The sequence below is a fragment of the Photobacterium sp. Alg240-V54 genome, from assembly GCF_900537155.1.
GTDB lineage: Bacteria > Pseudomonadota > Gammaproteobacteria > Enterobacterales > Vibrionaceae > Photobacterium.
On the sequence record NZ_UNRL01000003.1, the window covers coordinates 115,344 to 576,716 of the forward strand.

Here is a 461,373-nt window from a genome sequence, read left to right on the forward strand (position 1 = left end):
CTGCAACAAAAGTATTAGTCGGAAGCTATCATCACCATCACAGTCCAGTAATATGTCATTGTGATGTTATTTTATTAGATATTATTATGGCATCTTATAGCTCTTGGTGTTTTACTCCTCCACAACAACATCTCTCTAGCTTTATTTACTTAAAGTCAGGTATTGCTTACAGCGCAAATAACAAACTCGCACCATTACAGATGGGTTTATTTGAATCGTCACCAAATCCGATCATAATTACAACAACCAATCAAAGTTCACGGTTTTTCATTGCTTGTGCTGTTCCACTAAAGCAAAAAATGATAACAAATCAACATTCTTTTCACTCAAGTAAAAATAATCTCAATAAAAGTGAAACTACAATATCTAATTTAATTTCAAAGCTTAAATTAAAAACATGAAACATAATGATAGAAATATCAATAAGTAATACTTATAAGTTTAATATAAACAATAAATTTAATAGCATGATATTATCCTTTCATACTTATATTAAAAATAAATCATTAATGTGTAATAAACATTATGGCTAGTGTTGTTATTACACTATTACAATTAATGTCAAAGGTATTTCTCATGTTAACCATAAAGAATTTTTTTTCTAATTACTCAATGTATAAAAAAATCGCCTTTCAAATAACCGTGCTATTTTTCTTTATTTTCATTACATTTCAAGCACTTGTGTTCTTTGGTTTTTTTGATATAGATACATTAAATGTAATTCACAATCATCGTACTAAAATAAATATTCTATTCTTATTTACACTACTTTTTATTTTATTTTGTTTTATAAATATACTTAATAAATGGTTCATAAACCCATTAATGAATTTAAACAAAGAAATAAATGAAAAAACAAATATATTTAACAACGAAAACATTCACGAAAACAATATAACTGACACATTTAAATACTGCAGCGATATAATAGACAAAGTAAATAAAAAAGATTCTCAGGTTGATTTTGAAACATCTAAATTAACAAAAGAAAAACAAACATTAATGTCTCACAATCAATTAACCTCAAGTATTTTCAATAATAGTCAGGATATTATTATCATTATTGATAATAATGGTATTATAACTCGCGTAAATCCAACCTTCTGTAAATTGATCGGTGTAAAATATGAAAACCTCCTTCACCAACCTTTAATAAAGTTTATTAACAAAGTTGCATACAAAAATATTAAAGCTTCTCTTACACACGAGCTTAATCGTTGCCATCACTGGCAAGGTGAATTTACTATTCAACATCTAACCAACAACAAAAACATTCCTTTATATGTGAAAATAAACAAATTTATTGATAATAAAAACAAACATATACAGTATTCTATTGTTGCAACGGATTTAACAACAATAAAAGAAATTGACCGCCTTATTTATATTAATCATCATGACTCATTAACGGATCTACCGAACAGAGTCGCGCTTACGAACCGCTTAAATGATGAACTTAATTCACAACGAACACAATGTCATAAATTTGCTGTTGTTTTTATTGATCTAGATAACTTTAAAAAAATTAATGACAACTACGGCCATCAAATGGGTGACAAAGTACTAAAAATAACCGCCTACAAATTACGCAACGCTATCAAGAAAACCGATATGGTTGCACGTCTATCGGGTGATGAATTTATAGCAATTATTAACCCAGCAACAACACAAACAGATGTTATTCAAACATGTGAGCGTATACTCAACGTCCTACAGCAACCAATTATCATTAACAAACAGCACATAGCAATGAGTGCTAGTCTTGGCTGTTATTACACTCACCCCAAACAGCACCAAACAATTGAAGACATTTTATCTCAAGCTGACATTGCTATGTATAAAGCAAAAATGACAGGAAAAGGCAGAATTGTAGAATGTAATTCATTTTAATAAAAATGCCGTATAAATAGAGATTTATACGGCATGATAAATTGGCTTATGGACGGGTTGCTAACTGGAATGTACCATTTGATTGAAACCAAACCACTTGTTTCTGTTTGCGACCAAGTAATAATGGGCCATCATCAAAGAACAAGAAATTCTTCCAATTACGTTTAAATACACCCCATTTAGTTTCAATAATATTATATTTTTCATAACAGAAGAAAATAGTGGTGTTATCTTCCCACTTTATATCTGCTAACAACTCAGTAGGTAGCTCAGGCTCATCGCTGTCCCAAGCTTGTTGCCAATCCATCGCTTCTGACCAAATTTTTTTATCAAATGCCCAGTCACCTTTTTCAAAATGATCAGCATCAGAACTTTGGTTACTCACGTGTTCACACCACAATTGCGCCGAACGAGCTTGAGTAAATGGTTTTATTTGTACTAAATCAGCTTCAGCAACAGGCATAGAAGCATGAGTGAAAATCCATTTACGTACGTAACTATCAAATTCGGTATAATTCATTTGTCAGCCTAAAAAAATAAACACCACGCAATGTACATCAGTGCTGATATTTGTTCCAGTCTCTGACTAATAATTTTCATCTATCAGACCTAAAGCCATCAAAAAAGATACGAATTAGATCGTACCTTAGGTCATAATTTCACATCATTTGATGCTGTTATTGGCTTACTTATTAGGTTGCCATAGATCGCTTACCCAGCCACCAATATTATCATCATAATGATTATCTAAAAACGTTGGTGTCGTTCTTATTGGTGTATCATGATGACAATCAAGAAGTTCAGATATATGCCTCGCCATCGGATCATCGGTAGACTGCATTTGCCTTTTTTGAGCAATTTCTTTAATTATCTGTAAACGATATGACGAGTTCATCTTTTTCATCTTCGACTCCTCTTACAATGAGATACATAAATAACGACTAAATAAAAATAGGCTCATCTATAGATTTCGTCAAATAACAGTCTTTAAATTGTCACATATTTAAGCTATACCCATTCATAGCTATTTATTTAAAAACAGTAACTTATAAAAAACAAACGTTAATTATAAAATATATTATTGATAAGATAAGTTTAACTGACTGATTATAATGACTTTAAAAAAATATTTTTTTGATCATTTCCAAATTATTTACACCAAAATTTCAGAATTGTAGTGTCATTAACTGCGTTAATTTTATGACACATCTGCTAGACTATTAATATTCATTATTAACATCATTATTTTTCATTGTTTCAGGAGTGTTTGTGCGTTTATTGCCTATTATTACTTTTTCTTTGGTGAGTATATTTAGCTCTATCATTAATGCTAACGCAAGCACATTAACGACGCCCTCTTCTATAGATAAGTCTGTTACTCAATTATTACCCCAAAAAAACAACCAATGTAATAAAACCTTAAAATATAAGGTTTTTTTTGAGGGGCATCATATTGGTGATTACGAACGTAATTTAGTTTGGGATGGTACGCATGCAAATATTTACACCAACAGCACTGTTAGTGTTTTAATTACTAAAGCAAAGTTAAACCAACACTCAAAACTTCATTGGTCGCAACAACGCCAAAGTTTTGTTACAGATTCGTTTGAACGTAATATAAAAGGCTTAATGACAGGAAAAGTATCTGCGGTTTTTACCGATGACGGTGCACAATCAACAGTAACGGAAGACGGAAAGACACATCAATTCAGTGAGTCTTTATTACCAATACTTGACGGTGATACGATTGGTACCCAGATGCGATTAGATATAATGCAAGGAAAGAAAAACTTCGACTTTATTTTACAAAATAGTGATGACACCAGTCATTACTACTTCAAAGTTATCGGAGAAGAAACAATAGCAACCAATTTTGGTGATCTAAAAACCATCCGTGTAGACCAAATAAAGAAAAGTGATCGCCAACTGTCACTCTGGTTTGCACCGTCAATTGATTACCAATTAGTTCGTGCAACCTACAAACGTAAGTTATTAGATTTAAAAGCGGTTTTAATCAGCAAACAAATACACTGTCCGCAACCCATCACCCTTAAATAGTCTCAAAGCCATCAGACAGCCACTATTTGAATGACTGTTTGATGGTTGTCTTATTTTGCTATCGCTTTACCACCAATGATTTTATACGCAGGCGTTCCTCTAACTAAGGCTTCCCGTGCAAATACGGTTTGACATTCAGGGCAAATGCACGCTTGTTGAGTAAAATCTCTACTGATCCTTTCTTTAAAACATTTCACCAACGCACCTTTACCGCCTTTGCGATATTTAAATAACAGCGTTTTACAGCGACAACATATTACATCAACCGTTTTAGTCGGTCCTTTCTTATTAGGTTTAGCCATTACAATACTTATTTTTATAACTATTGATGAGATTGAATAATTGCAGATTGGACTAATTGATCAATAATGTCCTTCTCTTGCTCAACAACATACGCCAAATTACCATATTTAGGTTGGTGCCGATCATTTTCATAAGCATGCTGCCAACCTTTAGTCATTGATATAAATTGCTCAGCAAATTGTGGTGAAATAGCTAAACATCCGGCTAAAACCGTATCAACATAACTTTGAATAATGGGTTTTTGATGGCACGGAGAGCAAAAATCATCATTAACATAAACCCATACTGGGGCAGTAATATCTACAGTCGACTTACCGACACAAGTGATCTTATCCCATTCAATCTCTATTCGCTGGTAACCATGCTCACGCTTATCAAACTCCGCTAATGCGATGGCATCAACCTCAACCAGCACCCCATTACATTGCCCTTGTTGCGGAATGACGACTAATGGCGAAATGGGATAACTGCCCGCTATTTTGCCCCAATACCGTTGTAATCCTTCAACAACGACTGGAATTGCTTCACCAGTGTTACCTGTACGTTGGCGTGAATCTGCGTTAATCAAACTTCCATAGCCAAAAATATACATAATGCTCCCTCTTATTATTATATAACTTATTTAGCCTACCACTTTCTAAAAAGGTAATGTGAAGAAACGGCAAAAATCCATCCATCGTTGCTGATAATCTATTAGTGACTGAGCATCAATCGCTTTAAATTGCACCATCTCATTAGGCTTAACTTGAGCGAGACGCAATAGATCCATTCGAGTGATACACCCTAAAACAGGGTATCCTCCTAAAGTTTGACGATCATTTAATAAAATAATAGGTAATCCATCAGGAGGGATCTGAATCGCCCCTGTTGCGATTGGCTGTGAAATCAACTCCATTGCCACTCCCGCTATTTTTTCACCCTCTAATCGACACCCCATGCGATCTGAAGCTGAACTAACTTGATAATGATGCCGATAAAACCGTTTTTTTTGCTGCTTTGTAAAGACGTTAGCTTGGTAACCTTCAATAACATGTAGCACCACATCAATACTATAATCTGGAATATACTCCGTTGGCACGGCAGAATATCGGTTTAATAAAGTCACTTTATAACTATCAAGCACCGTTTTACTCGCTAATGGCTGACCGCGTTCTAACCCACCTAATTGTTCTCGCATAACGGTTGCCGTACTGCCCAAGACTTTAGGGACGTTAAAACCGCCTCTAATTGCGAGGTAAGCACGCAAGCCATGTTTAGCCACTCCAAATTGCAATACTTGGCCTTTTTTAAGTAGAAAAGACTTCCATGGTACTATTGGCTGGCCATCAATTGTTGCCGCCATATTAGCGCCAGTTAATGCGCATTGGCAGTCGTCCAATGCTTCAAAACAAGCTAAACCCACGGTCAATTCTAATTGTGCGGCGTTACTGTCGTTAGATAAAAGATAATTAGCCCAACAAAAAGCATGTAAATCCATTGCACCACCTTGTGTGACGCCTTGTTGAGCGCCACCGTAGCGACCTAGATCTTGTATTAATGATAATATGCCTGGATTTATGATGGCCAAACGGGACATATCACACCTCCAAGTGCTAAGAATGTCGCACGATCAATCGCGTTGAATTTTACTTTATCGCCAACAGCAAAACAGGATTGTGGGTAAGATGTGGTCTCAAATACAGATTGCGGACAATTGCCAATAATATGCCATCCGCCAGGACTCGTTTGAGGATAAATTGCCGTTTGCTGATCAGCAATGCCAACACTACCAGCTGGCACACATGGTCGAGGAGTCTGATGACGCGGAACTGCAATTGCTTCATCAACGCTTGATAAAAATGCAAAACCAGGTGCAAAACCTATCGCACCAATATCGTATGTTTGACGACTATGCAATTCAATAACAGCCTCTATACTTAGCTGCCGTGACATTGCTAAAGACAGTAAATCAGGACCAACTTCAGGGTGATAATAAATCGCTAGCTGGTGTACTTTTACAGGTGCTCGCCGTTGGTCAATATTATACTCTTGATACCAGTTCAAACAGATATGCTGTAATTGATTGAAATCGCATTGACTCAGCTTATATTGCAGCATTACTTTAGTATATGACGGCACAATTTCAACAATAAGTGCAATATATTGCCGCTCAAAATATGTGACAAAATCAGCAATACATTGGGTCGTTTCAGCACTTATCACTGCACTGAACTCTACCATTAGTGTACCTTCTGAGATTGGAGTTATTTTCATATTACCCCCCATCATCACCACAAGGATTAGCGGCAATAATCAATTCAGCTAATGTTTTTACTGATTGAACCGCTGTCTGATTATCACCATGCACACATATTGAATCGACCTCCAATAATAACCAATCACCAGTGAGCGTTTGCACTTTTCCCTGTAACAGTTGTTGCATTTGTTGTTGAATTGCAGCGGGGGTACTTAAGATGGCATTGGGCTGTTCACGAGGCATCAGCATCCCTGATGCTAAATAGGTACGATCAGCAAAAGCCTCAAAGATAAGACTTACATTATTATCATGCGCAATAGTTTTATAATGCTGATTATCTTTACGTGACAGTACCATTAAGGCGAGAGGTTGTTGGCGACAGTGGTTAAGTTTATTGAGTGTTTTAATTATAACAGTGAAGATCTGTTCATCTATCATCATATCGTGATAAAGCGCACCATGTGGTTTTACATAATGCAGCGTTGAATTTTGTAACTGACACAAACTTTCCAATGCGCCAATTTGATAGCTAATTAGATGTGCAATAGCAGGTAAAGAGTGCGCAATATGACGCCGACCAAAGCCTAATTTGTCATCATAACTAGGGTGTGCGCCTAACATAACTCCATGCTGATTGGCCAAGCGGATTGTTTCCGCCATTGTGTCTGGATCTGCCGCATGAAAACCACAAGCAATGTTTGCCATTGAAATTGAAGCCATAACATCACTATCATTGCCTTTCTTCCATACACCAAAACTTTCACCCATATCACAATTTAATTTCATTCGCCCTCCTAGCGCTAACAACATGCCATAAATATTATGCCGTTATTCCTAACTGAGTGTAGTATTAAATAGCTAACATGATGATTTAAATTACCTTAGCTGTAATGGTTATCAAATCATAACGCCATCTAATATCACACCCAAGAAAGGATGCTAATGAAAACAATTTTAATTCTGCTCAGTGCTGTATTTTTATTATCAGCGTGCTCACCAACAGTTGGCAGCGAGAAGTGGTGTAAGCAACTAAAAGACAAAGCTAAAGGAGAATGGACGGCGAATGAAGCGGTTGAGTTTACCAAAAACTGTATTATTCGCTTAAGTGACGATAAAAAATAAATCAAGAACACGACTTAATCACGTTTAAAATAATAGTGATAATTTTGGTAATCTTTAGACGAAAAAAAAGCTCATCAAATGATGAGCTTTTTTAAAAGATGGTGCCCCGGGCCGGACTTGAACCGGCACAGCGCGAACGCCGAGGGATTTTAAATCCCTTGTGTCTACCAATTCCACCACCAGGGCACGCAATTTCTTGCGATGGGTAAGACACCATCTGTAGATATCGCTATTAAGCCATATCTTTTAATTTTTATATTTCTCTTACCTACTCAGCGTAGATAAATAGATGGTGCCCCGGGCCGGACTTGAACCGGCACAGCGCGAACGCCGAGGGATTTTAAATCCCTTGTGTCTACCAATTCCACCACCAGGGCACGCAATTTCTTGCGATGGGTAAGACACCATCTGTAAATATCGCTATCAAGCCATATTTTTTAATTTGGTGTAACACTCGAGGTTCCCGGTCGTGTAAACTCGGGCATAACCTCAACATCGTTGAGTCATCTCTTATGTTACTAAATACTGACAACGTCAATATTTCAAAATTTGGAGCGACACACGAGGTTCGAACTCGTGACCTCAACCTTGGCAAGGTTGCGCTCTACCAGCTGAGCTAGTGTCGCAAGAGGAATATGGAGGCGCGTCCCGGAGTCGAACCGAGGTACACGGATTTGCAATCCGCTGCATAGCCACTCTGCCAACGCGCCATATTTCCTAACCAGAGACGCTGATGTCTCGTGGTATGGGATGCATTGTACGGATTGCGGGGGTTGAGTCAACAGCATTTTTTAAATTTATGTTTGTTTGATTATTTTACATACAAAACAAGTCGTTCCGATTATATGCCATACAATAAACTACATAATGTCACGCATTGAATCAGAAGGAATTATTGCATCTGAACACGTTGTTACTCGATGACTCAGTTTTTGCGCCAATAATAGCGATTGTGCAATGGTATGTTTATTCATTCGCCCAGCAAGATATCCTGCCACAAAGGCATTATCAGCAATATCATCATCATGCTTAACGGCCAACTTAATACTTGCGACACGTAATAGTGAGTCTGAACTGATCACTAAACTGCATACTGTACAGCTATTTCCCTTGGTTTGCTTAAAGACAACTTCACGGCATCCCCATTTAATATAGCGTTGAGTTAAATAGCGCGAGCTTCCCCAAATTCGCATTTCATCGTTTAAATCGATAAAGGCAATATCGACATAAGGAAAGATTTTTTCGTACCAATATTGAGCTTGTCTTGTTGACCATAAGTCATTCCGAAAATTATTATCGAGATAAACTTTTCCGCCTCGTTGTTTATGTACCTCCAATAACGATAACAATAATGTTTTATCGTCATCCGTTAATGCTGCAATACTACTGCCACTTATATAAATCGCACCATAATCATGATTCATTAAGGCATGATTTAATAATGCTGGACCATAAGAAAAATAATACCGCATCGTATTATCTTTATTCCAATAATGATAATGTCGTTGACCATGACTATCGGTTTCAATAAAACATAAATTAGGGTATTTAGTTGCTAAACATTTGACTAAGCTGGTATCTATATTTTCTTGTTGCCAACGTTGCATCATCTTCATCGAGATTTTTTCAATGCCAATACAGGTTGCATAACTGACATCAATAGCACGCGAACCGCCCAAGCGTGCCAAATATAAAGCACGATTAACGACATTACCGCCATATGTTTGGTGCCGAGGTGAATGGTTTAGCTCAACTAATGCTTCGCCCAAAAATACAATCTTCATATCTTCCTCGCTATAGATAGCGGTAGATGACAATACGTATATTGAAACTGACTAATTAAAAGCGTAATACATTCTGCTTTATCTCTATCCTTACAATATTCTAGATTTAGGCTTATTTTAGAGCTAAGTATCATTTAATACGAAAAAATAAAATATACCTATTAATTAGTGTTTTTGCGCTATTTCATGCTAAAAAATACAGTCAGTATTTATGAGACAGATCACTCAAAACGATAATCTATATTGATAGGTAATATCTAAAAACGACTTATATGCTGATATGGTCAATATCAATTTAACACTTACATCTGTAATTGTTAATAATGAACTATATATGATTTCCGTACTTGCATAGGTTACAATTTCACAAGTAATAACGCTTTATGGCGATGTAATATCTATCGCCCTCTAATTATTATCTGCGGAGCCTTGCTCCTGTTTTTTATTGATATGGACTGAGATATGGAAGCAGAACAAATAGAAATACTTAATTTTATCAGCCAATATCCACCCTTTGATTTGCTACCAGAACAACAACTGAATGAATTAGCAATCGAAATTGAAGTGGCTTATCACCGTGCAGACAGCATGATTTTAAACTTAGGTGATAGTATCAATGATTTGTTTCTCATTCGAAGCGGCGCAGTTGAAGTCTATCGCCGTAAAGGGGAACTCTATAACCGTTTAGATGAAGGTGACATTTTTGGCCAAATGGGATTATTGATGAATAATCGCGTTAGAATGCCAGCGAAAGCTTTAGAAGATACTCTCCTCTACTGTATTCCTAATAACCTCTTTACCAAACTTTGTGACGATTTCGATAGCTTTGCGGATTTTGTCGAAGTTGATGATGGTTCTCGACTCCGCCATGCCGTTTCTCGTCAAAATGATGAAAATGATTTAACCACATCTAAAGTGCGTACATTATTAACGCGTGATGCGGTGATCCTGGATCAAAATGCAACCATTCAAGTCGCTGCTCAAACGATGGCAGAAGAAGGCATCTCTGCGTTATTAATCAGTGATGAAACTATCGTTGATGACGATGATGATAACGACTTAATTGTCGGTATTATCACCGATCGTGATTTATGTACCCGTGTACTTGCGCAAGGGGTATCAACATCCAACCCGGTTTCAACGGTGATGTCAGCAGAACCAATCACACTGGATCATAATGCCTATGTCTTTGAAGCCATGTTGACGATGTTGCGTTATAACATTCATCACCTTCCAGTTATGCGAAACAAGCACCCAGTTGGTATCATTAGCGTCTCTGACATTGTGCGCTATGAATCTCAAAACAGTTTATTACTGGTAAGCAGTATCTATCAGCAACAATCTGTTGAAGAATTAACAGTACTTTCAACCCAAGTTAAAGACTGTTTTGTACGCATGGTCAATGAAGATGCCAATTCGCATATGATTGGTAGCGCAATGGCTGAAATCGGACGAAGCTTTAAACAACGGTTACTTGAACTTGCAGAAGAAGAATATGGTCCGCCTCCTGTGCCTTACTGTTTCCTTGCTTTAGGCTCAATGGCTCGTGACGAACAATTGATTGTTACCGACCAAGATAACGCTATTATTCTTGATAATAACTTCAATCATGCCAAGCATAATGCCTACTTTGAAAAGCTGTCTAAGTTTGTCTGTGATGGGCTTGCTGAGTGCGGTTATACCTATTGTACTGGCGATATTATGGCGACGAATCCAGAATGGCGTAAAACACGTCAACAATGGGAAGATTGCTTCGCCGATTGGATTGATAATCCTAAACCCGTCGCATTACTTAATAGCTCAATATTTTTTGATCTTGGTGGCGTATGGGGTAAAACTAAGTGGGCAAAACAGCTCAATGGCTTTATTGTACGACGAGCGCGTAATAGTCCTCGCTTCTTATCTTGTTTAGCACGTAATGCGTTAAATCGCACTCCACCGCTTGGTTTTTTCAAAGATTTTGTGATGGAAAAAGATGGCCGTCATAACAACTCAATCAACCTTAAACGCCGTGGTACAGCACCTTTAGCGGATTTGATTCGTGTACATGCCCTTGCTGTTGGTTCTCGTTCACAAAACTCACTAGAACGCCTTGATGACATCATTGATAGCGGTATTTTACCACCAGGTCGAGCACAAGATTTACGTGATGCGATGGAATATATTTCACTCGTGCGTATTCGTCACCAAGCACTTGATATTGAAGCAGGGATCGAGCCAGACAATAGTATAGAGCCTGAAAACATGTCTGATTTTGAACGCCGTAATCTCAAAGACGCGTTCCAAATTTTGAGTAAAGCACAAAACTTTGTCAAATTTCGTTATCAGTCAGCACGCTAATAAAAAGAGCCATTAATGTTTCATCATGGATCAAAAAACTCAGCTTCTGCGCACTTTATACGTAATATCGCCACTCCAGATTGGCATTTACGTTTTCAACGATTAGCACAAGAAGCACAAGATAGCCGTATAAAGTCTTATTATCAGACTGGCATTATTAGTGAAGACACGCCACTAAGCGAGGTGCCATTTGTTGCTCTCGACTTTGAAACAACAGGCCTTAATTCAAATAGTGACGATATCGTTAGTATTGGATTAGTACCGTTTGATCTTCATCGAATTTATTGCCGCCAGTCACAACACTGGGTAGTAAAACCTAAGGTAAAATTAGAAGAAGATTCGGTCGTTATTCACGGTATTACCCATTCTGACGTTCAACAGGCACCAGATTTACGCCGTATTCTTGAAGCAGTATTAGATGCACTCGCGGGAAAAGTTGTTGTGGTGCACTATAAAAATATTGAACGTCAATTTATGGATCGGGCGTTAAAAATTCGCTTAGGTGAAGGAATTCAATTTCCAGTTGTTGATACTCTCGCCATTGAAGCGACAATCCAACAACAGCAATTTGGTGGATGGTGGAATAAATTAAAAGGTAAACGTCCAGGCTCGGTACGCTTAGGTAAATGTCGTTCTCGTTATGGTCTACCAGCTTACCAACCCCACCACGCTTTAACCGATTCTTTAGCCACCGCGGAATTACTTCAAGCGCAAATTGCTTACCACTTTAGTCCTGATACTCTGATCAGTAAGTTATGGGAGTAATATTTTAGCGCCTGTAAGTCATGTAAAAAAGCAGCCTTTAGATATCCTCTAAAGGCTGCTTTTATTACGTTACATTTATTGCAATTACTTCACTAAGAGATTATTTATAACGCTCAGTTCTAAAGCCCATTAACAAGCTAATACACATAATAATCAAAATAAACGTAAACGGTAATGCCGTTGAAATCGTACCTGCTTGCAATGCTTGAATAGCTTGCGTGCCACCTACCCATAACAGCGCGATAGCGATCAGTCCTTCAATTGACGCCCAGAAAACACGTTGTGGAATTGGAGCATCAATTTTACCACCAGCAGTAATACTATCGATAACCAATGAACCTGAATCTGATGAAGTTACGAAGAACACTAAAATCAGAATCACAGAAATAAACGATAGAATGCTACCAAGTGGTAAAGCATCATACATCTGGAACATTGCTAGTGGTACTTCGGTAATACCCTTCGCACCTAATGTACCAATATGGTCCATAATCTGGTGAATTGCTTGACCACCAAAGACAGACATCCACACTGAAGTAACTACGGTCGGTGTAATAATAACCGCAATTAAGAATTCACGAACGGTACGGCCTTTAGAGATACGCGCAATAAACGAACCAACAAATGGTGACCATGAAATCCACCATGCCCAATAAACAATTGTCCAAGCATGCATCCACTTTTCATCAGGACGATTATAAGGGTCACTTAATGGAATAAAGTTTTCAATATAACCCATAATTGTTTTTGGTAAGGTATCCATAGAAACAGAGAAGCCAACCAAAGCAACAAAGACAAGTAATACAACCGCGACTAACATATTAATGTTACTGAGTAATTTAACCCCAGAATCAATACCTTTAACCACAGAATAAATAGCAGCCATGGTAACAACAACAATAATTGTTATTTGTAGGCCTAACCCACCATGCATTCCAAATACATGATTAATACCACTTGCAGCTTGCTGAGCACCTAAACCTAATGAAGTAGCTAAACCAAACAGTGTCGCTAAAACAGCTAGAATATCAATAACATGCCCAGGCCAACCCCATGTTCGGTCACCTAAAATAGGGTAAAACACAGAGCGAATAGAAAGCGGCAACCCTTTGTTATAGCAGAAAAATGCCATAGACAAACCAACAACAGCATAAATTGACCATGGGTGTAAACCCCAATGGTACATGGTTGCGCCCATCGCAACTTTAAATGCTTCTGGCGTACCAGGGGTCACATTTAGCGGTGTTGAACCACCCCAACCTGTAAAGTAAGCAGCAGGCTCGGCAACACTCCAAAACATTAAGCCAATACCCATACCGGCAGCAAAAAGCATCGATAACCATGACAATGTTGAATGGTCTGCTTTCGCTTTTTGTCCACCAATACGGATACGACCATAAGGTGAAATGATTAATGCTAAACAAAAAAGGACAAAGAAATTACCCGCCCATATAAATAAAGAAGCAAACTGATTAACAACAGCCCCTTTAACACCGTCTAATGCTGCTTTTGCGGTTGCTGGATCTGAAATTAAAATCGCCACTAAAAAAATGATTATAAGTCCAGCACTCACACCAAAAACGGCATTATGCACATCAAATCCCCACTTTTGGACATTATCTTGACCAATAGTGTAATCTGTATTATCTATACTATATTTATCGTGTTTACTCATTTATTACATCCTGTTAGGTATCGCCTCAACTATAATATTTAGTCATGTAAACAAAAATCAAAGCGCCATTATATAACCATTAATAGGCGAGAACTGTCAACATAGAGCAAAAACAGCACTATAGGCTAGTTTCACTGTTTCCTAATCTTAATATATTCGTTGTTATTGATTAGTTTTAATGACCGTTATCATATTTTTATTTGTATTCTAATCATTCATTGCTACAACTTTAGTTCATTTTAAATTTTTAACTGTTTTTTATGTGCAACGACAACAAATTTAATTTATTTTTATGACGTTTAATCAATAGATTAGCTATAATATTGAAAAATAAGACAACCAATAATATTTGCAATATATAGACAAACAATCGTTACGCTTATTTATAATATTATAAGACTGAATTAGCCTTTATTTATCGAGATATTTTAATAGTGTGAAAAAACGCTTAACAAGATAAAAAAACTGGATAATTACGTATAATTAATTATTAAGTTTGCAGAAATTAAACTTAGATTGGTGATATTTTATACAAAACAGCACAAAAAAATAGTCAAATAACAATAGTAAAATCTGTTAACCAAATTCAAGGGAGATAAAAGTACATCTTTTTGAACAACCAATACCAGGTTGTTCGCTCTGTTCTGGTGCAATAAGCATTAATGGTTGTAGGCAGTGTTCACAAGCAACAACTTTACCTTGCATAACTTTTTTAATCACAGCATGCTGATCGCTAAATGATTTCTTGGTTTGTTTATTCAATTGCGAAAAATCTAATTTCATGTTTTGATCTCTTGCGTTAACCATAAAAAGGGCTATTCACCCTTTTTATTAACATCATAGTGATTTTATAATTCAAAATCATCAAAATCATTATTATCGATTTGGCGCTCAAGGTATGCGACTAAATCATCATGACCGCCAATATAATGCCCCGCTAAAATAATCTGCGGTACTGTTCTTACATTAACATTGGCAAATTGATGAATAAAATCAACCATCACAGTTTTGGTTAACTGTTGTCCTAATACTAATGTTGAATACTCAATACCCTGTTGATCAAGTAATGCTTTTGCTTTTACGCAATAAGGGCAATTAGGTTGAGTGATAACAACACTTTGGTATGCCATTAACTGCTCTATTGTCAAACCTTGGTCAGTGCTCATAAACTCATTTATCTTCTAGATCAAAAATGGCATTAACGATAAAACAATATCAGGTGCTAGTAAATTTTATAAACAACACAATCTAAAAAAACAGTGAAAAAAGTACAAATATTGCCCATGTCATTCAGTTTACCCACGCAAATATATAAAAATTACACACTGCATAAGTTTGACAAACAAGTTAACAATTTTTAATTCAAGATATATTGAATAATCATTAAAAATAGATAATATTGATCATGACAGTGAAATAAGTTATTGCACTAAAAGGCTTTTTATCACTAACTCAATCACTGATAAGTATTTTATAAATCACTATTTACAACACACTTCATTATTCATATACGGATGTATTGATTTTTTATAATATTCCAAAGGAGAGCACTGGTGGATATTTCAGCTGTCACATATCAAACATACAATAAAGGTGAACTCACGCAGCTACTGGATATTGCCCGTGATGCTATTCGAGGCCATTTTTCAGACAAAGCGATTTCAACTTCAGCACCAAAACTGGATCACTACACACGCAAAATGCTGCAACCAGCGGCATGTTTTGTAACCTTAGAAGTGAACGGTCAACTGCAAGGCTGTATTGGCTCAACCATTGCAACAAGGCCTTTAATCTTAGAGATGCACAATAAAGCGATTGCGAGTGCCTATGAAGATCGCCGTTTTATGCCTCTTGCTGAAGATCAACTTGATGATTTAAGTATTGAAGTAGAAGTGCTATCGCCACTAGTTATTCAGCCGTTTAGTAGCGAAGCTGAGTTATTTGAATATTTATCTCATCATAAACAAGGCGTGTTATTAACAGATAAACATGTACAGACAGTTGTATTACCAAGTGCATGGCGTCGAGGGTTATCAACCCCACAGTTTATACAGCTACTTAAACAAAAAGCCGGCTGGCCAGCTAATTATTGGTCAGACACCATGGTCATCAAAACATTTACCACTTGTGCGCTAAAAGAAAATTTCAAAACAATTCGTGGTAAATATTTCTAAGTTTAATTTCACAATTAACCTTACCCAGACAAAACAGCATGTTCTCTAACGCTGTTTTGTCGACAAGATAACATAACCTCTTTTTACTCATGACATAGTTAACAGCATCCAATCTCTAAGGTTATTCAATCTTTCATTTATATAGTGATAGCCCCAAATGAAAACCCTGTATCGTTGTTGCATGCTGGTATTATTGTTAAGTGTAAATAGCTGCAGTGTACTTACAGCAAATAAACCCTCAGCTTGGGTTAAATTAACCACGCAAACTGCTAATTTTCACGTTGATAGCGGCAATGTTATTCTCGATGGATCATCATCAAAAAAATTCTATAACCACCTTCGCCTTACCTGTGCGCAAGGATCTGTTAATATTAAGAAAATTAAAATTAATTATGACAATGGTGAGTTTCAGCAATTTAGAACAAAAGGCTTAATGACGCAAAATAGCACTAGCCCACCAGAGTTACTTGATTATCCTGATAGCAAAATTACTGCCATTGAAATCAACTTTCATAGCCTAGGCAACAAACAATTATCAATCGCAGGCATAACCCCCAAAGCTATCATTGAAGTTTGGGGAAAAGAACAACAACCGATCATCTTTAGCTAGTAATAATCCTGACGCATAACGTCACCAGAGGCTGATATTAATCGATTCTACGTTCTAACATCCTATATCGACCCAAACTAAGCGATGATCCGAACCGGCTGTTGGCTTCTCACGGCCTTTATCATCGAGTACCAAGTGTCGTAATGGATGATTTTTTGAAGGCCAGAACACCCCGCTGCTTAATACTGTTAGATCGGCTGACGGCAAGACATAATCTAACCGCATACCACCTAAATGCGTCCATTCATTACTACGCCCTTTACGTCGCTGCCATGGTCGGTGTTCACTACCACCAGCGCTTTTAGGTGTTAACGCTCCATGACTTACTTGCTGATGAATACGACTATGATTAAGCAAATGTTTAATCGGCGTTTTTAAACCATCGCCATCAACCACATCAGCATTAAGATCACCTAAAACAATAAATGCTTGCTCATGGCTTAAGCCACCACGATTTCCGCTATCGTCTTCTAAATAATCTGCATTATCGAGAATATCGCAAACTAATTGAATTTCATCATGATTACGTTTGGCATTACGCCGTTCAGGCCCATCAAAGACAGGGGGCGTCGGATGGCAACACACCAGATTAATTACTTGCTGATCACATTCAATAGGGACAATAAGATGATTTTTAGAAGATAATCGTAATATATCGATGGCCTCATCACTGTAAAAATCACGGGGAATTAATGTATTAGGTATTTTATTCCACAACATATGTTGCCATGAGCGAATATTTTCATTTTGGATTGGATACTTAGACAATAATACAAAACCAAAATTACCATGAAAATGGCCAAATCCCATCCCATCAGCAGGTAATGAAATGACACCATCATTATTTAAATCAATCTCGGTTAGCAAACCAGTATTAGTTGCAGGACATAAGCGATATGGATATTCGATAGGATGTTGATCGTATTGACCGACAGATAAATAATTATCGCAGAAATTAGCCAGAGCGCCATCATCGCCCCCCGCTCCCAGGTGATCAAACTCACACAGTAGTATCACATCAGCAGCAGCATGCTGAATAATGGCAGCTAAACGTCGTAAGCGCGGATTATTGAAGCTAGAGGTTAATGCTAATATTTTGTCTGGCTCGGTATCAGACATCGAAATATTAAACATTGCGACACGAAGTAATGGTTCGCAATTAGATGCAGATTTCACTTAACATTCTCATATACTTATACTTTCATTGCACATATTGTAATAGCCATTATCGATTCAACCAATAACAAACACACCAATGATTGCTCTAATAAGTCTAACGATTACCGACTAACGCATTTAATGCCAAACGAATTTGCTTTGCATCATGACTTGCTCGATGCCGTACAGGGCCTTGCCGCTCAAGCGCTAATTGAAAATGTACCCGCTCAATACCATTATGTTGCTTTAACCAACAACAGATCTCGGTCAGCATAAATGAAGGTCGCATATGCGCTGCATGATATAACCGACCTAACCAAAATAAATCCCACTCACTATCACAAAAAACCAACTCATATTGCCCAAGTACCGCATTAAGGTGTCGGCACACATCAACTACTTGCTTACCATTGGCTTCCAATTCAGAACGAGGAATTTTATGAATATGTGACTCAGAAAAAGCATCCCAATACACCCACTCATCACTAGCAGATAAAGGGTTAATCAATAAGCTATTATCAGTACCATTAGGCAGTGAATATCCTACTTCTATTGGATAAGAAAATTCGGATAATCCTGATGCTTCAAAATCTAACGTCGCCCACATATACACTCCCTGTTAGGAATATCATATTAATCACTTGTATCTATGAATTTGACAGTATTCATTAATGATAAAAAGCTCAATACAAGCTAAATGTAGACCGTAAGATCATTATCACCAAAAAAATACGAGGTTAGTTTTTTATTCAATGGTTATAAATCATGTTTATTTGAATAAATCCCTTACATATCAATAAATACGTACTGTTAATAGGTGTTCACTTTTGTTAGGTATATAATAGCAAAAGAATCAATATCAACGGGTCTCATAATGATTACATCTCCTACACCGATACTGGGTTTCGCTGGATTTAGTGGCTCCGGAAAGACTACCCTACTTGAACAACTTATCCCTTTACTTAAACAACACCATTTACGGATAGGGCTACTCAAACACAGTCATCATGATATTGATCCCGATGTACCAGGAAAAGATAGCTATCGTTTACGCCATGCTGGTTGCAGTCAAACCTTACTCGCCACCAAATCACGTCATATGCTGTATTTTGAATACCCGCAGGCAGAGCGCCAAGATCCTGAATTAAATCATTGTTTAAGTCAGCTTAATCATGACTTATTAGATCTGGTCTTAATTGAAGGTTTTCGTGATCAACCGTTTCCAAAAATAGAAATTCATCGTCCGAGCTATGGTAAACCATTACTTTACCCAACGGATAACACTATTTTAGCGTTTGCCAGTGATCAACCCGCACCTATGGATTGTGATTTACCGCACTTAGATTTAAATAATCCACACGCTATTTGCCAGTTTATTCTTGAGTGGTTAGCGCAAGAGTAATTATAACGGTCATATAAAAACCGCAGCTAAATATACTTTAACAAGAAAGAGACAATACTCAGCTGTAATGCCGTTCACTTAAGGATATTTTGTTTGTTTTATGTACAAAACAGAATATCCCAGATAGCAAAGAATCCAGCTATAGCTAGGTTCTTTAATTATCAAAAGCCTTTATCCATAAGGATTTCAGGCTTAAGTGAACAGCATTAATACTCAGCTGCGGTTTTTTAATAGAACAAATTATCATGCTAACAACTAAAAAATTACGGTTGCTTTTTTAGTGTTGAAAAAATCATCACTCCGGTATGATGATTTACTTGGTATGTAAGTACCAATTTCCCCGCAAAATAAGTAAATTGAGTCACATTCGTTAATTGTTGTAAATAACGTTTTTGGCGATGTGGCGCTAAAGGTGCATTACATGTCCGTGCAGTTACAGCTGCATGTTGACCTAAGACCTTAATTGAACCTGGCGATAATAATGGCTTAACCGTGATGGTATAGTTATTACAATCAACCATACCAACAAAATGGCCGTTGATATAACGTAAACTTATTTTATCGCTAGTTGTCACCGGATCACCATAACGCCAACTCTCAAGCTGCCATTCTGTATTGGCTAATATCGCTGGGGTTAATCTCACTATCGGTTGATGGCTGGGAATTTCGACTAATTTATCTTGTTTTACTATCCAAATATGACGCGCGACATCACCAGGACAAGAAGCGGGATCGTTCTTTCCTGCTTGTATAACATCGACGATTATTTGATGATTTTTAATCACCAATCCTTTAACACGCACTCGGTCACCAACATAATGAGTGGCTATATTAACGAGCTTATTATGTTGATAAGCCATTACGGCAATATATAAATATTGACCACTTCCCCCTGGTGAATAATTAAGTAGCACCACAGCCATAGGATCATTATTCGCAGTTAAAGGGCCTACTGCTGTCAAATCATTTAATAACATCACTTGTGGCATCACATTCCCCCCTGGTTGATAGGGTTCACCGGCCCACAAGCCTTGCTGTAAATGAACAGTGCCACCAATTGAATCAATACCTTGATAATAAGCCTGTTGTAACACCGGTAATGAGTAATTATATGATTGGGCGTTGCTGTTGCTCGACTTAGGATGGGTAGCATAGGTTGTTAATGGTGAGGATGGTTTTTGTTGTGTTTCAATAACATGAGTATCTAACGTTGTTATCTCTGCAGCCAGTATCGTTGAGCTATAAATGACAAATAGACTCATAAATACAGGGATAAAACGTTTCATAGATGTTCCTTTTTAATGCTTCAACACGATATATCATCACTCGATGATGCTGTAATATATTTCTGACACAAAATACCCATAATAGTTCCTCTATAGATACCCACACTGCATTTGTTACAAATATCATTAAAAATCGAATTTCTTACAAATCACCACAATCCAATTGTATTACCTTTTTAAACCGTTAAAATGCGCGCTTGTTTTTGACGATCACTAAGGTGATTAGGTTTTATCATGCTCATTAAAATAACTGCAATAGCGACATTATTACTGACATCAAGTACTTCATTTGCCAATCCATCTTCTCCCTTAAAAACAGCAACATTTAAACAACTTGCTCAGCAGCAAGCGCAAACAGCGCCACTACAAATTATTGATTGCCGTAACAGCAATTTCTATAACGGTTGGCCTGAAGCCCAGCAACAAAATGGAGGGCATATTGCAGGTGCTGTTAACATCGATGCGAATTGGCTAAAAACGTTAGATACTGCAGCTTTTCAAACCTTATTACGTGATAAACACCTTAAATCTGACCTGCCAACATATTTATATTGTTCAGCAGATAAAGCACAGCAATTAACCACCGCTTTACAGAGTCAAGGTTACCACTCGCTAACCACGATTGATCAACCACTCAATGACTACCATGATAAACTTATTGCGCTACCTAACTTTCAGCAATTAGTGCCAGCATCATGGTTAAATGATCTTATTACTGACAAACACCCACGCTATGCACCAAAGCATGGTTATAAAGTCGTTGAAGTAGAATGGGGCCCTCCCGCTAAATATTTACTTGACCATATTCCTGGGGCTTTATACGTAAATACCAACACTATCGAATCAAAACCATGGTGGAATAAGGTTAACAACAAAGCATTAGCACAAATTATTGCAAATCTTGGTATTCGTTACGACACCACGGTTATTCTCTATGCTCGCAATAATATGTCAGCTGCACGCTTTGCTAACTTCTTAATGTATGCCGGCGTTAAAGACGTACGATTATTAAATGGTGGCTGGACAGCATGGTCTGATGCTGATTATCCCACAGAGCATTTACCTAATTACAATAAAACCCCAGTTGCATTTGGTAAAACCATCCCTGCAAACCCACAATATTTAATCGATACAGCACAAGTCAAAGCATTGTTGAAAAAGCCTGTTAGCCAACAATCCGTCGTTAGTGTTCGTACATGGCCAGAATATATTGGCGAAACCAGTGGTTATGATTACATTAAGCCTAAAGGCCGTATCGAGGGAGCGAAATGGGGGCATGCAGGTTCAGATTCTTACCACATGCAAGATTATCTAAATCCCGATCAAACTATGAAAAGTGGCAATGAAATTACTGCTCAATGGGCACAATGGAATATTAAACCAAATCAGGATGTGGCGTTTTTCTGTGGTACGGGCTGGCGCGCATCTGAGGCATTTTTCTTTGCTCATATTCTCGGTTGGAAAAACATCAGTGTTTATGATGGTGGTTGGTATCAATGGAGTGCTAATAAAAACAACCCAATAGCAGAAGGAACTATTGCCCCAGCAAGCGTGCACTAAGTAATTAGCTGACAAGATACAGCAACGGCAGGCAATACGCCTTAACAGGTATATTGCCTGCCGTTTTTAAACGCGTTTACAATACTGATATAGCTTATGGCACGCCATGACCTTTGGACGCTACCCATACTCGATAGAATTGCTCACGTGATAATGAAAAGTCTAGAGCGGCGACCGCCGATCTTACACGTTCAATATTTCCTGAACCGATAATCGCTAATGGTTTTGATGGCAAACAACGAATCCATGCATAAATCACTTGATCGATACTATCTGCACCAATTTCAGCCGCAATATCAGTTAAGGTTTCACGGACTCGAACATGCTGTTCACTGCTACCATTAAAAATATCACCGCCTGCTAAACATGACCATGCCATTGGATGAATGCGCTTCATTTGCAATTGATCAAGCGTACCATCATGTGCGACCTCAAAATTAAGCGGATTAATTTCTACTTGGTTGGTCACTAAAGGTTGTTCAAGTCGTGATTGCAGTAAATCAAATTGCGCAGGTGCAAAGTTTGAAACACCAAAATGATTCACTTTTCCTTGTTGCTTCAACTCAGTAAACGCCGCAGCTACTTCATCAGCATCCATAAGTACATCTGGACGGTGAATTAATAACAGATCGATATTATCAACCCGTAAATTTGCCAGTGCGTTATTTACAGAATCTATAATATGCGACTTACTCGTATCATAATGGTTAATATTACGATGAGGATATTTAGGATTACAAAGATTAATATCGCACTTAGTCACTATCTGTAATTGCTGACGTAAACTTGGCTTTAACGCTAACGCTTCACCAAATAATGCTTCACATTGATAGCCACCATAAATATCCGCATGATCTACAGTCGTAATTCCTAATTCAAGATGCTGCTCTAAAAAAGCTAATCGTTGCTGTGCAGTCATACCCCATTCAGCTAAACGCCAATAGCCTTGCACTAACTCTGAAAATTGTAATTGTTGCGCAACCATTGTGGCTTGATTAACCATTGAAACCATCCATTGTTAATTAATACTGATTAGCGACCATCCTAAAAGCCTCTATCCACAGCCGCAAACACATTTATTAAAAACAAAGTCTGCAAACTAAAAATCATGACTTAGGCAGCAACTTATCAATAAAAGCCTTGCTAAATTAGCGCTTAACACAAATAGCAGAACGAACTGGTTGCAGGTTTATCGCACTCATCACCCGCTTTGGATCAGCATCATAAGCTTTATTTAATGATTTGACTGATAACTTACCTTTTAAATATTCAGTGTAATCATTGAATTTATAATGGCTATAAGCGGTCGGGTACATTTTGCTACAACTGTCATACCATGCGACATAACGCTTAAAAAATAATGCTGCTTGCGCAGGCGTCATTTTACTCATGGTTAACGCCATATCTTTGGTTAACTGAAAATGTTGATAATCAATTGGAGAGTCCCAAAATCCACCCCAATATTGAAAGCCATTACGGGCAAAAATATCAATAACCACTTCAGCCATACCTCGACTATCCGATTTACCAAAACGGTAACTGGCGCGATTGGCATAACGCGTCCCTTGGGTTGGACTGAATTTAGCATTGCCATTACCACTAAACGTAACAAATGGATTTTGAAGTGGATTAATATCTATCGCAGCACCATAAGCATGTAAGGATAAACTGCCCGTTCCAGCGACTGGACGATAATTAAAAGCGGAAGTATTATTCGCCGTCATCGAACGGGTATCATTACCACCATAGGCTTCAATCGGTACTGCTTTATGTATAGGAAAACCTTGCTGATATAAAGCATCAAATATTTTACCTACATACGGCGCAACAGCATCCATTACCACTAATTGACCATTGGCATGTGCTTTGCCTGCAAAATCACGGTAATTGAAGGTAACTTTTTTAAGTCGTTGGCAAGGCACAGGTGCCGCTGCTGCCATAACACCGGCTTTGGTCATCGCTTGGCATTCAGCTGCCGATATAGCACTAATTTGCGCAGCACTGACTGAAAAAGTAGTGCTCACAGTCGCTGCTATCAATAACGTCATTGGTATATGACGATAACAAATGATCATCTTTGAAGCCCTGTCTATAAAATAGCCATAAAAAAGACGTGCCTTTGCACGCCTATAATAGAGTCTAATAACTTAAAAACTGATCGGCTTACGACCTGTTGCAGTATCGGCTTTCTTGTCTGCTTTCTCTGCTTCTTTTTTAGTCACCGAGCGATTCTTGCTCGTTGACGGAGTCGCTTTATTTTTTTTAACTTTTGCCGCTGGTGTTTTTTTATCTTTTTTAGCTGGTTTTTCCACAACAGCTGCTTGAGCTGTTTTTTGCTCTCTAACTGGCGCTTCTTGCACTGGTTGATCACAAATAACTACGAAATATTCACCGTTAAACTCTATCACGTCACCATCATAGATTTTACAACGCTTACGTAATTCAATTTCACCATTTACAGCAACATAACCTTCGGATATAGCATATTTAGCTTCCCCGCCACCACTAACCAAATTGGCAATTTTAAGTACTTTATAGAGTTCAATTGGTTGTACAGAGACTTCAACTTCCAGCGCTTCTACTTCTATTTCTTCCGACATTTTGTACACTCAAATAATAAAACAGGAACTAAGTTAAATTCTACCTCACTACCAAACATAAAGTGAAACAAATGATAGATTCCAGCGTAGTTACTATTTTTTCAGACCTAAGCTGTTAAAAATTCGTTTTGTCCATTTTTATTGACACTTAAACATCACCATTATTTAACGCTATAGCAATAAAAGATCACTAAAATATCCTCAAATCGACTTACAATAATAATCAACCTCGGCTAATCTTGGTTTTTATCACCGTTATTTGCTCGGATCTTCGTCAACAGGTATGGCACCTAGGGCAAAAAGCAAGCGAATAACTATTTTATTACACATGGCTATGTTCTGATTAGCACAAGTAGTGCTATAATCCGCGACCTCACATGTGACAGTAATTGTTTATAGAGAAAAACAATGACAGATTTATCTAAATACAGAAACATTGGTATTTTCGCGCACGTTGATGCGGGCAAAACTACTACTACAGAGCGTATCCTTAAGCTTACTGGTAAAATCCATAAGATTGGTGATACTCACGATGGCTCAACTACAACTGACTTCATGGAGCAGGAAGCTGAGCGCGGTATTACTATCCAGTCTGCAGCAGTTAGCTGTTTCTGGAATGACCACCGTCTAAACGTTATCGATACTCCAGGACACGTTGACTTCACAGTTGAAGTTTACCGTTCTCTTAAAGTACTTGATGGCGGTATCGGTGTATTCTGTGGTTCTGGTGGTGTTGAACCACAATCAGAAACTAACTGGCGTTACGCGAACGAATCAGAAGTTGCTCGTCTGATCTTCGTTAACAAACTAGACCGTATGGGTGCAGATTTCTACCGCGTTGTTGACCAAGTTAAGAACGTACTAGGTGCTACACCTCTAGTTATGACACTACCTATCGGTACTGAAGAAGACTTCGTAGGTGTTGTTGACGTTCTAACTCGTCAAGCTTTCGTATGGGATGACTCTGGTCTTCCAGAAAACTTCGAAATCCAAGAAGTTCCTGCGAACATGGTTGACGATCTTGAAGCTTACCGTGAAGAATTAGTTGAGACTGCTGTAGAGCAAGACGACGTGCTTCTAGAAGCTTACATGGAAGGTGAAGAGCCTTCTATCGAAGATCTTAAGCGTTGTATCCGTAAAGGTACACGTGACCTAGCATTCTTCCCAACTTTCTGTGGTTCTGCATACAAGAACAAGGGTGTTCAAAACATTCTTGACGCTGTTGTAGATTACCTACCAGCTCCAGACGAAGTTGATCCACAGCCGCTAACAGATCCAGAAACTGGCGAGCCAACTGGTGAAGTTGCAACTGTATCTGCTGATGAACCATTCCGCGCGCTTGCATTCAAAATCATGGATGACCGCTTTGGTGCACTAACATTCGTTCGTATTTACTCTGGTAAGCTAAACAAGGGTGACACCATCCTTAACTCTGCTACAGGTAAGACTGAGCGTATCGGCCGTATGGTTGAGATGCAAGCTGATGAGCGTAACGAACTATCATCTGCGCAAGCTGGTGATATCATCGCTATCGTTGGTATGAAGAACGTTCAAACTGGTCACACTCTTTGTGATGTTAAGCACGAGTGTACTCTTGAGCCAATGATCTTCCCAACGCCAGTAATCTCAATTGCTGTAACGCCTAAAGATAAGGGCGGTTCAGAGAAAATGGGTATCGCGATCGGTAAAATGGTTGCAGAAGATCCATCTTTCCAAGTTGAGACTGACGAAGAAACTGGCGAAACAATCCTTAAAGGTATGGGTGAACTTCACCTAGACATTAAGGTTGATATCCTTAAGCGTACATACGGCGTAGACCTAATTGTTGGTCAACCTCAAGTTGCTTACCGTGAAACAATCACGAAGCCAGTTGAAGATAGCTACACGCATAAGAAGCAATCTGGTGGTTCTGGTCAGTTCGGTAAGATCGACTACGTAATGAAGCCAGGTGAAGTAGGTTCAGGCTTTAAGTTCACATCATCTGTAATCGGTGGTAACGTTCCTAAAGAATTCTGGCCTGCAATCGAGAAAGGCTTCAAGGGCATGATGGACACTGGTGTTCTAGCTGGTTTCCCTGTTCTTGACGTTGAAATCGAGCTTCTTGATGGTGCATTCCACGCAGTCGATTCATCTGCAGTAGCATTTGAAATCGCAGCGAAAGGCGCATTCCGTCAATCTATGCCTAAAGCTGGTGCGCAACTTCTTGAGCCAATCATGAACGTTGACGTATTTACTCCAGAAGATCACGTTGGTGATGTTATCGGTGACCTTAACCGTCGTCGTGGCATGATCAAAGACCAAACTGCTGGCGTAACTGGTTCTCGTATTAAAGCTGACGTACCACTTTCAGAAATGTTTGGTTACATCGGTACTCTACGTACTATGACATCAGGCCGTGGTCAGTTCTCTATGGAGTTCTCACACTACGCACCTTGTCCTGCTAACGTTGCTGAAAAAGTAATCGCTGAGCAGAAAGAGCGTAACGCTAAGAAGTAATTTTTAATTACTCTAAGTGATACCTTTAACCCCGAGGACGTTGTTCTCGGGGTTATTTTTTATCGGTACTTTTTATCAACATAACTCAGTTCCTCCTTTTAGCTTCCTTTACCCTCATCGCTTATAATATCTCTTCTCTATAAGATTAATAATACTCTTTCGTTCATTATGGCAATCAGCTTTATCACTAAAATGACTAGGTAAAATATTCACTTAACCGTAAAGTAATACTTTTGCCAATGGCTATATCTATGAATATTATTATTGACGATTTACAAGGACACGCTATTCAAGCGTTATTACAAGCGCATTTAACCGATATGAATAGCACTGCGCCTGCAGAAAGTGTACATGCATTAGATCTAACCCAACTTCAGCATCAAAATGTGACTTTTTGGTCTATCTGGAATCAACACCAATTGGCTGGGTGTGGTGCGATAAAGCACTTAAACACAACCACGGCTGAAATAAAATCAATGCGAACAGCCGATGAATTTCGAGGTCAAGGTGTCGCTTCACTATTACTGCAACACATTATTTCTTATGCAAAAACACAGGGCTACCAACAATTAAGTTTAGAAACAGGTTCAATGGACTTCTTTGCACCATCACGAGCACTGTATGCTAAACACGGGTTTATTGAGTGCCTGCCTTTTGCGGATTATCAGCCTGATCCTCATAGCACGTTTATGACACGTGATCTGTTGGCATAAAAAAAGAACGCCGTAGCGTTCTTTTTTATTATCTCACTATTACTAGCAGAATTAATCATCAAGAAAGGTGGTGGCTAACGCCGCGACAGAAGCATCAAACACTTGCTGTAATGGTGCAACCGCTAAACCCTCTATAGAACCCTCTTGCGCTGATTTTTCAAACATTAGACATAACTGATGTAATTGCATTAGTCCCATCGTACCCGATGCACCTTTAAGTGTATGGGCTTGTTTGGCAACTTCTGGTAAATCATTATTTGCAATCGCTTGTTGTAACGTCACCAGCGTTTTACTTGCCGAATCACCAAATAAGCTAATTAACTGCTTTACCTGTGCCGCACCAAGTACTTGTAAATCAGAGCCCAAAACAGATTCTTTTACGAGGGGTAACGCCTCATCGATTTCTGCAAGTTGTGGTTTTTCTTCACCAGCACCTTTTTCAATAACCACTCGCTTATCCCCTTTTAAAATACTGTTCATCGTCTCGATAAGTTGCTGTTCAACCAATGGCTTTGGCAAAAAACCCGAAAAACCAGCATTGAGATAAATTTCAACTTCCTCTCTAAATACATGAGCAGAAAAAGCCACCATCGGAGTTGGCTCTTGCCACGACGCATTTTTAGTACTGTCGATACGACGTAATTGATGCAACAGCGTTATACCATCAGTATCAGGTAAATTAATATCAAGTAACGCTAAATCAAACGACTCTTTACGATAACACGCTTCAGCTTGTGCGCCATCTTCAGCAATAACTACAGTATGACCTAATCGCTTCAGAAATCCTTCTGCAACCATGCAGTTTACTGGGTTATCCTCAACCAAAAGTATGTGTGCAGCAGGCACGATAACTTGGTTAGCATCGGTACTTAATGCCGCCTCGCCTGGCTCTAAAGGTAACGCAAACCAGAAGCAACTTCCCTCACCAATCACTGAATCAACGCCAATCTCGCCATCCATCGCTGCCACAATATGTTTACTGATGGCTAAGCCAAGCCCGGTACCTTCAATCGATTTACGCCCGGCTTCTGCTTGTTGGAAAGCACTAAATAATAATGTTTGCTCACTGGTATCAATGCCGATCCCTGAATCTTGCACTGAGAACAGTATTTCATCAGGCATATCAGGGTGTGGCTGCACATTTATGGTGACTTTACCAGTATCTGTAAACTTAATCGCATTACCGACTAAGTTAACCAGTACTTGTCGAATGCGGCTTTCATCACCAAACCAAATCGCATCGGCTCCTGGCTCAATATGATATTCAAACCCAATTCGCTTTGCTACAGCACGTCCATGCAGCATATTAAACACATCAACAACCATGCGCTTTAAAGCAAAATCGCTTGGCCTAATATCTAAATGCCCAGCTTCAATTTTAGAGTAATCTAAAATATCATTGAGAATATCAAGCAAGTTTTCACCACTGCGGTTAATCACATCTAAATAGCGTTTTTGTTGGCTACTTAAATTAGTATCGGCGAGTAAAGATGCAGTCCCTAGTACGCCATTCATTGGCGTTCTAATTTCATGACTCATGGTTGCTAGGAATGCTGATTTAGCTCTATTGGCTTTTTCAGCCTCATCACGAGCTTTATAATGATTGTAGACTTCTTCATTTAAGCGACTATTGATACGCTCTAACTCACCAGTACGCTTGGCAACCAACCGCTCTAAACTTGCTTTATGCAGCTGTAATTCTTGCCGTATTTTAGCTTCTGCTTGAGCTAACCGATGGCGTTCATTGGCAGTATCACGCGCCACTAAAATTGCCCGTCCCATTTGCGCTAACTCATCATCACCATCAACATCAAGTTGAATACCTAAATCACCGCGAGTTAGCGATAATAAAGCGCGGCTATAATGGTTAATACGACAAATAACCTGTATGTAAACAATACGCCACATGATCAACACCAATGCTAATAAGCCAATGCCTGAAATCACAATCAACGTATTACGGGCAACGATGAGCGTCTGATCAACTTGCTTAACCGCTTGCTGAGTATTGACATTAGCTGCTGCTATTATTTCATCAACGGTATTATTTAACTGTTGAAATAACACTAAGTTTTGCTGATCTAATCGCTGTACATCCTGCTTCGCATAAATTAATTGCTCACCAACACTAAACAGCAAATCACCACGCTCAAGCTTAGCGGTTTCTTTCATTAACTGTTCTGAACGGCTAGGATCCTCAACCGATTTAACGCGATGGCTAATAATATTAACTGCGTTATTAAAGCGTGTTTTTAATGCCACTAACGATTTAATATCAATAATACGTTCAGAGTCATCCAACATATTAACCACTTGTAATGATAAAAATCGTAATTCAAATAAGCGCTCAGATAAGTCCATATCGACTTCAACTAAACTATCAAGGGCATTATAAACAGCCGGTTTATTATTAGCGGCGACTAAATCGTAAATCCGTGACACGTTCGCCACTGCAATCGTATTAGCATTTGCCACTTGCGATTGAGATAAATTATCAATTTGATGTGTTGCCTTAGTCATCGCCGTTGTTAACTGATCCAATTGGCTTTGTAAGTCTATTTGCCTTCCCACCAGCAACCCAAGTAACGCTAAATTATCGACAATACGCTTTACATCATCTTCTAATTTCACCATTAATGGCTGATCAAACGAATATTGCTCCAATGCGTGTAAACTGCGATTTAAAGCTTCTATATGAATCGTTAATGCGCGCCCTTGTTGCATCCGTTCTGATTCAAGTTTCGATTTCGCCAACACTTGAGCATTAAAAATAATCCGCGAACTCAAATCTGATAATTTTCTTGCTTCAGCTAAAGCCGGTACTGCGGAATTAATCACGGTACGCTCAGTTTGAGCAACTAACGAAAAGCCTGCTACACCGATCATAACAGCTATGATCATCAAGCCAGCCATGGCAGAAAAGGCCAACAACAATTTGGTTCCGATACCTTTTCGAGTAAATGTCATAAATAGTCTCTATCTCATAAATCTTGTTTAGGATGGTGAATTGCCACGATAAATATGGCTTGTGCAATACTGGCTATTTCACCAAACACAATAAAACGGTACTATTTTGCCAGCGATATGGCTTTAGACCTAAATAATGTTGGTAACAATGCGCATTTTATTTTTTATTTTAATGATTTTATCCACTCAATCTGCGTTTGCGCTCGAGGTGATTTCATATCAACCTCCTTTTCAAACGGACAAAAAACCGACAAAAATTCAATACTCCTTTTTAACCTCGGTCACAAAACCGTGGAAAGTCTGTGCAGTGTACCCACATTTAAAAGATTCTTATTGGTTGTCGATCAATTATGGAATGGTTGAGCAAGCAAAAAAACTCGGTATTACCCTAAAAGTGCTTGAAGCTGGCGGCTATAGCAACCTTGCTAAACAACAGAGTCAACTAAAAGCTTGTCACCATTGGGGAGCTGATGCCATTATTTTAGGCACGGTAGATGCGCAAGCCTACAACGGTAAGCTATCCTCTCTAATTGGCAATACTCCGGTATTTTTAATGACCAATAATATTGATTTTACTGATCCTGATATTCGTCAGCATGTAAAAGCAAAAGTTGGGGTTAATTGGTACGATATGGGTAAAGCTGCGGGGACTTATCTTGCTAAATTACATCCTAAAGGTTCCGGAAAAGTACGTATTGCATGGCTTCCAGGGCCACAATTACGTGGCGGAACGAAATCTGTTACTAAAGGCTTTAAAGCCGCGATAGCCAATAGCGATATTGAGATCGCCACCACATTATGGGATGACAATAGTAAAGAACTACAACGTAATTTATTACAGCAATTATTTACTGATTATAAAAACATTGATTATATTGTTGGTGGTGCAGTTGCAGCTGAAGTCGCAATCAGTGAATTACGTACCAATCACATTACCGATATTAAAATTGTATCGACATATCTAAGTCATGGTGTTTACCGAGGTTTACGTCGCCATAAAATTTTATTTGCGCCCACTGATAAAATGGCAGAGCAAGCACGATTATCAATCGATCAAACCGTGCGTTACCTCGAGAAAAAACCAATGGTACTCGATATATCACCATTGATTGTCGATTTAACCCCTCAACATTTACCTGCGACGGTGATTCGTAACTCATTATCGCCAGCTGAGTTCCGCCCATCATTCTATGTTAATGATCATCATATCAGCCGATAACCTTGAATAAACTGGGGCCTATAAAGATCAATATCAATAATTTATGGGCCACCACAAGTTTTTAGCCTAATCTGATTTACACCCTGTCTAGTCTTTGATACTTATATGTCTTATCACCTAGCTTCATCAAGATTTACTTGAGATTAAAAGGACGATCATGATTACTACTACTCGCACAATGGCAGCTAAAAAGAATATTGCTCTCGTTGCTCATGATAATTGCAAAACGGCATTACTGCGCTGGGTGAAAGAGCACCAACATAAGTTAGCTAATCATGCCCTTTATGCAACAGGCACTACGGGACATTTACTTGAAAAAGAAACAGGGTTGCCAATTACTTGTTTAATCAGCGGTCCTATGGGTGGCGATCAACAACTGGGAGCATTAATTTCAGAAAGCAAAATCGATATGATGATTTTTTTCTGGGATCCACTCAATGCTGTACCACACGATCCTGACGTAAAAGCACTACTACGCATCTCTGCAGTGTGGAATATTCCCGTTGCAACCAATCGTGCCAGCGCGAATTTTATCATCACCTCTCCTTTGCTTGATAAAGAAATTGATATCGAAATTCCAGATTACGACGCTTATCTAAAACAACGTCTAGATTAACTATCTCGGCGCTATAATCAATGTAATCACTAAGCCTTCGCTAATGCCGAAGGCTTTTTATTATCATGATTTAGACAATATATTTAAGCCAAAATGAATAATTCATTATATGGTTATAAGTAGTCTAATAAGGAGTCGCCTATGAAAGCTTGGATGTTACAACAACCAGATGGGCTACAAGCCTTATCACTGACAACAGCGACGAAGCCTATTCCTGCCGCCGATGAAATTTGTGTAAAAGTTGCAGCAGTAGGCCTCAATCCTATTGATTACAAACTTACCGAGTGGGGCTATGCAACATGGAATTACCCCCAAATAATAGGCCTTGATGTTGCGGGTAATATTGATAGTGTCGGCGCCAATGTGCATCAATTTAAAGTTAACGACAGAGTGATGTTCTTTGCCGATCCTCGCACTGCTGGCGGCTTTTCTGAATATGCGTGTGTAAAAGCTGTCGCAGTGAGTCGAATTCCATTAACACTCTCATTTACTGATGCTGCCGCCTTACCCTGTGCAGCTTATAGTGCTTGGATAGCGGTACACGATAAATTACAAGTTGAAGCTGGCCAACATATTGCTATCACTGGAGCGGGAGGCGGTGTGGGTGGCTTTGCAGCACAATTAGCCAAACTCGCAGGCGCACATGTTTATGCCATTGCAGAGCGACAGCATCACCCACGACTACTCAGCTATGGAATTGATGCTGTTATTTGCCCACAACAAAATGTTGCTCTTAAGCTGATAAACCTGACCGAAGATAGATTATTACACGGCGTGATTGATTGTATATCGGCACAATCTGGTAGCATCATGAGTGCACTCATTCGTTATAATGGCCATATCGTCATGGTCGCTAATCAATTTGATCAAGTGCCACTGCTTGCGACCACCAAGGCGTTAAGTATTCATGAAGTCGCATTACAGGGTACTTATGCTCATGGCGCGCCAGAACACATCAGCCACCTTGCTGATATTGGTAATAATATAAGTGATTTAGTCGCCGATGGACATTTATCAAGTATGGTTGAAAAGATAGTCCCCTTTGACAAACTTTCACAAGCACTGACTGAATTAAAACAACAAACCCATTCAGGAAAAATTGTGGCGCACATCAGCACATAACATCAAAATTTTTACTACTTTACATATAAGTTAAGTGTAAAAAAGCCCCGCTATTAGTCATTTAATGGCGGAGCTTGACGTTATCAACCGTGTTTATTTAGTACGTTTGATTTTATTATTAACTGGATACTTATCTTCAATTAATTCATTAATAAACGGTGACGTTTTATCAGGATTAGCACACACCCACGCATGCTTTTTCGCCCGTGTTAATGCCACATAAAATAAGCGTCTTTCTTCCGCATCATTATAGGTTTCAGTGCTTGATTGCATGATTGCCGCTAAACCTGTTTCACGATCCGGCGACGGGAAAATCCCTTTATTAACATCAACAATAAACACATAATCAGCTTCACGCCCTTTACTGGAATGGCATGTCATATATTCCAAGTTAAGCTGCGGCCACTGTGTTTTCCACGTTTCAAACTTCTCAGGTTTCTGCTTATTATTTCGACCAAGAATCAACACATTGGTGTTCTTGTTCTCGTAATGTTTACTGAGACGAATTAACTCTTGTGGCAATAAATCAGTTGCTAATAAAGTCACCGCTTTCTTACTTTGCTTAGTAAAGCTGGTTAATTGCTTCTTAATTTGACTTGGGTTTTGTTGAATAAATACGTTAGCTACTTCACCAATCATGCTATTAAAGCGATAGGTTGTTGAAAGCTCACTAATATTACTATTGCCAAAGCGACCTTTAAAATCAGTGGTTAAATTAACGTCAGCCCCTGCAAAATGATAAATAGCCTGCCAATCATCGCCAACAGCAAATAACGTTGGTGTCGTATGACCTGCCACTTTCTGATGGCATAATGCTTCAATTAACGCTAATCGTTGTGGTGAAATATCTTGGTATTCATCAACCATAATATAACGCCATGGCGAGACAAACTTACCGGCTTTAACATACTCGGTAGCGACCTCAATCATACTATTAAAGTCTATTTGCTTTTTCACTTTTAAGTGCTGTAAATAGGCTTGATAACATGGCCATAATAGCGCTAACTCACTTTTCATTCGTGGGCGCATTGCCGGGTTATTATTATTTACAATCGCCTCTAACAACGCGTCTTTTTTCATACCTGACTGGCCAAGTAACTCAATATGACGCCACACCCAAGCTTGTAATTGTTCATTTTCAGCTTGCTGTTCCATTGAGTTTTCTTTGCTAAACCCAGGTACTCGCCATTGAGTAAGATGGCGTTGCCATTTGCTGGCTGCTGTTGAGTTATTCCATTGTTCAATTAACATTCGTGCCAACCATGCACTACGGGCACGCACATCTAATGTAATTGAGGCAACATTGGGTTTATCGTGTTCAACATCACGAATAATCTGTGACCCTAGGCTATGGAAAGTGGCGACTTTAACCCGATCACTGACCTTTTGCTTTAGCCTATCTGTCATCTCTTCGGCTGCTTTACGCCCAAACGATAGCATCAAAATATCTTCAGGCACTGCAGCCTGACTGGCAATAAGATAACCGGCACGTGCAACTAACACACTGGTTTTTCCGGTGCCAGCTCCCGCTAAGATCAAATTATAATCTTGGTTAATCAAAGCAGCGGTACGTTGCGATTCATTTAAGGGTGATTTCTCAAAGCTATCAAACCATGAGCCCCATTTTTGTGACTGCTGTAGTAACCATTGTTGATTATGCTCTTCAACCCACGCTTGATGCTCACCCAGCCAAGGAGAGATTTTTTCAAAACTACGGGGTCTAAACGTTGCAGCAAGCTCTGGGCTTAGGTCTGAATCATGTAAACTATCATTAAGAAACTGATGTAATTCATGATGTTCAGAATGACGCAAATAGCCTGATTTATTTGAAAAAACTGCAATTCTTTGTAGCATTTCAGGCAACATCACATCTAATTTATCAACGCGGCTTTGTGCCCAATCTTGATAGCTACGAACTAAAAATGCAGCGAAGGGCTTACATTCGTGCCAAGGCAAGCCATGAACTGTCCAACAGTATTGTTGGTTTGAAGACGTCAGCTCAAGCGCACCCCATAATACACCACGATGGATTTCAACCGACCCATCCCAGTCATCAAAAGAGATCACATCAGACGTGGTCTGACTATCTAATACCAAGCTATTACCGTCTAAAGCGATACTGTAATAATCACCTTGAACTAACCATTGTGCTAGTCGACTGGCACTTAATTGCATTGTGATTCCACCAATTGTTCCATGCTTTAATTAGGCTGTAATACTCATTACTGGCCGGTAACCGAGTTACTCAACCTCGATTGAATCATTACTTGTCACCCGTTTATCGGGATAATGTCACTTAGAATATCAATAACTCTCGTGTAGCCATAGTCTTGAAGCGTCTATTTGGTTAAATATTATTCCGCAAGGTAACGTTAATTTTTTTGATCAGCAATAACCATATTTCTGTTATCTTTAGTGACGTTTTTATAACGTTAGATAATTCTATCGTTTTCTCCATTCATTATTATCAGAAGATTGTTAATATCCATGCAAACTAAAGACTTACATGTAAATTTTCGTCGCTACTGGGTCAATGATCGTATTAATTACTCTATTCGCGTATTTATTGCACTTGTTGGAGTGGTATTACCATGTTGGTACCTCAAAGCGAACCATGCTGTTACCCCCTTAGTACTCGGCATTATCGCTGCAGCGCTAGCTGAGTCTGACGATAATTTAACTGGCCGTATTAAAGGCCTGACAATAACTCTGATTTGTTTTTTGATTGCATCCCTTTCTATTGAAGTCTTGTTTGACTATCCCCTTTTCTTTGCAATCGGTCTCTTTTGTTCAACATTTAGTTTTATTATGCTTGGTGCGATGGGCGCGCGCTATGCCAGCATTGCCTTTGCCTCGCTATTACTAGCGGTTTACACCATGCTCGGTGCCGAGCATAGTGTGAACTTATGGTATCAACCGATGCTACTCCTTGGCGGCGCATTCTGGTATGGCTGTTTATCATTAACATGGCATATTTTGTGGCCTAACCAACCAGTACAACGTAGCCTTGCTAACGTCTTTAGTGAGTGTGCTGATTACCTTGATCATAAAAGTCAGCTTTTTGAACCTGTCGCTGATTTAGTACCTCAACCATTACGTTTAAAAGCAGCCAGCCAAAATGCGCGGGTGGTAAATGCCTTAAACATAGCCAAAGCTACCCTATTGCATCGTGCTCGCCGTGGACAACCCAATACTACCGGCGATCGTTTTTTGACCATTTATTTTATGGCACAAGATATTCATGAGCGTGCAAGCTCTTCACACTATCGCTATCAAGATCTCGCCGCCAACTTTAACCGCAGTGATGTTCTGTTCCGTTTTCAACGTTTATTACGCTCACAAGCTATTGCATGCCGTGATATTTCAACGGCGTTAGCAATGGGAAAATCTTATACCCACGATGAAAAGAGCCTCAAAGCATTAAACGAGCTGCAAGACTCACTGCAATATTTACATGACCAAAATAAGCCTGAGTGGAAGATGTTGCTGATCCAGCTTGATTTTCTATTTAATAACTTGGCGACTGTTGAACGTCAGTTAATGAATATCAATAACCCTGATGCCACACATGTAGAAGAAGAAAATGATATCCAATTATCTGATAACGAAGCTCACGGTATTAAAGAATTAGCAAAACGAATCAGTGCACAATGTAATACTGATTCGATGCTGTTTCGTCACGCTATGCGCATGGCTATCGCATTAACCGTTGGTTATGGCTGTATTCAAGTATTCGATTTGCAACGTGGCTACTGGATTTTGCTCACCACGCTATTTGTATGTCAGCCAAACTACAGTGCAACCCGCCAAAAATTACGCCAACGTGTGATAGGTACTATTGGCGGTATTTTAGCGGGTATTCCCCTGCTTTATTTATTTCCGGGACAAGAAGGTCAATTAGTACTCATGGTGGTGGCTGGCGTGCTGTTTTTCTCGTTTAGAATGGTTAAATACGGTTGGGCAACAGCGTTTATTACTTTGCTAGTATTGTTCTGTTTTAATCAACTAGGTGAAGGTTATGCGGTTATTCTGCCTCGTTTAGGCGATACCTTGATTGGCTGTTTACTGGCAGTATTGGCGGTAACCTTTATTCTGCCAGACTGGGAATCTAAGCGTTTACACAAGGCAATGTCTGGAGCAATTAATGCCAATAAAGATTACTTAGCACAAATTATTGGTCAGTACCGTATCGGTAAACGTGATAGCTTGAGTTACCGTATTTCACGCCGAGATGCCCACAATACCGATGCTCATTTAAATACAGCAATCAGTAATATGCTGGCAGAGCCTGAGCGTTACCAAATTGATGCGAATGAAAGTTTCCGTTTCTTAACCTTAAACCATGCAATGCTAAGTTATATTTCGGCATTAGGTGCTCACAGAACACAACTTGATGACGATAATACCCACCAGTTAGTGTCAGAAGCACACCGCATTATTCACACTCACTTAGAATGTTTAGCGACGCAATTGTCAGGCAACGCATGTCAAAGAGCGCCAGCGTTAGATGTCGATTTGGATCAGCGTTTAGGACAATGGCGAGATGAAGACTGCACCTCGGTACGTATGGTATTACAGCAACTTCACTTGATCCACCGTATGCTACCTGAAATGCACAAACTGGCAGATCAACTTGTTCCTCAAGTGCAAAAACAAGAAGTGACGGCATAAGATAAGTTAGCAAGATAAACAAAAGGACTGAAGGTGACATTCAGTCCTTTTATATTTATCAATCAAAATTTAACCAATACTCTCTTACACTATGCTTTCAACTAAAAAAGTATCATTGGTTAATTCAATATAGTGTTTATTATTTTTTGTTATCACTTCACCGCCACACACAAGCTCATCTTTTACACCAATATTTTGATAAGATCGCGCATTACCATCTCGTCCAGAACCCAAAAGAATGTATGTTAACTTACTGCACTGTTTAGCTTTATCCACATGTATTTTACGTTCTTTTCTTTGCTGGGTTTGCATAAGGTTAAACTCATTTTTTCATAGTAAATCCCTTACAAAACACAGAATACCATACCGTATAATAGCAAAAAAAGGGAACCTGATTTCTCAGATCCCCTTTCCGTTCTTGGCGTTGTGTTTAACGCAAGCTATCTATTTTTCAACGAGTGATTTACTCAGTTGCTTGCCCTGCCGCCGCAGGTGCATCTTTTGCGTTATCTTGTAGATACTTCAACAAGGTACGCTCTTCATCTTTATCCAACATGTAGTACTGTTGCATCGCTTTCAGTCCTTGAACCCAACCATTTGCAGTTAAGTGTTTTGGATCTGGAATTGCGTGACACTGACCACAACTTGCATCTAGGATTTCTTTACCGTAAGCCCAGATTGGCTTCATGCTTGCTAGCATATTACGTTGTGTGATCCATGCAGATACTTGTAATTGCTGCCATGTTTGGCCATCTTCAGCTTTCACTGTATTTAGAATAGTTGCTGATTTTTGTAAATCGGCATTCAGTGATACAGTCTGAATCTGCTTCGCCATGTCTTGCACTAACATACCGGTTGTTGAACCTTGTTGCTGCCAACCCGTAATTTGTACTTTAAGCATGTCGCCACTTGTACCTAACACTTGCACTTCTGATGCAGGGTATAACTGACCTTGTTCATCGCCTGATGCAGAGTCAGTGGTATACAATTTCTTAGATGCTAATGTGTAAAGCGTTTTGGTTGCAGGCGCTTCACCAGCGTTAATTGTTAACTGTTTAAATGTTGCTTGGAAGTCATTATTAATATGTGGCAACTGGTGCGCAATACCTTTGTGACACTCAATACAGTTCATATCTTTTGCTGCTGCGCCAGTCATCGCTGCCGCTGCCGCTGGAGATTGCTTCGCGTGATCCATTGCAGTATATGAGTGACAACTCTTACAGGTTGCTGAATTTGTTTCAGCCATCATACGCCACACATTTTGTGCCATGCGTAAACGGTTTGCTTCAAACTTTGCAGGTGTATCAATATCTTTACTGATGAATTCGCTGTAAATATCGCCCACACCACCCAATTTTGCTTTCATGAAAGCAATCGGGTTATTTTCTGGAATATGACAGTCACGACACTCAGCACGTACGCCATAAGCATTCTTATAGTGAATACTGGTTTTATATTCGTTGTAGTTTTCTTTCATTGAGTGACATGAAGTACAAAACTCGGTAGTCGAGCTAAATTTTATCGACTCGTGAAAGGTAAACACACCTGCCAGTGTTATGATCACACAGACAACAGCAATCGCTAATACAGAATAACGACTACTAGGCTTGACTAAAAAACGCCATAGTTTCTTCATGGATGGTCCAAAATGAATTAAACGTCAAAACAACGTTAAAAAAAGTGTTGCGCACAAACTAACACTTGAATGTTAACAGGGCAATGGACGCTATTAATATATAAAAATATTAATATCACAATTGATCATAGTTGTTTCAGTAAAACGATACAAAATTTTTTTTAATTAGAACTCTAAGCATATTAAAAGCTCAAATAATCTTTTACAATAATAAATACAACATACCACCACCTATATAACAAAGACAAAAATCACAATAATAACAGAAACATACCAAGAAGGTTACAGTATGTCATATTGTAATTGTCATACAATAAGTCGCCTATCGAGAATAATTATCAGTTGGTTTTTAATTATTGTGCTAACTATTCCATTATTTACATTGAACATTAAACATTCGCGTCTATTATAGATTTTTGTGAAAACTTATTTTCCAGTTAGTAGTCTAATATATTTTATATATACGTGTAGCCTATCAAGAAATAAGTCAAATAATAGATCACTATACCGACTAGTATTTGAACAGTGATTATGCCACTTGAACGCTTACTCATTCGGTTTGTCTTCGGAATATAAACATGACCCTATCTCGTCGTAACTTTTTAAAAGGTTCAGTAGCAACCGCAATTGCTGCTAACGGACTTACCCTTTTCCCTGCTGGTAAAGTATTTGCTTCAGATACAATTACAATTCCATCAGCTACCCACTATGGTCCTTTTAAAGCAGTCGTTAAAAGCGGAACATTAATTGGTGTTCAACCTATTAATGATGTAGACCCATTTCCTACAGAGATGTTAACCAAAGGTGTATTAAGCCGTACTTACAGTGATACACGTATTAAATATCCAATGGTACGTAAATCACTATTAGAAGATCCATTAGGCGATCATAATCCTCACCTACGTGGTAAAGAACCTTTTGTTCGTGTCGATTGGGACACCGCGATTGCATTAACTGCTTTCTGTATCGCACGTACTGTTGAGAAACATGGTAACGAAGCACTATTTAGTTCTTCATACGGTGGTTGGTCACATTGTGGTGTTAACCGTCCTCAGACTCTACAAGGGCGTTTCTTTAATCTTATTGGTGGTCAAAGTATTTGTGCGGGTGACTACTCTGCAGGTGCTTCAGAAGTTATTCTTCCACACGTTATTGGTGATATGGAAGTTTACTCGCCACAAACCGCGTGGGAAATCGTTGAAAAAAATACTGAAGCAGTACTATTTATTGGTTGTGATCCTTGGAAAACAAACCGCGTAGAATTCCGTGTTGCTGATCACTCAATGCAAAAACATTGGGAAGCATTCAAGGCGAAAGGGATTAAATTTATCTCTATTAACCCACAACAAACTCAAACAGATAAAGCCGTTGGTAGTGAGATGATCAATATCCGTCCTAATACGGATACTGCTCTATTTACTGCAATGTCTTATCACTTATACAAAACGGGTCAACACGATAAAGCTTACATCGATAAATACACTGTTGGCTTTGATAAATACCTTGCTTATTTAATTGGCGACGAAGACGGTGTTGCGAAAACACCTGAATGGGCTGAAGAAATCACAGGTTTACCTGCCGCTAAAATTAAAGAGCTTGCTGAACTTTGTGTGACTAAACGTACCCAAATTGCAGCAGGTTGGGCATTACAACGTGCCGACCACGGGGAAATGATCCACTGGTCTATCATCAACTTTGCCGCAATTGCAGGTAAAATTGGTAAGCCTGGTGAAGGTGCTGGCTTTAGTTGGCACTATGGTAACGGTGGTATGCCAGCATCTGGTAAGCGTATGCCTATCGGTTTATCACAAGGCCGTAACCCAATTACTAAAACGTGTCCTGTGGTTATGGTTTCAGACATGCTGAAAAACCCAGGTAAAGCCTATACTCGCGACGGTTCAAGCCTGACCTTGCCAAAAGCTAAACTTATCTACAATGCGGGTAATAACTTACTGTCTCACCAACAAGATACTAACGAGTTAATTAACGCGCTGAACGATAATATTGATACCATCATTTGTCACGAACCTTGGTGGTGTGCAACAGCAAAATACTCTGATATCGTATTACCAACCACCACTACTCTTGAGCGTGATGATATTTCATCTGGCGGTACTTACAGCAACAACAAAATCTACGCTATGCGTCAGGTTATTGAGCCTGTAGGTGAAAGCTTAGATGACTACGAAATCTTCTCACGTCTTGCTTTCATGTTTAACGTACATAAAGAATTTACCGACGGTAAAACAATGTACCAACATGTTAAAGCCTCTTATGAAGCCTCTGATGCAACGGAAGATTTTAAAACATTTTGGCAAAATGGTATTACTCACGTAACAACGCCTGATGCAGCAAATAGCTTTGTACGTCATGGTGATTTCTACGCAGATCCTGATAAAAACCCATTGCATACACCAAGTGGTAAAATCGAGCTTTACAGTGAAACACTGGCTGGATTTAAAGCTAAAGATTGTCCACCAATGCCACAATGGATCCCACCATTTGAATGGTTAGGTAATGCTAAAAAAGGTCAAGTTCACGTCCTAAGCCCACACCCATGGATGCGTCTGCACTCACAAATGGCAAATGCTGATGTAAACAGCTATGAGTCTGTTGATGGACGTCAAATCGTTCTTATTAACAAGCAAGATGCTGCAGAACGTGGCGTGAAAGACGGCGATGTGGTTGAAGTGTATAACGAACGCGGTACTCTACTTGCTGGTGCGCGTATCACTGATGAAGCAATGCCTGGCGTTATCTACATTCACGAAGGTGCATGGCTACAACTTGATAGCAAAGGCCGTTGTAACTCAGGTTCAATCAACATGCTAACAAGCAGTCAACCAACCAGTGGTCTAGCACAAGCAACCAGTGCTAATACTTGTTTGGCTTACTTTAAGAAATGTACTGACGCGGAAACACCAAACCAGGCTTACATGCCGCCTAAGATTGTAAAATCAGACTTTAAAGTTGATATCTGGTCATTACAGCTAGGTAAGCGCCTGAAAGCGGTAGCCGCAGAACAAGGTCCTGCTCAGTCACCAGGTGAGAAATTATTCTACGGTAGCTGTACGCTTTGTCACGCAGCACCACACCCAAGCGACTTCACTTACAAACAGTGGAAAGGTATTACTAACAGTATGTTCCCACGTGCAGGTCTAAACGAAAAAGATCGCAAACTTGTTCTTGATTTCCTAAAAGACAACGCTAAAAAGTAATTAATAGTTCGCTATCCGTTAGCTAACAAAAAGCCCCGCAGAACATATATTCTGCGGGGCTTTTTATTGTGAAAGCTTACTTATTATTCAACGAACTTATTACAAGCCTTTGGTGTACTGATTACAGGTATGACCAATAATAGCGACTTCAATATCACTACGTGCAAGATCATTATTACCAGCAAGATACTGATTAAATAACGCCGTCAATTCCGCTTTTGATACCGTCACTTGGGTATCAGTTTTAATGGCCCGTAAATCCACCATAAAACCAGTAAATTTATTCTGAACCTCAGCCACAATATCTAAGTTTAAAAAGTTCTCAGGGTTATATAGCGCATTATGATCGCCACGCTGTTTATCAACAACAAATGATGCTTCAGTAAGATTAATGATCGATGCAGATTTATCACATTTGCGTAAGCATTTATCATCAAAACGCTTCTTTTTACAGCCAACGGTTTGATGGAATAAACATTGGCGGCTCATTAACAGCATCATTGGATGATAAATACTGTAATAAACCTCAAACCCCGCCGGTACCGTTATTGGTTTGATCTGAGAGCGTTTGATCTCATTAGAAATAAACGCCCCAACACAACCAAATTCCTGCTGTAAACATTCAAGGCTCAAACCATTACTGATGTTCATTTGCGGGCCAGCTATCCACGCTAAACCTAATTGATGTGCAGCATAACCAACACCACTATTATTGGTCACAAGACGAGAAGGTTTCACTTGTTCAAGGAACGTCACTGCAGCTTGGTAGTTATCACCAATCAAAATGGCTGGGAACCAAGGGATCAAATGTGGGTTTTGTTGGAACAGAGTAACTAATTTTAGCCCTTCCATTGCCATCGCTTCTGGCAACTGATAATACACTGCAGTATTTGACTGACTAACAGCGTCAATATCAGCAGGATTGGCAATTAACACAGATAGCGACGGTGTCAATGTTGATTGTGGCGCTCGCACAACTTTTGGTAACTCAAACGGCTCCACCAGCGGCTGATCGCCATTTAATACACATGCAATTTGATCGCGCATGTAAGTTAATTCTTTAAATGGCACCACAACGCCTGTTGCTAGCTGACTCAAATCCATTGGTGCTAATAAATACTCACCATTATTTAAGCTGCGGAAGCGTTTTTCAAAACAATCGCTATCAAGCACCGTATTATCAGACTGTCGTAATAACGATGTTGATGCCACTTCAAACTGCTGCAATGGCGTTGTTACGCGAATAATTAGCTGTTGTCCTACCTGACCGATAATCGTCAACTCTAAGGCTAATAAGCGAATATCTAAATCAGCAATTCGCTCTTCAACAGTTTTAATAATCGTGGTTTTATCATCATATAACTTTCGTTTAACCGCTTGGATTTCCGTCTCAGATTTAGCATCCGCAATCTGCGCAAAGTGATCAACAGAGTTATCTCGAGGGTTATCAATAAACATCGCTTTATTGATATCCCCCATTAAATATGAATTTGAAAAACCACGGTTAAACACGGTATATAACTCACGCGTATCTGCCAATAATGGTTTTTGATTACAGTAGTTGTCTAACTGACGACTCCAATTATCGACAACGGTATACACATAATGAGATTTTTTAATCCGCCCTTCGACCTTTAATGAATATACGCCAGCATCAGCAAGTGCTTCTAAATTTGAAAATGCAGAATTGTCTTTCATATTAAGCGGGTAATCTTTTCCCACCGCTGTTGTCTGATATTGATCACGACAAGGCTGACTACAGCGACCACGGTTACCTGAATTACCGTTTTTAGCCGAACTTATATAGCACAGGCCTGAGAAGCCAATGCAATATGAACCATGCACAAACACTTCCATCAATACATTATGCTGATGACCAAACTGCGCTAAATGTTTTATTTCTTTAATATTAAGTTCACGCGATAAATTTACACGGCTAGCATTGAGCTGCCCCATAAATAAAATTTGACCTTCATTATGACTATTAACTTGAGTAGATGCATGAACATCAAGCGTTGGAAAATGCTGCTTGATTAAGTGAAATAGCCCTAAGTCCTGTAAGATAACACCATCAATTTTAGTGTTGACCAACTTATTTAGCAGTCGAATAACCGCTGGAATTTCACTTTCTAAAATCATGATATTAAGCGTAAGAAAGATCTTACAATCACGTTGATGCGCTACGCGAACAATACCGTTTAAATCTTCAAACGTAATATTGGTTGCACGATTACGGGCATTAAAATTATCTAGGCCACAATAAATAGCATCCGCACCCGCGACAATTGCCGCTTTAATCGACTCTATATCGCCACCCGGAGCTAACAGCTCAAAATTACTTCTCATCGCGTTATGACCCATCTCTTATAACCGTGCCTTAAAAAAACGTACTCATCTTGTGAGCGGCTATTCTACCTGTGAGGGCGATTAAGTCCAATTTTGGGAGATAAATCACAGCCTGTAATAGGTTTTAATTACTTTTTACCTGCAAACAATTTATTCAAATATTCCTTCTTTGAATAAATATCGATACTATGACCCCATAAATATATTTTACTGATTCATCGTAATAATAAGGATAAAAACAATAATGACGACTCAACCACAACTGACAGAAGCACAGAAATCAGCCATTGAAGAAATGGTTATTAACCGCGTTAATGCAATGAACAATGATGCGGTTTTATGTGATGCCATTGACGATAAAGTCCACAGCATGGAAGAACATTTAAAAGCTTACTTTCATGAGCGATTTCATTTTCACCGCAATAAAGCATAATAAAAACCAGACAAAATAGATTTAAAAACAGTCACTAACTGATCACTATATTGAAGCTTCGATAGCGCTCATTAGTGGTCAGTTTTTTATTTCGTTACATATTGCTGACCTTTATTGCTCTAAAACTCCTGCACTCGCCCCAATCAACTTACGTTCAAATAACCAAAAACAGACAATTAATATACAAGAACACTACAATGAAGCAAAAAACACCAGCTATTGATTATAAGCCATAGAATGAAACTATTTATTGTGTAAAATATAGTCTTCTGCACTCCAACGTTGTTTTTTACCATGATTGATTTAAATATATTACCGCTTTACCTCACCGCAGTGATCGCCTTATTACTTATTCCCGGACCAGACATGCTGCTCATTGCGAGTTCAAGTTTAACTTATGGTCGAAAAGTCGGTATTTATGCAAGCTTAGGTAATGCTACCTCAGGTATTTTATTAACCATTTTAGCAGCGTTGGGTGTATCAGCACTGATTGCAATGAATCCAATCGCATTGCATGTTTTACGCCTAGTCGGTGGCGCTTATTTATTAAAAATGGGCTGGGACTGTATGCGTACTCATCCTGATGACGCCCCTCAAGAACTAGAACATTGCAATAAAATGGCATCAACGTTATATCGCCGTGCGGTGTTTACTAATTTACTTAATCCAAAAGCACTGATTTTCTTTGTCTTGTTTTTACCACAGTTTGTTTCAACGCACGTGGCGACATCGTCTGGCGAGCAAATGCTAGTGCTTGGATTACTGCTTAATGTTTTAGGATTATTGTTTAATCTATTTTTAGTAACCACTATCGGTGTGTTTGGTCAATCATTACTAAAAAATGAAAAATTCCGTAATAACCAACATAAATTCATGGGATTAATATTCTTTGTGCTTGCTATTTGGCTATTAGCGTCACAGCTACCGACGCCACCAAGCATGTAAGTTATTATTGATAACTATGTTTCCAACAAAAAAAATGCCATTAATTACGATGGCATTTTTAAAAAAGACGTTAGCTATCTAAAAAAGATGACTAAAAATAGGGTATTAGAGAAAATAAATGAATAGGTAACAAGCTAAATTTATATGAGAATAATTAGTCTATAAAATTTGACTTGAATTTCACACTAAAAAACCTCATATACATACCTTATAGATGTGCTGCGCACGCTTACCTTTTCATTTCTTTTATTTAATGCGCACCACAATATTACGCCCAATATATTGGGCGCATTAAGGATTATTATGATTACTCACGTTGGCATTATTGATCAGGATCCAGTCCGTCTGATCACTCCATTATTAGACGAAGCAATTCCTGCAGATAAAATGGTGTTTATTGGTACTGAACAACAACAAAAACAATACGATCGCCTCGCTTCTATTTTGATTCCACGAAACATTATTGTTGAATTTTTCATCATTCCCGACATTATCAATGTCACCCAAATTCGACAACGCCTTAATCAACTAGCCGACCAATTAAAGCAAGACAGCCGCGATGTATGGTTTAATGCAAGCTGTGGTTTACGTCACCGTCTATTATCTGCTTACGAAGTTTTCCGCTCTTTCCATTGGCCTATTTACGTCATTGAGCCTTTCAGTGATGAAATGTGTTGGTTATTCCCTAATGACCGTGAACAACAACAAGTTCAAGATCGTATTCAAATTACTGACTACTTAACAATCTTTGGTGCTCGCTGTGAATTATCGGATAATCCGATGCCAGAGTCGCTTAACGACCAATTATGGGAGTTAGGCCAACGTTGGGCAAGTTCAGCATTAGAATTAGGCCCAGGCTTAGCAACGCTTAATTACCTTGCAACAACATGCCGTAAAGAACAAATATTGCATGTTGAGCTCAGTGAAAAACAACAAGGCTATAAAGAACTCGGTACATTACTGACGGATTTAGAAGAAACAGGTTTAGCAACATACCATAATGGTATTTTGACATTTAAACATGAAGAAGCACGTCGATTTGCTAATGGCGAGTGGTTAGAAAGCTTGGTTCATAGTACTGTTCGCGCTATTCAAAATGAACTGCCAACCATTCAAGATCACTCTTTAGGTGTGCAAGTTTACCGTAAAATTGGTGAGCGTGAAGTACGTAATGAACTTGATGTAGCCACCATCGTTAACAATAAACTCCATATTATTGAATGTAAGACCAAAGGTATGCGTGATGATGGTGACGATACCTTATACAAGCTAGAATCATTACGAGATCTGCTTGGTGGTTTACAAGCGCGCGCAATGCTAGTGAGTTTCCGACCTTTACGTCATCACGATTTAGTTCGAGCACAAGATTTAGGCTTAGCCATTATTGGCCCAGATCAACTGGGTGATTTGTATACCCACCTTTATGATTGGCTTAAAGGTGCTGGCGGTGAAGCACATAACCCAGCATAATAAATTATTGTAAAATGAACAGTGATCAAAAAAGGCCTTATCAAAAGGCCTTTTATTTAAATCAAAGATTAAGTATCGCTTAATACTGTTTGAGGACACTTATCCAAGCCGATTAAAAACAACCCCTGCAGCTTGTGGTTTCTGTGAGTGATGCTGGCCATCATCTAATACTAACGTCATCGTCGTCGTATTCTCACCCACTGTTGCAATAATATCTCTTACAACAAACACATCACCTAAATAAGCAATTTTCATCTGTAATACAGGAGAAATTGGCAATGCAATACTATCTTGACGTCCATTCGGAAATGTAATTTTATAATCAATCATATCTATAATTTCACTCAGCAAAACAAATGTGCATTCTACATTAAATAGAAATGAATGGTTAAATTCCTAACTAATTAATATATTTGTAATTAATAAGAGTAATGACTGTTTTCTATTTATTAATTGATCGTATTTCAACGTTACAACATTCCACATCACCAATAAAATCAAAACAAAAAACCGACACTTAACTATCTATTTCTAGTTAAAAGTATCGGTTTTTATAATCTATATCAGTACTGTTAATTACATTCAGTACGTATATATTTATTTAGTAAGCATCTGACGTGCAGCTTCAACAACAATTTTAATTGAACGTGCCTCAGTTTCTTTTAATGTTGCGTGATCAGGGATTTCTTTTTGAGTACGGTTAATAATAACACCTGCAACACAACCTGCACGTAAACCAGAACTTGCACACATGGTTAATAGTGTTGCAGATTCCATTTCAAAGTTAAGTACACCCATTTCTTGCCACTCTTTCATCGAGCCTTGGAAACGACGTACAACACGGCCAGAGAATGTGTCGTAACGCTCTTGACCTGGGTAGAAAGTATCGCTAGAAGCCGTTACACCTGTGTGTACAGTTGCACCAGCATCATCACATGCTTGCTTCATCGCTGTCGCTACAGTGAAATCAGCAACGGCAGGGAATTCCATTGGTGCAAAGTGAAGACTTGCACCATCAAGACGTACTGAGCCTGTCGTTACAATCATATCACCAGGGTTGATATTAGGTTGGATCGCGCCAGTGGTACCAACACGTAAGAACGTCGTCACACCAAGTTGTGCTAATTCTTCAACTGCGATTGAAGTTGATGGACCACCAATACCCGTAGAACAAATTACAACAGACTTACCATCGAGTTGTGCACGGTATACCGTGTATTCACGAGCACTTGATAAGAACTCAGGGTTTTCCATTAGGTTGGCAATTTTTTCTACACGAGCAGGATCACCTGGGATAATCGCTAATTCAGCGCCGTTAAGATCGGCTTTATTAACACCTAGGTGGAACACTTTATTGTCAGACATAATGATACCCTTTAAATTTAATCGCTCTGTTGTAGGCACAGAGATGGATAATTATCGTTAATTTTTATGATTTGACAGTAGACGTAATACGCAACATAACAACAACGTCTGTCAAAAACTATTGTAACGATAACGGAAGCTGAAACTGTTTTTAGTGAGATAAATCACATTAAATGAAAGCAATGAAATTTTTAGTTACAAATTAACAAGACTCAGATCACAGCAAAACGTTTTCCTATCGAGCTCATCACAAAAATTTAGCAACGTTCGCCTAACGTTTAATGTGCAGATTTCGCTGCCAATTAGCGAAAAAAGAAAAAAGCAGAATAGTGTTTAACCTATTCTGCTTATCATTATTATGCTAAATGTGGGAGATGATGAAGTCGATTATTGCTTAGGCTTAAAACGCAGTAAACGTAACGCATTTAATGTCACCAAAGCAGTTGCACCACTATCAGCTAACACCGCAACCCATAATCCTGTCACACCAAGCAAAGTCGTCACTAAGAACACGCCCTTAAGACCTAACGCAAGACCGATATTCTGACGAATATTATTTAAAGTCGCTCGCGATAATTCAATCATTACCGGTAATTCAGCTAAACGGTTATGAGTAATGGCAGCGTCGGCGGTTTCAAGTGCGACATCAGTACCGCCCCCCATTGCTATACCAATGGTGGCAGTTTTCATTGCTGGCGCGTCATTAATACCATCACCAATCATCGCTACACTTTGAGCGTCATTTAGCTTACGAATTTCAGAGACTTTATCAGCGGGTAATAAACTTGCGCGGTAATCAATATTGATTTCTTTCGCAATCGCTGCAGCTGCACGCGCATTATCACCAGTAAGCATCACTGATTTAATGCCCAACTTATTAAGTTTCTCTATCGCAATTAACGCATCATCACGTAAGTTATCACGCCATGCCACTAAACCAACCGGGAGTGCATTACGAACAGCAACCACTAAAGTTTTACCTTCATTTTCTAACGCTGTTGCTTGTTGCTGTTGCGCATCTGTTAATACGATATCTTGTGGTAAACGATCAGCGGCACATAATAAGAATTTATCGCCTTCAGTGATACCTTGAATCCCACGCCCCACTAAGGTTTCACGCTCTGTGGCTTCAACAACAATAAGCTGCTGTTGTTGTGCATGATTCACTACCGCTTTTGCCAATGGATGTAATGAACCCGCTTCAATTGCTGCCGCCTGGCGTAATAATTTGGCGTCATCGTTATCCCAACAAATGATATCAGTAACGACTGGCTTACCTTCTGTCAGAGTACCGGTTTTATCAAACGCAACCACTTCTATATGGCCCAGTTGTTCTAACGCAGCACCACCTTTAATAAGCGCACCGCGACGTGCAGCAGCCGCTAAACCCGATGTAATGGCAGCTGGCGTTGAAATAACTAGCGCACACGGACAAGCAATCAATAATAATGCTAGGCCTTTATAAATCCATTCATCCCATGATTGACCAAAAACTAACGGTGGAATAACAACCACTAACGCCGCTAATAAAATCATGCTTGGTGTATACCAACGGCTGAATTTATCAAGGAAACGCTCAAGAGGCGCTTTACGTGATTCAGCATCTTCAATCATATGTAAAATACGATCGATAGCATTATCACCTTGCGCTGAAATAATGGTTAAGCGCACCACTTTATCAGATGCCATACTACCGGCCATGACTTTTTCACCAGGCGTTCGCTCAACAGGAACCGATTCACCGGTTAATGCACTTTCATCAAAACTAGCTATAACATCAAGTACTTGGCCATCAGCAGGCAAACGCTCGCCCGGCACAACTTCAATCACATCACCGGGTTTTAATTCAGCCGCTGATAATTTGGTTTTACTGCCATCAGCTAAAATAACCGTCGCTTCTTCTGGCACTAAATCCATTAATGCTTTTACACCACTACGTGCACGAGAAGCAGCATAACCTTCAAGTTGCTCACCGATAAGGAACAACAAAATCACCATCGCAGCTTCTGCAGTTTCACCAAGGTATAACGCCCCGATAGCAGCAACTGACATCAATGTTTCAATCGAAAATGGTGTGCCTGATTTCGCTAAAACAACCGCTTTTTTCAATATCGGGAATAAACCGACAATTGTCGTCAGCGTAAAGGCTAATAGCCCAGCTTCAGCTGAAACGGTTTTATTTAAGATAAAAGAAACCACCATCATTAGCGTAATAATAATGACGGATAGATGTTGAATAAAAAATGATTGTGTCGGTATATCGGCAGCTTTTGTCGCCGTAGAAACTAATGTAAAACCTGTTTGTTTAGCTTTATTTTCTATTTCAGATTTTAACGTTTCGACATCGGCTTGTTGATTATCATGAAGATTAACAATCAATTTTTCAGTTGCAAACATCACTTTTGCTGTATCGACAGCAGCTAACGCCATGATCGCTTTTTCAAGTTTAGCGGCACAGCTAGGACAATCCATGCCTAATACTTTCCAGCTAAATGTTTTGCCATGAGCATTATTGGTAAGAGAAGCCTCTAACGCTAATTCTTGTTGTTTGCTCATGGTTGGTGCTGAACAACAGTGACCACTATGGGTATGCTCACTATGATGGTGTTCATGTGTACCGTTAACATCTGCGGGATGTTCATCACCATCACTACGGTTATCATCAGTTGTTGGGGAGCTCTTTTTTACCACGGTGGTATCACTGCCAGCGACATGGGCGCCAGTAATTGTAAAGCGTGGGTTTTTAGTGACACTATGGATAGCATCATTGGCAGAGCCTGAACAACAACCACTTGCAGCGGGACCTTCGGTATCGTTATCACCATACCCTTCAGCGTCTTTATTAGTTGAACAACACTCTGAAGTAACGCTTGAACAGCATTCTGTCGTCGCAGCAACAACTGTAACGGTCGCTTTATTAGCAACCGTTGATTTGGTTGTATGGATATGATCTTTTTTATTATGACATTGAGCACACATCATCGTTCTCCTTGGGTGCTATGAGATTTTACTACTGACAACTATAAACCTTTGAGTTAAGACCAAGGTCAAGATAAATAGTGATAATAATTATCATCAGCAAATAAATATACTCTTACACCCGCAGAGATTAATTAACGTAAACGCCTTAAAACTGTTGTATTATCAATCACATCCCCCCAAAGATTATAATCTAATCCCATATCAAAAATATATTCTGTTACTAATGTTCGCACACAGTTCACCAACACTTCTGCATCCCATGGCTTTTCAAAATAACTTTCAATACGTGCTTGATTGATGGCGGCAATGGTATCTTGATGGGTAGCTTGACCCGTTAACAACACCTTTTTAGTATGAATAAAGCGACTATCATTGGCGACTGCTGTTAATAACTCGACCCCACTTTTACCCGGCATCACATGATCTGAAATAACCATGCCAATAAACTGACCTTCAGCATCCAGTTCATCCATCAAGGCTAATGCTTCATCTGCAGACTCACAATCTTCCAATAAAAAAGCAGGTTCAAATTGTGCTAAGTCTTTTAATACTGCACTCAATACTTCACGTTGATCATCAACGCAAATAATCGTAATTTTTTCCATAATAACCGTCCTTTACGTTATCGGTAATTTGATTCTAAATGTGGTCCGTTGATGATCACTTTTCACCACAATCGTACCGCCATAGCTGTTCACAATGCGTTGTACTATTGCTAGCCCCAAACCTAAGCCAAACGATAATCCGCCTTTTTTGGTACTAAAATTAGGATTAAAAATTTTACGTCGCGTCACTTCATCAATCATTGGGCCATTATTGGTAATCGTGACTAATAACTTATTTTTGACACTTCGTGTCGCAATTTCAATTTGTGGTGCTGGCGTATGTTCCATGGCATCACAAGCATTTTTGATCAGATTAACCCACACTTGTACGAGTTCAGTCACACTTGCAGTTAATGGCGGTAAAATAGCCGGACGTAATACCACTTCCACATAACGCAAATTACTTTGCAATAAAGCCAATGACTTATGCAAGGTATCGTTAATATCAACATCCGGAATTCGTGCATGATCACCGCCGCCTAATTGCTTCACCGAACGCACAATACTGGCAGCATGGCGTGCTGCTAATCGAATGTCCCGTAAATCACGGCCGCTGTCCCAACAGATTAACGCCGCATCAATATCATCAAGCCAATTTGCAGGAACCTCTCCTTGCGGTAAGGCACGCGCAAGGGTTCGAGCTTGTTCTCGGCTCAAACGGTATTGCTGCTGTAAGACTTTAGTGCGCTCACGGACTTGCGCTGAACTGATGGTTTGTCCGTGACTGATCCCATGCAATAAAAACGGGGTCATTTGCGGCTGGTTATCCTCAACAAATTGATTCATCGCCGTTTGTATATTTTCTGTTTTACTGCTGATAACACCAATCGCATTATTAAGTTCATGCGCGATACCTGCAGCTAACTGACCTAAGGTTGTCATTTGTTCCGTGGCGTAGAGCTTTTGCAAGGCTTTTTCTTTTTCTAACGCTGCAATACCCGTTAACATTTGACGCGTTGCCAGTTCATGTACCATGACCGGCATAAATTGCTCGGCCAATGAACCATAATGCTCCGGTTCAACCGCTTGCGTTGATAAGTCAATCCATGCAATTTCACTGTCTTTTTCAGCTACCACAGTGGTTGATGCGACTAATGTTTGCGCAAAGAAACTATGGACGCCAAAAAACATCCCTTCTTTAACCACAAACACTTGAGCACTTAAGCCATTTTCTGCACTTTTTAAATAGCCAGACAACTCGCCTTGTTTAACCCAATATAGACGATCGTTATAGCCTTCTTGGCGTAACACTTCAGTGCCCGCAGTAACTGCAATCGTCGTCGCAGGATCTTGAAAATAGGTATCAATGATCCGTTTTAATGCTTTAGGTTGATTCATGGCATCATCCTTTATTCAGTGTTAACCGATTAGATATGACCGATTAGCTGTAAACCCCAAATCATCACAAAACTCAATGCAACACCTACAACACCAATCACCACACCAACCCGTGCCATTTGATTACTCTCAACATGACCCGTTGCATGTGCTAACGCATTAGGTGGTGTACTGATCGGTAATGACATCCCTAGTGATGCCGCAAAAGTCACCACTAAAATCAGCGTTACTTCGCCACCGAGTGGTGCTAATGACACCATTGATGTACCCAAAGCAGCCATAATTGGCATTAATAAGTTAGCGGTTGCAGTATGAGACATAAAGTTCGCCATCAATAAACACAGCATTGCCGCGCCTAATAACACCACATACGGTGAGAAAATATCAAATGGAATACTGTGTACCACCAGCTTGGCTAAACCGGTTTTATCTAACGCTAAACCAAGTGCAATACCACCCGATACTAACCATAAAACATCCCACGATATTTTCTTAAGATCTTCTTTATTGATGATGCCAGTTAACGAGAAAATCGCGACAGGAATTAACGCTACAGTATAAGAGTTCATGCCATGCATAGAGCCCATCAACCACAGTAAAATAGTCACAGCAAAAGTCACATACACCGTGATGGCTTTAGGCGTTTTAAGAAACTTACCTTGAATCGTCAGTTCAATCGATGCTTGGGTTGCAGGATAAAGTTTATTGATCAACCACCATGCAAATACCAATAATACCGCCACGAATGGTACGCCAAAGAACATCCACTCACCAAAAGTAATCAGGTTTTCACCAGTAAGATATTTCAGTGCAATCGCATTGGGCGGAGTACCAATTGGGGTACCAATACCACCAATATTAGCCGCAACAGGAATACATAATGCAAACGCTATCTTGCCGGGATCTTTAGCACCAAATAACGTGATCACTGGCGCTAAAATAGACAGCATCATTGCCGTTGTCGCCGTGTTTGACATAAACATCGAGAAAATAGCGGTGATCAACATTAAACCAAACATTACATATTTAGGTTGATGCCCAAACGGTTTTAATAACACCCGTGCTAAGTTGACATCTAAGCGGTATTTTGTCGCCGCCATAGCCAAGAAGAAACCACCTAAAAACAACATAATAATAGGACTGGCAAAAGTCGCCATTATCTCGCTATAACTCATTAAGTTACCAAAATGAGGTTGCCCTTGATCAAGCCTAAATAAATATAGGCTTTTATCTGACAATAATAATAATTCCAGCACAATGATAACAACTGACGTTGCATAAATAGGAATAGGCTCCATGACCCAACATAACGCTGCTAATAAAAAAATAGCAATAACGCGCTGTTGAATCACCGTTAATCCCTCAATCGGAAAAGCGGAAGCGGGTAATAACAAAATAATTAATGGGATCAGAATAGGTATGATATAGCGAAGATTTTGACGCATAGAACATTATTCCCTTAAACAATAAATACGCCATCACCTTTATTTTCCTTAAACTAAAGGTGAAGTGAAATGGCTAGACTAACATTGGCTGCTGATGGTCAATTGCGATAATCGCAACCTTCCCGCTCAGACGGATGGTTGTTAGTGTTATTATTGTCTATGGCTATGGCTATTTTTTCATCGTCTCAGATCAATAAAAGCAGTTAAATAATCGCTACTTAGATAAATAGCGATCATGGCTCGACAAATAAATTGTCACTTACCCATTATTTTACATTGATAACGTGACAACCATCACAAGGGATAGTTGTCACTTAATAGCAGTGATTAATCAGATTTTTTCGACGACGTTATATTATTGCTAGGTTCAATTTCAGCCGCTAACGTTTCTTCCAGCACATCTTCTGTCCCCATATAGGTGCGTGAAGAACAAAATGGTGCAACAGGAACTGAGGGCGTAAGAATTTCATTACTCTGCAATGGCTGCTGCTCATGAGCAAGCCCCATTTTCTTAACTTGGTAAATAACCAAACCAAAACCAATAACACCAAACACCACCGAGCCTACAGCTTGCCCAATCAATACGCCACTCGCTCCCGCAATATGACCACCAATAAGAACAAATGGAATCGTACCTAACGTCGCTTTACCCATATTTAAGGCCGTTGACCATGTAGGGCGATTAAGATTATTAAACGCAGCATTAGCAACAAATAATGCACCGTTAAAGATAAACGTAATCGCAATCACGCTACAGAATACACCCACAATTTCAGCGGCATCACCAGTAAGGCTAAACATTGCGATCAAGAAGTTTTGCCCAAACCACAACAAGATAGAAACACCAACACAATATACTGCGGTAAATAGCATTGCATCGCGTAATATTTGATTAATTCGATCCCAACGCTCGCCACCAAAGTTTTGCCCAATAATCGGCCCAACTGCGCCTGATAGTGAAAAGACCAGTGCAAAACACACCGGCATAATACGACCAATAACCGCATAACCCGCGACAAAACTCTCGCCAAACTGGGCAATATTACTAGTAACGACTGCATTGCCAATCGGAGTCGCAGTATTGGTTAGTATTGCTGGAAGTGCAATTTTAGCCACCGTAGGTAATGCTAATTTGAAACTGCTTAAATCAGGTTTAGCCACCAATTGATGTTTATATATCACCGCATATAGAGAAAAACACATCACCGCTAATCGAGCAAACACCGAAGCAATCGCAGCCCCTTGCATACCCATCGACAGGCCAAAAATAAATAATGGATCCAATACCGCATTAACACCACCACCTATTAACGTTGCGACCATCGAACGTCGAGCATCACCGACGCCGCGCAACGCCGCACCTGCAGACATAGAAACCGCAATCAAAGGCGCACTGGGTAATAAAATCACCAAATATTGGGTAGCAGCTTTAGCTACAGCGCCTTTCGCACCAATCAAATCCAATAACAATGGTAGTTGCCATAGCATTAGGCCAACCACTATTGCACTAATTAATACTGCAAAAATCATCACATTAGTGGCCATCATTCGCGCCAACTGCCGATCATTTTTTCCTAAAGCTCGTGATACTAACGCACCAGCAGCAATGGATGTACCGATAGAAATAGAGGTAGAAAAAAAGACGAGGGTTCCGGCAAAACCAATTGCGGCAGCAAGTTCTATTTGCCCCAACATACTAATAAAAAACATGTCGAGTAAATCGACTAAAAACAATGCCATCAAACCAATCGTACCGGTTCCTGACATCACAATAATATGGCGCATTATTGAACCAGTTAAGAACTTAGCTTGGTTACTTTCGGCGAAATTTTTTGTGTTCACAACATCTCCAAACAGAGATTATCATGCCATTAATAATCGACATAATAACCAAAAATAAAGGCGCTCAAAGCGCCTTTCACTATTAATAATTTCAATGACAATGTTCAAATATTGATCACAATGGATGCTTAAAGCAAGCGCCAATTTGATTACTAATGGCAGTTAATACATCACGGCGTGTAATCACACCGACTAAACTACCATCATCAACAACCGGATAAATTTTAGGCTTTTGCCCTGTCATGGTTTCAGCTAACGCAATGATCGTATCTTCACCAGAAACGGTCAGTACATCAGTACGCATACACTCCCTAACGGTATGGCTATCTTGGCAGTGATAACCGGCTTTAAGCAATTTATGGATCATATCTTGTTCAGAGATAAAACCCACCACTTGCTTATGCTCATTAATCACAGGTCCGCCAATTTGTTTTGCCGTAAGTAGCTTATCGAGTGCACCAGATAGTGGCATCGTTTCGGTAAATGTAACTGGACGAACATTCATGTAGTCTTTTACTTTTAATGATTCCATACCTTACCCCACGTACGTTATTCTGTCGTCGTTCAGGTTTAATCCCTTGAAATCTTAATTAAAATAAACCTGTACTGATAATATTAAGTTAAGTCTAAATATTTAATTTTACTAAATATCAATCATCGATTTTCAACATATTTATAATAAAAAGTCCTAAGTCGATGATAAATATTGCTTAATTTATATAAATAAAAACGCTTGCTAAAATGGCAAGCGTTTTTATCTAACTTGCGTACTACATTGAAATTAATGCAGTAATAGTGCCATCATTGCTAATGGTAGTTTGGCACCTGAAGAAAACTCTAATTGATCAGCAACAATTTTCACCTCAAGTTGGTAATTACCATTTTGTTGAGTGACAATTTTTTGATTCACTAGCGCTGGTAATTTTGCCGCTAATAATGGCTCTTTAGCCACTAACGCTTCTGGAATAACAATATTAATATTACCGCTTAATTGATCAGTCACCGCAGTAAGATTGGTTGATGCATGCTCTAGTCCTGGCTTTACTTTTAGTAATACTTGAGCATTGACCGTTCCCTGTGGGGTTTTAACACTTAGCTGTGATAAATCAATACTTGCGCCATGAGCAATCAATAAATCTAATGCTAACATCGCCTGCTTAATTTGCGCCGGATCTTGTGCTGCTTGTGGCGATTGTTCCATCGCCGCTAACTGACTAATCGCTTTATAATTTAGATCTTTAAGTGCTAATTTAAAGGCAATATCTTGGTAATGTTGACCATCAAGTGTAGTTAATTTAGCCACTTGAATAGTATTGGTATTGGTGACTTGCTGAGTCGCTTCTGTTGGCTCTTTCTCACCACTTGGCTGACTCAAACTGTTGTCCATTGCTACATTTACCCCATCAATGGCAATAAGGTGCTGCTGATCTGCCGCGGTAAACTTTGCTTTTTCAAGACTAAACGTCTGATGTCCAATCCAAAAGTTACCTTGCATTTGGCCTTGACCTTCACCGTTAATATTATTAACCACCATGCTTTCTTTATCAGCAGTCGTGATGGTTAGTGCAGGTAAACTGTAACTAAATTGGCTCTTACTATTTTCAGGATCAAATTCTCCTGTTACGACAAACTTATCACTGATAGCACTACCACCCTCTTTATGGATGTAATCCATTGGGTTAACGGTCAGAGTAAAGTGGGTAGTACCCGTAAAGCCAGAATCTGTTACCACTTGCATTGGCGCAACATTTTTACCCCAAATTTGATTTACTAATGGGACTACTTGTTTATCAATCACAAACTCACTGGTCGACTTAACACCAAGGAAACCATTTTCAATATGGTGTTTTACTAACCATACCGTGGGTAATCCTTGCTCTGCAAATTCCGCTTTTAATTGGTTTTTAAGCTCAATACGAGAAACAGCATTTGAGGATAAATACCCACGGTCAAAGCTCTTCGTTGTGATCGACAGATAAGGGCTATGATAATTTTGTACTGCTCCGGTATAAATACTCTGCCCAATTTGGCCTGTAGCGAGTGGTCCACAAGCAATGATCGCAACAGCGCCTGCACCAGCAAGAATTTTTTTCAACATATTGAATCCCAAAAATAAAGTAAGTTGCTATGAACAATCTAAATCATAGCATGAACCACTAAACCACAGCAGTATAACTATAACCATTATTTTAGTGCGCCTACTTTGTCATACAAATGGTTTGCTATTTACAACAAAGTTGTTATCTTGATCACATAACAACCGTGTATATTGGTCAGATATTAATGTCTTATACTTAATAATGACTGAATAACAAACAGTGTTTATGGAGTGATATTATGAAAATAGCTGTTTTTAGCACCAAAGGATATGACCAAAAATCATTTGCTCATACAAATAAAAAATTCCATCAACAGCTCACTTATTTTGATTTTCAGCTCAATCATCACACTGCAAAAATGGCTGAAGGTTTTGATGCTATTTGTGCCTTTGTTAATGACGATCTTAGCGAACCTGTACTCAAAATATTAGCAGAGCAAGGGGTGAAAATTATCGCCATGCGTTGTGCTGGTTTTGATCGCGTCGATCTTGAAGCAGCTCAAGCACTAAATTTACAGGTTGTTACTGTTCCAGCTTACTCGCCTGAATCTATTGCAGAGCACACATTAGGGCTAATGCTCAGCCTTAATCGCCGTATTCACCGTGCTTATCAACGCACACGTGACGCAAACTTCTCTCTAGAAGGATTGACAGGTTATAACTTCCACGGTCGTACCGTCGGGGTTATCGGTACCGGTAAAATTGGTATTGCGACCATTCGCATTCTAAAAGGGCTTGGCATGAATATTCTTGCTTATGACCCTTACCCAAACCCAGTTGCGATTGAATTAGGCGTGACATATTGCACCCTTGATGAAATTTATGCACAAGCAAATGTAATCACCCTTCATTGCCCAATGAGCAAAGAAAATTATCATATGCTTGACCATAAAGCGTTTGCCAAAATGCGCAAAGGAATGATGATCATTAATACCAGTCGTGGCGGATTACTTAATTCTAGCGATGCTGTTGAAGCACTTAAAAGCGGTATTATTAGTGCATTAGGGGTCGATGTTTACGAAAACGAAAAAGATTTATTCTTCCAAGATAAATCTAACGACATTATTCAAGATGATGTATTCCGTCGCTTATCATCATGCCACAACGTATTATTTACAGGTCACCAAGCATTCTTAACCGAAGAAGCACTGGGTAGCATTGCGCAAACAACATTAGAAAACTTATCAAGCTTTGAAAAAGGTGAGTTATCTGGCAATGAACTTATAAAATAAGGCGTTAAATGCATGTAGCACATGATAACCAATAAAGGCGCATATAATGCGCCTTTTTTAAACCTTGTCATCAAGCTAATCATTAGCTATTGATTTCACTAAACAGCCAATTTTTAAATGCGTTAATTTTAGGTGAAGTCTGCATATCTTTACGGCAAACAACATAATAACTGTGCGCAGAGATCATTGTCATATCAAAAGGAGAAACTAAACGAGAGCTAGCAAGTTGCTCTGCTACAAATGATTGTCTTGCCATCGCTACCCCCATCCCCGTCGCTGCTGCTTTAATCGCTAAATCAGCCCGATCAAAAGTACAACCATTATCTGGTAATACAACTTTAAAATGTTGTGCCCAGAATTGCCACTCATCGTTACGCCCAGCCCTTGCCCATGGCGCAGCGTCATGCAGCAATAAGCAATGCATTAAATTTTCAGGCTGATGATAGAGCTGATATTTAACCGCATATTCATGGCTACATACAGGAAACATACTTTCTTCAAGCAGTTTATCGACAGCCAAATTAGGGTATTTGCCATTGCCAAAATAAATGGCACAGTCATAACTCTCGGTTTGAAAATCGACTAAATCATTCCGCGTTCTTAAATGAATGCGTACATTCGGGTACTTATCAATAAAAGAAGCTAAACGAGGAACTAACCATGTTTGTGCAAACGTTGGTGGCACTGAAATTGTCAGATCGCCACTTAATTCAGCACTTTTTAAATCACGAATTTCATGAATAATATCCCCAAAATTCGATGCTAAGACTTGCTTTAAACGCTGACCTTCATCAGTTAATACCAGCTTTCGATGTTGCCGAATAAATAACTGCACATCTAATATTTCTTCGAGATTTTTAATCTTATGGCTGACGGCACTCTGAGTTAGACATAGCGTCTCAGCAGCACGCGTAAAACTCATTTGATCAGCAGCAATCAAAAAACAATGTAATCCTGAAAGAATAGAACCTGACAATTTAGATAATTGCATAATTTAGCCACGGCAACATAATTGTTGTTAGCATAACAAAAAAATTGTTTCTTCTCAGCTACATCATCTAAATATGCTTCTATTATCAGTTAACTATCAATTTAAACTGTTTGTTGGTGATACTCATCTAATAACTGTTGCTTATGATCATCACTCAATAATTGCCAATGCCCACCATGGATAGCACCTGCAAATATCCATAATAATTTATGATCTAGTTCTTGGCCGTTATGTTCACACACGCGACGAAATACATTAACAGCACCGACATTGAAAAAAGTATCAACGTCCTTCACTCCTGCTTTTTTTACCATTCGCTCAAGGGTTAAACGCATATTAGGTAAATCACGTAAACGACGATTTGATTCAGAGGCTTTAAAATGTTTATCTCGACAAGAAAATGAAATCGACTCTTCTACAAACTGGTTACATAATTCTTGATCGATTAAAAATAGATTTTTAATTTCATAATAATTTACTGTTGCTGTTTTACTCTTCTTTATATGTCTAAATTTTTCACAGCCTGCAGCCGTTAATTTATCATCAAGTTCATCCCCTCCACGAATATACATTGAGGTCGGTGTCACAATCGCAAACATGGCGCTATTAATAAAAACACCTGTACCACCAAACATTGATCTTTTTTCTTGCGGCCCAAATTTCGATAAATAATTTAAATAATCATCTTTTATTGACGTCATAACTTATGCTCCAGATATTATCCATAACAACTAAAAACACACCCAATATTTATCATTTTCAGTGTCAATGATTTGACGAGCTATTTTATGCCCATAGCATCAATAGATGATACTGTTAGCATTCGAATATGAGATTACTCCCATATTTTTAGTCGAAAATTTATGAAACAAATTAACAATTAGCTATTTTTTATACTTACTCTCAATGAAATATATCGTGCTAACCTTATTATTAAATTTTTGTAAACGGTTCAAAACGACAAGGATAAAGTATGAATACCATCGCATTATTACCGCATAGCCAGCATATATTGCCCGGTGGACGACTTAAATTAGTTATCTCAAGAATATGTGATATTCGAATGGTAACAGAGGCTATGGCAGATGAACGACCATTTGCACTAGGCATGATTGCGCCAAATCATGAGCCAGAGACAATTAGTCATATTCCTGCTATCGCCACAACAGTATCAATCATTGATTTTAATGCTCAAGACAGTGGATTATTAGAAGTAATCGTCGAAGGTATAGACACAATTTCTGTTTCAACCCTCACAATGGCTTATGATAATCTGCTGACTGCCGCCTATGAGCCTTGTGTTCAGTGGCTACCTATTCGCATCAATTATGATAGCCAACTATTAGCAGATAAACTTCAACTGTTATTTAACTCAATTCCTGATATTAGCCAGCTTTATCAGCAAACTAGCTATGATAATGCAGCATGGGTATGCCAACGATGGCTAGAAATATTACCGATCGATATAAAATATAAGCAATCTTTAATCCATCATCCAAGCGCAGATATGACGATCAATTTTTTATTACAGCTGTTTCAAAACCATCACTTAATTAATAATTAAAACTAATGCCATTATTGAGTGACTCAAGCGTTAACTGCGTCAAAAAAACAACAGTTGCCACTTTGTTCATTTGCCAACAATGCGTAAACTAATACCATCTCTTACCACTGTAATTATTCAATGCCACATTTATCTTTTTTTTGGCTGGAACCTAATAACCACCACCATATTCGTGCAATTCAGTCGAATCTTTGTCATTCAATAAAAAAAGCAGCACGCTATAACCGATTAACCTTACCATCCATTCCTGATACGCTATTAACCTTAAATCGGTTATGTGAAAATCCTGAAACAACGGTTCATGACGTAGCTAATTTATTAATTGATGATCCGGTATTAACAGCTAATATTATTCGTACCGCAAACTCTACCCTTTTTAATCGACGTAATATTACCTGTCACGATACTCTTACGGCAGTATCACGCTTAGGTATTTTTCGAATTAGAGATATTATTACAGCTCAAACCATATATTCATTAAAAAATACCACCATTGAAAACATTGAATGTAACCAATTACTTAAAAATAGTGCTTTTCACTCCCGTCAATTTGCAGCAACAATGGCGCTTATTTGCCAAAGAATGCATAACCACAGTAATAAACCGTTAAAACTTGAGCCAGAAAAGGCATTATTAACGGGTCTATTAGCTGATATTGGTTTATTTGGACTAATTAATGAATATGCGAATTTTGTTAAACAAGGTAATTATTTAGATTTTAATATTGCTAAATATATTTTTCAGGATAACTGCGCATTAGCCAGTAAAATAGTACTGACTCAGTGGGGGTTTGATGCTGATTATATTAGCGTTGCAACCAATCCACTCACCACTCACCATGACAGTGAAATAAGCTATTTAACTATTGCCCGTATGGCACATCACTTGCTGCTATTTAAAGCCAATGATGCTGCAATCAATGAGCATGAAGTGGAATTAGATCTCGCTGGTGCGGAAGTAATGTATGAATTAACCAATATGTCACCATTTGAATTTGATAATCAATTAAAACAAATCATTCAGAGTTGTGGCATCTAATGCCACAGCAATCATTGTTATTAAATATCTACGTTCGTCTAATACATTGATTAGACGATTCGTATTGACACATATGCATACAATTTTCGACACTTTTCCCGCTGCTGTTCCCTATTGATATCTATATTCTTTCTACTGCTTTATGTTATATTCGCCACAATTTCGACGCTTAATCTTTAAGCACTTATTATAATGTTGTTACCGCAACATTGTTTTAAGATATTAATAATGTCACTTTCAACACAGTTTTATACATTTAAGGATAAATATGTTATCAGGGATTCTGCTGATTTTTCTACCGTTGGTGCTGGGGTATTTGATCCCAATCAAAAAAACCAATATCCTTGAGTTTATTAATACCCAAACCAGCCGTTTAGTATTAGTGATCTTAGCTTTAATGGGACTAAGTTTGGCCGGTCTTGATAATCTTAGTCAGAATTTAAGCCAAATCCTGTTATATACCTTCACCTTTTTCATCTCCATTTCGGTATGTAACCTACTCGCATTACCTTGGCTTGATCGATTATGGCCCACGCCAACTTCGCATGTACAACGAAAATTACCACTTATAAAAATGGTATTGGAATCCGCTAAGTTAGTGGTTGTGGTCGCACTTGGATTAATCGTCGGCTTACTGCTCAATGTTGATCTATCGTGGGTAGAGCAAGCCAGTGAAAACATTTTACTATTACTGCTGTTTTTTATTGGTATTCAGCTACGCAATAGCGGTATGACCCTTAAACAAATCATACTCAATAAGAAAGGGGTTATTATTGCTGCAGTGATCTTAGTAACATCATTGCTAGGCGGTGTTATTGCGGCATTAATACTCGATATTCCAATTAATAACGGCTTAGCAATGGCATCTGGGTTTGGGTGGTATTCATTGGCTGGCATTCTTATTGGTGATGGCTTAGGCAGTGTTTATGGTGGGGCTGCGTTCTTAAATGAATTACTACGTGAAATACTGGCATTGATCATGATCCCATTATTAATTAACCGCTACCCAAACACAGCGATTGGTTATGCTGGCGCAACTGCAATGGACTTTACCTTACCGGTTATTCAAAACTGTGGTGGGATCCGTTGTGTACCTATAGCGATTGTCAGTGGCTTTATTTTAAGTTTATTAGTTCCGGTTTTAATTCTGTTCTTTATCTCTTTATAAACCGACTCGCTGCGTTGATAGCCAGCCTCGTGCTGGCTTTTTCTGCCACAGGTATCAACAGATCAAAAAAAACCGCAGCACTTCACAATGTGAAATAGCTGCGGCTTATATCTCTATAACTAGACTTAAGAGCGCATTAAATCAACTTTCAACAACCGTTGTATGGTTGGTACGATCATGCATCGGTGGATTTGAAAAAGCTAAATATTGAGCACCACAATAAAGTGGATATAACCCCAACGTTGCGACACAAAGGTAAATTTTATTAAACTCACGCTTTAAGTAACGTTGCTTCGTCAATGGTTTATCATCAGTCGAAACCACCTGCACACTCAATAAGTAACGTGATAATGACGTACCTAACAAGCGATAACAGATCCATTGATAACCCATAAAGACACCAATAAATAACAACATTAAACCAATAAACAACAGCAATAATGCTGGTAAAGCGATGCCATCGTTTAACGAAAGCGTCATCCCTGTACCTTTTGAAATATAGGCAATTACTCCAAGGTAGATGTCGCGACCAACCATCGCGAACATCTGAACAATTGCCATATCAATCATGAAGGTACCGATGCGCCGGAATTTCAATGTAAAGCCCATTCGCGTTCTTACTTACCTAGTTTAGCGTTAATCTGTGCTTTAAAGCCTGCAGCTTGTGCACCGTAGATAGCTTGAATACCAGTATTACCGATTTTCACTAAACCTTTCGCACCTAAATGCTCAGTCCAGAATTGGTTATCTTTTACTAAATCACCATCTTTAACAGTGATACGTAAACGAGTAATACATGCGTCTACATCAACAATATTGTCTTTACCGCCAAGTGCTTCAATCATATCTTCAGCTTGAGAGTCATTAGCGCCACCAGCAGCTTTTGATGCGTGGTAATCTTGCTTACGAACAACGGCAACCGCACTACCCTTACGACCAGGTGTTTTCACGTCGAACTTCAGAATGAACCAACGGAACAAGAAGAAGTATATTGGACCGTAAATTAGACCTAGTAGTGGAATGTAGTACCAATGGTTCTCAGTACCCGTTAGACCAGGCAACATACCAAATAATGCGAAGTCAATGAAACCACCGCTGAACGTCATACCCACTTTCACGTTTAGTAAGTCCATAATCATAAATGATAGACCTGCTAGTGGCACGTGAATGAAGTAGTAAAGTGGTGCAGACAAGAACAAGAATGTGAATTCAATTGGTTCTGTAATACCGGTTAGGAACGCTGTTAGTGCAACAGAGAACAATAGACCACCAACGGCTTTCTTGTTTTCTTTATCAGCAACAGTGTACATCGCGTAAGCTGCAGCAGGTAGACCAAACATCATGAATGGGAACTTACCCGTCATAAAGTTAGTTGAAGAGAATTGAGAGTAATCACCGTTTGCTAACGAGCCAAAGAAGATGTTTTGAGTACCCTTAAATACATGGCCTGCGATTTCAGCAGTACCACCAATTTCCGTCTGCCATAATGGAAGGTAGAATACGTGGTGTAGACCAACAGGAATCAATGCACGTTCGATAATACCGAAAATGAATGATGCAATGTAACCGTGACCAGAAGCGGTCATTTCACCTAGCGTTGCACCGATAGAACCAAATGCAGCACCGATGTATGGCCAGATAAATACTAACGCAATACCGTAGAATAATGCTGAGAATGCACTAATAATCGGTACGAAACGTGCACCACCAAAGAAACCTAGAAATTCAGGTAACTTAATGTCATGGTATTTGTTATGCAGAATAACAGTGATACCACCAGCAATAAGACCACCAAACACACCCATACTTAGCGTATTGTGAATGCCTAATACGTCAGCCAGTACGCCTGCGTAATGGTTGCCCATTAACACAACTGTGTTGTTGGTGGTATCAACCATACCCGCAACAGTCAGTGTTTTAGCGATAGCAACGTTCATTACTAGGTATGCAATCGTCGCAGCCAGTGCAGCAGCACCTTTCTCTGCACGTGCAAAACCAATTGCAATTGCAAGTGCGAACATTAATGGTAAGTTTGCAAAGACGATACCGCCAGCAGCGGTCATAACCTGTAGGAAACTATTTAAAAGTGTTCCGTCTTGCAAAATACCAATCTGGTACGCATCAATCATACTTTGGTTAGTAAAACTACCACCAAGCCCTAGCATAATACCTGCGGCTGGTAGCAAGGCTATCGGTAGCATTACCGCTTGAGATAACTTACTGAAAAAGGCTTTCATTACCTTCTCTCCTTGAGATGGACTCTAAACTTGTCGATGAAATAAATATGAGACTTTATTGCGTCTCTTTTTCTAAATCATTTTCAAAACAAATAAGCATTTGGTGAACACTTTCGCGGTTAGAGACCAGCTCCAATTACCAACGGTAATTGCGTTAGTGAACATTGTTTGCTCCTGAGTATATTAATTTAAAATAAGACTCAGCATTAGCGACATACCCCCGTAGTCATTTGCTAATCCTGTTTTATGTCTATTTCGAGCATTAGTATAAAATGCGGTGGATAATATAACTTGATGGCTGTCAAAGTTACAAATAAGTAATTATTTATAGTTCCAATTTTTAATGCAGATCACAATGAAACAATTAGGTTTAACGTTGAAAATATACACATAAGTAACTGATAAATAAATATAAAAAAACAACAACCAAGCTAATTAAAACAATTTATATCATCTCTAATAAGTAACCTTTGTAACCTATGTAACATCAATAATAAGTAATAATTGTTAATTGATTGTAATATTAAGTTGGGATTTAACTTTTTATATAATCTTTCAACTACCACATTTATAATTTATAAATCATAAAAAACGACGACAGCCTACTTTATTTTAAATACCACAAACTAGTCATTAATATTTTTATAACAACCGCCACCAAACAAAGAGGGCTATTAATCTATTCATCATTCTTGATATATTCTTTTGTACGCATAAAAAAATCCCGTGATTTTTATCACGGGATTTTTAATTAATGGATAAAAAATAAACTTATTCTTTATGCTCTGCTTTTTCTTCTGCTGTACGATAATCAAACATAACGATCAGTATCATTGGCACCACAAAAGCAACCGCAATAGATACTGCGTAAATCCACATTGGGTGGAACACAGGAATCGTTAATAGTGACGTAAATGCAAACGCTTGAGTTTTAACACTGCCGTACATAGAACTAAGAACAGCTAGCGTTACACCGCCGGCTAAACAGCCTGCAAGTAAGCGTGGGTAAACTTTCTTAAAGCGTAAGTGAATACCGTATAGTGATGGCTCTGAAATACCACCAAATAGACCAGCGGCTAACGCACCAGAAGCGGTTTGACGCATTGTTGCATCTTTTTCACGCAGAGAAATCAACAATACACCTGCCGTTGCACCGAAACACGCGAAGTTCCACACACCCATAGGGCCTTGAATGAAGTCGTAACCTAATGTTTGAATATTCATTAACATTAGTGCGTTTAGCGGCCAGTGTAGACCCAATGGAACAAGGAATGGATACAATAACGGGATTAGAATCGCGAACACAAACGGTGCGTGCGTATTTAACCAAGCTAAACCAAGACCTAAATAAGTACCAATCCATACACCTAGTGGACCAATCAAGAACGCTGTTAGCGGAATCATGATGATCAAAGAAAGGAATGGTACAAATACCATATGTAGGTTGTCAGGAATGATTTTCTTTAAGAAACGGTAAACAAGTGCTAATACAGCAACCATGATCAACGGCACGAATACGTTACCAGAGTAATCATTAAGTTGCATTGGTAAACCAAACACATGTGCAACGTGAGAGACAGTACCTAATGTTGCATCTTTAATTGATGTTGTAGATGCAAGTGAGGTTAACTTTTGGAAATCAGGTGTCATTAATGCACCCATGATCGCCGCACCTAACCAAGGGTCAACCTTAAGTTTTTTCGATGCGTTGTAAGCAACCATGATTGGCAAGAAGTAGAATACAGAATGCCACATTGAATCGACAAAGACCCAACCTGCAGACTTATCACCACGGAAGTCAACAATGTGTAGCGCATCTAATACTGCACATAATGCAATAATTAATGATGCACCCAGTAAAATACCTAAAATGGGACGGAACGAATCTGAAAGGTACTCAAAGAAACCATCAACCCAAGCGACTTTACCTCGAACACCACTTGAACGTAGCGAGGCTTTTACATCATCATTTGATGCCGCAGCTTTTGTTTCAGTTTTGGTATTATCAGCACTACCACTTGCTTTACTCTCTTCAAGTAACAGTTGCAGTGTACTATGCATCGTCGCGACACCGCCACCAACAACAATTTGGTAGCGCTCGCCACTTTGAGGAACACAACCCATTACTTCAGGAATAGCATCTAATGCGGCTTTATCTACAATTGAGTTATCGTTTAATTCAAAACGTAAACGCGTTGCACAGCACGTCAGAAACTTAATGTTACCAGCACCGCCAATCCCTTCAAGGATCTTCGCCGCTGAAGATTGAATATCTTTCGACATGATTTTTACCTTTTATATTCAAACAAATACCAGTGAATGTAATAATCAAGCACTAGTACATACGTAATAAGTTATTAATTTAATTAGCTTAATATGGGATTCATATATCGTGAGCGTCTACTTTAATAAATCTAATTTGAGCTGGTTTTAATAATAAATTGATTAAAACATTCTTCACAGATATATCCCCCAATAGCATATTGCTCGTTTTTGACCGATTTTTCCAGAATATACTTAAATAACATGCAAAATATAGAACATTGATCACATAGAACACACTACGAGCCGTAAATTACTGATAATAAAACCAAAAAATGTAATCCCAATAAAACTTTTATTACAAAAACGAAACTTAAGTAACACAATGTAACTCAAGAAATCGTATTAAGAATACAATTTAGACTACAGCGTAATATTTAACCTAATTAAAACAACAAATGCTATTTTCTTATTCGCTGGAATCGCAAATACAACTATCGACCACGATCGAAAAATAATCAAACTGCTGTGTTTGTATTAGTTTAAATAAACAAAATTAATTCGCTAACGGTTATAAATATAACCAATCGTCACTGAGTTAATGACAGATTTATAAATTATCAATTCATTTTATCTCGCCATCATTCCCTACAGTGAATGCTTGCGAGGTCGATAGGAAATCTAATCACTACGCGTCGTAGAGTTATTGTGGCTATAATTAATTCTGCTCTTCCTCGCTCCTTGCCACCAACAAAAAAAGAGAAGCCGAAGCTTCTCTTTAGTGTCATACCAACAATAGTTGTTACTGTTTCGCTAATGAAAACAGGGTAAAGAAGTTTTTGGTTGTTGCTTGCTCAACTTCTTCAACAGAAACACCTTTTAGTAATGCAATGTATTGCGCTACTTCACGCGTGTAAGCGGGTTGGTTTTGCTTACCACGGTAAGGGATTGGGGCTAAGAATGGCGAATCAGTTTCAACCAATAACCGATCTAGAGGTAATTGACTCACGACATTCTTCAGATCGCTGGCAGTATTAAAAGTAACAATACCCGAGATTGAGATATAAAAACCTAGCTCAATCGCTGCTAATGCCATATCCAAGTCTTCAGTAAAGCAGTGCAACACACCACCGCACTTCTCTGCGCCTTCTTCACGTAAAATACGCATCGTGTCTTCACGCGCCATACGAGTATGAATAATTAACGGCTTATTTAATTCAACCGCCACTCGCGCTTGCTCACGGAACAGTTTTTGCTGTAATTCAGCTGTTTCTGGCTGGTAGTGGTAATCAAGCCCAGTTTCACCAATCGCAACCACTTTTTCATGGCTAGCATAGGCTTTAAATTGCTCAGAATCATAACCTGATTCAACATCTAGTGGGTGAATACCACATGATGCAAACACGTTATCGTAAGGTGCAATTAGTTCCATCATTTTAGGAAAGGCGGCTAATGTAACCCCTACTGACAGAAAATATTCAACGCCACGTTCCTTGGCTTTATTTAATACATCATCAATCCCTGTATGTAATTTGTCATAATCAAGTTTATCAAGATGACAATGTGAATCGACTAACACAGGCTTTCCTCTTTATTTATTCTATTACTTAATTTCATAACACCGGTAAACAGGTTATCGAAAGGCTACAGCTCATTGCGACTAAGCAAGGTTACTGGCCAATAAATCCGGTTAACCATTCAACCACTAACAACTCAATATTAAGCCCGGTATGCTTGGCTAATTGACGATGTAAGTTATTAATATTACGTACTTGTTCTAATAATAATGCCGTTGGTATCGTGGTCGCAATCGCTTCTACTGCGGCTAATGACTCTTGATGAACAAGATATTCAGTTGCCCCTTGTTGCCATTTTAAGCTATCCACTAACAGGTAGCTCAACAACTGCAGGGTAACAATGCCATCAGCACTGCACATTGCCGCAACATCATAAATACCAATATGCGGCGGCTGCACAAACTCAGTAAACGCTTTGACCAAGTGGCCATAACGAATGTCTAACCCACTTTCGATAAAGGCTAAGGTTGCTAATGGCGCACCATTATTAAGTCGCACACTTTCTAATAAAATAGACTGATGCAGCTGACTTTCAACCCAACTTTTGACATTTTTTTCATTGGGTGGATTTAAACGCCATTTATTACAGCGACTGACAATGGTCGGTAATAACCGATCAAGGCTTTGGGCGGTGAGAATAAATTGACACCCTGCTGGTGGTTCTTCAAGGGTTTTTAATATCGCATTTGCCCCTGCTTCTCCTAATGCATCTGCATGTTCAATTAAAATCACCCGCTGACCATTAAGGTGTGAGGTTTCCGTTGCCCAACGGTTAGATTGTCGAACCGCATCAACACCGATTTGTTTACCATCTTGCTCGGGTTTAATGACATGAAAGTCGGGATGGCTTTCTGCTTCAAACAATTTACAGCTATGACAAATATCACAAGCTTCACTGTCTGAGTTTTGACAGAGTACGGTTTTGGATAATTGTCGAGCTAATACGCCGCGCCCACTGCCCTTTGCCGCTAATAACAAAATAGCATGGTGTAAACGTCGTTGCTCAAGCAACTGCTGCCAGTTGTGCCACAAAGTTTGTTGCCATGGATAAATCATTATTATTGTTGCTCCAACCAAGTCTGTAATGCTTGGGTTAAATCAGCAGTCACTTGTTCTAACGTTTGGCTAGCATCAATGATAATTACATTAGGCTGATTGGTGCATAACGCTAAAAAACGCTCTCGGGCACGCTCAAAAAAAGCAATATCCATTTGTTCGATACGATCTAGTTCACCACGACCACGGGCACGCTGTAAGCCTAGTACAGGATCAATATCCATGTAGATGGTTAAATCAGGGCGAAAGTCACCTAAAACTGTATCACGTAGATTTTCCATCAATACACGATCAAAACCGCGACCACCACCTTGATAAGCCTGCGATGACATATCATGACGATCACCAACCACCCAACGTCCTTCGGCAAGCGCGGGCTTAATGACGTTATCAACCAATTGAATCCGTGCGGCATACAGCAGTAATAGTTCTGCCATATCCGTTAACGGTTCATCAGGATGGCCTTGTTTAACCAAAGCACGCATTTGTTCAGCCAGTGGCGTACCACCTGGTTCACGGGTTGATTGTGGATTTTCAATACCCTGCTCGGCTAATGTCGCAATAACTTGAGCAATAGCCGTACTTTTACCCGCCCCTTCAAGGCCTTCTATAACAATAAATTTACCGATCATTTCTGTGTTCTTAATATTTTAAGGTAAGCACGAACTGCACGATTGTGCTCGACTAACGTAGTTGAAAATGTGTGACCGCCTTTGCCATCTGCAACAAAATAATAATAATTACTGCTATCAGGATCGACGGCAGCCATGATAGAGGCTTTACTTGGCATCGCTATCGGCGTTGGCGGCAAACCACGCATGGTGTAAGTGTTATAAGCTGTTGGCGTACGCAAATCTTTTTTAGTGATATTGCCATCATACTTATCACCCATGCCATAAATAACGGTTGGATCTGTTTGTAATGGCATGTTAGCACGTAAGCGATTCATAAAGACTGATGCCACTAAACCGCGTTCACTGGCTACGGCGGTTTCTTTTTCAATGATCGACGCCATAATCAAGGCTTGATAAGGGGTCTTTAGTGGTAGATTTTTTTGGCGCTGCTGCCAAGCAATATCTAACTCTTTCATCATTGCAGCATGCGCACGTTTTAGAATGCTAATATCACTGGTGCCAGCAGTAAAATGATACGTATTTGGCAGAAAATAGCCTTCAATTTTATCATTATCAATACCAACTGCTTGGCTAATTTGCTGCTGAGTCATATCATCAGTGATATGCGTTAAATGCGGATCAGCTTGTAACAACTGACGCCATTCGCTAAAACGTTCACCATCAACCAAAGTAATGGCATATTGGTATTCTTTACCTTCGGTGATCATGGTTAACACTGCATGCAATGTTTGTTGTGGCTCTATCGCATAAGTACCCGCTTTAATATCGGTTAAACTCGGCTCTAAATAGCCAACCCATCGCAACAATGGCGACTCTATAATGATTTTTTCATCACTTAACTGGGTTAATAAGCCACGAAAAGACGTACCTGATTTCACGGTAATAAACGTTTGTTGTTCGATCTGCACCGGTTTATCAATTGCGGATTGGAGTTGAAAAAAGCCCCAGCCCGCCGCACTTGCTGTTAACAAGCCCAGAATGAAAACCACCAGCATCAACTTCTTTAGCACGAATGTAACCTCTTCCATAGTGTTTTAAACATTGTACGTTGACAATATTGTGTTGTTTGTATTTGATTAACAGGGACTAAGGCCATCAGCGAGTTGGTGATAAACACCTCATCGGCGGCCAACATAGCATCAATACCGAAATCCCCCACTTGATAGTCATAATTGAGCTCATCAAGTATATTCAGCACTTGCTGACGCATCACTCCCGCAACACCGGTCCGCTGTAGGGCTGGAGTATATACAGTATTACCGTGGCGCCAAAACAGATTCGCGACAGTGGTTTCAATTACGCGATCATTCTCATCAAGTGCAATCGCATCTACCCAGCCTGCCGTTTCAACTTCTTGCTTCAATAATACTTGTTCGAGGCGATTAAGGTGTTTCATCCCTGCAAGAATGGGGCTATTTCCCATTCGTTGCAGACACACGCCTAATGTAATCCCTTGTTGCTGCCATTGCTGATAATGCAATGGCCATTCAAAATCGGTAATCACCACTTGGGTATCATCACAGCCAAGCGGATTATAGCCTCGGCCACCACTACCGCGGCTAATAAGTATTTTAATACCGCCTTTATCAGGATACTTCAAGGCCAATGCCGCGACTTGGCTATGTATCTGTTGCCAATTCGGTGCCGCTATCGCTAGCCGCTGTAAGCTCAGCTCTAAGCGGGCTAAATGCAATGGCCACAACTGAACGCATTGCTGCTCAACTAGCATCGTTGTAAAACAACCATCACCGTATTGAATTGCTCGATCTGTAATAGCAAGGGTCTGTTGCTCATAACCATTGACTAACGCCATGGGAGGTCCTTTTTCACAGCTAAAAAAATAGCCCGATATCGAAATATCAGGCCATCTAATCATATCAGGTTATGACGATTATTGCTCAATAGGCAACAATCAAATTAGATCTTCTTAAACAATAACGAACCGTTAGTGCCGCCAAAACCAAATGAGTTACATAATGCGTATTCTAGGTTCGCTTGACGTGCTTCACCAGGAACATAATCAAGATCACAACCTTCACCTGGGTTATCCAAGTTAATTGTTGGTGGTACCACTTGATCAACCAAGCTTAGAATCGTAATGATTGATTCAACTGAACCAGCAGCACCTAATAAGTGACCAGTCATTGACTTAGTAGAAGACACCATTACGTTATCAACTGCACTACCCATAGCGCGCTTGATGCCTAATGTTTCAGCCACATCACCTGCAGGCGTTGAAGTACCGTGTGCGTTAATGTAACCAATTTGGTCAGCGTTAATGCCAGCATCACGAATACATGCTTCCATTGCTAATGCGCCGCCTGAGCCATCAGCACTTGGTGACGTCATGTGGTAAGCATCGCCACTCATACCAAAGCCAACTAACTCTGCATAGATTTTCGCACCACGTGCTTTCGCGTGTTCGTACTCTTCTAGTACGATCACACCTGCGCCATCACCTAACACGAAACCATCGCGATCTTTGTCCCATGGACGAGAAGCCGCTTGAGGATCATCGTTGCGTGTCGATAACGCTTTAGCAGCAGCAAAGCCACCCATGCCAAGTTCTGTTGATGCTTTTTCTGCACCACCTGCTAGCATAGCGTCAGCATCGCCGTATGCAATCATACGTGCAGCATGGCCAATATTATGAAGACCTGTCGTACACGCTGTAGAGATAGCAATATTTGGACCACGTAGACCGTACATGATAGACATGTGGCCTGCGATCATATTAACAATTGTTGATGGAACAAAGAACGGACTGATTTTACGTGGTCCTTTGTCCATTAATGTTTGATGGCCAGCTTCAATTAAACCTAGACCACCAATACCAGAACCGATAGCAACACCAATACGTGGTGCGTTTTCTTCTGTAACTTCAATACCAGAATCTTTGAACGCTTGTACGCCAGCTGCAACGCCATATTGGATAAATAAATCCATTTTGCGTGCATCTTTCTTAGACATGTAATCTTCACAATTGAAGTCTTTGATCATTCCGGCAAATTGAGTAGCAAATGCGCTTGCATCAAAATGTTGGATGGTACTGATACCACTAGTGCCAGACTGTAAAGCTTTCCAAGAAGATTCAACAGAATTACCAACCGGGGTAAGCATACCCATGCCAGTTACAACTACACGACGCTTAGACACGATTAATTTCTCCGGGAATTGAGGATAAAACGGGAACTGAAAAAAAACAGGCGGTCATAATGACCGCCTGGAGATATTCATTTTTTATATTACTGTGCGCTGTTTACGTAGTCGATTGCAGCTTGAACAGTAGTAATTTTTTCAGCTTCTTCGTCAGGGATTTCTGTATCGAATTCTTCTTCAAGAGCCATTACTAGTTCAACTGTATCTAGTGAATCTGCACCTAGATCGTCAACGAAAGATGCTTCGTTCTTAACTTCTGCTTCGTCTACGCCTAGTTGCTCAACGATGATTTTTTTTACGCGTTCTTCGATGTTGCTCATACTAATATATTTCCTTTAACAAGAATTCGCTAATGCGATTTGTTGTAGTTTATTCATTACAGCAAAAGTTGCAACACTCATAATGCTGGTCAAACCACGATTTAACCAGAAAAATAGTTCAATTTGACTTGAATCATGAAGTATTGCAAAGAAATTGCTTAAATCATATACATGCCGCCGTTAACGTGCAATGTTTCGCCTGTTATATAAGCAGCGTCATCAGAGGCTAAAAAAGCCACAGCTGCTGCAATTTCACGCGGATCGCCTAAACGACCAGCAGGAACATTTGCTAACGTTGCTGCGCGTTGATCGTCATTTAACGCTTTTGTCATATCAGTTTCAATGAAACCAGGCGCAACAGCGTTAACAGTGATGCCACGAGAAGCAACTTCACGCGCCATTGATTTGGTAAAACCTAATAGGCCAGCTTTTGCTGCCGCGTAATTGGTTTGACCTGCATTACCCATTGTACCGACAACAGAACCAATGCTAATGATGCGACCATTACGCTTTTTCATCATAGCACGCAGTACCGCTTTAGACAGACGGAAAACAGACGTTAGATTAGTATCCATGATATCTTGCCATTCGTCATCTTTCATACGCATTAGCAGATTGTCACGCGTAATACCGGCGTTATTCACTAGAATGTCAATATCGCCATATTGTTCTTTAATTTGCTTTAATGTCGTCTCAATTGACTCTGGTGAAGTTACGTTTAACGCAAAACCTTTACCGTGTTCGCCAAGATACGCACTAATAGCATCAGCACCGCTCTCTGATGTTGCAGTACCAATAACAGTTGCGCCGCGCTCAACTAAAATGTCAGCAATTGCGCGACCAATACCGCGGCTCGCACCTGTAACTAGTGCAATTTTACCTTCCAGGCTCATTGTAAATCCTCTTTAAAGCTTAATTACTTCGCAAGTGCTGCTGTTAATGATGCAACATCATTTACCGCTGCGCCGCCAAGTGCACGATCAATACGTTTAGTTAGGCCAGTTAATACTTTACCCGGTCCCATTTCTAGCAACTCTTCAATGCCTTCAGACGCCATACTCTCTACAGATTCAGTCCAACGTACTGGATTGTATAGTTGTTTAACAAGTGCCAATTTAATTGCAACAGGATCGGTTTCAGTCGCTACATCGGCATTATTAATCACAGGGATTGTCGGCGCGTTAAAGGCTAAACCTTCTAATGCAATCGCTAGTTTATCTGCAGCTGGCTTCATTAATGCACAATGTGAAGGTACTGATACTGGCAATGGTAATGCACGCTTAGCACCGGCTTCTTTACATAATACGTTAGCACGCTCTACCGCTTCTTTGTTACCCGCAATCACAACTTGACCTGGCGAGTTAAAATTAACCGGTGAACATACTTGATCTTCAGCTGCTTGCGCACATGCTGCTGCAATTGCATCGTTATCAAGACCAATAATCGCTGACATAGCGCCCACGCCAGCAGGCACAGCTTCTTGCATTAGCTTACCGCGTAGTTCAACTAACTTAACTGCAGCTTGGAAATCAATCACACCAGCACATACTAGCGCAGAGTACTCGCCTAAGCTGTGTCCAGCTAAAACAGCAGGTTGTGCACCGCCCTGTTGTTGCCATACACGCCAAATTGCCACAGATGCCGTTAATAATGCCGGCTGTGTACGTTGGGTTTGGTTTAGATCTTCAGCTGGGCCATTTTGTACTAATGCCCATAGGTCGTAACCTAACGCATCAGAGGCTTCAGCAAACGTCTGCTTAACCACATCAAATTGCTCTGCTAAATCAGCAAGCATGCCAACAGTTTGAGAACCCTGTCCAGGGAAAACAATCGCGAACTTAGACATTTGAGAATCCTTATTCTTTATATACTGATCGTTCAGTAAAATTAATAGCTAATAAGACAGCGTTTACTATATTCAACCTTCTGCCTTATCGCAAAATTCTTTTAGCGACGCCAACTAAACCCTTTCGAGTTTAGTTTAAAATTTCACCAGTGCTGAGCCCCAAGTGAAACCGCCACCAAACGCTTCTAATAATAGCGTTTGACCACGTTGAATACGGCCATCACGTACTGCTTCATCTAACGCAGTCGGTACCGTTGCCGCGGAGGTGTTACCATGACGATCAAGCGTCACAACCACTTGATCCATCGGCATTGATAGCTTTTTCGCTGTCGCTGAAATAATACGCATATTAGCTTGGTGTGGCACTAACCAATCAAGCTCAGATTTATCCATATTATTTTCAGCAAGGGTGCTTTTTACTAGGTTCGATAACTGGGTTACCGCCACTTTAAACACTTCATTGCCTGCCATGTAAAGCCATGTATTAGCATCAAAATCTTTACCGTGTTCTGGCACAGCAAGACTTAATAAACCACCAAAATGACCATCAGCATACAGATGTGTTGAAATGATCCCTGGCTCTTCACTGGCGCCAATAACGACCGCACCAGCAGCATCACCAAATAGGATCACTGTTGAACGATCTTGTGGATCACAACAATGAGACAGCGCATCAGAGCCAATCACGAGTACGTTTTTCGCCATACCCGTTTTAATATGCTGATCAGCAACACTCAGTGCATACACAAAGCCAGTACATGCCGCTGATAAATCAAACGCCGGACAGCCTTTTATGTCTAACATTCCTTGCACTTGGCAAGCAGCAGAGGGAAATGAATGGCTGGCGCTAGAAGTCGCAACAATAATCAGATCGATATCTTCTTTATTGATACCTGCCATCTCTATTGCATTTAATGATGCTTGGTAGCCCATAACGGCAACGGTTTCATCTTTAGATGCAATACGACGCTCACGAATACCCGTACGCGCAACGATCCACTCATCACTTGTTTCTACCATTTTTTCTAAGTCCGCATTTGAGCGTACTTGTTGTGGCAGGTAGCTGCCAGTTCCTAGAATTTTGCTATACATGAAGACTAATAATGCCTCTCTAGTAAGACCTCTTCCAGACGGTCACTGATTTTCATCGGTATTTGGCGTTTAATCTCATAAACCGCTTGGCTTATGGCATTCTCCAAAGCTGTGGTGTCAGCACTTCCGTGGCTTTTCACTACTATACCGCGTAATCCTAACAGACTTGCGCCATTATACTGGTCGGGGTTCAATTGTTGTAAGCTATTAAACAGCTCACGAAACAGCCATTTAGCGATCAATCGCTTAAATGGATTTTGACCAATATTACGCTTAATACAATCAATGAATAGGTTAGCTACCCCTTCACTGGTTTTTAAACTCACATTACCGACAAAACCATCGCATACAATCACATCTGCTTTATCTGAATACAATTGGTGACCTTCTATATAACCAATGTAATTAATATCAGCAGATTGGCTCAACATTTCAGCACAACGCTTAACCAGATCGTTACCTTTAATCGATTCTTCACCAATATTAAGTAATGCGACTCGAGGGGCGGTACCTAATGTTTGTTCAGCAACCACCGATCCCATGACGGCAAATTGAAACAAGGTATCAGCATCGCACGATACATTGGCGCCCAAATCTAATAACCAAGTATGATTAGCATTACAATTAGGGATCTCTGAAATTAAAGCAGGACGTTCCACACCAGGAAGTTGTTTTAGCACATAGCGAGATAAAGCCATTAACGCGCCAGTATTACCCGCGCTGACACAGGCATCTGCATCACCTGCTGCAACGGCATCTAATGCCATTCGCATCGAAGAACCTTTGCTATGACGTAATGCTTGAGATGGACGTGTTTCGTTGGCTATAACGTTATCGCAATGGACGACTGATAGCCGAGGATGATTGAGCTTATTTAGGAGAGTAAGTTGAGCAGTGATAGCACTTATATCACCAAAAAGAATGAGTTTGAGCTCAGGCGAATGCAACAGTGCCTGCACGGCGGCAGGCACTGTTACTTGAGGACCGAAATCCCCGCCCATTGCATCAAGTGCAACGGTAAGACCCATCAAGGTTCAACCTTACTTGTTGATAACCTTACGGCCACGGTAGAAACCGTCAGCTGTCACGTGGTGACGTAGGTGAGTTTCACCTGATGCTGAATCTACAGATACTGCTGCTGTAGTTAGTGCATCATGTGAACGACGCATACCACGTGCTGCACGTGATTTTTTGCTCTTTTGTACGGCCATTAACCCTACTCCTGTTAAATTTAACTTTTAAGATTTTTCAATACTGCAAACGGATTCGGACGCTCATCAGCAACGGGAATATCACCAAAAGACAAGTTATGTGTGCCGATCTTACAATCGTCATCATCATGTCTTGCTACTTGCGGTAACTCTAACATCAATTCATCTTCGATGATTTCAATTAGATTAATATCACCATTTTCGTCGACAATTGTCGGCTCATAGGCTTCCGGTAACTTGTCAATAGCCTCTTCATCACGAACCGGACTATAACAGAATTCAACACTAATTGTGTGTGGAAATTCTTCCTGGCATCTCTGACAGGTCAACATCACATCTACACTTGCGTTTCCGCGCATGAAAGGAATACGACGTTGGTCAAGGTCAAAAGACAAGTTGACGTTTGCATCACTTATTACGCTCTGGGTTGAACCAGCTAAACGAGACAGAAGATCCGCTTTGATGATGCCATCATAGTCGAGTCTTTTCTGTGCAGTGCGTACTGGATCTACCTTTAGCGGCAATTTTACCTTTTGCATAGGGCGCGAATATTAGCCTTATAGTCTGGTTGAGTCAAAGGAAATGTGCCTGAATTAACGGCTTTTGAGTAATTCTCATGCTGCCATTAAAATTCATTCCCTCTCCTCATTAAAAAGTTTTTATTTCTCTGTCACTCAATCACTTGATGATTGCTGATAAAATGACAAGAGATCACTTAATCATCGTTTAAATGATAGCCAATAATGGGTCTATTTAAATTAAAATCAATGATTGGCGCTTATAATACCATTGTGCTGTAACGATAACATCGTCTGTCTGCACCTAAACCCAAACAATCACAAAACTATGCTCACTAGCATTGCTGCTCGGTGATGGTTACACTCAGAACCAGTTATTCATTTTGATAAAGAAATAGCCTATGAACCAGTCACTTGTTCTTGCATCTACCTCTCCATTTCGTAAAAGCTTACTAGAAAAACTGCAGCTACCTTTTACGACGGCGAATCCAAATGTAGATGAAGCGATATTAAAAAATGAGTCAGCCTCTGCGCTAGTGAAGCGATTAGCACAAGCTAAAGCACAGGCTTGTGCATCAGATTACCCTAATCACCTTATTATAGGTTCAGACCAAGTATGTGTCATTGACGATAAGATTTTAGGTAAACCTCATACTGAAGCTAATGCATGCGCACAGTTACGTGCTGCTAGCGGCAAGGTGATTACTTTTTATACCGGTCTGTGCTTATATAATGCTCGCACAGAAACAGCCCAAGTTATTTGTGAACCGTTTCATGTCCATTTTAGAACCCTAACTGAAAATGAAATTGCCCATTATGTCACTAAAGAGCAGCCTCTTTATTGTGCGGGTAGTTTTAAAAGTGAAGGTTTAGGGATTGCTTTATTTGATAGGTTAGAAGGACGAGATCCTAATACACTCGTTGGCTTACCACTTATTGCGCTGCGAGAAATGCTCGCCAATGAACAGATTGCAGTTTTATAACAATAAAAAAGGCGAACGCAATGTTCGCCTTTTTTATTTGTTCTATCCCGTCTTAAAATGCATTGATACATTGAAACGGTTAAAATGTACGCAGCTTCGCTAAACAACGTTCTAACACCGGCTCCATTGGCGCACTAATATCCATTAACTCATCAGTATTAGGATGAGTAAATCGAATATTTGCAGCGTGTAGGAACAATCGTCCTAAGCCGGCTTTTTTAGTGTAAGCATCAAAACGTGGATCGCCATAACGATCATCCCAAGCAATAGGATGGCCTTCATATTGGCAATGGACACGAATTTGGTGAGTACGACCTGTTACAGGACTCGCTTGCACTAAGGTAGCTTGTGCAAAACGCTCAAGCACTTTAAAACGCGTATCTGACGCTTTACCTTGTGGGTTAACACGCACAATACTGTTGACTTCATTTTTCAATAACGGTGCAGTGACTCGCTTACAGTTTGCCTTCCATTCCCCCATCACTAAGGCAAAATAATATTTCTGAACCGTTTTTTCTCTAAATTGCTCTTGCAGCTTACGTAACGCAGAACGTTTCTTAGCAACCAACAAGATGCCTGATGTATCACGGTCAATACGGTGTACTAACTCAAGATATCGCGCATCAGGACGTAATGCACGTAACGCTTCAATCGCACCAAACTTCAAACCACTGCCGCCATGAACAGCTGTGCCTGATGGCTTATTCAAAATCAACACATGGTCATCTTCATAGATAATGCATGATTCAAGTTCAGCCACTTTATTCAGTTTGGTACTGATCGGTGCTTGTTCATCTTTCTCAGGAACAAAAACTGGCGGGACCCGCACGAGATCACCATCCTGCAATTTATATTCAGGTTTAATACGTTTTTTGTTTACTCGCACCTCGCCTTTACGCAAAATACGGTAAATCATACTTTTTGGTACATTTTTAAGCCTAGCACGGAGAAAGTTATCGATCCGTTGGCCAGCAAAATCATCGGTAATATCGATGAATTGCACTTTAGGTTTATCTTCTGTCATAAGTTTGATTGTACCATGCAAATAAAGCAGATTGCCGCAAAAAAGTGAGCCTGCTATGATTGCATTCTAGAATAAGTTTTTTTGCTTATTTTACTGACAAGGTGAGCATACTCTCATCATTTCGGCTATTTTATATACAACTCAGGTGATAAACGCAGCACGTGGCGTAAGACGTTATGGTTACCGGAGTTTTTTTTAGCCCGTCAGATTACAGATTTTTTTGATGTAACAGATACAACCACACCTCGATGTGGTGATACCAGCTGTGTATTTCAGATCTAACCATCTCGACACAGTTGGCTAATACGTGTGGCCATAGAGCACTCCTGCATTCCAACCGTGAGGTTGCACCCGTACATCAGACTTGGAGTCAGGCACCATCAAAAAATTGATGTAATTAGCGGCGCTAATACAACAACAATAATGAGTACAATATAATGAAAAGAATGTTGATTAACGCGACTCAAAAGGAAGAGTTGCGCGTCGCATTAGTTGATGGCCAAAAGCTATTTGATCTTGATATCGAAAGCCCAGGTCACGAATCTAAAAAAGCAAATATCTACAAAGGCCGCATCACTCGTATCGAACCAAGCCTGGAAGCTGCGTTCGTTGATTACGGTGCAGAACGCCATGGCTTCCTCCCATTAAAAGAAGTTGCTAAAGATTACTTCCCGTCAAACTATTCTTACCAAGGTCGTCCTAACATTAAGGAAGTCTTGAAAGAAGGCCAAGAAGTTATCGTTCAAGTTGATAAAGAAGAGCGTGGCAACAAAGGTGCCGCACTAACTACCTTTATCTCATTAGCAGGTAGCTACCTTGTATTAATGCCTAATAACCCTCGTGCTGGCGGTATTTCTCGTCGTATCGAAGGTGAAGAGCGTACACAACTTAAAGCTGCATTAAGCACATTAGAACTGCCTCACGGTATGGGTCTAATTGTACGTACTGCTGGTGTTGGTAAATCAGGTGAAGAGCTTGAGTGGGATTTAAACGTGCTACTTAATCACTGGAGTGCAGTGAAAGAAGCCGCTGAGTCTCAAGCTGCTCCGTTCTTGATTCACCAAGAAAGTAACGTTATTGCACGTGCTATTCGTGATTATCTTCGTCGCGATATCGGCGAGATCCTTATCGATAGCCCACAAGTATTTGATCGCGCACGTGATCATATCAAGCTAATTCGACCAGACTTCCTATCGCGTATTAAGCGTTATGAAGGCGAAGTACCGCTATTTAGCCACTACCAAATTGAAAGCCAAATTGACTCTGCGTTCCAGCGTGAAGTTCGTTTACCTTCAGGTGGCTCTGTTGTTATTGATCCAACAGAAGCACTGACTTCTATTGATATCAACTCAGCGCGTGCAACGAAAGGCGGTGATATTGAAGAAACAGCACTACAAACTAACTTAGAAGCAGCAGATGAAATTGCACGTCAATTACGTCTTCGCGATCTTGGTGGTCTAGTCGTTATTGATTTCATCGATATGACACCCGTTCGTCACCAACGTGAAGTAGAAAACCGTTTACGTGAAGCGGTTCGTGTTGACCGTGCTCGCGTACAAATTGGTCGCATATCTCGCTTTGGTTTGCTTGAAATGTCTCGTCAACGTTTAAGCCCTTCTTTAGCAGAAGCAAGCCATCATGTTTGTCCTCGTTGTACGGGTACAGGTGTTGTGCGTGATAATGAATCATTGTCACTTTCAATTTTGCGTTTAATCGAAGAAGAAGCATTAAAAGATAACAGTTCACAAGTGGTTGCTATTGTACCTGTGCCTGTTGCCTCTTACTTGCTTAACGAAAAACGCCCTGCTGTACAGCACATTGAAAAGTACCATAATGTTCGTGTTGTTATTGTTCCAAATGCTGACATGGAAACGCCACACTTTGAAGTGTTACGTATTCGTGAAGGTGAAGAGCAAGATACACTTTCGTACCATCTTCCTAGTACTATTGAAGCACTAAAAGAAGCTGAAGCGACGGAGTCACCACAACAAGAACGTACAGCTAAAAAGCGTGAAGAACCTGTTCTACACGGTTTTGCAGCACCAAAACAACCCGCTCCAGTGGCCGCAGCAGCACCAGAAGTACAACCTGTTGCTAAACCTAAACCACAAGCGATTATTGCTCAAGCGCCAAGTATCTTTAGTCGTATTTTTGCTGCTATTTCATCATTCTTTAATAACAAAACTGAACAACCAGTTGCTGTTAAACAAGAACCTGAAGCACCAGTAAAAGAGCAAACAAACACCAATAATCGTCGTAACAACAATAACCGTCGTCCTGATAATCGTCGTAATGACCGTCAAGGTAATCGCGATAACACTCGCCGTAATAACAACCAAGAGAGTGCTCAAGACAACAACGCTGAACAGCAAGATCGCAATAACGAGCAGCGTCAACCTCGTCGTCGCAATGATCGTAATGAGCGCACGGATAAAAACCGTCAACCTCAAGAGCGCCCAGCGAAGCAACAACGTCAACCTCGTTCTGAAGAAGCGAAAGAGCAGCAACGCCAATCTCGTAAAGAAGAGGTTCAAGCGCAGAAGCAACAACGCCAACAACCAGAAGAAGTAAAAGCGAAAACAAATAACACTGTTGAAGCTGAAGAGAAAAACGTTAAAGCAAAACAACGTCGTCAACGTCGTCAGTTACAGAAAAAAATCCGTATCACTGATAACAACGTAGAAACGACTGTTGCAGAGCAAGCTGTTGTTGAAACAAATGCTATCACAGCACTTACGACACCATCACCATTAATGGAGATGGGTACAACAATCGCAAAAGAAGCGCAAACAACGACGGCTCAAGATCAAACAGTGATCGATGAGCAAGCTGAAAACAATGAGCAAGATAACAACCAACGTCGTAACCGTCGTTCACCACGCCACTTACGTGCAAGCGGTCAACGCCGTCGTCGTATTCGTGATACGCGTGTTGAAAAGCAAGATTATGAGCAGCACGAAGATCCAAGCTGCTACAATGTTGCCGACGCGGTTGAGCATGCTGTTGTTGAAGCAACAGATACTATTAGCGATATGGTAAATGTTGTCTCTATTGTTGAGAAGCCAAAAGCACAACGTCCAACATCAGGTGTAGCAACACCAGAAATGGCAATGGGCAAAGTATGGTCTCGCATTAAGCCAACAATTGAAGCACCAGTAGCAGAAGTTGTTACAGAGCAGCCTCATCAACCAGCAATCGCTCAAGCATTACCAGAGGTTGTATCACAACCTACTTTAGGTGGTGTTGCGATGCCTGAACTAGCAATGGGTAAAGCTTTCCCATTACGTGCAGCGGCTGTAGTTGAAGCACCTGTTGTTGAAGCACCTGTTGTTGAAACACCTGTTGTTGAAGCACCTGTTGTTGAAGCACCTGTTGTTGAAGCGCCTGTTGTTGAAGCTCCTGTTGTTGAAGCGCCAGTAGTTGAAACACCTGTTGTTGAAGCGCCAGTAGTTGAAACACCTGTTGTTGAAACACCTGTTGTTGAAACACCTGTTGTGAACACAGCATCAGCACCAATGACTAAAATTGTCACTGAAGCGATGGCCGTCACTGCAACCTCTCCACGTGGTTTCCATGCAATAGCAGCAATGACCAAAGCACCTGCACCAACAGAAACAATGGCAAGTGTAAAAGTTGAAGCAGCACCATTACGTGCAGCGACAACAACACGTTCAGCGGGTAGCCAAACAGCGACCAATACAGCAGCAGCACCAATGACTAAGCCATCTTTTGACTAAGTTATTTTAAACTGCTAGTAAAAAGCCATGCATCTGCATGGCTTTTTTATTACTCTTTTTTGAGTCAAAAATAGCCATAATTTTTAACAACCTGATTGCTTAACATCATTAATATGTCTCCAAAGCACAACTTTACCGCATTTAACCGCTTAAGTTGATGCGGTGTAAATCTTTCGGTAACATTCTGTTAATCAATATTTTTAATTCTCCATTCATTTTAGCGAAGAGAAGAACGCCTAATATATGTCTGAATTTCCTCAAGTCTCACAACAATCAGTCAAAAATGACATCCTATCTGGATTAACTGTAGCGCTTGCTCTAGTACCAGAAGCTGTTGCTTTTGCCTTTGTCGCAGGTGTCGACCCAATGGTTGGTCTATACGCTGCCTTTATTGTCGGGTTAATTACTGCCATCTTTGGCGGACGCCCTGGCATGATCTCGGGCGCAACAGGGGCAATGGCCGTCGTAATGGTCAGCCTTGTCGCTCAACACGGCATTCAATATCTATTTGCCGCTGTAATGTTGGCGGGTATTTTTCAAATTCTGGCTGGTATATTCCGCCTCGGTAAATTTATTCGTATGGTTCCACATCCGGTAATGATCGGTTTTGTTAACGGCTTAGCGATTGTTATTTTCTTGGCTCAGCTTGGTCAATTTAAAGTACCATCTCTAACTGGTGGTCTTGAATGGATGCACGGTACTCAGCTTTACATCATGCTGGGATTAGTGCTGTTAACCATGGCTATCATCTACTTTTTACCTAAGCTCACTAAAGCGGTACCCTCTTCGTTAGTTGCCATTTTAACCGTCACAGCACTGGTACATGTATTAGGTCTAGATTCACGCACAGTAGTTGATTTCGTACGTACAATGAGTGGTGATACAAATGCTACCCTTGCAGGCTCGCTACCAACATTTGCACTACCGAATGTAGGTGTTAACCTTGAAACGCTTAAAATCATTTTGCCTTACTCGCTGATTCTTGCTGCGGTTGGTTTAATCGAATCATTACTAACACTGACGGTTATTGATGAAATGACCAATACTCGTGGTCACGGTAATCGTGAATGTGTCGGTCAAGGTATGGCTAACATCACTTGTTCAGTGTTTGGTGCTATGGGCGGTTGTGCGATGATTGGCCAATCAATGATCAACATTAACTCTGGTGGTCGTGGTCGCTTATCAGGCATTACTGCTGCCATTGGCTTATTAGTGTTTATTCTATTTGGCTCGTCATTCATTGAGATGATTCCATTAGCAGCATTGGTTGGTGTAATGTTCATGGTTGTTATCGGCACCTTTGAGTGGGCAAGTTTACGTATGATTCGTAAAGTACCTAAGCATGACTTCTTCACCATTATTCTTGTTACCTGTGTAACTGTGGCTGCCGATCTTGCTGTGGCTGTGTTTGTGGGGGTTATTTACTCAGCATTAGTCTTTGCTTGGAATCACGCCAAACAAATTTATGCAACATCTCATGTTGATAACGACGGCGCTAAAGTTTACCAAGTCAATGGTCCACTATTCTTTGGCTCTGCTTCTCATTTCTTAGAGTTATTTGACGCGAGTAATGATCCAAACACAGTGATTATTGATTTTGCCCATTCTCGTGTTGCCGATCACTCAGCCATTGAAGCAATTGATACTCTTGCTGAACGTTACGCGAGCCGTAATAAAACCCTGCATATTCGCCACCTAAGCCCTGAGTGTCGCCGACTGCTGCAAAAAGCCGGTAATCTGGTCGAAGTCAATATGCTTGAAGATCCAACCTATAAAGTTGCTACTGACGTTCTAGGTTAAGCTGTAAAGTAACTTACTTAAAATCAGCTCATGACATAAAAAAGCCCGCGCAGTCCTATGACTACACGGGCTTTCGTTTATAATCACTGGTACGCTATATTATCTATACGACAATGCTTTTGAGAGGAAATTATGGTTGATAAAACCACCAAGGATGATCGCCATCAAGCTCGTCAACAACGTCTAAAACAGCAGGTTGATAATAAAATCAATGCCGCCCAGCAAGAACGAGGGCTGGTAGTGGTTATTACGGGTAATGGTAAAGGTAAATCAACCTCAGGTTTTGGTATGATCGCCCGCGCAATCGGCCACGGACAACAATGTGGAGTCGGACAATTTATTAAAGGCACCTGGGATTGTGGTGAGCGGAACCTACTGCAACAACATGGTGTGACTTTCTCAGTGATGGCGACAGGCTTTACATGGGAAACCCAAAATAAAACCGCAGATACACTCGCAGCACAAACAACTTGGGCTGATTGCAAAGCAATGTTAGCCGATGAAAAACTTGATGTGGTATTACTTGATGAACTCACCTACATGGTGACTTATGATTATATTGATTTAGCTGAGATCATCGCAGCTATCACTGCGCGACCGCCACAACAAACCGTTATCATTACTGGCCGCGCTGCTCATCGTCAATTAATTGAAATTGCAGACACTGTTTCTGAAGTACGTAATGTAAAACATGCTTTTGAGCAAGGCATAAAAGCTCGCAAAGGTATTGATTGGTGATCAACCACCACCAATCGTGTTTAAATAAAACACAACTCGAACAATAAGCACACACATAGTTAAATTTAACAAAATTTCACTATTAGAATAAGCATTATCTCTTACAATAAAGAGCATGCTTGATAAAAATATAAACAGCGCTAACGCTGGAGAAAATATGCCTTCCCATTTACCTCGCTCATTTAGTAAACCTTTTCTAAAAGTGTTCCATATTTTAGAAGCGATATTATTAACCGCGATTACTTTAGCCACTGTTGTCGCAATGGTGAATGAATTTATTCATGTATTCGTTAACCGTAATATTCAGCTAACTGACATTTTATTGATGTTCATTTATCTCGAAATTTTGGCTATGGTGCAGCAATTTGTTGCTCACGGTAAGATTCCGGTGCGGTATCCGCTCTATATCGCCATTATGGCTATTGCCCGTTATATTACCCTTGGCATGAAAGAGCTTGATGGCTCCTTTATTATTTGGCTGTCACTAGCGGCATTTATTCTTGCTGCGGCAACAGTATTGATCCGTATAGGTCATCACTACTGGCCTTATGAAGAGCCACAAGAACCGGGTAAAAAGCAAGCTGATGATTAATCATCAATTTTAAAGACACATTACTTACGATCAAAAAGGGCGAATCACATGATTCGCCCTTAACGTTATAACTTGTTAATCATTAACGTTTAAATGAGACTTGCTCTACTTCATTCAAATGTATCTGAGTGATAGCTGGTTGAGTTGTCGCAATAACGTTACCGTGACGAATAGAGTAACGCACCGGCACTTGACGACGCACAGCATCAAAACCATTTTCTGCAGGTAAAATTAATAAGCTTCCTGGCTTGCCTTGCTCAATACCATAACGATGTTGAATATTCAGTGTTCGTGCTGAGTTGTTGCTGATCAAATCTAATGACTGATTAATTTGGTCATAACCCATCACTTGGCACACGTGTAGCCCCATATGCAGCACTTGCAGCATGTTTGCTGTACCTAATGGGTACCAAGGGTCAAACACATCATCGTGGCCAAAACACACATTAATATTAGCAGCTAGCATTTCTTTAACGCGGGTTACGCCACGACGCTTAGGGTAATCATCAAAACGTCCTTGCAGGTGAATATTAACCAGTGGGTTGGCAACAAAGTTAATCCCTGACATTTTTAATAAACGGAACAAACGCGAAGCATAAGCGCCATTGTATGATCCCATTGCTGTGGTATGGCTTGCTGTAACCTTCTCACCCATGTCATATTTATGTGCTAACGCTGCAACTGTTTCAACAAAGCGCGATTGTTCATCGTCAATCTCATCACAGTGAACATCAATCAAACAATCATATTTACGTGCTAATTCAAACACGTAATGTAGCGATTCAACACCATACTCACGGGTAAATTCAAAGTGAGGAATAGCACCAATAACATCTGCGCCCAACTGCACCGCTTGCTCTAATAATTGCTTACCATTTGGGTATGACAAAATACCCTCTTGCGGAAAGGCAACAATTTGAATATCAACCCATTGCTTCATTTCTTCGCGAACTTCGACCATGGCTTTCAATGCCACCAAGGTTGGATCTGAGACATCAACATGGGTACGCACATGTTGTACGCCGTTCGCAATTTGCCATTTTAGGGTTTGTTTAGCGCGTGATTTTACATCTTCAATCGATAATGTTTGCTTACGCTCAGCCCAGCGTTCAATACCTTCAAATAAGGTGCCTGATATGTTCCAACTCGGCTCACCTGCGGTTTGAGTGGTATCTAAGTGAATATGAGGTTCGCAAAAAGGCGCAACGGCTAATCCACCTTCAGCATCAAGGAGCTCACCGTGGTAATCAAAATCAACGTCATTATTCTCAATACGTTTAAATTGGCCGTTCTCAATCAGAATCTGCTTTAAGCCTGATTGACCTTGAAGGATGGCATTTTTAATCAATAAAGTTGTCATGATATGTCCTTACGCTGGCTGAACGTCAGCTACGCGCTTTTTATTAAAAATTGGATTAAGAATTAAATAACTCACAGCACCACCTAAAACAGCATTGACTGGCACAACCCCTGGTAAATAATGCCCACAAGCCACGCCGACAATAACTGCCACAATACCCGCCCAATTGATATTTTTAAATTCAGCCGTTGCAAAATCTTTATAACGGCTACGATTTGCCATAAAGTCCGCAATAATGACGCCACCAATAGGTGGAATCGCTAACGAAAGAAAGGTTAACCAACCAACGAAGTTATTGTATAACCACAAAGCAAACAGCGTTCCGATAACACCATTAACCATCGAAATATACTTACTTGGTAATCCGGTAATATTAGAAAAACCTAAGCCTGAAGCATAGAGCGCATTATCGTTGGTGGTCCAAATATTTAACCCCAATACAATAATTGCAGGAATCAGTAACCCTTGCGCGATCATCACTTCTGAAATATCAGCTTCGCCTGTTGCTGCCGCACCCGCTGCGCCAAAAATAAACATCAGCGAATTACCAATGAAAAATGCCACCATCGTCACTAGCACAGCACTAGCAGGCTTTTTACCAAAGCGAACAAAGTCAGCCGTTAAAGTTCCTGCACTCACAAAAGAGCCGACAACCATTGCTACTGCTACAGAAAAATCAATACTCACCGCTGGCTCTACTGCTTTAATGACACTCACCCCGCCAATGCTCTCAATAGCATCAAAAACAGAATATCCACCTAATAAAGCAATCGCAGGCACAGCAACTGCCGATAAAATCATTAACGCCGACATGCCAAAATAGACCGTCACTGTCATCAATAACCCCGATACCATGATTAATATATTGGTATCAATACCGGTTGCTTTGTGAACAGGAATAGCAAACATCGCTACGCCAACACCAAACCAACCCACTTGTGTACCGCCCAACAATGCCGAAGGTAACCAAGAGCCTTTAACGCCAAAAGAGAAACGAGCAAGAAGATGTGTTGAAAGGCCAGTTGAAGCGCCGATGTAACCAAGAAAAGAAGTATAAATACCAAGGATAAGATTGCCGATAATCACAGCAAGAAAGAAGTCATCAAAAGAAAGTCCAATACCTAACGCTCCGCCGGTCCACATACTGGCAGAAAAGAACGTTAATCCAAGCATCACCATGGTTAATGATACTACGCTTTTTCTGGCCGTCATTGGCACAGGACCAAGACTATAATTATTATCTGCCGCCATTTTTACCACCACAATCTAATACAAACATTAAAATTAAGCTCGATGCCATGGATAAACGGCGCGTATTATGAGTATAAAAATAAGATAGTCAACGATATTAAACAAAAGCAAACGTTAATATTTAACTTTAACAAAAATAAATTATAAATAACAATAACTTAAATAAATAATAAAACAGAAAACATAACATCTTGAAACAAATTAAAGCAATAATATGCCACCAATAGAGCATTACAGTAAGGTTATCAATCAAAATATTAATTAAATTACATTTGGTCTGTTCAAATAAAAAAAGGCACTTAAAGTGCCTTTTTATTATCAATTATTAATCCGTTAGATAATCATTTGAGCAAGTACATAACCAATACAACAAGCGGAAACGACACCAATTAAGCCCGGCATCATGAAGCTATGGTTAAAATACCATTTACCAATTTTAGTCGTACCTGTAACATCAAAGTTGACGGTAGCAATATCTGATGGGTAATTAGGAATGAAAAAGTAACCGTATGTCGCTGGCATTAAACCAATTAACAATGCAGGGCTTAATCCCATTGCTAAACCAACAGGCAACATCATTCGTGCCGTTGCTGCTTGTGAGTTAACCACCACAGACACGGTGAATAACGCTAATGCAAACGTCCACGGATACCCTTGTACCATTTCTGTAATGCCCGATTTAAACGATGGCATTGCATATTGGAAGTAAGTATCACTCATCCAAGCAATACCAAAAATAGCGATTGCCGCTACCATTCCCGATTTAAACACTACCCCTTCTGGCACTTTCTGTACATTAGTACGGGTCACTAACAAGATTAAACCACCAAAACCAAGCATCATCATTTGAATAATTAATGACATCGAGATTGGCTTGGCATCGCCAATAGTGCGAATTTCTGGCACCATTGCCACAATAACAATCGTGACTAACGCTACCACGAATAACATCACAGCGTGCATTGCTGAACGGGGTAACTGCTCATTTAATGAGGTTTTAGTGGTATGAAGGATTTGATCACGCCAAACAGGATCTTGTAAACGGCGTTGGTATTCAGGATCATCTGCCAGCTCTTTACCACGACGTAAGCTATACAATGATAGCAACAAGGTTCCGCCTAATGTTGCCGGAATAGTCACCATTAAAATAGATAATAAATGGATAGATTCATTAAGACCGGATAATTGCGCGAGGTAGTAAACCACCGCAGCAGAGATAGGACTTGCAGTGATCGCCAGTTGCGAGGCGACCGATGAAGCAGCCATTGGTCGCTCTGGACGGATACCATTTTTAAGTGCAACATCGCCAATGATAGGCATAATTGAATATACTGCGTGACCGGTTCCTAACATAAAAGTCATCACGTAAGTCACTAGTGGACCAACGATAGTAACGCGTTTCGGATTACTACGTAATATACGCTCAGCCACTTGCAGCATGTATTTGAGGCCACCAGCCGCTTCTAAAATCGAGGCACAGGTTACAACCGCAAGAATGATCAGCATCACAGTGATCGGTGGTGAGGTTGGCGGCATACGGAAGATAAATACTTCCACCAACAGCCCTAATCCTGAAACAACGCCTAATCCAATACCACCAAAACGGCTACCGGCATACAATACCAATAACAGGAATAAAAATTCCAAATACAACATGACTTATCTCCCTATATACCACCGGTATTCTGGTTTCCAAAATACCTATCATAGGAAGTAAAATGCCTGTTAGCTCACTAAGTCATATTGATAAATATCAAGTCACTTAATAGCAATAATCGTCTTGCATCACTACTGAGAAGCCACTCAAAAAACCGCCCCCACAATAAAACAATTTAGCCACCTAACAACACCACTCAAGCAACATAACAAAAACAAATAAACAACCAACTTAAACTTATTGGTTGCAATATCATCATAACGTTGACTTACAATACATCACAAATAAACACCAAATTGCATTGCTACTGCTTTTATCTAGCCCGTTATTATAACGTAATTGATACAAATAAAGACCACGAAAAAAGGATAGCTCACTGGCTATCCTTCAAAAGTTTTAGGGTTTAATCGCACTAATTTAAGCGTTATTTATCGGTATCTATGTCTGTATCGTCATCAGCAGCAACGACACCATAACCTGGGCGGTTTTCTTTTGCCGTGGCGATCCATGCTGCACAAAATAATGTTAATCGAGCAAAGAAATAGAAGAATGCCATTAAACCTATGATAGAGCCAAATGCCGCCCCCGATGGTGAGCTGGCTAATTTAGGCAATAGGAATGTCATCGCAAATTTAATCGCTTCAAAACCAACCGCGGCTAATAAAGTGCCTTGCATTAATGTTTTACGATTAAAGCGACGTCGAGGCAACATCCAAAATATCCATAAAAACATCAGGTAGTTGGCCAAAATTGAAATCGTCAATGCAATAGATGTTAATACCGGGCGCAACCAAGTAATACCGCCTAACCCTAATGCATCAACAATCGTCGCTTGAGCGGAACCCGCAACAGAGGTTAACACTACCGTAAAAATCAACGCTGCCACCAAGCCGGTTAAGCCAATCAGATCTTTACAATATTGCAGTAAGATATGTTCTTTATCTTCGGGTTTACGCTCCCAAACATCACGGGTTTGAGCACGAACAGCTTCACGCAAGTTACCCATCCAGCTGATACCGGAATAAAAAGCAATCGCTAGACCACTTAAACCTACCGTTGTACGCTGGCTAATCGCCGTTTGTACCATTTGCTTAAGGGTATTAGCGAGGTTTGGATCCGTAACACCGGCAACAATTTTATCAATAATATTGGTCAGCAATGTTTGGTTTGATGCCAAAATAAAACCCGCAGCAGCAAATAACACCATCAAAATGGGTATTAATGATAAAAATGAAAAATAGGTAATTGCTGCACCAAACTGACTGCCTAAACGATCATTAAATCGATCAGCAGCTCGTATAAAATGGTCTATCGGCGGTAATGCTTTGATTGTATTACCCACCACAATTAATCCCGCTATTATTTTAGAGATTATCGTTGGTTTTTCAGTAGTTGTGGTTTTGTTAGTCATAATTTTAGTGATGTGTTATGAAAATACTCAACAATATTAACAATGGATGAAAATCAACCAATTGATAATAACAAATCGCTAAACGGCAGCGATTTGGTTGATAACAGAGTTAAAAATAAAAGGTTTGCCGATAGCAGCAAACCTTTTTATCATACTTTATGTGAGTGATACCACTACAGACTCAAGGTTAATTAAATAACCCTTTCAATAATTTATCTGCAGCATGTTTAATGTTGTCATCTTTGGCTTTATCACCAAACAGTTTTTCTAAGCCACGGTTGATCTCTTTCTTAGCTTTACTCTCTAATACCGCATTATTTTTAAATAAGTCTTTAATATTTAATCGATATTTAGGTTGCTGCCAATCACCACCAACATGGATAGGTACACTAATACCTTTAATGTCATCAAGCCCTTTACCACTAGCAACAACTTTAGTATTAATCGTCAGATCAATACCTTCATCAACCAGATTAGTTTTACCTTGACCGTTAATCGCCAATAAAGGTGACGTTAATTGGAAATTATCCGTTGATGCAATGCCATTACCCAAGCGTAAGGTTGTGGTTAACGCTGAGAAATCTGTTTTCTTGGTGGTATCAGTGCCCGTATCTGCTTGGCCTTTTAGTTTAGCCTTTGCATTACGAAGTAGATCAGAAATATTAACCCCATATACCGTACCATCAACAATATTTACTTTCACAGAGCCAGCAATATTATGACGAATATTCGCTTCAGATAAACCTCGACCACTCAGATCTGCAGTAATGTTTGCTTTACCAGCCAATTGCTGATTATTCGCTACCGCTTTTAGTAACGGTAAAATAGCCACATTGGTAATAGTATTTTTTAAACGATAGCTTGGTAAGGCACTGTTTACATTAACAGATGCACTACCGGTGATCTTACCGTCATATAAATTCGCTTCAAAACGATTAATCGTTGCAACGCCTTTTTTAATCGACGTAACAACTTTGACATTCTCAACCTCAGCATTGGCGATTTTTAATTGCTTGATAGCAATCATACCCGCAACATTAATGTTTTTCAGTGCACTAAGATCAGGTTCAGCCGTTGCAGGTTGATGATCGACCGCTACAGCAGCAGTATCCCCAACTTCAGCTGCCGATTCAGCAGAATCTGTCGTGGTTTTTTTAGCCGCTAACCAACTATCGACATCGATATTATCACTTGATAACGCAAAGCGAACATCAGGAATAGCCGCAGCTAAATATGAACCTGAGCCAGAAATCTTAGTACCATCAGCATTAATATCAAGCTTGCTCACTAACGCTAACTTTTGGTTAATATCATACGTTGCATCAGTATTAACCACCACATTCATGGTTGAGCGCGGTAAGGCACTACCGGTTAAATCATTGGTCACTTTTAGCCCTTGCAGCGTGACTATATTATGATCTGGAGCAAGCTTTACTTTGGTACTACCGTGAGTATCAAAGTTTAGATTCGGTACTTGTCCATTAACGGAAAAAGTAACATTAGACCATTGTCCAATCGTAAATTGATCCAGCCCTAATTGCGCATTTTTAATTTCAGTCTTACCGTCATTCATGCTCATTTGAGCAGTCAATGATTTTAGTTCAACATTGTTATAATCAGCAGCAAGATTGAGCTCAGTGCTACCTTTGGCAGTAAAAGACAAGGCATTCACTTTACCTTGAATATCAAAGCTGGCTTTAGTCCATGTTTGTGGCGCAAAACTACCAAGAGTGAAATTAATGTGGTTAAGCTGTGCTACTGTATTAGTTTGGTCATTACGAATTTCTGCGCTCGCATCCACCAGCTCGATACCTGCAACTGCCACTTTCCAGTGCGACTTCTTAGCACTTTGCTGATTATCTTCTACTGCAACTTTATCAGCCTCAGCCTGCTCTGTTGTTGCGTTGTCTGCGGCGGTTTTCTTGTTAGTTAACCCTTCAAGGTTAGTCACACCATTTTTTAAGGTTTGAACAAAAACATGCGCCCCTTCTAAACGCATATCACCAATATCAAGTTGCTGTGACAACAACGGTAAAACAGAGACAGACAAATCTGCTTGCTTAAATTGGACTAAATTAGGCTGTGCAAATCCGGTTGGGTTTCGAAATGCCGTTTCGCCAACACTTAAACCTAGTGTCGGGAAAAAACGCCAACGGATATCGCCTTTAATAACCAAATCACGCCCTGTCATCTTTTTGACTTGTTCAGTTAACAGCGGCTTAAACTGATTAGGGTTAACAAAGGTGACCAGTGCACCAATGCCAATTACGACTAATAAAATCAGCCCGAGTAGAATATAAAGTATTTTTTTCATTGTGCCCTCGGCTATGCATATAACGCCACAATGAATCGGTCGTTATGCAAAAATAATTTGTTGAAGATTAACCTTAAAAATCAATGTTATTAAGACCATTAACTCCAAGATTAGTTCACCATAAGCGTAATAGCTAAACAAAAGGCAACCCGAAGGCTGCCTTTAATAATGTGTACGCGAGAATACACCTATTAGCGATTAAAAAAGATTAACTTTGCTTGTCATCTTCATTAATACGACTGGCCACAGCACCTTGCTGATTTTTATATTTGGCATCAGTACGCTTATTATACGGTTTTTCTGCTGAGCCAGATAAGGTCTCAAAGCTTAACGCACCAATTGGCATATGTGGGCGCAAGGCTAAAGGCAAACGGCCTGAATTATAAAACTCAAGCACAATACGTCCAGACCAGCCTGGATCAATACGGTGAGCCGTCACATGCACCATTAAGCCTAAACGTGCCAATGATGAACGTCCGTCAAGCCAACCAACGATATTATCAGGTAGTGTTACTGATTCATGGGTAACCGCTAATGCTAATTGACCAGGATGAAGAAAAAAGGCTTCATTTTCTGCAACCACAATTTCATCACTCATGACTTTATCAAGTTGAGCAGCAACATCTTCTTTTTTACCTGACAGATCAATAAATGGTGCACCATGATCATTAAAGACGCGGAAATTATTACCAAGACTAACATCAATCGTTAGACCACTAATACAATCATCAGCGGGTCGTGGTTCAATGCTGATTTTTCCTTCATCAAGGTAAGCCCTGATATCTCTATCGCACAGTCTCATTTAAGCTCTCTCCTGCGTAATACGCACTCTATCCTATCAGTGCTCAGCACATGTGAGTGATATAATAAAACCCATCAATAATGGTTAATTTTAATGATGGGTTAGCAACGGTTAACGGGGTATTCCCACAAACATAACCTAAAAATAAGGCTGACATATTGTCAGCCTTATTCATTTTAAATTGTTACGAACGCAGCAATTTAGCGATATGTGCTTTTAACACATCGATTGCGATACGGTTCTTACCACCACGCGGAACAATAATATCCGCATATTGCTTTGATGGCTCAATAAACTGCATAAACATTGGACGTACCGTTTTTTGGTACTGCACCAACACTGATTCCATTGTACGACCACGCTCTGCAACATCACGTTGTAAACGGCGTAGCAAACAGATATCAAGTGGCGTATCCATAAATACGCTAGCATGCATAATGTCACGCAGGCGAGGATCTGTTAACAATAAAATGCCTTCTAAAATGATCACTTTTTTCGGTGTCATTGTCGTGCTTTCTTGTAAACGAGTATGCTCACTGTAGCTATATTGTGGTACTTCTACTGCTTCACCTTTCATTAGTTGCTCAAGGTGATCACACAATAAATTATGATCAAGCGCATTAGGATGGTCGTAGTTAGTTTTAACACGATCTTCCATTGTTAGATGGCTTTGATCGTTATAGTAACAATCTTCCGTGATTACACCGATCTGATGATCGCCGACTTTTGCTTTTAACTCTTTATAAACTGTGCTGGCAATCAGACTTTTACCGGAAGCAGAAGCGCCTGCAATACCGATAATAACGCATTGGTGTGAAGTTTCAGACATATCAGAAAGTACCTATTAGACCACGTAGCAAGGCGAATATGGATAAATTAAACCCTCTGATTATAAGCAGTTGCTATGTCAGATACCAGTAAAAATGAGACATCTGACATATCTGATTATAATCTCAGCGAATTTTGTTGAATCAACAACTACATTGTACGAATAGTAATCTGCTCGACCACTGTCTCACCCTGCCAATATAATCGGCTAGCAATATTTGCCGCTAACATAATATATGACGCAGCCTGTTCTGATTCAGGTGACGAAATCACCGTTGGCGTACCATTATCAATATCCTCACGAATTTTGATATCTAATGGTAATTGGGCCAGTAATGGCACCGCATAATCTTGCGCCATTTTTGCCGCACCGCCAGTACCAAAAATATGCTCTTGATGACCACAATTGCTACAAATGTGATAACTCATATTCTCAACAATACCTAGCACTGGCACATCAACCTTATTAAACATGCTGATACCTTTAATCGCATCGGCTAAAGCAAGATCTTGTGGCGTCGTCACCACTATCGCCCCCGTTACGGGTATTTGCTGTGACAAGGTTAATTGAATATCGCCAGTACCTGGTGGCATATCAATCACTAAATAATCCAGATCAGGCCACCAGGTTTCAGTGATAATTTGCGCAAGTGCCTTTGAGGCCATTGGCCCACGCCAAATAGTGGCACTCTCAGCCGGCACCAAATAACCGACAGAGTTAGTATATAAACCATGCGCTTCAATCGGTGCCATCATTTTACCATCAGGCGATTGTGGTTTTTGATCGATTGTGCCTAACATCATCGGCACTGACGGGCCATAAATATCAGCGTCTAATAGGCCAACCTTGGCACCTTGTTGCTGTAATCCTAAGGCTAAGTTAACCGAAGTGGTTGATTTGCCCACCCCGCCTTTGGCAGAACTTACAACAATAATATTTTTAACACCGCGAAGAGGCTGTTTATCAACAACCGCTAGCGGCGCGACTCGGCAACGGACATCAAAATTTACACCACTATTGACGATGCCTTGCTGTTGTTGCTGTGCAATCCACTGCCGCAATTGCTGAGCTAATTCGTTGGCAGCAAATGGGATTGTAATAATGATAACGCCCTCAGCCGAGACTGAAACAAAGTGAGGAACATCAGCCCATTCCGCACTGAGCAGTGGGTGTTCAAATTGGTTCAGCCATTGGCTAATATCACCAACACTGTCGAAATGGTTTGTCGTTGTTGCCATAAATTAGCGCTCCACATAAATGTTATAGCTTATTAGCAACATCTGCGTCACAGTATTAGTATACAAAACAACCAGTAACGTTGATGCTGCCGGGTAATATTTACCTCTTTTGCTTAATGCTACCACCAAAGTGTCCTTCCCGCCCGATTTCCCCCGCTCAAAAACAGATAAAACCGCATCGATGCTAGTCAATATGCTGTCCATCAGGTAGTATTTGCAGCTATGTTTTTTTACCCATCATGAGCGAAAGAAGTAATTATGGCTGCTAATCCAAGAAAAATTCTGGTGACCTGCGCCCTGCCGTACGCTAACGGTTCTATCCACTTAGGCCACATGCTAGAGCATGTTCAAGCGGATATTTGGGTGCGCTACCAGCGCCTTCGCGGCAACGAAGTTCATTTTATCTGTGCAGATGACGCACACGGTACGCCAATCATGCTTAAGGCCCAGCAGATGGGTGTGGAACCTGAGCAAATGATTGCAGAAGTGAGCAAAGAGCACCAAGCTGACTTCGCTGGTTTTGATATTGATTTTAGCAATTACCACAGCACGCATTCACCTGAAAACCGTGAACTTGCTTCTTTTGTTTACACGCAGTTAAAAGACAAAGGCTTTATTACTAGCCGTACTATCTCTCAGTTATTTGACCCTGAGAAAGAAATGTTTTTACCTGATCGCTTTGTAAAAGGCACTTGCCCTAAGTGTAAAGCAGAAGATCAATACGGTGATAACTGTGATAACTGTGGTGAAACTTACAGCCCTACAGATCTGATTAATCCAAAATCAGCCGTGTCTGGCGCAACACCTGTTATGAAAGATTCTGAGCACTTCTTCTTTGATTTGCCACAGTTTGAAGACATGCTAAAAGCGTGGACTAAATCTGGCGCACTTCAAGATGAAACGGCTAACAAGATGCAAGAGTGGTTCGAGTCTGGCCTACAACAGTGGGATATTTCTCGTGATGCACCTTACTTCGGTTTTGAGATCCCAGGTGAACCAGGCAAATACTTCTACGTATGGCTAGATGCACCAATCGGTTACATGGGTTCATTTAAGAACCTTTGTGATAAGCGTGATGATCTTGATTTTGACGAATTCTGGAAAAAAGACAGCTCAACTGAGCTTTACCACTTTATCGGTAAAGACATTGTCTACTTCCACAGCCTATTCTGGCCAGCAATGCTAGATGGTGCGGGTTTCCGTAAGCCAAATAACGTGTTCGTACACGGTTACGTAACCGTCAATGGCGCGAAAATGTCGAAGTCAAAAGGCACATTCATTAAGGCAGGTACTTACTTAAACCACCTTGATCCTGAGTGCCTACGTTACTACTACGCGGCTAAACTAAACAACCGTATTGATGATCTAGACCTTAACCTTGAAGATTTCACTCAACGTGTAAACAGCGATGTTGTGAACAAGATTGTTAACCTAGCATCACGTAACGCAGGCTTTATTGCTAAGCGTTTTGACGGCATGTTATCTGAGAAATTTGCCGAGCCTGAGCTTTACGCAGAGTTCGTTGCAGCTGCAGCACGCATTGGCGATCTTTATGAAAGCCGTGAATACAGCCGCGCTATTCGCGAAATTACTGCATTGGCTGATAAAGCGAACCAGTATGTTGACGAAAAAGCACCTTGGGTTGTTGCTAAACAAGAAGGTAAAGATCAAGAGCTACAGGAAATCTGTACTGTTGGTATTAACCTATTCCGCGTGTTAATGGCTTACCTAAAACCTGTAATGCCAAAACTTGCAGAGCGTACTGAAGGCTTCCTAAACGAAACGCTAACTTGGGAAGGCATTGAAACACCGTTAACAAACCATGAAGTAACTAAGTTCAAGGCATTGTTTAACCGTATCGATCCTGCTCACGTTGCTGCAATGGTTGAAGCATCAAAAGAAGAAGCTGCCGCTGATAAAGCTGCACTTGAAGCTGCTCAACCCGCTGTTAGCCCATTAGCAGCAGAGCCAATTGAAGCTGAAATCGAATTTGATGATTTCGCTAAAATTGACATGCGTATTGCTAAAATTGTTGCTTGTGAAGCAGTGCCAAAAGCAGACAAACTACTGAAATTCCAATTGGATATCGGTGGTGAAATGCGTCAAGTATTCTCTGGTATTAAGTCAGCTTACACACCAGAAGAACTTGTTGGTAAGTTAACGGTAATGGTTGCTAACCTAAAACCGCGTAAAATGAAATTTGGTATGTCAGAAGGTATGATCCTTGCTGCAGGCCCTGGTGGTAAAGATCTATGGATCCTAGAACCCCATGAAGGCGCTCAACCAGGTATGCGTGTAATGTAATTTACGCCATATTTCAATTTGAAATACCGATAACCTTGTTATCGGTATTTTTTTGTCTTTTTTTATATATCTCCGCATCAATATACCAAATTAAGTCAATCTATTGCATATTGTTAATGGATTGTTGAATCTTGATCTAGCTCCGCTGCTAATTCAAACTTTACACCTAAATACGCATCTCATATTCAGAATTAGAGATCTTGATCGTTTTTACAACTATTAATATCCCTTACATTAATGACGTTAATTTGCTTTCAAGCAATACCAAAGAAGCAAAATTTAACTCTAAATATATTGGAACGATAAAAATTACCCTCTTTTTATTTGATATGAAGGATTCATGATGACCTTAGGTATTGTAACGAACCTCGCCATATTTGTTGGCTTGATTGTATTTCTTTATCACATGCAAAACAAACACTATAGTTTTACTAAACGTGTATTTGCGGGCTTAGGTTTAGGTATCGCATTTGGTGCTGCACTACAAGTTTTTTACGGTGCAGGCTCTGAGGTCATCAAAACATCGATTGAATATTTTGACATTGTGGGTGTTGGTTATGTTCGCCTGCTGCAAATGATCATTATTCCATTAGTGATGGTATCTATCATCTCAGCTATTTTGAAACTTAATGGCGGTACATCACTAGGTAAAATCAGTAGTTTAACCATTGGTGTATTGATTGTTACCACCATGATTGCAGCTTGTGTTGGTATTTTAATGGCACAACTGTTTGGCCTTACCGCTGAAGGGTTAACCTCTGGTGCGGCTGAAATGGCACGTGCTAAGAGCCTAGAATCAACCCTTTCTAATGTTGAAGCAATGTCATTTGCTAAGTTAATGATTGAGTTTATTCCAGCGAACCCATTCTTAGATATGACTGGTGCTCGCCGCACTTCAACTATCGCTGTGGTTATTTTCTCTATCTTTATTGGCCTATCTGCAACTGGTATTGCTAAGAAAAAACCTGAAATTTTCGCTCAATTTGAAAGCTTCATTAAAGTCGCTCAAACCATTGTAATGCGTATGGTAACCTTAGTTTTACGCCTAACACCATTTGGTGTTCTAGCGCTAATGACCAAGGTAATTTCAGGCTCAAACTACACTGATATCGTTAACCTTGCGAACTTCGTTTTTGCTTCATACGCTGCATTAATTCTAATGTTTATCATTCACTTAGCACTCGTTGCTATGGTAGGTATTAACCCACTGCGTCACCTTAAGAAAATCATTCCAGTATTAGCATTTGCGTTTACTTCACGCACCAGCGCAGGTTCAATTCCAATGAACGTGCAAACTCAAGAAAAATGCTTAGGTATTCCATCAGGTATTGCTAACTTTGCCGCCTCTTTTGGCTCAACCATTGGTCAAAACGGCTGTGCGGGTATCTACCCAGCCATGCTAGCGGTGATGATTGCGCCAACAGTGGGTATTAACCCGATGGATATTGGCTTTCTATGTACTTTAGTCGCCATTATTACCGTGAGTTCTTTTGGTGTGGCGGGTATCGGTGGTGGTGCGACATTTGCTGCACTTATCGTCCTATCAGCAATGGATATGCCAGTCGCTCTTGCTGGTCTATTAATCTCAATTGAACCATTAATTGATATGGGTCGTACTGCACTTAACGTATCAGGTTCAATCACTGCAGGAACAATTACCAGTAAAGTTATGGGCGAAACAGACATGACCATCTTTAACAGCGATGACGTTGTTAACCTTGATGGTGAAGAAGCGACAGCGTAAACCATATTAAATACCACTTTAAGGGAGGTGGATTGCCTCCCTTACTACTTTTTTAGGAATACATAATAGTATGAAAATTATCATCATTGGCGGTGAAGCCGCAGGCATGAGTGCCGCAGCAAAAGCAAAACGCATTAACCCAACGGCTGAGATTGTTGTTTATGAAGCTTCTGATGTTATTTCTTTCGGCGCTTGTGGATTGCCTTATTACATTGGTGATGAGTTTTCTGATCATAACTTTATGGCTGAATTTACACCGCAGCAATTTGCAGAAAAAGGCATTACAGTACTGACTCAACATCGTGTTACTGAGCTAAATACCGAGCAACAACAACTGACTGTTGCCCATCACGGAGAAACTCACACCGTCGATTATGATCGTTTAATGATCGCCACCGGTGCCAAAGAAGTTTTGCCTCCGATTACAGGTCTTGAAAAACAAGGTGTTTACTCTTTGCGTCGTATGCAAGATGGCTTGAATATTAAAACTGCTCTTGCCGATCCACATTGCCAACACGTAACGATTATTGGCTCTGGTTTTATTGGCTTAGAAGTTGCTGAAGCGATGATCCATCAAGGCAAAACAGTACGCTTGATTGAACGTGCAGCCTGTTTAATTCCAGATGCGTTTGATTTTGAAATTAGCCAACATATTCAACCTGAACTTGAACAAGCTGGGGTTAGCATTCACCTTAAAGAATCGGTGTGTGAAATTATTGGTGACGATCGTGTTACCAGCATTAAAACGGATAAAGCCATCTACCCTACTGACATGGTTATTTGCTGTACTGGTGTAAAACCCAATACTGATTTTATTGCCGCGACTGGCATTGAACGTTTAGCAAATGGCGCAATTGTGATTGATCAACAAGGTCAAACCTCGATTGATAATATCTGGGCAGCGGGCGATTGTGCCACTATTTGGCATGCGCAATTACAGCAACCGGTTTATATTCCGCTAGCAACAGGCGCCAATAAAATGGGTCGCTTAGTTGGTGAGAATATCGCTGGCAAAAACCTCAGTTATGACGGTACATTGGGCACCAGTTGTGTCAAAGTCTTGGGCTTAGAAGCGGGTCGTACTGGGCTTTCAGAACGCGAAGCTAAACAAGCAAATATTGATTACCGCACGGTTTATATCAGTGATAAATGCCACACCAATTACTGTGAAGGTCAATCACCTCTTTATATAAAATTAGTTTACCGCGCTGATAATAAACAATTACTGGGTGGTCAATTAATTGGTAATAAAGGTGCGGTACACCGCGTTGATGCACTTGCGGTCGCGATCAGTCTTGGTGCCACCACCGAGCAATTAGGCATGATGGATTTTGCTTATGCACCACCTTTTGCGCGTACTTGGGATATTATGAATGTTGCAGGTAATGTTGCAAAATAACTAACGCTATCCACCAATAAAGACACCACAACAAGCCACGTATTTTACACAGTGTAAAATACGTGGCTTTATTATTACCACTAAGAATACTTCAATACAAAACCATTCACAAAACAGCCATTCATCGAAAATTCCGACCAAACACCTCGTAAAAATAATAATTAAAACATAAGTTATGATTTTAAAATGTCACAACTGTTAAAGTTAGGTTAAAAGCTGGCTTATTAAACATGAATTCAGTATAAAATTTGTGAGTTACCGCATATTTTAGCTATTAATAATAATTATTACTTCGCGTTAACAGATAAATAACTGCTACTCTCCGAAGGCACTCTGATTACCGAAGGACAGGGTGAATAAACATAAGGATAAGTTTTCATGACCACAGAAAAGAAAAAAATGTCACTCACCAGCCGCGTTATTCTCGGTATGGTGCTAGGTATTCTGACAGGATTTATGATCCGTTCCCTTTTTGCTGATATCGCTTTTATTCATGACTATATCGTAAATGGCCTGTTTGATGTCGGTGGTAAAATCTTTATTGCCAGTTTAAAGATGTTGGTTGTTCCTCTGGTTTTTGTATCACTGGTTTGTGGTACTAGCTCATTAAAAGATTTAGCAACATTGGGTCGTTTAGGGGGTAAAACCCTTGCGTTTTATCTAACAACAACGGCCTTAGCGATTACGCTTGCATTAACCATGGCAAATATTTTTCAGCCAGGTGCAGGTGCCGATTTAACTGCAGCAACAACCTTTGCCTCAAAAGAAGCACCATCACTAGGTAGCGTCATCGTAGGCATGTTCCCAACCAACCCAATCAGTGCAATGGCAAGCGGTAACACCCTGCAGATTATTGTGTTTGCAGTATTATTTGGTATCGCAATCAGTGCTGCGGGTAAACCAGGCGAGCGTCTAGCAGCCGTATTTGCTGATTTAAATGAAGTGATCATGAAGTTGGTGGCATTATTGATGAACATTGCACCATTTGGTGTGTTCTTCTTAATGGCTAAGCTATTCACAGGCTTAGGCCTTGACGCTATTTATAGTTTAATTAACTACTTCTTAGTGTTGGTAGCTGCACTATTACTACACGCATTAGTCACTTACAGCGTGATGCTAAAAGCCTTTACTGGTTTAAGTCCACTTACCTTCCTTAAGAAAATGGAAGATGCGGTGATGTTTGCTTTCTCAACCGCGTCATCAAACGCAACCATTCCTGTCACCATGGAAACGGCCACTAAGCGTTTAGGTGTAAACAATAAAATTGCCTCATTTACAGTTCCACTAGGTGCAACCATTAACATGGATGGTACTGCAATTATGCAAGGTGTGGCGACAGTATTTATTGCGCAGGCGTTTAATATCGACCTCACCATGACCGATTACCTAATGGTTATTCTAACCGCAACGTTAGCGTCAGTCGGTACAGCGGGTGTCCCTGGTGTTGGTCTGATTATGCTAGCAATGGTGCTTAACCAAGTTGGACTACCTGTTGAAGGTATCGCCTTAATCATGGGTGTTGATCGTCTACTTGATATGGTGCGTACTGCGGTGAACATTACCGGTGATAGCGTCGTAACCTGTATTGTTGCTAAATCTGAAGGTGAAATGGATGTTGATCGTTTCAACGACCCACTCGCTGCAACTGAAGATGAAGCTGTTCGTTTTCATTCACAGCCGCAACCACAGAAATCATAACAGCAAGTAAAAACTTGCGAACACAACATAATTCAAGGGCACATAATGTGCCCTTTTTTGGGTTTGGGATTAGGGTTATAGGATCGAGGATATTAGGGACGAGGAACAGCGATTCCCTGACTGATAGTTGTGCTGCTGATATAAAAGTATCGCTTAGATATTGTTTTAATAAGTTTTCTTCAAAAGAAGAATAGATAAAATTACCTCTACAACACGCGGTGAGTTGATTCCCTATCGCCCTCGTAGGCATTCGCTGTAAGTAATAAAGGGACGATGAAAAGTAATTAACAACAACGCATACTTTTCATTTCGTCACCTCAAGACGCGAAACTAACCAACCGCAGGCGATCAATCTTAGTTGTTGTGCACTACTTTTAAAGCTGCACGCTGCTTGAAAATACCCTTAGGCACTTTAGTCAATAAAATGCCTACCAGAAGAGGCAGCATCATTATCAATGATTGTTGAGACAGTGCCTCACCATTGATATAGCTAGAAATAAATAACGCAACTACAGGAAAAATCAGAAAACAAATAGACGCTTTAAAAGGGGTTGATACCTGTACCAATTTGAAATATGCAACAATACCGCCAACACTCGCCACCAAACCAAGATAAACAACGGCTGAAATTGAATCCCAACTAAAGGCTTCAACATTTACATTTTCACTCACAGCTGAAACCGCAAATAAAAATAGAGCTGCAATAAAACTCGGTAATGCGTTATAGGTCAGCACTTCAATATCTTTACAGTATTTTTGCACCAATACATACATAGTCGCGTGCATAGCAACAGCAACGCCTAAACAAACAGTACCAACGAGATAATCATCACTGCCCATCTGCATTTCATTTGTAAGAATTAAGCATAAGCTCACAACTGCTGTAATTAACCCAAATATTTGATGCTTTGCCAGTCTTAAACTGAGGAATAAACCTGACATCAGCATTACTGCAACCGGCATATTAGCAAAGATTATCGATGCTAAACCCGACGATATATATTGCTCACCAAAGATCATCAACGTAAACGGAATCGCGAAGTACATAAGCGCGACAATAAATAACCACCGACGTTTACCTTTTGGGAACAGCAACGGTTGCTTGAAGACCTTTGTCAAAACCACCAGTAAAGGTGCCGCGACTAAAAAACGTAGCCCCGTGGCAAAAATAGGTGGAATAGAATTCAATGCGACTTCCATTGCGAACCAAGTTGTTCCCCAAATTAAACAAACCGAGATAAAAAGAAAGATAGTGAGTAGCTTTGAATTCATAATATTCCCTATTGATAATTATTTAAATCATTGCCATGTGACACAACAATTATGTATTGCAGTATAGGGATATCATTGGAGAAATAATTTTTATTTATATCTATTATTTAAATAAATTATAGAAAATAAATCTATTTTTAACTTTAAAGCTACAAATTAATGCCGCTAAGATCAATAAAATAAAAAGCATTATCCTTTACCGGATCTATTAAATGGTTTTCTACATCAATTCGAATTATGCTGATTATTGAATAATAACAGCAGCAATATGGATAGCATAAGCTTTATGGCCGACTTTATATAATAAAATAAGACCGCTCAAAAGCGGCCTTGAGTAGTATAAGCAAAGCCCGATTAACAAGCGCAGTCGACTTCCTTTTCACCGCATTCATTACACTTTACACATGTACAGTCTGCTTTTGTTTTATGGCAAACAGCACAATCAACGCAAGTACATTCATTCTGTGGTTGCGCACAATATTGACATTTCTTATCCATGAAATTCTCCATCAAATAAACAATAAATATAACGTTCAATCATTATATATAAATGGACTCTAGCGATAATACACACTGTCTCAAGAGTGCTTCACATTGTTAAATAATATAGAATATTTTTAACCAACATCACACATAACATCATCAGCACCACTCATTATCTATCATTTCGAACCTCGACTCTCGCTACTTAAAACTCGAGACTCCCCCCTCTAAACCTCCGTCCCTTTAAACCTCTAACCTTCGCCCCTCCCCATTTTGCGCCCATAAAAAAACCCAGCCTTTATGACTGGGTTCTTTAACTTATCACTACATCAGTATAATTAACCGATGTGAGTAGCACCGCGCATGTACTTACGTAGTACTTCAGGGATCATGATACGGCCATCTGCTTCTTGGTTATTTTCAAGAATAGCAACCATAGTACGACCAACCGCTAAACCAGAACCGTTTAGAGTGTGTAGTAGCTCAGGCTTCTTCTCGCCTTTACGACGGAAACGCGCTTGCATACGACGCGCTTGGAAATCCCACATGTTTGAACATGAAGAAATCTCACGGTAAGTTTCTTGAGCTGGAACCCACACTTCTAAGTCGTAAGTTTTGCAAGAACCAAAGCCCATATCACCAGTACAAAGTACGACTTTACGGTAAGGAAGCTCTAGCATTTGTAGTACTTTCTCAGCGTGACCTGTTAGCTCTTCAAGTGCTGCCATTGAATCTTCTGGGCGTGTGATCTGAACTAGTTCAACTTTGTCGAACTGGTGCATACGAATAAGACCACGTGTATCACGGCCGTAAGAACCCGCTTCTGAACGGAAACATGGCGTGTGAGCCGTCATCTTGATTGGCAAATCTGCTTCATCAGTGATGGTATCACGCATCATGTTAGTAACAGGCACTTCTGCTGTTGGAATTAATGAAAGCACGCGTGGCTCTTCATCGTTCACTTTTTCAGTTAATGGCTGAGTGTGGAATAGATCTTCACCAAACTTCGGTAATTGACCTGTACCAAATAGGCTGTCAGCGTTTACTAGGTACGGTACATACATTTCAGTGTAACCGTGCTCTTCAGTGTGAAGATCTAGCATGAACTGTGCAATTGCGCGGTGTAGACGAGCGAATTGACCTTTCATTACGATGAAACGTGCGCCTGTGATTTTAACTGCGCTTGCGAAATCTAGGCCACCAGCCATTTCGCCAAGATCAACGTGATCTTTTACTTCAAAGTCGTAAGCTTTTGGCTGACCCCAACGTAAAACTTCTACGTTCTCTGACTCATCTTTACCTGTTGGTACTGACTCATCAGCAATGTTTGGTAGCATTTGAGTGATAGTATCAAGTTGACCTTGAAGCTCTGCTAATGCTGCTTTCGCTTCATCAAGCTCAGAACCTAGGTTGCCAACTTCAGCCATAATACGTTCAGCTTCTGCGTGATCACCTTTCGCTTTTGCCTGACCAATAGACTTCGATCGCGAGTTACGCTGTGCTTGTAGCTCTTCTGTTTTTACTTGAAGAGATTTACGTTGCTCTTCTAAGTTGCGTAAAGTTTCTACATCAAGGTTAAAACCACGACGCGCGAGTTTTGCAGCTGTTTCATCCAGCTCAGTTCGAAGTAATTTAGAATCTAGCATGCTAATCCTGTGCTCTTAATAGTCTGAAATGCGCGTTATTTAGGCATTTCTTATTAAAATAGTTGTAGTTGGGAGGCAACCATAACAAATTGTTGCCAATCACTTAACGATACCCAAAAAGCCTTATTATTGGTAGCGCTTTAGCGGGCTTTTTGCATCTAAAGAAGCAAGATAATCCAACTTTTCCGATATTTTTATCTCTAAGCCCCGTTTTGAAGGCTGATAATAAACTCGATCACGAATTTCGCGCGGTAAATACACTTCACCAGGTGCATAAGCACCCGGCTCATCATGAGCATAACGATAGCCTTCACCATAACCCAATTCTTTCATCAGTTTGGTCGGTGCATTACGCAAATGTGGCGGTACTTCAAAATCAGGAAATTCACGCGCATCTGCTTTGGCAAGATTAAAGGCAACATACACTGCATTACTTTTAGCAGCGCAGGCTAAATACACAATCGCTTGCGCAATAGCACGTTCGCCTTCATAAGCGCCAACGCGGGTATAGCAATCCCATGCTGACACAGCGACTTGCATTGCGCGAGGATCAGCATTACCAATATCTTCTGAAGCTATTGCTAATAATCGACGTGCAACATACAAAGGATCACACCCTGCTTGCAGCATCCTTGCAAACCAATACAAAGCACCATCGGCATTAGACCCACGAATCGACTTATGTACCGCTGAAATCATGTCGTACCAAAGATCGCCTTTGTTATCAAACCGCGCCACTTTTTCACCCGTGACTTCAGCTAATAACTCCACCGTGATTTGTTTGATGCCCTGCTCATCTTCTTCAGCCATATCAATTAACTGTTCAAGATAATTGAGTGACATTCGTGCATCACCACGTACAAACTCAGCTAACTGATGTTTAACTTCACCGACAAATACAAAATCAGTTTCGCTGATACCACGTTCTTTATCCGTAAGCGCTTGTTCGATCACTTCAAGAATTTCATCATCTTCAAGGGATTTTAACTTATACACTCGCGCACGTGATAACAATGCGTTATTAAGCTCAAATGATGGGTTTTCAGTAGTGGCGCCAATAAAGGTTACGGTTCCATCTTCAATATGCGGCAAAAATGCATCTTGCTGGCTTTTATTAAACCGATGCACCTCATCAACAAATAAAATAGTCCGTCGGCCGGCCATTTTATTGTCACGGGCTTTGTCTATTGCTGCTCGAATATCTTTAATACCAGACGTCACTGCTGACACCCGTTCCACTTCAGCATTGGCATAATGTGCGGCAACTTCGGCTAAGGTCGTTTTACCTGTGCCTGGTGGTCCCCACAAAATCATTGAATGTAATTGACCGGCTTTTAAAGCACGACGGAGTGGCTTACCTTCACCAAGAATATGTTGTTGACCTATGTATTCCTCGACGGTACGAGGTCGCATTCTTGCTGCTAAAGGTCGAAAATCCGAGGAAAAATCTAGGCTGAAATTACTCAATATAATGACTCCCCTAAGACAGAAAAAGGTGGCTTATTTGCCACCTTCTCATAATAATTAAATTCAGTAACTATTAGTTACGTTGGTCATCTAGCTCCACACCTTTAGGCGGTGTAAAGGTAAATAAACTTGCCGCTGGCGTAGTACGTTTAAAATCACTTAAGACGTATTTACTGCGCTGGCCATCTGTTTCAACTACCGAGAAATTACGTACCTGACCGGTCTTTGATACTGTAACCACAAACTTATCCATCGATGAGGTTTTATCTTTTGGTGTTAGTGTAAATGTATCGACTAATTGCGCCACATTATACTTTGACCAATCGCTGGCACTATTACGGGTTAATAGCACAAATGGCGTTTGCTCAGTGGCATCTTTAAGCCACATTGCTGTTACTTGCTCAACAAACGGACTGTAATACCATACGGTTTTACCATCAGAAACTAATAAACTTTTATCTGGTGTTTCTGTTTTCCAACGGAATAAATTTGGACGCTTAATCGATAAATCACCAGTACCATTTACTAAAACTTCACCATCAGGACTGGTGACTTTTTGAGTAAAGTTAGCGCTAAATGCATTCACTTTATCGAGACGGCTGCTTAACGCTTGTTGCGGTGTTGCAGCCCATGCACTTGACGCAACCAACATTGGCGCCGCAACTAGCATGCTCATTACGAGTTTCTTCATCATATTCGCTAACCTCTTTGGTATTAAACTGCTGTGATAATCACTATCACAGCAGTTTTGTTTTCACTTTAGCGCTTCATAGCCAGTGAGTCGTTATTTATCGATCATGATTAATCGTGTTGTTGTACTGGTGGCGGCGCTAACACTTCACGGTTAGCGTTATGCCCCGGTGCACTCACAATGCCATGCGCTTGTAATTGATCAACAATGCGTGCTGCACGGTTATAACCAATCTTAAATCGACGTTGTACGCCTGAAATAGATGCTCGCCGCGTTTCTGCAACAAAAGCCGCCACTTCATCAAATAGCTGATCTAAATCATCATCACCTGACGGCGCTTCACCTGGTAGCAAGCTATCTGCACCTTGGTCTGAATTTAGAATGCTATCGATATATTGGGGCCTACCACGAGCTTTCCAATCATTAACCACATTATGCACATCATCATCAGATGCAAATGCGCCATGAACACGAATAGTGTGACTTTGACCTGACGGTAAGTACAACATATCACCCATACCTAATAACGTTTCAGCACCACCTTGATCCAAGATTGTACGAGAATCGGTTTTAGTTGATACCGTAAACGCCATTCGAGTTGGAATGTTAGCTTTGATCAAACCGGTAATAACATCAACAGATGGACGCTGAGTGGCTAATACTAGGTGAATACCTGCTGCACGAGCCTTTTGAGCCAAGCGGGCAATCAACTCTTCAACTTTTTTACCCACAACCATCATTAAGTCAGCAAACTCATCGACAATTACCACAATACTTGGCATTTTTTCCAGTAATGGTGGGTATTCATCCATAGTATCACCAGGCTTCCATAATGGATCGTGAATTGGATGCCCCGCCTCTGCTGCCTCTTTCAGTTTAGCGTTATAACCTGCAAGGTTACGTACACCACAAGCAGCTAACACTTTATAACGACGTTCCATTTCACCGACACACCAACGCAGTGCATTACCAGCATCTTTCATGTCAGTAACCACTTCTGTTAATAGATGTGGAATACCTTCATAGATTGATAGCTCCAACATTTTCGGGTCAATCATAATAAAGCGACAATCTTCTGGCTTACATTTGTAAAGTAAGCTCAAAATCATCACGTTTACACCAACCGATTTACCAGAACCTGTGGTACCTGCAACCAATAAGTGTGGCATTTTACTTAAATCAGCCACAACAGCATCGCCCGCAATATCGTTACCTAAAACGATAGGCAGTGCGCCACCTACATTTTGGAATTGCTCACTGGCAACCACTTCCGACATATAAACCGTTTCACGGCTCTTATTCGGCAGCTCTAAACCTATGTAAGGTTTACCTGGAATCACTTCAACCACACGTACTGATGTCGTTGATAAAGCACGCGCTAAATCTTTTGATAGCCCGGAAATACGGCTAACTTTTACACCTGGAGCAAGATCAAGTTCATAGCGAGTGATCACCGGACCTGGGTAAATACCTTTAACTTGAACTTTGATTTTATAATCAGCAAGTTTTGACTCTATCAAGGCAGAAGTCGCTTGTAGTTCTGCATCAGACGCTTTTTCAACCGTTTTACGCGCAGGTTGCAGTAAGTCTAATGTTGGCATTGGTGATGTTGGTACCGGTAGATCAGGCTCTTTTTGCATTAAAAATGGATTATCTAACCCTGCAAGGTGGGCTTGTTCTTTTTGTTTATCCCGAATACGTTTTAGGAAGATTTCTTCATCGGTTAAACCGTCTTCAGACGTATCAACATTCGCTGTCGGTACAAAAGATTCAGCAACTGGAGCGGTATAAACTTGTGATACTGCAGGTTGTTCACTAACAACAGCATTTATCACAGTTTGGGTTTGCTCATCGACAGCAACGGTAAAGTCTTCATCTTTTTCAAGTTCACGCTCAAGTGCAGATACCGACAAACCTTGTAGAGGCGCTGTTTGTTCAACTGGCGCAACATAGGGTTGTGGCTCAACTTGTGGTGCGACTTGTTCTACAGGCGCAACATAGGGTTGCGGCTCAACTTGTGGCACGACTTGTTCAACTGGCGCAACATAGGGTTGCGGCTCAACCTGTAGTGCGACTTGTTCTACAGGCGCAACATAGGGTTGCGGCTCAACCTGTGGTGCGACTTGTTCAACTGGCGCAACATAGGGTTGCGGCTCAACTTGTGGTGCGACTTGTTCAACTGGCGCAACATAGGGTTGCGGCTCAACCTGTGGTGCGACTTGTTCTACAGGCGCAACATAGGGTTGCGGCTCAACCGGCGGTGCGACTTGTTCAACTGGCGCAACATATGGCTGCGGCTCAACTTGTGGCACGACTTGTTCAACTGGCGCAACATATGGCTGCGATGCTGCTGGTTCAACAATAGTAGTCATTAGCGGATCGCTAACCGTTTTAACCGTTGCAGCCGAAGATGAACGAATAATTGGAGTTGTATTTGATGGCGTATAAACAGGATCTTTACGCTCAAACGAGTGTTCATGAGCAGATTCTACAGCCGACGAGGTTGTATAAGATGACAATAGTAAATCATCCTGATCGTCATTATCGCTATTATTAAGATGCTGAGCATAAGGCATATCGGATTCTGCTGCGATATCAGCCGCAAATGGACGCATGATTTCATGTTTATCTGAACGTAATTTATTTAATATCCAGGTTAAACTTGAGAGTGTCTTTGCACCCAATTGATCAACAATTGTTACCCATGAAACACCTGTAAATAAGGTAAACCCAATAGCCCATGTAAACATGAGTACTAAGGTTGCCCCTAATACATTTAGTAATGGCAACGATATATTGGCAACAACATCACCAATAACACCACCCGATGAAAAATACCAAATATCATCAAAGTTAAGATCAGCCAATCCACAGCTACTTAGCACTAATAGCATTAACCCTAACCAGCGCGTACCGTAAACTGTAAAATCAAGTGACAGTATTTTGCTGCGGTGATGATAAATAAACCAACCGAGTAACACTAAAACAATAGGAATGATGTAGGCCAGAGACCCAAAAATAAAGAACAGCGTATCTGCTACTAATGCGCCAAATGAACCGGCTTTATTTTGAACCACACCTTCCCAAGCAGTTTGTGACCAAGAAGGATCGGCGGGATTAAATGTGACTAGCGCAACCATCATATAAATGGCAACTAAAATACTGATGATCAAAAAACCTTCAACAATGCGTTGCCAACCTGATAAACGCATTTTGGGCAGTTTTTTACCTTTAAACTTCCTCAAGAATAACTCCGGTGTTTCTATCAAATTCGAATATTTTACCAAAGTGCTGATATTTTCAGCTACCAATGCTGTATTACGGTTAATAACAATACAGTATTCAATACCGAGCGATACCGTTGGCAAACTCACAAATATAAAGTAAATGTCTTAATGCCATCATTCTATACTAAAAGACCACATTGTCTGTGTTCGTCGCCCTTTAAAATAAAAATTTTTTTAATGGTAAGCAATATCTTCTGACCAATAAAAGCTAACTATCTCAAACGGCTAGTCTTTGGTTATTTTAGACGGTCAGTTGTCAAATAAATTCATCATTATGTCAATTCATAGTTTCGTTTGAGTGATTAAGCAGCAATTTCTATTTTTACTCCACATAAACAAATACACCCTGAATAACAATGACGTCATTCAGGGTGCATGTATATATTTACAATCTTGCAGCAATTAAAACACGACGATTTATCGAGTTTTGATAACCAAGTTATTGCTTTGCTTAACTTCTTCCATAACAACATAAGTACGAGTGTCATTAACACCCGGAAGACGTAATAGCGTTTCGCCAAGCAATTTACGGTAAGCTGACATGTCTGATACACGTGTTTTCAACAAGTAGTCAAAATCACCAGATACTAAATGACACTCTTGAATGTCTTCTAGCTCTTGTACTGATTTATTAAACTGTTCAAAAACATCCGGCGCACCACGGTTTAAGGTGATCTCAACAAAAACCAATAATGAAGCATCAAGAAACTGTGGATTTAATAATGCTGTATAACCACTGATATAACCTTGGCGCTCTAAACGACGTACACGCTCTAGACACGGCGTTGGTGATAAACCAACACGCTTTGAAAGCTCTACGTTTGAAATTCGACCGTCTTTTTGAAGTTCATTCAAAATATTGCGGTCGATGCGATCCAATTCCTTGGATGGTTTCTTTTTGGTATCTACCATTTTTTATTCCACCTTCTCACTTCCTTGCAAAAAAATATACTACATCTTATCTATTTTTAGAATCAAATACTCTAATAGTCAAACAATCAGTGATAAAGATCAGACGATCATGCTATTTACTCACAATAATTGTTTAATTGTATTTCAGTCTTATGATGGCGATAATCCTGTGACATACGAGGATTATCCTGAAACCAGCCAATCAAAAACAAACATTTAACTATTTGTACCAAAATCAAGCAGATTATCAAAGTAAATTATCACATCAACACCAATATATTAACATAAGTTCACTTGTTGACCTTTTTATGCATATATCAAATAGTTAAATCAGTTGCTATCGCGTTATTATTGGAAAAATTAAAATGGTTTTTATTAACTACTTTTCTTACGGAAGCTTGTGCTAGATCAAATTATCACGATCTGACATTTCACTTTTAACACTTCAAAAAAGCCTTTTGCTACGGTATTTTTGTGATCTACATAACATCGCTAATTTAATACCATTCAAGCCCAATCAAGCATTTGTTGGTTAGCTTTAATAGTGTTAACAGATTATTGATTGTCTTACATCCTCTTCCTTTACGACTGCAATTTACCTACAATCAGTCTTCCATAATAATAATATTCAGCCTGGAGAAAAAATGAGTAACGTAAAACATTGTGAACTACTCATCCTTGGTTCTGGACCTGCAGGTTACACAGCAGCTGTTTATGCAGCACGTGCAAACCTATCGCCAGTCATGATCACTGGTATGCAGCAAGGTGGTCAACTTACCACTACCACAGAAATAGAGAATTGGCCGGGTGATGCAGACGAGCTAACAGGCCCTGCATTAATGGATCGCATGAAAGCACATGCGGAAAAATTTGATACTGAAATCATTACTGATTTTATTAGCGAAACTGATTTTAGCCAACGCCCATTCCGCCTTAAAGGTGAAACCGGTGAATACACTTGTGATGCATTGATTATCTCAACCGGCGCATCGGCTAAATATATCGGCCTCGATTCTGAAGAAGCCTTTAAAGGTCGTGGTGTTTCAGCGTGTGCAACCTGTGATGGTTTCTTCTATCGTAACCAAAAAGTTGCCGTAATTGGTGGTGGTAACACTGCGGTTGAAGAAGCATTATATCTGTCAAATATTGCCGCAGAAGTCCACCTTGTTCACCGTCGTGATAGTTTCCGTTCAGAGAAAATTTTAATTAATCGTCTGATGGATAAAGTTGCGAATGGCAATATCATTTTGCACACAGATCGTACCCTTGAAGAAGTATTAGGTGACGACATGGGTGTAACCGGTTTGCGCCTTAAAGATACTCAATCAGAAGCAACTGAAGAGCTTGAAGTAATGGGCGTCTTTATTGCTATTGGCCACCAGCCAAATACAGCTATCTTTGACGGTCAACTTGATATGGAAAATGGCTATATTAAAGTGCAATCAGGTCTTCACGGTAATGCAACTCAAACCAGCGTTGAGGGTATTTTTGCTGCCGGTGATGTGATGGATCATACCTATCGTCAAGCAATCACTTCTGCAGGTACCGGTTGTATGGCTGCCCTTGATGCAGAACGTTATTTAGATGCGTTAGCTGATCAACACTAAACACCATAAAAGCGACTAGTTATATAGTGGCTTTTTTTTCCTTGCAGCAATATGAATCTCAACCATGTTGCTGTAAGAACGACCCACCATAAATACCGTAATGAAACCTTATTTATATGGATAAACAATTACAACGCGATTTGACCAAATGGTTAAAATCCCAAAGTAAGCTCGCCAAACGCTGGATGATGTTCAGTATTGGGTTAGGGTTTACTTCGGGATTATTGCTTATCGGGCAAGCGGCTTTATTAGCCAATATTCTGCATCAATTGATCATCGAGCATACAGATAAGTATCAGCTTGTGAATCAGTTCGTTGGCCTTGTTGTTATTATCGGTTTACGCGCGTTATGTAGCTGGGGACGAGAAGTTTGTGGCTATCGTTGTGGTGAACAAATTCGACTCCATATTCGTCAATTAATCCTCAACCGCTTACAAAACCTCGGTCCGGCTTACATTAAAGGTAAACCTGCTGGTGTATGGGCAAGTTTAGTGCTTGAACAAGTTGAAGAAATGCAAGATTTCTTCGCGCGCTATTTACCTCAAATGTCACTTGCGGTGTTGATTCCTGTCGTGATTCTAGTGGTGGTTTTCCCACTTAACTGGGCTGCGGGTTTAATCTTCCTTATTACAGCGCCGTTAGTGCCATTCTTTATGGCTTTAGTGGGTTTAGGTGCAGCAGATGCTAACCGTCGTAACTTTAAAGCATTACAACGTTTATCTGGCCACTTTTATGACCGTTTACAAGGATTATCAACCCTACGATTATTCAATCGCGTTGATGCTGAAGCTGAAAATCTTGACGCCGCTTCGCACGTATTACGTAAACGCACCATGGAAGTTCTGCGCTTAGCCTTTCTATCATCGGCGGTGCTAGAGTTCTTCTCTGCTATTTCTGTGGCGATTGTTGCAGTCTATTTTGGTTTTGCATTTATTGGTGAGCTCAACTTTGGTAACTACGGTGTACCCGTTTCGTTATTTACCGGTCTATTCGTGTTAGTGCTTGCACCTGAGTTCTATCAGCCATTACGTGATCTTGGTACTTTCTACCACGCCAAAGCACAAGCCATTGGTGCAGCAGAATCCATTGTTGAGTTCTTAAACATTGAAGCTGACGAAATGAGCAATGGTGATACACCGTTACCAACACCAAATGCCATTCATATTAGCGTCACGGATCTCGAAGTGCTTAGCCCTGAAGGTCAAGTGTTAGCTGGACCGTTAAGCTTTAGCATTAATACTAATGAACATGTGGCACTTGTTGGCCCAAGTGGTGCGGGTAAAACCAGTTTACTTAATGCCCTACTTGGCTTTTTACCTTACCGTGGCAGTATTAAAATCAACGATGTTGAACTGAACCAACTTAAACATGATCAATGGCGTCAAGCCATCAGTTGGGTCGGTCAAAACCCGTTATTAGTTCATGGTACAGTGCGCGACAACATTACTCTAGGTAACCCAAGTGCAAGTAATGCTGATGTCGATCAAGTTGCTCGCCAAGCTTATGCCGATGAATTTATTCAGCGTCTTGAAAAAGGCTATGAGCATCATGTAGGTGATCGCTCAGGTGGCTTATCTGTTGGTCAAGCACAACGTATTGCCGTTGCTCGTGCGATGTTACAAAACGGTGCTTTTTGGCTGCTTGATGAGCCGACCGCTAGCCTTGATGCTAACAGTGAACGCTTAGTATTAGAAAGTTTAGCGTTAGCTGTTACTAACCGCACGACCTTAATGGTCAGTCACCGTCTTGATCAACTGCATGCTATGCAGCGTATTTTGGTGATGGATAACGGTAAATTAGTTCAGAACGGTAACTTTGAGACTCTTCGTCATCAAGGTTTACTCGCTGATATGCTCACTCATACTGATAAGAGGGATCTCGATGCGTAATTTAATCCCTTACCTTAAACTCTACCGTAAGCACTGGTTCGGTTTAACCTTAGGCATGATTTTAGGTTTATTAACACTCCTGTCTGCTATCAGCCTACTGACCTTATCCGGTTGGTTTATTGCCGCTTCTGCGGTTGCAGGCCTCAGTGTTATTACTCGTCAAACCTTTAATTACATGTTACCTGGCGCAGGGGTGCGGGGCTTTTCGATGGCACGTACGGCTGGACGCTGGGGTGAGCGTGTGGTTAGCCATAATGCTACCTTTAAGCTACTGGCTGACTTACGGTTATTCTTTTTCCGTAAGCTAACGCCGTTAATTCCTGGCCGCCATGCTAATTTACGTGATGCCGATTTACTCAATCGCTTAGTCGCAGATGTTGATGCGATGGATCATGTTTATTTACGCTTAGTCAGCCCACTGGTGATTGGCGTATTAGGCATTACCATTGTCACCGGTTTTCTGGCTTGGTTTGATCCCACAATTGGTTTTACCTTGGGTGGCATTTTACTGGCGTTAATGATTATTTTACCGATTGTTTTTTACCGTTTAGGTAAGCGCAATGGTGAAACTCTTACTCACGCTAAAGCCAACTACCGTATCACGCTGTTAGACTGGATTCAGGGACACGCTGAATTATTACTGTTTAATGCCGAACAACGTTACCGTCAACAAGCTGAAGCAGAACAAGATAAACTGCTTGAAGCGCAGCGGAAAATGGCGAGCTTAACCGGTATTGCTAATGGCCTATTAATGGCGGCAACTGGCTGGACATTAGTGCTGATTATGTGGATTGCAGCCAACGGTATTGCGGGTAACGCACCCGATCCTTTCGTGGCGATGGTCGCATTTACCACTATGGCCAGTTTTGAAATGATGATGCCAGTTGCGGGTGCTTTCCAATACTTAGGGCAGACATTATCATCAGCAAAACGTCTTAATGAAATTATTGACGCAACTCCTGATACGGTATTTGATCCTAACGGTCATAGCGCGGTTGTTAACGGTGATATTAGCCTTAATGATATTAGCTACACCTATTATGGCAGTGATCAACCCGTTGTTAAGCACTTATCGCTTGAGATTAAACGTGGTGAAAAGCTGGCGCTACTTGGCCGTACTGGCTGTGGTAAGTCAACGTTATTACAATTATTGACTCGTAGTTGGGATCCTCAACAAGGCCAAATCCTCATTGATGGCGTCGATCTTACTCGTTGGAGCGAGCCTGCATTACGTAATGCGATCACTGTCGTCAGTCAGCGGGTTGATGTCTTTAATGGCTCATTACGTGAGAATTTAATCTTGGCTAAACCTAATGCTAACGATGAACAATTAGTCGCAGCACTGGAAAAAGTTGGTCTTAAGAGCTTACTTGATGATAAAGGCTTAGATACTTGGCTTGGTGATGGCGGTCGTCATATTTCTGGTGGTGAGCGTCGCCGTATTGGTATCGCTCGTGCCCTACTTCATGACGCACCGATTCTATTATTAGATGAACCAACTGAAGGGCTTGATCGTCGCACTGAGCAGCAAATACTGGACTTATTACTAGAGTTTGCCAAACATAAAACGGTGCTATTTATTACTCACCGCCTTGTTGGTCTCGATAGTATGGATCAAATTTGCTTAATGGATGAAGGTGAGATCATTGAACGTGGTCAGCATCAACAATTGCTGGCACAAAATGGTCGATATGCTGAATTATGTCGTCGCATTTAAGCAGCAATTAACGCACTAACACGCCATATAACGCCGATAATCGATTGTGATTATCGGCGTTTTTTTTATTTATCGTTAAATGTTATATTGATTGCAGTAGTTTTTTGACCTCGCATGCAGTTGATAACAAATGACGATTTATATTCCTGAAATTGAGCCGGCATCATTACAGTTTCCTGATCCTAATACCGCTCGCACAGAACCAAATGGTTTATTGGCCTTTGGCGGTGACCTTAGCCCCCAACGACTACGTCAGGCTTATCGGCATGGTATCTTTCCATGGTACTCACAAGGCGAGCCCATTTTATGGTGGAGCCCCAATCCGCGTGGCATCTTTATTCCGCAACAATTTACGCCAAGCAAAAGTTTGCGTAAATTTATGCGAAAATCCTCATATCGAATTACACTCAATCATGCATGCCACGCCGTGATCCGCCACTGTGCTGAATCTCGTGGACCGAATCAAACTTGGATCACTGAAGCTATGATTAATGCGTATCAAACATTGCATGATCAAGGTGATTGCCATTCGGTTGAAGTCTGGCAAGATCAACAACTCGTCGGTGGTTTCTATGGTATTGCTGTCGGTCGCATTTTTTGTGGGGAATCGATGTTTTCCCTCGCTGATAACGCCTCAAAAATTGCGTTATGGTATTTCTGTCGCCATTTTTCAAACCATGGTGGCACTCTCATTGATTGCCAAATGATGAATCCGCATCTCGCTTCTTTAGGGGCATGCGAATTAAACCGCTCAGCTTTTATTAGCCAACTGCATCAACAACGCGATATTGTCTTACCCGCAGCCTGTTATCACCCACAAACTTTAGTGTTATAACGAATTAATGATGAAAGAATTATCTTTACAGCTCGGCCTTACACCTGAAAGTGACTGCAATTACTTACCACAGCAACGCGATCAACTTGGCGTGGTAATGGATCAACCTTGGCTAAACCCTAATGGTTATGATCTATTAATTAGTTCAGGGTATCGCCGCAGTGGTAGCATTATCTATAAACCGATGTGCAAAAATTGCAATGCGTGTACGCCACTGCGGGTTGATTGCACGCATTTCACGCCCTCTAAAAGTCAAAAACGCCAACAAAATCAACTCAAAAAATTACAGTGGGAATTTAAACAACAATTAGATCCTAATTGGTTTGAATTATATGAGCGTTACATTACTGTTCGTCATGCTAGCGGCTCGATGTTTCCCGCCAATAAACAGCAATTTTTTGATTTTATTACTGCGCCGTGGATGAACACTGCGTTTTTGCATTTATATGAAGATAATCAATTAATTGCTATTGCTGTTACTGATGTTTTTTCTGATTCACTGAGTGCCGTTTATAGCTTTTTTGAGCCCGAGCATAAGCTGTCATTAGGCACATTGTGCGTGCTTTTACAAATTGAAGTTTGTCGCCAAACCCAGCGCCAATGGCTCTATCCTGGCTATCAAATCGACCAATGCCGTGAGATGAATTACAAAGTTCGCTTTATCCCTCATCAAAAATTAATTCATGGTGAGTGGATCAGTTAAGTTTTGAAAACACGCAAAATGGTTAAATTAACCGCAAAACAAGAATGAGTTACATCTGCTTTTGTTAATTTACTGAGAAAAAATAGATTAATCGCGAACAATAGCTGACAAAAACAACTGGCAAGGGTAAAATTACGTCCTAAACTTTACACTCAAACAGTTTCAAGGCATTATCCAGCCCGATCAAGATGAATGGCTGGTAGCCTAAGAGGATTCAATGGCAAAAGAAGACGTAATTGAAATGGCTGGTACTGTACTAGATACACTACCAAATACTATGTTCCGTGTTGAGCTGGAAAACGGTCACGTTGTTACTGCTCACATCTCTGGTAAGATGCGTAAAAACTACATCCGTATCCTTACTGGTGACAAAGTAACTGTGGAACTGACTCCTTACGATCTTACTAAAGGTCGCATCGTCTTCCGCGCACGTTAATCTTTCTCTAAAAGATTAGTGCTGCAAATAAAACCCAGCCTTTTGCTGGGTTTTATTTTAGCGGACGATAGTAACAAGTAGTCATAACATAAAAACGCCGCAGATAGTTGTTACTATCTACGGCGTTTTTGTTTGTTGCTATTTCGCTAATGTATTAGCTTAATGCGCGGCTTCCATCTCACTGCTGAACTGGAAATCTAGTTCGCCATTAATGTAATCAACACGCACCGAACCACCATTCACTAATGAGCCAAACAACAACTCATTGGCAAGTGGCTTTTTAAGGTTCTCTTGAATCACACGCGCCATTGGACGTGCACCCATCGCCTTATCATAGCCTTTATCTGACATCCACTCACGTGCTCGCTCAGACACTTCCATAGAGACACCACGAGCATCAAGTTGTGCTTGCAGTTCTACGATAAATTTATCAACCACTTGGCCAATAATGTCTTTCTCAAGATGATTAAACCAAATAATATTATCAAGACGGTTACGGAATTCAGGCGTAAATACGCGTTTGATCTCTGCCATCGCATCATGGCTATGATCTTGTTGAATAAGACCAATTGATTTACGTACCGTTTCCGTTACACCGGCATTGGTTGTCATCACAAAAATCACATTACGGAAATCAGCTTTACGGCCATTGTTATCTGTTAGCGTACCGTTATCCATCACTTGCAACAGCAAATTAAACACATCAGGGTGCGCTTTTTCAATTTCATCAAGCAATACCACTGAATGTGGGTTTTTGATAACAGCGTCAGTTAATAAACCACCTTGATCATAACCAACATAACCAGGAGGTGCGCCAATTAAACGGCTAACAGTGTGACGCTCCATGTACTCAGACATATCAAAACGTAACAGCTCAATGCCCATTGTGCGAGCTAACTGTACCGTAACTTCCGTTTTACCCACACCTGTAGGTCCTGCAAATAAGAACGAACCCACCGGTTTGTTATCTGCACTCAACCCTGCACGACTTAATTTGATCGCTTCCGTTAATACATCAATGGCACTATCTTGACCAAATACCAACATTTTCAGGCGGCTATCAAGTGTCTGTAGAACGTCACGATCACTGCTTGAAATTGATTTCTCAGGAATACGCGCCATCTTAGCAATCATCGCTTCGATATCACCTACGTTAACCGTTTTTTTACGGCGACTTGCAGGGGCTAAACGACAACGTGCGCCCGCTTCATCAATAACGTCAATGGCTTTATCAGGTAGATGACGCTCATTAATGTATTTAGCAGATAACTCAACCGCAGCACGAATCGCTTTATTGGTAAAACGAACTTCGTGGTGAGCTTCATATTTTGATTTTAAGCCCATCAAAATTTTAGTGGTATCATCCAGTGATGGCTCAACCACATCAATTTTTTGGAAACGACGTGACAATGCGCGCTCTTTCTCAAAAATATTGCTGTATTCTTGGTAGGTTGTTGACCCCATACAGCGCAACTTACCGCTACTTAATAGTGGTTTAAGTAAGTTAGCCGCATCCACTTGACCACCTGATGCAGCACCTGCACCAATGATGGTATGAATTTCATCAATGAACAGAATCGCATGATCTTCTTTTTCAAGCTGCTTTAAAATACCTTTAAAACGCTTCTCAAAATCACCACGATACTTAGTGCCCGCCAATAGCGAACCAATATCAAGTGAATAAATCACACAGTCTTGAATAATTTCAGGTACTTGGCCTTCAACAATACGCCATGCCAGGCCTTCAGCAATAGCGGTTTTACCTACTCCGGCCTCACCGACTAATAGCGGGTTGTTTTTACGACGACGACAAAGTACTTGTACCGTTCGCTCAAGCTCTTTATCTCGACCAATCAGAGGATCAATTCCGCCTGATTTTGCAAGTTGATTAAGGTTGGTGGCAAAGTTCTCAAGTTTATCGTCAGAACTCTGTTCTGCGCGTTGTTCTTCAGTATTACCTGTCTCTGATGGATTAATATCATCATTATCACTGCCTTTAACAGTGCCATGAGAAATAAAATTCACCACATCAAGACGGCTAATATCACTTTTTTTAAGTAGGTATGCGGCGTGCGATTCTTGCTCGCTAAAAATCGCAACTAAAACGTTTGCACCTGTAACTTCACTTCTACCCGATGACTGCACATGAAACACTGCACGTTGCAATACTCGCTGAAAACTCAATGTTGGTTGAGTTTCACGGCTTTCGTCATCCACTGGAATCAAGGGTGTTGTTTGTTCAATAAAAGAATCTAGCTCTTTACGCAATACATCAAGATCAGCGCGACATGCTAATAATGCTTCTTGCGTGGCTACATTATCTAACAGAGCCATCAGTAAATGTTCTACCGTCATAAACTCATGACGCTTTTCCCTTGCACGGGCAAATGCACCGTTCAGGCTTGCTTCAAGTTCTTTATTTAGCATAGGCACCTCCCCTAAAAACCACTCAATATGGCGTGCCGGAAAAAGATTATGCTTTTTCCATCGTACATAACAACGGGTGTTCATTTTCCCGTGCGTACATCATTACTTGCGCAACTTTCGTTTCTGCTACTTCTGCGGTAAAGGTGCCACAAATGGCTTTGCCTTCATAATGTACCGCGAGCATTAACTGAGAAGCCTTCTCCAAATCCATGGAAAAAAATGTTTGTAACACATCAATTACAAAGTCCATCGGTGTGTAATCATCATTGTTTAAAATTACTTTATACATCGATGGCGGCTTAACTTGGATGTCTTCCTTATCTAGTACATCAGATTCCGGATTCATCCATTCGTATAACTTACTCATAGTTTTATCTTAGTTCATTCATTCGTGAGCTGGCTATAGCCAAGTTAATAAAAGATTTTATCAAAATGTTACAAACAATACTTGACTGACTAGTTTATTTTACTACATTGTAAATTGTAGTAGATATAATCTGCATCAAAATCGCATTAGTATGCAATCAAAACTACTGAATGTTCAACTAATGTCAAATGGAAATTGAATGCAAAAAGGATGTATAGCATGGCAACAGGTACAGTGAAATGGTTCAATAACGCCAAAGGATTTGGCTTCATCTGCCCTGAAGAAGGTGAAGACGATATTTTCGCTCACTATTCAACAATCCAGATGGATGGTTACCGAACACTTAAGGCAGGTCAACAAGTGAACTACGAAGTTCAAACTGGCCCTAAAGGTTACCATGCAAGTGCTATTGTTCCCGCAGAAGGCGACCTAGCCAAATAGACGGTACCAATATTAATTGCACATTAAAAGGTGGGTTATGCCGCCTTTTATTTGTTAATTAGAAATCAAATAACTCAATTTCTTATACAATATACCAATTACTCACCAACTTCGACTCTCATCGACCGTTATTCAATACTTAGGTTTAATTTCACTCAATTACCTTTCTCGCCAGCAAAGAAATACGTGTTATCCCCACTCTAAAAAATGAATAAAACCCGCATAAATAAACCACCAGCTTATTCTTTAAAATGAGACAAAAAACAACAGCTGAATTAACAAAAAACAAACATTCAACTTATACTTCTATCCTATGCCAAATTTTATACATTGCCTATATCAGAGAGTTCTCATGTTACCTGTTTGAGAGTTAGCGCACGAGAGTATGATATATTTGATTATTTTACCGACAGTTGATCTCTATGTAGCGCTTATTAAGCTGACGTTTGATTATTATCATCATGTCACAGCGATAAAAAAGGCCCAGCAAATGCTGAGCCTCAATCGTTTCATTTCTAACTAACGCTAACAATTACATTTGTTCAATCATATCATCAGCAAATTCAGAACATTTACGTAGATTAGCGCCGTCCATTAGACGTTCAAAATCATAGGTTACGGTCTTATTACTGATTGCCGCTTCCATTGAGCTGATAATCAAGTCAGCAGCTTCTGTCCATCCCATATGACGTAGCATCATTTCAGCAGAAAGAATCAATGAGCCAGGGTTAACTTTATCTTGTCCTGCATATTTAGGTGCAGTGCCGTGAGTCGCTTCAAACAACGCCACACCATCACCAATATTAGCACCTGGTGCAATACCGATACCGCCGACTTGGGCTGCTAATGCATCAGAGATGTAATCACCATTAAGGTTCATGGTTGCAATCACATCATATTCTTCTGGTCGCAGTAGAATCTGCTGTAAGAAAGCATCTGCAATACAATCTTTAATCACAATTTCTTTGCCTGTTTTTGGATTTTTTAATGTCATCCAAGGCCCACCATCAAGTAATTCTGCACCGAATTCTTGTAGCGCTACATCGTAACCCCAATCTTTAAATGCACCTTCAGTAAACTTCATGATGTTACCTTTATGAACTAAAGTTAACGAATCACGATCATTATCAATGGTGTATTGAATTGCAGCACGTACTAGACGTTTTGTTCCAGCTTCCGATACCGGTTTAATACCAATACCACACTGTTGTGGGAAACGAATTTTAGTCGCGCCCATTTCTTGTTGAAGGAACTGAATCACTTTATCAGCTTCGGCAGTGCCAGCTTGGAATTCAACGCCAGCATAAATATCTTCTGAGTTTTCACGGTAAATTACCATGTCAGTTAACTCAGGACGTTTAACTGGGCTTGGTACACCATCAAAATAACGCACCGGACGCACACAAATATAAAGATCCAGCTCTTGACGTAATGCAACGTTAAGAGAACGAATACCGCCACCAACGGGTGTTGTTAATGGGCCTTTAATTGCAACTTTATATTCGCGAATAAAATCAAGAGTTTCTTGTGGAAGCCATGCGTCATCACCATAAACTTGGGTTGATTTCTCACCGGTGTAGATTTCCATCCACTCAATTTTACGATCACCGGCATACGCTTTCTTAACTGCGGCATCCACAACTTTAATCATTGCAGGGCTTACATCGATCCCGATACCGTCACCTTCGATGTACGGAATAATTGGGGTATTAGGAACAATCAATTTACCTTCAGCGTCTACTGTAATTTTCTGGCCTGCTGTTGGTACAATTACTTTACTATCCATTTTAAATCTCCTGGCATCCATTTGTTATCATTTTGTAAGAGGCGAGCAAATCATACTTTAAATTTTATCAATACGTCAATTGTGTAATTTTTCACGTATAATACCACGGTCTAACTCATCAACTCTTACAACAACGCGTATTTATGAAGCCAAACACAACAAAACGTCAACCTCTTCGTGCCAATAATGAGCGAAGAGCGTCAAGAAAAATAAATAAACCTAAGCGTCCTCGCGGACCACAAAAAGTGATTTTATTTAACAAACCTTATAACACTCTAACCCAATTCTCAGGTGAACCGGGCGATAGCACTCTGGCTGATTTTATTCCAGTAAAAGACGTTTATCCTGCTGGGCGATTAGATAAAGACAGTGAAGGCTTATTGGTTCTGACCAATGATGGTATTTTGCAAGCACGCTTAACACAGCCGCAATCAAAACAAGCCAAAGTCTATTGGGTACAAGTTGAAGGTGCGCCGACAGCATCTGATTTACAGCAATTGCGTGATGGAGTGACATTGAAAGATGGCCCAACATTACCTGCGGGTGTCGACGTGATCGAATCGCCACAAATATGGGATCGAACGCCCCCTATCCGTGAACGTAAAAATATTCCGACCACTTGGCTTGCGATTACGCTACGTGAAGGTCGTAATCGTCAAGTTCGTCGTATGACGGCCCATATTGGTTTTCCAACATTACGTCTAATTCGTTATCAAATGGCGCAATGGACTGTGGCAGATTTAGCACCAGGCGAGTGGAAAGAAATTACCTTACCCGCGCCAATTCAAGCATAATGTAGTCGTCATCTTATTTCGCGCTCTATGATTTACTTCAGGGCGCATTATTCCCTTCAATGTTGTAAAACTATTTTCCTCAACAAAAAACTACACATTTTTGGCAAGATCCACTATGATTGCGACAAATAGCAAACGTTTGCTATTTGGATTTAGTACGACGATTGTAATAAAAATCTATTGGCGTTTTTTTTATAGCACTCAGTTTTTAAATACTTTTTTGGTACATCAATAAGATTATTTTCACTCTCGCTATCATTATCGATTATTTATTAGAGTGTGATTCTGCTCTCGATCTGTTTCAAGCGTTGGGTTTCTGTTAGAATTACGCTCTTAACACTAAATTAGCGACAGTAGAGAAATATGTCTGATAACAGCCAAAAGAAAGTCATTGTCGGCATGTCCGGCGGCGTAGATTCATCGGTATCCGCTTACTTGCTCCTTCAACAAGGTTATCAAGTTGAAGGCCTGTTTATGAAAAACTGGGAAGAAGACGATAACGACGAATACTGCTCTGCTGCAGAAGATCTCGCTGATGCACAAGCGGTATGTGACAAGCTTGGTATTACCCTGCACACCATTAACTTTGCAGCTGAATACTGGGATAACGTGTTTGAGTACTTCCTAGAGGAATACAAAGCTGGTCGCACACCAAACCCTGATATTTTGTGCAACAAAGAAATCAAATTTAAAGCCTTCCTTGAGTTTGCCGATGAAGTGCTTGCAGCCGACTATATTGCAATGGGTCATTATACTCGTCGTAGTTTCCCAACAGCTGAAGGTGAAAAACCTCAAATGCTGCGCGGTGTCGATAACAATAAAGATCAAAGCTATTTCTTGTACACCTTAGGTTACGAGCAAATTGCACGCAGTTTATTCCCAGTAGGTGAACTTGAAAAACCAGAAGTTCGTCGTATTGCTGAAGAGCAAGGTTTAATCACTGCAAAGAAAAAAGATTCAACCGGTATTTGTTTTATTGGTGAACGTAAATTTACTGAGTTTTTAGGTAAATACCTTCCCGCTCAGCCAGGTAAAATTGAAGTGGCTGATACCGGTCTCGTTATCGGTGAACACCAAGGCTTGATGTACCACACTCTAGGCCAACGCAAAGGCTTGCATATTGGTGGTCAAAAAGGCGGTAATGGTCTTGAAGATGCATGGTATGTAGTTGATAAAGATCTCAAACGTAATGTGCTTATTGTTGGCCAAGGTAAAGATCATCCTCGTTTGAAATCAAACGGTTTGATTGCCTCTCAGTTGCATTGGGTTGATCGTCAACCTATTCGCGAGACCATGGCATGTACGGTAAAAACACGTTACCGTCAGCAAGATCTTCCTTGTACTATCATCCCAATGGATGATGAAACCATTAAAGTGATTTTTGATGAGCCTCAAATAGCAGTAACACCTGGACAATCCGCTGTGTTTTATAACGGTGAAATCTGTCTAGGTGGCGGCATAATTGAAGAGCGAATTTAAAGGAGTTTTTGCGCGTGGCTTACTCTATTTATGATCGAACGATTGCGTTTGCAGGCATGTGCCAAGCAGTCAAATTAGTTCAAGACGTTGCCCGTAATGGCAATTGCGACTCAGCAGCATTAACCACTATGCTCAACAGCATCATGGCAACCGACCCCTCTAATACGGTAGGTGTCTATGGTAGCGAAGCTGATTTACGTATCGGTTTAGAATCGATGGTACGTGATATTGATGGTTCATCATCTGGCAGTGAGATAACACGTTATCTTGTTGGCGTTATGGCACTTGAGCGTAAACTATCTGCTCGCCGTGATAGCATGGCACAGCTAGGTGATCGCGTTAGTACATTGAAACGTCAAACGGTGCATTTTGAAATACTTGATGAGCAAATGGTGAGTAATATTGCCAGTATTTACTTAGATATCATTAGTCCATTAGGACCACGGATTCAAGTATCAGGTACGCCAGCGCAATTACAACTACCCCATGTTCAGCATCGAGTACGGGCATTGTTACTTGCCGCAGTACGTAGTGCCGTATTGTGGAGTCAAGTTGGTGGTAAACGTCGCCATTTATTATTTGGTCGTAAGCAAATGCTAGAGCAAGCAAAAATTCTGCTCGCACGCAACTAAGCTAATGCATTGCTCACTCCCATTCAGCCTGAAAAACCAGGCTGAATATCAATTTTGTTTTAACCCTCATAAACCAGGAGAGATCAACATGGAACTGTCAGCACTGACAGCTGTTTCCCCAGTAGATGGCCGTTACGGAAGTAAAACAAGCGTACTACGTAGTATTTTTAGTGAGTTCGGTTTACTAAAATACCGCACTATCGTTGAAATCCGTTGGTTACAAAAATTAGCCGCTACTGATGCTATCGTGGAAGTTCCGGCATTCAGCGCAGAAGCGAATGCTTTTCTAGATCGTATTGCTACTGAGTTTAGTGAGCAAGATGCACTTCGTATTAAAACAATCGAGCGCACAACTAACCACGATGTAAAGGCAGTTGAATACTTCCTAAAAGAAAAAGTAGCTGAAATCCCTGAATTACATGCCGTTAATGAGTTTATTCACTTTGCATGTACATCAGAAGATATCAATAACCTATCTCATGCACTAATGCTAACAGAAGCGCGTACAAGCGTAATGTTGCCAGAAGTGCGTAATGTTATTGATGCGATTAAAGCACTCGCAAATGAATACCGTGGCATGCCAATGTTGACTCGTACTCACGGCCAGCCAGCTTCTCCATCAACAATGGGTAAAGAAATGGCTAACGTGGCGTACCGTATGGAGCGTCAATACAAGCAAATCGAAAATGTTGAAATTCTTGGTAAGATCAATGGTGCTGTCGGTAACTACAACGCTCACCTATCAGCTTATCCTGATATTGACTGGCATCAATACAGTGAAGAGTTTGTGACATCATTAGGGATCACATTTAACCCTTACACAACTCAAATTGAACCACATGATTATATTGCAGAATTGTTTGATGGCTTTGCCCGCTTCAACACTATTTTGCTTGATTTTGATCGTGATATTTGGGGCTACATTGCTTTAGGTCACTTTAAGCAAAAAACGATTGCTGGCGAAATTGGCTCTTCAACTATGCCACATAAAGTTAACCCAATCGACTTTGAAAACTCAGAAGGTAACCTTGGTCTAGCGAATGCTATCTTTGGCCACTTAGCGCAGAAACTACCGGTTTCTCGTTGGCAGCGTGATCTAACAGATTCAACGGTATTACGTAACCTAGGTGTTGGTTGTGGTTATGCAATTATTGCTTACACATCAACGCTAAAAGGTATCAGCAAACTAGAGCTTAACCAAGCAGCACTAGAAGCTGAACTAGATCGCAACTGGGAAGTACTTGCAGAGCCAGTACAAACAGTAATGCGTCGTTACGGTATTGAGAAGCCGTATGAGAAGCTAAAAGAGCTAACCCGTGGTAAGCGTGTTGATGGTGAAGGCATGCGCACATTCATTGATGGTCTAGAGTTACCTGAACATGAAAAAGTACGCCTAAAAGAGCTAACACCAGCAAACTACATTGGCGATGCTGTTAAGCTAACTGATCTGCTTTAAATAATTTGCTAAATAAATTGATTCCAAAAGGACGTTATTAATATAACGTCCTTTTTTATTAACCTAATATTTAAGATCTTCTGACGTTGTACTGACGAAAGGAATAGTACTTACTTCTATACTTTTAATCGTTACCTACGCTTAATAATCACAACTTTGTATATTCAACTAGACATTCAGAAACGCTAATTTTCTGAAATATGCATAAAAATATAAAATTAAACATAACTGCAGTCAGTTTCAGCCATAATAAATAAACACCACTATTCACAAGGGGAATATATACCCATTAAGGCATCCCCCACATTATAAAACAATGCACTAAACTAATATAAAAAATAATAAATAAAGTCTGATTTAATTTTTTATTGTTTTCATAACTCTTCAGAAGCATCTCGAATTTGTTTTTGCTATCTTGATTGTGACAATTGGCTAACAAAAAGTAGAGTTATTCCATCGTGACTATCAGACGTCCCTCAATTTCATTTTATAGCATTGCTATAGCGATTTTACTTATCGCTATAGGTTTAGTGACGTTAGCACTTACTTCACAAACAGTTGGTCGTCAGCTGTTTAAATATAATCTCGAGTCATTTGAACACCAACGTTCTGAAAACTACTTACACAGTATTCAATCAACGTCTATTTTACTTGATAATCTTCAGTACCACCTTTCCTATACCTGTGATAAAGAAGATATTTCAGAACTTGAACGTGCCAGTTATTATTCATCACATATTCGCAGTATTAGCTTAGAAACTAAGTCAGGTAAGGTTTGTGGCGACCATTCCAATCTCAGCCAACTTTATGGTTCACCAGCAAAAAAAATCCCTTTAAATCGCGAAGTGGTTGTTATTGCTAATGCTGATAATAATGAATCAATCGTTCAATTCCGTAAGCATGTCGTTGGCGGGATTATTACAGTTGATATCGCTAAACAACCGACTAACGCATTACTGGCTAATGCGTGTGATCAATGTTGGTTGCAAGTTATCGAAAATAATGGCGTATCGCTGTATACCGGTGATACTCAGCCAACGTCAAAATTACCACCATCTGCAGTGCGTGCGAATAGTGCTCTAAAAACTATCGTTAAGCCTATTTTATCAATGCCACTGCATAACCAAGCATGGATAAAATATTACGTGACTCCAAAAGTCATTGCTGACTACCGTGCTCATATTAAACCGTTTTTGTTACTGATTCTAAGCGGACTGATTTTTATTGTCTTAGTGATGCTATACCGTCGTTACCATAGCACCAGCATTATTAAATTCTTGATACTCAATGCTATAAAGCAAAACCATTTAGTGCCGTATTACCAGCCAATTATTGATGCTGAAAAAAAGATAACTTGTGGCTATGAAGTCTTAATCCGCTGGGAAACTAAAAAAGGTAAAGTTATTCTACCGGATGAATTTATTCCTCAGTGCGAGGCCAATGGTGTTATTACACCCCTCACATTCCAATTAATTAATACTGTTGCACGTGATATTCGTAAGCTAGAAATGCAACACGGTAAAACTCTGCCTTATTATTTCAGTATCAATATCAGCGCCAGTGTATTGCAAGATCCTGAACTGATAGATATTACACGTTCAGCATTGGCTCACTATCATATTGCTCCGCATAATTTTGCCTTTGAGCTAACAGAACGCGCTCCGATTGATGATATTGAGCAAGCAGAACAAAACTGTATTAAGCTCAACGCAATGGGTATTCAAATTAAGTTGGACGATGTGGGTAACGGCTACTGTGATTTCTTAGCATTACAAAAATTACAGGCAACAACGATCAAAATCGATAAAGTTTTCATTGATGATATTGATTCTTTAGCTGCAAGCTCTATTGTTAAATCATTAGTTGCGTTTGCTGAAAAAGCTGAGGTTGAAGTGATTGCTGAAGGTGTTGAAACAGAACAACAAGCAAAAATATTAACCGAATTAGGCATTCGTTATCATCAAGGATTTTTATACAGTAAGCCGGTGCCATTTAGTAAATTAGCTAGTGATAAAAACTTTAATGTCTAAAGCTGAACAACACATATTAAAGAATAGAACCTCAAAATGGCATACTGATCATATCTTATGTAGTAATGATATGATCAGACGCTGTTTGGTTATTTTTTTAAATTTAATAGTACTGGTAATCATTGTTAGTTTTAGTCTACGCCAAGAAATAAACGAGACGCGTTTATATATAGAGGCTAATCTAAATCTTATAAAAAACACGACAGATTCACTCGCATATCGAAATAAACGCTATGCGAATACTGCAACCAAAGCCATTGCTGATTTTGATAAGCATAACAAACAACTGCAAGTACTGGCAGATATTCATTATTACCCAGACTTAAAAGAATTTGGCTTTAATCGTGGTATTTATCCCAATAATTTATTCAATGGTAGCTTAATCGGCCCTGGATTTCCTAATCAATTAATTCAAAAAGATACCCTTTTATTTGCCGTATTAGATGAATTATGGGCTGAACAACAAGTCCATCCAGTTATGTATAACTACTACTATGTTTCTCACGCGTTAAAATACTTCTATCTCTCATCAAAGCTTCCAGCAGATAAGTTTAATACTACCAAAGAATATTTTTCAACTGATTTTTATTATAAACAGCGCTCGCAGTCTCAACCACTTGATGATTTACAAAAAGGGATGTATTACACTTACCCTTATGTGGATTTTTTCTCTCATGAAAAAATCATTACCATTAAATCTCCCGTTTATAGCAATAATAAAATAGTCGGTGATATTGGGGTTGATATTCCAGTAAAGTCACTTATACAATCAATTACATTACCAGAAAAATTAAAATCTTCGCTTAATTTTTATTTGTATATCAAAGACAAAAAGCAAAAAATTGAAATTTATGATGGTTATAGCAATCGACTATTACCTTCAATTCCTGTGCATACTCATTTAAATAACAATACCTTAATTTTTGCTGATATATCGCCGTGGTTTTTTGTTAACTTTGCAATAAAAATAGCTATATTAGGTATTTCACTGTTAATTATTCTCAATTATATGAATGTTGCTTTAAAACGCCATAAATTTCAAAAACAACGTTATCAATTAGAGGCTTATACTGATTTGCTCACTGGATTATTTAATCGTCGAGTAATGGATACGATTATTAAAGATATCGTGACAGAAAATAATAAAAATGGTCAACCTACCGCACTTATTATATTTGATGCCAATGATTTTAAAATAATAAATGACACCTATGGTCATGATATTGGTGACTTAGCATTAAAGCATATTTCATCAACAATTAAGGATATGACACGAGATAGTGATATTTGTATTCGACTCGGAGGAGATGAGTTTTGCGTCGTGTTACCTAATGCAGATTTAGAACAAGCATTAATTATGGCAGACCGATTAGAACTAGCTATTTTTAGTGGCTACTTTTGTCATCACAATATTAAAATATCAATTTCAACTGGTTGTACTGTTATAGCAAAAAATGAAAGTTTGCATAATGCATTAGTACGTGCAGACAAAATATTATATAAAAATAAAAAAAATAAAGCTGAAAATAAAAAAGCGTTACAACAACAGTTAAATAATTATATTTTCAAATCTCCACCCAACTTTCCTAAAAAAGAATAACGCCCAGTGGTACCAGCGAGCGTTATTCATATATTAATCATTATGCTTGTAAGCATGCAACCGCATGTTGGTAAGTCCCTTGCAGTTCTGGCTTTTTCTCAGCACAAATAGCAACAGCTTTAGGACAACGGGTTCGAAAAACACACCCTGATGGTGGATTCATCGGTGACGGTAAATCGCCTTCTAACAACTCAATATGTTTATTGCGCTCTAACTGTGGATCAGGGATCGGTACTGCCGACATTAACGCTTTGGTATAAGGATGCTGAGGATTAGAAAACAGTGCTTTACTCTCCCCCATCTCAACCGCATTACCTAGATACATCACCAAAACACGATCAGAAATATGTTTCACCACAGATAAATCATGCGCAATAAAGATTAAGCTTAATCCCATTTCTTTTTGAAGTGATTTAAGTAAATTCACCACTTGCGCTTGAATCGAGACATCAAGTGCTGATACTGGTTCATCACAAATAATCATTTTAGGCTTTAAAATCAATGCTCGTGCAATACCTATACGCTGACATTGACCGCCTGAAAACTCATGCGGATAACGGTTAATGACGTTCGGTAACAAGCCTACCTTGGTCATCATTGCTTGAACTTGCTGCTTCACTTCATCGGCGCTTAAATGACGATAAAAGGCATTTAAGGGCTCTGCAATTATTTCACCAACCGTCATACGCGGGTTTAACGATGCTAATGGATCTTGGAAAATCATTTGAATTTGCTTACGCGTTTCACGTAATGCGCTGTGATTCAGTTTAGTCAAATCTTGACCTAACCACACTACTTGACCATCCGTCGCTTCCACTAATCCAATAATCGCGCGCGCAAAGGTTGATTTACCACAGCCAGATTCGCCAACAACACCTAAAGTCTCACCTTCATAAACACTAACATTGACCCCATCAACAGCTTTTAATTTTGAAGGCTGAGTCCAAGGCCATGCTGATTTAGACGCAATGTTAAAGTGCACCTTAAGGTTAGTAATATCCAATAATACTTTCTTTTCGGCTTTCATCACTATGCTCCCATCTCAGCAAAACAAGCACGTAATCTATCTTGTGCAAATGGCATTAATAATGGCGATTCTTGTTTACAACGTGGCAGTACACGGTGGCAACGTTCTTGATATGGGCAACCGACCGGCAAACGTAATAAGTTAGGTGGATTACCCGGAATTGTTGGCAAATCTTCACCTTCGGTATCTAAGCGCGGAATCGCACGTAGCAATCCTTCGGTATAAGGGTGACTCGGACGATAAAAAATATCATTAATATCGCCATATTCCATCGTCCGTCCAGCATACATCACCAACACTTTGTCACAACTGCCTGCGACCACACCAAGATCGTGAGTGATCATAATGATCGAGGTGTTAAAATCAGATTTAAGATCATTGAGTAATTCCATGATCTGCGCTTGTACTGTCACATCAAGAGCTGTTGTTGGTTCATCTGCAATTAATAGTTTTGGTCGACATAATAATGCCATTGCAATCATCACTCGCTGGCGCATACCACCTGAAAACTCGTGTGGGTACATCGTCATACGCTGACGTGCTTCGGGTATTTTAACCGCATCCAACATTTTTACTGATTCTTCAAAAGCTTGAGAACGGCTCATCCCTTTGTGTAACATCAGTACTTCCATCAGTTGTTCGCTGACTTTCATATAGGGATTGAGTGATGTCATTGGATCTTGAAAAATCATCGCAATTTGTTCAGCACGAATACTATTTAGTTGTTTTTCGGATAGATTTAAAATCTCACGCCCTTCAAATTTAGCGCTACCACTAATAATGCCGTTCTTAGCTAATAGGCCCATAATGGCAAATACGGTTTGACTCTTACCTGAACCTGATTCACCAACAATACCTAAAGTTTGACCTTGTTCTAACGAAAAATTCAAATCATTAACTGCTGTAACATTGCCATCTGGTGTGGTGAATTCAACCCGTAAGTCTTTAACTTCTAACAAACTCATACTACTTCCTTGTTATCAACGCTCAGCACCGTACATTCGCTTCGGTTATTATTTATTATCAAGTGAATGATATTGGCGATACCTTTTATTATTTTCACTTTGGTGAATACTAAAAAGGTCGCTGCTTATTTCTATCTGTCTTTTGGATCTAGCGCATCGCGTAAACCATCGCCGACATAGTTAAAACAAAATAATGTAATCATCATAAAGCCAGCAGGAAACAATAACTGCCAAATAGCCACTTCCATCGTTTGTGAGCCTTCATTCAATAATGCGCCCCAGCTTGTCATTGGTTCTTGTACGCCAAGTCCAAGAAAACTTAAGAAGGATTCGGTTAAAATCATTGCAGGTACTAACAAAGTTGAATAAACCGCTACGATACCCAACACGTTCGGCACAATATGACGAGTAATGATCCGCCACCGACTCACACCACATACATGGGCAGCTTCTATGAATTCTTTACCGCGTAATGATAAGGTTTGACCACGCACAATTCGCGCCATATCAAGCCAAGAGATAGCCCCGATAGCGATGAAGATCAGCATGATATTACGACCAAAAAAGGTCACTAACACAATCACAAAAAACATAAATGGAATTGAGTATAGAATTTCTAATATACGCATCATCACTCGGTCTGTTTTACCGCCAATAAAGCCTGATGCTGCACCATAGAGTGTGCCAATAACCACCGCCACTAACGCACCTAACAGGCCCACCATCAGTGAAATTCGACCACCGACCAAGGTACGTGTATAAAGATCGCGTCCCAGACTATCAGTACCAAAGAAGTGCCCTTCAGCCCCTAATGATGGCGCAGCATGCAATGCATACCAGTCAGTATCATCAAACGCATATTGACTCACCATGGGACCAAAAATAACCGCCAACGTGATCAACCCTAAAATCATTAACGACACCATCGCCGCTTTATTACGAAAAAAACGTGAGCGCGCATCTTGCCATAAACTGCGGCCTTCTATTTCAAGGCTTGCTGAGAATTTCTCTAGCGCTTCAACATTATCTTTTTTAGTTAAAATCATAATTATCAGCCTCTTAATAACGAATTTTAGGATCGATCATCGCTAATACAATATCGACAATGGCATTGAAGATAATGGTTAACGAACCAATCAAAATCGTAATTCCCAGCACTAACGAGTAATCACGGTTAAAGGCTGCATTGACAAACAACTTGCCGATACCAGGTAAACCAAAGATAGTTTCAATCACAACAGAACCGGTAATAATACCGACAAAAGCAGGCCCCATGTATGACACCACAGGTAATAATGCAGGGCGTAAAGCGTGCTTTAAAATAATATGACGGTAACTCAAACCCTTAGCACGAGCAGTACGAATAAAGTTACTGTTTAAGGTTTCAATCATGCTGCCACGCGTAATACGAGCAAAGGTTGCAACATACAATAAAGCCATACCTAACATCGGCAAAATAACGAATTTTAACGATCCGTCTTGCCAACCACCAGCAGGTAGCCATTGCAAATTAATCGCAAAAATATAGATCAATACTGGTGCGAGAATAAAAGATGGCATCACCACCCCAGCCATCGCAGTCGACATGATGGTGTAATCAAGCCAAGTGTTTTGCTTTAACGCCGCTATAGTGCCGACACTCACACCCATGACTAGCGCAAAGATAAACGCAAAAAAACCGATTTTAGCGGAAACAGGTAACGCTTTTGATACCAATTCGTTAACTGTAAAATCTTTATACTTAAATGATGGTCCAAAATCCCCTTGCACAATATTGCCTAAATAAGTGGTGTATTGTTCAAACACTGGCTTATCTAAACCGTATTTTGCTTCAATATTAGCGAGTACTTCCGGTGGTAAAGGGCGATCTGAAGTAAAAGGGTTACCGGGGGCGAAACGCATTAAAAAAAATGAAATGGTGATCAATACCAAAAGTGTCGGTATTGCTTCTAAAATCCTTTTAGCAATGAATTTAATCATATAAAGCTACCGTATTTGCTGTGCGTGCGAGTGCTGCCTTCATATTAGAAGGCAGCTAATTATTATTATGAAAAGCGTATTATTTAGCGATGAAGTACATATCTTTTGAGTAGATATTATCTTCTGGGTTTTTCATTGGGTAACCACCGAGTTGAGGGTTAACCAAACGTGCATTAACATAATGGTAGATAGGCATAATCGGCATATCTTGCGCTAAGCTAGCTTCAGCACGTTTATAATCTGCTGCTCGTTCAGCTGCTGTTGGTGCAAGAATTGCGTCATCAATGGCTTTGTCATAATCAGCACTGGCGTATTTAGGGTAGTTTTGTGAGTGGCCAGTACGCATAATTGCTAGGAAGGTTGACGCTTCATTATAATCGCCACACCAACCAGCACGAGAAACATCAAAGTTACCTTGGCGCTTACTGTCTAAGTAGCTTTTCCACTCTTGGTTTTCAAGTTGTGCTTCAACCCCTAAACTTTTTTTCCACATGGATGCAATCGCAACTGCAATCTTCTTATGGTTCTCAGAGGTGTTGTATAACACTTTAAATGTCAGCGGATTATCTTTGCCATATCCGGCTGCAGCTAATAATGCTTTGGCTTTTTCTAAACGCTGCTTTTGATTTAATTGCGCATACTCAGGCATGTCTACTTCAAGCCCATTTGTTGATAACGGGGTAAAGTTATAAGCAGGGGTTTCACCTTTACCAACAATGAATTTGGCTAATACATCACGATCAATCGCGTACGATAGCGCTTTACGCACATCACCATTATCAAATGGTTTACGCGCAGTATTAAATTCGTAGTAGTAAGAACATAGGTAAGGCGTTACCTTTACATCTTGTGGGTATTCTTTTGTCAGACGTTTAAAATGCTCATTTGGCATTTCATAGGTCATATCAACTTCACCAGCAAGAAAACGGTTCATTGCCGCGACTTGGTTTTCAATCGGTAAGAATGTCACTTGATTGATAACCGTCTCTTTATTATTCCAGTAATTATTATTACGGGTTAATACAATACGTTCGTTCACAACCCAGCTATCAAGCTGATAGGCACCATTAGATACGTAATTACCCACTTTAGTCCATTGATCACCGAACTTTTCAACCGCATTTTTATTTACTGGTTTCATTGATGTATGAACCAGCATTGCAGCAAAATACGATAGAGGCTTATCTAGTGTTACTTTTAATGTATGTGGATCAACCGCTTCAACACCTAATGTCTCTGGTGATTGTTTACCAGCAATAATATCAGTGGCGTTGGCCATGGTGGTCATTTCAAGGTATGACGCATAAGGAGACGCTGTTTTTGGATCGGCAAGACGACGCCAAGTATAAACAAAGTCATCAGCAGTTACAGGATCGCCATTTGACCACTTAGCATCGTCACGTAGATTGAAAATCCAGGTTTTGTTATCCGTCGTTTGCCACGATTTAGCAACACCTGCAACCAAGTTACCTTCAGCATCTTGGTTAACTAAGCCTTCAAGTAAATCACGAATAACATTAGATTCAGGTACACCTGATACCTTTTGTGGATCAAGTGATTCAGGCTCAGTGCCATTAGCACGAACCAATTGTTGTTTATCTGCTAGTTTAATATCGGCAGGAACTTGTGCTGCAAAAGTTGAAAAAGAAGGAAGAGCAACAACTAGACCTACGCCAAGTAACACAGCTTGAGTAATTTTATTCTTATACATGCATTAACTCCAATACATCAATTTATAACATCCATGACATTCTCAGCAGGTCATCTTAATTAATAACAAAATAGTCATTCTCAATCCTAGAGAACAGCTATCAAACCGAAGAATTGTCTAAAACATTAACAGGAGTTATATTAATTTGCCACAAACAGACAAATAAAACACATTTCATACTAAACATTTAGTTAACAACAGTTAACATTGACTAGATCAATGTCACATTTATAGATTTTTAAACCTATTATTAGTAAGGTTAAAGCCATTAATATTATTAAAAATTGCTTAAAAGTGCTTTTTAATGGTTATAATTTGCACTTTAATTTGAAACCAGAATATAAAACTACTAAACCGCACCAGCACAGGACACGAAAATAAACAATATCATTACATTTCAGACACAAAAAAGGCACTACCTTAGTAATGCCCTCTTATATAAATTGAGTTAAGTTTACTTACTTTCGCTATCTAGCTTAATAAGCTGCTTATCTTCACTTACTGCTTGTTGTTTTTGTTCAAGTAATAGCTGTGCTTCATCATCATGCTTATTATCATTAATACCAACATCAGCCATCATCTGCTTCACTCTTTTGCAAGATATACGTTTATGCATAATCAACTTCTCCGCTGTTAAATAATGCCAGCAGACCGTCACTACATCTTTACTACTTGGCCTTATACCAGCTCAATACTATCTTTGTGCTCTTCACTCTATAAATATGGCACATCACGCTTAATCTCACCTTATTATTGACACTCTTTTTTCGTATTAATAACAAAAGGATCTTAAAATAGTAACAGATAGATTATTTTAGCAAACAACATCATAAGCTGGTAAAGATCCTATAAATAAGCCAATAAGCTCGCTATCATTTAGTCATTAAGAAATATATCCCGTACCACGTTAAATTTCTTAGTAATCCCTCTGTTATTTCATACGGTGAGAATAAGAGTAAATTATGAGACCCACAGGCTGCATTTCACGACCAAGTCCATCCCGTTTTCGCACTAGCTATGTTCCAACCACAGCGGCAAATCGAGATAAGAATAAAAATAAGAAATAGTATTTATCGTTAATGTTCACCTATAAAAAAAGGAGCTGTAATCAGCTCCTTTTATTTATAAATCATAGTGTTACTTCGACCAACGATCCGCTGCAGAATTATCTGTTTCTCGCGCATCTACCCAACGGCTTTCCGATGGTGTTTGTTCTTTTTTCCAAAACGGAGCACGAGTTTTCAAATAATCCATAATGAATTCACAGGCTTCAAATGCAGCACCACGATGCGCACTTGTAACCCCAACAAACACAATTTGATCACCTAACTCAAGATCGCCTACACGATGGATCACTCGTGTCTGTAATAATGGCCACCGATTACGTGCTTGAACAATTATCTCTTGCAAGGCTTTTTCTGTCATACCCGGATAATGCTCTAACGACAAACCCGTTACTGCATCACCTTGGTTAAAATCACGCACTTTACCAATAAACGTCACCACAGCGCCCGCTTCATTACCTTCAGCAAGCTTGGCATATTCATCTGCAACTGAAAAATCTTGATGTTGGACTGAAATCATATTATCCCCCAGTGACTGGTGGGAAAAACGCGACTTCATCACCATCTTTAATGACAGTATCTAATCGGCAAATGGTTTGATTAACAGCAACCAATAATTTACCCGACTCTAATGCTAACTGCCATTTATCACCGCGAGATAATAATGACTGACGTAAGTCATCTGCTGTTGCAAATTCTGCTGCAACCTCAAGTCTATCAACACCGACTAACTCTTTAATTTGAGCAAAAAACAGTACTTTAATCATGCTTCAACCTTAAAGTGTCCAGATTTACCACCTGTCTTCTCAAGTAATCGTACTTGGCTGATAACCATGTCTTTTTGAACGGCTTTACACATATCGTAGATCGTTAATGCCGCAACAGAAGCAGCTGTTAACGCTTCCATTTCAACGCCCGTTTTTCCGGTTAGTTTACAGCAAGATTCTATGCGAACTTTATTTTCAGCAGCAATCGCTTCTAATTGAACTTCGACTTTAGTCAGTAGTAGTGGATGACATAATGGGATCAGATCCCATGTTTTCTTCGCAGCTTGAATACCTGCAATGCGCGCTGTTGCGAAAACATCACCTTTATGATGCTGACCAGAGACAATTAATGCCAAGGTTTCTGGTGCCATATGCACAAATGCTTCTGCACGTGCTTCACGTACTGTCTCTACTTTTGCTGATACATCAACCATGTTAGCTTCACCAGAAGCATTAATATGGGTAAATTGATTCATTCTTTATTCCCAATAAAAGCAATAACTTGTTCACTACCGATAATTATATATCGATAGCTAATGTATTATTTATCATCGTACTTCGTATAACCTAGCCACCAATAGATGCAAGGTTTGGCGTCATGCCCGTTTTACCTTCATCGAGAAAGTGACTGACAGCTTTGGTATTTAAGCTTGCTTGAATACGCTCAATAAGTTGTGGCTGCTGGCTATCGTCAGCTAATAAATCACGTAATTCAACGCCTTCTTCACCAAATAGGCACAGATGTAGCTTACCTTTTGCCGATACACGAAGACGATTACAGCTTTCACAAAAATTCTTTTCATATGGCATAATTAAACCAATTTCACCAATATAATCAGGGTGATAGAAAACTTGAGCTGGGCCATCATTGTTACTTTTTACTTTTAATAACCAACCGTTAGCAATCAGATGATTACGAATGCTGACACCTGACACATGATGTTTACTAAACAGGCTATCCATTTCACCTGTTTGCATTAACTCAATAAAGCGTAGTTGAATCGGACGGGTTTTAATCCATTCTAAAAACTTAGGTAGTTCTTGAGAGTTAAGATCTTTGAGTAAAACAGTGTTGATTTTTACCTGTTCAAAACCTGCATCAAAAGCCGCATCAATACCTTCCATAACCTGATGAAACATATTTTCACCGGTGATCTGGTAAAACATCTTTGGATCTAAGCTATCAACACTGACATTAATGTGTGTTAATCCAGCTTGACGCCATTCATGAACATGCTTTGCCATGCGATAGCCATTAGTGGTGGTCGCCACTTTAGTGATACCAGGTTGGCTCGCAACGGTACGAATGATATCGGTAAAATCACGACGTAAACTTGGCTCACCGCCAGTAATACGTACTTTGGTTGTACCACAATCAGCAAAAGCTGCCGTCACTCGATGAATTTCATCCAAGGTCAAAAAAGAGGGCTTCTTTTTTTCCGCTGGTTGGTAGCCATCAGGTAGGCAATAAGTACATTTGAAGTTACACACATCGGTAACTGAGAGTCGTAAATAGTAAAATTTACGATGAAAACTATCTTCTAATTGTTTAGCCACGGAACACCTTTCCAAATGCGGGAGGCCGATTCATTTCTAAACCAACCCTGGTGACATTATGTCACTGGCGTTAATCACTTATTGACTATTGGTCATTCCTTATTGGAATACTCAAACAGCACGTAGCAACTTAGTGAAAAAAGCTCGGAGTTATGGCAGTCATGCACATCAGTCGTTGATTAACTATTAATGTTACACAACGGCATTTCTTATTTAAAAGTATCAGAGTTTTTCGAAAATTGACAAATAACTGAAAAAAACAGGCTGACATTCTACCTTTCGAGCAGAAATACGACAATACTAGTTAAGTATTTACCCCTAAATTGATGGCACTAATGGAGGATTTATGTCCAATATAATCGAATCAGCAACATTGGATGATATTGCTCTTTATCTGCAACGAGAAGAAAGCCTTGATAATGACTCTGCGCATGCAGCTGCACAACAGGTGCTTAGTAATTTTATCGAAATGCGCAATAAGGGCTTAATTAAAGGGTGGTATTTTGATGATTTTGGCCACTTAGAATTATTACCAACTGACAGTGTTCAGTCGTGGATTGATCAAACGAAGTAGATCATTTAAGCATAATGGTTTTTATTTTGCATTTATTATATGCAACATGGTTATTATTTTGAACAATTATAATAAAAGCAATGGTTGTTTAATTATTTGCAATCAGGTAGTTGATTACTCAACCATGCTTTTGTGTTTCTTCGGCATCAGACTTGCTTGCCTATAAAAGAATACACTTTATAAAAATAGTGCAGCCATGACTACTTTCAATATGCCTTTATTATTCCAGAAACGTCATATTCTTCCTACTGGACGAATGCAACTTTATTTATCAGGAATTACCCACACCACAACACTGAGAGCCTTGTTGTTATCAAAAGCGGGTATCGGTATCTGCATGTTTAGTAATAAATCATCACGCAAAAAATTGTACCATATCGGCACAAGAGTCACGATTGAGGACTTTAATCATGAGCCGAATAATCCAGTAATTAGCTTAAATATTTATGGCCAAGAGCTGTTTAAAATTGCCACTATTGAGCAAGGTAGCGATAATATTATCTGGGGTAAATGCCAACAGTTACCGCGCTGGCCTCAGCAAGAGATCACCACTGAACAACAATTATTGTCGACACGGTTACAATTGATGTTTGACAAATACCCTGATTTAGACAAATTACACCACCAACAAGAATTTGATAATTTAAGTTGGTTATGTCAACGCTGGCTTGAAATATTACCGCTACCGACCCAAGAAAAACAAACCCTACTCAACCACCCTAATTGCCTTCATGCTTGCGATTATCTTATGAGTAAGATTTACACTCAACACTGACTTAAACATCACTATTATCTGATTAATATTCAAATGGACATTAACCAATAAATGCATAAACACGTAACATTTGTTAAAATATACCCATAAAATAATAATTAGAACAAATATTATGTCTACAGAGAGTACCGCAACAACGCGTATTGTTGCCATTGGTGGCGGCCATGGGTTAGGTCGTGTTTTATCCTCACTAGCCGATTATGGTTCACAAGTAACAGGTGTCGTCACCACAACAGATAACGGTGGTTCTACTGGTCGTATTCGCGCTTGTCAGGGCGGGATTGCGTGGGGAGATATGCGTAACTGTATTAACCAATTAATCACTGAACCATCGATTGGTTCGATGATTTTTGAATACCGTTTTCGCGGTAATGGTGAACTGAATGGCCATAATTTGGGTAATTTAATGTTAACGGCATTAGATAATCTATGTATTCGCCCTTTAGACGCCATTAATCTTATTCGCGATATGCTCCATGTTAAGCCTTATATTATTCCGATGTCTGAACACCCATCAGATTTAGCCGCAATCACCTATGACGGTAAAATAATTAATGGTGAAACCAGTGTCGATGAATTGGCAGAAGTGCCTAAACGGCTATATTTAGAGCCGGCAGTACCCGCAACCAAAGAAGCGGTAAATGCAATTATAGAAGCAGATATTATACTCTTAGGTCCTGGTAGCTTTTTAACCAGTATCATGCCGGTATTACTCTTACGCGATATCGAGCAAGCGTTAAAAGTCAGTAAAGCGAAAATCGCTTTTATTACTAACTTGGACAAAGAAAAAGGCCCAGCTGGAGAGATGAGCCTTGAAACAATGTTACATTGGTGCGAACGCGCAATGGCAGGCAGAGTGATTGATACCATTATTACTGACGAACATCAGCCACAGCTTGCATCTAAGTATCAACAAATGGTACTTGATTTAGCCTCTAATAATCATGAGTGGCGTCATGATCGTAACAAACTAAAGCATGCGGTTGATAGACTCATCGCTACCCGCTAGTTGCTTATATTCAACAGCCATTCCTTCGACCATTTGCCTAAATTGAGGTAAATGGTCAATCATCCAGTCATCTTGCCCTTGTCTGACTCGGTATTCACATTCTTGCGCCATCAATGCTAAATCATCAGCACCAAAACTTGCAGCACTACTTTTGATCGCGTGACTAATTTCACCAATTTGATTTACTGATGGCTGGCTTGACAGCTTTTGTAAATACTGTTCAAGCTCATCACTAAATACATTCAGTAATATGACGACTGTTTCTGCACCGACTTCATCAGCCAGTCTTTTTAATGTTTCTGCATTTATAGTGGTTGCCATTAATCAATCTCCCGACTACCCGTAGCTTCTTGCCAAGTTTGTAATTTACGATAAATTGTCGATGGGCTGACTTCTAACAATCCAGCAGCTCGCGGAATGTTACCGTCACAAGCATCAATAGCCCATTGAATAGCACGTTTTTCTACTATCCAAAGTGGTTCGATTTTATCTTTATGCACTTCATCAACAAATGACGTATTCACTGCAGACGTTAGCGTATTCAATTGTGGATAGATTGACATTGGTGATGCAATTTCTGCACCAAAAATAGCATTTATTGGCGGTGGAACCATTTCTTTAGTGACTTCTTCGCCAGTATTTAGCACCACAATATTACGAATAATATTTTGTAACTCACGAACGTTACCAGGCCAAGAATAAGACGCTATCAACTGTAATACTTCTTTAGAGAAACGGCTAAAATCTTTACCTTCTTCTAATGACATTAATCCAAGTAATGCATGGGCTATTTCGATTATATCTTCACCGCGATCACGCAAAGGCGGCAATGTAATTGGAATCACATGCAGACGATAATAAAGATCTTCTCGAAAACGCCCTTCCTGTACTTCTTGCCATGGGTTTCTATTGGTTGCACAAACAAAACGTACATCTACGCGCGATGTTTTTGATGAGCCAACTTTTTGATAGGTACCTGTTTGAATAAAACGCAACAACTTACTCTGTAAGTCTAAATCCATCTCACATAGTTCGTCCAACATCAAGGTACCATTATGTGCCATTTCAACCGCACCTTGGCGCTCGGTTGATGCCCCTGTAAATGCCCCTTTTACATGACCAAATAATTCACTTTCAATCAATTCTTTAGGAATGGCAGCACAATTTAACGCAATAAACGGTTTATCATGTCTTGGACTCGCAGCATGAATCGCTTCAGCGCACACTTCTTTACCAGTACCACTTTCACCTGTAATAAATACGGTGGCTTTACTTGATGCCGCAGATTCAATAACACGATATACCGCTTGCATAGGTAAGCTGTTACCAATAAAACCTTGATATTGAGCACCGTCAGATTGTTTAGAAGCGGTATCAGATGATTTGGTGTTGCCTTTAAATACATTATTAACTGTTATACGTAATCTATCAGCCTCACAAGGCTTAATTAAAAAATCTTGAGCACCTTGTCGAATCGCATCAACAGCAATATCAATCGATCCGTGAGCTGTCATGATCACAACCGGAATATTTCCGTGTTGTTGTCGAACTTGTTGTAATACTTCCATGCCTGTCATATCGGGCAAACGAAGATCTAATAAAATTAGATCCGGAATAATATCTTTAATAAAGCTCAGTGCTTCTTTACCTGTTCCCACAATACTAACATTGAGTCCGAGGGGATTTAGGTAAGATTTATATAAGGCAGCTACTGACGCAGTATCTTCAACCATTAAGACTTGGCGTTGTCGTGTAATGCTTTCCATCGCTCCTCCAAAAACGAACCCCTTAAGCTAATTGTAATCAATACAACAGAAACTGGGTTCCTAATTTGTATTTTTTATATTATGCCAGATCGATTCGCATAATGATTCGCATTTTGCAAAAGCATTCTTTTTTTGCACTGTTCAAACGACAAATAAACACAACTAATACCGTGTATATTCACAGAAAAAGACAAACAGACCGCAAAATAAAAATTGGCATGGAGTATGCTATATAAATACTGACTCTCTATCTTAGGGGTCAACCTAGCCAACTGACGTTGTTTGTGGATTCTTTCACGTAACAATGAAGCCAACCGAAACTTTTATCGGCTGGCTTTTTTTTTATCTCACGGTTAATGCTAAAAACATTTTTTAGCTATTAGCAATAAACTGCTGTCGTAATTGATGGATTTTATCTCGCGTATCAGCGGCCTGTTCAAACTCTAGGTTTTGTGCAAAGTCATACATTTGTTTTTCTAGTGCTTGTATTTCAAGCTCTAATTGTTGCGGAGTTAATATTGAATAAGTACCTTTAGATTCTGCGACTTTATGGAGATCTGCAGCTTTATTACGTGACTTAGTACGTCCACTTGGAGCACCGAGCTCTAATAAATCACCAATTTTCTTATTCAATTTTTGTGGTGTAATATTATTTTCTAAATTGTAAATTATTTGCTTTTCACGTCGGCGTTGAGTTTCATTTATTGCCCGCTCCATTGAACCCGTAATACGATCACCATATAAAATCGCTTTGCCTTCGACATTTCGTGCCGCACGTCCCATGGTTTGAATCAAGGATCTTTCTGAACGTAAAAAGCCTTCTTTATCTGCATCTAAAATTGCAACCAGAGACACTTCTGGAATATCTAATCCTTCGCGTAATAAGTTAATTCCCACCAATACATCGAACTTGCCTAAACGTAAATCACGAATAATTTCAACCCGTTCTACGGTATCAATATCAGAATGAAGATAACGTACCTTTACACCATGCTCGGTTAAATACTCAGTAAGATCTTCAGACATACGCTTGGTTAGCGTTGTGACTAATACGCGTTCTTGTTTGGCTGAACGAATATTAATTTCAGACAATAAATCATCAACTTGGGTTGCTACGGGTCTGACTTCTATTTCAGGATCGAGTAGCCCAGTCGGACGCACCACTTGCTCTGCAATATCGCCCCCCGATTTTTCAATTTCATAGTTACCAGGTGTCGCCGATACATAGATAGTCTGTGGCGCTAATGATTCAAACTCCTCAAACTTCATTGGTCGGTTATCAAGTGCTGAAGGTAATCGAAATCCATATTCAACCAGATTTTCTTTGCGCGAACGGTCACCACGGAACATGGCACCAATTTGAGAAACAGTAACGTGTGACTCATCAATGATTAATAGACCGTCAGCAGGAAGATAATCAAACAATGTTGGTGGTGGCTCACCCTCAGTACGCCCACTGAGATAACGTGAATAGTTTTCAATACCAGAACAAAAACCCAGTTCGTTCATCATTTCAATATCAAACTGGGTTCGCTGAGAAATACGCTGCTCTTCAACTAGTTTATTATTATCTAGTAATTGTTGCTTACGCTGCGTGAGTTCGAGTTTAATTCCTTCAATCGCTTCTAGAATTTTCTCTCTTGGTGTCACATAGTGAGTTTTAGGGTAAATCGTTGTCCGTGCTAAATCACGTTGAATGATGGCACCTGTAAGGGGATCAAATGCTGAAATGACTTCGACTTCATCATCAAATAGCTCAAGTCGAATGGCTTCTTTTTCAGATTCTGCCGGAAAAATATCAATTACTTCGCCACGAACACGAAACGTACCACGTTCAAAAACAGCATCATTACGTTTATATTGCAGTTCGGCTAAACGACGCAAAATATCACGCTGATTGAGTACATCACCTCGGCGAACGTGAAGCATCATTTTCAAATAAGATTCGGGATCACCAAGACCATAAATAGCAGATACTGACGCGATGATAATAACATCACGCCGCTCCATTAATGCTTTAGTGGCTGATAATCGCATCTGTTCAATATGAGCATTTACTGATGCATCTTTTTCAATAAACGTATCTGTCGTAGGTACATAAGCCTCAGGTTGATAATAATCGTAATAGGAAACAAAATATTCAACCGCATTTTCAGGAAAGAAATCCCGCATTTCACCATAGAGCTGAGCTGCTAAGGTTTTATTGGGTGCCATGATAAGAGTTGGACGATTGGCTTGAGCAATAACATTAGCAATCGTAAACGTTTTCCCTGATCCCGTTACGCCAAGTAACGTTTGCTGTGCAAGACCAGAATCGAGTCCATCCATTAATTGCTCTATTGCCGTAGGTTGATCACCCGCTGGAGAATAATCAGAAACAAGATTAAACAGTTTACTCATTACATTTATCCGTAATAACAATACTGTCTATCATTGTGAGCACCCTTCCAGTAATGTCAATACTGGCTTGAAGTGTTAGACGTGTAACATGCGGTAAGGCAGAGGCAGAGGCAGAGGCAGAGGCAGAGGCAGAGGCAGAGGCAGAGGCAGAGGCAGAGGCAGAGTATATAAAAAATAGCTTCAGTAATAAAAACAATACCGAACAAAAATCGAACACCAAAATCAATTTTAACAGTAAAAGCCACAATCTAGTATTAATACTAAATCCCCTTTGGACTTTAGATTTTTATTACTGAAGCAAAACCAACCAATGTTAGGTTAAAAATAAAAACAGATATCGATACATATAATATGTGATCATTTTAACATTGAGTATTTCATCGCTTACTGACTAATGTTAGTAAAGATAGAAGGCAATAATGAATACAGAAATACTCAATGCCGCAAAATAATAAGCAAAGGTCTATCAATAATAAATACTTACTAATGAATGTATCAGCAACAATATATAACCAAAATTAATGCATCATAATGTGATTTATTATGTGAACATAGGCATCACATTAACAAATAATAAAATATCTTTTACTTCAAACAGATAGAAAATAATAATAACTATTAATCGATGGAGCTAAAATTAAAATTTATAATGTATGATAAAATAATTCATCGTTTTTTATGTCTTTTTACTAAAAAACCACTTTTAAATTATGCTAAATTATCCATACTCAGTAGATATGATTGGTTTTACGTGAAAACTTTCAATTATTGAGTACTGTAACGGCTAATAAATTAACTATCATCCACAGCTTTTCCAGAATCTACAATTTTTAATATCACGCTATAGATAGCTATAATTATTCATTATTAATAACAATTTTATATTTATTTTATCACCAAGTGCCTTACTCTCATTGCTAATAGCGCCTCTTTTGCCATTTGGCATTTTATCAACACCCATCAAAGTAACGACGATCATCAACATAGTTATCCACAGAAATTGTGGACAACAGCCAAAACACCTGACCATTAGGCACTTCTTAAAAATCAAGTCTTTTTGATTAAAAAAACAAAAAAAGCTAGCCTTGATGACTAGCCTTGTATATCAGCGCAAAATACTAACAATGCACTCAGTAACTAAGATTCATTAAAAACTGCACATCATCGCCTGGTTGATAATAAACAGGCTCATTACCGTAGCTGAAGAATTTTAATGGTTTACCATTAGCGGCATGATAACTAATATTATTATCAGCGATCGCTAACCATGTTCCTTCTGGAATACCAATCACTGGTTCATGCTTATTAACTTCAAGAAATTCTTGAATACGTTCATCACGAGTTTCACCCATATGCCCTTCAACAGATGCTTCTAAATAATGCGGATTTATTTGAAAAGGCACGAAGTTTAATGAGGATAAAATAGCACCAGTAACAATTGGCATATCATTAGTTGTACGGATCGTTGGGCAACCAATATTGGTGCCCGCGCTCCAACCAATATAGGCTTTACCTTGCTTTAATACTGCTTTACGAATAGGGCCAACGAGACCTAAATCATGTAAGGTTTTATTTAGTACCCATGTATTGCCACCACTCACAATAATACCGTCAGCTTGTTCTATAGCTGCTACTGGATCTGGAGCATTGTGCAAGCCTGTTGCAATACAATCCAATCCTAACTTATCAAATGTTGCCTGAACCAATGCCACACGATCATCATGGCTGGAACGAATAACTGCGTATGGAATGACTACAAAATGCTTCGCCCCAGTACGTTTAACTTGATCGATAATTGCATCTGCCGCAAATTCCATTACGTGGGTATTACCTGCAATTTTGCCGTTACTGAGTAATAAAATATCCATTGTTCTATCCTATAACCTATGTTTATTCTTCAGGTGTGTTATCGCGAACACTATTTATATTTAACTCACTATATCAAACGCAAAATTAGCTGTGTTTACAACCGACACAATCACAATTTAAAAAAACTTCAATCAAAAACAGCTATTCACTCATTTCTATTAGCAGCTTGACTACTTAAAAAAACATACATCACACCATAACAACTCAAAAAAAACACATTTACTCAACAACTCAATCTCAATAACAAAGCTAAAATAAGAATTATGGTTAACTAAAAACTTACTTTTCAATCAACTAGCTAAATTTAATACAATTAATAGTTAAAACCCTACCCTTGAGGAGTTGTTATAGGGCTCACAAAATCAGATAATGTTAAGATCTCTTGCAATGATAATGAATTTGGTATGACTGAATACCTGTTACTCCTCATCGGGACAGTGTTGGTTAACAACTTTGTACTCGTTAAATTCTTAGGTCTATGCCCTTTTATGGGTGTATCTAAGAAACTAGAAACAGCAATCGGAATGGGCTTAGCCACAACATTTGTGCTAACCCTTGCTTCCGTGTGCGCATATCTCGTTGAAACCTACATTTTGGATCCTCTTGGTATCCAATATCTACGCACACTGAGCTTTATACTTGTGATTGCTGTCGTGGTGCAATTTACTGAAATGGTGGTTCATAAAACTAGCCCAACACTCTACCGTTTGCTGGGTATATTCTTACCATTGATCACGACTAACTGTGCGGTATTGGGTGTGGCTTTATTAAATACCAATGAGCACCATAACTTTATCCAATCCGTCATTTATGGCTTTGGTGCTGCGGTGGGTTTCTCATTGGTATTAGTATTATTTGCTTCCATGCGTGAACGAATTGCAGCCGCAGATGTACCTGCTCCTTTTAAAGGTGCATCCATTGCGATGATCACTGCGGGCCTTATGTCTCTTGCCTTTATGGGCTTTACTGGATTGGTGAAATTGTAATGAGCGGGATCTTAATTGCTGCCATTGTGCTCGCAGTGTTAGCTGCAATATTTGGCATTATTTTAGGTTTTGCTTCAGTACGTTTCAAAGTTGAAGCTGATCCAATTGTTGAGCAAATAGATGCCATTTTACCGCAAACACAATGCGGTCAATGTGGGTTTCCGGGTTGTCGTCCTTATGCTGAGGCCATTGCTAATGGTGAAATCATTAATAAATGCCCACCAGGTGGTCAAGCAACCATTGAGAAACTGGCTGATTTAATGGGTGTTGATGTGCCTCAAGCTTCTGATGAAGTTACCAACAGCATTAAAAAAGTTGCTTTTATTCATGAAGATATGTGTATTGGTTGCACCAAGTGTATTCAAGCGTGCCCCGTTGACGCCATTGTTGGTGGCACTAAAGCAATGCACACTGTAATAAAAGACGAATGTACAGGCTGCGATCTTTGTGTTTCTCCTTGTCCTACAGACTGTATTGAAATGATCCCTGTTGAAGAAACACCGGATAACTGGAAATGGCAACTCAACCAAATCCCCGTGGTTAATATTGCTGCGACAGCGAATGTAGAAAAGGTTAAGCCGTAGTCATGCTCTCAATTATTGAACAAATTAAACAAGGCAAGCTGTGGGATTTCCATGGCGGCATTCATCCTGCTGAAAACAAACTATTGTCAAATAAGCAACCGCTCAAATCTGCGGGTATTCCGAGTGAATTAGTACTACCGTTAAAACAACATATCGGCTCTCGTGGTGACATCATTGTCAACATTGGCGATCACGTTCTAAAAGGCCAACCACTAACGCAAGGTGATATTGCGATGTGTGTGCCTATTCACGCGCCGAGCTCGGGCACGATAACGGCGATAGAGCAACGTACTACCGCTCACCCTTCTGGCTTAACAGATCTAGCTATTGTTATCTCAACCGACAATCAAGATACTTGGTGTCGTGGCAAACAATATCCTGATTATCAAGATCGTGATCCTGCTGAACTTATTGAAGCAATTCGACTTGCTGGTATTGCAGGCTTAGGCGGCGCTGGTTTTCCTACAGCACGTAAACTACAAGGTGGCTTAGGTAACGTTGATATTTTAATTATCAATGCTGCTGAATGTGAACCTTATATCACAGCCGATGACCGACTAATGCAAGACTATGCCGATGAAGTCATTGAAGGCATTCGCATTCTACGCCATATCATCGCGCCTAAATTAACCATCATTGGTATTGAAGATAATAAACCAGATGCGATTAAAGCATTAGAAGCTTGTGTCAGCGAAGATGATAATATTCTTATTCGCGTGGTTCCGACCAAATACCCTTCTGGTAGCTCCAAGCAATTAGTTAAAATCTTAACGGGCCGTGAAGTACCAAGCCAAGCACGTTCAACCTCTATCGGGGTGATCATGCAGAACGTGGGGACCGCATTTGCGATTAAACGTGCGATTGTTGACGGTGAACCATTAATTGAACGTGTAGTAACATTAACCGGCGAAGCCTTTAAGCAACGTGGCAATGTGTTTGCTCTATTAGGCACACCCATTGCGTATTTACTTGAGAAATTTGGCTATCAAGCCGATAAAAAATATCCTCGAGTAATTATTGGTGGCTCATTAATGGGTTTTACACTACCTCATGCAAATGTGCCAATCACTAAAATTACTAACTGTATTTTAACGCCTAAGCGTAAAGAACTACCGTTACATACCTATGAAATGGCTTGTATTCGCTGCTCAGCCTGTGCCGATGCTTGTCCGTCATCGTTGTTACCACAACAATTACAATGGTATGCCAAAGATAAAAACTACGAAAAATGTGAGGAATATAATTTAAGTGACTGCATTGAATGTGGCGCTTGTGCTTATGTTTGTCCAAGTGAAATTCCGTTAGTACAGTATTACCGTCAAGCTAAAGCTGAAATTTGGGAACGCAAACAAGACGAAATCAATGCCGAACGCGCTCGTCAGCGTTTCGAAGCCAAGCAACAACGTATGGAACGCGATAAAGCTGAACGTGAAAACCGCTTTGCTAAAGCTGCCACTGATCGTCGTCAGCAGATGGCATCAACAGGTGGTGACGATGCCGTTGCAGCCGCTATTGCTCGAGTAAAAGCAAAACAAGCAGCCGCAACTGACGCAGCACCAGCAACAGCAACAGTTAAACCCGCAGTAGCTGCAGCGATAGCAAAAGCAAAAGCCAGACAAGCCGCTTCAGCATCAGAAGCAAATGCCGTTCCAGATAACAGCGAAATGGCCGCACTACGTAAACAACGTAAACTGCAAGCACGTGAACAAAAAGCAGCAAAACATGCAGAGTTAATGCAGCAACAAACCGCTACCGAACAACCAGCAGAGCAAGTTACCGCTAAAACAGATGCTGTCGCTGCTGCCGTTGCACGTGCGAAAGCCCGTAAAGCCGCTCAACAAGAGCAAGCAACAACTGCTGCTGAGTCTGCACCAGAAGTGAATACTGGCGTTGAAAACGATCCTAAAAAAGCCGCTGTCGCTGCTGCCGTTGCACGCGCTAAAGCCCGTAAAGCCGCTCAACAAGAGCAAGCAACAGCTGCTGCCGAGCCTACGGATGAAGTGAACTCTGACGTTGCAAACGATCCTAAAAAAGCCGCTGTCGCTGCTGCCGTTGCACGCGCTAAAGCCCGTAAAGCCGCTCAACAAGAGCAAGCAACAACTGCTGCTGAGTCTGCACCAGAAGTGAATACTGGCGTTGAAAACGATCCTAAAAAAGCCGCTGTCGCTGCTGCCGTTGCACGCGCTAAAGCCCGTAAAGCTGCCCAACAACAACCAACAGCTGCCACTGAGCCTACGGCTGAAGTGAACTCTGACGTTGCAAACGATCCTAAAAAAGCCGCTGTCGCTGCTGCCGTTGCACGCGCTAAAGCCCGTAAAGCCGCTCAACAAGAGCAAGCAACAGCTGCTGCCGAGCCTACGGTTGAAGTGAACTCTGACGTCGCAAACGATCCTAAAAAAGCCGCTGTCGCTGCTGCCGTTGCACGCGCTAAAGCCCGTAAAGCAGCCCAGCAGCAACAACCAACAGCTGCTGAGCCTACAGCTGAAGTGAACACTAACGTTGAAAGCGATCCTAAAAAAGCCGCTGTCGCTGCTGCCGTTGCACGCGCTAAAGCCCGTAAAGCTGCCCAGCAACAACCAACAACAGCTGCTGAGCCTACAGCTGAAGTGAACACTAACGTTGAAAGCGATCCTAAAAAAGCCGCTGTCGCTGCTGCCGTTGCACGTGCTAAAGCCCGTAAAGCTGCCCAGCAAGCCAATAAAGTACAACCTAACATTGAGGAAGAATAATCGTGGCTTTTAATATTGCCAGCTCACCCCATGCACATAATCGTCGAAGTACGAGTGTTATCATGCGTACGGTTATTTTATGCGCAATTTTTGGCGTTGTTGCTCAATGCTACTTTTTCGGCCTTGGAACCCTGATCCAAATCGTTTTCGCATCAATCTGCGCGATTATATTTGAAGTCATCGTACTAAAATTACGCCAACGTCCATTAGTACCTTATTTGCGTGATAATACTGCATTGTTAACAGGGGTATTGATCGGTATTTCAATTCCTCCTTTAGCACCATGGTGGATCACTGTCATTGGGGTATTCTTTGCTATCGTAATCGCAAAGCACCTATATGGTGGTATGGGACAAAACCTATTTAACCCTGCAATGGTTGCCTATGTTGTATTGTTAATCTCATTCCCTGTTCAGATGACAACATGGTTACCACCGGTATCATTAAGTGCTAATCCCGTTACTTTTATGGATAGTCTGTCTGCTATTTTCACTGGCTTTACGCCTGATGGTTTTAGTGTTCAACAACTCAAAATGTCTGTTGATGGTTACACCATGGCAACACCACTAGACACGCTAAAAACCTCTTTAAAAACAGGTATGACCGTCGCTGAAGCAATGAAAAAACCAGTGTATGGCACATTGGCTGGCGTTGGTTGGGAATGGGTTAATATTGGCTTTTTATTAGGCGGCTTATTACTGCTTAAATTGCGTATTATTCAATGGCACATTCCTGTTGCAATACTAAGTTCATTATTCGTAATGAGCAGCATTATTTATGTCATCGATCCAACCGTTGCCGCTTCACCGTTATTACATATGTTCTCTGGTGCAACAATGTTGGGTGCATTCTTTATTGCAACCGACCCCGTTACCGCATCAACAACAATAAAAGGCCGACTAATCTTTGGTGCTTTTATTGGCGTAATGATCTACCTGATCCGTACTTGGGGTGGCTTTCCTGATGGGGTCGCTTTTGCGGTATTGTTGGGTAATTTATGTGTACCTATCATTGATTACTACACCCGTCCACGCACTTACGGACACTAATAATGAGTATGACCATGTTTAAATCAATGAAAAAAAATGGGTTGATTCTAGCAATTTTTGCTTTGTTATCAACGGCATTAGTTTCTCTTACTCACTATTTCACCGCTGATCGTATTTTTCAGCAACAGCAGCAACAATTATTGAATACCTTAAACCAAGTTATTCCTGTTAACAGTCACGATAATTTACTTTATAAGCACTGTACCTTAGTTAAAAACCAGCAATATATCGGTACTAAAACAGCAATGCCTGCTTATATCGCAACCCAAGATGGTAAGCCTACAGGCATTGCTATTGAAGGTATTGCACCTGATGGTTATAGCGGTGCGATTAAATTGATTGTTGGACTTGATACGAAAGGCGTTATCACTGGTGTGCGTATTTTAGAGCAGCATGAGACACCGGGACTTGGTGACAAAATTGAAACATCTGTCAGTGACTGGATCTATAGTTTTACTGGTAAGCGGGTTAATGGTGCCAACGATCCTAAGTTCCATGTTCGTAAAGATGGCGGTGAATTTGACCAATTTACAGGGGCGACGATTACACCGCGTGCAGTGGTAAAAGCCGTCAAAAATATCTCGTTGTACTGGCAAAATAATCAACAGCAGATTCTTAGCCAGCCACTAGACTGTCCGAGTGAATAATTATGACCACATCTTATAAAGAGTTGATGAAAAATGGTTTATGGTACAACAACCCGACAGTGGTACAGCTGTTAGGTCTATGTCCATTACTGGCGGTATCATCAACCGCAACCAACGCATTGGGATTAGGACTTGCCACGACCATGGTACTGGTAATGTCTAATTTTACTATTTCTGTTATTCGAAAATTAGTGCCATCAGAAATACGTATTCCGGTATTCGTGATGATCATTGCGTCACTGGTAACTTGCGTACAATTATTAATGAATGCTTATGTTTATGGTTTATATAAATCATTGGGTATCTTCATTCCTTTGATCGTAACGAACTGTATTATTATTGGTCGAGCTGAAGCTTTTGCTTCTAAAAACAAGCCATTGCCTGCCGTTTTAGATGGTTTATGGATGGGGCTAGGCATGACATCTGCCCTATTTTTACTCGGTGCGATGCGTGAAATTTTAAGTAAAGGTTCATTGTTTGACGGCGCTAACCGCTTATTAGGTGATTGGGCATCAGTCCTACATATCCAACTTTTTCATTTTGACAGCAGCTTTTTACTAGCAATGTTACCACCCGGTGCTTTCCTTGGTGTCGGCTTCATGATTGCGGTGAAAAATGTTATTGATAAATATAAAGCCGATAAGCAATCAGCGTTAGAACAGCAACAACCCAAAGTAGAGCGTGCTCGTATTACTGATGTTAAGTAATATTGCTGTTGTCATTAACAAATAATAAAACTGGCTTTCGGGCCAGTTTTTACTATTGATATCTATAATTATAATCACAATTGTAACTATTACCGCTCGGTGCTCACCCTCAACAATCATGGTGATATTTACACTACGTTTTGTCAGGAAAGACTATGAATAATCAAAAACGGGTTCAGATATTAGAACGATTACAAGCTGAAAATCCACACCCACAAACTGAACTTCATTGGACAACACCATTTGAATTATTAATCTCAGTGTTGCTATCAGCCCAAGCGACTGACGTTAGTGTCAACAAAGCCACAGATAAACTTTACCCTATCGCCAATACCCCCCAAGCTATCTTTGATCTTGGCGTTGATGGTGTGAAGCAATATATAAAAACCATCGGTTTATTTAATTCTAAAGCTGAAAACGTCATCAAAACATGCCGTATTCTATTAGATAAACATAATGGAGAAATTCCTGAAAATCGTGAAGCATTAGAAGCCCTGCCTGGTGTCGGTCGAAAAACTGCCAATGTCGTCCTTAATACAGCTTTTGGTTGGCCAACCATTGCGGTTGATACCCATATTTTTCGAGTTTGTAATCGCACTAAGTTTGCGATGGGGAAAAATGTTGAGCAAGTAGAAGAAAAATTGCTAAAAGTTGTTCCGGCTGCGTTTAAAGTTGATGTTCACCACTGGCTAATTTTGCATGGCCGCTATACCTGCATCGCACGTAAACCTCGCTGCGGTAGTTGTATTATCGAAGACTTATGTGAATACAAAGACAAAATAGAAATATGACATCGCTTTAATGTAAGTATCTCTATTTCATCCAGAATAGTCACCAACAAAAAAGGAGCATTCAAATGCTCCTTTTTTAAAACTAATAATCTAGTTATTACAATGGTGTACAGTCAATATTAAAGCCATTTTGTTTTCGTTTAGCGGCAAGTTCTGCTGCCCCTTTACCAAGCGCATTTAATAACTCATCACGTTGTTGAGGTGAGACTTTTTTACCACTAGCATCAAGAGATTGCTGTAATTCTACTGCTGCTTTTTGCTTATCACCTTGAAGGTAACTTTCTTGGGCAAGGGCTATATAAGCCATACTTCGTGCTAAAGGCTGACCTTCATGCCCTAGCGCCTGTAATTCTGTTGCTGCACCAGGTTTACACAATTGTTGATTTTTTATTGCTTCAGCAACGGGCTTTAAATTTGCTTTAACGACGTTGTTGAGCACTTCCTTGGTGGTATCTGTCGCCACATTCTCAACCGTAGTAGTGAACATTTTAATACCAGTAATCACTGCGACAATAATTACAATACCGATCAATAGACGCTTATTCACACTCAAATCCTTATTCGCTGATTAACACAACTATCATAAAGGTGTTATCAATAGCCAATGTCAACAGACGATTAACATTACGCTCATATTGAATTTAAATTTGACTACGCCCTAATGAAATCACCACTCGACGGTTTTGATGACGACCGACAGGGGTTGAGTTATCGGCAATAGGTCGCCGTTTACCATGAGCTTCAACTTGAATGCGATCGTCAGGTAAACCTAACCCTCTAAAATAATCTTCGATTTTAGCTGCTCGTTGTTCTGATAACCGTTGTCCTGCCACTGTTCCAAGCGCTGAATCACTGTATGCAGCAACCAATACTAAATCGATATCATCAGAATAGCGTACATAATCAGCAATCTGCGCTAACCTCTGCTGTGACATATTATTCAGCTCATCACTATCATTGTTGTAATGCAAAATAGTAAAAGCGATATCGTCAAAACTAAATGGCATCAAGTTATTCAGACATTGACTAAAAAGTTGATACGATTTATTAAAATTAACTGCAGATAAACCAACTTCTAACTGACGTTGTCGCTGCGCAGGCCAACTTTTATAGCTAAACGTGGGATTACGTCCATCTTCTAACTCTGCCAACATTTGCCACGCGGTATTACCTTCAATATAACCATCAAATTGTTTAAAAAATTTCAAATTAATCATCGCATGAGCAGCATCGCCAGGCATCCAACTCGGTGGCATTGAAGTTAACTTAACATTGCGGGTTGCTCCAAGTTGACGCTGCATTTTCAACTCAAAATGCAAGTTCATTTTTTTACTCGAACGTGCTGAAAACTGTGCCGTTCCATAAGCTGGAATGGCGTGTTCTAATCGACACTCTAACGGCGTATCAACCACAAGTTGCCACTGTGATTGATGTGGCGAGGCGAGATAGTTTTTAGCCTCAGCATTCGATATTGAAATAAAGACACTAATAACTAATCCAATTCGTAACCAAGGCATTAATACTTCTATTGAATTCATTTTATAACCAGACTAAGAGAAAATAATACAACGACGATAATAACGTTACACTGCTATATCGGCATGTATGGTATGAGCTTTAGCCTTCTATTACTCAATCAAACTATTGTTACTTCAAATCGTATTTCTATGATTGAACAGCAATGAAATTAAACGCTTAATCTGCCATACTATGTGATTCTTTTATTTTGACAGCAGTACTATGAGCCAAGATAACCAATGTAATACCTTAAAAAGTCGCTTTCGCGGCTACTTTCCTGTCGTTATTGACGTTGAAACTGCAGGTTTTAATGCAAAAACGGATGCCTTATTAGAAATTTGTGCTGTCACTTTACAAATGGATGAAGATGGTTGGCTAAAACCTGCAACGACCATTCATTTTCATGTCGCTCCTTTTGAAGGTGCAATTTTACATAAAGAAGCGTTAGAATTTAACGGTATCCGCGACCCATTTAGCCCATTACGTGGTGCGGTATCTGAAGAAGTTGCACTCAAAGAAATTTATAAGCAAATCAGAAAAGAACAAAAAAACACTGATTGCACCCGTGCGATTATGGTGGCGCATAATGCGACGTTTGATCATAGCTTTGTAATGGCGGCATCAGAGCGCGCAAAACTAAAACGTAATCCATTCCATCCATTTGCGACCTTTGATACCGCAGCATTAAGCGGTTTAGCCTTTGGACAAACGGTGTTGGCTAAAGCCTGTCAAACCGCAGAAATTCCATTTGATAATAAAGAAGCGCACTCAGCATTATATGATACTGAACGTACCGCTGAATTATTTTGCAAAATCGTTAATAAGTGGAAACAACTCGGTGGCTGGCCATTATTCACGCCACCAACAGACGACACTGACAGCAAATAATCTAAATTGCGCTGAATTTTTTATTAAACCCATCCCTGTATGGGTTTTTTTATACCTCTTACATCGTTCGTCAAATAAATAGACGCAAAAATTAACAATTACTTAACATTAATCTTATACTTGGTCTGTAATGCGTTTTGTTTTTCCTCATGGATGAATAAAAAATAACATAACGACAACTGAGAGGCAGAATAATGTCCGTAAATATACGTTATCTTTCCCTTGCGCTTTGTGCAGCGCTGACTAGTACTTCAGTGTTTAGTGCGGGGTTTCAAGTCTCAGAACAATCTGCATCAGGCTTAGGCCGCGCTTTTGCCGGAGAGGCAGCTATCGCTGATAATGCTGCTGTAATCTCTCGCAATCCTGCTGCGATGACAAAATTTAACACCATGACAGTATCTGTTGTTGGCAGTGTTGTTATACCAGATGTTGATGTTATCGCCCATGATGCACCTAACGGCATCCAAACAGCCAAAAATGTGGCTCCAACCGCTTTTGTACCTGCTAGTTATTTTATTCAACCGCTCAATGAGCGCTTTTCTTGGGGGCTAGCCTTATTTTCAGGCTACGGCGTCACTACCGATTATCCTGCTGATTTTTATGATGGTACTTCTGCAGGTAAAACCTCACTGGTAGCCATCAATTTAAACCCCAGTATTGCTTATAAAGTTAATAATCAGTTGAGCCTTGGGGTCGGTCTCAATGCTGTTTATGCCAAAGCTGAACTCTATCGCCATTATGGACAGAATGCGTTACCGTTCTATCCAGCGATTAAACCCAGTGATAAAACCATTAACATGGAAGGTGACACTTGGAGCTGGGGATGGAACATCGGTGCTTTCTATCAATTAGATGATAATAACCGTTTTGGGCTTGCTTACCGTTCAAAAGTTGATCTTGATTTTAAAGGCGATTTTACTGATTACTCCGGATTAGTATTAGGCAGTGCCAATCGCGGCCAAACTATCAAAGGAAAACTTCCTGTTATTCTACCCGCTACCGCTGAGTTTTCTGGTTTTCATCGGCTTAATCCGAAAATTGCTGTTCATTACAGCCTTTTCTGGACCCAATGGAGTTCATTTAAAGAGTTACGTGCCACCAACGCACAATGTAATTTCAATGGTCAAATGCCAGGGATTTGCTTGCTAAAAGATGAAGATTATAGCGATGCATTTCGATGGGCTATTGGCACCACATACACTCTCAACCCGAACATTACCTTACGTGCTGGATTTGCCTTTGATGAGCAAGGCGGTAAAGCCACGCTTAGTATTCCAGATACTGACCGCTACTGGTATTCAGCCGGCGTCACCTACCAGCATAGTCCTCGCTTAAGTATTGATATTGGCTTGAGTTATATCTACGGCAAAGACAGCAACTTTATCGAAACTGACCACCGTTTTACTGCCAGCAGTGTTGCTTATATTGGAGCGGCACAAGTTAACTACGCCTTTTAGCCACAATGCATAACAACATTTAATAAGGAAATATATGAACAAGTATATTTTAACAATACTAACAACAAGTTTGGGGCTAATGGGGTGTGGTGGCGACAGTAAATTGGAAGGGACACCAACACTGGATCCCAATATTACCGATAGCATTAACGCCGCGACTAAAATCAACTTTGATTTAATCACTGATCCACAAAGCCCTATCCTCGTTCAACCCACTTATTTATTAATGGACAGTCGCGACGGCACTTTAAATACCGAAGTTGCAGCTGCTGATGCCAATGATATTAGCGATCCATTAATAACAATGGGACACACTGATGGTTGGAGTACCAGTCAACCACTGCAACTGCAATTTGTGGGAAATGATCTTGATAGCACAACGCTAGCTAATGGCTTTTATTTAATTGAGTCTAACGACCCAACCACCAGAACCAACACCATAGAACCGACTAAGCTCACTCAAAATGATGGCGATTTTGTATTATCAGCATCAGGTACCACGCTTACTGTATTGCTGTTAAAACCATTAAAACCCGCCTCTAATTATATGTTTGCTATTACAAGCGATCTTAAAGACAGCAACGGTGATAGTGTCGGTATGAGTAATAGCTATGCGGTCTTAAAAGCCAATGCGCCACCTCCGGTTGCGGCACTGGTTGCAGCCCAAGATATTACTCATGCCACAGAAGCTGAATTTATAAAAGTAGGGGTTAGCCAAGACAGTATTATGTTCTCAAGTTGGTTTACAACCGCTTCTATCGGTGATGCTGTATATGCCGTTAAAGCCGCGACAGCACTAGCATTACAGCAAGGTGCTAATACTGTTTGGAAAGGCAGTGCGATTAGCGATCAAGTCTCCACCTCAGATTTGCGTAGTCTCTTTAGTTTCTCCAACCTCACCGACACCAAACAAACCACGCCACAAGCAAAAGGGGAAATCTATACTGGCACAATAGCACTGCCCTATTTTTTAGATAATACTGCCGCAGGTTTTGCAACAACGCCTTGGCAAAGTGGCATGCCAAGTTTAGCTATTATCAGCTCCGTATTAACCTCCGGTAGTGACGCTGATAAAGCAGCAATTGTTGCGCAATTAGCTCAACTCAATATCACTCCAGCAGACATTGCAGCGGCGGCCAACGATGCAGACATACAACGTCGCTTACTGGTGACACTAACAGGCACAACATTGACATTAGCTGATGGCAACCAACTTGATCCACAACGATTGATCACCCGCTTTAGTCCATTGCCCAAGCTACAATCAGTACAATATCTTGATTACACTCTGATTCTACCTGTAGACCCGAGTTGTGATCAGGTAGCAAAGAACGCCACCAGCATTTATTTACATGGTATTACTAGCACCAAAGAAACCGTATTAGCTCTAGCAGATAATATTATAAATGAGCAGTGCCAAGCGATTTTTGCCATCGATCATCCATTGCATGGCAGTCGAGCAATTGCAGGGGTTGATGGCAGTGCCAGTGATGGTCATCCAGAGTACTATTTAAATTTATCAGCACTCACTGTTGCCAGAGATAACCTTCGCCAAAGCACAACAGATATAATTGGATTACGCGCAGCAATTGGGCAAGTATTTGCGACTATCGCATCAAGTGATGCCTCTGCAATTGGGGGTTTAGGAAATTTAAAAACGCTCGATCCAGCGCAAGGAGTTAACTTCATTGGCCACTCTTTAGGTGCTATCACCGGTGTCAGTGTGGCTAACATTGCTAACCGTCCCGTAGACATACCGCAAACTGACGCACTCTTGTTTGATATTAATGCCCTTGCCTTAGCCAACCCTGGCGGTGAAATCCCGTATTTATTGCTTAACTCTGGTAGTTTTGGAGATTTTGTAAAAGGCAACTTAATGGCAACAACCAATTCAACCTTTGCCGCTTTTTGCCAACAACAATCACTGCAACCTGATGTATGCTTTAATGCTTATCAGGCAGATCTAATTGCTAAAGGCGATGCGAGCTCTATTGCAACCTTAACCGCAATATATGCCACTTTTAATAGCTTTGCGTACGCGGCTCAAACGGTATTAGATACTATCGATCCAACTAATCATGCTCCTCTGGTAAGCCCAAATACAGGCTTATATTTAGCTCAAGTTAAAGATGATGCGACCATTCCTAATATGATCCCATTGGGAGCAACCATTGCCGGTACCACGATTTTACAACCCTACTCTCCGTTTACCGGTACAACCCCGCTAATTAGTGGCTTAGATCTAATGGTCACTAACCAAAGTATGACAAATCAATTGGTACGCAACGCCATTTTATTTAATCAAGGTGGTCATTCATCACTGCTCGATTCGACAATCAATCCTGCTGTAACCCAAGAAATGCAAACGGAAATAGCGTCATTTATAAACACTAATGGCCTAAACCTCACGATAGATAATAAAAGTGTAATAACCACAACCCCTTAAGTTTTTTATCAATAAAATGTTTAATCATAAGAAGCGAGCGTAATGCTCGCTTTTTTTTGATATATAAAACAAAGTGATAAGTCCTAAAAAAGCGTATTCTTTATAAACATAATGATGGGAATTTTTTTCTCGACAAATGCTGAAAATCAAGCACACTGTCTGATATGGGATCAAAGTCTCATAATTATAATTAAATCGCATCTTGCAGTGTTGAACACTGCCAGACAATCGAACGAAGTAATAATGCAACTAACGGATGGAACTCACGTTTTATGAACCCTGTAATTATCGCCGTATGCATCATGCTGGTACTCGCTTTAATGCGTGTCAATGTCGTGGTTGCTCTTACATTTAGTGCCATTATTGGTGGCCTTATCGGAGGTTTATCGCTCACCGATGCGATTTCAGCCTTTGAAGGTGGATTAGGTGGCGGTGCCACTACTGCCTTAAGCTACGCCATGTTGGGTGCGTTTGCCGTCGCGATTTCGCGTTCAGGTATTACTGACGTCCTCGCTCAAAAAGTTATTAAGCGCATCAGCGGCCATGAAAATATTGCGGCAGCTACCGGCGTAAAATATAGCGTTCTTATCATTTTAGTATTGCTTGCCATCTCTTCTCAGAACGTTATCCCTGTCCATATCGCCTTTATTCCGATTGTGATTCCACCGCTATTACATGTCTTTGCCAAGCTTAAACTTGATCGTCGTTTAATTGCCTGTGTATTAACCTTTGGTTTAGTCACCCCTTATATGGTACTTCCAATTGGTTTTGGCGGTATCTTTCTCAACAATATTCTACTTAAAAATTTACATGATAATGGGTTAGATGTTGCGGCAAGCCAAGTACCTATCGCGATGATTTTACCTGCGTGTGGGATGTTATTTGGCTTATTAATGGCTACGTTTGTCAGCTACCGTAAGCCACGCGAATACTCAGTAGAAAAAATTCTTGCTAGTGAACCAGAGAAAAAAGTCATCGATATGCGCCATGTTTATGTGGCTGTAGGGGCTATTTTTGCCGCATTAGGCGCGCAGCTTTACAGCGGCTCAATGATTGTCGGTGGTTTAGTCGGCTTTATGGTGTTTACCTTTACTGGCGTCATCAAATGGAAAGAAACCCACGATGTGTTCACTAAAGGTGTACATATGATGGCAATGATCGGCTTTATTATGATTGCAGCGGCAGGTTTTGCTGCGGTAATGAAAGCGACCGGTGGTGTTGAAACCTTAGTTAATTCACTTGAAGCGATTATCGGTAACAATAAACCATTAGCGTCATTATTGATGTTAGTTGTTGGTCTATTAGTAACAATGGGGATTGGTTCATCGTTCTCAACTATCCCTATTCTTGCAACAATTTATGTGCCGTTATGTTTATCTTTTGGTTTCTCACCAATGGCAACGATTGCGATTGTTGGTACCGCTGCAGCACTTGGTGATGCTGGCTCTCCTGCTTCAGATTCAACCTTAGGTCCAACATCAGGTCTAAATGCGGATGGTCAACATGATCATATTTGGGATTCTGTTGTACCGACATTTATCCACTACAACTTGCCACTGATCGCTTTTGGCTGGATCGCATCAATGATCCTGTAGTCGCAATAGCATCACAATGATGACTGCGCTTTAAACTTGATATAAAAAAACCGCCAACGTTTAACGTGGCGGTTTTTTTTATAAGTGTAAACACACTTAAACAACACTCTTACTCAGCAGCTTGTGCATCACGGCGAGCAGCAGATTCTTTAATTAATGTCTGTAATTCACCTTTTTGGAACATTTCCAAAATGATGTCACAACCACCAATAAGTTCACCGTCAATCCATAATTGTGGGAATGTTGGCCACTGTGCATAAACAGGTAGCTCTGCACGAATATCAGGGTTTTGAAGAATATCTACAAACGCAAATTTTTCACCGCAATTCATTAACGCTTGAGATGCTTGTGATGAGAAACCACAGCTTGGCAATTTTGGAGAGCCTTTCATGTACAACAAAATAGCGTTATCTGAAATTTGTTGTTTGATTTTATCGATAGTTTCCATTGCTTCCTCGTCCGATTCTAATAATCATTTGTTATAAACCCTACCATTCTACTTGGTTATCGTCATCAATAAAAATACTTTCAAATTATGTTTCGTCTCTGTTTGACACAATAAAGCGCAATCTTAGTTATATTGATATCTATTAAGTGGTTATTGACGTTACCAATAACCAGGTATAGGGTATTTTTTTTAAGCTTAATGCTTTTAATAAACTAAAAACTTGCTAAAATAAAACGGTCAGATTCAAATAATAAGTAGGTGCGAACACCTACTAGAAAGTAATGTCGTGGGTATAAGCCCAATAATTAAAATGGAGAATTGAGCAATGGCATTTGAACTACCAGCTCTACCGTACGCAATCAACGCTCTTGAGCCACATATTTCTCAAGAAACACTAGAATACCACTACGGTAAGCACCACAACACTTACGTTGTTAAGCTAAACGGTCTTGTAGAAGGTACTGACCTTGCTGAAAAATCTCTTGAAGAAATCGTACAGACTTCTACTGGTGGTGTTTTCAACAACGCAGCTCAAGTATGGAACCACACTTTCTACTGGCATTGCCTAAGTCCAAATGGCGGCGGCGAGCCTACTGGTGAATTAGCAGACGCAATTGTTAAAGCATTCGGTTCTTTCGCAGAATTCAAAGCTAAATTCACAGACTCAGCAATCAACAACTTTGGTTCTGGTTGGACATGGCTAGTAAAAACTGAAGATGGCGCGCTAGAAATCGTTAACACTTCAAACGCTGGCTGCCCAATTGCTGAAGAAGGTCTGAAAATGACGCCTCTTCTAACTGTTGATGTTTGGGAACACGCTTACTACATCGATTACCGCAATGTTCGCCCTGATTACATGGCTGCATTCTGGTCACTTGTTAACTGGGATTTCGCTGCTAAAAATCTAGCTGCGTAATATTCCTGTTTAATAACATCAACCCGTTTCATTATTGAGGCGGGTTTTTTTATGTCTCGACAATCACGCTCATATTTTTACCTCTCTCCTCATCAGCTACCCATTATTAACTTATATATAATAACTCAATATTTTACTTAAATTGCATTTACCCATTAATATCCTGAAACATTTAACTCTATTTTGACATGCTTTTTATTGCTTGATTGTATAATTGTGCATCACTCATCATTCAAACGAGAGTTATTAGCGTGTATTACAAAACGTTCTCCATCGCAGCACTTAGCGTCGCTATCTTAACCTCCAGCAGTATTGCTTCCGCTCAAGACGAAGTAAAAAAGCCGCAGCCAATCCCTGTTACTGTTGAAGCAATTTCAACCAAAGAGTTTGTCACCACCCTCGATGAAGTCGGTAAAATTAATGCAACAGAATCAGCAGACCTTACGTTTAGTACTGCGGGAAAACTGATTGAAATCAATTTCAAAGATGGTGACACAGTAACCAAAGGCCAACAAATTGCCAAACTTGATAGCAGTAAGCCCAAAGCCGATCTCGATAAAGCTCGAAGCTCTTTAAATACCGCTCGCAATAAAGTAAAACGTGCACTGGCATTAGAAAAAAAACAGCCTGGAGCACTTTCAAAGCAAGATATTGAAGGCTTACAAGATGAAGCAAACCTTGCAGCAGCAGATTACCGCCAACAACAATCGATACTAAAAGACTTCATTCTTAGTGCGCCATTTGATGGTCAACTGACGACCTTCTCGCGCTCAGCTGGTAGCATGATTGATCCTGCGACCACCTTAGTCAGTATTTATAACTTAGATCCTGTCGAGGTCACTTATACTATTAGTCAAAATGACCTTGGTAAAGCTGTTAAAGGTCAACCGGTTACGATTACGGTGGAAGCCTATAAAAATATGAGCTTTCCTGGCGTGGTTGATTATGTCGCCCCTGCTGTTAATAAAAGCTCTGGTCGTGTCGCTATTCATGCGCTTATCAAAAACCCTGATCATGTGCTAGCACCGGGTATGTTTGCCAAAATAAGTCAAATGGTCAACGGACGCACCGAACGCATCGTTGCCCCTCAAAATGCCATCATGGCCCATAATGACGACCGCTATGTCTGGCTGGTTGATGATAAAAATATCGCTACCAAACACTACATAACCTTAGGTAAGAACATCAATAATGGCTATGTCGTGGTAGAAAAAGGCCTCAAAATTGACGATAAAGTCATTGTAACAGGACAACAAAAATTAGATGACGACGCGCTGGTTAATATCATCAAAACCCAACAATCAACCTCAAATTTGCCTCCACAACCACTTGAAAAGAAAGTTACCGATCCCTCAAAATCTTCTCACTCATTAGAGCACAGTGCAGCTCCAAAGATCGACGCTAAAACAGTAACGGAGCCAAACAATGAAACTACCTGAGGTTTGTATTAGGCACCCTGTTTTTGCTTCAGTACTCAGCATTGCTATCGTTCTTATTGGTTTATTTTCTTTCCAAAAATTAGCGATTCAATATTTCCCTGAACATAATTCGCCCCAAGCAACCGTCAGTGCGAAAATTGATGGGGCCAGTGCTGACTTTATGTCACGTAATGTCGCAACCCGCTTAATTAACTCAGCGACAGGGTTAGAAAATGTTGAAACCATGACCACTGATTGTGTTCAAGGTAGTTGTACCCTAAAAGTAAAATTTGATGACAGTATCAGTGATGTTGATTACGCCAATTTAATGAATAAATTGCGTAGCAGTATTGAAGCTATTGTTGATTTTCCACCAAGTATGATCGACAAACCAACTGTCACTGATGACTCATCAGATAAAAGTTCTGCCAGTAATATTATTACCTTTGTTAATAAAGGTGATATGACACCCCAGCAAATGTTTGACTATATTAGTCAGCAAATAAAACCGCAATTTCGCCATGTTGAAGGCGTTGGTGCTGTATATGGTCCTTATGGCGGAGCAGCTAAAGCGGTTCGCGTATGGCTAAACCCTGATCGTATGATGGCACTCAATGTTAAAGCCGCCGATGTTGTTACTACCCTTAGCGCTTACAGCTCATCATTTACGGTAGGTCAAATTATTGGTGAAGCACGTAACTTCCAGATAAATCCTGTCACTCAAGTAAAAAGCGTCAAAGATGTTCAAGATTTAGTGATACGGGTTGATGATGGCAATATCATTCGTATTAAAGATATTGCAGATGTCAAAATGGGGGAAAATAGTCTGACCCCAAGCGTGCTCAAAGTGAATGGTGAAACCGCAATGTCATTGCAAATATTGCCATTAAAAAGTGAAAACCCCGTTGATGTCGCAGCACGCGTAAAAACTGAAATAGCCAAGATGCAGCAGCATTTACCCCCCGGCTTGAGCATGGAGATGGTATATAACCAAGCTGATTTCATTCAAGCAGCCATTGATGAAGGCTTTCATACCTTAATTGAAGCGGTATTTTTAGTGTCAATTATTGTGGTGCTATTTTTAGGCTCACTGCGTATTGCATCGATTCCAATTATCACCATTCCAGTGTGTATTATTGGTGTGTTTGCGGTGATGTCATATCTTGGCTTTACCATTAACGTATTGACTATTTTGGCGATCATTTTGGCTATCGGCTTAGTGGTCGATGATGCCATTGTGGTGGTGGAAAACTGCTATCGCCATATTGAAGAAGGTGATACGCCGTTTAATGCCGCCATTAAAGGCAGCCAGGAGATTATTTTCCCGGTTATCGCCATGACCATGACCTTGGCAGCGGTTTACCTGCCTATCGGTTTAATGTCCGGCATGACAGCGGATTTATTCCGCCAATTTGCCTTCACATTAGCCGCCTCAGTGATCATCTCAGGCATTGTTGCACTGACATTATCACCAATGATGTGTGCCTATTTAATCAAGCCTATCGCTCAACAACCTAAGTGGTTTGTAAAAGTAGATACTAAGCTCCACCAGCTTTCTGAAGCATATGTTAAACAACTCGCAAAATGGTTTGAGCGTAAAAAAATCATGGCAGCAATGGCATTAGCGTTGATTGCGCTTTCTGGCGCGGCAATTTGGTCAATGCCTCAAGTATTATTACCAACCGAAGATACTGGTTTTATTGATGGCAGCTCAGAATCACCGACAGGTGTCGGCCGTCGTTACCATGTTAAACATAATGCCGAGCTCAATACCGTGATGGAAGGTAATGACAGCATCGCTGCAAATCTGTCTTATATTGAAGCACAGCCGACTAACCATATTTTGTTAAAACCATGGGGAGAGCGCACAAAAACCGCCGCAGAAGTCGTTGCTGAACTCACCGACAAGGCCTCAAAAACATTATCAGCTTATAGCATGTCATTTAGTGTCCGCTCCGCTGATGGTCTAAATGCTGCGACTAACTTAGTATTAGAAGTCAAAACGGTTGATCGCGATAAAAAACAATTAACTGATACTGCTAATTCGATTGTGAAAAAGCTCAATGATTATCCCGGATTAACTAAAGTTAAGAGTTCCTTGCTGCGCGATCAACTCCGTTATGATCTAAAAATTGACCGCAATGCGATTATTCTATCTGGGGTGGCATATACTGATGTAACCAACGCACTATCAACTTTCCTTGGCTCATTAAAAGCTGCCGATTTACAAGCTGATGATGGTTATACCTACCCGATCCGCGTCCAAGTGAACCGTAAAGATCTTGGTAACTTTGATATTATTGATAAGTTATATGTTGCGTCAGAATCTGGGCAAAATATTCCGCTATCAGAATTTGTTTCAATTAAACAAGTGACCTCAGAGTCCACATTTAAAACCTACATGGGACAAGACAGTGCCGAAATCACCGCGACCCTAATGCCAGGCGTCACCGCTGGCGAAGTTCGGGATTTCGTTGATGCCAATATTCCACCATTACTCAAAGACTCGCAAAGTTATGCCTATGCCGGAATAGTAAAAGAACTCACAGACTCTCAAGCAGGTACCCAAACCTTATTCTTGATGGCATTAGTGTTTATTTATCTGATCCTTGCTGCACAATTTGAAAGCTTTGTTGATCCGTTGGTGATCTTATTAACGGTACCATTATGTATTGTTGGCGCGGTGCTAACTTTATGGGCATTTGGCCAAAGTCTGAATATTTACTCACAAATAGGATTATTGACCTTAGTCGGGCTCGTCACCAAGCACGGTATTCTGTTGGTGGAATTTGCTAATGAGCAACGTAAGCTAGGAAAATCGGCGGTTGAATCAGCCTGTCACAGTGCTCAATCACGTTTACGTCCAATATTAATGACATCACTGACTATGATTTTAGGTGCATTACCACTGGCATTTGCATCAGGTCCTGGCTCATTAGGTCGAATTAATATTGGCTTAGTGTTGGTCGGAGGCTTAATCGCAGGTACTTTCTTCTCATTGTTTGTGGTACCCGTCGCTTATGTGGGGATGAGCAAATTAAGAGATAAAGATGTCCTAAACTCGCTACTTTCGGGTCGTGGCTGGCGTAAGAAAAATCATGAATAGGAATAGAGACAAATAAATCGCCAACTACCAATAAAAACGCCTGCATACTTTTAACTAGAAAGAGAAAGCCGCAGGCGTTTTTTATATCTTAATCAAGGCTAGATAATAATTAACCTTTTTCAGCCAGTAAAATACGCAGCGTACGACGCAATGGTTCTGCAGCACCCCACAGTAACTGATCACCCACCGTAAACGCATTAAGGTAGTCATCACCCATTGCAAGTTTACGTAAGCGACCCACAGGCACCGACAGCGTACCAGTCACTTTTGCAGGGCTTAATTCTTGCACTGTAATATCACGCTCATTTGGGATCACTTTTACCCAATCATTATGAGACGCAATAATGGCTTCTACTTCATCAAGCGGCACATTTTTCTTGAGCTTTAATGTTAATGCTTGGCTATGACAACGCATCGCACCGATACGTACACAAGTACCATCAATAGGAATTGGACTATCTTGCAAGCCTAAAATTTTGTTGGTTTCAACCGATGCTTTCCATTCTTCTTTACTTTGCCCGTTATCGCGTTTCACATCAATCCAAGGGATCAATGAGCCAGCCAATGGCGCGCCAAATTCTTGGGCTGGAAAATCGACTGCGCGTAATGTTCGTGCCACTTTACGGTCAATATCTAAAATAGACGTCGCAGGATTGGCAAGCTCACTGGCTACCGAATCATTGATCACGCCCATTTGGCTAATTAACTCACGCATGTTCTTTGCACCTGCGCCAGATGCTGCTTGATAGGTTTGTGACGTCATCCACTCAACCAAGCCTGCTTTATACAAGCCACCTACAGCCATTAGCATCAAACTAACGGTACAATTACCACCAACATAGGTATTTGTACCGTTATGGATCCCTTGTTGAATCTGATCAAAGTTAACCGGATCAAGGGTAATAATTGAATCAGGCTGCATCCGTAATGTCGATGCGGCATCAATCCAATAGCCTTTCCAACCCGCTTGACGCAATGCTGGGTAGACTTTTTCAGTATAACTACCACCTTGACAGGTGATCACCACATCAAGCCGCTTCAATGCTTCTATATTAAATGCATCTTGTAATACACCAGCATCTTTACCAAAATTAGGCGCCGCTAAACCGACTTGTGATGTGGTAAAAAATACCGGATTGATAACGGCAAAATCGCCTTCCTCAACCATGCGCTGCATTAAGACTGAACCTACCATGCCGCGCCAACCAACTAAACCTACTGTCATCATTTGCAACTACACTCCCTGTGGTATTAAATTTCTTTATCCATCTATAGAGATTTACGCAACCAAAAACAAGCATAATTTTCAATTATAAATAAAAAAATACCGTCCTTTATGACCAACCATATTTTATCGTTTGATTATCATTTGAGTTTCTTATCAGCCACATTAGGTTTTATTATCACTAATATTAACGCCCCAAAATGTATAAAAACCCACCAATAACCCACTAAAAACAACATTTAATGGTTATTAAAACAGCTTATTTATTAAATATGCAATCAACTTAGTAAAAAGTTTACATTGGTATAACTTTGAAAAAAAAGCCTTTCCCTGATAATCTCCCCTGCCGTGAATAAGTAGGTAGATAGTTCATCACTATTATAATTAATAGCTTTTTATACTTTAGCTGCCACTTTTTATAAGATTTTCATAGACACACTACGACGTTACAAAAAATATAAAACACAACATATGAACCATTAATTAACACTAAAAGAACAAATAAAGTCAGTGTTTTACGAAACATCTATACCAAAAAGACTTAGATCACAGAAAGAAACATTATTTATCACGATGATAAATCAATTTGATAAAGTAGCGCCGCTTCAGTCGCTGTCTTTTTCAATCCGATTTACAAACCAATGATAAATAGTATTGATTGGTTGGGTTGGACCCAATTTCAACAAGCTCGATAAAACAAGGTTAGAAGTATGGAAAAACAGACAATAGTGAAACTACCTTCAGTAATGCAAGTCATTATTGCCCTCGGTATTTTCCTTGCCCTTGCATTCTCTTTTACCTCAAAATTGAATTTGCCAATCCAACTGGCGCTGTATATTGGTTGGTTTGTAATTATTGCACTCGGTATAAAACTCGGACACGATTATAAGTCGTTAGAAAAAGCAGCTACTAAAGGCATTGCTAACGGTTTAGGCGCAGTACTGATCTTACTGGCCGTCGGCTCTCTCGTCGGTACTTGGATTGCTGGCGGTATTGTTCCAACCATTATTTATTATGGTCTTGAGGCTATCCACCCTTCCATTTTCTTGCTGGCGACAATGATCATCTGTTCATTGACGGCATTAGCAACAGGCACATCTTGGGGAGCTGCAGGTACCGCTGGTATTGCAATGATGGGTATTGGTCAAGGTCTGGGCATTCCAGCACCGATGACAGCGGGTGCAGTTCTTTCTGGCTGTTATTTTGGTGATAAGATGTCACCACTGTCTGATTCAGTGATCCTTGCTTCTTCAATGTCTAACGTTGAAATCATGGAACATATCAAAGGTATGTTACCGATCGCACTGATCAGTTATATCATCACTGCTATTTTATTTACTGCTGTTGGTTTCCACTACGCAGGCAGTATTGATATGTCACAAGTTGATTCTGTGATTGCGGCAATGGATAAACAATTTGTTATTTCACCATTATCGTTTATTCCTGTGATCGTAGTATTGGTGTTACTGGCGTTCCGTTTACCGTCTTTCCCTGTGATTTCATTTGGCTCACTACTGGGTATCGTATGGGCCGTAATGGTTCAAGGTATGGATCCACTTAAAGCTATCAATGCAGCATGGGCACCGTTCTCAATCAGCTCTGGGGTTGAATTTATTGATGCGATTCTCAATCGTGGCGGTATGTCATCAATGCTGGGTTCTGTGGCGGTGATTATCTTTGGTTTAGGTTTTGGTGGCTTACTTGATAAAGTCGGCGTGCTTCAAACCATCGCACGTTTATTTGAGCGCAAAGTAAACTCAGCAGGCAGTCTTGCAGTATCAACCATTGCAACGGCTTTCCTTGGTAACGTATTTGGTTCAGCGATGTACGTATCATTAATTCTGACACCAAAGATTTGTGCTAAAAACTATGATCGTTTAGGTTACCAACGTAAAAACCTATCTCGTAATGCCGAGTTCGGTGGCACACTCACCTCAGGTATGGTGCCTTGGAGTGATAATGGTATCTATATGGCGAGTATTTTAGGTGTTGCAACCTTCTCATACGCACCATTTATGTGGCTAAGTTTTGTGTGTATTATCGTTACGATTGTCACCTCTTACATGGGTTGGTTTGTCGATCGCTGTCCACCAGCCACTGAAGCACAACTGGCACAAGATGACGAAGATGAATTAATGACAGTAAAACGTTTAACATCGTAAACTAAATTAAATCATCATGATGACATTAACGCACTTCTAAAGAGGTGCGTTTTTTTTTGCTTTTTTGGCGGTCTTGTTTTTAAGTTAGCAACCTAAGCAATTGATAGCTATAAAAGATTATTTATTTTCATACTCATTATCATTAATTAGGTTATTTCCATTTCTGCGTTATTGACTCAAATATCACCATCGATATAGAGCCTGATCACAAATACCACACGCACATTTCATCAAACTGACTTTTCACTCCTACATCTTGACCCCAATCAATATTCCAAATCCATTTTTAATCAAAATACCGCTATTACCGAATTAACCACTAAATAAATCACTTGGTAACGTAGCCAAAAAAACAATTATCGGGATTTATTTAGTCAACCCATTTTTTATTTTCCGTTTATAAGGATATATCTATGAGCAATAATCCAATAGAAGGTCGTAAAGTTACCATTGGCAGTTATCTTGCCCTTATTTTTGCCGTGGTGTTCTTCTCGGGCGCCCTGCAATCTAATCAATGGTATGGCGTATTTGACTTCACGACTCTAAACGGCTCGTTTGGTAATGTGGTTTATTCGGTTAGCGATACAACAGAAGGCGTGGAAGCGGCTTCAACATCATTTCGTGGTAAAGGCGGTAGTGGTGCTCGTGATGGCTTTATTTTTGCGTTAACGCTCATTCCAACAGTAATGTTTGCACTTGGTATGATCAATGTACTTGAGCATTATGGTGCGCTTGATGCTGCACGTAAATTATTAACCCCTTTGCTACGCCCATTAATGGGTATTCCGGGTAACTCAGGTTTAGCGTTGATCGCCTCATTACAAAGTACCGATGCAGGTGCTGCCATGACACGCCAGCTAAACGATGAAGGCCATCTCACCAAGCGAGAAACGGATATTTTCACCATGTTCCAGTTCTCTGCCGGTGCTGCGATTGTTAACTTTTTCTCATCGGGTGCGGTGTTATTTACATTAACCACAGCTTCAGGCGAGCCTGCCGTAACCTCTTCTATTGGTCTTGCAGTAGCAATTATGTTTATCTTCAAATTCGTCGGTGCCAACATTTTCCGAGTGTATTTAAACATCACTGAAGGCAAAGAAAATAAAGACACTAAACCAACAACTGTTGCTCAGGAAAATGCATAATGACTACTACTACAAAAAAACCAATGGTTACTGATATTTTTGTTGAAGGCGCTAAGAAAGGCTGGGTAATTGCAACAACTTCAACAGTGCCTAACGTATTAATGGCTTTCGTTATCATCAAAGCGCTACAAATCACTGGCGCACTAGAATTAATGGGTACCCTATTTTCACCTATTATGGCGATATTTGGCCTACCTGGTGAAGCAGCTGCAGTTTTGATCGGCGCATGGATGTCGATGGGTGGTGCTGTTGGTGTGGTTATTACTTTGTTTGACCAAGGTATTTTAAATGGTGACCACATTGCGATTCTTGCTCCTGCTATTTATCTAATGGGCTCACAGGTGCAATACATGGGCCGTATTATGGGTCCGATTCGTACTGAAGGCCGTTACATTCCAATCATGATTGCAATTTCAGTATTAAATGCTTTTGCAGCAATGTTTGTAATGAATGTATTAGTGTAATGACTGACCACACTGGCACCACCTGAGTGCCAGTGTATTTCTCTGTTTAGATTATCGATAAGCCATCATGGTTTGGAGCCTTTGCTATGTCTTTTTCTCTTAATGATTACCTTGAAGAACTACGCCCGCTTATTAATATTGATTGCGGTACATTAACCGTTGATGGTATCGACGTTGTAGCAACGATCATGGCGCAGAAATACCTTGATTTAGGCTGGAATGTTAAACGCATTGATTGTGGCATTGCAGGCACAGGCTTAGAAGTACGTAATAAGCCTCAGGCTGAACATATTGATGTGATGCTTATTGGTCATATGGATACCGTATTCCCAGTTGGCACTGCCGCCGCTCGTCCAATGACACACGATAATGAACGTGCTTACGGCCCTGGTGTTTCTGACATGAAATCGGGTCTATTAAGTGTGGTTTATGCATTGCGCGATCTTGATCCTGCAGCATTAGAAGCATTATCTATTTGTGTATGTATGAACCCAGATGAAGAAATCGGTTCACTGCACTCAGAAGAATGGCTAAAAAGCGTTGCCGTTAACGCCAAACATGTATTAGTTGCAGAAGCTGCACGTGCTGATGGCTCATTAGTTAAAGCGCGTAAAGGTATGGCACGTTACCGTCTAAGCTTTCACGGCAAAGCAGCCCACGCTGGTAATGAGCCACAAAATGGTCGTAGCGCAATCACTGAAATGGCACATTGGATTTTAGCGATTAACGCAATGACGGATTTTGAATCAGGCACAACCTTAAATGCTGGTGTGGTAAGTGGTGGTGCTGGCGCAAATATTGTTCCCGATTTTGCTCAAGTCGTGGTGGATGTGCGTTTCTGGGATAACGATGAGTATGCTGCAGTTGATGCTAAAATTCGCGCATTAACCGAAACACCGTTTGTTGATGGTGTGACGATCACCGCTGAGCGCGAAGCGCATAAACCATCAATGGTCCCAAGCCCACAAACAGAAGTTCTCATGGCTCAAGTAGAAGCGGTTGGTAAAGAGTTAGGTATTGATATTACTTGGCAAGCCGTTGGTGGTGGCTCAGATGCTAACCTAACCGCCGTTTTAGGCATTCCAACCTTAGACGGTCTCGGCCCAGTTGGCGCAGGTTTCCACAGTGCTGATGAGTGGCTAGATTTGACATCTATTGAGCCGCGTATTCGCTTATTACAACAAGTACTAGTGAAAATCGCTCACCAGTAATTAATAAACTAGCATTAAAAACGGCTGCATTTCTGCAGCCTTTTTTCCTTTTAAATAATGTAAATAACATTACTAAAGGAAGGACAATCGTTTCAGTTGTTAGCTTAAATTAGTATCACTTAACTTCGTAAATAGTGCTTTAACCAGTTTTTGCGATAATATTTGTTTTCTCGGATGACATTTGGACACTACGTAAATTGTCTAACTTAAACTGTATAGCCCGAAATGGATGGTGCCAAAAATAACGCGGATATGTCCAGCGTAAAATATGGATCATCTGAAGACGCTTGGCAGATTGATAGCAATGCCCAATACAATGCATACAACTTGGCTTCTCTTGACCAAGACGACAACCTGTTACTCGCTCTTCAACATACTCAATAAGACTTTCACATTCAGAGCACATTACGGCTCCACGGTGCAACGTTTTACAATATAGGCGAATCATCGCTTTCACTGTATTCAGTTCACGCTGCGTACGAACTGAATGATTGTTAATAACTATCATAGTTGCGCCATTATCCATCCCTTATGCGCAGTGCCAATGATAAAGATCAAATTTACGCACAAATCACAACCTAATGAACAAAAATCATAACAGCAATCAGACTAGTGTTTATTTGTTGCACTTTAATACATTGTTCGAATAAATATCGAACAATGTATAAATATAAAAAACACATAACCCTCGCCGTTGTAAGACTACAGATAGCAAAAAGCCACCTTGAAAATATCACTCAATGCTGAGTACATCTTCAAGGTGGCTTTAGTCATCATTAATCTAGCAGCATACTCACTACGAGTATTAGTTGTCGCTATTTAAACGGCGTAATAATTGGTCTTTTAAATTCGGTGGCGTGCCTTTGATCGTCAACGTATCAGTTTCTGCATCATAGAAAATACGCTCACCTAATAACATGCTGTCAAAATTAAGCGTCATACCGCCGCCAGAACCAACAAATTTAGTCAATTTACGCATTGCTGTGCGATCAGCAGGAAAGCTTTCTTCTAACTCATAGCCTTGTTTAGAGGTAAAGTCATAAAAATTAGTGCCATCATCTGCAGCAGGTAATTCACTCGATAATTCTTTGACAGTAACTTCATCACCGGCTTGAAGTTGACCATTACAATAATCGTAAACTTGCTTACGGTATTGCTGCTTTTCTTCTTTATCCAAACGCGAATCAGCACAAAAATCTTCTACCGCTTGCATCAGCACTTGGTTTTGGACTTTCACGTCTAAACCCACTTCAGCTTGCATAAAATCAAGGAAGAAATCAGCAATCTTACGCCCTACACGTCCTTTAGCAAAGGTCAGGTAACGAGTAGATTCAGCGTTAGTTTCCCATGATGACAAATCAATTCGCGCCACGATATCCATCTTATTAATATCAAGATAGTCGGTCGCACTGATACCTAACTGATCGGTCACCTTCATGCTATGGCAAGTCGGTAGCATACCAATAAACAAATAATCCGTTGCTAATGACTGGTATTCAGCCATCACCAATGTACCCGCTTCTGCAAACGGATATTTTGCTAATTCTGTCTGTAAACGTTGCACTGATTGATTAGAAAATGTCAGGAAATTTAACTCTCCTTGACGAAATTGTTTTAACCAGTGAGCAAACTCACTATCAGCGGCAAAATGAGCAAAGCCTTTTGTGCCCTTACTGCTATAAATTCGATGTAATTCAGCAACGAGATCCTCTGTCGCAGAATCATTATCAAGAGTTTGATTTCTAAGATGAATTTCTAGCTCATCTTGGTCGTTTTTTACTAATTGGTGTAGAATGACGTTCGAAAGTGTAAGACTCATAATGGAAAAGGTTTTCAGGAAAACTGAACTCTAGGTTATCATAAGTCGTTATCCTAAACATTAAACAAGATTTCTTATGCCAATTACTTCAAAATACAGCACTAAAAAAGTTGAACAAATCATTGATGACGTGTTCGATGTTCTTGACAAACATAATACATCACCAGAATTAGCCTTAATGGTTGTTGGTGATATTGCTACTAATATTATCAATGCTAATGTACCTGTTGCACAACGTGAAGTTCTTGCACAAAAATTTGCAAAAGCACTACAGGCCTCAATTAAAAAAGATTAAGTTTAACTATCAAGGTTAAACATAGCATTGAAGACTGAGAAGAATTGACATTTATGGTCGCCAGCACATACAAAGACAAAGTTTCCCAGCTAATTAGTTGGGGACACTGGTTTAGCTTTTTTAATATCATCGCTGCTATGCTACTTGGCACGCGTTATATTATCTATTCAGAATGGCCGACGACAACGATCGGACAACTGTATCTAGGATTAAGCTGGATCGGACATTTCGGTTTCCTTGTCTTTGGTATTTATATACTGATTCTCTTTCCTGCAAGTTTTCTTATCCCCTCACAACGCTTAATGCGAGTGTTTGCGGTATTAGTTTCCACTGTAGGACTGACGACGCTATTGCTCGATACTTATGCCTACCAGAGTGTTGACTTACATCTAAGTCCACTAGTGTGGGATTTGCTGCTGAGTGGCGAAAAAACAGAATTAAATACTCGCTGGCAGTATCTGTTTATTGTCGTTCCAGTCATATTCCTGATCGAGATGATATTCTCAGAATGGATTTGGCGTAAACTTAGAAAGCTAACCCGTAAAAATGTTGGTGGCCCTATCGCCATCGTATTTGGCTTATGCTTTCTAAGTAGCCATATTATTTATATCTGGGCGGATGCTAATCTTTATCGCCCAGTTACCATGCAACGCTCAAATTTTCCATTGTCATACCCAATGACAGCCAAAACCTTCATGGAAAAACACGGTTTATTAGATCGCCAAGAATACGCTAAACGTCAAGCTCAGCAAGGCATTAATAACAGTGAAATGATGCGCTATCCTATTGATAAACTTAACTTTATTGATAAAGGTACCAAACAAAACCTATTAATTATCATGGTTGATAGCTTACGTAGCGATATGGTAAATAGCGATATCATGCCAAATCTTACCGCTTTTGCTGCTGACAACATAAACTATACCAATAATTACAGTACCAGCAATAATGATAGTGGTGTGTTTGGATTACTGTATGGCTTGCCTAGCGGGTATGCCAATAGTATTCGTGCGGAAGGTAAATCGCCGTTATTACTGGATACTCTACAAAGTCGTGGTTATCACTTTGGTTTATTCAGTGGCGAAGGGTTTGAACAACCTATTTACCGTGATGCCATTTTTTCTAAAACGCAACTTGCAACCATTGATAACCTTGATAATGGTAAACGTACACCCAGTGATCGTTTAGCGTTTAATGATTGGCATCGTTGGATTGAAAAACAACAAGTTAATGAACCATGGTTTAGCTTACTTGAGCTAACATCAGTCAATCAATATGAAGAAAGTAGTGATTATCCAACCAAATTCACACCGTCTTTAGGCAGTAATCTACTCCATGATAATAAAGTAGATTCCAGTATATTACTTAAAAACAGCTACCGTAATGCGGCTTATCATATTGACGGTATTTTGGCGAAAGTATTTGCCCAATTGAAAGCACAACACATGATGGATGACACAATTATTATTGTAACGTCTAACCATGGTACTGAATTCAATGAAACGGGTAATAATACCTGGGGTTCAGACAGCAACTACAGCCAATATCAAATAAAAGTACCGATGATCATTCATTGGCCACAGCATGTTGCGCAAGTAGTCACTCGCCCAACCAGTAATCTTGATGTAGTGCCAACACTGATGGAGTCGTTATTTAATGTCGCGTCTAACCCATCAAATTACAGCTCAGGTATTAGCTTGTTTGATAATGATAATGATCGCCGCTGGATCTTAGCCGGTAATAATAGTGATATTGTGGTGATTCAAAAAGGCACCACGACTGTGGTTGATAAATATGGTAACTATCGTGTTTATAACGATAACTATCAGTTAATGGCACAAGATAAGCCAAAGTTATCGACATTAATGCAAGTGATGCACGAACTGAAACGCTTTTACGTACCCAACAGCATCAACGACAAAAATTAAATAAGCATCATTAAAAAAGCAGCTTTCGAGCTGCTTTTTGTTTATTGGTACTATGTTCCTCGTTATAAATACTGATCACGATCATCGGCGTAACAATGCTCAAAACCATCTTGCCAACCTCGACGGTATTTAGTCACGGTAATTGAACGTTCAGGATCGCGCCGAAAGCCCTCCTGATGAGTCGTTGCAGCGATAGAACGGCTATAGCAACCATCTTGGTAACCATCAAGGTAAGCCCGTTCAAAGCCTAACTCCGCTAACTGCTGATGGCGACTACTGCTACAACCACTTAATAGAATAAGCGAAACGATTGTCACTATGATTATCGTTTTCATCTTCGTGCCTCCTTTTATTGCACGAATATTATGCTACTCAATTTATATTCAACATTATAAAAATAGATAAATTCTATGTAACTAAACTGTAAAATTAATGAGAATAATAACGATAATAAACACGAGCCAGATCACACTTCTCATTGTAAAAAAGAAGATATCACTAACTTGTGGTATATATCCTGCTAATTTATAAGGGAATAGTTAACAATAGCCGTGTTACTTACTAATTAACTCATGGAACAGAGTATTAATGAACAAACAGGTTGCCGCCTTTTACCAAACCGTTGTTAATCAATGCAATAATGCACATGGTCTTAGAACTATTTGTGAATTAATCTGCCGCAATCTGATGCAACATCTCGCCGTTAATCACCTTCAACTGATCATAAAATATAATGGCAAATGGAAAGTACTATTAGATCTCAACTCACAAGGGATCCATTATCACTTTCCACCTATCGATCCTTCGACTTCAAATGAATATTATTATAAAAATATTCATTATTACGCCAATAAAACCACCGCATCAATTGATGTATTACCTAATTATCGCTACATATTGGTGCCGCTAAAACATCACTCGGTTATTATTGGCCACCTGACGCTTGCTGTTCCATTGGATTCTCAGTTCATCCCTAAGCACTTTGCAATATTAACCACATTACTTGCAGCTGAAATCAATAATAATCTAACCAAACAAACAACCAAACATCACAGTATCAATTGCATCAATGCTGAAAAAGAGTTGCTTTCGACTAAAGAACAACAGCAAACATTATTGAATAAACTCCAAAGTATGCATGATATTTCGTTTCAGTTATGGCGCTGTAACTCCATGAGAGACATGTTGTTTATTGCTATCGACGAAGCAAAAAAACAACTACAAATAGATCGCATGGCTATTTTCTTATTTGATGAACAAAAAAATATGCATGGAACATTTGGCACTGATATTCATGGTAATACAGTGGATGAATCTTATTTTAGTTCGCCGATTCCCAATCAATGGTATGCATCTAAGACATTAAAAGATAAAGAATATCTTGCGATTCAAGAAAATACGCCTTTATTCCATGATTTAAAACAAATCGGCTTTGGTTGGAGTGCCTATATTGCTTTGTGGGATGAAGACACACCGATAGGATGGATTGCTTGTGATAATTTAATTACCGGGCAACCCCTGCGCACTTATCATCATCAATTACTCAAACAATATGGTTTTATTGTGTCGCAGCATATTTTGCGACTGCAAGCCGCTGATAACTTGATAAAACTCAATCACGATTTAGAACAGCGTGTACAAAGTCGTACCGAAGCACTGAATAAAGCCAATGAACAATTGCAAAAATTATCACGGATTGATGCACTCACCAATATTGCTAATCGACGCGTCTTTGATGAGACGGTAGTAGCAGAATGGCGTCGAGCTAGTCGACTAGCACTGCCACTATCGTTACTCATTCTCGACATTGATAACTTTAAAACTTATAACGATAAACTTGGCCATGCTGCTGGCGATCAATGCTTAAAAACGATCGCTACTGCGCTCTCTACAGTAGAACGTCGCGCTGGCACTTTGTTTGCCCGCTATGGCGGTGAAGAATTTGTGTTGTTATTGCCAGGCCAAGATCAACAACAAGCAAAAGATAATGCTCAACGCTTGCTCAATGCCATCCACGACATCGCCTTGCCATTTCCGTGTGACGGATTAAAGAATAATAACCACGCCATTGTGACCATCAGTATTGGAGTAAGTACAATTATTCCTTCTCAAGCTACCACTTACGATATATTTTTCAAACAAGTGGATACGGCACTTTATCAAGCAAAAGCCGAAGGCAAAAACTGCTTTAAAGTACTATCACCGACTTAATAAACAAAATAAGAACAATAAAAAATTATCGAATAACGATAATTTTTTATTGCAAAACATTTTATTGTGCCATATTCTAGCTTCATAACCTGAATGAGGAACAATCATATGTCAAAAATTCAACAACAAAGCCGCAGAGTAAAAATCCTATTCCAGCTTTTTTTTATTCTAACGCCAATTTTAGTCTGTTATTTTTGGTTAACAGTAGCAACACCTTATGACTTTTTAAGAAATACCGGCATAGTACAAACATCTTTTGATATTAATCAGCTTACAGAAACACCATTAACATTGACCACCCGTTTACTCGCGCTCGTAACAAGCTTGATTTACTGCTCGATTATTATGTATGCCTTAAAAATTCTGATTCGGTTATTTGGTAACTATGAAAACAAACACATCTTTACCTTAGAAAATGCCAACTGCTATCAAAAGCTTGGTTATAGTGTATTTTATTGGGTCGGCGGTTCACTTTTTTACCAACCATTAATGACATTAATACTAACTTTTAATAATCCACCTAATCACCGTATGATTATGATTAGCTTTGTCGGTATTGATTTTTTAACCCTATTAATAGGCGCTATTATTGTTATAATTTCATGGGTTATGAAAGAAGGCTATCACCTCGCCGATGAACAAAATTACACAATTTAAGAGTTTATTATGACTATTGTTATTAATTTAGATGTAATAATGGCGAAACGAAAAATACGGTTAAAAACATTAGCTCAAGCAATGGATATGACAGAAGCTAATTTATCAATACTAAAAAATGGTAAAGCAAAAGCCGTTCGGTTTTCGACACTTGATAAACTTTGCGAACAACTTGATTGCCAGCCAGCAGATATTCTTGAATTTCAAAAAAACGATGACAATTAGTATTTCGTTTATGGCGATAACTATTTTTAAAGATATAAATAACAAAAAAGCAGCATATTTATGCTGCTTTTTTTGTAAGTTATCAATCAGAAATTAAATCATCCACTACGATTTACGCTTTGGTGCAGCCTTAGGTTTAGCCAATGTCGATTTTTTTGCATAACTGCGTTTTTTAGCACGATGTTTAAATTCAGGTGACGTCAATGAACGCAAACTTGGCGGCACATCACTGACTTTGACTTGTTCCATTAATGCAGTCACTTGTTGTTCTAACGCTGCCATAAACGGTTGATAAGCACATTTTTTATCTGCCATATCATGTAATTGGTGCTCCCAATGGGCGGTCATATCAGGATAAGTTGAGCTATCAGGCAAGGCATAAATTAAGCCTTTTCCTGCCTCAGAGGCATGAATCGCTTTACCTTGGCGCTGTAACAACTGCCGTTTAAATAACATCTCTAGTATTCCTGCTCGTGTTGCCTCTGTACCTAAGCCATCGGTATCTCGCAGAATCTTCTTTAATGAGGCATCGGATACAAACCGAGCAATACCTGTCATTGCTTGTAATAACGTCGCTTCAGTAAACGCTTTTGGTGGTTCCGTCATTTTATCTTTGATCTCACCATCACGACACACCAATACCGTGCCTTTATCTAGAGGTGGTACTTTATCAGCTAAATCACTGTCTTCTTTTTTATCATCACGCCCCAGTAATGCTCGCCAACCGGGTGACATTAACTGTCGTCCCTTAGCAATAAAGAGACCATTAGCAATAGTGAACACTAACTTAGCATCGGCATATTCAGCTGCAGGATAAAACTGCATTAAGTACTGTCGTGCAATTAATTGGTATATTTTGGCTTCATAGCCCGTTAACACGGATGATGATTTAGGTGTCGGAATAATCGCATGGTGAGCGTCCACTTTCTTATCATTCCATGCTTTTGATTTTAAGGCTGTATTTGCATTATCCACCGCAGAAGCTAGCTGATTATCTGTCGATGAAATCGCACGACACACATCATTAGCTTGTTTGAAATGATCCAATGGCAGATGACGGCTGTCTGAGCGAGGGTAAGTGATCACTTTATGCTTTTCATACAGTGACTGACAGGTCGATAGCACATCGGTCGCGCTCATGCCAAATCGCTTTGCCGCATCAATCTGTAACGCAGATAATGAATATGGTAATGGTGGCGCTTGCTTGGTTTGCTTACGCTCCGATTGTGTGACCTCTGCTGGTTGGCCTTTAATCCGTTCAACCACATTTTCACACAGTTTGCGGTTTAGCACTCGCCCTTCCGAATCTTGATGGGGTTCACAGGCTTTACTCGGTTGCCACTTAGCAAAAATTGTTTGTTCACCATAGCTAATTAACGCTAAGACTTCATAAAATGGTTTAGCGACAAAATTAGCAATCTCATCATCACGGCGAACCACCAATCCCAAAATAGGTGTTTGTACTCGCCCAACGGATAATACTCCGCGGTACCCCCCCTTTTGACCGAGCAATGTGTAAGCACGCGTCATGTTCATGCCATATAACCAATCAGCCCGTGAACGTGCTAATGCCGATACTGATAGCGGAATAAAGTCACGGTTACTGCGCATGGTGGCTAAGGCTTTTTTAACCGCTGCAGGGTTTAGATCAGAGATCAATAACCGTTGCGCGGCAGCTTTTTTAGTTTTTGATATTTTGACGTAATCAATCACTTCATCCACCAGCAATTGGCCTTCACGATCGGGATCGCCTGCATGTACCACTGCTGTAGCCGTTTTAGCCAATTTTTTGATCACCGCAAGTTGTTGCTTAGCCGCTTTACGAGGAATTAACTGCCATTGCTGTGGCACTATCGGTAAATCCTCTAAATGCCATTTTTTATAACGGGCATCATAAGCATCTGGTTCAACTTGCTCTAATAAGTGGCCAATACACCAAGTGACAATATCGCCATTACCCACTTCAATATAGCCAGTATTATTTTTATGCGGACGAGGTAATACAGCAGCAATGGCTCGGCCTAAACTTGGTTTTTCAGCTATATATAAACAACTCATGGGGATCTTTATCTGCAACAATGAATGTTATGACTGTACCGAAAACTAATGCTTACGGCAACATTTCACTGGATATAAAACCAGTATCAATCAAAACTGTAGTGAACACGAGATCAAAGGTGATCTTTGATGGTCAATGAAATAATTAAAGATCAGTTGCAGATCAATAAAAAAGCCGATTTAACAGTCAATGTTAAATCGGCTTTTTTTATGCTTTCAAGACGATAATAACGTCTCTCTTATTTACATTAACGGCGAGCAGCTAACCACTCTTGTACTTGGTGATAATCACCTCTAAATACAATGCGATCCGCTTTTTTATCTAATTGATAAGTATACATAGGATCATAGTACTGCTCTAACAACGGTGCTAACCAAGCATCATGCTCAGCTAATGAACCGCTAGTTTGCATCACTTTCACGGCATGTTGCTGTGCTTTAAGCATCACTTCGTAACGTTCAAAACCTAAACGCTTACGAATATTAAACATGCCTTTTTCTAAATACTCTGCAAATAAAACCCAACCTTGCTCCTCACCGTAATGAGCCACATAGTCACGTTGCATTTTAATCACATAATCATCCAATAAACGCGCTAAACGCACATCAATAGGATCATCAATCACCGCGATATCAGCATCTTGCATGGCACGATTAATTGAAAGTGGCACTGTTGCACAGCCAATGTTTTTACCTTCATCTTCAAACACAAAGTGTTCGATACCATTGTCTAATTTCTTGAGCATCTGTACTGCAAGATCATTTTCAAAGGCAATTTGAGTTCGCTGACGAGTAACATAGCTACCAAATGATGAACCACGGTGGTGAGCCGCACCTTCAAGATCAATACCGTTAGCCAATACATTAACCATGATCGTCTTACCGCTACCGGTATTACCAGCAACAATTGACATCTGTTTAGTGGCAACGTCATCAATAGTATCAACTAAATAACGGCGTAATGCTTTATAACCACCGGTAATAAACGGGTAGTCAATGCCAGCTTCTTTCAGCCATTGTTGAGTGATTTGCGAACGTAGGCCACCACGGAAACAATACAGGTAGCCGTTAGGATTTGCTTCACAAAATGCTTTCCATTGCGCGACACGTTCTGCTTTAACATCACCATTAACCAGCTTATGGCCTAGTACAATAGCTGCATCTTGACCGCTGTTTTTATAGCATGTTCCCACAGCTGCACGCTCATCATCAGTCATTAATGGCAAACTGGTTGATGTTGGGAAAGCACCTTGTTGAAATTCAATCGGTGCTCGCATATCCATTAATGGCGTATCATTCACAAACAGATGACGGAAATCTTGGCAATTGGGACGCGACATTAGCAAACCTCAATAAAGGTATCGCCATCCATCGGCACAAGTTCACCAATCGCTTCCAGCAAGATGTTATGTTTTTTAGCAATGGCTTGTACTTCAGCATCACAACTTGGATCAACAGCTAATAATAAGCCGCCTGATGTTTGAGGATCGCATAATAACGCTTTTTGTAGATCAGTCATTTGACCCACTTTATGGCCATAGCTCATGAAGTTACGTTCAGTACCACCAGGAACACAACCTTGAGCGATGTAGTCATATACACCTGGCAATGTTGGAATTTTATCGAACCAAAGTTTTGCTTTAAGGTTACTGCCTTCACAGATCTCCGTTAAGTGACCCATTAGACCAAAGCCTGTGACATCAGTCAGTGCTTTTACGCCATCGACATCAGCAAAATCAGCGCCTGGTTTATTTAACTTACACATCCAATCACGTGCCAAACCTTTATGCTCATCAGCCAACTTAGATTGTTTTTCAGCCGTGGTTAATACGCCAATACCTAATGGTTTCGTTAGGTATAAATGACAACCAGCTTCTGCACTGTCATTACGCTTAACACGATCAGTACTTACTAACCCAGTTACAGCAAGACCGAAAATTGGCTCAGGAGCATCAATAGAGTGACCACCCGCAAGAGAAATACCCGCTTCACGACACACAGAACGACCACCATCAATCACTTTTTGCGCAATTTCAGGTGATAATAGGTTCACCGGCCAGCCTAAAATAGCAATGGCCATAATTGGTTTACCGCCCATTGCGTAAATATCACTGATTGCATTCGTCGCTGCAATACGACCAAAATCAAATGGGTCATCAACAATTGGCATAAAGAAGTCAGTGGTACTAATTACAGCTTGACCATTGCCGATATCATAAACGGCAGCATCATCTTTACTCTCATTACCCACTAATAAATTAGGATCAGCAAAAGGAGCTAATTGAGTACGAAGAATAGTATCAAGTACTTGGGGAGAAATTTTACAACCACATCCGGCACCGTGGCTGTATTGTGTTAGGCGAACATTTTCCATGACACGCTCCAAAATATAGAAAGAGTCAGCGATTCTACTCCTGCCCTCGACAACTGTCATCTTTCCAACTCAAAAGCGGCCATTTTCTATTAAAACAAATCCACATTTGCGCTAATAGTCATTAATTAGAAACAAAAAAGGTGATGTTATTCACGGTTTAACACCACAAAATAACTATCACCTTCCATTTTTAACTCTAGTTTTACAACAGCGAAGATTTACATTTCCGTTAATGTTACAACTGTTATATATCTGTAATTACAAATACTCAACATATTGAGCAAGATCACGTTCATGAACCTTAGCTTCACGGCAACCAATCGAGCCAAGATATAAAAAACCAACAATCATATCTTCGCCGGTAACACCCAATGCTTCACGCACAACGGCATGATATGCCCAAGAACCTGTACGCCAGAAACCAGAATATCCTTGTGCAACCGCAGCCATTTGCATTGCCTGGGCAGCACAACCCGCAGAAAGATGTTGTTCGATGACTGGTACTTTATGATCTGACGTTACTTTACTAATAACAGTGATCACCATCGGCGCTCGAAAAGGCGCTTTAGAAGCTTTTTCAATTACAAAATCATCAAGATCATCGGCTTTGGCAGCAGCCACCAGAATATCAGCTAATTTAGTTAATCCTTCACCTTGGGAAACAATAAACCGCCATGGCGTTAAGCCACCATGATCAGGAGCACGTAATCCAGCACGAAAGATATTTTCAAGAACTTCTCCTGCTGGTGCTGGATCAACTAATTTTGGTAGTGAGCGGCGATTAAGCAGCAGTGATAGCGCGTCCATAACAACCTCAAAATGAAAATAATTATTGTTTACTCTATAATAAGACAGGTAAAGCACTGAGCACAAGTGGTGGCTATTATAACTTTGCAGCCAATTCAACCCCTTGCCGTATTACCCGCTTGGCATCGACTTCTCCTGCTTCCTCTGCGCCACCAATAGCATGTACCGCAATACCTTGCTCAACCAATAATGCCGATAAATTATCGACCGAGGTTTGGCCGCTACAAATAACAATATTATCTACCTCTAAAATACGTGCCTGACCATCGATAATCAGGTGTAATCCTTGATCGTCGATAGCATGGTACTCAACCCCACCCCATAAATGTACCCCGCGCTTTTCTAGCGTACGACGATGGATCCAACCGGTTGTGCGTCCCGGTCCTTTACCCACTTTTCCTGATCGTCGTTGCATTAGCCACACTTCACGAGGGCTAATATAATCCTCACTCGGCAACAGGCCGCCACTATAATTGAGAGTCTTATCGATATTCCACTCACGTAACCAACTATCAAGATCACTATCAGCAGGCTCTGTCAGCATGGTGGCAACATCCACCCCAATCCCCCCCGCACCGATAATGGCGACTTTTTTTCCTAGAGTGCGTTTTTCACGGATTAATGTTTGATAATCCACTACTTTCGCATGATCAATCCCTGTAATCGGTGGCATTCGAGGTTGAACACCGGTCGCGATAACCACTTCGTCATAATCAAGAAGTTGTTCAATATTGACGTCTACACCTAGCTGCACATCCACTCCTGTTTGTACTAACCGGCGAGTGAAATAACGAATTGTTTGTTTAAATTCTTCTTTACCGGGGATCTGCATTGCCAAATTAAACTGACCACCAACATGGTTATTTTTTTCAAACAGAACGACCTTAAAGCCTCGCTCAGCAGCGGCAACCGCGCATGCCATTCCCGCAGGGCCAGCTCCGATAACGGCAACGCGACGGGTTGTCGCTACTGGCGTTAATACCAATTCTGTCTCATAACAGGCTTGAGGGTTAACTAAACAACTGGCACGTTTACCAACAAAGACGTGATCCAAGCAAGCCTGATTACAGCCAATACAGGTATTAATATCATCGGCACGGTTTTGCTGCGCTTTTAATACAAATTCAGGATCAGCTAAAAATGGCCTTGCCATCGACACCATATCTGCTTGCCCTTGTGCCAAAATATCCTCGGCTACTTGCGGCGTATTGATGCGATTGCAGGTTACAATAGGAATCGATACTTGTTGTTTTATTTTTTCAGTAACCCAAGTAAAAGCGGCGAGTGGTACTTGCGTCGCAATCGTTGGAATACGTGTTTCATGCCAACCAATACCAGTATTTAAAATGGTGACTCCCGCCACTTCTAATGCTGTCGCTAACTGCACTACTTCATCATAAGTGCTGCCTTGTTCCACCAAATCCAACATCGACAATCGAAATATAATAATAAAATCAGCACCAACACGTGCTCTCACTGCACGAACAATCTCCAGTGCAAATCGAATCCGATTATCATAACTCCCCCCCCAATCATCGTAACGCTGATTCGAGCGCTGGCAAATAAACTGATTAATGAGATAGCCTTCAGAGCCCATTATTTCAACTCCATCATAGCCCGCCTCACGAGCCAGCTCTGCACTGTGGGCAAAATCATTAATGGTATTATTAATTTGGCGATAACTCATTTTAGAGGGGGTAAATTTTGAAATAGGCGAACGAATAGCAGAGGCACTAACCGCAAACGGAGACATCGCATAACGGCCAGCATGCAATATCTGTAGTGCTATTTTACCGCCTTGCTGATGCACAGCTGTCGTAATGAGACGGTGTTTACGTACATGACGGCCGTTACTAAACTCAGCACTAAAAGGATGCAATCGGCCACGAAAGTTTGGCGAGAAACCGCCAGTAACAATCAGTCCAACCCCCGCCTTTGCTCTAACGGCATAAAACGCAGCCAGCTTATCAAAACCACCACGCTCATCTTCTAAGCCGGTATGCATTGATCCCATCAACACACGGTTACGTAATTGAGTAAAACCAAGATCCAGCGGTGCTAATAAAGATGGAAACATAGTATCGTCCATGAGCGGCTCCTCACTGTTATGGTCTGACCAGTATATTTCAGCTTAGTTAATAACTCCAACATTGTTAACACAAAAGCAACATTTACATGATGCGACTCACTATTTATAATCGATTGAGTCTCTTTATTTTTACGAACGCTAACAATTACGCCGTAAAAAACTGCAATTTGGCAGTGACTACGTTACGATATCGCCATCATCATTATCAGGAATTTTCATGAAAGCCATATTCTCAAGGATTGGAAAATTCTTCCTTGCTATCGGGAAGTTAATTAACTTTACTCGCAAATTTGTCCTCAACATTTTGTTCGTTTTTATTATTGGCGCGATCATTTTTGCATTAACCGATGAAGATAAACCTGCCGAGACCACACAGCCTTCAGCCTTAGTGCTTAATCTGTCTGGTCCGATTGTCGAACAGAAGAATTATGACAATCCATTTGATAGCGTAATGAATGAAGCATTAGGAAAACCTGATGTTCAGCAGAATGTCTTGTTTGACATTGTTGAAGCAATTCGTGCTGCCGCAACAGATAAAGACATTACAGGCCTCGTACTTAACCTTAAAGGCATGTCTGAAACTAGCTTAACCAAAATGCGTTACATCGCAAAAGCTATCGAAGAATTTAAAGCTTCAGGTAAACCGGTTTATGCCTATGGCGATAATTACAGCCAAAGCCAATATTACTTAGCCAGTTATGCCGATAAGGTGTTTTTATCACCTGATGGTGGCGTTATGTTAACGGGCTACGGTACTTACACTCTGTATTATAAGAGTTTGCTGGCGAAGTTAGACGTGACAACCCATGTGTTCCGTGTCGGTACTTATAAGTCGTTTGTTGAACCTTATATTCGTGATGGTATGTCAGAGGCAGCGAAACAAGCTAACACCGTATGGCTAACCCAGTTATGGGGGGCGTTCAGTGACGATGTTGCACAGAATCGTAATATTAAGCCACAAACATTAACCCCAAATATTGATGAGTTTGTGACTCAACTAGAATCTGTTAATGGTGATTTTTCCCAATTAAGTCAAAAATTAGGCTTAGTTGATTCACTGGTTACCCGTGATCAGATGACTCAATTTTTGATCAAAAAATTCGGTGCTAACGATAAACACAGCTTTAAACAAATTAGCTATTACGATTACTTACCGCTATTAGTCGATAATCAACAACCATCAGCCAATAAAGTGGCGGTAGTTATCGTCGACGGTGCGATTGTCGATGGCAAAAGTAGCCAAGGATCTGCAGGTGGCGACACTATTGCAGCACTATTACGTAAAGCACGCTTTGATAAACAAGTGAAATCGGTGATTCTACGCGTTGATAGTCCAGGAGGCAGCGCTTTCGCTTCAGAGATTATTCGTAATGAAGTTGACGCACTGAAAAAGGCAGGTAAACCGGTGGTGGTTTCAATGTCAAGCGTGGCAGCATCCGGCGGTTATTGGATCTCATCCAGTGCTGATGAAATTATTGCACAGCCTACAACAATCACCGGTTCAATCGGTATCTTTGCAATTTTAACTACTTTTGAAAAAGGGTTAGAAAAACTCGGCGTCTACAGCGACGGGGTTGGCACAACGCCTTTCTCAGGTGTTGGTGTCACCCGCGCATTACCTGAAGGCGTAGCAAAAGTATTCCAGCTTGGGGTTGATAATGGCTACCAACGCTTTATTGGTTTAGTAAGCAAATACCGCCATATGTCATTAGCACAAGCTGATAAAGTTGCTCAAGGTCGAGTGTGGACAGGTAAAGATGCTCAACAACGTGGCTTAGTTGATAAACTTGGTGATTTTGATACAGCTATTACCGCAGCAGTTGAATTAGCAAAGGTAAAAGATTACCAACTAGTATGGATGCAACAACCACTCTCGCCAGTACAGCAATTTTTTAAAGAATTATCCGGCGAAGTAAAAGTCCAGCTAATGACGATGGTCTTTGGTGATATGCCATCGACCTTAGCGCCAGTCACTAAAGTCGCCAAAGATCTAACCTCATTAACGAATTTTAATGATCCTAATGGCCGTTATGCCTTCTGCTTAAACTGCAGTACGGTTAACTAACCATACACCGCAACGACAACCCGACCATGTTTTATTGGTCGGATTGTTCGCTTTACTATCATACCCACTTAAACCAAAAGCAGTAATTTACACTGCAAGCGCTCAATTAATCAGCACAGTTAACTACGATCACATTTTAACTCACACAATCGCACTACAAATCTAACTAACCTCGCATCTTCATATAGTTTGCGTATAATACGCGCACTCATTCGTTCATTCTGAGCTCAAAATGGAAAGAAAACATATTTATATCGCTTATACTGGCGGCACTATTGGTATGCAAAAATCGGATCATGGCTATGTTCCTGTAGCTGGTTTTATGCAGAAACAATTGGCAAGCATGCCAGAATTCCATCGTTCAGAAATGCCAGAATTCACCATCAATGAGTATTCACCACTCATCGACTCATCAGATATGACACCGATGGATTGGCAGCGCATTGCTGATGATATTAAAGCTAACTATGATAAATATGATGGCTTTGTTATTTTACATGGTACCGATACCATGGCTTACACCGCATCAGCGTTATCATTCATGTTTGAAAATTTAGACAAACCCGTGATTGTGACCGGTTCACAGATTCCACTGGTTGAATTACGCTCTGATGGCCAAAGTAATCTGCTTAATGCACTCCACATTGCAGCAAATTACCCGATTAATGAAGTCACGGTATTTTTCAATAATCAATTGATTCGCGGTAACCGCAGCACCAAAGCACATGCTGATGGTTTTGGTGCGTTTATTTCGCCAAACCTACCACCGTTGTTAGAAGCGGGGATCAATATTAGTGTTAATAACATTGCTCAAATAGATAAAAAGCCAGAAGGTAGTTTTAAGGTACATACCATTACACCTCAGCCTATTGGAGTGATCACTATGTATCCAGGTATTTCTCCTGAGGTGATTCGTAATACTTTACGCCAACCTGTCAATGCGATGATCTTGCTGACTTTTGGGGTTGGTAATGCCCCCCAAAATAAAGAACTGCTTGAGCAATTAAAAGCAGCGACAGATCGTGGTGTTATTGTGATGAACCTAACCCAATGCCTATCAGGCAAAGTAAATATGGGTGGCTATGCAACAGGCTGTGCTCTGGCTGATGCTGGCGTATTAAGTGGTTATGATATGACGCCAGAAGCGGCACTGGCTAAATTGCATTATTTATTAAGCCAAAACCTAAGTACAGAAACTATTCGTAGCATGATGCAGCAAAACTTACGCGGCGAATTAACCCACTAGTACCGCTGAGACACCCTTACTGCTACCAACAAAAAAGAGCCACTATGTTATATACAGTGGCTCTTTTTTGATAATGACTTTCTAACCCTGATTACCGCAAAGCCAACTACACTTATTGCAATACTATCGCTCATTGAGCCAAGCAATAAGTAATGACTATGATTTTACACGGCACATCAATCTCACCTTTTGTACGCAAAATAATGTTAGCGCTCAACTACAAAGGTATTCGTTACGAGCTTCAACCACTTAATCCTTATCTCGAAAAAGAGTTGGCACACAAACGGCATCCGATGGGGAAAGTCCCAGTACTTGAACATGGAAAGTTAACCATTATTGATTCAACGGTTATTGCGCATTATTTAGATGATGTCTATCCCATTCCGCCGCTATATCCTGGCAATGCTCAACAACGCGCTCAAATACGCTGGCTCGAAGCTTATGCTGCCACTCGAGTAACCTCGTTAATTGGCGGAGTGTTATTTTATCAGAAAGTCTTACGCCAAAAGATGCAGGGAAAAAGCTGTGATCAAGAAGCCGTTAATCAATGTTTAACTCATCATCTTCCTGATGTGCTGCATTACCTCAATCAACAAATACCATCTCAAGGGTATATCAGCGATCATTTCTCAATAGCGGAGATTAGCTTATGGAGTGTCTTTCGTAATGGTTGGATGAGTGGGCTGCGTTTACAACCACACTATCCACAGTTACATGCTTATTTACAACGTATCGAACTTGAACCGTGGATTGCCAATCTTATCGCAGAAGAAGATCATCAATTACAAGATTTCTATTGTGAACCAATGATCTTACCGCAGCCATCAACCTCATAATCACAGCTGATCATGATCAAAACGGGCAATATCATTATCAGCAGTAATGTTATCATCGCGAGCAGATAAACTGTCACTTTCAAAATCACGTTTAAATTCTGCTTTTGATTTAAACTTTATTTCACCGCCCGCTGCCACTGTCATATGATCAGCATCGATATTATGTCGTGATTGATATAGCATCACGGCTTGCATTGCACTATCACGTAATTGTGGTGTTAGCACTGAACCATCGAGCCATTTCCCAGTTTCTACTGCGGTTAAAATTCGCTGGTAAACCTCAGGCGTCATCGCGGCTAATAACTGACTAATATCCATTTATTGTTTCCTTTTCTCGTCATAGTTAGATGATATTTAGTTGCAGACTTGGTTTCATGCCATCGCTGAATGACACCCATATCACACTCGTTTAAGTTACAGAAAACAAGTCGTTTACAAAAGACAATTTAATGCTAAATTTATGCATCTACTATTTCTAATAAGTGCATATTTTGGCTATCGTCTCTTTACCACTGACCATCATGCCTCGTTATAATGTATCCACAATGACGGCTATTTTATTGCTGCCGCTATTAATTAGTGGCTGCTTTGATCGTTACCGAACAACCGATAGCCTATGCAATGATAATCCTCAATTATGCCAACCATTGAATCTTAATGATGGGCAATGTCGAATTCAACGTACCAATCTCATTTGGCAACGTTATGACACCTTACAATCACCGACCGACCAACAAAAATTCAAAGAACTAAAAGCAACCCAAGAATATCAATTTTGTCTAGAATACGCAGCGCGCATTGAACCGACCGAATTAAAACAACGTAAAACTAAGCGGATACAAGCATTGCATCATAGTTATGATGCTATCGATAGACTCACCCAAGAATTACAGTCTTCGCAAGATCCACATATTATTTTTTACCGTTGGACGCAAGGAGACCAAACTGCGAAGCAGCAATTTCTAGCCCTTGAAGGAAATACAAAACTTGAGCATCCAGAATTACAATTAGCGCTTGCGAGTTATTATATCGACAAAAATAAAACCAAGACGCTCAATCTATTGCACCATAGTCTTAGTCTGTATAAGGCTAATGATGATATTAATATCAATATATTGCATACACTTGCGACATTATATTACCAACAAAAAAACACCGCAGCAGCGTATGTGTGGGCTAAAGTTGCCAATCAATATCAACCAAATACGCAGCCTAAAACAGTGACATCGTCGATTAAAAATCGCTTTAATTTAACCGATAATGAACGACAGACATTAAATACTACTGTCACCGATATAATTAAAACATTAAACAATGGTCAATATATTCAGACAACAATCAACCTACCAGACTAATTATCTGACGCAAACAGCAGTGAGATTGAGTTAACACAGAACCGTTCACCTGTTGATGGTGGACCATCTGGAAAAATATGCCCCAAATGGCTATCACATTCCGAACAGCGGATCTCGGTACGCACCATACCGTGACTATTATCATTTAAATAACGAATACATTCTTTAGTGATAGGCGCATCAAAACTTGGCCAACCACAACCAGAATCATATTTATTGGTAGAAGAAAATAAAGATTGACCACAACAAGTACAGGAATAAACCCCGGTCTCACGGTTGTGGAGCAATGTGCCACTAAAAGGCGCTTCAGTAGCTTGCTCACGACAGACTTGATAAGCCGCTGTCGATAATTTATCTCGCCAATATGCATTATCTTTTTTATTCATTCTGCATTGCCTTTTAAAAAATTTATCACTAAACCGAATAAATATATTTGCTATTTAGGGTCACTGTACCACATACTTCCTGTGCAAAAAGTCACATAGACCCAAAAAGCATGTTTTGTTTTTGAATATATGATTAAAAGTTAATAATTACTGTGACGGTAATTTAAACAACATTTGTACAAATTACCGTCGTTGTAGTGGAAATGTAAAAAATATCCGAACTTTTTTTTGACCTTAAGCAATTTAAACGATTTTTTTGCTTGCAGGCTTACAAAGGATTCTGTAATTTTACTACCAGTTATATTTCATTAGAAATTAAGTTGTGGAGCAAACTGTAATGACAATCAAAGTAGGTATTAACGGTTTTGGCCGTATCGGTCGTTTTGTTTTCCGTGCAGCGCAAGAGCGCACTGACATCGAAGTTGTTGGTATCAACGACCTAATCGACGTTGAATACATGGCATACATGCTTAAGTACGACTCAACTCACGGTCGTTTCAACGGTACTGTAGAAGTTGAAAACGGTAACCTAATCGTTAACGGTAAAACTGTACGTGTTACAGCTGAGCGTAACCCTGAAGATCTTAAGTGGGATGCTATCAATGTTGACGTTGTAGCAGAAGCTACTGGTCTATTCCTAGACGACGCTACAGCACGTAAGCACATCACTGCTGGTGCTAAGAAAGTTGTTCTTACTGGTCCTTCTAAAGACGCAACTCCAATGTTCGTTATGGGCGTGAACGATTCAACTTACGCTGGTCAAGACATCGTTTCTAACGCTTCTTGTACTACTAACTGTCTAGCGCCTATCGCTAAAGTTCTTAACGACAACTTCGGTATCGTTTCTGGTCTTATGACAACTGTACACGCAACTACAGCTACTCAAAAAACTGTAGACGGTCCTTCTGCGAAAGACTGGCGTGGTGGTCGTGGTGCTTCTCAAAACATCATCCCATCTTCAACTGGTGCTGCTAAAGCAGTAGGCGTTGTTCTTCCTGAACTAAACGGCAAACTAACTGGTATGGCTTTCCGCGTACCAACTGCTAACGTTTCTGTAGTTGACCTAACTGTTAACCTAGAGAAAGGCGCATCTTACGAAGCTATCTGTGCAGCTATGAAAGCAGCATCTGAAGGCGAACTAAAAGGCGTTCTAGGCTACACTGAAGACCAAGTTGTTTCTCAAGATTTCATCGGCGAAACTCAAACTTCAGTATTCGATGCTAAAGCTGGTATCGCACTAACTGATAACTTCGTTAAAGTTGTATCTTGGTACGACAACGAAATCGGTTACTCAAACAAAGTTCTAGACCTAATCGCTCACATCTCTAAGTAATAATGTAAGCAATTAGCTGACTTTCTTTGAAAGCTGATAATAAGAGGCGACGCTTAAGGGTGTCGCCTTTTTTATATCTAAAATATAGTCGCTCACCAATAATACGTTATTTCCACGCCAGTCATAAAATAGCATGTTATAAAACAAACAACTAAACACACGTTTAGGCTATAAAACATGAAACACACAGATCAAAACCGTAACAAAAATAACAAATAACTTTCTATATTCTTTGATATTTTAAAACGAAAAATAAGTTTCCATTGTTAATGATTTTGAGCCAAATTTAGACAAAAACATTAACAATAGGCACTGGTGCCACTCAACATTAAGGAAAAGCAGATGGATTTACGTCAACTTTCGACAATTAATGCATTATCTGATGCTATTACCGTATGTGAATATCAAGGCGTGAAGATTCTTCGCATCATTCACCCAATGGTAGAAGCCGGTATTTCTCTCCACGGCGGCCATTTGCTTTGGTTTAAACCTGCGGGTGAAAAAGACCTTATTTGGTTAAGCGAAGAAGCTGAATTTGATATAACAAAGGCCATTCGTGGTGGTATTCCTGTCTGTTGGCCATGGTTTGGCAAAGCAGCAGCACCATCACATGGCTTTGCTCGTACTAGTGAGTGGACATTATCGCAACACCGTGAAAATGATAATGGTGTTATTGTTACTTTAACCCTAGAAGACAATCAACACACACGTGCAATTTGGCCTCATAAGTTCCATAACCAAATGACGTTTGAAATGAGTACTGAGTTAAATGTTAGCCTAACATCAACCAATACAGACACTCAGCCTTGGTCATATGGTGGTGCATTACACACTTACTTTAATATTGCCGATATTAATGCTGTTGCTGTCACTGGTATGGGTGAAGAATACCTCGATAGCACTCAAGCAGGGAAAGTTTGTCAAGGCGGTGATGTGTTAACATTCAATACTGAAACAGATCGTGTTTATACACATCCTCAGGCAACAATTGAAGTTAATGACAAAAACAACCAACGTACTATTTTGGTGACTAATCAAGGTCATAACGCCGCTGTTATTTGGAACCCTTGGCAAGAACTATCCATCAGCATGGGTGATATGGCCAACAACAGTTTTGAAACAATGGTATGTGTCGAATCAACAATCCATACGCCAACCATTGAATTACAGCCAGGACAAACACACACGCTATCAACACGTATTGCTATTCAGCACTAAGTTATTATTTATCGCTAGCAAGCAATGCTGTCTTGCTAGCGATTTATGCCAACATCGTGGCTGTCGATTGAATCAGTACCCACCCGTTACCATCAGGATCATTAAAGGTCGCAAATCGTCCTTCCATCATGGTAATAATTTCTGACAATGCCACGCCTTTGCCACTCAACTCTTGGTAAGTTAACTGAATATCATGAGTTTGAACCACTAACCCTTGTACTCCCCCAGCTTCCATTCCCGCGAATGGTTTAACTAAACTGATCGTCGTTTCTGCGCCTTTAGGAACTAACTGTACCCACCGCGTCTGTTGATTATCAGCATGATCTCTAATTAATTCAAAGCCTAATACGTCACGGTAAAATTGCAGCGCCTGATTTTGATCAGACACAGGAATCGAGACTGTGTCGACACGACAAATAGCCATAGCATCTTGCTCCATATTCAAAAAACAATATCGATCATCATCTATTGAGATTAAGTCAGCTACGACAGTTTTGTGAAAAAAAACACGCTCTGCGGCCAAAATTCTTACAATTTTTCATTTACTCTTGATCCTAAGACAGAACAAAAAAACACCCCGATGACAAAAAAACACAATAAAACTATAACTGCCAACAAAACTAAATGATTGATTCAACATAACCACCAAATGCAGTCATAAACACCACCCAAACCACCCAATCAAGCATTAACGCACTAATAACATAATCATCAATTAAAATAAGATAAACAATCACATATAACCATAACTTGCAACAATTTAGCTTGCGAACCCCCTGTAATTCAAGGATAGTGGTTGATATTGGTTACTTAACCAGCAATTTGATTCCCTTTCATATAAACATATTTATTTACCAACCCGTAACTCTACAATACAAAGTGATAAGTTCAGGCTAGGCTTAAATAAGTAAGCAATGCAAAAACAACATGTTTTTCATTAGTTACTCTTAAATATAAGAACGATTCAGGGGGCATACTATGAGTATTTTTGACCACTATCGTCAGCGCTATGAAGAAGCTAAGGACGAAGAGCTTTCATTACAACAATTCCTTGATATCTGTAAAGACGATCGAAGTTCTTACGTCAATGCAGCAGAGCGTCTTCTAATGGCCATCGGCGAGCCAGAAATGATTGATACAGCACAAGATCCACATCTTAGTCGCTTATTTTCAAACCGTGTTATATCACGTTACGACACCTTTAAAGATTTCTATGGCATGGAAGAAGCCATTGAGCAGATTGTTTCTTATCTTAAACACGCAGCACAAGGGCTTGAGGAACGAAAACAAATTCTGTACTTATTAGGTCCTGTTGGTGGTGGTAAATCATCACTTGCTGAAAAACTAAAAAGTTTAATGCAAAAAGTGCCTATTTACATTCTGACAGCCAATGGCGAGCGTAGTCCTGTTAACGATCACCCTTTTTGCTTATTTGATAAACAAGAAGATGGTGGATTGCTAAAAGATGAATACGGTATCCCTGGGCGTTATTTAAATACCATTATGTCGCCATGGGCAGCAAAACGGTTACATGAATTTGGTGGCGATATAACACAATTTAAAGTGATAAAAGTTCGCCCATCCATCCTTGATCAAGTGGGTATTGCAAAAACTGAGCCGGGTGATGAAAATAACCAAGATATTTCATCATTAGTCGGTAAAGTGGATATTCGTCAGCTTGAGCACTTCTCTCAAGATGATCCTGATGCTTATAGTTATTCAGGTGCGCTATGTAAAGCAAACCAAGGCTTGATGGAGTTTGTCGAGATGTTTAAAGCGCCATTGAAGGTGCTGCATCCATTATTAACGGCGACGCAAGAAGGCAACTATAACGGTACCGAAGGGTTATCTGCATTGCCTTTTGATGGCATGATTTTAGCGCACTCAAACGAATCAGAGTGGCAAACATTCCGTAATAATAAGACTAACGAAGCCTTCCTCGATCGTGTTTATATCGTGAAAGTGCCTTATTGTTTACGGGTTTCTGAAGAAATGCGTATTTACGAAAAATTATTACAAAACAGTGAATTATCATCAGCCCCATGCTCACCGAGTACCCTAGAAATTCTCGCTCGCTTCACCGTTTTATCTCGTCTTAAAGAGCCTGAGAACTCTAGCGTTTATTCAAAAATGCGTGTTTATGATGGTGAGACACTTAAAGACACCGATCCAAAAGCAAAATCTTATCAAGAATACCGTGATTATGCTGGTGTCGATGAAGGCATGAATGGGCTTTCAACCCGTTTCGCCTTTAAGATCCTATCACGAGTATTTAACTTTGATCATGCCGAAGTTGCGGCTAACCCCGTGCATCTATTTTATGTGCTTGAGCAACAGATTGAGCGTGAGCAATTCCCACAAGATGTTGCAGAAAAGTACCTTGAACATCTCAAAGGCTTTTTAACGCCTAAATATGTTGAGTTTATTGGTAAAGAAATTCAAACAGCCTATCTTGAGTCTTATTCCGAATATGGTCAGAACATTTTTGACCGTTATGTCAGTTATGCTGACTTCTGGATTCAAGATCAAGAATACCGCGATCCTGATACTGGCCAATTGTTTGATCGTTCAGCACTCAATAATGAACTAGAGAAAATAGAGAAACCAGCAGGCATCAGTAATCCAAAAGATTTCCGTAATGAAATCGTTAATTTTGTACTTCGTGCTCGTGCTAATAATGCCGGTAAAAACCCTAACTGGACCAGTTATGAAAAACTGCGCACTGTGATTGAGAAAAAAATGTTCTCAAATACAGAAGAGCTATTACCGGTTATTTCCTTTAACGCCAAAACATCAACCGATGAACAGAAAAAGCATGATGACTTTGTCGCTCGAATGATGGAAAAAGGCTATACCCGTAAGCAAGTACGTTTATTGTCTGAATGGTACTTACGCGTGCGTAAGTCGTCGTAGCCAACTGACAACAAAGGGGGGAACTATGGCACACTTTATTGATCGAAGGCTCAACGGTAAAAATAAGAGCACCGTCAATCGCCAACGTTTTTTACGCCGTCACAAACAGCAAATAAAAGAGTCTATTGCTGATGCGGTAAATAAACGTTCGATTACTGATGTCGATAGTGGTGAGGATATAACCATCCCCTCTCGCGACATTAGTGAACCAATATTTCATCAAGGTAAAGGTGGACAACGTGAAGTCGTCCACCCAGGTAATGACCAATTTATTGCAGGTGATCGCATTGAACGCCCACAAGGAGGTGGCGGTCAAGGTGGTGCCGGAGAAGGTCAAGCAAGCCCTGATGGTGATGGCCAAGATGATTTTGTTTTTCAAATATCTAAAGATGAATATCTTGATTTATTGTTTGAAGACTTAGAACTGCCTAACTTACAGAAAAATGCCATTAATCAGTTAGTCGAATGGAAAACATTCCGCGCTGGTTATAAATCACAAGGTGTGCCGTCTAATATTGCTATCGTCAAATCATTGCAAAACTCACTTGCAAGACGGACCGCAATGACTGCAAGTAAACGCCGAAAATTGCGCGAGCTTGAACAAGCGCTTGAGCTACTGTTTACCACCGAACCCGCTCAGCCCTTTGAAGAGCAACGTATCAAGCAGGAAATTACTGCCTTACGGAAAAAAATCAATAGTACGCCGTTTATAGATACTTTTGACTTACGTTATAAGAACTATGACCGTCGTCCACAACCATCAAGCCAAGCTGTGATGTTCTGTTTAATGGATGTCTCTGGCTCGATGGATCAGGCAACGAAAGATATCGCTAAACGGTTTTATATACTGCTGTATTTATTTTTAAACCGTACTTACAAAAATGTTGAAGTGGTATTTATTCGCCATCACACTCAAGCCAAAGAAGTTGATGAACATGAATTTTTCTATTCACAAGAAACAGGCGGCACCATTGTTTCAAGTGCATTGAAAATGATGCATGACATCGTTAAACAACGCTATCGCCCTGAAGAATGGAACATCTATGCGGCACAAGCTTCTGATGGCGATAACTGGGCAGATGACTCTCCAGGTTGTCGAGAATTGCTTGATAAACACATACTGCCACTGACACGTTATTACTCATATATTGAGATCACGCGTAGAGCACATCAAACATTGTGGCGAGAGTATGAAGCCTTGCATAGTAGCCATGAAAACTTTGCAATGCAGAATATAAAAACTGTCGATGATATTTTCCCGGTGTTTAGGGAATTATTTAAAAAACAAGTTAGTTAAATTCATACCATTTCATCAACTGAATATAATCGGCACCACGATAACGACGTGCCGATTATCACTCTTTATCAGTTAAATAATGGAAAAAATATGGGGAGATTGAGTGATGGCAATAACGACAAAAACAAAACCACTCAGTGATGGACCAGATTGGACGTTTGATTTGCTTGAGCAATATCACGTTGAAATTAAACGTGTTGCTGCACACTATCGTCTTGATACTTACCCAAATCAAATTGAAGTTATCACTGCCGAACAAATGATGGATGCCTATTCCAGTATTGGCATGCCAATCAATTATCATCATTGGTCATTTGGTAAACGTTTTATTGAAACAGAACGTGGCTATAAACACGGTCAAATGGGATTAGCCTATGAGATCGTTATAAATTCAGATCCTTGCATCGCTTATTTAATGGAAGAAAATACCATTACCATGCAGGCGTTAGTAATGGCACATGCCTGCTATGGACATAATTCTTTCTTCAAAGGTAATTACCTTTTTCAAACTTGGACTGATGCTAGTTCAATCATTGATTATCTACTATTTGCCCGTAAATATATCACTGAATGTGAGGAAAAATATGGTGTTAATGATGTTGAGAAACTCCTTGATTCTTGCCATGCACTGATGAATTACGGGGTTGATCGCTACAAACGCCCACAAAAAATATCACTTGTAGAAGAAACTGCTCGTCAAAAAGCACGAGAAGATTATCTGCAATCACAAGTGAATTCTCTATGGCGAACAATACCTCACCACCAAGCAAAAGAAACAATTATTGAAGAAGATCGTTTCCCTGCCGATCCACAAGAAAATATTCTCTATTTCTTTGAAAAGCATGCGCCATTACTTGAACCTTGGCAACGAGAACTCGTTCGTATTGTACGTAAAGTTAGCCAATATTTTTACCCTCAAAAACAAACCCAAGTAATGAACGAGGGCTGGGCTACATTTTGGCATTACACTATTTTAAATCACCTTTATGATGAAGGTTTAGTTACCGATCGATTCATTATGGAGTTTTTGCACAGCCATACTAATGTGGTCGCACAACCTGAATATAATAGCCCTTATTACAATGGTATTAATCCCTATGCGTTAGGTTTTGCGATGTTCCAAGATATACGTCGTATTTGTGAAAATCCAACCGATGAAGATAAATATTGGTTCCCAGATATTGCTGGATCAAATTGGCTTGATACTCTCCATTTTGCAATGGAAAACTTCAAAGATGAAAGCTTTATAAGCCAGTTTTTATCACCTAAAGTAATGCGTGATTTTAAACTGTTTGCTGTTAACGATGATGACCGCCATAACTATGTCGAAGTCAGTGCGATACATAATGAGGAAGGCTATCGTATGATTCGTGAAAAATTATCGTCACAGTATAATCTCAGCAATAATGAGCCTAATTTACAAATTTGGAATGTCGCATTACGCGGTGATCGCTCACTGACATTACGCTATATTCCCCATAACCGTATTCCGCTTGCGGAAAGTCATACTGAAGTAATAAAACATTTACATCGTTTATGGGGCTTTAATGTTACTTTAGAAGAAGAGTTACCGGATGGACGTGGGAAAATAATTGCAACCTGCCCTGCCAATACTCAATATAATACCGATATATAATTAATAAAAACCGCCTTGTTTATTATATCAAGGCGGTTTTATTATTTTATGATAAATTTAATATCTTAGAACTTATATGTAGTACCAACGTACCAACTACCAACTGATTGATCATAATCTTTATGATTCGCTTTATCTTCAAGCGTATAGAAGTCAGCCTCATAAGCCACACGCATACCTAAGCCTGGGATTTGTTTAATTTGATACTCTACACCAGCACCTAAACGAACTAAGCCGCCATCCTTTTTAAAACCTCCAGATTTAATAAACATTTGACCTAAACCTGCAGTTGCAAAAGGACGTAAACCATTATCAAACGTATAACCAACATTCGCTGCAATACTGTACGACTGTTGTTTAACTTTAAAATTACTTTTCTCTCCTTCAGATACGATATTATATTTAGTATCACCATAAGAAGTATATTGTGCTTCAATAGAAACTATACGGTTAAATTGGTAACCCGTAATTACTTTATATGCAGCATCTGATTTAGTTGAAATACCAACGCCATGTTCCTTAGACATTTCTGATGAAACTTTATCATGAAAATCTGTTGTACCTACACCGCCACCAACATAAAAACCTTTGTACTTATTTGCTGCTGTATTATTTTCGCTAGCGACTGCATATGAAGATAATAATGAACACATTACTGTTGCTACGACTAATTTTTTCATGAGATATAAATCCAAATTGGGTATAAGAAAGAGCAGCAATAGTACAAATTCATTTCAAAAAAAAACAAACCAAAACAAAACCATCACTAAACAAAACACAAAGTGATTAAAAATTAAAACAAAAAATTTCAAATAAAGTTAATAAAAACAATAAAAATAATTTTACACATCAAAAATTATCTCGATTAAATCGGTAAAAAATAAAAATATCGATTATGTTCAATGTGTTTATAAAATACAGCTAGACTAATTTTTATAACAAACCATATCAAACACATCATTTTTATTCATTGAGTAGAAATACATCTTGTTGCCTAACTTCTTATAAGCATACGATATACTATAGCCCTGATAATCTTGATAACTCTTATTTATATTACTGTCCTGAACTTTTTTAACTAATCTTACTCGATCAAAATTTAACGTTATTTCATTATCTTTTTTATTATATTTACCTTCGTAAAATACCTCTACTGGTGATATTACACCTTTACTTTTTTCTACTGTAATATATTCATGAATCATAAAGCTATCTTCAGAACTAAAGGTGAAAATCATATACTCTGTAATATTACTATATTCAGAATAAGCTTTAGATATAAAACTATTTTTAGATTGATCACAATACCATCGTGTCGTCACGAGACTGTCTTTTTTAAAACTTAAAACACTAAATCCAAGTAATAACATAATGATTATTATCAATAACGTAATATTTATTACTTTCAACATACAACATTTTTCCCTAACAAATAGTCATTTAATTTATCACCAAGATCATTTTTAATATATTCAGACATTCTAAAATTAAACGCTCTTCCATCATGAGTAATAATAAAGATAACTAATCCAACATGGTTCTTTATTCTAGTGTTATTATAAAACCTCACATACACTTCAGAGTTACAAATTGGAGCTAGTCCATTTTTAAGTGATTTAATAATTTCACTCTCATCTAATCTACTATTTTTTACAGTATGGATATAAGTGTTATTGCTGTTTATATTGACGGTTTTAGAATAACTTGATGTATTAACAAAATATGGTCGTGATTTAATTTCTCCATACTTATAAAAAATAAAATTTACCATTAACCCCAAAACAAACAATAATAATAATGTTGTTTTATAACTCGTAAACCAGATAACCTTAGATAATTTACGTTCAAGAGATATAGCCGTCGAGCTGCTATTAATCATCTGTTCTTGATCAATAATTTCTATTGCATCAGCGGCGCTATTATTGCCTCCTTTTTGTATATCTTCGATATCCTCAATAACGTCAAGCAAATATCCAGATTTACTTACAGTAGTAATAGTGAAAACATCAGGACAGTTTTTATGCAATATTTTTCTTAGTTTAGAAATAACATTGGTTAAGGCCTGTTCAGATACAATAACATCCCCCCAGCATTGAGATAATAAATAATCTTTCTCAACACATTGTCCTTGATGCTCTAATAATAATATAAAGACATCACTCACTCTTGGCGTAAAATACTCGCTATAGCCATTTTCATGTGTCAATACTCGCGTTGAACAGTCATAACGAATAGGGCCAATTTGATATATTTCACTGCTGATCATGGTAATATTACTTTTAACATAACGTATAACTAATTATCAGTTATATTAACATCTTTATCCAATAAGATATGCCGTTTATAAAAAAAGAGAGCTAATAAGCTCTCTTTTTTATTGATATCTGCACGATGTATATTTACTGTTCTTCTTCGTATAAATATTTAGAGATTTTAACGCGATGGGTATACCAAATCGCACCACTTTCTCGGCCATATTTTTTAATACGATCAGCAACTAATTCTGGTTGATGATTATCACAATATGCTTGTAAATCACCATAAAAATTAAGTGCTAATTGACAAGCTTCTGGATTCATAAAGTAATAGCCGCCAACGCGAGTATAAATTTTACGTAGTCCATTGATTGTTAGCACATAAAGCGTGTTACCTGATTTACCTGCCATACCTTGGAATAGACGGTAATCATAGTAGTTAAAAGCGCGTGCTCGACAAATTTCCTCACATAACTGAGGATCATTCTTACCGTATTTATCAACGATCTTTTTTACTTCTTGCAGTAAATCTAATCGGTCATCACTATTTTCAATAAACTCAGCAAAACTCTCAGCGGCTAATAATCGCTGACATGATTCAATTACATGTTGAATTAATTCGCTGGAGTTATCTGGATTACCTTTGACAGCATAGCGCATAAAAACACTACTGATATCCGTACGAGCCGCTAATAAATCAGCCAAAACTCGTTGGACATCCTGTCCATCTAATGTGATTAACGTATCGAGAATGCTTAAACCTGAAGTATCCATGTAATTATTTACACGGGTCGGTTTACCATGCTGAATCGTTAGCCAACCATCTCGTGCCAGACGCTGTAATACTTCACGTAATGTTGTGCGAGTTACACCAATCAATTCCGAAAGTTCACGCTCAGCAGGAAGAATAGAGCCCTGAGGAAAGTGATTATTCCAGATACTTTCAATAATGTATTTCTCAGCAAACGTCGCTGGGCTATCTGCCTTAATAACCATCTAAGTTCAATCCAATTCGCTTCTTGCTTATGTTATTTGTTAACACTCATCATACCACTAGTTCTTCAATTGCTGAAATCTAGTCTATAACTCTGACACTAAGCAGATAGATATGTACAAAAATAAACCATCTGCACCATTCATTGCTAGATTAATGGCACTATTTTATCAGCTTGCAATATTTCGCCTGCAATATTCTGTATATTGTAGTGCTAATGTCTTAGGTATCACCCTCAGTTTGTGATGAAAATGTCATATTAACTTTACATATATGTGTCTGCGGTTGACTAATAGAATTCAGTCGGTAGAGTTATCATTAACACACTGGGAGCAAATGGACGCTGCTGCCTGCTTTAAGTTAAATATCATCATTTTATCTATGGTGTTTATCTTAAAGAACTTAATCACTACTGAAAATTTTTAGCATGATGCCATTAATTGTCAGCTGATTAGTGCTAGCAAGCCTTCGTACCATTTAATACCTTCAAATTTGCACTAATAATAAGAGATTTAAACATGGCCATATCGCTAGGGAATGCCTTTATAAAAAACTTTTTAGGTAAGGCACCTGACTGGTACAAGATTGCAATCATTTCTTTTCTTATCATTAACCCATTGGTTTTCTTTCTCGTTGATCCTTTTGTTGCTGGGTGGTTATTGGTGGTAGAGTTTATCTTTACTCTCGCAATGGCACTTAAATGTTACCCTCTTCAACCCGGTGGTTTACTGGCAATTGAAGCTGTCGCTATCGGTATGACCAGTGCTGAACAAGTAAAACACGAACTTGTCGCTAATATTGAGGTATTATTACTGCTGGTATTTATGGTTGCTGGCATCTACTTTATGAAGCAGTTGCTACTGTTTATTTTTACTAAAATACTGATTAGCATTAAGTCAAAGATCCTACTTTCACTGGCTTTTTGTGTCATGGCCGCCTTCCTATCAGCCTTCCTTGATGCACTAACAGTTATTGCAGTGGTGATCAGTGTTACTGTTGGCTTCTATAGCATCTATCACAAGGTCGCTTCAGGACAAGATCCTAATGCTCATCACGATCATACCGATGATGATCATGTTCAAGAACTTAGCCGTAATGATCTTGAAAACTATCGCGCCTTTTTACGTAGTTTATTAATGCATGCTGGTGTAGGTACTGCACTTGGTGGTGTAATGACGATGGTGGGTGAACCACAAAACTTAATCATTGCCGATCAAGCAGGCTGGCAATTTGGTGAGTTTATTATTCGTATGTCACCTGTCACTATTCCAGTGTTCATTTGTGGCCTCTGTACTTGTGTATTGGTTGAGAAGTTTAAAGTCTGTGGTTATGGTGCCAAATTACCTGAAAATGTACGTGCGATTTTAGTTGATCTTGATAACGAAGAGCGTAAACGCCGTACTAACCTTGATTATGCCAAGTTTATCGTCCAAGGCATTATTGCGGTGTGGCTTATCGTCGGCCTAGCGATGCACTTAGCTGCAGTGGGATTAATTGGTCTAACCGTGATTATTTTTGCTACCGCATTTACTGGTATAACAGAAGAGCATGCTTTAGGTAAAGCATTTGAAGAAGCATTACCTTTTACTGCGCTATTGGCTGTCTTCTTCTCAGTCGTTGCAGTGATCATTGATCAACAGTTATTTACGCCGATTATCAGCTGGGTATTAACCCTTGAAGGTAGTGCACAATTAACCATGTTCTATATTGCTAATGGCTTATTGTCGATGGTTTCTGATAATGTGTTTGTCGGTACCGTTTATATTAACGAAGTAAAATCAGCATTAGTTAATGGTGTCATCAACCGTAATCAATTTGATATGTTAGCGGTTGCTATCAACACAGGTACTAACTTACCATCAGTAGCGACACCAAATGGTCAAGCTGCCTTCTTGTTTGTACTTACCTCTGCACTTGCGCCTTTGATCCGTCTCTCTTATGGACGCATGGTTTATATGGCCCTGCCTTATACGATTGTGCTGACCTTTGTTGGCTTAGCCGGTATTGAATTATTATTGGTTCCAATGACAGATTGGTTCTACAGCATGGGCTGGTTAACACAAGCAACAGTCAATGCAGCTGCAGCTATTCCTGCTGTCGGTCATTAAAAAGCGATAACGACTTAATGCCGATTTACTTATCTTTAGAGCTATGCTTGAATAACACCAAGTTATAGCTACCAAGGCCCTGATATTCAGGGTCTTGTTTTATCCAGTTAGTCATTAGAGTACCGATAATGCAAGTGCTTAATTCTTTTTCAAAAACACGTTTAGCTTGGTTACTACTGCTGCTATCAATTATTTTCTTTGAAAGTTCAGCACTGTTTTTTGAACATGTCATGAACCTTGCACCTTGTGTGATGTGTGTTTATGAACGTGTTGCTATGATGGCAATCGGCATTGCAGCGCTAATCGGTCTGCTTGCACCTAGAAATGGCGTATTTCGTTGGATTGGTTTAGCGGGTTGGGGCTATGGCGCATTCCGTGGTTTAGAACTAGCCTATGAGCATGTCGGATACCAGTTTAATCCATCACCATTTGCAACCTGTGATTTGTTTGTTCAATTTCCATCATGGGCACCATTGAACCATTGGGTACCGTGGATGTTTGAAGCTTATGGCGATTGTGCCAAGGTGGTTTGGACCTTCCTTGATCTGTCAATGCCACAATGGCTGGTGATTATTTTTGCTGCCAATCTGATTGTATGGGCAGTAATGGTTATTGCACAATTTTTTGGTCACAAGCGCTAAGTTAACATTCAAATGAAATAAAAAGCGAAGCTTAAAGCTTCGCTTTTTTGATCACTCTTTTAGGCAATATCATGCGGTTGATGGTGTGGCATCACTTACCAGCACAAATATGATCATGTAGAGCTGCAATAATAGGATAATCTGCTGCGCAAAAACGGTAACGTTCCAATTGCGCCAATTCAACCCATGCCATTTGCTGATGGCTATTTAATTGGATCTCACCTTGCTGCCACTCGGTTAAATACCCTTTCAGTTCAATTACTTTATCGCCATAATCAAATTCGCTATCAGTAAGCCAGACGCCAGTTGTGGTTCTAATCGCTAACTCTTCATATAGCTCACGTTCTAGCGCCTGCGCAGGTGTTTCACCTACCTCAACTTTACCGCCAGGAAATTCCCACAAGCCGCCTTGACTGGCATTTTCTAACCGCTGCGCAATAAAATAACAACCATCTTTTTCAATCACACCAGCAACAACAACTAGATGCGGTTTATGCTCAAACATTACAGCGTTTTACCACAGCATTGTTTAAACTTTTTACCACTTTCACATGGGCATGGATCATTACGTCCAATACCTTTAAACGGGTTGATTGCTTGTGCGCCAGCGCCAATCTGCAATTGATCAGCCGCCATCATAACCTCTGTTAACATTAAAGGTAATTGAGCATACAACTCGCTTGGTGCAGGCATACCCATAACACCGGCTTGTTCCATTTGTGCTAACGTTTGTGCTTCGTCCACCAGCAACATTAATGTGGTCAATAATGCAGATAACATTCGCATAGTGCCATCAGACACTGTTTGCTGCTGCCAATTAGGCTCAATGAATGTCCATACAGCTAAAAAGCCTTGGGCAAACTCACGTAATGCAACTTGATTAGTACCATCTTGTTGCCAAATCAAACTTGCAGGCAGTTGATATTCCCCCGCCTTAACGAATCGATATTGCATTTCAAAATGATTAAGAATCGCCACTTTATCGGCATCATCAACCGTTACCGTTGCAGCATCATCGCCACCACCGTTAATTAAAGCAGATAGCCATACCTCTGGCTCCATTGGCTTTGGGTTAGCATTTGCGGCAAATAAAGCACCTTCAATAAAAGCGGCCGACATACCTTGCCACTGTGCAGGTAAGGTCATTAATGTGTTCATGGACTGTCCTAGTTAATTCTTTTGATTCATTTTAGGGATATTATACGTCGAATATGCGTGACAACAGCGATTACTGCACCATAAATTACCTTCAATGATTGAAATTTGATGCACTTAAAAGCAAATTAGATAAAAATACGCTATTTATAGCCTTCGACTTATTATGATGGATACACGTATGTCACCCCATTCACTGAACGCGATTATAGCCGGAGCCAGTGGCTTAATCGGTACAGAGTTATTACATCAATTACTCGATCACCCGCGTTTTAATCACATTTACGCATTGACTCGTCAGTCACTTCCTTTTCATAGTAAGAAATTACATCAAATTATAGACAGTCAATTACGTATTATTGCTTGGGAAGACGATCAACCTGTACCTGAATATGGCTTTATTTGTTTAGGCACGACTAAAAAAAAGGCTGTTACTAATCAAGCTCTTGAAGCAATAGATGTCGGTTTAGTTAAAAGTGTGGCAATTACCATGAAAAATCTTGGGGTTAAACACCTCATCGTTGTTTCAAGCTTAGGGGCATGTAAGCATTCACCGTCGCATTATTTACGTTGCAAAGGCAAGATGGAGCAAGCGCTAACAGCACTAGGGTTTGAACATTGTGTTTTTGTGCGCCCTGGCCCGCTTAAAGGTGAACGCAATACACCACGTAAAGATGAGCTCGCCATTCAACGTATTTTTGAAACTATACACCCTATAATGCTAGGTCCACTCAAACACTTCACGCCAATTCCTGCAGAAGATGTGGCTACCAGTATGGTAAAGATGGCCATTGCATGCGATAAGCACCACTTACAGGCTACAACAATTATTTCAGGCCATCATTTACGGTCAATATAAAAACAAAGATGACAAATAACCTAACTCGCACTAGACTCTTGCCCCTTAGCGTATTTACTGAGTAGAGCAACCACCCCGATGCGAGTTATTTTAGGCCCGATGGAAGGCGTATTAGATCACCTAATGCGCGAGATGCTAACCGAAATTAATGACTATGACCTCTGTGTCACTGAATTTGTACGTATTATTGATAGCCTCTTACCTAATAGTGTTTTCTATCGTTTATGTCCTGAATTACACCAAGGTGGTAAAACACGCTCTGGCACACCGGTGCGAGTGCAATTACTTGGTCAAAACCCTCAGTGGATGGCAGAGAATGCTCATCGCGCTTGTAACCTCGGCTCAGCCGGTATCGATATAAACTTTGGTTGTCCTGCAAAAGCGGTTAATAAAAGCCGTGGCGGTGCGGTATTACTGAAAGAGCCCGAGCTCATCTATCAAATCGTTAAAGCGACCCGCGCAGCAGTAAACCCAACTAAGCCTGTGACCGCAAAAGTACGTTTAGGTTGGGATGATCCACAGCAATGCTTTGAGATTGCCGATGCGATTGCTCAAGCTGGCGCTGATGAAATGGTCGTCCATGCGCGCACTAAAGATGATGGTTATAAAGCAGACACCATCAAATGGGATTATATTCGTCAACTTCGTCAACACGTCACATTACCCATTATTGCCAATGGTGAGGTATGGAGCCATGCCGATGGTCAAGCTTGCTTAGCTGCGACCAATACAGATGCTTTAATGGTTTGTCGTGGTGCATTGAACTTACCTAACTTAGGCAATGTTGTGAAACATAATCAAGCACCAATGACATGGGAGCAAGTATTAGCCCTGTTATTAACTTATTCTCAATTTGAGATAAAAGGTGATAAAGGCTTATATTATCCAAATCGAGTTAAGCAATGGTTCGCTTACCTGCGCCACCAATACCCACAAGCCAAGCTATTATTTACCGACATTCGTTGCCTAAATAAAGCTGCGCCAATTATTGAACGATTACAACAAGCTCAACAACAATTGTAATCGCGAGCTTATTTTCCCCCTCTTACACTGATTCTTGCATCGAGGGGGAAATAAACACCTTACGCCCACACTCAATAACAGCGTCAGTAACAAAAAAATTCCACTGCGCTAATTTTTGAGCCATTCTTTAAAACAGCCACCTATAAAAATAAAGGATTGATAATGCGTTGGAAGAACTCCCGCCAAAGTTCAAATATTGAAGATCGACGTGGCGACAGCCCGCGTCAAGCCGGCACATCCAGTGCGGGATTATTACGCTTAGTCCCGTTACTCATGCGCAGCAAAGGCGGACGAATTATATTAGTCATTGGCGCTCTATTCTTTGCTTACCAATATTTCACTGGTGGCGGTAATTCTTTGGGTATTCAACAACCATCGTCATCTAAAACAGCGCCAGTACAATTAAATGATCAAAACAAGCAGTTTGTAGCAGCTATTCTGGGCTCAACAGAAAGTATTTGGGACAAGCAACTGGCAGGCAAATACCAACCACCGACATTGGTGTTGTATAACAATATTACCCATACAGGTTGTGGTACAGGCTCTGCACAATCAGGCCCTTTTTATTGTCCTGCTGATCAAAAAATCTATCTTGATCTTGGCTTTATCGATGAATTAAAAAAACTCGGCGCACCTGGTGATTTTGCATTTGCGTATGTGATTGCACATGAAGTGGGTCATCATGTTCAAAAACTGCTCGGCACCAGTGATAAAGTATCCCAACTGCAACGACGTAGTGATAAACGCACCGCCAATCAGCTCAGTGTGAAATTAGAGCTTCAAGCTGATTGCTATGCCGGCGTTTGGGGTCATTATGTTAACCAACAAGGCATGCTTGATGAGGGAGATCTTGAAGAAGGCCTTAATGCAGCGAGTGCCGTTGGTGACGACCGATTACAAAAAATGGCAGGACAAGCGGTACAACCGGATGCGTTTACCCATGGCAGTTCAAAACAGCGTATTGCCTGGTTTCAAAAAGGATTTAAAAGCGGCGATCCTCGTGCTTGTAACACTTTTAGTCAGCCTTAATTCCCCCTTGATTACTTACTGTTGATCGGGACTTCAAATAGCGGCTTACATCTTATTGATAAGCCGCTGTGATCAGCATATTTAAGATAATCACATTTATTTACAATTATAGGTTTTCTCTCCACCACTATTCCATATAACGTCATAGTCTAAGTATGGTTACTTATATATGAACGCAGGTAGTTTTATTTCTATAGGGAAAATAGAATGTTCAAAAAAAGTTTGTTGGTCTTACTGTGCTCGTTTTCGGCTTACGCGCAGGCTGGATTTGAGGTTGTAACTTTAGGGAGTAAGGGCGGTATTCAAGATGGTAATTTAACGGCTTTTCTACTCAAAGACAGCCGTGATACAAATTACATCACCCTTGATGCTGGAACAGTGGTCAATGGCCTTATTGTCGCAGAAGAAAAACAAGCCTTTAAAGATATTGAGATCCCCAAAAACTCGCCATATACCAATGTCGGTTATGTTCTACGTGAAAAAATTAAAGGCTATCTAATTAGCCATGCGCACCTTGATCACCTTGCAGGAATGATCATAGCTTCCCCCGATGATAGTCATAAATATATTTATGGTTTACCGTCAGTCAATGAAACCATTGCTAAAACTTACTTCAATTGGCAAGCATGGCCAAATTTTGGTAATAAAGGCCAAGGCTATCAATTAGGCAAATACCAATACCGTGATTTATCAGCGCAAACATGGCTACCGATTAAAGACACCTCTTTACAAGTTAAAGCCTTACCGTTAAGTCATGCTGGTATTGAGTCATCAGCATTTGTTATTAAAAATAACCAACAGCAAATCATGGTCTATCTTGGCGACACTGGTGCTGATAGCGTTGAGCAAAGCGACCACCTCAATAGTTTATGGTCAACGTTGGCCCCTTATATTAAGAATAAACAATTAAAAGGGATAATGATTGAAACCTCTTTCACTAATAAAGTGCCTGAGCGTTCTTTATATGGTCATTTAACCCCTAAATTATTATTAGAAGAGTTAGCAGTACTTGAATATAAGGCTGGTGGTAAAGGCAGCTTAGCCGGACTACCGATTATGATCACCCATATAAAATATAGCTTGCTGAAAGACATAAATCCTCAAGCAATTATTAAACAGCAACTTAATGACGGTAACAGCCTTGGAGTAAGCTTCCATTTCCCCGCGCAAGGCGAACGCTTTAGCTTATAACAACGTACGGTATAACTTACCCTCAATAACCCACTCGCTATAAATAAAAACGCCTCCGTCACTGTTGCAGTAGCGGAGGCGTTTTTATGAAATAAGGGTTATTTACGCATCTTATTCACTGATACGATTGGGATGGTTTAAAATGTGGTCCTCCCAATCGATCACGTCAATCTCATACACTATTTTATTTCGTACAGATTCACCCGCTTTGTGCATCGCAGCTTTAGAGCCGGTGATCAGTGGATGCCACTCAGGTAACGGCTTACCTTCTGCCAACAAACGATAAGCACACGTTTCAGGTAACCATACAAACTCATCGATACGCTCACGGGTTAACTTAAGGCACTCTTCACCTGACTCAAATCGATTCATGTAATCTTTGCATGAGCATGTTTGATTATCAAGCAGACTACAGGCGACATTGGTGTAATAGATATCATCAGTATCATCATCAATTAACTTATGCAGACAACATTTACCACAGCCATCACACAGTGATTCCCACTCTTGATCTGTCATTGTCGTTAAGTCTTTCTGTTGCCAAAAATGGGTCATGATACTTACACCAGTATTGTTATTTGTGTCGTTCAATACGCCACAATAATGAATGAGCTTATTAATAAATATAGCAGTCGGTTTTTATAGCGATCTATACGGTAAACTGCAAATTAAAAATACCTATTAATCGTTAATAACGACAGTAATAATAGTTATTATCATTTAATAGTAAAAATAGCGCTAAGATAGTTACATCGTCAGCATCGATAAAAGCAATAAGTTATTTGGCTTTTAAGAATAACAATGGTAATTTGCGCAACCGATTTGCAAAGCAGAAAGAGAGAAATATGATGGAATGTCGTCTAGGGTGTGGCGCGTGTTGTATTGCACCAAGTATATCGTCATCGATTCCAGGTATGCTAAAAGGTAAACCCGCAGGTGTTCGTTGTATTCAGCTTAATGAAAATAATCTGTGCAAATTATTTGGTAAACCTGAACGCCCAGCCGTATGCCATAATTTTAAAGCTTGCTCTGATATTTGTGGTAATACCAACGAACAAGCCTTAACAATTATTACTGAACTTGAGCAAATAACGTAATCATTATTGCGGTTCATTGATTGATGCGGAATGCTATTCTTTGGTTACGCCAGTAAGAATACGCAATGCCGTTTTTGCATTTTCGACAACCTGATGGCCAGAATATGTCAGATATCCTCCATCCTCTTCAGTCACTAATCCTTTCGCATACAAACGTTGTGCTGCAGAGATAACAGCAGGACTTGCATCGCTATGAACCTTAATGCCTTCCATATTGCTATGCATAGGGAATTTTACCAGTAGATTCATTTCATCAACGATATCGGGAGTGTACGGCATAGTCACCTCTATAATATGGAAAATCCCAGTGGGATAAATAATCTATTATTAATATTAGCGTTTGTTGGTAAGAAAACTAGGTGCAGAGATCAATATCTGAAGATCTTTCTCTATCAATATGAGACTTGGGTCAAAAAATTGAATATCTATAAGTCATTCAATTTCATAACTGTACAAAAAACAATCTAACATATTGAGATATATAAAAAAGCCGCTTAGAAAAGAGCTCATATACTATGAAAACTTTTACTATTAGCGGCTTTTTTGACAGCGATTAATCGCAATTATGCTTGAATACCAACAATTAACCATGGTGCATTAGGTTTGCGTAAATCACGCTCTAAGTGCCATACATCGTTAATATCTTCTTCTACGCCTTCAGCGCTATCTTTATAACGGCCACTAAACTTAATACTTAGTTGCGCCATATTAGCGTCATGATCTGCACGTACAAGTTCAGCATCAACATACATTACTTCTGTATGCTGCTCACCAGATAATTTTGCACGTTCTGCCGTTAAATCAGCCATCAGTGCTGGTGACACATATTCACGAATTTTTTCTAATTCGTTGTGGTTCCACGCACCTTGAATAACACGGTAATGATCACGAGAACCATTTAAAAATGCATTCATATTAAAGTTTGGCGGCAAGTTAAACGGCACTTCACTATCTGTTGATTCAAAACCAGATGATTGTGGTTGTTGTGCTGCACCTTGACGGAACTGTTGTTGCTGACGCTGTTGCTGCTGTTGAGACTGACGAGGGGAATTACCCGCATACGACTCACGGTGTCCCATTGGTGTACCTTTATTTGCACGCATTGCTTTAAATAGCTTAAACAATACAAAGGCAATGATACCAATGATCAGAATATCCATAAATTGGATACCATCAAATGCACCACCAAAGAAAGCAGCTAACAAACCACCAGCAAGAAGGCCACCTAACAAACCACCCATTAGGCCTTTTTTCGCTGATGAAGCAGCAGTTGGATTTTGTTTACGGATAGTATCAGTCTGTTGTGGTTGCTGCTTACGAACCGGGGCGGTTTTAAAGCTTTTACCAAATGACTTACCACCACCGAATTTTTTTGCTTCTGCATGTGGTGCAGTAAATGACACTGCCACAATAAGAGCAAATACGGTAAAAAAGCGTTTCATGATAATAGATATACCTTCGTCATTAACTCTAAGCATCGTAGCTATTCGCTACAGAATGTCAATTTAATCACCCATCAAAATTGTTACTAACGTTTAACATTGTTGCTATTGTCAAATATGGCCTCTTAAAAATCCGAATAATCATACATACAAAACTAGCAATATAGACATTAACGGTTGTGAATCGCTATATAATTAAACATAAATACATTTAATATGCATACTTATGTGCAATAAATTCAACTAATACAATCTAAAAGGTGAAAATTACAATATCCTTCCATATATTATCCGCAGCAAACGTTTATTATTATATACTGTTTTTTATAACGTCAGTGAAAGTGCAAAATATTCGTTAAAAGACCGCGTTTTCTTTGATTATTATCATTTTCGCAATGGAGACATCTATGCAAGACAATAATACACACAGTAAGTTTGTGGGTTATCTTTTGTGGATTTTTGGTTTTACCGGCGCACACCGCTTTTATTACGGTAAGCCTGTAACCGGTACAATTTGGTTTTTAACATTAGGATTACTAGGTATTGGCTGGTTAATCGACCTATTTTTGATCCCGTCAATGAATCGAGAGTCTGATTTGCGCTTTGCTGGCGGTGAAATCGATTACAATATTGCATGGTTATTACTCACCTTCCTTGGTGTATTTGGTGTTCATCGTATGTATATGGGGAAATGGATCACAGGTATCCTTTACTTATGTACCTTTGGTTTCTTTCTCATCGGTATCCTAATTGACTTCTGGACACTCAATGATCAAGTCTCATTAGAGAACACCAAAAAACGAAATGCTTAATATTTAATTGAAATTTATATTGTGGCAGATATCAATGCCACAATATCTTCGTTATGCCAAACTTACTTATATTATGCATAACGATTCATGGACGATAATAATAATAAATAATTAAAAAAGCCGCTTATAGCTAAGCTAATTATAACAATTGCAAACATATTTAAAGAGTATAATTCCATGGCAAGAAGAAATGACCACACCCGCGAAGAATTGGTAAACATGACCTTAGAGCAAGTGAAAAATTTTCTTGATGAGCATCCACATCATGAACTTAGTTTACGTAAAGTCGCGGCAATGATTGGCTATGTACCAAGTACATTAGTTAATGTGTTCGGTAATTATAATTTATTACTCCTTCATGCCGTTGCTCAAACACTTGACGAATTATTTCAGCAAGCTGAATTGTGTGTTCGTGATGCAACATCTTCACAGCAAGCCCTACGTAATCTTGCTTTTTGCTACCTTGATTTTGCCACAGCGCATCCTTATCGTTGGCAGTTAATTTTCCAACATACAATGAACGGTGAAGATCTTCCTGAATGGCAAACTGATCGTATTGATAATATGACAGGCATGCTAGAAGCACTGATCGGTCAAATTAATAGTGACATGAGTGATAAGCAAGTACTTGAAGCAAGCCGTGTTATTTGGGCGGGTGTACATGGTATTACGCTATTAACTGTTGATGATAAATTGTTCACCTCAAGCCCTGTTGATGGTAAAGCGCTGATCAATAATTTATTAGATACTTATTTAAACTCATGGCACAAATAATTTAACGAGAATCATGTAATGTCCCCTAAGCCACAATCAAACCTGCTAACTAAACGCCGGTTTTTACCTTACTTTCTTACTCAGGCCTTAGGGGCATTTAACGATAATGTTTATAAAAATATTCTACTTATTTTCATTGCCTATGCCTCGGCACACACGCTACCACTTAGCGCTGATTTATTGATCAATTTAGCGGCGGGATTATTTATTCTGCCCTTTTTTCTGTTTTCAGCCTCAGCAGGTATTCTTGCTGACATTTATGATAAAGCCAAAATCATGCGCATCGTTAAATTGGCGGAAGTCATTATCATGTGCTGCGCGGCCGTGGCGTTTATTTACCAAAGTTACCTAACTTTACTGTTCTTATTGTTTTTAATGGGAACACAATCGGCTTTCTTTGGCCCTGCAAAATATGCTCTTTTACCACAACACCTCAAAAAAAGTGAGTTAGTGTCAGGTAATGCGCTGGTTGAAACTGGTACATTCCTTGCCATTTTATTAGGTACTATTATCGCAGGCGTTATCGCTAACAGTGATAATGGCCGCTATATTGCTGCAATTAGTGTCATTATTTTTGCTATTTTAGGTTATCTTGCCTCACTTGCGATCCCTGCTGCGCCACCGAGCCAACAACATATCAAGTTTCAGTGGCGTCCATGGCAACAAACGCGTCATACCATGAAAATCGCTCAACAAGATAAAATCATTTTCCAATGTATTATTGGCATTAGCTGGTTTTGGTTTTTAGGCGCATGCTACCTGACCCAATTTCCTAACTTTGCACGCACCAATTTAGGTGGCCAAGCATCGTCAGTATCTTTTTTATTAACCTTGTTTTCAATTGGTATTGCCGTAGGATCAATGTTATGTGATCGCCTCTCACAGCACCGAGTTGACCCGGGGATTGTACCTATTGGCTGTTTTGGGATCAGTTTGTTTGGATTTGGCCTATACGCAATGACACCTAGCGTGATCCCTGCCACTGATGGCATTATTGCCTTTATTAGTCAGCCATCATTATGGCCAATTTTTATCTCGTTATTATTACTTGGTGTTGCGGGCGGTATTTTTATTGTGCCGTTATATACTTTAATGCAGCAACGTGCCAAAGAAGATCAGCGCGCTCAAATAATTGCAGCTAATAATATTTGGAATGCGGTATTTATGGTTATCAGTGCGATAGCTGCGATTGTGTGCTTATCTTTACTACAACTTTCTATTCCACAGTTTTTCTTATTACTGGCAGGGTTAAATAGTCTTGTATTGCTGTATATCTATTTTCAAGCTCCAGATTTTTTCTGGCGTTTTGTAGTGTGGGTTGTTACTCATACCATGTATCGCGTCCGTCACCATAATCTTAATAACCTACCACAACAAGGTGGCACATTATTAGTCTGTAACCATGTCAGTTATATGGATGCGCTATTATTAGCAGGTGCATGTCCTCGCCCGATTCGTTTTTTGATGGATAAAGACATTTATAACCTGCCTATAGTCAATACTTTCTGTCGTGCCTGCAAAGCTATACCGGTTGATGCCAATGATCGTAAATCAGTACGTACGGCTTTTGCTCAAGTTGCCACCTATTTAGAAAATGGCGATATTGTATGTGTATTCCCCGAAGGTCACTTAACACCAGATGGTGAAATTGCCCCTTTTATGCGCGGTATTGATTTAATTATTAAACGCTCTACAGTACAAGTGATACCTGTTGCTTTACAAGGTTTATGGGGCAGTTACTTTAGTCGTGAAGGCGGACATGCGCTACTAAAATGGCCGAAGCGTTGTTGGTCAAAAGTCACTATCGTTGCTGGCGAATGTGTACCATCACAAGCAACCGATAGCCAATTATTACGCCAACAAGTTATCGCATTACGTGGTGATAGACGCTAGTGTTTGGTATGTAATTACAATAAAAAAGGCGAAGCTATGATGCTTCGCCTTTAAGTTAACTTTTGTGATTAATCTACTCTTGAGTGGCTAACCACTGCGCTAAATCTGTTCGTGAAATTTTTACATTTTGAGTAAACTTTTCAGGTAAAGCAATGTAGCGAATCGGGCGCTTATATGGTGCTACATGCTGTGACATATAACTTGCTAACAGATCCATTAAATAGTTATCTAATGGTTCTGATGTCGTCAGTATTGCCACCGGTCGAGCACCAAAATCCTGTTCGGTCATCGGTAACACAATCACTTGATTCACCGTAGGGTGTTGTAATAATACCTGTTCAATATCTTCTGGCTGCACATTCTCGCCACCAGAAATAAACATATTATCAACCCGCCCACGAATAAATAACTCGTCATCATGCCACTCCCCGAGATCTTTGGTGGCAAACCAATCATCGTCATCATCACAACCTAATAACGAAAAAATTGTGTTATTGCGGTAATAACCTAAACATAGCACGTTACCGCGTACGCAAATTTCACCGTCTCGTAAAATCAATTCTCGATGCGGTAACACCGTACCGACACCAGCACTGCTATTGGCACGTTTGGCGGTAATGGTTGATGCCATTTCTGTCATGCCATAGCCACTCCAACATTCAATACCGACTTGCTCAGCCGCAGTGGTTAAACTCACGGGAATGGTAGCACCACCTAATAGTACTTGTTGCAACTGGTGCTGCTGTGCGTAGTCAGAGTCCAAAAAGCGCTGCAATTGTGTCGGCACCAACGAGGCGTGACTTACCCATTGTAGCGCTTGCTGGTGTAACTCTGGCGCAACCACAACAATGCTTGCACCACGGTATAACCACCGCCACACAATGGCTAACCCAGAAATATGGAACAAAGGTAGTGACAATAACCAACTGTCATCAGCGGTAAATGTCATTTGCTTTAATAGTCCACGTGCACTGGCTAGGTGTGATTGCGCATTATGTACCACCGCTTTAGGCAAACCTGTCGAGCCCGACGTTAAGGTTAAACTCACTGGACGATGCTCTTGCCACATCACAGGGATCAAACGCTCAGAGGTTATTTCTGGTATTAACGAAAGGGTTTTACCCGTAAGCTCTGCGGTGAGCTCACTATTGTCACACCAAATGTAATCATTCTTGAGGGCAGTTAACTGTTCAGTTAATGCATTGAGTGGCAATTTAGGATTAAGCCCTACATATCGCGCTCCAACGCGAATAATGGCTAGCAGCAGCCATAAAACATCAATACTATTGGGTGCAACAACAGCAACCAATTGATCGCGTTTTACCCCTTGAGCAACGAGTCGTTGGGCATACTTTTCAATATTGGCGGTAACTTCAATCCAATTCCACGTCACAGCGCCAGCGTTAGCATCACCTAATGCTATCGCAACCTCTGCTGGTCGGTGCTCGGCCCAATATTGCCAAGGCCACATTTGAAATACTGGTTTTATTTGTGCCATACCATGTCTAATTCAGATAAAGGGATCACCGGTAATTCACAACCTGGCCATGACTGTATTAATTGCACTTGGAATAATTGCATCGTATCTAACCCAGGGATCACATTTGGTGTTTGCCATTGCGCTAACCGCGCCAGCTGATTTAAGCCTAAACTTGATTCAATGCTTGAACTAATTACTGCAGTAAGTCCTGCTGCATGTGCTTGCTCAATCAGTGCAATACAACGTGCAAGTGAACCAATTAAGGTTGGTTTAATGATAATTGCGGCAACACCAGGCTCTGCTTTTACTTCAAATCCTGCATCACGGACGGTTTCATCCCAAGCAATGTTGATACCGGTTTGTTGTGCAAACGCTAAACTGTCACTCGGTAAACGACAAGGCTCTTCTAAAAATGCAATCCCGCTACGGTGTTCCGGTTTCACATATTTGGCAAATTGTTGCGCTTTTAGTGGTGTCCATTGACGATTAGCATCAAGGCGTAATTGCATATCTGGAATCGCTTCAAGCAACATATTTGCCACAATACCATCGCGTACAGCTTCGTACATACCGACTTTTATCTTTGCAACTTTATCACCTGGCATCTGATTTAAGCGCACCACTAAATCATCAGGATCACCGGAGCATAATGGCGCAGCCAAATAATTTCCAGTCTCGGGAAGCTCTGCTGCTAACTCTGCAATTGCGCAACTGATACCAAACGCAACCGATGGAAAAGCCGCATCAAGATCAAGCTCTTCACCGGCAACCCATTGTGAGAGTAGTTGTTGTGCTTGCTCACCAGCTTCAACTGCTGTCTCAAGACTAAATTCCGGTAATGGCGCAATTTCACCATAAGCCCGTTGTTGATCTTGGCATAATTCAATCACCCAACCTTCACGCGTAATCAAACGTTGATCACGCAAGATAACCCCTGAATCCATTGGAAGTTGGTATTGAAATAACTTCGCACTACGCATTACATTTCCTTTATATGATGCCAGAGACGTATTAACCAAACACTCTAGCCAAAAACAGAGTCGCTATCAGTTACATTGCAGGATTATTAATCAATAAAGTTTAATAACGCCGCTGTAAAAGCAGTAGGTTGTTCAATATGAATATTATGACCTGCATTTTCTATCACCGTAACCTTCAAGCCAGACGTTGATGCTAATTGACAAAACTTAGTATCATGTTCGCCACAAAGGTAGTGAATAGGAACAGCAAGCTGTTGTAATTTAGGTAATAACTGCGGTTGTTTAGCCAGTGAAGTTGCTAACATCATTTGCGCAATACCAGAGCCTAAATTATCACTTCGTTTAGCAACCAGTGCTTGTCGCTGTTCGAGGGTCAGTGAAGCAAAAACCGGTTGTTGATACCAATCGTGTAATACATCAACTAATGGCTGCTGAGCAAATCGTGCCGCCCAACGTTGATCATGCACGTAACGGGGTTCACGATCAGCAACCGCGAGGCCGAAATGTCCACCTTCAAGTAACAGTTTGATTAATCGTGGAGAGTCTGTCGATGATGTTGAATGAGAGGCTAATGCACACGCATGATACATGGCCAATCGAGCGCCCATTGAATAGCCAATCAGCACGTAATCTTCAACGCCGCGTTGAACCAATGTTGCCGTCAATGCTTGATGAATAGCTTCGAAACCACCATCAATCGCCTCTGTCGTCATGTCAGCATTAACAAATGCACTTAGACCGTGGCCTGGTAAATCAATGGTAATACATTGGTAGGTTGTCGCAAGCTGGCTAATGACATAACGCCAATCACGCCCATTACCTAAGAGGCCATGCAGAAAAACCAATGTCGGCTGAGAAGCCTGCGTTTTAACGCCAAAGGTTTCAGAATAAAGTAGCATGCTTAACCTCATCAAATAACACCTTTAGCATCTCTCCAGCTTCACCTGCAGGGGTTTTAATTTCAACTAAGGTTGTACCTGCATACTGTTGGCCTTCACGGATCACTGTTTCAGCGGCCGCTAATGTGGTTGGTGCACAATAATTTAAGCCAAACATCGCCGCCGCATGGCTAAACTCAAACCCATGTGGCATGCGATAAAAATCATCTTTCTGTTGAGCAGGCACTGGCAGCATATCAAAAATACCACCACCATCATTATTGGTTACAATAATAACAAGCGGGTATTGCTGTTGCTTTAATAATGCCAATGAATTGAGATCATAGAGTAACGAGGTATCACCAATCAAACACACTAACGGGGCTTTACGCGCGCGTTGTACCCCTGCGGTAGTGGCAATTAAGCCATCAATACCTGATGCACCGCGGTTAGCAAATGTTGCGGTTAACGGTAATTGAGCGCACATATCCAATAAGCGCACAATCATGCTGTTGCCCAAAAACAGTTCAGTTTGCGGGGCTATCCACTGCATGACATGAGCAGCTAAACCCAACTCAGAAAACGGCGTACTGTGGGCAGCAACAATATCAAAATAGTGCTCAGATGCTGTTGTTAACGCTAACGCCCAGTGTGAATGTGATGATTCAGTGGTGATAGCAATCGCAGCTTGCGCCCATGCTTCAATATTGGCTTGAATACGTTGACTACGACGATGATTGGGATCTAATCGACCCGCTAACGGATCGATGAGCAAAAAAGACTGCCACGAATGCTGACCAATAAGCTGCAATAAACGCTTTGAAACTAATCGACCGCCAAATTGTAATAACACTTGTGCTTGCTGAAGATGATCCTGACAGGCTGTGTTTTGCAACCAACCATCAAAACCAGCATAAGCACTACTGCCACCCGCTTGTGGATCTACCAGCAGTGGCCAGCCCAAGACTTTAGCTAATTGTCGTACCACATTAAGCTCATTGGCGGCCATTCGACCAGCAACAATCACCCCTTTTTGAGCGCACAATGATTGCCACAGGGCGTGATCAATCGTGGCGGTTGTCGAGGCAAGTAACGCTTGATGATCACAATATGGCTGTTGATCTTGTTGCCACTGCGCAACGGGTTTTAAATACTCACTAAAATCGACATCATCGCCATATAAAGGCTCTGGGTAATGACAGTTAAAGTGGACCGAACCACCACGCAGTTGCTGTTGCTGCATCACATCATCAATCGCACACAATAACCAATTGGGCTCAATATCCAAACTTGGGCTTGGAATATCTAAAAAGTGGCTGACATGATTGGAGAAAATGCCATGCTGACGAATCGCTTGGTTAGCACCACATTGGATCAACTCAGCGGGACGATCAGAGGTTAATAACACCAGTTTTTCACCGGTTAAACCTGTTTCTGCAACGGCAGGTAATAAATTGGCTACCGCTGTGCCAGAAGTCACAATCACTGCAACCGGAGCGCGAGATGCTTTGGCTAACCCTAAAGCTAAAAAACCTAAACCACGCTCATCAAAATGAGTATGAATAGTCAGTTGCGGTAATTTTGCTGCTGCCAAAGTTAATGGTGTCGAACGGGATCCAGGAGCAATACAAACATCTTGTACTCCAAGCCTAACTAACTCCTCCAACATTAAACTTGCCCAGCAACCATTTAATGCCGCACGGTATGACTGACTCGTTGTTAATGAAGGCTGCATCATGCGCTTTTATATTCCATATTATCCATAATATTATCATCACCAGCATCTGGCTGTTCAAACAAACTGCATAAGGTTGATGTTTTACGATCAAGCTCTTTCCATTCACTGTCAGCCACTGATCCCGGCACAATGCCAGCACCAGCAAATAAATACAAATCATCACCACTGATCATTGCACTGCGGATCGCAACACAAAATTCACTGTGCTTTTGGCCAATATAACCGACCGCGCCACTATACCAACCCCGTGCAAATGGTTCATGCTCAGAGATGAAATTTAAGGCTGCATCGCGGGGTAAACCCGCAATCGCTGCGGTTGGCTGTAAGCTATCAAGCAAATTAGCACTAAAGACAGTATCGTTGAGTTGACCATCAATGCTACGTTTTAAATGCTGCACTTTTCGCAATTGTACCAATTCAGGTACAGGGGCAACATTCATTGATTCACATTGCGGCACTAAACGTCCAACAATGTCATCCACCACTAAACGATTTTCATAACGGTTTTTGGTATCAGCCAATAGCCATTGCGCTAATTGTTGATCCTCTTGCGCATCAGCGCCGCGACCAATCGTACCGGCTAGCGCTTCAGTTTGTAACGCCCTATCATGACGTTGAAATAGTCGTTCTGGGGTTGAACCAATAAAGCAATGCTCAGCATCTAAAGCCATCAAAAAATGAAAGCTGTTACTGTTACTAGCGCGACTTGCTTTTAGCAATTGGGCTGGCAATACTGGATGATCAAGCTGCAATGTTGTTCGTCGAGCTAATACCACTTTTTCAAATTCATCATTCGCAATGCCCGTCAGTGCTTGATCAATCATGGTTGACCAACCCGCAAAATCAGGACTATAGCTACGACTTAAAATTCGACTGTTAATATCAGCGACCACCTCAGGGTGGGTAGCGATTTTGTTCAACATCGCTAACATCCGTGGCTTATCGTCACTCATGTTTGCAGCAAGATGCCACTCACCATCAAAACGAATAATTTCAAGCAATGGCAAAAAGAAAAAAGATGATAGGCAACGACGATTACGATCGGTATGACCATCAAAAGAACGTCCACCCCATACACGCTGATCATTACTAATGACCTTTTCTGCTGTTAATGGATCAGTAAACGTTTTGATCTGCCCTAACGCCACCACTTCTTCGCGGCAATCACGAGACTGCCAATAAAATTTAGGAAATAACGGTTGTGCATCCATCCAATCAATTAAATCAGTGTTTGCAGGTAGTTCTAGTTTTACTCGTAATCGTTGTGTTGTTACTGATGCTTGCTTAATTTTAGCAACCAATAATTCAACGGCTTGTTGTAACGCAGTCAAGATAACCTCGCTCAGCTCAATATCACCAATACGGCTCATCCCTGGCTGAAAGATAAAATATGCCAATCATGGACATACTCGATTCTTTGCTAAGAATAGTCATTATTTCAACGCTTACCTATTGAGGGCAAATCATTGATTATCAGCAAAGAAGAATGATGGGTATATTCTACCTCACTCAATAGCATCTGACTAATGAAGTAACATCATTCCTTTTGGCGATATTTCAGCACAAATAGCTGAACCTTAACTGTAATTATAGTTAATATCACAACCACGATGGGTTCGATATAACACAAAACACTATTTTTCCAAATTTTGTGCTGAAAGGTGTTCCTTTAAACCAGTTTTATAGTGTAATTTGTGGGGATACCAAAAATTATCATCAGGAAAGTATTATATGCAAAATTTCGGGATGTCATCCAAGCTCAATAATGTTTGTTATGACATACGTGGTCCCGTTCTAAAGCATGCCAAGCGCATGGAAGAAGAAGGCCAAAAAATACTTAAACTTAATATTGGCAACCCAGCCCCGTTTGGGTTTGATGCCCCTGATGAAATTCTGGTTGATGTAATTCGTAACTTGCCAACATCGCAAGGTTACTGTGATTCAAAAGGTATTTACTCGGCACGTAAAGCCGTGGTCCAGCATTACCAAAAATGTGGCTTGTTAGACATTGATGTTGAAGATGTATTTATTGGTAACGGTGTATCAGAATTAATCGTGATGGCGATGCAAGCATTGCTTAATCATAAAGACGAAATCTTAGTGCCATCACCTGACTATCCATTGTGGACTGCTGCAGTATCACTTTCTGGCGGTACGGCTGTGCATTATACCTGTGATGAACAATCAGATTGGTACCCTGATCTCGACGATATCAAGAAAAAGATTGGCCCGCATACGCGTGGCATCGTGCTGATCAACCCTAATAACCCTACCGGTGCGGTTTACAGTCGTGAATTTTTACTTGAAGTCGTTGAAATCGCTCGTCAACATAACCTGATCATTTTTGCCGATGAAATCTACGATAAAATTCTTTATGACGGCGCTAAACATACCTCGATTGCACCATTAGCACCCGATGTTTTTTGCATTACTTTCAATGGCCTATCTAAATCATATCGCGTATGTGGTTTCCGCGCTGGTTGGATGGTGCTATCAGGCGCAAAGCATAAAGCCAAAGGCTATATTGAAGGCCTAGAGATGCTATCTTCAATGCGACTGTGTGCCAATGTGCCGATGCAGCACGCGATTCAAACCGCACTGGGCGGTTATCAAAGTATCAACGAATTAATTTTACCTGGCGGGCGTTTACTTGAACAACGCGATAAAGCCTATGATTTATTGACGCAAATACCGGGAATTTCATGTGTAAAACCCAAAGGGGCATTATATTTATTCCCGAAATTAGATCAGAAAAAATTCAACATTGTTGATGATCAGCGTTTTGCGATGGACTTCTTACTCCAAGAAAAAGTGCTCGTGGTTCATGGAACAGGCTTTAACTGGAAACAGCCAGATCACTTCCGTATCGTGACGTTACCGCGCGTTGATGACTTAGAACAAGCAATGACTCGCCTTGAGCGCTTCCTGCATAGCTATCGTCAATAACGACATTCGCGAACAACAATAGACTAACAGTCACTTATCATCAGCCTCGAATCTTCGAGGCTTTTATTTATCAGCGGCAGCATGACAACCAACTAATTGCCGATCATACCCATACACTTGATATACTCAACCTATCAGTATTTCGCTATGAGGGAACACTCCCATGGAAAAAAGCCATTTTTTTGCTCACCTAGCACGGATGCGGTTAATTCAACGTTGGCCATTAATGCGCTGCGTTGAGGCTGAAAACATCTCAGAGCACAGCTTACAAGTGGCGTTTGTCGCCCATGCACTAGCATTAATCAAAAACCGTAAGTTTGACGGTAATGTTAATCCTGAACGGATCGCGTTATTAGGCATGTTTCATGATGTCAGTGAAGTTATTACCGGCGATATGCCAACCCCAATAAAATACTTCAACCCCACCATTGCTGAGGAATATAAAAAGATCGAGCTTGCTGCCGAGCAAAAGTTACTGTCGATGTTACCTGAAGAGTTTCATGATGATTATGCGCCGCTACTTGATAGCCACAAGCTTGATCCTGAACATGCCGCGATCGTCAAACAGGCTGATACCTTATGCGCTTATCTAAAATGCTTAGAGGAATTAAGTGCAGGCAATCATGAATTTACTAAAGCAAAAAAACGTCTCGAAGAAACCTTAGCGGCACGTAGAACACCAGAAATGGATTATTTCTTAGCCACTTTTGCTGATAGTTTTAATTTAACCTTAGATGAGATCAGCTAATGACTGCTTTTATTATTGATCCTTGTTGGCAACAACGGCACAGCGATGAGCAAAAAATGCGCCGCAATGATCACCGTTCAGCTTATCAGCGTGATCGCGCCCGTATTCTGCACTCAGCCGCTTTTCGTCGCTTGCAAGCAAAAACCCAAGTCCATGGCGCTGGTAACCATGATTTTTATCGTACTCGGTTAACTCACTCGCTTGAGGCCTCACAAATAGGCACAGGGATTGTGGCACAATTAAAATTAAAACAGCCCCAATTTCATTCGTTACTCTCTTCAACCAGCTTAATGGAAAGTATCTGCTTAGCGCACGATATTGGTCATCCACCATTTGGACACGGTGGAGAAGTCGCTCTCAATTATATGATGCGTAATCACGGTGGTTTTGAAGGTAATGCGCAAACGTTTCGTATCGTCACCCTGCTAGAACCTTACACTGAACATTACGGCATGAACCTTTCACGACGTACTTTGCTAGGTCTGCTCAAATACCCCGCCTTACTGAGTCAAACTACCGCCTCAGAGCGACCTAATGACGTGAATAACTTTCGTCATCTAAAAGCCAAACAATGGTACCCTGCAAAAGGTATTTATGATGATGATCAAACGGTTTTTGATTGGGTATTAGCGCCACTCTCACACCATGACCGCCAGCTGTTTCAGCAAATGCGCACTCACAACCATCAACCGCAACAGCATCATAAAACCCAGTTTAAATCACTTGATTGTTCAATCATGGAACTGGCAGATGATATTGCTTACGGTGTCCATGATCTGGAAGATGCGATTGTAATGGGGATTGTTAACCGTGAACAATGGCAAGAAGCGGTAGCATCGAAAATTGCTGAGTGTGGTGACCCGTGGTTAGAACAGCGAATTGGTGAGATCAGTGACCATATGTTTGCTAGTCACCACCAACGTAAAGATGCCATTGGTGCGCTGGTTAATGCGCTACTAACCTCGATTGAAATTGCACCGACACTGCAAGATGGTATCAATAGTTTTGAAGAGCCATTATTAAAGTGGAATGCTTATCTATCACCCGCAATGGAAAATACTCTTAATATCCTCAAACAATTTGTCAGTGATTATGTGGTTAAAAAGCCTGAATTTCAGTTATTAGAATATAAAGGCCAACAATTAATCATGGAGTTGTTTGATGCCTTTGCATCGGATCCTGAGCGGTTATTACCAGAAGCGACGCGTAAACATTGGCAGCGTGCAGTCGACAAAGGTGACAATGAGATGCGGATCATTGCTGATTATATTTCCAGCATGACCGATGGCTTTTCGCAGCGACTATACAATACCCTATTTCAACCATCGATTACGCTGGAAATAGGTAACGAAGGGCACGGGGTATAGAGGTCGAGGGTCGAGGGTCGAGGGTCGAGAATGTCCAAAATTCTCGTTACTTGCTTCTGCTTTTTCTCGTCACTCGCCCCTGCTATTCCTCGTAACTCGTCCCTACTCTTCCCTATTTACTCACAAATAATTCTTCTCAAACACCCCTTGAGGCATTTGCTTAATCTGAAAATCTATCATGTGATTAAAGGTGGTTAGCAAAGGCGTAAACTTATCAGTATCAACTTCAAACGCAGACAAGGCTAGATATCCCGCTTCTACAGTTGATACTCCCTGATCTTTAGGCGACTTACGAATGCGATAATTGCCACTATCAGCATTGTCTAAATTCACTAACGGTAAATGGTGTAAGTTAGTCGCTAGCTGCCACATTTTATAGGCTTTTTTCCACGTACCATCTAATAATATAACCGTTTGTATTCGTTGCTTACTTACTGTCGCTGCCACACTGGATATCGGCACAGATCCCTCACCAGGATAAACGACATACACATCACGTTCAGGCTCTGCGAGTAAGCTGTTAAGCTCATCATGTTCAGAAAAATCTTCTCCCACCCAAAGTCGGCTATTTGGTAGAGAAAGTGATAAGATTCTTGCAGTACCTATTGCACGTTTAATTTCTGATGGATGCTGTAAAATCCAAATTTCTGTTGTTGCTGTGATGTTTTCGATCCAGTGGCAAATACAGGCTTTTTTTGCCTTACCACAGTATTCACAATACCGACTCATTGAGGTTGCCTTGTCTATTCGCAATTACATTATTATCGCATTAATTATAGGAATTATTGCTCAAATCCCACCACTACAGCCACTGCTAGTATGGGATCGCCAAGCTATACTTGATGGCGAGATATGGCGGATCCTAACAGGAAATATTACCCATACCAATTGGATTCACCTTGCTATGAATGCAGGTGCATTTGCTATTATTAGCTTTATTTTTCGATCCCATTTTACTGCTCGGCGTTATAACCTCTTAATTCTCGCGCTGAGCTCTATTATCGGGCTAGGGCTATTTGCAACTCAGATTAGCTGGTATGCCGGGTTTTCTGGTGTATTACACGGGTTATTTGCTTGGGGCGCAGTACGAGATATTCAAACCAAAACCAAAGGTGGATGGTTATTACTGTTAGGTTTAATTATTAAAATCACCTGGGAACAATGCTTTGGTGGCTCAGCTAGCTCTGCAGAATTGATTGGTGTACAAGTGGCAACTCAAGCCCACTTAATCGGTGCTATATCAGGCGTTGTTATAGCGCTTTTTATCCCCAAAAATAGCGTCATATCGATACAAAAATGATAAAAGTGACGACAGCTTCACATCTGTCGTCATCATTAATATCGCTTTACTGATAAGCTACAACTTAATCCGATTACGGTTTTTATTAACCGTTGACATACCAATACCCTTCACTTTTGCAAGATCATCAGCAGCGGCAAATTTGCCATACTTAATTCGATATTGAATGATATTTTCAGCTTTATCCGGCCCTATCCCTACTAGTAATTTATCAAGCTGTTCTGCATTGGCATCATTAATATTAACAATAATATCCAGCCCTTTATGTTGATCTGGATTAGCATAACTTAGCGGTGCTAATACTAATGTGCCAGCAACAACCATCGCTTTAAACAACTGATATTTTGTAGTCATCTTCATTCCTTTTTATATTGAAAGAACAGAAAGGATATGCAACAAAACACTACAATAGGTAGTGAGCAACAGGATTTAAAGGCAAAAAAAAGACGAGCTGCACAGACAGCTCGTCTATTTACATTACAGTTTCAATTAATCTTTCGATGAGTCTTGCATTGGATAGCTAATCTTTGCTGATTCACGCAACGTTTTTAGTGTTGCAGCAAGATCTTCTTGAGCAAACATTTGCTCAATTTGCTGTTCAAATTGACTATTTACTTTATCACCAGCCAACTTCATATTGACAACTTTATCCAGCGCAATGATTTCAACATTACCGTTGTTATCACGTGCCATACCATAAGTTGCTTTACCAGCGGTTGGTTTAGGTAGACTAAATGCAACATTTGAAATGTTTGCATTTGGACCAGAACGATTAATCGTTTGTTCGCCAGAGAAGCTTAAGCCATCTTTAGCAACAATATCGTTTTTGCCTTTTTGTAAATCAGCAATGATTTCATCTGCTTTAGCTTGTGCTTGTTGCTCACCTTTTTGGCTTGCAACCATCGCATTCACTTTTGCTGCAACATCTTTAAATGGCAACACAGCTTGAGCACGAGCATCATCAACACGTACCACAATCACATGCTCAGGACCTAACTCAATCACATCTGAGTTCATACCATCATCATGCACTTCAGGGCTTTGTAGTGTCTCTTGAACTTGTTTATTGGCTAACACACCTTTTTCTTCAGCTGGCGTGATGTAATCAGTGTGAACAATTTTTGCCTTCACAGCTTCAGCAGCAGCATCTAATGAATCTGGTGATTCAAACGCAACTTCTGCTAGCTTACTTTTCAGCTTATAGAACTCGTCAGCTGATTGCTGTTGTTGTAATTCAGCAACAATTTGTGCTTTTACATCAGCAAATGGCTTCACTTTTCCAGGTTTAATACCATCAAGTAAAATGATGTGGTAACCAAATGAAGACTTCACAAGGCCAGACATATCACCAGGTTTAGCAAGAGCAAATGCTTCTTTTTCAAACGCAGGATCCATTGTACCTTTAGTGAACCACTCTAATTTACCGCCATCTTTAGCACTGAATGTATCGTCAGATGATTGCTTAGCAACTTCAGCAAAATTAGCACCATTTTGCAGCTTCGCCAGTAACGCTTCTGCTTTGGCTTTTGCCGCAGCACCATCACCTGTCACTAAAATATGGCTAACTTCACGCTCTTCTGCAGAACTGAACTTAGTTTGGTTATCTTTGTAGTACGTTTCAGCAGCTTGCTCTGAGATATTGATATCTTTAGTTAAGCCTTTACCTGATAGTTCAATGTAAGATACTTTGATTTGTGCAGGTCGAGTGAACAAGTTCGGATTTTGATCGTAAAAGTCTTGGGCTTCTTGCTCTGTCACTTTTACTTTCTTAGTAAAGTCTGCAAGATTTAGCGTTAGTGTACGAACAACACGTTGTTGTGACTCAAGTTTACGCAATTCATCAGCTTCATCACTCAATACAAAATCACTGCCTTGTAATGCTGATAAGAACTGCTGACGTAGCATATCTTTACGGATCGTTTCTGCAAACTGATCAGGTGTAAAGCCTGCACGACGTAATGCCATGTTGTATTGTTCGTTATTAAATACACCATCAACAGCAAACGCAGGCATCGCTAGAATTTCTTGCTTAACTTGTGCATCACTGACACTAAGACCTAGTTTATCTGCGCGCTGTTGAATCAGTTCATCATTGACCATACGATCTAATACACTTTGACGGAATTGCTTCACATAAGCAGGATCGCTCATCAAAGTTGAAAAGTAATCGCCCATACGCTGTTGCATACGGTTACGTTCATTTTGGTAAACTTGCTCAAACTGACGTTGGCTAATCTCTTTACCGTTAATCTTTGCTGCAACTTGCTCATTACCACTCGCCAGATAACTGCCGACGCCAGCAAATACAAAAGATAAAATAATTAGGCTTAGAATAATCTTAACCCAGATGCTGTTAGCGCCTTCGCGCAATCGCTCCATCATAATCTGCCGTCTCTCCTACTGTTCGATCTGGCTCGGTTTCGAACTACTATCAAATTTATGCACAATGCTAACGGCATCACCATGATGACCGCACCATACTATTTACTACATGTTATATAACAACAACTGAATAGCTACAGCTATATATAAATAAGCTAAATCTTAATTAAGCTAGTCTTATCAATATAGATAACCTGTGACCGATAAGCCACACGCAGCACTGATAATTGTTACATAAACGCAATTAAACAACCCTCAAATGCATACCTTACTCAGTATGTGGCATTAAGGGCTATTGATTAGGCTTTTTATAAGTAAAAAAAGCGCATCAACCGATGCGCCTTTATCGTACCGAATAAGTATACTCTTTCCGGTAGCAATTTTTAAGCCATGAAAACATGACAAAACACGGGCTTGCACCCATTGTTTTTAGTTTACAGAATCTTTAAGCGCTTTACCTGGTTTGAAACCAGGTACTTTTGCAGCTGCAATTTGAATTTCTGCACCTGTTTGTGGGTTACGGCCAGTACGTGCTGCACGTTCACGCACAGAGAAAGTACCAAAACCAACTAATGCAACCGAATCGCCTTGTTTTAGAGTTTCTGTCACTGTTTCAATCAATGCATCAAGAGCACGGCCTGCAGATGCTTTAGAAATATCAGCACTTTCTGCGATTTTATCAACTAGTTGAGTTTTGTTCACAATTAGATCCTCTTAATGAACCTTGATCACTACGCGCTGTTTATCAGATAGTCGCGTAATCGTAATCAAATAGAAAAATATTCGTAGTTTGAGAGCCGACTATAAATAGCTATCAAAACTTAAAATTAGTTCGCATAACGCGGATTAGATGTACCTTATAGCCACACAAAAAAACGCTGACAAGGTTTTTAACCCTGAAAGCGTTTTTTCTTTAACTAATTTTGCTATAGGTCACTATTTCGTGCATTGACTAACTCAATGCCTGCTGGATTATTCTGCAATGCTATCGTTAGCACTTCATCAATCCAACGTACCGGACGTACTTCCAAATCAGCAATAACATTTTCTGGAATTTCTTCTAGATCACGTTCATTTTCTTTTGGAATTAATACGGTTTTAATCCCACCACGGTGAGCCGCTAATAGCTTCTCTTTTAAGCCACCAATCGGTAATACTTCACCACGTAATGTGATTTCACCTGTCATGGCAACATCAGCACGTACTGGGTTACCCGTTAAGCTAGAAACAAGCGCAGTACACATTGCGATACCAGCACTTGGACCATCTTTTGGTGTTGCACCTTCAGGCACGTGAACATGAATATCGCGTTTTTCGTAAAAATCGCTCGCAATACCTAAACGCTCAGCGCGACTACGTACCACTGTCATTGCTGCCTGAATAGACTCTTGCATCACATCGCCCAAAGAGCCGGTGTAAGTTAGTTTACCTTTGCCTGGCATCGATTCAGTTTCGATAGTTAATAAATCACCACCGACTTCTGTCCATGCAAGACCAGTTACTTGACCAACACGGTTACTTTCATCAGCTTTACCGTAATCACAACGCTGCACACCTAAGTAATCTTTTAGATTATCTTGGTTAATCGAAACGTGTTTAATGTCTTTGTTCAATAAAATTTCTTTCACTGCTTTACGACATAGCTTTGAAATTTCACGCTCAAGACTACGTACACCAGCTTCACGGGTGTAGTAACGAATAATGCCAATAAGTGCTGAATCTTCAATTGTCAGCTCACTAGGCTTTAATCCATTACGCTGAATTTGCTTCTCAAGTAAGTGATTTTTAGCAATGTTTAGCTTTTCGTCTTCGGTGTAACCAGAAAGACGGATCACTTCCATACGATCAAGCAATGGTCCTGGAATGTTCATTGAGTTCGAGGTAGCAACAAACATTACATCAGATAAGTCATAATCAACTTCAAGGTAATGATCGTTAAACGAACTGTTTTGCTCAGGATCTAATACTTCTAGTAATGCAGATGCAGGATCGCCGCGCATATCAGAAGACATTTTGTCAATTTCATCTAATAGGAATAGTGGATTTTTCACTTCCACTTTTGCCATTTTCTGAATTAACTTACCCGGCATAGAACCAATATATGTACGACGGTGACCACGGATTTCCGCTTCATCACGTACACCACCTAATGCCATACGCACGTACTTACGTCCGGTTGCAGCAGCAATAGATTGACCTAGCGAGGTTTTACCTACACCAGGAGGACCGACAAGACAAAGAATTGGACCTTTAAGCTTGTTAACACGGCTTTGCACTGCGAGATATTCAAGAATACGTTCTTTAACCCGCTCTAAACCGTAGTGATCGGCGTTAAGAATTTCTTCAGCTTTAGCAAGATTCTTCTTCACTTTAGAACGCTTATGCCAAGGCACGCTTAACATCCAATCGATGTAACCACGTACAACAGTCGCTTCAGCAGACATTGGTGACATCATCTTTAGCTTTTGCAGCTCTTGCTCAGTTTTTTCACGTGCTTCAGCTGGCATCTTTGATGCTTCAATCTTAAGCTTTAACGCTTCAAATTCATCTGGTGCATCGTCAAGCTCACCCAATTCTTTCTGGATAGCTTTCATTTGTTCGTTTAGATAATACTCGCGCTGAGATTTTTCCATCTGCTTTTTAACGCGTCCGCGGATGCGTTTTTCAACTTGCAGCAAATCAATCTCAGACTCCATCATTGCCATCAAGAACTCTAAACGCTCTGTGATATCAACAATTTCAAGTACTTTTTGCTTATCCGCTAATTTCAGAGGCATATGCGCTGCGATAGTATCAGCCAGACGCGCTGCATCATCAATGCCATTAAGGGATGTTAATACTTCAGGTGGGATCTTTTTGTTGAGCTTGATAAAGCCTTCAAACTGGCTGATCGCCGTTCGAACTAAAACTTCTTGCTCACGCTCATCCATTGCTGGCGTAACCAAAAACTCAGCATTGGCTGTAAAAAACTCGTCGTCAGCAAGATCTTCAACTTTGGCACGTTGCTGGCCTTCAACCAACACTTTTACCGTACCATCTGGCAGTTTTAATAGTTGAAGAATGGTGGCAACAGTACCAACATCATAAAGATCAGTGATCGACGGTTCATCTGTGGCTGCTTCTTTTTGAGCAACTAGCAGAATCTGTTTATTGTTTTCCATTGCCGACTCAAGGCAACGAATTGATTTTTCCCGGCCCACAAACAATGGAATAACCATATGAGGGTATACCACTACATCTCGTAGAGGTAGAACCGGGATCTCAAGGCGCTCAGAACGCTCCAGGTTCATATTCTTCTCTCTTCCTGTCCATACTAATCGTATTAAATAACGTAACTGGATACAGCTTAGTTACTTAATACGATTAGAGTTAGCTTATATTGAGTATATGGGGGTAAAGCATCAAGTTTCAATGTATGAAATGTCAGAAAATAAAAAAGGAGGCAAAAGCCTCCCTTTTTTAAGCTTTTATGTGCAGATATTAAGCACTTACTCAGCAATTACTCAGCACTTGCTGCTTCTTGTGTTTCTGTATTTTCGAAAATCAGTAATGGTTCTGATTCACCGTTAATTACAGACTCATCAATAACAACTTTACTGATACCTTCTAGAGACGGAAGCTCATACATGGTATCAAGTAACACTGCTTCAACGATAGAACGTAGGCCACGAGCACCTGTTTTGCGATCCATTGCTTTTTTAGCAATCGCAATTAGGGCATCATCGCGGAATTCAAGTTCAACGTTTTCAAGCGCTAGTAATGCGGCATACTGTTTAGTAAGGGCATTCTTAGGCTCACGTAGAATTTGAACTAACGCATCTTGGTCTAATTCGCCAAGCGTTGCTGTAACAGGTAGACGACCGATGAATTCAGGGATTAAGCCGTATTTCACCAAATCTTCTGGTTCAACTTTCTTAAACAAATCACTTAATGTGTCTGTTTGATCTTTTGAACGTACATCAGCAGCAAAGCCGATGCCAGTACCTGTTGCTACACGTTGCTCAACCACTTTATCTAGGCCTGCAAACGCACCACCACAGATAAATAAGATCTTAGAAGTATCAACTTGTAAGAATTCTTGTTGAGGATGCTTACGACCACCTTGCGGCGGAACAGAAGCAACTGTACCTTCGATTAGCTTCAACAATGCTTGCTGAACGCCTTCACCAGATACATCACGTGTGATTGATGGATTATCTGACTTACGAGAGATCTTATCGATTTCATCGATGTAAACAATGCCACGCTCAGCTTTAGCTACGTCGTAATCACATTTTTGTAGCAGCTTTTGAATGATGTTTTCAACGTCTTCACCAACATAACCAGCTTCAGTTAATGTTGTTGCATCAGCCATTGTAAACGGTACATCAAGCATACGCGCTAATGTCTCTGCTAATAATGTTTTACCACTACCAGTAGGACCAATAAGTAGGATGTTACTCTTACCTAATTCAACGCCATCACTATTCTTGTCGCCATTACGTAGACGCTTATAGTGATTGTATACAGCAACAGCCAACACTTTTTTAGCATGTGATTGGCCGATGACATAATCATCTAAGTTGTTACGAATTTGTTGTGGTGTCGGCAGCTCGTCGCTATCGCTTTTCGTCATCACTTCTTTGATTTCTTCGCGAATAATGTCGTTGCATAAATCAACGCACTCATCACAAATATAAACAGAAGGACCAGCAATTAGCTTGCGAACTTCATGCTGACTTTTGCCACAGAAAGAGCAATAAAGTAGTTTGCTACTACTTCCCTCTTTTCGTTTGTCTGTCATTCGCTAACCTCTTTATTGGGGTATCCCATCATTGTCTTGTCTTGAGTGTATAACAAGTCGACTTATTTTGCTTTACTAAACCCGCATCGCGAATTGCAAAATAAAACTGGCTTAGTCACGCTTACTCAATACAGCATCAACAAGGCCGTACTCTACTGCCTGATCTGCAGACATAAAGTTATCACGGTCAGTATCACGCTCAACAATTTCTAATGGTTGACCAGTATGTTCTGCCAATAGTCCATTTAAACGTTGTTTAATCGTTAGGATTTCTTGTGCATGGATTTGAATATCCGATGCTTGGCCTTGGAAACCACCAAGTGGTTGGTGGATCATAACGCGTGAGTTAGGTAGACAGTAACGTTTACCCTTAGCACCGCCAGCCAATAGGAAAGCACCCATAGAACATGCTTGACCCATACATACTGTACTTACATTTGGTTTAATAAATTGCATGGTGTCATAAATTGACATACCAGCAGTTACTGAGCCGCCTGGAGAGTTAATGTAAAGGAAGATATCTTTGTCTGGGTTCTCTGACTCCAAAAATAGCAGCTGGGCTACAACTAAGTTAGCCATATGATCTTCAACCTGACCGGTTAGGAAAATCACACGCTCTTTTAGGAGACGGGAATAAATATCGTAAGAACGCTCACCACGAGAAGTCTGCTCGACCACCATCGGTACCAGCGCATCCATAATCGGTGACATGCCGTTTTGTGCTTGGTAGCTCATAATCTTATTTCCCTAAAATAAATGGCCCGAATGAAAGTATTCACACGGACCATTGTTAGCAGAAGACTTGAGACAATGTCAAATCTCTACAGCAATTTCAGTAAATTAAGCAGCAGGATTCATTAGATCGTTGAAGCTAACTTCTTTATCTGAAACCTGAGCTTTAGCTAGAAGTGCATCAATTGCTTGCTCTTCTAGAGCAACGTTGCGCATATTATTCATTAGCTGCTCGTTGCTTGCGTAGTATTTAACTACTTCTGTTGGATCTTCGTATGCAGATGCCATTTCAGCGATGATTGCAGTTACGCGCTCTTCGTCTGCTTTTAGCTCTTCTGCTTTAATTACTTCACCAACTAGTAGGCCAACAACTACACGACGCTTAGCTTGTTCTTCGAACAATTCACGTGGTAGTTCAGGCATGTTCTTAGCATCGCCGCCAAAACGTTGTGCAGCTTGCTTACGTAGTGCTTCGATTTCTTGATCGATAAGCGCTGTAGGTACTGTGATGTCGTTTTGCTCAACAAGACCGTTAAGAACTTGATCTTTAATGCGACCTTTAACAGCTTGCTTAAGCTCACGCTCCATGTTCTTACGAACTTCAGTCTTAAGACCTTCAACAGAACCGTCTTCAACACCAAACTTAGCAACGAATTCTTCAGTTAGCTCAGGTAGTTGTTGTGCTTCTACTTTATGAAGAGTGATAGCAAATGCTGCAGACTTACCTTTTAGGTTTTCTGCGTGGTATTCTTCAGGGAAAGTTACTTCTACAGTAAACTCGTCGCCTGCTTTATGACCAACAACACCTTCTTCGAAACCAGGGATCATACGACCTTGGCCCATAGCAAGTGCGAAACCTTCAGCTTTACCGCCGTCGAATTCTTCGCCATCGATAGTACCAACGAAATCGATAGTTACACGGCTATCTGCGTCAGCTGCTGCTTCAACGTCAGTCCAAGTAGCTTGTTGCTTACGTAGTGTATCTAGCATGCCGTCAACGTCAGCATCAGTTACAGTTACAACTGGCTTCTCAACAACAACTTTGTCTAAACCAGCTAGTTCGATTTCTGGGAAAACTTCAAAAGAAGCTTTAAACACTAAATCTTTACCTTCAGCAATTTCTACTGGAGTGAAAGTTGGTGCGCCAGCTGGGTTGATCTGCTCTTTAACGATAGCTTCGATAAAGTGGCGGTGCATTACTTCACCTAGGATGTCTTGACGTACAGAAGCGCCAAACATTTTAGCAACCATCTTCATTGGTGCTTTACCTGGGCGGAAACCGTCAAAACGACGAGTTTTAGCAATTTTACGTAGTTCAGCAGCAACAGCATCTTCGATGTTTGCAGCAGGAACTGTAATAGTTAGGTGGCGTTCTAGACCTTCAGTGGTTTCAACAGTAACTTGCATTATATTTAACCTCAAAACTTAACTCAGTGTTTCTGAGTGATGTTGCCGAACAGCCATTTACTGACGGTGGCATCCTTTCGTGTTACAGCTCGAAAACCATAACGCCTAAATTCTTTCTTAAAGATTCTGAGAGTAGATAGCCTACTTCTCAGAGCGCGCTATTATAACGACACCTTTAGGTGACGTCGAGGTAGATACCTTATTAACGCGAACGATCTCTCTGACTGCATTACAAGATAGGGGCTAGAAATATCATTTCAAGGGGAAAAATGAAAAAAATCGCATTTTAACGGTTTTTTGTGGTTCAAATGTTGGAAAAACGAGCTAATAAGACAGATAACAATATTTTATTATCGAGCCTAATACTAAAATTTTGCATGCTCAATTCGATGACAATTTGCACAGAGTAAAAGACATTTGTCTAATTCATCCATATGCATTGTTGAAAATTTCAAAGATCGTACTCTACTTAGAATAAAGTCTTTTTGAGTAGGATCTTTATGATGAAAATCAAAAATTGCTGGATGGCCTGTAATGCCGCATCTTTCACATTTCCCGCCTTTATACTCAATACATTGATTTTTTAAACGTCGCTGCCGCTGTAAGGTTTGTAAATTTATACAAGCCTTACAATAAGAATGTGTTTTACCTTTCCTATCTGCGCGTAAATAAAATTCAGATATTGGCTTACAAATCTCACACCTCGGGCAACGCTGCATATAATTCACTATTTGGTTTGATTTTTTAAACTCAACTAAATATAGATAAGGCTAAGCAACAGAGAAAGAATTTCAATTAAAAGCTAAATACATCAAATTTTAGATAAAAAAAAGCCAGCTAATAATAGCTGGCTTTTAAAAAGTGGCGTCCCCTGCAGGATTCGAACCTGCGACCACATACTTAGCTTACCACTACAGTTTTCACTGCCACCTTTGGTGTTTGTAGTCTGGACTATATCATCACCCACAGCATTATCTGTTTGGGTGGAGGGCGCTAGTGATGTATTACACAATGAGATCGCATTGCATCATCTAGTCTCTGCACCTTCTCTACACGCCTGTAGAGCTTGGCTCAAGATTGCCACCGCCATTACGCGCTGAGGTTTCCTTGAATTCACCCTCTCCACTGTAACTGTTTCCAGATACAGGCTCCTCTCTTAAAGGTACGTGCTCTATCCAACTGAGCTAAGGGGACAATTTTTAATATTAATCGTTAACTTTTATAGTGTATAAACTTAACGATTAACACTACAACATGATATGACATCAGGTTATGCGACGAATTATACGTAGCTATCATATAAGGTCAATCTCTTTGCTTCATTTTTCATGCTTAAAACAACTGACTGGTTAAAGATACAACAAAAAAACCATGATTGAAGATATTTTGAGAAGAAACAATCGCTCACAGCAACAAGTTAGCCGCATGTTTATCACTCTTTTTCGATTACTCATCACTGCTTCAACACTTAAATCAGAGTGATAGCAAAATATAAAATCAAATAGCAATCGTTTGCCTAATGGCAATTCCATTCATAATCTGCCACAATATTGGCGTTGATACGTTCAACCAACACAACAAGGATCACCATGAGCGCTCAAATTATTGATGGGAAAATTATCTCCCAAACTGTACGACAGGAAGTTGCCGCCAGAGTAAAAGCACGCACCGATGCCGGATTACGCGCACCTGGATTAGCTGTTGTTCTCGTAGGTCAGGATCCAGCCTCACAGATCTACGTTGGTAGTAAACGCAAAGCCTGTGAAGAAGTCGGGTTTATTTCAAAATCATTTGATCTACCAACCACAGCGACTGAACAACAATTACTCGATTTAATTGATGAGCTTAATCAAGATCCAACCATGGATGGTATTTTAGTACAATTACCATTACCTGCAGGTATAGACACCACCCGTATTCTTGAACGCATCGATCCTGAAAAAGATGTCGATGGTTTTCACCCTTACAATGTCGGTCGCCTAAGTCAACGTATTCCTAAATTACGTTCATGCACACCAAAAGGCATTATTACACTACTGGAACGCTACAATATTGAAGTACGCGGCAAACATGCTGTTATTGTGGGTGCATCAAACATTGTCGGACGACCAATGACACTTGAGTTGTTATTAGCAGGAGCTACTACAACGACTTGTCACCGTTTCACACAAGATCTTGAAGGTCATGTCCGTCAAGCTGATATTCTTGTGGTCGCCGTTGGCAAAGCTAATTTTATTCCTGGAAACTGGATCAAAGAAGGCGCAACAGTGATTGATGTCGGTATTAACCGTCTTGAAAATGGTAAGTTGTGCGGAGATGTAGAATTTGATGTCGCTTGCCAGCGTGCCAAACATATCACACCTGTACCTGGTGGTGTCGGGCCAATGACGGTTGCGACCCTGATTGAAAATACGTTACTAGCCTGCGAGCAATATCATTCAGCCTAAGTAAATGCCTCTTAATGAGGCTGCACTGTTATTAAACACAAAAAGCGAGTATATCAATACTCGCTTTTTTATTAACTTATGCTTTGTTGTTGATGAGATCCGTATTCTCTACACTAACTTTAACTTGTTTACCCAATAAGTTAATCAGCATAAATGATCGCTTCTCACCATCAGCTTCCTGATAAATCGCATCAAGGCCTTTAAATTTACCTTGCTGTAAAATCAGTTTATCGCCTTGTTGTGGTAATGATTCAAACATATGATCATGTGAACCATTATCTTCATTAAGCATTAAATTATAAATAAGTTCTTCACTTACTATCTGTGGCATTGCCCCTTGACGAATAAAATCAGCAACACCACGCGTTGAACGCACTGTTGTAAAACTTAATTTTTCAGGATCAAACGTCACAAAAACATAACTTGGAAATAGTGGCTCATGACACTCACAACGTTTACCACGCACAATCTTTTCAACAACAACTTGCGGGTAATAACATTCAGCCCCTTGACGATCAAGATTGATCACTGCGCGTTCTTGCTCACTACGCTTACAATAAAGTAGATACCAATCTTTCATCATCAACCTCAATTAAATCTTAACTTTACTCAGTATATACAAATCAATGCTAATTTTCATCTTCCACCACAACAGCCCAATTTTGATTAACATTGGAATTATATTCTATGGTTATTGGTCCATGTAATATGATTGACCAATATCCCTGCGCTTAATTTGTAACATATATGAATATTCTCACAGGGTGATATAACCACCCAATATAATACTAAAAAACAATATAAAACCCTAAATATAAACAACCAAATAGTGTAAGATATAGATAATGGTAATGGAATTTGATTTTTCATAATTGATCAATATATATACAATTGCTTATTTATCAATTGGTTGTAATGTTTTATCATTGTTTATTAAATGTAAAAACTTGCAGTCAAATATATTGTGCTTTATAAACCTACATGAATGAGCAAACACACTAATTAAAATAAAATAGAGAATCTTATGAGTCATAATAGTAGTGGTACCCTTCTGGGCCACCCAAAAGGCTTGTTCCTTTTATTTGGAACAGAGCTATGGGAACGCTTTTCTTATTACGCGATGCGCGCCATCTTGGTTTTATACTTAACAGATAAAACCATTAACGGCGGCCTTGGCTGGACCACAGAAGAAGCACTTAACTTATACGGTATCTACACAGGCTTAGTTTATTTTACTCCTCTTATTGGTGGTTGGATTGCCGACAACATTTTAGGTCAACGTCGCTCAATTATTATTGGTGGTGTATTAATGGCCATTGGTCAATTTACACTTGCTTTACCTCACAGCGTGGTTGATCCCCATGCCGTTACTGCTTTCTATGTTGGTTTAGCCTTCCTTATTGTCGGTAATGGTTTATTTAAGCCAAACATTTCAACCATGGTTGGTGATTTATACCCTGAAGGTGATAACCGTCGTGATGGCGCCTTTACGATTTTCTATATGGGTATTAATATCGGCTCACTACTCGCGGGGGTGATTGCTGGTACCGCATCTGCTGTTTACGGTTGGAAAGCTGGCTTCTTATGTGCTGGTGTTGGCATGTTGATGAGCCTATTAATTCAAGTTTTCTTCGCTCAACGTTACTTAGGCGATATCGGTACTGTACCTGCCGCTGTGCGTGATGCTGAAAAAAATGCCAGTGGTAAAAAAGAGCCACTAACTAAAATTGAGCGTGATCGCTTAAAAGTAATTTTAGTTATGTGTACGTTTGTGATTGTTTTCTGGGCAGGCTTTGAACAAGCTGGCGGCCTAATGAATATTTACTCGCAAGAATATACCAACCGTATGATTGGCGATTTTGAAGTACCAGCAGCATGGTTCCAATCATTAAACCCGTTCTTCATTATTATCTGCGCACCTATTTTAGCGGCACTTTGGGTTCGAATGGGTAAGAGTGAACCAAACTCACCGGTTAAATTTGCGTTAGCGATGTTCTCGCTTGCACTTGGTTTTGCTTGTATGATCGGTGCGGCACTAGAGCAAAACGGTGATGTAACCGTTAAGACATCGATGATGTGGCTGGTTGGTGCATACTTCTTCCATACCATTGGTGAACTATGTCTATCACCAATTGGTTTATCAATGGTAACTAAATTAGCGCCACTACGCTTAGCATCATTGATGATGGGTGCATGGTTTGGTGCTAATGCGATTGCAAACTACATTGCCGGTGTTGTCGGTGCAAGTATCGGTGAAGCTGGTCCGTTAGCTATCTTCTCTGGTATTGCTATTACAGCCGTGATTGCGGGCGTATTATTACTATTATTTTCAAACAAACTGATTTCGTGGATGCACGGTGCTGAAGGTGCTGCGAATAACGACGATAATCAAACTAAGCCACAAACTGCAAATGCGTAGTGGTTTAAAGTGATTAATAGAAAATAAAAAAGGGATGCAGCGGCATCCCTTTTTAATTTAAATATCGCTTAATTTAAGTTACCGTTTCAAAGTTAACACTAAAATTAGCATGCTGGATATCGCTCAATGATAATCGACCACCGTTATCAGACATCGGTAAAATCACCAACGGATTATTGCAAGCCTCGTTACCCAACCACTCGCCAGCGGTTATCGTAGCGCACTGCTCACCTACTTGTAATTGACCACCAATGCCGGCCGCAATCAGGTGAAGTTGCTTTTCAGCAAGATTAAATACGCCAAATAAACCTTTCACAGGTGTGGCATAACCTGAATACTTCAATCCTAATTCTATTTGCGACACTAAATGTTGCACACTGCTTAAATAATTACCTTGGCGACGTAAACAATCATTAAAACACGCTCTGATTAATAATGCCGTTGCCGTGCTATTTTCACCACCAGAACTCGTATCAACCATATAAAATGCTAGTTGGCCATCAATGAGCCAAATATAATCAAAAATAACTGGCGAAATCTCTGCTGATTGCAATGCACGATAACTGAGTTTCCAACGTCCATAGTGAGATTGAAGGTTTGGCATTAACCCCATTAGCAACTCACGTGCTGCTTGAGGGTTATTCTTTAACTCTGAGATATGCCATTGCAACTCTTCTTCAACCAATCCGGCATCATCACCATCGACTAACCAGCGCTGCGAAAAATCTTGTTGCTGCTGTTTAGCGCTGTCTTGCATTTTGAGCACTGACGTAATGGCAGATTTAAGCGTCATGATGTTATCAATCGGTTTAATCAGAAAATCTTTAACCCCAAGCCGAAGTGCCTGAGCAACATCTGTCATATTACCAGTACCAGAAATAACAATCACTGGGATCATTGGATACTGCAATGCCACCTCTTCTACAAACTCCATACCAGTCATCACTGGCATCGCCAGATCACATAATAATAAATCTGGAATATTGTCTTTGAGGGCTTTTAATCCAACCAAGCCATCTTCCGCCTCTCTCACCAGACAACCTTGACTCTTTAAAAAGCCAACAATCATAGTTCGAAACACAGGATCATCTTCTACGATAAGTACAGTTTTCCCTTTTAGCAAAAGTCTCTCCTTTTTCATGACTACGTCTATGAGTGTATAAGCTAACATCAGCAATACCAACTTTGGATCACTAAAGTTTGTAGTCGCAACAAAAGTTATGTCTGTGATATCACTTAACATAAACAAATAAGCACAATAAATAACTATTTTTAGGCAATATCAAAAAATATGTTCTATATATATAACGGTTTCAAACTTCAACAAACCCCCACCCTGAGTGGCTTTCAATCAATTTGAATAAGGGTTAACATATTTTTATTAAAAACACTCAACAAAAAGAGATAATTGTGACTCATTTTGTTATACAATTACCCATTATCAGTTTTCACAAATGACTTTGATATGAAACTTGACGATCTAAACCTTTTCCGCATGGTTGTGGAAAATGGCAGTTATACTGCCGCATCACGCAAAACACAGGTACCCGTCGCGACGCTGACACGCCGTATTCAAGCACTTGAAGAAGGCCTTAACATTCGCCTTTTGAATCGTCATGCTCGTAAACTATCACTGACTGAAGCCGGTCAGAAGTTTTACCATGATTGTGCTCCATTATTACAACAGCTACTTGATACCACTGAGCACATCAGTGAAGAGTGTAAAGGCGCTGCCGGTAAATTGCGTATTGCTGCACCAACGAATATTACTAAAGTAATGTTACAACCGTTGTTAAACGCATTTATGCAAGAACACCCAGCAATTAGCATTCAACTTTACATGAGCAATGAACCAGATCAACTTGATCCAACTGACTGGGATGTCATGTTCCGTGTTGGTCCTCAACGCGATTCAACGCTTATTGCACGTCGTATCAATGAAGTAAAAGATATTTTGGTCGCAAGCCCTGACTATCTAAAGAAAAACCCAGAACCTAAGCATGCTCAAGATCTTCATGAACATACGCTTTTAAAAGGTAATCCACTTTTACGCTGGCGTTTAACTAACCAAAATGGCGAGACCGTTACTATTAACGAACGCGCACGTTTTGAAGCAAGTGAGCTTAATGTTATTCGTAAAGCATGCAGTGCTGGGCTTGGTATTACATTAATGCCTAACGTAATGTTAGAAAAGTACATTGCTGCAGGAGAAGTAGTACAAGTACTTAAAAATTGGTCGGCAAACCCGCGTGATGTGTATTTGATTTACAACCACCGTGATTACCAACCAGAAAAGCTACGTTTATTTATTGACTTTGCAAGCCATTACTTTGATCTTGAAAAGCACTAATTAGTCGCGCTTAAAACCAGAGAAAAATGCCGCCAAATAAATTAGGAGCGGCATTTTCATTTGTTAGCACCATACTTTCTCACTCTCTGCACTATCATCCATAACTTTAGTAACCTCTCAAAAAATCCTGATCGTCGCCAACAAAAAAGCGACAGGTATAACCCTATCGCTTTCATCATGAATACGTCAGTTAAAGTAGTTACATACCTTCGTTATACAACTCAAGGTTAGCTAAATCTTGTTGTAATTCTGATTGTAATTTTGAATCTTCATTACGTAACGCATCAAGATAATCAAGGTATTGTTGGTCAACGTCACCGGTAACATAACTGCCATTAAACACTGAAGTTTCAAACAATGTAATATCAGGGTTACCCTCAGCAACCGCTGCCACTAAATCATTAAGATCTTGGAAAATAAGACCATCAGCACCAATTAACTTGCTAATTTCGTCTACTTCACGGCCATGGGCAATTAATTCATTAGCGCTTGGCATATCAATACCATACACATTTGGGAAACGAACCTCTGGCGCAGCTGAGGCTAGATACACTTTTTGGGCACCAGCATCGCGTGCCATTTCAATGATTTGCTCAGAAGTGGTGCCACGAACAATAGAATCATCGACTAACAGTACATTTTTACCTTTAAATTCAGAGCGGATCGCATTGAGTTTACGACGCACAGATTTACGACGCATTTGCTGACCCGGCATGATAAAAGTACGGCCAACATAACGGTTTTTAACAAACCCTTGGCGATATGGCTTATTCAATGTACGAGCAATTTCAAGCGCACTATCACATGAGGTTTCAGGTATTGGGATCACAACATCAATATCAACATCGCCCCACTCGCGCTTGATCTTTTCACCGAGCTTAGTGCCCATTGCTAAACGTGCACCATACACCGAGACTTTATCAATAAATGAATCTGGACGAGCAAAATATACAAATTCAAACACACATGGGTTTAGCTGTGGATTAGAGGCGCATTGTTGAGTGAAAAGCTCACCCTCAAAGTTAATATAAACCGCTTCACCCGGTGATACATCACGCATAAAATCAAATCCAACCGCATCCAATGCAACCGATTCTGATGCGACCATGTATTCAATTTTGCCGTTTTCTTCGCGCTTACCTAAACATAATGGACGAATGCCATTAGGATCACGAAAAGCAATAAGTCCGTGGCCAATAACCAAAGCTACGACTGCATAAGCACCTTTTACAATGTTATGCACTTCACTGATGGCTTTAAAGATGTCGTTAGGGCTAATAGGGTAGGTTTGGCTGTGTGCTAATTGATTAGCTAGCACATTGAGTAGAATTTCTGAATCTGAGGTGGTGTTTACATGACGCTTTGTTTGTTCAAACAAGGTTTCTCGAATATCAGCCGCATTGGTTAAATTACCATTGTGAGCTAAAGAAATACCATAAGGCGAGTTAACATAAAACGGCTGAGCTTCTGAAACACTAGAGCTACCTGCCGTAGGGTAACGAACATGTCCAATACCCACACTCCCCTGTAAGCGCTGCATATGTTTAGCTTCAAAGACATCACGCACTAAACCATTCGCTTTACGCAGACGGAAACGATTGCTTTCTAAGGTACAAATACCAGCAGCATCTTGGCCGCGATGCTGTAACACTGTTAGTGCATCATAGATAGACTGGTTTACCGGGGTTGAGCCCACGATTCCAACAATACCACACATTTCCTAAGTCCTCGTCCTGCATAAAATAACAGTCGCTAACACCACGATTAAAAATAATAGTGTTAGCAACCGCAGTTAATCTTGCACTATTTAATGCTATGTAAAAAACTAGAGCTCTCTTTGATGTATTCAAAGAACCATTCTATTACTGCACCAAATTGAGGTATCAATTCAGATTTTTTCCACCACTCTGAGCTTGATAAACCCGTAAAGGTGTCAATAAAGAACAATACCGCAGCGACAATAAGTACGCCACGAACTGCACCAAAAACAACCCCTAAAACACGATCTGTACCAGACAAACCGGTCTTCTGCACTAATTGACCGATAACGTAGTTTACTACCGCGCCAACAATCAATGTGGCCACGAACAACACTGCAATTGCACTGCCGTTACGCAGCATCTTGTCATGGAAGTTGGTAAAATAAACCGCCAACTCTGTATAAAAGTTACTCGCGACAAAAAACGCGGTAAACCAAATCACTAATGACAGTGCTTCTTTAACAAAACCACGGACCAAACTCACCATTGCAGAGAAGCAGATCACGCCCAGTATTACATAATCAATCCAGATCATTTTTGTTCTTGCTCGTTTTGTTGATAGCTATTCTAACAGAAAAAATGCTCACGCAAACGTTTACCTAAGGATTTATTGCATCAAATCGGTTCAATTTACCGTTTAAGCCAGTAATTTTTTTCAATTCTGCAATTTGTCCCGCGAGCTTCGCTTTTGATACATCAGGGCCAACAACAACCTTAACTAACTGGCCAGGTTTAGCATTACGTGGAATTAATTGAGCTTGATACCCGTTTAAGCGTAATTTTGCAACCAATCCATTAGCATTATCGAAATTACCAAAAGTACCCATTTTAATCACCCATGCAGAACTTGTTGTTGCTGGTGCTGGTTTTTTAACAACCGGTTTTGGTACGCTTGGTTTCACTGTTGGTTTAACAACAACCGGTTTTGCTACCACTGGCTGTGGTTTCGCTGCCGTGTTAGTCGTTGCACTGCGATCATTTTCGATAGTAAACGTTTCATCATTAGTCGATGTTGACGCTTGCTGCGCTGTTGTTGCTGTTACCGGCTGTTTAGGTAACACGACATCCGCATTTTCAGGTTCAGGAATCGTTTTTGCTTCACTCTGCCCACCCATTTTTGGTTGTAACGGAATACTCGCAAACTCTTCTTTATAATGCTCTTTCTTACCATCGAAAAAATCTGGTAGAAAAATCACCCCTATCGCAACCAAAATAATGGTGCCGATTAGTCGGTTTTGAAATTGACTTGCCACAATGACTCCTGTTGATATCTAAAACGAAAACTCGGCATGCACAATATGCTCTCTTTACGTTCTACAGTTTTAAATGTGAGGTTATTTGGCCAACAGTGTAAAACGAGCCAAACACGATTACCACATCGTCTGCACCTGCTTGTGTTAGGGCTTGGTCAAAAGCCAACGCTGGGCTATCAAAACCGCGGCAACCTGTTGGTAAATGCACCAGGATCTCTTCAGCAGCAGCAGCACGAGGGCCTTGCAGCGAAGCTGGATACCAATAATCAACGCTATCACGCAGAGTCGCAATCGTCGCGGCAATATCTTTATCATGCAACATTGCCACTACTGCATGGATTTTATTTTTACCTTCTTGGGCTTTGATTTTAGCCAATTGGGTCGCAAAATATTGTGCTGAATGGGGATTATGTGCGACATCCATAATAATCAATGGTTGTTCACTCACTCGTTGCATGCGTCCTGGTAAACGGGCATTTCGCAAACCTTCGACAATATTTTGATCGCTAATATCTAAATTCGTCACTGACAATGCCATTAACGCTGTCGCAGCATTAGGTAAAGGCAAGCTCGGTAATGGCAAATCGGTCAGAGAAAATGCACCAGCTTGCCAATGCCAACAGTCAGCTTGTTGCTGGTAATCAAATTGATAGCCAACTTGATATAATTCAGCCCCAATATCATCGGCATGTGCGGGTACAGTTGCAGGCGGATGTGGTTGACCACAAATAGCCGGTTTACCACTACGGAAAATACCTGCTTTCTCATAACCAATCACATCGATGTTATCGCCTAACCAATCAACATGATCTATTGCTAAGCTGGTGATCACACATACATCATGATCAACGATATTGGTGGCATCTAAACGACCGCCTAAACCGACTTCTAATACCACCACATCAACCTGATGTTGTTTAAATAACGTCAGCGCCGCTAGCGTACCAAATTCAAATAAACTTAAACTGGTGTCGCCACGCGCAGCTTCTACGCTCGCAAATGCTTGGCTATGTTCACTATCAGCTAATTCTTGGTTGTTAATCCGCACTCGTTCGTTATAACGTACTAAATGAGGAGAGCTATACACGCCAACCTTATAGCCTGCCGCGAGCAAAATCGCTTCTAGCATGGCACAAGTCGATCCTTTGCCATTGGTTCCAGCAACAGTGATCACACACGGTGCAGGCTTAATTAAATCTGCGTTTTCCGCTACCTTTCGAACCCTATCAAGCCCGAGATCAATAGCACTAGTATGAAGTTGCTCAAGATATTTCAGCCATGTTGAAAGCGCGGCTGTCGCTTGCGGAGAGGTCAATCCTGACATTAAGAATCATTCACTTGTAGTAACGAACTGAATCATTAATTTACCATTGAATGGCTAATAACTTAATCATCGAGCACAATAAATTAGTAATTCGGTCTAGAAAACAAAAATGCCACGCTAATTAAGTTAATTAGGGTGGCATTTATTAACATTAATTGCAGTGGCTACCGAGGGTAACGCGCACTCAATTAAATATATTATGATTAATCTTGCTGCTCTGGTGCCGATTGTGGCGTTACTGGCTTACTATCAACAGAAACAACCAATGGTGATTCTTGATTAGTCATTTTAGCCATTAGACCAGCAATACGCTGACGCATTTCACGACGATCAACAATCATGTCAATCGCACCGTGTTCAAGCAAGAACTCACTACGCTGGAAGCCTTCTGGTAGCTTTTCGCGTACTGTTTGTTCAATAACACGTTGACCAGCAAAACCAATCAATGCTTTAGGCTCACCAATATTAATATCACCTAACATAGCCAGTGATGCCGATACACCACCCATAGTTGGATCGGTTAATACAGAGAAGAACGGCAGACCTTTAGCAGATAAACGCTCTAAAGCGGCACTGGTTTTCGCCATTTGCATCAGTGACATTAATGCTTCTTGCATACGCGCACCACCACTGGCAGAAAAACAGACAAATGGACAGTTGTTTTCAATCGCAGCGTCAACTGCACGCACAAACTTAGCACCAACAACAGAACCCATTGAGCCGCCCATAAATGAGAATTCAAAGGCACAGGCAACAACAGGTAGACCTAATAATTCGCCGCTCATTGCAACTAAAGCATCTTTCTCGCCAGTTGCTTTTTGGGCTGCATATAAACGATCTTTGTATTTCTTAGAGTCACGGAATTTAAGCTTATCTTGTGGCTCAAGCTCCGCTGCAATTTCCACTTGCGTATCTGCATCAAGAAATGTTTCAAGACGACGACGCGCTTTCATACGCATGTGGTGGTCACATTTAGGACAAACTTCAAGATTGCGTTCGAGATCTGCGTGATACAATACCTGATCACAAGACGTACATTTCGTCCAGACACCCTCAGGAATAGATACTTTACGCGAAGATACGATGTTACTTTTAGTTAGAATCTTTTCAAGCCAGCTCATGAATGACCTTTCTTTTTTATTCTTCCGCCAGAGACCGAAGAGACAAATTCATTAAATATTATTTAAGATTAAAACATAATCTTATTAATCTGTAGATAAAAAACTGGTATTACCTTTGTGAGCCATCATGGTTTTTTTAAGCAAAAACACCATTACATATCAAAAACAGTCATAATCGAGACTAATAAGCCATTTATGTTTTCATCTGCTGTAAATAAATGACTTATAAAAATATTGGACCAAGCACTGAACGCGGTAAATTGTGCTCAGCAGGATAGTCAACATCAACCAAATAAAGACCAGCAGACTTTGCTGTAGGACCTGCAACACGACGATCTTGTTGATCGAGTACCCACTTGATCCAATCCGGTTGTTTTTCACCTTTACCGACTTTAATCAGACTACCCGCAATATTTCGCACCATATGGTGAACAAAAGCATTGGCCTTAATATCAATCACCACAAAGTCACCTTTGCGCGTTACGGTTAAATGCTCAAGTCGACGCCACGGACTGCGTGATTGGCATTGGGTAGCACGAAATGAAGTGTAATCGTGCTCACCGATCAAATGCTGAGCCGCCTCATGCATTTTTTGTTCATCTAGATGACCATGATAATGGCTAACACCATGCTGAAAAATAGCCGGACGCACAGCATGATTATAAATTACATAACGATAGCGACGTGCGGTAGCTGAAAAACGCGCATGAAAATCCTCACTGACTTCATGTGCCCAGCGCACAGCAATATCTTTTGGTAGATAGGCATTAACACCCATAGTCCATGCTGCCATTTTACGCTCAATATCAACATCGAAGTGTACCACTTGCCCTGTACCATGCACCCCAGTATCGGTACGTCCAGCACAAAAAACAGCAATGGGTTGATTGGCAATATGTGATAGCGCTTTTTCTAAACGTTCCTGCACACTATCTACATCTACTTGACGTTGCCAACCACAATATTTAGCACCATCGTACTCGATACCTAACGCTATTCGCATAATCTCACTTCGACTTAATTTAGCATAAATACACAGGCGATATTGTTTAAGCGCCTGCTCAAAACAGAGGGGAAGTATAGGGGATGGCGCCACAAAGGGGAAGAGCAGGGATTTCGAGGGCGAGGAAAAGCAAACATAAAAAAAGCGACAGGCTCTCACCCATCGCTTTTTATCTCGAAACTCGTAGTCTCGCCCCTCAAAACCTACTTCTTAAGCGTAAACTTCTCAAGTAATGCCTTGGCTTCAGCTTGGACTTCGCCCTCACCTTTTAGAGCGATATCTTGCAGCAAATCAATCCCACCACTGATATCGTTCATTTCAAGATACGCTTTGGCTAAGTCTAGCTGACCCGCATACTCTCCGGAACTATCAACATCAAATTGACGAATATTGGCAAACATATCAGGAAACTCGGTCAAACCCACATCAAGGTTTAATGGCTTTTCATCAGGATCGTCTTGTTGATAATTAGGATCATCAGCCAACAGCTCATCAATACTAATGTATTTCGACGTTGTTGCCGATTTAACATCCGCTTGAGCAAAAGACGGTTGCTGAGACCAATCTTCACTTGCTAGTTCAGGCTCAGCCACTGCACGTTGCCATACCGCTGCTTCATCTTCTGCTAATACATCTTCATTATCAGCAATATCACTCTCTGGTGTTGAGGCTAATAACTGCTCACGCTCATCACTATTAACACCCAGCCCACCTTTAGGAGATGCTGTTGTTAGCTGTGAGTCATCAAACAGTAACGCATCCATATCTAAGCCTGCAGCATCAACACGCTCTTGTTCTGCTTCTGGTGAGCGATCAACCGTAGTAATACCTGGCGATGATGGTTGCGGTTTAAGCCCTTGCTCAATGGCGTATTGTTCTAATTCATGCTGCTCTTCAAATGATGCAAATAACGCTTCATCTTCATCAAACTCAGGTAAAGTAGTAACGTCAATATTCTCAAACGCATATTCCAAATGACGAGCAGTATCAAATGGCGAGTAATCCGGTTCAACGTTAGCACTAACATTATCAACCGCAGCGGCCTGACGTTGTTCTGCAGCTTGTGCCGCTTGTTGTAATTGACGTGATACATTATCAATTGCAACTTGCTCATCAATTTCTGAACGCTCGTCTGTTTGCTCTAATGGCAATGCTTGCGGATCATCAAACGCAGAGTTTTCATCAAACTCAGGTAAATCATCAAGGCTTAATGGCGCATTGTGCACTGCATCTGCTGACGGCAAGGCTGAGAGTTGATCATCATAATCATCAAATGCGGCTTGCTCATCAAACTCAGGCAAATCATCAAGATTAAACGTTGGCGTATCTTTCTCGACATCGATTAACTCATCTAATAGTGCTGTACTATTTTCAGCAACTTTAATCTCTGAAGTCGGCGCTAAGGTATCGCTATCATCTGCAAGTAATTCATCTAATAACTCAGTACTATTTTCTGCAACCTCAATGTCGCTTCCAAACGATGTATCGTCATCATCAGTAATTAAATCATCCAATAGCTCAGTGCTACCTTCAGCAAACAATGATTGTTCATCATCTGTTGCGTGCTGAGTTGATGGCGTGGTTATATCAGGTAAATCATGATTAAACTGTGAGAACAATGCATCAAGTTCATCTTGAGAAACCGCTTTAGTACCCACTAATTCCGATTCAGAAACAGCTTCAGACTGCAGCTCATCATTGGTTGATGCTTGTGCTTGTTGCAAAATCTCATCTAATAACGCTTGGTCTGATAACGGCTTGTCGTCATCGTCATCATGATCGAGGTTATCTGTAGTAACTGATGCTGTTGTCACATCATCATGTTCAGATAGATCAAAGTTAGCTTTATCTTCCTCGCTAAGCGATTGCTCCCACAATGCCGCTAATGCTTCATCTGAACTTGGTTGTGGTTTGGCATCAAGCTCATCCAGCGCGCGCTCCATGTCTTTAAGGCCAATAGCATCATCGTTAGCCACTGAAATAGTGCTAAGGCTAGAATCAAAATCCTTATCATCAAAATCTGTTGCAGCTAACGCCAACACCGATGATGACTCCCCCTTCGCTAACAGTTGATCCTCTTGTTGTTCTCGCGTTTGAGAATCAAGTTCTTTATCAGAGGCGTTGTTATTGCTGTGCTGTTTAGGTTCAAGATCTGCAAACAAATCATCATCAGCAAATAAATCATCAAGATCGTCATTATTATCAGCATCAGCTAAATCAATCGGTGGCACTACCGCTGAACCGGTGTCGTTATCTGTTATTGGTGCTGGTAACGATTGGGGTTCAGGCTCATTTTTCTTACGGCGGAACAGTAATAAGGCTAATAACGCCGCAATTAAGCCGCCAGGTATAATACCCGCAGCAGCAAGTGCCCATGGATTATTCGTTAGACGCTCTAACCATGTTTCAGGAACAGGCTCTGGCGCTTGTTGTAACTGCTTTTGTTGCTCTAAAAACGACACCATTTGTTGACGAATACTGTCACTTTCAGTGACCTGATCTTTCAATGTCGCCATATCTTGTTGCATTGCAGATAATCGCAACCGCAATGCGTGGTTACTTTCAACCAACGCTGCCATTTTCACATGATCAACATCGGCTACTGGCGCTACTGGTTTAGCTGGAATAATGGTTTGATCATTATTCTTAGGCCCATCAACGACCGCAGGCTGTTCACTTTTGGTTGCCGCCATTGCAGTAACATCTGCCGCGTTGTCAGCATCAGTTTCAACGTTGGTGTCTTCAGTTGGCGTAACAGGCGTCATTGACTCTGGCTTTGGTGACAGTTTTATCACTCGTGGCTTGTTAGCGACTGAAGCTTGCAGCTCTGCTAAGCGTCTTTTTTCTAACTCAGTTGCGTACGGCGCACGTAATTGGTCTGCTGCTAATTTTCGGCTAACGGCACTAATACGTTGCTGCTGTATTTGCTCCATTGTTGGCAGTTTTAAATAGCTGCCTGGTAACAATGAATGAATATTATTATTTTCAAACGCATCTTGATTGAGACTGTAAATAGCACCAATAACTTTAAAGATAGACACATTTTTATTAGGTAAATGACGCGACGCAATGCCCCATAACGTTTCAGTTTCGTACGTTGGACCATAGCTACGCGCCATTAATGACGATGGTGAAAATTGTTTAGCAGGTACAGTTAACTTGCTCGCGTCAGAACCTTGATTCATCGTTGTATACGAGCTGTCTTCATTCACTGGGCCTACTATACGTATCGTATTAGCATTCACTACCGGTAAGTAAGATGAAATAGTCACAAAGGCTACCGGCAGTACCATACGTTTAAGTATTTTTGGGATGTCAGACACTGTCTACATTCCTCTTTGGCAGAGATAAAGTTGCTCGAACTCGTTGTCATACAACGAATTCGAAATAATAGTTTGTTGATCATAACGACTGCTATGAGTAAAACTTGAATAGCAATATTCAATCACAATGTGGATGACATTATGTCAAGTTATCAGCAAAAGAAAAGCAAGCAACTAACGAAATAAAAAAGCGACCGGCTTTCACCCATCGCTTTGTTATTTTGTTAGCAAGTTCGATCGCACTATTGTGTTAACCAACATTAATAGCGCGATCTAGGCCTTACTTTTAATAAGGTTGATTATAAGTAGTCAGCAATCAACTTTTCTGCAATCTGAACACTGTTAGTTGCCGCGCCCTTACGAACGTTATCAGCCACAATCCACATATTTAGACCACATGGGTGACTAATATCTTCACGAATACGACCAATCATCACATGATCTTTACCAACAGCATCCGTTACTTGTGTTGGGTATTCATTACCAGGGAAAACTTCAATGCCATCAGTGTTTTCAAGTAAGTTAATCGCATCTTCTAATACGATTGGCTGATGGGTTTCAACGTGTACTGCTTCGCCATGACCAAAGAATGAAGACACACGTACACAGGTTGGATTCACACGAATACTTGCATCGCCTAAAATTTTCTGTGTTTCCCACACCATTTTCATTTCTTCTTTGGTGTAGCCGTTATCCATAAACTCATCAATATGAGGAATACAGTTGAACGCAATTTGCTTATCGTAGGCTTTGGTTTCAATTGGCAAACCGTTCAGCAACTTGGCAGTTTGTCCTGCTAGTTCATCAATACCTTTACGACCAGAACCTGATACTGACTGGTAAGTTGCAACGTTAATACGATCGATACCATAAGCATCTTGAATCGGCTTTAGTGCAACTAACATTTGAATCGTTGAGCAATTCGGGTTAGCGATAATGTTACGGTTACGGTAATCCGCAATCGCTTCTGGGTTCACTTCTGGAATAACCAAAGGTACATCATATTCATAACGGAATTCAGAGGTGTTATCAATCACTACCACACCTTGCTCAGCGGCAATCGGTGCCCAATGGCGTGATGCTTCAGCACCGGCAGAGAACAAGGCAATTTGCACTTGGCTCCAATCGAAATCTTCTACATTACGAACGCGGGTTGATTTACCTTTAAAACGTAACGCTTTACCTGCGCTACGATCACTTGCCAGCAAGTAAAGATTGCGAACAGGAAAATTGCGTGCTTCTAGCACTTCGACCATAGCTTCGCCTACAGCGCCTGTTGCGCCAAGTATTGCGATATCATATTCCTGACTCATTGAGTGACCTCTACTACTGTAAAACCTAATTTAGCCAGCGACTCTACCGCAAACTCGGCCTTCGCCGCTACTGTAATCGCACTATATTCACGTCGATCCCAGTAATTTTTACGCATTAAATCAAAAGCGGTCGCCATTTTGCTGTTATCGTCGCCAGCAGCTAGCATTTCACGACGGAAAATACCGTCATCTTTACGTACATCATAAACTAATTGGATCAAGCTAAATAAGGTCGCTTCATCCCATTTTCGACTTAATTGCACTTGGGGTACAGGTGCAATGGGTAACAAATCACTTGCCTGAGCACGATGATCATTATGTAGAAACTGACAAAAACTATTAAACACCATTGTGGTGCCACGTGCTTTGCCTTCAAGACCGTAACCAGCAACATGCGGTGTCGCAAAGGCTAATAATGGCAATAATTCTAAATCCACCAGCGGTTCTTGTTCAAACACATCTAACACTGCGGTGAGAGCCTTACCTGAACCATCTGTTGCCGCTTGTAAGGCCAGTTTCAGTGCTTGATTATCAACGACTGGACCACGGGCTGCATTAATTAAAATCGCATTAGGCTTCATTGCCGCTAAAAATGCTGCATCCACTAAATGATGGGTCGGGTGATCGCCTGCACGTGTTATCGGAGTATGGGTGGTTATCACATCACATTCAGCTAATAGCGTTGCCAATGAATGGAACTCACGCTCATCGCCCTCAGCTTGTTTTAGTGGATCATTTAACAGATAACGAATACCCAAAGCATCAAGACATTTAGCTAAATAGGTACCAACATTACCCGCTCCAATAATACCCACGGTGCGATCAAAAATAGAAAAATCCTGCTGTTGGCCAAGCACCATCAAGCTACTTAATACATATTCTGCCACACCCACTTTGTTACAGCCTGGCGCTGCGGTAAAGGTGATCCCCTTAGCGGCTAATAAATCCTGATCAACATGATCTAGCCCTGCGGTTGCAGTACCCACAAATTTCAGTTTGTCGGCTTTAGCTATTAAATCGGCATTAACTTTGGTTACAGAACGGATCATCAAAGCATCAATGCCGACTAAATCATCAGCGGTTAATGTGCGTCCTGGTTTTGCAATAACCTCACCTAATTGGCTAAATAATTCCTGAGCATAAGGCATGTTTTCATCGATAAGGATTTTCATATACGTCCTGTAGAGAGAATAAGTAAAGAAAGGCGCGTGCGGGGTTATTATATAGCAGAGAGGGACGAGGGAAAAGCAGAGGCGAGGAAAGGCAGTAACGAGTGGCGAGTGGCGAGGAATGGCAGTGGCGGGTGGCGAGATTATCCGTCATCTGAAAGTTGAGGTACGAAACTATCCGTGATCTACTCAAGGCGTGATCGAGCCTTAAAGAAACCAGTGGACTCAATAACTCCACGACGCGCGGTTAGTAGATTCCCTATCGCCCTCGCGGGCATTCACTGTAGGGAATGACGGGGTTGGGGCTGGTCTGGGTACTCGCTTTTATCTCGATACTCGCAGACGCGAAATCTCATTACTCAAAACAAAGTAAGAGCGAGGAAATAACAATTGGCTAGCACATAAACGCTTTTATAGTAACTGTATTATGCTACTTGTGTGTGATTCACCTCATGTTTATTCATTTTATCAATGATTTTAGTTGTACAAATAGAGCTATATCCTGTTTTTCTCGGTCTTTTACGATTAGTGTGCCTAGCTCACTTATTACTAGATAGACAGTTTATATGCAAAAGACAGCGGTTGCAGTCAATTCCAATAAGACCAAATGGGCCTATCAAGATTTTACCTGGGCACTCTCCCTGTTTGGTACAGCTGTTGGGGCTGGCATTCTTTTTTTACCAATAACAGCGGGCGCTGGTGGTTTTTGGCCATTAGTTATTTTAGCGTTAATTGCCTTTCCGATGACGTGGTTTGCGCATAAAAGTTTAGCTCGCTTTGTCTTATCTTCATCAAAAAAAGATGCAGATATCACCGATGCTGTTGCAGAGCACTTTGGAAAAAAAGGAACGAACATAATCACTGTTGCTTATTTCTTTGCTATTTTCCCGATTGTTCTCATTTACGGTGTCGGCATTACCAATACTGTTGATTCATTTATGATCCATCAATTGGGCATGTCATCGATTCCACGCTGGTTACTATCAGGTGTACTGATTGGATTAATGACCGCGAGTGTTGTTTTTGGCAAAGAGCTAATGCTAAAAGTAACGTCAGTTTTAGTTTATCCATTGGTCTTTATTCTATTAGTGCTTTCTATCTACCTGATTCCGGATTGGAATATGTCAATGGTTCACACCAAAACTGATTGGTCATCAATGCCACTCGTGATTTGGTTAGCGATTCCAATTATTGTGTTCTCGTTTAACCACAGTCCAATTATCAGTCAGTTTTCTAAAGAACAACGTCGTGTATATGGTGACAATGCGGTGAAGAAAACCGATATGATCACTGGCGGTGCTGCAATGATGCTAATGGTATTTGTGATGTTCTTTGTGTTCTCGGTAGTATTATCGATGACTCCAGCACAATTAAGCATGGCAAAATCAGATAATATTTCAGTGCTGTCTTACTTAGCTAACATCAAGTCTTCACCCGTCATTTCATACTTAGGCCCTATCATTGCGTTAGCGGCGATTACATCAAGCTATTTCGGCCATTTTCTAGGTGCTCATGAAGGTCTGACTGGATTAATCAAGTCTCGTTCAACCATGCCCGTTAAAAAGACCGAAAAGCTATCTCTGGCTTTCATCGTGATTGTTACTTGGATTGTGGCAATTATTAACCCAAGTATTCTAGATATGATTGAAAGTATCGGCTCGCCAATGATTGCTGCAATTTTGTTCTTATTGCCAGTATTTGCAATGCAGTGTGTGCCTGCGATGGCGAAATACAAAACATCGCCGATTGCACAAGTCTTTACTGCTATATGTGGTATTGCTGCGATTACATCTGTTATTTACGGTACGTTTTTTTCTTAGAGGAAGATAGGGGCGGTTTTAGGGGCAAGGAAAGGCAGTGGCGAGTGGCGAGATTGCCTAATATCCGTCATCTCGGAAGGTGAGGTACGAAACTATCCGTGATCTACTCAAAGCGTGATCGAGCCTTAAAGAAACCAGTGGACTCAATAACTCCACAACGCGCGGTTAGTAGATTCAATAACTCCACAACGCGCGGAGAGTAGATTCCCTATCGCCCTCGCGGGCATTCACTGTAGGGAATGACGGGGATAGGTACAAAAAAAGCGATAGGCTCTCACCTATCGCTTTTTATTATACTGTGAACTCAGACGCGCAATCTCGCTACTCGAAATCTCGCCGCTGCTGTTCCTGCCTTACGCTTCGTATTTCTTAATTACTAGCGTTGCGTTAGTACCACCAAAACCAAAGCTGTTAGACATAACAGTCTTCAATTCAACATCGCGCTTCTCAGTCACGATATCAAGGCCTTTCGCAGCTTCATCTAGATTGTCGATGTTGATGCTTGGTGCAACAAAACCGTGCTCTAGCATTAGGGTTGAGTAAATCGCTTCGTGAACACCAGCCGCACCTAGAGAGTGACCAGTCATCGCTTTAGTTGCAGAGATTGCTGGGCAGTTTTCGCTAAATAGTTCCTGAATAGCACCAAGCTCTTTCACATCACCTACAGGTGTTGAAGTGCCGTGAGTGTTGATGTAGTCAACAGGTCCATCAAGATCTTTCATTGCCATCTTCATACAACGCACAGCACCTTCACCTGATGGTGCTACCATGTCGTAGCCGTCAGATGTTGCACCATAACCTACGATCTCACCGTAGATTTTTGCGCCACGTGCTAGTGCATGCTCTAGTTCTTCAACCACAACCATGCCGCCGCCACCAGAGATAACGAAACCGTCACGATCAGCATCGTAAGTGCGTGATGCTTTTGATGGATCATCATTGTACTTAGTCGACAACGCGCCCATCGCATCAAACATCATTGTTAGTGACCAATCAAGCTCTTCACCGCCACCAGCAAAAACAACGTCTTGCTTGCCTAGTTGAATCAGTTCAACCGCGTGACCGATACAGTGCGCAGATGTTGCACATGCAGAACTCATGGTGTAGTTAACACCGCGAATTTTAAAAGGTGTTGCCAAACATGCAGAAACAGTTGAAGACATAGTACGTGGAACCATGTAAGGACCAACACGCTTAACGCCTTTCTCACGCAGTGTATCTACTGCATGGTACTGGTTGTATGATGATGCGCCGCCTGAACCTGCAACTAAACCTGTACGCTCATTAGATACTTGGTCTTCTGCTAGGCCAGAGTCAGCAACCGCTTGCTCCATTGATAGGTAAGCGAACGCAGCAGCATCACCCATGAAACGCATTTTCTTACGATCAATATGCTCAGATGGTGTAATTTTTAGATCACCCCATACATTTGAACGCAATTTCATTTCTGCAAACTGCTCAGAGTAAGTAATACCTGATTTGCCTGTTTTTAGGGACTCCAGTACTTCAGCAACGTTGTTACCGATACTAGATACAATACCCATGCCTGTAATTACGGCTCGTTTCATGATGAATTCCTACTGATATTAATGGAAATACCTACCCATTTTATAGAACAACCACGGTCCTATTTCAATGGCTAGAATAGGTCCCAAACGGCTTTAAAATCTGCGCTCACATCCACTCTTCGTTTGCTATAGCGAACGAAAACACGCGATATTAAAGATGTTTGGGCCGACATAATTCACTAATCTAACTCTTTTATTAAGAAAAAAACAAAAAAGTTAACGATTATTTAGTACGAGAACTATAACGGCTTTGTCGCTGAAAAGTGGTCAGCTTTCCTGTATTTCAGGTACAATCGAGTCAAAATTGCTATTCAATCGCATTCAAAGCCCATAATTGATGCATTTTCATGCATAAAGTGATGCTAAAGTGCTCAGCTGCTAAACAAGAGGTTCATGTTGTCTCGTCCTACTTCTACAACGTCTACACCACGGATCAAAAATGCCATCCTTGATTGGAACGATACTGGCAGTCCAATATTTCATCAATTAGCGTCATCAAATGATCATGGACTCGAACAAACACGCAATGCCTTTATCCACCAACATGGTTTACCGCAATGGTGGCAGAATTTTGACCGCCGTCGATTTGTGGTAGCTGAAACCAGTTTTGGTACCGGGGTTAACTTTTTAGCACTATGGCAAGCATTTAACGCTTTTCGTGAACAGCACCCAGAGGCAACAACGCAAGAACTGCACTATATTAGTTTTGAAAAAACACCACTGACCAAACATGATCTGATTAAAGCCCAGCTTATGTGGCCTGAGTTGGCACAGTTCGCTGAGCAGCTACAAGCACATTATCCTCCTGCAGTCGCTGATTGTCATCGAATTGTGCTTGAGAATGGCCGCATCACCCTTGATTTATGGTTTGGCGATATTAACCAATCTATGCCGCAACTATGGCTTGGCAATGACGGTCTTATCGACGCATGGCTATTAGATGAGTGCGCATCTCAACATCAGATCGAGAGCTGGAATCAACAGCTGTTTAATAGCATGGCTAAAATGGCACGCGCTCAATGCCGTGTGAGCGCTGTGACAGCAACAACGACAGACTTAGTGCGCGCAGGCTTAACTGAAGCTGGTTTTAGTATCAACAATGCGTCAGCGCTAAACGATCATCATATTACCCTAGCGACAATCACTCCCCCGCATTCGCAAGCTAACTTTAAGCCGTGGTTTTCCCGTAGCTCACAACAAGCATCGCCATCACAACCAAGCGATATCGCGATTATCGGTGGTGGTGTAGCATCAGCGACCACTGCATTAGCCTTAATTCGTCGCGGTCAGTCGGTAACTTTATATTGCGCTGATAGCGAGTTAGCCCAAGGCGCATCAGGCAATCGTCAAGGTGCTGTCTATCCACTGCTCAATGGTAAACACGATCCGCTATCACGCTTTTTTGCGCCGGGATTTATTTTTGCGCGTCAGTTTGTTGAACAAGCCGCTCAGCAATGTCAGTTTGATCATGATTGGTGTGGCGTAACCCAATTAGCATGGGATGAAAACGGTAAAAACCTGACTGATGCTGAAAAACAACTCGCGCTTGCAACCCAAGATAAAAAACTCGGTCGTCAAACCAAAAAGTTAGACTGCATGTTAAGCGGTGGCTTTCCTGACGAGTTAGTCCGTGAATTAGATATTGAACAAACCCGCGCGATCACCGGTGTCGACACTGATTGTCGTAGTGTTAATTACCCATTAGGTGGTTGGTTATGCCCCCAACAATTAACCCAAGCATTAATTGAATCAATGCAGCAAACAGGCAAATTAACCTTACACCTTAATTGCGATGTCACGGCGCTTGAACAACAAAAAACACCCACTAATGATCCGCAATGGCAATTAACGTTTGCCGATGGCAGCACCACAACTCACACTACAGTTGTGGTTGCCAGTGGTCACCGTTTTAATCAATACCCACAAACCGCTCCTATTCCAACCTCATCAGTACGTGGTCAAGTCAGCCATGTACCAACCAATGAGACCTTGGCGCAACTTAACACGGTATTATGTTATGACGGCTATTTTACGCCAGTAAACACCAACACCAATAGTCATTGTATTGGGGCTAGTTACGCCCGTCGTAGTTGCGATTTAACTTACAGTGATGTCGATCAACAACAAAACAAGCAACGCTTATTAGACAGCGTTCCGGCAACGGCTTCATGGATCGATGCTATCAACGTTGACCAGTTTGATCCTCAGCAACGAGCACGTGTTGGGGTGCGTTGTGCGAGCCGTGATCATTTACCGTTTGTGGGTAATGTTTGTCGTTATGATGATTTGATTAAGCAATATCAGGATCTGAAAGATAACCAGCTTTACGCTCAAAATGTGCCGGTATACCAAAACTTATTTACCATTGTTGGCTTAGGCTCACGAGGGTTAAGTTCAGCACCACTATTAGGCGAATTACTGGCTTCACAGATTTGTGGCGATCCACTGCCCCTGCCGCACACAGTGCTTGATGCCCTTCACCCAGGCAGAATGTGGGTACGGAAATTAGTGCGTGGTAAAGAGGTGAAGGGTTGAGGTTGTGAGGGGTTTAGGGGCGAGGAAGAGCAGTAGCGAGTGGCGAGATTATTAGTGCCGAGACTGCCTAATATTCGTGATCTACTCAAGGCGTGATCGAGCTTTAAAGAAGCCAGTGAATACAAGGCAATAACGAGTAGCGAGTAGCGAGTAGCGAGTAGCGAGTAGCGAGTAGCGAGTAGCGAGGACGTTAATATCTAGACTCGCTATCTTCCTACAAATACTTACAGTGTTGGGCTTAGCACTCGCTCTGCCCAATATTTATCATCTTAACTGTCATTTAATAGATTACTTTTATATCACAATAAAAGTTCCATGTGACCCGAGAGCGTTTAACTCTAAAGTAACAGTGCCATCTTCATTGAAGAATTTGAGTAATGTTAATCAAAACTATAACTCTCTAACTTACCTGCTTCTTTTTCTGCTTTAGCAATAATAGCCTGATTTACAAACTCGTACGGTAAGTCAGGATTATCTTCCATCATTTCACCAATTTTTGCCCAATGTTCAATTTGCTTTGACGTAGTACGATTAAATGCTTTGGCGATGATGGTTGCTTTCTCAAAAAGCTCTTGGTCAATTCGTATACTTACTGTAGCCATAGTTCTATTCCTATGTAATAAAGCTTCAAAACTAAATGTCGTAACTCGCTGTAAAAAGTAATTGTGAGTTACTGAAGCATAACAGACCACAATAACTCCACAACGCGCGGGCTTCTAGCGGGCATTCACTGTAGGGAATGGATTTAGCACTCGCTTTTATCTCGAAACTCGCAACCTTCCACCTCGTCCCCTCGCCCCTTACTCACTTGCGGCAATGATCACTGTTGCCTCAGGCTTAACCTTCCTTAGTTCTGTCGCTAATGCGGTTTGCGCTTTAAGATCGCCATGTACGACTTTAATTACCTTAGGGCCTTGCTCAATATCAGCCACAAAACTAACAAGATCTTGTTGCGCGGCATGAGCGGAATAGCCTGATAATTGATGGATCTGCGCCGCAACATCAATCACTTTATCATCAATTTTAATGACCCTATCGCCATCAACTAAAGCGCGTCCGGTTGTGCCTTGGGCTTGATAACCTGCAAAAATCACATCGGTACGTTTATCAGCTAACAACGCTTTTAAATAATTGACCACTCGACCACCAGAGCACATGCCGCTAGCGGCAACAATGATCGCGGGTTCAGCGGAATGCTGCAGCCTGTTGACTAATTCTATATGCTCAGCATGACCATCAATAGTAATACACTGCTCAAATGCTAACGGATGCCTACCCATATAACGGCGCTGTTTGGCTTCTTTCGCCCATAGTTCATGAAAATAACGGTACTGCTCTGTCACCTTTTGTGCCAGTGGCGAGTCTAAAATTATCGGTAAACTTTTCCACACCCGCTTATTGGTGGCAGTTTCATTGGGATCGACATCAATTTTGGCAATAATATTTTCAAGATCAAACAGTAACTCTTGAGTACGACCAACACTAAAAGCAGGAATAACAATCGCGCCACCATCTTGTAAAGAGCGTTCAACGATCTGTTTTAATAGTTGTTGACGATGCTCAAGGTAATGTTCAGCTTTATCACCATAAGTACTTTCAATTACTAATGTATGGGCGGCAGTTGGCGCGATGGGATCGGTTAATAACGGGGTGTTTTTTGGCCCCAAATCGCCACTAAACACCACTATTTCATTGGTTGGTAATTTGATTTCAATATAAGCAGAGCCCAAAATATGCCCAGCAGGTCGAAAACGGATCTTAACTTGCTCTCCCGTTGGTAACACTATTTGTGCCCAACAATCATAAGGTACTGGACGAATACGTTGATGTATTAATGCTAACGCTTTTTCACACTGTTTTTTATTGAGTCCTAGCTGCAGTTTAAGCCCATCTTCTAGCATTAGCGGCACTAAAGCTGCAGTCGCTTCTGTGGCATAAATAGCCCCTGAAAAACCCGCAGCAAGTAGCCATGGCAAACGGCCAATATGATCAATATGGCTATGGGTCAGTAATAATGCAGCAATATTGTTAATATCAAATTCAATATCTAACGTCTCACGGGCTTCTGTTCCCTGAAATAAACCACAATCGATCAATAAGCTATTATCGCCAATAATAAGCTCATGACATGATCCCGTTACTCCTGTTTTTGCACCATGATGAACAATATTCACTGCAATCTCCTTTTACCAATAACCATAAGCGACTCATGATGACAGCGCATATCTATTGTTAAAAATGTTATCAGGTAGAACTAGGAAGCATTCACCTTTACAATGTTAACATAATGTAACTGTCATCTATAAATTGTTAATCAGTCACAAAACAGCGCTTATAAATATACATAGAGGTGCGTAATAGCTCTAATGGCTACCTGATAACAGATTAAAGAGACATTTTTATTATGTATCCCATCATTATCGCTATTCATGGTCGAGGAAATAAAATCCCGACGACAACCTTAAGTGCACATTGGCAGCAAGCGCTTAACTATGGTTTACAACGCTACAGTCAATCTCGGTTACATCCGCAAATTGATTTTAAAATGGCCTATTACGCCGATCATTATTATCAACAGCCATTAGTGTTATCAGCCGCTCCCACGACTGCAATTCCGCAGATCCATGCCATTAAGCATTTATTGGTAGACAACTTAACCCATCACAACCATCAGCTCACCACCAGCACCTCACACTGGACAACCGGTGTCGCTGAATGGATAGAAGATAAATTAAGTGTGTTCTCTTTTATCTCTAAACCGTTTTTAAAATCACTGCTGCCAGATATTCATCATTACTTTCATGATTCAAAGTATCAAAAAGCGGTCGAGCAACCGCTGATAAAGCTGCTGAATCAATATCAACATCGGCCAATTATTTTACTCAGTCACTCAATGGGCACGGTGATTGCCTATAACGTTCTCCATCAACTCAGTCGCCAAACAACACCGCCACAAATTAGTACTTGGTTTACCTTTGGCTCACCGCTTGGACTTACTAGCGTCAAAGGCTTTCTGCCCCAAATCACTCAGCAACCAAGTGTAAAAAAATTAGCGACGCCCGATTGTGTTACCGAGCAATGGATCAATGTCAGTGATAAACGCGATATTGTGTGTATTGATCATGATTTAAGTGATGATTACCTTGCCAACCGCCATCAAATCAAGCCGCAAGATTGTTATATCACCAATGAGTATCCTGGTAATGCCCATAAATCTTACGGCTATTTGTGGAGCCATGTTATCGCGAAATACGGTATTCCTAAGGTGACCTTATGAAAGCATTAATTTTATTAGATCCTGGCCATGGTGGGATCATTAACAATGTCTATCAAACCGCAGGTAAACGGTCACCATTATGGTCCAACGGCCAACAATTATTTGAAGGGGAATTTAATCGTGCTATTACTCACGGCATTAGCCAAGCCTTAACCCTATATGGCATTGACAATAAAATCATTGTGCCTGAACGAGAAGATATTAGCCTGCGTACGCGGGTTGATCGGGCCAATTTTTTAGCCCAGCAATACCCGCATCATCGCTGTTTATTAATTTCAGTGCATGCCAATGCTGGTGGTGGTAAAGGGGTTGAAATTTTTACCAGCCGCGGCCAAACCGACAGTGATATTGTCGCCGATCATCTTGCCCATGCTTTTACTCAAGTGTTTCCAAATAAACCCCTGCGTAGTGATTATCGTGATGGCGACATCGATAAAGAGCGTGGCTTTTATATGCTCAGAAAAACCACTATGGCTGCGGTATTAACTGAAAACTTCTTTATGGATAATGAAATCGAATGCTGTTTGATATTGATGTCGCCTAAAGGCCGAAAAAAAATCATTGAGTATCATGTGCAAGGGATTATGGCGTGGGTGGAGGGAGGAAGATCAGAGGTTTCGAGTAGCGAGGAAGAGCAAAGGAAATAAGGGACGAGGAGAAGCAGGAAGAGCGAGTGGCGAGCGGTATCAAGATAAAAGCATCATCTGTTGTGACGCTTTTTTCTTGATACTTAGGTGGTTCTACTTCACGCGGCTATTGATATTAATTATTGTCACACTCTTCCAGCATTGATTGCCACCACGTGGGATTATTTAAATACCATTCAACGGTTTTACGTAACCCCGACTCAAAGGTCTCAGCTGGGATCCAACCTAATTCACGAGTAATTTTAGAGGCATCAATAGCATAACGAATATCATGCCCAGGCCTATCTGCCACATACGTAATCAGATCACTGTAAGCATCAATAGCTTGAGGTTTGTTCGGTGCTAACTCTTCTAATAACTGGCAGATTGTAGTAATAACATCGATATTGGCTTTTTCATTATAGCCACCAATATTATAGGTTGCACCTGCCTGCCCTTGCGTTAAAACACAATATAAAGCGCGTGCATGATCATCGACAAATAACCAATCACGAACTTGTAAACCATCACCAAACACGGGCAATGGCTGCCCCGAAAGTGCATTTAAAATTATTCGCGGGATTAGTTTTTCAGGATGATGATAAGACCCATAATTATTAGAACAATTGGTTACAATAACGGGTAAACCATAAGTTCGTGACCATGCTCGTACTAAATGATCACTCGACGCTTTAGAAGCTGAATATGGACTTGAAGGATCATAGGCACTATTTTCACTAAACAGTGCCTCACAATGGCCTAAATCACCAAACACCTCATCGGTTGAAATATGATGAAATTTAAATGCGGCTTGGCGAGCGGGCTCTAATGATTGCCAATAACTGCGTGCCGCTTCTAATAACGTATAAGTACCGATAATATTAGTGGTAATAAAAGCAGCAGGTGCATTTATAGAACGATCAACATGACTTTCCGCCGCTAAGTGCATCACCACATCAGGCTGATGCAGAGCAAACAGACGATCTAACTCATTACGATCACAAATATCAACCTGCTCAAAAATATAACGGCAATGTTGTGCCACTGATTCCAATGTGGACAAATTACCCGCATAGGTTAATTTATCAACATTAATAACGCTATCTTGAGTATTATTAATAATATATCGAATAACGGCAGAGCCAATAAAACCAGCTCCACCCGTCACCATTATTTTCACAACATGTTTCCTTTGATTACTTTTTTACGCTTCGTGTACGGTATGAATACCAAACAAGCGCTTAACGACAGCGGTAATACGCCAAATATGATTAATCATCATAAAGTAACCGCCAAACATCGCCAAGAAAGCAATAAACATGGTTGATTCTTTAATACCCACCATTTCAGACCAAATACCGATCGCAGCACAATTCATCGCTAATAAACAAATCACCGCTAATGTCATGCGTGACGACAAACCAAGACGCTGACAGATGTGGTGTAAATGTTCACGATCGGGCTTAAACGGCGACTGACCTTTGCGAACACGGCGGATCATAATCGTCGCCATATCCATTAATGGGATCGCAATTAACCACAATGCCGTTACCGGTTTAAAGGCCACTATCTCTGCTTCTTGCGTACCACGTACCAATAGCCACACCACAGTAAAGCCAATAAACACGCTGCCAGCATCGCCCATAAAGACTTTAAAGCGACGCCCAAATGGTAATCCTAAGTTAAGCATAATATAAGGCAACATAGCCGCGACTAATAAGCCACAGAACAAGGTTAATTCGTCATTACCATTTAAGTAAAACACATACCCCATCGCCGAGAATGTCACCGAAGCGAGTCCTCCGAGTAAGCCATCAATACCATCAACCATATTAAACGCATTAATAGCACCGATAAACGCCACTACCGTGACAACACCACCGATAAAAGGTGATAGCTGCAATGTTTCACTGCCCATTAAGTAACCGAGGTTATCCAATGAATGGCCGCCAACACCGATGATCGCCAACGCGATCCCAGCTTGCACCACTAAGCGGATCTTAAAACTAATGTCGAGGTAATCATCAATCACCCCGACGGCTAATAAAATCAAACCACAGCCGAGATATAACAAAAGGGTTAAATCAACAGGTAAAAACAATAACGCGGCAATAGCAAAAGCAAAAAAGACCGAGATGCCCCCCACGAGTGGTATCACGCCCTGATGATGTTTTCGAGCATTAGGCTTATCAACCAAGCCGACTTTTTGGGCGACTTTGCGCATTATAAATAAGCTTATAAATGACAGCACAAATACAACGATATATGAGTATTTCATAATTAAATACGTACCTGTAATCCAAAGAATAGTTCGTTATCAATCACAACCAGAATATTCACCGCAGTGATAATCTGATAAGTAACCTTAAAACGAAACCTACAGCCACAATATTACATAGCAATTAATTGCTAAAGGAATAAACACTCAAAACAAAACAAAACAGAATATTTAAGATAAATTAATCATAATAAATAATAAACCTACTCAAAAACAAATAACAAAACATTAATTATCAACAACTTAAATGAAAACAAGCCGCCTATAAAATAACGATATATAAAACAGTTGAATAAGTGAATATGAATTCATAAAACCAATATCATAACTAAAAGATATTCAGTAAATTGATCAATATCCTTGCTGTATATATACGTCAGTAATAACATCACATCGCAGCCATAAAAAAAGCCACAACTATTCACTAAGAATATAAGTTGTGGCTTGATTATTATATATTTGAGGATAACGCTAATTATTATTTTATTTTTACAATTGAAAAAATCGAAACAAAACGGCTATTTTTTGATTTTAAGCGACTCGGTTGTGTAGTCATATTCATCACGACGATCTTCACAACGCATTTGCTTCGCCTGCTTATCGTACTCATCAAGTTTGCTTAGCCACGCCTTAAATTTCTTCAACAATTGCATACTATATTCACTCTTAATATATAAATATGGTGAACAGTTCCTCCTGCTCTATGTGATAAGTATAGGCAGAGCATGGGCTGTAATCCATTAAAATTATACATTTACAGTATAAGTGTGAACAAAAACATAAAAGCCAAAAATATGACGGTAATAGCAAACAGTTGATATAAATTATTCTTATATTAAGCATTTTGGTGCTTATCTTATGGGTCAAAAAAGGAACGGGGAGAAAGGAAGAAAAGTTCACGATAGCCGAGGTTTAAGGATCGAGAAAGAGCTCGATAGGGAACCTACTACCCACGCGCCGTAGCGTTATTGAGCTCACTGGCTTCTTTCAAGCTCAAGCACCCTGTCATTCCCTACAGTGAATGCCAAGTCTCACCACTAATAATCTCGACACTCGCAATCTCCCCCGCTCTTCCTCGCCCCTACCAACATCAATATGCAATAAAACTCAAAAAAGCCGACATTGAGACGAAAAAATCTGTAGTTATCACTTAAAAGAATAATTACTTTGATCAACATCTAAAAATGTGATGTCTGATATTGACGAATATGCGCAACTAAAATATAAATTTAAATTATATTAACTGGATGATGTATTGATACATTACTTTATTGCTTGATAACAAAAGACGACACTTATGACATTTATTAAAAACGTACTATCAATGCTAACGAACAACAAACAAAGCGAAGTAAAATTTATTGAGTACACATGGAATGAAGTTCTCACTATGTCACCAGAGACTGATATTGTTATAAAGTGGAACTATGAAAGTAGCGACGCAGCGCCTGAATTAAGAACCGCAGGTGAAGTGCAAGCAATGGTAAAAGAATATAATGATAATCAACAATACGGTTATCAGAGCTTTGCGACTTGCTATCACAAAGACACTATGTCGCTGTTATTGCAGTAAATAAAGACTCTGTAAATAATTCTGTGTCACTGCTCTGGGTTACAAATATTCAGTCAATCGGTCTTCAAACATTATCATAAAGCGGTTCAGGGCTTGTCGCCAGTTTCTAATTGGCATCGTCCATTTTTTGGAAGCATCCTGAATCGCTAGATAGATTTAACTGAGCAGCATTAATGAACCTATCAGCCCCTTTTTGTAATGATGTATTACATTGTTATACTTTGATTGACAGTGGCGCAACATGTGACGGTAGCAAATAGCGGGTACTACGACCGCCCGCTCCCGATTTCACTAAACAGCCTAATTCAACCAATAGCGCCAAATGACGGGTTGCGGTTGGCTTACTGACCTTCGCCACCTTATGGTATTGGCTGGTATTGATCCCCTGCTCAAAGTCACCATCCAACATTCGATTGAGCACTTTTACTTGCTCTGTAGTGAGCTTGGTTTGGTCGATCTGACGCCAGTAATTAGTCTTGAACAAGGTTTGATCGATCTCCGTTAACACCCCATCAAACGTGGCATTCAAGGTGGTTAAAAACCAGTGTAGCCAAGCTGTAATATCGAGATCGCCTTTTTGGGTTTGCTCCAATACCTCATAGTAGCTGTGGCGGTTAGCCAAGATCCCTACCGACATCGCATAGAACCGAACCGACTGTTGCTCGGCTTGGGCTAATGCTAAATCTGTCAGCAAACGCGTAATACGGCCATTACCATCATCTAACGGGTGAAGAGTCACAAACCATAAATGGGTGATTGCCGCACGCAGTAAAGGGTCGAGTGACGTATCGGCTTTAGATTGGTTAAACCACGTAATAAAAGTATCCAGCTCAGGCTCAAGGATGGCACGGTGTGGCGCCTCAAAGTGCACAACAGGTTTATCAATACGGCCCGAGACGACTTGCATCGGCGCATCACCCCGTAATAGCCCACCGATTACCGGGTTAAACATTGTATAACCTTCAGGGAACAAGCGTTGATGCCAGGTTAAGATCCGCGAAAGCGTCAGCGGCGCATCGAGGTTTTCTACCGCATCAAGCATGATTTCAGCTAACCCATCGGTTTGTTCGGTGGTTGGAAACGGTTTCTCTTCCGTCATCCCTAGCTTATTGGCCAACGATGAACGTACTGAAAATGCATTAAGCTTTTCCCCTTCAATAGCACTGGAATGGACAATGTTTGCCAGTAACGTATCCAACATACTTTGCTGTTGGTTCGGCGATTGGCAGGTGATTTTCCCCAGTAATACACCTTGGTTAAGGCGTGTTTGCCTCACCATTGGCTCAATGATGGCTTGATCCCAGTGAAAATGAGGCCAGTTATTTTGCAGCCATACCCACATAATTGATCCTTTGATGCGAAAAGAGCGCCTATTCAAATCACATTGTGATGTAAATAAGGGTATTAATCAAATCAAATGTGTCAAAGTGATAGGTTTGAGCGTGTAAGCCGACTAACTTATCGCTCATGCCATGTTCAGTTAAGCAAAACAAGTATTACCTTGGCTTTAACCGAGTTTATATTGGATTTGGATCTGTTAGTTAGTACGCATAAAATTTGTGATGTTAAATGCTAATAATTGAGAGTGTCCTAAATTCTGTGTCATTGCCTATAATTAAGTAATGACTCAGATAGTTCGCCGATGACATTAGAAGAAGTGAAACGCTTTTTAGACTATGTCGATCCTAATTGGTACGACTATTTTTTACTGCGTTTTATGACGGGAATGCGAAGTTGTGAAGTGCATGGATTACAATTAAAGCATCTTGATTTTGAGCATCGCTTAATTAATATTCGTCAAAATATGGTTAATGGTGACATCACTGATGTGAAAACCCCAAAATCACGTCGCGACTTACCAATTAATGATCTGTTACTGACCGCGATTAAACGTATTACCGCCCCCCTCACTGATCCTAATGATTTTTTGTTTACCGATGATAATGGTTCACCATTAGATACCCGTAAAATTGGTAAAGATATTTGGCATCCAACGCTTAAAAAAGCCAATTTAAAAACACGTCGCCCTTATGAAACTCGCCATACTGCGGCAGTGCTGCATTTAGCGGCCCATGAAAATCCACTGTACGTTTCACAAATGCTCGGTCACAGTAATACACGGTTATTATTTGATGTTTACGCGCCTTATGTCTTTAACGCCACTCGTCATGATGGCAGTGCCTTTTCAGATATGATGGAATCAAATGGTGTGTTTGATAGACGTTGATAATTTTATAAATATTTAAAACGCAAAAAAGCCCGTATGAACTATTTATATAAAGGTTCAATACGGGCTTTTATTTAATCGTTCTGTTTAAGCAACAATGATTCAAGCGTTAGGTTTATAACTAAGGAGGCAAATCAATAAATCAAATAACAATCAATCAGCGCCAAATAAATCGCGTGTATACACTTTATCAGCAACATCTGAAAGTTCTTCAACCATACGGTTAGATACAATCACATCACACTGCTGTTTAAACTCAGCCAAGTTATCCATGACTAATGAGTTAAAAAACTCTTTTTCCTTTAAAACAGGTTCATAAATAACAACTTCAATACCTTTGGCTTTAATGCGCTTCATGATCCCTTGAATACTTGACGCGCGGAAGTTATCAGAGCCTGCTTTCATTATTAAACGATAAATACCAACACGTTGTGGATTTTTAGCAATAATAGAATCAGCTATAAAATCTTTACGAGTCGTATTGGCATCAACAATAGCACCAATAATATTATTTGGCACATCACGGTAATTAGCACGAAGCTGTTTAGTATCTTTAGGTAAACAATAACCACCATAACCAAACGATGGATTATTATAATGATTACCAATACGAGGATCTAAACCTACACCTTCAATGATTTGACGCGCATCTAGGTCATTAGAAGCTGCATAAGTATCTAATTCATTAAAGTAAGCAACACGCATTGCTAAATAGGTATTAGAAAATAACTTTACTGCTTCAGCTTCAGTTGAATCTGTAAATAGAACCGGAATATCTTGCTTAATCGCGCCTTCAACTAATAGATTAGCAAATACTGTTGCACGTTCGCTTTGTTCACCAACAATAATACGAGAAGGATAGAGATTATCGTAAAGTGCACGACCTTCACGTAAGAACTCAGGTGAAAATATAATATTCTCACAACCAAACTGTTGTTTAATTTGCTCAGTATAACCAACAGGAACAGTAGATTTAATCACCATCACTGCATTAGGGTTAATAGCTAAAACATCGTTAATAACAGCTTCAACAGATGAGGTATTAAAAAAATTATTTACAGAGTCATAATCAGTAGGCGTTGCAATAATAACAAAATCAGCACTTTCATATGCTAATTGCTTATTCAATGTAGCATGAAAATTTAATTGCTTATCTTGGAGAAAATCTTCAATTTCCTTATCTACTATTGGGGATATTTTATCGTTTAATAATTTTATTTTTTCTTCGATAATATCTACAGCAATAACTTCATTATGCTGTGCTAAAAGCATAGCATTAGACAGGCCTACATAGCCTGTTCCAGCAATAGCGATTTTCATTTTATAAATATCTTCCTTAATTTAATATTAATACGTTTTAATATTTTTAATTTATTCAAACTTAAAACATCAACACTAAAAACAACAAAAGATGATTTAAATATAACATAAATTGTATTCAATATTTCAGGAAGTTTATTGTTATTAGGTAATTTAAAATTATTAGAGTTAAATAGCACGGGTTTTGTATAATCTCTTCCATTGAAATAAATCTTAGGAAAATCTTTGTTGATAATTCCTTGAAAACAATAGTTAGAAAAAATAACACTTAAAATCGACTGTTCAGGAGTTGACCATCTGAAATCCGAGTATAATAAGCCATAAACATTTCCATTAATATACTTTTCATTTAAACAAGCATTTTTCCATTCTTCTAACAAGCTTATAGATAGTTTAGATTTCCTAATTATTATAAAATTAGCCAATAAAAGTGGAAATTTACTGCTATAGTTTGAATCTATAGCTAGCCCTTCCACCATATTTTTCTTTGCAAAATTACTTACTTTATTGGAATCATTTTCAGCAGGTACAAATATATCAAAATCAACTAAATCTAGATATTCTATCGCCTTCTCTTTAATATTTTTATATTTAGATAATATGGGATACTTTTCAATATTAACATCACGATAAATTAATATATCACCCTCGCTCATATTCTCTAGCTCTAATAGTAAAATTAACGGCCTCCAAGCACAAAATCCAACATGATTCATACCAGGGTTTTTATAAACAAGACCTCTATTATTGAATTCCTTTACATAATCAATATATCCTAAATGTTTTAATAATCTAGGAGTGTAAAAAGATATATTATCAACAAAATTTGATGCACTATCAATAACATTTTCTTTATTAACAGATAAGTTTAAACCTCTATCGTAAGGGAATCCTTCAGAATAAAAACAAACTAAATTCAACTTGGAATTTGTCATTACTTTATCTCAATTTAGAGTAGATTATTTTTTTTATAAAAATTGGTGATAGTCGTGTACAACTTCGAATAATAGAGTTAAATATAAAATCAAATAAACTAATAAAACCTAAATTATAAGCATTATATTGAACAATGATTTCATTTTTTGCATATTCACACCCAGTTCTCCGATAAAGCATATCACTACCGGCTCTAACATTAACAAGATTGAAGTCAATATTCTTACTTCTGCATCTATTATTAAGCATGCGTATCCACAAATAGTAATCCTCTTGAAAATTCCTTCCTCCAATATATCCACCAGCCGCAATAACTTGAGATTTCTTATACATTACAGTAACATGATTAAAAGGGCAGCGTCTTCGGGAAAATTTTATAATCTCATCATTTTCTAAAGGAACCTTCCTTTGAGAATAAGGCTGTAAAGGATCTTTATCAAATTCAGATATATTCCCGCCAACAATATCATAATCAGACATATATTTAACTTGTTTTTCAAATCTATCAATATGACACAAATCATCTGAGTCCATTCGAGCAACAACTTCATACTTACAATAAGATAAGCCTATATTTAACGCATTCCCCAATCCAACATTTGATTCTAAATATATAATATTAAAAAGAGGTGTTTCTGCATATAAATCAAGTATTTTTTGAATATTACAGCCAACTTTTCCATCAACAACAATGACTATTTGATTTGGTACCACTGTATTATTAATAATAGATTCAATAGCTTCAAAAAGCTGGTTGTCATCATCTTTATAATATACAGACATTAAAACAGAAAAATTCATATCATACACTTCTAATTTTTAATAAAAAGTACTTAAATACGCGTAGATCACAAGAAGAAACTCGTTTAAATAAAACAGAAAAAGGGATTGATGCTCGCTGAGTTAAAAGTTTAGTAAATAACAAACTATTTAAATTTTCTTTTGATAACTCATTATTATGTTTTACTATAAATTTATCATAAGCATCATTTATTTTAACAGGGTTAGTAATCCTCCCATATTCATGATCTATATAGTGCAAGTAAGTATAAGTTTTTATTTTATATGCTTTTCCAAACTTTAATAAAAGTCGAAAGAAAAGTTCATAATCCTGCCAAGCAGGAAAACTCTCATCAAAACCTCCAGTTTGAACCAATAATTTTTTTTTCACAAAAATCTGATTTCCAATGCAATTACAATTTTTCATATCATCAAGTGATATAACACCAGTTTTATTCTGAGCCTTATAATCCATTGACTTACTTATTACCTTCAGTGGCGTACATAAAAACGAATATTTTTCATCTATGTTATTTACAAATACCTGAAGTCTTGATATGGAGAAAGCGTCATCATCGTCAAGTCCCGTTATATACTCACCTCTAGATTCTTTGATTGCTAGATTTCGACTATAACAAGCCCCTCTATTTTTTTCGTTAATAAGCAGCCTCACATTTGAAAAACCTCTAATACAACTTTTTATATTCTCAACAGTTCTATCAGTAGAACAATCATCTACAATTATAAGCTCGAAATGATCATACGTTTGATTAAGCACCGAGTTTATAGCTCGAACAATTAGATCTTCACGATTGTAAGATGTTATATATACAGTTATAAATGGTTTATTCATCAACTAACACCAAGATTAAAGAGAACACTTTCATTTGAAAAAACATAATAATAAAATAATACAAAAAGTATCGAAGATATTATTAAAGATTTTATACTATTAATACTTGCTAATAAGTAATACATAATTATTGGCTCCAATAAAAATCGCATAAAACCAATCCTATTGAACGAATTCGCATTACTCAAAAAAAGTGTTTGTAATGACAAAAATACCAGATAAAGCTTAATGATTGGATCAATGTTATATTTACCTTTATGTTTTATATAAAAAATTATAAAAACAAATAGAAAAGAAACCAAATAAGCTGGATGGTATAAGTAATTTGAATCAATCAAACCATAAGCAGGAACCAATTTATTTAAAAAATAATCTGAAAATGATGACAAATATAGAACTAAGCACGAAATAAGGATGAATATATAAGTTAAAATATTTATCCTTATTTTGATAACTATAATTGCAACAATGTATAATGGTATTGAAGAATAATGTGAGAGACAGGCCAATACAAAGAAAAAGAAAAAACTATAATTTCTTCCTTTCAAAAAAAAAGACAGTGACAAAATAAACAAAGAAACGGATACTCCCTGCCTTATAGTATTTGACATTAATGAAAAATATGAGCCAGTAGAGATAAATATTAAAAAGGAAAGTCCATGAAGGTTTTCTATCCTCTCCGATTCCATATTCGTCATACCTAGCATGAAAATTACCGAAGAGAAAAAAGCCACACAAAAGAAAACAAATTCAGATGAATTATCTATCGAATAAAAAAACTTACTTAGTAACCAGAAAAAAGGCTCATATCCAGCTCCTATAATATTCTTAACTTCACTTGATATATGATACCAAGATATATTGCTAAGATTATTAATCACATTTACATAGTTTATAGTATCATAACCAGCGAATTCACCTCTTGTGCCGATGAATATTGCCAATATAAATGAAATAACAGTTAGAATTAAATATGTAAGTACTTTACTTCGATTAAAAAAAAGAAAAACAAAAATAAAGTACATGAGCAAAGGCCAAATTTCTAAAAATAAATCTCTCATTAGACACCTTTAAAAAGGGAAATAACAAGACGACCAAAGAATGATGACGAGATCTTTTTTAATATTTTCTTTTCATTCTCATTTCTAATATTTTTTTTTAATTGATAATAATTTTTTCTTTGCTCTAACAACGGAGGATTTTCAAATAGAGAAAAAATATCTCTTTCCATATACTTTTTGATATATGAGGGCTCACTTTCGTTGTAAGTATAAACGATATGATAGTCTTCATAACGCTTGATATTTTTTTTCACACAAAAAGCATATCTAAAACTTTTTAATTTCAACAATAACTCAGGATTATTACTCGAAAATATAAATAAAATATTACATCGCTTTAAAGAAGAAACCCCCCATACTTTTAAAAACTTATTTATAGGAGCAAACATTAAATGATCAGAAACCCAGTTAGAAGGTATAATGGGATTATCAGCAACTAAAATTGAACCATCCTTATAATCATCTAATGTAAATGAATCAAAAAATATCGAGTCAGTTCTAACTCTTAAGATATGTGTATACTCTTTAAAATCAGGATGTTTTTTTATGACATCACACAATACTGATACAGAATAAAACATACCTAGCATTGCTTTTTTACTACTGTGACCTAATACTTTTCCTCCGAACCTTCTACTTATTTGTTCTTCATTGAAAGGCTTTTCTACATGTAATACTTTTGAGTTTTTTCTATAGTAGTTTATATTCTCAGATATATCTGATGAATTACTTCTATTATCTTTATCCTCATCCCATATAAATATGAAATTATCGTATTCATACTCACTAAATGTACTTTCTAAGTTCTTAATAACCTGAGGAAGAAACCTCTCAGGACCACAGATGAATACTGCTATTTTACCTATCACTTTCAACCTTGTTTTTAGTTATGACATAAATAGAAATAAGAATAACAAATTCAATAAAGATACAGCTTATAATAGCCCCTACCTCATTAAATGAATAAGTCATTACGGGAAGCACAATTATATTAATAAGACCAGCAATCAAAATTATTTTAGACACTTTTTTTTCTAAATCATATTTATAAACTCTAGTGAACATCATAACATTGGTCATTGATATAATAGGAATGATAAATATGAATATTTCATATGCCAATAATAAATCATAAGAATATGAGTGATAAAAAAAAGATAATATGTAATCTCTAAAAATATAAAGAAATATACTCAATAACAATGATAAAAATAACACAAAGAATTCTATTATTCGAACTTTCACATCCCCTCTTATTACTTTGGGATAGATAGCATTGGTCAATGGAGGCACTAGTGATGAAAATGCAGACTTTATAATTCTTTCTGACTGTAAATATAAGGCTGAACTATTTACACCAAGTACTAATGAAATTATATAACCATTAGCAACAGTATATAAAGTCGCACCAGATTTCAATATAAACGCATCAAATGAATATCTTAAAGTATCAATAACGACTAATAAATTAAACTCAAAATTACAACCATCCTTATAGATACAATATATTGATGCAAAAATATTAATAGCTCTTGATACAATTAAAAGACAGAACAATTCATTTATGTCAATTGTGCTGTAATTTAGAAAAAACAAAAGAATCAATATAAAAAAAGATGATGATATAAACTCAATAATAGATTTATTTTTTAATTTTTCTACTGCAATAAAATACCAATAAAAATTCATCCCCATCAAAACCATATATATGGATGATAAAAAGATCAAAATTGAATCCACATTTATGATAAAAGATAAAATGACATATATAATCAATGATAATAATGACAATAGCAATTTGCTATATATTATATTTGAAACACTTTTTTTATTTTCTTTTATTAGCTTAGTTGCTGTTATTATAAATCCATAATCAATAACATATGAAATCCATACACAAAGCGATTGCAATAGCAAATATAGATTAAACTCATCAGTATCAAGCACTCTTGATAAAATAGGTAAGCTCAAAATCGGTGTTAATATAATTGAAATTTGTATCAGATAGGAAAATATTATATTCATTATTGCTTTATCTTATAGTTATCAGAAAGGACTTCACGAATATACTTTCTTACTGGATCATCATAGCTTCTTTCGATTCTCTTAACTGATAAATATTTTCCATTACTTAAACATTCATTAATTTCATCTATCGTCACTGAAAGATCCTTTTTATGCCACGGTATGTAGCAAAAGCGATCTTTCGTTAATCCACTAGAAATTATAGAAGGGAATAATAACTCTTCGGATGCATATGAGTATCTTGCGATGAATGATGGTAGATATTTAATAATATCTAATTTATAAAACAATTTCGAAGTAAAACAGAATACCTTCCTAATCTTCAATCCAACATTTTTTTTATATAACCATTCACTATCTAAAAAATATCTTTCGACTTTTTTATTTTTTACAAAATCTTCTATTAATTGTTTTTTATAGAAAGTACCTTCAGGAGCTGATTTTGAAATATTCAGTCCTAATAACTCAATCATAACAGAATCTTTACGGTAAATAGATAATTGATAATTATCATTACTTACATTTGGTATGTATGATTTATCGTATCCTAAGATATATTTTTCAACCCCTTCTTTAATAAATAACTGATTACTCCCAAAAGGTATAAAATATTCATATTTCAATTTATTTTTATTTGCATATTGATAATTTGAATAATGAACAAAAGATAATGTACCATCGGCATAACCCGTTATGAACTGATTTTTGTTTATAAACAAATTAGTGTGTTCTATATTTAAATTTAGTTTACTCTGTTTTGATAGATGTAGAACAATATAACAGTCTTTACAATAATAATTAATATTATCTATCAAATCAATTATTGACATTTCATCTTCATGAACTGCTATGCTAAACAAAATACTCAAGATACCTCACTATTTATGAATATAATAATTTATTAAATATACAGTGGTTAATTTAATTCCAGACTGATACTGCTTTGGTAATTTATTATGTATTTTAGCAGATAATATAATTTCTAGGCTTCACTCATTAAAAGCCTAGGAATATTTATACACCCGTAATAAATTTATAACGCCATAAATTCATTATATTCATGTGGTACTCCACAAAAAATCACTTCATTTCTATTTATTAAATTATAAGTAATTTGATATCCATTATTAATTAAATAATTATATATAGGTGCGATATATAGCTCTCCGCTGTCCCAATCTTTTTCAGACTTTCTAATATAATCCTGGTAGGCCAGTTCAAAAATTCCTCTGGTGCTGAAATAATATAATCCACTGCAACACAAATCAGAAATTGGTTTTTTCTCAGTCGTTTCAATAACTTTATTACTATCCTTATTTTCTGATTTAACAAAAGACCAATTATCACCAGAACCTTTAAACACTTCTAAATAACCATCACCCATGTTTTTTAATTCTGGGTATATAAACCCTGGTCTAAATGTATCTATATTAAATATAGTTATTGAACTATTATCGTTTACTTCTATATCCTTTAACCCTAAATAGACAGTTTCTGCTTGTCCTCTAGTTTCTTTATCTAAAATTACAACTTTAAAATTTTTAATACCTAGCTTTTCCAAACTTTTTTTTACAAAGTCAGCGGTATTATAAACATCTCGAACGATAAATATAAATTTTTCTGAAATGAAATATTTTTCAAAACTCATAACAGCATGGTCAAAAAGTGTCATACCATGAGCTTCTAACATATATTTAGGTTTTGTGTAACCCGCTTTAAAAAACCGAGAACTCAGTCCAGCCATTGGAATAACTATCATTTATTGAATCCTTTTAATATTTTATAAAGGCGGAAAGCATTTGCAAATAAAGCATCCTGACGTTTTGTATCGTCAGCATGAAGTGGTAACATCGACAAGAATAATTGTATCTGCATCGCATATAAGTTTCGTGGGCTAAGATCGAATTTACTTTCAATTATATCTATAAATAGTTGTTGCACTTCCTGTTGCTTTTTCTGACCATCAATTTTTAATGTAATATTATTATTAGAAATATCAACTTGATAATTTCCAGCAATGATCCAATCATACATCCCAAGAACAGAATGGCTTAATTTCGCAAGATCATAACGAATATCACCAAAAATAGTAAAATCATTCTTATAATTAATCCCTCTTGGATCAATTGTTTTGATACGGTTAGCCCTAAAATCATACAAAATATTACTAAAACAAAAATCCCCATGCATTACCGTTGATGCTGTAGATTTAATTGGTAACCATTCTGCAGAAGTTACTAAAATATCTTTTAATGTAATCTCTTCCCCTTCAAATAACCATTTATCATCGATAGAAATATTTCTCTCTATACAAAAATCAGTTAGTCGACTCCTAGTCTTCTCACCAAACAGTTCATTAATAGAAGAATAAACAGACTTACTAGATAAATGATTTTTCTGGCAACACTTTATGAAACTAAAGCAACTTTCAAAAATATTTCGCCAAACAACAGGTGGCAGTTCAGAAAATACATAAAGTTCATTTAACGCTGTATGATGAAGATATTCCAACCTATAGCTAAATTTTCCTTGGATATCTTTAGACCCCATATATTGAGGAATATAATTTCGCATTTCAGCTGGCAATTCACTAAACCAATTTGCTTCTGCTTTTATTTTTATATCATTATTACTCGATTTTTCTATCCATTCAGGAGTAATAATCAGCTCATTAAAAGCACGTTGCGTTGTGAATTTTGCTTTTGAACGATAATATGTATTAACATGTCCAAAATCTAACCATTTATCAGTCAATATTGGTGTTAAATTTTTCAAATCATTATAGCTATTAAGACCTTCGATAAAATCCCAATGGTTTTGAGTAATACATTTAACTAGTTGACGGGGTACTGAAAACTTAAAATATCCGCAAACAACCTCATTAGACAACTGTTTTTTAGATAATGAGAATGAGTTAAATGAATTATTTAATGTTGACCAGTTATAGTTATCATCAATTTTTGAAATTGCAATAACATCATTACCTAATGGTAATTCTGTTATTAATGTGTCACCAAATAATACATGTAAATTCTTTTCAATCGGTTCATCAATCAAGCTAATTGATGCTACAAGCGAAGCACCTAAAGATAAACCATCAGGTGCAGAGATTATGGTAAAACCATTATCTTTTAACCATTGGGTATCCATAGATGTTAATCTATACGACTCAGGTAATGAAATGTATTTTTTGGCCCCCTTAGGTATAATATTATTTTGGTGCTGAAACAATCTTTTATTGCCTAGAGGTAATAAAGCAGGGGGAATAAGTCCAAATTCTGATTGTAGCTCTACATCAACATATGCAGCAGACATAATTAAGAACATACTTTCTCCTTGCTTATTAAATTCTTTATTTCTTCATTAGTTAATTGTGCAAACTCTGATGGTCGAATAGCTCGATCATCTATATAAAAACCTTCGTGACCACACCATGGTTTACCCACAATAATTTCATCGTAAGGTATATTATATTTCTCAAGCCATTCAACAATAACAGGCAAAGTATAAATATTAATTTTTCCTATATTACCTTCAAAGGTACGCATGTTTCTTGCTGTACTAATTACTATCTCGAATCCATCTAAATGATATTCTTTTAACTTTTCAATCACATCTAGTCGTGGCTTTACTTTCTTATAATCAGAAGAATCCGCTTGAGTTAATGTTCCATCTAAATCTACAATTAATCTTTTCATAATATAACTATTCTAATTTTGCTCGTGATGAGGGATATTTTTGACCAAAGGTGATACTAATTTTTTAACCCAAGTCGTGATCCGCCAAATATGATTAATCGCCGTAAAATACATTACGAACATGATTAAGAAAGCGACGAACATGGTGGATTCAGCGACACCATTGAGATCTGCAACAATCCCCACCGCCGCACAAATCGATGCTAATAAGCAGATAACAAATAACGTCATTAATGACGATAAGCCCATGCGCTCACAGATATGATGCAGATGCTCACGATCAGGTTTAAATGGTGAATGGCCTTTACGTATACGGCGGATCATAATCGTTGCCATGTCCATCAATGGGATCGCAATTAACCACAATGCCGTTACAGGTTTAAAGGCAATAATATCGACTTCTTGCGTGCCGCGGATTAACATCCAGATCACCGAGAAGCCGATGAACATACTGCCCGCATCACCCATAAAGATTTTAAAGCGTCGCCCTAGCGGAAAACCAAGGTTCAACAAAATGTAAGGGAACAATGCGGTTACAATTAACAAACAAATCGTAGCTAAATACTCGTTACCGCTGTTGTAAAATACAATCCCCAACGCAGTAAAGGTCACCGAGGCTAAACCGCCCAGCAAGCCATCAATACCATCGGCCATGTTAAAGGCGTTAATGGCAGCGATAACTGCTATCACAGTGATCACAGCACCTGCTGCTTCATTGAGTACAATGGTGTCACTGCCCATCAAAAAACCTAAATGATGCAAACTGTGGCCACCGACCCAAATCATCGCCAGTGAAATACCCGCTTGTACGACCAAGCGGATTTTAAAGCTGAGATCCAAAAAATCATCCAGCGCGCCAAGCACAATTAAAATCGCCGAACAGCCTAAGTACAATTGCAGGTTTAGGCTCATCGGTAGAAACAGAGTAAAGCAGGCCAGTAATGCTAAATAAATGGAAATACCGCCCACCAAAGGCACGACCCCTTTGTGGTGTTTGCGGGCATTAGGCTTATCAACCAGACCAATTTTCTTTGCTACTTTTCGCATAACGAATAACGTTATAAACGACATAATAAAGACAAACAGATATGCATTATTCATTATTGCCAACTTTATAAAAATGGAATGTAAACTAAAATGAGAGTGTAAAACGCGTTGCTTTGGGTGTAAAAAACACCTGTTTTAGGCCGCGATTTAAGCGCGACACTTATCGAAAAAATGAATTTTTTCATCAGGCCCACTCAGTGTTTTTAAGGGCCTGAGACACAAATACTGAAATTTGAGCCATAAAAAAGCACTAGCTGTGGCAGCTAATGCTTTGTTATGAAACAAGTTTGTTTGTTATTTGAAGGTTGGAGGGAATAGGTCCCCTCCCTAGCGAGTAGCGAGTAGCGAGTAGCGAAAATTAATTCACTCTCTTTAGTTTAAACAACTAAACACTCGTTACTCGCACTCTTATACCTGCTCTCTACTTATTATCACTCACATAACTGTATTGGTAATAACCATAGTTACCGTAATATCCACTCGCTTTGCGCACTACGGCATTTAATATAAAGCCTTTAACTTCAATGCCATTTTGTTCAAAGCGTTGTTTACTGATTTCAACTTCTTTAACCACACTTTGTTCAAAGCGGCCAACCATCAGTGTTGTGCCAGCATGGGCACCAACAATTGCGGCATCGGTTACGGCTAAAATAGGTGGAGTATCAATAACCACCATATCGTAGTTGGCAGATGCCCAGGCCATTAGTTCACTAAAGCGTGGGTGCATTAATAATTCAGATGGGTTCGGTGGTGTATCACCACGGCTGATAAAATCTAAATTATCGATGCTTGGTTGTTTAATAATATCGGTCACACTTTTTTGACCGCTAAGGTAATCTGATAAGCCACTTTTGCTGCTAACACAGAATTGGCGTTCCATACGGCCCTTACGCATGTCGGCATCAATTATTAACACTCGTTGACCCGTTTTAGCTAGCACTGCGGCCATGTTAGCGGAAACAAATGATTTACCGATTTCAGGGCTAGGGCCTGTGAACATTAGTACATTATTTTTCGCTTCCATCATCGCAAAATGCAAGCTAGTACGTAAACTGCGCAGGGCTTCAACCGATAAATCAGCAGGGTTCGATACTGCTAATAAGGTTTGTTTAACCGTCAACGGTTGATTATTTTTACGTTTTTTATCTAGGTTTAGCTGCCAATCTGACATTGGAATTGAGGCATAAACAGGTAAACCGATTTGTTCGATTTGATCTGGGTTCTCAATCCCTTTACGTAATGCTGCTAATAAGAATGCAACCGCAACCGATAACATTCCCCCCAGCAAGGTTGCTAACACTACAATTAAGGCTTTTTTAGGCTTAACCGCTTGTGAGTAAGATTGTGCGTTATCAAGAATACGCACATTACCGACAGTACTGGCTTTAACAATATTCAATTCTTGAACTTTGTTAAGTAGCTGGACGTAAATTTGTTGGTTCACTTCTACATCACGGGTTAAGCGTAATACTGCCCGTTGGGTTTTTGGCAGTGTTTCAATGCGTTTATTTAAGCGTGCTTTTTCACTCATTAATGTTTTACGTTTATCAATTAATGAAATGTACGCAGGGTGTTCTTTAGTAAATCGTTGTGAAATGTCACTTTCTTTAAAGGTTAGTTCATTAAGTTGTGCTTCTAAACCGACCATGGTTTCAAGGGCTGATTTAGCTTCTAAGCTTAAATCAACCGATTCATTAGTTTGGCGGTAACGGTTTAGTTTGTCTTCCGCGACAGTAAGCTGATGCTTAATTTCAGGTAAATGCTTTTTCAAAAATACTAAGCTGCCTTCAGCTTCAGCTGCATTACGGGCAACGTTTTGCAAAAAGTAATTTTGGCTAATGTCATTAAGGATTGCTTGAATGCGGCTTCGATTTTCACCTGTCATTGATAACTGTAAAATACCAGTTTGTTTTCCGCGCTCACTAACAGATAAATTCGTTTGTAACGCTTGAATAGCATCTAAGCGGCTAACTTTACCAACGCTAAAGCTATCACCGTCAGCACCGGTTAGATCGGTTACATAAAGATCATAACCATTGTCGGTTGCTAATGTGCCCACTTTACCGGTAAGCACCTCACGGCCTTCGCTGTTAGTTAACGCATATTCACCCTTTTCGCTATTGGTGATCGTTAATACATAACCATTTTGTAATGCTGTTGGCGGTAAGGCAAAACGTGAAATCGCAATCTGCTGACTTTCACCTAAAATACGTGCTAAACCTTTACCGAAAACAGGTAAATAGTTTGGAGTTGCTACCGTGGTAAGGTTTAGTTTATCTACGGTTTCACCTAACACCATTCGGGATTTGATGATTTCAGTTTCAGTGGTAGCACTTGATTCACCGCTACCAAACATTTCAGCCATTTCGCCACCTAAGGCTGGCATACCGGTGCTTTTGGCTTCAATTTGAATTAATGCGTCAGCTTTATAAATGGGGGTAGCAAGTAAAGCGTAACTGATTCCAATAAAGGCAAAGATAAAGGTGGTGATAACAATCATCCAACGGTTATCAATTAGAATACCAAACAGTTTACCGATATCTATTTCATCCGTTGCTGGTGAAGTCGTCGGTTGAGGAGGTTGAGCAATACTCATTAAGTAAATATTCCGATGTTAAATTTTTAAGAGATGAGGTTTAAACGTCGCCGACGTTTCGAGTTTCGAGTTTCGAGTTTCGAGTTTCGAGTTTCGAGATGATTATGATATTTGCTGTGAACGATAACGGATAAATCCACCAATCATATTACTGATATCATGAAGTTCAGTAATCAACCGATTTGCACTTTTCTCTTCTATATAGTTAAGATCACGAGCTAACATTATTTGAGTTAATAATTCACCACACGATCCTTTTGCTATATATAAGAATTTCACATTATCTTTTGCTGTTTTCCTTTCTGCGCCTTCTGCAATATTTGATGGTATTGATATTGCTGACCGTGAAATTTGATCTTTTAAGGCATAGTTATTACAAGACCGAATTAAAGTACAAGATTTTAATGCGGCTTGATAACTTCGCTGCCAAACAATTAATTTCATATATTGCATCACTTCTCCATAAGTTATTTTGCAATATTTTAGTGTCACTTATCGAAGCATTATCCCTAGTTCTCGATAGCGCGATACTCGAATACTAAGTTACAATTTCTTTGCCCAAGCTTCTGCTGCTTGTTCAATTAAGTCATATGCATGTTCAAATGCTTCTTGGCTTTGGCGATAAGGATCAGGAATATTCTGCTGGCCTATCCATTGACCAAATAACATTGTTTTGCCACGGGCTTCTGGCGCAATATTTGCTACACCATCTATATGGCTTTTTTCCATTACTAAAATAAGATCAGCATTGCGACATAATTCAGTGCTGAGTTGCTGTGCTTGATGGCCATCAAGTGAATAACCATGTAATTTTGCAACTGTGGATGCCATGCTATCAGCCGGTTTATTAGCTAAGCCACTTTTGGCTGTCGCTAAGCCGGCTGAGCATATTTCTTTATGCGGTAGTTTGGCTTTTAAAATACGTTCACCTGATGGCGAACGGCAAATATTACCGACACAAACAACGAGAATATTGTTGAACATAGAGATAGGTTCTAAGGTTTCGAGTTTCAAGATTCGAGATTCGAGATTCGAGATTCGAGATTCGAGATTCGAGGTTCGAGGTTCGAGGTTCGAGATTCAAGGTTCGAGATTCAAGGTTCGAGGTTCGAGGTTCGAGATTCAAGGTTCGAGGTTCGAGATTCAAGGTTCGAGATTCAAGGTTCGAGATTCAAGGTTCGAGATTCAAGGTTCGAGGTTCGAGGTTCAAGGTTCAAGGTTCAAGATTCGAGGTTCGAGATTCAAGGTTCGAGATTCGAGATTCAAGGTTCGAGATTCGAGGTTCGAGATTCGAGATTCAAGGTTCGAGATTCGAGGTTCGAGATTCAAGGTTCGAGATTCGAGATTCGAGATTCGAGATTCAAGGTTCGAGATTCAAGTTTCAAGGTTCAAGTTTTGAGTTTCGGAGGTTTTCGTACTCTCGTCACACGCTTCTACTCGTCACACGCTTCTACTCGTCACACGCTTCTACTCGTCACACGCTTCTACTCATTACTCGCCCCTCTTCAACTCGTCTCTAGTGACTACTTCAAATTCATGTAATAGTTCATACCTTCAGAAAGGTTGTTGAAACTAGTAATCGTTGGTACTAACTGTGAAATAACACGATTCCAACGTGTGATTGGTGCGGCGGTAACATACACCACATCATGCGGTTGTAAGGCAAACTCGGTGCCAATCACTAATGCGGTCGCATCTTTGATATTTAGTTGGTAAATATTGGCGACTTGTTGTTTATCATCAGCTGAACCTGATGGCGTTTTATTTTGATCCGCAATGGCACGAATAACAAACACACCGGTTGCATCTGCTTCTAATTGATTAATGCCGCCTACTGCACTTAACGCTTCTGTTAGGCTCATGCCGACACGATCAATTTTAAGTAATTTCGGCTCATTCACTTCACCCATCACAAACACTTTTTGCGAATCGTTACGGGGAACATGAACAATATCGCCATTTTGTAATAAACGGTTTTGAGTTAAATCACCGCGTTGCATTAGAGCGTATAAAGAAACGGTTTGATCTTTGCCGTTGCGGGTTAATGTTACATGACGCCAATCTGCATCGGCAGCAATACCACCGGCTTTGTTGATTGCATCTAATAACGTTAACGGTACATTGGTAATCGCTTGTTGGCTCGGCGTTTTAACTTCACCAGTAATGTATGCTTTTTGCGAACGGAAAGAAGCAACATTAACATCTACTTGAGGCTTTTCAATAAAGGCTGCTAAACGGTTGGCTATTTCTAGTCGAATTTGTGACACCGTTTTACCAGCCACTTGCACTTTACCAATGTAAGGGTAAAAAATAGTGCCGTCAGCATGTACCCAGTTACCTGCTTCACTTGCGCTACGGTAAGAGCCTGCAGGTATGGTTAATTCAGGGTGATCCCAAATGGTAATATTAAGAATATCACCAGCACCAACATGGTATTCATAGCCTGATAGATTAGCTTCTAAACTAGGATTCACCTGCGCATTAATCGTCGGTATTTTAAATTGCTGAATATTATTAATTGATAATGGATAGACATTAACATGCTGCGAGATATCAGTAGCAGCTTCAGATGGCCCAATGACTTTTTTACCATCAAGACTTAAATTAGAGCCTGGTGTAGTACATCCCATTAGGATGGTTGAGGCTAACACGGTCACGATGAGTTTTTTTGATAATTCCATTTTAGATTCACAATAGATAATAAAAAAGGATTAAATCACTATAGCAAATAAACATTCAGACAAAGCTACCGCCCTAAAGTTACAGCTCTTCAAATGCTATAAAAATTCAATTTTTGTGTTTATTGCGAATATTCAAAAAATGAATAATTAATCCAAATAAACATATTTATAGTAATGAAATTCACAGCACAAATAAAGAATAACAAAAGCAGCTTCGTGATGAATATCACATTAACTTCCAACTTTTTTATTAAAAAAAATAAAGAATCCAAAAAAAAACAATAAAAAAACAATAAAAAAACATCGACACTCATAAAAAACAACAACTCGCTCTTTTTTATTTTTTATTGATATAAAAATCAACAATATAGATGATAGCTCAAAAAATATATACAATATTCATAACTGCCATGAATCCAAATAAAGTGAAAATCGGTCACTATTGTTACAAATGAAAACATAAAAAATGCCTCGCATAGATACATATCACAACCACAACCAATAACCACCAATAGGCAACATTATTCAGTTATTACAACAGCAGTGATTGCTTATAATTGCAGGTCATTGATCGCAACTCATATATTCAGTTTAATTATTGGTGGTCTTTATTATGAAAAAAATATTGCTTATTTTGCCTCTCGCACTAGCGATTTCAACTGCAGTAAATGCAGCAACAGATAATCCGTTTTATGCGGGTGCGCGCGTTGGTGTTAGCCATATTTCAAATATGGGTAAAGCGGTTACCGATGTAACTGGTTTTAATAATGATAATTTCGCTGGCGGCGTATTTCTTGGATATCAAATAACGCCATGGTTTGCTGTTGAAGGTGGTTATACCCATTTAGGCAATGCCAAACTTAAAGATGTGCATGGTAGCTATGAAGCTCAGGGCGCCGATTTAGTCGGTAAGTTCTCTTACTCATTAAATAATAATATCGATTTATTCTTAAAAACGGGTAGCTATTATTACGATTGGAATGCTATTGGTGCAGGTGTAAACAAAAGTGATACTGGCTGGGCTGCAACAGCAGGTGTAGGTGCTGAATACTTTATCAATAAAGATATCTCTACCCGTATTGAATACCAATATTACAATGATGTCGGTGGTGTTGATATTCACTTCGGTGGGGTTTCATTTGTTTACCACTGGGGCGCTCCTGCTCCTGTTATTGTTCCTGAGCCGGTTTATATTGATCAAGTTACTGTTGAAAAAATAGATGCAATAACACTCACTGTACCTTTTGCTTTTGATAGTGCTTCTATTACTACAGGTGATGCTAAACATCTTATTCCTTTTGAAGAGCGTTTAAACGCCCACCCAGATAACACTATTATTATTGTTGGTCATACCGATAGCACTGGCTCTGAAGAATACAACATGACTCTTTCTAAGCAGCGCGCTGAAACTGTTGCGAAAGAAATTCGTGCTCATCTAAATGTTGGTGCCAATCGTGTGTTAAGCGAAGGTCGTGGTGAGTCTGATCCTATTGCATCAAATGATACTGAAGAAGGTCGTGCAGCTAACCGCCGTGTCGATATTATTGCGCCAGTCATTGAAATTGAAACAGTCACTCAAGTTATTGCTGAGTAATATTTAATTTACACAGACAGTTAGCAACATCACTCAAATTATATTTAGGGAAGATTATGAAAATTAAACTATTAACAGCGATCATTGCTGGTGTATTAATCACTGGTTGTGGTGGCGGCAACGACAACAGTGTTGATGGCGGCGGCGATAAAGACAAAAAAACCACACCTGTATTAGCGTTTGATGGTGCAATTAATGGCATGGTAGCAAGCTATACTTGTGCTGATGGATCATCCGGTACTACAACAACAAAAACAGATGGTTATGGTTTTGTAACTGTATTAAGCGATACCTTTGCTGATACACCAGAATCTTGTTCTGTGCTTTTAAATGTACCTAAGGGCGGTAAAGCTGTTGATATGTCTAATAATAAAGACATGTCTAACGTTGCTTACTCTATTCCACAAGGCTTACTAGCAAAAGGTCAGAAAGTTGCTGCAACACCATTTACAACCTTGGTTGATAAAGCAATTAAGCAAAGTGGCGAAACTAATCCTGAAAATGTAGATATTACTGCCATTACAGAAGAAGTCTTTAAAGATCTTGGTATTGATACAAGTAAGGTAAACCCTGCACAATTAATGTCAGATCCTGCAGCAACCCTAGCAGCACTTGATCCAAAATTTGCACAAGATATTGTTGCTAAAACAATGGTACTTTCTGATATTCTTGTAACACATAAAGATAATACTGATATTAGTACAGCCGATATTGCAACAGTAACAACCACTGTTGCCGCAGATATTATTGAGAAAAACCCAGAGTTCCCGACAGCAACAGGTTCTGATGAGCAAATTTATGTTGATTTAAGTGATGCGCTTGCTAACAAAGATAACTTTGAAACAGCTGCCGGTGGTGTCGTTCCACCTGCCGTTGAAGACGTAAATAAAGACCCAATCGTTGTACCTGACACTGATATTCCAAATCCAGAGAAGCCACCAGTAGATCCAACGCCAGATCCAACTCCGCCACCAACAGGTGGTACTGGTGGTTCAGGTGATGGCAGTTCAGGTGGTGGTAATGGTAACTAATTAAGCCAGTATTTTTTTATATAAAGGCATCTTCGGGTGCCTTTTGTTGTTATAACTTTTTGTGTTGCTACACGGACGTCATTATGTCAATTCACTCCCCTTTATTAACGCCGAAAACCTTACTTAGCCTGAGTATTATAGCTAGCTTTAGTATGTTGCCTCTTCATGCTCAGGCAAATCAAATTACTGTTTTACCCTCAAGCCAAAGTTTTAGCGGCTTAATGTTTACTCCTAACGCACAAGTTATTAAAACGGGAGATATTAGTTTATCGTACCATCAAGGCGTTGCTCATAATAATTCGATTCAAGCGCTTGATAATTGGTTTTTTGCAGCGGGTCTATTCCCTGGCCTCGAGGCTGGCGGTCGAATTGTCACTAAAACCTATAATACAAACCTTTATACTGACGCAAGTGGCGGTATGAGGGATTTATCAGCATCTGCTAAATATCAGTTACCGTTTATTTATGATTATACTGGGTTTAATATTGCCATTGGGGCGCAAGATATTGGCGGTGCAGCCAATAATTTTGATACTAAATACGTTGTTATAGACCACGAATTTGATGCGTTATCATTAAGAACCAGTGCTGGTTATGCCCGTTCGTCGTTTGCTGAAGGTATTATGAATGGGCCTTTTGCTGGTGTTGAATGGCAGCCGTTATCATTTTTACAATTAACGTCTGAATATGATGCTGTTGAAATAAATGCTAATGCCAAGCTGTTTTCGCCACAAGGATTATTACCTTGGGGCGCTCAACTGAGCATGGATTACCAATTATATACTGGTCATGAACGCAGCGAACAGAATGTGTGGGGGGTAAATATTGCCATGCCACTCATGGGCTATAACGATAATCGTCAGCAAAACTTAAATACCAATAAACAGGCCCAACTAGAACAACAACTCAACAAAAATCTCGCGGAACATCAATCAGCCAGCCTCACCAATTTAATTAATGCTCTGCAAAACGAAGGCTTTATTAATCTTAATGTTGGTTACCGTAAGAATAAAATGGTGGTTGCATTAGAAAACCGTCGTTATAACCATAACCAAATGGATGGTGTGGGTGTTGCACTAGGTATTATTACTTCAAAAGCAGGTGTTGATGCTTTTGCCGATCTTGCAAAAATTGCAGCAACAGATAAATCAGCTCAATTTGTTACTACTGATAAGCAAAATATTGAACTTATTTTATTAACTAACGATATACCAATGTTAACTGTCACTACTGATTCACAATGCTACCGTGAATTTTTAGCCACTGGTAATCCATGTGACCAATTAATGGTTAATACAGTGAATGCAAAAAAAGACTTTAATAACAGTAAGTGGCTTTATCACACTCTCAATAATGGTTTTGGACGTAGTCAAATAATTTTATCGCCAGCATTAAACCACCGTACGGCCACTGAATATGGTGTCTTTGATTATTCACTTGCGCTAGCGGCCAATGTTTATACACCATTATGGCAAGGTGCAGCTATTGATGTTCGCTATATGGTGCCAATCAGTGACAGTGATGATTTTAAACAAGGCGGGTTATGGCACAATCAAGCTTATGAAAATAAAGTGGATCGCGCATTACTTCATCAAGCTGTGAAATTACCACAAAATATTATAAGCCAATTTAGTGCGGGTTATATGATGGGAAATTATTGGGGCGGCGTTAATGAAACCCAATGGTATTCACCTCAAGGTAATCATATTCTAGGTTTTGAGGTTAGCAAGTTTATTCCAAGTGATGATAAAGATAATAATGGCCGTAATATTGCTGATAAACAAAGCTTTATTGCCAATTACACCTATTCTTTACCAGAATATAACTGGCAGTTAGGATTACAAGCAGGTGAGTATTTTCAAGGCGATACAGGGGTGCGGGTAACATCTGACCATTGGCTAGGCGACAGCCGCTTAAGCATTAACTATTTAACGACTAAGCCTAAAAATAGTAATACTTATGAGGATTTCTTAGGAGTGAGTATTGCGATTCCATTAACACCGTGGCGTGATATGAAGCCGGGATATGTTCAGGTAAGAGGCACCGATCAATTTGTCTATTCTTTACAAACCCGTGTCGGTGAAAGCCACAATAATATTAATACCGGTTTAGGTGCAACATCCGATCTGCAACATAATATTAGTCGTCAATATGAGAACCGTGGTCGATTATCACCAGCCTATTTTGACGCCAATATTCAACGCTTACGTAATGCTTATATTCGATATATAAAAAACGTCGAAATGTAATCTATTATTTTATAATAGTGCCGGCAGTTTACACTGTCGGTATTTTGACTTTTAATACTTAACGTCAATTAAACATTATTCCACATCAGAATTTTACTTTTATTATCATTCCATGTGATCTTAGTTCTAATTCTATCAATAAAAATATGGCTGTTAGCCCAAGATAATATAAAATATATTTATCTAACGATTAAGATTAAATTATAAAAAATATGTTTAGACACTATGCCTATTTTTCAACATACCACCCACTTTTACATAAGATGAATATTATTTTTATTTTGTGTTTATTCTCATTATCTGTTTATCAATTACTTGCTAATGAAGCCCTTGAATATGCCATAGGGCTATTTATCACTTTAATAACAGTGGTTATCTTTGCAAAGTCATCAACATATAAAAGTAAGTATTTGACAAATAAGTAGTAATATCTTTTTCAGTTTAACTGTTAATGATATTACTACCTTTTATTATCTTGTATTAATCAATGTTAATAATACTAAAACTCTTAATTAAATCATCAAGTTGTTTAATTTGCTTTAAAAACACTTCTAACTTATCGAGAGGAAATGCAGAGGGTCCATCACAACGTGCTGAATCTGGCGTTGGATGTGCTTCCATAAATAAACCAGCAATACCAGTAGCAATACCTGCACGTGCTAAATCTACTGTTTGTTCACGTCGACCACCAGAAGCTGCACCAAGTGGATCTCGACACTGTAGAGAGTGCGTCACATCAAAAATGATTGGGCTGCCTTTAGAAGCTTTTTTCATTACATCAAAGCCAAGCATATCAACAACAAGGTTATCATAACCATGTAATGAACCACGCTCACAAAGAATAATCTGCTCATTACCACATTCAGCAAACTTATCAACAATGTTGCCTACTTGTCCTGGGCTCATAAACTGCGGTTTTTTTACATTAATAACTGCGCCTGTTTTTGCCATGGTTTCAACAAGATCAGTTTGACGTGCAAGAAATGCTGGCAATTGAATCACATCAACAACATCGGCAACAGGCTGTGCTTGGTGATGCTCATGAATATCTGTGATAATTTTCACGCCAAACGTATCTTTAAGCTCTTGGAAAATTTTTAAACCTTCTTCCATACCAGGACCACGGTATGAATTAATAGAAGAACGGTTTGCTTTATCAAACGAGGCTTTAAATACAAAAGGAATGGCTAATTTATTGGTGACTTCTACATAATGTTCACAAATTCGCATCGCAAGATCACGAGATTCAAGTACATTCATACCGCCAAATAAAACAAATGGTTTATCGTTAGCTACATCAATATTGCCAACTTTTACGATTTTCTGTTCCATGATTTATCCATTACTTATTTTAATTAAATTCAACGTGTAACAAGCGTCGTACACGTTCTAAATCTTCAAGCGTATCAATTCCATGCTCTGGTGTTTCTTGAGCAACATCAACAACAATTTTCACCCCATGCGCTAAAGGGCGTAGCTGCTCTAGTTTTTCCAAGCTTTCTAAAGGATGCTCTGCCATTTGAGTGACTTGTTTAAGTGTTTTAACGCGATAAGCATATAACCCTAAATGACGGTAATAATCACCACGTGGTATTGTGGTCGCATCAAATGAAAACTCATCACGTGGGAAAGGAATCGGAGCTCGACTAAAATATAATGCAGAATTATTTTCACCCTGCACCACTTTAACAACATTTGGATTAATTAAATCTTCAAATTGTGTAATTGGCTGCATCAGTGTTGCAATTCCCGCGTTCGGATTTACCTCAAGTAACTTAGCAACCTGCTGTAATAATGCTGTTGGCATTAAGGGCTCATCACCCTGTAAATTAACCACAATATCTTCATCTGCAAAGACTAACTTTTCAGCCACTTCAGCAAGACGATCGGTGCCTGAATTATGTGTTATAGCAGTCATTACAGCATTAGCACCAAGCTTTGATACACAATCGTAAATATCAGCATGATCAGTAGCAACATAAACAGAATCTGCAACTGTCATCGCTAATTCAACAACATGAGCAATAACAGGTTTTCCAGCAAGATCTAACATTAATTTACCCGGTAATCGGCTAGAGCCAAATCGCGCAGGAATAACTATATGAACGCGAGACATTATATTTCCTTGTTAATACACTTAATTCATCAATTAATTAAGAGAGACGCAATAATGATTTAAGCGTTCTTTTTGATTTTTTTAATGCCAAAAGATACTTCAAGCGGGTGTCTTTTACTTGGTAATCCCCGGCTTTTAATTGCGTTACACGCATAAGAGCCTGCTCAATATTACATGGTTTACGTGAAATAGGATCAACATAAACGGGATAATAAATTAACACCATTGCTACTAAAGTGGTTAATGTCTGCGGCTGATTACGACGCGGACAATGACACTTATCAGTAGTTAACCCCCACCCGGCATAAAATGGCATACCATAAGTGACGACTTTCTTTCCACGCAATAATGCTTCAAACCCAGTCAATGAGGTCATCGTATGAATTTCATCAACTTGTTTTAGTAACGTCGCCATGCTGACATCCGTTACTGTAAGATCTGCGTATTGTTGAAAATCACCTTGCCAATTGCCATTATCACGCTGACCTGCTAATACATCAGGATGCGGCTTATAAATAATATACGCATCAGGATTAGCAGCACGACTTGCCGCGAGTAATTGAGCATTTGTTTTTATCTTCGGTGAGCCGTAACGAATAGACGCATCCCCTTCAACTTGCCCCGGTACTAAAATTAACGTTTTATCTTGGGGCAATTGTAATGTTGAATGGTGGCCGACGTTATATTTAGTGATCTGAGATTGATTTAATTGTTCGATAAGCTGTTGTGCGCGATATAAATCCCACTCACTCATAACTTTTGTATTTAATAACGATTCTAAATCACTTGGACGTGTAGCATCAAAATAAATACCTGAACGATCACACACTAACGATATTGGCCGATTAAAATGCACACCTAAACCAACAGATCGAATAAAACCATCCTCTATCGTATAAGTGTGTTGTTGTGGTTCTTTTAATCCCCAACCAAGTAATGCACTCTCTCTATTGTCTGATTGTTCCATTTTCCACGCGGAAAGAAAATCACCAATCCAACGTTTTTTCCACCATGAGATCGCACTAAAAGTAATATTGGTTGATGGTTTTTGCTGCAGAGCAAATTCATCGATAACAATATTAATAATCTGCTCTAACTCACACCGCTGTCCTAATATAGGATCAACATATCGCGCATACTGAAAATAAGCAGCAGCAAAAACTTGTTCTAATGAACGTGATAAATTACGTCGATCAACTTGTTGTTGATCTTGCGTTAACCCCCATCCCGCATAAAATGGCATACCAAAACAATAAACCTGACAACCTGCCATTAATGCTTCAAATCCCATTAAACTTGATACGGTATAAACATGTTGTGCTGAATCTAAAAAATCCCATGGATTAACGGACTCAGCATAAACACGAATATTGGGATGTTCAAAAGGTAATGGATATAAGAAGCCTTTTTTCTTACCACAAATAACATCGGGATGAACTTTTACCCAAATAGTTTCATTAGGATGTGCAGTAATAGCGGCATACAGCATATCAATAAAACTTTGCGCATTTGCCATTGCACCATCAACAGAGGCATCACCCACCGTTTGATCAATAACAACCACTTGCGGTTTTTGAATAATTAAATCAGCATCTGAACGATGCTGATTATATTTAGATAACCGATAATACTTTATAGCGTTTATTACTCGCTGGCTACGCAACAATAATTCATCAGATAATGTTTCATTAGCAATGATTAATTGTTCTAATTTAGAAGGCTGACGCGCATCATAATAAATTCCTACCTCGTCAACCACTAAACTTAAAGGTTGAGTACCTTCGACACCCAACCCTACCGAACGAATAAAACCATCTTCTAAAGCAATATAAGGTAAATTATTTTTTGCAGCATAATCGCGAGCACGTTTAGCTGTTGGTTTAAAGCCCCAGCCAATGACATTGGTAATATCAGAAGTATATAAATTACGAGTTATACAATTTACATCAGAAATAAATATTTCAATATTTCTATTTTTTAGTATCCCTCGAGAAAATATTAATGATTTAATATCAATATCCTCTACTTATGATTAGAACGTATAGATTCTAACTCTTGAACACATTGTTTAATATTATTGAAACTTAATTTTTTTATCTCATCAAAAGATAAGTCCCACCATTTAAGTTCCTGCAATTTAAAAATTTCTTCATGTTCAAAACGATATTTAATTAATTTTGCCGGTACTCCACCATAAATAGCGTATGCCGGTACATTTTTAGTTACAACTGAACCAGCAGCAATCACAGCACCATCACCAATACTGATACCTGAAACAATAACGACTTTCGCACCGATCCAAACATCATTACCAATAAATGTTTCCGGATGAGCTCGATGAGATACTCTACTAACCTCATCTTTATAGCCTGGATATTTAGGAAATTGTGATGCATGATATTGAAATGAATGCGTTGATAAATAATTTAAAGGATGACGTGCAACTCCTATTTCACAATTTCGTGCAATAGAACAATACCTACCTATAGTTACATGTGGGTAAATAATACTGTCAATATTTAAAAATAAAAAACTACCTATTTTACACATAGCACTAATTTGTGTTCTAGGCCCCAAATGAACAGGGTATTCAACAATAGCTCGCTCATCTATATGACAAGAGTTAGCTATTTCAGAGAATTTTTGCATAAATCATCTCTTTAAAAGATTATAATAATATTTTCTACAATCTAAAATTTAAATAACTTTAGATATTTTTCTATTAATTACACCTTGAGGATCTTTAAATAATTTTTTTAGCTTATGTTTAATACCATATTTTTTCGCTTTTAATATAGTCACATCAGGAGTATTATTATTTGCCATTACTGGCTTAACTACTGGCTTAACTACTGGCTTAACTACTGGCTTAACTACTGGCTTAACTACAATATTATTTATTTTATCTTTATGAAAATAACTTCTATAATAATCATAATATCTAGAGTTTGTAGAATAAGGTATATCTCTCCACTCTTGACTTTCAGAAAATTCACCGTTTATTGTTATTTTATAAAATTTACAAAGCATTGCTACATTACGAGATGCTCCGTTATCATCTTTAACTAATTTATAATCGGTTTTAGCAAAGGAATAAACATCTGTAATTAAATAATGAACAAACTTTTTCACAGATTCAAAATTAAAATCAAATCCAGCTTTTATTTTATTAACAGCGTCATCAACATCAAAAACCTCACAAGCAAAATCATCATGCGCATAATATGTTTTGCCAAAATGATACACAGGTTTTTTAGCCATTATACTCAGTAAACCAACACCTGAATTGATCAATAAAACAGCGTCACATCCTTGAATACAATCATATACATGTATATTATCAGGTAGCTGTATCACATTATCTGGTAATTCTATTTTAGACTCTAATGGATGTTTTTTAGCAACAACAACCCAATCACTTGATAATTTTTCAGAAATACTTTTCAAATTAAGAGAAAAATCATCAATACTTTCAACGTTACCTGAAAAATAATTAATTACACTATCATTTGGTCGTTGATACGGAACAAATAAAATTTTCTTATTATCTAGTGAATATCTATCTCTAAATAATTCAGAGCCAATACGCTCACCATTTTCTTCCAATGTCATATCATCTAAAAATGTATTATAAATATAATTTTCTACATTTTCACTATCGTCGTCAGATAATGGTTTATCCCAATATTCTTTAGCATATGTTTTACTATCGGCATTAAAACCATTTCGATCAATAAACCATGAATTGACTAAACCCCCTCGATCAAAAACATAAAAAGGTATATTACTATCTCGACACATTCGATATAAATTTAAACGGTGTTCATTACCATAAGGATTAAAAAAGAAAACTTTATCATAATTCTTATTATTATATATTTCTTTTAATTCCTGACTTGAACTTATCGTTTTTTCATCAATAAAATCACAATCACCAATAGTGACAAATAATTGACGCAAAGAGGATGCATTTATTGATTTATGAGAAGCGAGAACTAATATTTTATCTTTTAAATGTATATTTTTAAGGATTGGTAATCGCGATTGACCATTATCGTATTCTGTCATCAACCGTTCAAATATTAACTTATTTGATTTATTTCTTTTTTGATAATTAGTTCCCGCATGATTATCATGCCATAAATGAACAAAATATAATCCTTCATTCATCAATGGACGCCCAAACATACTAAAAAATGTTCGGTACCCTTTATATTCAACTGAATCATATTGATAATCATGAGATTTAGAATTATGAGTTCGATAATATTTTTTACTTAAATCACACAATCTATAGTGTAATTCAAAATCTTCAAAACCATGCCCATAAAACTCTCTATGCATACCACCACTAAGTAAATAAAACTTTCTATCTAATAGCTTACATGATGATACAGGAGCATACATATGTATGATTTTTTTATCATTCTCAAGATATGCTTGTTGTATTATTAAATCCTGTTCAGATTCACATAAATCCATATACTCATTTGAGAAATTTTCAGATAAATATAAACAAGGAATTAATTCAAGCTCATTTATATATTTATATTGTTGTATTCTTGATTCAATTTTCTTATATACACTATCATTAGCAAATAGATCAACATCTTGGAATGATATATATTTTGTATCAGCCTCAATAGCACCTACATTCCTACATATACCACTAGAGTATAATTCTCCGTGTTTATTAAGCCTTATATATTTAATGCCTCTTGATTTTGCAATCAGTTCTAGCTCATCTGAAATATTTTTATCTGATGCAAAATCAACGATAATTCGCTTTGTGAATTCTGAAATATATGAATTCTCTAAAAAAAACTTTGCTCGTTCATAAAGATATGATTCTTTATTACTACAATTATAAGGAGTGATATATGTTAGAGTCATTTTTAACCTTTCCATGTTAAATTTATAAAACCACATTAGCCGCAACGGCAATTTGATAAACAATTTGCGTCATATCTTTTACTAATTGCATATTTTTAGTATCGATATGAGGCATCACTAAAACTTGATCGCCTGGTTGCAATTTAGAGCCAGAATTAAAACTTACCATGCCATTTGCATGAATAACGGCAATACGCTTTTCATCGCCACGTTCACTAAATCCGCCAGCCCAAGCAACATAATCATTTAATGTTGCTCGTTTATTGTAAACAACCGCTTGTGGCATTAGCACTTCACCACCCACATTGATCAAATCTGAACGTTTAGGAATAACAATAATATCGCCTTGTTCTAAACGTACATTCGCTAGTTGACCCGCGTCAGAAATAATCACTTTCCCTTCAGGTTTAATTTGACGAGCACGTTGAACAAACTCAGACACTAAAGCTGCTTCTTTAGCGCGAATAACGGCTTCACCATCAGAAGATGCTGGCGTAGTATAAATACTACGCTCTAAACGATCTAATGATTGATCAAGCATGGCTTTTTGTTTTTCAGCAACACTTTTGCGTTGAATATAAATCGATTGATAATTGGATTCTTGAGGATTAATCGCAATATAATTTAAAAAATCATACAGTCGAGTTCCTTTTTCAACCGTATAAAATGAAGGACCTAAATATTCTCCCTGTAAGCGTAAATTCATTGTTTGTGCATGCAAATCATCTTTGAACATAACTCTATCACCATCGGCTAAAGTTACATTGCTAAAACTTGAATACGGCAAATAAACAGAAAAGGGGCCTGTTTTACGATTTCCCATTACACCGACATGAGATACCTTTGCTAAAGGACGAGAATATTTTATTAATTCATTACCATCAGCCTTTTTATTTGAAAACTCAAATCTAAATGGATTACGGGCTCCGCCCTCAACAATCACTGTCGTTCCCTGTTGGGCAACAACAACTGTATCACCATCTTTAAATTGAAACTGTTTCAAATTACCATTTAATAAGAAGTCATAAAGATCATAGTTAGCAATGATTTTATTTTTTCGCTTAATAGTTATATGACGATAACTTCCTCGTTCAGAATCAATACCACCGGCACGTTTTAAATATGCTAATAAACTATCAGATGAAACACCTGCATATTGTCCTGGTCTTAATACTGGGCCTGTTACAAATACACTCACAGGTGTTGCCGTTAATACATTGACGTACGTTTTTACATCTTGGGTATAAACTTGGCTAACGCGTCGTTCAACCAGTTTAGTGATATCACCTGCTCGAGTTCCTAATACATTAATAGGTCCAACTTCAGGTATAAATATATTTCCTTGGGCGTCAACAACAACAACTTCGTTAACATTAACTGCCCCCCAAATCCAGATTGCTAATTTATCGCCAGTAGCAATACGATAGTCAGCATTTATATTTGCTGCTGATGTTGAATCATATCCACCAATAAATAAGTTACTACCAAAAGGCGGTGGTAAATCAGATTCAGCAGCAGGTAGGGCTGCAGCAACCGATTGATTCGTTTCTTTGGTTGCAGCAGAATTATTATTTACAGATAAATTTGGGGAATTCGTTATTAATGTCGGCGGTAATGCAGCTTGTGCATAATTGTGACTACCAACTAAGAAAAGCATTGAAAAAAGTAATGTTTGTTTATATTTCATTATTATACCCAACCGGCGTGATCTCTGATGGCACCAAGACCTAACAGCCCGATCCCCCAAGCAACAAACGTTGCTAAAAACACAGTAAATATTGATTTAATACGATAAGGCTCAAGTGCTTCATCAGGTACAGTAGGTGCAACAAACGTTGCTAAATAGCGATGCTTTTTAGCCGCTTCAATACGTGCAGCTTCTAATGAAGCAAGTACTGATGTATATGCCTTTTCTGCAAATGTTCGTTCAATTAATAATGGTTCGTAATCAGCAAACACACTACTTAAGCCATTATCAGCATCAGAAAATTGATTGACTGCCATACTGTTATTACTGATTGATGATTTTTCAGCAACAATTTGAATTTCTAATGCGTCTATTTGCCGTTTCAGGGCTTTAATCGGTGAGGCATCACTCTTCATAAAACCTGTCTTCGCTGTTAATTCTGCTTTGGCTGTCGCTAGCTGCGCTTCAAGCTGACCAATTAATGTCATTTTTGCCACAGCTGTTTGAGTAGGGTCAAGATCTTGGTGCTTTTGACGAAATAAATTCATCGCTTGACGTGCTTTTTTTACTCGTAATTCAGCTAATTTAACTTCTTTTTCTGCAAAACTTAAATCATCATGGCGTGAACGTTCAGATAAAGTATTAATCAATTGCTCACTCGCATTAATGACGGCATCAGCGAGGATTTTACTGTCATTAGGATTAAAGGTACGCACCGTCAAGGAAGTAATACCACTGGTAGGATCAAAACTTGATGTCACCATTTTACGCCAATATTGTTCTTGCTTTTCTTGCGTACTATTATCACCAAGTCGAGAAAGAATATCGGCTTCTTCTCTATTAAATAACGGCTCAATATTTATATAAGTTTTAATCGCAGATAATATAGAATAAGACATAATAAAATCTTGTAATATATAACCATCAGATGCAGTGCTTTGAGAGGGTAATCCCGCCATTCCTCCCAATAAATCAAGTTGTGGTGACTCATTACCTTTAATTGCAAATTTCGCTGTCGATACATAACGATCTGATGCAATTAAACTAAAATAAAGTGTTGCAAGTAACGTTGGTATAATAACAATAAATAAAAAACTTCTTTGTTTAATATTACGATTTTTCCAAAACTTATTAAGGATAATTTTTATATTTCTATTCATTTCTTGTCCTTGAACATTTTATCCTTGAAGATAATCAGCAATGGCATCATCAATATTTTCATAAAACTTTAACTCACCATTTTTTAGTAAAGCGCCCATATCACAATGTTCTTTTAACGTTGACATACTATGAGAAACCATAATTAGACTAGAACGTTGACTACGTTCTTTAAATGCATCACGACACTTATTTTGAAAGTTTTTATCACCAACGCCGGTTATTTCATCTACAAGATAACATTCAAAATCCATCGCCATTGATAAACCAAAAGCTAAACGCGCTTTCATTCCTGATGAATAGGTTTTAATTGGCATATTAAGATAATCACCAAGTTCTGAAAAATCACGAACAAATTCTTCAACTTTCTTTATTTCCGCACCATATATACGACTAACAAAACGCATATTTTCAGCGCCCGTTAATGTGCCGTTAAAACCACCGGCAAAACCAAGTGGCCAAGACATTTTCACATTACGAATAATACGCCCAGTTGTCGGCGCTTCAGCTCCTGATATCATACGTAATAATGTTGATTTACCCGCACCATTAACACCTAATAAACCTATATTCCTCCCTTTCGGAAATCGAATAGTTGTTGGTTTTAATACGTGCTTTATACCACTGGCCGTAGGATATATTTTTGATACATTTTGCAACTCAATCATATGAAATTCCGCGCTTTATCACGGGTTAAATACACACTTAACAAACCTATAAATAACATAAAAAAAGCACACCCAACGGCATACTCATATTTTATGTAACTTGTAGATATTGTCGAAAAGAAACCAGATCGTAGCCATTCAATATATTGGAATATCGGATTCCATTCTAACCATTTTCTAGCTTGTGGTGGTAGACTACTTGCGGTAAAGAAAACACCTGATAAAAAATATAAAGGACGATTCACTGCACTAAATAGTTTATCCCAACTATCAAAATAAATACGAATAGCAGCATTAACCATTCCAATTCCTGCAGCAAAAAAAGTAATTAAAAAAAGAGCGACGAGTACATTGTAAAGATCATAAATTGGTACCGCTTTTCCCATAAACTGTAATACCTGAACAATAATACCAAAAACAACAATAAGCGTTGTTGCTTCTAATAATAACCGTCCTAGTAAAACATCAAGAGGAGTAACATGTGGGTACGACATTAAAGCTTGGTTTGCACCTAATGCTCCAGATAAACGACTAGCAATATTATTATATATCATCCAAGGGATAATACCTGTTGTAAAAAATACTGCCAAATCACCACCTGCAGGTGATTTCCTCCCTAATGCAGAAAATATCAAAACTAATATCAATATCTGCACAACAGGTTCAACAAGTCCCCACAAATAACCTATTTTTGATTTGCCGTATTTACCTAATGCTTCTCTTAAAATTAACGCATATATTACTCGCCCTTGAACGTGCAATGATTGCCTTAATTCTTTCATTCTTTTGTATCATCCAAATCAGTTACAACAGGTGGAACTAAGTACCATTTTTTCTTCTCTTTATTTGATATTTTACAAAGTACTCTCACACTTTTTATTCCATTTAAATTTAGAGCAGCGCCCTTCATACATTGTTCACCTAAAGCTGATATATAATTCTGCAAAACCTCAAATTGCATTTTTGCACCACTACAAACTAATGAATATTTCCCAGCATAAGTATTGTTAGCGATAATTGATGAACAACTTGTATGATTATTTGTAGTATATGCTGCAGATAATAATGGTATTTCTGCTATAACATTAGGCGGGCGGTGAGTACATGCCGTTGTTGTAATAATAGCTATTAAAATTATTAAATTTTTTACCGTTATAAACATTGAACTAATATCTCTAAAAATAAGGATAGCGTACTAATAAAATAGTACGCTTAAAGATTCAGATATTATATATTTGAATTAAACCAGATACCTGTTCTTTGTTATTAAGAACAGCCACTGTTGATATTTTATTCTCTTGCATAACCTGTTCGGCATCAGACAGCATATCAGTTTCATAACACTTTTTAGGGTTATGAGTCATAATATCACAAGCAGTCAGAGTAAAAGGCTGCTCTTCCATCATTACGCGGCGTAAATCACCATCAGTAATAATACCAACTAGGAGCTCATTTTCTATTACTAAACCGATACCGTAACGGCCTTCATTCATAACAACAATAATGTCGCACAATAAACTGTTAGCAGACACTAATGGCAAGTTATCTGATTTCATTACATCTTTTACTTTTGTTAATAAACGACGTCCAAGAGATCCTCCCGGATGAAATTTGGCAAAATCATGAGCTTTAAAATCTCTTAATTTCATTAATGAAACGACAAGAGCATCTCCAATTGCAATAGTTGCTGTTGTTGATACTGTTGGTGCTAAATTATTAGGACAACTTTCTTTTTCTATATTAATTAATAATGTCGTTGTCGCGTTTTTTGCTAATGTTGAATCTTGATTACCAGTAATCGCAATAATATGATTACCAAAGGCTTTGATAGATGGAATTAACTGCAATACTTCATCTGTTTCACCACTATTTGATATTAAAATAACAATATCATCTTTAGTGATCATCCCTAAATCGCCATGAAACGCTTCTGCTGGATGAAGAAAGAAACTTGGTGTACCTGTAGATGCAAAACTCGCTGCTATTTTTTTGCCTACATGACCAGACTTACCCATACCACAAACAATGATGTGTCCCTGACATTCAAGTAGTAACTTCAACGTTTCTTGATATTGATAGTTATCAACATCATCACTTAGTTTTTTAAGTGCATCACCTTGTTCATTTAATGTTCTTTTAATTTCTAATACTGCATCATTAAAATTACCGTCCTGAGTAAAATCAATATTAGGAGTACCGACCAATGTAATTAAAGTCATACCAGTTCCATTATTTGGTTTAATTTTTGATGTATATTTTCATTATGGTAAGAAAATCCAGCACCATGTAATAAATAATTATGCTTAACATAATTTAAAAATTCTTTTCTTTTCGATGTATATTGGTAGTTATCATCATTAGAAATCAAGGTATCAATATCATCAAGAACTACACGCTCAGCTACACCTTCATTGGCAAATACTGAATTACCTAACAAATATAAAGGTGTTGGTGTTTCTAATACTAATAAAGATGCACTTGAATTAACAGTAAAGACATAATCAGATATTAATGATATTTTTTTAATACAAGAATCAACGATATGTGTTGTTTCTTTAATGTTAAATTTATTTATCTCAAGTGGATGCATTTTAATAATAAGTCTTCTATTATACATCTCACATTTCGTTTCAAAAATATCTATTAGATCTTGATTTCTAATCCTATCTCCATGAACTAATAATTGAGAGTCATTTTCTAATTGTAAAATTAAAAATACTGTTTTACAGTTTTCATCTTTAATTAAATCAATACTCTCTCTTTTTTTATATAAACTATTTTTTATAATTGTTAAATATTTAGATAGTGAGTATTGATTATAGAAATATTTTCTTTCGTTACGCCTAAATAATGATAATTCCATCTTTACAAATAAGAAGAAAAAAATAAAATAAAATCGAGATAAAAATGTATCGTGACCATATTTGACATCATTATTTTTTATTGGTTTATATATGTCTTTTATTTCCCAATTGACTCTTTTTAATGTCATCGAATTTGCATTACATCCCATCAAATCAACCACAGTTGTATTTGGACGAATTAAACCGAGCTCTAAAACTAAAACAGGGATATTCTTAATTTTAGCTAATTCTATAACTAATGCATGATTCCAACGAGTATCATTATGCATCACAATAAGATTAATATTCTTACTCTCAATAAACTGATTAATAAATTCAGCATACTGTGCAAAATAAATAATCTCTTCTTCATTAAGTTGCCGTTTCAAGTCTCTATATATTGTTTCTGTATATAGATTCTTATTTTTTCCTACTAAATCAAGCATTTCTTTAGATGGAGGGTTCTTCCTCTTTACGCGATAAATCTCACAGTTAGGTAAATAAATCCAGAATGAGCATAGAGAAGGAATCGCATATTTCTTATTGCCCCATAAATTACAAATCTTATTTGATAGACTAGAAAACATAGGATCTAACGTCAAAATATTATATTTTTTGTCATTCATAGTAATGTTTACCATTAAATCATATACCAACTTAGCATCTTATTGGTTTTAAGCATGCTACCGCCCGAAGGTTACAGCTCCTCACTTGCTTTAAAAAATTTGATTTTTTTGTTGACACCAATACATAATCAACATGAATATATAGCAGGAAAAAACCAACCCCGAAACTGCATAAACACTGCATCAAACTCTAAATTAAACTAACACTTATTATCGATCACGATTATGTTAGTGGCGAATTCTACTTAATTTAAATATAAAATGAAATATAAACATTCAACCAAACGCTATCTAGATCACACTTTAAACCCCTACAACTAACTGTAAAAAAAGGTCTTATACAAAACCCACCACATTTACAATTGATAGTTACCGCAAATTTTATAAATCATTACATTATCTTGATCAATATCACACTTTATAAACGCAGATGCATAGCGGCAAAAAAAACCTGCGCAATTATATTCAAATAAAAGGTATAATTATCAATTCATAAAACTTATAAATAACCATGAAATCGTCATTTTTTTGACGTGAATGTTGTTTTTACTAATAAGGATTTACATCATGAAAAAGAATGCATTAGTGCTTCTAGCTGCTCTAGCTATGTCTTCATCAGCATTTGCTGGCGGTTATGTGGCTGATGACGCAGCAGACACAGCTACAACACAAACAGGTACTACAGCGGGCACAACAACTGCTGCTGGTACTGCAGCGGGTACAACAACAGCAGTTGTTGTTGGTGCAGCAGCAGCTGTTGCAGCAGTTGCTATTGCAGCAAACGATTCTGGTAACACCAACTCAACAACGACATCTACTTCTACATCTACTTCTGTTAGCGCAGCTAAGTAATTAATGTCGTTTAACCTAGTAAAAATTTAGGTTAATAAAAAAATAACCGTGCTTGTCACGGTTATTCTATTTGTAAATAGGGGCGATGATTGCCATCTCTCGCTTTAATATGGCCTATCGGAAGCGCGACCCAATGCTAAAAAAAACCACCTCTGATGTTATTTCAACCTTGGCTATACTTTTAACCGCCACTTTATTGACTTCTGGCTGTAGCCAAAAAATAGCCAGTGTTAGTGATACGGTTAATGTCGCGATCTACGGTACCGCGGATATTCATAAATCAGCACAAGAGGTTGCTGCATTACCTTATGCCAGCACCTATGTTCGCATTGACGACCAATCTCAACTTTTTATGGTATTAGCTCTGGCTGAAACAGCCACTGGCGCCACCATTAATAATGCCAATACAACGGTTACTCCGGCTCAACTTAAATGGCTTGCAAGCGATAACGGCATGTTGATCACTCAAAGTGGTCGCATAATAAAAACCGTTAATCTAGCCCAAGGTAATTTATTGGGTACTCACGCAAAAACAGCAGATCCATTGAGCTTAGGTCTACATTTAGCCTCAACGCCTACCACTTGGCAGCGCACAATTGATTGGCAACCGGGTTACCACGTTGGTTATCAACTTGATTCTGAGTTTGTTTTTCAGCGACCTGAAGTGTTAACCATTAACGGTAAATCAGTGCCGGTATTGCGTTTTAATGAAAATGTCACCGTCAAGCAGCTTGATCGCCACTACAGCAACACCTTTTGGATTGAGCAACGTACGGGAAGAGTGGTAAAGAGCCTGCAATATTTAGCGCCCTCTTTACCAAATGTTGAAATGACTATTCTTAAACCTTTTGGCTAACGGTAGCATCTTTTATGTCTTGTTCAGTTTTTAGTTTATTCTTTTGCCGACGCACCTATGCTGCGATGGCGAGTTTGTGCTTATTGGTTACTATGCCTGCCATCGCTCAAAGCACTATTACCTTACATGCTAATGGTCATTCGGCAGCCGCTGTCACTTTACAGTACGCCGACTCAGTACGCTTAGCACAAGTTGTTAGCGATAGCCTTAAGCAGCGCACAACAGCGACAGCACCTTATTGGCTTGGCAGTAGCTTAACCACTACTACAGTGCCGAGCGCTAAAGCAACGTTAATTAAGCAGCTAACCACATTAAGCCAACAGCACAGTGACGATGCAGCACTTAGCCGCAGCTTTGCCAATACTGCGCAATGGTTACAGCAACAGATTCAAACTCAGCGCTTACCTGTCGCAATTGATATCGACAAAGTACGTTTACATAACGCGGATAACCCATTATTAAATGGAAACTATCAACTTAATTTGGCTAATCACCCAACGTCTATCACTGTCATTGGGGCGATTGAACAGCCGCAACAGCTTGATTGGCAAGCACGAATGGCTGCGAGTGACTATTTAGCCCATGTCTCACTATTAGATATTGCTGCCAATAGTGAAGTCACCGTTATTCAGCCGGATGGCGTAGTGCAACAACACCCCATTGCTTACTGGAATAATGCTCATTTGGATATTGCCCCTGGCGCAATCATTTATGTTGGCTACCAATCTTTATTCAATAATTATCGTGATTTAAACCATGATATTTCTTCAATGCTAATCAACAGGACGTTGTAATGAACTCTGTCACCTCGGCTGCAACTCGCCGTCACCACTACCAACGTCCGTTATTTACTCTGTCGACACTAGCGATGGCGTTATTGCCATTGTGTAATACTTACGCAGATGAATTTAGCAACCCGACGTTACGTCACTCTAGTAGTGATTTTGGCGGTGTTGGTTTAATGCAAATGCCTACTGCTCGTATGCATCAAGAAGGCGAACTAACACTCGGCGCTTCATTTAATAAAGATTATTATAATTATTGGCTATCATTACAATTATTTCCATGGCTAGAAACGACTATCCGCTATACCCAACTACCTAATTTTTTATATAACACCAATGAAGACTTTAGTGGTGAGACTTTACGTACAGATAAGGGTATTGACGTAAAAGTTAGAGTTTTAAAAGAATCTTATTGGGCTCCAGAAATAGCAATAGGCCTACGAGATCTAGGTGGTACTGGTCTATTTGATAGCGAATTTATTGCAGCCAATAAACAATTTGGTCCTATTGATATCACTCTTGGTTTAGGGTGGGGATATATTGGTCAAAGTGGAAATATTAAAAACCCATTTTGTGCGATCAGTAATAAATATTGTCAACGCGAGTACTACGGTGGCTATAAGCCAACTGGCGGTATTTTAGAGACTAATCGTTTATTTAAAGGTAGCAGTGCAATATTTGGTGGTATCGAGTATCAAACACCATTTTCACCTTTACAGCTAAAACTTGAATATGATGGAAATGACTATAGCCAAGATTATCGAGTACAGCGAGGCCATGATGCTAGAACACAAAGTTCTCCATTTAATATCGGGGCTGTTTATCAATTAAACGACTGGGCAACGGCAAATATAAGCTATGAACGTGGCAATACGATTAGCTTAGGCTTTAGCGTTAATACTAACTTTAATCAGCTTAAAGCCAGCTGGTTAGATGAGCCAATGCCAACGGTAACCACAACGCCGACAACAAATAATTTAACTACTGAGCAATGGCAACAGTTAGCTCAAGATGTTGAAGAGATAGCTGGCTACAAAGATCCAACCATTTATCAACATGGTGATAATAGTATTACTGTGGTCGCTGAACAGGTTAAATATCGCAATCGTGATCAAGCCCAATTACGCGCCGGGATTTTATTAAATAACCAAGCGCCAGCAGTTGAACAATTCAACATTATTGAAACAGTAGCTAACCAGCCGATCACCGAAACTATTCTAAATCGTCAGCAGCTACTGCAAGTTGCTAACAATGATTATATCGGCAGTAATATCGCTGATAGTCGTACCACGGTTGCCCCGAGTGCTATTCAAGGTCAGCAAATGGTTGATCTTAATCAGAACTGGAACGTGGGTGTAGCGCCAACTCTGCAGCAATCATTAGGTGGCTCTGAAGGCTTCTACATGTTTAATGTTGGGGTTACGGCCAGTGCTGACTATTGGTTTAATAACCACTTCACTGTTGGTGGCTCGGTATATTTAAACCTCTACGATACCTACGATAAATTTAAATACGATGTTCCACCTGATGGTACTCATAATAAACGTGTGCGTACTTTAGTACGACAGTATATTACTGATAACACATTACGGATGAATAACTTACAGCTAACGTGGTTAGATCAAGTATCAAGTGATTGGTATGCCCAAGCGTATGCGGGTTATTTAGAAGTGATGTTTGGTGGTGTTGGTGGCGAGGTGCTTTACCGCCCTGTTGGTAGTAATTGGGCATTAGGGCTTGATGTCAATTACGTTAAGCAGCGTGATCCGCACTCAGCATTTGGCTTCTTTAAAGATCAAAATCAATTCGATGATCATTTAGGTCGTCCATATGAAGTTCAAACGGGTACGACAACCGGTAATTTAACCGCATATTACCAACCGCAATGGCAGTGGTTACCTAATACATTATTAAAAGTCAGTGCTGGGCGTTATTTAGCAGAAGATACTGGCTTCACTATCGACTTCTCAAAACAATTTGATAGCGGCATTATCGCAGGTGCTTTTATTACTCAAACCAGCATGTCAGCAGAAGAATATGGTGAAGGTAGCTTTAACAAAGGTTTCTATGTCTCGATTCCATTTGATATTCTAACCGTTAAGCCAAGCACTAGCCGTGCCCATATCTCATGGTTACCTATGAACCGTGATGGTGGTCAAATGCTAGGCCGTCAATATCACCTTTATGACTTAACCGATGGACGCCAACCATGGAGCGGACGTAAAGCGTTTAATAACTAAATTGTGTTATTAGATCGGTAACTCATTATTGGGTTACCGATTTTCGTCACTATTCGACTCATTTTTATAAATTTGCACTTTTTACTATTGCGTTAAAAGCAAATGATACCAACATGAATTCCCTAAAGGTATGCAATAATTCCTTATTAACAGTTTGTTACACTCTAAACACCAAAAAAAATGAAACGCCGTTTAATTGCTATGTCATTCAAAAAAAATGCATTAATATATATGAAAAATATATCCCAATAGCGTTTGTTATTGTAGGGTATAGACAAGCACTTTCATATAATAGTGCGAAAATTACCGGCTTAAGTCGGATCTATTACAATTAGGAAAATACGGCAAATATTATGAAAAAAACTTTTCTAGTACTACCTCTTGCTCTTCTTGTATCTGGCGCGGTAAATGCTGCAACAGATAACCCATTTTATGCTGGTGCTCGTTTAGGTAATAGCTTCTACGACATCAAAGACAGCACTAACAACATCGACCTTGATAACAAAAACCTTTCTGGTGGTGTTTTCGCTGGTTACCAAATCACACCATGGTTTGCAGCTGAAGTGGGTTACACTAACCTAGGTAGCGCAAGCGTTACTAATGGCCAAGGTAAATTTACTGCTCAAGGTGCTGACCTTGTAGGTAAGTACTCTTACGCTATCAACGATAAAATCGATGTATTTGGTAAGCTAGGTGCTTTCTACTACGATTGGAACGCTAAAAACGGCGCAGTTCACGATGACAACGGTTGGGCTGCAACTGCTGGCGTTGGTGCTGAGTACTACATCAACAACAACGTTTCTACACGTGTTGAGTACCAATACTACAAAGATGTTGGCGGTGCTGACATTCAATTCGCTGGCGTTTCTCTAGCATACCACTGGGGCGCTCCAGCACCAGTAGTTGCTCCAGAAGTTGTTTATGTTGATCAAGTATCTGTAGCAACAATCGAAGAGCTTAAGCTAACTGTACCTTTCGCGTTCGATAGCGCTAAAATTACTGCTGGCGATGCTGCACACCTAGTGCCTTTCGAAGAGCGTCTAAACCAATACCCTGAAGCTACAATCACTGTTGTTGGCCACACTGATAGCACTGGTCCTGAAGCTTACAACCAAAAGCTTTCAGAAGAGCGTGCAGAAGCTGTTGCTAAAGAACTACGTGCACACCTAAATGTTGGTGAAGATCGCGTTCTTAGCGAAGGCCGTGGTGAGTTAGATCCAGTTGCTTCTAACGATACTGCTGAAGGCCGTTCTGAAAACCGTCGTGTTGACATCATCGTTCCTGAGCTAAACATCGAAACAGTTACTCAAGTTGTTGCTCAGTAATTAATACTGATACAGTAACTTAGTACGGCGTATTTATTAGGTAACTAGTAAGCGCTGATAATCCGCCATAACTTCACGGTTATGGCGGATTTTTTTGTTTTGGGGAAATGGAAAGATAAGTAGCGAGAATAAAAGATTACGAGTAGCGAGTGGCGAGAAAGCAGGAAAGCATAATAGCTGGTATAAGGGAAATACTTGTGGCAGAGCTAGAAGCAAAAAAAAAGCCCAACTCATTATTGAATTGGGCTTTTTATTAACATACTTCAATTATTGAGCACCAAAGCCTGTAAGCATGGTACGAATAGTTTTAAATACAATATTAATATCTAGCCAGAACGATAGATTCTTAATGTAATATAAATCATGTGCTAACTTCTCTGATGTCGATTCAGTATCATCAGCATAACCTTGAACAACTTGAGCCCAACCCGTAATACCAGGTTTAACCATATGTCGATAGCCATAGAATGGAATCTCTTGCTCAAACTGTTTTACAAAACTATCTTGCTCTGGACGAGGGCCAATTAATGCCATATCGCCTTTTAATACATTAAAAAATTGCGGTAATTCATCAATTCTAAATTTACGAATAAACTTACCCACTTTGGTTACACGTGCTTGCTCTGCCGTGGCAAACTTATCTTCAGCACCCGCTTCTTTGATGGTCATGCTACGAAACTTATAAATACGAAATAACTTACCACCTTGCCCTACTCGCTCTTGTATAAAGATCGCAGGACCCGGATTCTCACATTTAATCAAAATAGCTGTGATCGCCATTATTGGTAATGTAATCGGAAAAGTCGCAATAATAATCAGTGATTCCCAAATACGCTTAAACATCATATAAAGCGGATTAGGCTGCAAAGAACCAATCGCATTTTCCATTAGATGCTTAGTTTGTACTTTACCTTCAAGCATCTCACGAATACTTTCAGCATGGAAAACGGTAATATTATTCAAACTACAATCTGCAATAAACTTTTCAGCTTCTGGCGAAAGATTACGATGTAAATCAACAACTAAACCACCTTTAATATTTGCAATATCATAAGGTGCTTTTAGTTCAATCACCCGCACTCTACCCTTTTGATTTAACGAACTAATATCAAAATTAGGAATAGCAAAAAGAACTAAACGTTGGCTATCTTGACGCAGAAGAGTCGTAAAATAAAACCATACAAAACACAAGATAGCCCCGTATAGCAATGTACTACGTGAATATTCTATTCTAGTCATAAATACAATAATCATCGTCAATGTAAAAACACTAGCAACGACGGGTAATATATAATATTTACGTTCAACTAATAGATATGTTGTAATTTTAGGCAGTATTGCAGCTACTAATAAATAACACCCAATAGTCAGCCATAAGGTATTAATAACTGTTGTTGGCAATCTATGAGTATATCCAGAGCACAAATATAGAATTAGAGTGACAATGATCACTCCAAGTGTATGACAAACATACGAGTTATTAAGCAATTTTTTCACATTTACACCCTGTTCAAGCACCGTTATTTTTAGCCGAAAATTATTTTTTTATAAAAAAGCTTATATTCTTTAATATCAAACGTTTCACTTTTAATCTTAGCATTTTTGTCAAATTCGCATTGCTTTGAAAGCAATTCTTCAATCGCATTAACAATATCGTTAATCGTATTTGATACAAGTATTCCATTTGGGTTAGTGGCATCGATTAGTTCGTTACAACCACCTACATCACTTAAAATCATCGGTAATTGATTAATCCCAGCTTCTAGTGCAGACATGGGTAAACCTTCACTGTCAGAAATCAGTACAAAAGCATCATAATTCTGATAATCACTAAAACCTTTTATTTCCCCTAAAAAATGTACATTATCAAAATTATAATGATGTAAACGTTCCCGATTTGGGCCATCACCAACAATTGTTAACTTAACATTCTTAAGATCTTTAACTGCATTAATTAATAAATCAAACCTTTTAGGATGAGCAAGGCGCCCCACGGCTAACAACTGTAACTTATTATCAGTATTTGATTTTTTTTCAGTACTATTGTTTATTGAATTAACAAATATTGCATTGCGCGCTAAACTCAATCGAGATGATGAGATATGCAATACTTTTTCAGCTAATTCGTAATCTCGCTGTGATACACACCAAATTGTGTCAGTTAAAAGTGACAATAACCGTTCTATTCGTGTAAACACAACTTTCATCAATCCGCCATTGTATAAACATGACCAACCATGTGAAACATATACGCAACGAAACTTAGTAAAAATTCTAGCTAATCGACTATATAAACCTGCATTCGCAGAACTAGCAATAACAATATCTACTTTATTTATTTTTATTGCTTTGGTTATAGCGAGCAAAGCAGTTATTGAGAATCGCGATTCAATCTGAGGTACGTAAATACATTTAACTTCAGGTAATGATTCTGATAACCAACCCTGATGATTTGTAATAATTATTGGCTCAATTTCACCATCAAATAATCTAATTTGATCCCGAACCCAAGTTTGAGCACCACCGACTTCAGACCTTGTAATAATAAAGGCTACTTTTTTCATTTATAATGACCTTGATAGATATTAAGCCATTTATTTGCTATTGCTTTTAATGAATATTTACATTCAATATGTTGACGAGCTGCAATACCAATTTTTCCTTTTTCTTCATCTGTCATATATAATATATTTATCATAGCGTTGGATAATAATAGGGGATTTTTAGGCGGTACTAAATAGCCATAATCGCCAACTACCTCACTAACTCCACCACAATCTGTAGCAACAACAACACGCTCAGTAAGCATTGCTTCTGCAACAACTAAACCAAAACCTTCATATTCAGATGATAAAACAAAACAATCAGCAGCAGAAAGCCATCTTTCAACATTGTGCTGTAAGCCAAGGAATACTACATAATCTTCTAGTCCTAAATCATTCGATAAATGTTTTAATTTTTGTTCTAAATAACTTTGACCAATAATGGCAAGTTTTACTTTTTTACCTTCCTCTGTTGCAGTTTTAACTACTTCAGCCATGGCAACTAGCATATTAGGATAATCTTTTTGCTCTTCTAAGCGCCCAATTGCCATATATAAAAAAGTATCATCTGTAATATTAAGCTGTTGTCTTTTTTCATCCCTTACATCTAGAGAAAACACAAAACGTTTATTATCAATGCCGTTAGCTACTGCAATCATTTGGCTTGATTTTACAGCACCATCTCTAATAAAAGCTTCAACGGCCTCATCACTAACATTCGTATTAATATCAGCAAGAAAATTCGTATAGCGATAGGCTAATATTCGCCCTTTTCCACCTTCATTAGTGTTATGAGCAGTGCACACTAGCATTGGCATTTTGATAACTAATCTTAATATACGAGAAAAAATATTTGCATGCACCATATGACTATGAATAACATCTGGCTTAAAACTCTGAATACACTTACGAGCGTTACACAAAGCTTTAATTAAACCGATAGGTGTTTTAGGCATAAAAAGCTCTGTAAATTGAACCTCTTTTGATTGAGTATTTATTATTTTATCGCCAGTAAGAGACATAATCATTACCTGATGACCTAATGTTACAAATTCATCAGCTAAATCTAGAACTTGTTTTTCTGCTCCTCCCATACCGAGGCCGGTTGTCACTAGTAATATTTTCATATACTTTTCTTATTCTCTTTACACTTAGTTAATAATAATATTTTCAACACAACACACAAATATAACCAAAACAAAGGATAAGATGGGCTGCATAATTTAAGTAGTGGTATAAATAATATTATTTTAATTCTAAAATCTAACGTTGAATAATAAAATAAACCAATCAATAAAATACAAAATAGTCCACCAATGATTACACCATAAATTGATAATGATGAACCAAAAATTGTTAAATCTTTTAATGCTTCATAATAAGAAGGTAAATTAGGACTATCTCTTCCAACAATACCATAACCAAAAATATAAATATCAGGGTTAGTCATAAAGTGAATAATAGCATCGCCTTTTATATTGTTACTTGCATCTTTACCACTTATAAACAACTGATAACGTTCAATCAACTTAGGTAAAGCTAAAATTAACACGCCACCAAAACCTAACAAACTATATATTATCTTCTTCCTACTACTAAAAAGTAATATATAACTTCCAGTAAGTAACATTAACAATAAAATGCCAGCAATAGACTGCGATATAAATATAGATATAGCACCTATAATAAACGCATAATTTATTTTTTTATTAAAAAACAAAAATAATGCAAGAAGAGCTATCATTTGACCACTATATACTGCTGGCTCAGGCATAAAGCCACTCGGTCTATAATTTCCATAATAACTACGAGATGGTATTCCTCCCGTCATTATGGAGAAATCAAAATTAAAACCAAAAAAATAATGAACGATAATCTGCGTTATAATAAATAGGCTGGGAATAATTATGACTAAGGATAATATTTTAGTTATATCATTTCGATTAAAAGAAAAAATATATTCTACGACAAAAGCCGATAATATAGCCCAAAATGAACAAAGAATTAGGCGTTTAAATATTATTATATCAACACCACTGTAAACCAAGTCGGAATAATAATTAACATGATAAATACTGGTAGCAAATAACATTGCAACTAAAGACAAAACTATAAGCAAAATAGATAAATCAAAATTCTTATTTCTATATACTATATATAAAGCTAATATCCCAAATAATATAATTTGTAGCCCATATAAACTAAACGGGCTAGTTGTATACATATTTGGGATCATTAACAATAAAAACAATAATATTTTATCTAATCCTTGATGACTAGTTAACCTCATTTATAGCCATCCTTTTTTTTCGTTAATAAATTCAACAATCCTCTTGCAGTTATTGCCATCACTATATTCATGGAACATAGCTTTAATCATTTGATAACGATGACAATCTGATTTATTACTTAATAATGCCCTTTCTAAAGACACTAATAAACAATCAAATGTTTCTATTGTATCTCCAGGGAAAATTTTATCTACATTATATAAGAAACCGCGATCGTCTCTGTATGTTTCTTTATCAAATTGGAAGCTAATAACAGGCTGGTTTGTTAATAGAAAATCTAACCAGACACTAGAATAATCTGTAATAAGAACATTCGATAATAGAAGCAAAGACTGAATATCATTGAATTCATTATTAAAATCAATAATATTTTTAGATTTTGGAACTATACGCTCTTTCAGGTAAGGATGACCTGCATAACAAAATACAGCATTATTTTTTTCTAAAAACTCATCTAAAAGCTTAATTTCATCATCATTAAATTGATATGCACTTCCTACATTTCTAAAAGTTGGCGCATAAGCAATGATTTTTCGCCCTTGAATAATAGCATTTAATTTATTAATATCATCTTTTACAGTTGCTGGTATTAATTTTTCATCGAAATTATTAAATAAGTCATTTCGAGGGATTCCAGTTATTTTTACGTCATTCAACTTAACATGGTAGTATGTACAACAAGCTAGTGCATCAATATGTGAAGATACTGTATGATATTCACAAAACCATTTTGTTTTTACTTTAGAACTGTTTTTATATTCTAAACAATCTGGATCTAATGCTAATTCCACTTTCTTAAAATGAATACCATGATTAATTTGTAAGTTTAATCTTCTTTTAGACATTAAGGGGATTCTTCCAGCAAAAGCACCGTGATGATATATCACTACACCAGATGTAAATAGATAGTATAATCCTGAGAATGACTTTAACGGTAGAATATCATCACTAATATCTTTAATATTACTAAGTTTACTACTATTATTAACTAATATACGAACATCAACGCCATATATATTTCTAACAGATTTAATATATTGATAAATAAAAGCACAATTTCCTTGCCATTCACTATCTATTACACATGGAATAGCTATTTTCCTTTTATTCTTTGGGAAAATAAGATCTATAATACCTAATATAATATTGAAAATCTTATCCATTTTTAGAACCTTTTATTAAGTAAAAGTAATACCCTACGCGATACAGCATAATAATAATTTCAATACATAATATTGATAGTGCTACATTATTTGCAGTAATTTTATCGATATAATATAAATAAGATAATAACGCTAGTTGGCATATAGCTCCAATCATAACACTTCGATTTACTATATCTAAACGATTTATTGTTGAATAAGCAGGATATCCAAAGTTAATACTAATAAAACTAATCACTGATATTATCAAAAATATTTTCAATGTTCCGGCGGCAGCAATAAAACTAACGCCATATATTAATGTTATTATTTCTTTTGAAAAATAAATACAACCACTAACACCAACAATCATTATTGGTAAGAAAATAAGCAAAAATTTATACAATAATTTCTTATCACTCGTCCGTGCTAAATATGGATATAATGCCTGACTGATAGGTGATGTCATACTTAAAGATGCTTGATATAGTTTCTCTGCACTAGAGTATAAAGCAGCTTGTTGTACGCCTGCAAAATTACCAATAATCAATGTACTAGCACTAGTATATATACCAACGGAAGCTCGTGACATAAAAAATGAAAATGTATTTTTAAATAATTTCGTCACGTCATAAAAAGAGGGCTTAATAATTTTATATCCTTCTTTTTTATATAAGTATATTCCAAGCAACATTGATAACATATTACTTAATCCAAATGAAAATAAAGCTAGAACTTCATCACCTGGTTTTTTTACAACGAGAATAACCAAGATCAAATAACTAAATTTAGAAAAAGCAACACAGAATGTGATATTCTTCATTTTTTCAATTCCTTGGAAAAACCAAGTTATCTGAAAAGCCTGAAAAAGCACAGACATTGATATAGCTAAAAGCATCCAGTGACTATTAAAAATTGCTTGTTTTGAAAAATAGCTATAAACATACAACCCTAATAAGACAATAAATACCAATATCGTTTTTAATACAAACACAGAGCCAATATATCTAGAGACTTTTTCTTTCATATCTCTATTTTTAGAAACCCAATAGGTTGACGATACTGTAAATCCAAAATCGGTAACTATAAATGAAATAGCACAAAGAGATAACGCTATTGATATAATACCAACACCATCAATACCAACAACTCTTGATAAATATGGTAAGATTATTATCGGAACTAAATAATTAGAGAATTGAACAAAAAACAAAGATATAATATTCTTATTAACATCTTTAAATGACAAAACATTCACCGTTAATTTTATTTTTATACTTTTTTCTTAATCTATAAGAAACTATAATAACACCAAATATAAAACCTGAAATAGCAGAATTTATAACTGTTATATATTGTGCGACTTTACTTACGTGATTATCAATTATAATCTCACCTAAGTAACTAAATGGTAAAATCGTGATTTTATTTTTTTCATTAATATAGTCAATAAACTTAGATGTGTTTTTTATATCATCCATCTTATTTTGAATAACATTTAAAAATTCATTTTTTGTTAAACCATTATAATATAAATATTTTTCATAATCATAAGTCCTTAATGAAAGAGGTAATAAACTCCTATTTAAAAGTTCCTTATCAAAAAAACTTTTATATAAAAAATAACTTCCATAATAAGCATTACTTCCAATATCTTTTATAAGCGAGTACATCTTATGTTCAATATCTAATTTTTCTTTTATATTATAAGATTTTATCTTTGTAGTTAAATACAATAATTCATTCGTATTATTAATGGTATATTTAATATACTCATTAAGTAGAATCTTACTTCTTTTACTGTTAAACGTCTCAGCTATGAGTAGATATCTATCATGACCACTTATTTTTATAGCTCTAATTTTTTTTTCAAAATCTTCGATGCTATTGTTTTTACTGACAGAATTAATAAGTGTTATATTATTAATAATAAAGTTTATTTTGTTTTCAGGTGAGTTATATAAATCAATAAAGCTCTTAATTTTTTTATTGCCATCAAATATTTCTCTATCTATTCTATTATTATTTTTTAAAATAAATGGATTTAAATCAGTTCTTAAATATCCCATATCTGAATACTTATTTTTTGTAACGATAACAGTAGCAGGTATCCACTGATGAGACATTAACACATACCCAACACTTAATATAACCATAATTATAACATTAGCAATAATTATATTTTTACCCAGCCATAAATTATATAAATACCATTGAATAGACATTGATGTATTTGCCAAGTGTTTTTTTTTCTGAACAGACATATTATCCTCAAAACACGCTACCGCCCTTGGGATATGCTATACACCCACAAAGCATTCATTCTAATTTTTAAACTTACTCATAACGCCATGCTATAGCATGTAATTACGCCATTAATTTATCACTGTATTGCTGAACTAATTGCCAATCACTTGGACTTAATTCACTTTTTGCGTCCAACAAGCTTTGTTTTACTTTTTGCTGCATCTGCGCAATATCAGTAATGCCTTGCAACTCACAATCAGCAGCCGCAAGTGAGATATGCCCACGTAAATAGCCACCAGCAAACAGTTCATCATCCGTTGCGCTGTCAATATTGTCATCAATAAGCTGTAGTAGCTTTTGTTCGTAATCGTGGATCATCTTCTATCCTTGCTCTTAAGCGTAATCAGTTAATGGAATCGGCTTTGGAAAATCAGCTTCAGTTAGTGGTTCTATGCCATAAAAATCACGAAACGCATTCGATAACATTTTGGCACGCTCTGGAATACCGTGTGTTAAATAGTGGATAACTTGCTGACGTACTTTTAACGTGAAGCCTACCCTATCAGGCTCACAGCTACCGCTCAAATTATCGCAACTTACCTGATACTTAAACCCACAACTTGCTGATAAAATCCACTCTATCGCTTGCGGTTTAATTTCAACCACTTCAAATTCTGCTTGTACTTCAGCACTGCGACCATCTGGCTGGTACCAATAACCATAATCTTCTAATAACCGTCTTGCTTCTCCGGCAATACACCAATGTCCGAGTTCATGCATCGCTGATGCATAATAGCCACGTGCAAATATAATTTGATGGTGGTTACGATCCTCAGAAGCAGGAAGATAAATAGGCTCATCGCCGCCTAATAATAGTTCAGTATTTAGGCGCTCTAAAAAGACCTTATTAAACAACTGAATAAGATCGTTATAATCATGTCTCATATGCATTTTCATTTAATAATTATTGGTAGGTCATAGTAATTTAACGCAAGAAGTATATAGGGTTTCCTGCCTTATCGCGAATACTCGTAATAATTTATGTGTTCTCGTCAATATTTATATTGTTACTATTAATTTTATTTTTACATTAGCTCAATTCATACCAAGTTTAATTCTTTTCATTAGAAGTTGAGAAAGGTCACTAATACAATACTGTAATTCCAGCAATTCATCTTAGGTGTCACATTTATCATGCTGCTTTCAATTTTATACATTATCGGAATTACTGCTGAAGCCATGACAGGCGCCTTAGCGGCAGGTAAACGTCATATGGATTGGTTTGGCGTGATGCTAGTAGCAAGTGCAACTGCCATTGGCGGCGGTACTGTGCGTGATATTTTGTTAGGCCACTATCCACTCGGTTGGGTTGCTCATCCACAATATTTAGTGATCACTTGCGTTGCAGGCTTACTGACAACCGTACTCGGTAAATGGGTAGTACGCTTTCACAAGATTTTTATTATTCTTGATGCCATCGGTTTAATTGTATTTAGTATTATTGGTTGCCAAGTTGCAATTACGATGGGGTTATCACCGATTATTTGTGTGGTAGCAGCTGTAGTAACGGGGGTCTTTGGTGGTTTGTTGCGCGATATGATCACTCGTCGTAAGCCAATGGTTTTGCATAAAGAACTTTATGCTTCAGTATCATTTCTAGCGGGGATTATGTATATCACTATGCTGCATTTTAATATTCCAGCTGATATTACGACTTTAGTCACCTTAGCCGTTGGTTTTAGCCTTCGTATGGCTGCTGTATTCTTCAGTTGGAGCTTGCCCGTATTTAAGTTCGAAGAAGCAGAAGCTTAAAAGTTGGCAAAGTAAGAACGAGGAAAGGCAGTAGCGAGTGACAAGTTACTAATACACTCGCTATCTCGAAACCTATTTTCCTCGCCTTTATATCTTCGGCGTTGTTGTTACTACATCGGCATTTTGACCGCGGTGTCGCAACAAGTGATCCATCAGAGTGATCGCTAACATCGCTTCAGCAATTGGTACTGCGCGAATACCGACACATGGATCATGACGGCCTTTGGTGATAACTTCTGCTGATTCACCTTGCTGAGTGATTGTTTCACCCGGTACGCTGATACTTGAGGTTGGTTTTAAAGCAATATGGGCAATAATATCTTGTCCTGATGAAATCCCACCAAGAATGCCACCAGCATGGTTAGTTTTAAAACCTTGTAATGTCATTGCATCACGGTGCTCACTGCCACGTTGTTCAACCACATCAAAACCATCACCGATTTCAACCCCTTTAACCGCGTTAATACTCATTAAAGAATGTGCAATATCAGCATCTAAACGATCAAATACTGGCTCACCTAAACCAACAGGCACATGACGAGCAACCACGGTAATTTTGGCGCCAATCGAATCTCCGTCTTTTTTAAGGTTACGGATCAATTCATCAAAGGCATCGACTTTATCGACATCTGGACAGAAAAAGGCATTTTGTTCAATTTGCTGCCAATCGACCTTATCGATTTTTACATGACCCATTTGAGATAAGTAAGCGCATACTTCTATGCCATGCACTTGTTTAAGGTATTTCTTCGCAACCGCACCTGCCGCAACACGCATTGCGGTTTCACGTGCAGATGAACGACCACCGCCACGGTAATCACGTACACCATACTTTTGATGGTAAGTATAATCGGCGTGACCGGGGCGGAATAAATTCTCAATATTAGAGTAATCTTTTGAGCGCTGATCGGTATTTTCAATCAACAAACCAATCGATGTACCTGTGGTTTGGCCTTCAAATACGCCCGATAAAATCTTAACTTCATCGGCTTCACGACGTTGAGTAGTATATTTTGAAGTACCAGGACGACGACGATCGAGATCGTGTTGCATGTCGGCTTCGGTTAGTGCTAATCCAGGTGGACAACCGTCAATAATACACCCTAATGCGACTCCATGACTTTCGCCAAAAGTCGTTACACGAAACAATTGCCCTATGGTATTTCCAGCCATGACTTCCCCTGTAATAAATCTATGCTTACATGCATTTTTAATTATGGTAATCAATACATACTGCAAAGATGTGATTTGAAAAGCAAGGAATAAAGTAAGGGCGAGGTTTTAAGAGCGAGTTTCGAGGGGTGAGGAAAAGCAGAGGCGAGTGGCGAGATTATTAGTGACGAGTAACGAGAATGACTCAGCCTATTATCCGTCATCTCGGAAGTTGAGGTACGAAACTATCCGTGATCTACTCAACGCGCGCTTGAGCCTTAAAGAAGCCAGTGAAACTCTATAATACAACCACTATAACTCTACAACGCGCGGACAATAGATTCCCTATCTCGTTCGTAACCTCACTGTAGGGAATGACGGGGGTTGGTTTGGCATTCACTGTAAGGAATGACGGACTGAATTTGATAACAAAAAAAGCGACAGGCTTACACCCATCGCTTAATCTCGGAATCTATTAATCTCGATACTCGAAATCTTACCTCTCGAAACCTCTACGCTACCACTAACTCTTTATCCGCTTTTGCTTTACGGAATTTTTTCAGTGATACCGCAACCAGTGCTGTAACTACCATACCCGTTGCCATACATAGCAGAGCAAGTAATGGTTTGTTCATTGCACCCAGTAATGCCACTACAGGACCACCGTGAGCAACGCTGTTGGTGATACCAAATGAGAACGCCATTACTGCCGCAACCATGCTGCCTAGTACGTTAGCTGGAATAACCGAGATTGGATCTTGCGCTGCAAAAGGAATCGCACCTTCAGAGATACCCACTAAGCCCATCGCACCTGCAGCTTTACCCGCTTCAATTTCTGATTGCTCAAAGATATTCAGTTTACGGCCAATCACAGTTGCTAAACCCATACCTAATGGCGCGACAGGGATCGCACATGCCATTGCCCCCATAAACTGCGTTTGACCATTAGCAATCATGCCGACAGAGAACAAGAACGCCACCTTGTTAAATGGACCGCCCATATCAAAGCCAGCCATACCACCAAGCACAATACCCAGTAGAATAACGTTACCTGTACTCATTTCAGTTAGTACAGTGTTCATAGTGTGCATAAGGCCAGCAATCGGCGCACCAATGATAAAGATGAACGCACCAGCAATGAATAATGTACCCGTGATCGGCGCAATAAGAATCGGTACTAATGGTTGTAATAACTTGTGGTAATTACGCGTTGCGACCCAACGCACAAAGTAACCAACTAATAGACCAGCAATGATGGCACCAATAAAACCAGTACCTGCGTCTGCACCATAAAATGAGCCGTTATTTGCAATCCAGCCGCCAATGAAACCCGGTGCTAATGCAGGACGATCACCAATCGCATACGCTATGTAACCGGCAAGTACAGGGATCATTAACGTAAAGGCAACAACACCAACATCAAGCACTTTTTGCCACATGCTGCCTGGTGGGATTTGCATTCCGGCATCCGTTGGCTGTCCACCAATCGCTAATGCCAGTGCAATTAACAAACCGCCTGTCACTACAAACGGGATCATGTGTGATACACCGTTCATCAAGAAGCGGTATAGATCTGAGCGAGCTTTAGAAACTTTACTTTCGCCGTCTTCTAAACCATCGCCATTAGCATCAAACGGTTTAGCAACTAACGCTTGTTGAATAACACCCTTGCCGTCTTTGATCGGTGCTTTAACGCCAGTTTTAATTAATTTTTTACCTGCAAAACGTGCCATGTCGACTTGTTTGTCACAGCTAACCACAATGGCTTCAGCACGCGCGATTTCTTCTGCGGTTGGAGAATTTTTAACGCCGATAGAGCCGTTAGTTTCAACTTTAATTTCATAGCCTAATTCAGCAGCGGCTTTTTCTAATGCTTCAGCAGCAAGATAGGTATGTGCAACACCGGCTGGACAACCAGTAACGCCAATTAATAAGCCTTTATCTTGTGGCTGGGTAACTGTCTCTTGCTTCTCTGCCAGTAATAAAGCTAAAGCATCTGCAGGTGTTTTAGCAGCTAAAAAAGCATCAACAAAACCATCTTCAATCAACTTAGAAGATAATTCAGCTAATACTTCAATATGATGATTATCACCACCATCAGGAGAAGCAATCATGAAAAATAGTTTTGATGGTAAGCCGTCTTCAGCACCGTATTCAATACCACTTTGGCTGACACCAATGGCCACTGCTGGCTTAATAACAGCCGCACTTTTAGCATGAGGAATAGCAATACCCTCTTCAAATCCAGTATTGCCAAGTTCTTCACGAGCTTGAATATCTGCTAAAAATTGCGTTTTGTCCGCAACGCGACCTTGTTGAACTAAAATCTCTGCCATTTCAGCAAACACTTCATCTTTGGTGGTTGCTTTGAGGTTGAGGTTAATCAACTGCTCATTGATGAGAGTGGTAATCATGTTTTATCCCCGATGATTTATTTATGGGTTCGATGACATCGCATCGGCCATCAGCATGGGAGTATTGTCGAATGTTTGCGGTCAATAAAGTAGAGTACAAAACAGGCTTTAACTGGAAATTTGTAACATTGAATCATCAGTGTGAGCTATAACTCATATTTTTCATTGTATATAAAACAAGTTGAATCTATATTTTTGCTTAAGTAATTCAAGAGCTTAAATTAAAATTATTATTGTTAAATATATAAAACCCATCATAAAATAATTTCATAAACTATCTAAATAAGGCTTTTTATTGGTTGGGATTTCGATTTTTTAGTGCGGAAGATCACAGAAAGGGCGAGGTTTCGAGAGGCGAGGAAAAGCAGTGGCGAGATCATTAGTGACGAGTAAAAGCAGTAACGAGTTTCGAGTTACTGAAAAATAGTCAATCACTATAACTCTACAACGCGTGGTTAGTAGATTCCCTATCGCCCTCGCGGGCATTCACTGTAGGGAATGACGGGGGGGTTTGACATTCACTATAAGGAATGACGGAATAGGTACAAAAAAGCGACAGGCTTGCACCCATCGCTTAATCTCGAAACTCGAAATCTTTAGAACTCGAAAACTCGCGACTAATATAATCGCAACTTAATTATACGCCCGCGCAAACATACCAGTACAATTAGCGGTATATGCCTTCGCATAAGCAGGAATAAACACTGACTGGCCTTTTTCAAGCGTTAATGTATCGCCATTGTGATGCGTTACAGTCAATGGCGCATCAATCGCAAATAAGATTTCAGCACTGGTATTTTGTAACTCAAGCTCATCCACTTGCTTATACACGCTGAATTTAAAATCAGGCACAGGCACAATATAATCCAAGCCACCACCCGCAACGGTTGGTGCTAACAGTAACTGATCAACAGCCATGCTAGTAAACTCAGTGTTTGCCACCAACTCTGGCACATCCATAAATTTAGGCGTCAAACCTGCGCGTAGCACATTATCTGAGTTAGCCATGATTTCTAAGCCTGTACCTTTAATGTAAGCATGTGGTGTACACGCACTTAGGAACATAGCTTCACCCGGTTGCAACGTTAATACATTTAGCATTAATGGTGCAAATAAGCCGATATCACCTGGGTATTGAGTGGCTAATTCTAATAATAAGCTACACAATGGCTGGTCTTGATTCGCATCGCAATAAGCAAGTAATCCTTGCACTGCTGCATCTTTTTTCTCACCTTCAAGTGATAACATTGCAGCAAAGAAGTCACCTAAGCCCGCTTCTGTTTGATTCGCTGCTAATGTTGCAACCAGATCGTTAATCACCTCAAGATTCAGTGCTTGGAATAAAGCTACGATCTCAGCAACTTGACGGAAACCATTCATTGCTTGATAAGGCGTTAGTGCAAATACTAGCTCAGGTTTGTGGTTAGGATCTTTGTAGTTACGGTTAGCTGCATTACGGGCAATACCGATCTTTTCTTCTTTTGCGTAACCGATTTCAGCTTGCTGCTTACTTGGGTGCACTTGCACTGATAACGCATTCTCTGCCGCTAACACTTTAAACAAGTATGGCAATTCAGCAAATTTAGCCTGAGTTTCAGCACCAATAATGGCATCGGGATCGGTCGCAATAAAATCAGCCAAGCGTACCGCTTCACCATTAACCGTGATCACCGAACAACCATTCGCATGCGCGCCCATCCACATTTCAGCTTGTGGTTTTTGGTCTGGGTTTGGAATAGCAAACAGTTGCTCAATTGATGTTACACTGCCCCAAGCATAATCTTGGATCACGTTATCCATCTTGAAAAAGACAGTGCGGGTAGAGTCGGTCATTGTCAGGTCCTATTGTTATTATTGCTCACGATATTGATGGTATGGTATCAACCACATTATTATTGATGTCATACGCTAACTGACAGCACTATAACAAAACTTAAATGGTTTCTTCAGCACAAAATAATAATCTTGTTACCATCACCCCAAATATAAAGTGAATACTATGGACAATGTTTTCTTTAATTTAATTGACTCAGTATTAACTGAACGGGAAAGCTTTAATCGAATTTGGTTCGCAGGCGGAAAAACTCAACCGCCTCAGTTTAGCTATCAAGTTAATTTTCCACGCTTAGAGTTAGTACTTAAAGGGGAATATGTTAACCAGCTTGATGATGGTGATAATGGTATTTGCCAAATTAGTTTAATGGGCGGTGATGCGATTTATATTCCACCAAATAGCTGGAACCAACCGAGCTGGAATACCGAATATTCAGTATTGAGTTTGTTGTTTGGTAAGCGTCAATTGGGCTTTAGTTTGGTTAGTAAAACCAAAGATAGCCCGAAGTTTTATGATGTTCAAAAACATTCGATTCAGGCATGGACTGGCCATGCCATCGATTCGATTTTAACAGCGCTAAATATGCTTGCCAGCGAGCCACAACAGCAGCCTATGGATGAACATTTACTGCAAGCATTGCTGAGCTACACTCAAAATATGCTTCACGTACCGTTGCATCAATCAAAAAATCGCACCGAAGATCTCTATCAAGGGATTTGTATTTATATTCAGGAAAATTTTCACCGCGCCATTAGCCGCGATACCATTGCCAATCGGTTTAATATTACTCCTAACCACTTATCACGTTTATTTCGCCAACAAGGACACATGCGCTTAGCTGATTATATTTGCTGGGTTCGAATTGAACGGGCTAAATTCATGCTGCGCCAATATCCATTTCGACTAACCGAAGTGGCAACTCGATGTGGTTTTGTGGATGTGAATTACTTTTGTCGCGTATTTAAAAATAAAACCGGTCGCACACCATCTGAATACAGAATTGTTGTCTAACGATTACCTTAACGCTTCAATCACTAATGCTTTTAGATCTTGCGGCTGCTGGGCTAAGCTTAACGCCAGACAATAATCATCATTTAATAAACACTTTGAAAACTGTGCAAAGGCCATGATCACCGCTTTAGGTGGTGGCTTAGGTAGTATCATCGCAATTGCACGGCTGATATTTCCACGAGATGATCCCCAATCGATGGACTGTTGATGACACACTATCGCCATCGCAGGCTGTCTGATGCTCTCGTGCATGACATGTGGCAATGCTATTTGAGGCCCCATTACAGTAGCTGAAATGGTTTCTCGATCTAATAATGCTTGTTGTAACGCCGGCTGTTGTTCAGAACTGATAGCTTGCTGCGCCACCAGCATTTGACTTAACTGCGCAATGGTATCGGCTTTATCACCATTGCCACAGCCAATGCTGGTGACCGGGAAATTAAGCTTAAATGGCTCTGGGGGGGAGAATTGTGACAATGATAGTGCGTATTGAGCAATAAAATCAGTCAGCACCAGGTTTGCTAACTCAGCATCATGACCTTTGATGATCAATTGACATAATGCATGCGGTTTATTTGCCAACGCTAGTATTTTAAGTGGCTGAGATAGCGGCGCGCGGGTTAATTGGCGCACATTAAATAGCTCAACTTGTGCTTGAAAATACGAGGTCAATTTCTTGAGTTGATTAAGTTGGTAAGAAGGCAATCCAGCTTCACCACAATAGAATGTGATCCGTCTTTCTAACATCATAATTCCTTTCAGAGTTGTGGCTTAATCCAACACGCTTGCAATGCGATTATTGACACAATTGCTGACAACGCTCAATCACTGCAGTTGCATCCACCAATACTTCTTCTATTGTCACACAATGAATCCGACTGCCAGTAAAACGAGTCCGCTGTTCAACTTCAATATCAGATGCAATTAATACAATATCAGCGTGGGCAATATCTTTGGCGGTTAGAAAATTTTCGATCCCCATTGCACCTTGGGTTTCAACTTGGATCTTAATTCCCATTTGATGGGCGGTTTTATTAAGAACATCCGCTGCCATATAGGTGTGTGCGATACCCGTTGGACAGGCTGTTACCGCGACAATTTTCATTTTTAATCCCTGAATATTGTTAAATATAGTGTTACCCAAGTGAGGTAACTAACTGTGCAGAATAGCATAATAAATAAGATATGAGCGAGGGAAAGAAAGGCGAGGAAAAGCTGTGGCGAGTAGCGAGGAGAAAAAGGGGCGAGGAAAAGCAGGGGCGAGTGGCGAGAATAACTCAGCCTAATATCCATGTTCTATTCACAACGTGCTTAAGCCTCATAGAAGCCTTTGAAACAACAACAAACATAAAAAAACGAGGAAAGTTAAGCGGTTATTATTGGCTTCACTTTTCCTCGATTCTATTTTATCTCAAGCTCTTCCTCGAGACTCGAAAACTCGTCCCTGCTCTTCCCTATCTTTTACTCTTCGCGCTTTGATTTCCACTTCTTAATACCGTTGCTCTTACCACCAAAGCTTGGCTTGTTAGTATCACGGCTTGGCGCAGAAGTACGTGCAGGACGGTCATCATTATTACGACGCGGTGCATCGGTGCGAGCGCCACGGCTTGCATTACGACTATGACGATCTTCGTTATTACGGCTGCTGCGGTTATCGCCATCAGGACGACGATTAAACTCACCTGTACCACGGTAAGTTTTAAACTGTTTTTCAGCAGCATGCTTTTCATTACGTGCTTCTTGAGCGCGGTGGTCATACAGCTTAGCGTCAGTCGCTTTAGCAATTGTACGACCTTCAGCGTCGGTTTTTGATGCTTCTTCAGTACCGCTTGATTGCGAAATCATCTGCTGAATTTCATTAATTTCAGCATCAGTTAAATAACGCCACTTACCGTTTGGTAAGCCATCAATGGTAATGTTCATGATGCGCACACGGCGAAGTTTATATACTTCATAGCCTAACGCTTCACACATACGACGAATTTGACGGTTTAAACCTTGAGTCAACACAATACGGAATGAGAAGTTAGTCTCTTTAGTCACTTTACATGGCAAAGTAACCGTATCTAAAATCTCAACCCCAGATGACATTTTTTCAATAAACTCAGGCGTGATCGGCTGGTCAACACGCACAACGTATTCTTTCTCATGCGAGTTACCCGCACGCAGAATTTTATTAACGATATCACCGTCATTAGTTAAGAAAATAAGACCATCAGACGGCTTATCTAAACGACCAATAGGGAAAATACGCTTACGGTGGCCAATGAAGTCAATCACGTTGCCTTCAATATGACGCTCAGTAGTACAAGTAATACCGGTTGGCTTATTTAACGCAATGTAGATTGGACGCTCTTTGCTGCGCAGTGGCTTATCATCAACCAATACTTCGTCGTTATCCATTACGCGCATGCCCATTTCAGGCACGGTGCCATTGATGGTTACACGTCCCTGATCAATCAGCTTGTCCGCCTCACGGCGTGAGCAATAGCCTGTATCACTGATAAATTTATTAAGTCGAACCCCTTTCGGGCTCTGCTGGTCAGTAGAATTTTGTGACATGGTTTTCTTCTATAAAGGGCTTTAGGTCGATCAGGGTAATAAACCACTCAATTGTAGTTTAGTTACTCGATAGTTGTTATGAGGGGAGTTTAACTGATTGTGAGGCGAGTAGCGAGTAGCGCGTTTTTAAGCTCGCACAAACTCGCTACTCGTTACTGATATTATTTACTTTGGTAAATCACCATGACTAATACGGCCAACATAATCACGCTGCAGTTCTTTTTCTAGCTGCGCTTCAATGTAGCCTGGCGATTTCGTCTTCGCTGATAACAAGCGGTACATCGCAGGGATCACCAATAGCGTAACTAAAGTGGCAAATGCCATGCCAAAGAACACCACTGTTCCCACTGAAATACGACTTTCTGCACCAGCGCCTGTTGATAGAATCAACGGTAATGCACCAAATAGTGTCGTGAAAGCGGTCATCAGTATCGGACGTAAACGGCGTACCGAGGCATCAACAATCGCTTGTTCAAACTCAATCCCTTTATCACGCAATTGGTTAGCAAATTCAACGATCAAAATGCCGTTCTTGGTTACCATACCAATCAACATGATCATCCCGATCTGACTATAAATATTGAGCCCTTGCCCCATTATCCATAATCCTGCCAAGCCACCAAAGATCCCCATCGGCACCGTTAGCATTACCACCAGCGGGTTAATAAAGCTTTCAAACTGCGCTGCGAGCACTAAATAAGCCACCAATAACGCCAACCCAAACACCACTAATATGCTGCTTTGGTTATCACGGAAATCTTGTGATTCACCAGCATAGTTAACCGTAATATCTGATGGCAGCGTATCAATCGCCTGTTGATCAAGAAAATCAAGTGCATCGCCTAAGGTGTAACCTTCAGAAAGGCTTGCTTTTAGAGTGATCGATTTCTGCTTTTGGTTATGGCTTAACTTTTGCGCTGATGCCACTTCATCAATTGACGCCACAGTATCAAGCGTGACTAACTTGCCATTGCTCGCTCGTAAATAGATCTGACTTAAATCAGTTGAGCTGTTAAAACTATTTTCATCTCCACGCAGGTAAACATCATATTCTTCACCGCGATCAACAAAAGTGGTTTCACTGCGTCCACCTAACATCACTTCTAATGTTTCGGCAATTTCAGTCACTGGAATACCTAACTCAGCCGCACGCTCACGGTTAACATTAACCAATAACTCGGGGGTAGTTTCGGCATAATCTAAATCAGCACCTTCCATTAGCGGGCTATCTTCAGCTATATGTTTAAGCTTGGTTGCCCATTTAAACAATTCTTGATAATCCGCGCCGCCCAATACAAATTGCACCGGCTCTGAGGATCCACCACGGAAACCTGGCATCATCGGCATAACCCGTACATCAGGAATACCTGCTAATGTTTTACTGATCATCCCTAACGCTTGTTGGGCACTCACGGTTCGATCATTCCAATCTTCTAATTGCATGATCACAAAGCCAGTTTGATCTCCAGCGCGACCACCAAAGGCTGGAGACTGAATACTAACTGATTTCAATACTCCTTTGCCTAACAATGGCAATAAACGCGCTTCGACTTGATCCATGTTACCAATCATACGGTTATAACTGGTGCCTTCTGCCCCTTTTACAAACGCAAATAATACTCCGCGATCTTCTTGGGGTGCGAGTTGAGCTGGGATCAGTTTCATTAATCCAGCACTGGCAGCAATACAGCCTAATACCACTAATGGCGCAACAAAACGTTTTTTAACTGCCACGGTTACAATGCGACGGTAACCATTTTCAAGTTGTTCAAATTGACGATTTACCCACAGATTAAACCGATTTGGCTTCACATTCGCTTTGAGCAATTTGCTACACATCACCGGCGTTAGGGTTAATGCGATAAGAGATGAGAAAATCACCGCCATCGCCAGTAACACTGAGAACTCAGTAAATAATCGCCCGACCATGCCTTCCATAAACGAGATCGGTAAAAACACCATCACCAATACCGCGGTGGTCGCAATAACCGCAAATCCCACTTCACGCGTACCTTTATAGGCCGCAAGTAATGGGGATTCTCCTCGTTGTAAATGGTGAAAAACGTTTTCAACCACCACAATCGCATCATCGACCACCAATCCAATCGCTAGAATTAACGCCATTAGTGTTAGCAAGTTAATTGAAAAGCCAAAAAAGTACGCCGTAATAAACGCCGAAATTAATGACACTGGCACCGTTACAGCCGGAATTAAGGTTGCCCGTACTTGACCAATAAAGATATACAGCACCAAAATAACCAGCGCGCCGGTGACTAACAGGGTGTTATAGACTTCATTAATCGAGCGTTCGATAAACACCGTTGCGTCATAATCTATGGTTAACGATGCGCCTTGCGGCAAAAACTTTTGCATCTTTGCCACTTCAGCGCGCACTTCTTTAGCAACATCAAGCGGGTTAGCATCTGACATGGTCACAATGCCTAAACTTAAATTAACCACGCCGTTACTTTTAAAGGTCGAATTTTCGTTTTCAGCACCAATGCTGACATCAGCGACATCTTTAAGATAAATCGGTGTACCCGCTTCTGTTTTACGAATCACTAAATACTTAAAATCATTAACGGTTTTGTATAATCGTGCGGTACGTACCGACATCACCGTTTGATCGTTACGTACTTCACCACCAGGTAATTCAACGTTTTCATCTTTTAGTGCATTAACAATATCTTTGGTGGTAATACCACGCCCTGCCATTAGTACCGGTTGTAACTTTACATACATAACCTTGTATAAAGCACCACTCAAGCTCACTGAGCTGACACCGTCTAATAGGCTAAATCGATCTTCTAATACTCGCTGTGCATAATCTGTCAGCTGAGTACGATCCATCTCTGATGACGATAGATTAATGTAGATTGCAGGCTCACCCGAACCATTATCTTTTGAGACAATAGGATCATTAGCATCATCAGGTAAACGACGCTGGGCACGAGCAACAGCATCACGAATATCACTTACCCCCTCAGTCAGATCCCAGTCCATATTGAACTCAACCGTGATCCGCGACATGCCATTACGAGTGATCGAGGTAATGTTTTCGATACCACTGATGCCAGATAACTCATCTTCAATTGGCGTGGTGACTTGGCTTTCCATTACCGAGGCTGATGTACCTTCATAAGTGGTCATCACGGTGACAACAGGGCTTTCAACATCTGGCATTTCACGGACAGCCAGTTTAGAGAAAGACACAATACCAAATACACACAACAACAAACTTAATACGATCGCAACCACAGGTCGCTTGACGGAAATATCAGATAACCACATTAGCTTGCTACTCCAACCGCTGGAGTAATGTCTTTGATGGTAATGCCGTCACGCATATTAACTAGCCCTTGCACCACAATACGCTCGCCAATATTAAGGCCTTTTTTGATCACTACGTTGTTATCAATACGCTCACCAAGCTCGACCAAGGTACGGTGAACTTGCTGTTGAGCATCAACAATGTAGACATAACGTTTAGTACCTGAATATTCTAATGCTTGCACAGGAATAATTGCCTGTTGCTGCGGAATAAAATCAATATCGGTTGCAAGTAGCATTCCCGGTTTTAAGGCGTGATCTTTATTTTCAAATACCACCCGAACTTTGATATTGAGTGAATCTGGTTGAACGCGTGAATCAATGGCTTGAATTTCACCAACAAACGCACGATCGCCCCATGCTTGGCTTTTAGCGGTGACGTTAATGCCAACCTTTAAGAAGGAGATATATTGTTCTGGAACTTCAATATCCAGACGCATAGAAGAAAGGTCATCAAAATTAAACAGCTCACTGCCAGCCGCTGTCATGTGTCCAGGACTGAAATCATATAGTCCGATAGTGCCATCAAATGGCGCGCGAATAGCATGATCGTTAAGATTTGCTAATGCTGCTTTTAAACGTGCATTCGCAATACTAACGCTGGCCGCTTGAGCATCAATCTCAGTTTTGGTAATCGCACCACGACTTAGCAACCGCTGAAATTCTGCTAATTTACGTTGCTCATCATTACGATATGCCAATGCTTCATCGTAAGCTGCTGCAGCTTTATCATCATCAAGTTGGATCAGTAATTGTCCCTTGGTAACTGTGGTGTTCACAGGTACTGCAATAGTTTTGATTTTAGCTGACACTTCTGCTGCAACATTCACCGCTTGTTGAGCATGCAATTTACCGACTAAAGATAACGATTGAGCGACGGCAACTGACGTTACTTCACCGATTGTGACTGAGACAACCCGTTGTGAACGCTGTGGCTGTGATTTATTTTGCGCAGCATGTGACGTTCCTTGAAAGTAAAAGTAACTACCTGATAATACTGCGGCGACTAATACTGCTACGGCCATTTTTTTCATTTGCTAAAACCATCATAAAAATCCTAGCCGAATAATATCTGAACTCGAGCTTGAATAACGTCAAGAAATGTAAAGTTAAGCAAAAATTAGCTTACTGATGAAAAATCCAGCAAGCATTCGATAATTATAATAAAAAAGGTTTACAGCGCTGAAATGTTTGTTATTATCCGCCCCGCACTTGTGGTGGGGTTCCCGAGTGGCCAAAGGGAGCAGATTGTAAATCTGCCGGCACTGCCTTCGAAGGTTCGAATCCTTCCCCCACCACCATTAATTTTGAAGAGTTGTTTTATAACGGCTTTTCGATGGTTAAAGTGGCCTTTAATCATCATAGCTTCAACTAATTTATAGCAACATCCCGTGGTGGGATTCCCGAGTGGCCAAAGGGAGCAGATTGTAAATCTGCCGGCACTGCCTTCGAAGGTTCGAATCCTTCTCCCACCACCATTATTTTGAAAAGTTGTTTTAATGACTTTTCGGTAATTAAAGTGGCCTTTAATTATCATAGCTTCAACTAATTTATAGCAACATCCCGTGGTGGGATTCCCGAGTGGCCAAAGGGAGCAGATTGTAAATCTGCCGGCACTGCCTTCGAAGGTTCGAATCCTTCTCCCACCACCATCATTTTGAAAAGTTGTTTTAATGGCTTTTCGGTAATTAAAGTGAGCTTTAATTACTATAGCTTCAACTAATTTATAGCAACATCCCGTGGTGGGATTCCCGAGTGGCCAAAGGGAGCAGATTGTAAATCTGCCGGCACTGCCTTCGAAGGTTCGAATCCTTCTCCCACCACCATCATTTTGAAAAGTTATTTTAATGGCTTTTCGATAATTAAAGTGGCCTTTAATTATCATAGCTTCAACTAATTTATAGCAACATCCCGTGGTGGGATTCCCGAGTGGCCAAAGGGAGCAGATTGTAAATCTGCCGGCACTGCCTTCGAAGGTTCGAATCCTTCTCCCACCACCATCATTTTGAAAAGTTGTTTTAATGGCTTTTCGGTAATTAAAGTGAGCTTTAATTACTATAGTTTCAACAAATTATAGCAACATCCCGTGGTGGGATTCCCGAGTGGCCAAAGGGAGCAGATTGTAAATCTGCCGGCACTGCCTTCGAAGGTTCGAATCCTTCTCCCACCACCATCATCTAGCCAGTTGCTTTGCAGCTGGCTTTTTCATATCTACAATAAACTGCCGTTAAACGTTCAACAAATCAAACCAAACTGTAACATATGTGTAATAATGCATACTATTGCTGGTATTGTTTATGGATCGTTATGACACAAGCATCACTGCACACCAACATCAATTGGCAACATGTAAAGGTACTGATTATTGATGATCAGTTATCTTCTGCATTACTGATCCAAAATATTTTACACAGCATTAAGCTGACAACTGTGGATATCGCTACCAGCAGCAGCAGCGCCCTTCAATGCTGTCGTACTACCAGCTATGATCTGATTCTAATCGACTTTCATCTTGAAGCGGATATTAATGGCAGTGAACTTCTTACTGCGATAAGAAAAAGCAATTGCATTAGTGCGCATTGTGGCGTGGTGTTTATCTCAGGCGATCGCACCCCGGAAGTTATTGTGACCTCAATGACAATGGATGCTGATAGCTTTCTGAGTAAACCGTTAAATATCGGTATTCTGAAACAGCGTGTGGTGACGGTTTATCAAGCCTGTTTACTGCGTCGACCTATTTATACAGCGCTAGAAAATAATCAGATCCCAACTGCAATTAGATTGTGTCGACAGCTGCTACAACAACACGGACATAATATTGAGATTGAGATTTTATTAATTGATTTATTACTTAAGCAGCAACACTGGCCACAAGCACAGCAATTACTAACCTTATTTAGCCAACACAGCCAAAACCATAAACTGGTATTGCGCCAAGCACAATTAACCCATCACCAAGGTGATACCTCAGCCGCTATTTGTATATTACAAACGCTCATTCAGCAGGTGCCGTTATTTGTTGAAGCTTATGATGAGTTGGCGATATTGTTGCAACAACAGCAACAAGACGATAATGCCAAAGTGATTGCTTATAAAGCATTGTTATTAACTCCAACGATAAGCCAACGTTCATTATTGGTTGCCCAACTGGCTGTGAATACCAACGATCAATCCTTGTTTATCAAAGTCGGTAAAACGGTGGTCAATCATTTACCGATTATTGATGATGATTGGATTGTATATCTGGCTCAATACACAGCACGCTTTGAACAACTTCACAGCCAACAATTATCGCCACAGCGGCAACGGAGATTAATCAAACAGCTTAAAAAGTTATTTCAGCAAGCAAATCGGCGCTTAACTCACAACCAGAAAAAATGTCTAACAGCATTTCGGCATATTACCTTGGCAAGGTTTACTGCCACACTGCAACCATTAACAACCAAGCGGCGGCTATTATATGGCTTGAGAAGGTATTTTGGACAGATGTCGCAAGCACCGACAGCAATAATGGTTGATGCACTACCATTATTAATTCACTTTGGGGAAACGCGTCTAATTGGCGAGATATATCAAATATTAATGACGCGAACAGCATTAGATCCACACAGTCATTATCGTATGGCACAATTACAGCAAAATAAATTTCTGGTTGAAAATGTACGTTTGTTAGTTGCTCAACTCGCGACAGCGAAAGCCACCATAACGCTCGACCCACAACGAGCTTACTGTATATATCAAACCATTTTACGTGATTATCCTTATAATACAGAAGCTCATTTAGGCCGTATTGCGAGTTTACTTGCGCTGCAACAGGTTAACCATTTGCACATAACCAGTAGCTTACAACAAATGAAAAAGATGCCATTACCATCGCCGTTATTGGAATGGTTTGAGCAACTTCAGCATCAATATAACGATCAGCACATCATCAGTTATGATCAATTCTCACCGTCATCATCATGATCGGCTGGCTTATCTGATGCACCTTGAGCATATTTCTCATTTCGATGTTGCTGAGCTTGTTCTTTTCTTAGTCGAGTCGCTCGCTCTTGTTCCGACTCCGAGCCAAACAAACGCTTTATAAAATCAAACATGATGATGTCCTATGGTTATCTTGGTGTAGTACGGTTATTAGCGGATAAAACGATTATAGATAAACAGTAATATAAACGCGCCAGCAGTGGCTATAATAATACTGCCAAGATTAATCCCACCCGCTGCACCTAGCCCTATCAAAGAGCCAAGCCAGCCTCCAGCTAAAGATCCGGCAATACCCAAGCCACATGTTGCTATCCAACCACCACCATCATTACCAGGCATTAACCATTTTGCTAATGCGCCAGCAATAAGACCTAAAATAATCCAAGAAATGATCCCCATATTACTGCTTCCTTCTAGTGATAAATTAAACATAATGCCCGCTCATTAGCGGTTTTATATGCGCTGACCATTTAAAAACAATAACTTGTCATAAACGATATCGGCATCTTTATCATAGACCTGCAATAATCATCATGCCCAAATAAAGCGATCATTTAGTTAACCTCAGTGTTAATTGTTATCAGCATATATTGAAGTGATGATCGATGTGCTAGTATCTGTAACCAATAATTATTCGCAGTTATGGACACTAAATATGAAAGTTATTTCTTTTAACATCAATGGGCTACGTGCTCGCTTACATCAACTTCAAGCTATTATCGATAAGCACCAACCTGATGTTATCGGTTTACAAGAAATTAAAGTTCATGACGAAGCCTTTCCGCTCGCCGATGTAGAAGCGATGGGATACAAAGTGTATTTCCATGGCCAAAAAGCCCATTACGGCGTGGCTATGCTTTGTAAACAAGAGCCAATCAGTATACAGAAAGGCTTTCCTACTGATGATGAAGACGCACAACGTCGTATGATTATGGCGACTTTTGCTCAGCCCAATGGCACTAATATTACGGTAATGAACGGTTACTTTCCGCAAGGCGATAACGTTAGCCATGAAACCAAGTTTCCAGCCAAAGAAAAATTTTATGCTGATCTAATGCACTATCTTAATAATAGTCATCAGGTTGAGGATGAGCTGATCATCATGGGTGATATCAATATCAGCCCGACGGATTTAGACATTGGTATTGGTCCTGCTAATGCTAAACGATGGCTAAAAACGGGCAAGTGTTCGTTCCAGCCAATTGAACGTCAATGGTTAAAAACATTACTTGATTGGGGCTTTATTGATACCTTCCGTCAGCTGCACCCAACAGTCGATGATCAATTCTCATGGTTTGATTATCGCTCTAAAGGATTTGTTGATAATCGAGGCCTACGGATTGACGTGATTCTAGCTACACCAACGTTAGCTCAGCGTTGTATTGAGTCAGGTATTGATTACCCATTACGTGGCATTGAAAAGCCGTCAGATCACGCACCAATTTGGTCTACTTTTAGCGACTAATCGAGCTATTGGTCGACAATAGTCATCATCAACCTCGCCATTGATATCGAAACTATTATCAAATAATTTCCCTTAAAGCCGACTATCATCGATAGCGGCTTTTTATTAAGTTTACATATATATTCACCATCACTCCCCAATAATACCTATACAGCATCGAAATAGAGAATACATAACCAGACCATACATTCACCTTGAGAATATAAAAAAAGTTGAATCAATCTTGCTTTGATCACATAAAAATATTAAAAAAGATCACAAAAAAACATAAGCCACTGATTTTAAATGATGCATAATTTTGTGGCTACTCTCTAAATATTATGAAATAAAATTACATTAAAATTTTTTTTAGTTTTCTCAAAAAAATTATACCTTTAAAATTCAATTGATTACATTATTTTGCAATGTCATAATATGTCTAATATTGTTATAAATTTTCACCGCAATGATCCAGATCAAGTTTATGATTCACGACCTTTGCTATTATTCTTGCAGCCTAACTTAAACCATAAAGAGCACCCCTGTGAAAATGGAAACTAATCCTTTTGACTCGCTGATGCCACCAGCTATGGCACATAAGGCCGAAGAAGTCGGCGTTTATAAAGCAACAAAACATCCACTACAGTCATTCTTTTTAGCGATAACTGCGGGTGTGTTTATTTCAATTGCTTTTGTGTTTTACACAACAGTTACTACCGGCGCTGGTGATATGCCTTGGGGGATGTCTAAATTTGTTGGTGGTCTTGCATTTAGTTTAGGTTTAATCCTAGTCGTAATCTGTGGCGGTGAACTATTTACCTCTTCAGTATTAACCACCGTTGCTCGTGCAAGTGGCCGCATTACGACGGGTCAGTTAATGAAAAACTGGGGCATTGTTTACTTCGGTAACTTTGTCGGCGCAATATTTTTTGTTGTGTGTATTTGGATTGCAAAACAGCACCTTGGCGCAGATGGCCAATGGGGTATTAATGCAATGAAAATCGCTCAACATAAGCTTCATCATAGTTTTGGACAAGCTGTTGTTTTAGGTATTCTTTGTAACCTAATGGTTTGTCTTGCAACGTGGATGACTTTTTCATGCCGTAGTGCCACTGATAAAGTAATGGTTATGTTGTTACCTGTTGCGATGTTTGTTGCCAGTGGCTTTGAGCACTGTATTGCAAATATGTTTATGATTCCAATGGGTATCGTGATCCACGCTTTTGCAAGTCCTGAATTTTGGACTATGACCGGCATTGATCCGGCTCAGTTTGCAGATTTAACTGTACATAATTTTGTTGTAAACAACTTAATCCCCGTTACTATTGGTAATATCATTGGTGGTGGTGTATTGGTTGGTATGACGTATTGGGTTATTCATCGTCGTCCAGAACTTAAAGGCAATAGCCACCACTAAGTTCGACACGATAACACTTATTTTTTTCTACTGAATAGTATAGGTAGGTATACAATGGCAGAGCAATTTGCTGCATGGGAAGGCTTCACAGCTGGTGATTGGCAGAACGAAGTAAACGTTCGTGACTTTATCCAAAAGAACTACACTCCTTTTGAGGGTGACGGCTCTTTCCTTGAAACAGAAGCGACTCCAGCTACAGCTAAACTTTGGGAAGCTGTAATGGTAGGCATCAAACAGGAAAACGCGACTCACGCACCTGTTGATTTTGATACTGACGTTGTTTCTACTATCACTGCACACGACGCTGGTTACATTGACCAAGAGCTTGAAACTATCGTAGGTCTTCAAACTGACGCGCCTCTTAAGCGTGGTTTGATCCCTAACGGTGGTATCCGCATGATCGAAAACTCATGCAAAGTATACGGTCGTGAATTAGATCCTACTATCAAGAAGGTTTACTCAGAGCTTCGTAAAACACACAACCAAGGTGTTTTCGATATCTACACTCCTTCAATCATCAAATGTCGTAAGTCTGGTGTTCTAACTGGTCTTCCAGATGCATACGGCCGTGGTCGTATCATTGGTGACTACCGTCGTATCGCTCTTTACGGTATCGACAAGCTAATGGCTGACAAGCTAGCTCAATTCAATTCTCTAGAAGAAATGTTTGAGAACGGCGAAGATCTTCAAATGACAATGCAACGTCGTGAAGAGATCTGTGAGCAACACCGTGCACTTGGCCAAATTAAGACTATGGCTGCTAAGTACGGTTGTGATATTTCACTTCCTGCTACTACTGCACAAGAAGCTGTACAGTGGACTTACTTCGGCTACCTAGCTGCTGTTAAATCACAAAACGGTGCTGCAATGTCTCTAGGTCGTACTTCGACTTTCCTAGACATCTTCATCGAGCGTGATATCGCCGCTGGTAAGATCACTGAAGCACAAGCTCAAGAAATGATCGACCACTTCGTAATGAAGCTACGTATGGTTCGTTTCCTACGTACGCCTGAATACGATGAGCTATTCTCTGGTGACCCAATCTGGGCAACAGAATCAATGGGTGGTATGGGTCTTGACGGTCGTACACTAGTTACACGTACTAACTTCCGTTTCCTAAACAGCCTATACACTATGGGTCCTTCTCCAGAGCCAAACATCACTGTTCTTTGGTCTGAGAAACTACCTGTAGGCTTCAAGAAGTTCTGTGCGAAGGTATCTATCGATACGTCTTCTATCCAGTACGAAAACGATGACCTAATGCGTCCAGACATGAACTCTGACGATTACGCTATCGCTTGTTGTGTATCGCCAATGGTTGTTGGTAAGCAAATGCAGTTCTTCGGTGCGCGTGCTAACCTTGCTAAGACTATGCTTTACGCAATCAACGGCGGTGTGGATGAGAAGCTTAAGATCCAAGTAGGTCCTAAGACTGACAAAGTAACTGCTGAAGTTCTTGACTACACAGATACTATGGATCGTCTAGATCACTTCATGGATTGGTTAGCAACGACTTACGTTTCTGCGCTAAACGCTATTCACTGGAGCCACGATAAGTACAGCTACGAAGCATCGCTAATGGCTCTACACGATCGTGACATCAAGCGTACAATGGCTTGTGGTATCGCTGGTCTTTCTGTTGCTGCTGACTCACTATCAGCTATCAAATACGCAACGGTTAAGCCTATCCGTGACGAAGATGGCATCGCTATCGATTTCGAAATCGAAGGTGACTATCCTAAGTTCGGTAACAATGATGCACGCGTTGATGACATCGCATGTGACCTTGTTGAGCGCTTCATGAACAAGATCCGTACTCACAAGATGTACCGTGATGCGATCCCTACTCAGTCTATCCTAACTATCACATCTAACGTTGTGTACGGTAAGAAGACGGGTAACACTCCAGACGGTCGTCGTGCAGGTGCTCCTTTCGCACCAGGTGCTAACCCAATGCACGGTCGTGACGAAAAAGGCGCTGTAGCTTCACTTACTTCTGTAGGTAAACTACCGTTTGCACACGCTAAAGATGGTATTTCATACACATTCTCTATCGTTCCAAACGCACTAGGTAAAGATCTTGATACTCAAGAAAATAACCTAGCTGGCCTAATGGATGGTTACTTCCACCATGAGTCAGGCATCGAAGGTGGTCAACACCTAAACGTTAACGTTCTTAACCGTGAAACTCTTGAAGACGCAGTTAAGCACCCAGAGAACTACCCACAGCTAACTATCCGTGTATCGGGTTATGCAGTGCGTTTTAACTCTCTAACTGCTGAACAGCAGGCTGACGTTATCGCTCGTACATTCACAGCATCTCTATAATATAGAGTCTTCTGTGTAGGGAATTTACTTCCTAATAAAAACCGGCTTATTATAGCCGGTTTTTTCATGCCTCAAGTTTATCTGCAATGACACACCCTGTTACATCTTTTATATTGTTCATATCATGCTTTATCGTTAATCTGCGCAAAAAACACCCATCAATTGCAATTATTTGCTCTTACATTGCCAGGATACGACTTTCTGATGCGAAGAACTCAATCGGTATTGATTGTCGATGATAGTAGTATTATCCAACAAACAACCAAGCTTATTTTAGTCAATGGTCAATTTCAAAGTGCTAATATTTTTTGTGCATCAAATGCCACTGAAGCGATTAAATATTGCCAGCAGCAACGCTTTGATATTTTGTTTCTTGATTTCAATCTTGGTTTTGGCAGTACCGGATTACAACTGCTGGAACGCCTCCATCACCATGAGTTATTGAATCATTCTCCGCTTATTTTCATTCTGACAGCAGATGACTCTCCTGCGGTATTAATGGGATTTTCAGAATATCAACCGGATGATTATTTGGTTAAGCCACTACGCTTAAGTACCTTAAAACAACGCTTAGAGTATAGTTTTGAACAGCGCGCAATAAATGAGCGGGCGTTTGCTCATTATCAACAAGTTGGTATTAGTGGTATTGAATCAATGTGTACTCAATATACTCCCCCACTTGCGATTCACTGCACCACCATGACAGCAGTTGCTAAACAGTTACTCAATCAAAAGCAGCCGCATTTGCACGCTGATATTTTAGCCTTATTGACATTAATTCAACGGTTATATCAAAGCTTGCCAGCACAACTGTTATTAATCCAGTTATGGTTACAGCAGCAAAATTTTAAAGCGCTTGATCCACTATTAGCGCAATTACGCCGCTCATATCCCAATCATTTAATGTTGCTTGAATACAGTGCCAGTGCTGCACTATTACAAAATAAAATCACTCAGGGTTATGATTTTTGGTTACAAGCGCATAATGTTAGCAAAAATAATCTACAACGCCTGTTTGGTTTGTTATGGATAGAATCCCATTTTCAAAATCACAGTGCGATGCAGCAACATTTGCGAGAAGCGATTTCTTATCTTCGTTATTCTGTGTGGGATAAGCCGTGTTATCACGCGTTTATTGTCTGGTTACAATTACAACATAGTGATAAAAAAAGCTTACCTATCGAACGCTTATGGCGCACAATTAGTCAACAAAAGACCATCACTAAACATGAACGGCCTTTTATTTACTTACTCCAAGCATGGCAGTATTTAGATAATGATAATAATCTTGGTGCCTATAAAAGTTATGGTGCTGCAATGGATGCCATTCATTATATTGATCCTGATAACCATAGCTTTGAGTTTGATGCGATCGCACTTTGTATCAACAAACGTTTAGCCATGACGCGCCATCAAACTGACTGTTATCAGCGCTTACAGCACAACCTGCTGCAACGTCAAAATGAACCGCATTCAATTATAAAAAATATGTGGTTAGAGACGATGCAACCGACATCAGATCATCGAACAGATGATCAATACCGCCATGCATTAAGGTTAGTAAAACAAAAATATTATATTGAAGCAGGACAAGCCATATTACAACTCTGGCCCCATTATCGTTTTGATGAAGTATTAGCACGCTGCTTAGTTGAATTATCATCCCGTGGGCATCTCGATAATGAACCACAACATCAACAGTGTATTAAAGAGGCCAGATGGACTTTTGAATCACAAGATTTTAAACCTGAATGGTATTTAAAGCTAAAAACCCAGTACCGCAGCCTGCAACGGCCTTTATATTAATTTGTTATTTTAGGTATTTATCAATGCGAATTTTCACATTATGGCTAACGTTAACAATGTTAATATTAAGTTTTAGTGTTCATGCCAAGCCATCAAGTGACATCGCAGAGAAGCCGATTATCACTGTTGGCTACACTTCATTTAACTGGGCACCGTTATCTTTTAAAAAAGAAGATAAAATCATTGGTTTAATGCCATCAATAATGGATGCGATTGCAGCTAAAGCGGGCTTTCACGTTAAGAATATTCATTACTCCAGTTTTTCTGGAATGGTATCGGCTTTTAAGCGCAAGGAAGTCGATTTACTGATTGGTGTGGCTGCAACCTTTGAACGCCAAAAATACATGGTATTTAGTACTCCTATTTTAAGTACCTCTTATGCCATGCTCAGCCGTTCTCCCCAGCGTACAAACCTCACCGATCTTAACGACATTATTGTTAGTCTTGAAGAAGGCTTTGCTATCGAACAAAAAATAGTTGATATGCAATTAGCGGAACAAATTCTTTCAATGCCGTCAAATAAAGTAGCACTGAATGCTGTAAAGAAAGGCTTAGCTGATGTTTATATAGGTAATGGTCTTATTTTACAAAACTTATATACCTATGGCGACTTACAGCACTCGCTATCTTTTTCGCCCTTAACGGAACTTCCTTTTGAGCGGTTGTATATCACTGCGACTAAAAATAACCGTTCACTTATCAATAAGATAAACCAAGCCTATGATCTATTACCAGAATCAGAACTTACTGAAATTTATGATCATTGGCTGACAAACAAACAACAAAAAATGTTGGGGGATCCCCATGAGTTGCATTTAACTGCAGCCGAAACCCATTATTTACAACAACATAAAAATATTCGTATTGGTTATCAATTTCCAAAGTCAGAGATACTGAATAATAACGACATTACCTTTAATCAAGTTAACGATATTCTCAAACACATCAACAATAAGCTGTATTTTTCGACAACGATTATACCAATAACCGATTATCAAGACGGTAAGCAAAAACTCGCGAGTAGTGAAATTGATATCATCGCAGCGGTAGCTGTTACCAATAAGCGTCAACAAGAAGTTACATTTACCACCCCTTATGGTAATGATAAGTGGGTGATCGTTGATCGTATTAACCATATAAAATTAGCCGGTATTGGTAAGGCCGATGTTATCGGTGTACTTGCCTCTGGTTTTGGCTCACAACTGGTTCAAGATCACTATCCGACGGCTCAAATCCATAATTTTAATACTAAGAATGACATTTTACAGGCACTTGCTGACGGTAAAATTAGCTATGCCGCTTTACCTCTTTCGACTGCGCAAGTGTTATTACAAAAAAACTTTTTAGGCCAATTTAAAATTGTCTCTAGCCACCTTGATGACCACCATCGAAAAATCTCATTTGCAATCAGCAAAGACAATTATTTGCTACGTGATGTCTTTAATAAAGCATTAGATTCTTTGCCACCTGATACCTTAAATGATATTCAAAAAAAATGGCATACAGTGACGCTTAAAGCAGATGGTAACTACCATAAACTAGTGACAATTATCATCATTTTTGGGTTAGTTATTTGCTGTATTATTGGTGCGATTACGGTTTGGAACCGCCGCTTAACCAATGAAATAAAACACCGTAAAGCAGTTGAAGATAAATTAACTTACTTAACCAATAATTTTGATGGCGTATTAATCCAGCACCACCAAAAAAGTGATGATCCAATGGATATTGATATTCTATTTATGAGTGAAAAGATTATCGATTTTACTGGCACATCAGCAAGTAAATTTTATTTTTTTCCTCAATTGCTAAAAGATCGAATGGCTTTACGGGATGATTATCAAACCTTACTTACTGCGATGCGTAATGCGGTCAAGCAAGGTTATTGGCGTACAGAACTTCAAGTTAATACTCAAGAAGGCAACAACTCACGCTGGATTGAGCTGCGGTGCCAAATTACGCCTTCAGCAACAGGCTGGCAGTGGAACAGTATTTTGATTGATATCACGCAATTAAAACACCAACAACTGGCATTAACCGCAGCTAAACAAAAATCACAAGCTGCAACGACTGCTAAATCACGTTTTTTAGCGATGATGAGTCACGAGATTCGCACCCCGATCAGTGGCATTATTTGTTTATTGGATCTGATGAAGCCTTATGCCCAGCAACCTGAATTACAACAGATTCATCAAAACCTCACCCTTTCAAGCGATAATTTGTTAAATATCGTCAATGATGTATTAGATTTTTCAAAGCTTGAATCTAAAAAACTCAAGCTCGATCTGCGTGAGAAACAACTCAATAAAATCGCCACAATTTTAGTGCAGCCCCACGCCCTTCATGCAGCACAAAAGGGGCTCGACTTTAAATTATGGATCGATCCCAATATCGCCCAAAGTTTACGCTTTGACAGTATGCGTCTTAAACAAGTGCTAAATAACTTACTCAATAATGCGATTAAGTTTACTGCTAACGGTTCTATTCAACTTGATATAAATCTATTATCTCAACATGATAACCAACAGCTCATTAGTTTTAAAGTGACCGATACTGGCATTGGTATCTCTGCCCAAGATATCGATAATTTATTTCAGCCTTTTGAGCAGCTAGACCAAGACAGTGCTCGCCGTTATGACGGAACTGGGTTAGGGCTTTCAATCTGTCACCAATTGATCCAACTGATGAACGGCACTATCACGGTCGCCAGTCAGCCAGATCAAGGCACGAGCTTTACGATCATACTGAAGTTTGATATTTGCCAGCCAACGGTAAGTAAACCATTACATAAACATTGTGGGCTATTAGCCATGGTCAATGATTCTATTTTAATCAATTACCTAACGGCTTGGCAGTGCCCAATTACGGTATTAACCGCGATTACCAAAGAACAGCTTGCTGCCTCGGTATCGGTACAATGTATTGATACGCTGTTTGTCCCTCAATCATGGGTCATTGAGCATGATATTGATTTGAATTGGATTGCGATTAACTTGCCATCGGTAAATTGGATCACCATTACTTCAGCCGATGTGATGCTAACCTCAAACATCAATGCTCGAAATATCTCGCTGAGTCCATTGTTACCAAACCAGTTATACCGAGCATTAACGCAACCTTTTCAACCTTACAATAACGATAGTCAGTGTGCATATACTGTCCGAGCTCCTCTTACTCGCGAGCAAGCTATTGCTGAAAATCGTTATATACTGGTGGCAGAAGATCATCCAATAAACCAACAAATACTTAAGCAACAGTTAGAGCAACTCAATTATGCGGTTGATATTGTTGATAATGGTAAACAAGCGTTAGTCGCCTTAGTCAACAACAATTACAGTATTTTATTAACCGATTGCCATATGCCTGAAATGGATGGTTATGAGCTAACCAAAACAATTCGCGAACAAGAACAACACACAACAAGCTATCCATTACCTATTATTGCTGTTACTGCTAATGCCCTTACTAATACCGATCGGTTTAAAGCAATGGGATTTAATGATTATTTAATTAAGCCATTAAAACAACAGCAGCTAAAAACGGTGTTGGCTCGATGGCTACAACCATCAGCAACAATAGATAAGGCTAAAGTGTTACCACAATTAGCTCAAACATATATTGAATCACCGCCAGCACTGGAACCTGTGATGATGATTGATATTGATGAATTGCTGCTTATCTTTGGCGATAAAGATCTGTGTCAAACTCTGTTGCAACAATATTTAACAGCTTGTATGGATGATTTAAAGCAATTAAATGCTGCTATTACACAACAAAATAATGATAGTATCTTTATGGTCAGCCATCGTATCAAAGGGGCTGCACGTATGATGGCTTTTCATCAATTAGCACAGGTTGCTGATGAGCTTGAATCATACTCTCAACACACTCAAATAAACAAAACTGACTTACAATCTTATTACACTGATATTGAACAATTAATTAAAAAATTATCCTTACAAATTCATAGCAAATAGGATCGAAATATGAACATATTATTGATTGAAGATCATGACTTTCAACGTCAAGTTCTTGCAACCCAATTAGCTCATCTGATCGATCCTAATTACGACCAAATACATTATGCAGCTAATGGCATCGATGCATTAGCAATCATGCAAAATTATCGGCCTCAATTATTGTTATGCGATCTCAATATGCCCCAAATGGATGGCATCAGTTTTCTTGGTCACCTCGCAGAACAACAATTTGGTGGTAAAATTATAATCACCAGTGCATTGGATGCAGAAGTGCTCAATAGCGTCAATAAAATGTGTAAAAACTACGGCCTTAATCTATTAGGGACACTCGTTAAACCAACCCATCTTGATCAACTCAAGCAATTATTGACGCTGGCCACCAATGATTCACCCCCTACTAATTCACCGCTTCCGCTACCGCAAGAGATCAAAGAACAAGACATTATCGAGGCATTACAAGCAGGTTACCTAACCCCTTATTACCAACCGATTGTCAATCTGAAAACCGGAGAATGGGTAGCAAGTGAGGCCTTAATTCGCTTTATTCATCCAGATCATGGCATTGTTCCTGCTATCAAGTTTATTAAGCTTTTAGCCACGCTAGGTAAAGACACTCAACTAGCATTACTAATTATTAATCATATTATTTGTCACCAACCAAATTTGGGTGGTCGCAAAGTCGCGGTTAATATATCAGCCAATACATTAGTTGAACGTAGCTTTATTAATACGGTATTAACCCTCCACCACCAGCATCCACAACTGCATCATTGGTTATATTTTGAGTTAACAGAATCAGATATTTTTGAATCTGCAGGACAAGCACTAGAAGCTGCTGCACGCTTAGGTATGCACGGTTTTAATCTTTCTATTGATGATTTTGGAACGGGCTATTCATCACTTAAACAACTTGATATTTTGCCGTTTAAATCATTAAAGTTAGACATCAGTTTCATTCAAGCGATGCCGACAAATTACACCGCAAAAGTGATCATTGAAACCTGCCTTTTATTAGCACAACGTCTTAATTTAATCGCCATTGCAGAAGGTGTGGAAGATATTACCTTGTGGCTAAAATTACAAAAAATGGGCTGTGAATTAGCCCAAGGGTACTTTATTTCTCCACCGCTGCCTGTTAGTCAAATTCCAATTTGGCATACGCAATGGCAACAACGAAGCCAACAACTGGTTAATGATTCACTTTCTAAAGCGATAACGTAGCAAATAAAACTACTATCAATGTTAACCATAACAACGTGGTCAAGTTGATTAACAATCCAGAGTTTTCGCTATATTCAGACATCGTTTTGTAATAAAATAACATATAAATAAAACGCAGTATGCGGAGAAATAAAACAATGTCAGTAACAGGTCGTATTCACTCTTTCGAATCTTGCGGAACCGTCGATGGGCCAGGAATTCGGTTTATTGTATTCCTGCAAGGTTGCTTAATGCGCTGTAAATACTGTCACAACCGTGATACATGGGATACCCATGACGGTCGTGAAGCTACCGTCGAAGAATTAATGCATGAAGCTCGTTCTTACCGTCACTTCATGAACGCTTCTGGTGGTGGTGTTACCGCCTCTGGTGGTGAAGCTATGCTACAACCAGAATTTGTTCGCGATTTCTTCCGTGCTGCACAAGCAGATGGTATTCATACTTGTCTTGATACCAATGGCTATATTCGCAAACATACTGATGTTGTTGATGAAGTGCTAGATGCTACTGATTTGGTTATGCTTGATCTTAAACAAATGGATGACACTATTCACCAAGATCTGGTTGGCGTAGCCAATAAACGTGTACTTGATTTTGCACGTTACCTACATCAACGTGATCAAAAAACGTGGATCCGCTACGTTGTTGTTCCTGGTTATACCGATGATGAACGCTCTGCACATTTGCTTGGCGAGTTTATTAAAGACATGGACAATATCGAAAAAATTGAGCTGCTGCCCTACCATCAGCTTGGTGAACACAAGTGGGAAGCCCTTGGCTATGAATACCCGCTAACAGGGGTTCAACCACCGAAAAAAGAAACCATGGAAACGATCAAGAATATTCTTGCTAGCTATGGCAAAAAAGTAATGTACTAATTTTATGCCGTGATTTAGTCACGACATACAAAAAGAGCGGCTTATCTTTACCTCTACAGGTGCTAGATAAGTCGCTCTTTTCTATTTAATACTTAAATAAAAACCGTTTATTTATCGGGACAGCGGTAAAATAACAACAAGAAAAGAAATTAACGCCACCATAATAAATAATGAAAGGGGTAAGGTGTATTGCCACTTTGTTACAGGCTCTTGTTCTTGCATAATCACTTCCTTTACTAAATTTACACCCTAATTGATCAGGGTCATTTTTTCATGTTACGTCTACTGTAAAGGCAGAGCAAAAATCAACCAACATCTAATAGTGGAATAATATATTTCATTATCACAACAAAATAAAAACATTCACTCTTTATTCATTGTCAATTAGCAATTGCATCTACCAAAAAATCATAAAATGATATTTATCCATGATAAAATTATGGTATAAACCAAAAGCAAACGATTGCTTTAATGAAAAGTAATCATAATCATTGCAATCGCAGCCAATAATAACAGTCTTGGTATTACTCTCTCTGCCGATGAGGAAATAAGCTCTCATGAAAAGCGACATCGAAATTTGCCGTGCAACGTTACTCACTCCTATTGATCGTATCGCCTTAAATGCCGGCATTGAAGCACAAGATCTTACGCCTCAAGGCAGTTTAAAAGCGAAAGTCAAACCTGCAATATTAAAACGCTTGGCAAATAAACCTGAAGGTAAACTGGTACTCGTAACGGCCATTACACCGACCCCATTAGGTGAAGGCAAAACAGTGACAACTATTGGCTTAGCACAAGGGTTAGCTAAAATTGATCACTCGGTCTTTGCTTGTATTCGTCAGCCTTCGATGGGGCCAGTTTTTGGGGTTAAAGGTGGCGCCGCCGGTGGTGGTTATAGTCAAGTTGCGCCAATGGAAAAGCTCAATTTGCACCTAACTGGTGATATTCATGCTGTTACTGCTGCCCATAACCTTGCTGCTGCTGCACTAGATGCTCGCCTTTACCATGAACAGCGCTTAGGTTATGAGACTTTTGCTGCCAATACTGGCTTAACAGCCCTACGCATTGATATTAATAATATTTGTTGGAAGCGGGTTATCGACCACAATGATCGCGCATTGCGAATGATCACCATTGGTCAAAATGAAGCAGGTAAAACCATTAATGGCCTTGAGCGTCAAGATGGGTTTGATATTTCAGCGGCTTCTGAATTAATGGCTATTTTAGCGCTCGCGACAGATTTAGCCGACATGCGCCAACGGATAGGTAAAATTGTCGTTGCTTATAATCTCGACGGAGAGCCAGTGACCACTGAAGATCTGCAAGTTGCGGGCGCGATGGCTGTCACTATGTGCGAAGCAATTGAACCAACGTTAATGCAAACCTTAGAAGGTGTACCCACTCTTATCCATTCAGGGCCATTTGCCAATATTGCACATGGTAACTCTTCAATCATTGCCGATAAAATCGCGCTTAAATTAAGTCAATTTACCGTAACCGAAGGCGGTTTTGGTTCTGATATGGGATTTGAGAAAGCCTGCAATATCAAAGCTCAACAAGCCGAAAGAGGCCCTGACTGCGCAGTTGTCGTTGCAACCTTAAGGGGTCTTAAAGCCAATTCAGGACTGTATGACTTACGTCCAGGACAACCTTTACCTGACAGCATTTTTGAACCCGACGCTAAAGCACTGTTAGCTGGGTTTGAAAACTTACGCTGGCATATCAACAACGCAGCCAAATATGGTGTACCGGTGGTGGTTGCTATTAACCGCTTTCCACAAGATACCGATCAAGAGCTTGAACAGTTAAAACAGTTAATTTCAAACTCAAGCTTCAATGTCCATGTTGATGTAGCCCTAAGTGAAGCATTTGCAAAAGGCGGTGATGGTGCAATTGAACTTGCTCATGCGGTAGTTAATGCCTGTAAAACCCCGGCTAATTTCAAACCGCTTTACACGTTAGATCAAACCATTGAAGAAAAATTAATGGCGGTGGCAGAAGTGGGCTATGGTGCTAAAAATATTGAACTGTCCCCTTTAGCAACCCAACAATTAGCCCAATTAAAGGCACAAGGCTTTAATGATCTCGCGGTTTGTATGGCAAAAACACCGCTATCTATTACCACTGAGCCACATATCAAGGGCGCACCGACTGGTTTTACGGTTCCAGTTAGAGAGCTCAAACTGTGTGCTGGTGCCGGCTTTATCTATGCCTTATGCGGTAATGTGATGACCATGCCTGGTTTACCTGAAAAACCAGCCTTCATGAGCCTTGATCTCGATGCTGATGGCAATATCATTGGCCTAAGTTAATTCCCCCCCCATTAACCACTTCAGTATTGGTAGGTTGTATTGACTACCAATACTGTTTTATCCTCCACCTTCATGAAAAATAGCCATATACAAAAAGTGGTTTTCAATAAAAATCAAACAGATAAAAAATTCACTTTTATATCAGATGAATAACATTCACTAACAAAAAATACCGCGATTCGTGGTGTCAGATCATTTTATTTTACACCCAACCTGCTAATCTCACGCTCATAATAAATATTCCTTGCTCTCACTGCAGTGACTAATAAAAGCTGAGTGAGGGTAATCTATAAAAAATTTGAGGCTTACTGCTATGGATATGACTAACGCTCAACGTCTAATTCTATCAAACCAATACTACATCATGGCAAAACTGACACCAGAAAATGCCGATAAATACCGTCGCCTGCAAATGATTGTTGAACGTGGTTATTGCTTACAAATGCGCGAACTTGATAAAGATTTTGGCGAAGTGTCAGAAGATGAATGTAAACAAGTTCTTGAAATCATGGAAATGTACCACGCACTACAAGAATCATTTAATTTAGAAGATTGCCGCTGTGATGGCGCAAAAGATATTGATCAACGTCGACTACAATTTTTGGGATTTGATGTTATTACCGAAGCTAAATTAGTTAACTACGTTCGTTTCTTAACCAATGATGAAGGCTTATATCCGCAGTTTCCTAAAAATGAACACCAATTTAATAGCCACGTACCTATGCTTGAAAAATATCTACGTATGCTAAAAATTTGGCGTGCATGCCCACGTCACTACCATTTATCATGCAGCGAAATCCAACAGATAATTACCGCTTAAGTTAATTATCTACACAATAAAACCGAGTCAATATACTCGGTTTTATTGATTTATATATATTCTCACCCTGTAAAAATAAAAACCAATTTGTAACTCTTGTATCGCCTTAGAATAACAATCTTGTTTCATATTAATAACCGCATTGCCTTTGTCATAAAAACAATTAGTGATCATTGCAATCACTACGTATAATCATTTTATCTCTTTGCTGTTAATTGTTGATCGATAATATCTGTCTTTATTAGCAATATGCCATTATCAATGGAATATAAAATAACAATGATTCGTTGCGTAAAAAATAATACCATCGGTAATCGTCTGACCTTAGCTATTATATTAATGGCATTTTTAACCATCAGTGTCAGTGTTATTGCAGCCCTAACATGGCAAAAGCTTAGCCAACAAATAGAAACGATTGCTAATGAAAACATGCCAACTTTACGTTCGAGTTATCGTCTAGAGCGCAGCACAGCAGAATTACAAGCAGCACTAATAGCATTAGATATAAATACTAATCCACTCAAGCACAAAGCTATCAAGAAAAATATCGCTTCTGTTTTGAAAAATATTAATCAATCAATAGATAACATCTCCAGCTTATATTACTACCCAAAAATAAAATCAGGTCAGCAGCAATTAGTTGCCAATATTGATAGTTATATTGCCTTATTGCAGCAAAGAAACACTCAGCAATTTGCGCTTAAACAAACCGACAATACCATTAAGTGGCTACATCAGGATCTCATTGATGAGTTACAACCGTTACGATTAGAAATTGAATGGCAAATGATGCGATTGTTAAATAACCCTCAGCAATCGCCACTTATTCACGATACTAATATTAAAAATGTTATGACTGAATTTTCAGTTATTCAAGCAATAACTGTTAATGAAAATGAATTACATCAACTTATTGAAGATATTATTCTACACCGTCAACATAACGACATTAATGTGGCATTTGATGCTATTGGTAAAAAAATAGTAAAACTCAATAAAATCAGTAAGAAATTAAATAATTACCCATCAACAATTGCATACCGTCAATTACAACAAGAGTTTACTCAATTAGTGTTACCTAATGGTAAGCTGCAAAAATTATTAACCCAAGATAATATAAACAATATAAAAATTACTCAGGCGCAACGTGATATCCAGAGTAAATTAACCCAACAAGAAAATATCATTCAAACCTTAGTGAATCATGCTGATAATGCACTATCAAAACTCAATGGTGAAACTCGTCATTCTATTTGGATCAGTAATTTAGTTCTATTTGGGGTAGTATTTATTACTATTATCCTCAGTATTATTTTATCGATTTATTTGGTTGGTCGTGGTGTGGTTAAGCGCTTAAACTTACTTGGTCAAGATTTACAAGCTATTGCTAGCGGCGATCTTAATGCAAATATACAAACAACTGGCGTGGATGAGATTGGTCTTTTAGGGGATAATTTGCGCTACTTTTGCCAACAAATGCAAGAAATTCAAAATTCTAATGCACTTAATCTTATCAATAATACTCAAGCCAGTATTATTACCTGCGATCTTAGCGGAATAGTCGAATCTGTTAATCCACAGGCGTTAAAACAATTAAACTTCTGTAATTTGACCAAGAGACATCAAGTTTGGGATTTATTTAACCACTCAGTCACAACAACATTGCAGCATTTATTTACACCTGACGGCCCATTAATGGTTAATGGTGCCTATAATATGACAGTTAAATTAGTCACTAAACACCATCATAGTTTATATTTACGGTTAGATTTTCGTATTTTCACCCAAGGTAATGACGACAAAGTAATTATGACGATGACGGATATTACTGAACAAGAGACGACTGCCCGCTGGTTAGAAAATACCGTTGCTGAAAAAACGCAATCACTGACTATCACCAACCAGCAGCTACGAGATGAAATAGAAGATCGTAAACGGATTGAAGGTGATTTACTCGAAACCCAAGATGAATTAATTCAAGCGGCTAAAATGGCTGTCGTTGGTCAAACAATGACATCGCTGGCACATGAACTTAATCAACCTTTATCCGCGATTTCAACGCGAATCTTCAGTGCCAAACTTGCACTTGATCACGAAAAATACGAAAATCTACCTCAAAATCTGACAAAAATAGACGATCTAGTGACTCGTATGAGTAAACTGATCATTAATTTTAGAAATTTTGCTAAAAAACAATCAGCTGCTAAGCCATTGAGTGACGTTGACGTTCAAGACTCAATCAAACAAGCATTAACCTTGGTTGAAAGTCGCGCCAAACTACAACAAACAACAATGGTAAATACGATTGAACAGCCGTTGTTTGCACTGGCTGATCAAGTGCAATTAGAACAAGTATTGGTTAATTTATTAGTCAATAGCTGTGATGCAGTGGCACATTGTGAACAACGTGAGATAAACATTATTCTACTAGATAGCCCTGCGAATAAAATTCGATTGGCTGTCTATGACAGTGGTGATGGTTTTGATGCCGCTATCATTAAAAAGTTATTCATTCCCTTTACCACCACTAAGGATGTTGGGTTAGGCCTTGGGTTAAGTATTTGTGGTTCAATTATGACGCGACTAAAGGGTGAAATCTTCCTTGCTTCTAGCTTATCAGGTGGAGCAATGGTCGTACTGGAGTTAAATAAATATGATAAGTGATGATATTGAAGTTCTGATTGTTGATGACGATCATGATGTTGTCGAGGCCTATCAAGAACTACTTGAAATAGCTGGATTTAAAGCACAAAGCGTGACTGATTCTACGTTAGTATTGGGAATGCTAAAACGTAATTGGTCTGGTGTTATTGTGTCTGATATGTACATGCCAGGTTTAGATGGTATGGAGTTGTTAGCTCAAATCCAGCAATTTGATCATGAGTTACCAGTTATTATTATTACTGGACATGGTGATATTCCGATGGCTGTTGGTGCACTTAAAAAAGGTGCTGTCGACTTTTTGCAAAAACCCTTGCAGCCAAAAGAGTTAATTACACTGCTTGAGAAATATTTACCTCAGCGTCGCCAAATTATAGAGCAGCGAAATACCTTACATACCACCACTGCCGAAGTATTATTGGGAGAAAGCCCATTAATCATTAAAATTCGCGATCAATTAAAAACCATCGCCTTAACAACCAAAGATGTGTTAATTGAAGGTGAAAGTGGTACAGGCCGTCATACTGTTGCAAAATTACTTCACCAAAATAGTCAATTAAGTAATGGGCCTTTTGTTGAGGTAAATGCAGCTAACATTACTCGCACACCTGATTTACAGCGCAGCATGATTTCTGCACGTAGTGGTTGTTTATGCTTATGTAATCCTCACCATATGCCGATTGAAACTCAGCAATGGTTATGCCGTTTTTTACTAGAACAAGAACGCCAAGGTAAAAAAGAAGTTCGTGTGATTGCGCTATTTGATGGCGATCCAACCGAGTCGGTTGAAACTGAGCAATTTTTACCAGAACTGTTCTACTTTTTAAGCCAAGTACGCTTTAACTTACCGACATTGCGTCAACGTAGTAGTGATATCACTTTGATATTTAAACACTATATTAAGCAAAGTTGTAAGAAGCTCAATAAAACAATTCCTGCAATTGATAAAGCTTATTTAGCTATTTTAAATCGCTATGAGTGGCCAGGAAACGTGTTAGAGCTTAAAAACGTCGCTGAATTATATGCCATTGGTATCGTTAAACTCGCAGGACAAGAGCGTTCTAAACCGTTAGATCAAATGAGTAGTCCATTGGATGATTTGGTCGATGGCTATGAAAAGCAAGTGATTGAGGATGCGTTATATCTGTTTTCAGGACGTATTAATGAAGTGTCATCATACTTACAAATACCACGTAAGAAATTGTATTTGAGAATGAAAAAACACGGCCTTGATAAAGCTGAGTATAAAGTACGTACTGCAAACTAATACCGTATAAAATGAAGCCTTCAACTATGAAGGCTTCATTTTATTACGATCAAAATCTGTTAGCGGCAATCGCTAATAACCATTACACTCTACGGCTGTTTTTCAGCTTTGGTCTATTACATGTCTTATCAATGCCCTTTATGTCACCTGCCACTTACTATGGATGCTCACAGCACGTCATCAACATCATACCGCTGTAGTAATAATCATCAGTTTGATCAGGCCAAAGAAGGCTATGTAAACCTGATGCCTGTGCATCATAAAAGTTCGAAAAATCCTGGTGATAATAAAGAAATGATGCAAGCACGCCGCTTATTTCTTAATACTGATCATTATCAACCATTGCGTGATGCTGTTATGGCGCAATTACGTCAACAGTTACCGTCTACTGCCACAGAACTGCTTGATATTGGTTGTGGTGAAGGTTATTACACCTCTGAATTTGTACAACTGCGCCAACAATTTCCAGATATCAGTATTCATGGGCTAGATATATCCAAAGTTGCGGTAAAATATGCCGCTAAACGCTATCATGATTGTGATTTCTGTGTCGCATCAAGTCATCGCTTACCGTTTGCCGACCACTTTTTTGATGGTGTGGTACGTATTTATGCACCATGCAAAGGTGAGGAACTACACCGCGCGATAAAACCCGGCGGAATATTGGTTGCGGTAACACCTGCGCCACGTCATTTATATCAACTTAAAGAATTGATTTATAACGGTGTAAACTTGCATGATGTGCCAGTAGAAAATATTGAAGGCTTTGAATTAGTCGCAGATCAGCAGCTTCACTATGACATGACCTTAAGTGGTGAAGAAGCAACAGCGTTAATGCAAATGACCCCGTTTGCATGGAAAACCTCTGATCAGGTATGGCAACAACTCGCACAAGCGCAAAATTTTAACTGCGAAGCTGATTTTGCTATTCGTGTTTATCGCCGTCAGTAAGGTATTTTACCGTCTTTAAATAGATAAACGAGATTGATTATCATTTATTATTGATAATCAATCTCGTTACATTTATTATTTATCGTTTTCTTGTCGGTATAATAATAATGAAATCCTTAATATATTTGGGTGTTGCAAGCTTATTGGTTGGCTGTGCATCTTCACCACCAGCAACCATGACGTCACCCGCCTCTAGCACAGTAACAACCACTCGCACCGCAGCAACCCTGTATGATTACACCATTGCTAGCCCTCAAGGCGAACCTCTCTCTGTTACCCAATTAGCGCAAGCATTAACAACCGCTGACATTATTCTCGTTGGTGAATGGCATAGCCACCCTGCAGCCCACCTTTTACAAGCTCAATTAATGGCGGCGCTTTACCAGCAAAATCCACATTTAACCCTATCAATGGAACAATTTACTCGCGATAAACAAGCGGTTGTTAATGACTATTTAGCGGGAAATATTGGCGAAAAAACCTTAGTAAAACAAGCCAATACATGGCCAAATTATGATAGTGACTATCGACCATTAGTCGAATTTGCAAAGCAGAATAAATTAAATGTGATTGCAGCAAATGCACCGAAATCTATTGTACGTTGTGTTGGACGTCAAGGGGCTGAATACCTTAATAAGCTTCCTCCTAATGAACGATTATGGGCCGCGCGTTCATTAACGTTAACTACGGACGCTTACCAGCAAAGGTTTATAGCCTCAATGCACCATGGCGATGAAGCCCAAACGAAACGTCAATTTGCTGCCCAAACAACATGGGATGACACCATGGCAGAAAGCATGGTTGATTATTTAAGCCAACATCCACACCAACAAATTATTCATGTTGCTGGTCGATTTCATACCATGGAAGGCTTAGGCACAGCATCACGTATTAAAGCGCGTAATCCAACCCTAAAAGTAATGATGGTCACCCCAGTATCAGATCAAGTATCGCTAGATGCTGATGCACAAGATTTCACCGTAAAGATGCAGCCTTTACCACAACGGTATGTACAAAAAGATAAAATGATGGCGGCCATGAAAGCCATGGGACAAAGAAATAGTGATTTAAAATGTTACCAATAACATCAAAATAATTAAATCACCAACGCCAGAAAGAGGAGAACCCCATCGGCGGCCAAGCAGTTGGGGTTCTAAGAGAGATAACAGCTATATCTCTAGGTTACTCGGTAAGTATACCTTAACAACCTGTTTATTGCCTGAATAGTCATCAACTAATAGTGCAATTGGGACTATAATACGGTTATAGCATGGCATTATTATGACGTTTTCAAACAATTTTATTATTCAGTTATAGATAAGACCGCCAGCATTAAAATTAGTTGCAAAAAAGTTCTCAATCGATGAATTTTTTTTTATCGCACGAATTTCAGCCTTACCCCATCGCTACCCACGACAATTTACAGTAAAATAAAGTCAGAGCTCTTTTCTTTGAGCCAAATTAATTAGGAAAACAATGAAAAAAACATTTGCTTTAACTCATCCCAAAAAAGCACCTGCTCGTGTTGTAGAATCAGTTAAACACGATGTGAAGAAATACATTCGCCGTGAGCGTAACAAAACATTACCTGCTGGTACTGATTTTTGGGATTTTGATTGCAAGTTTGGTCATACCGAGCAAGAAGCAAAAGTTATTCACGTAAAAGAAATCAACAAGTACATTGATGAAGCTGAAAAGCTAGAATTACCGTCATTATACCTAGAGATTCTGGCAAAGCCTGCAACACGTGCACAGCGTCCAGATTTTGATTTCGACGAAGAATAATCGCTCTTAGCCATTATGTAATGCGCGATAACAACCAAACAAAAAAAGAGTCGTATTTACGACTCTTTTTTATTACCTATAATATCGTTATAAAGACCATTAAAGTCGCTTAAAACCAACGATCTAATGCATGTCTATCTAATTGTTTAAATGCACGATTTAATACATCTGCTAATTCTTGATAGCGTGGCTGAGATTTTTTCGGCTGCATCGCATGGCCTTCGCTGACAATCTTTTGATAAATTTCGCTATACCACTTCGCTAACGATGGCGGCAATGTCGTTTGACTGCGCTTACCTAACCACCATAACCCTTGTAATGGCATCGATATCGCTAGTAACGCAATCGCAATCGCTTGTGGCATTGCATCATAATTATGAAATGCCATTTGAGTCAGAATACTGATAGCAGCAACGGCAGGCATCACTTTGGTTGCAAATTGAGTAGCCTTAATATACCGATGTTCAGGGAAAACAGCCGCCAACTCTTTGCGCATTGGCCATGTTGTCATGTAATGCTGACCATTCTGAAAGTGTTTCCACATTGTATGTTGAGCCATAATGCACCACTCATCAAAAAAAATTATAACATTTAAAAAAAACACACAACAAACTTGATTCAAATTAAAATTTTCTAAAAATCTTTTTGTTATATTGCGTAACAATCGGTTATTCTAGGCGAGCCTAGATGTAATTGTTGCTGTTAATAGCCTTAACTGCAAGCTAGGCTCTGTCAAGGATGACCCAGAATTAGAGGTAACTCAATTCTATTTCTCAGGAAAGAGTGTGATTTTCTCCTCTGGGGGGACGATAAATTATAATTCGTCTATTCTAGGGGTACTTTTTTATTCAAACATGAATATCAACTTTCAGACAGATTATAGGTAGTCACTCTCATGTCTAAGCTGGTTTTAGTTCTAAACTGCGGTAGTTCATCTCTTAAGTTCGCCATCATTGATCCAGCATCAGGTGAAGAACATCTTTCAGGTCTAGCAGAATGTCTAGGTCTTCCTGAAGCTCGTATCAAGTGGAAACTTGATGGCAAGCACGAAGCTCAACTAGGTGACGGCGCTGCTCACGAAGAAGCTCTAGCATTCATGGTTGATACTATTCTTGCTTCTAAGCCAGAACTAAAAGAGAACCTAGGCGCTATCGGTCACCGTATCGTACACGGTGGCGAGCAGTTCTCTGCATCAGCACTAATTGATGATGTTGTTCTTCAAGGTATCGTAGATGCGTCTGATTTCGCACCACTACACAACCCTGCACACGTTATCGGTATCGAAGCTGCTAAGCACAACTTCGCAAACCTAAAGAACGTTGCGGTATTTGATACAGCTTTCCACCAGACTATGCCTGAAGAAGCTTTCTTATACGCAATTCCTTACCGTCTATACAAAGAAAACGGTATCCGTCGTTACGGCGCACACGGTACTTCTCACCGTTTCATCGCTCGTGAAACAGCGGTACTACTAGACAAGCCTCTTGATGAACTAAACATCATCAACTGTCACCTAGGTAACGGCGCATCTGTATGTGCAATCAAAGGCGGTAAATCTGTAGATATCTCTATGGGTCTTACTCCTCTTGAAGGTCTAGTAATGGGCACTCGTTGTGGTGACCTTGACCCAGCTGTTATGTTCCACCTACACGACCGTCTAGGTATGAGCGTTGCTGAAATCAACACTATGTTCACTAAAGAGTCTGGCCTACTAGGTCTTACTGGCGTGACTTCTGATTGTCGTTTCGTTGAAGAAAACTACGGCACTAAAGAAGAAGCTACACGTGCAATGGACGTATTCTGTCACCGTCTAGCTAAGTATGTTGCAAGCTACGCAGCGACAATGGAAGGCCGTCTTGATGCAATCGTATTCACTGGTGGTATCGGTGAAAACTCTGCACCAATCCGTGAAATGGTTCTTAACCGTTTAGCTATCTTCGGTATCGAAGTAGATAACGAAGCAAACCTTAAAGCACGTTTCGGCGGCGAAGGTGTTATCACTACTGCAAACAGCCGCATTCCTGCAATGGTTGTTTCAACTAACGAAGAATTAGTAATCGCAGAAGATACAGCGCTTCTAGCTGAGATCTAATCTTACGATTATTGAAACGGCTGACCTTTTGTCAGCCGTTTTTTTAGTACCATCTTTTACTGTGGTGCTGCTCTATGATTATTCTGCTTTAGTACTTAAAGTCGAATTGTGATTGAACAGTGCTGTATCGATTCAATAGTCAAAGGAATCTATAGTGTCTCGTACTATTATGCTTATCCCAGTTGGCGCTGGTGTTGGTCTAACAAGCGTTAGCCTTGGTGTACTTCGTGCAATGGAGCGCAAAGGCGTTCGTGTTTCTTTCTTCAAGCCTATCGCTCAACCACGTCACGGTGGCGATCAGCCTGATTTAACAACGACTATCATTCGTGCAAATAGCACAATGGAGTTGGCTGACCCATTCTCAATGGCAAACGCAGAAGAACTGATCCGTAACGACAAAACTGACGTTCTACTTGAAGATATCGTTGCACGCTTTAAAGCAGCAACAGCAAATGCTGAAGTGGCACTTATTGAAGGTCTTGTACCAACACGTAAGCACCCATTTGCTAACCAGATCAACTACGAAATTGCTAAAACATTAGATGCAGAAATCGTATTCGTTGTCTCTCCTGGTACTGATAACCCAGCGCAACTTAAAGAGCGTATCGAAGTAGCATGTTCTAACTTCGGCGGTATTAAGAACAAGCAAATCTCTGGCGTTATCGTTAACAAGCTTAATGCACCTGTTGATGCTGAAGGCCGTACTCGTCCAGATCTTTCTGAGATCTTTGATGACGTTGAAGGTACTGTGCCTTCAAATGTTGAAATCATGCAAGTGTTCAACTCTAGCCCTATTCGTGTACTTGGTTGTGCACCTTGGAGCGCAGAGCTAATCGCTACTCGTGCAACAGATATTGCTCAGCACCTAAACGCTGAAATTATCAATACTGGTGATCTAGAAACTCGTCGTATTAAGAGCATCACTTTCTGTGCACGTTCTATTCCAAATATGGTTGAGCACTTCCGTCCAGGTTCACTACTCGTGACTTCTGCTGACCGTCCTGACGTTATCGTTGCTGCATGTCTTGCTGCGATGAACGGCGTTGAGCTAGGTGCTCTTCTACTAACAGGTGGTTACGACCTACCTAAACCTGTTATGGATCTGTGTGAGCGCGCATTCGCTACTGGTCTTCCAGTAATGACAGCTCAAGGTAACACTTGGCAGACATCGCTAAATCTACAGAGCTTCACGCTAGAAGTACCTGCAGACGACAAAGAGCGTGTAGAGCTAGTTAACGAATACATGGCAAGCCACATCGATGGTAACTGGATTGAGTCGCTATCTGAAGGTTCAACTCGTGAGCGTCGTCTAAGCCCACCAGCATTCCGTTACCAGTTAACTGAACTTGCTCGTAAAGCAGCTAAGCGTATCGTTCTTCCTGAAGGTGATGAGCCACGTACAGTTAAAGCTGCAGCTATCTGTGCTGAGCGCGGTATCGCTGAATGTGTACTTCTAGGTAACCCAGAAGAAATCCGTCGCGTTGCAGAGCAACAAGGCGTAGTTCTAGGTGCTGGCGTAACTATCATCAACTCTGATGAAGTACGTGAAAACTACGTTGCTCGTTTAGTTGAGCTACGTGGCGCGAAAGGCATGACTGACGTTGTTGCGCGTGAAAAACTACAAGATTCAGTATTCCTAGGCACAATGATGCTTGAGAATGGCGAAGTTGACGGTCTAGTATCTGGTGCAGTTCACACTACAGCAAATACTATCGTTCCTCCGTTCCAAATCATCAAGACTGCACCTGATGCGTCTATCGTATCATCTGTATTCTTCATGCTACTACCTGACCAAGTATTGGTTTACGGTGACTGTGCGATCAACCCAGATCCAACAGCTGAGCAACTTGCTGAAATCGCTATCCAATCTGCAGACTCTGCAAAAGCATTTGGTATCGAACCACGCGTAGCTATGATCTCTTACTCTACTGGTACTTCTGGTAAAGGCGCAGACGTAGATAAAGTACGTGAAGCAACTAAACTTGCTCAAGAGAAACGTCCTGATCTTATCATTGACGGTCCTCTACAGTACGATGCTGCAATCATGGAAAACGTAGCGGCTTCTAAAGCACCTAACTCTCCAGTAGCAGGTAAAGCAACAGTATTTGTATTCCCTGACCTAAACACAGGTAACACAACTTACAAAGCGGTACAGCGTTCTGCAGATCTAGTTTCTATCGGTCCAATGCTTCAAGGCATGCGTAAGCCAGTTAACGACCTTTCTCGTGGCGCACTAGTAGACGATATCGTTTACACAGTTGCACTAACTGCGATTCAGGCTGAACAAGCTAACGCTAAGTAATTCATTACTTAAAAAACCGTTCTAACGCCCCAGCACGAAAATTTTGTGCTGGGGCGTTTTTTATTGCTGGCAACAGCTGATTTAAGCCTTTATGCTAAAAGTCTAGTTATGGTTAAGGACAACCACATAGCATGGATGCACTCAATACATTAGGGCTTTTTATTGGCTCATTAATTTCAAATACACTGGCTTCCCTTTCTGGTGGTGGCGCAGGACTGATCCAATTTCCACTGCTTATCTTTCTCGGCCTTCCGTTTAGTATTGCCCTTGCAACCCATAAAATAGCCAGTGTCGCCTTAGGCATAGGTGCAACAATAAAACATCTTCGTAATGGCACTTTGGCATGGAAGCTAACCCTGTATGTGATCATCGTCGGCAGCGTTGGTGTCATCCTTGGCGCTAACCTAATTTTGTTAATTCCGGTTAAATTTGCAGAAGCTGCTTTAGGCGCATTAATCATTAGCCTTGGTATTTATTCCGTTACCACCAAAGAGCTCGGCCAAATTTCAAATCCACAGCACCGTAATGCGGTTGGCTTTATGGTTGGCGCTGTGAGCTTATTTATTATCGGTATTATTAACGGCTCCCTCACTGCTGGCAGCGGTTTATTTGTGACTTTATTTCTGGTGCGTTGGTTTGGTTGCGATTACAAACAAGCGGTAGCCATAACCCTCATTAGTGTTGGCTTATGTTGGAATGCAATTGGCGCTGTTGCTATTTATCAGGCCGGTGCGACCATCTATTGGCCATGGCTGCCAGTATTATTGGTTGGATCATTATTGGGCGGCTACCTTGGTGCTCACCTTGCCCATCAACGCAGTAATCAATTAATTAAACGTTGCTTTGAAAGTTTAACCTTTGTGATTGGCTTTAAACTGTTACTCGATCTTTAATCTTCAGCATCAACAGGAATACGCATGAACACAGCCACTATTGATATCTATTATTGTCGTCAGTGTAATTGGATGCTGCGAGCAACATGGATGACTCAAGAGCTCTTACACAGTTTTAGTGAAGAAATTAACACCATCAGCCTTCATCCAGACACTGGCGGACGATTTGAAATCCATTGCAATAACCGCTTAATTTGGGAACGTAAACAAGATGGTGGATTTCCTGATGCCAAACAACTTAAACAACGCATTCGTGATGTGATTGATCCTGAGCGAGACTTAGGCCATATCGATAGATAGCCCTTCCATCAACAAAAAAGCGCATGCTCGATAACTCAAACATGCGCTTTTTTATTGATTAGCTAAGATGTTAGTTAAGCACTGTTTGCGCCAACACCTCATCCTCAAAACTAATCACAGATAACTGATTACCGTCTAATAAACCGTAGCTTGCAGGTAACCCATTACGTGGAATAGCCACTGAGCCTGGATTAAACACATAATAATCCCCTTTCAGCTCAGCAACCGGAATATGGGTATGTCCCGCTACAATCACATCACCCGCCATTAATTGAGGGTGTTTATCAGCATTATAAATATGACCGTGAGTTAAAAATAATCGTCGACCATCGGCTAACATCACTAAGTTATAATCTGCCATCATTGGAAAATTTAACAACATCTGATCGACTTCGCTGTCGCAATTACCGCGAACTGCAGTAATACGATCAGCATACTGATTTAATAATTCAGCCACTTTGATCGGATCATAGGCTTCAGGTAACGCATTACGTGGGCCATGATTAAGAATATCACCAAGTAAAATAAGATACTTAGCGCCACTTTTTTCAAAGGCTGCAATCGCTTTTTGAGCACTTGCCAAACTACCGTGAATATCAGATGCAAAAAATAATTTCATTACTAAACTCAGCTACAACATCAAAAACATATCGCTTTAGTCTACGTGAGCAACAATAAAAATACTATTGTTGTAGCTTCAGCGTAATCAGGCAACATTGTGATACAACGACTATCATTGGCTGCAGTTATACTGTGAGGTAACAATAATTGCGGATATTTATCTCACCACTAACTTGCTAACAACATCAGTTAATTTAAGATAGTAATACCGAATACAGCGAGGGAATAACCACATGAAGATCTTAGTAACAGGCGCAACGGGGCTGATAGGAAAAGCATTACTCCCTCATTTAAATCATGATGAAATTACTATTATTAGCCGTGATCCTACTCGCGCTTATCAATTATTAGGCCATCATATTAATGCACTTGATTCATTACAATCGCTGCCTAATCTAAATCAATTTGATGTGGTTATTAATCTTGCTGGCGAACCTATTATGGATAAGCGCTGGAGCGAGCAACAAAAGCGAATCATTGAAGACAGTCGCTGGAACATTACCCAACAATTAGTCGATAAAATTCAAGCCAGTGACAATCCACCACATACCTTTATCAGTGGCTCAGCCGTGGGAATTTATGGCGATCAACACGATCGTACTATTGATGAAACGTTTAATATTGAGCCTGATAACACTGATTTCTCCCAACAGGTCTGTTACCGCTGGGAGCAAATCGCGTTAGCTGCCCAATCTGATAACACCCGTGTTTGTTTATTACGCACAGGGATTGTGTTAGCAAAACAAGGCGGCGCGCTGGCAAAAATGTTACTGCCTTACCAATTCGGTTTAGGGGGGCCGATTGGCAATGGCAAACAATACTTTCCGTGGATCCAACTGCAAGATATGGTGCGAGGGATTTTATTTTTAATCAATCACAATGAGACTCAAGGTCCGTATAATTTCACCGCCCCTAACCCTGTTACCAATCGTGTTTTCAGTGCTACTCTCGCCGCCACTTTGCATCGCCCACACCTGTTATTTACCCCTGCTTGGGTATTAAAATTAGCCCTTGGTGAATCATCACAACTGTTATTAGATGGTCAACGCGCACTGCCAAATAAGTTACAAGCAGCAGGGTTTAACTTTACTTTTCCTTGTATTGAACAAGCGTTAAAGCAGACGTTGGGGGAATAGTTTTTAAATGTTTACATAAAAAAGTCGTTCTATTGCAATAATAGAACGACTTTCTAAATTTACTTATAAACCAGACAATAATCGATCAACGTCTTTTGCATATCTTGTTTATCACTAAGCATCAACATTACATAAACGATGTTATTAACAGCATCATAACGGTAAACAATTTTTAACCCATCAGATTTAAATACTCGGTACTCAATCATTCCAAAAAACTCCCTTATGTCGTGACATATAGGGTACATTTTAGGATTATCTAATACTGTCGATTCAAATTTCTCAATCAGCTTTTCAACCCGTTCGACGACTTTATTTTCATCATTCCACTGAGTGAAATAATCAATCAGCGCAAACATTGTATTCTCAAATGTATTCGTAGAAACTAGTTCAATCATAGACATAAAATCTCATCTATTTTTTACGCGCTGCTAATCTTTTCTTTAATGATGTCATTGACGATGTACGATCTTGTTTGATATCAGCTTCAGCAAAACTTAGCATCTTCATCATAGCAATAGCTTGCTCACGACGCTCATGTTCTTCATAAGAAATCACAACGTAAGATGGCTTACCATTTTGGGTGATCGTCAAAGGCTCAGATAATGGAAGATCTGCAGCATTTTTCTTCAGAAAACTTACTGTTTCAATCATAAATAACCTTATGCGTTTTTTTCAACGTTACAATTATCATAACCTATGACTCATGAATTGGTCTATATTTAGACTAAATAAAAACCACTATTGTTTTATATCCATCACCGCAACGGCAACAATAACTTGTTGATCTGCGACCGTGACACCAAATACACCAGTGCGATCGCCAGTACAGGTAAGCCTAACCACATTAATGGGTGTAAGCTAAACGGCAGTTCAAAGCCTTTCACCACCAGCAGACCGACAACAAATTCAGCCCCTACCGCAGCAATAATACCTGCCAATAGCGCAATAATGCCGTATTCAAACCATAACGTAGCAGCAATGCGTTTACGGCTTGCACCTAAAGTGCGGTATAACTGAATTTCAGTTTGGCGCTCGGAGATACTCAAGCGTAATAAGGTCATGATCAGCAATAAGCCACTGACCACCCCCAACCCAGCCAATACCGTTAACGACCAACTGACTTGTGCCAACAGACCTTGAATACGGGTCGCCATCATCCGTAAATCAAGCACAGTCACGGTTGGATATTGGCTGGCTAAGGTATTGAGTAATGCATTTTGCTGCTCGCCAACTCGAAAACTGACAAGTCCTGTTGCGGGGAATGACTGCAACACATCTGGTGTGAAAATAAAGTAAAAATTAGGCTTCATATTACGCCATTCAACATCGCGAATACTGTTCACAGTAGCGTTAAATTCTCGTCCACCCACAGTAAATGCTAACTTGTCACCGAGATTAATATTCAACCGTTTGGCAATGCCAGATTCAACCGAGACACCTTCGGCTTTACCCCATTGCCCTTTAGTCACGACATTATGAGTTGGCAGTGTTGTTGCCCACGTAAAGTTAAGCTCACGTTTTAAGGCAGGATCGACACTGTCATCATCCGCGTTTCGATTTATCTCGTTACTTATCTCAGTATTATCGCCGCTTTGATCAATTGCGGTTGAATTTGATGGTGTGTAAAAGCGTTGATCATTAATTGCCACTAACCGCCCACGCGTTACTGGATAACCTTGCGAACGGGTTAACTGTGCTTTATCTAGATCAGCTAAATAGCGTTGTTGTTGCTCAGGGGCAATATTGAGAGCAAACACATTGGGCGCATCAGCAGGGAGCGTATGTTGCCAATCAGCCAGTAATTCATTTCGTAATAAGCCAATCACTGCCAATAACATTAATGAACACGTTAATGCCACCAGTTGCGTCGCCGTTTTGGTTTTACTACGATTAACTCGGCTTAGTGCCAAACGATAAGCAGCACCGAGTTGTATTTTTTGTAATAAAGCAATCGCTGCCACACCGACTAACGCTAATACGATCAACAGTACAGCCATACCTAGCAAGGTTAGCCATACAAATAGATTACTGCCAATCCATACTATGGCTGCTAACAACGGCAAGGAAAGTAACAGCCAAGATAAACGGTTCGGTATCGATGCCGGTATTAAAGCTTGGACTGAATTAATAGACACAGTTTGTACCAAACGTGATAACGGTATCCCCAGAGCAGGCAATGCAATTAATAACGCCAATAATAAACTGATCACTATCGGGGCTAATCCCATTGGCGGTAAATCATTTGGCAATAGATTTTGCAGTGGGTAACGCAGTAACCATTCAAGCCCAAATCCAAGTGTTAAACCAATAATAATCGCGACCACAAACACTAAACTGATTTGGGTTAATAACCAGCGCCATAAAAAAGACCTTGAAGCACCAAGGCTTTTCATCATCGCTACCGCCGTTTTACGGGTAACAGCATAGTGTTGGCAAGTCAGCACTAAGGTCGCCGCTGCCATTAATACCACCAACACTAACGTCAGCGATAAATACTGCCGTGCCCGCTCAATAAAATCACCACTGCGGCCGGCATCATTTTCAGTTAGCCAACGTTGACTTGGGGTTAACCTTAACTGCTGACGAATATCGTCTAAGGCTGTATTTGAACCGGTAAAATAATAACGATAACTGATTCTACTGCCTGGTTGTACGCCTCCAACCGCATTAATATCTTGTTGATGAATAAACACGGTCGGCATTTGGCTAAAAGGATTAAATGATAATTCAGGATCTTGAGTAATACGGCCGCTAATTTTTAGTTCAGTATCGCCAACCATTAACATATCGCCAATATTGACGTTCAACAGTGAAAATAACCGTTCAGCGAGCCATAATTGCTGCGGCTGTACATGCTGCTCTAATGTGGTTGTATTAGCGCCCTCTAAACCCAGTTCACCACGTAATGGAAAAAGAGCATCAACCGCTTTAACACTTACCAACTGCATACCGTTATTACTAAATACCATAGTGCCAAAACGGGTTTGCTGTGACATTTTCACAGGATCTGTTGCTGGAATCTTAAGCTGCGACAGATCAACCGGCTGTGAAGAAACCAGCACCCGATCCGCGGCAAGTGCGGATCGGCCCTGATCGACAATGATCGCTTCAACACGACTCACTAATGCCGATAATGCAAACACACAGCCAATAATTAAGCTCAACGCAAGAGTAACCAACCATAATTGCCCTTGCCGAATCTCACGCCATGCCCAATGCAGCATAAAGGCCGTTTTATGACTTATGACAGCAATATTAACCATGGCGTTCTTCCTTGTTTTCCTTGGTTGGTTGTCGATGATCTTTCGTCTTTAACACGCCATTATCTAACCGCATCACACGATCACAACGAGCCGCTAAGGCATCATCATGAGTAACTAATACTAACGTAGTGCCACTGTTCCGATTAAGCTCAAACAGTAACTCAATGATCATCGCCGCTGTTTGCTGATCTAAATTACCCGTCGGCTCATCGGCAAACAGAATTTTAGGTTTGATCATAAACGCCCGTGCTAATGCGACCCGTTGCTGCTCTCCACCAGATAATTGGCTCGGTAAATGGGTTTCACGTCCTTGTAATCCCACCACGCTAAGTAGGTGCTTACCGCGCTCAATATCAATATCATTGTTTTGAATTAAGCATGGCAAGGTGACGTTTTCTAACGCCGTTAAGGTGGGTAACAATAAGAAATTTTGAAATACAAACCCGATTGATTCACTGCGTAATTGTGCCCGCTGCTCATCGTTTAGATTTGTCAGGTTATGGCCTAATAATTCAATCTCACCGGCTGTTGGCACATCTAACCCAGCCAATAAGGTCATTAAGGTCGATTTTCCTGCGCCAGATACTCCCACTAATGCAATTGACTCACCTTGCTCGACCTCAAGCGAAACATCCTGCAATATAGTCATAGGCGACAAGGCTGTCGTAACCTGTTTGAAAACAGAGTGAGCTTTTATTACGGAGACTGACATGATACGAATCCTTTCATTAATAATGCTGTTATTTGCATCGACAGCATCGAGTCAAACGCTATTAGTGCTGGGCGATAGTTTAAGTGCGGGTTATCAAATGCCTGCCAATAAAAGTTGGCCCAGTCTTCTTCCTCAAATATTAGCCCAACAATCTCAACCGACAACGGTTATCAATGCCAGCATTTCAGGTGACACCAGCGGTAATGGTTTAGCACGCCTTCCCCTGCTGCTGACACAACATCAACCTGATATTGTCTTAATCGAGTTAGGTGCTAATGATGGCTTACGTGGATTTCATCCTAAAATACTACGCAATAATTTAACCCAGATGATCACTTTAATTAAAGAAATGGGATCACAGCCATTATTAATGCAAATAGAAATTCCCCCTAACTATGGCAAACGCTATAACGAACTGTTTCGCAATACCTACCCAACATTAAGTCAATCATTGAATGTGCCGCTATTGCCTTTTTTTCTTATTGAAATCATTACTCAACCTCAGTTAATGATGAAAGATGGACTCCACCCAACAGCACAAGCACAACCACTGATAGCTCAATTTATGGCTCAGCAACTTAGCCCTTATCTCAACAAGGAAACCATCCAGTGACACAATCTATTTTAATTACCGGCTGTAGTTCTGGTATTGGTTATTACTGTGCAGCAGAACTCAATAGGCTCGGTTATAACGTTATCGCCAGTTGCCGCCAATTGCGTGATGTAAAACGGTTAAATAACCAAGGTATTAAGTGTATTCAACTTGATCTTAGTTGTTCTGAATCGATTGATCGCGGTCTAAAACAAGCGTTAGTCTTCGCTGATGGTCACTTAGATATGCTATTTAACAATGCCGCTTACGGTCAACCAGGTGCATTAGAAGATTTACCCACTGAGGCATTGCGCGCACAATTTGAAACCAATTTTTTTGGCTGGCATCAACTCACTCGCGCCGTGATCCCATTAATGTTGCAACAAGGTCACGGTAAAATAATTCAAAACAGTTCCGTTTTAGGGTTAGTCGCAATGAAGTATCGTGGCGCGTATAACGCCAGTAAATTTGCTCTTGAAGGGTATACTGATACATTGCGCTTAGAGTTAGCAAATACGCCAATAAAAGTTGCATTAATAGAACCTGGTCCGATTGAAAGCAATTTTCGACATAATGCTAAGCACAAATTTGAACAATATATTGATAGTAATCACTCGCGCCATCAACAGCCTTACCAACAAACATTGGCTCGATTAGGGGCTGCTAACCCTAATAACAAGTTTACTTTAGGGCCTGAGGCAGTATTTAAGCAGCTGTTGACTATAATTAATAGTAAGCAGCCAAAAGCACGTTATTACGTAACCCAGCCTACATATGTTTTTGGCTTTTTGCGTCGCATACTGCCAACAAAGTGGTTAGATAAACTACTAATAAAGAGTAATTAGTTAAATATAGACCATAATAGCACTATTTATTATGGTCATTTTTATAGCGACTGCCCAGATAACATGGTGATAAAAACAACAACAATAAAATCAATATTGCTATATTCGCCAAATAACAACAGTTAAAGTTAAACAAATAGCCCTTGAATCTAAATAATCACCCATCAGCTATAAAAACTATAATAACGTCATATTAGTGTCACAATAAAACGCTACAGTAGTTTTAAGTCAAAAGACTCATATCATCGTAAATTTTCTTATCTGAGGTGTAGTATGTCGTTGCGCCAAATTAATATTATCTGTGTCTGTATCACACTCGCTATTATGCTGACGTTTAATAATTAGTATCATTTAGTGCTGTTTTCTTGATTCGTCTCGATTCATCCCCATATATTTGTTATAGCCTTTCAAATAGCCAACGGATATCAGCACATGTATCAAAATGTCGCGCTTGAATTAAACGAACAGAATCTTCAGCAGATCATCGACCAATCGATGCAGACACCAGTGGCAATCAGTTTCTGGGCCCCTTCAATGCCAGAAACACTTGAAGTAAATGCAACTCTTGAAAAAATTGCCCGTGAATATCAAGGCCAATTTACGCTTGCGACAGTCAACTGTGAAACTCAACAAATGGTTGCCTCTCAGTTTGGCGTTCGAGGTTTACCAACTGTTGCTTTATTTAAAGGGGGTCAGCCTATTGATGGTTCTGCCGGCCCACAAACTGAACAAAGTTTACGTGAGATGCTTAATCGTCACTTGCCATCACCTGAAGAACTTCAGCTACAACATGCATTAGCATTAGTCGCAAGTGAAGATTACAATCAAGCACTAGCATTACTTCGCCAACTGGCGCAAAAATTCCCTAAAAATAGCACTATTGAGCTAGCCATTGCCGAATGCTTAATTGCCGCAGGATTATTTGACGAAGCAGAATTAATTCTCGATACCATTCCAATGCAAGATCAAGATGCTCAATATAAAGGACTGGTTGCTAAACTGGAATTACACAAACAAGCGGGTAATTCACCAGAAATTCAACAATTAGAACAAAAATTTGCGACTAACCCTAGCGATGCCAATATTGCTTTTGAGCTTGCGGTTCAATACAGTCAAGTTAATCGTAATGAAGAAGCATTAGCACTATTGCTTGAAGTACTTCGTCGTGATCTTAATTTTGCTGACGGCAGTGCTAAAAAAGCCATGATGGATATTTTAGCTGCACTAGGCCAAGGTAATCCAATTGCTGCCAATTACCGTCGTCAACTGTATTCATTGTTATATTAATTTAATCCAATAAAAAAAGGCCCGCAAGCATCATGCTCACGGGCCTTTTTTATTTATCTAATCTTAAAATTAACTGGCATTAGTTTTTTCAAACACTAAGAATTTATTACCAGAATCAACCACTAAAGTATTATTAATCACTTCAATACTGGTTGCGCTACGCAGTACGTTCAGCATATTTTCTTCTTGAGTAACAAGCTCTGGCAAACAAATTCTGCGGGTAACACTCGGCAAAGTAAAACTGCCATTAGCGGCAATTAAACGCCCTTTAAATTGATTACAGCCGGTAAATCCAGATACTTTCATATCAGCATTAATAATTAACTTAGGCTTATGCTTGGTGACACCAGGAATACAGACGCCTCCTTTAAGGGTCCAATCACCAACCAATTGGGTTGACTTTTTTAGCTGCTGATTTGAAAAACAGCCCGTTAATGAAATGGCTAATAATATTAATAAACAAAACTTACTTTTTTTCATCATTGCTCTATGGCTCAATCTTAATCTCAATAGTTTGCTTTCGTCACATCTAAACAGGCTATTGAGATAGCAATCGAATAAAATAATGCCGATGATCTCTCATCGGCATTAATATTAAAACTAGTTAAAAACTAGACAGTTAGTACAATCGTCTTAATTACTTAAGGATGATCTGTACTGAACGCTGCACGTAGTTAGTGCTGTCTGCTTTATCAGTTTTGATTGGGTTTGTGTTAGCAACAGAAGAAACAGTTAGACGAGATGCGTCGATACCATTTGCTTCTAGGAAGCTAGCAACATTTGCTGCACGCTCAGCAGAAACTTTCTCGTTGATTGCTTGACCGCCAACATTATCGGTACGACCGATGATTTGAGCGTTAACTTCTGGGTTAGCTTGCATAGTTGCAGCAATCTCACCTAGGTTGTAACGACCGTAAGCGTTTAACTTAGTTTCGCCATTTTGGTATGGAAGAACGTAAGAAGAACGTGTTGCTACTTGAGACTCAACAGCGACTTCTTTAACTACTTCAACATTGTTAGTAACAACTACAGGTGTAGCTGGTTGACCAAACTTGTATGTCATACCCCAGTACGCTTGAGTTAGATCAGCGTGACCGTGTGAAGTACGTAGGTTTTGGTAGTAATCAGCACCAATTTGAGTAGATAGTGCGTTAGTGATCTGGTAAGAAAGACCTAGGCCACCAGTTGCAGAGAAGCTATCAGACTTCATATGGAATACTTGATCAGCATCTTTATCATCTGCGTAGATGTAAGTTGCACCTACTTTAGCAAATGCAGATAACTTTTGTGTAAGAGGTAGGTTACCTTTAACACCAACAGTTGCTAGGTTTAGGTTTGAATCACCTAGGTCATGCATGAAGTCGTAGCTAGCGTAAACACCAACGTATTGGTTGAAGTCGTAACCAGCGTCTAGCTTAACGCTAGGAGCATTAGTTTGACCACCAAACATGTGAGAGTCTGCGCTACCAACATAGCCCATACCTAGTGCACCACCAACCCAGAAGCCGTGGCCTTGACCAGCGTACCAGTGACCAGTTGCTGCTGATTGAGTTAGTGCAGTGTTATTTGTAGCTGTTGCAGGTGCATCAGCAGCCATTGCAGATGTAGCAACACCTAGAGATAAAGCTGCTACTACAGCTAGAGATAGAGATTTCAATTTCATGTTTAACTCCATTGGTTAAATACTTTAAAACTTTTCTAATTGTCTGCCCATATAAGTGCGTACTATCTATTTTTTTAAGTGTGTATCGCAGGACAGTCTTTGTCAGGAACCCTCTCATTTTGTGGTCGTGTTAGCATTAAGGCAAATAATAAAAAATGATGTTCACAATTAATTGGCGTTTTTTCACACGCGTCAAAAAAATGGCTTCTGAAAAACAAATCTTTCAGAAAAAATTTAGATAAATAAAAAAAACGGTTTTTTTTAACGATTATATTCATATAAAAAAACATAAAAACAGCGATATTTTTAAACTTTATCGATAAAAATCATGTAAATACATAATGACACCTTTATCATCAAAGCGTAAAAAAAAATGTGAAAAACATACTTTTTTATACTACACATAATGTGATAAATAATCATATTCGACCTTTTGAGCAGGTAATTATCCTTTATCATCTCTTCCATAAATCTTTTTTTTTGTTAGCATTTGCTTTGAAAATAAAGGATCAAGATGGGTAATGAACTTTTTTAGAGTAGCAATAACAGCAGTGACTCCCTTGTTGCTCTTTATATGTTTACTAAAAAAATGTGTCTTTTATATCGCTATAAACACCCGAATGCTTCGATACCGAAAGCAATAACAATAAAAAAAGCAGTCGTCATCTAAGAGCGTACTGCGTAAAACAGATACTAAGATAGGTAGTTAACGCCATGATCATATATAAATACGGTAAGGATGTTTTTGAGCCGCAAAAAAGCGCTTACACGAATCAAGAAGCAACCACTAAGCTTAGTGCTAGCGAAACAAAAATCCTCCAATTTTTAATCGATAACAGTGGCGAAATTATCAGTCGAGAAAAACTACTTGAAATTGGTTGGCCAGATAAGGTGGTTGTTCCTAACTCATTAAATGTTGCTATTGCGAATTTACGCAAAGCATTTAAAAGTAAGAATGAAATTATCATCACCATTAAAGGGGCTGGCTTTACGATTGCCAATAACACCTTCATCCAACAACAATTTCAACCTGAAGTTGTGATCGATAATGAACAGCATAACTCGGAACAATTACAGCCAACCGATCACCATAGTGATAGCAATACCGCAGGTACTGATGCGAAGAAAACTAAACATACATCAACAGCTCACTCACTTCCAACCATGGCAAAAATTGGCTATAGCATTTGCTTAACGGCGATGCTTGCTTGGGTGATGTTATGGGCTAGCAGCTGGCAGTCTCCACCTTGTGTAACCGTTAATGCTCAAAAAATTTGTGGTAACATTGAATTGCTCAATCTACAAAAACTACCACAAAACTTGAGCGATAAAAGCACGGTTTACATTGATACCAATGGAAAAATGTATGAAAAAATTTAAATACGTCGTCATAGCATTATTAGTTTTAATGCTATACCCCGTTATTAATGGTATGGGGTGTGATTTTAACTATAAATACGTAACATCCAACCACGAACAATTTGGCAGTTGCAAATTTGGTCAATACACACTTATTGACTACCCAAACCCTAAAAAAGACAATGGGTATACGGTCTTAAAAGGGCTGTATTTTTACGCCTTTGGAAATGCCGCAGTATTAGTGGTTGATACAGAAGATCACACTAAAAAAATCACCGATGCCGCTATTGAAAGTCTCAATTGGACCCATGAAAGCTTTTGGCATCAATTTAATCTACAACGATTAGATAAAAATACCATGATTAGCTACAACTCATCTCCAACAAAGCAATTACGTGTTATTCCTTATGATGGCACCTTATCAATGACAGATAGTGATCACTAACTAACATTTGGCTAAATAATCTACTTAAATAATTATTTAGCCTTTTTTAGTTAAGCTATCAATAATTGGACATGGCGCATTTTTATCGCCAGGGCATTGTTCCGCCAATGCTGCTAAAGTTAATTTAATTTGTTTTAGCTCTTCTATTTTATGATCTATTTCTACCAGTTTTTGTAGTGCTTTTTGTTTAACATCACGACTTTGACGATCGGGATTGGTTGATAATGCCAATAATTGCTGACATTCATCTAAAGAAAATCCAATCATTCGAGATCGCTTAATAAGCAATAACTCCGCAATATGCTCCGCATTGTAATAGCGATAACCATTTACCCCCCTTGGCGCAACACTTATCACCCCTTTGCTTTCATAAAACCGGATTGTTTTAGCCGTTAATCCGGTTTGTTTGGCAACCTCACTGATATTCATCATCACTTTTCTACTCTACTGTATAAAAAAATAGCCTTGACATTATAGTTACTGGAAGGATTATGCTAGCGCTATTATTTCATTTAAGCATTAAAGGCGAGCACATGAATACTGTTACCCTTCCTGTTGCCAATGTACGCTGTATGCGTTGCGTTAATAAAATTCGTGATGCCATAAGCCTACTTCCTCAAACTGAAATTATTGATATCAATACTGAGCAATTAACCATAACCAGTGATACCCCGTTAAGCCCACTGTTTGATGCTGTGACAGCATTAGGCTACCAAGTTGGCTATCATTACCAATTACCACTGAGTGGCTTATCCTGTGGTCGCTGTGTTGCTAAAATTGAACAAGCACTAGCTGAACGTGATGATATTGCACATTTTAATATTAGCAAACAGCTCGCGGATGTATCGGGCTCAATAAGTGAGCAAGCACTAACTGATATTATCGTTGAACTTGGTTATCAGGTTGTCACTAACCCGCAACAACATAACTATAACTTCAATTTAACCGGTTTATCATGCGGAAAATGTGTCGCTAAATTAACCACTGCATTAACGCAAGACAATATTGAGATTGTTACTATTGATAAAAATAATCTCAATGTTAAAACATCATTAACGGCTAACGAGATTATTGCACTAGTGACTACCGCTGGTTATCAAGCCATTGCGATAACACCATCTCAACCAGCAACGTTAATTGATCAATCTCTCGTGTCAGAGCCTAAGCCTGAGCCTGAGCCTGAAATTACAGCGCCACCTCAAGGTCAAGCAACCCAATTATTATTATCAGGGCTAACGTGTGCGAGTTGCGTAGCATCAGTAGAAAAAGCAATCAAGGCTGTAAACGGCGTTGACAGTGTCAATGTTAACCTTGCTGAGCGTACTGCCTTAATTTATGGGCAAGCATCACCACAGGCGGTTATTACCGCAATAGAACAAGCGGGTTATGGCGCAGAACAAAGTGAAGATGATCAAAGTCGCCGTCTTCGCCAACAGCAACAAAACCAGCAAACAGTAACAACCCATATGCGTAATGCCATGATTGCACTCGGCTTAGGGCTACCAATGATGGCTTGGGGGATCTTTGGCGGTAGTATGATCATTGATTCCACAGCCAGCCAAATAAGTTGGGGAGTTGTTGGTTTAATTACCTTGGCGCTATTGGTAACGGCCGGTAAAGATTTTTATATCAATAGTTGGAAAGCTTTCCGTCATCATCGTGCCACTATGGATACATTAGTAGCCTTAGGCACCGGTGCGGCATGGCTATTTTCAATGGCAGTGGTTATTGCACCAACTATGTTTCCAGTTGCTGCTCGCCATGTCTATTTTGAAGCTTCTGCAATGATTATCGGTTTAATTACCCTTGGGCATGCATTAGAAGCACGCGCACGCAGCCGAACCTCAAAAGCCTTAGAGCGTTTGATCGATCTTCAGCCTCAAACTGCGATTGTGGTTGAAAATGGGCAAGACATTGAACGCCCATTGAGCGAAGTTATTGCAGGCATGACGTTACGTTTAAAGCCAGGAGCTAAAGTGGCTGTTGATGGTTATGTCATTGATGGTAATAGCTATATTGATGAATCAATGCTTACAGGTGAGCCTTTGGCTGTGCATAAAAAAACCGGCGATCATGTTCGTGCAGGCACAATTAACCAACAAGGGAGCCTATTATTTAAAGCTGAGCATATTGGCAGTGACACTATGCTTGCACGTATTATTCAATTAGTACGCCAAGCACAAAGTAGTAAGCCAGCCCTAGCACGCTTAGCGGATACCATCTCCAGTATTTTCGTACCCAGTGTGATGATCATTGCCATATTAACGACCATGGCTTGGTATTATTTTGGTCCACAACCAGCATCGGTATATATGCTTGTTGCAGCGACCACGGTACTGATCATTGCTTGTCCATGTGCATTAGGCCTAGCAACACCAATGTCAGTAACCGTTGGTGTTGGACGTGCAGCAGAATTAGGCATTTTAATTAAAGATGCAGAAGCGATGCAACAAGCGGCTAGCATTGATACTGTAGTATTAGATAAAACGGGTACCTTAACTGAAGGCAAACCACAAGTTGTTGACAATAAGATTTATAATGCATTAACTCGTGAACAGTTGATTCAATTAGCTGCTAGCTTAGAGCAAGGTTCAGAGCACCCATTAGCGAATGCCATTGTTGAATCAGCACGCCAACAGCAGCTCGCACTTTCCCCACATAGCAACTTTAATGCGTATGCCGGATTAGGCGTATCAGGCACTATAGAACAACAGCAATTATTGCTCGGTAATACCAAATTCATGCATCAAAATGAAATTAATATTTCTCACGCTGAAGCAGACTTTGACTTCATTGCCAGCCAAGGTGCAACACCGGTTTACCTTGCTCAAAATGGTATTTTAGCAGGGATCATTGGTATCAGTGATCCACTGCGTGATGATTCATTATCCGCCGTTAAGCGTATGCAAGATATGGGACTTAATGTGGTAATGCTCACCGGTGACAGCGTCAAAACTGCCCACGTTATTGCTGCTAAGCTCGGTATTTCAGATGTAGTTGCCGATGTATTGCCTGATGGCAAAGCGGCTCAAATTACCTTATTACAACAACAAGGTAAACGAGTAGCTATGGTCGGTGATGGAATCAATGATGCGCCAGCTCTTGCATTAGCTGAAGTTGGAATCGCGATGGGAAGTGGTACTGATGTTGCTATTGAAAGTGCCCAATTTACTCTAATGCGTCACTCACTACACGGTGTGGCAGATGCCTTGGAATTATCAAAAGCAACGCTACGCAATATCAAAGAAAACTTATTTGGTGCCTTTATTTACAACACATTAGGCATTCCAATTGCCGCTGGCGTGTTATTCCCACTCACAGGGACACTGCTAAGCCCTGTGATTGCAGGTGCGGCGATGGCGCTATCATCAATCACTGTGGTAAGTAACGCTAACCGGTTACGTTTATTCAAGCCAAGCCAACAACATCAGGAGAAATAATATGTGTTTTTTATTAGGTGCTGCTGCAATTGGGTTTATTGTATGGTGGTTCTGGCTTCATCCAAGTATTCGTAACCCCAAATAATTGTCTTTTAGCAATCAAAGCAATCATATTAAGGCTACTTCGGTAGCCTTTTTTGATCTCACTTAGCCCAATTATTTGTTATAACTAAACTATCCTACTTAATCAGCGGTAACTTATGTTCAAATCTCTTTTATCAAAAGCATTATTACTTCTGCCTTTTATTTCCCAATCGGCACTTGCAACACCGATTGTATGGAAAATTTCTGACCAACAACGTGAGTTTTATGTTTTGGGTTCTATTCATGCAGGAAAAGAAGCTATGTTTCCGTTGCCTGCTATATTTCTTGAGCAATGGCAACACGCTGATGCATTGGTTGTTGAAGCTAATATTTTACAACAATCACAGGTAGCTCCAACGATTAAGCCACCTTTTACTCAACAAGCACTCTCAACGGCGGAACTCAAACAGCTACAAAAGATCACGACTACACTCAACATTTCATTTGAACAGCTACTTCAACAGCCACCTTGGTTAACTGCTGTTACTCTTCAGCTCGCTCTTGCTGATAAACTCGAACTAAAATCAGATTATGGCATCGACTACGTGCTGTTACAGCGCGCTCAACAGCAACAATTGCCAATCCTCGAATTGGAAAGTGTTAGCCAGCAATTTAATATGCTTGCAACGCTACCAGAAAATGGCACCCCAATGTTGCTTGAAACCATCAATGAATGGCATAAAACCCAATCATCATTACGTTGCTTAGTTAAAGTTTGGCAACACGGCGATGATAATAAGCTTGAACAACTGTTTCAAGAAAGCCAATTTGATCCCACCACTGATGATGCCTTAATTTTTAATCGCAATCAGCACTGGGCAGAAACCTTAATCAAAGATCCCGCTTATCAATCAGGCAAGTTTATGGTGGTAGTCGGCGCATTTCATTTGATTGGCGAACAAGGGTTACCAAATTTAATGAAGCAACAGGGCTTTATCGTTGAGAAGATGACTTCAGGTACAACCGCTGATTGTGATTAAGGTGAAGAGCTACCAAACTGAACTATTCACCCATTTTCGACAGACGAAAAAAAACCGTATCTTTCGATACGGTTTTCTTAATAGTGGTCGGTGAAGAGCTAGGTTTTAATATCAGTGAACCCCCGACCCTCTATGGATCTAAGCTATGATTCATTTTATACAAACGAAAAAAAACCGCATCTTTCGATACGGTTTTCTTAATAGTGGTCGGTGAAGAGCTAGGTTCTAATATCGGGAACCCCCGACCCTCTGTGGATCTAAGCTATGATTCATTTTATACAAACGAAAAAAAACCGCATCTTTCGATACGGTTTTCTTAATAGTGGTCGGTGAAGAGCTAGGTTCTAATATCGGGAACCCCCGACCCTCTGTGGATCTAAGCTATGATTCATTTTATACAAACGAAAAAAAACCGCATCTTTCGATACGGTTTTCTTAATAGTGGTCGGTGAAGAGGGATTCGAACCCCCGACCCTCTGGTCCCAAACCAGATGCGCTACCAAACTGCGCTATTCACCGACTTAATTCTTTTTCTGGAACGCTGCTAGAAGGGTCAACCCTCTTGTCCGCTATTCCTAACATCAGAGATGCGCTATCAAACTGCGCTATTCACCGACAATCTTTAGGCTTACAAGGCCAAGGTCTCTAAAAAAGATAACCTGAATAATGGGGTGGCTAACGAGGCTTGAACTCGCGACAACCGGAATCACAATCCGGGACTCTACCAACTGAGCTATAGCCACCATTGTAAGTGGTCGGTGAAGAGGGATTCGAACCCCCGACCCTCTGGTCCCAAACCAGATGCGCTACCAAACTGCGCTATTCACCGACTAAATTCTTTTTCTGGAACGCTGATAGAAGGGTCAACCCTCTGGTCCGCTATTCCTAACATCAGAGATGCGCTACCAAACTGCGCTATTCACCGACGTAATTCTTTTCGAGATGTGTTATCTACTAACACCTTCTCTGATAATAACGGTTTAATAAACCACTATTATATAAATAGTGGTCGGTGAAGAGGGATTCGAACCCCCGACCCTCTGGTCCCAAACCAGATGCGCTACCAAACTGCGCTATTCACCGACTAATTCTTTTCGAGATGTGTTATCTACTAACACTTTCTCTGATAATAACGGTTTAATAAACCACTATTATATAAATAGTGGTCGGTGAAGAGGGATTCGAACCCCCGACCCTCTGGTCCCAAACCAGATGCGCTACCAAACTGCGCTATTCACCGACTTAATTCTTTTTCTGGAACGCTGCTAGAAGGGTCAACCCTCTGGTCCGCTATTCCTAACATCAGAGATGCGCTACTAAACTTCGCTATTCACCGACGTTGTTTAGGCTTACAAGGCCAAGGTCTCTAAAAAAGATAACCTAAATAATGGGGTGGCTAACGAGGCTTGAACTCGCGACAACCGGAATCACAATCCGGGACTCTACCAACTGAGCTATAGCCACCATTGTAAGTGGTCGGTGAAGAGGGATTCGAACCCCCGACCCTCTGGTCCCAAACCAGATGCGCTACCAAACTGCGCTATTCACCGACTAATTCTTTTTCTGGAACGCTGCTAGAAGGGTCAACCCTCTGGTCCGCTATTCCTAACATCAGAGATGCGCTACTAAACTGCGCTATTCACCGACTTAATTCTTTTAGAGATGTGTTATCTACTAACACCTTCTCTGATAATAACGGTTTAATAAACCACTATTATTTAAATAGTGGTCGGTGAAGAGGGATTCGAACCCCCGACCCTCTGGTCCCAAACCAGATGCGCTACCAAACTGCGCTATTCACCGACTAATTCTTTTCTGGAACGCTGATAGAAGGGTCAACCCTCTGCTCCGCTATTCCTAACATCAGAGATGCGCGACTAAACTGCGCTATTCACCGACATTTCAACACGCTATGCGTTGTTGAGGTCGCTATAATACTCGCCATTTTTATTTTAGCAACCCCTATACGGTATTTTTTTTGTAACTAAAAGATCTGTTGATTAAACAGCCTTTTTTATAGGTTATCAGTAGCGCATGTCGATTAAAATACCACCAACCATTAACTTCCTATAACAACCATAAAAAATTAATGATATATCACACGATAATGCATTAACAATATTCTATAATTAGCCAAACTTAAATATCTATAGTTCGGTATAGGTTTCCTATTTATTGGCTTTTGTTTCTCTTTCGCGTAGGTATACTGAAATTATTGGTTAATTATAGTGAGTCTTTTATGCCTAATGATGAATTGGATCTCTTTAAAGAGATGATGGCTGATATTGCGCCAATAAAACAAGATACCGTTTTAATTCAACAAAAACACCAAGTCTCAGAAGCACAACTTGCTCGACGATTAGCGGCACAAACATTAGCTAATAGTAATATTGATTATTTGTCTCTTGATCATGCCAAGATGGTCAAACCCGATGACATGATTGAGTTTAAGCGTGATGGAGTGCAATTAGCCGTATTTAAAAAGATGCGCCAAGGTAAATATGATATTCATGCGCGGTTAGATTTACATAAAAAAACATTATCTCAAGCACGAGAGGAATTATTGGCTTTTTTAAAGCAAGCCCAGCGACTAGATATTCGTACGGTGATGATTATTCATGGCAAAGGAGAGCGCACTAATCCACCAGCATTAATGAAAAGTTATATCACCACCTGGCTTGAGCAGATTTCAGATGTACTGTGTTTCCACTCAGCTCAACGTCAACACGGTGGCACAGGTGCACTTTACGTTATGATTAAAAAGAGCGCCGAAAAAAAACAACAAACACGTGATCGGCATTTAAATCACCGTGAAGCTTAAATAAACCTCGGGAATATATCACAAAATATTGATTGATAACGCAAATAACCCTTCTCACCCTAAATATAACCCATAACTAAAATGGTAAGATAAATATATCCTAGGGTTAAATTGTTTTGAATTTATTTATCATACAATTCAAGTAGAGTCGCCGCCCGAGGAGATTACTAATGAATTCAGAAATACGTCCAATGTTGCTAATGCTAGTATCTACATTTAGCTTATCAGTAACAGGATTAGTCGCTAAATTGCTAACCCACAGTTTTGACCCGGCATGGCTATGCTTTTTCCGCTTGTTATTCCCAGCTATTCTTGCATTCTGGTTAATGATGATCACTAAATGGTCACAACCTAATAAACAAGCGTGGAGCGGTTTAATTGTTCGCGGTATTTGTATTACTGGTAGCCAACTGTGTTTTCTTGCATCAATTAAATACCTAAGTCTTGTTGAAGCGGTTGTTTTATTTGGTACTAGTCCTTTATTTGTCCCTATTTTAGAGCGTATATTTTTTAAAACACCGATCAAACGCCTTATTATTATTAATTTAGGCATTACCTTTACAGGATTACTATTCATTGCTGGTAATCTTGAACAAATGAAGTTTGGCGGCAGTTTATTGTTAGGCTTAGCCGGTGGTATTTTTAATGCTGGCTCACAAGTGGCAATGTACCGTTCAAGTAAAAGTAACCTGACTCCTGTCGGTGTGAGTGCGTGGAGCTTTATTGTTGCTTCCGTCTTTTTGATACCCTTTTTAATATTCTCGCCAATTACTACCGCAGTAGAGTGGCATACATTAACGGGTTGGCAGCATCCTTTATTATTACTATTAATCTTTATGGCGGTATGTACGATTAATACCCAAGTTTTCCGTGCTAAAGCTTATCAATTAGCAGAATCGGGCTCACAATTAGCACCGATTATTTTTACTAATTTAATTTTCTCAGCTATTTGGCAATTTATATTTTTTAACCACCCAATGCCATGGAATAAAATGGTCGGTGTAGGATTAATTATATTAGCAACAATCCTTAATACCTTTGTCCCTATTTGGTTACGGAAAAAAAGACATCAACCCAATGAATAAAAAATAGCCGAACTGAGTTCGGCTATTTTTTATGCGTTTTTTACCACTAAGCTAACCACACCACTCGACACGCTAATCCAAGTAACACAACGCCAGATAAACGATCGATCAATTGTGCTTTGGTTCTTAATGCTGTTAACACTTTTGGATAAGATAAAATAGATGCAATTAATGTGTACCATAATCCATCCACCAGTAGTGGTGTTGCAATAATGATCGCCTTTGATGATGCTTCATTACCAGCAGCAACAAACTGACTAAATAGCGCTAAGAAAAATAATGCTAACTTAGGGTTAAATAAAGAGATCATCACCCCATCACGTGCAGCTTCAAGTAATGTACTAGCTTGCCCTTGTGCCAATTTTGCAGCCACACCGCCTTTAGAACGTAACGCATTAAATCCTAGATACGCTAAATATCCTGCGCCCACATAACTTATACTGCTAAATAGCAGTGGTGATTGATGCAATATTGCCGCTAGACCAAGTAACGTTAATAAGGCATAAAACCCAACCCCACAAGCATGCGCCCACGCGGTGACGATCCCATGCCAACGTCCTCCCGATAAACTATGTTTAGCAACAACAGCTAAACTAGGTCCCGGTGACATCGCCCCTAGCAAACAAATCGCTAATAAAGACAGCCAAAGGCTAAGTGTCATCGTTAACTCCTTTTATCAATGACGATATAAACATCTTTGTCTTGGTTAATCGTGTTTAGCAATCGTTGCAAACTTAGCGCTAGTGAGTGTCGCTAAATCTTTCGCTGCAAGCTCTATTTCTAAACCTCGGCGTCCAGCACTTACGCAAATGGTTTCAAATTGCTCAGCACTACTATCAATAAAGGTTGGTAAGCGTTTTTTCTGTCCAAGAGGGCTAATACCGCCAACAATATAACCCGTCACTTTTTCCGCCAATTTTGGATCGGCCATCTCCGCTTTTTTTCCAGCAGCCGCTTTTGCTGCTGCTTTCAAATCGAGCATGCCCGCCACAGGCACCACAGCAACGGCTAAATTTTTAGGATCACCATTTAGAGCAAATAATAATGTTTTAAACACACGATGAGGATCTAAGCCTAATATTTCAGCAGCTTCATGACCAAAGTTGTTATTAGCCGGATCATGTTCATATTGGTGAACTTGAAATTCAATCTTATTTTTTTTTGCTAATTTAATTGCTGGAGTCATTATATTTATCTCTACAACATAGCGTCAATCAAACAGCTGTAATTAGCTCCCCTTTATATCCACCATAGACAAAGAAGCTAACCACATCTGTTTACCAAAACAGAACTATATACCGAGATATATTTTTTAAAAAGAACAAAAAAAACGGCGCTGAAAATTCAGCGCCGCAAATACAATAGACCTGTCGCAAGACTGGTTATTTATAAGTAATTTCACCTTTTGGAGCAAAGCGATTTACATCAATTGGGCTGTTGGTTTGCAAATACTCTTTTAGCACTTCAGCATCAACAAATCCGGTATTGACATAGCCAGGATGGTTGTTTACTTTTGGATAACCATCACCACCAGCAGCATTAAAACTCGGCACCGTAAAGCGGTAGGTTTTATCCATCATTAATGGCTTACCGCCAACCTTTACATTATTCACTTTACCATTGGCAACAGTCATTGCGATGCCATAAAACTGCGCATAAGCACCAGAATCAATTGGCTTGGTTGCGACTACGTTCAAATAATCAAGGATCTCTTTACCTGACATATCAATATAGGTCACGATATTGCCAAATGGCTGCACAATGAGCACATCTTTATAAGTAATATCGCCACCATTAATCGAATCACGTACACCGCCAGAGTTCATCACTGCAAAATCAGCTTTAGCGCGTTCCATATGTGAAGCCGCAATTAAACGTCCTAAGTTGGTTTGCTGAAAACGCACCACATTACGATCACCTTCTAACTTACCGTTAGACTCTGCAATTTTAACCGTTAATTGCTCTTGGCCTTTTTCTTGATAAGGTGTTAAAAACGACAACACTTCTGGATTTTGTTGAATCTCACTCTGAATAAAGACTCGCTGTTGGCTGCCATCCGCTAATTTGATTTTCTTCTTTAGGTTTACTGGAATCAGATCATAGCTAACCAGATTTAACTCACCATTTTGGAATTCAAAATCAGCACGACCTACATATTTCCCCCACTCATGGGCTTGTACAATCCAGGTGCCGTTTTGTTGATCTGGCGTACACTTGTCACCAGGTTTAAAATCACTGTTATTTTTATTTAGTCCTTCCATACACACGGGTTCTTGCGAGTGACCACCAACAATCATATCAAGATCGCCTGCTGGCATGTAACGCGCTAATGCCACATCACCAGGCGCATTAATACCGCGCTGACCATCTTCATAATGGCCCATATGGGTTGCTGCAATAATCACATCAGGCTTTTCATTGGCTTCTAGTTCAGCAATCACTTGTTTTGCTTCTACTTTAGGATCGCGGAATTCAATTTCACCAATATATTCAGGATTACCTATTTTTGCGGTATCTTCAGTGGTTAAACCGATAACCGCAATTTTAATCCCTTGCTGCTCAAAAATTTGATATGGCTGAAATAAACGTTTTCCCGTATTTTTATCGTAAATATTGGCTGATAACATTGGGAAATTAGCCCATTGTTGTTGCTTACGTAATACATCGAGTGGGTTATCAAACTCATGGTTACCTAATGCCATGGCATCGTAACCTAGCATGTTCATGCCTTTAAAATCAGGTTCAGCGTCTTGCAAATCAGACTCAGGCACACCAGTATTAATATCACCACCAGAAAGTAATAATGTTGTCCCCCCCTCAGCCTTCACTTCTGCACGAATACTATCTAATAATGTTTTTCGTGCTGCCATACCGTACTCACCATTTTGGTTTTGCCAAAAACGGCCATGGTTATCATTGGTATGTAGAATAGTAATACGATAGGTTTTATCTGCATTCCATTTAGGTGAGGTATCATCTGTCGGTGTTGCACAACCAGAAAGTACAGCCAGAAGAGCAGCAGTTAATGCTGTCTTAGCAAATAAACGTTGCTTCATGTTATCCACCTTAATGATTTTAATCGACGATACCGACCATGTTTTAATATTTATATGGCTGAATCGAGTCAGATTTATGCGTAAAAATAGTGTTATTTAATGAAATAATCTTACTAAATAACCGTTTCAAAATAATCGCGCTCAGTGTAGGTGAATCAAAAGCCTGTACTTGTTTAACGTCACAATTCTGCAACCAAGATCACCGTTACAACATTAAAAACAAATCATTGATCACAAACCATAAAAAAAGCTCGATCATAATCGAGCTTTTTGAAAAAATATTGTGAGTATTCAACAACTAAAAATAATCATTTATGAATTAAAAGACTTTCTCAAATTTAGTCGTTGAGCGGCGAATAAAAATCGCGATTAAGGCCGAAATGGCCAAAAAGAAACAATAGTAAGAATGAGAAACGATTTCTAGTGGCGATAATTTAAATACCGACCCTAATAATAATGCTTGAGCACCGTAAGGTAATACACCTTGCACCACACAAGAGAAGATATCCAATAAGCTTGCCGAGCGACGAGCGGTGACATTATTCTCTTGCGCTAACTCACGCGCCACGCCACCTGACACAATAATTGCGACAGTATTATTAGCAGTACAACAGTTAGTTAGACTCACTAAGCTCGCAATACCTAATTCACTGGCGCGAGAATTTTCTGAGGCATTATGTTTTGAGCTGAATTTACCAATCACACGGCTAATTAACTGGGTTAAAAATGCTAAACCACCCTGTTGACGCATTAATTCACTCACACCACCAATCAACATTGATAGTAAGAAGATTTCTTGCATATTGCCAAAGCCGCTGTAAATATCTTTACCAAATGTCGTTAAGCTATAGCTATCAATTGAAAATAAACCCACACCACCCGCAAGAACGATACCTAAACTCAACACCACAAAAACATTTACCCCAGACACAGCAAGAATAAGGATCGTGATATAAGGTAATACTTTTAACCATTCAATTGGATTTGCTGCAGGTAAGGTTGTTACTGAACTGCTAAAAGCAAACAACAGCATAGTGACAACAGCGGCAGGTAAAGCAATTTTAATGTTCTCACGGAATTTATCTTTCATCTGACAACCTTGAGAGCGGGTTGCAGCAATCGTTGTATCAGAAATAATCGATAAGTTATCACCAAACATCGCACCACTTAATACCACACCAGCGGTTAACGCAACATCCATTCCAGCAGCTTGAGCAATACCTAATGCAACTGGCGCTACCGCCGCAATCGTACCCATTGAGGTACCCATTGAAGTTGCAATAAAAGCAGAGATTATAAAAATCCCCGGTAAAATCATGCTTGCAGGCAATATTGCCATACCAAGGTTTACCGTCGCATCAACCCCACCCGATGCTTTCGCAACGGCTGCAAATGCACCAGCAAGTAAATAGATCATACACATCGCAATAATGTCATTATGACCAACACCACGAATAAACTGCTCTATGGCTTTATTTAATTTTTCTTTACTGAGAATAATTGCCAAAATAACCGCAGGTAATGCTGCAACAGGCGACGGTAATTGATAAAAAGCGAAATCGACCCCTTGGTAAGTCAGGTAACTACCGACACCAATAAATAAGGCAAGAAAGACCCCCAATGGCAGCAATGCCAATGCTGAAGGTGTAATTGATGATGTATTGGTTGAGTTTGACATGCTGATAATGAATATCTATTTTAGAATTTCCCCTAGGTTAATGGGATGTGTCACGAGTGTCAACATCTAGACGTCTAAACATCCATATGCACATTGCTTAATCGCTCTTTATAAGTATCTAAAACAACCTTTAACTGTCAATTTAATGGCGTTAAACACCACCGCAACCGTCAATAAAAAGTAAAAATATATCAATATGTTAGCGACTTAAAAATAAACTACTCACTAATCAATGAATCAATTGTAATGCAAGTTATAATTTGCTCTCATAGGGTATATTTTGACTCCTGAGATGGACCTATGCAGCTTTCCCTCAAACAAAAATTGATCATGGCTAGCGTATCGGCAGTCGTCGTCATGGCAACAGCATTAACATGGCTGGCCGCCAAGCAACTTGATAACGAAACCCATGCCAATACTAATCAACGAGCACGCAGTATTGCCTCAACTGCTACTATCGGCATTGCTGATTGGATGGATATTCGCCGTTCAATTACTCAATCTTTTAGTAGTTATTATGACCAACCGAATAATGTGATGTTTTTAGAACAAGCACGTAAAAGCGGTGGCTTTGATGATATTTATTTCGGCAGTGCTGCAGGTAGCACCACGAGTTCTGATGCTACTCGTAATTTATCTCAAATAGACCCACGTACACGTCCTTGGTATCGTGATGCTCAAACAGCAGGCAAACAAATTATTACCCCTGCTTATCAAGATGCTATCACTAACGCACTATTAATCACGATTGCACAGCCACTAACCAATAACGGTCAACAGCTTGGTGTGGTTGGCGCGGATGTCTTGATAGATCAACTGATTAATGATGTTATCAGCCTCAATGTCGGTCAAAATGCCATTGCGATGCTGATTAACAAACAAGATAACCGTTTTCTTGCACACCCAAATAAACAATTATTACTCAAGCCATTAGCGCAATACAGCAATCAGCTCACCATGGGCAATATTGAACAGCAAATAGCGACCAATAAAGCTCTGCACTTAACCATTAATGGCCAACAAAAAGTGCTTTATTTTGAGAATATTCCAAATACAGAATGGGTATTAGCGTTAGAAATGGATCTGGCGACAGAAGAAGCTAGCTATTATACCGCGCTTAAACAATTGATCATCACAGCGTTCATCATAACGTTATGCGTTATTATTGCTCTGACACTGTTAGTTAACCTGTTATTCCGTGATCTTAACCGAGTTTCTGCCGCATTAGCTGAAATTGCTAACGGTGAAGGTGATTTAACCCGCCGCCTTGAGCCGCATAGTAATGATGAAGTGGGTCAATTAGCCCACAACTTCAACTCATTTGTAAGTAACTTACATAGCATGCTGATCCGTTTAAGCCATGTTTCAAGTACGCTCAGCCAGCAATCGCATATCACCGCCTCTCAAGCAGAAGAACGCAGTACTCGAATTCAATTTCAACAAGATGAAATTAATATGGTCGCAACAGCGATTAATGAAATGGCTGCCGCAACCCATGAGATAGCATCAAACGCAGAAAACACCGCTCGCACCTCAGAAGAAACCGTTATCGCTTCTGGACATGGCACCACTCAAGTGAATCAAAGCCAACAATCAATTACTAGCCTTGCTCAAGAAGTTGAAACGGCGACTGGTGTTATCAGTGCATTAAACAGCCACGCGCAAAGTATTAATACTATTCTTTCGACCATTCAAGGTATTGCTGAGCAAACCAATTTGCTCGCGCTTAATGCTGCGATTGAAGCCGCGCGTGCTGGAGAACAAGGCCGAGGATTTGCGGTGGTTGCCGATGAAGTGCGAGTATTAAGTCAGCGTACTCACGCATCAACTCAAGAAATTCAACAAATGATTGAAACCTTACAGCAAACAACAGGTCAAGCAGTAGGCATAATGGAAGATAGCCGCCACTTAGCTGAAACCAGCGTTGATGATGCTAACTCAGCCTCAGCGAGCTTGTCGCAAATCACTACCGCGGTGAATAACATCAGTGATATGGCAACCCAAATAGCGTCTGCCGCAGAAGAGCAATCATCAGTAACATCAGAAATTACTCGCAACACCGAGGGGATTCGTGATGTTTCAAATGAATTAGCTGTTGAGGCCAGCGAAGCTGCCAAACAAGCGGCGGAGTTATCGACGTTATCGTATGAATTACAGCAAGAGATCAACCGCTTTAAACTGTAATAATAACGCGATAATCACCCTCTAAAAATAAGGCTTGCATCTCTATTGTCTATATAAGTAGACATTAACAGGAGCAAGCCTTTATTTATCTGCAGTACTATTTAACCATGTTAAACACAATCGCGCCGACCGCTAAACACCCCATCACTAAGATGAAATATGTGCTTAGTTTACCACGGTAGATTTTCAGACTTTCAATGTGATACACCGCTAGCATTGGCATCAAAAATAAAATCATCGCAATCACAGGCCCAGAAAAAGCCTCCATCATGCCTAAAATACTTGGGTTCATTACCGAAGCAAACCAAATACTAATAAACATCAGTACCACACCGATCTTATCGATGGTTTTAATTGGTAATGAGGTTTGTTTAGCCACTAGACCATTAAAGCTTTCACGTGCCCCCATAAAATGACCTAAAAACGATGATGTAATCGCAATAAAGGCAATTAAAGGCCCCAGAATCATAATAAAGTGACTATCTTCGACATTGGCTAAATACGATAACACTGACACATTATCGACTTTTGCTTGTTGCAGCTGTGCTGGTGTTAGGCTCAAGACACATGAAAAAACAAAAAATAATACGAATGCAATTAGCATCACAGAAGTACGTTTTAAAATAGTCTCTGATTTAGTATGGGCATGATGGCCATATTGACGTCGCTGAGCATTAACAAACCCAGACACGACAGGTGTATAACTAAATGCAAACACTACTACTGGAATCGCTAACCATAACGAAGCACTTAAATCACCAACACTTTGATTAAGGCTAAAATTAGGCATGTGCCAGCTTGGAATTAGATAAATTGAAATGCCAGCCAAAATAAACGTTAGCGGATACACGATCATGCCAAATACGCGTAGCATGGTTTTTTCACCAGCCAGCATGATCGCTATCATACCAAACACTAAACAACCTGAAAGTATCACTCGAGACGGCGCAGCCATACCGAGTTGATGCACCATAAAACTATCAACGGTATTGGTTAAACCAACACCATAAATCAACAAAATGGGAAAAATAGATAAGAAGTATAATAAAGAGATTAAACGCCCATAACGCTGACCAAAGTGCTCTTCAACCACATCAGTAAAATCAGCATTAGGCTGTTTAGAAGATAAAACAAATCGAGCCAATCCGCGGTGAGCCCAAAATGTCATCGGTCCGGCAAGCAGCGCCATAATAACTAATGACCAAAAACCACCAGAACCAATATTAATCGGTAAAAATAAAATACCAGCACCAACAGATGTACCAAAGAGGCTCAACATCCAACTGGTATCATGTTTGGTCCAACTTGCGGAGACGGTTTTTGCTTCGAGAGCGGAAAGATCTTGTGATATCGACACGGTAACTCACTACGACTAATAAAACTTAGCGGTAGTATGAAACGACCAGTGCCAAGACTCAAAAAAAAAGTGACACAGATCACCCTGAATTTTATAATTCCAATAAAGCATAACAACTAAAAAACAGCCAACTTACAAAGTATTACACCAGAAATTAGCACTTAAATCAGAATAAAAAACCAAATTTTACAATTAAACAATTTTTCCTATTTCGTATGCTTTTCACACAAAAAAGCCCTATAAATAGAATTCATAGGGCTTAATGTATCTCAACAACGTTAATTAGTTGATTTCAATCGGAGCAAAACTCTTAATTAAGTCATCAAGTTGCTTAATCTGTGCAAGGAATGGTTCTAGCTTATCTAATGGGAAAGCTGATGGGCCATCACAACGTGCTAAATCTGGCGTTGGATGTGCTTCCATAAATAAACCAGCAATGCCAGTTGCAATACCAGAGCGTGCAAGATCAATAGTTTGCTCACGACGACCGCCTGATGCTGCACCAAGTGGATCACGGCATTGAAGCGCATGGGTTACATCAAAAATGATTGGGCTACCGTTTGACGCTTTTTTCATTACATCAAAGCCAAGCATATCAACCACAAGATTATCATAACCGTGTAATACACCACGTTCACATAGAATCACATTGTGGTTATCACACTCAGCAAACTTCTCAACAATGTTACCCACTTGGCCTGGGCTCATAAACTGTGGTTTTTTCACATTAATCACAGCACCAGTTTTAGCCATCGCTGCAACAAGATCAGTTTGGCGAGCAAGAAAAGCCGGTAATTGAATCACATCAACCACATCAGCAACAACTTGAGCTTGTTCTTTTTCATGAATATCTGTAATGATTTTCACACCAAAGGTGTCTTTTAATTCTTGGAAGATTTTTAAACCTTCTTCTAAACCAGGGCCACGGTATGAACGTACAGATGAACGGTTTGCTTTATCAAAAGACGCTTTAAATACGAAAGGAATACCCAGTTTATTGGTTACTTCTACGTAGTGCTCACAGATTTCCATTGCTAAGTCGCGCGACTCTAGCACGTTCATGCCACCAAAAAGAACAAATGGCTTATCGTTAGCAACGTCAATATCACCAACACGAACAATTTTTTGTTGCATCATATTTATCTTCTCATCTAGTGCAAGGTAAGAGGCTCTTCGGACAGAGCATCTACTTGAAGTTTAAGCAAATCTGCAGCAGGATCTTCTGGGCATTGTTCTATAAAATAAGAATAATCAACCGCTGCTGCATGAAGGCAATCAAGTTGCTGGTAAATATAACCGCGATCACGGATTTCATGCGGATCACCTGGGTTTAATGCTAAGGCTAAATCACTACAACGCAATGCATCTGTAAATTGTTCTTCACGCAATAACGCACTTTTCATCACTGTTAACCAGCGCGATAAAATGACATTATTTTGCTGTGCATCAAGAAATTCAGGCTTAAATTCAGCAAATGGACCACGATGGCCAATCAACCAACTCCGCAAAATATGGACACTCACAAATTCACCATCAAAAGGATTAATATATTGAATTTCCTCTTGTGACCATATCACTTTCAATAAAAACTGGGTTGGAAAACCTACATTTTCAACTGGCAATTCAAGGTGTTTGGCTAAGTAAAGCAAGATAGCCCCTAAGCTGACAGGGATCCCTTTGCGGCGCTCTAATACTTTATCTAGAAAAGCATTATCAGATGAAAAGTATTGCTGTTGATCACCTTGAAAGCCCCATTCATGATAAAAAAGTCGTAACAAACCCTCAAGACGCAGACGAGGATTAAGCTCGTGCATCAGTGTTTGTTCTGCTTCTTGCGCAAGTTGAGTCAAACGCAATTGTACCCATGTCGCAGGAAAATCAATGTCGACCTCAGCCATGAAAGCAATCGCTCCATCAACCAACGGCATCTGATTAAGATCTTGTTCATTAAATGGCATCATGATATTACTCTCACTAGCCCAAGATAGGCGTTTTAGTGATCGCTAATTGTGCAGCCAATACTAACCACCCAATCGCACCTAAGAAGGCAAATGTCTTAAATACTTTGTTTTTGCCATGATGAAGGGTGAAATAGCCTAATGCGATATATGCCAATACGCAGGTTAACTTCTCAGTCAGCCAACCATTTCCAGCGGTGAATGGCATAAATCCAGTAATAAAAATTAACGCCACACCAGAAGCAAGCATGATCGTATCAATGACATGAGGAGTTATTTTAAAGAATTTTTTATTCATCATTGTTGAGTTTGCCATCACCATTATATAGCGAATAACAAACAGTAATACGCTTAACGCAATTGCGGTAAGGTGAATATGTTTCATTGCCATGTACATCATTACGAATGATCTCCTAGCCAGCACCCCATCGTTACTCGATCGAGCCCAGCATAATCTTGACTTGTTGATACCTGTACGTAACCTAATTGCTCAAGAATAGCTCGAACGGCAACGCCTTGTTCAAAACCATGCTCCATGAGTAACCAACCACCAGGCAATAAATATTGACGTCCATCTTGACTAATAATACGAATATCGGCGAGCCCATTATCACTCGCAACTAACGCACTTTTAGGTTCAAAGCGAACATCACCTTCAATAAGATGCGGATCGGCTTCATCTATATAAGGCGGATTACTCACAATGACGGCAAATTGAGGCTGCTGATCAAGAGGACTATACCAACTGCCTGCTAAAAATCGGCTATTGGTCATATTGAGTCGCAGGCTATTTTCTGTCGCTAATGCCACCGCTTCTGGACGTAAGTCAATTCCCGTAACAGTAATATCTTTGCGTTCAGAGGCTATCGCCAATGCAATTGCACCCGTGCCAGTTCCTAAATCAAGTACCTGACATGCGGTTGCTGGTATTTTTTCAAGGGCTAATTCAACCAGTCTTTCAGTATCAGGGCGAGGAATTAATGTCGACGGTGACACTTTTAACGGCAGTGACCAAAACTCACGCTCACCAACGATATAAGCAATCGGCTCACCTGCAATTCGACGGGCTAACAATGCTGAAAAAGTCGCAAATTGCGCCTCATCAAGCTGCTTTTCCGGCCAAGTTAACAAGTAACTACGTGGCTTATCTAATACATGACATAACAATACAACACTGTCTAACTGCGGACTATTAGAGCCCGCAGTCGCAAGTTGTGCATTGGTCTGTTGTAATAAACATTCAATGCTACGTGGCATTAGTTTTGCTCAGCCATCGCTGCAAGTTGATCCGCTTGATATTCAGTAAATACCGGTTGAATCAATGCATCTAAATCACCTTCCATCACTTCATTTAGACGGTAAAGTGTTAGCGTAATACGGTGGTCTGATACACGACCTTGTGGGTAGTTGTAAGTACGAATACGGTCAGAACGATCACCTGAACCTAACAAGTTACGACGGGTACTTGCTTCAGCTTCGTGACGACGCTCTTCTTCTGCTTTGATGATACGCGCAGCTAACACTGACATCGCTTTCGCTTTGTTTTTATGCTGCGAACGTTCATCTTGGCACTCAACCACAATACCCGTTGGTAAGTGAGTAATACGAATAGCTGAGTCGGTGGTGTTAACGTGCTGACCACCCGCGCCTGATGAACGGAAAGTATCAATACGTAAATCACCCGCATTAATTTCTGGAATTTCAGCTTCTGGAATTTCAGGTAAAATCGCGATAGTACAAGCAGAGGTATGAACACGGCCTTGAGATTCAGTTGCTGGAACACGCTGTACGCGGTGACCGCCTGATTCAAATTTTAGAACGCCATAAGCACCATCGCCATTCACTTTAGCGATCATTTCTTTATAGCCGCCTTGCTCTGAACGGTTCTCACTAATGATCTCCATACGCCAACCGCGACGTTCAGCATATTTGCTGTACATACGGAACAAATCACCGGCAAAAATACCCGCTTCATCACCACCTGCACCAGCACGGATTTCGACAAAACAGTTACGATCATCATTTGGATCTTTTGGAATCAATAATAGTTGTAACTCATCGGCTAAACGTTCAATTTCAGCCTTAGCATCTTTGATTTCTTCTTGCGCCATTTCGCGCATTTCAGCGTCATCTTCTTGTGCCATTTCTTCTGCAGCTTCAAGATTTTCTTGCGCTTGTTGGTACGCTTGGAAACTCTTCGTCACTTCTTCAAGCTGAGAGTATTCTTTTGATAGTGCACGAAATCGGTTTTGATCACTAAGGACACTGGGATCACCCAGTAGGTGTTGAACTTCTTCGTAACGTTCAACCAGCGTTTCTAATTTAACTAAAATTGATTGCTTCATAATCTTCTAATTAAGTGCGGAGTAACGGCCAAAGCCATCAACTGCTAATCGTTATAGGAATCCAGCCCGAGTGCTTCACGGATCACAACCAATTTGTCAGATTCACCATCTTTGGCAACCTGCTGCATGGCTTTTGTCGGGGCATGGATAAGCTTATTGGTTAGTTTATTGCTCAATTCTACCAAGGCTCGTTCAGGATCGGTACCATTGGCGATTGCTTGTAAGCTGCGTTGTAACAGCTCATTTTTTATTGCTTCGGCATATTGACGATAATCACGGATACTATCGACCGCTTCCAGTGAGCGTAGCCATTGCATAAAAGTAATACTTTCTTCAGCGATGATCGCTTCAGCTTGAATCGCAGCCACTTTACGTTGCTCACGATTTTTCTCGACAATCGAATACAGATCATCGACAGAATATAAATACACATCATTAAGATCGCCAACCTGTGATTCAATATCACGCGGTACAGCAATATCAACAAATAACATCGGCTGATGACGACGACGTTTTAAGGCCGCTTCAACCATGCCTTTACCCACAATAGGTAATGGGCTTGCTGTTGAACTAATGACGATATCGGCACAATGAAGATGATCAGGAATATCTTCTAAACCTATCACTTCAGCGCCAAACTCTCGTGCAAGATTAAGCGCACGTTCACGGGTTCTGTTGGCAACAATTAAACGGTTACACCCTTGCTCAACAGCATGACGAGCAACCAATTCAATGGTTTCCCCTGCTCCTATGAGCAACATTGTCACACCCGATAAAGCTTCAAAAATTTGTCTTGCCAACGAACATGCTGCATAAGCAATAGAAACTGCATTACCACCGATATCGGTTTCAGTACGAACCCGCTTAGCAACGGTAAATGTTTTTTGAAACAATTTTTCTAAGGTACCAACTACAGTTCCATTGTCTTTTGATTCCGAATAAGATTGCTTCACCTGTCCTAGGATTTGTGGCTCACCTAATACTAACGAATCTAACCCACACGCAACACGCATTAAATGGCGCGCCGCGGCTTGTTGTTCATGGAAGTACAGGCTTGGCATCAATTCTTCGGCTGTGATCTGATGAAATTTGGTCAACCAGTCAATAATCACACCCGGTCCTGACTGCAATAATTCACAGTAAACTTCGGTTCGGTTGCATGTAGATACAATCACCGCACTCGAAACTTCAGGATGGTTTTTAAGCTCCTGCAGTGCCAAAGACAGTTTTTCAGGAGAAAAAGCTACCTTCTCACGCAAATCAACAGAAGCTGTTTTGTGGTTGATTCCTAATGCAAGCAAGGTCATGGAAACAGTATACCCACTTCGGCAATGAAAAAATCTAAGGTGAAGATTTTACTTGATGCCATGTCGTAATAAAAGGCAACAGAGGTAATCAATCAGTAATGACACCATTTTTATCGTTTTTTAGCCACCTTATTCGTATCATTAATGGTTATAATTTGGCTTTCGATTAAATTATCGCTATTGTTTTGGCTCATTCTGATAGAGACTTCCTACGATGATATTGCGTACTCTTGCTACAAATCTCCTTTCAGCCACTGTGACATCGGTTCAAAAAAAAGCAGTGACTAACCACAGAAAAAAATGGCTACTCTCTATTTTCGCCTTATCGTTATCACTTCTTTCAGGCTGTGCACAGCAACCGGTAATCACCCATAAAGCCGATTGGTCACTTCATCAAGCTCAATTGCAACAACTTACTCGTTATCATGCTCAAGGCGTATTTGGTTACATCAGCCCTCAGCAACGGGTCACCTTAACCTTTAATTGGCAAAATAAAGCCAATGATTATCAACTCATTTTAACCAAAATGTATAAAACCATTCTTAAATTGGATGCGGCCCCTGATGCGGTCACACTTACCGATCCCGATGGTCATACTTATCATGGCACCGATGCCGCACAATTAGTGCAACAACTAACTGGTATTAATTTACCTCTTCAACAAATGCGTGATTGGTTAATCGGTCTTCCAACAGGCGCTGATCATTATCAACTCAATAAAAATGACCAAGTGGCCTTTCTCACCAAAAAAATTGATGGCCGCACTTGGGAGATGCATTACAGTAGTTACGATAATACTAAGGTACCATCGCTACCAATATTGATGACCTTAAAACAAGGCCAATTAACCATCAAAATAAAAGTCTCCACTTGGAAGATATAATAATAAGCCTTTGTTTGTTAATACTTAAAATTCACGTAATTAATGAGTCGTTTTCATGAACCACAACGCTAAATTTGATATTGCTACGCAGTGGCCGGCGCCTGCCAAACTTAACCTTTTTCTTTACATTACAGGTCAACGAGACAATGGTTATCACGATCTGCAAACCTTATTTCAGTTTGTAGATTATGGTGACACATTAACCATTACTGCTCATCAAGATAATCACATCAGCCTTACTCCAGCAATAACAGGCGTTGCCACAGAAGATAACTTAATCTACCGTGCCGCTGTTGCGCTGCGCCAAGCGGCACAAGTGGATTTTGGCGCTGACATTCATATTGATAAAATTTTACCTATGGGCGGTGGCCTAGGGGGAGGATCATCCAATGCCGCCACCACATTAGTGGCATTGAATTTTCTATGGCAAACCAATTTATCCGTTGATGAACTTGCCACTATCGGCTTAACACTTGGGGCTGATGTGCCTGTTTTTGTTCGAGGTCACAGTGCATTTGCGGAAGGTGTTGGTGAAAAATTACAACCTGCAGCACCACAAGAAAAGTGGTATTTAGTCGCAAAACCCGATATTAGCATCGCAACTGCTGAAATTTTCAACCATCCGCAATTACCTCGAAATACCAAAAAACGTAGCTTAGATGCCCTGTTACGTGATGTTTACGAAAACGATTGCGAGAAAATTGTAAGAAGTCTTAATCCTGAGGTTGATCAGGCGCTTTCATGGCTGTTAGAATATGCGCCGTCAAGATTAACTGGTACTGGCGCTTGTGTGTTTGCAGAATGTAACACCGAGCAAAATGCTAATGATATTTTGAATAATTTACCTGACTGGCTCCAGGGATTTGTCGCAAAAGGTGTTAACGTATCTCCTTTGATGACAACGCTAGCCACATATTCTATGGATTGTCAGTAATTACAACTTGGACGCAACCTGAGGTTTACACCGTGCCTGATATGAAGCTGTTTGCTGGTAACGCTACACCAGAACTAGCCCAACGCATCGCTGATCGTCTTTATATTTCATTAGGAGACGCAACGGTTGACCGTTTCTCCGATGGTGAAGTGTGTGTGCAAATTAATGAAAACGTTCGTGGTAGCGACGTCTTTATTATCCAATCAACTTGTGCACCAACCAACGACAACCTAATGGAACTGGTTGTTATGATCGATGCATTACGTCGTGCTTCTGCAGGTCGTATTACTGCTGTAATTCCATATTTCGGTTATGCACGCCAAGATCGTCGTGTACGTTCTGCTCGTGTACCAATCACTGCTAAAGTTGTTGCTGACTTCCTATCTAATGTAGGCGTTGACCGCGTATTAACGGTTGATCTACATGCTGAACAAATTCAAGGTTTCTTCGATGTTCCTGTCGATAACGTATTTGGTAGCCCAGTGCTACTTGAAGATATGTTAGCGAAAGATCTTCAAGATCCAGTGGTTGTTTCTCCTGATATCGGTGGTGTAGTACGTGCGCGTGCCATTGCTAAGCTATTAGATGATACGGATATTGCGATTATCGATAAACGCCGCCCACGTGCTAACGTTTCTCAAGTTATGCATCTAATCGGTGATGTTGAAGGCCGCGATTGTATTATCGTTGATGACATGATCGATACTGGTGGCACACTATGTAAAGCTGCTGAAGCACTAAAAGAACGCGGTGCCAAGCGTGTATTTGCTTACGCAACTCACCCAGTATTCTCTGGTAGCGCACTACAAAACATCACTGAATCTGTGATTGATGAAATCATTGTTACTGACTCAATCCCACTAACGAAAGAAATTGCAGCAACAGGTAAAGTATCAGTACTGACCTTATCTGGCATGCTAGCTGAGGCGATCCGTCGCATCAGTAACGAAGAATCAATTTCTGCTATGTTTGAACACTAATCACGTCTGATTAGAATGAGATTTTTCTTAGTAAAATTCTCAGCTAAATAAAAACCAACGCCTCGCTTTTGCGGGGCGTTTTATTTTTTGCACACTACGCCAATAGCAGATCACTGCAGAACCATATCAATTTAGCTTCGTTTGGTATAATATAGCGCGCGTTTTGAACCCGCTGATTATGCGGTTTAGCCATCATAATGGTCATAACAAAACGCTATCACTACGGCTGTATGACAAGAGAGACAAGCGTGAGTAATAATATTCGGTTACTTGTCGGCCTGGCAAATCCTGGCCAAGAGTATGCAAAAACCCGTCATAATGCTGGTGCATGGGTCGTTGAAGAACTAGCTCGAGTCCATAATGTTACCCTGCGCCCTGATCCAAAATATTTTGGTCTCACAGGCAGGATCACAACTAATGGTCAAGATCTTCGCTTGTTGATCCCAACCACATTCATGAATTTATCAGGTAAGTCTGTATCTGCATTGGCGAATTTTTTCCAAATTAAACCGGAAGAAATTTTAGTTGCCCATGACGAACTCGACTTATCTCCTGGTGTTGCCAAGTTCAAAAAAGGCGGTGGTCACGGCGGTCATAATGGCTTGCGTGATATCATTAGCAAAATGGGCAACAACAAAGATTTCTATCGCTTAAGGATTGCTATTGGCCACCCTGGTGATAAAAATAAAGTCGCTGGTTACGTGCTAGGAAAAGCACCGACCAAAGAACAAGAGCTTATCGATGCAGCGGTTGATGAATCAGTTCGTTGTATTGATGTGCTTCTAAAAGACGGCCTGAGTAAGGCACAAAATCGTCTTCATTCATTCAAGGCAGAGTAGCGCACTGGCAACAGAACTACTTCGTCGTTATAGGCTCGTGTGAGTACTATAATTGAGTTGTTACAGAATAATCACCAAAAGGGTTACAAACCATGGGTTTTAAATGCGGTATCGTAGGTCTACCAAACGTTGGTAAGTCAACACTGTTCAATGCCTTAACAAAAGCAGGTATCGAAGCAGCTAACTTCCCATTCTGTACTATCGAGCCAAATACAGGCGTTGTACCTGTACCAGATCCACGTATGGATGCATTAGCAGTATTCGTTAAACCAGAGCGTATTCTGCCTACCACAATGGAATTTGTAGATATCGCAGGCCTTGTTGCTGGCGCATCTAAAGGTGAAGGTCTTGGTAACAAGTTCCTAGCTAACATTCGTGAGACTGATGCGATTGGTCACGTTGTTCGTTGTTTTGAAAATGACAACATCGTTCACGTTGCTGGCCGTATTGACCCTCTTGAAGATATCGACATCATCAACCTTGAATTAGCAATGGCTGACCTTGATACTTGTGAGCGTGCTATTTTCCGTTTAGCAAAGCGTGCAAAAGGTGGCGACAACGATGCTAAATTCGAGATCAAAGTATTAGAAAAAATGCTGCCACTATTAACCGATGGCGGCATGCTACGTTCAATGGAACTAAGCAAAGAAGAAAAAGCAGCGATTGATTACCTGCACTTCCTAACGCTAAAGCCAACCATGTACATTGCTAACGTTAACGATGACGGTTTTGAAAATAACCCATTCCTAGACAAAGTTGTTGAGCGTGCAGCAACAGAAAACGCGATTGTTGTGCCAATTTGTGCAGCAATGGAATCTGAAATCGCTGAGCTTGATGATGAAGATCGTGAAGAGTTCCTAGCTGATATGGGTATCGAAGAGCCGGGTCTTAACCGTGTAATTCGTTCTGGTTATGAATTACTGTCATTACAAACTTATTTCACTGCTGGTGTGAAAGAAGTACGTGCTTGGACTATCCCTGTTGGCGCAACAGCACCAAAAGCAGCGGGTGTTATTCACACTGACTTTGAAAAAGGCTTTATTCGCGCTGAAGTTATCGGTTACAACGATTACATCGAATTCGGTGGCGAGTCAGGCGCTAAAGATGCAGGTAAATGGCGTCTAGAAGGTAAAGATTACGTTGTTAAAGATGGCGACGTTGTCCACTTCCGTTTCAACGTATAATTTTTTATTCAGTTATCATTGAGATAACCACGAATAAATCAATAAGCCAGCCTCGTGCTGGCTTATTTTTTATTATCTAGCGTATAAAAATAAAATCGAGTTACATCACAATTTTAATCATTAATAGCTGACAAATCAGATATCAGTTTGTGATTCGCCCACTTCGTCCAAATAACCGCCGAACAAACGTATTTTCGCCATTTATCAAAAAAAACTATTGACGGTTTTGGCTGGTATGAGCATAATGCGCCCCGTTCCCAACGAAGCGGCTCACTAAGAGCAGTGGCTGTTGGATGCAAAATGGCTACGTAGCTCAGTTGGTTAGAGCACATCACTCATAATGATGGGGTCACAGGTTCGAATCCCGTCGTAGCCACCATTTCAATTTTATTATAAGATTGAAAATCAGTGCTAGACATTGATAAAATGCGGAAGTGGCGGAATTGGTAGACGCACTAGATTTAGGTTCTAGCGCCGTAAGGTGTGAGAGTTCAAGTCTCTCCTTCCGCACCATTCTTTCAATAGAGTTGAAAGAAGCTTGAAAAAGCACACTGTAGGTCTATCGCCAAGCGGTAAGGCAACGGCTTTTGATGCCGTCATTCCCTGGTTCGAATCCAGGTAGACCTGCCAMTCTTTAAGAGTATTGATTAAGTTCAGTATTYTGCGTTGGCTACGTAGCTCAGTTGGTTAGAGCACATCACTCATAATGATGGGGTCACAGGTTCGAATCCCGTCGTAGCCACCATTTATTCTTCAATTAAGTATTTACCTATACTTACATTGAAAAATACGATCAGAGAACAACAGTTAKTTATAACTGACAATATGCGGAAGTGGCGGAATTGGTAGACGCACTAGATTTAGGTTCTAGCGCCGCAAGGTGTGAGAGTTCAAGTCTCTCCTTCCGCACCATTCTCTCTGATTTTAAAGTCTTGTTACTACCCAACAAGCATCGCTTATGTAAATAAGCACTGTAGGTCTATCGCCAAGCGGTAAGGCAACGGCTTTTGATGCCGTCATTCCCTGGTTCGAATCCAGGTAGACCTGCCATATTTAGATTAATTGTTGCGACAGTTAATCATTGCGGAAGTGGCGGAATTGGTAGACGCACTAGATTTAGGTTCTAGCGCCGTAAGGTGTGAGAGTTCAAGTCTCTCCTTCCGCACCATTATTCTTTAAATCAGCTTTTTACCAATTACTGATTTAATTAATACTACTAGAGATACAACAGTTATTTATAACTGACAATTTGCGGAAGTGGCGGAATTGGTAGACGCACTAGATTTAGGTTCTAGCGCCGCAAGGTGTGAGAGTTCAAGTCTCTCCTTCCGCACCATTCTCTCTAGTTTGTGAAAAGTCTTATGAAAATAAGCACTGTAGGTCTATCGCCAAGCGGTAAGGCAACGGCTTTTGATGCCGTCATTCCCTGGTTCGAATCCAGGTAGACCTGCCACTCTTTAAGAGTATTGATTAAGTTCAGTATTCTATGTTGGCTACGTAGCTCAGTTGGTTAGAGCACATCACTCATAATGATGGGGTCACAGGTTCGAATCCCGTCGTAGCCACCATTTCTTTTCTGATTTACAGTTAAGAATAAAAATTTGCGGAAGTGGCGGAATTGGTAGACGCACTAGATTTAGGTTCTAGCGCCGTAAGGTGTGAGAGTTCAAGTCTCTCCTTCCGCACCATATTAGAAACCTACTCTTTGAGTAGGTTTTCTTTTATCTGCTAAATGGTAATTACCTGCCTAGCAGACATAAAAAAGCCGCAAACAATATTACTTTGTTTGCGGCTTTTTTATTATCTTCATATATGGATAACCGATTAAATCAGTTCACCACTACTTTTTAATTGGTGAAGATGTTTTAATGTTGCAGCTGACAGCATGATCACCGCCCTTACCGTCATTTGATCTGCAGATAAGCTATCATCCTGTAACTCAGTATTTAAATCATCAAGATAAGGAAATGTGGTATCGACCCCATCTCGTAACTGTATAACCAACGCTTCAATCCCTTGCTCAATCGGCACTTGATAATCAACAATTGCGGGCAATACTACCCCTTTGCGTAGCATCGAAACTAAAATACAAAGATAATGTACCAGCTGATGGTATTGTTCTAATAATTGTTGTTGATAATCACTATCTTCATGGGTACGTTTGGGCTCTTGCTGCATGTCATTAAAAACTAACTCCCAATCATGCTCAGCCATCAACACATTTTTACGGTATCCCATTAAAGTTTGCCGTGCTTGTTCGTCAACAATAAAATCTGCTCGATTATCACCTTTTAACTGACAAAAAGCATAATTAAGTAACACCCCGGCAGTGATTATTCCCTGAGTTGCTTTGTTATTGATGTCGTGACTGCGCCATGCGGCCACAAAAAGCTCATCCCTAATAACACCACCATTGCCCCCACAAAACAATCAATTAAGCGTGGTAACATTAGAGCTAACCCTTGATGAGCAAGTAACTCTAACGCCAGTATCAATACCGCACAGAAACCACCAACAGCCGCTACGTAATAGCGTAAAATCAACGTTAATGATATTGGAACTAACATTAAGGTGATCAATTGCATTGCACCAACGGGTAACCCTGATTTAATCACCACCAGCGCAAACACTAATCCGCCAATAGTACCAATACATCGCTGCCAAACACGGCTTCTGGTCGCGACAAATCCAGGCTGCAATACCAGCACCATGGTTAACACCACCCACTCTGGACGCAATAACTGAAAGTACTGCGCAATGCCAGATCCAACAGCAAAGATGATTCCCATTCGTGCGATATAACGCCAAATAGGGTGACCAAATACAGGCCAACGCCAAGTGAATTCAAATGGCTGAACTTGAAACTGACGTTGGTATAATGGCTTATTATTTTCAATCACCTGCGAGATACGAATAATCGCTCTTCCCCACAGCCGCAATTGTGCATGCGCATCATCAACGGTACTCGCCACGAGAGGTTGCGCTAATGCAGACAACTGATGTTGACACTGGTAGCGACCGCCACTTTGAATTGCTTTAGCTTGACGATATAGGATTTGTTGCGCATGTTGGCTCCACAAGATCAACTGCTGGCGACGAATAGGATCCTCAAACCGAGCTAAGAGTAGTTGATTCGTTGAATGACCAATAATAGCTAATTCAAAAACATCACTTGCAACCTGTAAACTGGCTATCAATGATTGGCGCTTTGCTGTCGCAGTATACGATGCGCTTGATTGAATCGTTTGGCTAAATAAATCAACCAAGCGATGTTTTTGGTTTGATAAAACCGGCAGCAACTCGGCTTCTCCTAATAATATCCGTTGCCTCAATGCAATATAATCCGCTAAGCCATTATAAATAGCAGCCAGGCTTGAGCGTAAGGCTAGATTTTGCCATACCACAAACCACAACCAACTAAACAGCGCAAATATCATCGGGCCGAATAATAATACCGGGAAATTTTGTAGTGGCGAATGTTGATTAAATAAAGAGAAACAAACCGTAGCTAAATAGAGCGAAGAAATACCTAATCGCGTCCAGAATGGACCATTCACAGCAGGAGAGGCAAGTAACATCGCAATAATAGCAAAGCAGAGCCATAACGGTAATGGACTATAAAAAAGCCCCAACGAAAGCGTGATAGCAGCAGTCCACATCACAATCGAGATACCGAGCCGTTGCCATCGTTTAGGACCCGGTTGATCTAGACCGCTTAATAATGCTGCTGGCATGGCAATGATGGCATAAGAGGCTAAATCTAATCGTTCTCCAACCATGCCAAGCACGCCGATCAGAATGATCGCTGCCGAGCCTCTTAATCCCATATTTAACGAAGGGTAATACCACAGTCGCGTTAAAAATCGGCTGATGTTAGTAATAAACAAGGCTTCCTCCTGTGAATTCATCTTTGCCATAACAAAGATGTCACAAACAACAAGCACTATCCAATAAACTTCAATTCAAAAAGAGCCCCCCTTTGCTTTAAATCCCCATCGCGTATTTAAGCACCTGTTTTTTCATAGCACCAGTATGATCTGCAACCCGTAAACTGACATTACGTAGTAGCTTTAATGGTCCAATATTATTGCTAAAAGTACTGTAGAAAAAATCCATACCTGTTTGCATTAACAAATTATCAGGTCGGCGACAACGTTCATAATTCGCCAACACTTGCGGTTGTTGCCAATCACTACCCGCTTGGCTTATTTTATCTAATAAGCAACCAACATCTTTAAAACCCAAATTAACCCCTTGGCCCGCTAAAGGGTTAATGGTATGTGCAGCATCACCTAATAACACCACATTGGGTTTATAGTATGTTTGTGCATGGCGACGGGTTAACGGAAAACTGCCATGATTAAGCACGGTAAACTCGCCTAACTCACTTGGAAAAGTAGCCATGATCTCTGCCTGTAATTGGGCTGCAGGCATAGCTGACAATTGTCGAATACGCGCAGGAGAGTCATACCAAACTAACGATCCTTGATGACCGGCTAACGGCAAAAATGACCGTGGACCAGCAGGCGTAAACTGCTGCCAAGTAATGTCTTGCTGTGGTAACGCCGTTGCAATATTAATCAACATACAATGGTGGCGATAATCCCATGCTGTAATACCAATATTTGCTTGGTGACGTACTTGCGAGTTGGCGCCATCTGCACCGATCAATAAACCACAATTAATCAATCCACCATCATTTAATTCCACCTGATAACCATCATCAATTGCTGTTGCTGCTACCATGGTTGCAGGACACAATAAACTAATATTGTCGTATTGTTCAAATTGCTGCCATAGCGCGAGTTGGATCACGCGATTTTCAACAATATAGCCCAATTGCTGTAGCTGCATTTCATCAGCATTAAAGCGGGTTCGACACTCTGGATGTTCCCATGTTTCAAGCCGCTTAAAAGGACATAAACGCATCGCTAACACCGCTTGCCATGCGCCTAATTGTTCTAATAGTGCGACTGAGTGTGGCGAAATCGCGGACACCCGTAAATCCATCGCTTGCTCAGCAACAAAAGGGGCAGGCGCGTAACCTTCAATAACTGCGACTTCAAATCCTTGCTGAGCTAAACCGATTGCAGCTGCTGCGCCAACCATGCCGCCACCAGCAACAATAACATCATATTGTTCCATCTTTTCACCTGCCTATTATGTCTTGGCTTGTTATTTAGTTATAATCTTGCCAACCATTATGTTGAATAATTGTATAAGAAAACACGCTTAACGGTGTACTCCAATAATGTATTTGCCGTTAACCACCCACTCAGGCCATGGTCTCTCATTGCTGAAAGGAATCAAATCACCATGCTGGCAGGCTTTCGACGCTTTATTGTTAAACTTATTTTATGCGTTCTTATTATACCGATTATATTGATCGTTATTTTTAAATTTATTAATCCCCCCTTTTGGGGCTGGGAAATAAGTCGCGCACTCTTTCCACCTCAAGGTTACCCGACCCAAACCCAGCATCAATGGGTAAATTTGAATCAGATTTCAAAAAATATGCAGTTAGCCGTTATTGCATCGGAAGATCAAACCTTTCCTGAACATCATGGTATTGATCTCCAAGCTACCTTATCGGTACTAGAGCACAGTGGTAAAAATGGTCCTAGTCGCGGCGCAAGTACCATTAGCCAGCAAACTGCCAAGAATGTGTTTTTATTTCCTAGCCATTCTTTTATTCGTAAAGGTATCGAACTGTACTTTTCATTATGGATGGAAGTCATTTGGGGCAAAGATCGTATTTTAGAAACCTATTTAAACGTGATTGAATTTGGACCTGGCATCTATGGTGTTGAAGCAGCGAGTGAGCACTTTTTCCATATTCCCGCCAGTCGTCTTAGCGCTCAACAGGCAGCACAGCTAGCGGCGGTATTGCCTAATCCGTATAAAATAAAAGCCAGCCCAATGAGCAATTATGTTTATCAACGTACTTTATGGATCCGTAAACAAATGCGCCAATTGGGTATGGGGACGCTTGATAAAGTCTATGATGAACAATCACTTTTTAAATCGTTTCACCTTTATCGCTAGCCGCCATCAAAAGACCACAATTTTTTCGGGGTGGTGATGATCTAGTCAGACCGAGTTTAAAGCAGTACAATACGCGGCTTGCTACAGGGCATTACCTGAAAGAAGGTAAAGCAGCCCTGTCAGCCCGTAATCTGAATGTAATGAATCAACACTACGAGCGAAGAGAGATGGCGAAGAAACTGCTGATTAAAACCTGGGGCTGCCAGATGAACGAATATGATTCATCAAAAATGGCCGATCTTCTTAATGCTGCTAATGGCTTCGAGTTAACAGAAATCCCAGAAGAAGCAGATGTTCTGCTACTTAACACCTGTTCGATCCGTGAAAAAGCACAAGAGAAAGTTTTCCATCAGCTAGGCCGCTGGAAAAAACTAAAAGATAAAAAGCCCGATCTTGTGATTGGCGTTGGTGGTTGTGTAGCAACCCAAGAAGGCGATTCAATTCGCAAACGCGCACCTTACGTTGATGTGATCTTTGGCCCACAGACCCTACACCGTTTGCCTGAGATGATTAAACGCTCTCAATCAAATGAAAAAACCGTGATGGATATTTCTTTCCCAGAGATTGAAAAATTCGATAGCTTACCTGAGCCTCGTGCTGATGGCGCAACAGCGTTTGTTTCTATCATGGAAGGTTGTTCTAAGTACTGTACTTACTGTGTTGTACCTTACACCCGTGGTGAAGAAGTTAGCCGTCCTATTGATGACGTATTATTTGAAATTGCGCAACTGGCAGATCAAGGCGTACGTGAAGTTAACCTACTAGGCCAAAATGTTAACGCATTCCGTGGTCCAACTCATGATGGTGAACTTGCGAGCTTTGCAGAACTACTGCGTTTAGTGGCAGCGATTGACGGTATTGACCGCGTACGTTACACAACCAGTCATCCGATTGAATTTACTGATGACATTATTGACGTTTACCAAGATACCCCAGAACTGGTTAATTACTTACACCTACCAGTACAAAGTGGTTCAGATCGTATTCTGACAATGATGAAGCGCCCTCACACGGTGCTTGAATATAAGTCAAAAATCCGTAAATTACGTAAAGTACGTCCAGATATCACCATGAGTTCAGACTTTATTGTCGCGTTCCCTGGCGAATCTGATCAAGATTTCGAAGATACCATGAAGCTTATTCGTGATATCGATTTTGATATTAGTTACAGCTTTATCTTCTCTCCTCGTCCAGGCACGCCTGCCGCAGATTACCCTTGTGATCTGACTGAGGAAGTAAAGAAAGAGCGTCTTTACGCCTTGCAACAACAGCTAAATAGTCAAGCGATGCGCCATGCACGTCAAATGTTAGGCACAGAGCAGCGTATTTTAGTTGAAGGACCATCACGTAAAAATGTTATGGAACTGCGTGGCCGTACTGAAAACAACCGTATTGTGAACTTTGAAGGTTCTGCTGAATTGATTGGTCAATTTGTTGATGTCAAAATCATTGATGTATTTACTAACTCATTGCGTGGCGAACTTGTTCGCACGGAAGCAGAAATGGATCTTCGCGTAGCAATGTCACCAGCTGCAATGATGGCAAAAACCCGCCGTGAAGATGACTTAGGTGTAGGCGTATATACTCCAGAATAATGCGCCACAAAGGCCGTTTCGTTTCCTAGAGACTGCTATATGCATTATTTAAAGTAAACCGCATGCCCTGAAAACATGGTCGCCTACTAATAGGCGACCTTAATGAGAGGCAAACCTTGAGCAAAATAATTACTGTAGAATTTGATTTAGAGCCTGCAAATAATCAGCGTCTATCTAGTCTTTGTGGTCCATTTGACGACAATATCAAACAGTTAGAACGTCGTTTAGGGGTTGAAATCAATCACCGCAGCAACCACTTTAGTGTTGTTGGTCAACCGCACACTGCCGAAGCTGTCACTAATATCATTAAAGATCTCTATGTTGATACGGCTCCCGTACATAACAATATTCCTGATATTGAACCTGATCATATTCATCTGGCGATTAAAGCCTCAGGTGTACTAGAGCAAACGGTAGAAACCACCATTCCCTTTGGTAAAGAAGTTCATATCAAAACCAAAAAAGGGATCATCAAGCCCCGCACGCCCAACCAAGCCCAATACATTGCCAATATTGTCGGCCACGATATTACTTTTGGTGTTGGCCCTGCAGGAACAGGTAAAACTTATCTTGCTGTTGCAGCGGCAGTTGATGCGCTTGAACGCCAAGAAGTGCGTCGTATTCTACTGACCCGTCCGGCAGTTGAAGCGGGTGAAAAATTAGGTTTCTTACCCGGTGATTTAAGCCAAAAAGTCGACCCATATCTACGCCCACTTTATGATGCATTATTTGAAATGCTGGGTTTTGAACGTGTTGAAAAGCTGATTGAACGAAATGTAATTGAAGTCGCACCGTTGGCTTATATGCGCGGCCGTACCCTCAATGATGCATTTATTATTTTAGATGAGAGCCAAAATACTACCGTTGAACAAATGAAAATGTTCCTAACTCGTATTGGCTTTAATTCACGCGCGGTGATCACTGGCGATGTGACTCAGATCGATTTACCACGTGGGGCTCGTTCAGGCCTACGTCATGCAATTGAAGTATTATCCAATGTTGAGGATATTAGCTTTAACTTCTTCTTAGCCAATGATGTTGTGCGCCACCCAGTGGTTGCTCGTATCGTTCAAGCTTATGAAGTATGGGAAAGTGAAGACCAAAAACAACGTAAACAAGCAGAACAACGTCGTCGCACAGAGCAAGAAGCCAAAGAAGCCGCCTTATTCGCTGTGGCAACCGCTGCTAAAATTGAATCACAAAAAGAGTAACTAATGGCGATTTACCTTGATCTACAACTTGCAACAGCTGACGAAGCGGGATTACCAACGGAAGCGCAATTCCAACAATGGCTAAATGCTGCTGTAACACCGTTTCAAGCTGACGCAGAAGTGACAATTCGTCTGGTTGATGAACAAGAAAGTCATGCACTGAATCTTGAATACCGTGGTAAAGATCGTCCAACCAATGTGCTGTCGTTTCCGTTTGAAGCGCCACCAGCCGTTGAAATTGATTTACTGGGCGATTTAATTATTTGTCGTCAAGTGGTCGAAGCCGAAGCTGCTCAACAGCAAAAACCGCTGGATGCGCATTGGGCACATATGGTTGTACACGGCAGTCTGCATCTGCTAGGTTATGATCATATTGAGGATGACGAAGCAGAAGAAATGGAAGCATTAGAGACAGAAATCATGCAAAACATGGGCTTTGTTGATCCTTATATTTCTGAAAAGCAGTAGTAAAAGTAGTAGTATAGCTACATATATTCCGCGGCTTACTAAGCTAAGCCGCATTTCCGTGGCGATGTCCACTTAATTGATAAAGTAAATAATGAACGAAGATAACTCTCCAACAACTGAAGGTCCGAGTAGAAAGTCCTTCTTTGAACGTATTGGCCAATTTTTTCAAGGTGAACCACAAAACCGAGAAGAATTAGTTGAAGTATTCCGTGATTCGGAAGAAAACGATTTGATAGATCATGACACTCGCGACATGCTCGAAGGTGTGATGGAAATAGCCGAAATGCGTGTGCGGGATATTATGATTCCACGCTCACAAATGACGACTGTCGAGCGTTCTCAGAAGTTAGAAGATCTGATTGATTTAATTGTTGAAGCCCAACACTCTCGCTACCCTGTTATTAGTGATGATAAAGACCATGTTGAAGGCATTTTATTAGCCAAAGACTTACTGCGTTATTTATTACCTGATAGTGAGCCTTTTGATATCGATAAAGTATTACGCCCTGCTGTTGTTGTACCGGAAAGTAAGCGTGTCGATCGATTATTAAAAGAGTTCCGCGAAAAACGCTACCATATGGCAATTGTGGTTGATGAGTTTGGTGGGGTATCTGGTGTTATTACGATTGAAGATATTCTTGAGCAAATTGTTGGCGAAATCGAAGACGAATTTGACGACGAAGAAGAGCAAGATGTTCGCCAGTTAAGTAAACATACTTACGCTGTAAAAGCATTAACAACCATTGAAGATTTCAATGAACTATTCCAAACCTCATTCTGTGATGAAGAAGTCGATACCGTCGGCGGACTTGTAATGATGAGTTTTGGTCACTTGCCATCGCGCGGTGAAGTCGTTGAAGTTAATGGTTATTCATTTAAAGTGACCTCGTCTGATAACCGCCGCATTATCCAGTTACAAGTAACGGTACCAGATGAAGCATTTCAACCTACCATTACTCCGTAAATGATGACAAAAAAAACACTCATCTTGTTGGGACAGTTGCTTGCAGCTGTCCCTGCGGGCGCAATTGCAACCTTGTCTTTTGCCCCTTATGACTACGCATTTATTGCTCCATTAACATTGATTCTGTTTTTATTTTTATTACAGAAACAATCTCCTAAACGTTCAGCATTGATTGGCTTTTTTTATGGCTTAGGCATGTTTGGTACTGGCATCAGCTGGGTACATGTCAGCATTGATACCTTTGGTGGTATGCCTAAAATTGCCAGTATGTTCTTAATGGTATTACTGATTAGCTATCTTGCGCTTTATCCGGCGCTCTTTGGCTATTTATTTAATCGCTTTAACCGTCAACGTCCTTTCCATCAATTATTGCTTTCAGGCCCTGTTATTTGGCTGGTACTTGATTGGGTTCGAGGTTGGCTGTTTACTGGTTTTCCATGGTTGTGGATGGGCTATAGCCAACTCAATACCCCCTTGGCACACTTTGCACCGATCTTAGGTGTCGAAGGCATTACCCTCGCGTTGATGCTTATCTCTGGCTCAATTGTTGCAACCATTTATTACCGTAATTGGCGTCCCTTACTGGTTGCTATTTTAGTGGCGATCTTAGCGCTATTAGCCGCTATTCCACAGTGGGTTAAACCCGATCCTAAACACAGTGTTACTGTGGCTCTGATCCAAGGCAATATCTCTCAAGAAGAAAAATGGCTGCCAAGTCACCGTTGGCCAACGTTGATGAAATATATGGATCTGACTCGCGACAATTGGGGTTCTGATCTTATTATTTGGCCCGAGGCTGCTATTCCTGCACTTGAAGAAGATATTCCAACCTTCTTACAAAATCTCGATGCTGCTGCACGTGCTAATAACAGCACCGTGATCACCGGTATTTTAGATCAAAAAGCCGATGGCGAATTTTTCAATAATATTTTGACACTAGGTGTCGATGCCGACGGCCCGTATAACTACAACACCGCAACCCGTTACACTAAACATCACCTATTACCTTTTGGTGAATTTGTACCGTTCGCGAGTATTCTACGTCCGTTAGCGCCGTTTTTTAACCTACCGATGTCGTCATTTAGTCGTGGTGCTTATATTCAACCAAATATTCAAGCTCATGGTTACTCTATTGCGCCAGCACTGTGCTACGAAATTGCTTTTGGTGAGCAGATTCGCGAGAACATTACCAAAGAAACAGAGTTATTACTGACCTTGTCTAATGATGCTTGGTTTGGTCGTTCAATCGGACCGTTCCAGCACATGGAAATTGCTCAAATGCGGGCGCTTGAGTTTGGTAAACCTTTGTTACGTGGAACAAATACGGGGATTACTGCCGTGGTTGACCATAATGGTCATATCACTAAAGAATTACCACAATTTGTCACAGGGGTATTAAAAGATAAAGTGATTCCAACCATTGGAATGACACCTTATACTACCTTAGGCAGTTGGCCATTATACGGTTACTGTTTATGGGCACTCGCATTATCTTGGCTACTCATTCGGCGTAAACGCGGACATTTCCGTGACTTACGCTCAACAGAAAAAGAATAAACTCTAAGGTGAAGTTAATAACTTCACCTTTTTTTTTGCGGCTAATTTGTTAAAGTTTTATGATAAATAACCGCTGCAACTTCGCAGGTCTTAACCATCTATGGCAACGATAAGGAACAACAGATGAAAGCACCATACAAATTATTTATTAGCGTATGTTCATTATTGATGCTGATGCTATCAACCCAAGCACTTGCTCAAGAGCAACAAAATGACACTAAAGATGCATTAGCCCATTTTTACAAGTCCCCACAAACACAACCTTTTTTCCATTCTGCTTATGGATATGCTGTTTTTCCATCTGTGGGTAAAGGTGGTTTTTGGGTTGGTGGTGCTTACGGCTCTGGCGTGGTATTTAAAGCCAATAAAGCGATGGGATTTGCTAAGTTATACCAGCTATCGATTGGATTACAATTTGGTGGCCAAGCCTTTAGCGAAATTTTATTCTTTCAAGATAAGCGTGCTTATGATCGCTTTGTTGAAGGAGGCCTAGAATTAGATGCTCAAGCCTCTGCGGTAGCCTTAGATGAAGGCGCATCGGCTAAAGTCGGTACCGCAGGTGCAGGTATGCATGCGGGTAGTGATTATATGACCAAAAGCTACATCAATGGTGTTGCTATCTTTACTCGTACCAAGGGTGGCGCAATGATTGAAGCATCGTTGGCAGGTCAAAAATTCACTTATGAACCAATGACAGCAGCGACGCGTGAAATCAAAGGCTATGACCACGTTTTGCCTGAATTTAATCAAGACTATCAGCCAACTCAAGCGGCACCTCAGCAACAGCAGCAACTGCAAAAACCGGCTACTACTATTAAGCCTGCAGATTCTGCCGTCGTGGTAGATACCATTGAGCAACCAGACTACTAAACAATAAGTTAAATAATAAAAAAACGCAGCGTTAATAGCGCTGCGTTTTTAATTGCGATAAATCACACGACCCATTATGGGTTTAATGGCAAACGCGAAAATTGCTTACAGCCACATTTGACACAGGGTTCAATGCGTGTCACATGGGTGATCATTTGAGTATGACCACATTGCTCACAGACTAAATTACCTAATCCAACCAGTTCACCCGCCTGATAAACACCTTTATGTTGAATATCTTCCATTACTTCAATCCACTCTAGTTGAGTCTTATCAGTAATCTCTGCTAAATTTTTCCAAATACTTTCACTAACTAACTTATAAAATGGACTTTCACTGAAAGGTTCTGAGCTATTTTTCACTTCTTCAGTAAACGTTTTTAGATCGCTTTTGACATAAGCTTCCACTAATGACAATTCATCTTTGGTCATATCACTAGCCGCTTTACCATAAAGCTCGGTCGTTTTAAGATCATTTTTGATATACGCTTCAATCAACGCCAGCTCATCTTTGGTCATATCACTGGCCGCTTTACCATAAAGCTCGGTCATTCTAAAAAACTTCTTTAGCTCTTCTGGACTATGCTTAAGCGCTTCAGTTACTTTTTCTAATACTGCTTCATACTGCTTTTGTTGCTTAGTCATGGGATTAATCCTCAGCCAATGTGCGAAATAATTACGTAATTACGTCCAAATACAAGATTAAGGTCGTCGAATCGCTATCAGCTATTGTTGACACCTTTACCTTTGGTTATCCTATGTCGATTACAATGAATGTGTTTGTATTAAACTCACAAAATTCTGGATGTCATCGATGCAAGAACAATATCGTCCACAGGACATTGAACAAAAAGTTCAAGAACATTGGGATAACAATAAGACCTTTGTTGTTAGTGAAGATCCTAATAAAGAAAAATTCTACTGTCTCTCTATGTTCCCGTACCCAAGTGGTCGCTTGCACATGGGTCACGTGCGTAACTACACTATCGGTGATGTTATCTCTCGCTACCAACGCTTACAAGGCAAAAATGTCATGCAGCCAATTGGTTGGGATGCATTTGGTCTTCCAGCAGAGAACGCAGCAGTAAAAAATAACACCGCACCTGCGCCGTGGACCTACGAAAATATCGAATACATGAAGAACCAACTTAAACTATTAGGTTTTGGTTACGATTGGAGCCGTGAATTCGCAACCTGTACGCCTGAGTACTACCGTTGGGAACAAGAGTTCTTTACTAAACTGTACAACAAAGGCTTAGTTTACAAGAAAACATCTTCTGTGAACTGGTGCCCTAATGACCAAACAGTACTGGCTAACGAGCAAGTAGAAGACGGTTGTTGCTGGCGTTGTGATACCCCTGTTGAACAAAAAGAGATTCCACAGTGGTTCATTAAAATTACTGAGTACGCACAAGAACTGCTTGACGATCTTGATACCCTTGATGGCTGGCCTGAGATGGTTAAGACCATGCAGCGTAACTGGATCGGTCGTTCTGAAGGTGTTGAGCTAACGTTTAACGTTAAAGGTCAAGACGATCTAGAAGTGTACACGACTCGTCCAGATACTCTAATGGGTGTTACTTTTGTTAGCATTGCAGCAGGTCACCCTCTGGCTGCAAAAGCGGCTGAAAATAACCCAGCCCTAGCAACCTTTATCGATGAGTGCCGTAACACCAAAGTTGCAGAAGCTGAACTTGCAACCATGGAAAAGAAAGGCATGGACACTGGCTTAATCGCTATCCATCCTCTTGATGGCCGTGAAGTACCAGTCTACGTTGCTAACTTCGTATTAATGGATTATGGCACAGGTGCGGTAATGGCAGTTCCTGCTCACGATCAACGTGACTTTGAATTTGCAACTAAATACAACATCGACATCATGGCGGTTATTAAGCCAGAAGACGGTAGTGAGTGTGATATCTCTGAAGCGGCATACACTGAAAAAGGTATTCTGTTCAATTCAGGTGAATTTGACGGCCTAAACTTCCAACAAGCGTTTGATGCGATTGCAACTGAGCTTGAAACACAAGGCAAAGGCAAGAAAACCGTTAACTTCCGTCTACGTGACTGGGGTGTTTCTCGTCAACGTTACTGGGGTGCACCAATCCCAATGGTAACCACTGAAGACGGTCAAGTTCACCCAGTACCTGCAGATCAACTACCAGTGATTCTGCCTGAAGACGTGGTAATGGATGGCGTAACCAGTCCAATTAAAGCAGATAAAGAGTGGGCAAAAACCACCTTTAATGGCGAGCCAGCATTACGCGAAACAGATACCTTTGATACTTTTATGGAGTCATCTTGGTACTACGCACGTTACTGTTCACCACAAGCAGATGATATTCTTGATCCAGCTAAGGCGAACTACTGGCTACCAGTTGATCAATATGTGGGTGGTATTGAGCACGCGTGTATGCACCTATTGTACTCACGTTTCTTCCACAAATTGCTTCGTGATGCAGGTTACGTAACCTCTGACGAACCATTTAAGCAACTACTGTGTCAAGGCATGGTATTGGCTGATGCGTTCTTCTACACCACAGAAAAAGGTGGTAAAGAGTGGGTTGCACCAACAGATGTTACTGTTGAGCGTGATGGCAAAGGTCGTATTACTGCTGCTGTTGATTCTCAAGGTCACAACGTTGAGCACTCAGGCATGATCAAAATGTCTAAGTCTAAAAACAATGGTATCGACCCACAAGAAATGGTCGACAAATACGGCGCAGATACTGTACGTCTATTTATGATGTTTGCATCACCTGCTGACATGACACTTGAATGGCAAGAATCTGGCGTTGAAGGTGCTAACCGCTTCCTTAAACGTGTTTGGAAACTTGTACGTGAACATGCAGAAAAAGGTCAAGCGACTGCCGTTGATACCGCAGCATTAAGCAGCGATCAAAAAGCACTGCGTCGTGATATCCATAAAACAATTGCTAAAGTAAGCGATGATATTGGTCGTCGTCAGACATTCAATACTGCGATTGCTGCAATCATGGAATTAATGAACAAGCTTGCTAAAGCGCCACAAGAATCAGTACAAGATCGTGCTATTCTTGATGAAGCATTAAAAGCAATTGTAACGATGCTTTACCCAATGACACCGCATATCTGTTTTGAAATGTGGCAAGCACTAGGTCAAACAGACATTGACCATGCAGCATGGCCACAAGCTGATGCCGCGGCATTGGTTGAAGATGAAAAACTGATTATTGTGCAAGTTAACGGTAAACTACGTGCTAAATTAACCGTAGCGGCAGATGCAACCAAAGAGCAAGTAGAAGCACTTGCTATGGCAGAAGAAGGCGTAACACGCTTTACTGATGGCAATACCGTACGTAAAGTTATTTATGTACCAGGTAAACTGCTGAATATCGTAGCAAACTAATCAAGGTTACTGTGTTAGCTCGACTAACATGACAATAACCTCAAGATCCCCGCTTTTGCGGGGATCTTTATAATTACAGTCATCTTTAATTTTGCGCCTAGCGCACCTTCTTTTATTTCAAGGAGCTGACTTTCGTGAAAAGTTTTTTCTCGGCCAACAGCCTAACTCGACTACTTATCATTACTCTTCTCGCGCTTACAACAGCTTCTTGTGGTTTTCACCTTCGTGGTAACTACATGCTACCTGAGGGAATCGCTAAATTATCATTAACAAGTTTTGACCCCTACGGTAAATTAACTCGTATGGTGAAATACCAATTTAAACTGCATGGTATTGAAGAAGTAAAACCTGCAGCAACAGTACCAAACCTGAATATTACCAGTGAATCAACTGGTGATAGTACGTTATCGTTATACCAAAATAACGGTAAAGCAGAATACGACTTAACCTTAACCGTTAACTATACCGTCACTATTCCAAATCAAGGTATTGAGCAATTTAGTACTAAAGTTACGCGTACTTTCTTAGATAACCCACTATCAGCATTAGCAAAATCTGTAGAGCGTGATGAGTTAATTGATGTAATGCGTGAACAAGCAGCGCAACAAATCATGCGCAAACTTGCACGTCTAACCACTGTCTTTAATAAGATGGAAGAAGATAAATTAAATGCAGAATTAAACCATATTTTGCAGAAGCAAAAAGTTTCAATCAAAGATGGCAGTACAACCACCATCACTACCACACCTGCGGTTATACATAAAAAACAAGATCACAACGCGCAATGAGAGTCTACCCAGAACAACTGACGCAGCAGCTAACAAAAGGCCTGCGTCAGGCTTATTTACTGTTTGGTAATGAGCTGTTATTAAAACAAGAAGCGGGCGATAGTATTAAGCATATCGCCCAGCAACAAGGCTTTCTCGAACGCCATGCTTTTACTATCGACAATAGTATCGATTGGAATGCAGTGTTAGATTGCTGCCAGGCGATGAGCTTATTTTCAGCACAACAAATTATCGAACTTGAAATTGCCGAAACAGGCTTAAATGCCAATCAAGCCAAAGCATTAGTTGAAGTTATTAACGCCCTTCATCCTGATATTTTATTAATACTTACCGGCCCTAGAATTAATAAAAAACAAGAAACGACCAAATGGTTTAAAGCGCTTGATAATATTGGTTTGTATGTACCATGTAATACGCCTGATCCACGCCAAATGCCGCGCTTTATTCAAAGCCGCTGTCAGCAATTAGGCTTAAAGCCCGATCATGAATCGGTACAAATGTTAGCCCAATGGCATGAAGGTAATTTACTGGCATTATCGCAAAGCTTACATAAATTAGTGTTGCTTTACCCTGATGGCATACTGACGATAGTACGCTTGCAAGAAGCATTAAGTCGCCATAATCACTACACCCCATTTCAATTGATTGACGCGCTATTAGCCGGACAAGCAAAACGCAGCCAGCGAATATTACGTCAATTGCAAGCTGAAGGGGTTGAAGCAACGATTTTATTGCGTACGTTGCAACGAGAACTAACTCAGCTATATAAAATGCAAGAAATGGGTAAAAAAGGTACCCCTTTAAACCTCATTTTTGAGCAATTTAGAGTGTGGCAAAATCGTCGTGAAATGTATATTGGCGCATTACATCGACTACCACTAGCAACCTTAGTGACTATTATTCGCCAGCTAACGTTATTGGAAATTCAAGTCAAAACTGACTATGACACTCAACCATGGTCAGCCTTGAGTTGCTTATGCGCAGAAATGTGTGGTGTTCCAACCCATTTACAACTGATGAAGTAGTCTCAATACAGGTCAAAATCGCGACTTTTTACTTATTTGAACTAAATCGTCCAACAAACATGTGAAAAAATACCGTCTGAACCTTGTCCTCTTATCGCGGTCTGATAAGAGCATGGTATACTGCGGCACAATTCATGGTCAGTATGTCTATTTGACATTACCGATGCTACTTATAGCGTCATTCGGCCACTACTATACTAACACTCAAGTGAGGGAATCCCTTTGCAGGTACAAGAACTACACGATTTCATTGTTGATAAAATTGACGACATTAAAGCACAAGATATCGTAACTATTGATGTTCGCGGTAAATCAAGCATCACCGATTTTATGGTTATCTGTACAGGTACATCTAACCGTCACGTGGCATCTATCGCTGATCACGTAAACAAAGAATCTAAATTAGTTGATTTTCCTCCATTCGGCATCAGTGGCGAAAAAGAAGGTCAATGGGTTATCGTTGATATGGGCAATGTTATGCTGCATATCATGCAAGAAGATGCACGTGAGCTATACCAACTGGAGAAGCTTTGGAGCTAATTGGTCATGAAGCTTCAACTGATTGCTGTTGGTACTAAAATGCCAAAGTGGGTTGAGGAAGGTTATAAAGAATATAGCCGCCGCTTCCCCAAAGATATGCCACTGGAATTAATTGAAATTCCAGCAGGAAAGCGTGGCAAAAACGCTGATATTCCTCGCATTCTGCAAAAAGAAGGCGAGGCAATGTTAGCTGCAGTTGCGAAAGGCAACCGTATTGTCACACTGGATATTCCCGGTAAACGCTGGGATACCGGACAATTGGCACAACAATTGGATGCATGGAAACTAGATGGCCGCGATGTCTCAATTTTGATCGGCGGACCAGAAGGACTTTCTCCTGCATGTAAAGCAGCGGCAGAACAAAGCTGGTCATTATCACCACTTACACTACCACACCCATTAGTGCGTGTGGTAATGGCAGAAAGCTTATACCGTGCATGGAGTGTCACGGCTAACCATCCGTACCACAGGGAATAATCATCAATGAGACAAAAGCGAACCCAGATCCGCGATCATCGCGCTGAGTCGGCACTGTTTTTTCGTCGAGCTCTTGTCTCATTTATTGGTATAGCCATACTTGTAGGCCTGCTGCTATTCAATCTATTTCACATTCAGGTTGAGCAGCATCAGGACTATCAAACCCGCTCCAATGATAACCGCATTAAAATTGTCCCCGTCTCCCCTAACCGCGGCTTAATTTACGACCGTAACGGGGTGATATTAGCTGAAAACAGACCTATCTACAGCCTTGAAATCACGCTAGAAAAGGTCTCTGAACTTGATCAAACTTTTGCCGATTTAAAACAGATCATGGGCATTACTGATGAAGACATTGCTAATTTTCAAAAAGAACGTCGCCGTACCCGTCGCTTTAAATCAGTGCCTATTCTAGATCATCTCAATGAAAAGCAAGTTGCACTGTTTGCTGTTAATCAACATCGTCTTCCTGGTGTAGAAGTTAAAGCGCACCTAAAACGTTATTATCCTTATGGTGATGCCTTAACGCACGTTCTAGGTTATGTCGCTAAAATTAACGATCGTGACCTTAAAAAACTTGATAAAGCAGGACAACTCAGTAATTACAAAGCCACTCGTGATATGGGTAAGCTCGGTCTTGAGCGTTATTATGAAGAGCTGTTACACGGCACATCTGGCTATCAAGAAGTTGAAGTAAATAGCCGTGGCCGCGTTATTCGCACTTTAAAATATATTCCGCCGATTCCAGGTAAAGATATCAAGATCAATATTGATATTAAGCTTCAGCAATATGTTCAAAACTTATTGACTGAACGTAAAATTGATCCTGAAACCGGCAAAGAGATCATTAAACACAAACGCGGCTCAATTGTGGTGTTAGATCCTAAAGATGATGCGATTTTAGCCATGGTCTCAAGCCCTAGTTATGATCCCAATTTATTTGTGCGCGGCATCTCAAGTAAAAAATACAACGCGTTATTAAATAACCCTGATCGACCATTGGTTAACCGCGTCACGCTTGGCATTTATCCGCCGGCATCGACGGTTAAACCATTAATCGCTGTCGCGGCATTAACCGAAGGTGTTATTACCCCCAACACCACCCGTAATGATCCCGGTTGGTGGCAAATTCCTAATTCAACCAGCCGTAAATTCCGTGACTGGTTACGTTGGGGTCACGGCCGAGTCAATATCTATAAGGCGATTGAAGAGTCAGTCGATACTTACTTCTATCAAGTTGCCTATGATATGGGCATTGATCGACTCTCAACGTGGATGAACAAATTTGGTTATGGTGAATACACCGGCATTGATATTCACGAAGAAAGTAAAGCCAATATGCCAACCCGTGAGTGGAAACAAACACGCCATAAGCGCCCTTGGTATCAAGGCGATACTATTCCTGTCGGGATTGGACAAGGGTATTGGACCGCGACACCATTACAAATAGCCAAAGCAACCTCAGTGTTAGTCAACAGTGGTGTTGTTCATCGCCCACACCTACTTAAAAATATCATTGATAACAAAGTAGAAGCACCGGCTGAATTTGAAAACTTTCCACCGATTACAGGTGTAACCCCTCAAACGTGGGAAATCGCCCGTGAAGGAATGCACCGAGTATTGTATGGCAGTCGTGGTACTGCACGTAAAGCATTTTACGATACCCCTTACCAAGCAGGTGGCAAGTCAGGCTCTGCCCAAGTATTTGGTTTAGCAGAAAATCAAAAATATAATGCCGATGAGCTTGAAGAGCATTTACGTGATCATGCACTCTTTACCGCTTTTGCACCATTTGAAAAACCTCAGGTTGTAGTCGCGATGGTACTAGAAAATGCCGGTGGTGGTTCAAGTAATGGTGGACCTATTGCACGCCAAATATTTGATCATATGCTGATAGAATCTCCTGCCGATATACCGTCACCGGTAATGCCACCAATAAAAGCAACCGCAGAGGTACGTTAATGAGCATCATGGCAACAACGGGGCAAAAGCCAACACTAAGTGATCGCTTACATATCGATATTCCGTTGTTATTAGGCTTACTCGCTATCATGAGTTTCTCATTAGTGATCATGTACAGTGCCAGTGGCCAAAGTATGCCAATGATGGAACGCCAAGCGATAAGAATGGGATTATCGCTTGGAGTAATGTTGTTATTAGCCCAAATCGCACCGCGTCACTATGAAGCATGGGCACCGTATTTATTTGGTATCGGCTTAGTGATGCTGATGAGTGTGCTTTCATTTGGAGAGGTTTCTAAAGGTGCACAGCGGTGGCTTAATTTAGGCTTTATTCGTTTTCAACCATCAGAACTGATAAAACTGGCGGTGCCATTAATGGTGGCGCGTTTTATTGGTAACCGCCCGTTACCCCCCGCTTTTCGACATATTTTTATTGCGTTAGTGATGATTTTTACTCCCACCATCTTAATTGCTAAGCAACCTGACCTTGGTACATCAATTTTGATCGCCGCATCGGGGATATTTGTTCTGTTTCTGTCAGGAATTAGCTGGCGAGTGATAATTGGTGCATTGGTATTACTCGGTGCCTTTATTCCTGTGTTATGGTTCTTCCTGATGCATGACTATCAACGCACAAGAGTAATGACCTTATTTAATCCTGAGTCAGACCCTCTTGGTGCTGGATATCATATTATTCAATCAAAGATAGCCATTGGTTCAGGAGGAATCACTGGTAAAGGCTGGCTTCATGGTACGCAATCACAATTAGAATTTGTTCCTGAACGTAATACTGACTTCATTTTCGCGGTGATTGCCGAGGAGTGGGGATTAGCAGGTGTTATTGGTTTATTAGCAATGTATTTATTTGTGCTTGGACGTGGATTGTTACTAGCAAGCCGTGCTCAAACTGCATTTGGGCGAATGATGGCCGGCAGTATCGTACTCAGCTTCTTTGTTTATATTTTTGTTAATATCGGAATGGTAAGTGGATTATTGCCTGTTGTAGGTGTTCCACTTCCCTTAGTCAGTTATGGTGGTACCTCAATGGTTACTCTTATGGCTGGTTTTGGTATTCTGATGTCTATTCACACTCATCGAAAAATGTTGTCTAAGGCGACCTAATAAATGCGTTCACTATTTGTAATTTTCTTCCTGATCCTTGCTGGGTGTAGTTCTTCGCCTGAACAAACTCAACAGCCACAAACTAAGCCAAATACAACCACTAAGCCAGCTCAAGTCGTTAAACCGAATACCGATGACCCCAATGCTGGGCGCTATTCTCTTAAAGATGACCGTGCACCTAAGGTGATTCCTGATTTTTCAAAAGTACAATTAATTACCCCTCACTACGAACCTTATAGCCGTGGCGGTAATAAAGACTATACCCTACGCGGCAAACGCTACCACATTATAAAAAATCCTCAGGGTTACACTGAAACAGGGTTTGCTTCATGGTACGGTGAAAAGTTTCATGGTCATAAAACCGCTAACGGTGAAGTGTATAATATGTTTGCTATGACAGCGGCGCATAAAACATTACCGTTACCAAGTTTCGTGCGTGTAACCAATACCCTTAATCATAAATCAGTGATTGTACGGGTTAATGATCGTGGCCCATTCCATGATGGTCGCATTATTGATTTAAGTATGGCTGCAGCGTCTAAATTAGGCGTGATCAGCTATGGTACTGCGCCAGTAAAAATTGAAGTAATAACAGTACCAAAACCATCAACTAAAGCTGAAATAAAAAAAGCACCGATTCCAATTCAGTATTTTATTCAATTAGCAGCGGTGAATAACCAACACAAAGCGGATCAGATGCAGCGTGAAGTAAAACAACGTTACAGCACCAGTGTTGATGTTGAAAAAATCGCTGATCGAGCTATTTTCCGCGTTCGCTTAGGACCATTTTTAGACCATAAAGATGCTGAATTATTACTCAAGCAAGTCAAAATTAAGCATTACCCACAAGCATTTATGATCACTGAAAAGCGATAATTGAACCTTATCATTATTCCTTAATCATACCAATAGCCTATAGTTTGTTGTTTAAATCATATAACTATAGGCTTTTTATTGCTATTAGTTATAACTATCGCATCGCTGTTAATCTTTATTTCCCAATGTCAGAACTGTGGAAACTTCCGTTCAGGCACTGATTGCCTATGTGTTATCTGTTATAGTGAGCCCACTTTTTAGCCACAGATTAATTAAAGTTAGATATATCATGAAAAAAACCGCTGTGCTTTTCCGTTCTGTAGCCATCTCTGCCACTCTGCTGGCTTCAGCTACTGTTGCTGCATCTCCAGCAGTAGTACCTGAAGCTCCACAAATTGCGGCTAAAGGTTATATTCTTGTTGACTACAACTCAGGCAAAATCATTGCTGGTCATAACCAAAATGAAAAATTAGCGCCTGCCAGTCTAACTAAAATGATGACCAGCTATGTTATTGGTCAAGAAATTAAAAATGGCAATATCTCTCCTGATGATAATGTCGTTATCAGTAAAAATGCGTGGGCTAAAAACTTCCCTGGATCATCAAAGATGTTCTTAGAAGTGGGTAAAACAGTTAAAGTCTCTGATTTAAATCGCGGTATTATTATAGACTCAGGTAATGATGCTTGTGTTGCCATGGCCGAGCATATTGCTGGCTCACAACAATCTTTTGTTGAGCTAATGAATGGCTGGGCAAAAAATCTAGGCATGAAATCAACCCACTTTACTAATGTGCATGGCCTTGATAACCCAAATTTATACACAACACCTTATGATCTTTCTGTTCTTGCACGTGCGTTAATTCATGATTTGCCAAATGAATTTAAGATCTATGATGAAAAATCATTCACCTATAACGGCATCACTCAATATAACCGTAACGGTTTATTATGGGATCAAAGCATGCATGTTGATGGCTTAAAAACCGGCCATACCGACAATGCAGGTTACAGCTTGGTGAGCACGGCAACAGAAGGCAACATGCGCCTTATTTCCGTGATTATGGGTACAGCAAGTAAGCACGCTCGTCTTGCCGAAAGTAAAAAGTTATTAACCTATGGCTTTCGCTTCTTCACCACGTTAACACCGTATAAAAAAGATCAAACCTTTGTGACTGAAAAAGTCTGGATGGGTAATACTGATAAAGTCGATCTGGGTGTTAATGAAAATACTTATGTGACCATCCCTCGTAGCCAAACGAAAGACTTAAAAGCAAGCTTCGTGTTAACTAAAGAGCTAAAAGCACCGATTAAAAAAGGTGAAGTGATGGGTACGTTATATTACCGCTTAGGTGATAAAGATATCGCGCAATACCCATTAGTTGCGTTGTCAGAAGTAAAACAAGGCAGCTTCTTTAGCCGCTTGGTTGATTATGTTGAAATGCTTATCCAAAGCTGGTTTTAAGTTGTTGTAATAACATCCACCAGCCTAAATAAACAAGCTGCCAACTGGCAGCTTGTTTAGGTTTACAAGCCTGCATACACATTTTCCAATAACCAAGATAATCACAACCTTGTTTTCCAGCTACTGACGCATTAAGATGCCTGCATATTACCGTGATTTGTGATCTATACCACGGTGTAAAACCAGAAAAACTCGAACCTTGGAGTTCTATTATGCAAGATTTAAATAAAGAGCAACTAAAACTTAAAGATTTACTTGAATTCCCTTGTAGCTTTGCCTTTAAAGTTATGGGTGAGAATAAACCAGAATTGGCTGATCTTGTTGTTGAAGTTATTCAAAAAACAATCCCTGGCGATTACGTTCCAACAACAAAGCCAAGCAGCAAAGGTACTTATACCGCAGTTTCTGTAACTGTTAACGCAACCAATATTGAACAAATTGAAACGCTATACAAAGAACTTGGCGCTATCGATATTGTGCGTGTTGTACTATAACAATTTAATACTACATCCAATGGCGACTAACTCTTAGTCGCCATTTTTTTATGTTTCATTTTCATCATCACTGCCCTTTTCTACTCTTTTATATACCCACAATATTATTGTCAAATATATTAATAATAAGTGAATAACTGGTTAATCATGCATCTTTTAACAGTTTAGGTATAATAGCTCAGTTCACAGCCATTCAATGGCGCTTTGCGTTATATCAATAAATAGGCACAAATTTGCAAACATCTCTTATTATTAGAAATCTGGGCCGTTGTGATTATCAAGCCACCTTTGATGCTATGCATCAGTTCACTAACGACCGCACCGACATGTCTGCCGATGAAGTATGGTTGGTTGAGCATCACCCGGTTTTTACTCAAGGCCAAGCTGGAAAAATAGAACACCTGCTCAATACCGGTGATATTCCAGTGGTGCAAAGTGATCGTGGTGGTCAAGTAACCTATCATGGCCCAGGTCAGCAAGTCGCTTATATATTGATTAATTTACGCAGAAAAAAACTCAGTGTTCGTGACTTAGTCAGCCACATCGAAAACACAGTTATTAATACCTTATCTCAATTTGGGATTACATCTAATGCTCGCCCTGATGCCCCTGGTGTGTATGTCGCCAATCGCAAGATATGCTCATTAGGATTACGGATCAGACGCGGCTGCTCTTTTCATGGTCTGGCACTTAATATAAATATGGATTTGGCCCCCTTTGAGCGGATTAACCCTTGTGGTTACGCTGGAATGGAAATGACGCAAACTGCGTTATTAAATGGCCCTAATGAACTGATGGAAGTTCAGCCGGTACTCATTGAAGAATTAACAAAATTACTCGACTACTCACACGTCGAGTGGATGACGGAAAGCAATCAACTATGAGCAAACCAATTAAAATTGAACAAGGCGTTAAATACCGCGATGCTGATAAAATGGCATTGATTCCGGTGCGTAATGTTGCCCAAGAAGAAGCACCCAAAGAGGTGTTACGTAAACCTTCATGGATGAAAATAAAACTGCCATCTGACAGTAAGCGCATTCAAGAAATTAAGTCTGCGCTACGCAAAAACAATCTCCACTCTGTATGTGAAGAAGCCTCTTGTCCAAACTTAGCTGAATGTTTTAATCATGGCACAGCTACTTTTATGATTTTAGGTGCTATTTGTACTCGCCGCTGTCCATTTTGCGATGTTGCTCATGGTCGTCCGTTACCACCCAACGCAGAAGAACCAAGTCATTTAGCGCAAACTATTGCCGATATGAAGCTACGCTATGTGGTTGTCACTTCTGTCGATCGTGATGACTTGCGTGATGGTGGTGCTCAGCATTTTGTTGATTGCATTAATGATATTCGCGCTAAAAGCCCTCAAATTCACATTGAAACTTTAGTGCCTGATTTCCGTGGTCGTATGGATCGTGCATTAGATATCTTCCGTGATACTGCACCAGATGTATTTAACCATAACCTTGAAACAGCTCCTCGTTTATACCGTAAAGCTCGTCCTGGGGCTAATTACCAATGGTCGCTAGATCTGTTAAAGAAGTTTAAAGAAATCCACCCAACAGTACCGACAAAATCAGGCGTAATGATGGGGTTAGGTGAAACAAAAGAAGAGATCATTCAAGTATTAAAAGACCTTCGCGCTCACGGCGTCACCATGCTAACGCTCGGTCAATATTTAGCACCAAGTCGCCACCATTTGCCGGTTGAGCGCTACGTGCCACCAGAAGAGTTCGACGAATTAAAACAAGTCGCACTTGATCTTGGCTTTACACATGCCGCTTGTGGTCCGTTTGTACGTTCTTCTTACCATGCAGATTTACAAGCTCAAGGTGTTGAAATTAAATAATTAATAATCAATTAGCTATTAATTTCCATAAAAAAACCGCTTTAGTGAGCCACTAAAGCGGTTTTTTAATAACCAAGATAACAAATTAGTTATTTAGCAAAAGCAGCACCAAATACGGGAGCAATTGAGTTTAATACTGACTCGGTTACTGGCTTACCATCATTATCAGTAATATTTAATGAAGTACGGTTACCTAGATCACCCACCAAAATACGATACTTATCATTGGTTAAGTTCATTGGCTTAGTGCCAAGCTTTGTCCAAAATGCATCATCAGGTTGACGGTATTTAACATCAATTAAACCTTGTGAGCGATTACGATCTTCAACCGTAAAGCCAAGTTTTTGTAACATGACTGGTAAACGTTCCCACATATCATCATAAGGGGCGCGAGCAATAATAATCGGCAAACCGCTGCGATCAGTACCCATCATAATAGGCACGTTTTTCAATTGCTCAGCGGCTGCAATACGTGCTTGCTCACGCACCATATTATCGTATTTCGCCATCACTAAATTGGTCATTAAAATGCTATAGCGACGCTTATCATCTGCACTAACAGGCTTAACTTTACCGTCTTCACGCCAATCAGTTAACGTAATACGGTAGCTGTTGATGTTCGGTGATTTTTCAATAGTATAACGGCTACTGATCTTGGTATCTTCGTCTTCATTAGTCCAAGAAACCCAATCCGTATCAATACGATCAGCACTTTGTTTTACAATACCGACTTTATTATCAGCAATCAGCTGCTGAGTCACACGCCAGATCTTCATTAACTCATTTGATGACGGCATAAACAAGGTTACGCCTTGACCATCAATCGCTGAAGTGACACCAGGGATCAACTCTAGTACCTGCAACGGTGGACGAATATCAACCTTAGTACCAACTTCTCCCTTGTAAACACGTTGTGGGATAGTGTAATTAGTATTACTAAAAGGTTGAGCACCTGCTGGCAACGTCCAACTTTCAAGTGCTGGCGTATCAAGATAATTAAAATCTTGCGCTGCCTGGCGGCGACTATCTGCACCACTAGAACATGCTGTAATGCTTGTCACTACGACAGCGGCTAATGCTAGCCGGTATTTATAATTCATTTATGCTCCTGCGCTCCTTGATTGTTACAACCACTCAATTAATGACATTGTATTACAATACGTTAGCGTCAATAAGTGCTTGTTTAACAATAGGCTGCTGTGATTCGCTTAAAACAGTAAGCGGAAGTCGTAAGTTATCGTGTTCAATTAATCCCATCTGATGAGCGGCCCATTTCACGGGAATTGGATTCGCTTCAACAAATAGTTTGGTATGTAATGGCATCAAGCGTTGGTTTATTTCTTGGGCTGCTTCAATATTACCATCTAAAGCTAAATCAAACATTGTTGCCATCTCTGCTGCGGCAATATTTGCGGTAACAGAAATAACCCCATGACCACCTTCTGCAACAAAATCAACAGCTGTCGCATCATCACCACTTAGTTGGATAAAATCTGCGCCACAAAGTTCCCGTGTTTTTTTAACGCGCGTAATATCACCCGTCGCATCTTTAATGCCAATAATATTGTCAAGTTTCGCTAATCGCGCCACGGTTTCAGGCAGTAAATCAACCGCAGTTCGACCTGGTACATTGTATAATATTTGTGGAATATCGGTCGCAGCGGCAATGGCTTTATAATGCTGATATAAACCTTCTTGTGTCGGTTTATTATAGTACGGTGTCACACTTAGGCAGCCCGCAATACCTGTCCCAGAAAACAGTTTAGTAATCGTTACTGCTTCATGGGTTGCATTAGCACCAGTACCAGCGATAACAGGCACGCGTCCATCAACATACTCTAAGGTTTTTAAAACAACTTTAACTTGCTCATCAACGGTTAATGTTGTCGACTCTCCCGTTGTTCCAACCGAAATAATCGCTTTGGTGCCCGCGTCAATATGGTAATCAACTAGCTTCTGTAAGCCGATGTAATCAACTTCACCTGAAGAATCAAATGGTGTCAATAATGCAACCATGCTTCCTGAAAACATATTCGTCTCCCTTTGTTATATAGCGTAACGATTCAAAGCTAACAACATTAACAACCAATCAATAGGAATGGTTACGGTATATAGCTAGTTATAAGTCATGGTACTTTTGCATGACTATAAACTCAAGCAAAGGGTGACTGAAAACCGTTAACTGGCGCGCTTTATCGTATTCATTTTAACGTTATTGTTAATGTTTAACGTTTCTAACACCAAAAACAAATCTTTTTCAGCGATTACTATTGCTAACCATACAATTATAATAAAAAACTTTGTGATTATTGATCCTAATTTGCGCTCTTTTGAATAATCACTCTGTGCTAACATGCTAATAATGATCACGAAAAATGGCGCTAAATATGGAACATTATCTCGTAATAACAGCAGTAGGTACTGATCGCCCTGGTATCACCGATGAGATCACCCATCTTGTCGCGCACAGTGGCTGTAATATCATTGATAGTCGAATTGCTCTTTTTGGCTCTGAATTTACCTTGATTATGCTACTTTCTGGTAATAGCAATGCCATCTCTAGAATTGAATCGACATTGCCTCTTAAAGGCCAAGAGCATGATTTAATCACGGTGATGAAACGCACCAATAAACATATTGCCCGTTTCTTTCCATATACGGCTGATTTTCACATTGAAGCCAAAGATAGCCCGGGGCTGATTAAACATTTCACCCATTTTATGGCCAGCCGAACAATTGACATCTCAACCTTAAGTGCCAATACCATTGAAAGTGGCCATGCTGATATCGATAATCAATTAGTGCTGCAAATCAGTACCAATTTACCCGAAGATTGTAATTTAGTCAGTCTACAAGAAGAATACGATGCACTTTGTAAGCAATTAAATGCTTATGGTACGGTTAATTTTATTGGCCACCATTAAGAACCTATTCCACAAAGTTCGTCATAACAGCACATGTTATTATCTTAAACTTATTAAAAGGACAGCTGCATGAATACCCTAACAGCAGGAATGCTCGCCCCGACTTTTACTTTGCTTAATCAAGATGACCAACCCGTCAGTTTAACTGACTTCAAAGGTAAAAAAGTACTGGCTTATTTCTACCCTAAAGCAATGACACCCGGTTGTACGGTGCAAGCTTGTGGTTTACGCGACAGTAAAGCAGAACTAGATGCACATAACGTGGTTGTATTAGGTATCAGTATTGATCCTGTTAAGCGTCTGCCTAAATTTATTGAGCGCGATAACCTTAATTTCACGTTATTATCTGATGAAGATCATGCTGTTGCTGATCAATTTGGCGTGTGGGGCGAGAAAAAGTTCATGGGGAAAATTTATGATGGTCTACACCGCATCAGTTTTCTAATTGATGAGCATGGCAACATTGAGCACGTGTTTAATAAATTTAAAACCAAAGATCACCACCAAGTGGTATTGGATTATCTCAACCAATAACCCCTTTCAAACCACAACAGCGAAAAAGGCCATTAACGGCCTTTTTGTTTAGCTATTATTCTATGGTAAAGATCAGTAATTCACTGGCGGCACAGTGTCTTTCATCACTAATGCTCCCCATACTGCTTTGACGAGGGTAGCTAATGGAATCGCAAAAAATACCCCCCAGAATCCCCACAACCCACCGAACACTAGAACTGCAACAATAATTGCTACTGGGTGTAGGTTAACCGCTTCAGAAAACAGTATCGGTACTAATACATTACCATCTAAAATTTGCACAATACCGTAAGCGACTAATAGCCACCAAAAATCAGGTGTCCAGCCCCATTGAAATAAAGCAACCATTGCAACAGGCACAGTAACTGCGGCGGCACCGATATAAGGTATTAATACCGATAAACCAACCAGTACCCCCAACAGTACCGCATATTGAAGCCCCATAACCGCAAAGACGATATAACTCGCAATACCGACAATGAATATTTCAATCACTTTACCGCGAATATAATTAGAGATTTGCTGGTTCATTTCGGCACTAACCTTAGTGGCTAAACGTCGATTTTTAGGTAACACCCCAATGAATGACCGCAAAATAGTGTCTTTATCTTTAAGCAAAAAGAAAATCAATAACGGTACTAGGATCAAATACACCCCTAATGTCGCTAAACTGACTAATGATGATAATGAGCCTTTAACAACACTGCCACCTAACGCTAATACTTTTTCACGCAAAGTATCGGTAAAGACAGTCACTTGATGGGCCTGAACAAAATCAGGATAACGTTCAGGCAAACTGGAAACGTAAAGCTGCAAATCATTAAACATTTTCGGCACATCAGCACTTAAATTAGTAATTTGATGCCAAATAGTCGGCACTAATCCTAATAACGCTAAGATCATTAACCCTGCAAAAACAATTAATACAATCGCCACAGCAAGTGTGCGCGGCAGCCCCAACTGAGCCAAACGTGCCACTGGCGATTCAAGTAAATAAGCCAAAACGATTGCGACTAATAACGGTGTAATTAACCCTCCAAAGAAATATAAGGTTAAAAATGCCCCCGCTAGAATGATCATTAAACTCACAGCATGAGGATCAGAGAATCGGCGTTGATACCAACTTTTTAACATATCCAACATGCGTTACTGTCCTTTTTTCACAATAATCACCAACTGATCAACCGCTTCAGCCTGTATATCAATAGTAAATCCATTATTTTGTAAATAACGAAAAATATCCGTTTTTGCACTGGGTTGTGAAACTTTAATCACCAGTTTTTGAGTTAGCGATAAGTCTCTGCAGCTGCGCTTCACCATCAATAATGCTAACGGGCAACGGTAGGCCATAAGATCAAGAGTGAGGATTTCCATTCCAATAGAGTGACAGTGATTATCCATTGTCGTATTGTACCCTTAACCGCAAGGAATAAGCGAGATAACCACAAACGAATATCACGATAGCGAACCTAAGTTAAAATTCGCTGTCATAACAACGCAACAGGTTATCGATAATTATCCGTTATCCTATATTAATCGACATGGTGGTTGTATTATTAATATGTTCCAATTAGCTAAAGCGCCAAGATCAATTTTACTGGCAGCCTTGCTCACTACAAGTTTATCAGCCGTTGCTAGTAATGCTATATTACTGCCTGATATTGGTACCACTGCGGCATCGACACTAACGATTGATAAAGAAATCCAATACGGCGATATGTACATGCGTATGATGCGTGCCAGTCGTCCTATTATTAACGATCCCGTTTTATCTGAATATATTCAAGATCTTGGTCATAAATTAGTGGCTAATGCAGATGGTGTAAAAACGCCGTTTAACTTTTTCTTGATCCAAAATTATGACATTAATGCCTTTGCCTTATTTGGTGGTAATATTGGCGTCCATTCAGGGCTCTTTTTACATGCTAAAACAGAAAGTGAATTAGCCTCTGTGCTTGCCCATGAAATTGCCCACGTCACACAACGACACCTTGCACGAACTTTAGAAGATCAAGCCAAAAAAAATCCCGCCACGATGGCAGCCTTGATTGGGTCACTATTATTAGTCGTCGCAGCACCAGAAGCAGGTATGGCAGCATTACACACCACCACAGCAGTATCGATGCAAGGAATGCTTAATCACACCCGTAGTAATGAAAAAGAAGCCGATCGAATTGGTATTGCCACGCTAGCTAAAGCCGGATTTAACCCTCAAGCAATGCCCCACTTTTTTGGACGTTTGGCTGATAAATATCGCTATACCACTACCCTGCCACCCATGCTACTTAGCCATCCACTGCCGGAATCGCGGATCACCGACAGTCGTATGCGAGCCAATAATTATTCAACCGTAAGATTGCCACCGTCAGAACGTTACTTATTAGCAAAATCGCGGATCGTGGCGCGTAATCTAGGTTTTAGTCAAACATCAGCACTTAACTGGTTTAACACTGAGCTCAAAAAAGCACCGGTAAACCGACGCAAAGAACTCAATTATGGTAAGGGATTGGTGTATCTTGATAACGGCCAATATGCCAAAGCGCAACAATTTTTGATGCCATTACTCACGGCAGAGCCCAATAATTTATTTTATATCGATGCCATGACTGATATCGATTTGTATCAAAAGCATTATGATAAAGCGATTACACGTTTAGAAAAAGCGTTGCAATATCAACCAGAAAGCACTGTGTTACAACTTAATTTAGCCAATGTCTTGTTAGAAGCTAAACGCTATAAACACAGTCTCAATATACTTACTCGCTATACCTATCAGCATGCAAATGATACCAATGGTTGGGCGTTATTAGCGCAAAATTATGCCAAACAAAACCAACGTGCGGGCGAGCTTGCCGCGATGGGGGAATTGGCCGCATTACGTGCTCAATGGAAACTTGCAATTAGTAACTATACGCAAGCAGCTCAACAAGCACCATTAGGTTCGCTCGATCAAGCTCGCTATGATGCACGGTTAGATCAATTACGAATTCAGCAAATGCAATTTGAAGCCTTACGTTCTTCTTTTTAATTATCACAAATTTAACAAGGACTCATGATGACAGTTTCTATTTACCACAACCCTCGTTGTTCAAAAAGCCGTGAAACACTCGCATTACTCACTGAACGAGGAATTAATCCAACTATAATTAAATACTTAGATACACCACTAACAGTTGTTCAGCTACAACAGCTGTACCGCCAATTAGGCTATAACACGGTACGTGAAATGATGCGCACTAAGGAACAACAATACCAAGAGTTGCAACTGAGCGATCCAAGCTTAACTGATCTGGCATTATTTGAAGCAATGGTATCGCACCCTAAATTACTTGAACGTCCCATTGTGGTTAATAATGATAAAGCAGCCATGGGTCGTCCACCTGAGCACGTGTTGGATATTTTATAATGATTAAAATCTTAGTACTTTATTACAGCCTTCATGGTAATACTCGTCAATTAGCACGCCATATAGGCCGTGGCATTGAACAAATCGATAGCTGTGAAGCAGTACTAAGAACCGTTGCCGACATATCAACAATGCCAACAACAACCCCAAGTGCTCCGACAAACCAAACAACTGATCCCATTGTTAGTCATCACGATCTTAGCCAATGTGCTGCCATAGCAATGGGAAGTCCGGTTCGGTTTGGCAATATGGCAGCGCCACTAAAACATTTTTTAGACACGACCAGCAGTGAATGGCTATCGGGAAGCTTGATTGGTAAGCCAGCTTGCGTATTTACATCATCGTCATCGCTGCACGGCGGCCAAGAAACTACGCTACAATCAATGATGTTACCTCTGTTGCATCATGGTATGTTGGTGGTAGGGATCCCCTATTCTGAGCCCTTATTACACACCACCAGCCACGGTGGAACACCTTATGGCGCATCACATGTTAATCATGGCACTAACAAACAGCTCCACGCTGATGAAATAGCACTTGCTCAAGCTATCGGCCGACGTTTAGCAACGATTGCATGTAAATTAAGTGGCTAAAAAAGGATCATTTCATGCCCAAAATGCAACCTTTAACCTATTTTGCACGTCAATCTGCACTATTGTGTCATTGCGGTTTAATTGTTTTTGTTGGCGCATGGCAATTATTACTGTCTCCCCACTTACACTTCTCTGCCGCTGTTATTGCTCTGGTATGGATAGCACCACTATTATTGCCCCTTGCCGGTATGGTCGCCGCTAAACCTTATACCCATGCATGGGCAAACTTTATTTTAATGTTTTATTTTATCCATGCCGCAACCCTTATAACGATTAACGAGGGTGAACGCAGCCTCGCAGCAATAGAGCTTATACTGGTAACATTTTGCTTTATCAGTAATATTCTCTTTTCCCGTTTACGCGCCAAAGAATTGGGAATTAAATTGAAACGCTTATCACAGCTTGAACGTGAAGAGCATGCCCGTTATAACGGCTAATCTTTACTCATTTTCATCGCTATAAAAAAGGCCTGTGTACATAAGTACTCAAGCCTTTTTTCACTTATCAGCGCTATCTATTCAGTTTAGATTAGAATGAAATTAACTATTCCAATCATAAACATTTTGTGGCGATACTGTTAATGGTGTCACTGATGATGTTGTTGCAGGAACCGCTGATGCTGTCGTTGTCGCACTTGTCGGTGCCACTGCTGGCGTTGGTACCGAATCAGCCGCAAAAGCTACCCCTGATTGAGCCTGACTCACTTGGTTGTCATGGCTGATCTCTTGACGGAATGCCTGCTCTGAACCTTGAAGATTCAATTGAAAAATAACACTATTACCTTTAATTCGCATCGCATTAGCACTGCCCACGGTGGTTAAGTTATTCAGCATTTTCTCTAGGGCAAAAAAGTCTTCTGTCGATTGAATATTATCAACTTCAATATTAACCTTACCACCAGCAACACCACCTAATACCACGGCATATTTATTGGCTAAATAATCCGTGACTTTATTGATCATCTGCGTCGATGTTTGTGCCAATGTACCAGATGCAGTACCCGCTATAGGTTGCGTGTCTGCTGTTGCAATTTTACTTGGTTGCTGGGGATAAAATTGCCAATTTAGGCTTACCGTACCATCCGGTTGTTGCTGTGCTTTAACCAATAACAAGCCATTGGCATGATAACGATGACTGGCCGCGGCGATTGGATCAATAAAGTTACCCCACAGATCTGACACATTAACTGCCGTTGCATCTGTTATATCACCAACCGGAAATGTTAATGGCAACCCACGGCTATCTGCTGCTTGTTTAGTATCATTAACTAATGCGTTAGTTGATTGATCCCACAAAATATTACGTTGCTGGTCATCACTATCAACCATCCACACTAAAATATTAGGACGTTGATCTTTCCAAATACTGGCTTTTGACTGCATCAATAATTGCTTGATCTGATTTTTATCAAAGCTTAGATCAAGTGCACGTTGGCCATCAACTTGGCTGTAACCAAATTGGCTTATATAACGACCACTGTTCGTAATTGCCGCTTTAATTGCTGGGTTGTTAAGAATATCAGTATTGCCTGATATTTTGACCAACACATTCGCCAGCCCTTGCTCGCGCGCGGCTTGATCAGCTTGTTGATCGCTTCCAATCAAAGCAACCTGGGTTTGATAAAGATCATTTACCGTCGCAGCGCGTACTGGCAATGCCAATACCGCTAAAAATAATAATGCAAATCGCAACATAGTAAGACTCATGGTTAATTCAAAAAATAGACCTAGTAAGACAGACAACAGGTTTTATCATTGGTGCCGTATCATAGCGCACAGTTTGTAAATTTCATTCGACAATTTCGACAATATAATTTTATCACTCACATTTTTGACTGCGAGATGACTATTGTCATGCAAATAAAGCGCCACTCGTTCTAAATTTAAACGATCATAAGTATATTTTAACTTTTATTCATATAGGCTACCGTTTGCTTACATGCTAGGATTGCGCGATTTTTTTACTTAGGAATACATATCATGATGCAGGTTCTTCAAGGTGCGCAAATGCTATTTGTCGCCTTTGGTGCATTGGTGCTGGTGCCATTACTCACCGGTTTAGATCCCAATGTTGCTTTATTTGGCGCAGGTGCTGGCACTCTTTTATTTCAGGTCGTAACTAAACGTTCTGTTCCTATTTTTCTTGCCTCATCTTTCGCTTTTATTGCTCCAATGATGTATGGCATTCAAACATGGGGGGTTGCTAGCACCATGGGTGGCCTAATGATGGCGGGTGTGGTCTATGTGATCATGGGTGGCATTATTAAAGTACGTGGGGTTGGTTTTATTCATCGTCTCTTGCCGCCAGTTGTCGTTGGCCCAGTGATCATGGTTATCGGTTTAGGGCTAGCGCCTGCCGCAGTTAATATGGCGGTCGGTAAAACTGGTGGTGGCGATGTTCAATTGATTGCTCACGATACCGCGTTATGGATCTCTGCTGTTTCTCTTAGCGTAACCATTATTTTAAGTGTGTTCGCGAAAGGCATTTTGAAATTAATCCCAATCGTCGGTGGCATTAGTGCTGGCTACATTACTAGCCTTGGTTTTGGGGTTATTGATTTTACACCTGTCATCCAAGCAAGCTGGCTTGCAGTACCAAACTTTACTCTACCCGAGTTCAATATCAATGCGGTGTTATTTATGATCCCGGTTGCGATTGCGCCAGCGGTCGAACATGTTGGCGATATTTTAGCGATTTCAAATGTGACAGGTAAAGATTACCTTAAAAAGCCAGGACTACACCGCACCATGGCAGGCGATGGCATTGCCACCATGGCAGCATCACTTATTGGCGCACCACCGAATACGACTTACTCAGAAGTAACTGGAGCGGTAATGCTAACCAAAGCATTTAATCCGGTGATCATGACTTGGGCAGCCGTTACCGCTATCGTATTGGCTTTTGTGGGTAAACTTGGCGCAGTATTACAAACCATTCCCGTACCTGTGATGGGCGGCATTATGATTTTATTATTTGGTTCGATTGCTACTGTTGGCTTAAATACGCTTATCAAAAATCAAGTTGATTTACATAAAGCCCGCAATCTAGTGATCGTTGCAGTAACCTTGGTGTTTGGTATTGGTGGTATGGCATTTGGTATTGGTGAGTTTAGCTTACAAGGTATCAGTTTATGTGGCATTGTTGCGATCTTACTAAATCTTATTCTGCCGCAAGATTTAGGTGAAAACAATGTGGTTGATAATGCTCAAATTGAAGATACAGAGCATTTGTAATTATCACGACAATTCATTGCCAATCACAATCAATAGTTAAAAAAAACCGGACTCACTTAGTCCGGTTTTTTATATCAGTGATAAACAATAGAATAATTATTTAGTACCGAAAATCTTATCGCCCGCATCACCAAGACCAGGAACAATATAGCCCTTGTCGTTTAGCTTCTCGTCAATAGCTGCTGTGTATAGCTCTACATCAGGATGGGCTTTTTCTAATGCTGCAATACCTTCAGGGGCTGCAACAAGTACCAACACTTTAAATTGTGTACAACCATGCTCTTTTAATAAATCAAGCGTTGCGATCATTGAACCGCCAGTTGCTAACATAGGATCAACAACCAATGCAATACGCTCATCGATATGTGACGCTAATTTATTAAAGTATGGTACTGGCTCTAACGTTTCTTCATCACGGTAGATACCAACAACACTAATACGTGCACTTGGCATATGCTCTAATACACCATCCATCATGCCTAAACCAGCACGAAGAATAGGTACTACCGTCACTTTTTTACCCTTTAGCTGATCAATCTCAACTGGACCATTCCAGCCTTCGATCATCACTTTTTCTGTTTCGAAGTCTGAAGTCGCTTCATACGTTAATAGGCTACCAACTTCGGTTGCCAATTCACGAAAACGCTTAGTGCTGATATCACCTTCACGCATAAGACCGATCTTATGTTTAACCAGTGGGTGTTTCACCTCAACGACTTTCATCTTGACTCCTGGGAACTAAATTATAAAAAATAAAAAATCGCATTATTATATACCATGCCAATCGATTGCCGATAGTATCAAATGTTTAATTGACTGAAATTTAATCGCGCAACAAATTAACGCAAACGTTTGCTCTAATGTAATGACTGCTGTTATCATACGCTGGTTTTTTACTTTAATACGTTTGAGGGATCATCTGTGAGCAACAAAAACTCTTCTCTTAGTTACAAAGATGCTGGTGTTGATATTGATGCTGGTAATGCATTAGTTGACCGTATTAAAGGCGTGGTTAAGCGCACTCACCGCCCTGAAGTTATGGGTGGCATTGGTGGTTTTGGTGCTTTATGCGCACTTCCTACCAAATACAAAGAGCCAGTTTTAGTCTCTGGTACTGATGGTGTTGGCACCAAACTTCGCCTAGCGATGGATCTGAAACAACACGATACTATTGGTATTGATTTGGTTGCAATGTGTGTTAACGATCTGATTGTACAAGGTGCTGAACCTTTATTTTTCCTAGATTATTACGCAACAGGTAAACTTGATATTGATACTGCAGCAAGTGTTGTTGCTGGTATTGGTGAAGGGTGTATTCAATCTGGCTGTGCATTAATTGGTGGTGAAACTGCTGAAATGCCAGGCATGTATCATGGTGAAGATTACGACGTTGCCGGTTTCTGTGTTGGTGTCGTTGAAAAAGCGGATATCATTGATGGTTCAAAAGTAACCGCTGGCGATGCACTTATCGCTGTAGGTTCAAGTGGTCCACACTCAAACGGCTACTCATTAGTACGTAAAATTCTAGAGGTTTCTCAAGCCGATCTTGATCAAGACCTTGATGGTAAAAAACTATCTGAGCACTTATTAACCCCAACTAAAATTTATGTAAAATCAGCCCTGAAAATGATTGAAAGCTGTGATGTTCACGCGATCTCTCATATTACTGGTGGTGGTTTCTGGGAAAATATCCCACGTGTATTACCTCAAGGTACCAAAGCAGTTGTTGATGGTAACAGCTGGCAATGGCCGGCAATTTTTAACTGGCTACAACAAGCAGGTAATGTCGATACTTACGAAATGTACCGTACATTCAACTGTGGTGTTGGATTAGTGATTGCACTTCCACAAGCTCAAGCAGCACTTGCGATTGAAATTTTACAAGCAGAAGGCGAAAACGCATGGCTGCTCGGTGAAATTGCAACAGCAGCAGTAGGCGAAGAGCAAGTAGAGATTAAGTAAGTCCATGCA

Annotated in this window: 389 protein-coding genes, 29 tRNA genes, 2 pseudogenes and 1 riboswitch (2 of these 421 running past the window's edge); of the genes and pseudogenes, 194 read left to right on the forward strand and 226 right to left on the reverse strand. The window is 39.8% G+C overall.

All coding sequences use genetic code 11. The annotated features are described in order from the left end of the window. Together G6R09_RS09590 and G6R09_RS09595 are read left to right on the forward strand one after the other, a co-directional pair. Positions 1 to 401: the end of a pirin family protein gene (locus G6R09_RS09590; protein ID WP_163922029.1), read on the forward strand. Its footprint begins 436 nt before the window's first position; the window shows 401 of its 837 coding nt (coding positions 437–837); its start codon lies beyond the left edge, outside the window; the stop codon is at positions 399 to 401. A gap of 175 nt (positions 402 to 576) precedes the next feature. Further along, positions 577 to 1,890, forward strand: coding sequence for a GGDEF domain-containing protein (locus tag G6R09_RS09595; RefSeq protein WP_163922032.1), 1,314 nt, complete (start codon positions 577 to 579; stop codon positions 1,888 to 1,890). Positions 1,891 to 1,936: 46 nt separating this feature from the next. Here the strand turns inward: G6R09_RS09595 and G6R09_RS09600 are convergent, their stop codons facing one another. Further along, a complete protein-coding gene (locus G6R09_RS09600) occupies positions 1,937 to 2,410 on the reverse strand; it encodes a DUF2947 domain-containing protein (RefSeq protein WP_065168350.1) in 474 nt (157 codons plus the stop codon). Between the two features lie 165 nt (positions 2,411 to 2,575). Beyond that, the gene (locus G6R09_RS09605; protein WP_065168349.1) at positions 2,576 to 2,794 is read right to left on the reverse strand and encodes a hypothetical protein; all 219 of its coding nucleotides are present in this window, start codon (positions 2,792 to 2,794) and stop codon (positions 2,576 to 2,578) included. A gap of 365 nt (positions 2,795 to 3,159) precedes the next feature. Between G6R09_RS09605 and G6R09_RS09610 the strand changes: the two genes are divergently transcribed. Further along, a complete protein-coding gene (locus G6R09_RS09610; protein ID WP_065168348.1) occupies positions 3,160 to 3,948 on the forward strand; it encodes a DUF3108 domain-containing protein in 789 nt (262 codons plus the stop codon). Between the two features lie 50 nt (positions 3,949 to 3,998). Here G6R09_RS09610 and G6R09_RS09615 read toward each other — a convergent pair whose 3' ends face one another. Genes G6R09_RS09615 through G6R09_RS09635 form a run of 5 tightly spaced genes read right to left on the reverse strand, consistent with a single transcriptional unit; the run spans position 3,999 to position 7,273 of the window. After that, a complete protein-coding gene (locus G6R09_RS09615) occupies positions 3,999 to 4,250 on the reverse strand; it encodes a hypothetical protein (protein WP_065168347.1) in 252 nt (83 codons plus the stop codon). 20 nt (positions 4,251 to 4,270) lie between these two features. Then, positions 4,271 to 4,843 (reverse strand): gamma-glutamylcyclotransferase family protein, encoded by a 573-nt coding sequence (locus tag G6R09_RS09620; protein ID WP_065168346.1) that lies wholly within the window; start codon positions 4,841 to 4,843, stop codon positions 4,271 to 4,273. Between the two features lie 45 nt (positions 4,844 to 4,888). Next, positions 4,889 to 5,827: a biotin-dependent carboxyltransferase family protein gene (locus tag G6R09_RS09625; RefSeq protein ID WP_163922035.1), complete on the reverse strand. Its 939-nt coding sequence runs from the start codon at positions 5,825 to 5,827 to the stop codon at positions 4,889 to 4,891. Continuing rightward, positions 5,806 to 6,504 (reverse strand): 5-oxoprolinase subunit PxpB, encoded by a 699-nt coding sequence (pxpB, locus tag G6R09_RS09630; RefSeq protein WP_065168344.1) that lies wholly within the window; start codon positions 6,502 to 6,504, stop codon positions 5,806 to 5,808. Before pxpB ends, G6R09_RS09625 begins: the two co-directional genes overlap by 22 nt. A gap of 1 nt (position 6,505) precedes the next feature. Next, positions 6,506 to 7,273 (reverse strand): 5-oxoprolinase subunit PxpA, encoded by a 768-nt coding sequence (locus G6R09_RS09635; RefSeq protein WP_065168343.1) that lies wholly within the window; start codon positions 7,271 to 7,273, stop codon positions 6,506 to 6,508. A 156-nt stretch (positions 7,274 to 7,429) separates the two neighbouring features. Between G6R09_RS09635 and G6R09_RS09640 the strand changes: the two genes are divergently transcribed. After that, positions 7,430 to 7,609, forward strand: coding sequence for a DUF3012 domain-containing protein (locus tag G6R09_RS09640; RefSeq protein WP_065168342.1), 180 nt, complete (start codon positions 7,430 to 7,432; stop codon positions 7,607 to 7,609). A gap of 99 nt (positions 7,610 to 7,708) precedes the next feature. On the opposite strand, the gene G6R09_RS09645 is transcribed toward G6R09_RS09640, so the two are convergent. The 5 genes from G6R09_RS09645 to G6R09_RS09665 form a co-directional block, all read right to left on the reverse strand. Beyond that, positions 7,709 to 7,795, reverse strand: a tRNA-Leu gene (locus G6R09_RS09645). A 104-nt stretch (positions 7,796 to 7,899) separates the two neighbouring features. Further along, a tRNA-Leu gene (locus G6R09_RS09650) sits at positions 7,900 to 7,986 on the reverse strand. A gap of 173 nt (positions 7,987 to 8,159) precedes the next feature. Next, positions 8,160 to 8,235: transfer RNA gene (locus G6R09_RS09655), tRNA-Gly, on the reverse strand. A gap of 10 nt (positions 8,236 to 8,245) precedes the next feature. Beyond that, a tRNA-Cys gene (locus tag G6R09_RS09660) sits at positions 8,246 to 8,319 on the reverse strand. 150 nt (positions 8,320 to 8,469) lie between these two features. Beyond that, positions 8,470 to 9,393 (reverse strand): PfkB family carbohydrate kinase, encoded by a 924-nt coding sequence (locus G6R09_RS09665; RefSeq protein ID WP_163922037.1) that lies wholly within the window; start codon positions 9,391 to 9,393, stop codon positions 8,470 to 8,472. A gap of 462 nt (positions 9,394 to 9,855) precedes the next feature. Between G6R09_RS09665 and G6R09_RS09670 the strand changes: the two genes are divergently transcribed. Together G6R09_RS09670 and G6R09_RS09675 are read left to right on the forward strand one after the other, a co-directional pair. Beyond that, positions 9,856 to 11,733: a DUF294 nucleotidyltransferase-like domain-containing protein gene (locus G6R09_RS09670; RefSeq protein WP_065168263.1), complete on the forward strand. Its 1,878-nt coding sequence runs from the start codon at positions 9,856 to 9,858 to the stop codon at positions 11,731 to 11,733. Between the two features lie 15 nt (positions 11,734 to 11,748). After that, complete coding sequence (locus tag G6R09_RS09675) at positions 11,749 to 12,498, forward strand: 3'-5' exonuclease (RefSeq protein WP_163922040.1); 750 nt, start codon at positions 11,749 to 11,751, stop codon at positions 12,496 to 12,498. Positions 12,499 to 12,598: 100 nt separating this feature from the next. Here G6R09_RS09675 and G6R09_RS09680 read toward each other — a convergent pair whose 3' ends face one another. The 3 genes from G6R09_RS09680 to G6R09_RS09690 all read right to left on the reverse strand — a co-directional run bounded on the left by G6R09_RS09680 (position 12,599) and on the right by G6R09_RS09690 (position 15,339). Then, the gene (locus G6R09_RS09680) at positions 12,599 to 14,173 is read right to left on the reverse strand and encodes a BCCT family transporter (protein WP_163922042.1); all 1,575 of its coding nucleotides are present in this window, start codon (positions 14,171 to 14,173) and stop codon (positions 12,599 to 12,601) included. A gap of 576 nt (positions 14,174 to 14,749) precedes the next feature. Then, positions 14,750 to 14,956: a hypothetical protein gene (locus G6R09_RS09685; protein ID WP_163922045.1), complete on the reverse strand. Its 207-nt coding sequence runs from the start codon at positions 14,954 to 14,956 to the stop codon at positions 14,750 to 14,752. A 65-nt stretch (positions 14,957 to 15,021) separates the two neighbouring features. After that, complete coding sequence (locus tag G6R09_RS09690) at positions 15,022 to 15,339, reverse strand: glutaredoxin domain-containing protein (protein ID WP_061000555.1); 318 nt, start codon at positions 15,337 to 15,339, stop codon at positions 15,022 to 15,024. A 387-nt stretch (positions 15,340 to 15,726) separates the two neighbouring features. Here G6R09_RS09690 and amrA point away from each other — a divergent pair, with 387 nt between their 5' ends. Further along, entirely contained in the window at positions 15,727 to 16,347 is a 621-nt protein-coding gene (gene amrA / locus G6R09_RS09695; protein WP_065168259.1) for an AmmeMemoRadiSam system protein A, read from the forward strand. Between the two features lie 157 nt (positions 16,348 to 16,504). Further along, positions 16,505 to 16,957 carry a hypothetical protein gene (locus G6R09_RS09700; RefSeq protein ID WP_163922048.1) on the forward strand — a complete coding sequence of 151 codons (453 nt, stop codon included), beginning with the start codon at positions 16,505 to 16,507 and terminating at the stop codon, positions 16,955 to 16,957. Between the two features lie 54 nt (positions 16,958 to 17,011). Here G6R09_RS09700 and G6R09_RS09705 read toward each other — a convergent pair whose 3' ends face one another. After that, complete coding sequence (locus G6R09_RS09705) at positions 17,012 to 18,133, reverse strand: endonuclease/exonuclease/phosphatase family protein (protein WP_240345724.1); 1,122 nt, start codon at positions 18,131 to 18,133, stop codon at positions 17,012 to 17,014. Positions 18,134 to 18,230: 97 nt separating this feature from the next. Next, entirely contained in the window at positions 18,231 to 18,722 is a 492-nt protein-coding gene (locus tag G6R09_RS09710; RefSeq protein ID WP_087845246.1) for a hypothetical protein, read from the reverse strand. A 267-nt stretch (positions 18,723 to 18,989) separates the two neighbouring features. Here G6R09_RS09710 and mobB point away from each other — a divergent pair, with 267 nt between their 5' ends. Further along, on the forward strand, positions 18,990 to 19,517 hold the full coding sequence (gene mobB, locus G6R09_RS09715) for a molybdopterin-guanine dinucleotide biosynthesis protein B (protein ID WP_163922052.1): 528 nt from the start codon (positions 18,990 to 18,992) through the stop codon (positions 19,515 to 19,517). A gap of 263 nt (positions 19,518 to 19,780) precedes the next feature. Here the strand turns inward: mobB and G6R09_RS09720 are convergent, their stop codons facing one another. Beyond that, the gene (locus G6R09_RS09720) at positions 19,781 to 20,803 is read right to left on the reverse strand and encodes an META domain-containing protein (protein WP_163922054.1); all 1,023 of its coding nucleotides are present in this window, start codon (positions 20,801 to 20,803) and stop codon (positions 19,781 to 19,783) included. 234 nt (positions 20,804 to 21,037) lie between these two features. On the opposite strand from G6R09_RS09720, the gene G6R09_RS09725 reads away from it, so the two are divergent. Next, on the forward strand, positions 21,038 to 22,363 hold the full coding sequence (locus tag G6R09_RS09725; protein WP_163922057.1) for a rhodanese-like domain-containing protein: 1,326 nt from the start codon (positions 21,038 to 21,040) through the stop codon (positions 22,361 to 22,363). A gap of 94 nt (positions 22,364 to 22,457) precedes the next feature. Here the strand turns inward: G6R09_RS09725 and G6R09_RS09730 are convergent, their stop codons facing one another. The 3 genes from G6R09_RS09730 to G6R09_RS09740 form a co-directional block, all read right to left on the reverse strand. Next, on the reverse strand, positions 22,458 to 23,375 hold the full coding sequence (locus G6R09_RS09730) for an aldo/keto reductase family oxidoreductase (protein ID WP_373423713.1): 918 nt from the start codon (positions 23,373 to 23,375) through the stop codon (positions 22,458 to 22,460). A 136-nt stretch (positions 23,376 to 23,511) separates the two neighbouring features. Continuing rightward, on the reverse strand, positions 23,512 to 24,438 hold the full coding sequence (locus G6R09_RS09735) for a M15 family metallopeptidase (RefSeq protein WP_373423714.1): 927 nt from the start codon (positions 24,436 to 24,438) through the stop codon (positions 23,512 to 23,514). Between the two features lie 72 nt (positions 24,439 to 24,510). Further along, positions 24,511 to 24,963 (reverse strand): RNA-binding S4 domain-containing protein, encoded by a 453-nt coding sequence (locus tag G6R09_RS09740; protein WP_065168252.1) that lies wholly within the window; start codon positions 24,961 to 24,963, stop codon positions 24,511 to 24,513. A 408-nt stretch (positions 24,964 to 25,371) separates the two neighbouring features. Between G6R09_RS09740 and fusA the strand changes: the two genes are divergently transcribed. Both fusA and G6R09_RS09750 read left to right on the forward strand, forming a co-directional pair. Beyond that, positions 25,372 to 27,459, forward strand: coding sequence for an elongation factor G (fusA, locus tag G6R09_RS09745; protein WP_163922063.1), 2,088 nt, complete (start codon positions 25,372 to 25,374; stop codon positions 27,457 to 27,459). A 251-nt stretch (positions 27,460 to 27,710) separates the two neighbouring features. After that, on the forward strand, positions 27,711 to 28,172 hold the full coding sequence (locus G6R09_RS09750) for a GNAT family N-acetyltransferase (RefSeq protein WP_065168250.1): 462 nt from the start codon (positions 27,711 to 27,713) through the stop codon (positions 28,170 to 28,172). 51 nt (positions 28,173 to 28,223) lie between these two features. On the opposite strand, the gene torS is transcribed toward G6R09_RS09750, so the two are convergent. Beyond that, positions 28,224 to 31,139: a TMAO reductase system sensor histidine kinase/response regulator TorS gene (gene torS / locus G6R09_RS09755; protein WP_163922066.1), complete on the reverse strand. Its 2,916-nt coding sequence runs from the start codon at positions 31,137 to 31,139 to the stop codon at positions 28,224 to 28,226. 148 nt (positions 31,140 to 31,287) lie between these two features. Here torS and torT point away from each other — a divergent pair, with 148 nt between their 5' ends. From torT to G6R09_RS09770, 3 genes are all read left to right on the forward strand, one after another. Then, on the forward strand, positions 31,288 to 32,358 hold the full coding sequence (torT, locus tag G6R09_RS09760; protein ID WP_163922069.1) for a TMAO reductase system periplasmic protein TorT: 1,071 nt from the start codon (positions 31,288 to 31,290) through the stop codon (positions 32,356 to 32,358). A gap of 157 nt (positions 32,359 to 32,515) precedes the next feature. Next, positions 32,516 to 32,974 (forward strand): methylglyoxal synthase, encoded by a 459-nt coding sequence (locus G6R09_RS09765; protein WP_065168248.1) that lies wholly within the window; start codon positions 32,516 to 32,518, stop codon positions 32,972 to 32,974. A 141-nt stretch (positions 32,975 to 33,115) separates the two neighbouring features. Then, positions 33,116 to 34,096, forward strand: a complete 981-nt coding sequence (locus G6R09_RS09770; protein WP_163922072.1) for an alcohol dehydrogenase catalytic domain-containing protein — start codon at positions 33,116 to 33,118, stop codon at positions 34,094 to 34,096. Between the two features lie 93 nt (positions 34,097 to 34,189). Here G6R09_RS09770 and helD read toward each other — a convergent pair whose 3' ends face one another. Then, complete coding sequence (gene helD, locus G6R09_RS09775) at positions 34,190 to 36,271, reverse strand: DNA helicase IV (protein WP_163922075.1); 2,082 nt, start codon at positions 36,269 to 36,271, stop codon at positions 34,190 to 34,192. Positions 36,272 to 36,583: 312 nt separating this feature from the next. Between helD and yccS the strand changes: the two genes are divergently transcribed. After that, positions 36,584 to 38,767, forward strand: a complete 2,184-nt coding sequence (gene yccS / locus G6R09_RS09780; protein WP_163922078.1) for a YccS family putative transporter — start codon at positions 36,584 to 36,586, stop codon at positions 38,765 to 38,767. 84 nt (positions 38,768 to 38,851) lie between these two features. Here the strand turns inward: yccS and G6R09_RS09785 are convergent, their stop codons facing one another. After that, positions 38,852 to 39,079, reverse strand: a complete 228-nt coding sequence (locus tag G6R09_RS09785; RefSeq protein ID WP_163922081.1) for a hypothetical protein — start codon at positions 39,077 to 39,079, stop codon at positions 38,852 to 38,854. A 151-nt stretch (positions 39,080 to 39,230) separates the two neighbouring features. Beyond that, positions 39,231 to 40,403, reverse strand: coding sequence for a pentaheme c-type cytochrome TorC (gene torC / locus G6R09_RS09790; RefSeq protein WP_163922084.1), 1,173 nt, complete (start codon positions 40,401 to 40,403; stop codon positions 39,231 to 39,233). Positions 40,404 to 40,981: 578 nt separating this feature from the next. On the opposite strand from torC, the gene G6R09_RS09795 reads away from it, so the two are divergent. Next, positions 40,982 to 43,621: a molybdopterin-dependent oxidoreductase gene (locus G6R09_RS09795; RefSeq protein ID WP_163922087.1), complete on the forward strand. Its 2,640-nt coding sequence runs from the start codon at positions 40,982 to 40,984 to the stop codon at positions 43,619 to 43,621. A gap of 99 nt (positions 43,622 to 43,720) precedes the next feature. On the opposite strand, the gene G6R09_RS09800 is transcribed toward G6R09_RS09795, so the two are convergent. Further along, positions 43,721 to 45,967: a peptidase U32 family protein gene (locus tag G6R09_RS09800; protein ID WP_163922090.1), complete on the reverse strand. Its 2,247-nt coding sequence runs from the start codon at positions 45,965 to 45,967 to the stop codon at positions 43,721 to 43,723. A 244-nt stretch (positions 45,968 to 46,211) separates the two neighbouring features. Here G6R09_RS09800 and G6R09_RS09805 point away from each other — a divergent pair, with 244 nt between their 5' ends. The 3 genes from G6R09_RS09805 (at position 46,212) to G6R09_RS09815 (ending at position 48,815) form a co-directional block, all read left to right on the forward strand. Further along, positions 46,212 to 46,400 carry a hypothetical protein gene (locus G6R09_RS09805; RefSeq protein ID WP_065168242.1) on the forward strand — a complete coding sequence of 63 codons (189 nt, stop codon included), beginning with the start codon at positions 46,212 to 46,214 and terminating at the stop codon, positions 46,398 to 46,400. Positions 46,401 to 46,694: 294 nt separating this feature from the next. Next, positions 46,695 to 47,345, forward strand: a complete 651-nt coding sequence (locus G6R09_RS09810) for a LysE family translocator (protein ID WP_061000106.1) — start codon at positions 46,695 to 46,697, stop codon at positions 47,343 to 47,345. Positions 47,346 to 47,648: 303 nt separating this feature from the next. Continuing rightward, positions 47,649 to 48,815 carry a Card1-like endonuclease domain-containing protein gene (locus G6R09_RS09815; protein WP_163922093.1) on the forward strand — a complete coding sequence of 389 codons (1,167 nt, stop codon included), beginning with the start codon at positions 47,649 to 47,651 and terminating at the stop codon, positions 48,813 to 48,815. Between the two features lie 99 nt (positions 48,816 to 48,914). On the opposite strand, the gene G6R09_RS09820 is transcribed toward G6R09_RS09815, so the two are convergent. The 9 genes from G6R09_RS09820 to G6R09_RS09860 form a co-directional block, all read right to left on the reverse strand. Further along, a complete protein-coding gene (locus tag G6R09_RS09820; RefSeq protein WP_163922096.1) occupies positions 48,915 to 49,145 on the reverse strand; it encodes a hypothetical protein in 231 nt (76 codons plus the stop codon). 267 nt (positions 49,146 to 49,412) lie between these two features. Then, complete coding sequence (udp, locus tag G6R09_RS09825; RefSeq protein WP_065168239.1) at positions 49,413 to 50,180, reverse strand: uridine phosphorylase; 768 nt, start codon at positions 50,178 to 50,180, stop codon at positions 49,413 to 49,415. A gap of 387 nt (positions 50,181 to 50,567) precedes the next feature. Continuing rightward, positions 50,568 to 53,159 (reverse strand): zinc/cadmium/mercury/lead-transporting ATPase, encoded by a 2,592-nt coding sequence (locus G6R09_RS09830; protein WP_163922542.1) that lies wholly within the window; start codon positions 53,157 to 53,159, stop codon positions 50,568 to 50,570. Positions 53,160 to 53,293: 134 nt separating this feature from the next. Next, positions 53,294 to 53,767: a response regulator gene (locus G6R09_RS09835; protein ID WP_163922097.1), complete on the reverse strand. Its 474-nt coding sequence runs from the start codon at positions 53,765 to 53,767 to the stop codon at positions 53,294 to 53,296. 12 nt (positions 53,768 to 53,779) lie between these two features. Next, positions 53,780 to 55,105 (reverse strand): ATP-binding protein, encoded by a 1,326-nt coding sequence (locus tag G6R09_RS09840; protein ID WP_163922100.1) that lies wholly within the window; start codon positions 55,103 to 55,105, stop codon positions 53,780 to 53,782. Positions 55,106 to 55,134: 29 nt separating this feature from the next. Next, a complete protein-coding gene (locus G6R09_RS09845; protein WP_065168236.1) occupies positions 55,135 to 56,550 on the reverse strand; it encodes a DASS family sodium-coupled anion symporter in 1,416 nt (471 codons plus the stop codon). Between the two features lie 327 nt (positions 56,551 to 56,877). Further along, the gene (locus G6R09_RS09850; protein ID WP_240345730.1) at positions 56,878 to 58,317 is read right to left on the reverse strand and encodes an MATE family efflux transporter; all 1,440 of its coding nucleotides are present in this window, start codon (positions 58,315 to 58,317) and stop codon (positions 56,878 to 56,880) included. A gap of 190 nt (positions 58,318 to 58,507) precedes the next feature. Continuing rightward, complete coding sequence (locus G6R09_RS09855) at positions 58,508 to 58,924, reverse strand: CBS domain-containing protein (protein ID WP_065168234.1); 417 nt, start codon at positions 58,922 to 58,924, stop codon at positions 58,508 to 58,510. A gap of 249 nt (positions 58,925 to 59,173) precedes the next feature. Next, the gene (locus tag G6R09_RS09860) at positions 59,174 to 60,490 is read right to left on the reverse strand and encodes a DUF945 family protein (RefSeq protein ID WP_163922102.1); all 1,317 of its coding nucleotides are present in this window, start codon (positions 60,488 to 60,490) and stop codon (positions 59,174 to 59,176) included. A 239-nt stretch (positions 60,491 to 60,729) separates the two neighbouring features. Between G6R09_RS09860 and G6R09_RS09865 the strand changes: the two genes are divergently transcribed. Then, positions 60,730 to 61,722: a 2-hydroxyacid dehydrogenase gene (locus G6R09_RS09865; protein WP_065168232.1), complete on the forward strand. Its 993-nt coding sequence runs from the start codon at positions 60,730 to 60,732 to the stop codon at positions 61,720 to 61,722. 82 nt (positions 61,723 to 61,804) lie between these two features. On the opposite strand, the gene dsdC is transcribed toward G6R09_RS09865, so the two are convergent. Both dsdC and G6R09_RS09875 read right to left on the reverse strand, forming a co-directional pair. Further along, positions 61,805 to 62,713, reverse strand: coding sequence for a DNA-binding transcriptional regulator DsdC (gene dsdC, locus G6R09_RS09870; protein WP_163922105.1), 909 nt, complete (start codon positions 62,711 to 62,713; stop codon positions 61,805 to 61,807). A gap of 101 nt (positions 62,714 to 62,814) precedes the next feature. Continuing rightward, positions 62,815 to 63,414 (reverse strand): TfoX/Sxy family DNA transformation protein, encoded by a 600-nt coding sequence (locus G6R09_RS09875; protein ID WP_163922107.1) that lies wholly within the window; start codon positions 63,412 to 63,414, stop codon positions 62,815 to 62,817. Between the two features lie 272 nt (positions 63,415 to 63,686). Here G6R09_RS09875 and G6R09_RS09880 point away from each other — a divergent pair, with 272 nt between their 5' ends. The 3 genes from G6R09_RS09880 (at position 63,687) to G6R09_RS09890 (ending at position 66,483) form a co-directional block, all read left to right on the forward strand. After that, positions 63,687 to 64,277 (forward strand): LON peptidase substrate-binding domain-containing protein, encoded by a 591-nt coding sequence (locus tag G6R09_RS09880; RefSeq protein ID WP_163922110.1) that lies wholly within the window; start codon positions 63,687 to 63,689, stop codon positions 64,275 to 64,277. A 120-nt stretch (positions 64,278 to 64,397) separates the two neighbouring features. Further along, complete coding sequence (locus G6R09_RS09885; RefSeq protein WP_163922113.1) at positions 64,398 to 65,315, forward strand: HDOD domain-containing protein; 918 nt, start codon at positions 64,398 to 64,400, stop codon at positions 65,313 to 65,315. A gap of 268 nt (positions 65,316 to 65,583) precedes the next feature. Then, positions 65,584 to 66,483: a lysine exporter LysO family protein gene (locus G6R09_RS09890; RefSeq protein WP_163922115.1), complete on the forward strand. Its 900-nt coding sequence runs from the start codon at positions 65,584 to 65,586 to the stop codon at positions 66,481 to 66,483. 141 nt (positions 66,484 to 66,624) lie between these two features. Here G6R09_RS09890 and G6R09_RS09895 read toward each other — a convergent pair whose 3' ends face one another. The 16 genes from G6R09_RS09895 to yceD all read right to left on the reverse strand — a co-directional run bounded on the left by G6R09_RS09895 (position 66,625) and on the right by yceD (position 82,417). Continuing rightward, positions 66,625 to 67,092 (reverse strand): RDD family protein, encoded by a 468-nt coding sequence (locus G6R09_RS09895; RefSeq protein WP_163922118.1) that lies wholly within the window; start codon positions 67,090 to 67,092, stop codon positions 66,625 to 66,627. A gap of 8 nt (positions 67,093 to 67,100) precedes the next feature. Next, complete coding sequence (locus G6R09_RS09900) at positions 67,101 to 68,720, reverse strand: PTS transporter subunit EIIC (RefSeq protein ID WP_163922121.1); 1,620 nt, start codon at positions 68,718 to 68,720, stop codon at positions 67,101 to 67,103. A 771-nt stretch (positions 68,721 to 69,491) separates the two neighbouring features. Then, the gene (locus G6R09_RS09905; protein ID WP_163922123.1) at positions 69,492 to 71,003 is read right to left on the reverse strand and encodes a PTS transporter subunit EIIC; all 1,512 of its coding nucleotides are present in this window, start codon (positions 71,001 to 71,003) and stop codon (positions 69,492 to 69,494) included. A gap of 781 nt (positions 71,004 to 71,784) precedes the next feature. After that, complete coding sequence (locus G6R09_RS09910) at positions 71,785 to 72,561, reverse strand: TatD family hydrolase (RefSeq protein WP_060998241.1); 777 nt, start codon at positions 72,559 to 72,561, stop codon at positions 71,785 to 71,787. Between the two features lie 91 nt (positions 72,562 to 72,652). After that, positions 72,653 to 73,615: a DNA polymerase III subunit delta' gene (gene holB / locus G6R09_RS09915; protein WP_163922126.1), complete on the reverse strand. Its 963-nt coding sequence runs from the start codon at positions 73,613 to 73,615 to the stop codon at positions 72,653 to 72,655. Positions 73,616 to 73,617: 2 nt separating this feature from the next. Continuing rightward, positions 73,618 to 74,247 carry a dTMP kinase gene (tmk, locus tag G6R09_RS09920; protein WP_065176270.1) on the reverse strand — a complete coding sequence of 210 codons (630 nt, stop codon included), beginning with the start codon at positions 74,245 to 74,247 and terminating at the stop codon, positions 73,618 to 73,620. After that, positions 74,244 to 75,260, reverse strand: a complete 1,017-nt coding sequence (gene mltG / locus G6R09_RS09925) for an endolytic transglycosylase MltG (protein WP_163922129.1) — start codon at positions 75,258 to 75,260, stop codon at positions 74,244 to 74,246. The genes tmk and mltG overlap by 4 nt, the downstream gene beginning before the upstream one ends. Continuing rightward, entirely contained in the window at positions 75,254 to 76,063 is an 810-nt protein-coding gene (gene pabC / locus G6R09_RS09930) for an aminodeoxychorismate lyase (protein ID WP_163922132.1), read from the reverse strand. Before pabC ends, mltG begins: the two co-directional genes overlap by 7 nt. A gap of 104 nt (positions 76,064 to 76,167) precedes the next feature. Beyond that, entirely contained in the window at positions 76,168 to 77,406 is a 1,239-nt protein-coding gene (gene fabF / locus G6R09_RS09935) for a beta-ketoacyl-ACP synthase II (protein ID WP_065168218.1), read from the reverse strand. Between the two features lie 89 nt (positions 77,407 to 77,495). Beyond that, positions 77,496 to 77,729, reverse strand: a complete 234-nt coding sequence (gene acpP, locus G6R09_RS09940) for an acyl carrier protein (protein ID WP_004406112.1) — start codon at positions 77,727 to 77,729, stop codon at positions 77,496 to 77,498. A 158-nt stretch (positions 77,730 to 77,887) separates the two neighbouring features. Continuing rightward, on the reverse strand, positions 77,888 to 78,622 hold the full coding sequence (fabG, locus tag G6R09_RS09945; protein ID WP_065176273.1) for a 3-oxoacyl-ACP reductase FabG: 735 nt from the start codon (positions 78,620 to 78,622) through the stop codon (positions 77,888 to 77,890). 23 nt (positions 78,623 to 78,645) lie between these two features. Then, positions 78,646 to 79,575 carry an ACP S-malonyltransferase gene (fabD, locus tag G6R09_RS09950; RefSeq protein WP_163922135.1) on the reverse strand — a complete coding sequence of 310 codons (930 nt, stop codon included), beginning with the start codon at positions 79,573 to 79,575 and terminating at the stop codon, positions 78,646 to 78,648. 135 nt (positions 79,576 to 79,710) lie between these two features. Next, a complete protein-coding gene (locus G6R09_RS09955) occupies positions 79,711 to 80,667 on the reverse strand; it encodes a beta-ketoacyl-ACP synthase III (RefSeq protein WP_065176274.1) in 957 nt (318 codons plus the stop codon). A gap of 5 nt (positions 80,668 to 80,672) precedes the next feature. Further along, positions 80,673 to 81,698 carry a phosphate acyltransferase PlsX gene (gene plsX, locus G6R09_RS09960; protein WP_162270715.1) on the reverse strand — a complete coding sequence of 342 codons (1,026 nt, stop codon included), beginning with the start codon at positions 81,696 to 81,698 and terminating at the stop codon, positions 80,673 to 80,675. 9 nt (positions 81,699 to 81,707) lie between these two features. After that, a complete protein-coding gene (gene rpmF, locus G6R09_RS09965; protein WP_006231206.1) occupies positions 81,708 to 81,878 on the reverse strand; it encodes a 50S ribosomal protein L32 in 171 nt (56 codons plus the stop codon). A 20-nt stretch (positions 81,879 to 81,898) separates the two neighbouring features. Further along, a complete protein-coding gene (yceD, locus tag G6R09_RS09970) occupies positions 81,899 to 82,417 on the reverse strand; it encodes a 23S rRNA accumulation protein YceD (protein ID WP_036793929.1) in 519 nt (172 codons plus the stop codon). A gap of 380 nt (positions 82,418 to 82,797) precedes the next feature. Here yceD and G6R09_RS09975 point away from each other — a divergent pair, with 380 nt between their 5' ends. Next, positions 82,798 to 83,379, forward strand: coding sequence for a nucleoside triphosphate pyrophosphatase (locus G6R09_RS09975; protein ID WP_065168213.1), 582 nt, complete (start codon positions 82,798 to 82,800; stop codon positions 83,377 to 83,379). Between the two features lie 79 nt (positions 83,380 to 83,458). Here G6R09_RS09975 and rluC read toward each other — a convergent pair whose 3' ends face one another. Next, positions 83,459 to 84,403, reverse strand: coding sequence for a 23S rRNA pseudouridine(955/2504/2580) synthase RluC (rluC, locus tag G6R09_RS09980; RefSeq protein ID WP_060998231.1), 945 nt, complete (start codon positions 84,401 to 84,403; stop codon positions 83,459 to 83,461). Between the two features lie 437 nt (positions 84,404 to 84,840). Here rluC and rne point away from each other — a divergent pair, with 437 nt between their 5' ends. The 4 genes from rne to G6R09_RS10000 all read left to right on the forward strand — a co-directional run bounded on the left by rne (position 84,841) and on the right by G6R09_RS10000 (position 91,270). Then, positions 84,841 to 88,140, forward strand: a complete 3,300-nt coding sequence (gene rne, locus G6R09_RS09985; protein WP_163922137.1) for a ribonuclease E — start codon at positions 84,841 to 84,843, stop codon at positions 88,138 to 88,140. Positions 88,141 to 88,383: 243 nt separating this feature from the next. Further along, positions 88,384 to 89,940, forward strand: coding sequence for a SulP family inorganic anion transporter (locus tag G6R09_RS09990; RefSeq protein WP_065176276.1), 1,557 nt, complete (start codon positions 88,384 to 88,386; stop codon positions 89,938 to 89,940). A gap of 132 nt (positions 89,941 to 90,072) precedes the next feature. Then, positions 90,073 to 90,678 (forward strand): cob(I)yrinic acid a,c-diamide adenosyltransferase, encoded by a 606-nt coding sequence (gene cobO / locus G6R09_RS09995; protein WP_163922140.1) that lies wholly within the window; start codon positions 90,073 to 90,075, stop codon positions 90,676 to 90,678. 157 nt (positions 90,679 to 90,835) lie between these two features. After that, the gene (locus G6R09_RS10000; protein WP_065168210.1) at positions 90,836 to 91,270 is read left to right on the forward strand and encodes a phosphate-starvation-inducible protein PsiE; all 435 of its coding nucleotides are present in this window, start codon (positions 90,836 to 90,838) and stop codon (positions 91,268 to 91,270) included. Positions 91,271 to 91,352: 82 nt separating this feature from the next. Here G6R09_RS10000 and G6R09_RS10005 read toward each other — a convergent pair whose 3' ends face one another. The 8 genes from G6R09_RS10005 to apbC form a co-directional block, all read right to left on the reverse strand. Further along, the gene (locus G6R09_RS10005; RefSeq protein ID WP_163922143.1) at positions 91,353 to 92,630 is read right to left on the reverse strand and encodes a cytosine deaminase; all 1,278 of its coding nucleotides are present in this window, start codon (positions 92,628 to 92,630) and stop codon (positions 91,353 to 91,355) included. Positions 92,631 to 92,639: 9 nt separating this feature from the next. Beyond that, on the reverse strand, positions 92,640 to 93,881 hold the full coding sequence (codB, locus tag G6R09_RS10010) for a cytosine permease (RefSeq protein WP_065168208.1): 1,242 nt from the start codon (positions 93,879 to 93,881) through the stop codon (positions 92,640 to 92,642). A 333-nt stretch (positions 93,882 to 94,214) separates the two neighbouring features. Next, complete coding sequence (locus tag G6R09_RS10015) at positions 94,215 to 95,537, reverse strand: anaerobic C4-dicarboxylate transporter (RefSeq protein ID WP_065168207.1); 1,323 nt, start codon at positions 95,535 to 95,537, stop codon at positions 94,215 to 94,217. Positions 95,538 to 95,962: 425 nt separating this feature from the next. Continuing rightward, positions 95,963 to 96,949, reverse strand: a complete 987-nt coding sequence (gene yhjD, locus G6R09_RS10020) for an inner membrane protein YhjD (RefSeq protein WP_163922146.1) — start codon at positions 96,947 to 96,949, stop codon at positions 95,963 to 95,965. A 187-nt stretch (positions 96,950 to 97,136) separates the two neighbouring features. Further along, positions 97,137 to 99,263: an AsmA family protein gene (locus G6R09_RS10025; protein WP_163922147.1), complete on the reverse strand. Its 2,127-nt coding sequence runs from the start codon at positions 99,261 to 99,263 to the stop codon at positions 97,137 to 97,139. Positions 99,264 to 99,471: 208 nt separating this feature from the next. Further along, positions 99,472 to 100,065: a dCTP deaminase gene (dcd, locus tag G6R09_RS10030; RefSeq protein ID WP_065168204.1), complete on the reverse strand. Its 594-nt coding sequence runs from the start codon at positions 100,063 to 100,065 to the stop codon at positions 99,472 to 99,474. Between the two features lie 184 nt (positions 100,066 to 100,249). Then, positions 100,250 to 100,894 carry a uridine kinase gene (gene udk, locus G6R09_RS10035; RefSeq protein WP_065168203.1) on the reverse strand — a complete coding sequence of 215 codons (645 nt, stop codon included), beginning with the start codon at positions 100,892 to 100,894 and terminating at the stop codon, positions 100,250 to 100,252. 149 nt (positions 100,895 to 101,043) lie between these two features. Then, positions 101,044 to 102,132 (reverse strand): iron-sulfur cluster carrier protein ApbC, encoded by a 1,089-nt coding sequence (apbC, locus tag G6R09_RS10040; protein WP_065168202.1) that lies wholly within the window; start codon positions 102,130 to 102,132, stop codon positions 101,044 to 101,046. Positions 102,133 to 102,390: 258 nt separating this feature from the next. On the opposite strand from apbC, the gene metG reads away from it, so the two are divergent. The 4 genes from metG to G6R09_RS10060 all read left to right on the forward strand — a co-directional run bounded on the left by metG (position 102,391) and on the right by G6R09_RS10060 (position 109,277). After that, on the forward strand, positions 102,391 to 104,436 hold the full coding sequence (metG, locus tag G6R09_RS10045; protein WP_163922150.1) for a methionine--tRNA ligase: 2,046 nt from the start codon (positions 102,391 to 102,393) through the stop codon (positions 104,434 to 104,436). A gap of 343 nt (positions 104,437 to 104,779) precedes the next feature. After that, positions 104,780 to 106,180 (forward strand): L-cystine transporter, encoded by a 1,401-nt coding sequence (locus G6R09_RS10050; protein ID WP_163922548.1) that lies wholly within the window; start codon positions 104,780 to 104,782, stop codon positions 106,178 to 106,180. Between the two features lie 70 nt (positions 106,181 to 106,250). After that, positions 106,251 to 107,579: a CoA-disulfide reductase gene (locus tag G6R09_RS10055; protein ID WP_065168200.1), complete on the forward strand. Its 1,329-nt coding sequence runs from the start codon at positions 106,251 to 106,253 to the stop codon at positions 107,577 to 107,579. A gap of 378 nt (positions 107,580 to 107,957) precedes the next feature. After that, positions 107,958 to 109,277 (forward strand): dicarboxylate/amino acid:cation symporter, encoded by a 1,320-nt coding sequence (locus tag G6R09_RS10060; RefSeq protein WP_163922153.1) that lies wholly within the window; start codon positions 107,958 to 107,960, stop codon positions 109,275 to 109,277. A gap of 354 nt (positions 109,278 to 109,631) precedes the next feature. Here the strand turns inward: G6R09_RS10060 and G6R09_RS10065 are convergent, their stop codons facing one another. From G6R09_RS10065 to lrp, 6 genes are all read right to left on the reverse strand, one after another. Further along, the gene (locus G6R09_RS10065; protein ID WP_163922155.1) at positions 109,632 to 110,549 is read right to left on the reverse strand and encodes a DMT family transporter; all 918 of its coding nucleotides are present in this window, start codon (positions 110,547 to 110,549) and stop codon (positions 109,632 to 109,634) included. 821 nt (positions 110,550 to 111,370) lie between these two features. Further along, positions 111,371 to 112,678 (reverse strand): serine--tRNA ligase, encoded by a 1,308-nt coding sequence (serS, locus tag G6R09_RS10070; RefSeq protein ID WP_065168197.1) that lies wholly within the window; start codon positions 112,676 to 112,678, stop codon positions 111,371 to 111,373. Positions 112,679 to 112,804: 126 nt separating this feature from the next. Further along, a complete protein-coding gene (locus G6R09_RS10075) occupies positions 112,805 to 114,145 on the reverse strand; it encodes a replication-associated recombination protein A (RefSeq protein ID WP_065168196.1) in 1,341 nt (446 codons plus the stop codon). A 73-nt stretch (positions 114,146 to 114,218) separates the two neighbouring features. Further along, complete coding sequence (gene lolA, locus G6R09_RS10080; protein ID WP_082955736.1) at positions 114,219 to 114,839, reverse strand: outer membrane lipoprotein chaperone LolA; 621 nt, start codon at positions 114,837 to 114,839, stop codon at positions 114,219 to 114,221. A gap of 107 nt (positions 114,840 to 114,946) precedes the next feature. After that, entirely contained in the window at positions 114,947 to 118,048 is a 3,102-nt protein-coding gene (locus tag G6R09_RS10085) for a DNA translocase FtsK 4TM domain-containing protein (protein WP_163922551.1), read from the reverse strand. 492 nt (positions 118,049 to 118,540) lie between these two features. Further along, on the reverse strand, positions 118,541 to 119,035 hold the full coding sequence (lrp, locus tag G6R09_RS10090) for a leucine-responsive transcriptional regulator Lrp (RefSeq protein WP_005368765.1): 495 nt from the start codon (positions 119,033 to 119,035) through the stop codon (positions 118,541 to 118,543). Between the two features lie 644 nt (positions 119,036 to 119,679). Here lrp and trxB point away from each other — a divergent pair. From trxB to infA, 6 genes are all read left to right on the forward strand, one after another. Beyond that, the gene (trxB, locus tag G6R09_RS10095) at positions 119,680 to 120,642 is read left to right on the forward strand and encodes a thioredoxin-disulfide reductase (RefSeq protein WP_065168194.1); all 963 of its coding nucleotides are present in this window, start codon (positions 119,680 to 119,682) and stop codon (positions 120,640 to 120,642) included. Positions 120,643 to 120,758: 116 nt separating this feature from the next. Beyond that, entirely contained in the window at positions 120,759 to 122,531 is a 1,773-nt protein-coding gene (gene cydD / locus G6R09_RS10100; RefSeq protein ID WP_065168193.1) for a cysteine/glutathione ABC transporter permease/ATP-binding protein CydD, read from the forward strand. Beyond that, positions 122,524 to 124,248, forward strand: a complete 1,725-nt coding sequence (gene cydC, locus G6R09_RS10105; RefSeq protein WP_163922158.1) for a cysteine/glutathione ABC transporter ATP-binding protein/permease CydC — start codon at positions 122,524 to 122,526, stop codon at positions 124,246 to 124,248. Before cydD ends, cydC begins: the two co-directional genes overlap by 8 nt. Before the next feature lie 130 nt (positions 124,249 to 124,378). Further along, on the forward strand, positions 124,379 to 125,083 hold the full coding sequence (gene aat / locus G6R09_RS10110; protein ID WP_065168191.1) for a leucyl/phenylalanyl-tRNA--protein transferase: 705 nt from the start codon (positions 124,379 to 124,381) through the stop codon (positions 125,081 to 125,083). 10 nt (positions 125,084 to 125,093) lie between these two features. Then, positions 125,094 to 125,786 (forward strand): arginyltransferase, encoded by a 693-nt coding sequence (locus tag G6R09_RS10115; protein ID WP_065168190.1) that lies wholly within the window; start codon positions 125,094 to 125,096, stop codon positions 125,784 to 125,786. A 217-nt stretch (positions 125,787 to 126,003) separates the two neighbouring features. Further along, the gene (gene infA / locus G6R09_RS10120; protein ID WP_005368778.1) at positions 126,004 to 126,222 is read left to right on the forward strand and encodes a translation initiation factor IF-1; all 219 of its coding nucleotides are present in this window, start codon (positions 126,004 to 126,006) and stop codon (positions 126,220 to 126,222) included. Between the two features lie 159 nt (positions 126,223 to 126,381). Here the strand turns inward: infA and clpA are convergent, their stop codons facing one another. Continuing rightward, a complete protein-coding gene (gene clpA / locus G6R09_RS10125; RefSeq protein WP_065168189.1) occupies positions 126,382 to 128,649 on the reverse strand; it encodes an ATP-dependent Clp protease ATP-binding subunit ClpA in 2,268 nt (755 codons plus the stop codon). A gap of 46 nt (positions 128,650 to 128,695) precedes the next feature. Beyond that, positions 128,696 to 129,016 (reverse strand): ATP-dependent Clp protease adapter ClpS, encoded by a 321-nt coding sequence (gene clpS, locus G6R09_RS10130; RefSeq protein ID WP_065168188.1) that lies wholly within the window; start codon positions 129,014 to 129,016, stop codon positions 128,696 to 128,698. A 219-nt stretch (positions 129,017 to 129,235) separates the two neighbouring features. Between clpS and cspD the strand changes: the two genes are divergently transcribed. Then, positions 129,236 to 129,457 (forward strand): cold shock domain-containing protein CspD, encoded by a 222-nt coding sequence (gene cspD, locus G6R09_RS10135; protein ID WP_060998202.1) that lies wholly within the window; start codon positions 129,236 to 129,238, stop codon positions 129,455 to 129,457. A 532-nt stretch (positions 129,458 to 129,989) separates the two neighbouring features. On the opposite strand, the gene icd is transcribed toward cspD, so the two are convergent. Continuing rightward, a complete protein-coding gene (icd, locus tag G6R09_RS10140) occupies positions 129,990 to 131,243 on the reverse strand; it encodes an NADP-dependent isocitrate dehydrogenase (protein WP_065168187.1) in 1,254 nt (417 codons plus the stop codon). Between the two features lie 143 nt (positions 131,244 to 131,386). Between icd and G6R09_RS10145 the strand changes: the two genes are divergently transcribed. The 6 genes from G6R09_RS10145 (at position 131,387) to G6R09_RS10170 (ending at position 139,234) form a co-directional block, all read left to right on the forward strand. Then, positions 131,387 to 132,037: a pseudouridine synthase gene (locus tag G6R09_RS10145; protein WP_065168186.1), complete on the forward strand. Its 651-nt coding sequence runs from the start codon at positions 131,387 to 131,389 to the stop codon at positions 132,035 to 132,037. A gap of 363 nt (positions 132,038 to 132,400) precedes the next feature. Continuing rightward, positions 132,401 to 133,516, forward strand: a complete 1,116-nt coding sequence (gene mnmA, locus G6R09_RS10150) for a tRNA 2-thiouridine(34) synthase MnmA (protein ID WP_065168185.1) — start codon at positions 132,401 to 132,403, stop codon at positions 133,514 to 133,516. A gap of 14 nt (positions 133,517 to 133,530) precedes the next feature. Next, positions 133,531 to 134,148: a high frequency lysogenization protein HflD gene (gene hflD, locus G6R09_RS10155; protein WP_065168184.1), complete on the forward strand. Its 618-nt coding sequence runs from the start codon at positions 133,531 to 133,533 to the stop codon at positions 134,146 to 134,148. Between the two features lie 88 nt (positions 134,149 to 134,236). Beyond that, a complete protein-coding gene (gene purB / locus G6R09_RS10160; RefSeq protein WP_163922161.1) occupies positions 134,237 to 135,604 on the forward strand; it encodes an adenylosuccinate lyase in 1,368 nt (455 codons plus the stop codon). Between the two features lie 458 nt (positions 135,605 to 136,062). After that, positions 136,063 to 137,634 (forward strand): EAL domain-containing protein, encoded by a 1,572-nt coding sequence (locus tag G6R09_RS10165; protein ID WP_065168182.1) that lies wholly within the window; start codon positions 136,063 to 136,065, stop codon positions 137,632 to 137,634. Then, positions 137,627 to 139,234: a sensor domain-containing diguanylate cyclase gene (locus tag G6R09_RS10170; protein ID WP_065168181.1), complete on the forward strand. Its 1,608-nt coding sequence runs from the start codon at positions 137,627 to 137,629 to the stop codon at positions 139,232 to 139,234. The genes G6R09_RS10165 and G6R09_RS10170 overlap by 8 nt, the downstream gene beginning before the upstream one ends. A gap of 40 nt (positions 139,235 to 139,274) precedes the next feature. On the opposite strand, the gene oppF is transcribed toward G6R09_RS10170, so the two are convergent. The 10 genes from oppF to moaA all read right to left on the reverse strand — a co-directional run bounded on the left by oppF (position 139,275) and on the right by moaA (position 148,305). Continuing rightward, positions 139,275 to 140,261 (reverse strand): murein tripeptide/oligopeptide ABC transporter ATP binding protein OppF, encoded by a 987-nt coding sequence (gene oppF, locus G6R09_RS10175; RefSeq protein WP_065168180.1) that lies wholly within the window; start codon positions 140,259 to 140,261, stop codon positions 139,275 to 139,277. A 2-nt stretch (positions 140,262 to 140,263) separates the two neighbouring features. Beyond that, complete coding sequence (locus G6R09_RS10180; protein ID WP_163922163.1) at positions 140,264 to 141,226, reverse strand: ABC transporter ATP-binding protein; 963 nt, start codon at positions 141,224 to 141,226, stop codon at positions 140,264 to 140,266. A 131-nt stretch (positions 141,227 to 141,357) separates the two neighbouring features. Continuing rightward, positions 141,358 to 142,269, reverse strand: a complete 912-nt coding sequence (oppC, locus tag G6R09_RS10185; protein ID WP_065168275.1) for an oligopeptide ABC transporter permease OppC — start codon at positions 142,267 to 142,269, stop codon at positions 141,358 to 141,360. Between the two features lie 16 nt (positions 142,270 to 142,285). Then, positions 142,286 to 143,206 (reverse strand): oligopeptide ABC transporter permease OppB, encoded by a 921-nt coding sequence (oppB, locus tag G6R09_RS10190; protein ID WP_065176281.1) that lies wholly within the window; start codon positions 143,204 to 143,206, stop codon positions 142,286 to 142,288. Positions 143,207 to 143,285: 79 nt separating this feature from the next. Beyond that, positions 143,286 to 144,917, reverse strand: a complete 1,632-nt coding sequence (locus G6R09_RS10195) for an ABC transporter substrate-binding protein (protein WP_163922166.1) — start codon at positions 144,915 to 144,917, stop codon at positions 143,286 to 143,288. A 454-nt stretch (positions 144,918 to 145,371) separates the two neighbouring features. After that, a complete protein-coding gene (locus G6R09_RS10200; RefSeq protein WP_162270714.1) occupies positions 145,372 to 145,533 on the reverse strand; it encodes a hypothetical protein in 162 nt (53 codons plus the stop codon). Between the two features lie 521 nt (positions 145,534 to 146,054). After that, positions 146,055 to 146,501 (reverse strand): molybdopterin synthase catalytic subunit MoaE, encoded by a 447-nt coding sequence (moaE, locus tag G6R09_RS10205; RefSeq protein WP_163922169.1) that lies wholly within the window; start codon positions 146,499 to 146,501, stop codon positions 146,055 to 146,057. Between the two features lies 1 nt (position 146,502). Further along, positions 146,503 to 146,748, reverse strand: coding sequence for a molybdopterin synthase sulfur carrier subunit (gene moaD, locus G6R09_RS10210; RefSeq protein WP_163922172.1), 246 nt, complete (start codon positions 146,746 to 146,748; stop codon positions 146,503 to 146,505). Continuing rightward, a complete protein-coding gene (gene moaC, locus G6R09_RS10215) occupies positions 146,745 to 147,224 on the reverse strand; it encodes a cyclic pyranopterin monophosphate synthase MoaC (RefSeq protein ID WP_060998187.1) in 480 nt (159 codons plus the stop codon). The genes moaD and moaC overlap by 4 nt, the downstream gene beginning before the upstream one ends. Positions 147,225 to 147,315: 91 nt before the next feature. Continuing rightward, positions 147,316 to 148,305 (reverse strand): GTP 3',8-cyclase MoaA, encoded by a 990-nt coding sequence (moaA, locus tag G6R09_RS10220; RefSeq protein ID WP_065168173.1) that lies wholly within the window; start codon positions 148,303 to 148,305, stop codon positions 147,316 to 147,318. Then, a riboswitch (molybdenum cofactor riboswitch) is annotated at positions 148,294 to 148,467 on the reverse strand. (Overlaps the previous gene by 12 nt.) Positions 148,468 to 148,651: 184 nt before the next feature. Here moaA and G6R09_RS10225 point away from each other — a divergent pair. The 3 genes from G6R09_RS10225 (at position 148,652) to yvcK (ending at position 150,663) form a co-directional block, all read left to right on the forward strand. After that, a complete protein-coding gene (locus G6R09_RS10225) occupies positions 148,652 to 148,879 on the forward strand; it encodes a hypothetical protein (RefSeq protein WP_065168172.1) in 228 nt (75 codons plus the stop codon). Positions 148,880 to 149,075: 196 nt separating this feature from the next. Beyond that, a complete protein-coding gene (locus G6R09_RS10230) occupies positions 149,076 to 149,654 on the forward strand; it encodes an LON peptidase substrate-binding domain-containing protein (RefSeq protein ID WP_065168171.1) in 579 nt (192 codons plus the stop codon). Positions 149,655 to 149,766: 112 nt separating this feature from the next. Beyond that, a complete protein-coding gene (yvcK, locus tag G6R09_RS10235; protein ID WP_065168170.1) occupies positions 149,767 to 150,663 on the forward strand; it encodes a uridine diphosphate-N-acetylglucosamine-binding protein YvcK in 897 nt (298 codons plus the stop codon). Here the strand turns inward: yvcK and G6R09_RS10240 are convergent. The 4 genes from G6R09_RS10240 to pepE form a co-directional block, all read right to left on the reverse strand. Beyond that, positions 150,625 to 150,984, reverse strand: a complete 360-nt coding sequence (locus G6R09_RS10240; protein WP_065168169.1) for an Hpt domain-containing protein — start codon at positions 150,982 to 150,984, stop codon at positions 150,625 to 150,627. The two genes, yvcK and G6R09_RS10240, sit on opposite strands and share 39 nt — an antisense overlap. Continuing rightward, the gene (gene luxO / locus G6R09_RS10245) at positions 150,984 to 152,429 is read right to left on the reverse strand and encodes a quorum-sensing sigma-54 dependent transcriptional regulator LuxO (protein WP_065168168.1); all 1,446 of its coding nucleotides are present in this window, start codon (positions 152,427 to 152,429) and stop codon (positions 150,984 to 150,986) included. The genes G6R09_RS10240 and luxO overlap by 1 nt, the downstream gene beginning before the upstream one ends. Before the next feature lie 372 nt (positions 152,430 to 152,801). After that, positions 152,802 to 154,829, reverse strand: coding sequence for an excinuclease ABC subunit UvrB (gene uvrB, locus G6R09_RS10250; protein ID WP_065168167.1), 2,028 nt, complete (start codon positions 154,827 to 154,829; stop codon positions 152,802 to 152,804). Between the two features lie 1,130 nt (positions 154,830 to 155,959). Then, complete coding sequence (gene pepE, locus G6R09_RS10255) at positions 155,960 to 156,697, reverse strand: dipeptidase PepE (RefSeq protein ID WP_065176282.1); 738 nt, start codon at positions 156,695 to 156,697, stop codon at positions 155,960 to 155,962. 405 nt (positions 156,698 to 157,102) lie between these two features. Between pepE and rsxA the strand changes: the two genes are divergently transcribed. The 7 genes from rsxA (at position 157,103) to nth (ending at position 164,191) form a co-directional block, all read left to right on the forward strand. Further along, a complete protein-coding gene (gene rsxA, locus G6R09_RS10260; protein WP_060998179.1) occupies positions 157,103 to 157,684 on the forward strand; it encodes an electron transport complex subunit RsxA in 582 nt (193 codons plus the stop codon). Continuing rightward, complete coding sequence (gene rsxB / locus G6R09_RS10265) at positions 157,684 to 158,268, forward strand: electron transport complex subunit RsxB (protein ID WP_065168165.1); 585 nt, start codon at positions 157,684 to 157,686, stop codon at positions 158,266 to 158,268. Before rsxA ends, rsxB begins: the two co-directional genes overlap by 1 nt. Positions 158,269 to 158,270: 2 nt before the next feature. Beyond that, the gene (rsxC, locus tag G6R09_RS10270; RefSeq protein ID WP_163922175.1) at positions 158,271 to 160,997 is read left to right on the forward strand and encodes an electron transport complex subunit RsxC; all 2,727 of its coding nucleotides are present in this window, start codon (positions 158,271 to 158,273) and stop codon (positions 160,995 to 160,997) included. Positions 160,998 to 160,999: 2 nt separating this feature from the next. Then, positions 161,000 to 162,046: an electron transport complex subunit RsxD gene (gene rsxD, locus G6R09_RS10275; protein ID WP_163922178.1), complete on the forward strand. Its 1,047-nt coding sequence runs from the start codon at positions 161,000 to 161,002 to the stop codon at positions 162,044 to 162,046. A gap of 14 nt (positions 162,047 to 162,060) precedes the next feature. Beyond that, the gene (gene rsxG, locus G6R09_RS10280) at positions 162,061 to 162,693 is read left to right on the forward strand and encodes an electron transport complex subunit RsxG (RefSeq protein ID WP_065168274.1); all 633 of its coding nucleotides are present in this window, start codon (positions 162,061 to 162,063) and stop codon (positions 162,691 to 162,693) included. 2 nt (positions 162,694 to 162,695) lie between these two features. Further along, complete coding sequence (locus G6R09_RS10285; RefSeq protein WP_065168163.1) at positions 162,696 to 163,400, forward strand: electron transport complex subunit E; 705 nt, start codon at positions 162,696 to 162,698, stop codon at positions 163,398 to 163,400. Positions 163,401 to 163,555: 155 nt separating this feature from the next. Then, the gene (gene nth / locus G6R09_RS10290) at positions 163,556 to 164,191 is read left to right on the forward strand and encodes an endonuclease III (RefSeq protein WP_065168162.1); all 636 of its coding nucleotides are present in this window, start codon (positions 163,556 to 163,558) and stop codon (positions 164,189 to 164,191) included. Between the two features lie 97 nt (positions 164,192 to 164,288). Here the strand turns inward: nth and G6R09_RS10295 are convergent, their stop codons facing one another. Both G6R09_RS10295 and G6R09_RS10300 read right to left on the reverse strand, forming a co-directional pair. After that, positions 164,289 to 164,738: a hypothetical protein gene (locus tag G6R09_RS10295; RefSeq protein ID WP_163922181.1), complete on the reverse strand. Its 450-nt coding sequence runs from the start codon at positions 164,736 to 164,738 to the stop codon at positions 164,289 to 164,291. A 94-nt stretch (positions 164,739 to 164,832) separates the two neighbouring features. Beyond that, complete coding sequence (locus G6R09_RS10300; RefSeq protein WP_373423716.1) at positions 164,833 to 165,708, reverse strand: OmpA family protein; 876 nt, start codon at positions 165,706 to 165,708, stop codon at positions 164,833 to 164,835. 223 nt (positions 165,709 to 165,931) lie between these two features. On the opposite strand from G6R09_RS10300, the gene rnt reads away from it, so the two are divergent. The 4 genes from rnt (at position 165,932) to G6R09_RS10320 (ending at position 172,095) form a co-directional block, all read left to right on the forward strand. Further along, entirely contained in the window at positions 165,932 to 166,597 is a 666-nt protein-coding gene (gene rnt / locus G6R09_RS10305; protein WP_065168159.1) for a ribonuclease T, read from the forward strand. Between the two features lie 194 nt (positions 166,598 to 166,791). After that, positions 166,792 to 168,054 (forward strand): outer membrane protein transport protein, encoded by a 1,263-nt coding sequence (locus G6R09_RS10310; RefSeq protein ID WP_163922184.1) that lies wholly within the window; start codon positions 166,792 to 166,794, stop codon positions 168,052 to 168,054. Positions 168,055 to 168,088: 34 nt separating this feature from the next. Then, the gene (locus G6R09_RS10315; protein WP_163922187.1) at positions 168,089 to 170,500 is read left to right on the forward strand and encodes a VolA/Pla-1 family phospholipase; all 2,412 of its coding nucleotides are present in this window, start codon (positions 168,089 to 168,091) and stop codon (positions 170,498 to 170,500) included. 272 nt (positions 170,501 to 170,772) lie between these two features. Continuing rightward, complete coding sequence (locus G6R09_RS10320; RefSeq protein ID WP_065168156.1) at positions 170,773 to 172,095, forward strand: Na+/H+ antiporter family protein; 1,323 nt, start codon at positions 170,773 to 170,775, stop codon at positions 172,093 to 172,095. Positions 172,096 to 172,204: 109 nt separating this feature from the next. Here the strand turns inward: G6R09_RS10320 and grxD are convergent, their stop codons facing one another. Next, positions 172,205 to 172,543, reverse strand: coding sequence for a Grx4 family monothiol glutaredoxin (grxD, locus tag G6R09_RS10325; protein WP_065168155.1), 339 nt, complete (start codon positions 172,541 to 172,543; stop codon positions 172,205 to 172,207). 325 nt (positions 172,544 to 172,868) lie between these two features. Here grxD and sodB point away from each other — a divergent pair, with 325 nt between their 5' ends. The 3 genes from sodB (at position 172,869) to G6R09_RS10340 (ending at position 177,983) form a co-directional block, all read left to right on the forward strand. Next, on the forward strand, positions 172,869 to 173,459 hold the full coding sequence (gene sodB / locus G6R09_RS10330; RefSeq protein ID WP_065168154.1) for a superoxide dismutase [Fe]: 591 nt from the start codon (positions 172,869 to 172,871) through the stop codon (positions 173,457 to 173,459). Between the two features lie 251 nt (positions 173,460 to 173,710). Further along, positions 173,711 to 174,898, forward strand: a complete 1,188-nt coding sequence (locus tag G6R09_RS10335) for an efflux RND transporter periplasmic adaptor subunit (protein WP_163922190.1) — start codon at positions 173,711 to 173,713, stop codon at positions 174,896 to 174,898. Next, positions 174,885 to 177,983 carry an efflux RND transporter permease subunit gene (locus tag G6R09_RS10340; RefSeq protein ID WP_163922193.1) on the forward strand — a complete coding sequence of 1,033 codons (3,099 nt, stop codon included), beginning with the start codon at positions 174,885 to 174,887 and terminating at the stop codon, positions 177,981 to 177,983. The genes G6R09_RS10335 and G6R09_RS10340 overlap by 14 nt, the downstream gene beginning before the upstream one ends. 109 nt (positions 177,984 to 178,092) lie before the next feature. Here the strand turns inward: G6R09_RS10340 and asd are convergent, their stop codons facing one another. Then, positions 178,093 to 179,208 (reverse strand): aspartate-semialdehyde dehydrogenase, encoded by a 1,116-nt coding sequence (gene asd / locus G6R09_RS10345; protein ID WP_205522997.1) that lies wholly within the window; start codon positions 179,206 to 179,208, stop codon positions 178,093 to 178,095. A gap of 710 nt (positions 179,209 to 179,918) precedes the next feature. Between asd and nhaC the strand changes: the two genes are divergently transcribed. From nhaC to G6R09_RS10365, 4 genes are all read left to right on the forward strand, one after another. Next, entirely contained in the window at positions 179,919 to 181,370 is a 1,452-nt protein-coding gene (nhaC, locus tag G6R09_RS10350) for a Na+/H+ antiporter NhaC (protein ID WP_065168150.1), read from the forward strand. A gap of 413 nt (positions 181,371 to 181,783) precedes the next feature. Beyond that, positions 181,784 to 182,515 (forward strand): nucleoside recognition domain-containing protein, encoded by a 732-nt coding sequence (locus tag G6R09_RS10355; RefSeq protein ID WP_065168149.1) that lies wholly within the window; start codon positions 181,784 to 181,786, stop codon positions 182,513 to 182,515. Then, positions 182,515 to 182,979, forward strand: coding sequence for a YjiG family protein (locus G6R09_RS10360; protein ID WP_065168148.1), 465 nt, complete (start codon positions 182,515 to 182,517; stop codon positions 182,977 to 182,979). Before G6R09_RS10355 ends, G6R09_RS10360 begins: the two co-directional genes overlap by 1 nt. A gap of 86 nt (positions 182,980 to 183,065) precedes the next feature. After that, positions 183,066 to 184,190 carry a M20 family metallopeptidase gene (locus G6R09_RS10365; protein ID WP_163922199.1) on the forward strand — a complete coding sequence of 375 codons (1,125 nt, stop codon included), beginning with the start codon at positions 183,066 to 183,068 and terminating at the stop codon, positions 184,188 to 184,190. A gap of 139 nt (positions 184,191 to 184,329) precedes the next feature. On the opposite strand, the gene G6R09_RS10370 is transcribed toward G6R09_RS10365, so the two are convergent. Together G6R09_RS10370 and yejK are read right to left on the reverse strand one after the other, a co-directional pair. Continuing rightward, positions 184,330 to 184,698 carry a nitrous oxide-stimulated promoter family protein gene (locus G6R09_RS10370; protein ID WP_065168273.1) on the reverse strand — a complete coding sequence of 123 codons (369 nt, stop codon included), beginning with the start codon at positions 184,696 to 184,698 and terminating at the stop codon, positions 184,330 to 184,332. Positions 184,699 to 184,995: 297 nt separating this feature from the next. Further along, on the reverse strand, positions 184,996 to 186,009 hold the full coding sequence (gene yejK, locus G6R09_RS10375) for a nucleoid-associated protein YejK (RefSeq protein ID WP_163922202.1): 1,014 nt from the start codon (positions 186,007 to 186,009) through the stop codon (positions 184,996 to 184,998). 76 nt (positions 186,010 to 186,085) lie between these two features. Between yejK and G6R09_RS10380 the strand changes: the two genes are divergently transcribed. Continuing rightward, complete coding sequence (locus tag G6R09_RS10380) at positions 186,086 to 186,304, forward strand: YejL family protein (RefSeq protein ID WP_036793798.1); 219 nt, start codon at positions 186,086 to 186,088, stop codon at positions 186,302 to 186,304. A gap of 53 nt (positions 186,305 to 186,357) precedes the next feature. After that, positions 186,358 to 188,232 (forward strand): DUF3413 domain-containing protein, encoded by a 1,875-nt coding sequence (locus tag G6R09_RS10385; protein ID WP_065168145.1) that lies wholly within the window; start codon positions 186,358 to 186,360, stop codon positions 188,230 to 188,232. Between the two features lie 62 nt (positions 188,233 to 188,294). Here the strand turns inward: G6R09_RS10385 and G6R09_RS10390 are convergent, their stop codons facing one another. Then, positions 188,295 to 188,567, reverse strand: a complete 273-nt coding sequence (locus G6R09_RS10390) for a hypothetical protein (RefSeq protein ID WP_082955734.1) — start codon at positions 188,565 to 188,567, stop codon at positions 188,295 to 188,297. A gap of 253 nt (positions 188,568 to 188,820) precedes the next feature. On the opposite strand from G6R09_RS10390, the gene G6R09_RS10395 reads away from it, so the two are divergent. The 3 genes from G6R09_RS10395 (at position 188,821) to G6R09_RS10405 (ending at position 191,325) form a co-directional block, all read left to right on the forward strand. Continuing rightward, positions 188,821 to 190,443, forward strand: a complete 1,623-nt coding sequence (locus G6R09_RS10395; RefSeq protein WP_163922205.1) for a diguanylate cyclase domain-containing protein — start codon at positions 188,821 to 188,823, stop codon at positions 190,441 to 190,443. Positions 190,444 to 190,551: 108 nt separating this feature from the next. Then, entirely contained in the window at positions 190,552 to 191,100 is a 549-nt protein-coding gene (locus tag G6R09_RS10400) for a DUF2975 domain-containing protein (protein WP_080157946.1), read from the forward strand. 9 nt (positions 191,101 to 191,109) lie between these two features. Further along, positions 191,110 to 191,325 (forward strand): helix-turn-helix transcriptional regulator, encoded by a 216-nt coding sequence (locus G6R09_RS10405; protein WP_065168142.1) that lies wholly within the window; start codon positions 191,110 to 191,112, stop codon positions 191,323 to 191,325. A gap of 105 nt (positions 191,326 to 191,430) precedes the next feature. Here the strand turns inward: G6R09_RS10405 and G6R09_RS10410 are convergent, their stop codons facing one another. The 5 genes from G6R09_RS10410 to G6R09_RS10430 form a co-directional block, all read right to left on the reverse strand. Beyond that, entirely contained in the window at positions 191,431 to 193,383 is a 1,953-nt protein-coding gene (locus tag G6R09_RS10410) for a DNA topoisomerase III (protein ID WP_163922209.1), read from the reverse strand. A gap of 248 nt (positions 193,384 to 193,631) precedes the next feature. Then, positions 193,632 to 194,723, reverse strand: coding sequence for a tRNA 2-selenouridine(34) synthase MnmH (gene mnmH / locus G6R09_RS10415; protein ID WP_163922212.1), 1,092 nt, complete (start codon positions 194,721 to 194,723; stop codon positions 193,632 to 193,634). Next, on the reverse strand, positions 194,723 to 195,757 hold the full coding sequence (gene selD, locus G6R09_RS10420; protein WP_163922215.1) for a selenide, water dikinase SelD: 1,035 nt from the start codon (positions 195,755 to 195,757) through the stop codon (positions 194,723 to 194,725). The genes mnmH and selD overlap by 1 nt, the downstream gene beginning before the upstream one ends. Before the next feature lie 258 nt (positions 195,758 to 196,015). Further along, the gene (locus tag G6R09_RS10425; RefSeq protein WP_065168139.1) at positions 196,016 to 196,564 is read right to left on the reverse strand and encodes an NAD(P)H nitroreductase; all 549 of its coding nucleotides are present in this window, start codon (positions 196,562 to 196,564) and stop codon (positions 196,016 to 196,018) included. Between the two features lie 76 nt (positions 196,565 to 196,640). Next, a complete protein-coding gene (locus G6R09_RS10430; protein ID WP_163922218.1) occupies positions 196,641 to 198,653 on the reverse strand; it encodes an NADPH-dependent 2,4-dienoyl-CoA reductase in 2,013 nt (670 codons plus the stop codon). Between the two features lie 217 nt (positions 198,654 to 198,870). On the opposite strand from G6R09_RS10430, the gene sppA reads away from it, so the two are divergent. The 3 genes from sppA to G6R09_RS10445 all read left to right on the forward strand — a co-directional run bounded on the left by sppA (position 198,871) and on the right by G6R09_RS10445 (position 202,800). Continuing rightward, positions 198,871 to 200,718 carry a signal peptide peptidase SppA gene (gene sppA, locus G6R09_RS10435; protein WP_065168137.1) on the forward strand — a complete coding sequence of 616 codons (1,848 nt, stop codon included), beginning with the start codon at positions 198,871 to 198,873 and terminating at the stop codon, positions 200,716 to 200,718. Between the two features lie 232 nt (positions 200,719 to 200,950). Beyond that, positions 200,951 to 201,964 carry an asparaginase gene (ansA, locus tag G6R09_RS10440; protein ID WP_065168136.1) on the forward strand — a complete coding sequence of 338 codons (1,014 nt, stop codon included), beginning with the start codon at positions 200,951 to 200,953 and terminating at the stop codon, positions 201,962 to 201,964. Between the two features lie 152 nt (positions 201,965 to 202,116). Further along, entirely contained in the window at positions 202,117 to 202,800 is a 684-nt protein-coding gene (locus tag G6R09_RS10445) for a glutathione S-transferase family protein (protein WP_235859682.1), read from the forward strand. On the opposite strand, the gene G6R09_RS10450 is transcribed toward G6R09_RS10445, so the two are convergent. Further along, a complete protein-coding gene (locus tag G6R09_RS10450; RefSeq protein ID WP_163922221.1) occupies positions 202,801 to 203,118 on the reverse strand; it encodes a YeaC family protein in 318 nt (105 codons plus the stop codon). It abuts the gene before it with no gap. 173 nt (positions 203,119 to 203,291) lie between these two features. Here G6R09_RS10450 and G6R09_RS10455 point away from each other — a divergent pair, with 173 nt between their 5' ends. Next, positions 203,292 to 204,155, forward strand: coding sequence for a DUF2989 domain-containing protein (locus tag G6R09_RS10455; protein WP_240345725.1), 864 nt, complete (start codon positions 203,292 to 203,294; stop codon positions 204,153 to 204,155). Here the strand turns inward: G6R09_RS10455 and msrB are convergent. After that, the gene (gene msrB / locus G6R09_RS10460; RefSeq protein WP_163922224.1) at positions 204,152 to 204,541 is read right to left on the reverse strand and encodes a peptide-methionine (R)-S-oxide reductase MsrB; all 390 of its coding nucleotides are present in this window, start codon (positions 204,539 to 204,541) and stop codon (positions 204,152 to 204,154) included. The two genes, G6R09_RS10455 and msrB, sit on opposite strands and share 4 nt — an antisense overlap. Positions 204,542 to 204,878: 337 nt before the next feature. On the opposite strand from msrB, the gene gap reads away from it, so the two are divergent. Both gap and G6R09_RS10470 read left to right on the forward strand, forming a co-directional pair. After that, positions 204,879 to 205,874, forward strand: coding sequence for a type I glyceraldehyde-3-phosphate dehydrogenase (gene gap / locus G6R09_RS10465; RefSeq protein ID WP_065168133.1), 996 nt, complete (start codon positions 204,879 to 204,881; stop codon positions 205,872 to 205,874). A 342-nt stretch (positions 205,875 to 206,216) separates the two neighbouring features. Next, entirely contained in the window at positions 206,217 to 207,092 is an 876-nt protein-coding gene (locus G6R09_RS10470) for a D-hexose-6-phosphate mutarotase (RefSeq protein ID WP_163922227.1), read from the forward strand. 43 nt (positions 207,093 to 207,135) lie between these two features. Here G6R09_RS10470 and G6R09_RS10475 read toward each other — a convergent pair whose 3' ends face one another. Next, on the reverse strand, positions 207,136 to 207,516 hold the full coding sequence (locus tag G6R09_RS10475; RefSeq protein ID WP_065168270.1) for a VOC family protein: 381 nt from the start codon (positions 207,514 to 207,516) through the stop codon (positions 207,136 to 207,138). A 554-nt stretch (positions 207,517 to 208,070) separates the two neighbouring features. Between G6R09_RS10475 and G6R09_RS10480 the strand changes: the two genes are divergently transcribed. The 3 genes from G6R09_RS10480 (at position 208,071) to G6R09_RS10490 (ending at position 212,938) form a co-directional block, all read left to right on the forward strand. Next, the gene (locus tag G6R09_RS10480; protein WP_065168131.1) at positions 208,071 to 210,005 is read left to right on the forward strand and encodes a PrkA family serine protein kinase; all 1,935 of its coding nucleotides are present in this window, start codon (positions 208,071 to 208,073) and stop codon (positions 210,003 to 210,005) included. 25 nt (positions 210,006 to 210,030) lie between these two features. Continuing rightward, positions 210,031 to 211,302, forward strand: coding sequence for a YeaH/YhbH family protein (locus tag G6R09_RS10485; protein WP_065176303.1), 1,272 nt, complete (start codon positions 210,031 to 210,033; stop codon positions 211,300 to 211,302). A 106-nt stretch (positions 211,303 to 211,408) separates the two neighbouring features. Beyond that, positions 211,409 to 212,938 carry a SpoVR family protein gene (locus G6R09_RS10490; RefSeq protein WP_065176304.1) on the forward strand — a complete coding sequence of 510 codons (1,530 nt, stop codon included), beginning with the start codon at positions 211,409 to 211,411 and terminating at the stop codon, positions 212,936 to 212,938. A 65-nt stretch (positions 212,939 to 213,003) separates the two neighbouring features. Here G6R09_RS10490 and G6R09_RS10495 read toward each other — a convergent pair whose 3' ends face one another. From G6R09_RS10495 to fadR, 4 genes are all read right to left on the reverse strand, one after another. Beyond that, on the reverse strand, positions 213,004 to 213,618 hold the full coding sequence (locus G6R09_RS10495) for a porin family protein (protein WP_065176305.1): 615 nt from the start codon (positions 213,616 to 213,618) through the stop codon (positions 213,004 to 213,006). Positions 213,619 to 213,864: 246 nt separating this feature from the next. Then, on the reverse strand, positions 213,865 to 214,350 hold the full coding sequence (locus tag G6R09_RS10500) for a hypothetical protein (RefSeq protein WP_163922230.1): 486 nt from the start codon (positions 214,348 to 214,350) through the stop codon (positions 213,865 to 213,867). Continuing rightward, the gene (locus G6R09_RS10505; RefSeq protein WP_163922233.1) at positions 214,344 to 215,204 is read right to left on the reverse strand and encodes a winged helix-turn-helix domain-containing protein; all 861 of its coding nucleotides are present in this window, start codon (positions 215,202 to 215,204) and stop codon (positions 214,344 to 214,346) included. Before G6R09_RS10505 ends, G6R09_RS10500 begins: the two co-directional genes overlap by 7 nt. Before the next feature lie 133 nt (positions 215,205 to 215,337). Further along, a complete protein-coding gene (gene fadR, locus G6R09_RS10510; RefSeq protein WP_065168125.1) occupies positions 215,338 to 216,189 on the reverse strand; it encodes a fatty acid metabolism transcriptional regulator FadR in 852 nt (283 codons plus the stop codon). Between the two features lie 516 nt (positions 216,190 to 216,705). On the opposite strand from fadR, the gene nhaB reads away from it, so the two are divergent. Further along, positions 216,706 to 218,295, forward strand: a complete 1,590-nt coding sequence (nhaB, locus tag G6R09_RS10515; protein ID WP_163922235.1) for a Na(+)/H(+) antiporter NhaB — start codon at positions 216,706 to 216,708, stop codon at positions 218,293 to 218,295. Positions 218,296 to 218,320: 25 nt separating this feature from the next. On the opposite strand, the gene G6R09_RS19925 is transcribed toward nhaB, so the two are convergent. Next, entirely contained in the window at positions 218,321 to 218,527 is a 207-nt protein-coding gene (locus G6R09_RS19925) for a hypothetical protein (RefSeq protein ID WP_240345734.1), read from the reverse strand. On the opposite strand from G6R09_RS19925, the gene dsbB reads away from it, so the two are divergent. Beyond that, a complete protein-coding gene (dsbB, locus tag G6R09_RS10520; protein ID WP_235860128.1) occupies positions 218,430 to 218,936 on the forward strand; it encodes a disulfide bond formation protein DsbB in 507 nt (168 codons plus the stop codon). The two genes, G6R09_RS19925 and dsbB, sit on opposite strands and share 98 nt — an antisense overlap. Before the next feature lie 91 nt (positions 218,937 to 219,027). Here the strand turns inward: dsbB and mutT are convergent, their stop codons facing one another. Beyond that, positions 219,028 to 219,441 carry an 8-oxo-dGTP diphosphatase MutT gene (gene mutT, locus G6R09_RS10525; protein WP_163922237.1) on the reverse strand — a complete coding sequence of 138 codons (414 nt, stop codon included), beginning with the start codon at positions 219,439 to 219,441 and terminating at the stop codon, positions 219,028 to 219,030. Continuing rightward, positions 219,441 to 220,094, reverse strand: coding sequence for an SEC-C metal-binding domain-containing protein (locus G6R09_RS10530; RefSeq protein ID WP_163922239.1), 654 nt, complete (start codon positions 220,092 to 220,094; stop codon positions 219,441 to 219,443). Before G6R09_RS10530 ends, mutT begins: the two co-directional genes overlap by 1 nt. A 178-nt stretch (positions 220,095 to 220,272) precedes the next feature. Between G6R09_RS10530 and G6R09_RS10535 the strand changes: the two genes are divergently transcribed. The 4 genes from G6R09_RS10535 (at position 220,273) to G6R09_RS10550 (ending at position 224,193) form a co-directional block, all read left to right on the forward strand. Continuing rightward, a complete protein-coding gene (locus G6R09_RS10535; protein ID WP_065176311.1) occupies positions 220,273 to 220,950 on the forward strand; it encodes an NAD(P)H-binding protein in 678 nt (225 codons plus the stop codon). A gap of 78 nt (positions 220,951 to 221,028) precedes the next feature. Then, complete coding sequence (dusC, locus tag G6R09_RS10540; protein ID WP_065168120.1) at positions 221,029 to 221,973, forward strand: tRNA dihydrouridine(16) synthase DusC; 945 nt, start codon at positions 221,029 to 221,031, stop codon at positions 221,971 to 221,973. 162 nt (positions 221,974 to 222,135) lie between these two features. After that, a complete protein-coding gene (locus G6R09_RS10545; protein ID WP_163922241.1) occupies positions 222,136 to 223,002 on the forward strand; it encodes a neutral zinc metallopeptidase in 867 nt (288 codons plus the stop codon). A gap of 207 nt (positions 223,003 to 223,209) precedes the next feature. Then, a complete protein-coding gene (locus G6R09_RS10550; RefSeq protein ID WP_163922243.1) occupies positions 223,210 to 224,193 on the forward strand; it encodes an MBL fold metallo-hydrolase in 984 nt (327 codons plus the stop codon). A 111-nt stretch (positions 224,194 to 224,304) separates the two neighbouring features. Here G6R09_RS10550 and G6R09_RS10555 read toward each other — a convergent pair whose 3' ends face one another. Continuing rightward, a complete protein-coding gene (locus G6R09_RS10555; protein ID WP_082955732.1) occupies positions 224,305 to 224,748 on the reverse strand; it encodes a YcgN family cysteine cluster protein in 444 nt (147 codons plus the stop codon). A gap of 293 nt (positions 224,749 to 225,041) precedes the next feature. Between G6R09_RS10555 and G6R09_RS10560 the strand changes: the two genes are divergently transcribed. Then, the gene (locus G6R09_RS10560) at positions 225,042 to 225,290 is read left to right on the forward strand and encodes a YkgJ family cysteine cluster protein (protein ID WP_065168268.1); all 249 of its coding nucleotides are present in this window, start codon (positions 225,042 to 225,044) and stop codon (positions 225,288 to 225,290) included. Positions 225,291 to 225,323: 33 nt separating this feature from the next. Here G6R09_RS10560 and G6R09_RS10565 read toward each other — a convergent pair whose 3' ends face one another. Beyond that, the gene (locus G6R09_RS10565; RefSeq protein ID WP_060997287.1) at positions 225,324 to 225,569 is read right to left on the reverse strand and encodes a TIGR02647 family protein; all 246 of its coding nucleotides are present in this window, start codon (positions 225,567 to 225,569) and stop codon (positions 225,324 to 225,326) included. A 284-nt stretch (positions 225,570 to 225,853) separates the two neighbouring features. After that, positions 225,854 to 226,732, reverse strand: coding sequence for a Tim44 domain-containing protein (locus G6R09_RS10570; RefSeq protein ID WP_163922245.1), 879 nt, complete (start codon positions 226,730 to 226,732; stop codon positions 225,854 to 225,856). Between the two features lie 407 nt (positions 226,733 to 227,139). Between G6R09_RS10570 and G6R09_RS10575 the strand changes: the two genes are divergently transcribed. The 3 genes from G6R09_RS10575 to G6R09_RS10585 all read left to right on the forward strand — a co-directional run bounded on the left by G6R09_RS10575 (position 227,140) and on the right by G6R09_RS10585 (position 230,211). After that, entirely contained in the window at positions 227,140 to 227,544 is a 405-nt protein-coding gene (locus G6R09_RS10575; protein ID WP_065168116.1) for an NINE protein, read from the forward strand. A 177-nt stretch (positions 227,545 to 227,721) separates the two neighbouring features. Then, positions 227,722 to 228,318 (forward strand): TetR/AcrR family transcriptional regulator, encoded by a 597-nt coding sequence (locus tag G6R09_RS10580; protein ID WP_065168115.1) that lies wholly within the window; start codon positions 227,722 to 227,724, stop codon positions 228,316 to 228,318. A gap of 18 nt (positions 228,319 to 228,336) precedes the next feature. Continuing rightward, the gene (locus G6R09_RS10585; RefSeq protein ID WP_163922247.1) at positions 228,337 to 230,211 is read left to right on the forward strand and encodes an MFS transporter; all 1,875 of its coding nucleotides are present in this window, start codon (positions 228,337 to 228,339) and stop codon (positions 230,209 to 230,211) included. Between the two features lie 73 nt (positions 230,212 to 230,284). Here the strand turns inward: G6R09_RS10585 and menE are convergent, their stop codons facing one another. The 5 genes from menE to G6R09_RS10610 form a co-directional block, all read right to left on the reverse strand. After that, positions 230,285 to 231,709 (reverse strand): o-succinylbenzoate--CoA ligase, encoded by a 1,425-nt coding sequence (menE, locus tag G6R09_RS10590; RefSeq protein ID WP_163922250.1) that lies wholly within the window; start codon positions 231,707 to 231,709, stop codon positions 230,285 to 230,287. After that, the gene (gene menC / locus G6R09_RS10595) at positions 231,697 to 232,671 is read right to left on the reverse strand and encodes an o-succinylbenzoate synthase (protein ID WP_163922253.1); all 975 of its coding nucleotides are present in this window, start codon (positions 232,669 to 232,671) and stop codon (positions 231,697 to 231,699) included. Before menC ends, menE begins: the two co-directional genes overlap by 13 nt. Positions 232,672 to 232,757: 86 nt before the next feature. After that, entirely contained in the window at positions 232,758 to 233,570 is an 813-nt protein-coding gene (gene menH / locus G6R09_RS10600) for a 2-succinyl-6-hydroxy-2,4-cyclohexadiene-1-carboxylate synthase (protein ID WP_163922256.1), read from the reverse strand. Continuing rightward, positions 233,554 to 235,287, reverse strand: a complete 1,734-nt coding sequence (gene menD, locus G6R09_RS10605; RefSeq protein WP_373423715.1) for a 2-succinyl-5-enolpyruvyl-6-hydroxy-3-cyclohexene-1-carboxylic-acid synthase — start codon at positions 235,285 to 235,287, stop codon at positions 233,554 to 233,556. The genes menH and menD overlap by 17 nt, the downstream gene beginning before the upstream one ends. Continuing rightward, the gene (locus G6R09_RS10610; RefSeq protein ID WP_163922560.1) at positions 235,284 to 236,657 is read right to left on the reverse strand and encodes an isochorismate synthase MenF; all 1,374 of its coding nucleotides are present in this window, start codon (positions 236,655 to 236,657) and stop codon (positions 235,284 to 235,286) included. The genes menD and G6R09_RS10610 overlap by 4 nt, the downstream gene beginning before the upstream one ends. Before the next feature lie 361 nt (positions 236,658 to 237,018). On the opposite strand from G6R09_RS10610, the gene G6R09_RS10615 reads away from it, so the two are divergent. From G6R09_RS10615 to G6R09_RS10625, 3 genes are all read left to right on the forward strand, one after another. Then, positions 237,019 to 238,233, forward strand: coding sequence for a pyridoxal phosphate-dependent aminotransferase (locus G6R09_RS10615; RefSeq protein ID WP_065168111.1), 1,215 nt, complete (start codon positions 237,019 to 237,021; stop codon positions 238,231 to 238,233). 163 nt (positions 238,234 to 238,396) lie between these two features. Next, a complete protein-coding gene (yfbR, locus tag G6R09_RS10620) occupies positions 238,397 to 238,981 on the forward strand; it encodes a 5'-deoxynucleotidase (protein ID WP_163922259.1) in 585 nt (194 codons plus the stop codon). After that, positions 238,981 to 240,348, forward strand: coding sequence for an anti-phage deoxyguanosine triphosphatase (locus G6R09_RS10625; RefSeq protein ID WP_065168109.1), 1,368 nt, complete (start codon positions 238,981 to 238,983; stop codon positions 240,346 to 240,348). Before yfbR ends, G6R09_RS10625 begins: the two co-directional genes overlap by 1 nt. Before the next feature lie 120 nt (positions 240,349 to 240,468). Here the strand turns inward: G6R09_RS10625 and G6R09_RS10630 are convergent, their stop codons facing one another. Then, complete coding sequence (locus G6R09_RS10630; protein WP_163922262.1) at positions 240,469 to 241,077, reverse strand: tRNA-uridine aminocarboxypropyltransferase; 609 nt, start codon at positions 241,075 to 241,077, stop codon at positions 240,469 to 240,471. Between the two features lie 10 nt (positions 241,078 to 241,087). Between G6R09_RS10630 and rrtA the strand changes: the two genes are divergently transcribed. Continuing rightward, on the forward strand, positions 241,088 to 241,648 hold the full coding sequence (gene rrtA / locus G6R09_RS10635; RefSeq protein WP_240345726.1) for a rhombosortase: 561 nt from the start codon (positions 241,088 to 241,090) through the stop codon (positions 241,646 to 241,648). Positions 241,649 to 241,705: 57 nt separating this feature from the next. Here rrtA and G6R09_RS10640 read toward each other — a convergent pair whose 3' ends face one another. The 7 genes from G6R09_RS10640 to tig form a co-directional block, all read right to left on the reverse strand. Further along, complete coding sequence (locus G6R09_RS10640) at positions 241,706 to 242,002, reverse strand: helix-hairpin-helix domain-containing protein (RefSeq protein WP_107204474.1); 297 nt, start codon at positions 242,000 to 242,002, stop codon at positions 241,706 to 241,708. Between the two features lie 135 nt (positions 242,003 to 242,137). Beyond that, entirely contained in the window at positions 242,138 to 244,030 is a 1,893-nt protein-coding gene (gene ppiD / locus G6R09_RS10645; protein WP_163922268.1) for a peptidylprolyl isomerase, read from the reverse strand. Between the two features lie 429 nt (positions 244,031 to 244,459). After that, complete coding sequence (gene hupB / locus G6R09_RS10650) at positions 244,460 to 244,732, reverse strand: nucleoid-associated protein HU-beta (protein ID WP_060997303.1); 273 nt, start codon at positions 244,730 to 244,732, stop codon at positions 244,460 to 244,462. A gap of 224 nt (positions 244,733 to 244,956) precedes the next feature. Then, complete coding sequence (lon, locus tag G6R09_RS10655) at positions 244,957 to 247,320, reverse strand: endopeptidase La (protein ID WP_065168106.1); 2,364 nt, start codon at positions 247,318 to 247,320, stop codon at positions 244,957 to 244,959. A 209-nt stretch (positions 247,321 to 247,529) separates the two neighbouring features. After that, positions 247,530 to 248,813 carry an ATP-dependent protease ATP-binding subunit ClpX gene (gene clpX, locus G6R09_RS10660; protein ID WP_060997305.1) on the reverse strand — a complete coding sequence of 428 codons (1,284 nt, stop codon included), beginning with the start codon at positions 248,811 to 248,813 and terminating at the stop codon, positions 247,530 to 247,532. A 111-nt stretch (positions 248,814 to 248,924) separates the two neighbouring features. Continuing rightward, entirely contained in the window at positions 248,925 to 249,548 is a 624-nt protein-coding gene (clpP, locus tag G6R09_RS10665; RefSeq protein WP_036793692.1) for an ATP-dependent Clp endopeptidase proteolytic subunit ClpP, read from the reverse strand. A gap of 105 nt (positions 249,549 to 249,653) precedes the next feature. Next, positions 249,654 to 250,952, reverse strand: a complete 1,299-nt coding sequence (gene tig / locus G6R09_RS10670; RefSeq protein ID WP_065168105.1) for a trigger factor — start codon at positions 250,950 to 250,952, stop codon at positions 249,654 to 249,656. 1,589 nt (positions 250,953 to 252,541) lie between these two features. Here tig and folD point away from each other — a divergent pair. Next, complete coding sequence (gene folD / locus G6R09_RS10675; protein ID WP_065168103.1) at positions 252,542 to 253,399, forward strand: bifunctional methylenetetrahydrofolate dehydrogenase/methenyltetrahydrofolate cyclohydrolase FolD; 858 nt, start codon at positions 252,542 to 252,544, stop codon at positions 253,397 to 253,399. A gap of 76 nt (positions 253,400 to 253,475) precedes the next feature. Here the strand turns inward: folD and rfaH are convergent, their stop codons facing one another. After that, positions 253,476 to 253,979, reverse strand: a complete 504-nt coding sequence (rfaH, locus tag G6R09_RS10680; protein WP_065168102.1) for a transcription/translation regulatory transformer protein RfaH — start codon at positions 253,977 to 253,979, stop codon at positions 253,476 to 253,478. 444 nt (positions 253,980 to 254,423) lie between these two features. Between rfaH and G6R09_RS10685 the strand changes: the two genes are divergently transcribed. Beyond that, a complete protein-coding gene (locus G6R09_RS10685) occupies positions 254,424 to 255,818 on the forward strand; it encodes a peptide MFS transporter (protein ID WP_065168101.1) in 1,395 nt (464 codons plus the stop codon). Positions 255,819 to 255,891: 73 nt separating this feature from the next. Here G6R09_RS10685 and G6R09_RS10690 read toward each other — a convergent pair whose 3' ends face one another. Then, positions 255,892 to 256,941: a response regulator gene (locus G6R09_RS10690; RefSeq protein WP_163922271.1), complete on the reverse strand. Its 1,050-nt coding sequence runs from the start codon at positions 256,939 to 256,941 to the stop codon at positions 255,892 to 255,894. A gap of 342 nt (positions 256,942 to 257,283) precedes the next feature. Here G6R09_RS10690 and G6R09_RS10695 point away from each other — a divergent pair, with 342 nt between their 5' ends. Continuing rightward, a complete protein-coding gene (locus G6R09_RS10695) occupies positions 257,284 to 258,168 on the forward strand; it encodes a LysR family transcriptional regulator (protein WP_060997311.1) in 885 nt (294 codons plus the stop codon). Between the two features lie 199 nt (positions 258,169 to 258,367). Here the strand turns inward: G6R09_RS10695 and purF are convergent, their stop codons facing one another. The 9 genes from purF to G6R09_RS10740 all read right to left on the reverse strand — a co-directional run bounded on the left by purF (position 258,368) and on the right by G6R09_RS10740 (position 270,437). After that, a complete protein-coding gene (gene purF / locus G6R09_RS10700) occupies positions 258,368 to 259,885 on the reverse strand; it encodes an amidophosphoribosyltransferase (RefSeq protein WP_065168099.1) in 1,518 nt (505 codons plus the stop codon). Positions 259,886 to 259,971: 86 nt separating this feature from the next. Further along, the gene (gene cvpA, locus G6R09_RS10705) at positions 259,972 to 260,463 is read right to left on the reverse strand and encodes a colicin V production protein (RefSeq protein WP_065168098.1); all 492 of its coding nucleotides are present in this window, start codon (positions 260,461 to 260,463) and stop codon (positions 259,972 to 259,974) included. Positions 260,464 to 260,527: 64 nt separating this feature from the next. Beyond that, the gene (gene dedD, locus G6R09_RS10710; protein WP_163922274.1) at positions 260,528 to 261,181 is read right to left on the reverse strand and encodes a cell division protein DedD; all 654 of its coding nucleotides are present in this window, start codon (positions 261,179 to 261,181) and stop codon (positions 260,528 to 260,530) included. A gap of 61 nt (positions 261,182 to 261,242) precedes the next feature. Beyond that, positions 261,243 to 262,505, reverse strand: coding sequence for a bifunctional tetrahydrofolate synthase/dihydrofolate synthase (folC, locus tag G6R09_RS10715; RefSeq protein WP_163922276.1), 1,263 nt, complete (start codon positions 262,503 to 262,505; stop codon positions 261,243 to 261,245). A 203-nt stretch (positions 262,506 to 262,708) separates the two neighbouring features. After that, a complete protein-coding gene (gene accD / locus G6R09_RS10720) occupies positions 262,709 to 263,626 on the reverse strand; it encodes an acetyl-CoA carboxylase, carboxyltransferase subunit beta (protein ID WP_163922279.1) in 918 nt (305 codons plus the stop codon). A gap of 223 nt (positions 263,627 to 263,849) precedes the next feature. Then, the gene (gene truA / locus G6R09_RS10725) at positions 263,850 to 264,629 is read right to left on the reverse strand and encodes a tRNA pseudouridine(38-40) synthase TruA (protein ID WP_065168094.1); all 780 of its coding nucleotides are present in this window, start codon (positions 264,627 to 264,629) and stop codon (positions 263,850 to 263,852) included. Between the two features lie 203 nt (positions 264,630 to 264,832). Beyond that, positions 264,833 to 267,952, reverse strand: a complete 3,120-nt coding sequence (locus tag G6R09_RS10730) for a FimV/HubP family polar landmark protein (protein WP_163922282.1) — start codon at positions 267,950 to 267,952, stop codon at positions 264,833 to 264,835. Positions 267,953 to 268,251: 299 nt separating this feature from the next. After that, complete coding sequence (locus G6R09_RS10735) at positions 268,252 to 269,265, reverse strand: aspartate-semialdehyde dehydrogenase (RefSeq protein WP_065168092.1); 1,014 nt, start codon at positions 269,263 to 269,265, stop codon at positions 268,252 to 268,254. Beyond that, complete coding sequence (locus tag G6R09_RS10740; RefSeq protein WP_163922284.1) at positions 269,262 to 270,437, reverse strand: 4-phosphoerythronate dehydrogenase; 1,176 nt, start codon at positions 270,435 to 270,437, stop codon at positions 269,262 to 269,264. Before G6R09_RS10740 ends, G6R09_RS10735 begins: the two co-directional genes overlap by 4 nt. A 563-nt stretch (positions 270,438 to 271,000) precedes the next feature. Between G6R09_RS10740 and G6R09_RS10745 the strand changes: the two genes are divergently transcribed. Continuing rightward, positions 271,001 to 272,254 carry an aromatic amino acid transport family protein gene (locus G6R09_RS10745; RefSeq protein WP_163922287.1) on the forward strand — a complete coding sequence of 418 codons (1,254 nt, stop codon included), beginning with the start codon at positions 271,001 to 271,003 and terminating at the stop codon, positions 272,252 to 272,254. A gap of 353 nt (positions 272,255 to 272,607) precedes the next feature. Here the strand turns inward: G6R09_RS10745 and fabB are convergent, their stop codons facing one another. Then, positions 272,608 to 273,822: a beta-ketoacyl-ACP synthase I gene (fabB, locus tag G6R09_RS10750; RefSeq protein ID WP_065168090.1), complete on the reverse strand. Its 1,215-nt coding sequence runs from the start codon at positions 273,820 to 273,822 to the stop codon at positions 272,608 to 272,610. A 393-nt stretch (positions 273,823 to 274,215) separates the two neighbouring features. Here fabB and mnmC point away from each other — a divergent pair, with 393 nt between their 5' ends. Beyond that, the gene (mnmC, locus tag G6R09_RS10755) at positions 274,216 to 276,357 is read left to right on the forward strand and encodes an FAD-dependent 5-carboxymethylaminomethyl-2-thiouridine(34) oxidoreductase MnmC (RefSeq protein ID WP_163922290.1); all 2,142 of its coding nucleotides are present in this window, start codon (positions 274,216 to 274,218) and stop codon (positions 276,355 to 276,357) included. 380 nt (positions 276,358 to 276,737) lie between these two features. On the opposite strand, the gene G6R09_RS10760 is transcribed toward mnmC, so the two are convergent. Beyond that, a complete protein-coding gene (locus tag G6R09_RS10760) occupies positions 276,738 to 276,959 on the reverse strand; it encodes a hypothetical protein (protein ID WP_163922292.1) in 222 nt (73 codons plus the stop codon). A 198-nt stretch (positions 276,960 to 277,157) separates the two neighbouring features. Continuing rightward, entirely contained in the window at positions 277,158 to 278,531 is a 1,374-nt protein-coding gene (locus G6R09_RS10765; protein WP_163922295.1) for an MBL fold metallo-hydrolase, read from the reverse strand. Between the two features lie 230 nt (positions 278,532 to 278,761). On the opposite strand from G6R09_RS10765, the gene G6R09_RS10770 reads away from it, so the two are divergent. Both G6R09_RS10770 and G6R09_RS10775 read left to right on the forward strand, forming a co-directional pair. Continuing rightward, a complete protein-coding gene (locus tag G6R09_RS10770) occupies positions 278,762 to 279,634 on the forward strand; it encodes an alpha/beta hydrolase (protein ID WP_163922298.1) in 873 nt (290 codons plus the stop codon). Beyond that, positions 279,631 to 280,281, forward strand: a complete 651-nt coding sequence (locus G6R09_RS10775; RefSeq protein ID WP_163922301.1) for an N-acetylmuramoyl-L-alanine amidase — start codon at positions 279,631 to 279,633, stop codon at positions 280,279 to 280,281. Before G6R09_RS10770 ends, G6R09_RS10775 begins: the two co-directional genes overlap by 4 nt. Positions 280,282 to 280,396: 115 nt before the next feature. Here the strand turns inward: G6R09_RS10775 and rfbB are convergent, their stop codons facing one another. The 3 genes from rfbB to G6R09_RS19980 form a co-directional block, all read right to left on the reverse strand. After that, entirely contained in the window at positions 280,397 to 281,440 is a 1,044-nt protein-coding gene (gene rfbB, locus G6R09_RS10780; protein WP_163922304.1) for a dTDP-glucose 4,6-dehydratase, read from the reverse strand. A gap of 24 nt (positions 281,441 to 281,464) precedes the next feature. Next, positions 281,465 to 282,538 carry a UDP-N-acetylglucosamine--undecaprenyl-phosphate N-acetylglucosaminephosphotransferase gene (gene wecA / locus G6R09_RS10785; protein WP_163922306.1) on the reverse strand — a complete coding sequence of 358 codons (1,074 nt, stop codon included), beginning with the start codon at positions 282,536 to 282,538 and terminating at the stop codon, positions 281,465 to 281,467. A gap of 518 nt (positions 282,539 to 283,056) precedes the next feature. Then, positions 283,057 to 283,191: a hypothetical protein gene (locus tag G6R09_RS19980; protein WP_255454566.1), complete on the reverse strand. Its 135-nt coding sequence runs from the start codon at positions 283,189 to 283,191 to the stop codon at positions 283,057 to 283,059. 644 nt (positions 283,192 to 283,835) lie between these two features. Here G6R09_RS19980 and G6R09_RS10790 point away from each other — a divergent pair. Then, the gene (locus G6R09_RS10790) at positions 283,836 to 284,111 is read left to right on the forward strand and encodes a hypothetical protein (protein WP_065168442.1); all 276 of its coding nucleotides are present in this window, start codon (positions 283,836 to 283,838) and stop codon (positions 284,109 to 284,111) included. 214 nt (positions 284,112 to 284,325) lie between these two features. Here G6R09_RS10790 and G6R09_RS10795 read toward each other — a convergent pair whose 3' ends face one another. Then, positions 284,326 to 285,453 (reverse strand): Fic family protein, encoded by a 1,128-nt coding sequence (locus tag G6R09_RS10795; RefSeq protein ID WP_163922309.1) that lies wholly within the window; start codon positions 285,451 to 285,453, stop codon positions 284,326 to 284,328. A gap of 285 nt (positions 285,454 to 285,738) precedes the next feature. Here G6R09_RS10795 and G6R09_RS10800 point away from each other — a divergent pair. Next, positions 285,739 to 286,338 (forward strand): annotated as a pseudogene (locus G6R09_RS10800) (site-specific integrase); the annotation flags it as partial. 153 nt (positions 286,339 to 286,491) lie between these two features. On the opposite strand, the gene G6R09_RS10805 reads toward G6R09_RS10800, so the two are convergent. The 16 genes from G6R09_RS10805 to G6R09_RS10880 all read right to left on the reverse strand — a co-directional run bounded on the left by G6R09_RS10805 (position 286,492) and on the right by G6R09_RS10880 (position 303,335). Next, positions 286,492 to 287,658: a nucleotide sugar dehydrogenase gene (locus G6R09_RS10805; RefSeq protein ID WP_163922314.1), complete on the reverse strand. Its 1,167-nt coding sequence runs from the start codon at positions 287,656 to 287,658 to the stop codon at positions 286,492 to 286,494. Beyond that, positions 287,655 to 288,593: a hypothetical protein gene (locus tag G6R09_RS10810; RefSeq protein ID WP_163922317.1), complete on the reverse strand. Its 939-nt coding sequence runs from the start codon at positions 288,591 to 288,593 to the stop codon at positions 287,655 to 287,657. The genes G6R09_RS10805 and G6R09_RS10810 overlap by 4 nt, the downstream gene beginning before the upstream one ends. Positions 288,594 to 288,597: 4 nt before the next feature. Next, positions 288,598 to 289,395, reverse strand: a complete 798-nt coding sequence (locus G6R09_RS10815) for a glycosyltransferase (RefSeq protein ID WP_163922320.1) — start codon at positions 289,393 to 289,395, stop codon at positions 288,598 to 288,600. Between the two features lies 1 nt (position 289,396). Further along, complete coding sequence (locus G6R09_RS10820; protein ID WP_163922323.1) at positions 289,397 to 290,227, reverse strand: glycosyltransferase; 831 nt, start codon at positions 290,225 to 290,227, stop codon at positions 289,397 to 289,399. Beyond that, entirely contained in the window at positions 290,227 to 291,288 is a 1,062-nt protein-coding gene (locus tag G6R09_RS10825) for an EpsG family protein (protein ID WP_163922325.1), read from the reverse strand. Before G6R09_RS10825 ends, G6R09_RS10820 begins: the two co-directional genes overlap by 1 nt. Then, positions 291,288 to 292,157, reverse strand: coding sequence for a hypothetical protein (locus G6R09_RS10830; RefSeq protein WP_163922328.1), 870 nt, complete (start codon positions 292,155 to 292,157; stop codon positions 291,288 to 291,290). The genes G6R09_RS10825 and G6R09_RS10830 overlap by 1 nt, the downstream gene beginning before the upstream one ends. Beyond that, positions 292,147 to 293,313 carry an oligosaccharide flippase family protein gene (locus tag G6R09_RS10835; RefSeq protein WP_163922331.1) on the reverse strand — a complete coding sequence of 389 codons (1,167 nt, stop codon included), beginning with the start codon at positions 293,311 to 293,313 and terminating at the stop codon, positions 292,147 to 292,149. Before G6R09_RS10835 ends, G6R09_RS10830 begins: the two co-directional genes overlap by 11 nt. Then, on the reverse strand, positions 293,313 to 294,182 hold the full coding sequence (locus G6R09_RS10840) for a hypothetical protein (protein WP_163922334.1): 870 nt from the start codon (positions 294,180 to 294,182) through the stop codon (positions 293,313 to 293,315). The genes G6R09_RS10835 and G6R09_RS10840 overlap by 1 nt, the downstream gene beginning before the upstream one ends. Positions 294,183 to 294,346: 164 nt before the next feature. Continuing rightward, complete coding sequence (locus tag G6R09_RS10845; protein ID WP_163922336.1) at positions 294,347 to 295,072, reverse strand: glycosyltransferase family 2 protein; 726 nt, start codon at positions 295,070 to 295,072, stop codon at positions 294,347 to 294,349. Further along, positions 295,069 to 296,640 carry a capsular biosynthesis protein gene (locus G6R09_RS10850; protein ID WP_163922339.1) on the reverse strand — a complete coding sequence of 524 codons (1,572 nt, stop codon included), beginning with the start codon at positions 296,638 to 296,640 and terminating at the stop codon, positions 295,069 to 295,071. Before G6R09_RS10850 ends, G6R09_RS10845 begins: the two co-directional genes overlap by 4 nt. Further along, complete coding sequence (locus G6R09_RS10855; protein WP_163922341.1) at positions 296,631 to 297,011, reverse strand: HAD hydrolase family protein; 381 nt, start codon at positions 297,009 to 297,011, stop codon at positions 296,631 to 296,633. The genes G6R09_RS10850 and G6R09_RS10855 overlap by 10 nt, the downstream gene beginning before the upstream one ends. 12 nt (positions 297,012 to 297,023) lie before the next feature. Next, the gene (gene wecA / locus G6R09_RS10860) at positions 297,024 to 298,112 is read right to left on the reverse strand and encodes a UDP-N-acetylglucosamine--undecaprenyl-phosphate N-acetylglucosaminephosphotransferase (protein ID WP_163922344.1); all 1,089 of its coding nucleotides are present in this window, start codon (positions 298,110 to 298,112) and stop codon (positions 297,024 to 297,026) included. Between the two features lie 367 nt (positions 298,113 to 298,479). After that, positions 298,480 to 300,654 (reverse strand): polysaccharide biosynthesis tyrosine autokinase, encoded by a 2,175-nt coding sequence (locus G6R09_RS10865; RefSeq protein WP_163922347.1) that lies wholly within the window; start codon positions 300,652 to 300,654, stop codon positions 298,480 to 298,482. A 102-nt stretch (positions 300,655 to 300,756) separates the two neighbouring features. Continuing rightward, a complete protein-coding gene (locus G6R09_RS10870) occupies positions 300,757 to 301,107 on the reverse strand; it encodes a four helix bundle protein (protein WP_163922350.1) in 351 nt (116 codons plus the stop codon). A gap of 90 nt (positions 301,108 to 301,197) precedes the next feature. Further along, positions 301,198 to 301,638, reverse strand: coding sequence for a low molecular weight phosphotyrosine protein phosphatase (locus G6R09_RS10875; protein WP_163922352.1), 441 nt, complete (start codon positions 301,636 to 301,638; stop codon positions 301,198 to 301,200). Between the two features lie 539 nt (positions 301,639 to 302,177). Beyond that, a complete protein-coding gene (locus tag G6R09_RS10880) occupies positions 302,178 to 303,335 on the reverse strand; it encodes a polysaccharide export protein (protein WP_163922355.1) in 1,158 nt (385 codons plus the stop codon). Positions 303,336 to 303,948: 613 nt separating this feature from the next. Between G6R09_RS10880 and G6R09_RS10885 the strand changes: the two genes are divergently transcribed. From G6R09_RS10885 to G6R09_RS10895, 3 genes are all read left to right on the forward strand, one after another. Further along, on the forward strand, positions 303,949 to 304,929 hold the full coding sequence (locus tag G6R09_RS10885; protein ID WP_163922358.1) for an OmpA family protein: 981 nt from the start codon (positions 303,949 to 303,951) through the stop codon (positions 304,927 to 304,929). A 56-nt stretch (positions 304,930 to 304,985) separates the two neighbouring features. Next, complete coding sequence (locus G6R09_RS10890; RefSeq protein WP_163922361.1) at positions 304,986 to 305,960, forward strand: hypothetical protein; 975 nt, start codon at positions 304,986 to 304,988, stop codon at positions 305,958 to 305,960. Between the two features lie 83 nt (positions 305,961 to 306,043). Continuing rightward, complete coding sequence (locus G6R09_RS10895) at positions 306,044 to 308,209, forward strand: YjbH domain-containing protein (protein ID WP_163922364.1); 2,166 nt, start codon at positions 306,044 to 306,046, stop codon at positions 308,207 to 308,209. A 480-nt stretch (positions 308,210 to 308,689) separates the two neighbouring features. Here G6R09_RS10895 and kdsA (G6R09_RS10900) read toward each other — a convergent pair whose 3' ends face one another. From kdsA (G6R09_RS10900) to G6R09_RS10955, 12 genes are read right to left on the reverse strand one after another with little or no spacing between them, the layout of a single operon-like run. Further along, positions 308,690 to 309,541 (reverse strand): 3-deoxy-8-phosphooctulonate synthase, encoded by an 852-nt coding sequence (kdsA, locus tag G6R09_RS10900; RefSeq protein WP_205522995.1) that lies wholly within the window; start codon positions 309,539 to 309,541, stop codon positions 308,690 to 308,692. Between the two features lie 19 nt (positions 309,542 to 309,560). Then, on the reverse strand, positions 309,561 to 310,325 hold the full coding sequence (gene kdsB / locus G6R09_RS10905; RefSeq protein WP_163922367.1) for a 3-deoxy-manno-octulosonate cytidylyltransferase: 765 nt from the start codon (positions 310,323 to 310,325) through the stop codon (positions 309,561 to 309,563). Positions 310,326 to 310,362: 37 nt separating this feature from the next. Then, on the reverse strand, positions 310,363 to 312,342 hold the full coding sequence (locus G6R09_RS10910) for a capsular polysaccharide biosynthesis protein (RefSeq protein WP_163922566.1): 1,980 nt from the start codon (positions 312,340 to 312,342) through the stop codon (positions 310,363 to 310,365). A gap of 5 nt (positions 312,343 to 312,347) precedes the next feature. Continuing rightward, positions 312,348 to 312,974 carry a CatB-related O-acetyltransferase gene (locus tag G6R09_RS10915; protein WP_163922370.1) on the reverse strand — a complete coding sequence of 209 codons (627 nt, stop codon included), beginning with the start codon at positions 312,972 to 312,974 and terminating at the stop codon, positions 312,348 to 312,350. Between the two features lie 48 nt (positions 312,975 to 313,022). Next, a complete protein-coding gene (locus G6R09_RS10920) occupies positions 313,023 to 315,218 on the reverse strand; it encodes a hypothetical protein (protein WP_163922373.1) in 2,196 nt (731 codons plus the stop codon). Positions 315,219 to 315,240: 22 nt separating this feature from the next. Further along, positions 315,241 to 316,905 (reverse strand): polysaccharide biosynthesis/export family protein, encoded by a 1,665-nt coding sequence (locus G6R09_RS10925; RefSeq protein WP_163922375.1) that lies wholly within the window; start codon positions 316,903 to 316,905, stop codon positions 315,241 to 315,243. Positions 316,906 to 316,907: 2 nt separating this feature from the next. Continuing rightward, positions 316,908 to 318,065, reverse strand: coding sequence for a capsule biosynthesis protein (locus G6R09_RS10930; RefSeq protein WP_163922378.1), 1,158 nt, complete (start codon positions 318,063 to 318,065; stop codon positions 316,908 to 316,910). An 18-nt stretch (positions 318,066 to 318,083) separates the two neighbouring features. Then, positions 318,084 to 318,731 carry an ABC transporter ATP-binding protein gene (locus tag G6R09_RS10935; protein WP_163922380.1) on the reverse strand — a complete coding sequence of 216 codons (648 nt, stop codon included), beginning with the start codon at positions 318,729 to 318,731 and terminating at the stop codon, positions 318,084 to 318,086. Continuing rightward, positions 318,728 to 319,513 (reverse strand): ABC transporter permease, encoded by a 786-nt coding sequence (locus tag G6R09_RS10940; RefSeq protein WP_163922382.1) that lies wholly within the window; start codon positions 319,511 to 319,513, stop codon positions 318,728 to 318,730. Before G6R09_RS10940 ends, G6R09_RS10935 begins: the two co-directional genes overlap by 4 nt. Beyond that, complete coding sequence (locus tag G6R09_RS10945) at positions 319,510 to 319,893, reverse strand: hypothetical protein (RefSeq protein ID WP_163922383.1); 384 nt, start codon at positions 319,891 to 319,893, stop codon at positions 319,510 to 319,512. The genes G6R09_RS10940 and G6R09_RS10945 overlap by 4 nt, the downstream gene beginning before the upstream one ends. 58 nt (positions 319,894 to 319,951) lie before the next feature. After that, entirely contained in the window at positions 319,952 to 320,950 is a 999-nt protein-coding gene (locus G6R09_RS10950) for an SIS domain-containing protein (RefSeq protein ID WP_163922385.1), read from the reverse strand. After that, positions 320,947 to 322,200, reverse strand: a complete 1,254-nt coding sequence (locus G6R09_RS10955; protein ID WP_163922387.1) for a hypothetical protein — start codon at positions 322,198 to 322,200, stop codon at positions 320,947 to 320,949. Before G6R09_RS10955 ends, G6R09_RS10950 begins: the two co-directional genes overlap by 4 nt. A 567-nt stretch (positions 322,201 to 322,767) precedes the next feature. Between G6R09_RS10955 and G6R09_RS10960 the strand changes: the two genes are divergently transcribed. The 5 genes from G6R09_RS10960 (at position 322,768) to G6R09_RS10980 (ending at position 328,258) form a co-directional block, all read left to right on the forward strand. Further along, the gene (locus tag G6R09_RS10960; RefSeq protein WP_065176345.1) at positions 322,768 to 323,052 is read left to right on the forward strand and encodes a hypothetical protein; all 285 of its coding nucleotides are present in this window, start codon (positions 322,768 to 322,770) and stop codon (positions 323,050 to 323,052) included. Between the two features lie 133 nt (positions 323,053 to 323,185). Further along, complete coding sequence (locus tag G6R09_RS10965; RefSeq protein ID WP_163922389.1) at positions 323,186 to 323,908, forward strand: YjbF family lipoprotein; 723 nt, start codon at positions 323,186 to 323,188, stop codon at positions 323,906 to 323,908. A 14-nt stretch (positions 323,909 to 323,922) separates the two neighbouring features. After that, on the forward strand, positions 323,923 to 324,702 hold the full coding sequence (locus G6R09_RS10970; protein ID WP_163922391.1) for a capsule biosynthesis GfcC family protein: 780 nt from the start codon (positions 323,923 to 323,925) through the stop codon (positions 324,700 to 324,702). Next, positions 324,702 to 326,933, forward strand: a complete 2,232-nt coding sequence (locus G6R09_RS10975) for a YjbH domain-containing protein (RefSeq protein WP_163922393.1) — start codon at positions 324,702 to 324,704, stop codon at positions 326,931 to 326,933. Before G6R09_RS10970 ends, G6R09_RS10975 begins: the two co-directional genes overlap by 1 nt. 353 nt (positions 326,934 to 327,286) lie before the next feature. Beyond that, a complete protein-coding gene (locus tag G6R09_RS10980) occupies positions 327,287 to 328,258 on the forward strand; it encodes an OmpA family protein (RefSeq protein ID WP_163922396.1) in 972 nt (323 codons plus the stop codon). A 267-nt stretch (positions 328,259 to 328,525) separates the two neighbouring features. Here G6R09_RS10980 and G6R09_RS10985 read toward each other — a convergent pair whose 3' ends face one another. The 9 genes from G6R09_RS10985 to G6R09_RS11025 all read right to left on the reverse strand — a co-directional run bounded on the left by G6R09_RS10985 (position 328,526) and on the right by G6R09_RS11025 (position 337,426). Then, positions 328,526 to 329,776 carry an exopolysaccharide biosynthesis polyprenyl glycosylphosphotransferase gene (locus tag G6R09_RS10985; RefSeq protein ID WP_306440118.1) on the reverse strand — a complete coding sequence of 417 codons (1,251 nt, stop codon included), beginning with the start codon at positions 329,774 to 329,776 and terminating at the stop codon, positions 328,526 to 328,528. Between the two features lie 8 nt (positions 329,777 to 329,784). Next, on the reverse strand, positions 329,785 to 330,822 hold the full coding sequence (locus G6R09_RS10990) for a glycosyltransferase (RefSeq protein ID WP_163922402.1): 1,038 nt from the start codon (positions 330,820 to 330,822) through the stop codon (positions 329,785 to 329,787). Next, positions 330,819 to 331,928, reverse strand: coding sequence for a glycosyltransferase (locus G6R09_RS10995; RefSeq protein ID WP_163922405.1), 1,110 nt, complete (start codon positions 331,926 to 331,928; stop codon positions 330,819 to 330,821). The genes G6R09_RS10990 and G6R09_RS10995 overlap by 4 nt, the downstream gene beginning before the upstream one ends. Further along, the gene (locus G6R09_RS11000) at positions 331,925 to 333,091 is read right to left on the reverse strand and encodes a hypothetical protein (protein ID WP_163922408.1); all 1,167 of its coding nucleotides are present in this window, start codon (positions 333,089 to 333,091) and stop codon (positions 331,925 to 331,927) included. The genes G6R09_RS10995 and G6R09_RS11000 overlap by 4 nt, the downstream gene beginning before the upstream one ends. Next, a complete protein-coding gene (locus G6R09_RS11005; RefSeq protein ID WP_163922411.1) occupies positions 333,092 to 334,255 on the reverse strand; it encodes a CDP-glycerol glycerophosphotransferase family protein in 1,164 nt (387 codons plus the stop codon). Then, positions 334,248 to 335,483: an oligosaccharide flippase family protein gene (locus tag G6R09_RS11010; RefSeq protein WP_163922414.1), complete on the reverse strand. Its 1,236-nt coding sequence runs from the start codon at positions 335,481 to 335,483 to the stop codon at positions 334,248 to 334,250. The genes G6R09_RS11005 and G6R09_RS11010 overlap by 8 nt, the downstream gene beginning before the upstream one ends. Then, on the reverse strand, positions 335,473 to 336,498 hold the full coding sequence (locus G6R09_RS11015; RefSeq protein ID WP_163922417.1) for a hypothetical protein: 1,026 nt from the start codon (positions 336,496 to 336,498) through the stop codon (positions 335,473 to 335,475). Before G6R09_RS11015 ends, G6R09_RS11010 begins: the two co-directional genes overlap by 11 nt. Positions 336,499 to 336,601: 103 nt before the next feature. Next, on the reverse strand, positions 336,602 to 336,859 hold the full coding sequence (locus G6R09_RS11020; RefSeq protein ID WP_065176356.1) for a YfcL family protein: 258 nt from the start codon (positions 336,857 to 336,859) through the stop codon (positions 336,602 to 336,604). Between the two features lie 15 nt (positions 336,860 to 336,874). Then, entirely contained in the window at positions 336,875 to 337,426 is a 552-nt protein-coding gene (locus G6R09_RS11025; protein ID WP_163922420.1) for an elongation factor P hydroxylase, read from the reverse strand. Positions 337,427 to 337,675: 249 nt separating this feature from the next. Here G6R09_RS11025 and G6R09_RS11030 point away from each other — a divergent pair, with 249 nt between their 5' ends. After that, positions 337,676 to 338,293, forward strand: a complete 618-nt coding sequence (locus tag G6R09_RS11030) for a trimeric intracellular cation channel family protein (protein ID WP_163922423.1) — start codon at positions 337,676 to 337,678, stop codon at positions 338,291 to 338,293. An 87-nt stretch (positions 338,294 to 338,380) separates the two neighbouring features. Here the strand turns inward: G6R09_RS11030 and aroC are convergent, their stop codons facing one another. The 3 genes from aroC to manA all read right to left on the reverse strand — a co-directional run bounded on the left by aroC (position 338,381) and on the right by manA (position 343,692). Then, complete coding sequence (aroC, locus tag G6R09_RS11035) at positions 338,381 to 339,466, reverse strand: chorismate synthase (RefSeq protein ID WP_163922425.1); 1,086 nt, start codon at positions 339,464 to 339,466, stop codon at positions 338,381 to 338,383. Between the two features lie 491 nt (positions 339,467 to 339,957). Continuing rightward, on the reverse strand, positions 339,958 to 341,859 hold the full coding sequence (locus G6R09_RS11040; protein WP_065176360.1) for a fructose-specific PTS transporter subunit EIIC: 1,902 nt from the start codon (positions 341,857 to 341,859) through the stop codon (positions 339,958 to 339,960). Between the two features lie 633 nt (positions 341,860 to 342,492). Next, positions 342,493 to 343,692: a mannose-6-phosphate isomerase, class I gene (gene manA / locus G6R09_RS11045; protein WP_163922427.1), complete on the reverse strand. Its 1,200-nt coding sequence runs from the start codon at positions 343,690 to 343,692 to the stop codon at positions 342,493 to 342,495. Between the two features lie 166 nt (positions 343,693 to 343,858). Here manA and G6R09_RS11050 point away from each other — a divergent pair, with 166 nt between their 5' ends. Further along, the gene (locus tag G6R09_RS11050; protein ID WP_163922430.1) at positions 343,859 to 344,704 is read left to right on the forward strand and encodes a helix-turn-helix transcriptional regulator; all 846 of its coding nucleotides are present in this window, start codon (positions 343,859 to 343,861) and stop codon (positions 344,702 to 344,704) included. Between the two features lie 3 nt (positions 344,705 to 344,707). Here G6R09_RS11050 and G6R09_RS11055 read toward each other — a convergent pair whose 3' ends face one another. From G6R09_RS11055 to G6R09_RS11075, 5 genes are all read right to left on the reverse strand, one after another. After that, positions 344,708 to 345,454, reverse strand: a complete 747-nt coding sequence (locus G6R09_RS11055) for a PTS sugar transporter subunit IIA (RefSeq protein ID WP_240345727.1) — start codon at positions 345,452 to 345,454, stop codon at positions 344,708 to 344,710. 46 nt (positions 345,455 to 345,500) lie between these two features. Then, positions 345,501 to 345,809: a PTS fructose transporter subunit IIB gene (locus G6R09_RS11060; RefSeq protein WP_060997371.1), complete on the reverse strand. Its 309-nt coding sequence runs from the start codon at positions 345,807 to 345,809 to the stop codon at positions 345,501 to 345,503. Positions 345,810 to 346,165: 356 nt separating this feature from the next. After that, positions 346,166 to 347,266 carry a 23S rRNA pseudouridine(2604) synthase RluF gene (gene rluF, locus G6R09_RS11065; protein WP_065168997.1) on the reverse strand — a complete coding sequence of 367 codons (1,101 nt, stop codon included), beginning with the start codon at positions 347,264 to 347,266 and terminating at the stop codon, positions 346,166 to 346,168. A 165-nt stretch (positions 347,267 to 347,431) separates the two neighbouring features. Next, entirely contained in the window at positions 347,432 to 350,557 is a 3,126-nt protein-coding gene (locus G6R09_RS11070; RefSeq protein ID WP_065168998.1) for a multidrug efflux RND transporter permease subunit, read from the reverse strand. After that, positions 350,557 to 351,630 carry an efflux RND transporter periplasmic adaptor subunit gene (locus G6R09_RS11075; protein ID WP_163922433.1) on the reverse strand — a complete coding sequence of 358 codons (1,074 nt, stop codon included), beginning with the start codon at positions 351,628 to 351,630 and terminating at the stop codon, positions 350,557 to 350,559. The genes G6R09_RS11070 and G6R09_RS11075 overlap by 1 nt, the downstream gene beginning before the upstream one ends. 182 nt (positions 351,631 to 351,812) lie before the next feature. On the opposite strand from G6R09_RS11075, the gene G6R09_RS11080 reads away from it, so the two are divergent. The 7 genes from G6R09_RS11080 to G6R09_RS11110 all read left to right on the forward strand — a co-directional run bounded on the left by G6R09_RS11080 (position 351,813) and on the right by G6R09_RS11110 (position 354,562). Next, positions 351,813 to 351,897 (forward strand) — tRNA-Tyr (locus G6R09_RS11080). Positions 351,898 to 351,989: 92 nt separating this feature from the next. Then, a tRNA-Tyr gene (locus G6R09_RS11085) sits at positions 351,990 to 352,074 on the forward strand. 89 nt (positions 352,075 to 352,163) lie between these two features. Continuing rightward, a tRNA-Tyr gene (locus tag G6R09_RS11090) sits at positions 352,164 to 352,248 on the forward strand. Between the two features lie 89 nt (positions 352,249 to 352,337). Next, positions 352,338 to 352,422 (forward strand) — tRNA-Tyr (locus G6R09_RS11095). 89 nt (positions 352,423 to 352,511) lie between these two features. Then, positions 352,512 to 352,596, forward strand: a tRNA-Tyr gene (locus G6R09_RS11100). 88 nt (positions 352,597 to 352,684) lie between these two features. After that, a tRNA-Tyr gene (locus G6R09_RS11105) sits at positions 352,685 to 352,769 on the forward strand. Between the two features lie 134 nt (positions 352,770 to 352,903). Then, complete coding sequence (locus G6R09_RS11110) at positions 352,904 to 354,562, forward strand: response regulator (RefSeq protein ID WP_163922436.1); 1,659 nt, start codon at positions 352,904 to 352,906, stop codon at positions 354,560 to 354,562. Here G6R09_RS11110 and G6R09_RS11115 read toward each other — a convergent pair. Together G6R09_RS11115 and G6R09_RS11120 are read right to left on the reverse strand one after the other, a co-directional pair. Further along, on the reverse strand, positions 354,538 to 354,693 hold the full coding sequence (locus G6R09_RS11115) for a hypothetical protein (protein ID WP_159458384.1): 156 nt from the start codon (positions 354,691 to 354,693) through the stop codon (positions 354,538 to 354,540). The genes G6R09_RS11110 and G6R09_RS11115 overlap by 25 nt on opposite strands. 37 nt (positions 354,694 to 354,730) lie before the next feature. After that, positions 354,731 to 354,979 carry a GlsB/YeaQ/YmgE family stress response membrane protein gene (locus G6R09_RS11120; protein ID WP_065169089.1) on the reverse strand — a complete coding sequence of 83 codons (249 nt, stop codon included), beginning with the start codon at positions 354,977 to 354,979 and terminating at the stop codon, positions 354,731 to 354,733. A 256-nt stretch (positions 354,980 to 355,235) separates the two neighbouring features. On the opposite strand from G6R09_RS11120, the gene xthA reads away from it, so the two are divergent. The 14 genes from xthA to G6R09_RS11190 all read left to right on the forward strand — a co-directional run bounded on the left by xthA (position 355,236) and on the right by G6R09_RS11190 (position 377,450). After that, on the forward strand, positions 355,236 to 356,045 hold the full coding sequence (xthA, locus tag G6R09_RS11125) for an exodeoxyribonuclease III (RefSeq protein ID WP_065176383.1): 810 nt from the start codon (positions 355,236 to 355,238) through the stop codon (positions 356,043 to 356,045). A gap of 529 nt (positions 356,046 to 356,574) precedes the next feature. Then, complete coding sequence (focA, locus tag G6R09_RS11130; RefSeq protein WP_065176366.1) at positions 356,575 to 357,441, forward strand: formate transporter FocA; 867 nt, start codon at positions 356,575 to 356,577, stop codon at positions 357,439 to 357,441. 54 nt (positions 357,442 to 357,495) lie between these two features. Beyond that, the gene (pflB, locus tag G6R09_RS11135) at positions 357,496 to 359,769 is read left to right on the forward strand and encodes a formate C-acetyltransferase (RefSeq protein ID WP_065169002.1); all 2,274 of its coding nucleotides are present in this window, start codon (positions 357,496 to 357,498) and stop codon (positions 359,767 to 359,769) included. A 204-nt stretch (positions 359,770 to 359,973) separates the two neighbouring features. Further along, entirely contained in the window at positions 359,974 to 361,575 is a 1,602-nt protein-coding gene (locus G6R09_RS11140; RefSeq protein ID WP_163922438.1) for a response regulator, read from the forward strand. Positions 361,576 to 361,598: 23 nt separating this feature from the next. Continuing rightward, on the forward strand, positions 361,599 to 365,552 hold the full coding sequence (locus G6R09_RS11145) for a transporter substrate-binding domain-containing protein (protein ID WP_163922441.1): 3,954 nt from the start codon (positions 361,599 to 361,601) through the stop codon (positions 365,550 to 365,552). 9 nt (positions 365,553 to 365,561) lie between these two features. Then, positions 365,562 to 366,776: an EAL domain-containing protein gene (locus G6R09_RS11150; RefSeq protein ID WP_163922444.1), complete on the forward strand. Its 1,215-nt coding sequence runs from the start codon at positions 365,562 to 365,564 to the stop codon at positions 366,774 to 366,776. 137 nt (positions 366,777 to 366,913) lie between these two features. Then, a complete protein-coding gene (gene pflA / locus G6R09_RS11155) occupies positions 366,914 to 367,654 on the forward strand; it encodes a pyruvate formate lyase 1-activating protein (RefSeq protein WP_065169006.1) in 741 nt (246 codons plus the stop codon). A 557-nt stretch (positions 367,655 to 368,211) separates the two neighbouring features. Beyond that, positions 368,212 to 369,966, forward strand: coding sequence for a formate--tetrahydrofolate ligase (locus G6R09_RS11160; RefSeq protein ID WP_163922447.1), 1,755 nt, complete (start codon positions 368,212 to 368,214; stop codon positions 369,964 to 369,966). 313 nt (positions 369,967 to 370,279) lie between these two features. Continuing rightward, the gene (locus G6R09_RS11165; protein ID WP_065169008.1) at positions 370,280 to 370,786 is read left to right on the forward strand and encodes a YfbU family protein; all 507 of its coding nucleotides are present in this window, start codon (positions 370,280 to 370,282) and stop codon (positions 370,784 to 370,786) included. A 279-nt stretch (positions 370,787 to 371,065) separates the two neighbouring features. Continuing rightward, a complete protein-coding gene (locus G6R09_RS11170; protein WP_065169009.1) occupies positions 371,066 to 373,450 on the forward strand; it encodes an ATP-binding protein in 2,385 nt (794 codons plus the stop codon). Further along, a complete protein-coding gene (locus G6R09_RS11175; protein WP_065176371.1) occupies positions 373,440 to 374,714 on the forward strand; it encodes a sigma-54 dependent transcriptional regulator in 1,275 nt (424 codons plus the stop codon). The genes G6R09_RS11170 and G6R09_RS11175 overlap by 11 nt, the downstream gene beginning before the upstream one ends. 120 nt (positions 374,715 to 374,834) lie before the next feature. Beyond that, positions 374,835 to 375,665, forward strand: coding sequence for a 23S rRNA (guanine(745)-N(1))-methyltransferase (gene rlmA / locus G6R09_RS11180; protein ID WP_163922449.1), 831 nt, complete (start codon positions 374,835 to 374,837; stop codon positions 375,663 to 375,665). A gap of 107 nt (positions 375,666 to 375,772) precedes the next feature. Continuing rightward, positions 375,773 to 376,750: a ChaN family lipoprotein gene (locus tag G6R09_RS11185; protein WP_163922452.1), complete on the forward strand. Its 978-nt coding sequence runs from the start codon at positions 375,773 to 375,775 to the stop codon at positions 376,748 to 376,750. A gap of 391 nt (positions 376,751 to 377,141) precedes the next feature. Continuing rightward, positions 377,142 to 377,450 (forward strand): DUF6172 family protein, encoded by a 309-nt coding sequence (locus G6R09_RS11190; RefSeq protein ID WP_060997389.1) that lies wholly within the window; start codon positions 377,142 to 377,144, stop codon positions 377,448 to 377,450. Positions 377,451 to 377,559: 109 nt separating this feature from the next. On the opposite strand, the gene yfbV is transcribed toward G6R09_RS11190, so the two are convergent. Beyond that, positions 377,560 to 378,009, reverse strand: a complete 450-nt coding sequence (gene yfbV / locus G6R09_RS11195) for a terminus macrodomain insulation protein YfbV (RefSeq protein ID WP_045038210.1) — start codon at positions 378,007 to 378,009, stop codon at positions 377,560 to 377,562. Between the two features lie 336 nt (positions 378,010 to 378,345). On the opposite strand from yfbV, the gene G6R09_RS11200 reads away from it, so the two are divergent. From G6R09_RS11200 to G6R09_RS11215, 4 genes are all read left to right on the forward strand, one after another. Further along, positions 378,346 to 379,542, forward strand: a complete 1,197-nt coding sequence (locus G6R09_RS11200; RefSeq protein ID WP_163922455.1) for an acetate kinase — start codon at positions 378,346 to 378,348, stop codon at positions 379,540 to 379,542. 169 nt (positions 379,543 to 379,711) lie between these two features. Beyond that, positions 379,712 to 381,844, forward strand: coding sequence for a phosphate acetyltransferase (pta, locus tag G6R09_RS11205; protein ID WP_065169091.1), 2,133 nt, complete (start codon positions 379,712 to 379,714; stop codon positions 381,842 to 381,844). Positions 381,845 to 381,975: 131 nt separating this feature from the next. Then, the gene (locus tag G6R09_RS11210) at positions 381,976 to 382,737 is read left to right on the forward strand and encodes a sulfite exporter TauE/SafE family protein (protein ID WP_065169013.1); all 762 of its coding nucleotides are present in this window, start codon (positions 381,976 to 381,978) and stop codon (positions 382,735 to 382,737) included. 24 nt (positions 382,738 to 382,761) lie between these two features. Next, positions 382,762 to 383,037: a SelT/SelW/SelH family protein gene (locus G6R09_RS11215; RefSeq protein ID WP_065169014.1), complete on the forward strand. Its 276-nt coding sequence runs from the start codon at positions 382,762 to 382,764 to the stop codon at positions 383,035 to 383,037. Positions 383,038 to 383,107: 70 nt separating this feature from the next. On the opposite strand, the gene yfcE is transcribed toward G6R09_RS11215, so the two are convergent. Beyond that, positions 383,108 to 383,656 carry a phosphodiesterase gene (yfcE, locus tag G6R09_RS11220; protein ID WP_065169015.1) on the reverse strand — a complete coding sequence of 183 codons (549 nt, stop codon included), beginning with the start codon at positions 383,654 to 383,656 and terminating at the stop codon, positions 383,108 to 383,110. A 235-nt stretch (positions 383,657 to 383,891) separates the two neighbouring features. Here yfcE and G6R09_RS11225 point away from each other — a divergent pair, with 235 nt between their 5' ends. Beyond that, entirely contained in the window at positions 383,892 to 384,794 is a 903-nt protein-coding gene (locus G6R09_RS11225) for a TIGR01777 family oxidoreductase (RefSeq protein WP_065169016.1), read from the forward strand. A gap of 59 nt (positions 384,795 to 384,853) precedes the next feature. Here G6R09_RS11225 and G6R09_RS11230 read toward each other — a convergent pair whose 3' ends face one another. The 4 genes from G6R09_RS11230 to G6R09_RS11245 all read right to left on the reverse strand — a co-directional run bounded on the left by G6R09_RS11230 (position 384,854) and on the right by G6R09_RS11245 (position 388,772). After that, entirely contained in the window at positions 384,854 to 385,198 is a 345-nt protein-coding gene (locus tag G6R09_RS11230; protein ID WP_065169017.1) for a type II toxin-antitoxin system RelE/ParE family toxin, read from the reverse strand. 10 nt (positions 385,199 to 385,208) lie between these two features. Further along, the gene (locus G6R09_RS11235; protein WP_065169018.1) at positions 385,209 to 385,448 is read right to left on the reverse strand and encodes a type II toxin-antitoxin system prevent-host-death family antitoxin; all 240 of its coding nucleotides are present in this window, start codon (positions 385,446 to 385,448) and stop codon (positions 385,209 to 385,211) included. Positions 385,449 to 385,552: 104 nt separating this feature from the next. After that, positions 385,553 to 388,060, reverse strand: a complete 2,508-nt coding sequence (locus G6R09_RS11240) for an ABC transporter permease (protein WP_163922458.1) — start codon at positions 388,058 to 388,060, stop codon at positions 385,553 to 385,555. Beyond that, complete coding sequence (locus tag G6R09_RS11245) at positions 388,053 to 388,772, reverse strand: ABC transporter ATP-binding protein (protein WP_163922461.1); 720 nt, start codon at positions 388,770 to 388,772, stop codon at positions 388,053 to 388,055. Before G6R09_RS11245 ends, G6R09_RS11240 begins: the two co-directional genes overlap by 8 nt. On the opposite strand from G6R09_RS11245, the gene G6R09_RS11250 reads away from it, so the two are divergent. The 3 genes from G6R09_RS11250 to G6R09_RS11260 all read left to right on the forward strand — a co-directional run bounded on the left by G6R09_RS11250 (position 388,771) and on the right by G6R09_RS11260 (position 391,496). Continuing rightward, a complete protein-coding gene (locus G6R09_RS11250) occupies positions 388,771 to 389,385 on the forward strand; it encodes an arylesterase (RefSeq protein WP_065169021.1) in 615 nt (204 codons plus the stop codon). The two genes, G6R09_RS11245 and G6R09_RS11250, sit on opposite strands and share 2 nt — an antisense overlap. Then, positions 389,382 to 390,209: an SDR family oxidoreductase gene (locus tag G6R09_RS11255; protein ID WP_065169022.1), complete on the forward strand. Its 828-nt coding sequence runs from the start codon at positions 389,382 to 389,384 to the stop codon at positions 390,207 to 390,209. The genes G6R09_RS11250 and G6R09_RS11255 overlap by 4 nt, the downstream gene beginning before the upstream one ends. 432 nt (positions 390,210 to 390,641) lie before the next feature. Continuing rightward, positions 390,642 to 391,496 (forward strand): co-chaperone YbbN, encoded by an 855-nt coding sequence (locus tag G6R09_RS11260; protein ID WP_065169023.1) that lies wholly within the window; start codon positions 390,642 to 390,644, stop codon positions 391,494 to 391,496. A gap of 69 nt (positions 391,497 to 391,565) precedes the next feature. Here the strand turns inward: G6R09_RS11260 and G6R09_RS11265 are convergent, their stop codons facing one another. Together G6R09_RS11265 and G6R09_RS11270 are read right to left on the reverse strand one after the other, a co-directional pair. Further along, on the reverse strand, positions 391,566 to 391,979 hold the full coding sequence (locus tag G6R09_RS11265; protein ID WP_235860124.1) for an META domain-containing protein: 414 nt from the start codon (positions 391,977 to 391,979) through the stop codon (positions 391,566 to 391,568). A 154-nt stretch (positions 391,980 to 392,133) separates the two neighbouring features. Continuing rightward, the gene (locus G6R09_RS11270) at positions 392,134 to 393,159 is read right to left on the reverse strand and encodes an OmpA family protein (protein WP_065169025.1); all 1,026 of its coding nucleotides are present in this window, start codon (positions 393,157 to 393,159) and stop codon (positions 392,134 to 392,136) included. Between the two features lie 714 nt (positions 393,160 to 393,873). On the opposite strand from G6R09_RS11270, the gene G6R09_RS11275 reads away from it, so the two are divergent. Then, entirely contained in the window at positions 393,874 to 394,539 is a 666-nt protein-coding gene (locus tag G6R09_RS11275) for a transcriptional regulator (RefSeq protein WP_065169026.1), read from the forward strand. Continuing rightward, a complete protein-coding gene (locus G6R09_RS11280) occupies positions 394,526 to 394,963 on the forward strand; it encodes a hypothetical protein (RefSeq protein WP_163922464.1) in 438 nt (145 codons plus the stop codon). The genes G6R09_RS11275 and G6R09_RS11280 overlap by 14 nt, the downstream gene beginning before the upstream one ends. A gap of 36 nt (positions 394,964 to 394,999) precedes the next feature. On the opposite strand, the gene cueR is transcribed toward G6R09_RS11280, so the two are convergent. Beyond that, a complete protein-coding gene (gene cueR, locus G6R09_RS11285; RefSeq protein WP_065169092.1) occupies positions 395,000 to 395,392 on the reverse strand; it encodes a Cu(I)-responsive transcriptional regulator in 393 nt (130 codons plus the stop codon). Between the two features lie 104 nt (positions 395,393 to 395,496). Between cueR and G6R09_RS11290 the strand changes: the two genes are divergently transcribed. Both G6R09_RS11290 and G6R09_RS11295 read left to right on the forward strand, forming a co-directional pair. After that, a complete protein-coding gene (locus tag G6R09_RS11290; protein WP_240345728.1) occupies positions 395,497 to 398,403 on the forward strand; it encodes a copper-translocating P-type ATPase in 2,907 nt (968 codons plus the stop codon). 200 nt (positions 398,404 to 398,603) lie between these two features. Continuing rightward, positions 398,604 to 399,467: a TraB/GumN family protein gene (locus G6R09_RS11295; protein ID WP_065169028.1), complete on the forward strand. Its 864-nt coding sequence runs from the start codon at positions 398,604 to 398,606 to the stop codon at positions 399,465 to 399,467. A 442-nt stretch (positions 399,468 to 399,909) separates the two neighbouring features. Here the strand turns inward: G6R09_RS11295 and G6R09_RS11300 are convergent. From G6R09_RS11300 to G6R09_RS11335, 8 genes are all read right to left on the reverse strand, one after another. Next, a tRNA-Pro gene (locus G6R09_RS11300) sits at positions 399,910 to 399,986 on the reverse strand. Positions 399,987 to 400,134: 148 nt separating this feature from the next. Continuing rightward, a tRNA-His gene (locus G6R09_RS11305) sits at positions 400,135 to 400,210 on the reverse strand. 9 nt (positions 400,211 to 400,219) lie between these two features. Further along, positions 400,220 to 400,296, reverse strand: a tRNA-Pro gene (locus tag G6R09_RS11310). 177 nt (positions 400,297 to 400,473) lie between these two features. After that, positions 400,474 to 400,550: transfer RNA gene (locus G6R09_RS11315), tRNA-Pro, on the reverse strand. A gap of 80 nt (positions 400,551 to 400,630) precedes the next feature. After that, positions 400,631 to 400,707: transfer RNA gene (locus tag G6R09_RS11320), tRNA-Pro, on the reverse strand. 148 nt (positions 400,708 to 400,855) lie between these two features. Then, positions 400,856 to 400,931 (reverse strand) — tRNA-His (locus G6R09_RS11325). A 9-nt stretch (positions 400,932 to 400,940) separates the two neighbouring features. After that, a tRNA-Pro gene (locus G6R09_RS11330) sits at positions 400,941 to 401,017 on the reverse strand. A 176-nt stretch (positions 401,018 to 401,193) separates the two neighbouring features. After that, positions 401,194 to 401,270, reverse strand: a tRNA-Pro gene (locus G6R09_RS11335). Positions 401,271 to 401,706: 436 nt separating this feature from the next. Here G6R09_RS11335 and smrA point away from each other — a divergent pair. After that, positions 401,707 to 402,288 carry a DNA endonuclease SmrA gene (smrA, locus tag G6R09_RS11340; RefSeq protein WP_163922467.1) on the forward strand — a complete coding sequence of 194 codons (582 nt, stop codon included), beginning with the start codon at positions 401,707 to 401,709 and terminating at the stop codon, positions 402,286 to 402,288. A gap of 170 nt (positions 402,289 to 402,458) precedes the next feature. Beyond that, a complete protein-coding gene (locus G6R09_RS11345; protein ID WP_163922470.1) occupies positions 402,459 to 403,373 on the forward strand; it encodes a DMT family transporter in 915 nt (304 codons plus the stop codon). 46 nt (positions 403,374 to 403,419) lie between these two features. Here the strand turns inward: G6R09_RS11345 and G6R09_RS11350 are convergent, their stop codons facing one another. From G6R09_RS11350 to G6R09_RS11365, 4 genes are all read right to left on the reverse strand, one after another. After that, positions 403,420 to 404,034, reverse strand: coding sequence for a LysE family translocator (locus G6R09_RS11350; protein ID WP_065169030.1), 615 nt, complete (start codon positions 404,032 to 404,034; stop codon positions 403,420 to 403,422). Positions 404,035 to 404,079: 45 nt separating this feature from the next. After that, complete coding sequence (gene ybaK, locus G6R09_RS11355) at positions 404,080 to 404,559, reverse strand: Cys-tRNA(Pro)/Cys-tRNA(Cys) deacylase YbaK (protein ID WP_163922473.1); 480 nt, start codon at positions 404,557 to 404,559, stop codon at positions 404,080 to 404,082. A 196-nt stretch (positions 404,560 to 404,755) separates the two neighbouring features. Continuing rightward, positions 404,756 to 406,429 (reverse strand): bifunctional UDP-sugar hydrolase/5'-nucleotidase UshA, encoded by a 1,674-nt coding sequence (gene ushA, locus G6R09_RS11360; RefSeq protein WP_163922475.1) that lies wholly within the window; start codon positions 406,427 to 406,429, stop codon positions 404,756 to 404,758. 319 nt (positions 406,430 to 406,748) lie between these two features. Then, positions 406,749 to 408,107: a Na+/H+ antiporter NhaC family protein gene (locus G6R09_RS11365; protein WP_065169033.1), complete on the reverse strand. Its 1,359-nt coding sequence runs from the start codon at positions 408,105 to 408,107 to the stop codon at positions 406,749 to 406,751. A gap of 300 nt (positions 408,108 to 408,407) precedes the next feature. On the opposite strand from G6R09_RS11365, the gene G6R09_RS11370 reads away from it, so the two are divergent. Then, a complete protein-coding gene (locus tag G6R09_RS11370) occupies positions 408,408 to 410,291 on the forward strand; it encodes a methyl-accepting chemotaxis protein (RefSeq protein ID WP_163922478.1) in 1,884 nt (627 codons plus the stop codon). A gap of 97 nt (positions 410,292 to 410,388) precedes the next feature. On the opposite strand, the gene G6R09_RS11375 is transcribed toward G6R09_RS11370, so the two are convergent. The 7 genes from G6R09_RS11375 to hemA form a co-directional block, all read right to left on the reverse strand. Next, positions 410,389 to 411,648, reverse strand: a complete 1,260-nt coding sequence (locus G6R09_RS11375; protein WP_065169035.1) for an HAAAP family serine/threonine permease — start codon at positions 411,646 to 411,648, stop codon at positions 410,389 to 410,391. Between the two features lie 282 nt (positions 411,649 to 411,930). Continuing rightward, positions 411,931 to 412,785, reverse strand: coding sequence for a 3-deoxy-8-phosphooctulonate synthase (gene kdsA / locus G6R09_RS11380; protein WP_065169036.1), 855 nt, complete (start codon positions 412,783 to 412,785; stop codon positions 411,931 to 411,933). 14 nt (positions 412,786 to 412,799) lie between these two features. Next, the gene (locus G6R09_RS11385) at positions 412,800 to 413,609 is read right to left on the reverse strand and encodes a SirB1 family protein (RefSeq protein WP_065169037.1); all 810 of its coding nucleotides are present in this window, start codon (positions 413,607 to 413,609) and stop codon (positions 412,800 to 412,802) included. Between the two features lie 13 nt (positions 413,610 to 413,622). Continuing rightward, positions 413,623 to 414,003: a SirB2 family protein gene (locus G6R09_RS11390; RefSeq protein ID WP_065169093.1), complete on the reverse strand. Its 381-nt coding sequence runs from the start codon at positions 414,001 to 414,003 to the stop codon at positions 413,623 to 413,625. 2 nt (positions 414,004 to 414,005) lie between these two features. Continuing rightward, positions 414,006 to 414,863 (reverse strand): peptide chain release factor N(5)-glutamine methyltransferase, encoded by an 858-nt coding sequence (gene prmC, locus G6R09_RS11395; RefSeq protein WP_163922481.1) that lies wholly within the window; start codon positions 414,861 to 414,863, stop codon positions 414,006 to 414,008. Further along, positions 414,863 to 415,951 carry a peptide chain release factor 1 gene (gene prfA, locus G6R09_RS11400; protein ID WP_060997418.1) on the reverse strand — a complete coding sequence of 363 codons (1,089 nt, stop codon included), beginning with the start codon at positions 415,949 to 415,951 and terminating at the stop codon, positions 414,863 to 414,865. The genes prmC and prfA overlap by 1 nt, the downstream gene beginning before the upstream one ends. A 44-nt stretch (positions 415,952 to 415,995) precedes the next feature. Beyond that, on the reverse strand, positions 415,996 to 417,258 hold the full coding sequence (hemA, locus tag G6R09_RS11405; protein ID WP_065169039.1) for a glutamyl-tRNA reductase: 1,263 nt from the start codon (positions 417,256 to 417,258) through the stop codon (positions 415,996 to 415,998). Positions 417,259 to 417,472: 214 nt separating this feature from the next. Here hemA and lolB point away from each other — a divergent pair, with 214 nt between their 5' ends. The 16 genes from lolB to G6R09_RS11485 all read left to right on the forward strand — a co-directional run bounded on the left by lolB (position 417,473) and on the right by G6R09_RS11485 (position 423,766). Next, positions 417,473 to 418,141: a lipoprotein insertase outer membrane protein LolB gene (lolB, locus tag G6R09_RS11410; RefSeq protein WP_163922484.1), complete on the forward strand. Its 669-nt coding sequence runs from the start codon at positions 417,473 to 417,475 to the stop codon at positions 418,139 to 418,141. Positions 418,142 to 418,196: 55 nt separating this feature from the next. Next, positions 418,197 to 419,075 (forward strand): 4-(cytidine 5'-diphospho)-2-C-methyl-D-erythritol kinase, encoded by an 879-nt coding sequence (ispE, locus tag G6R09_RS11415; protein ID WP_163922487.1) that lies wholly within the window; start codon positions 418,197 to 418,199, stop codon positions 419,073 to 419,075. Between the two features lie 32 nt (positions 419,076 to 419,107). Next, entirely contained in the window at positions 419,108 to 420,055 is a 948-nt protein-coding gene (locus G6R09_RS11420; RefSeq protein ID WP_036793517.1) for a ribose-phosphate pyrophosphokinase, read from the forward strand. A 248-nt stretch (positions 420,056 to 420,303) separates the two neighbouring features. Next, a complete protein-coding gene (pth, locus tag G6R09_RS11425) occupies positions 420,304 to 420,894 on the forward strand; it encodes an aminoacyl-tRNA hydrolase (protein ID WP_060997421.1) in 591 nt (196 codons plus the stop codon). Between the two features lie 92 nt (positions 420,895 to 420,986). Then, a complete protein-coding gene (gene ychF, locus G6R09_RS11430; protein ID WP_065176374.1) occupies positions 420,987 to 422,078 on the forward strand; it encodes a redox-regulated ATPase YchF in 1,092 nt (363 codons plus the stop codon). Between the two features lie 302 nt (positions 422,079 to 422,380). Then, positions 422,381 to 422,457: transfer RNA gene (locus tag G6R09_RS11435), tRNA-Met, on the forward strand. A 49-nt stretch (positions 422,458 to 422,506) separates the two neighbouring features. Beyond that, a tRNA-Leu gene (locus G6R09_RS11440) sits at positions 422,507 to 422,591 on the forward strand. 42 nt (positions 422,592 to 422,633) lie between these two features. Then, a tRNA-Gln gene (locus G6R09_RS11445) sits at positions 422,634 to 422,708 on the forward strand. Between the two features lie 38 nt (positions 422,709 to 422,746). Then, positions 422,747 to 422,823, forward strand: a tRNA-Met gene (locus G6R09_RS11450). A gap of 82 nt (positions 422,824 to 422,905) precedes the next feature. Beyond that, positions 422,906 to 422,990: transfer RNA gene (locus G6R09_RS11455), tRNA-Leu, on the forward strand. A gap of 63 nt (positions 422,991 to 423,053) precedes the next feature. After that, a tRNA-Gln gene (locus G6R09_RS11460) sits at positions 423,054 to 423,128 on the forward strand. A 33-nt stretch (positions 423,129 to 423,161) separates the two neighbouring features. Further along, a tRNA-Leu gene (locus G6R09_RS11465) sits at positions 423,162 to 423,246 on the forward strand. Between the two features lie 83 nt (positions 423,247 to 423,329). Continuing rightward, positions 423,330 to 423,414: transfer RNA gene (locus G6R09_RS11470), tRNA-Leu, on the forward strand. Positions 423,415 to 423,456: 42 nt separating this feature from the next. Continuing rightward, positions 423,457 to 423,531: transfer RNA gene (locus G6R09_RS11475), tRNA-Gln, on the forward strand. 38 nt (positions 423,532 to 423,569) lie between these two features. Continuing rightward, positions 423,570 to 423,646 (forward strand) — tRNA-Met (locus G6R09_RS11480). A gap of 35 nt (positions 423,647 to 423,681) precedes the next feature. After that, positions 423,682 to 423,766, forward strand: a tRNA-Leu gene (locus G6R09_RS11485). 136 nt (positions 423,767 to 423,902) lie between these two features. Here G6R09_RS11485 and G6R09_RS11490 read toward each other — a convergent pair. The 3 genes from G6R09_RS11490 to G6R09_RS11500 all read right to left on the reverse strand — a co-directional run bounded on the left by G6R09_RS11490 (position 423,903) and on the right by G6R09_RS11500 (position 427,223). Beyond that, positions 423,903 to 424,463 (reverse strand): hypothetical protein, encoded by a 561-nt coding sequence (locus G6R09_RS11490; RefSeq protein ID WP_163922490.1) that lies wholly within the window; start codon positions 424,461 to 424,463, stop codon positions 423,903 to 423,905. After that, a complete protein-coding gene (locus G6R09_RS11495) occupies positions 424,412 to 425,986 on the reverse strand; it encodes an FUSC family protein (protein WP_163922493.1) in 1,575 nt (524 codons plus the stop codon). Before G6R09_RS11495 ends, G6R09_RS11490 begins: the two co-directional genes overlap by 52 nt. 76 nt (positions 425,987 to 426,062) lie before the next feature. Continuing rightward, positions 426,063 to 427,223 (reverse strand): 2-octaprenyl-3-methyl-6-methoxy-1,4-benzoquinol hydroxylase, encoded by a 1,161-nt coding sequence (locus tag G6R09_RS11500; RefSeq protein ID WP_065169041.1) that lies wholly within the window; start codon positions 427,221 to 427,223, stop codon positions 426,063 to 426,065. Positions 427,224 to 427,394: 171 nt separating this feature from the next. Between G6R09_RS11500 and mtgA the strand changes: the two genes are divergently transcribed. The 7 genes from mtgA to G6R09_RS11535 all read left to right on the forward strand — a co-directional run bounded on the left by mtgA (position 427,395) and on the right by G6R09_RS11535 (position 434,788). Continuing rightward, positions 427,395 to 428,123 (forward strand): monofunctional biosynthetic peptidoglycan transglycosylase, encoded by a 729-nt coding sequence (mtgA, locus tag G6R09_RS11505; protein ID WP_065169042.1) that lies wholly within the window; start codon positions 427,395 to 427,397, stop codon positions 428,121 to 428,123. A gap of 167 nt (positions 428,124 to 428,290) precedes the next feature. After that, positions 428,291 to 429,718 (forward strand): tRNA (N6-isopentenyl adenosine(37)-C2)-methylthiotransferase MiaB, encoded by a 1,428-nt coding sequence (miaB, locus tag G6R09_RS11510; protein ID WP_065169043.1) that lies wholly within the window; start codon positions 428,291 to 428,293, stop codon positions 429,716 to 429,718. Positions 429,719 to 429,834: 116 nt separating this feature from the next. After that, on the forward strand, positions 429,835 to 430,929 hold the full coding sequence (locus G6R09_RS11515) for a PhoH family protein (RefSeq protein ID WP_065169044.1): 1,095 nt from the start codon (positions 429,835 to 429,837) through the stop codon (positions 430,927 to 430,929). A gap of 3 nt (positions 430,930 to 430,932) precedes the next feature. Further along, positions 430,933 to 431,397 (forward strand): rRNA maturation RNase YbeY, encoded by a 465-nt coding sequence (ybeY, locus tag G6R09_RS11520; RefSeq protein WP_087846622.1) that lies wholly within the window; start codon positions 430,933 to 430,935, stop codon positions 431,395 to 431,397. Positions 431,398 to 431,488: 91 nt separating this feature from the next. Then, positions 431,489 to 432,361 carry a CNNM family magnesium/cobalt transport protein CorC gene (gene corC / locus G6R09_RS11525; protein WP_163922496.1) on the forward strand — a complete coding sequence of 291 codons (873 nt, stop codon included), beginning with the start codon at positions 431,489 to 431,491 and terminating at the stop codon, positions 432,359 to 432,361. Between the two features lie 3 nt (positions 432,362 to 432,364). Beyond that, a complete protein-coding gene (gene lnt / locus G6R09_RS11530) occupies positions 432,365 to 433,918 on the forward strand; it encodes an apolipoprotein N-acyltransferase (protein WP_065176796.1) in 1,554 nt (517 codons plus the stop codon). Positions 433,919 to 434,041: 123 nt separating this feature from the next. Then, complete coding sequence (locus G6R09_RS11535; protein WP_163922499.1) at positions 434,042 to 434,788, forward strand: lipid-binding SYLF domain-containing protein; 747 nt, start codon at positions 434,042 to 434,044, stop codon at positions 434,786 to 434,788. 74 nt (positions 434,789 to 434,862) lie between these two features. Here G6R09_RS11535 and G6R09_RS11540 read toward each other — a convergent pair whose 3' ends face one another. Next, positions 434,863 to 435,432, reverse strand: coding sequence for a hypothetical protein (locus tag G6R09_RS11540; RefSeq protein WP_065169049.1), 570 nt, complete (start codon positions 435,430 to 435,432; stop codon positions 434,863 to 434,865). A gap of 169 nt (positions 435,433 to 435,601) precedes the next feature. On the opposite strand from G6R09_RS11540, the gene leuS reads away from it, so the two are divergent. From leuS to lipA, 12 genes are all read left to right on the forward strand, one after another. Further along, complete coding sequence (gene leuS, locus G6R09_RS11545) at positions 435,602 to 438,175, forward strand: leucine--tRNA ligase (protein WP_163922502.1); 2,574 nt, start codon at positions 435,602 to 435,604, stop codon at positions 438,173 to 438,175. 134 nt (positions 438,176 to 438,309) lie between these two features. Beyond that, positions 438,310 to 438,963, forward strand: coding sequence for an LPS assembly lipoprotein LptE (lptE, locus tag G6R09_RS11550; RefSeq protein WP_065169051.1), 654 nt, complete (start codon positions 438,310 to 438,312; stop codon positions 438,961 to 438,963). After that, on the forward strand, positions 438,960 to 439,988 hold the full coding sequence (holA, locus tag G6R09_RS11555; RefSeq protein ID WP_163922505.1) for a DNA polymerase III subunit delta: 1,029 nt from the start codon (positions 438,960 to 438,962) through the stop codon (positions 439,986 to 439,988). Before lptE ends, holA begins: the two co-directional genes overlap by 4 nt. A 222-nt stretch (positions 439,989 to 440,210) precedes the next feature. Further along, complete coding sequence (rsfS, locus tag G6R09_RS11560; RefSeq protein ID WP_061000177.1) at positions 440,211 to 440,528, forward strand: ribosome silencing factor; 318 nt, start codon at positions 440,211 to 440,213, stop codon at positions 440,526 to 440,528. A 6-nt stretch (positions 440,529 to 440,534) separates the two neighbouring features. After that, entirely contained in the window at positions 440,535 to 441,005 is a 471-nt protein-coding gene (rlmH, locus tag G6R09_RS11565; RefSeq protein ID WP_163922506.1) for a 23S rRNA (pseudouridine(1915)-N(3))-methyltransferase RlmH, read from the forward strand. 6 nt (positions 441,006 to 441,011) lie between these two features. Next, positions 441,012 to 442,967, forward strand: coding sequence for a penicillin-binding protein 2 (mrdA, locus tag G6R09_RS11570; RefSeq protein WP_065169054.1), 1,956 nt, complete (start codon positions 441,012 to 441,014; stop codon positions 442,965 to 442,967). After that, the gene (gene rodA / locus G6R09_RS11575; protein ID WP_163922509.1) at positions 442,967 to 444,088 is read left to right on the forward strand and encodes a rod shape-determining protein RodA; all 1,122 of its coding nucleotides are present in this window, start codon (positions 442,967 to 442,969) and stop codon (positions 444,086 to 444,088) included. Before mrdA ends, rodA begins: the two co-directional genes overlap by 1 nt. Positions 444,089 to 444,091: 3 nt before the next feature. Then, positions 444,092 to 444,964 (forward strand): septal ring lytic transglycosylase RlpA family protein, encoded by an 873-nt coding sequence (locus tag G6R09_RS11580; protein ID WP_107204624.1) that lies wholly within the window; start codon positions 444,092 to 444,094, stop codon positions 444,962 to 444,964. Between the two features lie 229 nt (positions 444,965 to 445,193). After that, a complete protein-coding gene (locus G6R09_RS11585; RefSeq protein ID WP_065169056.1) occupies positions 445,194 to 446,366 on the forward strand; it encodes a serine hydrolase in 1,173 nt (390 codons plus the stop codon). A gap of 212 nt (positions 446,367 to 446,578) precedes the next feature. Then, positions 446,579 to 446,860, forward strand: a complete 282-nt coding sequence (gene ybeD, locus G6R09_RS11590; protein ID WP_163922512.1) for a DUF493 family protein YbeD — start codon at positions 446,579 to 446,581, stop codon at positions 446,858 to 446,860. A gap of 233 nt (positions 446,861 to 447,093) precedes the next feature. Beyond that, positions 447,094 to 447,744 (forward strand): lipoyl(octanoyl) transferase LipB, encoded by a 651-nt coding sequence (gene lipB, locus G6R09_RS11595; RefSeq protein ID WP_163922515.1) that lies wholly within the window; start codon positions 447,094 to 447,096, stop codon positions 447,742 to 447,744. Then, a complete protein-coding gene (lipA, locus tag G6R09_RS11600) occupies positions 447,741 to 448,712 on the forward strand; it encodes a lipoyl synthase (protein ID WP_065169058.1) in 972 nt (323 codons plus the stop codon). Before lipB ends, lipA begins: the two co-directional genes overlap by 4 nt. 89 nt (positions 448,713 to 448,801) lie before the next feature. Here the strand turns inward: lipA and bamC are convergent, their stop codons facing one another. Both bamC and dapA read right to left on the reverse strand, forming a co-directional pair. After that, positions 448,802 to 449,812, reverse strand: coding sequence for an outer membrane protein assembly factor BamC (gene bamC / locus G6R09_RS11605; protein WP_065169059.1), 1,011 nt, complete (start codon positions 449,810 to 449,812; stop codon positions 448,802 to 448,804). A 52-nt stretch (positions 449,813 to 449,864) separates the two neighbouring features. Beyond that, entirely contained in the window at positions 449,865 to 450,743 is an 879-nt protein-coding gene (dapA, locus tag G6R09_RS11610) for a 4-hydroxy-tetrahydrodipicolinate synthase (RefSeq protein ID WP_065169060.1), read from the reverse strand. A gap of 356 nt (positions 450,744 to 451,099) precedes the next feature. On the opposite strand from dapA, the gene G6R09_RS11615 reads away from it, so the two are divergent. Both G6R09_RS11615 and bcp read left to right on the forward strand, forming a co-directional pair. Next, positions 451,100 to 451,636: an ACT domain-containing protein gene (locus G6R09_RS11615; RefSeq protein ID WP_163922517.1), complete on the forward strand. Its 537-nt coding sequence runs from the start codon at positions 451,100 to 451,102 to the stop codon at positions 451,634 to 451,636. 69 nt (positions 451,637 to 451,705) lie between these two features. Further along, positions 451,706 to 452,170 carry a thioredoxin-dependent thiol peroxidase gene (gene bcp, locus G6R09_RS11620; protein WP_065169062.1) on the forward strand — a complete coding sequence of 155 codons (465 nt, stop codon included), beginning with the start codon at positions 451,706 to 451,708 and terminating at the stop codon, positions 452,168 to 452,170. Positions 452,171 to 452,242: 72 nt separating this feature from the next. Here bcp and G6R09_RS11625 read toward each other — a convergent pair whose 3' ends face one another. Both G6R09_RS11625 and G6R09_RS11630 read right to left on the reverse strand, forming a co-directional pair. Next, positions 452,243 to 453,313, reverse strand: coding sequence for an AI-2E family transporter (locus G6R09_RS11625; RefSeq protein WP_065169063.1), 1,071 nt, complete (start codon positions 453,311 to 453,313; stop codon positions 452,243 to 452,245). Positions 453,314 to 453,316: 3 nt separating this feature from the next. Beyond that, entirely contained in the window at positions 453,317 to 453,571 is a 255-nt protein-coding gene (locus G6R09_RS11630) for a sulfurtransferase TusA family protein (protein ID WP_235859726.1), read from the reverse strand. A 160-nt stretch (positions 453,572 to 453,731) separates the two neighbouring features. On the opposite strand from G6R09_RS11630, the gene G6R09_RS11635 reads away from it, so the two are divergent. Genes G6R09_RS11635 through G6R09_RS11650 form a run of 4 tightly spaced genes read left to right on the forward strand, consistent with a single transcriptional unit; the run spans position 453,732 to position 456,606 of the window. After that, complete coding sequence (locus G6R09_RS11635; protein ID WP_065169065.1) at positions 453,732 to 455,198, forward strand: M48 family metalloprotease; 1,467 nt, start codon at positions 453,732 to 453,734, stop codon at positions 455,196 to 455,198. A gap of 27 nt (positions 455,199 to 455,225) precedes the next feature. After that, positions 455,226 to 455,576: an arsenate reductase (glutaredoxin) gene (gene arsC, locus G6R09_RS11640; protein WP_163922575.1), complete on the forward strand. Its 351-nt coding sequence runs from the start codon at positions 455,226 to 455,228 to the stop codon at positions 455,574 to 455,576. Further along, positions 455,576 to 456,169 (forward strand): NAD(P)H:quinone oxidoreductase, encoded by a 594-nt coding sequence (wrbA, locus tag G6R09_RS11645; RefSeq protein ID WP_163922520.1) that lies wholly within the window; start codon positions 455,576 to 455,578, stop codon positions 456,167 to 456,169. Before arsC ends, wrbA begins: the two co-directional genes overlap by 1 nt. A gap of 14 nt (positions 456,170 to 456,183) precedes the next feature. Continuing rightward, positions 456,184 to 456,606, forward strand: a complete 423-nt coding sequence (locus tag G6R09_RS11650) for a DUF2069 domain-containing protein (protein WP_065169068.1) — start codon at positions 456,184 to 456,186, stop codon at positions 456,604 to 456,606. A 102-nt stretch (positions 456,607 to 456,708) separates the two neighbouring features. Here G6R09_RS11650 and G6R09_RS11655 read toward each other — a convergent pair. Then, positions 456,709 to 457,800 (reverse strand): annotated as a pseudogene (locus G6R09_RS11655) (DUF2066 domain-containing protein); the annotation flags it as partial. A 348-nt stretch (positions 457,801 to 458,148) separates the two neighbouring features. On the opposite strand from G6R09_RS11655, the gene G6R09_RS11660 reads away from it, so the two are divergent. Next, the gene (locus G6R09_RS11660; RefSeq protein WP_065169070.1) at positions 458,149 to 459,402 is read left to right on the forward strand and encodes a uracil-xanthine permease family protein; all 1,254 of its coding nucleotides are present in this window, start codon (positions 458,149 to 458,151) and stop codon (positions 459,400 to 459,402) included. A gap of 96 nt (positions 459,403 to 459,498) precedes the next feature. On the opposite strand, the gene upp is transcribed toward G6R09_RS11660, so the two are convergent. Then, positions 459,499 to 460,125, reverse strand: coding sequence for a uracil phosphoribosyltransferase (gene upp, locus G6R09_RS11665; RefSeq protein WP_045031047.1), 627 nt, complete (start codon positions 460,123 to 460,125; stop codon positions 459,499 to 459,501). Positions 460,126 to 460,323: 198 nt separating this feature from the next. Between upp and purM the strand changes: the two genes are divergently transcribed. Beyond that, positions 460,324 to 461,364, forward strand: coding sequence for a phosphoribosylformylglycinamidine cyclo-ligase (gene purM, locus G6R09_RS11670; RefSeq protein ID WP_065169071.1), 1,041 nt, complete (start codon positions 460,324 to 460,326; stop codon positions 461,362 to 461,364). A 4-nt stretch (positions 461,365 to 461,368) separates the two neighbouring features. Then, positions 461,369 to 461,373, forward strand: the 5' end (the start) of a protein-coding gene (gene purN / locus G6R09_RS11675) for a phosphoribosylglycinamide formyltransferase (protein ID WP_065169072.1). It continues 637 nt past the right edge of the window; only the first 5 of its 642 coding nucleotides appear in the window; it begins with the start codon at positions 461,369 to 461,371; the stop codon falls past the right edge of the window.

Excerpts from the sequence above, each read along its gene's own strand:
- G6R09_RS09680 (WP_163922042.1), bottom strand. The coding sequence starts at position 14,173 with ATGAGTAAACACGATAAATATAGTATAGATAATACAGATTACACTATT.
- focA (WP_065176366.1), top strand. The coding sequence starts at position 356,575 with ATGGAAACTAATCCTTTTGACTCGCTGATGCCACCAGCTATGGCACAT.
- G6R09_RS10425 (WP_065168139.1), bottom strand. The coding sequence starts at position 196,564 with ATGGACGCGCTATCACTGCTGCTTAATCGCCGCTCACTACCAAAATTA.
- rnt (WP_065168159.1), top strand. The coding sequence starts at position 165,932 with ATGAGCCAAGATAACCAATGTAATACCTTAAAAAGTCGCTTTCGCGGC.
- G6R09_RS11025 (WP_163922420.1), bottom strand. The coding sequence starts at position 337,426 with ATGAGACATGATTATAACGATCTTATTCAGTTGTTTAATAAGGTCTTT.
- G6R09_RS11385 (WP_065169037.1), bottom strand. The coding sequence starts at position 413,609 with ATGATGCCATTTAATGAACAAGATCTTAATCAGATGCCGTTGGTTGAT.
- folD (WP_065168103.1), top strand. The coding sequence starts at position 252,542 with ATGAGCGCTCAAATTATTGATGGGAAAATTATCTCCCAAACTGTACGA.
- G6R09_RS10575 (WP_065168116.1), top strand. The coding sequence starts at position 227,140 with ATGCAAGACAATAATACACACAGTAAGTTTGTGGGTTATCTTTTGTGG.
- G6R09_RS11370 (WP_163922478.1), top strand. The coding sequence starts at position 408,408 with ATGCAGCTTTCCCTCAAACAAAAATTGATCATGGCTAGCGTATCGGCA.
- G6R09_RS10470 (WP_163922227.1), top strand. The coding sequence starts at position 206,217 with ATGGATTTACGTCAACTTTCGACAATTAATGCATTATCTGATGCTATT.
- G6R09_RS11290 (WP_240345728.1), top strand. The coding sequence starts at position 395,497 with ATGAATACTGTTACCCTTCCTGTTGCCAATGTACGCTGTATGCGTTGC.
- G6R09_RS11265 (WP_235860124.1), bottom strand. The coding sequence starts at position 391,979 with ATGATGAAAAAAAGTAAGTTTTGTTTATTAATATTATTAGCCATTTCA.
- G6R09_RS19925 (WP_240345734.1), bottom strand. The coding sequence starts at position 218,527 with ATGACATGTTCAAAAAACAGTGCTGAACTTTCAAAGAAAATAATTGAT.
- G6R09_RS11650 (WP_065169068.1), top strand. The coding sequence starts at position 456,184 with ATGCCCAAAATGCAACCTTTAACCTATTTTGCACGTCAATCTGCACTA.
- G6R09_RS10920 (WP_163922373.1), bottom strand. The coding sequence starts at position 315,218 with ATGACTCTAACATATATCACTCCTTATAATTGTAGTAATAAAGAATCA.
- metG (WP_163922150.1), top strand. The coding sequence starts at position 102,391 with ATGGCTGCTAATCCAAGAAAAATTCTGGTGACCTGCGCCCTGCCGTAC.
- G6R09_RS10405 (WP_065168142.1), top strand. The coding sequence starts at position 191,110 with ATGACTATTGTTATTAATTTAGATGTAATAATGGCGAAACGAAAAATA.
- msrB (WP_163922224.1), bottom strand. The coding sequence starts at position 204,541 with ATGAATAAAAAAGATAATGCATATTGGCGAGATAAATTATCGACAGCG.
- G6R09_RS10230 (WP_065168171.1), top strand. The coding sequence starts at position 149,076 with ATGACTACTTTCAATATGCCTTTATTATTCCAGAAACGTCATATTCTT.
- G6R09_RS11215 (WP_065169014.1), top strand. The coding sequence starts at position 382,762 with ATGAACACAGCCACTATTGATATCTATTATTGTCGTCAGTGTAATTGG.
- G6R09_RS09800 (WP_163922090.1), bottom strand. The coding sequence starts at position 45,967 with ATGAGAAGTAATTTTGAGCTGTTAGCTCCGGGTGGCGATATAGAGTCG.
- G6R09_RS10395 (WP_163922205.1), top strand. The coding sequence starts at position 188,821 with ATGAACAAACAGGTTGCCGCCTTTTACCAAACCGTTGTTAATCAATGC.
- G6R09_RS11160 (WP_163922447.1), top strand. The coding sequence starts at position 368,212 with ATGAAAAGCGACATCGAAATTTGCCGTGCAACGTTACTCACTCCTATT.
- rsxA (WP_060998179.1), top strand. The coding sequence starts at position 157,103 with ATGACTGAATACCTGTTACTCCTCATCGGGACAGTGTTGGTTAACAAC.
- G6R09_RS11070 (WP_065168998.1), bottom strand. The coding sequence starts at position 350,557 with ATGTGGTTATCTGATATTTCCGTCAAGCGACCTGTGGTTGCGATCGTA.
- rluC (WP_060998231.1), bottom strand. The coding sequence starts at position 84,403 with ATGACAGAAGATAAACCTAAAGTGCAATTCATCGATATTACCGATGAT.
- G6R09_RS11175 (WP_065176371.1), top strand. The coding sequence starts at position 373,440 with ATGATAAGTGATGATATTGAAGTTCTGATTGTTGATGACGATCATGAT.
- G6R09_RS10005 (WP_163922143.1), bottom strand. The coding sequence starts at position 92,630 with ATGACAACTTTATTGATTAAAAATGCCATCCTTCAAGGTCAATCAGGC.
- dcd (WP_065168204.1), bottom strand. The coding sequence starts at position 100,065 with ATGAGACTGTGCGATAGAGATATCAGGGCTTACCTTGATGAAGGAAAA.
- G6R09_RS10545 (WP_163922241.1), top strand. The coding sequence starts at position 222,136 with ATGCGTTGGAAGAACTCCCGCCAAAGTTCAAATATTGAAGATCGACGT.
- G6R09_RS09900 (WP_163922121.1), bottom strand. The coding sequence starts at position 68,720 with ATGAAAGCCTTTTTCAGTAAGTTATCTCAAGCGGTAATGCTACCGATA.
- G6R09_RS10770 (WP_163922298.1), top strand. The coding sequence starts at position 278,762 with ATGTATCCCATCATTATCGCTATTCATGGTCGAGGAAATAAAATCCCG.
- torT (WP_163922069.1), top strand. The coding sequence starts at position 31,288 with ATGCGCATTTTATTTTTTATTTTAATGATTTTATCCACTCAATCTGCG.
- G6R09_RS10195 (WP_163922166.1), bottom strand. The coding sequence starts at position 144,917 with ATGTATAAGAATAAAATTACTCAAGCTGTGTTACTTGGCGTAGGTCTA.
- rodA (WP_163922509.1), top strand. The coding sequence starts at position 442,967 with ATGAGCATCATGGCAACAACGGGGCAAAAGCCAACACTAAGTGATCGC.
- G6R09_RS09605 (WP_065168349.1), bottom strand. The coding sequence starts at position 2,794 with ATGAAAAAGATGAACTCGTCATATCGTTTACAGATAATTAAAGAAATT.
- selD (WP_163922215.1), bottom strand. The coding sequence starts at position 195,757 with ATGGAAAATGTTCGCCTAACACAATACAGCCACGGTGCCGGATGTGGT.
- G6R09_RS10385 (WP_065168145.1), top strand. The coding sequence starts at position 186,358 with ATGGTCGCCAGCACATACAAAGACAAAGTTTCCCAGCTAATTAGTTGG.
- sppA (WP_065168137.1), top strand. The coding sequence starts at position 198,871 with ATGAAAGCCATATTCTCAAGGATTGGAAAATTCTTCCTTGCTATCGGG.
- prmC (WP_163922481.1), bottom strand. The coding sequence starts at position 414,863 with ATGCCACGTAGCATTGAATGTTTATTACAACAGACCAATGCACAACTT.
- G6R09_RS09690 (WP_061000555.1), bottom strand. The coding sequence starts at position 15,339 with ATGAGCACTGACCAAGGTTTGACAATAGAGCAGTTAATGGCATACCAA.
- G6R09_RS11365 (WP_065169033.1), bottom strand. The coding sequence starts at position 408,107 with ATGTCAAACTCAACCAATACATCATCAATTACACCTTCAGCATTGGCA.
- G6R09_RS09685 (WP_163922045.1), bottom strand. The coding sequence starts at position 14,956 with ATGAAATTAGATTTTTCGCAATTGAATAAACAAACCAAGAAATCATTT.
- G6R09_RS10990 (WP_163922402.1), bottom strand. The coding sequence starts at position 330,822 with ATGAAAAAAGTAGCCTTTATTATTACAAGGTCTGAAGTCGGTGGTGCT.
- nth (WP_065168162.1), top strand. The coding sequence starts at position 163,556 with ATGAATAATCAAAAACGGGTTCAGATATTAGAACGATTACAAGCTGAA.
- udk (WP_065168203.1), bottom strand. The coding sequence starts at position 100,894 with ATGTCTGAAACTTCACACCAATGCGTTATTATCGGTATTGCAGGCGCT.
- G6R09_RS10870 (WP_163922350.1), bottom strand. The coding sequence starts at position 301,107 with ATGCAATATATGAAATTAATTGTTTGGCAGCGAAGTTATCAAGCCGCA.
- moaC (WP_060998187.1), bottom strand. The coding sequence starts at position 147,224 with ATGAATCAATTTACCCATATTAATGCTTCTGGTGAAGCTAACATGGTT.
- fusA (WP_163922063.1), top strand. The coding sequence starts at position 25,372 with ATGACAGATTTATCTAAATACAGAAACATTGGTATTTTCGCGCACGTT.
- G6R09_RS10895 (WP_163922364.1), top strand. The coding sequence starts at position 306,044 with ATGTCAATTCACTCCCCTTTATTAACGCCGAAAACCTTACTTAGCCTG.
- dusC (WP_065168120.1), top strand. The coding sequence starts at position 221,029 with ATGCGAGTTATTTTAGGCCCGATGGAAGGCGTATTAGATCACCTAATG.
- G6R09_RS10885 (WP_163922358.1), top strand. The coding sequence starts at position 303,949 with ATGAAAAAAATATTGCTTATTTTGCCTCTCGCACTAGCGATTTCAACT.
- G6R09_RS10555 (WP_082955732.1), bottom strand. The coding sequence starts at position 224,748 with ATGACCCATTTTTGGCAACAGAAAGACTTAACGACAATGACAGATCAA.
- lolB (WP_163922484.1), top strand. The coding sequence starts at position 417,473 with ATGATATTGCGTACTCTTGCTACAAATCTCCTTTCAGCCACTGTGACA.
- G6R09_RS11495 (WP_163922493.1), bottom strand. The coding sequence starts at position 425,986 with ATGAATTCACAGGAGGAAGCCTTGTTTATTACTAACATCAGCCGATTT.
- G6R09_RS11270 (WP_065169025.1), bottom strand. The coding sequence starts at position 393,159 with ATGAAATTGAAATCTCTATCTCTAGCTGTAGTAGCAGCTTTATCTCTA.
- G6R09_RS11210 (WP_065169013.1), top strand. The coding sequence starts at position 381,976 with ATGGATGCACTCAATACATTAGGGCTTTTTATTGGCTCATTAATTTCA.
- G6R09_RS10945 (WP_163922383.1), bottom strand. The coding sequence starts at position 319,893 with ATGTTTATAACGGTAAAAAATTTAATAATTTTAATAGCTATTATTACA.
- G6R09_RS09795 (WP_163922087.1), top strand. The coding sequence starts at position 40,982 with ATGACCCTATCTCGTCGTAACTTTTTAAAAGGTTCAGTAGCAACCGCA.
- G6R09_RS10890 (WP_163922361.1), top strand. The coding sequence starts at position 304,986 with ATGAAAATTAAACTATTAACAGCGATCATTGCTGGTGTATTAATCACT.
- folC (WP_163922276.1), bottom strand. The coding sequence starts at position 262,505 with ATGTCAGGATTGACCTCTCCGCAAGCGACAGCCGCGCTTTCAACATGG.
- G6R09_RS11150 (WP_163922444.1), top strand. The coding sequence starts at position 365,562 with ATGAACATATTATTGATTGAAGATCATGACTTTCAACGTCAAGTTCTT.
- G6R09_RS10975 (WP_163922393.1), top strand. The coding sequence starts at position 324,702 with ATGAACTCTGTCACCTCGGCTGCAACTCGCCGTCACCACTACCAACGT.
- G6R09_RS09625 (WP_163922035.1), bottom strand. The coding sequence starts at position 5,827 with ATGTCCCGTTTGGCCATCATAAATCCAGGCATATTATCATTAATACAA.
- G6R09_RS11075 (WP_163922433.1), bottom strand. The coding sequence starts at position 351,630 with ATGAAAAAAATGGCCGTAGCAGTATTAGTCGCCGCAGTATTATCAGGT.
- aroC (WP_163922425.1), bottom strand. The coding sequence starts at position 339,466 with ATGGCTGGAAATACCATAGGGCAATTGTTTCGTGTAACGACTTTTGGC.
- G6R09_RS10225 (WP_065168172.1), top strand. The coding sequence starts at position 148,652 with ATGTCCAATATAATCGAATCAGCAACATTGGATGATATTGCTCTTTAT.
- ybaK (WP_163922473.1), bottom strand. The coding sequence starts at position 404,559 with ATGACTCCAGCAATTAAATTAGCAAAAAAAAATAAGATTGAATTTCAA.
- G6R09_RS09675 (WP_163922040.1), top strand. The coding sequence starts at position 11,749 with ATGTTTCATCATGGATCAAAAAACTCAGCTTCTGCGCACTTTATACGT.
- G6R09_RS10475 (WP_065168270.1), bottom strand. The coding sequence starts at position 207,516 with ATGGCTATTTGTCGTGTCGACACAGTCTCGATTCCTGTGTCTGATCAA.
- G6R09_RS11190 (WP_060997389.1), top strand. The coding sequence starts at position 377,142 with ATGAAAAAAACATTTGCTTTAACTCATCCCAAAAAAGCACCTGCTCGT.
- yvcK (WP_065168170.1), top strand. The coding sequence starts at position 149,767 with ATGTCTACAGAGAGTACCGCAACAACGCGTATTGTTGCCATTGGTGGC.
- pabC (WP_163922132.1), bottom strand. The coding sequence starts at position 76,063 with ATGGCGTTAGTCAATGGTTATGAGCAACAGACCCTTGCTATTACAGAT.
- G6R09_RS10055 (WP_065168200.1), top strand. The coding sequence starts at position 106,251 with ATGAAAATTATCATCATTGGCGGTGAAGCCGCAGGCATGAGTGCCGCA.
- G6R09_RS11615 (WP_163922517.1), top strand. The coding sequence starts at position 451,100 with ATGGAACATTATCTCGTAATAACAGCAGTAGGTACTGATCGCCCTGGT.
- G6R09_RS11535 (WP_163922499.1), top strand. The coding sequence starts at position 434,042 with ATGAAAGCACCATACAAATTATTTATTAGCGTATGTTCATTATTGATG.
- G6R09_RS10965 (WP_163922389.1), top strand. The coding sequence starts at position 323,186 with ATGCTAAAAAAAACCACCTCTGATGTTATTTCAACCTTGGCTATACTT.
- miaB (WP_065169043.1), top strand. The coding sequence starts at position 428,291 with ATGGCGAAGAAACTGCTGATTAAAACCTGGGGCTGCCAGATGAACGAA.
- corC (WP_163922496.1), top strand. The coding sequence starts at position 431,489 with ATGAACGAAGATAACTCTCCAACAACTGAAGGTCCGAGTAGAAAGTCC.
- G6R09_RS10360 (WP_065168148.1), top strand. The coding sequence starts at position 182,515 with ATGACTACTACTACAAAAAAACCAATGGTTACTGATATTTTTGTTGAA.
- G6R09_RS10640 (WP_107204474.1), bottom strand. The coding sequence starts at position 242,002 with ATGACTACAAAATATCAGTTGTTTAAAGCGATGGTTGTTGCTGGCACA.
- clpX (WP_060997305.1), bottom strand. The coding sequence starts at position 248,813 with ATGACAGACAAACGAAAAGAGGGAAGTAGTAGCAAACTACTTTATTGC.
- hemA (WP_065169039.1), bottom strand. The coding sequence starts at position 417,258 with ATGACCTTGCTTGCATTAGGAATCAACCACAAAACAGCTTCTGTTGAT.
- G6R09_RS10340 (WP_163922193.1), top strand. The coding sequence starts at position 174,885 with ATGAAACTACCTGAGGTTTGTATTAGGCACCCTGTTTTTGCTTCAGTA.
- holB (WP_163922126.1), bottom strand. The coding sequence starts at position 73,615 with ATGATTTATCCATGGCAACAAACTTTGTGGCACAACTGGCAGCAGTTG.
- lolA (WP_082955736.1), bottom strand. The coding sequence starts at position 114,839 with ATGATGAAGAAACTCGTAATGAGCATGCTAGTTGCGGCGCCAATGTTG.
- G6R09_RS11540 (WP_065169049.1), bottom strand. The coding sequence starts at position 435,432 with ATGACTAAGCAACAAAAGCAGTATGAAGCAGTATTAGAAAAAGTAACT.
- G6R09_RS11660 (WP_065169070.1), top strand. The coding sequence starts at position 458,149 with ATGATGCAGGTTCTTCAAGGTGCGCAAATGCTATTTGTCGCCTTTGGT.
- G6R09_RS11115 (WP_159458384.1), bottom strand. The coding sequence starts at position 354,693 with ATGTTTGATTTTATAAAGCGTTTGTTTGGCTCGGAGTCGGAACAAGAG.
- G6R09_RS10745 (WP_163922287.1), top strand. The coding sequence starts at position 271,001 with ATGCAAAAGACAGCGGTTGCAGTCAATTCCAATAAGACCAAATGGGCC.
- G6R09_RS10685 (WP_065168101.1), top strand. The coding sequence starts at position 254,424 with ATGAGTCATAATAGTAGTGGTACCCTTCTGGGCCACCCAAAAGGCTTG.
- nhaC (WP_065168150.1), top strand. The coding sequence starts at position 179,919 with ATGGAAAAACAGACAATAGTGAAACTACCTTCAGTAATGCAAGTCATT.
- G6R09_RS11280 (WP_163922464.1), top strand. The coding sequence starts at position 394,526 with ATGAAAAAATTTAAATACGTCGTCATAGCATTATTAGTTTTAATGCTA.
- G6R09_RS09710 (WP_087845246.1), bottom strand. The coding sequence starts at position 18,722 with ATGTGGGCGACGTTAGATTTTGAAGCATCAGGATTATCCGAATTTTCT.
- G6R09_RS11235 (WP_065169018.1), bottom strand. The coding sequence starts at position 385,448 with ATGATTGAAACAGTAAGTTTTCTGAAGAAAAATGCTGCAGATCTTCCA.
- rlmA (WP_163922449.1), top strand. The coding sequence starts at position 374,835 with ATGTCTTATCAATGCCCTTTATGTCACCTGCCACTTACTATGGATGCT.
- lnt (WP_065176796.1), top strand. The coding sequence starts at position 432,365 with ATGACAAAAAAAACACTCATCTTGTTGGGACAGTTGCTTGCAGCTGTC.
- G6R09_RS09770 (WP_163922072.1), top strand. The coding sequence starts at position 33,116 with ATGAAAGCTTGGATGTTACAACAACCAGATGGGCTACAAGCCTTATCA.
- cydC (WP_163922158.1), top strand. The coding sequence starts at position 122,524 with ATGCGTAATTTAATCCCTTACCTTAAACTCTACCGTAAGCACTGGTTC.
- G6R09_RS10485 (WP_065176303.1), top strand. The coding sequence starts at position 210,031 with ATGGCACACTTTATTGATCGAAGGCTCAACGGTAAAAATAAGAGCACC.
- G6R09_RS09785 (WP_163922081.1), bottom strand. The coding sequence starts at position 39,079 with ATGCAAACCCAGCAAAGAAAAGAACGTAAAATACATGTGGATAAAGCT.
- G6R09_RS09865 (WP_065168232.1), top strand. The coding sequence starts at position 60,730 with ATGAAAATAGCTGTTTTTAGCACCAAAGGATATGACCAAAAATCATTT.
- xthA (WP_065176383.1), top strand. The coding sequence starts at position 355,236 with ATGAAAGTTATTTCTTTTAACATCAATGGGCTACGTGCTCGCTTACAT.
- upp (WP_045031047.1), bottom strand. The coding sequence starts at position 460,125 with ATGAAAGTCGTTGAGGTGAAACACCCACTGGTTAAACATAAGATCGGT.
- moaD (WP_163922172.1), bottom strand. The coding sequence starts at position 146,748 with ATGATTAAAGTACTGTTTTTTGCTCAAATTAAAGAGTTAGTCGGTGTT.
- yfbR (WP_163922259.1), top strand. The coding sequence starts at position 238,397 with ATGGAAAAAAGCCATTTTTTTGCTCACCTAGCACGGATGCGGTTAATT.
- G6R09_RS10940 (WP_163922382.1), bottom strand. The coding sequence starts at position 319,513 with ATGAAAGAATTAAGGCAATCATTGCACGTTCAAGGGCGAGTAATATAT.
- cydD (WP_065168193.1), top strand. The coding sequence starts at position 120,759 with ATGGATAAACAATTACAACGCGATTTGACCAAATGGTTAAAATCCCAA.
- rlmH (WP_163922506.1), top strand. The coding sequence starts at position 440,535 with ATGAAGCTTCAACTGATTGCTGTTGGTACTAAAATGCCAAAGTGGGTT.
- G6R09_RS10450 (WP_163922221.1), bottom strand. The coding sequence starts at position 203,118 with ATGGATATTAGTCAGTTATTAGCCGCGATGACGCCTGAGGTTTACCAG.
- mnmA (WP_065168185.1), top strand. The coding sequence starts at position 132,401 with ATGTCTGATAACAGCCAAAAGAAAGTCATTGTCGGCATGTCCGGCGGC.
- rne (WP_163922137.1), top strand. The coding sequence starts at position 84,841 with ATGAAAAGAATGTTGATTAACGCGACTCAAAAGGAAGAGTTGCGCGTC.
- G6R09_RS10355 (WP_065168149.1), top strand. The coding sequence starts at position 181,784 with ATGAGCAATAATCCAATAGAAGGTCGTAAAGTTACCATTGGCAGTTAT.
- G6R09_RS11005 (WP_163922411.1), bottom strand. The coding sequence starts at position 334,255 with ATGGATAAGATTTTCAATATTATATTAGGTATTATAGATCTTATTTTC.
- trxB (WP_065168194.1), top strand. The coding sequence starts at position 119,680 with ATGAGTAACGTAAAACATTGTGAACTACTCATCCTTGGTTCTGGACCT.
- aat (WP_065168191.1), top strand. The coding sequence starts at position 124,379 with ATGACGATTTATATTCCTGAAATTGAGCCGGCATCATTACAGTTTCCT.
- rluF (WP_065168997.1), bottom strand. The coding sequence starts at position 347,266 with ATGTCACAAAATTCTACTGACCAGCAGAGCCCGAAAGGGGTTCGACTT.
- ushA (WP_163922475.1), bottom strand. The coding sequence starts at position 406,429 with ATGAAGCAACGTTTATTTGCTAAGACAGCATTAACTGCTGCTCTTCTG.
- G6R09_RS10400 (WP_080157946.1), top strand. The coding sequence starts at position 190,552 with ATGTCAAAAATTCAACAACAAAGCCGCAGAGTAAAAATCCTATTCCAG.
- G6R09_RS11345 (WP_163922470.1), top strand. The coding sequence starts at position 402,459 with ATGAATTCAGAAATACGTCCAATGTTGCTAATGCTAGTATCTACATTT.
- lon (WP_065168106.1), bottom strand. The coding sequence starts at position 247,320 with ATGAACCTGGAGCGTTCTGAGCGCCTTGAGATCCCGGTTCTACCTCTA.
- yhjD (WP_163922146.1), bottom strand. The coding sequence starts at position 96,949 with ATGACTAACAAAACCACAACTACTGAAAAACCAACGATAATCTCTAAA.
- G6R09_RS10760 (WP_163922292.1), bottom strand. The coding sequence starts at position 276,959 with ATGGCTACAGTAAGTATACGAATTGACCAAGAGCTTTTTGAGAAAGCA.
- G6R09_RS10365 (WP_163922199.1), top strand. The coding sequence starts at position 183,066 with ATGTCTTTTTCTCTTAATGATTACCTTGAAGAACTACGCCCGCTTATT.
- G6R09_RS10565 (WP_060997287.1), bottom strand. The coding sequence starts at position 225,569 with ATGCCGTACACTCCCGATATCGTTGATGAAATGAATCTACTGGTAAAA.
- G6R09_RS10995 (WP_163922405.1), bottom strand. The coding sequence starts at position 331,928 with ATGAAAATATTACTAGTGACAACCGGCCTCGGTATGGGAGGAGCAGAA.
- G6R09_RS10000 (WP_065168210.1), top strand. The coding sequence starts at position 90,836 with ATGCCTTCCCATTTACCTCGCTCATTTAGTAAACCTTTTCTAAAAGTG.
- fadR (WP_065168125.1), bottom strand. The coding sequence starts at position 216,189 with ATGGTTATTAAGGCAGATAGCCCAGCGACGTTTGCTGAGAAATACATT.
- G6R09_RS10930 (WP_163922378.1), bottom strand. The coding sequence starts at position 318,065 with ATGAATAGAAATATAAAAATTATCCTTAATAAGTTTTGGAAAAATCGT.
- G6R09_RS10775 (WP_163922301.1), top strand. The coding sequence starts at position 279,631 with ATGAAAGCATTAATTTTATTAGATCCTGGCCATGGTGGGATCATTAAC.
- G6R09_RS11120 (WP_065169089.1), bottom strand. The coding sequence starts at position 354,979 with ATGGGGATCATTTCTTGGATTATTTTAGGTCTTATTGCTGGCGCATTA.
- G6R09_RS09955 (WP_065176274.1), bottom strand. The coding sequence starts at position 80,667 with ATGTATAGCAAAATTCTAGGAACTGGCAGCTACCTGCCACAACAAGTA.
- G6R09_RS11225 (WP_065169016.1), top strand. The coding sequence starts at position 383,892 with ATGAAGATCTTAGTAACAGGCGCAACGGGGCTGATAGGAAAAGCATTA.
- cspD (WP_060998202.1), top strand. The coding sequence starts at position 129,236 with ATGGCAACAGGTACAGTGAAATGGTTCAATAACGCCAAAGGATTTGGC.
- pepE (WP_065176282.1), bottom strand. The coding sequence starts at position 156,697 with ATGGATATTTTATTACTCAGTAACGGCAAAATTGCAGGTAATACCCAC.
- G6R09_RS10875 (WP_163922352.1), bottom strand. The coding sequence starts at position 301,638 with ATGTTCAACAATATTCTCGTTGTTTGTGTCGGTAATATTTGCCGTTCG.
- mrdA (WP_065169054.1), top strand. The coding sequence starts at position 441,012 with ATGAGACAAAAGCGAACCCAGATCCGCGATCATCGCGCTGAGTCGGCA.
- G6R09_RS10825 (WP_163922325.1), bottom strand. The coding sequence starts at position 291,288 with ATGAGAGATTTATTTTTAGAAATTTGGCCTTTGCTCATGTACTTTATT.
- G6R09_RS09905 (WP_163922123.1), bottom strand. The coding sequence starts at position 71,003 with ATGTCGAAAGATATTCAATCTTCAGCGGCGAAGATCCTTGAAGGGATT.
- G6R09_RS10820 (WP_163922323.1), bottom strand. The coding sequence starts at position 290,227 with ATGAATAAACCATTTATAACTGTATATATAACATCTTACAATCGTGAA.
- G6R09_RS09600 (WP_065168350.1), bottom strand. The coding sequence starts at position 2,410 with ATGAATTATACCGAATTTGATAGTTACGTACGTAAATGGATTTTCACT.
- truA (WP_065168094.1), bottom strand. The coding sequence starts at position 264,629 with ATGCGAATAGCGTTAGGTATCGAGTACGATGGTGCTAAATATTGTGGT.
- yfcE (WP_065169015.1), bottom strand. The coding sequence starts at position 383,656 with ATGAAATTATTTTTTGCATCTGATATTCACGGTAGTTTGGCAAGTGCT.
- wecA (WP_163922344.1), bottom strand. The coding sequence starts at position 298,112 with ATGAATAATGCATATCTGTTTGTCTTTATTATGTCGTTTATAACGTTA.
- G6R09_RS11185 (WP_163922452.1), top strand. The coding sequence starts at position 375,773 with ATGAAATCCTTAATATATTTGGGTGTTGCAAGCTTATTGGTTGGCTGT.
- moaE (WP_163922169.1), bottom strand. The coding sequence starts at position 146,501 with ATGATTTCAGTCCAACATCAAGATTTTTCAGTTGCAGATGAATATGCC.
- G6R09_RS09975 (WP_065168213.1), top strand. The coding sequence starts at position 82,798 with ATGAACCAGTCACTTGTTCTTGCATCTACCTCTCCATTTCGTAAAAGC.
- G6R09_RS11295 (WP_065169028.1), top strand. The coding sequence starts at position 398,604 with ATGTTCAAATCTCTTTTATCAAAAGCATTATTACTTCTGCCTTTTATT.
- arsC (WP_163922575.1), top strand. The coding sequence starts at position 455,226 with ATGACAGTTTCTATTTACCACAACCCTCGTTGTTCAAAAAGCCGTGAA.
- G6R09_RS10915 (WP_163922370.1), bottom strand. The coding sequence starts at position 312,974 with ATGCAAAAATTCTCTGAAATAGCTAACTCTTGTCATATAGATGAGCGA.
- G6R09_RS09880 (WP_163922110.1), top strand. The coding sequence starts at position 63,687 with ATGAATACCATCGCATTATTACCGCATAGCCAGCATATATTGCCCGGT.
- G6R09_RS09725 (WP_163922057.1), top strand. The coding sequence starts at position 21,038 with ATGCTCATTAAAATAACTGCAATAGCGACATTATTACTGACATCAAGT.
- menC (WP_163922253.1), bottom strand. The coding sequence starts at position 232,671 with ATGCGTAGTGCGAAGTTATTTCAATACCAACTTCCAATGGATTCAGGG.
- G6R09_RS10865 (WP_163922347.1), bottom strand. The coding sequence starts at position 300,654 with ATGAGTATTGCTCAACCTCCTCAACCGACGACTTCACCAGCAACGGAT.
- G6R09_RS10145 (WP_065168186.1), top strand. The coding sequence starts at position 131,387 with ATGAAGCCAAACACAACAAAACGTCAACCTCTTCGTGCCAATAATGAG.
- G6R09_RS10805 (WP_163922314.1), bottom strand. The coding sequence starts at position 287,658 with ATGAAAATCGCTATTGCTGGAACAGGCTATGTAGGCCTGTCTAATGCT.
- G6R09_RS09720 (WP_163922054.1), bottom strand. The coding sequence starts at position 20,803 with ATGAAACGTTTTATCCCTGTATTTATGAGTCTATTTGTCATTTATAGC.
- tmk (WP_065176270.1), bottom strand. The coding sequence starts at position 74,247 with ATGATCGGTAAATTTATTGTTATAGAAGGCCTTGAAGGGGCGGGTAAA.
- G6R09_RS10535 (WP_065176311.1), top strand. The coding sequence starts at position 220,273 with ATGTCACCCCATTCACTGAACGCGATTATAGCCGGAGCCAGTGGCTTA.
- G6R09_RS09850 (WP_240345730.1), bottom strand. The coding sequence starts at position 58,317 with ATGTCAGGAACCGGTACGATTGGTTTGATGGCATTGTTTTTAGTCGAT.
- G6R09_RS11015 (WP_163922417.1), bottom strand. The coding sequence starts at position 336,498 with ATGTCTGTTCAGAAAAAAAAACACTTGGCAAATACATCAATGTCTATT.
- G6R09_RS11585 (WP_065169056.1), top strand. The coding sequence starts at position 445,194 with ATGAAAAAAACCGCTGTGCTTTTCCGTTCTGTAGCCATCTCTGCCACT.
- G6R09_RS09895 (WP_163922118.1), bottom strand. The coding sequence starts at position 67,092 with ATGGGCTTTACATTGAAATTCCGGCGCATCGGTACCTTCATGATTGAT.
- G6R09_RS10115 (WP_065168190.1), top strand. The coding sequence starts at position 125,094 with ATGAAAGAATTATCTTTACAGCTCGGCCTTACACCTGAAAGTGACTGC.
- G6R09_RS10390 (WP_082955734.1), bottom strand. The coding sequence starts at position 188,567 with ATGAAAACGATAATCATAGTGACAATCGTTTCGCTTATTCTATTAAGT.
- G6R09_RS10380 (WP_036793798.1), top strand. The coding sequence starts at position 186,086 with ATGCCAATTACTTCAAAATACAGCACTAAAAAAGTTGAACAAATCATT.
- G6R09_RS10495 (WP_065176305.1), bottom strand. The coding sequence starts at position 213,618 with ATGAAAAAATTAGTCGTAGCAACAGTAATGTGTTCATTATTATCTTCA.
- G6R09_RS11230 (WP_065169017.1), bottom strand. The coding sequence starts at position 385,198 with ATGTCTATGATTGAACTAGTTTCTACGAATACATTTGAGAATACAATG.
- G6R09_RS09840 (WP_163922100.1), bottom strand. The coding sequence starts at position 55,105 with ATGAATCAACCTAAAGCATTAAAACGGATCATTGATACCTATTTTCAA.
- ansA (WP_065168136.1), top strand. The coding sequence starts at position 200,951 with ATGGAAAGAAAACATATTTATATCGCTTATACTGGCGGCACTATTGGT.
- G6R09_RS09765 (WP_065168248.1), top strand. The coding sequence starts at position 32,516 with ATGATTACTACTACTCGCACAATGGCAGCTAAAAAGAATATTGCTCTC.
- G6R09_RS10500 (WP_163922230.1), bottom strand. The coding sequence starts at position 214,350 with ATGTTGAAAGTAATAAATATTACGTTATTGATAATAATCATTATGTTA.
- G6R09_RS11140 (WP_163922438.1), top strand. The coding sequence starts at position 359,974 with ATGCGAAGAACTCAATCGGTATTGATTGTCGATGATAGTAGTATTATC.
- G6R09_RS10815 (WP_163922320.1), bottom strand. The coding sequence starts at position 289,395 with ATGAATTTTTCTGTTTTAATGTCTGTATATTATAAAGATGATGACAAC.
- cvpA (WP_065168098.1), bottom strand. The coding sequence starts at position 260,463 with ATGATCTGGATTGATTATGTAATACTGGGCGTGATCTGCTTCTCTGCA.
- G6R09_RS09860 (WP_163922102.1), bottom strand. The coding sequence starts at position 60,490 with ATGTTGAAAAAAATTCTTGCTGGTGCAGGCGCTGTTGCGATCATTGCT.
- oppB (WP_065176281.1), bottom strand. The coding sequence starts at position 143,206 with ATGATTAAATTCATTGCTAAAAGGATTTTAGAAGCAATACCGACACTT.
- G6R09_RS09615 (WP_065168347.1), bottom strand. The coding sequence starts at position 4,250 with ATGGCTAAACCTAATAAGAAAGGACCGACTAAAACGGTTGATGTAATA.
- ppiD (WP_163922268.1), bottom strand. The coding sequence starts at position 244,030 with ATGATGGAGCGATTGCGCGAAGGCGCTAACAGCATCTGGGTTAAGATT.
- G6R09_RS19980 (WP_255454566.1), bottom strand. The coding sequence starts at position 283,191 with ATGCAATTGTTGAAGAAATTTAAGGCGTGGCTAAGCAAACTTGATGAG.
- ybeY (WP_087846622.1), top strand. The coding sequence starts at position 430,933 with ATGGCGATTTACCTTGATCTACAACTTGCAACAGCTGACGAAGCGGGA.
- holA (WP_163922505.1), top strand. The coding sequence starts at position 438,960 with ATGAGAGTCTACCCAGAACAACTGACGCAGCAGCTAACAAAAGGCCTG.
- cobO (WP_163922140.1), top strand. The coding sequence starts at position 90,073 with ATGGTTGATAAAACCACCAAGGATGATCGCCATCAAGCTCGTCAACAA.
- rsxG (WP_065168274.1), top strand. The coding sequence starts at position 162,061 with ATGTTTAAATCAATGAAAAAAAATGGGTTGATTCTAGCAATTTTTGCT.
- mtgA (WP_065169042.1), top strand. The coding sequence starts at position 427,395 with ATGCTGGCAGGCTTTCGACGCTTTATTGTTAAACTTATTTTATGCGTT.
- G6R09_RS10505 (WP_163922233.1), bottom strand. The coding sequence starts at position 215,204 with ATGATCAGCAGTGAAATATATCAAATTGGCCCTATTCGTTATGACTGT.
- G6R09_RS10480 (WP_065168131.1), top strand. The coding sequence starts at position 208,071 with ATGAGTATTTTTGACCACTATCGTCAGCGCTATGAAGAAGCTAAGGAC.
- grxD (WP_065168155.1), bottom strand. The coding sequence starts at position 172,543 with ATGGAAACTATCGATAAAATCAAACAACAAATTTCAGATAACGCTATT.
- G6R09_RS11030 (WP_163922423.1), top strand. The coding sequence starts at position 337,676 with ATGCTGCTTTCAATTTTATACATTATCGGAATTACTGCTGAAGCCATG.
- pta (WP_065169091.1), top strand. The coding sequence starts at position 379,712 with ATGCTTATCCCAGTTGGCGCTGGTGTTGGTCTAACAAGCGTTAGCCTT.
- G6R09_RS09750 (WP_065168250.1), top strand. The coding sequence starts at position 27,711 with ATGAATATTATTATTGACGATTTACAAGGACACGCTATTCAAGCGTTA.
- mnmC (WP_163922290.1), top strand. The coding sequence starts at position 274,216 with ATGTTGTCTCGTCCTACTTCTACAACGTCTACACCACGGATCAAAAAT.
- acpP (WP_004406112.1), bottom strand. The coding sequence starts at position 77,729 with ATGAGCAACATCGAAGAACGCGTAAAAAAAATCATCGTTGAGCAACTA.
- G6R09_RS10065 (WP_163922155.1), bottom strand. The coding sequence starts at position 110,549 with ATGAATTCAAAGCTACTCACTATCTTTCTTTTTATCTCGGTTTGTTTA.
- G6R09_RS09805 (WP_065168242.1), top strand. The coding sequence starts at position 46,212 with ATGACGACTCAACCACAACTGACAGAAGCACAGAAATCAGCCATTGAA.
- G6R09_RS10060 (WP_163922153.1), top strand. The coding sequence starts at position 107,958 with ATGACCACAGAAAAGAAAAAAATGTCACTCACCAGCCGCGTTATTCTC.
- G6R09_RS10795 (WP_163922309.1), bottom strand. The coding sequence starts at position 285,453 with ATGTGGGTATGGCTGCAAAATAACTGGCCTCATTTTCACTGGGATCAA.
- G6R09_RS09665 (WP_163922037.1), bottom strand. The coding sequence starts at position 9,393 with ATGAAGATTGTATTTTTGGGCGAAGCATTAGTTGAGCTAAACCATTCA.
- leuS (WP_163922502.1), top strand. The coding sequence starts at position 435,602 with ATGCAAGAACAATATCGTCCACAGGACATTGAACAAAAAGTTCAAGAA.
- G6R09_RS10855 (WP_163922341.1), bottom strand. The coding sequence starts at position 297,011 with ATGAAAAGATTAATTGTAGATTTAGATGGAACATTAACTCAAGCGGAT.
- G6R09_RS09700 (WP_163922048.1), top strand. The coding sequence starts at position 16,505 with ATGAAAACCCTGTATCGTTGTTGCATGCTGGTATTATTGTTAAGTGTA.
- bcp (WP_065169062.1), top strand. The coding sequence starts at position 451,706 with ATGAATACCCTAACAGCAGGAATGCTCGCCCCGACTTTTACTTTGCTT.
- clpP (WP_036793692.1), bottom strand. The coding sequence starts at position 249,548 with ATGAGCTACCAAGCACAAAACGGCATGTCACCGATTATGGATGCGCTG.
- pflA (WP_065169006.1), top strand. The coding sequence starts at position 366,914 with ATGTCAGTAACAGGTCGTATTCACTCTTTCGAATCTTGCGGAACCGTC.
- infA (WP_005368778.1), top strand. The coding sequence starts at position 126,004 with ATGGCAAAAGAAGACGTAATTGAAATGGCTGGTACTGTACTAGATACA.
- G6R09_RS10310 (WP_163922184.1), top strand. The coding sequence starts at position 166,792 with ATGTCCGTAAATATACGTTATCTTTCCCTTGCGCTTTGTGCAGCGCTG.
- G6R09_RS11170 (WP_065169009.1), top strand. The coding sequence starts at position 371,066 with ATGATTCGTTGCGTAAAAAATAATACCATCGGTAATCGTCTGACCTTA.
- G6R09_RS09595 (WP_163922032.1), top strand. The coding sequence starts at position 577 with ATGTTAACCATAAAGAATTTTTTTTCTAATTACTCAATGTATAAAAAA.
- purB (WP_163922161.1), top strand. The coding sequence starts at position 134,237 with ATGGAACTGTCAGCACTGACAGCTGTTTCCCCAGTAGATGGCCGTTAC.
- mobB (WP_163922052.1), top strand. The coding sequence starts at position 18,990 with ATGATTACATCTCCTACACCGATACTGGGTTTCGCTGGATTTAGTGGC.
- bamC (WP_065169059.1), bottom strand. The coding sequence starts at position 449,812 with ATGAATTATAAATACCGGCTAGCATTAGCCGCTGTCGTAGTGACAAGC.
- G6R09_RS10980 (WP_163922396.1), top strand. The coding sequence starts at position 327,287 with ATGAAAAAAACTTTTCTAGTACTACCTCTTGCTCTTCTTGTATCTGGC.
- G6R09_RS11275 (WP_065169026.1), top strand. The coding sequence starts at position 393,874 with ATGATCATATATAAATACGGTAAGGATGTTTTTGAGCCGCAAAAAAGC.
- G6R09_RS10925 (WP_163922375.1), bottom strand. The coding sequence starts at position 316,905 with ATGAAATATAAACAAACATTACTTTTTTCAATGCTTTTCTTAGTTGGT.
- asd (WP_205522997.1), bottom strand. The coding sequence starts at position 179,208 with ATGACAGTAGGTTTAGTTGGTTGGCGCGGCATGGTAGGTTCAGTCTTA.
- G6R09_RS10735 (WP_065168092.1), bottom strand. The coding sequence starts at position 269,265 with ATGAGTCAGGAATATGATATCGCAATACTTGGCGCAACAGGCGCTGTA.
- kdsA (WP_065169036.1), bottom strand. The coding sequence starts at position 412,785 with ATGATGCAACAAAAAATTGTTCGTGTTGGTGATATTGACGTTGCTAAC.
- rfaH (WP_065168102.1), bottom strand. The coding sequence starts at position 253,979 with ATGAAAGATTGGTATCTACTTTATTGTAAGCGTAGTGAGCAAGAACGC.
- G6R09_RS11055 (WP_240345727.1), bottom strand. The coding sequence starts at position 345,454 with ATGATGTTAGAAAGACGGATCACATTCTATTGTGGTGAAGCTGGATTG.
- helD (WP_163922075.1), bottom strand. The coding sequence starts at position 36,271 with ATGCAATTAAGTGCCAGTCGACTAGCACAATGGTTAGTTCAAGGTGAT.
- luxO (WP_065168168.1), bottom strand. The coding sequence starts at position 152,429 with ATGGAAAGCATTACACGACAACGCCAAGTCTTAATGGTTGAAGATACT.
- menH (WP_163922256.1), bottom strand. The coding sequence starts at position 233,570 with ATGCTACTTTATTCTGAAACCTTTGGCGTTAAAACGCAGGCTTCTCAG.
- G6R09_RS10180 (WP_163922163.1), bottom strand. The coding sequence starts at position 141,226 with ATGAGTTTGTTAGAAGTTAAAGACTTACGGGTTGAATTCACCACACCA.
- G6R09_RS10025 (WP_163922147.1), bottom strand. The coding sequence starts at position 99,263 with ATGAAAAAAATACTTTATATTCTACTCGGGCTGATTTTATTAGTCGTA.
- G6R09_RS10490 (WP_065176304.1), top strand. The coding sequence starts at position 211,409 with ATGGCAATAACGACAAAAACAAAACCACTCAGTGATGGACCAGATTGG.
- G6R09_RS10015 (WP_065168207.1), bottom strand. The coding sequence starts at position 95,537 with ATGTTGTATTTGGAATTTTTATTCCTGTTATTGGTATTGTATGCCGGT.
- serS (WP_065168197.1), bottom strand. The coding sequence starts at position 112,678 with ATGCTAGATTCTAAATTACTTCGAACTGAGCTGGATGAAACAGCTGCA.
- manA (WP_163922427.1), bottom strand. The coding sequence starts at position 343,692 with ATGACCGACTCTACCCGCACTGTCTTTTTCAAGATGGATAACGTGATC.
- cueR (WP_065169092.1), bottom strand. The coding sequence starts at position 395,392 with ATGAATATCAGTGAGGTTGCCAAACAAACCGGATTAACGGCTAAAACA.
- G6R09_RS10970 (WP_163922391.1), top strand. The coding sequence starts at position 323,923 with ATGTCTTGTTCAGTTTTTAGTTTATTCTTTTGCCGACGCACCTATGCT.
- sodB (WP_065168154.1), top strand. The coding sequence starts at position 172,869 with ATGGCATTTGAACTACCAGCTCTACCGTACGCAATCAACGCTCTTGAG.
- ispE (WP_163922487.1), top strand. The coding sequence starts at position 418,197 with ATGAACCACAACGCTAAATTTGATATTGCTACGCAGTGGCCGGCGCCT.
- G6R09_RS10615 (WP_065168111.1), top strand. The coding sequence starts at position 237,019 with ATGCAAAATTTCGGGATGTCATCCAAGCTCAATAATGTTTGTTATGAC.
- G6R09_RS10170 (WP_065168181.1), top strand. The coding sequence starts at position 137,627 with ATGTCTAAAGCTGAACAACACATATTAAAGAATAGAACCTCAAAATGG.
- lipA (WP_065169058.1), top strand. The coding sequence starts at position 447,741 with ATGAGCAAACCAATTAAAATTGAACAAGGCGTTAAATACCGCGATGCT.
- purF (WP_065168099.1), bottom strand. The coding sequence starts at position 259,885 with ATGTGTGGTATTGTTGGAATCGTGGGCTCAACCCCGGTAAACCAGTCT.
- G6R09_RS09810 (WP_061000106.1), top strand. The coding sequence starts at position 46,695 with ATGATTGATTTAAATATATTACCGCTTTACCTCACCGCAGTGATCGCC.
- G6R09_RS11250 (WP_065169021.1), top strand. The coding sequence starts at position 388,771 with ATGATACGAATCCTTTCATTAATAATGCTGTTATTTGCATCGACAGCA.
- G6R09_RS11580 (WP_107204624.1), top strand. The coding sequence starts at position 444,092 with ATGCGTTCACTATTTGTAATTTTCTTCCTGATCCTTGCTGGGTGTAGT.
- ychF (WP_065176374.1), top strand. The coding sequence starts at position 420,987 with ATGGGTTTTAAATGCGGTATCGTAGGTCTACCAAACGTTGGTAAGTCA.
- G6R09_RS10430 (WP_163922218.1), bottom strand. The coding sequence starts at position 198,653 with ATGGACGATACTATGTTTCCATCTTTATTAGCACCGCTGGATCTTGGT.
- G6R09_RS10850 (WP_163922339.1), bottom strand. The coding sequence starts at position 296,640 with ATGTTCTTAATTATGTCTGCTGCATATGTTGATGTAGAGCTACAATCA.
- G6R09_RS09670 (WP_065168263.1), top strand. The coding sequence starts at position 9,856 with ATGGAAGCAGAACAAATAGAAATACTTAATTTTATCAGCCAATATCCA.
- tig (WP_065168105.1), bottom strand. The coding sequence starts at position 250,952 with ATGCAAGTTACTGTTGAAACCACTGAAGGTCTAGAACGCCACCTAACT.
- fabB (WP_065168090.1), bottom strand. The coding sequence starts at position 273,822 with ATGAAACGAGCCGTAATTACAGGCATGGGTATTGTATCTAGTATCGGT.
- G6R09_RS10085 (WP_163922551.1), bottom strand. The coding sequence starts at position 118,048 with ATGCGTTTATCAGGTTGGCAACGCATTGTTGAAGGTTTTTTGATCATC.
- G6R09_RS11630 (WP_235859726.1), bottom strand. The coding sequence starts at position 453,571 with ATGGATAATCACTGTCACTCTATTGGAATGGAAATCCTCACTCTTGAT.
- G6R09_RS10410 (WP_163922209.1), bottom strand. The coding sequence starts at position 193,383 with ATGAGTTGTTTATATATAGCTGAAAAACCAAGTTTAGGCCGAGCCATT.
- G6R09_RS10935 (WP_163922380.1), bottom strand. The coding sequence starts at position 318,731 with ATGATTGAGTTGCAAAATGTATCAAAAATATATCCTACGGCCAGTGGT.
- G6R09_RS10625 (WP_065168109.1), top strand. The coding sequence starts at position 238,981 with ATGACTGCTTTTATTATTGATCCTTGTTGGCAACAACGGCACAGCGAT.
- G6R09_RS11165 (WP_065169008.1), top strand. The coding sequence starts at position 370,280 with ATGGATATGACTAACGCTCAACGTCTAATTCTATCAAACCAATACTAC.
- menE (WP_163922250.1), bottom strand. The coding sequence starts at position 231,709 with ATGGCACAAATAAAACCAGTATTTCAAATGTGGCCTTGGCAATATTGG.
- G6R09_RS10550 (WP_163922243.1), top strand. The coding sequence starts at position 223,210 with ATGTTCAAAAAAAGTTTGTTGGTCTTACTGTGCTCGTTTTCGGCTTAC.
- G6R09_RS10315 (WP_163922187.1), top strand. The coding sequence starts at position 168,089 with ATGAACAAGTATATTTTAACAATACTAACAACAAGTTTGGGGCTAATG.
- G6R09_RS11625 (WP_065169063.1), bottom strand. The coding sequence starts at position 453,313 with ATGTTGGATATGTTAAAAAGTTGGTATCAACGCCGATTCTCTGATCCT.
- G6R09_RS11635 (WP_065169065.1), top strand. The coding sequence starts at position 453,732 with ATGTTCCAATTAGCTAAAGCGCCAAGATCAATTTTACTGGCAGCCTTG.
- G6R09_RS11245 (WP_163922461.1), bottom strand. The coding sequence starts at position 388,772 with ATGTCAGTCTCCGTAATAAAAGCTCACTCTGTTTTCAAACAGGTTACG.
- fabG (WP_065176273.1), bottom strand. The coding sequence starts at position 78,622 with ATGAGCCTGGAAGGTAAAATTGCACTAGTTACAGGTGCGAGCCGCGGT.
- G6R09_RS11500 (WP_065169041.1), bottom strand. The coding sequence starts at position 427,223 with ATGGAACAATATGATGTTATTGTTGCTGGTGGCGGCATGGTTGGCGCA.
- G6R09_RS10370 (WP_065168273.1), bottom strand. The coding sequence starts at position 184,698 with ATGATAGTTATTAACAATCATTCAGTTCGTACGCAGCGTGAACTGAAT.
- G6R09_RS10560 (WP_065168268.1), top strand. The coding sequence starts at position 225,042 with ATGGAATGTCGTCTAGGGTGTGGCGCGTGTTGTATTGCACCAAGTATA.
- G6R09_RS09635 (WP_065168343.1), bottom strand. The coding sequence starts at position 7,273 with ATGAAATTAAATTGTGATATGGGTGAAAGTTTTGGTGTATGGAAGAAA.
- G6R09_RS09820 (WP_163922096.1), bottom strand. The coding sequence starts at position 49,145 with ATGATTGATTATAAAATTACATTTCCGAATGGACGTCAAGATAGTATT.
- yccS (WP_163922078.1), top strand. The coding sequence starts at position 36,584 with ATGCAAACTAAAGACTTACATGTAAATTTTCGTCGCTACTGGGTCAAT.
- G6R09_RS11390 (WP_065169093.1), bottom strand. The coding sequence starts at position 414,003 with ATGTACATGGCAATGAAACATATTCACCTTACCGCAATTGCGTTAAGC.
- menD (WP_373423715.1), bottom strand. The coding sequence starts at position 235,287 with ATGATGCAGCCTTCATTAACAACGAGTCAGTCATACCGTGCGGCATTA.
- G6R09_RS10285 (WP_065168163.1), top strand. The coding sequence starts at position 162,696 with ATGACCACATCTTATAAAGAGTTGATGAAAAATGGTTTATGGTACAAC.
- G6R09_RS09845 (WP_065168236.1), bottom strand. The coding sequence starts at position 56,550 with ATGCGTCAAAATCTTCGCTATATCATACCTATTCTGATCCCATTAATT.
- udp (WP_065168239.1), bottom strand. The coding sequence starts at position 50,180 with ATGTCTGACAATAAAGTGTTCCACCTAGGTGTTAATAAAGCCGATCTT.
- yceD (WP_036793929.1), bottom strand. The coding sequence starts at position 82,417 with ATGCAAAAGGTAAAATTGCCGCTAAAGGTAGATCCAGTACGCACTGCA.
- kdsB (WP_163922367.1), bottom strand. The coding sequence starts at position 310,325 with ATGTCTCGCGTTCATATAGTTATTCCTGCGCGATTTGGCTCTAGCCGA.
- G6R09_RS09835 (WP_163922097.1), bottom strand. The coding sequence starts at position 53,767 with ATGGAAAAAATTACGATTATTTGCGTTGATGATCAACGTGAAGTATTG.
- G6R09_RS10955 (WP_163922387.1), bottom strand. The coding sequence starts at position 322,200 with ATGAATGACAAAAAATATAATATTTTGACGTTAGATCCTATGTTTTCT.
- G6R09_RS11145 (WP_163922441.1), top strand. The coding sequence starts at position 361,599 with ATGCGAATTTTCACATTATGGCTAACGTTAACAATGTTAATATTAAGT.
- G6R09_RS10200 (WP_162270714.1), bottom strand. The coding sequence starts at position 145,533 with ATGCATAAACGTATATCTTGCAAAAGAGTGAAGCAGATGATGGCTGAT.
- G6R09_RS10960 (WP_065176345.1), top strand. The coding sequence starts at position 322,768 with ATGAAAAAGAATGCATTAGTGCTTCTAGCTGCTCTAGCTATGTCTTCA.
- G6R09_RS10445 (WP_235859682.1), top strand. The coding sequence starts at position 202,117 with ATGACTATGATTTTACACGGCACATCAATCTCACCTTTTGTACGCAAA.
- G6R09_RS09640 (WP_065168342.1), top strand. The coding sequence starts at position 7,430 with ATGAAAACAATTTTAATTCTGCTCAGTGCTGTATTTTTATTATCAGCG.
- G6R09_RS09885 (WP_163922113.1), top strand. The coding sequence starts at position 64,398 with ATGCCACATTTATCTTTTTTTTGGCTGGAACCTAATAACCACCACCAT.
- G6R09_RS10695 (WP_060997311.1), top strand. The coding sequence starts at position 257,284 with ATGAAACTTGACGATCTAAACCTTTTCCGCATGGTTGTGGAAAATGGC.
- G6R09_RS09815 (WP_163922093.1), top strand. The coding sequence starts at position 47,649 with ATGATTACTCACGTTGGCATTATTGATCAGGATCCAGTCCGTCTGATC.
- pflB (WP_065169002.1), top strand. The coding sequence starts at position 357,496 with ATGGCAGAGCAATTTGCTGCATGGGAAGGCTTCACAGCTGGTGATTGG.
- prfA (WP_060997418.1), bottom strand. The coding sequence starts at position 415,951 with ATGAAGCAATCAATTTTAGTTAAATTAGAAACGCTGGTTGAACGTTAC.
- icd (WP_065168187.1), bottom strand. The coding sequence starts at position 131,243 with ATGGATAGTAAAGTAATTGTACCAACAGCAGGCCAGAAAATTACAGTA.
- pxpB (WP_065168344.1), bottom strand. The coding sequence starts at position 6,504 with ATGAAAATAACTCCAATCTCAGAAGGTACACTAATGGTAGAGTTCAGT.
- G6R09_RS09740 (WP_065168252.1), bottom strand. The coding sequence starts at position 24,963 with ATGTCGGAAGAAATAGAAGTAGAAGCGCTGGAAGTTGAAGTCTCTGTA.
- G6R09_RS11040 (WP_065176360.1), bottom strand. The coding sequence starts at position 341,859 with ATGATTACCACTCTCATCAATGAGCAGTTGATTAACCTCAACCTCAAA.
- G6R09_RS10050 (WP_163922548.1), top strand. The coding sequence starts at position 104,780 with ATGACCTTAGGTATTGTAACGAACCTCGCCATATTTGTTGGCTTGATT.
- kdsA (WP_205522995.1), bottom strand. The coding sequence starts at position 309,541 with ATGGAACAGAAAATCGTAAAAGTTGGCAATATTGATGTAGCTAACGAT.
- G6R09_RS11000 (WP_163922408.1), bottom strand. The coding sequence starts at position 333,091 with ATGAGGTTAACTAGTCATCAAGGATTAGATAAAATATTATTGTTTTTA.
- G6R09_RS11260 (WP_065169023.1), top strand. The coding sequence starts at position 390,642 with ATGTATCAAAATGTCGCGCTTGAATTAAACGAACAGAATCTTCAGCAG.
- G6R09_RS11110 (WP_163922436.1), top strand. The coding sequence starts at position 352,904 with ATGACACAAGCATCACTGCACACCAACATCAATTGGCAACATGTAAAG.
- G6R09_RS11240 (WP_163922458.1), bottom strand. The coding sequence starts at position 388,060 with ATGGTTAATATTGCTGTCATAAGTCATAAAACGGCCTTTATGCTGCAT.
- G6R09_RS11020 (WP_065176356.1), bottom strand. The coding sequence starts at position 336,859 with ATGATCCACGATTACGAACAAAAGCTACTACAGCTTATTGATGACAAT.
- lrp (WP_005368765.1), bottom strand. The coding sequence starts at position 119,035 with ATGGTAGATACCAAAAAGAAACCATCCAAGGAATTGGATCGCATCGAC.
- G6R09_RS09990 (WP_065176276.1), top strand. The coding sequence starts at position 88,384 with ATGTCTGAATTTCCTCAAGTCTCACAACAATCAGTCAAAAATGACATC.
- G6R09_RS11050 (WP_163922430.1), top strand. The coding sequence starts at position 343,859 with ATGGACAATGTTTTCTTTAATTTAATTGACTCAGTATTAACTGAACGG.
- G6R09_RS10240 (WP_065168169.1), bottom strand. The coding sequence starts at position 150,984 with ATGGCAACCACTATAAATGCAGAAACATTAAAAAGACTGGCTGATGAA.
- G6R09_RS10790 (WP_065168442.1), top strand. The coding sequence starts at position 283,836 with ATGACATTTATTAAAAACGTACTATCAATGCTAACGAACAACAAACAA.
- yfbV (WP_045038210.1), bottom strand. The coding sequence starts at position 378,009 with ATGGCTCAACATACAATGTGGAAACACTTTCAGAATGGTCAGCATTAC.
- G6R09_RS10845 (WP_163922336.1), bottom strand. The coding sequence starts at position 295,072 with ATGATAGTTATTCCAATGGCTGGACTGAGTTCTCGGTTTTTTAAAGCG.
- G6R09_RS10950 (WP_163922385.1), bottom strand. The coding sequence starts at position 320,950 with ATGACTTTAATTACATTGGTCGGTACTCCTAATATTGATTTTACTCAG.
- G6R09_RS09875 (WP_163922107.1), bottom strand. The coding sequence starts at position 63,414 with ATGACGTCAATAAAAGATGATTATTTAAATTATTTATCGAAATTTGGG.
- smrA (WP_163922467.1), top strand. The coding sequence starts at position 401,707 with ATGCCTAATGATGAATTGGATCTCTTTAAAGAGATGATGGCTGATATT.
- mutT (WP_163922237.1), bottom strand. The coding sequence starts at position 219,441 with ATGTTTGAGCATAAACCGCATCTAGTTGTTGTTGCTGGTGTGATTGAA.
- nhaB (WP_163922235.1), top strand. The coding sequence starts at position 216,706 with ATGGCCATATCGCTAGGGAATGCCTTTATAAAAAACTTTTTAGGTAAG.
- G6R09_RS09890 (WP_163922115.1), top strand. The coding sequence starts at position 65,584 with ATGTTATCAGGGATTCTGCTGATTTTTCTACCGTTGGTGCTGGGGTAT.
- G6R09_RS10300 (WP_373423716.1), bottom strand. The coding sequence starts at position 165,708 with ATGCCTTGGTTACGAATTGGATTAGTTATTAGTGTCTTTATTTCAATA.
- G6R09_RS10630 (WP_163922262.1), bottom strand. The coding sequence starts at position 241,077 with ATGAGTCGGTATTGTGAATACTGTGGTAAGGCAAAAAAAGCCTGTATT.
- ybeD (WP_163922512.1), top strand. The coding sequence starts at position 446,579 with ATGCAAGATTTAAATAAAGAGCAACTAAAACTTAAAGATTTACTTGAA.
- G6R09_RS09620 (WP_065168346.1), bottom strand. The coding sequence starts at position 4,843 with ATGTATATTTTTGGCTATGGAAGTTTGATTAACGCAGATTCACGCCAA.
- G6R09_RS10530 (WP_163922239.1), bottom strand. The coding sequence starts at position 220,094 with ATGAACACATTAATGACCTTACCTGCACAGTGGCAAGGTATGTCGGCC.
- accD (WP_163922279.1), bottom strand. The coding sequence starts at position 263,626 with ATGAGCTGGCTTGAAAAGATTCTAACTAAAAGTAACATCGTATCTTCG.
- G6R09_RS11200 (WP_163922455.1), top strand. The coding sequence starts at position 378,346 with ATGTCTAAGCTGGTTTTAGTTCTAAACTGCGGTAGTTCATCTCTTAAG.
- G6R09_RS10610 (WP_163922560.1), bottom strand. The coding sequence starts at position 236,657 with ATGAGCCGTATTGGTGATATTGAGCTGAGCGAGGTTATCTTGACTGCG.
- G6R09_RS09855 (WP_065168234.1), bottom strand. The coding sequence starts at position 58,924 with ATGGAATCATTAAAAGTAAAAGACTACATGAATGTTCGTCCAGTTACA.
- torC (WP_163922084.1), bottom strand. The coding sequence starts at position 40,403 with ATGAAGAAACTATGGCGTTTTTTAGTCAAGCCTAGTAGTCGTTATTCT.
- G6R09_RS10320 (WP_065168156.1), top strand. The coding sequence starts at position 170,773 with ATGAACCCTGTAATTATCGCCGTATGCATCATGCTGGTACTCGCTTTA.
- G6R09_RS10570 (WP_163922245.1), bottom strand. The coding sequence starts at position 226,732 with ATGAAACGCTTTTTTACCGTATTTGCTCTTATTGTGGCAGTGTCATTT.
- G6R09_RS10580 (WP_065168115.1), top strand. The coding sequence starts at position 227,722 with ATGGCAAGAAGAAATGACCACACCCGCGAAGAATTGGTAAACATGACC.
- torS (WP_163922066.1), bottom strand. The coding sequence starts at position 31,139 with ATGACATTTACTCGAAAAGGTATCGGAACCAAATTGTTGTTGGCCTTT.
- rsxB (WP_065168165.1), top strand. The coding sequence starts at position 157,684 with ATGAGCGGGATCTTAATTGCTGCCATTGTGCTCGCAGTGTTAGCTGCA.
- apbC (WP_065168202.1), bottom strand. The coding sequence starts at position 102,132 with ATGGCAACAACGACAAACCATTTCGACAGTGTTGGTGATATTAGCCAA.
- wrbA (WP_163922520.1), top strand. The coding sequence starts at position 455,576 with ATGATTAAAATCTTAGTACTTTATTACAGCCTTCATGGTAATACTCGT.
- G6R09_RS09735 (WP_373423714.1), bottom strand. The coding sequence starts at position 24,438 with ATGATCATTTGTTATCGTCATATACCAATGACGTTATTGATAGCAGCG.
- oppF (WP_065168180.1), bottom strand. The coding sequence starts at position 140,261 with ATGAAAGCCGAAAAGAAAGTATTATTGGATATTACTAACCTTAAGGTG.
- G6R09_RS11350 (WP_065169030.1), bottom strand. The coding sequence starts at position 404,034 with ATGACACTTAGCCTTTGGCTGTCTTTATTAGCGATTTGTTTGCTAGGG.
- G6R09_RS10880 (WP_163922355.1), bottom strand. The coding sequence starts at position 303,335 with ATGGAATTATCAAAAAAACTCATCGTGACCGTGTTAGCCTCAACCATC.
- mnmH (WP_163922212.1), bottom strand. The coding sequence starts at position 194,723 with ATGTCGCGTCCCAATTGCCAAGATTTCCGTCATCTGTTTGTGAATGAT.
- G6R09_RS11060 (WP_060997371.1), bottom strand. The coding sequence starts at position 345,809 with ATGAAAATTGTCGCGGTAACAGCCTGTCCAACGGGTATCGCACACACC.
- G6R09_RS10810 (WP_163922317.1), bottom strand. The coding sequence starts at position 288,593 with ATGACAAATTCCAAGTTGAATTTAGTTTGTTTTTATTCTGAAGGATTC.
- G6R09_RS09730 (WP_373423713.1), bottom strand. The coding sequence starts at position 23,375 with ATGGTTTCAATGGTTAATCAAGCCACAATGGTTGCGCAACAATTACAA.
- dsdC (WP_163922105.1), bottom strand. The coding sequence starts at position 62,713 with ATGCAATTATCTAAATTGTCAGGTTCTATTCTTTCAGGATTACATTGT.
- G6R09_RS10835 (WP_163922331.1), bottom strand. The coding sequence starts at position 293,313 with ATGAATATAATATTTTCCTATCTGATACAAATTTCAATTATATTAACA.
- wecA (WP_163922306.1), bottom strand. The coding sequence starts at position 282,538 with ATGAAATACTCATATATCGTTGTATTTGTGCTGTCATTTATAAGCTTA.
- G6R09_RS09830 (WP_163922542.1), bottom strand. The coding sequence starts at position 53,159 with ATGTGTGCTCAATGTCATAATAAAAAAGATCATATCCATACAACCAAA.
- dapA (WP_065169060.1), bottom strand. The coding sequence starts at position 450,743 with ATGTTTTCAGGAAGCATGGTTGCATTATTGACACCATTTGATTCTTCA.
- gap (WP_065168133.1), top strand. The coding sequence starts at position 204,879 with ATGACAATCAAAGTAGGTATTAACGGTTTTGGCCGTATCGGTCGTTTT.
- codB (WP_065168208.1), bottom strand. The coding sequence starts at position 93,881 with ATGGCGGCAGATAATAATTATAGTCTTGGTCCTGTGCCAATGACGGCC.
- yejK (WP_163922202.1), bottom strand. The coding sequence starts at position 186,009 with ATGAGTCTTACACTTTCGAACGTCATTCTACACCAATTAGTAAAAAAC.
- rsxC (WP_163922175.1), top strand. The coding sequence starts at position 158,271 with ATGCTCTCAATTATTGAACAAATTAAACAAGGCAAGCTGTGGGATTTC.
- uvrB (WP_065168167.1), bottom strand. The coding sequence starts at position 154,829 with ATGAGTAAACTGTTTAATCTTGTTTCTGATTATTCTCCAGCGGGTGAT.
- G6R09_RS10740 (WP_163922284.1), bottom strand. The coding sequence starts at position 270,437 with ATGAAAATCCTTATCGATGAAAACATGCCTTATGCTCAGGAATTATTT.
- rpmF (WP_006231206.1), bottom strand. The coding sequence starts at position 81,878 with ATGGCCGTACAAAAGAGCAAAAAATCACGTGCAGCACGTGGTATGCGT.
- clpS (WP_065168188.1), bottom strand. The coding sequence starts at position 129,016 with ATGAGTAAGTTATACGAATGGATGAATCCGGAATCTGATGTACTAGAT.
- G6R09_RS10585 (WP_163922247.1), top strand. The coding sequence starts at position 228,337 with ATGTCCCCTAAGCCACAATCAAACCTGCTAACTAAACGCCGGTTTTTA.
- fabD (WP_163922135.1), bottom strand. The coding sequence starts at position 79,575 with ATGTCTAAGTTCGCGATTGTTTTCCCTGGACAGGGTTCTCAAACTGTT.
- clpA (WP_065168189.1), bottom strand. The coding sequence starts at position 128,649 with ATGCTAAATAAAGAACTTGAAGCAAGCCTGAACGGTGCATTTGCCCGT.